The organism is Treponema paraluiscuniculi Cuniculi A (assembly GCF_000217655.1).
GTDB lineage: Bacteria > Spirochaetota > Spirochaetia > Treponematales > Treponemataceae > Treponema > Treponema pallidum.
Genome location: NC_015714.1, coordinates 568358 through 1029730, shown reverse-complemented (window position 1 = coordinate 1029730; position 461373 = coordinate 568358). Strand labels below are relative to the sequence as shown.

The 461373-nt window shown below is 53.0% G+C and carries 396 protein-coding genes, 20 tRNA genes and 4 pseudogenes (2 of these 420 only partly in view); 253 read left to right on the top strand and 167 right to left on the bottom strand.

Going from position 1 to position 461373, the window contains the following annotated elements; genetic code table 11:
- From TPCCA_RS04670 to TPCCA_RS04635, 8 genes are all read left to right on the top strand, one after another.
- Positions 1-549, top strand: the 3' end of a protein-coding gene (locus tag TPCCA_RS04670) for a TraB/GumN family protein (RefSeq protein WP_013945515.1). Its footprint begins 630 nt before the window's first position; only the last 549 of its 1179 coding nucleotides appear in the window; its start codon lies off the left edge, out of view; its stop codon occupies positions 547-549.
- Positions 550-630: 81 nt separating this feature from the next.
- Positions 631-1668 carry a dienelactone hydrolase family protein gene (locus tag TPCCA_RS04665; RefSeq protein WP_013945514.1) on the top strand — a complete coding sequence of 346 codons (1038 nt, stop codon included), beginning with the start codon at positions 631-633 and terminating at the stop codon, positions 1666-1668.
- Positions 1669-1788: 120 nt separating this feature from the next.
- Positions 1789-1944 carry a 50S ribosomal protein L34 gene (gene rpmH, locus TPCCA_RS05425; RefSeq protein WP_010882395.1) on the top strand — a complete coding sequence of 52 codons (156 nt, stop codon included), beginning with the start codon at positions 1789-1791 and terminating at the stop codon, positions 1942-1944.
- Positions 1945-1949: 5 nt separating this feature from the next.
- The gene (gene rnpA / locus TPCCA_RS04655; RefSeq protein WP_013945513.1) at positions 1950-2351 is read left to right on the top strand and encodes a ribonuclease P protein component; all 402 of its coding nucleotides are present in this window, start codon (positions 1950-1952) and stop codon (positions 2349-2351) included.
- A gap of 18 nt (positions 2352-2369) precedes the next feature.
- Positions 2370-2639 carry a membrane protein insertion efficiency factor YidD gene (yidD, locus tag TPCCA_RS04650; protein ID WP_275450013.1) on the top strand — a complete coding sequence of 90 codons (270 nt, stop codon included), beginning with the start codon at positions 2370-2372 and terminating at the stop codon, positions 2637-2639.
- Positions 2639-4507 carry a membrane protein insertase YidC gene (gene yidC, locus TPCCA_RS04645; RefSeq protein ID WP_013945511.1) on the top strand — a complete coding sequence of 623 codons (1869 nt, stop codon included), beginning with the start codon at positions 2639-2641 and terminating at the stop codon, positions 4505-4507. Before yidD ends, yidC begins: the two co-directional genes overlap by 1 nt.
- A gap of 15 nt (positions 4508-4522) precedes the next feature.
- Complete coding sequence (gene jag, locus TPCCA_RS04640) at positions 4523-5218, top strand: RNA-binding cell elongation regulator Jag/EloR (RefSeq protein WP_013945510.1); 696 nt, start codon at positions 4523-4525, stop codon at positions 5216-5218.
- The gene (locus TPCCA_RS04635; RefSeq protein ID WP_013945509.1) at positions 5215-5862 is read left to right on the top strand and encodes a peptidylprolyl isomerase; all 648 of its coding nucleotides are present in this window, start codon (positions 5215-5217) and stop codon (positions 5860-5862) included. The genes jag and TPCCA_RS04635 overlap by 4 nt, the downstream gene beginning before the upstream one ends.
- Before the next feature lie 44 nt (positions 5863-5906).
- Here TPCCA_RS04635 and rsmG read toward each other — a convergent pair whose 3' ends face one another.
- A complete protein-coding gene (gene rsmG / locus TPCCA_RS04630; RefSeq protein WP_013945508.1) occupies positions 5907-6575 on the bottom strand; it encodes a 16S rRNA (guanine(527)-N(7))-methyltransferase RsmG in 669 nt (222 codons plus the stop codon).
- A 151-nt stretch (positions 6576-6726) separates the two neighbouring features.
- Between rsmG and rpe the strand changes: the two genes are divergently transcribed.
- From rpe to TPCCA_RS04585, 9 genes are all read left to right on the top strand, one after another.
- Positions 6727-7383 carry a ribulose-phosphate 3-epimerase gene (rpe, locus tag TPCCA_RS04625; RefSeq protein WP_010882388.1) on the top strand — a complete coding sequence of 219 codons (657 nt, stop codon included), beginning with the start codon at positions 6727-6729 and terminating at the stop codon, positions 7381-7383.
- Between the two features lie 170 nt (positions 7384-7553).
- Positions 7554-8726, top strand: coding sequence for a hypothetical protein (locus tag TPCCA_RS04620; protein ID WP_013945507.1), 1173 nt, complete (start codon positions 7554-7556; stop codon positions 8724-8726).
- A gap of 48 nt (positions 8727-8774) precedes the next feature.
- Complete coding sequence (gene fliS, locus TPCCA_RS04615) at positions 8775-9221, top strand: flagellar export chaperone FliS (protein WP_010882386.1); 447 nt, start codon at positions 8775-8777, stop codon at positions 9219-9221.
- Positions 9222-9226: 5 nt separating this feature from the next.
- A complete protein-coding gene (locus TPCCA_RS04610; protein ID WP_010882385.1) occupies positions 9227-9691 on the top strand; it encodes a hypothetical protein in 465 nt (154 codons plus the stop codon).
- 76 nt (positions 9692-9767) lie between these two features.
- Positions 9768-10286, top strand: a complete 519-nt coding sequence (locus tag TPCCA_RS04605) for a hypothetical protein (RefSeq protein ID WP_010882384.1) — start codon at positions 9768-9770, stop codon at positions 10284-10286.
- Between the two features lie 193 nt (positions 10287-10479).
- Positions 10480-14034, top strand: a complete 3555-nt coding sequence (gene nifJ, locus TPCCA_RS04600) for a pyruvate:ferredoxin (flavodoxin) oxidoreductase (protein WP_013945506.1) — start codon at positions 10480-10482, stop codon at positions 14032-14034.
- Between the two features lie 298 nt (positions 14035-14332).
- Complete coding sequence (locus tag TPCCA_RS04595) at positions 14333-14929, top strand: hypothetical protein (protein ID WP_245522122.1); 597 nt, start codon at positions 14333-14335, stop codon at positions 14927-14929.
- Positions 14926-15561: a metallophosphoesterase family protein gene (locus tag TPCCA_RS04590; RefSeq protein WP_013945504.1), complete on the top strand. Its 636-nt coding sequence runs from the start codon at positions 14926-14928 to the stop codon at positions 15559-15561. Before TPCCA_RS04595 ends, TPCCA_RS04590 begins: the two co-directional genes overlap by 4 nt.
- A gap of 234 nt (positions 15562-15795) precedes the next feature.
- Positions 15796-16806 carry a transporter associated domain-containing protein gene (locus TPCCA_RS04585; protein ID WP_013945502.1) on the top strand — a complete coding sequence of 337 codons (1011 nt, stop codon included), beginning with the start codon at positions 15796-15798 and terminating at the stop codon, positions 16804-16806.
- Positions 16807-16815: 9 nt separating this feature from the next.
- On the opposite strand, the gene TPCCA_RS04580 is transcribed toward TPCCA_RS04585, so the two are convergent.
- Positions 16816-16889, bottom strand: a tRNA-Val gene (locus TPCCA_RS04580).
- Between the two features lie 110 nt (positions 16890-16999).
- Here TPCCA_RS04580 and TPCCA_RS04575 point away from each other — a divergent pair.
- The gene (locus TPCCA_RS04575; protein WP_041610012.1) at positions 17000-17938 is read left to right on the top strand and encodes an alpha/beta hydrolase; all 939 of its coding nucleotides are present in this window, start codon (positions 17000-17002) and stop codon (positions 17936-17938) included.
- Here the strand turns inward: TPCCA_RS04575 and TPCCA_RS04570 are convergent.
- Positions 17931-19154, bottom strand: a complete 1224-nt coding sequence (locus TPCCA_RS04570; protein ID WP_013945500.1) for a dicarboxylate/amino acid:cation symporter — start codon at positions 19152-19154, stop codon at positions 17931-17933. The genes TPCCA_RS04575 and TPCCA_RS04570 overlap by 8 nt on opposite strands.
- Before the next feature lie 135 nt (positions 19155-19289).
- Between TPCCA_RS04570 and TPCCA_RS04565 the strand changes: the two genes are divergently transcribed.
- Positions 19290-20912: a UDP-N-acetylmuramoyl-L-alanyl-D-glutamate--2,6-diaminopimelate ligase gene (locus tag TPCCA_RS04565; RefSeq protein WP_013945499.1), complete on the top strand. Its 1623-nt coding sequence runs from the start codon at positions 19290-19292 to the stop codon at positions 20910-20912.
- Positions 20913-21023: 111 nt separating this feature from the next.
- A complete protein-coding gene (locus TPCCA_RS04560) occupies positions 21024-22454 on the top strand; it encodes an MGH1-like glycoside hydrolase domain-containing protein (protein WP_013945498.1) in 1431 nt (476 codons plus the stop codon).
- 83 nt (positions 22455-22537) lie between these two features.
- Here the strand turns inward: TPCCA_RS04560 and TPCCA_RS04555 are convergent, their stop codons facing one another.
- The 3 genes from TPCCA_RS04555 to TPCCA_RS05680 form a co-directional block, all read right to left on the bottom strand.
- Positions 22538-24244, bottom strand: a complete 1707-nt coding sequence (locus tag TPCCA_RS04555; RefSeq protein ID WP_245522120.1) for a 6-hydroxymethylpterin diphosphokinase MptE-like protein — start codon at positions 24242-24244, stop codon at positions 22538-22540.
- 38 nt (positions 24245-24282) lie between these two features.
- Positions 24283-25053 carry a hypothetical protein gene (locus TPCCA_RS05755; protein ID WP_193386047.1) on the bottom strand — a complete coding sequence of 257 codons (771 nt, stop codon included), beginning with the start codon at positions 25051-25053 and terminating at the stop codon, positions 24283-24285.
- 852 nt (positions 25054-25905) lie between these two features.
- Positions 25906-26496, bottom strand: coding sequence for a hypothetical protein (locus tag TPCCA_RS05680; RefSeq protein WP_245522119.1), 591 nt, complete (start codon positions 26494-26496; stop codon positions 25906-25908).
- Between the two features lie 92 nt (positions 26497-26588).
- Here TPCCA_RS05680 and lepB point away from each other — a divergent pair, with 92 nt between their 5' ends.
- Positions 26589-28127 (top strand): signal peptidase I, encoded by a 1539-nt coding sequence (lepB, locus tag TPCCA_RS04540; RefSeq protein WP_320341457.1) that lies wholly within the window; start codon positions 26589-26591, stop codon positions 28125-28127.
- Positions 28128-28277: 150 nt separating this feature from the next.
- On the opposite strand, the gene TPCCA_RS04535 is transcribed toward lepB, so the two are convergent.
- Positions 28278-28718, bottom strand: coding sequence for a flavodoxin (locus tag TPCCA_RS04535; protein WP_010882368.1), 441 nt, complete (start codon positions 28716-28718; stop codon positions 28278-28280).
- Positions 28719-28910: 192 nt separating this feature from the next.
- Between TPCCA_RS04535 and TPCCA_RS04530 the strand changes: the two genes are divergently transcribed.
- Positions 28911-28983, top strand: a tRNA-Thr gene (locus TPCCA_RS04530).
- 100 nt (positions 28984-29083) lie between these two features.
- Here the strand turns inward: TPCCA_RS04530 and TPCCA_RS04525 are convergent.
- Both TPCCA_RS04525 and TPCCA_RS04520 read right to left on the bottom strand, forming a co-directional pair.
- A complete protein-coding gene (locus tag TPCCA_RS04525; RefSeq protein WP_013945493.1) occupies positions 29084-31423 on the bottom strand; it encodes a helix-hairpin-helix domain-containing protein in 2340 nt (779 codons plus the stop codon).
- Between the two features lie 99 nt (positions 31424-31522).
- A tRNA-Ala gene (locus TPCCA_RS04520) sits at positions 31523-31595 on the bottom strand.
- A 152-nt stretch (positions 31596-31747) separates the two neighbouring features.
- On the opposite strand from TPCCA_RS04520, the gene TPCCA_RS05145 reads away from it, so the two are divergent.
- Positions 31748-33097 (top strand): FlgD immunoglobulin-like domain containing protein, encoded by a 1350-nt coding sequence (locus TPCCA_RS05145; protein ID WP_013945492.1) that lies wholly within the window; start codon positions 31748-31750, stop codon positions 33095-33097.
- Here TPCCA_RS05145 and TPCCA_RS04510 read toward each other — a convergent pair.
- The 3 genes from TPCCA_RS04510 to TPCCA_RS04500 all read right to left on the bottom strand — a co-directional run bounded on the left by TPCCA_RS04510 (position 33041) and on the right by TPCCA_RS04500 (position 38040).
- The gene (locus TPCCA_RS04510) at positions 33041-34093 is read right to left on the bottom strand and encodes a nucleotidyltransferase family protein (RefSeq protein ID WP_013945491.1); all 1053 of its coding nucleotides are present in this window, start codon (positions 34091-34093) and stop codon (positions 33041-33043) included. The two genes, TPCCA_RS05145 and TPCCA_RS04510, sit on opposite strands and share 57 nt — an antisense overlap.
- 72 nt (positions 34094-34165) lie before the next feature.
- Positions 34166-35503 carry a H2O-forming NADH oxidase gene (nox, locus tag TPCCA_RS04505; protein ID WP_013945490.1) on the bottom strand — a complete coding sequence of 446 codons (1338 nt, stop codon included), beginning with the start codon at positions 35501-35503 and terminating at the stop codon, positions 34166-34168.
- 107 nt (positions 35504-35610) lie between these two features.
- Positions 35611-38040, bottom strand: a complete 2430-nt coding sequence (locus TPCCA_RS04500) for a tetratricopeptide repeat protein (protein WP_193386046.1) — start codon at positions 38038-38040, stop codon at positions 35611-35613.
- Positions 38041-38262: 222 nt separating this feature from the next.
- Between TPCCA_RS04500 and trxA the strand changes: the two genes are divergently transcribed.
- On the top strand, positions 38263-38580 hold the full coding sequence (trxA, locus tag TPCCA_RS04495) for a thioredoxin (protein WP_013945488.1): 318 nt from the start codon (positions 38263-38265) through the stop codon (positions 38578-38580).
- A gap of 25 nt (positions 38581-38605) precedes the next feature.
- Here trxA and TPCCA_RS04490 read toward each other — a convergent pair whose 3' ends face one another.
- The 16 genes and pseudogenes from TPCCA_RS04490 to murD form a co-directional block, all read right to left on the bottom strand.
- Positions 38606-39241, bottom strand: coding sequence for a diacylglycerol/polyprenol kinase family protein (locus TPCCA_RS04490; RefSeq protein ID WP_013945487.1), 636 nt, complete (start codon positions 39239-39241; stop codon positions 38606-38608).
- A 151-nt stretch (positions 39242-39392) separates the two neighbouring features.
- The gene (mgtE, locus tag TPCCA_RS04485; RefSeq protein WP_013945485.1) at positions 39393-40742 is read right to left on the bottom strand and encodes a magnesium transporter; all 1350 of its coding nucleotides are present in this window, start codon (positions 40740-40742) and stop codon (positions 39393-39395) included.
- Positions 40743-40910: 168 nt separating this feature from the next.
- The gene (locus TPCCA_RS04480; protein WP_013945484.1) at positions 40911-42245 is read right to left on the bottom strand and encodes a tetratricopeptide repeat protein; all 1335 of its coding nucleotides are present in this window, start codon (positions 42243-42245) and stop codon (positions 40911-40913) included.
- A gap of 73 nt (positions 42246-42318) precedes the next feature.
- Positions 42319-42705 carry a hypothetical protein gene (locus tag TPCCA_RS04475; RefSeq protein ID WP_010882357.1) on the bottom strand — a complete coding sequence of 129 codons (387 nt, stop codon included), beginning with the start codon at positions 42703-42705 and terminating at the stop codon, positions 42319-42321.
- A complete protein-coding gene (locus tag TPCCA_RS04470; RefSeq protein ID WP_013945483.1) occupies positions 42698-42880 on the bottom strand; it encodes a hypothetical protein in 183 nt (60 codons plus the stop codon). The genes TPCCA_RS04475 and TPCCA_RS04470 overlap by 8 nt, the downstream gene beginning before the upstream one ends.
- On the bottom strand, positions 42877-43257 hold the full coding sequence (locus tag TPCCA_RS04465) for a YraN family protein (protein ID WP_013945482.1): 381 nt from the start codon (positions 43255-43257) through the stop codon (positions 42877-42879). Before TPCCA_RS04465 ends, TPCCA_RS04470 begins: the two co-directional genes overlap by 4 nt.
- Entirely contained in the window at positions 43241-44491 is a 1251-nt protein-coding gene (locus TPCCA_RS04460; RefSeq protein ID WP_013945481.1) for an HD-GYP domain-containing protein, read from the bottom strand. Before TPCCA_RS04460 ends, TPCCA_RS04465 begins: the two co-directional genes overlap by 17 nt.
- 84 nt (positions 44492-44575) lie before the next feature.
- On the bottom strand, positions 44576-44827 hold the full coding sequence (locus TPCCA_RS04455; protein ID WP_010882354.1) for a FlhB-like flagellar biosynthesis protein: 252 nt from the start codon (positions 44825-44827) through the stop codon (positions 44576-44578).
- Between the two features lie 21 nt (positions 44828-44848).
- Positions 44849-45769, bottom strand: coding sequence for a hypothetical protein (locus TPCCA_RS04450; RefSeq protein WP_013945480.1), 921 nt, complete (start codon positions 45767-45769; stop codon positions 44849-44851).
- Positions 45766-46137 (bottom strand): 50S ribosomal protein L19, encoded by a 372-nt coding sequence (rplS, locus tag TPCCA_RS04445; protein WP_010882352.1) that lies wholly within the window; start codon positions 46135-46137, stop codon positions 45766-45768. The genes TPCCA_RS04450 and rplS overlap by 4 nt, the downstream gene beginning before the upstream one ends.
- Positions 46109-46861: a tRNA (guanosine(37)-N1)-methyltransferase TrmD gene (gene trmD / locus TPCCA_RS04440; protein WP_013945479.1), complete on the bottom strand. Its 753-nt coding sequence runs from the start codon at positions 46859-46861 to the stop codon at positions 46109-46111. Before trmD ends, rplS begins: the two co-directional genes overlap by 29 nt.
- Positions 46858-47382: a ribosome maturation factor RimM gene (rimM, locus tag TPCCA_RS04435; RefSeq protein ID WP_193386066.1), complete on the bottom strand. Its 525-nt coding sequence runs from the start codon at positions 47380-47382 to the stop codon at positions 46858-46860. The genes trmD and rimM overlap by 4 nt, the downstream gene beginning before the upstream one ends.
- 62 nt (positions 47383-47444) lie before the next feature.
- Positions 47445-47687, bottom strand: coding sequence for a KH domain-containing protein (locus TPCCA_RS04430; protein WP_010882349.1), 243 nt, complete (start codon positions 47685-47687; stop codon positions 47445-47447).
- 146 nt (positions 47688-47833) lie between these two features.
- Positions 47834-48067: pseudogene (gene rpsP / locus TPCCA_RS05750) on the bottom strand (30S ribosomal protein S16); the annotation flags it as partial.
- Entirely contained in the window at positions 48030-48281 is a 252-nt protein-coding gene (locus tag TPCCA_RS05415) for a hypothetical protein (RefSeq protein ID WP_013945476.1), read from the bottom strand. The gene TPCCA_RS05415 and the pseudogene rpsP, both read right to left, overlap by 38 nt.
- Positions 48274-49872, bottom strand: a complete 1599-nt coding sequence (gene murD, locus TPCCA_RS04420; protein WP_013945475.1) for a UDP-N-acetylmuramoyl-L-alanine--D-glutamate ligase — start codon at positions 49870-49872, stop codon at positions 48274-48276. The genes TPCCA_RS05415 and murD overlap by 8 nt, the downstream gene beginning before the upstream one ends.
- 1 nt (position 49873) lies before the next feature.
- On the opposite strand from murD, the gene TPCCA_RS04415 reads away from it, so the two are divergent.
- The 23 genes from TPCCA_RS04415 to TPCCA_RS04305 all read left to right on the top strand — a co-directional run bounded on the left by TPCCA_RS04415 (position 49874) and on the right by TPCCA_RS04305 (position 80070).
- Entirely contained in the window at positions 49874-50755 is an 882-nt protein-coding gene (locus tag TPCCA_RS04415) for an alpha/beta hydrolase (RefSeq protein ID WP_013945474.1), read from the top strand.
- A gap of 40 nt (positions 50756-50795) precedes the next feature.
- Positions 50796-52208: an MATE family efflux transporter gene (locus TPCCA_RS04410; protein ID WP_013945473.1), complete on the top strand. Its 1413-nt coding sequence runs from the start codon at positions 50796-50798 to the stop codon at positions 52206-52208.
- 38 nt (positions 52209-52246) lie between these two features.
- Positions 52247-55207: a PD-(D/E)XK nuclease family protein gene (locus TPCCA_RS04405; protein WP_013945472.1), complete on the top strand. Its 2961-nt coding sequence runs from the start codon at positions 52247-52249 to the stop codon at positions 55205-55207.
- Positions 55204-58956: a UvrD-helicase domain-containing protein gene (locus TPCCA_RS04400; RefSeq protein ID WP_013945471.1), complete on the top strand. Its 3753-nt coding sequence runs from the start codon at positions 55204-55206 to the stop codon at positions 58954-58956. The genes TPCCA_RS04405 and TPCCA_RS04400 overlap by 4 nt, the downstream gene beginning before the upstream one ends.
- Positions 58957-59015: 59 nt before the next feature.
- The gene (msp, locus tag TPCCA_RS04395; RefSeq protein ID WP_167315811.1) at positions 59016-60485 is read left to right on the top strand and encodes a major outer sheath protein Msp; all 1470 of its coding nucleotides are present in this window, start codon (positions 59016-59018) and stop codon (positions 60483-60485) included.
- A gap of 174 nt (positions 60486-60659) precedes the next feature.
- Positions 60660-61187 (top strand): DUF302 domain-containing protein, encoded by a 528-nt coding sequence (locus TPCCA_RS04390; protein ID WP_049774996.1) that lies wholly within the window; start codon positions 60660-60662, stop codon positions 61185-61187.
- Between the two features lie 6 nt (positions 61188-61193).
- Complete coding sequence (locus tag TPCCA_RS04385) at positions 61194-62216, top strand: NYN domain-containing protein (protein ID WP_013945468.1); 1023 nt, start codon at positions 61194-61196, stop codon at positions 62214-62216.
- 173 nt (positions 62217-62389) lie between these two features.
- The gene (gene rimP / locus TPCCA_RS04380) at positions 62390-62860 is read left to right on the top strand and encodes a ribosome maturation factor RimP (RefSeq protein ID WP_013945467.1); all 471 of its coding nucleotides are present in this window, start codon (positions 62390-62392) and stop codon (positions 62858-62860) included.
- Between the two features lie 49 nt (positions 62861-62909).
- Positions 62910-64367, top strand: coding sequence for a transcription termination factor NusA (nusA, locus tag TPCCA_RS04375; RefSeq protein ID WP_013945466.1), 1458 nt, complete (start codon positions 62910-62912; stop codon positions 64365-64367).
- Between the two features lie 175 nt (positions 64368-64542).
- A complete protein-coding gene (gene infB / locus TPCCA_RS04370; protein ID WP_215904590.1) occupies positions 64543-67071 on the top strand; it encodes a translation initiation factor IF-2 in 2529 nt (842 codons plus the stop codon).
- Positions 67068-67448 (top strand): 30S ribosome-binding factor RbfA, encoded by a 381-nt coding sequence (gene rbfA / locus TPCCA_RS04365; RefSeq protein ID WP_010882333.1) that lies wholly within the window; start codon positions 67068-67070, stop codon positions 67446-67448. The genes infB and rbfA overlap by 4 nt, the downstream gene beginning before the upstream one ends.
- Positions 67426-68526: a tRNA pseudouridine(55) synthase TruB gene (gene truB, locus TPCCA_RS04360; protein ID WP_013945464.1), complete on the top strand. Its 1101-nt coding sequence runs from the start codon at positions 67426-67428 to the stop codon at positions 68524-68526. Before rbfA ends, truB begins: the two co-directional genes overlap by 23 nt.
- 3 nt (positions 68527-68529) lie before the next feature.
- On the top strand, positions 68530-69357 hold the full coding sequence (locus TPCCA_RS04355; protein ID WP_013945463.1) for an FAD synthetase family protein: 828 nt from the start codon (positions 68530-68532) through the stop codon (positions 69355-69357).
- Between the two features lie 15 nt (positions 69358-69372).
- Positions 69373-69642: a 30S ribosomal protein S15 gene (rpsO, locus tag TPCCA_RS04350; RefSeq protein ID WP_010882330.1), complete on the top strand. Its 270-nt coding sequence runs from the start codon at positions 69373-69375 to the stop codon at positions 69640-69642.
- 147 nt (positions 69643-69789) lie between these two features.
- Entirely contained in the window at positions 69790-71898 is a 2109-nt protein-coding gene (pnp, locus tag TPCCA_RS04345; RefSeq protein WP_013945462.1) for a polyribonucleotide nucleotidyltransferase, read from the top strand.
- On the top strand, positions 71895-72335 hold the full coding sequence (dut, locus tag TPCCA_RS04340) for a dUTP diphosphatase (protein ID WP_010882328.1): 441 nt from the start codon (positions 71895-71897) through the stop codon (positions 72333-72335). The genes pnp and dut overlap by 4 nt, the downstream gene beginning before the upstream one ends.
- Before the next feature lie 20 nt (positions 72336-72355).
- Positions 72356-73453 (top strand): LptF/LptG family permease, encoded by a 1098-nt coding sequence (locus TPCCA_RS04335; protein WP_041610052.1) that lies wholly within the window; start codon positions 72356-72358, stop codon positions 73451-73453.
- Complete coding sequence (locus TPCCA_RS04330) at positions 73450-74568, top strand: LptF/LptG family permease (RefSeq protein ID WP_013945460.1); 1119 nt, start codon at positions 73450-73452, stop codon at positions 74566-74568. The genes TPCCA_RS04335 and TPCCA_RS04330 overlap by 4 nt, the downstream gene beginning before the upstream one ends.
- 16 nt (positions 74569-74584) lie before the next feature.
- Positions 74585-76036, top strand: coding sequence for a HEAT repeat domain-containing protein (locus TPCCA_RS04325; protein WP_245522114.1), 1452 nt, complete (start codon positions 74585-74587; stop codon positions 76034-76036).
- Positions 76037-76114: 78 nt separating this feature from the next.
- Positions 76115-76921, top strand: a complete 807-nt coding sequence (locus TPCCA_RS04320; protein ID WP_013945458.1) for an ABC transporter ATP-binding protein — start codon at positions 76115-76117, stop codon at positions 76919-76921.
- Positions 76899-77636 (top strand): ABC transporter permease, encoded by a 738-nt coding sequence (locus TPCCA_RS04315; RefSeq protein WP_245522113.1) that lies wholly within the window; start codon positions 76899-76901, stop codon positions 77634-77636. The genes TPCCA_RS04320 and TPCCA_RS04315 overlap by 23 nt, the downstream gene beginning before the upstream one ends.
- Complete coding sequence (locus TPCCA_RS04310) at positions 77633-79114, top strand: GldG family protein (RefSeq protein ID WP_013945456.1); 1482 nt, start codon at positions 77633-77635, stop codon at positions 79112-79114. The genes TPCCA_RS04315 and TPCCA_RS04310 overlap by 4 nt, the downstream gene beginning before the upstream one ends.
- Before the next feature lie 5 nt (positions 79115-79119).
- Positions 79120-80070 (top strand): DUF4340 domain-containing protein, encoded by a 951-nt coding sequence (locus TPCCA_RS04305; protein ID WP_041610051.1) that lies wholly within the window; start codon positions 79120-79122, stop codon positions 80068-80070.
- 12 nt (positions 80071-80082) lie between these two features.
- Here the strand turns inward: TPCCA_RS04305 and TPCCA_RS04300 are convergent, their stop codons facing one another.
- The 9 genes from TPCCA_RS04300 to TPCCA_RS04260 form a co-directional block, all read right to left on the bottom strand.
- Entirely contained in the window at positions 80083-81180 is a 1098-nt protein-coding gene (locus TPCCA_RS04300; RefSeq protein WP_013945454.1) for an HD-GYP domain-containing protein, read from the bottom strand.
- 4 nt (positions 81181-81184) lie between these two features.
- On the bottom strand, positions 81185-81850 hold the full coding sequence (tsaB, locus tag TPCCA_RS04295; RefSeq protein ID WP_013945453.1) for a tRNA (adenosine(37)-N6)-threonylcarbamoyltransferase complex dimerization subunit type 1 TsaB: 666 nt from the start codon (positions 81848-81850) through the stop codon (positions 81185-81187).
- A 46-nt stretch (positions 81851-81896) separates the two neighbouring features.
- Positions 81897-82304, bottom strand: a complete 408-nt coding sequence (gene tsaE, locus TPCCA_RS04290) for a tRNA (adenosine(37)-N6)-threonylcarbamoyltransferase complex ATPase subunit type 1 TsaE (RefSeq protein ID WP_010882318.1) — start codon at positions 82302-82304, stop codon at positions 81897-81899.
- A 39-nt stretch (positions 82305-82343) separates the two neighbouring features.
- Positions 82344-82619, bottom strand: coding sequence for a hypothetical protein (locus TPCCA_RS04285; RefSeq protein WP_010882317.1), 276 nt, complete (start codon positions 82617-82619; stop codon positions 82344-82346).
- Positions 82616-83218: a hypothetical protein gene (locus TPCCA_RS04280; protein ID WP_013945452.1), complete on the bottom strand. Its 603-nt coding sequence runs from the start codon at positions 83216-83218 to the stop codon at positions 82616-82618. Before TPCCA_RS04280 ends, TPCCA_RS04285 begins: the two co-directional genes overlap by 4 nt.
- 11 nt (positions 83219-83229) lie before the next feature.
- Positions 83230-85398, bottom strand: a complete 2169-nt coding sequence (gene fliD, locus TPCCA_RS04275) for a flagellar filament capping protein FliD (protein WP_013945451.1) — start codon at positions 85396-85398, stop codon at positions 83230-83232.
- 297 nt (positions 85399-85695) lie between these two features.
- Positions 85696-86553 carry a flagellin N-terminal helical domain-containing protein gene (locus TPCCA_RS04270; protein WP_013945450.1) on the bottom strand — a complete coding sequence of 286 codons (858 nt, stop codon included), beginning with the start codon at positions 86551-86553 and terminating at the stop codon, positions 85696-85698.
- A gap of 27 nt (positions 86554-86580) precedes the next feature.
- Positions 86581-86817, bottom strand: coding sequence for a hypothetical protein (locus tag TPCCA_RS04265; RefSeq protein WP_010882312.1), 237 nt, complete (start codon positions 86815-86817; stop codon positions 86581-86583).
- 14 nt (positions 86818-86831) lie between these two features.
- Complete coding sequence (locus TPCCA_RS04260; protein WP_010882311.1) at positions 86832-87692, bottom strand: flagellin N-terminal helical domain-containing protein; 861 nt, start codon at positions 87690-87692, stop codon at positions 86832-86834.
- Between the two features lie 319 nt (positions 87693-88011).
- Here TPCCA_RS04260 and TPCCA_RS04250 point away from each other — a divergent pair, with 319 nt between their 5' ends.
- The 3 genes from TPCCA_RS04250 to TPCCA_RS04240 all read left to right on the top strand — a co-directional run bounded on the left by TPCCA_RS04250 (position 88012) and on the right by TPCCA_RS04240 (position 93142).
- Positions 88012-89952 (top strand): YifB family Mg chelatase-like AAA ATPase, encoded by a 1941-nt coding sequence (locus TPCCA_RS04250; protein WP_455432117.1) that lies wholly within the window; start codon positions 88012-88014, stop codon positions 89950-89952.
- Positions 89953-90040: 88 nt separating this feature from the next.
- Complete coding sequence (locus TPCCA_RS04245; protein WP_041610009.1) at positions 90041-91468, top strand: UPF0164 family protein; 1428 nt, start codon at positions 90041-90043, stop codon at positions 91466-91468.
- Positions 91469-91501: 33 nt separating this feature from the next.
- Positions 91502-93142, top strand: a complete 1641-nt coding sequence (locus TPCCA_RS04240) for a peptidoglycan DD-metalloendopeptidase family protein (protein WP_013945446.1) — start codon at positions 91502-91504, stop codon at positions 93140-93142.
- A gap of 58 nt (positions 93143-93200) precedes the next feature.
- Here the strand turns inward: TPCCA_RS04240 and TPCCA_RS04235 are convergent, their stop codons facing one another.
- A complete protein-coding gene (locus TPCCA_RS04235) occupies positions 93201-94484 on the bottom strand; it encodes a cysteine desulfurase family protein (RefSeq protein WP_013945445.1) in 1284 nt (427 codons plus the stop codon).
- Positions 94485-94624: 140 nt separating this feature from the next.
- Between TPCCA_RS04235 and TPCCA_RS04230 the strand changes: the two genes are divergently transcribed.
- Both TPCCA_RS04230 and glmS read left to right on the top strand, forming a co-directional pair.
- Positions 94625-95413, top strand: coding sequence for an FKBP-type peptidyl-prolyl cis-trans isomerase (locus TPCCA_RS04230; protein WP_245522111.1), 789 nt, complete (start codon positions 94625-94627; stop codon positions 95411-95413).
- Positions 95414-95651: 238 nt separating this feature from the next.
- Positions 95652-97559, top strand: coding sequence for a glutamine--fructose-6-phosphate transaminase (isomerizing) (glmS, locus tag TPCCA_RS04225; protein WP_013945443.1), 1908 nt, complete (start codon positions 95652-95654; stop codon positions 97557-97559).
- A gap of 74 nt (positions 97560-97633) precedes the next feature.
- Here glmS and TPCCA_RS05745 read toward each other — a convergent pair.
- The 3 genes and pseudogenes from TPCCA_RS05745 to TPCCA_RS04210 all read right to left on the bottom strand — a co-directional run bounded on the left by TPCCA_RS05745 (position 97634) and on the right by TPCCA_RS04210 (position 101759).
- Positions 97634-99155, bottom strand: a pseudogene (locus TPCCA_RS05745) (UPF0164 family protein).
- Between the two features lie 81 nt (positions 99156-99236).
- Entirely contained in the window at positions 99237-100469 is a 1233-nt protein-coding gene (locus tag TPCCA_RS04215; RefSeq protein ID WP_013945441.1) for a UPF0164 family protein, read from the bottom strand.
- A 99-nt stretch (positions 100470-100568) separates the two neighbouring features.
- Positions 100569-101759, bottom strand: a complete 1191-nt coding sequence (locus TPCCA_RS04210) for a UPF0164 family protein (protein WP_013945439.1) — start codon at positions 101757-101759, stop codon at positions 100569-100571.
- A 155-nt stretch (positions 101760-101914) separates the two neighbouring features.
- Here TPCCA_RS04210 and TPCCA_RS04205 point away from each other — a divergent pair, with 155 nt between their 5' ends.
- From TPCCA_RS04205 to lgt, 4 genes are all read left to right on the top strand, one after another.
- Positions 101915-105298: a hypothetical protein gene (locus tag TPCCA_RS04205; RefSeq protein ID WP_013945438.1), complete on the top strand. Its 3384-nt coding sequence runs from the start codon at positions 101915-101917 to the stop codon at positions 105296-105298.
- Positions 105295-109896: a SpoIIE family protein phosphatase gene (locus TPCCA_RS04200; RefSeq protein WP_013945437.1), complete on the top strand. Its 4602-nt coding sequence runs from the start codon at positions 105295-105297 to the stop codon at positions 109894-109896. Before TPCCA_RS04205 ends, TPCCA_RS04200 begins: the two co-directional genes overlap by 4 nt.
- Positions 109897-109950: 54 nt before the next feature.
- Entirely contained in the window at positions 109951-111087 is a 1137-nt protein-coding gene (locus TPCCA_RS04195) for a nucleotide-binding protein (protein WP_010882297.1), read from the top strand.
- A 150-nt stretch (positions 111088-111237) separates the two neighbouring features.
- The gene (gene lgt, locus TPCCA_RS04190; RefSeq protein WP_013945436.1) at positions 111238-112236 is read left to right on the top strand and encodes a prolipoprotein diacylglyceryl transferase; all 999 of its coding nucleotides are present in this window, start codon (positions 111238-111240) and stop codon (positions 112234-112236) included.
- A gap of 28 nt (positions 112237-112264) precedes the next feature.
- On the opposite strand, the gene TPCCA_RS04185 is transcribed toward lgt, so the two are convergent.
- The gene (locus TPCCA_RS04185) at positions 112265-114439 is read right to left on the bottom strand and encodes a DUF4954 family protein (protein WP_013945435.1); all 2175 of its coding nucleotides are present in this window, start codon (positions 114437-114439) and stop codon (positions 112265-112267) included.
- Positions 114440-114601: 162 nt separating this feature from the next.
- Between TPCCA_RS04185 and infC the strand changes: the two genes are divergently transcribed.
- Genes infC through TPCCA_RS04155 form a run of 6 tightly spaced genes read left to right on the top strand, consistent with a single transcriptional unit; the run spans position 114602 to position 117021 of the window.
- Complete coding sequence (infC, locus tag TPCCA_RS04180; protein ID WP_013945434.1) at positions 114602-115141, top strand: translation initiation factor IF-3; 540 nt, start codon at positions 114602-114604, stop codon at positions 115139-115141.
- A gap of 52 nt (positions 115142-115193) precedes the next feature.
- The gene (gene rpmI, locus TPCCA_RS04175; protein WP_013945433.1) at positions 115194-115394 is read left to right on the top strand and encodes a 50S ribosomal protein L35; all 201 of its coding nucleotides are present in this window, start codon (positions 115194-115196) and stop codon (positions 115392-115394) included.
- Between the two features lie 32 nt (positions 115395-115426).
- Positions 115427-115795, top strand: a complete 369-nt coding sequence (rplT, locus tag TPCCA_RS04170) for a 50S ribosomal protein L20 (protein ID WP_010882292.1) — start codon at positions 115427-115429, stop codon at positions 115793-115795.
- A complete protein-coding gene (zapB, locus tag TPCCA_RS04165; protein WP_013945432.1) occupies positions 115789-116124 on the top strand; it encodes a cell division protein ZapB in 336 nt (111 codons plus the stop codon). The genes rplT and zapB overlap by 7 nt, the downstream gene beginning before the upstream one ends.
- Positions 116124-116450, top strand: coding sequence for a cell division protein ZapA (locus TPCCA_RS04160; RefSeq protein ID WP_013945431.1), 327 nt, complete (start codon positions 116124-116126; stop codon positions 116448-116450). Before zapB ends, TPCCA_RS04160 begins: the two co-directional genes overlap by 1 nt.
- 37 nt (positions 116451-116487) lie before the next feature.
- Complete coding sequence (locus TPCCA_RS04155) at positions 116488-117021, top strand: YaiI/YqxD family protein (protein WP_013945430.1); 534 nt, start codon at positions 116488-116490, stop codon at positions 117019-117021.
- Positions 117022-117074: 53 nt separating this feature from the next.
- Here TPCCA_RS04155 and gap read toward each other — a convergent pair whose 3' ends face one another.
- Positions 117075-118127, bottom strand: a complete 1053-nt coding sequence (gene gap, locus TPCCA_RS04150) for a type I glyceraldehyde-3-phosphate dehydrogenase (RefSeq protein WP_013945429.1) — start codon at positions 118125-118127, stop codon at positions 117075-117077.
- 149 nt (positions 118128-118276) lie between these two features.
- Here gap and TPCCA_RS04145 point away from each other — a divergent pair, with 149 nt between their 5' ends.
- The 3 genes from TPCCA_RS04145 to TPCCA_RS04135 all read left to right on the top strand — a co-directional run bounded on the left by TPCCA_RS04145 (position 118277) and on the right by TPCCA_RS04135 (position 121705).
- Entirely contained in the window at positions 118277-119044 is a 768-nt protein-coding gene (locus tag TPCCA_RS04145; RefSeq protein WP_245522110.1) for a J domain-containing protein, read from the top strand.
- 123 nt (positions 119045-119167) lie between these two features.
- Complete coding sequence (gene map / locus TPCCA_RS04140; protein WP_013945427.1) at positions 119168-119935, top strand: type I methionyl aminopeptidase; 768 nt, start codon at positions 119168-119170, stop codon at positions 119933-119935.
- Positions 119936-120130: 195 nt separating this feature from the next.
- On the top strand, positions 120131-121705 hold the full coding sequence (locus tag TPCCA_RS04135; RefSeq protein WP_013945425.1) for a Do family serine endopeptidase: 1575 nt from the start codon (positions 120131-120133) through the stop codon (positions 121703-121705).
- Positions 121706-121766: 61 nt separating this feature from the next.
- On the opposite strand, the gene TPCCA_RS04130 is transcribed toward TPCCA_RS04135, so the two are convergent.
- Entirely contained in the window at positions 121767-124016 is a 2250-nt protein-coding gene (locus tag TPCCA_RS04130; RefSeq protein ID WP_013945424.1) for an MFS transporter, read from the bottom strand.
- 104 nt (positions 124017-124120) lie between these two features.
- Between TPCCA_RS04130 and TPCCA_RS04125 the strand changes: the two genes are divergently transcribed.
- Together TPCCA_RS04125 and TPCCA_RS04120 are read left to right on the top strand one after the other, a co-directional pair.
- Positions 124121-125128, top strand: a complete 1008-nt coding sequence (locus TPCCA_RS04125; protein WP_013945423.1) for a DUF4097 family beta strand repeat-containing protein — start codon at positions 124121-124123, stop codon at positions 125126-125128.
- A gap of 83 nt (positions 125129-125211) precedes the next feature.
- Entirely contained in the window at positions 125212-126867 is a 1656-nt protein-coding gene (locus TPCCA_RS04120; RefSeq protein WP_013945422.1) for an ABC-F family ATP-binding cassette domain-containing protein, read from the top strand.
- Between the two features lie 48 nt (positions 126868-126915).
- Here the strand turns inward: TPCCA_RS04120 and thrS are convergent, their stop codons facing one another.
- Positions 126916-128664, bottom strand: coding sequence for a threonine--tRNA ligase (gene thrS, locus TPCCA_RS04115; protein ID WP_041610049.1), 1749 nt, complete (start codon positions 128662-128664; stop codon positions 126916-126918).
- Between the two features lie 177 nt (positions 128665-128841).
- Here thrS and TPCCA_RS04110 point away from each other — a divergent pair, with 177 nt between their 5' ends.
- The 3 genes from TPCCA_RS04110 (at position 128842) to tyrS (ending at position 133948) form a co-directional block, all read left to right on the top strand.
- Complete coding sequence (locus TPCCA_RS04110) at positions 128842-129666, top strand: hypothetical protein (protein ID WP_013945419.1); 825 nt, start codon at positions 128842-128844, stop codon at positions 129664-129666.
- A gap of 140 nt (positions 129667-129806) precedes the next feature.
- Positions 129807-132611, top strand: a complete 2805-nt coding sequence (locus TPCCA_RS04105; protein WP_013945418.1) for an ankyrin repeat domain-containing protein — start codon at positions 129807-129809, stop codon at positions 132609-132611.
- Positions 132612-132718: 107 nt separating this feature from the next.
- The gene (gene tyrS / locus TPCCA_RS04100) at positions 132719-133948 is read left to right on the top strand and encodes a tyrosine--tRNA ligase (RefSeq protein WP_041610007.1); all 1230 of its coding nucleotides are present in this window, start codon (positions 132719-132721) and stop codon (positions 133946-133948) included.
- A gap of 56 nt (positions 133949-134004) precedes the next feature.
- Here the strand turns inward: tyrS and TPCCA_RS04095 are convergent, their stop codons facing one another.
- Positions 134005-134721: a hypothetical protein gene (locus TPCCA_RS04095; protein ID WP_013945416.1), complete on the bottom strand. Its 717-nt coding sequence runs from the start codon at positions 134719-134721 to the stop codon at positions 134005-134007.
- Positions 134722-134793: 72 nt separating this feature from the next.
- On the opposite strand from TPCCA_RS04095, the gene TPCCA_RS04090 reads away from it, so the two are divergent.
- Entirely contained in the window at positions 134794-135609 is an 816-nt protein-coding gene (locus TPCCA_RS04090) for a GerMN domain-containing protein (RefSeq protein ID WP_013945415.1), read from the top strand.
- Between the two features lie 22 nt (positions 135610-135631).
- Positions 135632-137401, top strand: a complete 1770-nt coding sequence (gene argS, locus TPCCA_RS04085) for an arginine--tRNA ligase (protein ID WP_013945414.1) — start codon at positions 135632-135634, stop codon at positions 137399-137401.
- Between the two features lie 67 nt (positions 137402-137468).
- On the opposite strand, the gene truA is transcribed toward argS, so the two are convergent.
- From truA to dxs, 7 genes are read right to left on the bottom strand one after another with little or no spacing between them, the layout of a single operon-like run.
- Positions 137469-138254: a tRNA pseudouridine(38-40) synthase TruA gene (truA, locus tag TPCCA_RS04080; protein ID WP_013945413.1), complete on the bottom strand. Its 786-nt coding sequence runs from the start codon at positions 138252-138254 to the stop codon at positions 137469-137471.
- Positions 138251-139135 (bottom strand): DUF2225 domain-containing protein, encoded by an 885-nt coding sequence (locus tag TPCCA_RS04075; protein WP_013945412.1) that lies wholly within the window; start codon positions 139133-139135, stop codon positions 138251-138253. The genes truA and TPCCA_RS04075 overlap by 4 nt, the downstream gene beginning before the upstream one ends.
- On the bottom strand, positions 139132-139509 hold the full coding sequence (locus TPCCA_RS04070; protein ID WP_013945411.1) for a holo-ACP synthase: 378 nt from the start codon (positions 139507-139509) through the stop codon (positions 139132-139134). The genes TPCCA_RS04075 and TPCCA_RS04070 overlap by 4 nt, the downstream gene beginning before the upstream one ends.
- A complete protein-coding gene (locus TPCCA_RS04065) occupies positions 139506-140468 on the bottom strand; it encodes a CdaR family protein (RefSeq protein WP_013945410.1) in 963 nt (320 codons plus the stop codon). The genes TPCCA_RS04070 and TPCCA_RS04065 overlap by 4 nt, the downstream gene beginning before the upstream one ends.
- Positions 140446-141267: a diadenylate cyclase CdaA gene (cdaA, locus tag TPCCA_RS04060; RefSeq protein WP_013945409.1), complete on the bottom strand. Its 822-nt coding sequence runs from the start codon at positions 141265-141267 to the stop codon at positions 140446-140448. The genes TPCCA_RS04065 and cdaA overlap by 23 nt, the downstream gene beginning before the upstream one ends.
- Positions 141254-141439 carry a hypothetical protein gene (locus tag TPCCA_RS05390; RefSeq protein ID WP_193386045.1) on the bottom strand — a complete coding sequence of 62 codons (186 nt, stop codon included), beginning with the start codon at positions 141437-141439 and terminating at the stop codon, positions 141254-141256. Before TPCCA_RS05390 ends, cdaA begins: the two co-directional genes overlap by 14 nt.
- Positions 141436-143328 carry a 1-deoxy-D-xylulose-5-phosphate synthase gene (gene dxs / locus TPCCA_RS04055; RefSeq protein WP_013945407.1) on the bottom strand — a complete coding sequence of 631 codons (1893 nt, stop codon included), beginning with the start codon at positions 143326-143328 and terminating at the stop codon, positions 141436-141438. The genes TPCCA_RS05390 and dxs overlap by 4 nt, the downstream gene beginning before the upstream one ends.
- Before the next feature lie 396 nt (positions 143329-143724).
- Here dxs and TPCCA_RS04050 point away from each other — a divergent pair, with 396 nt between their 5' ends.
- From TPCCA_RS04050 to TPCCA_RS04020, 7 genes are all read left to right on the top strand, one after another.
- Complete coding sequence (locus TPCCA_RS04050) at positions 143725-144111, top strand: superoxide reductase domain-containing protein (protein ID WP_010882267.1); 387 nt, start codon at positions 143725-143727, stop codon at positions 144109-144111.
- 49 nt (positions 144112-144160) lie between these two features.
- Positions 144161-145102, top strand: a complete 942-nt coding sequence (locus TPCCA_RS04045; protein ID WP_245522109.1) for a mechanosensitive ion channel family protein — start codon at positions 144161-144163, stop codon at positions 145100-145102.
- 80 nt (positions 145103-145182) lie between these two features.
- Positions 145183-145989, top strand: coding sequence for a MetQ/NlpA family ABC transporter substrate-binding protein (locus TPCCA_RS04040; RefSeq protein WP_013945405.1), 807 nt, complete (start codon positions 145183-145185; stop codon positions 145987-145989).
- Between the two features lie 95 nt (positions 145990-146084).
- Positions 146085-146855 carry a tetratricopeptide repeat protein gene (locus TPCCA_RS04035; RefSeq protein WP_013945404.1) on the top strand — a complete coding sequence of 257 codons (771 nt, stop codon included), beginning with the start codon at positions 146085-146087 and terminating at the stop codon, positions 146853-146855.
- A gap of 33 nt (positions 146856-146888) precedes the next feature.
- Positions 146889-147815, top strand: coding sequence for a ribonuclease Z (gene rnz, locus TPCCA_RS04030; protein WP_013945403.1), 927 nt, complete (start codon positions 146889-146891; stop codon positions 147813-147815).
- A 173-nt stretch (positions 147816-147988) separates the two neighbouring features.
- Entirely contained in the window at positions 147989-149287 is a 1299-nt protein-coding gene (gene eno / locus TPCCA_RS04025) for a phosphopyruvate hydratase (protein WP_010882261.1), read from the top strand.
- A gap of 137 nt (positions 149288-149424) precedes the next feature.
- Entirely contained in the window at positions 149425-150090 is a 666-nt protein-coding gene (locus tag TPCCA_RS04020) for a hypothetical protein (RefSeq protein WP_010882260.1), read from the top strand.
- A gap of 71 nt (positions 150091-150161) precedes the next feature.
- Here the strand turns inward: TPCCA_RS04020 and TPCCA_RS04015 are convergent, their stop codons facing one another.
- The gene (locus TPCCA_RS04015) at positions 150162-151028 is read right to left on the bottom strand and encodes a GNAT family N-acetyltransferase (RefSeq protein ID WP_245522107.1); all 867 of its coding nucleotides are present in this window, start codon (positions 151026-151028) and stop codon (positions 150162-150164) included.
- Between the two features lie 238 nt (positions 151029-151266).
- Positions 151267-152190: a thioredoxin-disulfide reductase gene (gene trxB / locus TPCCA_RS04010; protein ID WP_013945401.1), complete on the bottom strand. Its 924-nt coding sequence runs from the start codon at positions 152188-152190 to the stop codon at positions 151267-151269.
- A 222-nt stretch (positions 152191-152412) separates the two neighbouring features.
- Here trxB and TPCCA_RS04005 point away from each other — a divergent pair, with 222 nt between their 5' ends.
- On the top strand, positions 152413-153435 hold the full coding sequence (locus TPCCA_RS04005) for a hypothetical protein (protein WP_013945400.1): 1023 nt from the start codon (positions 152413-152415) through the stop codon (positions 153433-153435).
- Between the two features lie 223 nt (positions 153436-153658).
- Here TPCCA_RS04005 and TPCCA_RS03995 read toward each other — a convergent pair whose 3' ends face one another.
- From TPCCA_RS03995 to rpmF, 5 genes are all read right to left on the bottom strand, one after another.
- Positions 153659-155119, bottom strand: a complete 1461-nt coding sequence (locus tag TPCCA_RS03995) for a class I adenylate-forming enzyme family protein (RefSeq protein ID WP_083815510.1) — start codon at positions 155117-155119, stop codon at positions 153659-153661.
- Positions 155120-155304: 185 nt separating this feature from the next.
- Positions 155305-156216, bottom strand: coding sequence for a DNA adenine methylase (locus tag TPCCA_RS03990; protein WP_013945397.1), 912 nt, complete (start codon positions 156214-156216; stop codon positions 155305-155307).
- Positions 156217-156246: 30 nt separating this feature from the next.
- The gene (gene rnc, locus TPCCA_RS03985) at positions 156247-157011 is read right to left on the bottom strand and encodes a ribonuclease III (protein WP_013945396.1); all 765 of its coding nucleotides are present in this window, start codon (positions 157009-157011) and stop codon (positions 156247-156249) included.
- Positions 157008-157244 carry an acyl carrier protein gene (acpP, locus tag TPCCA_RS03980; protein WP_013945395.1) on the bottom strand — a complete coding sequence of 79 codons (237 nt, stop codon included), beginning with the start codon at positions 157242-157244 and terminating at the stop codon, positions 157008-157010. Before acpP ends, rnc begins: the two co-directional genes overlap by 4 nt.
- A gap of 60 nt (positions 157245-157304) precedes the next feature.
- Positions 157305-157493: a 50S ribosomal protein L32 gene (rpmF, locus tag TPCCA_RS03975; RefSeq protein ID WP_010882252.1), complete on the bottom strand. Its 189-nt coding sequence runs from the start codon at positions 157491-157493 to the stop codon at positions 157305-157307.
- 224 nt (positions 157494-157717) lie between these two features.
- On the opposite strand from rpmF, the gene TPCCA_RS03970 reads away from it, so the two are divergent.
- Both TPCCA_RS03970 and TPCCA_RS03965 read left to right on the top strand, forming a co-directional pair.
- Positions 157718-159115, top strand: coding sequence for a peptidoglycan bridge formation glycyltransferase FemA/FemB family protein (locus TPCCA_RS03970; protein ID WP_245522105.1), 1398 nt, complete (start codon positions 157718-157720; stop codon positions 159113-159115).
- Positions 159115-161217 (top strand): ribonuclease catalytic domain-containing protein, encoded by a 2103-nt coding sequence (locus TPCCA_RS03965; RefSeq protein WP_013945393.1) that lies wholly within the window; start codon positions 159115-159117, stop codon positions 161215-161217. The genes TPCCA_RS03970 and TPCCA_RS03965 overlap by 1 nt, the downstream gene beginning before the upstream one ends.
- Positions 161218-161241: 24 nt before the next feature.
- On the opposite strand, the gene TPCCA_RS03960 is transcribed toward TPCCA_RS03965, so the two are convergent.
- The 3 genes from TPCCA_RS03960 to TPCCA_RS05385 all read right to left on the bottom strand — a co-directional run bounded on the left by TPCCA_RS03960 (position 161242) and on the right by TPCCA_RS05385 (position 164034).
- Entirely contained in the window at positions 161242-162405 is a 1164-nt protein-coding gene (locus TPCCA_RS03960) for an ABC transporter ATP-binding protein (RefSeq protein ID WP_013945392.1), read from the bottom strand.
- A 77-nt stretch (positions 162406-162482) separates the two neighbouring features.
- Positions 162483-163691, bottom strand: a complete 1209-nt coding sequence (locus TPCCA_RS03955; protein WP_013945391.1) for a DHH family phosphoesterase — start codon at positions 163689-163691, stop codon at positions 162483-162485.
- Between the two features lie 13 nt (positions 163692-163704).
- Complete coding sequence (locus TPCCA_RS05385) at positions 163705-164034, bottom strand: hypothetical protein (RefSeq protein WP_193386064.1); 330 nt, start codon at positions 164032-164034, stop codon at positions 163705-163707.
- 45 nt (positions 164035-164079) lie between these two features.
- Between TPCCA_RS05385 and clpA the strand changes: the two are divergent.
- Positions 164080-166510 (top strand): annotated as a pseudogene (clpA, locus tag TPCCA_RS03950) (ATP-dependent Clp protease ATP-binding subunit ClpA).
- A 60-nt stretch (positions 166511-166570) separates the two neighbouring features.
- Here clpA and TPCCA_RS03945 read toward each other — a convergent pair.
- Positions 166571-168007, bottom strand: a complete 1437-nt coding sequence (locus tag TPCCA_RS03945; protein WP_245522104.1) for a D-alanyl-D-alanine carboxypeptidase family protein — start codon at positions 168005-168007, stop codon at positions 166571-166573.
- Between the two features lie 363 nt (positions 168008-168370).
- Here TPCCA_RS03945 and metG point away from each other — a divergent pair, with 363 nt between their 5' ends.
- The 4 genes from metG (at position 168371) to metK (ending at position 174190) form a co-directional block, all read left to right on the top strand.
- Positions 168371-170806 (top strand): methionine--tRNA ligase, encoded by a 2436-nt coding sequence (metG, locus tag TPCCA_RS03935; protein ID WP_013945386.1) that lies wholly within the window; start codon positions 168371-168373, stop codon positions 170804-170806.
- 50 nt (positions 170807-170856) lie between these two features.
- Positions 170857-171648 (top strand): pyrroline-5-carboxylate reductase, encoded by a 792-nt coding sequence (gene proC / locus TPCCA_RS03930; RefSeq protein ID WP_013945385.1) that lies wholly within the window; start codon positions 170857-170859, stop codon positions 171646-171648.
- A gap of 60 nt (positions 171649-171708) precedes the next feature.
- The gene (locus TPCCA_RS03925) at positions 171709-172797 is read left to right on the top strand and encodes an FAD:protein FMN transferase (protein WP_013945384.1); all 1089 of its coding nucleotides are present in this window, start codon (positions 171709-171711) and stop codon (positions 172795-172797) included.
- A gap of 202 nt (positions 172798-172999) precedes the next feature.
- A complete protein-coding gene (gene metK / locus TPCCA_RS03920) occupies positions 173000-174190 on the top strand; it encodes a methionine adenosyltransferase (protein ID WP_010882239.1) in 1191 nt (396 codons plus the stop codon).
- A gap of 36 nt (positions 174191-174226) precedes the next feature.
- On the opposite strand, the gene TPCCA_RS03915 is transcribed toward metK, so the two are convergent.
- A complete protein-coding gene (locus TPCCA_RS03915) occupies positions 174227-175846 on the bottom strand; it encodes a hypothetical protein (protein WP_013945383.1) in 1620 nt (539 codons plus the stop codon).
- A gap of 78 nt (positions 175847-175924) precedes the next feature.
- Complete coding sequence (locus tag TPCCA_RS03910) at positions 175925-176785, bottom strand: flagellin N-terminal helical domain-containing protein (protein WP_010882237.1); 861 nt, start codon at positions 176783-176785, stop codon at positions 175925-175927.
- Here TPCCA_RS03910 and TPCCA_RS03905 point away from each other — a divergent pair.
- The 3 genes from TPCCA_RS03905 (at position 176771) to TPCCA_RS03895 (ending at position 180620) form a co-directional block, all read left to right on the top strand.
- Positions 176771-177016, top strand: coding sequence for a hypothetical protein (locus tag TPCCA_RS03905; RefSeq protein ID WP_193386044.1), 246 nt, complete (start codon positions 176771-176773; stop codon positions 177014-177016). The two genes, TPCCA_RS03910 and TPCCA_RS03905, sit on opposite strands and share 15 nt — an antisense overlap.
- Positions 177017-177173: 157 nt before the next feature.
- Positions 177174-179825 (top strand): efflux RND transporter permease subunit, encoded by a 2652-nt coding sequence (locus tag TPCCA_RS03900; RefSeq protein WP_245522103.1) that lies wholly within the window; start codon positions 177174-177176, stop codon positions 179823-179825.
- 18 nt (positions 179826-179843) lie between these two features.
- The gene (locus TPCCA_RS03895) at positions 179844-180620 is read left to right on the top strand and encodes an outer membrane lipoprotein-sorting protein (RefSeq protein WP_013945381.1); all 777 of its coding nucleotides are present in this window, start codon (positions 179844-179846) and stop codon (positions 180618-180620) included.
- A gap of 12 nt (positions 180621-180632) precedes the next feature.
- Here the strand turns inward: TPCCA_RS03895 and TPCCA_RS03890 are convergent, their stop codons facing one another.
- Positions 180633-181412, bottom strand: coding sequence for a hypothetical protein (locus TPCCA_RS03890; protein ID WP_245522102.1), 780 nt, complete (start codon positions 181410-181412; stop codon positions 180633-180635).
- Between the two features lie 288 nt (positions 181413-181700).
- Here TPCCA_RS03890 and TPCCA_RS03885 point away from each other — a divergent pair, with 288 nt between their 5' ends.
- A complete protein-coding gene (locus tag TPCCA_RS03885) occupies positions 181701-182024 on the top strand; it encodes a hypothetical protein (protein ID WP_245522101.1) in 324 nt (107 codons plus the stop codon).
- Between the two features lie 46 nt (positions 182025-182070).
- On the opposite strand, the gene lptB is transcribed toward TPCCA_RS03885, so the two are convergent.
- The 3 genes from lptB to TPCCA_RS03870 form a co-directional block, all read right to left on the bottom strand.
- A complete protein-coding gene (lptB, locus tag TPCCA_RS03880; protein ID WP_013945378.1) occupies positions 182071-182784 on the bottom strand; it encodes an LPS export ABC transporter ATP-binding protein in 714 nt (237 codons plus the stop codon).
- Between the two features lie 129 nt (positions 182785-182913).
- Positions 182914-183405, bottom strand: a complete 492-nt coding sequence (locus tag TPCCA_RS03875) for an LptA/OstA family protein (RefSeq protein ID WP_245522100.1) — start codon at positions 183403-183405, stop codon at positions 182914-182916.
- Between the two features lie 191 nt (positions 183406-183596).
- Positions 183597-184196 carry an LptA/OstA family protein gene (locus TPCCA_RS03870; protein ID WP_010882229.1) on the bottom strand — a complete coding sequence of 200 codons (600 nt, stop codon included), beginning with the start codon at positions 184194-184196 and terminating at the stop codon, positions 183597-183599.
- Between the two features lie 165 nt (positions 184197-184361).
- On the opposite strand from TPCCA_RS03870, the gene TPCCA_RS03865 reads away from it, so the two are divergent.
- From TPCCA_RS03865 to TPCCA_RS03835, 7 genes are all read left to right on the top strand, one after another.
- Complete coding sequence (locus tag TPCCA_RS03865; protein WP_013945376.1) at positions 184362-185495, top strand: WD40 repeat domain-containing protein; 1134 nt, start codon at positions 184362-184364, stop codon at positions 185493-185495.
- Between the two features lie 517 nt (positions 185496-186012).
- Positions 186013-186474 carry a hypothetical protein gene (locus TPCCA_RS05740; protein ID WP_010882226.1) on the top strand — a complete coding sequence of 154 codons (462 nt, stop codon included), beginning with the start codon at positions 186013-186015 and terminating at the stop codon, positions 186472-186474.
- Positions 186475-186510: 36 nt separating this feature from the next.
- A complete protein-coding gene (locus TPCCA_RS03855) occupies positions 186511-188550 on the top strand; it encodes an NAD(+) synthase (RefSeq protein ID WP_013945374.1) in 2040 nt (679 codons plus the stop codon).
- A gap of 46 nt (positions 188551-188596) precedes the next feature.
- Positions 188597-189241 (top strand): DedA family protein, encoded by a 645-nt coding sequence (locus tag TPCCA_RS03850; protein ID WP_013945373.1) that lies wholly within the window; start codon positions 188597-188599, stop codon positions 189239-189241.
- Positions 189241-190149, top strand: a complete 909-nt coding sequence (gene mazG / locus TPCCA_RS03845; RefSeq protein ID WP_013945372.1) for a nucleoside triphosphate pyrophosphohydrolase — start codon at positions 189241-189243, stop codon at positions 190147-190149. The genes TPCCA_RS03850 and mazG overlap by 1 nt, the downstream gene beginning before the upstream one ends.
- Before the next feature lie 68 nt (positions 190150-190217).
- Positions 190218-190442 carry a hypothetical protein gene (locus TPCCA_RS03840; RefSeq protein ID WP_010882222.1) on the top strand — a complete coding sequence of 75 codons (225 nt, stop codon included), beginning with the start codon at positions 190218-190220 and terminating at the stop codon, positions 190440-190442.
- 185 nt (positions 190443-190627) lie between these two features.
- On the top strand, positions 190628-191269 hold the full coding sequence (locus TPCCA_RS03835) for a ComF family protein (RefSeq protein ID WP_245522099.1): 642 nt from the start codon (positions 190628-190630) through the stop codon (positions 191267-191269).
- Positions 191270-191345: 76 nt separating this feature from the next.
- On the opposite strand, the gene nth is transcribed toward TPCCA_RS03835, so the two are convergent.
- The 3 genes from nth to TPCCA_RS03820 form a co-directional block, all read right to left on the bottom strand.
- Positions 191346-191981, bottom strand: coding sequence for an endonuclease III (gene nth, locus TPCCA_RS03830; RefSeq protein WP_013945369.1), 636 nt, complete (start codon positions 191979-191981; stop codon positions 191346-191348).
- 79 nt (positions 191982-192060) lie between these two features.
- Positions 192061-192735, bottom strand: a complete 675-nt coding sequence (locus TPCCA_RS03825) for an MgtC/SapB family protein (RefSeq protein WP_013945368.1) — start codon at positions 192733-192735, stop codon at positions 192061-192063.
- A gap of 32 nt (positions 192736-192767) precedes the next feature.
- Positions 192768-192851 (bottom strand) — tRNA-Leu (locus tag TPCCA_RS03820).
- 143 nt (positions 192852-192994) lie between these two features.
- On the opposite strand from TPCCA_RS03820, the gene TPCCA_RS03815 reads away from it, so the two are divergent.
- Positions 192995-193067: transfer RNA gene (locus TPCCA_RS03815), tRNA-Lys, on the top strand.
- Complete coding sequence (locus TPCCA_RS05380; RefSeq protein ID WP_013945367.1) at positions 193044-194276, top strand: S1C family serine protease; 1233 nt, start codon at positions 193044-193046, stop codon at positions 194274-194276. Before TPCCA_RS03815 ends, TPCCA_RS05380 begins: the two co-directional genes overlap by 24 nt.
- Before the next feature lie 41 nt (positions 194277-194317).
- Here the strand turns inward: TPCCA_RS05380 and TPCCA_RS03805 are convergent, their stop codons facing one another.
- Positions 194318-195142, bottom strand: coding sequence for a hypothetical protein (locus tag TPCCA_RS03805; RefSeq protein ID WP_010882217.1), 825 nt, complete (start codon positions 195140-195142; stop codon positions 194318-194320).
- A gap of 3 nt (positions 195143-195145) precedes the next feature.
- Between TPCCA_RS03805 and TPCCA_RS03800 the strand changes: the two genes are divergently transcribed.
- Positions 195146-196927, top strand: coding sequence for a Na/Pi cotransporter family protein (locus tag TPCCA_RS03800; RefSeq protein ID WP_013945366.1), 1782 nt, complete (start codon positions 195146-195148; stop codon positions 196925-196927).
- 24 nt (positions 196928-196951) lie between these two features.
- Here the strand turns inward: TPCCA_RS03800 and TPCCA_RS03795 are convergent, their stop codons facing one another.
- The 5 genes from TPCCA_RS03795 to TPCCA_RS03775 form a co-directional block, all read right to left on the bottom strand.
- Positions 196952-198766: a DEAD/DEAH box helicase gene (locus tag TPCCA_RS03795; protein WP_245522098.1), complete on the bottom strand. Its 1815-nt coding sequence runs from the start codon at positions 198764-198766 to the stop codon at positions 196952-196954.
- 173 nt (positions 198767-198939) lie between these two features.
- A complete protein-coding gene (locus TPCCA_RS05525) occupies positions 198940-199917 on the bottom strand; it encodes a LysM peptidoglycan-binding domain-containing protein (protein ID WP_013945364.1) in 978 nt (325 codons plus the stop codon).
- Positions 199914-200951, bottom strand: a complete 1038-nt coding sequence (gene tmpA / locus TPCCA_RS03785) for a migration/adhesion factor TmpA (protein WP_010882213.1) — start codon at positions 200949-200951, stop codon at positions 199914-199916. The genes TPCCA_RS05525 and tmpA overlap by 4 nt, the downstream gene beginning before the upstream one ends.
- 138 nt (positions 200952-201089) lie before the next feature.
- A complete protein-coding gene (gene fusA / locus TPCCA_RS03780; protein WP_010882212.1) occupies positions 201090-203177 on the bottom strand; it encodes an elongation factor G in 2088 nt (695 codons plus the stop codon).
- A gap of 204 nt (positions 203178-203381) precedes the next feature.
- Positions 203382-204263 carry a hypothetical protein gene (locus tag TPCCA_RS03775; RefSeq protein WP_013945362.1) on the bottom strand — a complete coding sequence of 294 codons (882 nt, stop codon included), beginning with the start codon at positions 204261-204263 and terminating at the stop codon, positions 203382-203384.
- Between the two features lie 402 nt (positions 204264-204665).
- Here TPCCA_RS03775 and ftsH point away from each other — a divergent pair, with 402 nt between their 5' ends.
- Positions 204666-206495, top strand: a complete 1830-nt coding sequence (gene ftsH / locus TPCCA_RS03770; protein WP_245522218.1) for an ATP-dependent zinc metalloprotease FtsH — start codon at positions 204666-204668, stop codon at positions 206493-206495.
- Here ftsH and TPCCA_RS03765 read toward each other — a convergent pair.
- Complete coding sequence (locus tag TPCCA_RS03765) at positions 206477-207652, bottom strand: HD-GYP domain-containing protein (protein WP_013945360.1); 1176 nt, start codon at positions 207650-207652, stop codon at positions 206477-206479. The genes ftsH and TPCCA_RS03765 overlap by 19 nt on opposite strands.
- Here TPCCA_RS03765 and TPCCA_RS03760 point away from each other — a divergent pair.
- On the top strand, positions 207611-208552 hold the full coding sequence (locus TPCCA_RS03760; protein ID WP_010882208.1) for a hypothetical protein: 942 nt from the start codon (positions 207611-207613) through the stop codon (positions 208550-208552). The two genes, TPCCA_RS03765 and TPCCA_RS03760, sit on opposite strands and share 42 nt — an antisense overlap.
- Before the next feature lie 61 nt (positions 208553-208613).
- Here TPCCA_RS03760 and TPCCA_RS03755 read toward each other — a convergent pair whose 3' ends face one another.
- Genes TPCCA_RS03755 through TPCCA_RS03745 form a run of 3 tightly spaced genes read right to left on the bottom strand, consistent with a single transcriptional unit; the run spans position 208614 to position 212549 of the window.
- Positions 208614-209804 carry a 6-hydroxymethylpterin diphosphokinase MptE-like protein gene (locus tag TPCCA_RS03755; RefSeq protein WP_013945358.1) on the bottom strand — a complete coding sequence of 397 codons (1191 nt, stop codon included), beginning with the start codon at positions 209802-209804 and terminating at the stop codon, positions 208614-208616.
- 20 nt (positions 209805-209824) lie between these two features.
- Entirely contained in the window at positions 209825-210703 is an 879-nt protein-coding gene (locus tag TPCCA_RS03750; protein WP_013945357.1) for a motility associated factor glycosyltransferase family protein, read from the bottom strand.
- A complete protein-coding gene (locus tag TPCCA_RS03745) occupies positions 210684-212549 on the bottom strand; it encodes a penicillin-binding protein (RefSeq protein ID WP_013945356.1) in 1866 nt (621 codons plus the stop codon). Before TPCCA_RS03745 ends, TPCCA_RS03750 begins: the two co-directional genes overlap by 20 nt.
- A 287-nt stretch (positions 212550-212836) precedes the next feature.
- Here TPCCA_RS03745 and rpsU point away from each other — a divergent pair, with 287 nt between their 5' ends.
- The 7 genes from rpsU (at position 212837) to TPCCA_RS03710 (ending at position 218196) form a co-directional block, all read left to right on the top strand.
- Entirely contained in the window at positions 212837-213046 is a 210-nt protein-coding gene (gene rpsU, locus TPCCA_RS03740; RefSeq protein ID WP_010882203.1) for a 30S ribosomal protein S21, read from the top strand.
- A gap of 40 nt (positions 213047-213086) precedes the next feature.
- Positions 213087-213575, top strand: coding sequence for a peptide deformylase (def, locus tag TPCCA_RS03735; RefSeq protein ID WP_010882202.1), 489 nt, complete (start codon positions 213087-213089; stop codon positions 213573-213575).
- A gap of 3 nt (positions 213576-213578) precedes the next feature.
- Positions 213579-214538: a methionyl-tRNA formyltransferase gene (fmt, locus tag TPCCA_RS03730; RefSeq protein ID WP_013945355.1), complete on the top strand. Its 960-nt coding sequence runs from the start codon at positions 213579-213581 to the stop codon at positions 214536-214538.
- A gap of 85 nt (positions 214539-214623) precedes the next feature.
- A complete protein-coding gene (locus tag TPCCA_RS03725) occupies positions 214624-215280 on the top strand; it encodes a PTS sugar transporter subunit IIA (protein WP_013945354.1) in 657 nt (218 codons plus the stop codon).
- A gap of 41 nt (positions 215281-215321) precedes the next feature.
- Entirely contained in the window at positions 215322-216692 is a 1371-nt protein-coding gene (miaB, locus tag TPCCA_RS03720) for a tRNA (N6-isopentenyl adenosine(37)-C2)-methylthiotransferase MiaB (RefSeq protein WP_013945353.1), read from the top strand.
- Entirely contained in the window at positions 216689-216973 is a 285-nt protein-coding gene (locus TPCCA_RS03715; protein WP_013945352.1) for a hypothetical protein, read from the top strand. Before miaB ends, TPCCA_RS03715 begins: the two co-directional genes overlap by 4 nt.
- A 107-nt stretch (positions 216974-217080) precedes the next feature.
- Positions 217081-218196, top strand: coding sequence for an SPOR domain-containing protein (locus TPCCA_RS03710; protein ID WP_245522096.1), 1116 nt, complete (start codon positions 217081-217083; stop codon positions 218194-218196).
- Positions 218197-218333: 137 nt separating this feature from the next.
- Here TPCCA_RS03710 and vwb read toward each other — a convergent pair whose 3' ends face one another.
- Positions 218334-219047, bottom strand: a complete 714-nt coding sequence (gene vwb, locus TPCCA_RS03705; RefSeq protein ID WP_013945350.1) for a vascular adhesin/metalloprotease pallilysin — start codon at positions 219045-219047, stop codon at positions 218334-218336.
- Between the two features lie 36 nt (positions 219048-219083).
- The gene (locus TPCCA_RS03700; RefSeq protein WP_013945349.1) at positions 219084-219755 is read right to left on the bottom strand and encodes a vWA domain-containing protein; all 672 of its coding nucleotides are present in this window, start codon (positions 219753-219755) and stop codon (positions 219084-219086) included.
- Between TPCCA_RS03700 and TPCCA_RS05375 the strand changes: the two genes are divergently transcribed.
- From TPCCA_RS05375 to rsfS, 12 genes are all read left to right on the top strand, one after another.
- On the top strand, positions 219725-219946 hold the full coding sequence (locus tag TPCCA_RS05375) for a hypothetical protein (protein WP_013945348.1): 222 nt from the start codon (positions 219725-219727) through the stop codon (positions 219944-219946). The two genes, TPCCA_RS03700 and TPCCA_RS05375, sit on opposite strands and share 31 nt — an antisense overlap.
- Positions 219924-221960, top strand: a complete 2037-nt coding sequence (gene cfpA, locus TPCCA_RS03695; RefSeq protein WP_012460589.1) for a cytoplasmic filament protein CfpA — start codon at positions 219924-219926, stop codon at positions 221958-221960. Before TPCCA_RS05375 ends, cfpA begins: the two co-directional genes overlap by 23 nt.
- Before the next feature lie 88 nt (positions 221961-222048).
- Positions 222049-223083, top strand: a complete 1035-nt coding sequence (locus TPCCA_RS03690; RefSeq protein WP_013945347.1) for a hypothetical protein — start codon at positions 222049-222051, stop codon at positions 223081-223083.
- Between the two features lie 9 nt (positions 223084-223092).
- Positions 223093-225798: a putative PEP-binding protein gene (locus tag TPCCA_RS03685; protein ID WP_013945346.1), complete on the top strand. Its 2706-nt coding sequence runs from the start codon at positions 223093-223095 to the stop codon at positions 225796-225798.
- Positions 225799-225904: 106 nt separating this feature from the next.
- Positions 225905-226222 carry a 50S ribosomal protein L21 gene (gene rplU / locus TPCCA_RS03680; RefSeq protein ID WP_041610044.1) on the top strand — a complete coding sequence of 106 codons (318 nt, stop codon included), beginning with the start codon at positions 225905-225907 and terminating at the stop codon, positions 226220-226222.
- Between the two features lie 12 nt (positions 226223-226234).
- A complete protein-coding gene (locus TPCCA_RS03675; RefSeq protein ID WP_010882189.1) occupies positions 226235-226561 on the top strand; it encodes a ribosomal-processing cysteine protease Prp in 327 nt (108 codons plus the stop codon).
- Between the two features lie 29 nt (positions 226562-226590).
- A complete protein-coding gene (gene rpmA / locus TPCCA_RS03670; RefSeq protein WP_013945344.1) occupies positions 226591-226854 on the top strand; it encodes a 50S ribosomal protein L27 in 264 nt (87 codons plus the stop codon).
- A gap of 118 nt (positions 226855-226972) precedes the next feature.
- Positions 226973-228103 (top strand): Obg family GTPase CgtA, encoded by a 1131-nt coding sequence (gene cgtA, locus TPCCA_RS03665; RefSeq protein WP_013945343.1) that lies wholly within the window; start codon positions 226973-226975, stop codon positions 228101-228103.
- Positions 228100-228714 (top strand): nicotinate (nicotinamide) nucleotide adenylyltransferase, encoded by a 615-nt coding sequence (gene nadD / locus TPCCA_RS03660; protein ID WP_013945342.1) that lies wholly within the window; start codon positions 228100-228102, stop codon positions 228712-228714. The genes cgtA and nadD overlap by 4 nt, the downstream gene beginning before the upstream one ends.
- Complete coding sequence (gene yqeK / locus TPCCA_RS03655) at positions 228695-229408, top strand: bis(5'-nucleosyl)-tetraphosphatase (symmetrical) YqeK (RefSeq protein ID WP_245522095.1); 714 nt, start codon at positions 228695-228697, stop codon at positions 229406-229408. Before nadD ends, yqeK begins: the two co-directional genes overlap by 20 nt.
- A 73-nt stretch (positions 229409-229481) precedes the next feature.
- Complete coding sequence (locus TPCCA_RS03650) at positions 229482-230678, top strand: LCP family protein (RefSeq protein WP_013945340.1); 1197 nt, start codon at positions 229482-229484, stop codon at positions 230676-230678.
- A complete protein-coding gene (rsfS, locus tag TPCCA_RS03645; RefSeq protein WP_013945339.1) occupies positions 230675-231010 on the top strand; it encodes a ribosome silencing factor in 336 nt (111 codons plus the stop codon). Before TPCCA_RS03650 ends, rsfS begins: the two co-directional genes overlap by 4 nt.
- A gap of 45 nt (positions 231011-231055) precedes the next feature.
- On the opposite strand, the gene TPCCA_RS03640 is transcribed toward rsfS, so the two are convergent.
- Complete coding sequence (locus TPCCA_RS03640; protein ID WP_013945338.1) at positions 231056-232366, bottom strand: ABC transporter substrate-binding protein; 1311 nt, start codon at positions 232364-232366, stop codon at positions 231056-231058.
- A gap of 233 nt (positions 232367-232599) precedes the next feature.
- Here TPCCA_RS03640 and TPCCA_RS03635 point away from each other — a divergent pair, with 233 nt between their 5' ends.
- The 3 genes from TPCCA_RS03635 to deoD all read left to right on the top strand — a co-directional run bounded on the left by TPCCA_RS03635 (position 232600) and on the right by deoD (position 235783).
- The gene (locus TPCCA_RS03635; protein WP_083815508.1) at positions 232600-233442 is read left to right on the top strand and encodes a sulfide/dihydroorotate dehydrogenase-like FAD/NAD-binding protein; all 843 of its coding nucleotides are present in this window, start codon (positions 232600-232602) and stop codon (positions 233440-233442) included.
- A 94-nt stretch (positions 233443-233536) separates the two neighbouring features.
- On the top strand, positions 233537-235000 hold the full coding sequence (gene gltA / locus TPCCA_RS03630) for an NADPH-dependent glutamate synthase (protein ID WP_041610002.1): 1464 nt from the start codon (positions 233537-233539) through the stop codon (positions 234998-235000).
- A gap of 81 nt (positions 235001-235081) precedes the next feature.
- The gene (gene deoD, locus TPCCA_RS03625) at positions 235082-235783 is read left to right on the top strand and encodes a purine-nucleoside phosphorylase (RefSeq protein WP_013945335.1); all 702 of its coding nucleotides are present in this window, start codon (positions 235082-235084) and stop codon (positions 235781-235783) included.
- Between the two features lie 32 nt (positions 235784-235815).
- Here the strand turns inward: deoD and TPCCA_RS03620 are convergent, their stop codons facing one another.
- On the bottom strand, positions 235816-236454 hold the full coding sequence (locus tag TPCCA_RS03620) for a TP0733 family outer membrane beta-barrel protein (protein ID WP_013945334.1): 639 nt from the start codon (positions 236452-236454) through the stop codon (positions 235816-235818).
- Between the two features lie 95 nt (positions 236455-236549).
- Here TPCCA_RS03620 and TPCCA_RS03615 point away from each other — a divergent pair, with 95 nt between their 5' ends.
- Positions 236550-237497 carry a bifunctional 5,10-methylenetetrahydrofolate dehydrogenase/5,10-methenyltetrahydrofolate cyclohydrolase gene (locus TPCCA_RS03615; protein WP_013945333.1) on the top strand — a complete coding sequence of 316 codons (948 nt, stop codon included), beginning with the start codon at positions 236550-236552 and terminating at the stop codon, positions 237495-237497.
- A gap of 1 nt (position 237498) precedes the next feature.
- Here the strand turns inward: TPCCA_RS03615 and TPCCA_RS03610 are convergent, their stop codons facing one another.
- Positions 237499-238119 (bottom strand): NUDIX hydrolase, encoded by a 621-nt coding sequence (locus TPCCA_RS03610; protein ID WP_013945332.1) that lies wholly within the window; start codon positions 238117-238119, stop codon positions 237499-237501.
- A 73-nt stretch (positions 238120-238192) separates the two neighbouring features.
- Positions 238193-238987, bottom strand: a complete 795-nt coding sequence (locus TPCCA_RS03605; protein WP_245522094.1) for a CDP-alcohol phosphatidyltransferase family protein — start codon at positions 238985-238987, stop codon at positions 238193-238195.
- 271 nt (positions 238988-239258) lie between these two features.
- Between TPCCA_RS03605 and TPCCA_RS03600 the strand changes: the two genes are divergently transcribed.
- The 17 genes from TPCCA_RS03600 (at position 239259) to TPCCA_RS03520 (ending at position 255570) form a co-directional block, all read left to right on the top strand.
- Entirely contained in the window at positions 239259-240902 is a 1644-nt protein-coding gene (locus tag TPCCA_RS03600) for a flagellar hook-length control protein FliK (RefSeq protein WP_013945330.1), read from the top strand.
- 77 nt (positions 240903-240979) lie between these two features.
- Positions 240980-241441 (top strand): flagellar hook assembly protein FlgD, encoded by a 462-nt coding sequence (gene flgD, locus TPCCA_RS03595; protein WP_013945329.1) that lies wholly within the window; start codon positions 240980-240982, stop codon positions 241439-241441.
- Between the two features lie 70 nt (positions 241442-241511).
- Positions 241512-242903, top strand: coding sequence for a flagellar hook protein FlgE (gene flgE / locus TPCCA_RS03590; RefSeq protein ID WP_013945328.1), 1392 nt, complete (start codon positions 241512-241514; stop codon positions 242901-242903).
- A gap of 57 nt (positions 242904-242960) precedes the next feature.
- Complete coding sequence (locus tag TPCCA_RS03585) at positions 242961-243158, top strand: flagellar FlbD family protein (protein WP_010882171.1); 198 nt, start codon at positions 242961-242963, stop codon at positions 243156-243158.
- A 15-nt stretch (positions 243159-243173) separates the two neighbouring features.
- The gene (locus tag TPCCA_RS03580) at positions 243174-243953 is read left to right on the top strand and encodes a motility protein A (protein WP_010882170.1); all 780 of its coding nucleotides are present in this window, start codon (positions 243174-243176) and stop codon (positions 243951-243953) included.
- A gap of 5 nt (positions 243954-243958) precedes the next feature.
- Positions 243959-244675: a flagellar motor protein MotB gene (gene motB / locus TPCCA_RS03575; protein ID WP_041610043.1), complete on the top strand. Its 717-nt coding sequence runs from the start codon at positions 243959-243961 to the stop codon at positions 244673-244675.
- Positions 244676-244784: 109 nt separating this feature from the next.
- Positions 244785-245333 carry a flagellar basal body-associated protein FliL gene (gene fliL / locus TPCCA_RS03570; RefSeq protein WP_010882167.1) on the top strand — a complete coding sequence of 183 codons (549 nt, stop codon included), beginning with the start codon at positions 244785-244787 and terminating at the stop codon, positions 245331-245333.
- Positions 245334-245354: 21 nt separating this feature from the next.
- Positions 245355-246389, top strand: a complete 1035-nt coding sequence (gene fliM, locus TPCCA_RS03565) for a flagellar motor switch protein FliM (protein ID WP_013945325.1) — start codon at positions 245355-245357, stop codon at positions 246387-246389.
- Entirely contained in the window at positions 246382-247428 is a 1047-nt protein-coding gene (gene fliN / locus TPCCA_RS03560) for a flagellar motor switch protein FliN (protein WP_013945324.1), read from the top strand. The genes fliM and fliN overlap by 8 nt, the downstream gene beginning before the upstream one ends.
- Positions 247429-247474: 46 nt before the next feature.
- Complete coding sequence (locus TPCCA_RS03555; RefSeq protein ID WP_245522093.1) at positions 247475-248152, top strand: FliO/MopB family protein; 678 nt, start codon at positions 247475-247477, stop codon at positions 248150-248152.
- Entirely contained in the window at positions 248149-248964 is an 816-nt protein-coding gene (gene fliP, locus TPCCA_RS03550; protein WP_013945322.1) for a flagellar type III secretion system pore protein FliP, read from the top strand. The genes TPCCA_RS03555 and fliP overlap by 4 nt, the downstream gene beginning before the upstream one ends.
- A gap of 18 nt (positions 248965-248982) precedes the next feature.
- Positions 248983-249267 (top strand): flagellar biosynthesis protein FliQ, encoded by a 285-nt coding sequence (gene fliQ / locus TPCCA_RS03545; protein ID WP_010882162.1) that lies wholly within the window; start codon positions 248983-248985, stop codon positions 249265-249267.
- A 12-nt stretch (positions 249268-249279) separates the two neighbouring features.
- Positions 249280-250077 carry a flagellar biosynthetic protein FliR gene (gene fliR / locus TPCCA_RS03540; protein ID WP_013945320.1) on the top strand — a complete coding sequence of 266 codons (798 nt, stop codon included), beginning with the start codon at positions 249280-249282 and terminating at the stop codon, positions 250075-250077.
- Entirely contained in the window at positions 250074-251204 is a 1131-nt protein-coding gene (flhB, locus tag TPCCA_RS03535; RefSeq protein ID WP_013945319.1) for a flagellar biosynthesis protein FlhB, read from the top strand. Before fliR ends, flhB begins: the two co-directional genes overlap by 4 nt.
- An 8-nt stretch (positions 251205-251212) precedes the next feature.
- On the top strand, positions 251213-253336 hold the full coding sequence (gene flhA / locus TPCCA_RS03530) for a flagellar biosynthesis protein FlhA (protein ID WP_013945318.1): 2124 nt from the start codon (positions 251213-251215) through the stop codon (positions 253334-253336).
- Positions 253337-253370: 34 nt separating this feature from the next.
- The gene (flhF, locus tag TPCCA_RS03525; RefSeq protein WP_013945317.1) at positions 253371-254684 is read left to right on the top strand and encodes a flagellar biosynthesis GTPase FlhF; all 1314 of its coding nucleotides are present in this window, start codon (positions 253371-253373) and stop codon (positions 254682-254684) included.
- Positions 254656-255570, top strand: a complete 915-nt coding sequence (locus tag TPCCA_RS03520; RefSeq protein ID WP_010882157.1) for a MinD/ParA family protein — start codon at positions 254656-254658, stop codon at positions 255568-255570. The genes flhF and TPCCA_RS03520 overlap by 29 nt, the downstream gene beginning before the upstream one ends.
- Positions 255571-255584: 14 nt before the next feature.
- Here the strand turns inward: TPCCA_RS03520 and TPCCA_RS03515 are convergent, their stop codons facing one another.
- Genes TPCCA_RS03515 through TPCCA_RS03500 form a run of 4 tightly spaced genes read right to left on the bottom strand, consistent with a single transcriptional unit; the run spans position 255585 to position 259535 of the window.
- Positions 255585-256160: a hypothetical protein gene (locus TPCCA_RS03515; protein WP_013945316.1), complete on the bottom strand. Its 576-nt coding sequence runs from the start codon at positions 256158-256160 to the stop codon at positions 255585-255587.
- A 36-nt stretch (positions 256161-256196) separates the two neighbouring features.
- The gene (locus TPCCA_RS03510; RefSeq protein ID WP_013945315.1) at positions 256197-258167 is read right to left on the bottom strand and encodes a FapA family protein; all 1971 of its coding nucleotides are present in this window, start codon (positions 258165-258167) and stop codon (positions 256197-256199) included.
- An 8-nt stretch (positions 258168-258175) separates the two neighbouring features.
- A complete protein-coding gene (gene whiG, locus TPCCA_RS03505; protein WP_013945314.1) occupies positions 258176-258964 on the bottom strand; it encodes an RNA polymerase sigma factor WhiG in 789 nt (262 codons plus the stop codon).
- Positions 258965-259019: 55 nt separating this feature from the next.
- Positions 259020-259535, bottom strand: coding sequence for a hypothetical protein (locus TPCCA_RS03500; protein ID WP_013945313.1), 516 nt, complete (start codon positions 259533-259535; stop codon positions 259020-259022).
- Positions 259536-259600: 65 nt separating this feature from the next.
- Here TPCCA_RS03500 and TPCCA_RS03495 point away from each other — a divergent pair.
- The 5 genes and pseudogenes from TPCCA_RS03495 (at position 259601) to TPCCA_RS03475 (ending at position 267513) form a co-directional block, all read left to right on the top strand.
- A pseudogene (locus tag TPCCA_RS03495) lies at positions 259601-260079 on the top strand (hypothetical protein).
- A 61-nt stretch (positions 260080-260140) separates the two neighbouring features.
- Positions 260141-261067, top strand: coding sequence for a LysM peptidoglycan-binding domain-containing M23 family metallopeptidase (locus TPCCA_RS03490; protein WP_049774995.1), 927 nt, complete (start codon positions 260141-260143; stop codon positions 261065-261067).
- Positions 261068-261363: 296 nt separating this feature from the next.
- Positions 261364-264018: a penicillin-binding protein 1A gene (locus TPCCA_RS03485; protein ID WP_013945310.1), complete on the top strand. Its 2655-nt coding sequence runs from the start codon at positions 261364-261366 to the stop codon at positions 264016-264018.
- A 142-nt stretch (positions 264019-264160) separates the two neighbouring features.
- Complete coding sequence (gene recJ / locus TPCCA_RS03480) at positions 264161-266281, top strand: single-stranded-DNA-specific exonuclease RecJ (protein WP_013945309.1); 2121 nt, start codon at positions 264161-264163, stop codon at positions 266279-266281.
- Entirely contained in the window at positions 266281-267513 is a 1233-nt protein-coding gene (locus TPCCA_RS03475; protein ID WP_013945308.1) for a M23 family metallopeptidase, read from the top strand. Before recJ ends, TPCCA_RS03475 begins: the two co-directional genes overlap by 1 nt.
- A gap of 16 nt (positions 267514-267529) precedes the next feature.
- Here the strand turns inward: TPCCA_RS03475 and TPCCA_RS03470 are convergent.
- A tRNA-Pro gene (locus tag TPCCA_RS03470) sits at positions 267530-267603 on the bottom strand.
- 80 nt (positions 267604-267683) lie between these two features.
- Here TPCCA_RS03470 and TPCCA_RS03465 point away from each other — a divergent pair.
- From TPCCA_RS03465 to TPCCA_RS03445, 5 genes are all read left to right on the top strand, one after another.
- Positions 267684-267887, top strand: a complete 204-nt coding sequence (locus tag TPCCA_RS03465) for a DNA-directed RNA polymerase subunit omega (protein WP_010882146.1) — start codon at positions 267684-267686, stop codon at positions 267885-267887.
- A 137-nt stretch (positions 267888-268024) separates the two neighbouring features.
- On the top strand, positions 268025-268417 hold the full coding sequence (locus tag TPCCA_RS03460; protein ID WP_010882145.1) for a hypothetical protein: 393 nt from the start codon (positions 268025-268027) through the stop codon (positions 268415-268417).
- Between the two features lie 180 nt (positions 268418-268597).
- Positions 268598-269089, top strand: a complete 492-nt coding sequence (locus TPCCA_RS03455) for a DUF2715 domain-containing protein (RefSeq protein ID WP_013945306.1) — start codon at positions 268598-268600, stop codon at positions 269087-269089.
- A gap of 3 nt (positions 269090-269092) precedes the next feature.
- Positions 269093-269728 (top strand): DUF2715 domain-containing protein, encoded by a 636-nt coding sequence (locus TPCCA_RS03450; protein WP_013945305.1) that lies wholly within the window; start codon positions 269093-269095, stop codon positions 269726-269728.
- Between the two features lie 61 nt (positions 269729-269789).
- Complete coding sequence (locus TPCCA_RS03445) at positions 269790-270626, top strand: cysteine hydrolase family protein (RefSeq protein ID WP_013945304.1); 837 nt, start codon at positions 269790-269792, stop codon at positions 270624-270626.
- Here TPCCA_RS03445 and TPCCA_RS03440 read toward each other — a convergent pair.
- Together TPCCA_RS03440 and TPCCA_RS03435 are read right to left on the bottom strand one after the other, a co-directional pair.
- The gene (locus TPCCA_RS03440) at positions 270614-272407 is read right to left on the bottom strand and encodes an ATP-grasp domain-containing protein (protein ID WP_013945303.1); all 1794 of its coding nucleotides are present in this window, start codon (positions 272405-272407) and stop codon (positions 270614-270616) included. The genes TPCCA_RS03445 and TPCCA_RS03440 overlap by 13 nt on opposite strands.
- Before the next feature lie 87 nt (positions 272408-272494).
- On the bottom strand, positions 272495-273172 hold the full coding sequence (locus TPCCA_RS03435) for a 5-formyltetrahydrofolate cyclo-ligase (RefSeq protein ID WP_013945302.1): 678 nt from the start codon (positions 273170-273172) through the stop codon (positions 272495-272497).
- A gap of 159 nt (positions 273173-273331) precedes the next feature.
- Between TPCCA_RS03435 and TPCCA_RS03430 the strand changes: the two genes are divergently transcribed.
- From TPCCA_RS03430 to recG, 8 genes are all read left to right on the top strand, one after another.
- The gene (locus TPCCA_RS03430) at positions 273332-274654 is read left to right on the top strand and encodes a hypothetical protein (protein ID WP_013945301.1); all 1323 of its coding nucleotides are present in this window, start codon (positions 273332-273334) and stop codon (positions 274652-274654) included.
- 118 nt (positions 274655-274772) lie between these two features.
- Positions 274773-274846 (top strand) — tRNA-Ile (locus tag TPCCA_RS03425).
- Positions 274847-274914: 68 nt separating this feature from the next.
- Positions 274915-276138, top strand: coding sequence for a recombinase RecA (gene recA / locus TPCCA_RS03420; protein ID WP_013945300.1), 1224 nt, complete (start codon positions 274915-274917; stop codon positions 276136-276138).
- A gap of 27 nt (positions 276139-276165) precedes the next feature.
- Entirely contained in the window at positions 276166-276924 is a 759-nt protein-coding gene (locus TPCCA_RS03415) for a segregation and condensation protein A (RefSeq protein ID WP_013945299.1), read from the top strand.
- 22 nt (positions 276925-276946) lie between these two features.
- Positions 276947-277498 carry a hypothetical protein gene (locus TPCCA_RS03410; RefSeq protein WP_237249910.1) on the top strand — a complete coding sequence of 184 codons (552 nt, stop codon included), beginning with the start codon at positions 276947-276949 and terminating at the stop codon, positions 277496-277498.
- A gap of 35 nt (positions 277499-277533) precedes the next feature.
- Entirely contained in the window at positions 277534-278916 is a 1383-nt protein-coding gene (gene der, locus TPCCA_RS03405) for a ribosome biogenesis GTPase Der (protein ID WP_013945298.1), read from the top strand.
- Complete coding sequence (locus TPCCA_RS03400) at positions 278917-279930, top strand: S66 family peptidase (protein ID WP_013945297.1); 1014 nt, start codon at positions 278917-278919, stop codon at positions 279928-279930.
- Positions 279931-279985: 55 nt separating this feature from the next.
- A complete protein-coding gene (gene recG, locus TPCCA_RS03395; RefSeq protein ID WP_013945296.1) occupies positions 279986-282046 on the top strand; it encodes an ATP-dependent DNA helicase RecG in 2061 nt (686 codons plus the stop codon).
- Between the two features lie 127 nt (positions 282047-282173).
- Here the strand turns inward: recG and TPCCA_RS03390 are convergent, their stop codons facing one another.
- The 4 genes from TPCCA_RS03390 to TPCCA_RS03375 form a co-directional block, all read right to left on the bottom strand.
- Entirely contained in the window at positions 282174-283769 is a 1596-nt protein-coding gene (locus TPCCA_RS03390; RefSeq protein WP_013945295.1) for a galactose/methyl galactoside ABC transporter permease MglC, read from the bottom strand.
- 14 nt (positions 283770-283783) lie between these two features.
- On the bottom strand, positions 283784-285274 hold the full coding sequence (locus tag TPCCA_RS03385) for a sugar ABC transporter ATP-binding protein (protein WP_013945294.1): 1491 nt from the start codon (positions 285272-285274) through the stop codon (positions 283784-283786).
- A gap of 119 nt (positions 285275-285393) precedes the next feature.
- On the bottom strand, positions 285394-286605 hold the full coding sequence (locus TPCCA_RS03380; RefSeq protein ID WP_013945293.1) for a substrate-binding domain-containing protein: 1212 nt from the start codon (positions 286603-286605) through the stop codon (positions 285394-285396).
- 292 nt (positions 286606-286897) lie between these two features.
- On the bottom strand, positions 286898-287992 hold the full coding sequence (locus TPCCA_RS03375; RefSeq protein WP_010882128.1) for a polyprenyl synthetase family protein: 1095 nt from the start codon (positions 287990-287992) through the stop codon (positions 286898-286900).
- 92 nt (positions 287993-288084) lie between these two features.
- Between TPCCA_RS03375 and TPCCA_RS03370 the strand changes: the two genes are divergently transcribed.
- From TPCCA_RS03370 to tsaD, 3 genes are read left to right on the top strand one after another with little or no spacing between them, the layout of a single operon-like run.
- Positions 288085-288687 carry an SAM-dependent methyltransferase gene (locus TPCCA_RS03370; protein ID WP_010882127.1) on the top strand — a complete coding sequence of 201 codons (603 nt, stop codon included), beginning with the start codon at positions 288085-288087 and terminating at the stop codon, positions 288685-288687.
- 28 nt (positions 288688-288715) lie between these two features.
- On the top strand, positions 288716-289849 hold the full coding sequence (gene alr, locus TPCCA_RS03365) for an alanine racemase (RefSeq protein WP_013945291.1): 1134 nt from the start codon (positions 288716-288718) through the stop codon (positions 289847-289849).
- A 50-nt stretch (positions 289850-289899) separates the two neighbouring features.
- The gene (gene tsaD, locus TPCCA_RS03360; protein WP_013945290.1) at positions 289900-290958 is read left to right on the top strand and encodes a tRNA (adenosine(37)-N6)-threonylcarbamoyltransferase complex transferase subunit TsaD; all 1059 of its coding nucleotides are present in this window, start codon (positions 289900-289902) and stop codon (positions 290956-290958) included.
- 40 nt (positions 290959-290998) lie between these two features.
- Here the strand turns inward: tsaD and TPCCA_RS03355 are convergent, their stop codons facing one another.
- The 3 genes from TPCCA_RS03355 to TPCCA_RS03345 all read right to left on the bottom strand — a co-directional run bounded on the left by TPCCA_RS03355 (position 290999) and on the right by TPCCA_RS03345 (position 292400).
- A complete protein-coding gene (locus TPCCA_RS03355) occupies positions 290999-291316 on the bottom strand; it encodes a hypothetical protein (RefSeq protein WP_010882124.1) in 318 nt (105 codons plus the stop codon).
- Positions 291313-292236 (bottom strand): hypothetical protein, encoded by a 924-nt coding sequence (locus tag TPCCA_RS03350; RefSeq protein ID WP_013945289.1) that lies wholly within the window; start codon positions 292234-292236, stop codon positions 291313-291315. Before TPCCA_RS03350 ends, TPCCA_RS03355 begins: the two co-directional genes overlap by 4 nt.
- Positions 292237-292328: 92 nt before the next feature.
- Positions 292329-292400 (bottom strand) — tRNA-Val (locus TPCCA_RS03345).
- 89 nt (positions 292401-292489) lie between these two features.
- Between TPCCA_RS03345 and TPCCA_RS03340 the strand changes: the two genes are divergently transcribed.
- Both TPCCA_RS03340 and TPCCA_RS03335 read left to right on the top strand, forming a co-directional pair.
- The gene (locus tag TPCCA_RS03340; RefSeq protein WP_013945288.1) at positions 292490-293098 is read left to right on the top strand and encodes a hypothetical protein; all 609 of its coding nucleotides are present in this window, start codon (positions 292490-292492) and stop codon (positions 293096-293098) included.
- Between the two features lie 21 nt (positions 293099-293119).
- Positions 293120-293398: a hypothetical protein gene (locus tag TPCCA_RS03335; RefSeq protein ID WP_010882121.1), complete on the top strand. Its 279-nt coding sequence runs from the start codon at positions 293120-293122 to the stop codon at positions 293396-293398.
- Between the two features lie 11 nt (positions 293399-293409).
- Here TPCCA_RS03335 and TPCCA_RS03330 read toward each other — a convergent pair whose 3' ends face one another.
- Both TPCCA_RS03330 and TPCCA_RS03325 read right to left on the bottom strand, forming a co-directional pair.
- Entirely contained in the window at positions 293410-294408 is a 999-nt protein-coding gene (locus tag TPCCA_RS03330) for a TraB/GumN family protein (RefSeq protein WP_013945287.1), read from the bottom strand.
- 5 nt (positions 294409-294413) lie between these two features.
- Positions 294414-295022, bottom strand: a complete 609-nt coding sequence (locus TPCCA_RS03325) for a Smr/MutS family protein (protein ID WP_041610001.1) — start codon at positions 295020-295022, stop codon at positions 294414-294416.
- Between the two features lie 176 nt (positions 295023-295198).
- Between TPCCA_RS03325 and gltX the strand changes: the two genes are divergently transcribed.
- From gltX to TPCCA_RS05365, 4 genes are all read left to right on the top strand, one after another.
- The gene (gltX, locus tag TPCCA_RS03320; protein WP_013945285.1) at positions 295199-296812 is read left to right on the top strand and encodes a glutamate--tRNA ligase; all 1614 of its coding nucleotides are present in this window, start codon (positions 295199-295201) and stop codon (positions 296810-296812) included.
- Positions 296813-296946: 134 nt separating this feature from the next.
- The gene (locus TPCCA_RS03315) at positions 296947-298335 is read left to right on the top strand and encodes a glycine--tRNA ligase (RefSeq protein WP_041610042.1); all 1389 of its coding nucleotides are present in this window, start codon (positions 296947-296949) and stop codon (positions 298333-298335) included.
- A gap of 63 nt (positions 298336-298398) precedes the next feature.
- Complete coding sequence (locus tag TPCCA_RS03310; protein WP_013945283.1) at positions 298399-299400, top strand: CDP-alcohol phosphatidyltransferase family protein; 1002 nt, start codon at positions 298399-298401, stop codon at positions 299398-299400.
- A gap of 1 nt (position 299401) precedes the next feature.
- A complete protein-coding gene (locus TPCCA_RS05365) occupies positions 299402-300592 on the top strand; it encodes a D-alanine--D-alanine ligase family protein (protein WP_013945282.1) in 1191 nt (396 codons plus the stop codon).
- On the opposite strand, the gene TPCCA_RS03300 is transcribed toward TPCCA_RS05365, so the two are convergent.
- A tRNA-Arg gene (locus tag TPCCA_RS03300) sits at positions 300554-300627 on the bottom strand. The genes TPCCA_RS05365 and TPCCA_RS03300 overlap by 39 nt on opposite strands.
- Before the next feature lie 119 nt (positions 300628-300746).
- On the opposite strand from TPCCA_RS03300, the gene dnaE reads away from it, so the two are divergent.
- Together dnaE and TPCCA_RS03290 are read left to right on the top strand one after the other, a co-directional pair.
- Positions 300747-304259: a DNA polymerase III subunit alpha gene (gene dnaE, locus TPCCA_RS03295; RefSeq protein ID WP_013945281.1), complete on the top strand. Its 3513-nt coding sequence runs from the start codon at positions 300747-300749 to the stop codon at positions 304257-304259.
- A complete protein-coding gene (locus TPCCA_RS03290) occupies positions 304256-304858 on the top strand; it encodes a YggT family protein (RefSeq protein ID WP_012460585.1) in 603 nt (200 codons plus the stop codon). The genes dnaE and TPCCA_RS03290 overlap by 4 nt, the downstream gene beginning before the upstream one ends.
- Before the next feature lie 86 nt (positions 304859-304944).
- On the opposite strand, the gene TPCCA_RS03285 is transcribed toward TPCCA_RS03290, so the two are convergent.
- Positions 304945-305017, bottom strand: a tRNA-Pro gene (locus tag TPCCA_RS03285).
- Between the two features lie 83 nt (positions 305018-305100).
- On the opposite strand from TPCCA_RS03285, the gene TPCCA_RS03280 reads away from it, so the two are divergent.
- The 3 genes from TPCCA_RS03280 to TPCCA_RS03270 are packed head-to-tail and all read left to right on the top strand — an operon-like array spanning position 305101 to position 307845.
- A complete protein-coding gene (locus TPCCA_RS03280) occupies positions 305101-306756 on the top strand; it encodes a nucleoside kinase (RefSeq protein WP_013945280.1) in 1656 nt (551 codons plus the stop codon).
- A gap of 43 nt (positions 306757-306799) precedes the next feature.
- Positions 306800-307093: a hypothetical protein gene (locus TPCCA_RS03275; protein WP_013945279.1), complete on the top strand. Its 294-nt coding sequence runs from the start codon at positions 306800-306802 to the stop codon at positions 307091-307093.
- Positions 307090-307845 carry a DUF8091 domain-containing protein gene (locus TPCCA_RS03270; RefSeq protein WP_013945278.1) on the top strand — a complete coding sequence of 252 codons (756 nt, stop codon included), beginning with the start codon at positions 307090-307092 and terminating at the stop codon, positions 307843-307845. Before TPCCA_RS03275 ends, TPCCA_RS03270 begins: the two co-directional genes overlap by 4 nt.
- Positions 307846-307862: 17 nt before the next feature.
- Here the strand turns inward: TPCCA_RS03270 and TPCCA_RS03265 are convergent, their stop codons facing one another.
- Positions 307863-308588: a flagellar filament outer layer protein FlaA gene (locus TPCCA_RS03265; protein WP_013945277.1), complete on the bottom strand. Its 726-nt coding sequence runs from the start codon at positions 308586-308588 to the stop codon at positions 307863-307865.
- On the bottom strand, positions 308585-309313 hold the full coding sequence (locus TPCCA_RS03260) for a flagellar filament outer layer protein FlaA (RefSeq protein WP_013945276.1): 729 nt from the start codon (positions 309311-309313) through the stop codon (positions 308585-308587). Before TPCCA_RS03260 ends, TPCCA_RS03265 begins: the two co-directional genes overlap by 4 nt.
- A 266-nt stretch (positions 309314-309579) precedes the next feature.
- Between TPCCA_RS03260 and TPCCA_RS03255 the strand changes: the two genes are divergently transcribed.
- The 6 genes from TPCCA_RS03255 to csrA all read left to right on the top strand — a co-directional run bounded on the left by TPCCA_RS03255 (position 309580) and on the right by csrA (position 315166).
- A complete protein-coding gene (locus tag TPCCA_RS03255) occupies positions 309580-310578 on the top strand; it encodes a class II fructose-bisphosphate aldolase (RefSeq protein WP_013945275.1) in 999 nt (332 codons plus the stop codon).
- A 122-nt stretch (positions 310579-310700) separates the two neighbouring features.
- Positions 310701-311213: a hypothetical protein gene (locus TPCCA_RS03250; RefSeq protein ID WP_013945274.1), complete on the top strand. Its 513-nt coding sequence runs from the start codon at positions 310701-310703 to the stop codon at positions 311211-311213.
- A 105-nt stretch (positions 311214-311318) separates the two neighbouring features.
- Positions 311319-313196: a flagellar hook-associated protein FlgK gene (flgK, locus tag TPCCA_RS03245; protein ID WP_013945273.1), complete on the top strand. Its 1878-nt coding sequence runs from the start codon at positions 311319-311321 to the stop codon at positions 313194-313196.
- A 33-nt stretch (positions 313197-313229) separates the two neighbouring features.
- A complete protein-coding gene (locus tag TPCCA_RS03240; protein WP_013945272.1) occupies positions 313230-314480 on the top strand; it encodes a flagellar hook-associated protein 3 in 1251 nt (416 codons plus the stop codon).
- Between the two features lie 18 nt (positions 314481-314498).
- A complete protein-coding gene (locus TPCCA_RS03235) occupies positions 314499-314951 on the top strand; it encodes a flagellar assembly protein FliW (RefSeq protein WP_010882103.1) in 453 nt (150 codons plus the stop codon).
- Positions 314945-315166 (top strand): carbon storage regulator CsrA, encoded by a 222-nt coding sequence (csrA, locus tag TPCCA_RS03230; RefSeq protein ID WP_010882102.1) that lies wholly within the window; start codon positions 314945-314947, stop codon positions 315164-315166. Before TPCCA_RS03235 ends, csrA begins: the two co-directional genes overlap by 7 nt.
- Before the next feature lie 54 nt (positions 315167-315220).
- Here csrA and TPCCA_RS03225 read toward each other — a convergent pair whose 3' ends face one another.
- From TPCCA_RS03225 to TPCCA_RS03210, 4 genes are read right to left on the bottom strand one after another with little or no spacing between them, the layout of a single operon-like run.
- Entirely contained in the window at positions 315221-316267 is a 1047-nt protein-coding gene (locus tag TPCCA_RS03225) for an extracellular solute-binding protein (RefSeq protein WP_013945271.1), read from the bottom strand.
- Positions 316268-316302: 35 nt separating this feature from the next.
- Positions 316303-317121, bottom strand: a complete 819-nt coding sequence (locus TPCCA_RS03220; protein ID WP_013945270.1) for an ABC transporter permease — start codon at positions 317119-317121, stop codon at positions 316303-316305.
- The gene (locus tag TPCCA_RS03215) at positions 317114-318013 is read right to left on the bottom strand and encodes an ABC transporter permease (RefSeq protein ID WP_013945269.1); all 900 of its coding nucleotides are present in this window, start codon (positions 318011-318013) and stop codon (positions 317114-317116) included. Before TPCCA_RS03215 ends, TPCCA_RS03220 begins: the two co-directional genes overlap by 8 nt.
- Positions 318010-319149 carry an ABC transporter ATP-binding protein gene (locus TPCCA_RS03210; protein WP_010882097.1) on the bottom strand — a complete coding sequence of 380 codons (1140 nt, stop codon included), beginning with the start codon at positions 319147-319149 and terminating at the stop codon, positions 318010-318012. The genes TPCCA_RS03215 and TPCCA_RS03210 overlap by 4 nt, the downstream gene beginning before the upstream one ends.
- An 18-nt stretch (positions 319150-319167) precedes the next feature.
- Here TPCCA_RS03210 and TPCCA_RS03205 point away from each other — a divergent pair, with 18 nt between their 5' ends.
- From TPCCA_RS03205 to lysS, 7 genes are all read left to right on the top strand, one after another.
- Positions 319168-321744, top strand: coding sequence for an HD family phosphohydrolase (locus TPCCA_RS03205; RefSeq protein WP_041609998.1), 2577 nt, complete (start codon positions 319168-319170; stop codon positions 321742-321744).
- A 5-nt stretch (positions 321745-321749) separates the two neighbouring features.
- The gene (ybeY, locus tag TPCCA_RS03200) at positions 321750-322232 is read left to right on the top strand and encodes an rRNA maturation RNase YbeY (protein ID WP_010882095.1); all 483 of its coding nucleotides are present in this window, start codon (positions 321750-321752) and stop codon (positions 322230-322232) included.
- Complete coding sequence (locus TPCCA_RS03195) at positions 322220-323017, top strand: hemolysin family protein (RefSeq protein ID WP_010882094.1); 798 nt, start codon at positions 322220-322222, stop codon at positions 323015-323017. The genes ybeY and TPCCA_RS03195 overlap by 13 nt, the downstream gene beginning before the upstream one ends.
- Positions 322962-325010 carry a tetratricopeptide repeat protein gene (locus tag TPCCA_RS03190; protein ID WP_013945266.1) on the top strand — a complete coding sequence of 683 codons (2049 nt, stop codon included), beginning with the start codon at positions 322962-322964 and terminating at the stop codon, positions 325008-325010. The genes TPCCA_RS03195 and TPCCA_RS03190 overlap by 56 nt, the downstream gene beginning before the upstream one ends.
- A 49-nt stretch (positions 325011-325059) precedes the next feature.
- On the top strand, positions 325060-326340 hold the full coding sequence (gene serS / locus TPCCA_RS03185) for a serine--tRNA ligase (protein WP_013945265.1): 1281 nt from the start codon (positions 325060-325062) through the stop codon (positions 326338-326340).
- Positions 326306-327574, top strand: a complete 1269-nt coding sequence (locus tag TPCCA_RS03180) for an LIC_12708 family protein (RefSeq protein WP_245522088.1) — start codon at positions 326306-326308, stop codon at positions 327572-327574. Before serS ends, TPCCA_RS03180 begins: the two co-directional genes overlap by 35 nt.
- A 265-nt stretch (positions 327575-327839) precedes the next feature.
- Positions 327840-329426 carry a lysine--tRNA ligase gene (gene lysS, locus TPCCA_RS03175; RefSeq protein ID WP_013945263.1) on the top strand — a complete coding sequence of 529 codons (1587 nt, stop codon included), beginning with the start codon at positions 327840-327842 and terminating at the stop codon, positions 329424-329426.
- Here lysS and TPCCA_RS03170 read toward each other — a convergent pair.
- A complete protein-coding gene (locus tag TPCCA_RS03170) occupies positions 329423-330070 on the bottom strand; it encodes an exonuclease domain-containing protein (RefSeq protein ID WP_013945262.1) in 648 nt (215 codons plus the stop codon). The genes lysS and TPCCA_RS03170 overlap by 4 nt on opposite strands.
- Positions 330067-331827, bottom strand: coding sequence for a phospho-sugar mutase (locus TPCCA_RS03165; protein ID WP_013945261.1), 1761 nt, complete (start codon positions 331825-331827; stop codon positions 330067-330069). The genes TPCCA_RS03170 and TPCCA_RS03165 overlap by 4 nt, the downstream gene beginning before the upstream one ends.
- Before the next feature lie 140 nt (positions 331828-331967).
- On the opposite strand from TPCCA_RS03165, the gene hisS reads away from it, so the two are divergent.
- Positions 331968-333296 carry a histidine--tRNA ligase gene (hisS, locus tag TPCCA_RS03160; protein WP_013945260.1) on the top strand — a complete coding sequence of 443 codons (1329 nt, stop codon included), beginning with the start codon at positions 331968-331970 and terminating at the stop codon, positions 333294-333296.
- A 17-nt stretch (positions 333297-333313) separates the two neighbouring features.
- Here the strand turns inward: hisS and TPCCA_RS03155 are convergent, their stop codons facing one another.
- The 3 genes from TPCCA_RS03155 to TPCCA_RS03145 form a co-directional block, all read right to left on the bottom strand.
- Entirely contained in the window at positions 333314-335158 is a 1845-nt protein-coding gene (locus TPCCA_RS03155; protein ID WP_013945259.1) for a methyl-accepting chemotaxis protein, read from the bottom strand.
- 23 nt (positions 335159-335181) lie between these two features.
- Positions 335182-337116, bottom strand: a complete 1935-nt coding sequence (locus TPCCA_RS03150; protein ID WP_013945258.1) for a methyl-accepting chemotaxis protein — start codon at positions 337114-337116, stop codon at positions 335182-335184.
- Positions 337117-337189 (bottom strand) — tRNA-Phe (locus TPCCA_RS03145).
- A gap of 136 nt (positions 337190-337325) precedes the next feature.
- Between TPCCA_RS03145 and TPCCA_RS03140 the strand changes: the two genes are divergently transcribed.
- From TPCCA_RS03140 to recO, 5 genes are all read left to right on the top strand, one after another.
- A tRNA-His gene (locus TPCCA_RS03140) sits at positions 337326-337397 on the top strand.
- 14 nt (positions 337398-337411) lie between these two features.
- A tRNA-Arg gene (locus tag TPCCA_RS03135) sits at positions 337412-337485 on the top strand.
- An 80-nt stretch (positions 337486-337565) separates the two neighbouring features.
- Positions 337566-338000 carry a hypothetical protein gene (locus TPCCA_RS03130; protein WP_013945257.1) on the top strand — a complete coding sequence of 145 codons (435 nt, stop codon included), beginning with the start codon at positions 337566-337568 and terminating at the stop codon, positions 337998-338000.
- 223 nt (positions 338001-338223) lie between these two features.
- The gene (gene miaA / locus TPCCA_RS03125) at positions 338224-339174 is read left to right on the top strand and encodes a tRNA (adenosine(37)-N6)-dimethylallyltransferase MiaA (RefSeq protein ID WP_013945256.1); all 951 of its coding nucleotides are present in this window, start codon (positions 338224-338226) and stop codon (positions 339172-339174) included.
- Positions 339175-339211: 37 nt separating this feature from the next.
- Positions 339212-339982, top strand: a complete 771-nt coding sequence (recO, locus tag TPCCA_RS03120) for a DNA repair protein RecO (protein WP_013945255.1) — start codon at positions 339212-339214, stop codon at positions 339980-339982.
- Between the two features lie 34 nt (positions 339983-340016).
- Here the strand turns inward: recO and ligA are convergent, their stop codons facing one another.
- The 12 genes from ligA to TPCCA_RS03060 all read right to left on the bottom strand — a co-directional run bounded on the left by ligA (position 340017) and on the right by TPCCA_RS03060 (position 357840).
- Positions 340017-342488: an NAD-dependent DNA ligase LigA gene (gene ligA / locus TPCCA_RS03115; RefSeq protein ID WP_013945254.1), complete on the bottom strand. Its 2472-nt coding sequence runs from the start codon at positions 342486-342488 to the stop codon at positions 340017-340019.
- A 118-nt stretch (positions 342489-342606) separates the two neighbouring features.
- Positions 342607-343482: a bifunctional methionine sulfoxide reductase B/A protein gene (locus TPCCA_RS03110; protein ID WP_013945253.1), complete on the bottom strand. Its 876-nt coding sequence runs from the start codon at positions 343480-343482 to the stop codon at positions 342607-342609.
- Positions 343483-343622: 140 nt separating this feature from the next.
- The gene (gene trpS, locus TPCCA_RS03105) at positions 343623-344636 is read right to left on the bottom strand and encodes a tryptophan--tRNA ligase (RefSeq protein ID WP_010882078.1); all 1014 of its coding nucleotides are present in this window, start codon (positions 344634-344636) and stop codon (positions 343623-343625) included.
- Between the two features lie 104 nt (positions 344637-344740).
- Positions 344741-345952: a protein-glutamate methylesterase/protein-glutamine glutaminase gene (locus TPCCA_RS03100; RefSeq protein WP_013945252.1), complete on the bottom strand. Its 1212-nt coding sequence runs from the start codon at positions 345950-345952 to the stop codon at positions 344741-344743.
- A 47-nt stretch (positions 345953-345999) separates the two neighbouring features.
- Complete coding sequence (locus tag TPCCA_RS03095; RefSeq protein ID WP_013945251.1) at positions 346000-346911, bottom strand: CheR family methyltransferase; 912 nt, start codon at positions 346909-346911, stop codon at positions 346000-346002.
- Between the two features lie 169 nt (positions 346912-347080).
- The gene (locus TPCCA_RS03090; RefSeq protein ID WP_013945250.1) at positions 347081-347893 is read right to left on the bottom strand and encodes a hypothetical protein; all 813 of its coding nucleotides are present in this window, start codon (positions 347891-347893) and stop codon (positions 347081-347083) included.
- Between the two features lie 183 nt (positions 347894-348076).
- Positions 348077-349558: a nicotinate phosphoribosyltransferase gene (gene pncB / locus TPCCA_RS03085; protein WP_013945249.1), complete on the bottom strand. Its 1482-nt coding sequence runs from the start codon at positions 349556-349558 to the stop codon at positions 348077-348079.
- On the bottom strand, positions 349555-352698 hold the full coding sequence (sbcC, locus tag TPCCA_RS03080) for an exonuclease subunit SbcC (RefSeq protein ID WP_013945248.1): 3144 nt from the start codon (positions 352696-352698) through the stop codon (positions 349555-349557). The genes pncB and sbcC overlap by 4 nt, the downstream gene beginning before the upstream one ends.
- Positions 352695-353870 (bottom strand): exonuclease SbcCD subunit D, encoded by a 1176-nt coding sequence (locus tag TPCCA_RS03075; RefSeq protein ID WP_010882072.1) that lies wholly within the window; start codon positions 353868-353870, stop codon positions 352695-352697. Before TPCCA_RS03075 ends, sbcC begins: the two co-directional genes overlap by 4 nt.
- A complete protein-coding gene (locus TPCCA_RS03070) occupies positions 353867-354619 on the bottom strand; it encodes an outer membrane protein assembly factor BamD (RefSeq protein ID WP_013945247.1) in 753 nt (250 codons plus the stop codon). The genes TPCCA_RS03075 and TPCCA_RS03070 overlap by 4 nt, the downstream gene beginning before the upstream one ends.
- Positions 354619-356046 carry an OmpA family protein gene (locus tag TPCCA_RS03065; protein WP_013945246.1) on the bottom strand — a complete coding sequence of 476 codons (1428 nt, stop codon included), beginning with the start codon at positions 356044-356046 and terminating at the stop codon, positions 354619-354621. Before TPCCA_RS03065 ends, TPCCA_RS03070 begins: the two co-directional genes overlap by 1 nt.
- A 3-nt stretch (positions 356047-356049) precedes the next feature.
- Positions 356050-357840 (bottom strand): transglycosylase SLT domain-containing protein, encoded by a 1791-nt coding sequence (locus TPCCA_RS03060; RefSeq protein ID WP_013945245.1) that lies wholly within the window; start codon positions 357838-357840, stop codon positions 356050-356052.
- Here TPCCA_RS03060 and TPCCA_RS03055 point away from each other — a divergent pair.
- The 5 genes from TPCCA_RS03055 (at position 357806) to TPCCA_RS05350 (ending at position 362785) form a co-directional block, all read left to right on the top strand.
- Entirely contained in the window at positions 357806-359587 is a 1782-nt protein-coding gene (locus tag TPCCA_RS03055) for a tetratricopeptide repeat protein (protein ID WP_013945244.1), read from the top strand. The two genes, TPCCA_RS03060 and TPCCA_RS03055, sit on opposite strands and share 35 nt — an antisense overlap.
- A gap of 65 nt (positions 359588-359652) precedes the next feature.
- Entirely contained in the window at positions 359653-360426 is a 774-nt protein-coding gene (locus TPCCA_RS05775) for a major outer sheath N-terminal domain-containing protein (RefSeq protein WP_013944981.1), read from the top strand.
- The gene (locus TPCCA_RS03050; RefSeq protein ID WP_407058155.1) at positions 360311-361915 is read left to right on the top strand and encodes a major outer sheath C-terminal domain-containing protein; all 1605 of its coding nucleotides are present in this window, start codon (positions 360311-360313) and stop codon (positions 361913-361915) included. Before TPCCA_RS05775 ends, TPCCA_RS03050 begins: the two co-directional genes overlap by 116 nt.
- Positions 361861-362199, top strand: coding sequence for a major outer sheath C-terminal domain-containing protein (locus tag TPCCA_RS05770; protein WP_407058145.1), 339 nt, complete (start codon positions 361861-361863; stop codon positions 362197-362199). The genes TPCCA_RS03050 and TPCCA_RS05770 overlap by 55 nt, the downstream gene beginning before the upstream one ends.
- Positions 362081-362785 carry a DUF2715 domain-containing protein gene (locus TPCCA_RS05350; RefSeq protein ID WP_144011660.1) on the top strand — a complete coding sequence of 235 codons (705 nt, stop codon included), beginning with the start codon at positions 362081-362083 and terminating at the stop codon, positions 362783-362785. The genes TPCCA_RS05770 and TPCCA_RS05350 overlap by 119 nt, the downstream gene beginning before the upstream one ends.
- A gap of 24 nt (positions 362786-362809) precedes the next feature.
- Here the strand turns inward: TPCCA_RS05350 and rpiA are convergent, their stop codons facing one another.
- The 8 genes from rpiA to asnS form a co-directional block, all read right to left on the bottom strand.
- Complete coding sequence (gene rpiA / locus TPCCA_RS03035; RefSeq protein ID WP_041610040.1) at positions 362810-363574, bottom strand: ribose-5-phosphate isomerase RpiA; 765 nt, start codon at positions 363572-363574, stop codon at positions 362810-362812.
- A 20-nt stretch (positions 363575-363594) separates the two neighbouring features.
- Positions 363595-364038: a Fe-S cluster assembly sulfur transfer protein SufU gene (gene sufU, locus TPCCA_RS03030; protein WP_010882061.1), complete on the bottom strand. Its 444-nt coding sequence runs from the start codon at positions 364036-364038 to the stop codon at positions 363595-363597.
- Between the two features lie 50 nt (positions 364039-364088).
- The gene (locus tag TPCCA_RS03025) at positions 364089-365303 is read right to left on the bottom strand and encodes a cysteine desulfurase (protein ID WP_013945242.1); all 1215 of its coding nucleotides are present in this window, start codon (positions 365301-365303) and stop codon (positions 364089-364091) included.
- The gene (gene sufD / locus TPCCA_RS03020; RefSeq protein ID WP_013945241.1) at positions 365300-366448 is read right to left on the bottom strand and encodes a Fe-S cluster assembly protein SufD; all 1149 of its coding nucleotides are present in this window, start codon (positions 366446-366448) and stop codon (positions 365300-365302) included. The genes TPCCA_RS03025 and sufD overlap by 4 nt, the downstream gene beginning before the upstream one ends.
- Positions 366449-366474: 26 nt before the next feature.
- Entirely contained in the window at positions 366475-367914 is a 1440-nt protein-coding gene (sufB, locus tag TPCCA_RS03015; protein ID WP_013945240.1) for a Fe-S cluster assembly protein SufB, read from the bottom strand.
- Positions 367915-367994: 80 nt separating this feature from the next.
- Positions 367995-368774: a Fe-S cluster assembly ATPase SufC gene (gene sufC / locus TPCCA_RS03010; RefSeq protein WP_013945239.1), complete on the bottom strand. Its 780-nt coding sequence runs from the start codon at positions 368772-368774 to the stop codon at positions 367995-367997.
- Positions 368775-368915: 141 nt separating this feature from the next.
- Positions 368916-370997 (bottom strand): major outer sheath N-terminal domain-containing protein, encoded by a 2082-nt coding sequence (locus TPCCA_RS03005; protein WP_013945238.1) that lies wholly within the window; start codon positions 370995-370997, stop codon positions 368916-368918.
- A gap of 9 nt (positions 370998-371006) precedes the next feature.
- Complete coding sequence (gene asnS, locus TPCCA_RS03000; protein WP_010882055.1) at positions 371007-372578, bottom strand: asparagine--tRNA ligase; 1572 nt, start codon at positions 372576-372578, stop codon at positions 371007-371009.
- A 317-nt stretch (positions 372579-372895) separates the two neighbouring features.
- Here asnS and TPCCA_RS02990 point away from each other — a divergent pair, with 317 nt between their 5' ends.
- On the top strand, positions 372896-373786 hold the full coding sequence (locus TPCCA_RS02990; protein ID WP_193386043.1) for a HEAT repeat domain-containing protein: 891 nt from the start codon (positions 372896-372898) through the stop codon (positions 373784-373786).
- 94 nt (positions 373787-373880) lie between these two features.
- Here TPCCA_RS02990 and TPCCA_RS02985 read toward each other — a convergent pair.
- Positions 373881-373954 (bottom strand) — tRNA-Arg (locus TPCCA_RS02985).
- Between the two features lie 196 nt (positions 373955-374150).
- Here TPCCA_RS02985 and rpsB point away from each other — a divergent pair.
- The 12 genes from rpsB (at position 374151) to TPCCA_RS02925 (ending at position 386009) form a co-directional block, all read left to right on the top strand.
- Entirely contained in the window at positions 374151-375026 is an 876-nt protein-coding gene (rpsB, locus tag TPCCA_RS02980; protein ID WP_013945236.1) for a 30S ribosomal protein S2, read from the top strand.
- 90 nt (positions 375027-375116) lie between these two features.
- Positions 375117-375989 carry a translation elongation factor Ts gene (gene tsf, locus TPCCA_RS02975; protein ID WP_013945235.1) on the top strand — a complete coding sequence of 291 codons (873 nt, stop codon included), beginning with the start codon at positions 375117-375119 and terminating at the stop codon, positions 375987-375989.
- Between the two features lie 103 nt (positions 375990-376092).
- A complete protein-coding gene (frr, locus tag TPCCA_RS02970) occupies positions 376093-376644 on the top strand; it encodes a ribosome recycling factor (protein WP_010882050.1) in 552 nt (183 codons plus the stop codon).
- A 5-nt stretch (positions 376645-376649) separates the two neighbouring features.
- A complete protein-coding gene (locus tag TPCCA_RS02965; RefSeq protein ID WP_013945234.1) occupies positions 376650-377336 on the top strand; it encodes a di-trans,poly-cis-decaprenylcistransferase in 687 nt (228 codons plus the stop codon).
- Complete coding sequence (locus TPCCA_RS02960) at positions 377333-378196, top strand: phosphatidate cytidylyltransferase (protein ID WP_010882048.1); 864 nt, start codon at positions 377333-377335, stop codon at positions 378194-378196. The genes TPCCA_RS02965 and TPCCA_RS02960 overlap by 4 nt, the downstream gene beginning before the upstream one ends.
- Entirely contained in the window at positions 378193-379323 is a 1131-nt protein-coding gene (gene dxr, locus TPCCA_RS02955) for a 1-deoxy-D-xylulose-5-phosphate reductoisomerase (protein WP_013945233.1), read from the top strand. Before TPCCA_RS02960 ends, dxr begins: the two co-directional genes overlap by 4 nt.
- Positions 379320-380672, top strand: coding sequence for an RIP metalloprotease RseP (gene rseP / locus TPCCA_RS02950; protein WP_013945232.1), 1353 nt, complete (start codon positions 379320-379322; stop codon positions 380670-380672). Before dxr ends, rseP begins: the two co-directional genes overlap by 4 nt.
- 6 nt (positions 380673-380678) lie before the next feature.
- Entirely contained in the window at positions 380679-381335 is a 657-nt protein-coding gene (locus TPCCA_RS02945; protein WP_193386042.1) for a CpXC domain-containing protein, read from the top strand.
- Positions 381336-381432: 97 nt separating this feature from the next.
- Positions 381433-383436 (top strand): hypothetical protein, encoded by a 2004-nt coding sequence (locus tag TPCCA_RS02940; protein WP_245522084.1) that lies wholly within the window; start codon positions 381433-381435, stop codon positions 383434-383436.
- 107 nt (positions 383437-383543) lie between these two features.
- The gene (gene pcnB, locus TPCCA_RS02935; RefSeq protein ID WP_013945229.1) at positions 383544-384656 is read left to right on the top strand and encodes a polynucleotide adenylyltransferase PcnB; all 1113 of its coding nucleotides are present in this window, start codon (positions 383544-383546) and stop codon (positions 384654-384656) included.
- 23 nt (positions 384657-384679) lie between these two features.
- A complete protein-coding gene (locus tag TPCCA_RS02930; RefSeq protein WP_010882041.1) occupies positions 384680-385315 on the top strand; it encodes an adenylate kinase family protein in 636 nt (211 codons plus the stop codon).
- A 103-nt stretch (positions 385316-385418) separates the two neighbouring features.
- Positions 385419-386009, top strand: coding sequence for a DUF2147 domain-containing protein (locus TPCCA_RS02925; RefSeq protein WP_013945228.1), 591 nt, complete (start codon positions 385419-385421; stop codon positions 386007-386009).
- Between the two features lie 34 nt (positions 386010-386043).
- On the opposite strand, the gene TPCCA_RS02920 is transcribed toward TPCCA_RS02925, so the two are convergent.
- Both TPCCA_RS02920 and TPCCA_RS02915 read right to left on the bottom strand, forming a co-directional pair.
- Entirely contained in the window at positions 386044-388077 is a 2034-nt protein-coding gene (locus tag TPCCA_RS02920; protein ID WP_013945227.1) for a hypothetical protein, read from the bottom strand.
- On the bottom strand, positions 388014-389516 hold the full coding sequence (locus tag TPCCA_RS02915) for a M15 family metallopeptidase (protein ID WP_013945226.1): 1503 nt from the start codon (positions 389514-389516) through the stop codon (positions 388014-388016). Before TPCCA_RS02915 ends, TPCCA_RS02920 begins: the two co-directional genes overlap by 64 nt.
- A gap of 159 nt (positions 389517-389675) precedes the next feature.
- Between TPCCA_RS02915 and TPCCA_RS02910 the strand changes: the two genes are divergently transcribed.
- The 3 genes from TPCCA_RS02910 (at position 389676) to TPCCA_RS02900 (ending at position 390017) form a co-directional block, all read left to right on the top strand.
- A tRNA-Met gene (locus TPCCA_RS02910) sits at positions 389676-389748 on the top strand.
- Positions 389749-389817: 69 nt separating this feature from the next.
- Positions 389818-389891: transfer RNA gene (locus TPCCA_RS02905), tRNA-Asp, on the top strand.
- Between the two features lie 51 nt (positions 389892-389942).
- A tRNA-Pro gene (locus tag TPCCA_RS02900) sits at positions 389943-390017 on the top strand.
- 10 nt (positions 390018-390027) lie between these two features.
- Here the strand turns inward: TPCCA_RS02900 and TPCCA_RS02895 are convergent.
- Positions 390028-390100 (bottom strand) — tRNA-Arg (locus TPCCA_RS02895).
- Between the two features lie 148 nt (positions 390101-390248).
- On the opposite strand from TPCCA_RS02895, the gene hprK reads away from it, so the two are divergent.
- From hprK to holA, 3 genes are all read left to right on the top strand, one after another.
- Positions 390249-391238, top strand: a complete 990-nt coding sequence (hprK, locus tag TPCCA_RS02890) for an HPr(Ser) kinase/phosphatase (RefSeq protein ID WP_013945224.1) — start codon at positions 390249-390251, stop codon at positions 391236-391238.
- A gap of 44 nt (positions 391239-391282) precedes the next feature.
- On the top strand, positions 391283-391549 hold the full coding sequence (locus tag TPCCA_RS02885; protein ID WP_010882035.1) for an HPr family phosphocarrier protein: 267 nt from the start codon (positions 391283-391285) through the stop codon (positions 391547-391549).
- 87 nt (positions 391550-391636) lie between these two features.
- Positions 391637-392659, top strand: a complete 1023-nt coding sequence (gene holA, locus TPCCA_RS02880) for a DNA polymerase III subunit delta (RefSeq protein ID WP_013945223.1) — start codon at positions 391637-391639, stop codon at positions 392657-392659.
- Here the strand turns inward: holA and leuS are convergent.
- The 11 genes from leuS to TPCCA_RS02825 form a co-directional block, all read right to left on the bottom strand.
- Positions 392639-395275 carry a leucine--tRNA ligase gene (gene leuS, locus TPCCA_RS02875; protein ID WP_013945222.1) on the bottom strand — a complete coding sequence of 879 codons (2637 nt, stop codon included), beginning with the start codon at positions 395273-395275 and terminating at the stop codon, positions 392639-392641. The genes holA and leuS overlap by 21 nt on opposite strands.
- 88 nt (positions 395276-395363) lie before the next feature.
- The gene (locus TPCCA_RS02870) at positions 395364-397007 is read right to left on the bottom strand and encodes a peptide ABC transporter substrate-binding protein (protein WP_013945221.1); all 1644 of its coding nucleotides are present in this window, start codon (positions 397005-397007) and stop codon (positions 395364-395366) included.
- Positions 397000-398409 carry a TP0584 family protein gene (locus TPCCA_RS02865; RefSeq protein ID WP_013945220.1) on the bottom strand — a complete coding sequence of 470 codons (1410 nt, stop codon included), beginning with the start codon at positions 398407-398409 and terminating at the stop codon, positions 397000-397002. The genes TPCCA_RS02870 and TPCCA_RS02865 overlap by 8 nt, the downstream gene beginning before the upstream one ends.
- Positions 398410-398504: 95 nt before the next feature.
- Positions 398505-399992 carry an ABC transporter permease gene (locus TPCCA_RS02860; protein WP_013945219.1) on the bottom strand — a complete coding sequence of 496 codons (1488 nt, stop codon included), beginning with the start codon at positions 399990-399992 and terminating at the stop codon, positions 398505-398507.
- The gene (locus TPCCA_RS02855; RefSeq protein WP_013945218.1) at positions 399989-400669 is read right to left on the bottom strand and encodes an ABC transporter ATP-binding protein; all 681 of its coding nucleotides are present in this window, start codon (positions 400667-400669) and stop codon (positions 399989-399991) included. Before TPCCA_RS02855 ends, TPCCA_RS02860 begins: the two co-directional genes overlap by 4 nt.
- Positions 400662-401951: an ABC transporter permease gene (locus tag TPCCA_RS02850; protein ID WP_013945217.1), complete on the bottom strand. Its 1290-nt coding sequence runs from the start codon at positions 401949-401951 to the stop codon at positions 400662-400664. Before TPCCA_RS02850 ends, TPCCA_RS02855 begins: the two co-directional genes overlap by 8 nt.
- Positions 401944-402720 (bottom strand): hypothetical protein, encoded by a 777-nt coding sequence (locus tag TPCCA_RS02845; protein WP_013945216.1) that lies wholly within the window; start codon positions 402718-402720, stop codon positions 401944-401946. Before TPCCA_RS02845 ends, TPCCA_RS02850 begins: the two co-directional genes overlap by 8 nt.
- Complete coding sequence (gene ftsY / locus TPCCA_RS02840; RefSeq protein ID WP_014505541.1) at positions 402717-403598, bottom strand: signal recognition particle-docking protein FtsY; 882 nt, start codon at positions 403596-403598, stop codon at positions 402717-402719. The genes TPCCA_RS02845 and ftsY overlap by 4 nt, the downstream gene beginning before the upstream one ends.
- 12 nt (positions 403599-403610) lie before the next feature.
- The gene (locus tag TPCCA_RS02835; RefSeq protein ID WP_013945215.1) at positions 403611-405431 is read right to left on the bottom strand and encodes a hypothetical protein; all 1821 of its coding nucleotides are present in this window, start codon (positions 405429-405431) and stop codon (positions 403611-403613) included.
- A protein-coding gene (gene prfB / locus TPCCA_RS02830) for a peptide chain release factor 2 (RefSeq protein WP_144011659.1) occupies positions 405323-406445 on the bottom strand; the annotation gives its coding sequence in 2 pieces (ribosomal slippage) (positions 405323-406372 and positions 406374-406445; 1122 coding nt in all). The genes TPCCA_RS02835 and prfB overlap by 109 nt, the downstream gene beginning before the upstream one ends.
- Before the next feature lie 46 nt (positions 406446-406491).
- Positions 406492-408549 carry a phosphoenolpyruvate--protein phosphotransferase gene (locus tag TPCCA_RS02825; RefSeq protein WP_013945213.1) on the bottom strand — a complete coding sequence of 686 codons (2058 nt, stop codon included), beginning with the start codon at positions 408547-408549 and terminating at the stop codon, positions 406492-406494.
- A gap of 111 nt (positions 408550-408660) precedes the next feature.
- On the opposite strand from TPCCA_RS02825, the gene TPCCA_RS02820 reads away from it, so the two are divergent.
- The 9 genes from TPCCA_RS02820 to TPCCA_RS05345 all read left to right on the top strand — a co-directional run bounded on the left by TPCCA_RS02820 (position 408661) and on the right by TPCCA_RS05345 (position 419264).
- The gene (locus TPCCA_RS02820; protein ID WP_013945211.1) at positions 408661-409965 is read left to right on the top strand and encodes a penicillin-binding Tp47 domain A-containing protein; all 1305 of its coding nucleotides are present in this window, start codon (positions 408661-408663) and stop codon (positions 409963-409965) included.
- Positions 409966-410074: 109 nt separating this feature from the next.
- Positions 410075-411157, top strand: a complete 1083-nt coding sequence (locus tag TPCCA_RS02815; RefSeq protein WP_013945210.1) for an FMN-binding protein — start codon at positions 410075-410077, stop codon at positions 411155-411157.
- A gap of 17 nt (positions 411158-411174) precedes the next feature.
- Complete coding sequence (locus TPCCA_RS02810; RefSeq protein WP_013945209.1) at positions 411175-411840, top strand: LemA family protein; 666 nt, start codon at positions 411175-411177, stop codon at positions 411838-411840.
- 86 nt (positions 411841-411926) lie between these two features.
- Entirely contained in the window at positions 411927-412712 is a 786-nt protein-coding gene (locus tag TPCCA_RS02805; RefSeq protein WP_245522081.1) for a TPM domain-containing protein, read from the top strand.
- Positions 412713-412736: 24 nt separating this feature from the next.
- Entirely contained in the window at positions 412737-415061 is a 2325-nt protein-coding gene (locus TPCCA_RS02800; RefSeq protein WP_013945207.1) for an aminopeptidase P family protein, read from the top strand.
- A 121-nt stretch (positions 415062-415182) separates the two neighbouring features.
- Positions 415183-415815: a bifunctional 4-hydroxy-2-oxoglutarate aldolase/2-dehydro-3-deoxy-phosphogluconate aldolase gene (locus TPCCA_RS02795; protein WP_013945206.1), complete on the top strand. Its 633-nt coding sequence runs from the start codon at positions 415183-415185 to the stop codon at positions 415813-415815.
- A 99-nt stretch (positions 415816-415914) separates the two neighbouring features.
- Positions 415915-416514 (top strand): periplasmic-type flagellar collar protein FlbB, encoded by a 600-nt coding sequence (locus TPCCA_RS02790; RefSeq protein ID WP_013945205.1) that lies wholly within the window; start codon positions 415915-415917, stop codon positions 416512-416514.
- Between the two features lie 31 nt (positions 416515-416545).
- Positions 416546-418033: an MBOAT family O-acyltransferase gene (locus TPCCA_RS02785; protein ID WP_013945204.1), complete on the top strand. Its 1488-nt coding sequence runs from the start codon at positions 416546-416548 to the stop codon at positions 418031-418033.
- Between the two features lie 13 nt (positions 418034-418046).
- A complete protein-coding gene (locus TPCCA_RS05345) occupies positions 418047-419264 on the top strand; it encodes a DUF459 domain-containing protein (RefSeq protein WP_013945203.1) in 1218 nt (405 codons plus the stop codon).
- Here TPCCA_RS05345 and TPCCA_RS05490 read toward each other — a convergent pair.
- The 3 genes from TPCCA_RS05490 to TPCCA_RS02760 are packed head-to-tail and all read right to left on the bottom strand — an operon-like array spanning position 419146 to position 422719.
- Positions 419146-421182, bottom strand: a complete 2037-nt coding sequence (locus TPCCA_RS05490; RefSeq protein ID WP_013945202.1) for a hypothetical protein — start codon at positions 421180-421182, stop codon at positions 419146-419148. The two genes, TPCCA_RS05345 and TPCCA_RS05490, sit on opposite strands and share 119 nt — an antisense overlap.
- Positions 421179-421592, bottom strand: coding sequence for a J domain-containing protein (locus TPCCA_RS02765; protein ID WP_013945201.1), 414 nt, complete (start codon positions 421590-421592; stop codon positions 421179-421181). The genes TPCCA_RS05490 and TPCCA_RS02765 overlap by 4 nt, the downstream gene beginning before the upstream one ends.
- Positions 421583-422719, bottom strand: coding sequence for an N-acetylneuraminate synthase family protein (locus TPCCA_RS02760; protein WP_013945200.1), 1137 nt, complete (start codon positions 422717-422719; stop codon positions 421583-421585). Before TPCCA_RS02760 ends, TPCCA_RS02765 begins: the two co-directional genes overlap by 10 nt.
- Positions 422720-422880: 161 nt before the next feature.
- On the opposite strand from TPCCA_RS02760, the gene TPCCA_RS02755 reads away from it, so the two are divergent.
- On the top strand, positions 422881-423741 hold the full coding sequence (locus TPCCA_RS02755; RefSeq protein WP_245522078.1) for a TPM domain-containing protein: 861 nt from the start codon (positions 422881-422883) through the stop codon (positions 423739-423741).
- 110 nt (positions 423742-423851) lie between these two features.
- Complete coding sequence (gene tkt / locus TPCCA_RS02750; RefSeq protein WP_013945198.1) at positions 423852-425837, top strand: transketolase; 1986 nt, start codon at positions 423852-423854, stop codon at positions 425835-425837.
- Between the two features lie 52 nt (positions 425838-425889).
- Here tkt and thiI read toward each other — a convergent pair whose 3' ends face one another.
- From thiI to TPCCA_RS02735, 3 genes are all read right to left on the bottom strand, one after another.
- Positions 425890-427095, bottom strand: a complete 1206-nt coding sequence (gene thiI / locus TPCCA_RS02745; protein WP_013945197.1) for a tRNA uracil 4-sulfurtransferase ThiI — start codon at positions 427093-427095, stop codon at positions 425890-425892.
- 61 nt (positions 427096-427156) lie between these two features.
- Positions 427157-428065 (bottom strand): nickel/cobalt transporter, encoded by a 909-nt coding sequence (locus TPCCA_RS02740; RefSeq protein WP_013945196.1) that lies wholly within the window; start codon positions 428063-428065, stop codon positions 427157-427159.
- A gap of 29 nt (positions 428066-428094) precedes the next feature.
- Entirely contained in the window at positions 428095-428808 is a 714-nt protein-coding gene (locus tag TPCCA_RS02735) for a DUF1007 family protein (protein WP_013945194.1), read from the bottom strand.
- A 104-nt stretch (positions 428809-428912) separates the two neighbouring features.
- Between TPCCA_RS02735 and asnA the strand changes: the two genes are divergently transcribed.
- Entirely contained in the window at positions 428913-429905 is a 993-nt protein-coding gene (asnA, locus tag TPCCA_RS02730) for an aspartate--ammonia ligase (RefSeq protein ID WP_041609995.1), read from the top strand.
- A 222-nt stretch (positions 429906-430127) separates the two neighbouring features.
- Positions 430128-431309 (top strand): dicarboxylate/amino acid:cation symporter, encoded by a 1182-nt coding sequence (locus tag TPCCA_RS02725; RefSeq protein ID WP_013945192.1) that lies wholly within the window; start codon positions 430128-430130, stop codon positions 431307-431309.
- 73 nt (positions 431310-431382) lie between these two features.
- Here the strand turns inward: TPCCA_RS02725 and TPCCA_RS02720 are convergent, their stop codons facing one another.
- Both TPCCA_RS02720 and TPCCA_RS02715 read right to left on the bottom strand, forming a co-directional pair.
- Entirely contained in the window at positions 431383-432051 is a 669-nt protein-coding gene (locus TPCCA_RS02720) for an HAD family hydrolase (protein WP_320341452.1), read from the bottom strand.
- Positions 432052-432085: 34 nt separating this feature from the next.
- On the bottom strand, positions 432086-433297 hold the full coding sequence (locus tag TPCCA_RS02715) for an AI-2E family transporter (protein ID WP_010882000.1): 1212 nt from the start codon (positions 433295-433297) through the stop codon (positions 432086-432088).
- Positions 433298-433393: 96 nt separating this feature from the next.
- Between TPCCA_RS02715 and TPCCA_RS02710 the strand changes: the two genes are divergently transcribed.
- From TPCCA_RS02710 to mnmE, 4 genes are all read left to right on the top strand, one after another.
- Positions 433394-433465: transfer RNA gene (locus TPCCA_RS02710), tRNA-Cys, on the top strand.
- A gap of 75 nt (positions 433466-433540) precedes the next feature.
- Entirely contained in the window at positions 433541-434074 is a 534-nt protein-coding gene (locus tag TPCCA_RS02705) for a hypothetical protein (RefSeq protein WP_010881999.1), read from the top strand.
- Between the two features lie 12 nt (positions 434075-434086).
- Entirely contained in the window at positions 434087-435175 is a 1089-nt protein-coding gene (locus tag TPCCA_RS02700) for a phosphatase PAP2 family protein (RefSeq protein WP_013945190.1), read from the top strand.
- A gap of 3 nt (positions 435176-435178) precedes the next feature.
- Positions 435179-436666 (top strand): tRNA uridine-5-carboxymethylaminomethyl(34) synthesis GTPase MnmE, encoded by a 1488-nt coding sequence (gene mnmE / locus TPCCA_RS02695; RefSeq protein WP_013945189.1) that lies wholly within the window; start codon positions 435179-435181, stop codon positions 436664-436666.
- A gap of 40 nt (positions 436667-436706) precedes the next feature.
- Here the strand turns inward: mnmE and TPCCA_RS02690 are convergent, their stop codons facing one another.
- Positions 436707-439151 carry an ATP-dependent Clp protease ATP-binding subunit gene (locus TPCCA_RS02690; RefSeq protein ID WP_013945188.1) on the bottom strand — a complete coding sequence of 815 codons (2445 nt, stop codon included), beginning with the start codon at positions 439149-439151 and terminating at the stop codon, positions 436707-436709.
- A 149-nt stretch (positions 439152-439300) separates the two neighbouring features.
- On the bottom strand, positions 439301-440590 hold the full coding sequence (locus tag TPCCA_RS02685) for a UPF0164 family protein (RefSeq protein WP_245522076.1): 1290 nt from the start codon (positions 440588-440590) through the stop codon (positions 439301-439303).
- 163 nt (positions 440591-440753) lie between these two features.
- Between TPCCA_RS02685 and ispH the strand changes: the two genes are divergently transcribed.
- From ispH to TPCCA_RS02655, 6 genes are read left to right on the top strand one after another with little or no spacing between them, the layout of a single operon-like run.
- On the top strand, positions 440754-441884 hold the full coding sequence (gene ispH, locus TPCCA_RS02680; protein ID WP_013945185.1) for a 4-hydroxy-3-methylbut-2-enyl diphosphate reductase: 1131 nt from the start codon (positions 440754-440756) through the stop codon (positions 441882-441884).
- Positions 441881-443596, top strand: a complete 1716-nt coding sequence (locus TPCCA_RS02675) for a S1C family serine protease (protein ID WP_013945184.1) — start codon at positions 441881-441883, stop codon at positions 443594-443596. Before ispH ends, TPCCA_RS02675 begins: the two co-directional genes overlap by 4 nt.
- Positions 443597-443610: 14 nt before the next feature.
- On the top strand, positions 443611-444642 hold the full coding sequence (locus tag TPCCA_RS02670) for a galactose ABC transporter substrate-binding protein (protein WP_013945183.1): 1032 nt from the start codon (positions 443611-443613) through the stop codon (positions 444640-444642).
- Positions 444643-444666: 24 nt separating this feature from the next.
- Entirely contained in the window at positions 444667-446541 is a 1875-nt protein-coding gene (locus TPCCA_RS02665; protein WP_013945182.1) for an endonuclease/exonuclease/phosphatase family protein, read from the top strand.
- A gap of 41 nt (positions 446542-446582) precedes the next feature.
- Positions 446583-447266, top strand: coding sequence for a Holliday junction branch migration protein RuvA (ruvA, locus tag TPCCA_RS02660; protein WP_013945181.1), 684 nt, complete (start codon positions 446583-446585; stop codon positions 447264-447266).
- A gap of 58 nt (positions 447267-447324) precedes the next feature.
- Positions 447325-449046 carry a diphosphate--fructose-6-phosphate 1-phosphotransferase gene (locus tag TPCCA_RS02655; protein ID WP_013945180.1) on the top strand — a complete coding sequence of 574 codons (1722 nt, stop codon included), beginning with the start codon at positions 447325-447327 and terminating at the stop codon, positions 449044-449046.
- On the opposite strand, the gene era is transcribed toward TPCCA_RS02655, so the two are convergent.
- The 4 genes from era to TPCCA_RS05325 form a co-directional block, all read right to left on the bottom strand.
- Entirely contained in the window at positions 449043-450002 is a 960-nt protein-coding gene (gene era, locus TPCCA_RS02650) for a GTPase Era (protein WP_010881988.1), read from the bottom strand. The genes TPCCA_RS02655 and era overlap by 4 nt on opposite strands.
- Positions 450003-450131: 129 nt before the next feature.
- Positions 450132-450497, bottom strand: coding sequence for an anti-sigma factor antagonist (locus tag TPCCA_RS02645; protein ID WP_013945178.1), 366 nt, complete (start codon positions 450495-450497; stop codon positions 450132-450134).
- 185 nt (positions 450498-450682) lie between these two features.
- Positions 450683-450755: transfer RNA gene (locus TPCCA_RS02640), tRNA-Asn, on the bottom strand.
- Positions 450756-450776: 21 nt separating this feature from the next.
- Positions 450777-450998, bottom strand: a complete 222-nt coding sequence (locus TPCCA_RS05325) for a hypothetical protein (protein ID WP_193386041.1) — start codon at positions 450996-450998, stop codon at positions 450777-450779.
- Here TPCCA_RS05325 and TPCCA_RS02635 point away from each other — a divergent pair.
- The 12 genes from TPCCA_RS02635 to TPCCA_RS02580 all read left to right on the top strand — a co-directional run.
- Entirely contained in the window at positions 450970-452229 is a 1260-nt protein-coding gene (locus tag TPCCA_RS02635) for a phosphoglycerate kinase (protein WP_013945176.1), read from the top strand. The genes TPCCA_RS05325 and TPCCA_RS02635 overlap by 29 nt on opposite strands.
- A gap of 150 nt (positions 452230-452379) precedes the next feature.
- Entirely contained in the window at positions 452380-453129 is a 750-nt protein-coding gene (gene tpiA / locus TPCCA_RS02630) for a triose-phosphate isomerase (RefSeq protein ID WP_013945175.1), read from the top strand.
- Positions 453130-453277: 148 nt separating this feature from the next.
- Positions 453278-453694 (top strand): preprotein translocase subunit SecG, encoded by a 417-nt coding sequence (gene secG, locus TPCCA_RS02625; protein WP_013945174.1) that lies wholly within the window; start codon positions 453278-453280, stop codon positions 453692-453694.
- Positions 453695-453822: 128 nt separating this feature from the next.
- Complete coding sequence (locus TPCCA_RS02620) at positions 453823-454035, top strand: hypothetical protein (RefSeq protein WP_193386062.1); 213 nt, start codon at positions 453823-453825, stop codon at positions 454033-454035.
- A gap of 3 nt (positions 454036-454038) precedes the next feature.
- The gene (locus TPCCA_RS02615) at positions 454039-455064 is read left to right on the top strand and encodes a V0D/AC39 family V-type ATPase subunit (RefSeq protein ID WP_013945172.1); all 1026 of its coding nucleotides are present in this window, start codon (positions 454039-454041) and stop codon (positions 455062-455064) included.
- Positions 455057-456742, top strand: coding sequence for a V-type ATPase 116kDa subunit family protein (locus TPCCA_RS02610; protein WP_013945171.1), 1686 nt, complete (start codon positions 455057-455059; stop codon positions 456740-456742). Before TPCCA_RS02615 ends, TPCCA_RS02610 begins: the two co-directional genes overlap by 8 nt.
- A 1-nt stretch (position 456743) precedes the next feature.
- Entirely contained in the window at positions 456744-457040 is a 297-nt protein-coding gene (locus tag TPCCA_RS02605) for an ATP synthase subunit C (protein ID WP_013945170.1), read from the top strand.
- Positions 457041-457061: 21 nt separating this feature from the next.
- The gene (locus TPCCA_RS02600; protein ID WP_013945169.1) at positions 457062-457379 is read left to right on the top strand and encodes a V-type ATP synthase subunit F; all 318 of its coding nucleotides are present in this window, start codon (positions 457062-457064) and stop codon (positions 457377-457379) included.
- Positions 457380-457384: 5 nt separating this feature from the next.
- Positions 457385-458011, top strand: a complete 627-nt coding sequence (locus TPCCA_RS02595; RefSeq protein WP_013945168.1) for an ATPase — start codon at positions 457385-457387, stop codon at positions 458009-458011.
- Positions 458008-459825, top strand: a complete 1818-nt coding sequence (locus TPCCA_RS02590; RefSeq protein ID WP_013945167.1) for a V-type ATP synthase subunit A — start codon at positions 458008-458010, stop codon at positions 459823-459825. Before TPCCA_RS02595 ends, TPCCA_RS02590 begins: the two co-directional genes overlap by 4 nt.
- A complete protein-coding gene (locus TPCCA_RS02585) occupies positions 459822-461264 on the top strand; it encodes a V-type ATP synthase subunit B (RefSeq protein WP_010881976.1) in 1443 nt (480 codons plus the stop codon). Before TPCCA_RS02590 ends, TPCCA_RS02585 begins: the two co-directional genes overlap by 4 nt.
- Before the next feature lie 94 nt (positions 461265-461358).
- A protein-coding gene (locus TPCCA_RS02580) for a V-type ATP synthase subunit D (RefSeq protein ID WP_013945166.1) crosses the window boundary here: on the top strand, positions 461359-461373 show its start. 615 nt of this gene lie beyond the right edge of the window; the window shows 15 of its 630 coding nt (coding positions 1-15); it begins with the start codon at positions 461359-461361; the stop codon falls past the right edge of the window.

Below are 461373 nucleotides of genomic sequence, written 5' to 3'. Positions count from 1 at the left end.
GCAGTAGTCAGCGCAGGGAGCGTGGCGGGTGTGCAACGGTGTTTGTATGAGTTTGCGTGCGGAGCACGCACGGCTGAAGTGGCGAATCTAGAAACGGTGGGTAGTTCTCCGCATGCGGGGCAGCTGTTAGGTTGGCTGTTTCCGTTGCTGCTGGTGGGGGTAGTGGTGACATGCTTTTTTGCTGGCGGCGTAGGCGCATCGCGCGATGCACTGATGCAGTGGCTGTGGTGGAGCGGGAGTATGACAGCACTGGGGGCGTTGTGTGCACTCGGACATCCGCTCAGCATAGTGGTGGGTTTTGTGGGGGCGCCAATTGCAGTACTCACGCCGATGATCGGGGTGGGTTTGTTTACGGGTTTTGCGCAGGCATGGGTGTGCCGGCCGCAAGTGGCGGATATGGAGCGCCTGGCAGACGATATTGTTACGTTCCGTGGCTGGTATCGCAATAAGTTTGCGCATGTACTGTTAGTGGTGGTGCTTTCAAGCATAGGGGCAATGATTGGCAGTTTAATTTCAGTGCCGATGCTGCTGATGAATCTGTTTCGCTAAGTGACGGTAAGGACGTGCTGCAGCACGTGTAAAGTGATGGAGCGGTCACGGGCAAACGGAGCGGGCGTGTAAGCGGCGGCGTTGCTATGCTTGTTTCTGTGCGGGTGTGTGATGAAAAAATGGTGTGGGTTGGCATTTAGTATTTTCTTCTCGTTTTTCTTGCGTGCGCAGGATCTTACTTTCCAAGAAGTCTTCGAAGTGGCGGCGTGTAACGATGATGTCTCTCTTCTGAATAAAATGCACAAGCGTACTGTGCGTGATAATCAGTTTGATGAGCAACTCACTGACCGAGTGCATCTGCGTTATCCTGCCTCGGTGTATTATCCAGCGCATCAGGGTACGTATCCGCTTGTCATGCTTTCGCACGGATGGAATAGCACGCAAGATTATCAGCGTGCGTTAGCGCGCTTTCTGGCTGCACAGGGATTTGTCACGGTGGTGTTTACGTCGCGAGCTCAGCGGCGGCCACCCGATTTTTTGAGTACGTTTGATAGTGTCTATGCGCTTATGCAGCGCGTAAATGAGCAGGAGGGCTCTCCTCTGTATCGAAAGGTTGATTTTACGCGTGTAGGGGTGTTGGGACACTCGATGGGTGGTACAGCTGCCCTGCACTATGCAAATCGGTACCCTGAGCGTATTCGAACGGTAGTTGCGTTGCATCCCTTTAACGGGGGCGCTGATATGGTGAACATGGTTGGGGGAAAAAACGAGCAACTGGGAACTGATTTGCGCTCGGTACGTGCTGCGGTGCTGATTCTGACGGGAACAAAGGATATGTTGGCATATCCTGAACGGTCGTATGAGTTCTTTCAGTGTTTACCACAGGATGTGCCTGCGTGCTTTTTGTCGCTAAAAGGTATGGGACATGGGGCGGGGACGGATAAATATTTTGAAGTGTGGGGATTTACGTACAACAAAACGCTGAGTGTGGAATCGTTCGCGTTGTACCGTCGCCTGATATCAGCCTGGTTTCGCCTTTTTTTGCGGGAAGAAGAGGGATATCGCGCCTTATTTAATGAACATGGGAGACCGTTCCGGAATTTAAAGCCTCACTTATCGCAAGAAACGGGGCGCGCACACTCCTATCCCTTTTTCTGTGAGCAAAACATTTCGAATTAAAGGTGCTGACGCGGCTCCTCCCGAGGAGCCGGTTCCCCCTACAAGAAGGGGATCTTGACGCCTCCGGTACCTTTGGTACAGAGTGGACCCTCGTGTTCTTAGCAGGGGGAGGAGAAATCGGTGAAGCGGACCTATCAACCAAGCAGGCGGAAACGCGTGCGGAAATTTGGCTTTCGCGCGCGCATGGCAACGCGTGGTGGGCGCGCGATACTCCGGCGTCGTCGTGCGAAGGGACGACGCAAGCTCACCGTTTCTGACGAGAAAAAACCTTACTAGGCCTTGTGGCTGCCTCACGCGTTTCTTCGCGTTGTTCCACCGTCCGCGTTACGTTTGATGCCTGCGAACGGTTGCGCGGTTCCTGCCGGGTGCGTGCAGTGTTCAAACAGGGACGTAGGTTTTGCTACGGGCGCGCGTGTCTTTTTGTGTTGCCAAACGGGTGTACGTGTAGTCGGTTCCTTGCTACATTTCGGCGCGGCTATGGAAAAGCCGTCGCGCGCAATCGCGCACGACGGCTTTCGAAAGAGGCGTACCGTGCGCTCAAAAGTTCTCTCGTTCCAGGTTTTGATTTGGTCCTCTTGGTTTCCGTTGTGGAAGACAGCCTTGCGGCGTATCAGCGGCTGCTGTGCGTGTTGTGCGATCGCGCGCGTCTGTTCTCTGAATTTACCGCTGAAAGGCAGGAATAGGCCGTGAGTGTGCGTCGTTTGTGTGCATGGGTATTTAGTGGATTGTTGCTCGCGCTGATCCGTTTTTACCAGCGCGCTCTTTCCCCTCACCTTTTGCCTTCGTGCCGTTATTATCCGAGTTGCTCGCAGTATGCCTATGAGAGCGTGCGAGTACATGGATGTGTATGGGGTCTTTTTCTTACTGTAAAGAGAATTGTACGTTGTCATCCTTTTGCTCGAGGTGGTTACGACCCAGTACCAACAAAGGACGTACTCCCATTGCAAACAGACGCGCAGGAGTGTTCGTGATGAAAAAAAATATGTTTATTGCAGTCGTATTGTCGGTGTTAGTGCTTGTGGGAGCTTCGTTCCTTCAGGAACTTTTGTATCCGTCTGCATCCTCCTCGCACTCTGCTGCGAAACACACCCTGTCGGCCGTACCTGAGGAGACGCGCATTCAAAGTGCTCACGGGGGTGCAGCAGATACGCAAGAGACCACGCAGCCTGCTGCGCATCCTTCCGGCCAGGTGCTGGTGTTCCCCGAATCAGAAACTGAAGAGCGTGTAGAGCGCACGTATGTGGTACGCACCCCGCTAGTGCAAGTGACGTTTACCAATCGTGGTGGAGATATTCTTTCGTATCAGTTGCGTGAGCACTATGCGGCGCAACGACGTGAGTACGTAGAAATGGTGGAACAGGCACGTCCAGACCATCGAGCTTTCTCGCTCGCGCTGGGGGACGAGTATGCTCCGAATGTGAATGCACTTTTCCAAGTAAAGCAGGAGATAGACGCGCGTGGCGTGCATTCCATAGGTTTTTACCGCAGTGTTGCCACGCAGCATGCTGACGGTACACGGACTCCTTTCGTGCTGGCGAAGCGATACGTATTCTATCCTGATAATTACATGTTTGAGTTGCACGTTTCCCTGAGTGCAGATGTTCTAGAGGAGCGGGAAGACAGCCAGCAAGGGGCGAAGGTGCGCGCGGTGGCGGAGACGAATGCTGGCCCAGCGACTACTGTTCTTGCGCGGGCGAATGGCTTTGACTTTGGGGCAGCAAGTTATACCCTGCGCACACCGCCTGAGATCGGGCCTGAGCGGAATGCGGCGGACAAGTATGAGTTTCGCACCTTCATGGTAGGTGCTGGTGGCAAGGCGAAAACGTATGCTCTGAAAGGAGATGGACGTGAACAGGTAGATACGCCTGTCTCTTGGGCGAGTGTCTCGGGTAAGTACTTTGCGCTCATCGTTTTGCCCAATGATGCGGACAGTCTGAAAAGACTAGTGCTATCGGCTCCCCAAGCTGAAACAGCTGTGCAGCATCACATCGCGTTTGTGCGCCGCGCTGTTGCGCAGCCTGCGGTTGCAGATGTTTATCGTGTGTACATCGGCCCGTGCGCAGAGCAGTATTTGAGTGCGTACAACGTTTCCTCTCGAAATCCCTATGGGCTTGAGCGCACGTATATCGATGCGGTGGCAGTAAGCGGTGGTATTCTCTATCCGCTTGAGGTGCTCCTTAAGTGGCTCCTGCGTTTGTTTTACACCCTCATTCCTAATTGGGGCGTGGCAATTATTTTGGTGACGATTGCAATAAAGGTGCTCTTTTTCCCGCTGACGAAAAGGAGCTTTATCGCTATGCAAAAGATGCAAGAACTGCAGCCACACATGCAGCGTATTCAAGAGCGGTACAAAGGGAATACGCAGAAGATACATGAGGAAATGGCGAAACTCTACCGGGAAGCGCAGTACAATCCGCTTTCAGGCTGTCTCCCAACGCTTGTACAGATGCCTATTATTTTTGCGATGTATCGGTTATTCAATAACTACTTCGAGTTCCGTGGTGCGATGTTTATCCCGTATTGGATTCCTGATCTTTCGTTGGCAGACAGCGTGTGGACACTGCCGTTCGCATTGCCGGTGACACAGTGGACTCAAATGCGTATGCTGCCAGTTTTGTATGTAGTCTCTCAAATTATGTTTAGTAAGTTGACGCAGGTACCGCACACAGAGCAGCAAAAAACATCCATGACGATTATGACCTATGTGATGCCGTTGTTCTTTTTCTTTTTCTTTTATGATGCGCCCTCGGGTCTTCTAGTGTATTGGACGGCAATGAACGGAGTGACGCTTGTACAGCAGTTGGTGATGAAGCGTACGGCTAACAAGAATAAAACCTGATGCAGGAGTCGGTGTATGGTGTATGAGTTTGAAGGCAAGACAGAACAGGACGCCATTGCGCGTGCCGCTGCAGAGCTGGGATTGGGAGCAGATCAGTTTGATGTGGAGATACTGGAGATACAAAAATCCTCTCTTTTCAAGAAGGGTTTTGCGCGTATTCGTGTGCATGTAGCGGCGGTCACCGCCTCGCCGGGTCATGCGACGCATGCGCAGTACGATCCGGTTTCTGTGTTGAGTGAGCAGCAGTTTGCAGATCTTGGGGCGCAGCTGCGTGCTTTTTTATCTCATGTATTCCACGCAATGGGCTACGCGGTGACAATCGATGCCTTCGTACGGGAGTCAGATCGGGTGGTGGTTAGATTGCACTCAAGCCATTCTGCAATTTTGATTGGAAAGAAGGGGAAGAACCTCGATGCGTTGCAACTATTAGCGAATGTATTTTTTACCAAAATTGGTGCTAAAGGGGTGAAGGTTGTGCTTGACTGTGAGAATTACCGCATCCGACGGGAAGAAATGCTCATCCGCATGGCATATGCTACTGCAGATCAGGTAAGTGCGAGCAAGCGATCGGTGTTGCTGGAGCCAATGAATCCCTATGAGCGGAGGCTTATTCATACAACGCTGCATGGGATCAGTGGGGTAGAAACCAGAAGTGAGGGGGAAGGGCTTTACAAGCAGGTGCGGGTGTGTCACACCGGGGGTGCGATATGAATACGCAGGTGTGGCGCGTCTGTGTGGGGGTGATGTTGTTCTGCTTCGTTGGCAGGATCGGGTGTGCGGAGGAAAAAATGGTACGCGAGGAAGGGTTGGCGGTCGCTGACGGTATGTATGCGGTAATGGAAACAAATCGGGGAACGATTATTCTCTCGCTTTTTTTTGAAAAGGCGCCGCTTACGGTGTGTAATTTTGTGGGGTTAGCAGAGGGAACGTTGGCGGTGTGCAAGGGTCGTCCTTTTTATCAGGGGTTAACGTTTCACCGTGTTATCAAAGATTTTATGATCCAGGGGGGAGACCCGCAGGGAAATGGGACGGGAGGTCCTGGCTATCAATTCCCCGATGAATGTGATCCTGCGTTGCGACACGACGGCCCAGGAGTGTTGTCAATGGCAAATGCAGGACCAGGAACGAACGGTTCGCAGTTTTTTATTACCCACGTGGCTACGCCGTGGTTGGATGGAAAGCATACCGTGTTTGGCAAAGTCGTTGAGGGTATGGAAGTGGTGCACGCAATTATAGCGGGAGATACGATTCGCTCACTCAAAATAGTGCGCCGTGGTGCGGCAGCGAAGCGTTTTGTCTGCGATCAGGCGCAGTTCGACCAGCTACGAAAGCGGGTATCCGCAGCGTCCAAGTAATGGGCACACCGTTTGTATGTTCTCCTCTCTGCTGTACTCCTGTGTCACTGGGGAGGCGCTGCGCAGGGTGTGTGTATGGCAACGAGGTGCCGTGCTTCGTGGAGGAAGGGAACATGGAGGGGGAAGACAGAGCAAGACTGTGGGAGGAAATCACGCGTTTCCTGTTCGATGAGTTTTCTCTTCCCTTTGTACGCGAGTATTACGCCGCCAGGGCGCAGTTTGTTCAGGAGCATATATACCGTTGGGTGGTTGAGGGGACACAGAGCGCGAAAGGTGATTGCGTCATACGTGTAGGGAGTGAGGTCGTGCGCGTCCGCGTGCACGATACGAAGGTGGGGGAGCGCCAGACGCGCGCAGGCATTTTCAAGGAATGCTATGCGTTTCTCACGCCGCTCGATGAGCGTCAGTTCTGTTTCTGGTGCATACAACGCGAGTGCGCAGGCAAGCGGGATCCCTGGCAAGCCCGCGCCAGATCCGATGTCGGCGATAGCGCGCGCGTTGGTGAAATGTGGCCAGGCGCTGAGGCTGTCTAATAGGTGGTGTGTGATAAGTTCCTCTGTGTGTGTTACATGCACCAGGTGTGCGCACGTGTTAAAGAGAATAAGTTCTTCCAAATACTGTTTCAGGAGAGCGCAAAGAGCAGGTGCGGTGCGCGCGTCCGTTAGGTGTGCTACGCCTTCTGCAAGGAGCGCGTGTTGGCTCGGAGTCACCATGACGGGGTCAGCCTACCCGCGGGAAGGATATTTTTCTATCGGTTTGGGCGCAAATACAACAGGATAAGCAGGACACTGTCTTGAATGTTTGGGATTGTTCACGCCAGCATCCATATTTACAGGTGCTCGATTTGTTTGCTAGCATGGACCTATGGAGCGGTCTTTTACATTGGCACCTTCACTATTAAGTGCAGATTTCTCTGCGCTCGATAGGGCGCTGGTGTATTTGGAAGCGCACGGCGCACAGTGGGTGCACCTGGATGTTATGGATGGGCACTTTGTGCCAAACCTGACGTTTGGTGCTCCGGTGCTGCGTTGTTTGCGTAGCAAAACGCACCTGCCGTTTGATGTTCACCTGATGGTCAGTAGGCCTGCCGACCTCATTGAGGATTTTGTGCAGGCGGGCGCGGACTTCTTAACTTTTCACATAGAGGCGGAGGTGCATGCACACCGGCTTATCCATGCCATTCGTGGTCGGGGAGTGAAGGTGGGTATTAGCCTCGTGCCGTCTACTCCTGTTGCTGCGCTCAGTGAAGTGCTGCCCTTCGTGGACCTAGTGCTGGTAATGACGGTTAATCCTGGTTTTAGCGGACAGCAGATGATTGCCCATTGCCTTTCTAAAGTGTCAGCACTTGTGCAGATGCGCACCGAACGGGGGTATTCGTACATGATCTCGGTTGATGGGGGCATCGACTGTCGCACGTTGCCGCAGGCGCTTGACGCTGGTGCGGATGTGATAGTGTCAGGCTCTGCTTTTTTTTCCGGTACCTTGAGGTCTCTTCTCTGCAAGGACAGTTCAGGGGCGTAAGGTGTCCAGGTGTAAGGAGACCCTGTCGCTCGTAGGGTACTAGAGCGCTTGTTTTTCTGCGGGGATACTGCTTCTTGCTATGCATAGGGGTTAGTTTTTGCTGCGTGGTGCTTGCACGCGACAGTGGTTGTTCGTGCAAGTTATGGTAATGTTTGTAAAGCAGAGCACTTATGGCGTTGTCAGTACTGGATCGAGCGAAGAGGAAGTTTGCGCAGGAAAAGTATGGCGAGGTGATCAAACTGCTTGAGCCTTGCGTGTTGGATTATCACGAATCCTTTGTCTTTCATTTATACCTGGGGCTTGCGTGTTTGCATGAGGGAATAGTAACCGGTGCGGTTTCGTATTTGGGTCGCGCGCGGCAGATTAAGATGTCGCATCCGACGCTGTTGTGTGCGGAGGCAGCGCTGGCACTCAAGCGGCGTGATACGAACCGTGCGGTTGAACGTTATATCGCGGTGCTCGATGCGGATCCCAAACATCGGCTTGCTCAGAAGGGTCTGAACGTGCTGAAAGCGCACCATACGCCTGAGTCGCTTGCTGGTTTTATTCAAAGTGGAAAGGTTAAGGCTTTGTATCCACGCCCTGGGGTTGCCGAATATCGGCGCCGATCTGTAGTGTGCGCGGTAGGGGTGGGATGCCTGTGTACCCTGTTAGTCGGCGCGTTGGGTGTAGCAGGATTGCGTGTGTGGCACTCAGGTTTGTGGAGGGGGACTGCGCGGACTTCGCGTGCAGACGTATCGTTTTTAACGCTCACGAAGGAGGAGTACGCACGGCCGCTTGAAGGCAGCGGTTCATACCGGTATACGCTGAGTAAGCAGGATGTTTTGCAGTCGTACGCCAATGCGCAAAAATACTTTCAGACGTTCAAGGACAATGCAGCACAGGTGGAAATAAATAAGCTGCTTGCCTCCAATGCGTCGCATTCGATTAAACGCCGGGCACGTATGCTCATGGACTATTTTGCGCTTCCGACCTTTGATACGTTTCCCGACGAAGATAATTATCCATATGTGCAGGTGCGTGAGCAAAAGGGGCTATACCTGGATTGCTGGGTGGTGTGGCAAGGGATGGCGGCGAACGTCAAACGGACGGAGCGGAGTGTGAGTTTTAATCTGCTTGTTGGGTATGACCGACTGACAAAGCTTGAGGGGATTGTGCCGGTATTTTGTAATTTTGTGGTTTCCGTAGACCCGCAAAAACCAATTCGGGTGCTGGGGAAGGTGCAGATGCGGGGGGATATCCTGTATTTAAAGGCGCGGAGTGTTTTTCAGAGTGTACACTCCCAGTCTGGCACGGTATCAGGGGATAGGCAGGGGGCTGCGGCGGTACTTAAGGCGGGTTAGTGTTGTGGTCGATATTGGCGCTATTGTTTTGCTACGATGGAGGCTGCTATGGCGTATGAGGATCCCGCGCTGAGTGCGTATCGACAGGTGGATGTGAAGACGGCGAGTCAGGGTGAGCTTATTTTGCTGTTGTACGACGAAGGGATTAAGCAGTTGGGGTGTGCGATTGAGCTTATGGACGTGCAAAAGATTCCCGCCTCTGATATTGAGCGGGTGCACCGTCATATTTTGAAAGCGCAAGAGATAATTACGGAGCTTTCCGTGTCGTTGGACATGGAAGCAGGGGAGAAGATAGCGCAGAACTTGCTTTCTATTTACGCGTATTTCAACCAGCAGCTGTTTCACGCGAATATCCAGAAGCGGGCTGATGAATTGGTGACCGTGCGCGATATGATGAGGCAGTTGCGCGAGGCGTGGTTTCAAATTGTCAGGAGTCCTGCATCCTCCGTTACTTCTGCGTCGCCTGCTTCATATAACGTGAACCTTGCGGGGTAGGGTGCATGGACGGTGCGCGGGTATCGGACGAAGAGGTAGCGCGTCGGGTTGCGACTCTCAAGCGCTTGAAGGCACTGCTGCAGGAGCAGCGGGAAAAGTTTGCGCAGTATTTGGTGGTGTTGCAGCAGCAACAGGTAGCCATTGAGGCGCAGGACGCAGAGACGGTGTTGCGTCATGTGGAACTTGAAGAAGCGTTGCTTGGAGATGTTCAGCGTGTGCAAAAGGCGTTGGCTCCGATGGAACAGCTGTGTCTGCAGCAGGCGTCTGGTGTGCAGGAGCTTGCGCAGTTACGGTGTGATCTGTCTCGAGTACAGGAGCAGGTATATGCGCAGAATGAAAAAAACCGAGCCCTCCTCCGTGCGCAGGTCAGCGATTTGCGCCAGCAGCTCGATGAATTTCGTGCGGCGCGTGGGCTGGTGAGCTATGAGGACGGGGAGGACTCAGGGACGGTAATTGATCTGAGTTTATAAACGCTTTTGCCAGACCATCTCAGGGAAGGAGGTGCGGCAAGCTGGATTTTTCCAGTCGGTTGTGTGACAATGCGCTGTGGAACCCGCTGTTATTTTGCGTCCCCTTTTGGAAAAAGGTGAGTTAAAGCAGAGTGTGGAGCGTGCGCAACGCGCGCGGTATGTGCTCTATGAGGTACAGGATCAGGGGTTGAACTTTGTTACTGCTTCTGTCCTTGCAGATGTGTCTGCGGTTGAAAAGATGGGGCTTATCCGGAGAACTGGTAAGCTTTTTTCGGATCAGGAGTACTGTGATCTCTTGAACCAAAAGGTATTCACCGTGCATCCGGACATGCGTGGGTCACTAAAAGAGCAAGGGGTGGCTTTTGCGTCTGTAGAAGCGCGCGCGTATGGTCACTGGTATGGCATTTTTGAGGTGGCATTTCCGTGGTTGCCGCTTTCGGTTTTTGAAGATTTCGTCCTCTATCTGCGGGATACAAAAAGTCTGAGCTTGGATGAACAGACGGCAGCGGCGGTGAAGGAGAGTTTTCTTGCGTGTCGTCGCTATTCAGAGCGAGAACTTGATGTGCTTTTTGAACGTGTGCTGTCTGGGGAGTAAGCGCGTGTTCTTTTTTTCTGAACAGGGAGAAGTGATGCTTGTTTTTTGAAAAAAGCGTGAGTCCCGCGTGCAGCCGATGCACATTCAGGCGGGGTGTGCTACTATAGCCGGGACACGGGGAGATCGAGGCGGATATGGAGCGTGTTTCCCTGCACCCGGTTGCCCTGATACTTTATAGAGAGAGGACGGTCGTATGTCTGAGAAGAACCTCGTCATGATAGATGGTAACACCGCAGTGGGGCACGTTGCTCACGCGCTTAGTGAGGTCATTGCTATCTTCCCTATCACTCCCTCCAGTCCTATGGGAGAAATCGCAGACGAATATTCCGCACGGGGGCGCACAAATATCTGGGGTACCGTTCCCACCGTTGTAGAACTTCAGTCTGAGGCAGGCGCTTCGGGGGCTGTTCATGGCGCACTGACGACGGGGGCGCTCTCTTCTACTTTTACTGCTTCTCAGGGATTGCTGCTTATGATCCCGAATATGTATAAGATCGCAGGGGAGCTTACGAGCGCTGTTTTTCACGTTGCTGCGCGCGCTGTCGCCACAAGTTCTCTTTCTATCTTTGGTGATCATCAAGACGTGATGGCGTGCCGCCAGACAGGTTGGGCGCTCCTTGCTTCCAACAGTGTTCAGGAGGCCATGGACACCGCAGTTATTGCTCATGCTGCGACGCTCGAGGCGCGCGTGCCTTTTGTTCATTTTTTTGACGGTTTTAGGACTTCTCATGAGATTCAGAAAATTGAAGAAGTCTCTTATGACGTCATGCGTGCTATGATCGACGACGAACTTGTCCATGCGCACCGCATGCGTGGACTGACTCCCGAAAAGCCAGTGGTCCGCGGCACAGCACAGAATCCTGATGTGTATTTTCAGGTCCGCGAATCAGTGAATAGGTACTATGCGGTTGCGCCCTCCATTGTCCAAAAAGCTATGGACCGCTACGCGGCGCTTACCGGACGCCAGTACCGTCTTTTCGATTACTACGGTGCACCCGATGCAGAGAAGGTGATTGTCATGATTGGCTCCGGCTCTGAGGCCGTTGAAGAGACAGTTGATGTGCTCAATGCTCAGGGAGGAAAGTGTGGTCTAGTCAAGGTGCGCTTGTATCGCCCGTTCAGCGCAGAGTGTTTTGTCAATGCATTGCCCAAAACGGTGCAGGCGATTGCAGTGCTCGATCGAACGAAAGAGCCAGGTTCTCTGGGCGAACCTCTCTATGAGGATGTGCGCACCGCTATCGGCCAGATGCAGAGCCAGAAGAAGTGTCCGTTTACGCATTACCCTCTCGTGCTCGGTGGTCGCTATGGCCTGGGTTCTAAGGAGTTTACGCCCGCGATGGCCAAAGGAGTGTTTGATAACCTCGGTGGGAAGAAGATCCCGAACTTCTCGGTCGGTATAGAGGATGATGTTACGTTCAGCAGCGTAGACTTTGATCCGAACTTTCAGCTTGATGATCAAGATGTGTGTCAGGCGGTGTTCTATGGTCTGGGCTCGGACGGTACAGTGGGCGCGAATAAAAATTCAATTAAGATTATTGGTGAGGCGACGGATAATAACGCGCAGGCTTACTTTGCCTACGATAGCAAGAAGTCTGGTGGTTTTACTATTTCTCATTTGCGTTTTGGAAAGCAGAAGATCCGTAAGCCCTACCTCATTACGCAGGCGGATTTTGTAGCGTGTCATAAGTTTACGTACCTTGAAACCTTTGACATGCTCAAAACGCTCAAGCGTGGAGGGACCTTTTTGCTGAATGCGCCGTACAGTGAGCATGAGGTGTGGCATCACATACCCATAGAAGTCCAGCGTCAGATCATTGAAAAGGAGGTGAAGTTTTACGTCATCGATGCGATTTCTATCGCTCAGAAGGCGGGAATGGGCACACGTATCAATGTGGTGATGCAAACGGCTTTTTTCAAAATTTTTGGTATCTTGCCGGAAGCTGAGGCGATTGACCTGATTAAGAAATTTATACAGAAGACCTACGGCAAAAAGGGTGGGGAGGTTGTACAGAGGAACATCACCACTATCGATATGGCGCTCGCTGGGGTGGGATTGGTGGAGTATCCGGGAGTTGCCGGTAGTTTGGTGACGCGTCGTCCTGCGATGAGTTCCGATGCTCCGGAGTTTGTGCAAAGCGTGTTAGGTACTATTGCGCTCAATCAGGGGGATAGTCTTGGGGTGAGTGCACTACCAGAGGATGGTACCTATCCTACTGGTACCACGCAGTACGAGAAGCGCTGTATAGCCGAGACTATACCCATTTGGGATCCGTCTGTTTGTATCCAGTGTGGTCAGTGCGCTATGGTGTGTCCTCACGCAGTTATCCGCATGAAAGCGTACGATGGTAAGGAGCTCGAGCATGCGCCTTCTAAGTTTGCTTCCTGTGACTACAAAGGCAAGGAATTTGGGGAGGCGAAGTTTACGATTCAGGTTTCCCCAGAGGACTGCACAGGTTGTGGCCTGTGCGTGCAGCAATGTCCGGCAAAAAATAAGGCTGATCCTACGCGTAAGGCTATCAACATGGAAAGTTTTTCCGAGCACCGTGCGGTGGAGTCTGAGAACTGGGCCTTCTTTGTTAAACTGCCCGATCCTGAGGCGAAGAAGCTCAATTTGAGTCTGCCAAAAGGGGCGTCCATGAAAAGACCTCTTTTTGAGTTCTCTGGTGCCTGTCCAGGCTGCGGGGAGACCCCCTACATCCGCTTGATGACGCAGATTGTTGGGGATCGCGCCATTATCGCGAATGCAACCGGATGTTCTTCGATATATGGGGGAAATTTGCCTACAACCCCCTATACGACGCGTCCTGATGGTCGCGGCCCCGCTTGGTCAAATTCTCTTTTCGAAGACGCAGCAGAGTTTGGCTTCGGAATGCGCGTGACTAGTGACAAACTTGCAGAGTATGCCCGCGAGGTTGGACGCAAGTTGCAGGAAAAAGGGGTGGCGGCTGATCTGTTTGCGAGTATTTTTTCTAACCAGCAGGCGGACGATGTTGCAGTGGAAGAGCAGCGTGCCTACGTTAATCAGCTTAAGAAAGTGCTCAGTGAGAGTACTGAACCCCTTGCAAAGGAAATGCTTTCTCTCGTTGACCACCTTATCAAACGCTCGGTGTGGATTTTCGGGGGAGACGGCTGGGCCTATGATATTGGCTACGGTGGTCTAGATCACGTGTTGGCCTCTGGGCGCAATATTACCGTCCTTGTTATGGATACGGAGGTGTATTCCAACACCGGTGGTCAGATGTCGAAGGCCACACCTATCGGGGCCGTCGCAAAGTTTGCCGCGGCGGGGAAGGAGATCAGTAAAAAGGATATTGGTTTGATGGCCATGAGCTACGGGTATGTGTACGTGGCACGTGTCGCGATGGGAGCGAACATGAGTCAAGTGGTCAAGGCGTTTAGAGAGGCTGAAAGTTATGATGGTCCATCGCTTATTGTCGCCTACAGCCACTGTATTAGCCACGGGATTGATATGTCCAAGGGCATGATTAATCAGAAAGAGGCCGTCGCGTGTGGTTTGTGGCCGTTGTACCGCTACGATCCCCGTCGCATTGCGGAGGGAAAAAATCCATTTCAGCTTGACAGTAAGGAACCTGATTTTAAGCTTGCGGATTTCATGTACAAAGAAGTTCGGTTCAAGACGCTTAAGAATGCAAATCCCGAGCGAGCTGAAATGCTGCTCAAGCGCGCAGAAGAGAAGGCGCGGAGACAGTGGCAAGAGTACAAGTACCTTGCGGACCGTCCGTTCTAGGGACCGGGCGCGCACGGTGTCTTTCGTGGGCGAGGAGAGCGCTCAGCGTCTCCCCGTGTGCTGAATGAAGTTCTGCAGGGGTTGGAGGGGCGCCCGTGCAGGACAGTTTGCGCGTCTCTTGTGCGTGTGTTGGTGTTCTCTCGGGGCGTGTTCGTGCGTTCGGGAGAGTACGGAGAGGTCTGGGGGGGTACCGGTCTCTCCTTCCTCTCAGCAGAAGGTCCTGTTCGTTTTTGGAAAAAAGTACTCAGGTCGCGTTCATCTTGTCGATTGCGTCGAGCGGGTGTGCGAGGCCTGGCGCATGCGCGCGCGAGTGGTGGAGTACGGGGATTTGACGCGCCTCTCGGCCTTGCCGCGCATGAAGGTTGTGCTCGAGGCCGTGCATGAAATGCGGCCTGATGCGGTTGTCAGTTTGGGATTGCCTGTAGGAGGTGGTAAGTACTTGCTCACGGTGAAACGCGAGCGTGCGCAAACGCTTATCGTTTCTCTTTTGCCTGAGGAAGAGGTGCTTCCTATGCAAGCAGGTAGCGATATTCTCGTGGATTTCCAGGTAAAAGAAGATTCTCTAGAAGGAGTGGCGGAGGTTTCAAATACAGAAGCGGAGCTCCAGTCGCTCCTGCGTGCAGCATGTGAAATCGTGCGCAGAAGGGGTGTCGCGCGTCGAGCACATGCAAGTCCTCTGCAGGAGTTCAGAGGGGCATTTGCGAATGTCACTGATACCCTTCGGGAACAGGGTGTTTTTTCCTCCGACTACGCTATGGAATGCTACGTAGACCCGGAGACGGGTGTGCGTGCCTACAATCATGTGTTGCTGTCAAAACGGGTAGAAACGTTCAGATTTGTGCGTTCGTATGGTGGCGGTCCGGGAAGGAGCGTACACGAAAGGGATAGAATGTGAATACGCTTGAGATGACTGCACCGGGAGTGATAGGGGGTCGGGAGTCGATTGCCTCATTGCATATGCTGTCTTGTGCGTGTTTGTTGCTGGTTTCCGATACGCACGGCAGCGCGGAGGCCTTGACCGCGGTGGTAGATCAGTTTGGTTCTTGTGCAGATGCCCTTCTTTTTGCAGGAGACGGGATTGGGGATGTGTTGTATCTCTGCCAAAGGGGACGACGTAATCGTGTGCTGAGGGAGCGTATTCCAGGTGTTATTTTTATGGTTGCAGGAAATTGTGATCGTGCTTCGCACATACCCTTATGTGGACGTATCCAGGTGGCAGATGTTACGCTCTTTCTAGCGCACGGTCACACCCATTCGGTGAATGTGAACGATAGTGTGCTCGTTTCCCAAGCACTGCAGGCGTGTTGTAGTATTGCGGTGCATGGACATACCCACGTGCAAAGGGCGTGTGTAAGTAGCCGCGTGCTTATAATCAATCCGGGTAGTCTCGAGCATGCGCGAGGAAACTCGCACGCAGGATTTGCTCTGTTGCACGTAATGAATAGCGCACACACACGCACGGTGTTCTACCGGACGCGGCGGCAGGGGCATAGATATCTTTTTGAGGAAACGGTGCCACGCGTGTAAACTGTAGGTAGTTCTTGAAAATAACGAAGAGTTGGTTGCATATGTCTCACCCGGCAGTGCGTTGCATGCGAGGTTCACACGGGTATCCAAAACGCGTGGTCGGCTGCTTTGTGCTCGCTGCACTCTCCTTTTGAAAGGCAGCGCGCCTTTTAAAATAGCGTTTGGTGCGAGGTGGAGAAGTGTGAGTCGCAGCCGTATGAAATTTTTATTACAATTGGGTTTGTGGGCTAGCGTATGAAGTGGGATTGGGCAGCGAATATTTTTTCTTTGCTTATGGGGAAAAGCTGGCAGCGGCAACGCGCACGCGCCTCTATGCTGCAGATGTCGTACGCTGATTATGCTGTGTGTTTCGATCAGGGAATTGGAAGCTACATGGTGCACCGTACCGATATTGTATGGGTCGAGGCGCGCGCACTCCCTTCTCATATTTTCTCGATGATCTCGCAGCATGACGATTACAACTATTTTCCTGTGTGTGCTCGTACGATCGACGCAGTCGTGGGCTATTTTTCTGTGCAACGGTATGTGCGCGTATGTCTTGAAATGGAACGGAGCGCGGGAGCCTCTCGTGAGCAGGATGAGCAAGAGTCTGTTGCAAGCGCATTGCATGTTCACATGGAGGGTCGGCGGCACGCTCATGCAAAAGGACAGGGGGTGTGGATCGCAGATCCGGTGGTAGCGCGTATAGTGCAGCAGCCGATTTTTGTACCTGAGGTAATAAGTGTGCGTAAGCTGTTGCATCTTTTTCAACAGATGCAGGCTCAGATGGCGTTTGTAATTGACGAGTACGGAGGGATTGAGGGAATGGTAACGCGTGATGAGTTGATTATGCGTTGCGTTCAGGAGTATGCGCGTGCCGATGGGATCAATAGTGAGGATTGTTTTCAGAACCCTGACGGTAGCTGGATCGTTAGCGGATGGATGAATTTAAACGAAATGTATCGTCTCGGGGTTCTGGCGCGGACGACGCGGCCACACACGGGTGTACACACGATCGCCGGTTATGTGCTGAGCATACGCAATCGAATCCCGCGTGTAAAAGGACAGTTAAATGCAAACGGATGCCGATTTACCATCTTGAAAATGGACGGCAGGCGCATCGATCGGCTCCTGGTTGAGCGGGAGCACCCCGTCCCCTCTAAGAGCGGGGAGGTCTCCTCAAAGGGAGGGGGAAAAGAGACGGGCGACCCGCTATCGTCCCCCCGCTTTGCCAAAAACAGAAAAAATGGGCCAGGTCTGAAATAGAGGAACTCCTGGGCAATACTGGGATCGAACCAGTGACCCCAAGCGTGTCATGCTTGTACTCTAACCAGCTGAGCTAATTGCCCTAACGAAACCGGGGCCGAGCGTAACGGGAATGCGCCGGACGTGTCAAGCGCTCTTATGGGCGTGAAGCAGTTGCCTGACAGAACCAGTTTCTTTGTGTTACGATAAACGCATGGGACCTTCGCGCGCTCACGTGCACCGAATGGCGAAAAAACTGTTTAAGAAGATGCGCTTTACCCCGCGTACATCGGTTTCTGCTTTGCGTGCGGGGTATGATGACTTTTTTTATGTGCCGTATGTGCCCAATGGGGTGGATGTTTCCTGTGAGGTATTGGCTAATATCGAAACAGATGTGTTGAGCCCGCGGTTCCTAATGGTTGGCCATGCAGTGTTGTACGCACATGGTGGATTTTTTATAAGTGGTTCTCCTATGGCTTCTCGTGCGCTCTGTGCGTCTTTAGCGGATGAAGTCGGCGCGAAGTTTTATATTCCTGCATATCAGCTTGCGCCCGAGCATCCTTTTCCTGCTGCACTAGAAAATATGTATGATGCGTATGTAGCACTTATTGATCAGAAGAAATTTCGTCCTGAAGATATTATCTTCAGTGGGGATGGAGCAGGTGCAGGGTTGATGCTTGCACTGACGCACTATTTAAAACAGAAGGGGCTGGTGTGTCCGCGCGCTTTGGCGCTTATTTCTCCTTGGGTTGATTTAACTGAGGATCGGTTTGCAGGGGAGGGAGTTAAGAAGAAAGAACTCCTGTTGACGCGCGATATGTTCCGCTACTGTGCGTTGCAGTACACGTACGCGGATAATTTTCGCAATTCACTGGTTTCCCCCCTTTTTGGGAATTTTGGAGATTTCCCTCCGGTGTTTGTGCAATGTGGGGAGCAAGAGTTGTTCCACACAGACGCATGTGCGCTTGCGCAGATGCTTGAAGGGGCGGGGGTACAAGTGACCCTAGACGTGTGGCCGGGGATGTGGCACCTGTTTCAGTCGATGGAAAGTGTGTCGCCGTGTGCGCACATAGCGGTTGCGCGTATGGGGGCGTGGGCGCATCAAATGCTGGAGTCTCCTGCTATTGCAGTGCAATCACTAGAGCTCAGATAAAGAAACGCACCGCGCGGTGGCGCACAGTTCCAATTCGTTCTGCGCTTATTGCGGTGCAGATGAGGGCGTTTAGGGTATCCAGCGTTGTGGCAATGCTTCCAACAAAAAATGCAGCAGGGCGGATGACAAGGTATCCGCTTCCAAAACCTCGTCCGTACCACGCGCATATTGACGCAAGCGCAATAAGGACCCCTCCTGTGGGAAAGCGTCCTAAGAAAATGGAGAGAAATGATGCAGCAGTTATAATCCACAGCGCATCGAAGAAGCCGATTCCCAGATGGGAATATGACTTTAATATTAGGGCAAAGCTCATCGTGATTGCGCACGCTGACCCGGCCCTGCCAAAGATCGAAAAGATAGAGAGCAGCACCGTTGCAGTTGTGCGTTGCACCCCTATACTTTCCTCTGCGTGATAGAGCAAGACAGGGAGCGTTGCGTGCGCGTTTTGCGAAAAGAACGCCGTGCTCATTGGTGCCAATGCTGCATACAGTACTCGATACGGATTGACTTCAGGGCACATAATTTTAATAAGGGCAGGATAGAGCACGCTGCAGATAAAAATTGCTGTCAGTGTCAGTAGGATTACAAGGTCAGTGAACACCCCAGTAGAAAGGAGTGGTCGAAACCTAAACAGCCAGTGCGCAGAAAGTGCAATAAATCCAATAGACAGCATGTCTACGAAGAAGACCATCACGGTGTGTGCGACGCGCGTTAGTGACTCAAAAAGCGCGAGTACGGGTTTTGCCGCGACACGATCGACTGCGCAGCCGGCGCCGACGAAACTGGCAAATACGCAGAGAGGGAGAAGATAATCACCATTTGTGAATACTTCAAAACTACTTGCAGGGAACAATTGCAAAAAAAAGGTGCGGATTTGAAAACCTGGATTCTGCGGCGTGCCGGTGGCAAAAATGGGAATACGCGCAGGTCGGTACACGAGTACCGAGAATAGTCCTACCAAAGAAAGGCTAAATGCGGTGGCAACACATGCACCTATGCTGATAAGGGTAGTACGCAGGAGTAGGCGTTCTCGACGCATCTCAAAAATACTGACACTGAATCCAAAAAAAATAACTGGATAAAGCATGTAACTCCCAGCGGATACAACCCATTCTGAAATGGTCTGCATGAGCGGCGCGCTGAGCGTTTCTGGGATAGTGTAGGCTACCAGTGCACCAATGCAACTGCCGACAAAAAATTTGAGCCAAATTTTCATGCGGCGGAGTGTAAGTTAATCACTAAAAGGCTGTCAACGAGATGGCCTTTCCCCACCGTTTGCGATCTTCTTTGAAAAAGCATTGACAATAGATTGTTCCCCGAGGGCGTGCAATCAGATACAATCAGACCCGCGATGCTGTACCGTAAACCCATTACTGTCTGTCTTGCCTCCTGTTCTGTGCAAGAAACGCACGGTAGTGCGTGCGACGTTTCTTCCATAGCGTATGATTCACGCGCAGTGCGTGAGGGTTCGGTTTTTTTTGCGTTGCGTGGTACGCATGCGCACGGCGCGCAGTACATCCACGCAGCAATTGATGCCGGCGCCTGCGCAATTGTGCATGATTGTCCATTAGATACGTATGTCGTCGGCGTGTACTATGCTCGTGTACCAGATGCACGGTGTGCGCTTTCTAGTGCTGCTGCAGCTTTCTACGATTTTCCTACGCGTGCTTTGACAGTTATCGGGGTCACTGGCACGGAGGGTAAAAGCAGCACGGTTAGTTTCATTGCGCAGCTTTTGCGTTTATGTGGTAAACGAGTTGGTTTTATCTCTACCGTGGAGTATTCGTTAGGAGATGATATTCTCCCGAACGCGGAGCATCAAACCACACCGGAGTCGCTAACAGTACAGCGGCTCCTCGCTGAGATGCGGGAGCACAGCTGTGAATTTGCAGTAATTGAAGCGTCGTCCCACGGGCTTTCCACACGTACGGCACGTTTGCAGGATGTTGCATTTGATGTGGCAGTATGTATGAACGTACGCCATGAACATTTAGAATTTCATGGTTCGTTTGAACAATATCGCTTTGATAAAGCAAATGTATTTCGTGCGCTAGATGCGCATGATCACATAAAAGACGGACGGCGCGTTCCTTCTTTTGGAGTACTCTGGGCGGAAGACGCATCGGCTGTGTATTTTCGCGAAGCGACGCACAAACCCTGTTTTTTCTTTAAGAGAGGAACCGGCGCTGAGCAAAGGACAGCAGCCTGCCTGGAAAGGATGCCGTGTACCCTGCTATTGGTGCAAACACTTCCTCAGATATCTCAGGCCTTGCGATTAAGGTTTGTGTTGTCAACTGTTCAGGAACCTGCACAACCAGCACAGGACGGAGCACATGATGTATCGGTGCCGCTTGAAGGAGCTTTCAATGCTTGTAATATAGCAGCGTCTTTTCTTGTACTGCATGGATTACTTGGTACGTCGCTTGCGGCTTTTGCACAGCACGTGCAGTACGTCCAGCCAATCCAGGGGAGAATGCAGCGTGTGGATATGGGACAGGATTTTGAGGTACTCATTGACTATGCGCATACACCCTCTTCCTTCGAGGAGATTTTGCCACCGCTTGCAGCGCGTGTGCGCGCGCGTAAGAGGCGCATGTTGGTATTGTTCGGCTCGGCCGGGGAGCGGGACACGCAAAAGCGTGCAATGCAAGGGGCAATTGCCTCTCGTTATGCGCACGTAATTGTGCTCACAGATGAGGATCCGAGAGGAGAGGATCCAATGGGTATTCTGTGCATGATTGCGGCAGGTTGTGAGCACAAGAAATTGGGTAAAACCCTGTTTCTGATTCCGGATCGTGTCGCTGCTCTGCGGCACATATTCTCTCTTGCGCGTGCGCAGGACCTTGTGCTGCTGCTGGGTAAGGGGCATGAGCATTCAATTATTTATGCGCACACCGTGCAACCGTATGATGAAGAACGTACGGCGCGTGAATTATTACGTGCCAGCTTATCCTCTGACACCTTACTATCCTAGTTCGTCTGGATGCCGGTGTGCACATCGCGTAGCTTACAGGGTGGAAAGGTAGATACTCACTTTCCCCTGCATGTGCTACACTCCGTCGCCTGTGATGTGTGAGGAGATGCGGTGAATAAGCGAGACTTTCCCAGGATTCATTTTTATGATCAGGATTTTGTTGACATCTATGATCGCACGTGGGCTTGGATAAAGGAGTATTGGCTGTCTGCTTCGGGGGAGAAAAACACAAGCGAATCGTTTTTTGTGTTTCCAGAAAAAGACGGATTAATTATCAGTCAGCATGAAATCATATTTGCGTCCTTTTTCTTCGTGTATTCGAACCGGAACTATGACATCACGCAGTGTCTTGATTTTTTCTATGCAATGCAGGAGGAGTCCGGCGCTATTCGTTGGAAGTATCATCTTGCAAGCAAAGAGCCAGTTTTGCCTCGCGCCAATCCTGAGGGTATTGGCATGCCTCTTTTTGCCTGGGCAGAGTTTAATCTCTTTCATAAAACTGCAAATAAAAAACGAATTAAAGAGATCATGCCCGTGATGGTGCGCTATATGAAGTGGATTGAAACACAGTTTAGAAGGAGTAACGGACTCTATAGGGTTCCTCTTGCTGCTACGGAGATGGGAAACTCTCCACGTAAAAAAGCTGCCTATCTGGTAGATTTTAACTCTGCCTTGGCCGTGAGCGCTTTTTATCTTTCTGCACTCGGCGATATTATCAACGATAAGGAGCTGAGCTTTCAGTATAAGCGGGTATATTTTACCCTAAAGACACGTATTAATAATTTTATGTGGAACGCGAGTACTGGCTTTTACCACGACCTCGACGCTTCCGGGCAGCAGCTTCCGCATAAGACTATTGCTGGCTTCTGGCCTATGCTTGGGGAGATACCGAATGAAGACAAGGCAGAGCGCTTGGCAGAGCATCTGGTGAATCCTCACACGTTTGGGCTGGACCATCCGATTCCGAGTTTGTCTGCAGATGAAGCAGAGTTTGATGAGCGGGGGATGGGGTACCGCGGGAGCGTATTCCCTCCCTTGAACTTTGTGGTGATTAAGGGGTTGGAGCGATATCAACGCTGGGATCTTGCGCGGGAGTGTTCTATCCGTCATCTCTATTATGTGTTGGATGCTTTGCAATTGAACGATCAAACAAAGCGTGGGGTTCTGTGGGAAGCGTATCTGCCTACGCGTGAAGGTCCTGCACAATGGCCAGGGAAAGAAGGATTTCCGCGCAGGCAATATCTTGCGTACGCTGCGCTTTCTACTATCACGCTTATGATAGAAAACGTTATCGGTCTTTCCATCAGTTTGCCGCGCAAAACAGTGCACTGGATTATCCCTAACCTGGAGGTGATGGGCATTGAGAATTTGAGCTTGAAACGGAATCTCATTACGATTCTCTCTTCAAAAAGTGTGCGGGGGTGGGAAGTCCATATGGAAAGCGAGAAACTTTACTATTTTACCCTCAACATCCTTGGACAGAAAAAGAAGACGCTCCCAATCCCCTCGGGGAAATGCTCAATGCTCGTCGATAAGTTATAGTGCGATAAGAAATGTTTTACGGCGCGTGGGTGCTGCGCGACGTACTGCGTTTTCTCCAGTGGCGGAGAAAGTTCTGCTAGCCCTTAGTCCAGAGAAGATGGGGTGCGGCTGAGGAGCTTAAGAAAGAAATCAAGTTCTGCACGTACACGGCAGAGGAAATTATATTCTAAATATTCTGCGCGCTCTCCATCGGGAAAATGCAAGTAGAGGTAGTCGCTTCTCCGTATGAGCGCGCGGATAACGTCTTGGTTAGAAGGTGTAGCCGTGGTGAGCATGTGCTTGAGTTGGAGCAACGCTGCGCGCTCTGTGGTCAATAGTTCTTTTACGCGTAGACAAAAGTCCTCTGCAGGTTTTTGAGAAAACGCAAAGGATGTCTGTGCGTCTTGTGTGTGCAAAATGGGTACATGCGTCCTATGTCTGCGCGTACAGCAGTGGGTGATGATCTCACACGCCTGTGCGTGCGAGACTGTGTGTGATGTGGTAAGAGCAAGACCTTCTTGGTCTAGATCGTAAAGGTGCGGGTGCTCAGCGCAGAGGGTACGATAAGCGTGTGCATAGTGCACAAGGTTGGGGATACTTTGTACCGCGTATCTTTTCCCCTTAAGGGAGCGTATCCCTTCTGGGAACAGCGCACAGTCCGGATATAGGCTATGGAGGCGCGTTGTGCTGTGATACAGTCTTTGTACTGGAGCACTTCCCCTCGCATGGGTAAATCCCTTGTTCCATGAAAAATTTAAACCGGTGTGAAAAATAGGAACTCCCTTTTTTCTCAATCGGAGTGCAAGTTGCAACGCGGCGAGTCCTACTGATCCACTAGGATGAATGGAAAGCGGCACGACGCCCGCATTCTGCGCACGTTTGATAAATGCGGCATGAGTGTACGGGGTGAAAAAGAAGTGTGTAGGCACGTTCGCTGCACGCACCGCACGGGGAAATGCGCTTAAATCCGCAAAAAGCGCAACGGTGCGCGGGAGTGCACCTATGAATGCTTGTTCAATCCAGAACTGTGATTCTAATAAGACAACTGCATCTGGGACAATGTCAGGTAACAGTGCGTTGCACGCCACATCTACGGCAAGTAAAAAGATGGTGTCCTTCATGCGGGCACAAAAAGAACGGCAGGCATCCAGCGCAGGACCGGCACCTACGATAAGGAGTGGTTTGTCTATACTCTGGGGAACAAGGTGGTGTATGTGCGAGGGATTTTGTAATTGCGTAATATAATTTGAGAATATATTGCGCGCATAATTCCTTCCTGAATGGATGAGTGTAATCTTATTGATCCAAAAGGTGTCGATGAGAGTGCGTATGCTTTGCTCGCTTTCGTCATAAAAATCCCGGTACTGCGCATATGCGCCGGATCCCGCAATTTTCAGTATCTGTTTGAAAGGGAAGCGGGTGAGACGTTCCACGGTATGCAGCACTTGGGTGATGTGTGTGGTGTGTAACACGTACACATTCTGTGCGGTGATAAGCTGGCGCGGAGCGTGCTGCATAAAAAGGTGCATAAGCTGCAGGTCACATTCAAGACAGAGGAGAAATGAGGAAGGAGGCATACGAGTAAGAAGCGCACATAGGCCGTGGCCAAGCACTGGCGCGCAACAAAGTACAAGGGTATGCGGCTTGACCGCTAAGCGCGCCACGGCGCGCTCATGCGCATCCTGTGCGCGATACTTTGAGTAAAGGTAGGTGTTGCGGTAAAGAACGGTGAAGCCGTTTTGTGTCTTGATAAGACGCGGCGGGAGCGAGGGAACGTCGCCACGCACGCCAGCGACGTCAGATGTACCCATAGAAGGGAAACGCACTCACAGCCGCGCCACGCACAGGGCTAGCGCCGAAAGATACTGTCAAATGTATCCTTAAATGAGGGATGAGCCAGGATAGTATCTACGACTGATTCCTGTGCCCATGGCATCTTTGCCGTGTTTAGCAGCGCAAGCGGGTAGCCCGGGTACCAAGTGCGCACATGATGTGCATAGCTGTCTCCGGTAGTAGCGAGCACTGATTCGTCCACTGACTTTTCCTCGTGTAACTGGAGCAGTACTACGGAACTATCAAGAATAAGTGGGTCAGACACCTGCCCGGGGAGAAGGGCGAACGCGGTGGAAAAAAATTTCTCGTCATATGCAATCCGCGCTAACGGGGGGTCGGACTGGCGCGGAAGGGCAGGGAGCACGTCGACATTTCCGAAATTAATGGGAAAGGAACGACTCGTATGCACGTCTAAGTTAAGGCTCTGTGCGGCGGCGGTGAATCCACCCTGTTTCGCCCGGGTAGAAAAGGTATGTGCTTCCTCCTCAAGGAAACGTTCGATGGTGCCCCGCTCCACACGAGCCATGTGTGCGAACACGCGCTCCCGCGTTGCTGCGTCACTAAAGTCCGGAGCGCTAGGTTCAGCGTCGGTGCGCACGACGGCAAAACCGCGCTCTATCTTCACTACGGGACTCAAGGCTCCCACCGCCGTGCGGAGCACCGTGTCCAAGTCCTGCGCGTCGGGAAAGAATTCGTTCACATCACTCCGATAGGAGTGGGTCATTTTTCCGGTAGCATCGGTACCAACTTTGGTGGAGCCAGTAGCGACAGCGTCTTCAAAAGACAATTCCCGTCTCTCTAGAGCGCGTGCCGTGCGGCGCGCGTCCTCTTCCGAGGAGTAGGTGAGCAAGGAAAGGTGATGCAGGGTAAAAAGGTGGGCATGCTCTTTCCCGTACGCGCTGACGCGTTCAGCGGGAAACCGCTCTTCGCCCAAAACGACGTAACGGAAGCTACGTTCCTTCTTCGCCATGTCCTGAACAAAGCGCAGTTCTCGGCTATTGAGCTTAAGGCCCCCGCGTCCTGTCTCTTTTCCAAAGAGGTGGTAAAGGTACTGATCGGAAAGGAGCGAGTCGCGCATCTTTTTGCGCTGAGAAAGCCGGACATGTTCAGGGGTGCCCTGATAGCGCTGCGGCGAGTAAGTACCGTCAGCGTCAGCGTAAAAGGAGAGCACCTCCCGATCTAGCAGCTCCTCGCTGAGGGTAAAGCCGCTTTGCTTTGTTTGCTCGGTTCCCGCAAGCTGGACAACCGCGGCGCGAAAGGCAGCACGTAAGACACGACGATCCATCCCCTCGCGTTCCTGAGCGTCCTTGGGGTACAAGCCATAGCGCTCCGCAGTCTGTGCAAGCGCAGAGTACTGCTGGGAAAAAAGACTATCAGGGGCATTGGTGAGCGCGACCCCTCCCCAGGAACCGAGTCGTACGTGGCCGTGCCCTCCCCCGCTGAGAGCAGGGAGAAACACGAACATGAGCGCCGCCACCGCCAACACCACGCAGCCGCCCGTCGAGGCAAGCGCCCCCCTGCCGAAGTAGAACGATTTCATGGACTGCGCAAGTGTGGCACAGTGGAACTGCCCCTGTCAACACCCGCGCCGCGCAGCGGGTGCTTCGGCTCAGATCCAGTAATCCGTATCACATGAGGATCAAGCAACTGCGTCGGTGTTCTGACGTACCGCGGTGATAAAGCCTGTGCGCCTGCAGAGATCGAAAAGGGATTGGTGAATGTGCACTTCGTGCACTTTTTTGTACCCGTCTCGGTCACGGCAAATGCGAATGATATACCCATCCTCTGTTTGACTTACGATGGAGCAATGTGAAGTCTCTCCCGGATCGCTTTTGATGCTGTACTGCTGCATAAATCCCCCGTCCCGATCTCGGCAGACTGTGGTATTTCGGTAAGAAATTTTATGCTTTTGTGTGTTCGCTTGCACTGCATCCCGGAAAAATAAGAACGCGCTGTCTTGCCTCCCTGATACCGGATATAATGCTTCCCTCGCGTGGCTTGGACGCGTGGAGGAGGATGTAGGGTATGTCAATCGTGCTGCAGGGAGTTGCCGCAGGTTCTGTGCTTTTTTCCCTTCTGTGCCCGGTACAGCAACTGAGCGTTCCTGCGCTGCTTGCTGCTCTTGCAGGAGCGGCATTCTCGTGTGTGCTGTGCGTCGCAACGTATGTGCTAACGGTGCGCCAGCGTGCTGGCGCTTTTGGCGTCGTGCGTAAATGCATTGAATACACACCCTTTGTGCTGATGGCGTGCTTTGTCCTCTCCCGCGCGTATGCGCCTACGGTGGCGATGCCGTGGTTAGATTCCCTTTTGGGGATGAGTTGGATGGTGCTGACTCTGTGTGTCTGTGCGCTGTTGTCTTGCCTGAGGAGGAAGTACGTACATCTCTTTTTCCCCCGTGGGGTTTCGGTGCACACGCCCCCTGCGTCTTCAGACGTGCGGAGTGTGCTGCCGGATATGCCAGTGAGAAGGAGGCGAGGAATCTTTGTCGTACTCGAATGGGTTGACGCGCTCACCCAGGCTGCGTGTTTCATGCTTTTGGTAAATTTGTTTGCGTTCCAGTTGTACGTTATCCCGAGCGAATCGATGGCTCCCAGCTTTATGGTCGGCGATAGACTCCTCGTGTTCAAGACCGCCTCAGGGCCTGTGTTCCCGCTTTCTTCGTTTCGTCTGCCACGCTGGCGTACCTACAAGCGCGGAGACATCGTCGTTTTTTCCAATCCTCATTACCCTGACACTCCGCAGGATAAGCTCCGCGCCTTTTTAGCCCAATTAGTGTACATGCTCACCTTTACGCGCAAGAACATTAATGTGGATCCTGTCACCGGTGCGCCGAAAGCTGATCCTCTCGTCAAACGCATTGTTGCTCTGCCAGGGGAAAAAGTTATGCTCGTTGACGGTGTGCTCTATACGAAGACCAGGCATGATGCGCACTTCAAGCCTGTCGCACAAGACCATACGTACGCCACGTGGGATTTGAATGCGTTGCCTGCACGCGATTTGGCGCGTGTTCAACGGGTCATATTTAACGCTGAGGAGCTCGCCGCCATCCATCTGGTAGAGCGCCTGCGCGCCCAGGTGGACTTTCGCGATTTAGCAGAGAAAACGCGCGCGTTGGTTGCCCAAGCGCACGCGTACGCGGGGGCGGCGTCACGCACCCGACAGGGCATTGGCGTTGCGCAACCGATAACGCACACATCTGACATTCCTGCTTTACCTCTGTTTGAAAAAGAAATGCGCGGGGCGCGGGAGATCACACAGCTCTTCGCCACCGTTGCAGACGTTGCCACGCATATCCGCGACACCTCCCAGGGGTTCGCCCACTTCGCTCACTTTGTGCAAAGCTGGATCCCATTTTGGGGGCAAGGAACGTATAGCTTGGACACGGGACAGGGAGGTCCGTCCCTGCACCGCGCAGGCCTCTCGCTCTACCAGATAAGATTTGCGCAGCTGAACGCGTTGGTGAAGTACACGTTCGCCCAGCTAGTGGTAAAAGGCCTCCAGGTGACAGCACACCGAACGTCGGAGGCTGGGCAGGACGAAACGCTCACTACACTTTTGCAGGACGCGGCCCGGTACATCTTTTTCCTGGGTGCGGCGCGTGGATTCAACATGGACGAATTCCCCGCTGGCGCCGAGCAGTACCTTCCAGAACACAACTACTTCATGATGGGAGACAACCGATTGAACTCTACTGATATGCGCCACGCGTACACCGAACACCTCGAGGCAATCGACGCGCATGACCCGTTCCCTATTTTCTTTAGCTCCAATGTTGCGCCCAAGTACATTCCCGATAGCCACATCCTCGGTGTGGCGTCGTTCCGATTCTGGCCGCCCTCCCGCATAGGCACCCCACAATAGGCTTAGGGGGAGCGGAGAGAAAGCTAAGAAAGGCGGAACCCGCCCAGGCGCGCAGCAGGCAGAAAGCCCGTACCCTCAGACAGGTCCCGTTACACAACAAGCGGGGCAGGGAAGAGCCCTCGCTTACAAGGGCTCAGGAAAGACATCCCCTTATCGTGCGAAGCGCTCGCCGAATGCTTTACAGCTTGCCTGGGCTTCTTCACTGGGATCGTCGTACGCGATCTCCCCCTTCCCCTCGAAGACATCAGCGCCAGCCGCCTTACAACGCTCGACCCAGTTGACCATCCATTCGCCGCCTTCCCCTTCTCCAGCCCACTCATAGGATCCGAAAAGCGCAACTTTTTTCCCCGATAACCTTCCCTCAATAGAGGTAAAGAAGGGTTCAAACTCGCTTGACTCTAGCTCCTCAGAACCAGCTGCAGAGCAGCCAAAGGCGAAGCGGTCATAGGAATCAAAAGTACCAACGTCGAAGTCCATGACGCTAAAAAGGTCAGCTTTTGCACCACCGACATTCAAACCCTCTACGATGCAGCGAGCCATCGTTTCAGTGTGCCCAGTGCCACTCCAAAAAATGACAGCAACTTTTGCCACAAACTCCTCCTCGGGAACGTCACGCAGTGGGTGCACTCGCAAAATAGTGCAGCCACGACACGCGCACCCTGCCCGCGCAAGGGTAGGGGAAAGCTCTGTTGCTGTCAACCGCAGCCACAGCAGGATCCGGTGCCACCCTGGACACCGGTAGACTTGACGGGCCGACATTTTCCGGTACACTGGGGCCTGCGCGCCAACTTAGCTCACCTGGCAGAGCAGCACCCTCGTAACGTGCAGGTACCCGGTTCGAGCCCGGGAGTTGGCTTTCTGTTTGGCGTAGTTCCGCGCTGTGGGCCGGTAGGTGAGTCTTGGGAAGAGGTGGGGGGGGGGGGACGGCGTGCCGTCCTGTTCCTACGCGTTTTTCCTCACTTCGGGTGGGGTGTGTTTTTCTCTTTGAAGAACTGGGCAAACGGCTGATATCGCGCAAAATCCTGTCCCGGCGCGGGGGATGTGCCCCGTGTCTTTGCGCGCTCAGGGGAGGTTTTCCCTTCAGGAGCCCGGGGACGGGGTGCTCTCCGTGAAGGTGTCGCCGTGTGATCCGCAGGTGCACGCTGCTCCTGCCTGAGACTGAGGGAAATACGTCTCCTTGCCTCGTCAAGCCCGATGATGGTGCAGGTGTACACGTCACCTACCTTCACTTTTTTGAGGGGGTTGGAAACAAAGTGGTCGCTCATCTGTGACACGTGCAGAAGCGCCGTTTCCTTTATTCCAATGTCCACAAAGGCCCCAAAGTCCACCACGTTTTTTACCTTTCCCTGTACGGTTGCCCCCACTTTTAAATCTGCAAAGGATATCAGACCTTGGCGCAGCACCGGTTTTGGATAATCCTCGCGCGGGTCACGATTAGGTTTTTGCAGCTCTGTAATGATGTCTTCGACGGTGCGATCACTGACTGCGCATTGCGCCTGCACCTGTGCCTTTTGCGCTGCGCTCACTGTACCGCCTGCGCGCAGCATATCAAAAATTATCTTTCCCGTTGCATAGTTTTCTGGGTGCACCCACGAGTTGTCCAGCGGGTTTGTGCTTTCGGGGATTTTTAAAAATCCTGCACATTGCTCAAAGGTTTTTTGTCCCATACCACTGACTGTTTTTAGTTGTTCGCGGCTAGTGAATATGCCTTGGGTGGCACGATGGTGCACGATCCTTTTTGCCAACGCGCTATTAACGCCAGATACGTGCTTTAAGAGAGATACGCTAGCCGTATTGAGATTAACTCCTACGCTATTGACTACAGCATCTACTACCGCGTGGAGCTCCTCAGATAGCTTTTTTTGATTAACATCGTGCTGATAGAGTCCCACCCCAATGGATTTCGGATCAATTTTTACCAGCTCTGCTAGAGGGTCTTGCAGCCTGCGTCCAATGGAGATTGCACCACGAATGGTCAGATCTAAGTCAGGGAACTCCTCTCGCGCAATATCTCCTGCTGAGTATACGGAAGCTCCGTCTTCCTCTACCACGGTGAATGCAACGGCAGAGTGTGTTTCGCTAATTATGGAGGCGATAAGCTCCTGCACTGCATGGGAGCCGGTGCCGTTCCCAACGGCTACGAGCTGAATGCGGTAGCGATCAAGTGCCTGCGTCAAAGCGGCGCGTGCATGGTCCGTGTTGTGCGGGTATATGACAAAGGAGCCAAGATATTGTCCCGTTTCATCCAGTGCCGCACACTTAGTCCCTGTGCGGATGCCAGGGTCTATGCCAAGCACGCGCGTGCCCTTGACCGGCTGGGTCATGAGCAGATTCGTAAGATTTTCACTAAAAACGTTGATACCGTGTTGCTCTGCCGAAGCGGTAAGATCTGCGCGTATCTCCCGCAGGACGGCAGGACTGAGCAGGCGCACCACGCCATCTGTAATGGCATCGCGATGATACCTGTTGTTGGGGTGCACTGCCTCTTGTACCTGCTCGACAGCGGCGTCTAAATCGACGGTGATTTTTACGTCAAGGATTCCCTCACGCTCCCCCCGATTGATGGCTAACACGCGGTGCGCCTTGATGTCGCGCACTGCCTCTGCGTAATCCCAATACATTTGGTAGACGGACGTGTGCGCAGCGTGCGCGTCTCCGATTCCGGTAACCGTAACGACGCCTGCAGAAAGGTAAAAGGACTTCAGTGCGGCACGATTGGCGTTGCAGTGTGCGGTCTCCTCTGCGAGGATATCGCAGGCGCCTGCGATGGCGTCTTGAGCGCTGGAGACGGCACGATCAGAATCTGCAGCAGGAGCGACGAGCGCTGCGGCAGCGCGCTCGATTTCTGCCTGCGTGGCGCATTGCGTTTCTATCAAACGTGCAAGCGGCTCGAGTCCTTTTTCGATCGCCTGCATGCCGCGTGTCTTTTTCTTTTTTTTGAACGGAGCCCAGAGGTCCTCGAGTGCTGCAAGGGTAGGAGCGCTCCTGAGGTGCTCGTAGAGCGTGGGGGTGAGCATGCCTTCTTTGAAGACGGCGCGTATAATTTCGAGTCTGCGTGTTTCGCGTGCAAGGTGGGTGTGGAAGAGGCGTTCGCAGTCGCGGATGAGCACCTCGTCGAGGCAGTGATGCGCTTCCTTCCGGTAGCGCGCAATGAAAGGAACCGTGCAGCCTTCTTTGAGGAGGGAACGCACGGCAGTAACCTGTGCGGTGCGGATGTGCAGTTCGCGCGCTACGCGTTCTGCGAGCTCGTCCTCTTGCACGCTGAGTGCGTCCACAAAGTCCTGGTCCAAAGTCATGAGGGGGAGTGTAACGCGTTTGGCTCTTTTTAGAGAAGCGCCGGCCTGCAACCGGCTCCGGCGCGGACCTCGGCATGGCACCGGCCAGAGAAGGGCGAGTGGAGAATAGGGGAGTCGAACCCCTGACCTCTTGATTGCGAACCAAACGCTCTACCAGCTGAGCTAATTCCCCAGGATTGCCGGCCCCAGCTATACACCAAATATGCGCGTCCTGCAAGGGTGTTTCCTGCGGGTGTGATGCCCCTCGTGCACCCTGCTCCCTGGCGCACTGCGGCGCGGTGTAGTGCTCTAGGCGCGTCGGGGGGGTGTTGTAGAATGGGCCGCATGAGCTATTCGTGGAAAGTGCGCGCGCTGTGCTGCGCAGGACTGTGTGTAGGTGCGGGGCTTCGTGCCCAGGAGGGAAGCGGAATTCGCGTGCGCGGTATGCCGGAACACGCGCAGGTGACCGTAAACGGATATCCGTGCGCAATACCAGAAGAAATGGTGCTCACCCCTGGTGAGTGTGAGGTAACCGTCTGTGCCTTTGGATATACCAAAAAGACACTCCAGGTAGTGGTTGAGGAAGGCTCGTTCACGGTGGTGGATGGCCGTCTGGATACGGCGCGTTTGGAGCTCACGGATGTGACTGCGCAGAGGGCGCACTTTAATCCGCGGGATCCGGCGGGACTGAACACGGAGTACGTCACGTTCCGGGTGACAAAATCTGCAAAGTGTACGGTAACGGTAAAGAACGCCGAAGGAAAGGTGGTGTGCGAGGAGCCGGTGGAGTCTACCGGCACGTGGGAGCACACGTACCAGTGGAGCGGACGGGACAGAGAAACGCACGAGCCGCTGCCGAACGGACGGTATGAGCTGTACGTGCGCGCAGCCGACGGAAAAGACACGCGTGAGGTGCAGGTTGACACCTACATCGAGTACATCGGGGCCTATCCGTTTGTCACGTCGTACACGGGGGCCGGCTCGGACGGACTGGTGTTTTCTCCGCAGATACTGCCTGCGGGCGTGTTCCTGGTGCAGCTGCACGGCGGGTACTCCACACAGGCGGGAGTAGTGTCAGGCTCGCTGCTGTATAGCCCGGTGGAGTTAGTTGAGCTGGGGCTGAACGTGGGGGGAATATTCGGGAGCAAGCAGAGCGAGGATATTAGCGTTAGCGCAAAGATAGCGCTCGAAGGGAACGTTACGAGCGACCCGGCTATGGGCCAGCTCTATGCCTCAGCGCTGTGTTTGTACCGCATCGTGCACAACAACGATAGCAGCGGCGCAAACAAGTGCTTCATGCGGAAGGGTTTGACGTTTGCGACCACCTGTGCGTACGGCATTAAGGGATTTACCGTTGCGCTCTCCGGAGAGCTGGGTGCCAGTTCAGAGACGGGGATAAAGAAGCCGGGCTTCTCAACCGATGTCGGCCTGTCGCTCAAGTATCAAAACAAAATATGCTCCATTGCCACGTACAGTAAGTGCGGAACCACCGTAGGAAACGGTAGCAGCAGTAGTGGTGGTAACGGAGGTCCAGACAGCGTGACGGGTGTGTCGGTGCACTGCGTGCTGCCTGCAAGTCTTGTCCTTGGTTTAGAGAATAATTACGCGTTCAGTGGCACTAAATGGGAAGGCTGGGAGCTACGCGCTTCCATTGGGTACGTTATCAACACGAAGCTGAGAGTCGGGCGACCATAGCGGGGCAGGGTACCAGCCTGCTGCGATCGCGCGGGCAAGTGCCGCCGTCACGCGTGCGCGGTCCTGCGGGTACGTCATACCAAACCAGCGCGCGCTGCTGGGGTAGCAGCGCACCGTTCCTTTTCCCTGTGCAATGAGGCTGTTTACCGCCGCGGGCAAAAGGTATTCCCGCTCGTGCTGCGGCGCGCGGCGCGCTTCTTGCACGAATGTCTGCCAGCACGCTGCGAGGTGTTCGAACACGCGCGGAGTGAAGCCAAAAAAGTTCATAGACGCTACTTCTTGCCCGGTGAGTGTGCAGGGCGCGCGTGCCGCGTGTGGCGGGCAGTCTTCCGCGCGCTGTGCGGTAATGACCCGTCTGCCGCCGTGCGCGTGCCAGCCGATGTGCGTGTGTTCGTGTATGGCACGCACTAGGCGTCCTGCGGCGGGGACTGCGGGGGTGGGGGGAGAGGCTGCGGCGTCAGCGTCCGCAAAGGTGCAGATACCGCGCGAAACGCCACCGGTTTCGCTGAGCGTGTGCACAAGGGGGTAGCCGACCATGGCGTGGCGTGTCGAGTCCGGCCCCTGCGCGGCAAGGTGCGCGGCAAGCGTTTTGTACGCGTCGCGTCCATAGTAGTCATCAGCGTTGATAACCGCAAACGGTGCAGTCAGCTGTGCACGTGCGCACAGCAACGCGTGCGCCGTCCCCCACGGCGTGCGCCGCGCAGGATGCGGCAGAGCGGCGCCGTGTGCCCCTGCTTCCTGTGCAGAGAGGGACTGAAACACATACTGCGCATCGCAGTGCTGCGCGAGGTGGTCAAATAGGCGCATGCGAAAATCGCGCTCTATATCATGCCGAATAATACACAACACGCGGGAAAACCCGGCGCGCAACGCATCGTACACGGCGTAGTCCACCAGCGTTTCGCCGTGCGGACCGACTGCGGCAATCTGCTTGACACTTCCGTAGCGGCTGCCGAGACCTGCAGCCAGAATAACTAGCGTGAGCGTTTCGCTCATAGAAGTCTTCTGGCAAAACAGAGTACGCCCCCGGCGCCATCCCCGGGAAAGCGTAAGAGACGCACGGTGCGCTTATGAGCGCGCACGCAAGGCCGCCATCGTAACGTAGTTGTACGGCTTGTTAAAATGCGGCAGAAAGAACATGTCCAGCAGTTTTAATTTATCAATGGTCACCCGCTCCTGGATTGCAAGAGAGAACAGGTGAATACCCATCGACATGTCGTGCCGTGACGCCATTTGAGCGCCCACAATCACCCGCGTTTTTTTATCAAACACAATCCGGATTTTCACCGGGTGATTGTCCACTTCCATAAAGGCGGGTAACTGTGAGTCTTCAAAATCCGTTACCTCCACCTCAAGTCCCATGCGCGCGGCGCGCTCCTGCGTCACTCCTGTGGACACCATTTTTAAGTCATATATGTTGATACCGTTGGAGCCCTGCACCCCAATGCCTTCAAGTGGGAATCCTGCAGCGTTGTGCGCCGCAACGATACCGCTGCGCATCGCGTTGGTTGCAAGCGCAATGTAAGAAGTTTGTCCGAGCGAATTGTCAAACACCGTTGCACAATCGCCGATTGCGTACACGTCTTTCACACTTGTTTCTTGTTTTAAATCCACCGCATACGCGCCATTGGCAAAGGTTCGCACCTCGTTCTTTCCCAGTGCAGTGTTGGGGCTAAAGCCAATGCACACCATAACCATGTCTGCGGGGTACTCACCCTTATCTGTCACCACTGCCACTACCTTTCCATTGCTGCCACGGAGTTTTTGCACTTTCTGGCCAAACGCAAGGGTGATGTGATGGCTGCGCAAGTTCTCATCCATGAGTGCACGGAAGGATGCGTCGTAATAATTGGAAAGACTGGAGTCCATTGCATCGATGAGCGTTACCTTTTTTTGGTGGCGCTCAAACGCCTCTGCAAGCTCCACGCCAATGTACCCGGCACCGATAACGGCGATATTCTTAATGGAAGGCTGCTCGAGTTTTTTAATCACCGCTTCAGCATCCTGAAATAGCTTAATGCGCTGAACATTCTCCAAGTCCATGCCGTCGATTTTAGGAATGATAGGCAGAGAACCGGTTGCAATAATAAGCTTGTCGTAGGACTCTGCGATTGCAGAACCGTCTCGTGCAGTCCCGTACACCTTTTTTGAGGCAAAATCGATACGGGTGATATCGCTTTCCATGGAAACGCGTGCACCCTTTTTTTCCAATTGTTCTTTATTTGCGTAGAATAGACCCTCCGATCCACGGATTTGTCCGCCAATCCAAAGAGCCATGCCGCAACCAAGGAAGCTAATATTATTGTTACGGTCAAAGACTACCACTTCATTCGTGGTGGTAAGGTCTGTGAGGCAATTGACACAGGCGGTTCCTGCGTGGTTCGCTCCGATAGTAACGATCTTCACGGCGTCCTCCTTACGTTTGGCATTGTAGTTCAGGGAAAAGATTTTTGTACAGGCGCCTGAAAACAGCCGCGGTTGTTTTGTTCCCAAACGCGATAACTGGGAGAATGTTATTCCTGCGGTGCAGGTGGTTTTTCTTCAAAAATGAGCGCGTGGAGCGCGCGAACCCGGTCTGAGTCTTCTTTTTGCACGAGGATGTTCCACTGCGTTGCCGCTTGTTGTCTATCCTGCATGGTTAGATACAGATGAATCAATTCAATGCGCACCTCAGTACATTGGGGCCACAGGGTGCACGCCTCTTGGAGCGTAAGCTCTGCACGGGGAAAATCACCAAGTTGAGCAGCAACGAGCGCAATCAGCGTATACACATGCGCAGTAGGTTGTATATTTAACGCCTTCACCAGTAAGGCATCCGCTTCATGGAGTAAATGCAGTTTGATGCTGTTTTCTGCTTTGTGCACGAGCATCTGCACGTTCTGCGGCTCCTCCCGGAGCGCTTTGTCGTACCACGGCGCTGCGTGTTCATAACATCCGTCGGCGTAAAAGGCGTTGGCAAGAAGATGAAAAGCCTGACCACGCTGCGCAATCACCGCCGCGTCTGCGCGCTGCGTTTCCACTTCAAACAGGGGAACACAGCACGCTAGCGCACCGCGCTGGCGCTGTAGTTCTATATAATTTTCCAACACTACGAGTTCGTGCGGTAACAGCGCACGCGCGCGTTGTAAAGACTGCGCTGCAGCGTCGAAGTTTTGCTCGCGCAGAGCCTTTTGCGCACACAGGTTATGCAGCCAGCCGTTATCCGGATCGAGTGCCAGGGCGCGCGCAAGAGACTCGTCACAATCTTTTTCGCTTAAAAAAAGAGATTCAGCGTATTTAAAGTGGTAGAGCGCACAGTCCGGCGCAAGTGCACAGGCTCTTTGAAATGCATCACGTGCGCGCTGTTCGCACGCTGCTGCAGCAGGAGCGTCGTGTTCGTGCGTGCCCTGCGCTTCTCTCAAAAGCAGGCCATATAAGTACCAGACGGTAGCATCAGCGCTCCCTGCGCGGCAGAGTGCGTCAAACTGCGTGTGTGCCTGACGGTGCCGTCCTGTTGCATAATACAATTTGCCTGCGATACTGCGAACTTCTGTACGCTCAGGATCAAGACGGCGAAGTGCGAGCACCACGCGTTCTAAATCAGCGTAGGATTCCTGTGCTAAAAAAAGCCGCGCCGCATGTAAATACGCCTGAATTGCTTGCCCCTTTTCCCCCAGTAGGGAAAGCTCCTGCGCCGCATGCAGCGCAAAGAGTCCCTGGTGAGGGTCCAAACGAAATGCACGCTGATACGCAGCAGCAGCGTCCTCGTGTCTATTTTGTGCAAGTGCAAGGTGACCGCATAGATTGGAAAGAAATGCATCGCGCTCGGCTACGAAACGGTGTGTGGCAAGGAGGTGCGCGAGTTTCTCGTATGCGTTTTGTTGGTACAGCGCACCTCCTAAGGCGAGAAGTGCCCGCATACAGTGAGGGTCTTGCACAAGCGCTGCGTTAAACGCTTCTTCTGCCTCATCATAGAGGTGCTGGGCACACGCGATGTCTCCTGCAAGAAGATACTCGCGTAAACCAAAGGTACATTTGGCTTTTAGTTTTTTCATCTCTGCACGAGCGCACGCTGCGCGTCCCATAGCGTACAGGGATTCTGCGAGACGCAGGTGCGCGCTTGCAGGGATACGCGCAGGTTCGTTGGCGCGCAAGCATGCAGTTTCAACCATGAAAGGTTGCGATTCCAGACTGAATGCTGAAAGTTCAAAAGAACGATGCGCATGGACACCCCAGTTCTGGGCAGCAAAACAAACTTTCCCTGCCGCTTGTATCGTGTCATCTTCAATTTGCGCAATCCACTGATCATCTACACAAAGAGTAAAGCTTGTGCCAACTGCAATGAGGCTCAACACGCGCACTTCATCGCTGGCGCCAGTGTCAGTCCATCCGAGCAGGGGGAGGGGGGTGTTGTTGACTACCGCGTCCAGACGCAGCCATCCACCGTCTGAAACAAGAAGCGCGTAAAAGGTGCTCTCATTCAGATAACGAAACAAGAGCCCTGCGGCGCAGGTACCTGCTCGCTCGGGCACCGCCTCGCCCATTGCGCTCGGGTCGACGGCAACTGCCTCCGGAGGACAGGCAGACTGAGAGGTCGAATCAAGAGAAGCAGATACTTCTGGCTGTTCTGAATTAGGCAACGCATGCGCCTCGCCTGGAGGGTGAGTACTCGGGAGAAAGCGGATGCGCGCAGTAAGCACGCAGTCCTTATAACGAAAGACGGGGTTAGCACTCCACGCATAGAGGAACTTACGTCTGAGGTGGAGCGTTAACCCGTGCGCGCCACGTGCGGTCTCATAGCCGTCCCCTATCTCCGCGTGCCAGCGTGCATGTTCCGTAGAAGAAAAGTCAGCGCGCCAAAACTCAGACACAATTTCTTCATAATCTACGGGAGGTGTTACACGCCTTTTCAAGAACTTTGCTTTGAAATATTGAAAATACAGGCGCGCACGTCCCACGCCCAAACTCTACGCTAATTTTCCCCAAAGTAAAAGGGGAAGGGTGAGTCACAAGACAGCACACAAGTGATCACAGGGAGTGCGCGTCTCCGGTTAGGGAGATAAGAAATGTGGTATGCTCCGCCTGTACGTTTGGACTGTGGTGCAGAGGATAGGAAAAGATGCAACTGTACACTCCTGCGCCTATCTGGTACCCTCTGGCAGAGTTTTTACCTAAGGAGCATTTCAATGGCATTATTTGACATAAGTAGCGGGAACTTCCGCAAGACTATCGAGACCAACCCTCTGGTCATTGTGGACTTCTGGGCTCCCTGGTGCGGTTCGTGCAAAATGCTCGGTCCTGTTCTGGAGGAGGTAGAAAGCGAAGTCGGCAGCGGTGTTGTTATTGGAAAACTGAATGTCGATGACGACCAAGATCTCGCCGTTGAGTTCAATGTGGCGAGCATCCCCGCGCTTATTGTTTTTAAAGACGGGAAAGAAGTCGATCGTTCCATAGGCTTCGTTGATAAGTCAAAAATTCTCACGCTCATCCAGAAGAACGCCTAAGGATATTTCTTTCGTACGGAGTGTGCTACCAGCTCATCAGCAAAGCGATGCAGCCGGTGCCTAGGGGAACAGTTATATTGTCGTAGTCTTTGCAGGGGAGCAGTTCGATGAGCGCCGCGCAGGCTCCGAGCCCCCAGCTGCGCACGCCGGAGGCTCCCAGCGCGTGCACACTCAGTGCCGTTGCTATGCAGCACGCGGCACTGCCTACGGGTGTTTTCCCCTGCGCGGAAAAGAGCGTCGTGATCCTTCCCCTTCTGCGTGCGGGGGAATCAGCGGAATTTTTGAAGCGCAAGAAAGTGTATACAGTACCGGCGAGGCTTGCGCATCCGTCTCCGAAAGCGAGGGCGCAAATGGCGGCTGCTGCGATAGGTGGGGGAAAGAGAAGGAGCGCGCTTGAGACGCCGATTGCAAGGGTGAGTGGCCCTCGCACAAGAGAACGTTCGTGTTTGTCCCGATCTCGGGCCGCCGCTCGGGTGAGGAGTGAGACAAGTGGCAATGTTTTTCCGCGCAGTCTCCACCGCTCGGCAACATAATAGCCAACGCCGAGCGTGCCAATGGCGCCGAGCGTAAGGGGTTTGCTCCATGCCGCAAGCACAATGCTCAGTGCCGACGACAGGTGTATGCCCTTTCTGAGGCATTCGCTTGCAAGGCGTGCGTGCATGCTTTCTACGTGAGCGGCGCGGCGAGCACGTGCGGCTGGGTTAGCGCCGGCCTGTACGGCCCCGATCCTGGCTGGATGCTCGCCCCGCCGGCAGGGGCGGCTGTCTGTAAGGTGTTGTTCTGGTCCTCAGCGTCCACCGGCTTCCGTCTTTTCACAGGGGCCAGCGCAGTACTACGCGCGCTACATTGAAAAATACGAAGAGACTAGTAGTATCTACGATTGTGGTGATCAGCGGTCCTGCCATGATGGCGGGGTCTAAGCAGAGCTTTTTAGCAAGAATAGGAAGGAGCCCTCCGGTCAGCTTTGCCGCTACTACGGTAATCATCAGTGTTATTCCCACGCTCCCACATAGGGCAAGCGGCTTGCCATTTATGAAGTACGTTTTCACCAGGCTTGTTGTGCCTAGAATGCCGCCAACTGCCAGCGCAACTCGCAGCTCTTTGTACAGCACCCGGAGCCAATCGTGTAGCTGAATCTCACCCGTTGCAAGGCCTCGGATAATAAGCGTAGAAGACTGACTGCCTGAATTCCCCCCGGTGTCCATGAGCATAGGGATAAACGTGGTAAGCGCGGTGGCAGTCACCAACAAATCCTCGTATCCGGCGATGAGATTTCCCGTGAACGTTTCAGACACCATAAGAAGTAGTAGCCAGCCGATACGGTGTTTCACTAGGGTGAAGACCTCAGTTTCCAGGTATGCTTCATCTGAAGGCTGCATGGCCGCCATGATCTGGAAATCCTCGGTAACTTCCTGCTGCATCACGTCCATGATGTCATCGACGGTGATAATGCCAATGAGTCGTCTTTCAGTATCCACCACAGGGAGTGCAAGGAAGCCATATTTTTTAAACACCGCCGCGACTGCTTCTTGATCATCATGGGTGTGTACAAAGATGCAGTCACGTTCACACAGATTCTCAATCAACAGATCTCCCTGACTAAGCACGAGCTTTTTTAAAGAAATGACACCGTGCAAAAACCGGTTTTGGTCAATGACATAGCACGTATACACGGTTTCTTTTTTTAATCCGGTTTCCCTAATGCAGCAGAGGGCATCGTGCACGGTCATCTGCTTCTCTAAGTCTACATATTCAGTTGTCATGAGGCTTCCTGCAGAATCCTCTGGATATTTTAAAAGTTGATTGATAACTTGACGTTCTGTTTCACCCGTTTGTGCGAGAATGCGTTTCACAGCATTTGCAGGCATTTCTTCTACCAAATCGACTATATCATCCATGGCGAGTTCTGCAAGAATAGGTGCAAGCTCTCTGTCTGTAATAGTGGCGAGAAAAGCAGATTGTTTGCTGCTTGAAAGCTGCGCAAACACATTTGCAGCGAGGTTCTTGGGCAGCATTCTAAATAGCAACAACGCCTGTGCAGGTGATTGCATGTCCAAGACATGCGCGACGTCCACCTCGTTCATCTCATTTAGGTTTGCAATAAGTGGTACGTAACGCTTGTGCTCGAGAAGCGTCTGGATTTTTTCAAAGTTCTCGTTCATAGCAAATTCCCACGCGGGGCTTCCGGAGTATACGTGAGTTCACCTCTGTTCTTCCATAGGTGCACGTCCCGCACGAAAGTGACTGCTCCTGCTCCCAAAGGCCTGGCGCCACCTAGGCAAAACGCACAAAAGCAGAGAGGGAGCGAGAGACGCGTTCGTTCAGGCAGATCAATCGATGGAGTTCAAAATTCGAGTGAGCCTGTTTTTATCGTATAGATCCATAGGTCTGCCCTCTGCAAAACGGCGCGCCTCATCAGTAAAAGCACCGGCGGTCATGCAAATGCCCTTGCCAGCTTTTAGCTCTCTGATACGTCCATGCAGATCGCGCAAAACGAGTTCCCCTACTGACCCCTGAGAGCGAAAAAAACGGAACAATACGAGGTCGGCCCACTTTGGCGTGTCAATTTCAGAAACTATATCCGTGTGAGTATTCAGAACCGATATGTCCAAAACCTTTACCCGCGCGTGCGGAAAGTACTTTGATACCACCTTTCTGCATAATCCAATGAACTCACTCTGAGCCGCTATCATGTACAGGTGTAAGTTTCTATTCTGATTTAATTCCTGATAGTACGTAATGAGCGCCGTGACATCCCGGTACTCAGGGTTAAGCTGGTGAATCTCTCTAAGCATAACCAGGGCTCTTCCCAGGTTCTGGGTTTTTATCAGTGTCTGCGCGAGACGATAACGCAGCTCGTTTGCAACGTCTGAGGGTATATTGTCATGCTTCAACCCAATTTCAAAATCCTCTGCGGCGTCCTCCAGCTGGTTCAGCTTTGTCCTAATGGTCCCTGCATACAACGCAGCCCGCGGCCCAACGAGAGGATCAACCCTCAGATGATTGAAGATTTTCAATGCATGGTCGTGTGCATTCGCCTCATAGAAGCACTCTCCCATTACGAACAATGTTTCTTTGTCTTCAGGTTGGAGGTCCAGCGCCTTCTTCAGATAGGGAAGGGCTTCCTGATACTTTTGCAGTTTTTGAAACGTGTAACCGAGCAGCTGCGCTGCAGGCGCACTATCCGGTTGCGATGTTAGCGCTCTTCTCAAAAGAGGAACGACCTGCTCATACTGCCGGTCGAGGTAATAGACCCTTCCCAGGTTGTAGTTTACTTCAAAATGGTGGGAGTCGATGCCTTGCGCAAGGAGCAGTCCCTTCTTTGCCTCCGCGTACTTTTCTGTTTTTACGCCGCAAATCCCGTACCGGAGTAGGATCTCAAACTGCTCCATCTGTGAGCTCGAGCTGCTGCGCTCCACGAGCGTCGCGTACATCGCGAAGGCTTTTTCCCACTCCTGATCCTGGTAGTGTATGTCCCCCAGTACCGAAAGACCCCGAATGTCATACGGGTCCTGCGCAAGCCGTCTAGATGCTTCCCTCATGAGAGACTCTTTGTCTTTTCTTCTGCTTGAACGCGTCTCCACCTTGCTCGCTACCGTGGCAACAAGCATGATACTCGAGAGCGCAAGCATAACGACAAAGAAGACGATAACGGCAGAACTCACTCGGCGCAGTGTGCTAACAAATCATTCAGCTGTCAATAGACTCTGCAATGTGCCGGTAGGCTGGAAACAGAACTTAAGAAACCTGACTGCATATCTTTGCAACACCTGCGCGCCACTCCAGCAGTGTATTTTTTGTTTCCCACTCGATGAGCCGAACAATACTAAAGCAGGTGGTACTCGCTGGGTTGGGAAAAACAATAACTGCAAATTTCCCTTGGCCAACATACACGACATGTTCGTGCGCAGCCAAACACTCAGACTCCCTTAAAAAACTGAGCACACAGTCAAAATGAACTGGTCGACCGGAATCCTTGTCACCAAGAGCTACGGGAAGATCTTTGATAACCTCTTTGCAACGCGGACACACATACTCGCAAAACTCCAGCTTTGGCGAAAAAACATCACGCCTCGGCGTGCGCTTCCTTTTTCTTCTACGGCCGCTTGACTGAACGTCAGTCACACTCTATTCCTCTCATTGACAATAACCGCTTACTGAGAATGAGCGCGAGCCTTTGAATAGCCCCCTCAATATAGGACTGATCTTGAATCTTCTTTTCCAGTTCGTGAATTGTTTCAGAGCAAAACACCCTGCGGGAACTTCGTCTTCCTCGAGAAGGAAAAACGGAACCTTTCATACCAAATCCTCAAAGGCATGTGGCAAGTGCACGATGTCCACATCCTGCCTTCGAAAAGGATCGGACCGCAGCACGATGACGTCAAAGCGCGCACACATGTGGTTGTATTCTCGAGCGCTGGCAAGAAAATGTTTAGCGGTTTCACAGATCCTTTTCTGCTTGCGCTTTCCAACAATAATTGCTAAGTCGGCGTAACTGGTACACCGTAGCGTCTTCACTTCTACGAATACTATTGTGTCATCCTGCTGCGCAATAATATCAATTTCACCTGTTGCTCTGCGCCAGTTTCGTGCGATGATAATATATCCGCGCGTCGCTAGCCAGCGCGCCGCATACGCCTCTCCAAATGCACCGAGTAACTTATTGTGCTTTGGCATAACTCCACGGACTCACTTCTCCTACAATGTAATTCGTTTTATTGACCGCTAAATCAATGAACTCACCGCTGTCGTCAGGATGGGTTACGTCGTGCTCATCGATAACTATTCTTAAACACGGACGCAACGGCGCCGTCGCCGTAGTCTTTACCACGCGCGCAACTGCTGAGTTATTCAGGAGCACCAACGACCCAATGGGGTAAATACCGACGCTTTGAATCATTGCCTTGATTACGTCTGGATCAAAGCGACGTGCGTTGTCAGCAAGTAAGCTTTTCATTGCTTGATAGCCACTGAACGGTTTGCGATACGACTTTGGCGCAAGCATTGCAGCAAAGGCATCAGTAACCGCAAGAATCCTCGCACCGATGGTAATTTTGTTTCCAGAAAGAGACTGGGGATACCCTTTTCCATTCCAGTGTTCATGGTGCTGGAGTACACTCAGTCCAACCGAGTTCGGGTATTTGAGCGTGTTTACGATGTAGGAATGTGCGTAAATGGTGTGCGCGTCAACTGCCTGCTGTTCTTGAAAATGCAGTCTCCCCGACTTCTTCAAGATGTCGGCAGGAACATGCTGCATACCGATATCGTGCAGGAGTGAGGCAACGACCAAATCAAATATATCTTTTTCAGAAAAACCCAAATGCTGCGCAACGATAATGGAAAAGATAGCCGTATCTACTGCAGATTTTGCGAATCGAAATCCTTCGATTTTGTATGACAGCACTAAACTGACAAACCCGAATGTATTTGCTCGAACTAATTCTGAAAGGCGCTTTGCAAGCATGTCCGCAGGGCGCGCAGGAAGTGTCGTGTGCGCATTCATCTTGGCAAAAAGCATGTTCAATTCCTGAATAAAGCCAACGTATTCTTCATGATAGTGGGGATCGATACACACCTTAGGAAGGAGTTCACAAATATCCTTCAGGATGTCTTGAGTACGAAGTTCTCCGGTGGAAACGATATCATCTTCAGGATCAAGCAGTTCTTCTGCTGCAAGCTCTTCAAATTCTGCTAATTCCTCCACGGTAGAAGAGGGAACTGACTCCCCTTCAGCCAGCACTCTACCTGCGGTCACAACGTAGGGAATATTCCAATCCTGGAGCACCGTCAGCTCTCGGATGCTTACCGGCTCCCCTTCCCTGAGGAGGAGGTTTTCTCCGTCGTCGAAGAACACGGGCTCGGAAAAACACATTCCTTCTTGCAGTTCAGATACATCAATTTTTTGTGACATGAACCTGTACCTCTTTACCCGCCTTATCTTCGGCATCGGTGCGCACGGGTTAATACCACGTCTTATGCACACACAGCGGTAACATTACTGTTGTGTGTACAAAAAGGCAAAGATTGCAGAGACAACCTGATAGGTTTCCGGTGGGATACACGCACCTATCCTGTGCTCAGACAGAACGCGCGCCAGAAGTTCGTCTTGCACCAAGGCGATATCAAACTTTTTTGCAATTTCAACAATTTTTTCTGCAATGGCGCCCGTGCCCGAAGCGACAATAATGGGCGCCTTATCTCCCGTTGCATAGGAGAGCGCAACCGAGCACGCACGCTTTCTTTTCATGGTGGCGGTAGTGTGCGTCTGCTATACAGAAACGTCAATCCCTTTGAAGGGGACCGCATCGTTTGCCGAGTCTGCATGCGCACCATACCGTACGGATAAAAAATCAATGCCGCGTTCGCGAAGGAGGGCACACAGGCGTGCAACTGTTTTTTTCTGCGCTGTGCGCGACAGTTCCCGTGCCGCGTGTCTTTGCACCGTGAGTACGTTATTCTGCACGCAGAAGACCCATTCTCCTGCAGTGTTACACGCACGTACGCGCAGCTGGGTGCATGTTTTTTTGTGGAGGTGTAATAACAGCGAGAGAGTGCCACGCCACACGGTGTGCGCGCCGCGCCGCTCAAAGGGTACAAGAAGCCAGTGGAGTGCTGAGTGATATGTGTGGTTAACGAGCGCAAAGAGATCTCGCTCCGTGTCAGAGTCTGTGTATGCGCCTGATTCCCCAAGAAAGGTGCTCAGCATACGGCGGAGCATCGCTGCATCAACGGGAATGTTTCGGTCTACTAAGATACTCGCAAGGAACGCGGCGTGTGCTCTTTTTTGCTCAGGAAACTTTTTTAGCAAAAGCGCAAAGCGCTCAATGAGCTGCGGCTGCAGCGGCACACACAGGGATGTATGCGCGTGGATAAGCGCTGCAGCTTCAGGAGAGAAAGAAACACCCCAGCGCTGCAAAAAATGCGCCGACATATCCTCAGCAGATGGAGGAGTGCTCGTGCACTGCGGGTGCAGGAGCACCGTACCCGCGCGGATAGACGCGCGCAGAAACAGGACTGCGCCTTTGTGCATAGGCTGCGGTACACGCGCGCGCACCCGTTCACCGTTAATGGCGACAAGCGCACGGCCGGCGTGCGTGCTACTGAGAATGCGGACGCACACGAGCGCCCCTTCAGTAAGGGAAACCGTGCGCGGCACTTCGGTGAGTACTACCCGAACAGCTCCGTTCACGCGCTGGGCGACGGCTTTTTAACGATACGTGCTTTGATACGGGCGGCCTTTCCTATTTTTTCTCGGATGTAATAGAGCTTCGCGCGTCGCACCTTTCCTGCACGTACTACGTCGACCCGCTCGATACGGGGGGAGTGGAGCGGGAATATACGCTCCACTCCAACGCCATAGGAATTTTTGCGCACCGTAAAGGTGCGCCTGACGCCGCTATTTTTAAAACACAGAACGAGCCCTTCGTAAGCTTGGATGCGCTCTGTTTTTCCCTCCACTATTTTGAAATGCACACGTACGGTGTCCCCGACACGGAACGTTTCAGCTGGTTCCTTCCGCTGCTGGTTTTCAATTTGTTGGATGAGGTGGCAACTCATAGTCTAACTCCTTAAGAAGGGACTCAGCCTCTTGAGTCCAGGCTGCAGACGCACGCGCAGCGCTGAGGAGGTCAGGTCTATTCCTTCGTGTTTTTTCGATCTGGCGCGCAAGCCGCCACGTGCGGATATGCGCGTGGTGACCGGAGAGAAGTACAGGGGGAACGTCCCGGTTGTGAAAACAGCGCGGCCTGGTGTACTGCGGGTACTCCACGAGACTGTTTACAAAACTTTCCTCCTCGAGAGATTCATGGCGGATGACACCGCTAACACAGCGGCTCACCGCATCGATGAGCACGAGCGCGGCGATCTCTCCTGAGGAGAGAACGTAGTTCCCGATGCAAACTTCGTCGTCGACATACTCGTCTATGATACGTTGGTCAATTCCCTCGTATCTGCCGCAGATGAGCACGAGGGCACGTTCCTGTGCGAGTGAGCGTGCATAGCCTTGCTCAAAGAGCTTTCCAGAGGGAGTGACGTACACGACGCGCTTTTTGGGAGCGTCTACTGAATCCAGGGCCTTCCCTAACGGTTCTGAGCGCATGAGCATGCCAGGTCCGCCCCCGTAGGGCGGGGCGTCACAGTGTTTGTGTTTGTCGTGCGCAAAGTCACGGATGTTGACAATATTGTAGCGAATGATTCCGTCACTCACGGCGCGCGCCATTATTGAGGTGGAGAAATAAACCTGCGGGATGGCGGGAAAGAGAGTCAGTACGTCAATGTTCATTCGAGAATCCACCGCTGCAACAACTCGATTTTTTTTCGACCAACGTCCACGTCCCCAATGAAGGTCCGGTGAAAAGGCACATAGCAAACGCCACCATGTGTCCTTTGAACCTCTAAAAGGGAGCCACCGCCCCCTTCGACAACGCTCAAGACAACACCCACCGCCGAGCCCTCGAAAACGAGTTCACAACGACACAGATCGGCCAGGTAAAACTCCCCAGCGCTAAGCGGACAAGCCTCGGCACGAGGTACCCGCAGCTCTGCTCCTACAAACGTCCGAGCGCACTCTACCGTATCTACGCGGTGGAGCTTGAGCAGCGCATCCTGCGCACGTAGGAGAACGTGCTCTACCATGTGGACGGCCTCACGCGGGAGAGCACAAGCGAGGGTGCCTGAGGATCTGCTCCGTGGAGGAGCAAGACAAACCTGCTTTAGTGTGGCAAGATGTGCATACTCACCCGAGAAGCTCTTGAGCCTGAGTAAACCCGCAACCCCAAAGGTGCTCACGATGCGTGCAGTCACAATTCTATCCATAACCCACCACACACCGCCTGCAACAAGGCCGCAAGACGGAAAAGGAGCCGCTAGTCGATGATCTCTAAAGCGTAACGCGTCTGAGAAGCGTGCGCAGACGCAGAAAGGAGCGTGCGCAGAGCGCGCGCAATTCTGCCGTGCTTGCCAATGACCTTCCCTACATCTTCAGAGGCAACACGTAACTGAAGGATCTCCAATCCCTCCCCTGGAGACTTGGTGACGGTAACCTCCCCAGGACGATCCACAAGCGCCCGCGCAATATAGGCGATTAGCTCTTCTTCCATCGTGACCATCCCCTTGCCTAGACGCCCTGCCCCCCTGGGGAAGAAGGGATTGGAGCGGCGCAAGAAACGGACTCTACGTGCGCCAGATCGGCAGCCTGCTGTGAAGAAACAACACGGCGCTCATCTGAGGCAACTGCGTTTAGGACAGAACCACGCCTGGACTGCAAGAGCCTGCGGACCGTATCCGAGGGCTGCGCGCCGTGCTCAAGCCAGAAGCGCGCACGGTCAAGGCGGAAAGACACCTCGGTACCCTTTGGGGCTATGGGCTGGTAAACACCCAGTTCTTCGATTGCCCTGCCATCTCTCGGCTCGCGCGCGTCCTGAACTACGATTCGGTAGTACGGACGCTTCTTACTCCCCAATTTCTTCAGTCGGATCCGTAAACTCACTCTGTCTCCTCCGCCTGAGACACACGCAGGCTGCGCTCATCCTTTCTAAAATTATCTGTGCTGTCAAGTGTCTGAGCACGTAACGGGACATGGAGAATAGATTACAGAGGAGCGGCACATGACGCGTCATTTCTGCGCTGTAACGGTTGTATTGGGGAAGAAGGAAAACCTGTAGTGCAGCGGGTGTGCCTTTGTCTTGGGTGTCCTTATTCAAAAATGATACGCACCTGGGATTTAAAGGTAGTACCTCGCTCAAACTCGTGGGCGAAAAGTTCAAAACTCGCTGCCCCAGGAGAGAACACGATCACGCCTGGGCTTTTCTGCCGCGCCCGGAGATCCTGCAGGAGTACCTCAAGGGAAGTAAACGGTCCGTAAAAAGGTACCTGTGCTGCATGAAGAAGTGGTTGCAACCGTGCCGTAGCACTTCCTGCAAGCAAGTACAATGCGTGCGCCTTGGCTGCTGCCTGTGCCAAGGGTTGGTAGTCTGCATTCTTATCAGTGCCGCCAACGATAAGAACCACGCTTTCATCAAAGGCTTCCAGCGCTGCAATTGTTGCCTCAGGTACAGTGGATGCAGAATCGTTATAAAAACGCAGTCCTCCCTTTTCGTAAAAAAACTCTAGTCGGTGTTCGATGCCCGTGTAGGACTCCAGCGCTTGTGCAAGACGCCGGGTGTGTTCTTGGAGGGGACCGTGAGCGGACGGACAAGCGTAGTCTGGGGGGGACGCGTGATTCGCGTACGCAGGGGAATGGGAGTGTGCGCAAAAACACGGGGGGCAGAAGGAAGGAGGAAGAGAATGCCGCTGCGCGAACAGGAGCGCTGCAAGCGCTGCACTCGCCACTTGCGTTTGGAGGACACGGCCCGGTACGTGCAGCTGCGGTGGGATGAGCATGCAGGCGCGGTCACCTTCTGCAAAACGTGCCCAGTAGGTTCCGTCCGTCGCTCTCCATAGAGCTCTCTCCATGAGGCGCGGGGTGCACACGCGGCAAGCGGTTTCAGGCGACTGGGTCGTATACCAAAAGACGCGCACTCCGTTTTTCTGCGCTTCGCAGGCAAAGCGGGGCCCCCACCCGTCATCTGCGCTACACAGCAGTGTATCGTGCGTTCCCTGGTGCGCGTACAGCACCTGTTTGTCTGCCACGTAGCTTTCCATATCCGCATACCAGTTTTGATGGTCAGCCATAATGGGAGTCATGATGGCAATCTCTGGGCGCAGCAGACCGGCGTGGTGTACAGTGTGGTCCTGTGCATCGACTGCGCGTAGGTCTGCAAGCTGCCAGCTCGACAGTTCCAGAACCACTGGTGTTGCAGGCGTTGTGTGACGCACAAATTCCAGCGGGCTGACTGTGCTATTCCCCCCTAGAAAGGCGGGGAAACCCAGCGCATGCAAGCTATAGCACAGGGCGCTGGCAGTGGAGGATTTTCCCTTGCTGCCGCTTACTGCTAGCAGCGGGGCGGGAGAAAGGCGTAGGAAAAGGGAGATATCCGTTTCGATGCGCGCGCCGGCGCGTTGAGCAGCGGAAAGGTAGATGTTGTGTGCACCCTTTACGATGGGATTTTTGATGACAACATGCGCGTTTTCAAAATCTTCCAGCCGGTGTTCACCGAGCGTAAAGCGGATGGACGGGTACGCACGAAGTCTTTTCAGGGAAGGGGTAAGCGCATCAGCATTTCGCAGGTCGGTAACCGTAAGGCGCGCTCCCGCTTCTGCACAAAAGCAGGCTGCCGCGCAGCCCCCGCCGTGCACGCCGAGACCCATGATGGTTACCGTTTTACCCTGAAGAAGTGCGCGCGCCTGCTCCACGATGTGGCCGATTGTAGCCGCGCAACGCGTGACAATACAAGAGACGCGTGCGGTGCTCGCGGCACGGTTTCTCTTTACTTTTTGTTGCTTTTTTACTACCCTCGCGCGCTATCTGCTTATGGCTGAACATACTTCCTGTACGAGCATTCATCCCCTTGTGCGCAGCGCGTTTTACGCCGGGGGTGCGCATGCAGTACTGCTTATTCATGGATACATGGGCACCCCGCGCGAGATGCAGTTTTTAGGTCGTGCGCTCCACCGGGACGGCTTTACGGTCTCTATTCCCCGTTTACCTGGTCACGGTACGAATAGAGAGGATTTTCTTGAGACCGGGTGGAGGGATTGGCTGCGGCGCGTGTGTGATGAGTACCGTGACCTTTCCGCTGCGTACCCTTCGGTATCTGTGGGGGGGCTGTCCATGGGAGGTGTGCTGACTGCACTCGTGGCGGCGCGTTTTTGTCCCCAGAAAGCTTTCTTTTGTGCACCGGGTTTTGCAGTTTCTGATTGGAGGATAAAGCTGTCTCCTCTAGTCAGGTGGTTTGTGCGTGAGTTTGCTGCGGACGCGGATCCCTTCTACCCCGAGCAAGACTTTAATGACGCCACAAAGGATTACCGGAGTGCGCACTACATTGCCCAGGTGGCGCAGTTTTATGCACTGCAAAGACGTGCGATCCGTTCACTGGCGTGCATTCGGAGTACGTTGTTAACGATCCTGTCTCGGCAGGACCCATTGGTGCCGTGTGCAGCGGTGCAAAAATTACTCGATGCGCGTGTGCGCAGCGCACACCAGTACGTAGTGCTCGAGCACAGTGGTCACGTGATCACTGATGACGTGGAGCGGGAGCAGGTTGCCTCTTGTGTCAGTGCTTTTTTACGCACGTAGTGTTACGTGATGTCTACCCAAAAGGGAGTGCGGTGCACGGGTGCTCCACATTTCTAGTTGCTGTAGGGGGAAGAGACTGAGTCGCTGTTTCGGACCGCGTGCGTTTTATGTGCGCGCGCTGTGCATCGCGCTCCCCGTGATGCTGCACTCCTTCATCCAGACGGGTATTTCTTTTTTAGACAACGTTATGGTCTCCCGTTTGGGGGATGTGAAGATGGGTGCAGTGAATGTGGTCAACTCGCTGCTCTTTCTGTATGTCACCGCGTTAATGACCGTGTCGAATGCAGGCAGCGTGTTTATGACGCAGTACTCAGGGGCCCGTCACGTAGTGGGCATGCGGCAAAGCTACCGATTTAAACAGTACGCCATGGGGGCTCTGGCGCTGGGTGCTATGGCCGCTGCGCTGTGCTGTCCTCAGTATCTCCTTTCGTGTTTGTTGGGAAAAAATGCGCAGGCTGCTCAGATTATAGCGGAAGGTGAGCGTTACCTTTCGATAATTGTGTACACTTTTGTGCCGCTGTCATTTTCTTTGGTCCTCACCTCTACATTGCGAGAAACGGGGAAGGTGCTTGTACCGCTTGCAGTGTACGGGTGCAGTGCCGTGTTGAACGCAGTGGGTAATTATATGTTGATTTATGGAAACTGGGGGGCTCCGCGATTAGAAGTGCAAGGTGCAGCATGTGCAACGCTTATAGCGCGGGTGGTAGAAAGTCTTATGCTCCTGGTGTATGTGCGGGTTAAAAAACCGGACTTTTATGTGCGGCTTTTTTGTCGCTGTGCGATACCCCTGTCACTGTGTACGGTGACGCTGAGAAAATCGCTGTGGATTTTCGTAGGAGACATGGCATGGTCGGTGACGGAGATGGCTGTGGCTGCCTTGTATCACAGCCGTGGTGGGGCTGAGGTTGTGGCAGGGATATCGGCGGGGTGGACACTCGCGCAATTATTTTTTCTATCATTCCCTGCAAGTAGCGTGGCAATTACCATTTTGGTCGGGGATGTGTTAGGGAAAAGCGAGCTAAAACAGGCGCAGGATTATGCACGGTGGTTGATGAACGGAGCGTTCTTTTTAGGGTTAGGTTTGGGTGTGATTGTGTGTGTAGCGCGTGCAGGGATTCCGTGGGCTTTTGGAGATTTGTCGCATGCTTCGCAACGTATAGCACAGCAGTTGGTGCTCGTGACGGCGCTGTATATGCCGATTTGGATGTATTTAAATGCGCAGTATGCGGTGGCACGTGCAGGAGGTGAAGTGATGGTCACCGCGTGGACAGAAACATTGGTAGATACCCTGTTGTTTTTGCCGTTGATGTATGTGTTGGCGCGCTTCACTCAGCTTGGTGCGCCGCTTATGTATGGAATAGTAAAGAGTACAAGTGTGGTAAAAATGGTGGTACTTGCACGTCACTTAAAAACACGTCGTTGGGTGCGTAATCTCGTGGCGAATTTATCGTGATACGTGTTACGTCCTTCGGGTAAGGCACGGAGCATGGAGTGACGGAAATCGAAGCATGTATAAAAACTGTCCGCACGCCCTATAGGCGTCTTTTTGTTTTCCCTTCGCGTATCGTTGCCCAGGGGTGGCTGCGGCAAAGTCTTTCTCTGCTTGGTGTGCGTACGGTTCCGGGGCAGTTGTGTCTTTCTTGGGACGAGTTTAAAAAACGATGTTTTCAATGTGCGCCGTGTGCGCACCGTACACCTATTTCCGAACCGCTTCGTCTTTTATTTGCACACTCTGTGGTGCAGCGCAATGCGCGGCAGGCTGCAGAGGGGCGCGCACTTTTTTGCAACCTTATTCCTCCGGCATATGCGCAAGACGGTGCAGTGTTTGTGCAGTGGCTTGCCCGTATACTCCCTCAACTTGGATCGTGGCAACGGCGCGTTGAATCGCACTGCATGCCTCCAAAAGATGCGGTATCGCGTAATACGTTTGATGGCCGCGACGCGCGCGCGTATGCGCAGAGTGCGGAGGCGCAAGATTTACAAACGCTGAAAGCGCACTATGAGCAATTTCTCCGCGCGCATGCACTCTTTGAACCTTCCTGGGATACGCCGCAGTTTTGTGCGCAGGGGAACACGTATGTCATTGTATACCCGCAGCTGATGCAAGACTTTGCAGAGTATGCACCGGTATTGCAAGAAGCGGCGCGCGCCACTGCGGGAGTACTCACCTTTCTTCCGGTTCCTCCCTTTCGGCAGGATACGCCGTTGTGTTGTTTTTCGAATGTACGTGAGGAAATTACTGCCGTTGCGCTCCAGGTAGAGAGGTTGTTGCGCACGGGAACGCCTGTGTCGCAGATAGCAGTTTCGGTGGCAAATTTAGAAGAACTGCAGCCATATGTGGAGCGTGAGTTTCGTCTGCGTGACATTGAGCCTGAGGTGCGGGCAGGTTTTTGTCTTGGTGCTCATCCGGCAGGGAGGATGTTTTCCCAGCTTCGAGAGTTTGTGCGCAGTCATGGCACGCTCAAAAGCGTGCGGGCGCTGCTTTTGAATCCGCATATTCGCTGGGCGGACCCCCAAGGGGCACAGGCTGTGGTGCAGTACGGATTGCAGCAGGCGTGCATTCGTTCATGGAAGCAGAGCGGCACGTATTGCAACGTGTGGCTCCAGGCATTTGCGCTCCACTGTGAGCGCACAGAACAGGAGCGACAGCACCAGCAGCGTGCGCAGCGATTTTTTCTGACGCTGTTACGTTTTGCGCGCGCGTTGGTTGAGGCGCGTAGTTTCGTACGGATGCAAAAGGCCTACGGTGCGTTTCGTGCCGCTTGTTTGCTCCCCGCGTCAGCGCACACGTCTGGTGCAGAAGAGGAGATAGCATCGTCTGCGTTTGCGTCTTGCAGTGCTGGGGAAGACGATGCGGTGATGGCGCGGTGCGTCTGTGTTTTGCAGGAGTTAGCGGCGCTTGAGCGGCGCTTTGCACACGTGGTGCCACCGGATCCATATAGTTTTTTTGTACAGCAATTGGCACAGCAGATGTATGTGCCGGTGCGTGCAGGGGTGGGACTGGCGATTTTTCCCTATCGGGTTGCGGCAGCTGCGCCCTTTTTGCATCACTTTGTGATAAACGTGTCGCACGAAGCGAGTAGCGTGCGGTATCAGCGAGGTACCTTTTTGCGCGCGGATGTGCGTGCGGCATTTGGTTTTGAAGATGAAGACGTAACAGAGGCTTTCTTATCTGCGTACGCGACGGCACAGACGGTGTATTTTTCCTGTTCTGTGCAGGCGTTTTCAGGGGTGCAGCGCCCGAATCGTTTTTTTTCAAATGTGCATCCGCCTGTGTCCCCCACCCTGACGGGGAGGGCAAGTCAAACACCGTCCCCAGCGGACTGTGCATCTGAAACTGGTGACGCGGTGCCTCAGTATCCTGCGGTGCCCTACGAGGAAGACGCGCTGCAGGCAGAGCAGGACCTGTACGCACAGGGCGCACCGGTGCCTTCGTCATTATACAAAACACAACAGGAGCGTTTACGGAAAGCGGCGTCTCTTATCCCTGCAGCGGGGCGTTCGTACATACGTGACTCCTTTGCGCAGGCGCTCCCACCGCTGACTGCAGTACTCCATGCGCGTCATTTTCATCATGCGGCGGTCAAGGTGAGTCAAACCGATCTTAATCTTTTTTTTCGGTGTCCGGCTGCTTGGTTTCTCGAGCGTGTGTTGGACGTGGCGCCGCTTTCTCGAAGGCCGCGTTTAGTGGATCCGCGCGTGTTGGGGGTTTTTAGTCATGTAGTACTCGAGCGGCTGTACAATAGAATTGCGTGCGAGGACGAGTGTTTTTTTTCTGCGCACATGGAACGCTACCGTTTGTGGACGCAAGAAGCGATTGAGCAAGTCTTTTCTGAGCGTGCGGTGCATGCCGGTCCGCTTGTGTGGGCGTTGCGCGCGGCGCTGAGCGCGCGCATCCGGCACATGGTGGAGTTTGTATTGCAGTTTGATGCGCAGCGGCTTGACGGCTGGCGCGTGGTACGTACTGAGAAAGCGTTTGAGTTTACCGATACGCAGTGTTTCTACACGGGGTTGGTGGATCGCATTTCGTGCAGTCCGGACGCGCGGTCGCTTGCAGTGTTAGATTACAAGACCGGGGCGCTCCCTGCGCTTTCTGATTACACAGATTGTGAAAAGAAAGGTCGGTTGTCTGATTTTCAAATACCTATGTATGTGTATCTGTTGGAGCAGGCGGGGTATACCGTGACGCACGCTTTTTTTTTAGACGTGAGAAAGAGAGATTTTAAGGTTATTGTTTCGAACGGGCAGGTGGATGTGGGTGCAAAGCGTGGGGTAGATACCGTACAGTTTCAGGCGGTTATGCAGCGCTTTGAGCAGTCAGTGGCAGTTTTTTCGAAGGCGGTGCGCCAGGAATGCTTTGCCAAAGCGCCGTATGTCACCTGGCTTGAATGTGCCTCGTGTCGTTTTGCGCCGGTGTGTCGTACCTCGTATGTGGTGCGTGGGGCGTCGTGACTGATTTTCTTTTTTCTTTTTTTCAAAGTTTGAATGCAGAGCAGCGGCGTGCAGTTTTTTCTTCGCATAATGCAGTTGTTACCGCAGGTGCAGGTTCGGGTAAGACGAAGGTTATTAGCGCGCGGTATATACACCTGGTTGTGGAGCGGGCAATTCCGGTTGAACGGATTGTGGTGCTCACCTTTACCAGAAAGGCGGCCATGGAAATGGCGCGCAGAATTTATGAGGACCTCCGTCTGTGTGTACGGAGTGCGTCTGCGCAGCCCCAGCCGGAGCACGAAGCGTATCTGCTGCGTGCGCGTGAGGCGCTTGCGCGGTTTGGGGAAGCGCGCATTATGACGTTAGATGCCTTTTCGCACGAAATTGCGCGGGTAGGCGCGCGCTTTTTCGGTATCGCGCCTGATTTTTCTCTCAGTGAGGAAGAGAACCGCGCGCTGGCACACGAGTGTGCAGAAGATTTTTTTCTTGAGCATCGGGAACATCCAGTGGTACTGCATTTTTTGCAGCGGGAACACGCCGAAGACTGCGTGCGAGAACTTTTTTTTATTCCCTTGCAGGATCACGGCATACTTGCACAGCCCTGTGACTTTCGTGCAGGGCTTGCGCATCAAATTGCTACAGCGCGTAGGTTATTAAAAACGGTGCTCTGCGATATACACGCGGCATTGCACGCCATTCGGCACCATATGCAAGAGGCAGATGCGCAGAATGCGCTCATTGCGCGCTGCGTTGCGCTGTTTGCGGCGCAGGATGCCGCCTTTTCCTACACGCCGGCTGCAGAAGCAGATGCGATTGCCGACGCGTTTTTGGCACGTGGGTACGAGGAATATGCAGCTAAACCTGATGAGTTTTCTGTGTCTGACCCTGATGAGGGAGCGCGGCGCGCTGCACACGATTGCCTGCGGTATTGTGCGGCGGTAAAAACGCTTTTTTGTCTGAAGGGTAATTTAGGGGGGCGCGCGGGTGCAGCACAGGCGATAAAAGCACAAGTAAAGCAGCTGCGTCTTCAACTTGTACCGCAAATGGAACGGCTGCACGCGTTTTTTGTGCAGGTACCGTTCCTTGCGGCACTTAGCTCGTTGCTCGAGCGTCTGCAGGCGCGTTTTATCCGGCAAAAACGGGAACGGAATTGTCTCAGTCACGCCGATGTGGCGCATCTTGCGGTGCAGGTGTTACGTCAGTATCCGGAAATACGCGTTTCTTACAAGCGGGGTATCGATGCGTTCATGATTGACGAGTTTCAAGATAACAATGCCCTCCAGAAGGAACTCCTTTTTTTTCTTGCCGAGCACGAAGCGCGCACCGCGCACTTCCTCCCTTCTGCACATGCGTTGTGCGCACACAAGTTGTTTTTTGTGGGAGATGAAAAGCAGTCGATTTATGCGTTCCGGGGTGCGGATGTGCGGGTATTTCGGTCTCTGGCAGGCGTACTCACCCCGCAGGTCAGTGGCACAGCCCAGCAGGAACTTCCAGCACGTACAGGCGGTACGAACAAAAAAGCTGCGGAGCTGCAACCCACACTTCAGACGTTGCGTATCAATTACCGAACAGAAGCGGCGCTCCTTGAGCGCCTCAACATACTGTTTTCACATATTTTGCGTGGACCGTCTGAGTCTGCCGAGAACGGGTACGAGGTTAGGTTTCAGTATATGCAGCCGGCCCGGTGTACTGCCGGTATTGAGCCGCAGTTTCGGGTGATTGGAGTGGATCGTCACCGTTTCTCCAGACCGGAGCACGAAGCGCAGCACTCAGCTGCGCGCCCAACCCCTCAAGCAGGGAGGACAGGCGCGTCTGAGGACTCGGAGGATTCTCTATCGGCGCAGGAGACAGAAGCGTGGGCGCTTGCGCGTGCTATCCGTGCCATGGTGGACGGCGGCACCCTGGTGCGCCACAAGGGGGAGGCGCCGCGCGCGTGCACGTGGGCGGACGTAGTGATTCTGTTGCGTTCTGCAGACAAGCAGGCGCGGTACGAGCGCGCGCTGCGTCTGTGGGGTATTCCGTACACGTCGCTTCAAACGCGGGGTATGTTTTGCGATGCGCCGCTGTCTGATCTCCTTGCCCCGCTGCGTTTAGTGCTCGAGCCTGCCGATCGGTATGTGTACGCGCAAGTGCTCCGCGGTCCGTTTGTACGGGTCGATGACGACACGCTTTCTCTGCTGCTGCTCCCACCCGCACCCCCCGACGCCCCTTTTTCGTATATCCCTGCGGAGTTATCGGCGCCTGCGGCGCGGTGTGTACGTGCGGGCGCGGACTTTTTTGCGCGCGTGCAGGAGCAGGTGCGGCTCCTGGCGACGAATACCGAGTTGCTGACCTATCTGTGGTACACCGAGGCGTATGGAACGCTGCTTGCGCAAGACACCCTGGCGCGTCCGTACCATGTGATATACGACTATGCGTTTGAGCTTGCGCGGCGGGCAGATCGGCAGGGAAAGGGGATAGGAGAATTTTTAGATTTTGTAGATGCGTGTCTGTCTGCCCAGGAGCGGGTAGAGGAGCTGGAGCTGCCTTGCACGGACCGCGCGTACGGCGGGGCAGTGCAGATTATGAGCGTGCACAAAAGTAAGGGGCTTGAGTTTCCAATTGTGTGTGTGCCGGACGCGGGGAGTTCTGGACCGCGCGTGGCCGCGCGCGTAGGCGCGGTACACTCCCCGTACGGATACATTCCCCGATTTTTGCCTCACCCTGATGGGGTGCATCCGATCTTTGTGCAGGAACAGGACACGCGCGCCCGGGCGTACCGCGCGGAGCTGCGACGCGTGCTCTATGTGGCTTTCACGCGGGCTGAGTGCCACGTGATTGTCAGCGGGGTACTGCCTATTTCTGACGGGCATCCTGCTGCTGCCGTTTCTCGGTCGTTGGCGCACGTCTGCTCCCTGCTCCCCTCTGGTGACGGGAGTGAGCCACCTGCCTCCCTCTCTTTCTTTTCAGAGCTGCTCCCTGCGCTTATGCATGCAGCCCCCCTTCCCCCCCATCCTTCCCCCTCTGTGGTGCCCGCACCGGTGTCGTTTGATGAGTGTCTGCCGCTGTCGCGCCCTCAGGCGTATCAGCGCGCCCTCACCGTGTCAGCTCGCCAAAGCGCGCCGCAAGCATCCGCCCCTCGGGATTGGTACGCTGCAGTGCCTGTTCGCGCACCCCATTATTATCCCCGTCTTGTTCAGCCGGTGACGGCACTGGTTGCTACAGACGTGGGGCGTAAGAAAAACTCGGCTTCCGCTTCTCCTTCGCCCTCGACCCCGCAGTCCCCCCGTGGCGTGGAGTTTGGCACGCACGTGCATGAGCTTTTGGCGCAGGTTTTCCAGTCCCCGGCGCCGACCGTTGCACTCCATAGCGTACAACGTGTTGATTCCCCCGCGGCACGCCTTGTGGCCTGCTTTCTTCACTCCCCCTTGGGCTACCGAGCCCTGGCAGCCCCTGCTCACCAGCGTTTTGCGGAGTTTTCCTTTCTCACTCGCACTCCAGATAATACGAAACCCCCACATGGAGCGGAGTACCGAGCCGGTACCATTGATCTCCTCTTCCTTTCCAATGGGGTGTGGCACCTTGTGGACTATAAAACCGATTACGAAGAGCACCCGGCGCGTTATCTCCCCCAGTTGCAGCACTATGTGCGTGCGGTGCAGGATCTCTTCCCGGACCACCCGGTGGCGGCCTTTCTGTATTACCTCCGAACCGGGCATGAGTTTTCTTTGGAAGCGTTAGAATCTCATTTTCTGAAAAAAAAAACGCAGTTCCGGATTCTGAATGATTGACACACCTGACACTGCCTGGTACGAAGTGGAGCAATGTATTTCGGCATTGGGGGAAAGTGGTGTATCAGCGAGTAGGGTACAGGCGGATTCCCCTCATTTTCCTTTTTGTTGTGGTTCTGGTGGTGCCCCCCCAGCTGTGGGCTCAGGTTTCGTTCACCCCGGATATTGAAGGCTATGCGGAGCTGGCCTGGGGCATTGCATCCGAAGATGGTAGCGCCGGAGCCCTCAAGCATGGATTTAAGACTACTACTGATTTTAAGATTGTGTTCCCCATTGTGGCAAAGAAGGATTTCAAGTACCGCGGTGAGGGGAATGTTTATGCGGAAATTAATGTTGAAGCGTTAAAGTTGAGTTTAGAGTCAAATGGTGGTGCAAAGTTTGAAACGAAGGGTTCTGTAAAGACGATAGAGGCAACCCTGCACTGTTATGGGGCCTACCTGACCATTGGGAAAAATCCTGATTTCAAGTCAACGTTTGCTGTTTTGTGGGAGCCGTGGACCGCAAATGGGGATTATAAGTCTAGGGGAGATAAGCCGGTGTATGAGCCGGGGTTTGAGGGAGCCGGGGGAAAGTTAGGGTATAAACAGACTGACATAGGCGGCACGGGGCTCACGTTTGATATTGCGTTTAAGTTTGCGTCTAACACCGACTGGGAGGGCAAAGACAGCAAGGGCGTCGTCCAAGCAGGAGCAAACCACAGCAAGTATGGATTGGGGGGAGACATTTTGTTCGGCTGGGAGCGTACGCGTGAAGATGGCGGGACGGAATACATTAAAGTTGAGCTCACCGGCAATTCCACGCTTTCTGGCGACTATGCCCTACCCCGAGCCCCAGACATCTTATGGGATGTCGGGGCTAAAGTGAGTATGAAGCTTTGGGGTATGTGTGCACTGGTTGCTACAGACGTGGGGCATAAGAGAAACGTCCGAGCCCAAGCCCAAGCCGCAGATGCGTTGTTGACGTTGGGATATCGTTGGTTCTCGGCGGGAGGATATTTCGCATCGAAGGCCAGCAATGTGTTTAAAGATGTCTTTCTCGCTAGAAACATGGACATGCAGACGCACGACTGTGCTACTTATATCAAGCTCGAAACCAAAAGCGGTGACCCCTACACCCACCTGCTCACCGGCCTGAACGCCGGCGTCGAAGCACGCGTGTACATGCCCGTCCATTGGAACGCCTTCACCCAAGCCCAAGCCGCAGCCAACATCAACTTCCCGGTGTATGGGAAAGTCTGGGGTTCGTATTGTCATGACATGGGTGAGTATGGTTGGGTAAAAGTGTATGCAAATTTGTACGGCGGTACGAACAAAAAGGCCACGCCCCCTGCTGCTCCTGCTGTTCCTACGAAGTGGAGCAAGGAATATTGTGGGTATTACGAGTGTGGGGTAGTGGTCAGTCCGTTAGAGAAGGTGGAGGTTCGGCTGAGCTGGGAGCAAGGCAAGCTACAAGAGAACAGCAATGTAGTGATAGAGAAGAACGTGACGGAGCGTTGGCAATTCGTAGGGGCATGTCGCTTGATTTGGTAGAGATGTATTGTTCTTTTCTTTCCGAAGGGGCGAATCTGACCAGGTAGGTCAGATTCGCCCCTTCGGAAGGTATGCAAAAATTCCACGTATCGGGTCATATATGACCCGATACGTGGAATTTTTGCGCCGGCGCATATCTGGCCGGGCATGACACGCAGCGGGGGTAGGCTGGGTATGAAACAATTGAAGTGGTGGGCGGTCGGCCCGGTGCTGGGAATATGCGCGGGAGTGTGGGGAAAGGTTGCTTCCCTGGGAGTGCTCCTTTTAGGAGGGCTTGTTGCCTGCACTTCAAGCGCAGCCGGGTCAACCTCCAACACGCGGCCGGGGGTGCGTATGACGATCACCAGCCGCTACCCCTTCGATCGCACTATGCAGCTTTTGGAGAGCGCTTTGCGCACGCAGGGCTTTAGCGTCTTTGGTATTGTTGACTACCGCGAGGCAGCCCACAAACAGAACTTGGATATACAGCCTGCAAAGCTTATGGTGGTGGGCTTACCTAAAATTGGCACGCCCCTCATGCTCGAGGATCCTTACTTTCTTCTTCGTGTTCCTCTGTACCTTATGGTTACCGATGTGCGCGGGAAGACGCGCGTGTCGTTCCATAATACGCGTGGACTGATGGATAGCTATGTGGAGCTTTCTGATATGGATCAGGCCATCGAGTTAGTAGAGTCCATCGTCAAGAAAACCCTCGCAGAGTAGGACGTTTTGGAAAAGAAATTTGCGTTGCTCATCGATGGAGACAATATCTCCCCTAAATTCCTTGAGGGAATCGTCGGTGAAGTGTCTAAAGAAGGTGATATCCACGTTCGCCGTGTCTACGGTGACTGGACTACCCCTAACATGAATGGGTGGAAGGGGCTGCTCACGAAAATTCCTATCCGACCAGTGCAGCAGTTTCGGTACGGGGATAACGCCACTGATAATACCATTATCATGGAGGCTATAGAGCTCGCGAACAATAATCGGGCTATTAACGCCGTGTGCATCGCTTCTACCGATTCTGATTATTACAGTCTTGCGCTCAAGCTGCGGGAGTACGGTCTGTACGTGCTCGGTATTGGAAAACGAAACGCGCGTGAGATTTGGGTTTCTGCGTGCAACGAATTTAAGTACATCGAAAATATTGAAACTGAGCACTTTGGCCTGAGCGCGGGGTTTGCGTTTCATACTGAGTCGGATGCTGCTGCAGTTCCTGGTGCAGGGGTCGATGCCGTTGAAGAGGATACTGGGGGTTTTGACTTAGGGAAGCTCGTTGCGCACGCTTACAGAAACTCGCGCATGACCGAAGAAGGCTGGGTGAGCCTTTCAAATTTAGGAAAGTCGCTGCGCATCACAAAACCTGAGTTCGACCCTCGTTCTTACAATCATAGTACCCTGCGGGAAATGGTGGAGGCTCTTCCTGAGCTTTTTGAGGTGCAGTCTGACCGACGTATTCCTCCTAATTATTGGGTGCGTGCAGTGCGTGGTGCCCACAAGCGCACGGTGCTCTACGGTGTTATCAAACGTTTTCGTGAGCGTGATCGGTGGGGTGTTATCAGTCATGAAGAGCTTGGTGATTTTCGTTTTGTGTACAGCAATCTCAAGCGTGAGTGTCGTGCTGCTGCCTTGCCTGAAGGTACAACGGTCAGCTTCTCTGTGTTTCGTATGCCCAACGATCAGGGTAAAAGTGATGAAGAGCGTCAGGGGCGCGCTGCCGACGTACTCGTGGTGAAACGGGTGGCCGGCTAGCAGACGGGAGTCTGTAACGTGCACCGGCGTGGTGCGGAGGTGCCGCCCGAGTGCGTTAGCACCCTCACAGTAACCGAGGCCCGCGTAGTGTGTAGCGGGCGTATCCTCATTTTTGTGGGCCCTTGTGTGAGAGTTTTAAACATGCTAGAGTGAGCCCCGCGAGGGGTGCGTGCGTGAACTTCAGTCCTAATACGCTGGGATCCTTTGAAAGCTGCGCTGAGGTTGTGAGGTCGCTCGGGTGTGCCCTTGTCGATCTGCAGTGGAGCGTTTCCGCTGTTTCTCGGCGTGTGCAGAAGGCTCAGGGAAGGGCGCGTGCCGTTATTTACAGCGCAGGGGGAGTGACGCTCGACGTGTGCGCGCGCGTTCATCGAATACTGGTGCCGCGCCTTCAGGCTCTCGGTGGTGTGCGCACTGTTTTTCTTGAAGTCGGCTCCCCCGGGGAGCGGGTTATTCGCAACGCCGCGGAGTTTCCCATCTTTTTAGGGGAGACTGTGAAGGTCTGGTTTTGCACGGGGCAGTTTCAGGTTGGGACTCTTGCGTTTGCGGATGAGACTTGCCTTACCCTGACCGCCGGCGGAGTGCCCGTCACTGTCCCGTATGTTCAGCTAACAAAAGCGCAGTTACATCCTGCAGTCCGCGCTTGAAAGGGCTTTTGGTCTGCACCTTCGCCCAAAATCGCCTAAGGAGCCGCCTATGTTCGGCGTCAGTAACGATGACATTAGAAAGTATGCGCAGGAGAAGGGGCTTGATGAAGACTTTGCCTTTAAAATCGTCGAGCAAACACTGAAGGCCGCTTATAAGACTACATTTAAGACAGATGAAAACGCCGTCGTTACCTTTGGTGAGGAGCGGGTGTGTATCTATGCGCGCAAGCGCGTGGTTGAAGAGGTGTACGACCGCGTCTCGGAAGTGGATTTGTCTACGGCACTTGAGCTTGATCCCACTACTTCTTTAGATAGCGAATTGCTGGTGGAGCTTGAGTCCGAAGATTTTAAGCGTGGATCTGTGCAGGCTGCCGTCCAGCGTATCACTGAGCTGAGCAGAGAGATTCAAAAGGACGCTCTGTATGCTGAGTACAAGAGCAAAGAAGGAGAGATTATCGTTGGCTACTACCAACGCGCGCGAAACGAGCATATCTACGTTGACCTAGGAAAAGTTGAGGGCCTGATGCCAAAGTCGCACCAGCTGCCCCAGGATGATTATCGTCAAAACGACCGCATTAAGTCGCTTGTGCGTGAGGTGCGCAAACATCCAAAGTCGAGCGTTGTCCAGCTCATTCTTTCACGAACTGACTCTGCTTTTGTAAAAGAGCTGCTCGCCGTGGAGGTGCCGGAGATCTACGACGGTATTGTTGAGGTGGCAAAAATAGTGCGGGAGCCAGGGTACCGTACAAAGATCGCCGTCACCAGTAGGCGTGATGATGTGGATCCTGTTGGTGCCTGCGTAGGTCCTCGGGGCATACGCATCCGCATGGTTATTAAAGAATTGAATGACGAGAAGATAGATGTGCTTGAGTATTCTCCGGATCCAGTTATTTTCATCAAAAATGCGCTTTCTCCTGCTGAGGTGCTGAACGTCGTGGTACTTGATGAGGAGAAGCGTTCTGCACTTGCCATTGTTGCTGAAAGCCAGCTGTCTATCGCGATAGGAAAGCAAGGTTTGAACGTGCGTTTAGCGAATCGGCTTGTGGACTGGAATATCGATGTGAAGACAGAGAGTCAGTTTGAAGAGATGGATGTGTACACTGACACGCGTCGTGCGGCAGAAAATCTTTTTGATAACGATTATCAAGAAGAGTCTGAGTTTTCTTCATACGTGGGATTTACGCCGGAGCTCATTAAGATTCTGCAGGACAACGGTATCCAAGACGTACAGACTTTGGTAGATTTGGGCGAGGAAGGCTTGCGTGCGCTTGAGGGCATGGACGAGGCGCACGTACAAGAATTGCTCGCCGCCATTGAGGAGAATTTTGAAGTTGTCGAGGAGGGGGAGGAGGCTTCAGTTACATCTTCTCCCGGGACTGGTGGTGATGAGGATCAGGCGTTGCAGTGTCCTGAGTGTGGGGTGCGCATTACTACTGACATGAGTGAGTGTCCTCACTGTGGTATTGGCCTCAGCTTTGAGTTTGAATACGAAGAGAACGAGGAATAGGAGAGCTATGACCCTACGAGACAATACGCCTAAAGACACTTCCCGTGTTGCTAGTGAGCAGGCTGTGCGTTCACCGGTGACGTCTGGTCAAACTACCTCTCGTACACGGGCGGATGTTGACGTAAAGGAGAAAAGACTCGTAATAAAGAAGACAATCAAAGTGCGCGCAAAGAAAGTGGTTGCCAAAGTTACTGCTGCGCGGCGTGTGTCGTGCGCGGATGAAAATCGCACGCCGGGCGACGCGAGTCAGGCGACTATTTCTGCCGCGCCCGAAGATAAAAAGCAAGGTTTCCTTGACATTCGGGAGGATGGCCTTGCGCGTGGTGTATCTGCCTCGTGTGGCGCTGTGCAGAACGCTGCGTCTGCACAGGTTCCCGGTGCCCGTACTCCGGGGGTTATAGGCGTTCCTGTTGCCAGCAAAACGGTGGAGGAAGCAAGGGGTGGGGGAGCTAAGCGGGTAATCACTAAGCGTGTAGGTGGGGTTTTCGTGCTTGATGACTCTGCGGCACGCCCTAACCGAAAGGCAGGAAACCTTGCATCTGGCGCGCGCCTTTCTCGGTTTAGCCGCAGTGACCGTCAGCGCAGCGATGGGTTTTCTGGTACTCAAGCGCGTGCTAACGCAGGTGGTGTGCGGCGTGGAGAGGGCCGTCCGTTTGCTCGCGATTTCAGTCGTGGGTCCACGGGTGGGTATCGGCCCGCAGTGAGAGGTCCGGCTCGGCCGGCTGGACGTGTTGGTTCGGGTCCAAGAGGGCCGGCGCCCCTGCAAGTAGGTGCTGGTAAGCCTGCCCAGAACAAAAGGTCTTTCCGGGGCAGAAAGCAGCAGACATATCAGTATCAGCATAAGGATCGTCTTGAACTGGAAGAAAAGCTTCTCCAGCAGAAGAAGAAAAATAAGGAAAAGCTTGCGGCGGTCCCGCGCTCTGTTGAGATCATGGAGTCCGTTTCGGTTGCAGATCTCGCAAAGAAGATGAATTTAGAAGCCTCAGAGCTTATCGGTAAGCTTTTTGGCATGGGCATGATGGTTACCATGAATCAGTCTATCGATGCGGACACCGCCACGATTCTTGCTTCTGAGTACGGGTGTGAGGTAAGGATTGTCAGTCTTTACGATGAAACAATTATCGAAAGTGTAGGTGACGAGCATGCGGTGCTCCGCGCACGTCCGCCAGTAGTGACTGTTATGGGACATGTTGATCACGGAAAAACTAAAACGCTCGATGCCATCAGAAGTACGCGCGTTGCTGAGGGGGAGTTTGGCGGTATCACGCAGCATATTGGTGCTTATGCAGTCTCTACTCCGAAAGGCTCAATTACCTTTTTGGATACGCCAGGTCACGAAGCTTTTACCATGATGCGCGCGCGTGGAGCAGAAATTACCGATATTGTGGTGCTCATCGTAGCTGCAGACGATGGGGTAATGCCCCAGACGATCGAAGCGATCAATCACGCAAAGGCTTCGAAGGTTCCCATTATTGTTGCAATCAACAAGATTGACCGTGCGGATGCAAACCCGAATAAGGTCATGACGCGCCTTGCTGAGCTTGGCTTAGCTCCAGAGGAGTGGGGTGGTGATACCATGTACGTGAGTATTTCTGCGCTGCAAGGTATTGGGTTAGATCTGTTGCTAGATGCCATCATGCTGCAGGCGGAGGTGATGGAGCTTCGTGCAAATTACGGGTGTTGTGCAGAAGGGCGCATTATAGAGTCTAGGATTGATCACGGGCGAGGGATTGTCGCGAGCGTTATCGTGCGTCGTGGGGTGCTTCGTGTTGGTGACACGTACGTTGCAGGTGTGTACTCAGGGCGTGTGCGGGCAATTTTTAATGATCAAGGGGAGAAGATTCAGGAGGCGACTCCTAGTATGCCCGTTGAAATTTTAGGGCTTGAGGGAATGCCCAATGCGGGTGATCCTTTTCAGGTTACGGATTCTGAGCGTATTGCACGGCAAATTTCGCTTAAGCGTCAGGAGTTGAGGCGTTACGAAGATGCGCGCAACGTGAAAAGGATGACTCTTGATAAGCTGTACGAGTCCATCGAGAAGGGTTCGGTTTCGGAGTTCAAGGTTATTATTAAGGGGGACGTACAAGGATCGGTTGAAGCGCTCAAGCAATCGCTTGAAAAACTTTCTACCGATGAGGTGCAGTTGCGTGTCATTCATTCGTCGGTTGGTGCGATAAATGATTCTGATGTTATGCTCGCAGCTGCTGATTCAAATGTGACCATTGTTGGTTTTAATGTACGTCCCACTCCCCAGGCTGCGGTTCTTGCGGAAAGGGAAAGAGTGGAAATCAAAAAGTATACTGTCATCTACCAGGCGGTGGAGGAGATGGAGCGAGCTATGGAGGGTATGCTCAAACCATCCCTCAAAGAGGTAGTGCTCGGTTCGGCGGAGGTGCGCAAGGTGTTCAAGATTCCCAAAGTGGGAAGCGTTGCAGGAGTATATGTGCTTGAAGGGGTAATGAAGAGGAACGCCATTGTTCACGTTGTGCGCGATGGGATTGTCCTGCATTCGGGGAAGGTTTCCTCATTGCGGAGAGAAAAGGATGATGTGAAAGAGGTACACAGCGGCTTTGAGTGTGGGGTTGGAGTTGAAAATTATTTTGATTTTCGGGAGCGTGATCGGCTTGAATGCACGGAGATGAAGGAGGTGTCGAGGAAACTGAAGGATGCCGCTCTTTCCGATGCGGCGCGCTTACAGGGATGAAACAGGTAAGTCAGTTAAGGGTGCGCAAATTGGGGGAGCATATCCGCGCAGAAATAGCGCAGCTTATTATGCTCGGCAAAATAAAGGATCCACGTGTTTCTCCCTTTCTCTCTGTGAATTGGGTGGATGTGTCTGGGGGGATGGTCTGTGCGCGGGTATATGTGTCGAGTTTTATGGGTAAGTACAAAACGAAGCAGGGAGTGCAAGGCTTAGAAAGCGCGGCAGGTTTTATTCGCTCTGTCTTGGCTAAGAAACTCCGTCTGCGGCAGTGTCCGCGTCTTAGCTTTGTGTATGACGAGAGTGTGAGGGATGGATTTTCTCTTTCGAGAAAAATAGATCGGTTAGAATCCGGCGGTGTGCAGACTGAGCATGCCTGACGCTATTGTTCCTTTCGCAAAGGTTTCCGGTCTTACGAGTTTTGCGGCACTGGCACAGGTCAGGCGTCTTCTGGGAGTAAAAAAGGTAGGGCATACGGGGACGCTTGATCGCTTTGCTGATGGGTTGCTGTTGCTTTTGGTAGGGGGCTTTACCAAACTCGCGCCGGTGATGACTCGCTTGGAAAAGAGTTACGAGGCTCGCATCCAGTTTGGGGTACAAACAGACACTCTAGATCCGGAGGGGGCTGTCGTGCGGTGCTCCTTGTTCCCAACATTTGCGCGCGTACGTGCGGCGCTGCCTCACTTCACTGGGAGTATTGATCAGGTGCCGCCTGAATATTCGGCGCTAAAATTCGGAGGTGTGCGTGCGTCCGACCGGGTGCGGCGTGGGGAAGCAGTGTGCATGAAGGCTCGGCGTGTGTTCGTCTTTGACTTGCAGGTACTAGGTTGCGAGGCGGATCTGGGTGAATTCCAAAAGACGCAGGCGGGGAGGGGGGCTGCGATTGCTGATCTTGATCTGACGCGCGTGCGTGCTGTAACGCTGTACGTACGTTGTTCGGCAGGCTTCTACGTGCGTGCACTTGCGCGCGACATAGCAGCCGCTTGCGGCTCTTGCGCGTATGTTTCACATTTACGGAGAACACGCATTGGACCCTTTGATCTTGCACAGGCGGCGGGTGTGTCTCGTCTCGGGTCCTGGACATGGGGCAAAGAGCGTGCGTCTTGCGGTGCCGCTTGCTTTGATGTGGGTGCTCCACCGCCTCCGTCCTCAGGCGGCGTGGCAACCGATTCAGTCTCTGTTGGGTGTGAAGACTTGACGGTGCGTGAGATTAAACAGGCAGTGGTTAGCTGTGATGTGGACTTTGCGAATCGTATTGGACTTACGGCGTGTTCAGTGCATGCGCAGTATGCGTCGCGGTTTTTGCATGGGGAAAGAATACGCGCATGTTGGTTCCAGTCGTTTGGTACGCGAAGGTCCGGGGAACGTGCGTTGGTGTTTTCCGAGGGTCGCTGTCTTGGATTAATAAGGAAAGCGGCGAATGGGTTTTCGTATGATACGGTATTTTGTACGGAGTGAGGCGTGCGCATTTTTCGTTGGTCTCAGTTGCAGGAGGGTGCATGTATAGCGTGTGATCGGGGAGCAGCAATATCGGTGGGGGGGTTTGACGGTCCTCACCGGGGACATGCTTTTCTCTTCGATAAGGTGTTTGCCGCTGCGTGCGCTCCTGTGGCCGATCGGGCGCGGTGCACCGGGCTGATCACCTTTACTCATCCTCCCAGGAAGCACAAAACCTCTTCTTACGAGGGGGATCTGTCAACGCTGCGTTTGCGACTCCGTTATTTTCGTGCGCGCGGCTTTGATTTCGTCGTACTCATTGACTTTTCCAAGGATTTTGCTAGAATCCCGGGTGGTGTCTTCTTCAACACCCTGTTGCGTGCAGTGAGGGTGTGCTACCTCGCGGTTGGTGTCGACTTTCGGTGTGGACATGGGCTGGACACCGGGGTCCGTGAGCTGCGTCGGCTTGGTGATGCGCATAGCTTTGTCTGCGACGCGGTGGGTCACTACACTCTCGAGGGAGTTCGGGTGAGTTCGAGCGCAGTACGCCGTGCGGTGCGCTGCGCAGACTTTGAGAGCGCGCGGCGTCTGCTGGGGCGTGCGTTTTCGCTTGACGGGGAGGTAATTCCCTGGCAGCAGAGCGGGGGGTGTGCCCGCACGTTGTGCGCCGAGCGTGGGCGTGTGAGTCAGACGCTTCCACCTGAGGGCGAGTATGCGGTACGCCTTGTACAGGGGAGTGGGGTGGGTCTGCGTGCGCAGCTTAGTGTGGGTTCCTCTCTCGTGCAGCTGAGGCTCGGTACCGAGGCGCTGTCGCGTGGGCGGGAGGCGCTTGACTCTATCGAGTTCGAGTAGGAAAGGAGAAGGAGAATGGCACTGACAAAGGAACGTACTGCTTCGGTAGTGCAGCAGTACGGCTCAGGAGAAAAGGATACAGGATCTTCGAGTGTGCAGATCGCTCTTCTCACTGAGAGGATTAGGCAGTTGACTGACCACTGTAAAGTTCATCCGAAGGATAAAAGTAGCAACCGGGGGTTGCTCGTTCTGGTGGGGCGTCGTCGTCGCCTGTTGAGGTATTCCCGGCGCGTGAGTATGGGGGCGTATCGTTCGCTTGTCAAAAGCCTCGGTTTGAGGAAGTAGGGGCTTTGCATGGGGAAGCTTCGCAGTGCGTGCCGCCGAGGGGTTGTGCATAGGACGGTTGTCCGTTCTGCTTTCTTTGTCTAGCTTCGCAGGTGGCTGTGCCAGGGCTTGGTGCGGCCTGCGATACATTCTGTTCTTAGGAAACGTATGAAACACAGCATAACCGGCACTATTGGGGACCACCCCCTTCTCCTTGAAAGTGGGTATCTGGCGCGGCAAGCGAACGGGTCCGTGTATTTACAGTGTGAAGGTACGGCGATTCTCGCGACCGTATGCTCCTCTGCTCAGCGACAGGAAGGGCTCGACTATGTCCCGCTCACTGTTGACTTCAACGAAAAGTATTATGCGGTGGGAAAGATGCCTGGCGGCTTCATCAAGCGTGAAGGCCGTCCGAAAGACAGAGAGATTCTCATTTCGCGCCTCATTGATCGTCCGATGCGGCCGCTCTTTGAAAAGGAGTTTGGACGTGATATACACGTTGTCCCTACGTGCATATCGTCGGATATGGTCCATCCTCATGACGTCTTGGCTATTGTTGCCAGTTCAGCTGCCGTTACTCTTTCGGATATCCCCTTCCATGGACCGGTTGCTGCAGTCCGCGTTGCATATCTGAACGGTTCCTATGTTATTAATCCTACCTTTTCTCAGATTGATGCCGCCAGTATGGAGGTTGTCGTTGCAGGCACTAGGCAGGGCATTACCATGGTGGAAGGTGGTGCGCGAGAGGTGTCTGAGGACCTCATGCTCGGCGCGCTCGAACAGGCACAAGAGCATATTAAAGCCCTTTGCGATATGCAGGAGCGTCTGCGTGGACTGTGTGGCAAGGAGAAACAGACGGTTATTCCTTCTTCTGCGCAGCTTGTAGGTCGCGATCGTATTTATGAGCTCGCCTATCCGCGTCTTGCGCAGGCTTTGTATGCACAGGGGAAGGGTGAGCGGCGCAGTGCCTGCGACGCGGTGAAGCGTGATGTTGCACAGCAGTATGCTGCTCAGCTTGAGAACGATGTGCAGCGCAGGTTGTTCGACGCGTTGTTCCACGAGATGGAGTATGAGATACTACGGCTGAACATTCTTGACAGGGGTTTGCGCATCGATGGCCGTGCCATTGATGCCATTCGACCCATCGCCTGTGAGGTCGGGGTGTTGCCGCGTCCGCATGGGTCTGCGGTGTTTACCCGGGGGGAGACTCAATCGCTCGCGGTGGTCACGCTCGGTACTATGTCGGACGGGCAAGTGTACGACGACATCGAAGGGGATAGACGGGAGAATTTTATCCTTCACTATAATTTTCCTCCTTTTTCAGTGGGGGAAGTAGGGAGAATGGGGGTTGGTCGGAGGGAGATTGGGCACGGGTGTCTAGCGCATCGTTCCCTCTCGGCAGTCATTCCGGATCCAGAACAGTTTCCTTACACCGTGCGTGTGGTTTCAGAAATTTTGGAGTCGAATGGATCTTCCTCCATGGCGACTGTGTGCTCAGGGACGCTTTCTCTTCTCCATGCAGGGGTCCCAATCAAAAAGCCTGTTGCGGGGATCGCGATGGGGCTCATCACCGATGGCGTGCGATATGCGATTCTTTCGGATATTTTGGGTGAGGAGGACCATCTCGGTGATATGGATTTCAAGGTAGCGGGTACGTGTGACGGCATTACCGGTTTTCAGATGGATGTGAAGGTAGAGGCGGTGTCTGCGTCTCTGATGAAGGAGGCTTTGGAGCAAGCTCGTGTAGGTAGGCTCCATATTCTTTCTGTCATGAATCAGACAATCAGCGCACCGAGCGTGCACATTTCTCGCTATGCGCCGCATATTGAGAGTTTTGAAATAGCGGTTGAAAAAATCGGCGCGCTCATCGGTCCTGGGGGGAAAACCGTTAAGTCGCTTTCTGACCAGTATCGGGTGACTATCAACACTGATAGTGACGGTACCGTAACCGTCTCCGGAAGGGATGCGCAGTCCGTTTTCGACGCAAAGGTCGCCGTGGTGGGCCTTACTGAAGATCCTCGGGTAGGGAGGGTGTATCAGGGTGTAGTGAAACGAATCGTAGAGTTCGGTGCTTTTGTGGAGATCTTTCCAGGGAAGGAAGGACTCTGCCACGTTTCAAAGCTGTCGCGCAGCCGCGTGTCCAAAGTCAGCGATGTGCTGCAAGAGGGTCAGCGGATATGTGTGAAGTTGATTGATATCGACAGGATGGGTCGTTTGAATCTTTCCTATATCGATGCTCTTGAGGGGAAGTCTGGAGGTCTGGACACGACGAAATGATCCGTGTGCGAGCTGTCGTGTATCCGGGAGCTTCTTTTCCCGAGTACCAGACGTTAGGCTCAAGTGGAGCCGATTTGCGGGCCTTTCTTCCCGGAGGACCGCTTGAGGTTCATCCCCTGGGCCGGGTTCTCGTCCCCACGGGTGTTTGTGTGGAGCTTCCTGTGGGGTTGGAGATGCAAATTCGTCCCCGCTCTGGGTTAGCACTCGAATACGGAGTGACGGTTTTAAATTCCCCGGGAACGATAGACGCTGACTACCGGGGGGAAATACGCGTGTTGCTTGTCAACCTTGGGCTGGCTGCTTTCGTAGTCTCCCATGGAGATCGTATCGCGCAGGCGGTGATTTCTTCTGTGCTCCGTGTTGAATATGTGCGCTCCGGTAGTATCTCGCTGACTGAACGGGGAAAAGGAGGGTACGGATCCACAGGGGTTCTGTAGTTACCTAGATGTGGAGAAGAGTGCTTTTTGTGTACGTGTGCGAGGTAGTGTTCAAACACATCCTGGTGGGCGTGCTGTGCTTTTTCTTGGTTTTTTTTGTGAACAACGTACTGCTTTTTGCGCAGACATTACTTACCAAGCACGTGAGCGCTGCGGACGTGGTGCGGCTGTTGCTGTATTCCATTCCCGCTGCGTTGATTTACGTTACTCCTTTTGCCGTGTTGGTCGGTTCCCTCTTGGGGTTGGGGCGGCTGCGTAACAACCTTGAACTGCTTGCGCTGCAAGTGCTGGGCGTTTCGCCGCGGTTTTTGATATTCCCTCTTTTGTCGATTGGTTTGTGCAGTGCGCTTTTTGTATTTGTTTTTAGCGACGTGGTGGTACCTGCAAGCTTTATACGATTAAGGCAGGTGTATTGGCGCGTACTCAGTTCCGTGCCATCCTTGGGATTTGAATCTCACACAACTAGAAAACACAATGGGGTTATACTGTCGGTTGGTGAAGTATTTCACTCCGTTATGTATCAACTTTTAATTGTCGACAAAAGCGATTCCCGTAGTTTGAAGGTTGTGAGTAGTAGAAAGTCCGTACTCGAATCGAGCGCAGATCAAACTGTACCGTTTACGATACGAATGCATGATCCTTGTATGCTCATTGTATATCGCACCCGCCCCCGTATTTGCGATCTCATTTACGGTGGAAGAGCTGAATATCACGTGCATACGCAGCAAACACAACCAGAGTATTTTATGGGATTGGGGCCGGGTGGCTTTTCGACCCGTAGTTTATACCGGGAGATACAGGAAAAAATAAAGGCAAAGGAAAACCCGAGACATATCGCGACGTACCAATTGGAATTCCAAAAAAAATTTTCTCACCCGATAAGCGTAGTGCTTTTTATTTTTTTGTCTTTTGGTTTGAGTACACTTAGCAATATTTCTTCCCAGGGGAAAGGATTTGTAGGAGGGCTTATTGTTGTACTAGGGTATTGGATTATCTCTATCGGAGGACAAGAACTTGCGTTGAGGCTTAGTATTGTTCCTTCCCTTGCACTGTGGATTCCAAACGCCGCATTGTTTTTTACTGCATTGATTTTGTCAATGAGAAAATCTGCAGTATGAAAATACTGCAGGTGTATATGTTGGACATGTTCTTACCAATTTTTTTTCTAGTGCTCGTGTGTGCGAGTATGATTCTCGATGCTATTGATATTCTGGTTAATCTTACGCAGTTTATTTCGAATGGGTATCGTTTTTCTTCTTTGGTGAAGATATGGTATGTATCTATCCCACATTATGTACTGCTGTGCTGTCCTTTGTCTGTGCTTTTTGCTGCAACGTATACTGTGCGAATCTTGTATGTCCAAAATGAATTTCTTGCCATCCATTTCGGTGGGTTATCTTTTTTTAGTATCGTAGGCCCGTGGTTTGGTTTTATGTGTTTCTTAGCAATTGGAATATTTGCATTTGACAATAGTGTGGTAGTTGTTTCTCAGTCAAAAAAGGATGAAATCATTGCACGTACTGTGAGCTATGCTCAGGGGAATAGTGAAAATGACGTTGTTGCTTCTTCTTTTGATGGTAAGATAATCTCCATTGCGGGTGCGTATCACAGAGGACAAAAGGTGCTCGTTGATATGTTAGTTATTATGAAAAATAGTAACGGTACTATTCAGAAGCTTATCGAAGCACACACTGCACATTGGCAGAAAGACAGGTGGGTTCTTATAAAACCGGTTGTATATACTATCACTCATGAAATGAAACTTATGGTTTCTGAATATCTTGATTCTTTCGAGTTGAGAGAACCGCTTGAATTATTTGATCATCAGGATTTTTTAACAAAAGGTATGTCCATCCAGAAAATAAAAGAGACGCTTCATACGTTAAAATATGCGTCAAAGCCTCATAGAGAGTTGTCAATCCGATTCTACAAGAAATTTTATTTTCCTCTTACGATGTGCATTATGCTCTGTTTGTCCTTTTTGACAGGTTCTTTTCTAAAAAAGAGATCGCTCATCATGTACATCTTTTGTAGTGTAGTCCTTGCAAGCGCATACTATGTTGTTGAAATGACGAGTATCGTCTGTGCGAGGGAAGAATATTTTTCTCCATTTTGGGGAGTGTTTTTTCCCGTCTTGACGTTTTTGTTTTTGATCTTTTACGTGTGGTGTGCTGGATTCATGCAGGAAAGACAGTATCGTGCATCTTCGCTCAGACAGTCCGTCTGTCTTTAAAATAGAGAGATATAGAATGGAACGGAGGGGAAATGGGGTGAAAGGGAGCAGTCTTTTCGTGCACTACTGTAGCGTGCATGTAGCAATCCTTTTCTTAGGGAGGGGTGTCCCCATGTTTGCTAAGGAAACGGGAACGCAGCACGTGCAAGAACAGGGGCGTCATATAGATATCACTGATGAGAAAACGGTTCTTCTAAAGAAAAGGATGAATACCATCAAGTATGGATTAGTTTCTGATATTATCTCCTTGATAGAAGAGTTAAAGAAAGAAAATAACGCCTCATTAAACGAAACGTTGTGTATGTTGTGCGGACGCACAAAAAGTTCTGAATTAAAGGCGTTGTTGTTTGATTTTTTCTTGTTTCAGAAAAATGATTGTGCGCAGTCTGTTGCGGTGGATGTATTGCAACAGGTAACGGAACATAATCCGATGGTAGTTAAGTCAGCGATACGATACATCTCAGGTCTTGAGGCGAGAGAGTTGACTCCTTTATTAAGGGAAGTGTTGAGCAGTGAAGTGTCTCAGTATGCTGATGAATGCATTGTCGCACTTGGAAACATGGGGAGTACGGAAGATTCCGAATTTTTAGTGAGGTATTATGAGAATATTCATTTCGATGACGATAAAAAGACGTTGATCAGGAAACAAAACGTTATGGCAGCTCTTGAGCAGTTGCATGCTGAGCATGCTTTTGATTTTTTTAAACTGGTGGTAATGAGCTCGGAGGAAAATAGTGTCGTTCGAGCTTCTGCTGCTGTAGGACTGGCAGGTATTGGACGTTCCGATGCGGTGGAAATATTATCCGTGTTATCTGAGGAGTCAGATCCTATTCTGAGAATAGCCTCGATTAAAGGAGCAGGTTTGCTCGATACAGATGAAGCGCGTAATATTGTCATTGAAGGTTTTAGGGATATACATTACAGAGCAAGACTAGAGGCATTAGCAGTTGCAGAACGGGTGTTGTGTGCGTCGTATTTCCCGTATGTTTTGTACCGGGCACAGTCTGATCCCGTTGATGCGGTGTTACATAAGGCTGTTGATCTTGTTGCTAAATATAATCTTGGGGAAGGAAATGATTGGCTACGTGATGTCCTCCTGGATGAGAAAAAAAGCGACACACTGCGTGCACGTGTTGCTGCAGCAGGGATGCAATATACCATCAGTGCTTTGTATCAGCATATCGAGAAGGTAATGCTTGATGTTGTTCTCAACGATACGAAAAAACAGTTGAGGTACGCCCTGGGGAAAGCATTTGCAAAGACACGTACTGAGTTGGGACAGACAATAGCAGCTGCTTACCTCGCATCAAAGGATGTGTTAACCGTGGGTATTGGACTTGATATGTATCAAACAAATCAGTATTTAGCTCTTTCTGAGCACATAGAAAAAATAGCGGGGGATAATAAGTTTGGAGCTCTACAAGTAAAGGCAAGGCAAATTTTAGCACGTCAAAAAAAAGAATCGTGAGGATGTGTTTTCTATAAAAATCTGTGTATTAACTGCAGTGGTGTGTCTGCTGTCTTGAATTCTTTTTTGACGGTGAATATGGAAGTACTTCGTGTAACCAGTTTAACGAAACATTATGGCTCCAAGCGCCATCCGGTACGTGGGTGTGAAGACGTAACCTTTTGTGTTGAAAGGGGACAGGTGTGTGGGATATTGGGGTTGAACGGTGCAGGGAAAAGCACTGTACTTCGCGTGATTGGTGGGTTGATTCATCCGTCTTCGGGGGAAGTGTATGCGTGTCATTGTTCTTTATCACGCTACCCGGTAGGGTATCGGCGTCATATTGGTGTTCTGCATGAGCAGAATCCGCTATACGCAGATATGACGGTTGAGCAACATATTCTTTTTGTTGCCCGCATATTTCAACTTGCCGATGGGGAGGCGCGCACCGCTGAAATGATAGAATTATTCCAGTTGCAGTCTGTTGCACACAGACGTGTGCGCAATCTTTCTAAAGGATATAAACAGAGGGTTGGGCTTGCGCAGGCATTGGTGCACCGTCCCAAACTCCTTGTCTTAGATGAGCCTCTTTCTGGTTTGGATATTGTATATCTGAAGGAATTCCATAAAGAGATTGTTGCGCAAAACAATAATCTTGCTGTGGTGTTTTCTACGCACGCGGTGCAGGAGATCGAAGCGTTGTGCGACGTGTTTGTCTTATTGCATGCAGGACATGTTCTTTTCTCAGGAAATAGAGCGCAAATAGCAGCGCACATCGTGCGAGAATTTCCTGAGAAAAAGCAAACAGTAGCATTGCACCTTGAAACAGGAACCTTTATCGCTTTTGTATTTGAGCAGTATATGCAATGGCAGAGTGCACAGGATGCTGCGTGCTATGCAGTGTAAACAATTTTTTACTTTGTATAAAAAGGAGCTGCGTTCTCTACTCATTTCACCGGTAACTTACGTGTGTCACGTACTACTGCACCTTGGTCTGACCATACCGTTCATTGGAGTAAATTTTTGGTTAAATGCGGGGATATCTGAGCTTCAAAGTTTTTTTCTTAATGCACCACTTCTTTTCTGCATTATCATACCGCTGCTGACAATGCATGTATGGTCTCATGAGCGAAAGTCAGGAACCGATACACTGCTTTTTTCTTTTCCGATTGCAGAACGAACGATTGTTTTGACAAAGTATCTATCGCTGCTTTCAGTGTACGGTGGGATGATTGTTGTCAGTACTGCTATCCCTCTTTCTATTTTTTCTCTGGGATATTTTGATTATGCACCCTGTGCTCTTGCATACGTGACGCTTGTTCTTTTTGGTGCAGCTCTTCTTTCGCTGTCTTGTGCGGTAGCCAGCTACGTTTCTTACGCTGCAGTGGGTTTTGTTTTGAACTTTACGCTTGCGGTGATGGCATTGCTGGTGCATATTCCCGCACGAGTGTTCATATCACACAGATATATAAGGGCATGTGTTTCGTGGGTTTCTTTCGTATATCATTTTGAATCTGCCGCTCGTGGCATATTCGATTTAAGCGATTTCGCGTTCTATATTTTTGTAGCGATAGCGGGTATCGAGTTGCAGTGTTTGATTGTAAGGGTTCGTTTTAGGTGAGCAGAAAACATCATATACCCTGTACCGTGATGATTCTGAATATAATGATGAGCGTGTTTGTGACGTTCTGTACACCTGTCCGGTGTGATTTAACAGCACAGAGAGCATATTCCCTTTCGGCACACACCATTAAGCTTTTTGAGAGTGTCGAAAGTACTGTGGAAATAACGTGGTTTTATTCCACCGATGTAGATAGGTACATTCCTACCGTCATATATGTGAGAGATTTGCTTAAAGAGTACGCTCATCAGCTGAGTAAGCAGTGTGCAGTAGCGATGAAGGATATTAATCTCCTTTCTCAGTCTTTGAGGAAAGAACTTGGATTTGTTGCTCGGCGCGTTACGTATACGCGTAACACTGCCAGCATAGCGTACGATGCGTATTCTGCAATACTTGTTGAATATCGTGGTATGGCTCGTGCCGTACCCTTTGTGTCTGACACCAAAAGGCTGGAGTATGACATCGCGCGTTTGATCATCCAGATGCAGCAGGAAATGAGTGCAGATATGATGTCCCGTGGGATATATGTTCTTGCTCCACCAGAAAGTTTAAGTACCACATATGCCCATGTATTACCGCGTTTGCAATCTGAAGGATTGCTCCCAGAGATTCTCTCTATTTCTTTGCCTCAGCTAGATACCCGTATTCCACTTTTGATTTTAGGTTCTGGCTACGTGGATGAACACGCCGTAACCTTACTTGATGCTTTTTTGCAGAAGGGAGGAAACGCATTGTGCTTTGTATCAGGAAATAACGTGCAACTCAATGATCAATGGACTGTTGAGGAAAAGCGCCATGATTTTCTTATTAATCTCCTGAGCACGTACGGAATTACTATTAACTCAGATCTCATTCTCGACGAGCAAAGTTTTGCTGTATCGTTACCTTCAGTTTACGAAACTCAATACGATAGAGTGTCTTATCCGTTCTGGCCAGTTGTTACTTTGAAACCGTATACGCACGGAGTACCTGTAATGGTACAAGCGGGAATTCAGTTCCTTCGATTATTTTGGCCCTCGTCAATACGAGTTTCTTTTCCTGCCCGTGTATTTGAGTCTACGAGTAATCATTCTCTGTGTATGACTGCGCCTTTTAATATTGATCCTTCTGTTGATCACCTGAAAGATCTTGCAAAAGGTAAAATGCCCGCGCCCCAGGCATTTGTTGCATTTCGTGATTACCCTGGAAAGCTCATGGTAGTGTCCGATGAGTACATGGTCAGTGCAATTGTGGAACATACGCACAACGGAGAAAATCTTGATTTCATGATAAACTGTATTCAGTGGCTGTGTGGTAACGATGGTTTACTTATGCTGAAAAGCAAGAATCCCGCGTGGCTTCCATTGAAATCTTTCCGTGATGAACAAAAGTTCGCACGCATTGTGCACCGTGCGCGCTATCTGAATATCGTAGCTATCCCTGTGCTTATAGGAATGCTGTTTGTGGTGATGCAGATTCTTTATCGGAGAAAACGGTGAGGGTTATGCGATCTGTGGATTCGCGTAGCAGCGTAACACGGTGGGTATGTTTAACCTCAGTGATTTTGTTTTGCTTTTGTATTGCGGTGATGAGGTATGGGGGAGTAAAAAAGAGGCGTTACTTTTATGGATTTTGTCTCCACCCTAGAGAACGGGCGGATATAACGGAAGTCATTCTCCGTTTTCCAAGGGAGGAACGTAATGCATCTCGTGAACTGCGCTGGGTGAAAAAGGATAGGCAATGGTTTATACAACTGGCGCATGCGATACATCCTGCAAAACAGGAAGTATTAGAACGGTTATTTCAATATCTTTTTACTAAAAGACGTTTTGAATTTATTACAAATAATACTCGTTTTTTCTCAGACTATGCTCTCGGAAAACAACCTGCAGTGCAGATGAAGTTTACAAAAAAAAATGGCGCTGCTATAGGCGACATATACTTTGGTGCGTTGAATGGTACAGGACTTGGGCGTTATATTCGAATTGGAGATAACGCAGCTGTTTTTTTGACAGAGGATGATTTTACCCCTTTTTTCAGAGATGAAAAGCGGTTTTGGTGTGATACGCGGCAGTTCCATGAACTCTTCACACAATCGCAGATACAAATGATGGAAGTTTCAGGGAAATACATCGTGAGGAGTCGGACGTCTGTAGTGTTTAAAGAGGTCGAGCAGTTTTTCGCACGTTTCTCTTATGTTGATGTTGGACCTACACCGACTCAATGGAAAGAATCAATTGTCATTCACCGGGGAGACGGAAAGATTATACGGTTTCGTCTTCAGCCTGCTGCTCACCGGGAGTGGACTCTGTGGGATGCACAGAGCGCGCACGCATACACCCTGAGCGCTTACACCGCACGGTACCTGTTTGCTCTCATTTCCCGCATGCAGACAGAAACTGGTATGAGCTCCTTGCAGCAATTTGACACCGAAGAAAACCTTATCTCTGACTAGGATTGAGGATGCTCAGTCCTGTAGCGTGTCCCATACGTCGTTGAACTTTGTATGTATTTTCTGAAATACACGTGCCAAAATGGGGTCAAAGCTTTTTCCAGACTGTTCTAAAATCATGTGTGTAGTTTGCTCATGAGAAAATCCCTTTTTGTAAGAGCGTTCCATACGCAATGCATCATATACATCGGCGATGCTCGTAATACGTGCAGAAAGCGGTATCATCTCTCCTTCCAATTTGAAGGGGTATCCTGTACCGTCCCAGCGCTCGTGATGACTGAGCGCTATTTCCTTCGCCATAGGGTCAGGGTAAGAAGAAAGAATGAGCGCACCGTTGATAGTATGCTCCTTCATGAGCTCCCACTCTAATTCGTTTAATCCACCACGTTTTTTCAAAACGTAGTCGGGAATACCAATTTTCCCCACGTCGTGCATAGCTGCAAGAAAGGCGATATTCTCTACGAAGTCCGTATCGACTTGGGGGTATAAGTTGATGTCATACAGGTATTCTGCAATGAATCTGCAATAGTGATTAACGCGCTCGCAGTGCAACCCTGTTTCATTGTCTTTAAGCTTTGACGCTTGTAGCAAACTACTCAGCATATTACTGATCTGCTGCGAGTACATATCTGAAATGTCTTCGAAAAGAACGATATATCCAGAAGGTTGGGCGTCGCTGATGGAAAGCGGGATAAAACTTGTGCGCGTGTATAGCGTTCTTTTTGCACGAATTCTATGGGCCATCGTGCCTCTCCAGGTAAATCCTTTAGAGTGAGATCGGACACAAGAGAAAAAGTCTTCAAGTTCCTTACGGCTGAGGATATTCCCAAACACATTAAAGAACGGCTTTCTCTCCAGATGGTAATAACCTCTAAAAAGAGAATTCGCTTCGACGCTGATATATTCAATCAGCAGATTGCTGTCTAAAAAGAGCATGGGCAGTTTTGCACTTCCGATAAGATCAAGTCCTGAGCCGAGAATGGGGTTTTGTTCACGTATAAAATTGTAATCCTCTCTGATTGGATTGGCATTTTCTCGTATAGGTGCATCACCTTCTTCAGATTGAAGTTCTTCGATATCATTAATGTCAGAACAGATATCTGAATTGCCCATAGTATTAGCTTCCTTTTGCGTAAGTTCGTGTTGTGTACTGCGGCGCTCCGCGCTCCCCCGGAGTGGCGGCGCTGTGATTGAGCACTTTTACCAAAGCAAGGAGTGTCTTTGCTCCTTCATGAGCGTCAGTTTCTACGTACATGAAAGGAACCGTGTTGTCCTGGCTTTCCATTACACTTTTAAAAAGTGCTGTTCCCGTGCCGCACACCAGGCATGGAACCCGTGTGTCCACTTTTTTTACAATTTCTTGTGCGTGGTTGTGAGAGTCTTCAAAGAGCGGCTCTCCTGACTTAAAGCAGTTCCAAAAAAAACGACCACGTTTTGCATCTAGTATGGACAACACCCGTCCTGTGAACGCGCGGAACGGATGTGCCGCAAGGCGCAGCGTAGGCACGGCAATAAAACGGGCTCCGACACCCAGCTGTAGGGCTCTTGCAACTGCAAAACCGGTACGCAAGCCGGTAAATGAACCAGGCCCCCGAGGACAGGCAACGATTTGTGTTTCCTGTACAGGAAATCCTGCGCGTTTTACGACAACGTCAAGCGCACGCACGAGCTGTTGCTGTATGCAACAATGCGCACCTTCGATGCTCACAACAGCGGTGCCTTGTGCTCCTTCAGCTGCAACGTTGAGGGCATGCGCAACGGTGTTGATGGCAAGTATATTCATACACCCCGCCCTCTTTGCCTTTTTGCAAGACAGGAAGCACTCTGCGCTACGCTACGGTAATCTCTCGGTTACCATCTGCGAGCACACGCAACGAGATGGTAACAGTGTATTCCGGCAGTTCTGACGCGACCCGTTCTCCCCATTCAATGACACAGACTCCCGTGCCGTATACGCACTCCTGCGCACCGATATCAAAGAAGTCTTCCAGGGAAGCGAGCCGGTACACGTCCATATGATAGAGCGTCAGCCTGCCGTGGTAGACTGCCAGCAGTGTGAAGGTAGGACTCGTAATCTCCTCTTGGATACCGAGTCCCAGAGCGAGTCCCTTTACAAAACAGGTTTTCCCTGCCGCTAACGCCCCCTGCAAGACTACTACGGAACCTTCCTCAAGCAGCCTTCCGACTACCGTGCCCCACCGCGCAGTATCCTGCGCTGAGCGACTGACGCACCTCACCGCGGCGAGTCTACCGTTTTTAAAAAAACTGGACAAGATCTAACGCGGCAACTGATTCTTCTCGATCAACAGTCTCACTACACGCTTGAGTGCTTGTACAAGCGGTAAGAGCGGATAATCAATTGCATCAACTAATTTTACCTGCACGCTCTTTTCCCCAACGGGAGTGGTCTCTACCGAAAACTCAACCCTTCCTGAATGAATTCGACCGAAGAGAGAGTAACATGCGACAGCAGAAAACTCCTCCCGGTAGTAGAGATACGTATCCTTTCGCGTAATGTGGTCGAGATTGCGAATCAGTCCGTCAAACTTCATTGTACACCCATGTCCATATGCAAGATACCGTCACTTAAATCCCGAACAACCGGTGCCAACTCGTACTCCGCAATATCACCGACAGCAACGCTGTCCCCTTCTTCCATTGCTTCTAGTAAGCCCTTAAGCAGGGGAGAAATCTCGCGCTGGTAATCGTGCAGGGCTTTTCCCTTAATTCTCAGGCCATGATCCAAATCAGCGATGTCCGAGAGAGTAAAGCAGTGATAAAGACTTTTCAAGAGAGCAGAAAAGTCACTGACCATAGCGTAGCTCTCTGCAAGATTACCGCTATGCATGTTTACTGCGATTTCTTGTAACGCAGCTGTGCGTGCAAGGAGAGTGGTACTAATCTCACGCAAGAGTGCACGCACGTCTCCCCCTGAAAGAGTGGTAAGATCAAGGGTGACGTCGGTATCCAAGGGTTGGCAAAAAAGTGTATCCAATTCATTAGCAGACAGTTCCCTGCCATTGACCGTCACCGCCGATACCGTTTGTTTTTCTTTTTTACACGCAGCTTCTATCGCGCCTAGAACCTCCCCAATAGTTTTTTCATGTTCAATGACATACTGCAGTGTATGTCCGTTAATCGTAATGTCCATTAAGACTCCCACTAATTCCTGTTGCGAACAGACTGGTTGAAGTTCTGAATTGCGTCAGACTGCTTTTGTAGAGAACGAAGCGCGCCATCCATGGTGTGATACTTGTGTCGCAGCTCCCGTTCCTTCTTTTCCAGTTGCTTGTCGTACGTTTCTACGCGTTTTTCTGTCGATTTAATACGCTCGTCAACGCCGTTTGACCGTATGGCAAAAATACCCGATCGTCCTAAATAAGGGTTGAGCAGTTCTGTTAGGGTGAATGCAACGCCATTGTCCACAAGGAGGTCACCATCTGAATCGTGCCCAAAAAGAGCACGCACCTGATCCTTTTGTGCGTTCAAACTGGAATGTAATTTTTCTTCATCAATTTCAAGATAACCGCGTAGCTGTGCCGTGTTAATGCCAGACGAAGCGTGCGCTTTTGTGGAAATGCCGATGTGTGCAAGTGTCCGCGATGCACCGTCATCGCCGGCGCGGTACGCATTGCTGGTATTGCGTCTCAGTCTGTCTTTCAGCATAAGAAGCGTGGAATCCCCGTGGAGGCTGCCGAGTTGTTCTGTCTCTTTCTTTTTCTCCTCGGGGGTAAGATACGCAAGCTCGTCGATAATGGCTGACTTGTTACTGGTGACAATGTTAATTTCTGCCATGAGTCGATTGTACTTAGCAACGAATTCTATAATAGCGTTCTTCATGGCGTTCACGTCGGGGGTGACAGAGAGCGTTTCGGTTTTTTCTGTACGTTCGTGCAGCGAAAGCGTAACGCCGGGGATAAGGTCGGTGATAGAATTAGTTCCGCGCGTAACGTGCACCCCATCGAAATCAAACGCTGCATCCTGTGCTTGAGAGGCAGGGTTCACGGGGACATAACCACCTGGTGCATCCTCGGCACGCACACGGATAGCGCGCAGTGTCAGTGCGCCTCGCGCCTGCGCGTTATCCAGTATGAGCGCGCGAACATCCCCGTACTCGCGCAAAGGAATGGATACCATCTGCGGTGCGTTCTGTGTAAGCACCAGCGGTGGTAAAGGAAGCGCGTGCCCCTGCAGAGACTCAAGTGCAAGCTTACCCGATCCTGCCAAGGCACCAGTTGAGCGTGTGTCATCCGCGTTGTCTGTGGACGACCCTGAACCTTCGTGGGTGGCCGTGCCCTGCAACTCTCCAGGTGCGCGCGGATTGTCTCCCTTGCCGTCGACAGCTGGGTATTTTTCCAAGCCGTCCGTGGTAGGCAGATCTCCCTGGGAAGCCTCGTTCTTTACTGTGACCCCCTCAAAGAACACTGAACTGGTTTCTTCCTGTACAGGAGCGCCGTTTGCCGGTTCAGTAGGGCGCACAGCAGCCGCTCCGTCCCGATTGTGTGCAGCGGACGCCGTATTTCCGTGGGAAGACGCGGGAGCGCCTCCCTGTGCGGGCGTGTGCGCACGCGACTCTTCGTTTGCAATAGATGCCCCTTCCAGAGACGCGACAAACTCCAGCGTAAGCCCTGCCTGCGCGCGCAGAGGGTGGGGAAAATCCAAACGCGCGTGTTTTCCAGGTCCAACACTGAGTACGTCCTGTGTAAAAACGTCAGAATGTGCTTCCTGCACGACGCGCAGGCGCAGTGCAAGGTCCAGCGCAGCGTCTTCAAAGGAAAGACGATTGCTCTTTCCCGTTAATTCTGAGCGAAACAGGAGCGCACGGCTCGCACCGCTCGTTTTTATCTCTGAGAGGGTGAGTGAGTCTTTGCCCTGCTTGTTGACGGCACGTATAAAATCACGATAGTGCCCGCCTTTCCACGACACGCATATTTTTTTTTCTCCAATACAGAACGTATACGTCCCGCTGGGAACGCGAAAATCCGCAGGGAGGGGGTCTGAGAGAAACGCATCCCCTTGTGCGATGTCTTTGACGCGCAGTGTATGATTCTGCTCGGCAGCGTCTCGAGTAGCATCGACGGTGAACGCACGCTCGTTGCTAGAATGAGCTTCCTTCTCTGCGAAAGGGTTGTTGAAGGAATAGAGTCCTTTGACGGCGTCACGCAAATCGCGCGCATACCGCTCCACGTCCTTGAGCGCGTTGTTCTGAACCTCGTAAACCTTTACCTTTGCCGCAGCGTTGTCCCGAGGAATGCGCTCCTTTTTCATAAGCGACTGGATGAGGTTATCGTACTTACCGGCCCCTACTCCGGGGATGCGGACATCAGACACAATGACTCCTCGAAAGCTGCGGAGAGTGGATCAAGACTCCAGCCGAGTTCCCTTCAAAAAAACTCCACGCGCGGCTTATCGGCTTACAGATACGCAAGCTTAACAAATACAAAGTACATTCCCAGCGTTTACGCCGTAATGGCAACCGCAGGGTGTGATGACAGAAAGATAAAGAGAAAAGAAAAGGTAAAGAGGTATGCGGCTCCTCTTTCCCTCATGGGCGTTCACAAGAGATGACATCCGAAACTCTCTAATGAAGACGCTGAACGTTTAAAAATATACCGTCGCGATATGCGCTTACTGCATCAAGCGGAGCACTGCCTGTGGCTGTGTATTTGCTTGAGCGAGCATTGCCATAGTCGACTGCTCGAGAATCTGGTTCTTCGTGTAATCGACCATCTGCTGCGCAAGGTCCGCGTCCCTGATGCGAGACTCGGCTGCCTGCAGATTTTCCGCCGCGATAGCGATTCCCTGATACGCGGTTTCAAATCGATTCTGGTAGGCACCCAAATCCGCACGTTGCTTGTTAATCTCCTTGAGTGCGTTATCAAGCGTACCGATGACCTTGTTCGCCCCGTCGACGGTCGCAATGCTGATGGAACGACTGCCGTCTGTCCCTTCATCGGAGAAAAAGCCCAGAGCACTTGCCGTCATGGTGTTAATGAATATTTTCTCATTCTGGTCCATGTTCGCACCGACGTGCAGCTGCATGGGCCCAAGGGCAGACTCGCGGGAGAAGCGGCCCGTGAGCAAGTTCATGCCGTTAAACTGGGCCTGGCTTGCGATTCGGTCTACCTCGTCGACAAGCTGTGAAACTTCCACCTGGATCTGCATGCGATCCTCGGCGGAGTAGATGCCGTTTGCCGCCTGGATTGCAAGCTCCCTCAGGCGCTGGACGATTTCAGTTGTCTCCGCCAAGTATCCTTCGGTAGCCTGAATGAAGGATATACCGTTTTGGATATTTTGCCCTGCCTGGTTGAGGCCGCGGATTTGGCTGCGCATTTTTTCTGAGACAGCCAAACCAGAAGCATCATCTCCTGCACGGTTAATGCGGTATCCAGACGAAAGCTTTTCAATGTTCTTAGCAATTGCAAGTCCGTTGATGCCTCCCTGGCGTTGCGCGAACATCGCACTCATGTTGTGATTGATAATCATATGACCCTCCCTGAAGTCCTTCCACCTCTATTCCTTTGATCCATAGGGTGGAAAACCGTATGCACGGACGCAGGCGAGCACGCCGCACCCTGCACGCACCGCGCCACGGAAAACGGTTCTGAAGCTTTTTAGAAAAAGCCTCAGAACCGCCCACACGAAGGCCTGCAAGGGAGAAATCTTTTCAAAGATCATTCTAGAAGGGCACCACAGGGCAGCCCCTGTGGCCCAGTGTACTCCTCTTGCCCTTTTTGGACAAGAGCGCACGCGGCGTAGCCGGCTTACCGGAGAATTGAGAGAATCGACTGCGCGCTGGTGTTCGCCTGCGCAAGCATTGCAGTGCCAGACTGGGTGAGTACCTGATTCTTAGTGTATTCAACCATTTGCTTTGCGATGTTTGCATCCCTGATGCGAGACTCAGCTGCCTGCAGGTTCTCCGCAGCGATGTCAAGACCGACAACTGTGTACTCCATACGGTTCTGGTAGCCTCCGAGATCCGCACGCTGCTTGTTGATTCTCTTCAAAGCAGCATCGATGGTGCCGATGCTCTTGTTGGCCGAGTCTGCAGTCTCAATGGACATGATTGACTCATCCACGCCGTTTCGTACGCCCAGCGCCACCGCAGTCATAGTGCCGATGTACACGCGCATGCGCTGGTCCATGTTAGCGCCGATGTGAAACCACATGGAGCCACCGATGACGTTCTCACCTTCAGTGCGGGAGAAGCGGCCCGTGAGCAAGTTCATGCCGTTGAACTGGGCAGAACTAGCGATGCGGTCTACCTCTGCCACAAGCTGCGAAACTTCCACCTGGATCTGCATGCGGTCTTCAGCAGAGTAGATGCCGTTTGCCGCTTGAATTGCAAGCTCTCGGATACGCTGCATGATGTCGGTGGTTTCTTGCAGATAGGCTTCGGTAACCTGAATGAAGTTCACACCGTTTGAGGCATTGGTGGATGCCTGGTTGAGGCCGCGGATTTGGCTGCGCATTTTTTCTGAGACAGCCAAACCAGAAGCGTCATCCCCTGCGCGGTTGATGCGGTAGCCGGATGAAAGCTTCTCGATGCCCTTTCCAACCTGGACATTGGTGTGCCCGAGTGTGCGTTGCGCGAACATCGCACTCATGTTGTGATTGATAATCATGCATTCCTCCGTGGAATCTCTGACATTCCTGCAAGACGTCCGTGCCCTGCAGGGGCCCGTGCACCGCACGAGAGCAGAAACGGGCCGATCCTATTTTCGGAAAAACGGAAAAGGACTTGAGGTTTTTTTCGCCTTTTTTGTTACGTTCCTTGGTAGGTACGTCCGGGTGTGCGTTGGCTATGCAGGTTGACCGGCTATCGTTATGGGTATGCGGTATGCGGCGGCTACCGTAGGCAGGGTGGCAGGTGTAGCGCCCAGCTCCATGCACAGTACACGCGTGCATCACACTGCGTCCTGCGCATCGCATGGGAGGTAAACGGTGCAGATTATGAGCTTTTCCGCCTTTGGATATGAAGGCGAGGTCATAAAGGTGGAAGTGGATCTTCGGAGGGGACTGCCGGTAGTGGATATTGTGGGACTGCCAGGGTCTGCGGTTAAAGAAGCGAAGGAGCGGATCCGCGCTGCTATCCGCAATGCAGCGCTTCCCTTTCCTCAGGAGCGCATTCTCATCAATCTGAGCCCTGCAGATCTGAAAAAGGAAGGGAGTGCGTTTGACCTGCCCATCGCATTGGCAGTGCTCCGCGCCCAGGTGCACGCGAGCTCTGCAGAGGAAACGCCGGAACTGACAGGTGGTGCGCGCGGATGCGCACGCGAGGTTCGCCGTGTGATGGTACTCGGAGAGCTTGAGCTTTCAGGACGTATCCGGCCAGTGCGTGGCACGCTTGCAGCAGTTTCCGCAGGATTAAGCGCGCACATTTACGATTACATCGTGCCAAAGGAAAATGAGGCAGAAGCGCGTATCACGCCTGGAGTGCGCGTTTTTGCCGTGCAAGAACTTCGTGCAGCTCTTGTTGCCTGCCAGCAGCTGGCTGTAGAACCGCAGGATGCGCCGCATGAGCAGTTCGCTCCTGGGTGGGGTCAGTCAAACTCAGTTCTCTTGTGGGAGGGGAAGCAGGTTTCTGTGGAAGACACCGCGCATCGCGTGCACCTTCCGGCAGATACAGGTGCGTCTATGCACCAGGACGCGGGTATGGACGCAGGGGCAATTATGGCGTTGTTCCCAAAGCGGTGTCCGGGTGCGGTGGGAGAGACAGGCGCGCGCCCTGAGGGGACGGCGCCGGGTGTATCGCCATTTCCATTTTCGGTTGGCAGGTCCACGGGAGACGCATCTGATTCTGCCGGGGGAACAGGGCAGGAACGCCCGGTGCAGCACTGGCCACACGCTGCGTTAGGGCTTACCGGTGGGTTTGAAGACGTGCGGGGACAGAGAAAACTGATCCGGGCACTACAGATTGCAGCTGCTGGAGGACATCATCTTATTGCGTACGGGGCGCCTGGGTGTGGCAAGACGCTTTCGTTGAGTAGGTTTGCGCTTCTTCTGCCAGACTTGGATGCACGTACGGCACTTGAGGTGACAAGAGTACACAGTATTGCAGGCCTCCTCCCAAAGGGTGCTGAGCAGGACCCGCTCATGCGGCGTCCGCCGTGTCGCACGCCGCACTCGAGTGCGAGCGCAGAAGGAATAATTGGGGGTGCAGGCACCTGTCTTCCGGGAGAAATTTCTCTTGCGCATGGGGGAGTGCTCTTCTTAGATGAGGCGACGCAATTTAAGCGTCCGGTATTAGAGACGCTGCGCACACCGCTTGAGACAGGGCAGATAACAGTCAGTCGCGCAGGAAAAAGCAGCACGTATCCTGCACGGTTTCAGTTGCTTTTGGCAGTCAATCCGTGTGCATGTGGGAATTTTGGGGTGCAGCACAAGGTATGCACCTGTGCGCCTCAGGCGGTGGAGCGGTATTGGCGCAAGCTGACTGCGCCTCTTTTAGATCGCGTTGATTTGCGGGTGGAGGTGCTGCCGCCTGCTTCGCATACGCTGCTGTCCGAACCGGCATGCTGTACCGCGCGCTTGCGCAAGACGGTTGCGTGCGCACTTGAAGCGCAGTGGGAACGGCAGGGGAGCTGTCTATGTGCGCCGATTAACGGGCGGTCATCAACGGTGGAAGATTGGATTCGATACCGGAATGCGCGTCTTTCTCCTGAGAATGTGCAGCGTTGGTGTATGTTGACAGATGATGCTGCGCGGGAGTTCCATCGTGCAGTAGGAAAGGAGCAGCTGTCGGGGCGCGGAGGACATGCGGTATTAAAAATAGCGCGTACAATTGCAGATATAGAAGGTGCTGCGCGCTTACAGGTGGCGCACGTGCAAGAGGCCGTAGCCCTTCGTACGTGGAGCGCGCTTTTGCCCCATTCTCTGACGTAATCGGGGCACTGGTAGGGGCGCAGCGTATGGGAAAGGGAAGGGACTTGTGCGCGAGCGTTGCACGGAGCGGATGCGGTGAGGTAGTCTAGTGGTACGGATGAGGCGGAGAAGAGCTCGTTCAAGCGGTGGCGCGTGCGGATGTGCTGCGGTGCGCGGTGCGCGCAGCTTTCTATCAGTTCGGGTTCTGGGGATGCGTATTGGGATATCTGCCTTGTGTCTTGCCCCGCTTTTTGCGCGGACAGCTTCTTTGGGCGCGTGGTCTTCGCAAGGGGGTGAAGTTCGCGCACGAGTGCCGGCGCACCGCAGGGTGCGGCGTGCCGTGTCTGGAAAGTCCGTGCTCCTTTCTTCTGCAACGACGCCGGCTATTGCAATGATAGCACAGACATCCAGGAGTCCGAGGGGAGTGAATCGTCGTGCCTTCTCGCTGAGGACAGGCGGCAGATATGAAATGCTCGGCTTGGCATTTACCGCTTTAGCAGACGATGCAAGTTTTTTTGAGGCGAATGCAGCAGGGAGTGCCGCGTTCCCCTATCTCCTGGTGGGAGGGTTTCACTTTGCCCGGGTTAATCAATTGCACACAGATACGATTGCACTTGTGCACAGCATAGGACGGACCGGCTACGGTTTTTCTGCGAGTGTTCAGTACCCCCACCCGCCAACGGGGGAAAAGACAGTAGGCGGCGTTGCCATTTTCAATGTGGCGCACCGTTTTTTGTCTGCCTATCGTTTTAAAGGCATCAGTGTGGGAACCAACGTGAAAGTTGGCTACCGCGATTCTTCAGCCGGCGGGGGGGGTAAGAAGCACGTGGTGGCGACCGCAGACATCGGTCTGCAGGGGACGTGGTCGGTGGCCAAGAATTTTGGTTCCCATGAGCCGAATCTGTGGGTGGGCGGTACCGTCAAAAACGTTGGACTTTCAGTTGAGGTGGACGCATCCAGCAGCGGTTCTAGCGTGGGTGGCGGCAGGACGGTGCACGCTACAAACTCGAGTTTTATTCTCGCATGTGCGTATCAACCGATACGGTGGTTTCTCTTTGGCACGGGGATTGAGTGGAAGTACAACGTGCAAGAATTTGCAGGCAACAATAGATTCAGATACGGCGTGGCGTTCCTGCTCCTGCCGGTGCAGTACGTTGCATTTGGCTCAAATGTGTTTCTCACCGGGCTCGCCCCAGATATCCGTGCAAGTGCAGGAGTAGAATTCAAAAGTACGTGGGTGCGTGTGGATCTCACATACACCTATGAAAGTTCAGGGAAGAATCAGCATGCCATTTCCTGCGGAATTGCAGGATTTTTTAATCGAGACCGACGCAAGCACTTGGAAAAGGAAGTATACACTTCATACCTGCGGGGGCTGCGTCACTATGATGCGCAGCACTATGAGGAAGCAATTGCCGAATGGCGCCGCACCCTGCAGCGTGCCGGTAGCTTTGAGCCGGCGCGAGAAGGTATCGAGCGTGCAACGAAGCTTTTGCAATTAAACCGGCAGGTTTACGATTTTCATTTTCTTCACTGAACTCTGCTTTATCGGGAAAGACACCCTCGGCGGTTGCGCCCGGCGAGGTGTGTTCTTTATACGGGGCGTGCGCCGTGCGGTTCAAAAACAAGTGGCACGCCGCTAGGGACTCCGCCGCCTGTGGCGCTGCAGGCGAAATGCTCAACGCCTGGAATAAATGTTCCGATACCGCCCGTTATGGACGTGATTACGTACACGGGTGCGGACTTAGTTCCGGATCATGCGCGGGGATGTGAGCCGTTCAGCGCGTGTCCGAGCCCTGCAGAAGTGCGCCGCGCAGTTCTTTCAAGTAGTGCGTTTTCCGATAGTGGGGGTGTGCGCGCTCGTACGCGTAACCGTCTTGTTCCCCGTTTTCCTCTTGAGAAAGAGATAATTTCGTTTCATGAAAGTCCTGATACCCTCGATATTCCTGAGTCAGGCAGCGGAGTCAGTGGGAGACCCGGAGGAGGACGGGGCTTACGCGCGCGCTACGCAAAATGGAGCACACGTGCAGAAGCGCGTTTGATACGCGCGCAGGCGCTCAACGCTTCGGGGTTGCTCAGCAGTATTTCAAACCGTTCTGTTCGGGTGAGCCGCAGGCGGGGTATAGGGGGGATGCGTTTTTTCCGGAGAGAAAAGAGTGCACGCACGCCGCTTGCGCGCACCGCGGTGCCTCGTTTTTCTTTTCCTTCCTTTTCGGTGCCTGTACGTTCTTTGCAGGATGCTTCTTCTGTGCCGTTGTGTGCGTCGTTGGCTTGCGCGCTGCTTTTTGTGCTCATGGTGCTGTGTATCCCGTGGGCGGTGCACGTTACCGGTGGCAGAAGGCTTGCGCTGGTGCGTTTTGAAACAGACAGCACGTTGGCGCATGCGCTGCGTCGTGGGGTTTTTCGTGCAGAGGAGGTAGAAACGCGCGAGGACGGCGCGAACGCTGCCGCGCTCGCAGAGGCGTTGGATACGCAGCTTGCGACGGTGAGCTACCGCACGTACACCGTACGTAAGGGAGATACTATTAGTGCCATTGCGCTGCGCGCAGGACTCAAGCATATGGGGACGCTGCTGTCGGTGAACGGAATTTCAAACGCGCGCAGACTATCGGTAGGGGATCAAATTACTATTCCGTCCATGGATGGACTCATGCACACGGTACAAAAGGGACAGTCGCTTAGTGCAATTGCCAGTCTCTTTCGTTTGCCCCTGAATACGTTGCTGGATGCGAATGATTTGGTCAGTCGTGCATTAACAGTTGGACAGCGTTTGTTTATTCCGGGTGCAAAATTATCTGCTTTTGATTTGAGGAAGGTGTTGGGGGAGTTATTCATGTATCCAATTCGCGGGCGGCGCACCTCTGGGTTTGGGTACCGCTCAGATCCCTTTTCAGGCAAAAGGAGCTTTCACAATGGGATTGACCTAGCCGCACCCTATGGGACGCAGGTGAAAGCAACGCTCGATGGGAAAGTGGCAGAAATTGGATATAGCAGAATTTACGGGAATTACCTGATCATCGTGCACGGCGGTGGATACCAAACCATGTATGGACATTTAAGTTCGGTGATGGTAGGGCGTGGGGCGCGGGTAGTCCAGGGGACGACCATTGGGCGCGTGGGGGCTAGCGGTCGGGCAACTGGTCCACATTTGCATTTTTCAGTATTTAAGAACGGGTCGGTGGTAAATCCGTTAAAAGTTTTGACAAAATAAGGGGTTATGTGCGGCGCTTGAGTGCTTCCTGTGCGTGTACCCTTTCCGTGTGGAGCGGTCATAGTTTTTGCAGCAGGGTATGGAAAAGCGTTAAGACCCGATCGAGATCTTCGGCGGTGGTGTGTGGACCAAAAGAGAAACGCAGCACGCCGCGCGTTGCGCGGGATTCTACCCCGAGTGCACGCAGAAGGCGTGTTGAAACGCCACCTTTCTTTGTCGAGCAGGCAGAACCGGTGGAGATGCACACGCCTGCGTCTGAGAATGCACGTACTAATGCCTCGCCGCTGGCGTCTTGTACCGCACAGCAGACGATGTAGGGAGAGAAGTGCGCTTCGTCTTCTTTGCGCGTTGCAGGGACTAGTTGCACCCGCGGTAAATTGCTGAGTGCACGCACAAAGGCGCACGTACGCGCCCGGACACTGCGTAACCCTGCAGGAGCTGTGGGCTCCGTATGCGGTGTAGGGCCTTCCGGAGTGGTATGTAGAGCACGGAAGAAGGCGCCTTCGCGCACGCAAGCGGCGAGCGCGAGCGCACCTGCAAGGTTCTCAGTTCCCGGGCGGCGCTCTTTTTCCTGTCCGCCTCCCAGGACAAAGGGGGTAAATGAACGGTGTGCGCACAGTAGCCCAATACCCCGTGGTGCGCCTATTTTGTGGCCACTGATTGCTACCGAGTAGGTAAGCGCGCGTTGTGCGGTGGGTGCGGGGTAGCCCGGTGGTGTCTGTGGCGCGTTGTTTTCCTGTGCATGTTCCTCTATGCGCGGAAGGTCCATATACAGATTGAGCGGTATTTTCCCAAAGGCCTGTGCGGCGTCTACGTGGAGCTGGATAGAGCGTCCGCGTGTGCCTGTGTGTGCAAGCACGTGCGCAATAGCAGGGAGCGGCTGGATGGCGCCGGTTTCACTATGCACGGCGCTCACGCACACTAGCGTGGTACGGGGACTGAGCGTTGCACGTACAGCCTCAGGGGTAATGAAACCGCGGGCATTGACGGGGATGTGGCGTACGGATACCTGCAACCGCTCAAGCCGGGGCAAAAGTGCAGTGACCGACGCGTGCTCTAGCATACTGACGCTGATTTCTGCGTGAGGAAGACGAGTAAGGACAGAAAGGAGGGCAAGTTGATTTGCTTCGCTCCCGCCTGAAGTGAATATAAGGCGTTCTGGATTGATGCCTAAGCTCTGGGCACACGTGTGTCGTGCTCGTTCGAGCGCATCGCGCGCATCGTTTCCCAGGCAATGCACAGCAGAAGGGTTGGCAAAGAGAGTACAGGCCTGTTGCGTTTCGCGTAGGATAAGCCGGGTTTCGGGTATAGCAGCTGCAGCCCAATCCAAATAGAGGTTCATGGTGCGTACGATGCCTGAAAAGTGGGTGTGGCTCAAGGAAGGATCGGGGCATTAGCTATCTCCTTGACGTGTGAAGTACGGATGGGGTAGGCTGGTCGCCTCAGGGCGGCGCGGATGGGCGCGCAAAAGGAGCGGTAATTTTGAAAAAAGGAGCTGCAGGGGTGTGTTCTTTCGCGCTTCTGCTCCTTGCGGGTATGAGTGTTTTTTCCTGTCGGAAGGGTGCTGAGGGGGTGTCCTCTGCCGGGGAGGCTGCGGATAAGAAGGCGCTGACTGCTGATCAGCTCGATCCGCGGAAGGTGCAGGAGCAGGAGCGGCAGAAGACGCCGCTTTCAAAGAAGAGTGTGGGGTATGCCTTTGGGGTTCTCATGGGGGTGACGCTGCAGGATTCGAAGTTAGACGTTGACCTGGGTCAGGTGTGGAAGGGTCTAAAGAAGACAGTCAGTGCAGACAAGGATAAGCAGGCACTTGCGGATGCGCAGGACGTGCTACAGCGTGCGTTCGAGGCATATCGGCAAAAAGAGGTAGAGAAGAATTCGCAGGAGGCAAAGGCCTTTCTTGAAGAGAATGCGAAGAAGCCAGGTGTGCAGGTAACTTCCTCTGGGTTGCAGTACGAGGTGGTAAAGGCTGCAGATGGTCCAAAGCCGCAGGGCGGTCAGAGGGTGCGCACTCAGTACAAGGGGACGCTGCTTGATGGAACGGTGTTTGATGCCTCTCGAGATAAGCCTGCGGAGTTTCCGGTGGATGGTATGGTGCCTGGGGTATCTGAGGGCTTAAAGATGATGCCGGTGGGTTCTACCTATCGGTTTTATGTGCCTTCTTCCTTGGGGTATGGGGAGCGTGGTATCGAGGGGGTTATCCCTCCAGGTGCGCTCCTAGTTTTTGAGATAGAGTTACAGGAAATACTCCCAGATTCAGCTTCGAAAAAGTGAGCGGTGTGCAGCAAGGCGACGGATGGGCATGGGATCGCCTGTGACCTGTAGGGGTTACCTTGCTCGTTCGTCGCGTCTCCCCTTGGGGGAGGTGGTGAGTCTCCCTGTTGGTGCGCTAGACCGTAGCCTGCAGGGCAGCTCGTGGCTTGGTTGAGTCAGAATGGTTCCTGCGCGTGCGTGTGTTCTGTGGGTTTGAGTTTAACGTTCTCCCGTGTGCTTTTGCACTGAAAAGGCGTCTATGTGTGGAATCGTTGGGATGGTGGCGGGGCGTGATGTCTCAGGTCTCTTGCTTGAGGGGCTGCGTCGTCTTGAATACCGCGGGTATGATTCTGCAGGGATCGCTGTCGTTGGCTCGGACTGTGCGCTCCGCCTTTTACGCTGTGAGGGTCGTGTTCAGTCGCTCTGCGCGCTATTAGGTCAGAGTCCTCTTTGCGGGACCATGGGCATTGCGCACACCCGGTGGGCAACGCACGGCAAGCCGTGTGCAGCGAATGCGCATCCGCATTGTTCTGAATCCATTGCGATAGTTCACAACGGTATTGTTGAAAACCATCGGTCTTTGCGTGAAATGCTAGTGACCCGTGGCTATTGTTTTCATTCACAAACTGATAGCGAGGTACTCGCGCATCTTTTGCACTGGGAGTTGCGGTACACGGCGCACCTCCTGCCTGCGGTAAAAAAAGTGTTGACGCAGGTTCGGGGTACCTACGGGTTACTTTGCATGGACGCTGCATCTCCTGGGCGGTTGATTGCTGCGCGTTCTGGCAGTCCGTTGGCGGTAGGACTCGGCTGTGGGGAAAATTTTGTTACGTCAGACCCGCTTGCGCTTGCGCATGTTACGCAGCGTTTTTTGTATCTTGAGGAAGGAGACATCGCAGACGTCCATCGAGATAGCGTGTGTGTCCACGACGCGCAGGGAAACGTTGTGGCGCGTCCCGTTGTTACGTATCAGATGCAGCTTTGTACGCAGGATAAGGGTACGCACCGTCACCATATGCATCAAGAAATATGGCAGCAGCCACACGCTATACGGCATACGCTGAATGCCTATATGTCGTTTTCTTCGTCTTCTCGCGCACAGGTGCGGACGTTCGGGGAGGACCGGGTCTTGGACGGTACCTCGTGTAAGACGTTTGAGCGGCTGTTTAGACGGATAACACGGGTGCGCATTATCGCGTGTGGTACCTCGTACCATGCAGGGTTAGTGGCGCGTTACTGGTTTGAGGCATTTGCAGGGGTGGGATGTCAGGTGGAGATTGCCTCAGAGTACCGCTATCGCACGAGCGTCGTGCACGCGCGTGAAATAGTACTGACGATTTCTCAGTCGGGAGAAACGGCTGACACCATTGCCGCACTGCGCCTGGCAAAAACGCAAGGGTATCTCTGTGCGATTGCCATTTGCAACGGGGCACGTTCCACGTTGGTGCGTGAGTCGGACGCAGTGCTGCTCACCCACGCGGGGTCAGAAATAGGGGTTGCTTCAACGAAGTCTTTTACCACCCAGCTGGTGTGCTTGCTCGTGCTCACCCGCATGATTGCGCAGGCAAAAAAGATACTCACGCAGGAGCACGAGGACGCGCTCTCTGCGGCGCTCCAGCGACTGCCTCAGGATGTGGAGCACGTGCTTGAGTGTGAGGCAGACGTTGCGCGGTGCGCGCGGCATTTTGTGCATGCGCAGCATGCGCTCTTTTTGGGGCGTGGGGAATTGTATCCGATTGCGATTGAATCGGCGCTCAAGCTGAAAGAAATTTCGTACATCCATGCCGAAGCGTACGCAGCGGGGGAGCTAAAGCATGGGCCCCTTGCATTGGTGGACGCGCAGATGCCGGTGGTTGCAATTGCGCCGGCGTCACCTGGCGTCCTGTTTGAAAAAATGGCCTCAAACATCGAGGAAGTTCGCGCGCGCGGCGGGATGCTCTACATCTTTACGGACGCGCCGGAGCGTTTTGGCCCGGTATGCACGCCCGAGGCGGACGCGCCGGAAGGGGCGTGCGGTCAGATAGTCACCGTACCTTCGGTATCTCCCCTTACCGCGCCGATTTTTTACGCCGTACCGCTGCAGCTGTTGGCATACCACATTGCCCTGCTCAAGGGGACTGACATTGACCAGCCGCGGAACCTGGCAAAATCGGTGACGGTCGAGTAAGGGGTCCGCCCCCACTTTTTCCGCCGGTGCCGGCAGCGTGGCAGGACGGAGCAGATGATGCCGCGGCGGCGCGGCTAGAAAATGTTAAAATCGTGAACCTTTTGGTTCAGCTGCAGAAGCTTGGTGGCGCGCTCGATGCCTTCCCGCGCAGGCTCAAAACTGACGTCCTGCTGCAGCGTGCGCTTCCACTCGGCGATGGCCTCTGCGTAGCGCTGCGCGTGGTAGTGGCGCAGCCCGCGCAAATAGGAGCGGTACACCTCTTGCCACAGGGGCTGTTCGGGAACCGGTTTGAGAAAACCGGCCACCCCAATTGAAACGTAGTGGGGCCGTGTGGGTTCCGCACTCCAAAGATACGAATACGAGGCGGTGCACCGCACGTGAGAAAACTGCACTTCTGCCCCTGCGCTCGCGCGGACCTGCAGCTTTGGACCCATCCCCTTCATAACCACGCTCGAGCTGAACGCCAATTGCCTGAGCGGAAAAAGCATGAACGCCGCCCCATACCGGAGCGAATTGACGCCTTTGATAGACCCCACATTGTAGAGCCACTCAAGCCCGGCGCCAAAAAGAAAATACCGCACCGGCTGGTACGCAAGCGCAAGGATAATGCTGGAGTCCGTGACGTGGGCAGGTTTCCCGTCGCCATTACTGCTACTGCTTCCACCCCCGCACCCATTGCTCCCTCCACCGCCGCCGCTGCCTCCGGCGCCGTTATTTCCGTGAAGGTTTGTGGCGTTGATTGACGCGCCAATGTTGCGGAATGCCACTCCTGCCCACAGGTTTGGCTCATGCGCACCAAAGTTTTTAGACACCGTCCACGCACCGCGCACCCCTACGTCCGCGGTCAGGACTATGTGGTGGTTCTCCTTCCCATTGGCGTTCATTTCCCGTTTTGCTGCTGCCCCCCCCCGGGGTGTGGCGATACCCCACCTTAAGGTTTGCGCCCACGCTCACGCCCTTAAAGCGATAGGCGGAAGAGAAAGCGTGCGATACGTTAAAAATTCCCACGAAGCCGTTGGTGTCGCTGCACATGTCTGGGTAAAAGGCGCGTGCCGAAACGCCGTAGCCGGTGCGCCCCGCCCGCCCGACAAAGGAAAGTACGTCTATGTGGGAACCGGAAATGCGCATGTTGTGAAAAAAGGCAAGCGTCATGCGCGGTATGGTGGCGCTTCCTGCGGCGTTCGCTTCAAAGAAGCTGGCGTCATCCGCCGTTGCGGTGGCAACAAGGTCCAACGAGTCTTGTCTGCCGCCGGCCTGCAGGGAGAGCGGACGGCAGTCCACGCTCTTTCGTGCCATGGCCTTCGGTTTCTGCGCGGTGACCACGAGCGTTCCCCCGCTCGCGCGGGAGCTGACCACGCCGCCCCGAGAGCGCAGCGTCATAGCCCGGGGCGCCCGCGTGCGCCGAGGCAAGGGGCTGCGCGGGATAACCCCGCGTGCGCTCAAAGGAGCGTCAGCAACGTGCTGTGCCAACACGATACGAGGGGAGAGCAGGAGGGCTCCCAAGCAGAGCCCGCGCGAACCGACGCGTGCAAAACCGAACACCAATCGTCCTCCTACGCGTACTGGCGCAGCCGACACACACGGCCGCCGTACCAAAAAAGCGGCAAAACCCCCTCCACGTCTTGCCGCTCCGCATTCTTCAGCAGGGCACCGGCGGGTGCCCCGGCATGTTATGAATTAATTTCGGCCGAGCAGTATCGCGCCACCCAAGGAAAGGTAGTGCGAAGCTTTCGCGCCGGCGCCACTGCCATTCGTAATGTCGCTGACGTCACAGCGGTATCCCGCGTTCAGCTTAATGCGGGCAATGCGCGCCTCTGCACCCACTCCCATTCGCATGTTGGCCTTGTGGTTGATGCGGAAGCTCGAACTCAAGCTCAGGAAGCTGAAGGGATCAAACATGGCGCCTATGCTGTAAGCCAGGTTCTGGTACAGTGACGCGGCGCCCCTGCCACCAGCCAAGGTCTGCACATTCATGCTGGTGGTGGCACCAAGGCTAAAGAGGAACCAGCTGAAGGGCCGGTATGCAAACCCTGCACGCAGCATGGTGTCTGTTGCGTGCACCGAACCTTTTTCGCCGCAGTCCTGACAGGGGCAGTTACAGCCCTCGCACTTCTTCGTGCAGCACTTCTCTTTGCTGCAACAGCAGTTCTCCTTGCAGCAGGTGCACCCCTTGCAGGTACTCGTGCAGTTCTCTATCTTGTCCGAGACCTTTACGGTCAATCCCAAGTTGGTGGCCGCAAGCCCGATGTACAGGTTGGGCTCCTCAGAGGTAAAGGACTTGGCAACGTTCCCCACCCACTGCAAGCCGATGTCACTGGAGACAGAGGTGTGCTGCAGGCCCTGCGCGTCGCGGAACCCCGCCTTCAGGTTGGCTCCCAGGGAGAGACCCCCGATACGCCGGGCAAAGTTGATGATTCCAATTGCCCCGCGCTGCTTAATGGGCTCGGTAGCAGACGTGCATACGGGCCCCGTGGTGGCAGAGAAGTTAAACCCGGATTCGGGGAAAAACATACGCATCGACGCGCCGTATCCCCAGTTGCCCGACTGGCCAACGTAAGAGAGCGTTTCGGCGTGAAACGAGCCAAAGCCAGTGGTATGGAAGAAAGCCAGCTCCCCGTGCGTCATGTTCGCACTTCCTGCCGGATTTGCCTCAAAGAAACTCGCATCATTTGCCAGCGCGGTAAACGCACCGTCCAAAGACGCATACCGCCCGCCGGTGGGCGCCCACACCGGCCGCTGCCGCAATTTCTGCATCTGCCCTGTCGCCTTGGCTTTTGCAGCGGCGGTCGCAGCCATAGTGGAGCTTCCCAACGCCAGCGCGCACAGGAGCGCTCCGCACCTATGCGTAAATGTATGTCTGATCATGGTGCCCATTGTAATGCACGCGCGCGCAGCTGGCAAGCGGAGCACCGCCGCTCACCCAGAAAACCCCGTCGCACGCGCGGAGAAAAGAAAGGCGGCGCCCCTGGGCAGCCTCCTTTGGCAATCACGCAGCTGGAGCCGCGCGCTTTACTTGCGTCCGAGCAGGATAGAGGCACCGAGCGACATGTTGTGCGGCGTGCCCTGTTGCTCATCGCCTGTGGAGTCGTAGCGGTACGACGCGCTCACCTGGAAGCACGCGACGCGTATTTCGGCGCCCACGCCTGCGCGCACCTTTCCATTTGCGTTCACGGCGACTCCCGAAAGCAAGGTGAGGAAGCGAACCGGGTCTAATATCATCCCAAGCGCATAGGAAGAGCGCTTCCAGAGGTGGCCTACCTGCAGGTTGCTTACGTTTACGCGGGTGGCCACACCCACGCTAAAGAGGAACCAACTGAGCGGTCGGTACGCAAACCCCGCGCGTAGCATGGTGTCTGTCGCGTGCCGTGAGCCCGGCGTTGCTTCGTCCTGGCAGGGACAGTTACAGTCGCAGTCCTTGCAGCACGGCTTCTTGCCGTTGCAGCAGGTTCCAACGCCCGTACCGCAGCTCGTGCATGTCTTGCAGCACTGTTTACCCGTCGCTCTGCACAGGACAAGCGGCGCCCCCGGCAGTTTAACGGTGAACCCCAGGTTAGTAGCGGAAAGACCGACGTACATGTTGGGTTCTGCAGAGCTAAAGAACTTAGCAACGTTCCCCACCCATTGCAGACCCACGTCGGTACTCAGCGACAGGTGCGTTAGGCCCTGCGCCATGCGGAACCCCGCCTTCAGGTTAGCCCCCATGGAAAGTCCCCCAAACCGACGGGAGAAGTTCACAATCCCCAAGCCCCCCAGTTTTTTAATTGGGTCGGAGGCAGGCGTGCACTGTCCGATTACCGTACCGAGGGTACTGAGGCCCATCCCAGCCTCAGGGAGAAACGCCCGTATCGAACTGCCGTATCCCCAGTTACCCCGCTGGCCAACGTAGGAAAGCGTTTCGGCATGCGAATTGTTAAATCCGACGGTGTGGGCAAAGGTCAGCTCACTGTGCGTCATGTTCGCACTCCCTGCCGGGTTCGCCTCAAAGAAGCTGGCGTCGTTCGCCAATGCGGTGAACGAACCGTCCAGAACACTCAGACGCCCTCCGGAAGGGGAGGAAACTGCGCGCCTCTTAAACTCACTCATCTTTGAGCGAGTCCTCGCCGCAGCTTCTGAAGAGGCAATCGCCACGCTGGCTCCCGCGAGCACGAAACCACAAACGAGCGCTGCGCTCTTATAAAAAACAGATTTGTAATGTACCATCCGCCCATGATATGGTATCTGCGGCGTCCGCGCAAGCGCTCCCCCGCAGCCCCCTGATTGAGCGCTCGTCCCCTACAGTCTCACACTTTTTGCCGAGAATATCTTAACCGTGCTCTGTCAGCTCAATACTTCGTCTACAAGGAGACGCGCCTGCCGTGAGAATCCATCAACGCTCTGCTCCGTGCGTGCCTGTGCTTCTTTTTCTCTTCTTGCCGAGTGCGCCGCTTTGTGCGCGGGGTAGCAAGGACTGGACGCCGCCGCAACTGGGCGAGGTGATAGAGAGTACCGAGCAGGACCTTGCAGAGTTTGATGCCGGCCTTTTCCGTGCGGATCGCATCCTGGATCGCCATGACCTCTACCGCAAAACCATGCACCAGCTGTTCTCCACGCTCCTTGAAGAACCTAAAAACCACGCTAAGCACCTGCAGCTCATCGAAACGTTAGAAAAGCTCGCCGGTCCAGAGAGCAAAGAAATACACGAGTTTCTCAATCGACTGCGTAATTCTTCTACGTACGCAGTGTACGCTGCCCGTTTCTTTCACCTCATGGAGCGGGCGCGCATCCTCATGGCTCGCCAGGAATACCTGAAGGCCGCGCTCCTGTACCGAAGCGGCTACGAGCTCTACTACGATGAGTACCTTGCCGACCCGTCAAGTCCGGGAAAAAAGGAGGTGCGTGCTCGCGTCGAGCACGCACATGCGCATGTTTCCCGCGCAAAGCCCCTCCTAGAAGCGGTCGCCGCTGCACGGGCTCAGTATCAGAACACGCAGAAAAGGACGTATGCTGCCAGCGCCCATGAGGCTGCGCGCGCGCGCGACGCGTACTCTGCCGCCCCCGCCGCGCCTGCTGCGCCCGGTGCCCGCGCACCGAGTGCAGCGTATCCTCACTCCTTAACGGTGGAGGCAGAATTAAGGATTTTGCAGGACTTTTCTAAAACCGCTGAGGAAAGCGCCGCGCTCACTTCCCTGGTCCAGGCGCTTGGAGCGCTTTTAAAGTTTTCTCGCGACATAGAGCACACCGGTGTTGTTTTTGAACAGCTGTCCACACGCGCGCAGAAAAATAACGAGACACAAGAGGCCTTCTTGGCCGTTGCACGCAAAATTACGCTCGGGCGCAGTAAACTTGAGTTCGAAGGTATTCTCGGCGCGCTCCAGGCTCCTGCCTTTGACGCTTTTGTAGATCTTTTTGAAGCAGGTCGAGCACATGTAGCGGCGCTCCACGACCAGGCGCGCGCACAGTTTACGTTTGCACATCCTCCGCACTCAGGCAGAAACATTCCCGCACCCACCGACACTGCACTGGCAAGTGCAGGCGCATGGGCAGCAGTCGGTGCAGGACCTGCAGGATCGCTCATTCCTGGCGCTCCTCTCAGTGCGGGAGTCGGCTCTCGCGGCGCGTGGGGAACATTGCCTGCGCCAGTAGAGCCGCTGCTCCGCCAGGCGGATGACGCATTGGGTGCGCTTGCAAGACTGTGGGCAGCGTGCGCCCCGCTCGGTGCCCAGCATGGCAGATTTCCCCGCGATTATGAGACCTTTGGCGCGCAGATTGTAGCGCTCAGTGCGCACGCCGACGCGTTGCGCGCCACAAAACACGCGTACGACTTTTACCATGCACTGCTCGCCTTCCAGCGCGCCCCCACCGTGCCTGTTTCGGCTGCATTGCGGCGTCAGGACCTTTCCCAGAATGAAGCGTTCGCGCGGGATCTGAGCGAACTTGCACACCACCAGGAGTTTTTGCGTCGTGCCCTTGCAGAAACCGAGTCTCTTTCCCCGCCTGCAGATACGGCAAGCACCCCGTCACCGGGGGGTGCAGGGGATACTCCAGTGCCCAGCCAGGCTGATAAGGGAGGGGCAAAACAGAGCGCTGCCCCTGATACTGCGCAAAAGGCAGTAGCCCAAAAAGCGGGTGCGTCGGAGGAGACTGACGCGTCGTCTTCCCCCTCCGAAATGGCGGTGCGTGCGGCGCGTGCACAGCTGCATGCCATCCAAAGTGAGCTGTTGCGCCGCTTCACGGCGCTCAAACGCAACCGCTATACCGCACATATGGCGTTTCATCAGCACTCAGGCGTTTCTGCGCTCGCTGAGTATGCGCAGCAGCTTACCAGTGCCGAGGAAGCATTGCGCTTTGACGCGAAAGACGAGCGCAGGGTACGCGCGTTGAGCTTTGTGTCTGAAACGGGTCCTCAGCAGGTGAGTAAGGATATGGAGGCACTTGATCGGTTGCTTTCTTTTTTTTCTGGCGAAGAAGAGTTCCTGTCTGAGCGTGGCTATGCGTATGGGCTGCAGTCCCTGCGTGATTTGCGCACTCAGTTTGAACAGTTCTCTGCACGCGTGCAGACGCTTTTTTTGGCAGCGGAACAACGGGCTATTCACGAACGACTGGCGCGTCAAGAAGCAGAATACCGTTACCGACAGGCAGTGGAAGGTCTAGGTCAAGATGACTTTGGCGGTGCCCGTAAGAATCTGGTGCTATCTCGAGAAAAGGCCGATTTGGCGCTCTCGTTGCGGTACGACACCGGCTACGCTGCCGAAACTGACACGCGATTGAGCACGCTTGATTCCTCAATTAACAGACGGGAAAATGAACTGGTTGTAAAGGACGTGCGCGCGTATATCGCACAGGCAAAAGATAAATATTACAAGGGAGAGGTGCTCGATGCGGAGCGTTTGCTCATTCGTGCGAAAAATCGCTGGGCGGTTACAAACGTCACCGAGAATGGGGAAATTACAAATTGGCTTTCTGTCATTAGTACGGCGGTTGCGCTCAAAATCGGGCGGGTAATTCCTGACTTTGCACCTCTTTACCCGCAGATGAGTCAGTTGTTACACCATGCAGAGCAGCTGTACTTGCACGCGGCATATTTGAACGCGTCGCAGCGCCAAGAAATGGAGCGGTTACTCGCCACCTCGCGAGAGAATATACACAAAGTACTGCTTGTCTATCCGTTGAACGAGCGCGCAGGGCAGCTGAGTCTGAGAATAGACCAATTGCTCGATCCCCGCTCCTTCCGGCAGCAGTTTGCAAAAAAGCTCGATACCATCAGAGGAACGTACAAAACCGAATCAAAAAAGGCCTACAGTTTGCTCCTAGATTTGTATGCAATCGATGCACGCTTCTCTGGTATCGAAAAACTGAAGCAGGAAGTGGAAATCTACCTGGGGGTTCGATTGCCGCCGCCAAACCCGCAGGCCATTGCACAATCGTCGAATTTTACGCTGGCTGCGCGTCGTATCTTTGAGCGTAGAGACGCGGCGCTCTATCAGGTAGCAATTCAGCAGTTAGACGAGGCGCTTAAGCTGAATCCTGATAACGATGCGGCTGCGCAGCTGAAAGATCGTATCCAGTCGCTCACCGGTGACGGTGCGGTAAACGTACTCAGTAGCGAAGACGAAAAAGAGTATCAGCGCGCCTTGCAGGAACTCCAAAAAGGAAATAAGCTCGTCGCCTCCGCGGTGGTTGAGCAGCTGTTACAGAAAGATCGCAATAAGAAGTCGGCAAAGATTCAGCAGTTAAAAAAGAGGATTGATGCACAATTATGAATGCTCGTCTGTGCTTTTTTTCGCGTCTTATCTTTTGCGTACTTTCTATCTGTGCTTTGCCACTTGTTGCTCAGGAAGATAAGCTCTACTGGGAAGATCCGCGGGCACTCAGCACTGAGCGTGCCGCTTTCGTCAAAGTTGCGTATTCGCACGATGTCGTTGCCGTCGTATGGCAGGAAGTGACGCCAAAAAATGCTACCTCGGGAGAAATACGACTGTCTGCGTCTTTTTACGATGGCAGTACGTGGCATACCGTGCGTACATTTTCTCCACCCCTTTTGTACAACCACCGTTCTCCTTCTCTTGCCTCCGTTGCTGTTAACAGAAAAAATGAGATTTTTGTTGCCGCCGCTTTTGATGCACACACCATCACCGTCTTTAAAACTACGGATTTTGGAAAATCATTTACGCATACTGTATTGCGTTCTCAGGGAAGCGATATTGTCGCCCCCTATGTGAGTGTTGCTTCAGATGACTCGCTGCTGCTGTTTACCTCTCACGGTTCTGAGGATCACTTTTCTATCTTGCTTTGCCGATCCGAAGATGGGGAGCGTTGGACTCCCTTTCAGGAGTTTTTGTCCACCGAATTTAGCCGCAGACTCTTTTTGCCTTCGCATGTTTCAACGCAGGCCCAAGAAATAGTGGTGTTTCAGGCACATCACCAAGAGGGTGAGAGAGCAAGCTATCAGTTGTATTCAACCGTTAGCTTTGACCAGGGCAATACGTGGTCTGCGCCTGTGCCTGTTACACAACCTGATGAGTATCACAATCAGCGGCCCTTTTTGGATCGTCTCTCAGATGATCGTTTTGCAGTTACGTGGGAGCGCTCTGAACGTACGTCGACGCGATACGAGATGTGCTATGCCGAGCTCGATCGCTATGGGAGAAAAATCGGGACTACGCTCCGCCTGGCAGAACCTTCTGACCGTCTTATCACTCCCAACTTTGTGCATATCGACGGTACCACATTCTGTGTGTGGGCAGGAGAGTCAGCCGGGCTCAATACCATTTTTCTCGCGCAGAAAAAGGAAGGCGCGTGGAGTACTACTGCCGTACGTTCTAGTGAGGATGCCTTGCTGTTTCCGCATGCGGTGCGCGTTGACAATCACCTTGAGGTTTTTTGGCAAGAGGGAGAAGGGGCGCGTGCACGTGTGATGCGTTTGCGTCCAGATCAGAGTGTACAGCCACCGACCCTGATTGCAGAAAATTTTTCGCCAAACGCGGTAAGAAAAGGGACGCGCGCGCGGGTACGCATTGTATTTCCTCGGGATTCGTCAGGCATTGCAGGGTATAACTACGCGTGGCAATGCGGCGTGCAGCCTGCTGCTCCTCCTGATTACGTTGCACACTTTCCGGAAAAACCTCAGATAGAACTGGAGGCAACGCAGGATGGCACGTGGTTTTTGGCCGTAACGGTGTGGGACTTCGCCGGCAATAAGTCAGCTCCCGCGTACCTTTCATACACGCGGGATACTACGCCTGCTGCGCGTCCACAATTGCAAACTCCTCTACTGGAGAACACGCATGCGCTGAAGAGCAACACGTTTACACTCAGTTGGAATCAACCCAGTACTGATGCGCAGGGAAACGAGGAGCGCGATCACACCAGCTTCCTTTGGAGCTTACAACAGGTGGCACCGCTTTCAGCACTAACGTCCCTGCGTGTGGATACTGACGTACGAACGTTCGAGGAATTTCAGCAGCGCTGCGTGCGCGCCTTTCCTATACCTGTCGACGTGCACGGCACGCGCAGCAGGCAGTCGTCCGTATCGTTCACTAATAGGGAGAACGGCATCTATCGCTTTAGCGTATATGCCCTTGATCGCTCTGGAAACGTGAGTGAGCCCGCAGTTGTCTTTTTTGCCTTACGGCATTTCGTACCCTACACCGCCATTCGCTATGTGGATGTGAAAAAAGAGCCTGCCGGTTCATTGCAGATGTCGATTGTTGGTAATGGGTTTCGTGCGCAAGGGACAGTCAGTCAGGTATACATCGATCGGGATCGCAAAGCTCCATATGACTTGGTATTGCATGCGCAGGAGTTCGCCGTTGGTTCAGACAACCTTATTTCAGACATACACATCGATAATTTAAAAAAAGGTTCTTACCACGTGGGGGTATGGCACCCTGCTCGTGGAGTGCATTTTGCAGAGTCAAAAGTGACGGTTTCTGAAATGGGAACGGTAAAATTCGGCGCGTACGACTATGAGCATCAGGTGCGGTGGAGTATCCCGCACACTGGTGGATTGAGAGTGAATTTTGTTTCACTGTTCATGCTGATAGCGCTTTTTCTTGCGGGTGTGGTGTTTGCAGCGTCACTTACCAGGATAGGTGATATCGTCGGAGAAGCGTTTGTACTTAAAAAGCAAGTGGAAGCGCTCATGATAGGAGAGCTTATGCCGTCAGAGAAGAGACGAAAGGCTATGGCACTGAAAACACACGGTGCAGGATTGCGGGTGAAGTTCATCCTGTTTGCACTTACGCTGGTTATATCTGTCATTTTTATTGTGTCCGTGCCGCTTGGAGTGCGGTTTTCAAAAACACAAAAACATTTGCTGGCTAAAAATCTTTTTTCTCGGGTTCAAGTGTTGCTTGAAAGTCTTGTGGCGGCAGGAAAGGTATACCTTCCAGCGAAGAATAAGCTTGAGCTTGGCTTTTTGCCCAATCAAACAACGGCATTGCACGAAGCGCGTTACGCGGTTATCACAGGAGAAAGTGAAGAGCCTCACGAAGAAGGTATCGATTTTGTGTGGGCAACGAATTTTAGCGATATTGAAACGGTGCTTAATGAGCCTGAATATCGGCAAGGCAATTCTCGTTTTGTTGACAAAAGGATTGCGCAGATTTTGACAGCAATGGAGGATTTGAACAGACAGGTTAAGAAAGATGCAGAAAAGATAGCAAAGGGTATTGCGGATCTGACGCAGGAGGCAGTTGCGCTTGCGTTGCGCACTGATCAGGGGTCAGTACGTCGCCGAGATGATATTCAGTCCATTACGCGGCAAATGGATCAAAGGCTTTTGGAAATTTTTTCTACATTTTCAAACAACGCGGTGGGCTCTTACCCTGAATATCGAGTTGATAATTTATCAAAGCGTCACAGCTCCTACCTTTTCTATAAGCCCATCCTGTACCGCCAACGCGGACACGCGGATAGTTTTGTGCACGGCGTTGTGTTTGTAGAAGTCTCTACGCAGGAATTGCTCGAGCACATTGAGGGTTTACAGCGCGATCTCATTAAAATGGTATTTTACGTTTCTTTAATCGCACTCGCCTGTGGGGTCTTTGGCGCGTGGATTCTTGCCTCCATTATTATCAAGCCTATACGCAGGCTGGCAAGCCATGTGGCGATGATTCGCGACACGGAAAAAAAGGAAGAACTTGAAGGAAAACTGATTGCCATCAAAGGGCAGGATGAAATCGCCCTCCTCGGAAGAACTATCAACGATATGACAGAAGGGTTGATCAAGGCGGCGCTTGCCTCAAAGGATTTGACGGTTGGAAAGGAAATTCAAAAGATGTTCATCCCGCTTGATACCAACACTGAAGGGAGAAAGCTTACATCTGGGTATACGTGCGATGATCACGTGGAGTTCTTTGGGTATTACGAAGGCGCGCTCGGCGTTTCTGGGGACTACTTTGATTACATTAAGTTAGATGATCAGCATTATGCCATCATAAAATGCGACGTTGCAGGAAAGGGAGTTCCCGCAGCGCTTATCATGGTTGAAGTGGCAACGCTCTTCCAGAACTTCTTTAAAGATTGGAATATTCAAAGTCATGGTATCAACCTAAGCGATATTGTCTCTCGCATTAATGATCTCATTGAGGCGCGCGGGTTTAAAGGAAGATTTGCAGCCTTTACCCTGTGCATCTTTAATACAGTGTCCGGTACGGTGCACTTTTGCAATGCAGGGGATAATATAATTCATATTTACGATGCGCAGCAAAGAAAAATGAAGCGTATTACGCTTGCGCAAACTTCTGCTGCAGGGGTATTCCCAAGTTTTATGATTGATATGAAAGGTGGGTTTGGTGTGGAAACCCTCACCCTGCGTACAGGTGATGTCCTGTTCCTCTATACTGATGGCATAGAAGAGGCGAAGCGTCTTTTTAGAAACAAGCGGTTTGAACTGGTACTGTGCCAGGAACAGGGACTTGCGCATGATGCGCCCCATGAGACGCATACGGTAGGTCAGGACGGAGAGGAGCTGGGAGCTGAGCGTGTCAGCAGCATTATCGAATCAGTCTTTCTGAGGAAAGGTTTTTCCCTACAAAAATGGCATAACCCTGTCGAAGGCGAAAAGTTTGAATTTGATTTCTCCTCTTGTGAAGGAAATCTAGACGAAGCGGTGCTCGCACTTGTGGCGGTAGAGCAGGTGTTCCGTATGTATAAGCACCCTCGGGCAACCAACCTTGATAAAATCAGGGTGGATAAAAAAGTGGATATGTTTTTAGCACGGTATTTTGTTCAGTACCCTGAGTACTGTGCGCGCAAAGAGGTAAACAGCGAGTACGAAGAGTACCTGTATTATACGTTCATTAAAGAAGACGACCAATACGATGATCTCACTATCTTGGGAATAAGAAAGAGATAGTGCCGCTGTTGTGCAGGTTATTGCATGGTGTGTGGGTTGTGACAAGGAGACGCAATGCAGATTATACCCATTGCGAGTGGAAAGGGTGGGGTTGGCAAGAGTTTGCTTGCGGCAAATTTGTCCATAGCGCTCGGTCAAGCGGGGAAGAAGGTAGTAGTAGCGGATTTAGATCTTGGCGCGTCGAATTTGCATCTGGCGCTTGGCCAAAAGGGAAATAAGCACGGAGTGGGAACATTCCTTATGGGTGCCTCTTCTTTTGAAGAGATTATGGTGCCAACTGGATATCCCAACGTATATCTTGTGCCAGGAGATTCTGAGATACCTGGCTTTGCTGCATTGAAGGTTTCTCAGCGGCGGGCTCTAACAGTGGGTTTGTTAAAAACGCATGCTGATTATGTGGTGCTGGATTTGGGGGCAGGCACTCATCTTGGAGTGCTTGAGTTTTTTCTCCTTTCTTCACGAGGGATTATCGTTACTGAGCCTGCAGTTTCTGCGGTTTTGAATGCCTACCTTTTTCTAAAAAATGTGGTGTTCAAAATGTTGTGCGCTGCCTTTAAGAAAGGGACTGGGGGAAGTATTTTTTTAGAGAATCTCAAGTCTGATGCTGCGGCGGTACAGCGCATGTATGTGCCTAAGATTCTTGCTGAGCTTGAGCGTGTGGATCAGCGGGGAGTTGCAGTACTTCTGGATCGGATGCGGTCTTTTAGGCCGAGACTAGTCATGAACATGATTGCAGATCCGAAGGATGTGGATAAGGCGTTAAAGATTCGTCGCTCGTGTGAGCAGTATCTGAATATTACGCTTGAGTACCTTGGGGTCATATACCAGGATACGCAGCAGAATGTCGCGCTCTCCTCTGGTCTTCCCATTGTTGTGTACAAACCGCAGTCACTGATTGCCCAGGCAGTGTACCGGATTGCCGATAAGATTTTGCAGTCAGAGGGTGAGGAGGCGTCTTCCATTGAGGATTATGAAGGGTTGGTGGAACGAAGTTTTGCCTCTGCAGAAGCAGAAGCAGAAGTGGATTTCCAGTTTCGTATGGACTATCTTGAGGATTTGATAAAAAGCAAAACAGTGTGTGTGGGAGATCTTGCTGAGATCATAAAAGCTCAGCAGTATGAAATTGCTACTCTGAGGAAGCAAAATCTGCTCCTCCAAAGGAAAATAAATAAGACATTGCGCAATGCGTGAATTTCATGAGGGTGGGGTATAACCCCTATTTGTGGGGGTGTTTTTGGGAGAATACAGTTTACGCGGAGCGTGGTGAATGGTGACAGGATAAACGGAAAACGGTGGCGGGGTAGTGCGCGGTGCATTTCCTTACGCGGTGGAGGTTGTGTGATGTTGAGTATTGTCTATCCGTCGTGGATTCGTCCGGAAATAATTCCTTCTTTTCCCTATTTTCGCTGGTACGGCTTCATGTATGTGGTTGCATTCAGTATCGCGTACATACTGTTTCGCTACCAGGTGCGGCGCGGTGAGCTTGATAAATGGAGTCGGGTGAGCGAGCCTGTCACGCAGGATGACATTATGAGTTTTTTTACGTGGACGATTCTGGGCATTTTAATAGGGGCGCGTGTTTTTTCCACCATAGTGTATGAGGTCGATTTGCTGTATATGCGCAAGCCATGGCTGATTTTTTGGCCGTTTTCTTTGCAAACGGGTGAGTGGGTTGGATTGCGAGGAATGTCGTACCACGGTGGGTTAATTGGCGCGCTCGTGGGGGGTGGCTTGTGGACTCAGTCGCATGGGAGAAGCTTTCTTGCGTGGGCCGATGTCGCTGCAGCGTCGACTCCACTTGGGTATACTTTTGGAAGAATTGGTAATTTCCTTAATGCTGAATTATATGGGCGTATTACTGATATCCCCATCGGCATGATTTTCCCGAATGTTCCCTTATCTGACATGTTTCCTGCCTCTGAACCTTGGGTGAGGGAGTTTGCACAGAGGGTGGGGATTCACGTGCAAGAAGGTGCACGGCTCGTGAATTTGCCTCGTCACCCTAGCCAAATCTATGAAGCTTTTTTTGAAGGGATTGTGCTGTGGTGTATTTTGTGGTGTGCGCGTCGGGTAAAAACGTATAACGGCTTTTTGGTGTGTTTGTATGTGGTGGGGTACGGAGTGTTTCGTTTTTTTATTGAGTATTTTCGTCAGCCTGATGCGCATTTGGGGTACAGGTTTTCCGCCACGCAATCGTCTCCGATTTACCTTTTCCAGTCATGGAGCGATGTTTCCACCGGGCAGATTCTGTGTGTTCTAATGATTCTCGCAGGTTTGGGTGGGATGTTCGCACTTTCGGCGTATCACAAGCGGGATAGTGTGCGGAGAGCGCGTGTATGAAAATGAAAAGAATGCACCGACTGGTCCATCAGCCGAGATGAGGTGGCGCGATGTACCTTGCGTATAATGCGCAAAGGTGAGCCGATTCTTCTTCCGTCGTCCTAATGAGCTGGTCTTCTTCTGGTGTACCAAGCACCGCATTGCGCTCCAGAGGGTTTCGGTATGTGATTTCTCGAAAGGGGTTCAGATAGTCTTTGCATCTCGTTTTGTGAATTTGTGTTACTCTGTACTTTTCGATGGTAATTGCGTGTTGCACGTAGGTGCAAAGTAGCGGTGCGTCTATCCTTGTTCGTGCAAGAGAACATAACACTGCATAGGCGTGGAGTGCTTTATCCGTTTCGTACGTGGCAGCAAGTGCGTCGTATTCTTTGTGGATGTGGTGCCAACTTTTGAACTTTCCTGTTTCGATGTTTTGTAGAAGTGTCTCAAACTTATCTTCAGGTACGAGTTGTCCTCCCATATTTACCCAGTTGTGTGTGATAGTTTTAGGATCGTGCGAAGTAAAGTGGGAGATGCAGCGTGTTGTTTGCTCAAAGAAAGACAGGAGCGTTTTTGTGCAGTACCATATGAGTATGTCTCGGTATGCTTTGCGGGCTTCTAAGGGTTTTAGCACAAGTGTTGATCGGGTGGAGTGTTCTATGCCGGTGAGCAGTACGGGGATTGTCTGTGCTTTGGTGGGATGTTTGAGGACAATGTCTTCGGCAGTGAGCGCGCTGTTTCCCGCGTTAACCCACGCGCGCTCTATCGCGCTGTCTAGTAAAGCGAGTGCGTTTTCAATTTCTCCTATTGTGTCGGGAGCGAAGACAGAGATTTCTACTGTTTGTGTTTTCGTTTTTCGTTTGTCTCGCGCAGCGAATTTTTTTTCGTTGCGTTCAATCGCATACATGTTGTAGAGCCAGTAGTACGCGGGCATGATTTCTAATCTGTTTTCCCGTTCATTGTTGGTGACAAGACTAAAAGGAAATGGAATATCAAGTTCTGCGGGGTAATTTTTCCCCGTGATTAATACGAAAGAAGCAAAACGACAATTATGTTTGAGGGTACTTGCAAGTCCTGACCAGAACCCTCGTCCCGCAATAATTTCTCCGTCATTTTTGCGTGTATTGTGATTTGACCCAATGGTGGAACCAGCAGCAATATTTGACTGACCGCGTATGAGTGCTGCGATGAGGAAAGAGTTGTTGTGGTGTTGTTCATGGTAGGGAAAGATGAGTGCGTTAAGAACCTCACAACACGAAATCGTGGAGTTATCACCTAAAACTGAGTGAATGAGTCTGGTACCATATTTAAGTGCGCAGTTATTTCCCAGTACAAAGCGCACCGCCTTTACCCCATAGAACACACGGCAACCATATCCGATCACCCCGTTCACTAACTCTACTCCTTCTCCTATTTGCGTAGGTTCCTGGAGAGATGACTGAACAGTAAGGTTTTTTAGTTTGTTTGCTCCTTTTACGTATGATCCAGGACCGAAGCACACATCCTTGATGATACGGCAGCTTTTGATAACGGATTGTGTTTCAATCGTTCCGTAGTATCCGCGGCGAGTGTCGTGTTGTTGTTGAGTCATTGACTCGAAGCGTTGCATGAGCAATGTTCTGTCTCGGTGGCATGCCCACAAAAACGCGTCTGCTGCGATCATCCCTACGAAGGGAAATATTTTCCGTCCGCCTGTTTCGTTGAGAGGATCAATGGTGATGCGGACTGCTTCTTGTTCTCCGTCTTTTATAATTCCTGCGCCGAATTTTGCGTGGTTAGTGGTACACAGCTCATCAATCCTGCTGAGGATGACATGATTTCCAATTATGTAGTGAGAAATATATGCGCAGTGATGGATAGCGCAATTTTCTCCGACGTCGCACGAAATGAGTGTACTGTGGGTAATACCAGTTGGTACGGTAAAGTCGTGATATCGCAGAAGGCGTCGCTCGAGCGACGCGATGCGTACGAGCCCTGCAAATGATGAATTACGTATGAGTGACGCGTCGAACGGATCTGCTACTAAAACGTCGTACCAGGTATCGCAGTGATTGCCCTTTTGTATAAGGGTGTGAATTTCCTCCTTAGACAGTGGTCTCCATGCACGTGGGGGTTCGGCGCTCTGGGAAAAGCGGAGATAGTACTCGTCTTTTCCGCGAGGGATATGGGCTTGTGTGATGAAGTGATATCCAAAAGAGGGTAGGTCTAAAATTTGCACACGCATTCTCCCTTTTGGATGCCCACTATAGGTGGTGAATTTTTACATGTAAATAAGGAATTGGGGTTGTGATGGGGATGGTGATTTCCTGCATGTTTACTTGACATGACATATTAGGAATGGCTAGATTGGGGCCCAGTCTTGTTTTTTAGCGTGCATTAGAAGTGGATGTACTGGGGAGGATCGTTGGCGGATAACAAAAGCTTGCGGATTAATGGAAGTATTCGGGTACGAGAAGTGAGGTTGGTTGACGCTGTAGGGCAGCAGTGTGGGGTGGTGCCCACCCTTGAGGCGCTGAGAATGGCACGGGATATCAATCTTGATTTAGTAGAGGTCGCTCCGCAGGCGAGTCCGCCGGTGTGCAAGATCCTGGACTATGGGAAGTATCGCTTTGAGATGGGCAAAAAGTTGCGTGACTCGAAAAAGCGACAGAGATTGCAGACGCTCAAGGAGGTGCGTATGCAACCGAAGATCAACGACCATGACATGGCGTTTAAGGCCAAGCATATACAGCGGTTTCTCGATGAAGGGGATAAGGTGAAAGTGACTATCCGCTTTCGTGGAAGGGAGCTTGCGCATACCGATCTGGGTTTTAACGTGTTACAGAATGTGCTTGGCCGTCTGGTGTGTGGGTATAGTGTTGAGAAGCAGGCAGCAATGGAAGGTCGGTCTATGTCCATGACGCTCACTCCGAAGTCAAAGAAATGATGGAGTGTCGGGTAACTGCAGTTCGTGTTGTTGGATAAAGGGGAGAAAGTATATGCCTAAGATGAAAACGAAAAGCGCAGCAGCAAAGCGTTTTGGTGTAACCGGGGCTGGTAAGGTAAAGTTCAAAAAGATGAACCTGCGTCACATTTTGACGAAAAAGGCCCCGAAACGCAAAAGGAAATTACGTCATGCGGGTTTTCTGTCAAAAGTTGAGCTTAAAGTGGTGAAGCGGAAGCTGTTGCCTTACGCGTAGGTGGCAAGCGTGAGAGGACGGAGGAGCGTGGTATGTCTCGATCGTTGAGTAGTAACGGCAGAGTGCGCCGGAGAAAGAGGATTTTAAAGTTAGCCAAGGGCTTTCGGGGTAGGTGTGGCACGAATTACAAGGCGGCGAAGGATGCGGTCTCGAAGGCTCTTGCGCATAGCTATGTTGCGCGGAGGGATAGGAAGGGGAGTATGCGCAGGTTGTGGATCAGTCGCATCAATGCATCGGTTCGTACGCAGGGGTTGAGCTATTCTCGCTTTATGAATGGTCTCTTGCAGGCTGGGATTGCGCTTAATCGCAAGGTTCTCTCCAATATGGCAATTGAGGATCCGGGTGCGTTTCAGACGGTGATCGATGCTTCTAAGAAAGCTTTGGGGGGTGGAGCGTGCTAAACCTCGGTCAGGTAAAAGTGCTGGAAGAGAAGGTTGCGAAGGCGGTGCACCTTGTCCAAATGTTGAAGGAAGAAAATGCCGCGTTGCGGGCTGAAATTGATGGACGTGGTAAGCGTATTACGGAGCTGGAGCAGCTGGTGCTTGCCTTTCAGGATGATCAGACGAAGATAGAGGAAGGAATTCTTAAGGCACTGAACCACCTGAGTACATTTGAGGATTCTGCGTATGGAGAGGCGCATACGCAACACGTGGCGAAGGTTCTAGAAAACCAGGAGCATGCGGGGGTGTCTGAAGAACTTACCAGCCGTACCCAGATGGAAATTTTTTAGTGGTCAGTGTAAAGGGGCAGTTGCACATCGATCTGTTGGGAGCGTCTTTTTCCATCCAGGCTGACGAGGACTCCTCGTATCTGCGTGTGTTGTATGAGCATTACAAGATGGTGGTGTTGCAGGTGGAGAAGACGTCAGGGGTCCGCGATCCCTTAAAGGTCGCGGTGATTGCGGGTGTGCTTCTCGCGGATGAACTGCATAAAGAGAAGAGGAGACGTCTTGTACAGTCCGAGGAAGATCTGCTGGAAATAGGGGAGTCTACCGAGCGTATGCTCGAATCCATCAGCAAAGTGGTGGACGAGGGGTTTGTGTGCGGGTGCGATTGAGGGTTGTGTCCTTCTTTGTGTACAGGACGTCCCTGCGGTGACGCTGTGGGTGGACGCGGACTCATGCCCCGCGCGCGTCCGCATACTTGTCGCGAGAGCGGCAGCGCGCCTGGGGTGTGTGGCCCGATTTGTAGCCAACCGTCCTATCCCCCTCGTGCAAAGCCCGCATTGTATCATGGTCGAGACTCAACCTGTTGACCAGGCTGCGGACCGTCACATCATCGCGTATGCGCGAGCGGGTGATTTGGTCGTCACGCGTGATATCGTGCTTGCAAAGGCAATTGTAGACGCGCGCATCTCTGTTATCAACGACCGGGGTGATGTGTATACGGAGGAGAACATACGCGAGCGACTCTCGGTGCGCAACTTCATGTACGACCTGCGAGGGCAGGGACTCGCCCCTGAAACAACGTCACCTTTCGGCAGGAGGGATGCTGCACGCTTCGCAGACTCCCTAGATAGGGAAACCACGAAGCTCCTGCGGCTTGCCAGGCGGCGGGAGGCGAAGACACGGGAGGAGCAGTGCGACTGGCCCTCCGCGCAAGGGAAAAGCCAAACCGGCTGCCGGTGACCGCACGCAAGACACTAAGAGTCCAAGGCCGGGCGGGTGGACTCGAGTTTCTTCTACCGCTTCTGCGAGATGAACTTAAGCAAATCCACCACACGGTTTGAGTAACCCCACTCGTTGTCATACCAGGACACTACCTTGAAGAAGCGCTTCTCGTTCGGGAGATTGTTCTGCAGTGTCGCCCTGCTGTCGTAGATGGAGGAGTACTGGTTGTGGATGACGTCCGCGGATACAATGTCCTCGTCGCAATACTGCAGGACACCCCGCAGATAGGACTCCGACGCCTTCTTGAGCATCGCGTTGAGGTCCGCAACGCTCGTCTCTTTTTCCGTGCGGAAGGTTAGATCCACCACGGAACCGGTTGGTGTCGGGACACGGAAGGCCATCCCCGTCAACTTACCTCTCGTAGACGGCAGCACCTCGCCTACCGCTTTCGCAGCTCCAGTGGTGGAAGGGATAATGTTAACCGCTGCAGCGCGGCCTCCGCGCCAGTCCTTCAAAGAAACCCCATCTACAGTTTTTTGCGTTGCGGTATAGGAGTGGATAGTCGTCATCAGTCCCGTTTCAATACCGACTCCCTCTTTGAGAAAGACGTGCACTACCGGCGCGAGACAGTTGGTAGTGCAGCTCGCGTTGGAGACGACCTTGTGCTCAGCAGGATCGAACTCATGCTCGTTCACCCCCATTACAATAGTCTTCACCGGCTTAGACGCATCCGAGCTCTTAGCCGGAGCACTGATGATGACTCGCTTTGCTCCTGCTTCAAGGTGACCGTATGAAGACTCATTCGCGTAAATGCCGGTGGACTCAATAACCACCTCAATACCAAGATCCTTCCAGGGAAGTTGGGAAGGCTTTAAGCCGCGACCGCAGACACACTTGATCCGATGCCCGCCCACCTCGAGGATATCCTCGGCAGGGGCACTGAGACTAGAACTCATTTTGCCCTGCACGGAGTCATACTTTAGCTGATAGGCAAAGTAGCGCGCATCGGTGGAAAGGTCCACAACCGCCGCCACGTCGAACTCTTTCCCCAACAGCTTCTGCTCCGCCATGGCCTGGAGTACAAGACGCCCGATACGCCCAAAACCATTGATTGCAACTCTCATTTGCCCAACCTCCTCTAAAAAGAGCACACATCCCGCGCAACGCTATCTGAAAAAAGATCGGCACGTCAATCCCTCTTTGCTGTAGGGCTCCCTTGCATTTTTCTATGTGCCCAGATACCATGGCCTCGCCTTGGAAGGTCTGGCCTCTAGTGGAAGATTATTACCGCGTGCTTGGTGTGTCGCACCGTGCCTCGACCCCTGAAATTAAGTGTGCCTTCAGAAAGAAGGCAAAGGCGTTACATCCGGATCTCGTTTCCCATACTGCAGAACTTGAGTGCGAGGCGGTAGCGCGCGAGCGCGCTCTTCGCCGTATACTCACCGCATACGAGGTGCTCTCTGATCCGGGGCGTCGCGCGAAATTTGACCTCCTCTACGCGCGTTTCTGCGCACGTCCTGCTCCAGCGGGCTTTGACTACCGCGTGTACCTGCGTGCGCAGGGTACGCTCTGCGCGATGGTGGAGCTTATCTTGTTCGATCTCTTTCACGGTTTTGAGTGTGACGCTGTCCGCGCGTACTTGTTCCTCAAGTGTCGGCCAGAAGGGTTCAACCTCGCCGCTCACCTTACGCGAGAGGATTTTATGGACTGTGGCTTTGTGCTCGCAGAGGAATTGCATGTACGGGGAGAGTGCTATGAATGCTTTACTTTGCTCCAGGACATCGTTTTTGAAGAATTGCGGTGCGCGTATTTTCGTCATTTTTTTCCTGAAGTACTGAAGCTCACTGAGCATATCGCGCTCGGTACTGCGTCTGTGCGTGGTCGCAACGGTAAATCCTGCGTATACTGCGCGCGCGCGCATGCCTGCTTGCCTGCGCAAGAAATTGTCACCTTCTACGCGTGCTTAGTTGAGTATTACGAACGTACAGGAGACCGCAGGCGTGCGCGTGGCTATGCCCAGAAGATGGATTCTGTCAGGTGAATGTTTCACTGCACCCTAGCGGAGGAGTACCGTGGTCCTGGGGGACCTCCGAAGGGCTGGAGGTCCCCCTGCAGCTAGTGAACGGACAGAGGAGGGACGCTTGAGCAGGAAGGAAAGGACCTCATGATCCGCATTAAAACACCAGAACAAATCGACGGTATCCGTGCCTCTTGCAAGGCATTGGCGCGCCTTTTCGATGTTCTTATTCCGCTTGTCAAACCGGGCGTTCAAACCCAGGAGCTTGATGCGTTTTGCCAACGCTTCATCCGCTCAGTCGGTGGTGTTCCTGCCTGGTTCTCGGAAGGTTTTCCTGCCGCTGCTTGCATTTCAATCAACGAAGAGGTCATCCACGGTTTACCTTCAGCGCGTGTGATTCAGGACGGGGATCTTGTTTCCCTTGATGTTGGTATCAACCTCAATGGATACATTTCTGACGCGTGTCGTACTGTTCCTGTTGGTGGAGTTGCACACGAGCGACTAGAACTTTTGCGTGTAACCACTGAGTGCCTCCGTGCGGGCATTAAAGCGTGCCGTGCCGGAGCGCGCGTGCGCGCTGTTTCTCGCGCTGTATACGCTGTTGCAGCACGGCACCGCTTTGGCGTGGTGTACGAGTATTGCGGACATGGCGTGGGGCTTGCCGTGCATGAGGAGCCGAACATCCCCAATGTGCCTGGCTTGGAAGGGCCTAATCCACGTTTTTTGCCCGGTATGGTAGTCGCGATAGAACCCATGTTGACGCTTGGCACAGACGAGGTGCGCACCAGTGCAGATGGCTGGACGGTGGTAACGGCAGACGGATCGTGTGCCTGCCATGTGGAGCACACTGTGGCAGTTTTTGCAGACCACACGGAGGTTTTAACAGAACTTACGGAAGTAGAGCGTACCGGCTAGTCAGCTATCTTAAGTGTGCGCGGTGTGCTGGTAGTACATGCAGGGAGCAGTTTGTGCACGGTAGGCAGCGTGTAAGTGTACGTGGCGAGCACAGGTAGAAGAGAGGATAAACTCGTAACCATATCGCTGCGTGCTGCTTTTAACCCGGGCTGTGTCGGTAGGGGTTTGGGTACGCGCAGGGACGTGGAGGGACTCATGAACATATTGTTTACCTCGTTTGTGTGTGGGGTACATGCGGTATGCCGCAGTTTTTTTACAGCAGCGGCGTTGCTCGTTTTTATCTGCTGCTCTGGTCATCCAAGTTCTGCGCGTGTGCCCTCTGCAGACACGACGGCTCGGCGCGTTGCCGGAGACAGTGGGAACTCTGGGGGGCGGACATTACTTCCTGTGGGGGTTTCGCGTGAATCGGTGCAGCTGTTAGAACGGCTGCAAAACGCGAACCGTCAGGTAACTGCCGAAGTGCTGCCTTCAGTAGTGACGCTGGATGTGGTGGAGACCAGAAAGGTTCGGGTACGTGATCCGTTTGGCGGTTTTCCGTGGTTTTTCTTTCGTGGTCCTGAAGGTCCGGGTGCGGGGCCTGGCGGTGGTTCTGGAAACAAAGGGGAAGCTGAGGAACGGGAGTACAAAACGGAGGGACTTGGTTCTGGAGTCATTGTAAAGAAGACGGGGAAGACGCATTACGTGCTTACCAACTATCACGTGGCGGGTAAGGCTAATGAGATAGAGATTAAACTGCACGATGGCAGAATCGTAAAAGGTAAACTTGTCGGTGGTGACCAGCGCAAGGACATCGCGCTGGTCTCCTTTGAGGACGCAGACCCAAATATCCGTGTTGCCGTCCTTGGTGACTCGGATGCAGTACGGGTAGGAGACATTGTGTTCGCAGTTGGCTCTCCTCTTGGGTACACTTCCACTGTAACGCAGGGGATTATCAGTGCGCTGGGTCGCTTTGGGGGACCGGGCAACAATATTAATGATTTTATTCAAACAGATGCGGCCATAAACCAGGGCAATTCCGGGGGACCAATGGTCAATATTTATGGCGAAGTGATTGGAATTAACGCGTGGATTGCCTCCTCAAGTGGGGGATCGCAAGGGATTGGTTTTTCAATTCCTATCAATAATGTGAAGTCGGATATCGAATCATTTATCCAGTACGGGCAGGTGAAGTACGGGTGGTTAGGCGTGCAGCTGGTGGCAGCGGATGCGGACACCGTAGCATCGCTTGGTATTGCAAAGGGTACAAAGGGGGTGCTTGCGGCGGAAATTTTCTTAGGTTCTCCTGCGCACAAGGGGGGACTGAAACCGGGCGATTACTGTGTAAAACTGAACGGAAAAGAAGTAAAGGATGTAAATCAGTTTGTGCGGGATGTCGGCGCGCTGCGCATTGGGCAAACAGCAGTATTCGATTTAATTCGCGGTGGTGTGCCGATGACGCTTTCGGTGCGCATTACGGAGCGTGATGAAAAAATAGTAAATGACTACTCAAAGCTTTGGCCTGGGTTCATCCCACTGCCGCTTACGGAGGCCGTGCGTAAGCGTTTGGATTTGAAAGCGTCGGTGCGTGGTGTGCTAGTTAGCAACGCGCAGAGCAAAAGCCCTGCGGCGCTGATGGGATTGAAGTCGGCGGACATAGTAGTGGCGGTCAATGATCAAAAGGTCTCGAGCGTGCGTGAGTTTTACGCGGTGCTTGCACGTCAGACGAGGGAGGTGTGGTTTGACGTGTTGCGCGATGGGCAAACGCTTTCTACCGTGCGATTTCGGTTTTAGGGGGGATAGTCACGGTCGATCACGTCCTGCGGCGTGTTGTGCGCACCGGGCCGTCTGAGCGCTAAGAGCGCATGAGTGCGGGTTTTCTAAACAAGGTGGCCGTCCATGTACCTATCAGAAGGCGGAAAGCCTCTTGCGCGCACAGGGGATTCTCCAACGTGAGACTCAGCAGGAGTGCTGTTTTTGTCCCTAGGTCTTCTCCTGCGCGTGCCAGTACCCACATGACCACGTGGGTGCCCGCGCGTGCGTCGGCCGTAAAGCGTTCCAGTGTTTTCTCAAGTGTTGCGTCAGTGACCCTGCTGATAGCAAAACTTTCTTCTAGTTTTTCTCGTACTAGCGCTTGTACGGTTGCATGACCGGTACGGTAGCGCTCAAATAGAAAGTAGAATTCATTTTGTATTCCCATCAAGACCGATAGAGTCAGTAATGCTTCTGTGTGCGTTTGTGTATTTTTGCACGTTGTGCGCAAAATCTCAAACAGTGGTGGTAGTGCGTGGACTGAATTGAGCATCTCAAGCGCTTGCAGGCCACGCAGCACGACAAAGGGATTTTGCGTGCGCGCCAGCACATGCCCAATAAGGAAATGACTTTCGTCATCGTGTGTGCGTGCTAACGCTACAAGCGCTTCTCCGACGAGCAGGTAATCCTCGCTATGGAGCGCTTCGCGCAGGATTGGAATTGCTTGCTGGACCATATGAATGCCAAGGATGCGTGCCGCCTGTGCGGCAGTAGTGAATGTTCCCTCGCGCAATTCTCGCAGCAAAAGATTACGGTTATGTGTACTCAGCGAGGGAATCGTTTCCAGTGCTTGCAATGCGCTTGCGCGGATACTGAAACGTGGCGATTGCACGTAGGTGCCCAGTTGTTCGGCAGAGATGGGAGAGGCGATGGTACTAAGTTCTTGTACGATATGCTGCTCGGTTTCTAAATTTTCGTTAAAGTCGAGTTTATGTAGGAGGCTGAGAGTACGCAGATCTTTTGGAGAGCAAAGCGTTGCGAGTGTTCGCAATACACGGTATCCACCCAGGTTGCGCAGCTGTGTCTGAAGCGCGATGCCGATTATCATAATCGCGCTGACTCCTGTAAAAAAGATACGATATGCCTGCAAACTGGAGTATCCTGAGAGATGGCAGAAGTCTAATACCACGCCGCCAATCACCGATCCGGCTCCACCAGTGATGCCCAAAATAAGATAGTACAGGACACTTACATCTATTAAAGCATCCTCAGGAACGAGGACAAAGAAATAGGACTGCGCTGCATTATCTTGTCCGGTAAATCCCATGCTGGTAGTTGCACAGAACAGGCATAAGAAAGCAATTGAAAGGAAAGAGGAATGGAGTCCTGGCGTACCAAGCGCAGGGATGAGGGTGAGTACACTTAAAACTGAGGAGATAATGTACATTGGCTTTGCCCCAATGCGATCGATAGCTAAACTCATTATAAAACCGACGATGAGTGCACCGCCGGATGCACATACGGTGAGGATAGTGATAAAGCTATCTGGAGTGTGGTATACGTCCTTTGCGAATACGACAACGAAGGGGCGTACTATACCTATGGCAAAGCTGCTGACAAAAAAAGCGAACGTAAAGGTGCGAAAGTTTTTCTCTTTCAGAGCACGGAGTATCGTGGTGTACCCGGAGCGCGGTGAGGTCCGTGGGGTCTCCGGGGAAGTGTGCTGCACATGTTCGCATGACTCGACGGTAGGTAATGTGAAAAGGAGAAACGAAGCAAAAAAACCTAGTGCGATGCCGAGTGCAGTTGCAAAGTGATAGGTTGTGAGTGAAGCGTTAATGCTCAGTGCCCCGGAGAGTAAAAGCGTGGCAATGAGTATGGCACTGTTGTTCGCAAGCGAGATGCGTACGATGTATGAGCTGCGATGTTTGCCTGGTGCGAGCATGGTGATGATCGGATTGTTCGCGATCATTCCCATACCACGAAAAAAGTTAAACAGTGCGACGGAAAAAATAAGCACATACAGTGCAAGTGCCGTATAGTCTTGTGCGTAAAGGTGAGGGATTGCGAGCATTGGAAGCAAACTAGTATTGCGGGCGATCCAGGTGTACGCAAAGGTTTTAATGACGCCAAAACGTCGGCACACAAGTTTTCCCAAAGGGAGTGCAAAGAAGGAAAAGTGCATGCACGCGCTTAGCAAGCCTACCGTGGTACTGCGGGCACCAAGCAGCAGTGCATAGAGCGTAATGGTATTGCCAGTTACGAGTGCGAACGAAAGGGAGTTAATCACATTATACTGGTCATAGACGCGTCGCGCACGCTTGAGCGTGAAAGATTGATATTCCCCACTCATTGCGCGCGATTGTACTGATGCGGCGTAATCTGGTCCACTAACTGGTGTTCAGTTTAAGGACGGAGGAAAGGCTCTACAGAGGAGAAATAGGTGAGGGGGAGAAAATGGACAAAAAAGCGCGCGCACACACTGTTATCGTTTGTTTGGTTGGTGCGCTCTCTCTAGCGTGTGCGTATCTTTTGGGCGGATCGATGAAGTATCTGCGTGGAGATGTATCGAGGTTTTGGACCAGTAGCCGTATGCAGCGTCACCCCGCGCACAGTTCTCAACCTGTTGTGCGTACCTTTACCGATGCAGATGGATATACCTGCTTAGATCAAGCATATCCCCATACCATTGTTATAGATGCTACTCGCGTACGAGTGAGTGTACAGGTATGTGCGCAGCGGCGCTCTCTTGCATACAAGGTTGTAAAGAACAGCGTGTACGATCCGCTATCGATTCACCTGGATCCTACGATGCTTGTCCTACGGCGTGGAAAGAAAACAGTACGGGAGTCCACGCCTCCAGCGGATTCCCCAGGAGTAATGCAGAGTGTGTTGAACGTACGCGATACGTTGCGCGATTGGTTTTACACATTTTGGAAAAACGTATGGGGGAGCCGATGGGGACATAGCGTGGTACCGATTGAAGCGATCATTTGTGTGCCAGCGCAGCACAACGTGCACAATCTTAAAGTGCGGGTGAAAGACAGCAGTCTTCGGCTTGAAGGTATTGAGGTGCGTTTTGCAGATGTGTATGCGCACTCGAGCGAACTAAAGCTCAATGGAGTACGTACCGATCGGACTCTCCTGCACACAACAGACGGTGATACGCAATGCAGTCGCTGCGTCCTATCTGACGCGCATTTGTACACGGACCGTGGCACACTATCTTTTGATGGTACGTTGCAAGGGAATAGTGAGATAGGTACTCGCACCGGCACAGTTGTTGCGCGTTTTACAGAAAGGCAGTCGTACTATGCACTTTCAGTATTTTCTGGCTACGGTGCGGTGTACATAAATGATCAGCGTGTGAGGAAAACACTGGGGACCTGTCTTTCTACAGGGGGCTCTGCACAGTTGTGTATAAGAAATGAACGAGGTGTACTGCACGTATATTTTTCACAGTGATGCGCTCATAGCATCGCTGTATGTGTGATGCTCTATGGACAGCGGCTTGTCCTGTGCACGGATTTTGCGCTAGCATGCGCCGCATGATAACAGTGACGGATATGAGTGTGCAGTTTTCTGACAAACCTCTTTTTAAAGGTGTTGATTTAAAGTTTGTTGCAGGGAATTGCTATGGAGTCATTGGAGCGAACGGGGCGGGTAAGTCAACTTTTTTAAAAGTCCTTTCCGGTGAACTCGAACATCATCAGGGAAGTATCGCTATCGCATCCGGCGCGCGCGTCGCAGTTCTGCGTCAAGATCATTTTTCCTTCGATCAGCACACGGTGAAAGATACCGTATGCATGGGGCATCCTGCGCTCTATCGAGTGATGAAGGAGCGGGAAGCTCTTTACGCAAAGAGTGATTTTAGTGAAGCAGATGGGTTGAAGGCTTCAGAATTGGAAGGTGAGTTTTCGGATTTGAATGGCTGGGAGGCAGAAAATTGCATTGAACAAATGCTTTCTGGGTTGGGTGTAGATGAGGCACACCATGATCGGATGATGTGCGAATTGGACGAAAGCCAGAAGGTACGTGTACTCCTAGCGCAGGCGTTGTTTGGTAATCCCGATGTGCTTTTGCTCGATGAGCCGACAAACGGTTTGGATTTGTACTCTATTGCGTGGTTGGAAGAATTTCTCATTGAATTCCCCAACACCGTGATTGTAGTCTCGCATGATAGGCATTTTTTAAATAGCGTGTGTACGCATATTTGCGATATCGATTATGGGAAGATTCGTTTGTACTCGGGCAATTACGACTTTTGGTATCAGATGAGTCAGATTATGCAGCGGCAGGTTAAGGATCAGCAGAAGAAGCGTGAAGAAAAGATGAAGGACCTGAGGGAGTTCATTTTGCGCTTCGCTTCTAACGCAGCCAAAAGCCGGCAGGCGACGAGTCGTAAAAAGATATATGACAAATTGGTGCTGGAAGAGATTGAGGTGACTGGTCGAAAGTTTCCCTATGTGCATTTTAAACCACGGCGTGAAATTGGGAATCACGTATTGTCGTGCGATGGACTGCGCTATGCCGCTGAGGACCGAATGCAGGGAGGTTCATGTGAGCTTTTTACAGACATGAGCTTTACAGTTGGGCGCACAGACAAAATCGCTTTCGTCGGTCAAGAACACCGCGCGAAGACCATATTGTTTGATATTCTTGCTGGAGAAAAGCAGGCACATGCCGGCTCTTTCCGTTGGGGACAGACGGTATCTGTTGGGTATATGGGAAAGGATACGGCGCGGTATTTTGATTGTGATCTTTCTATCACGGATTGGTTGCGCCAATTCTCTGATGATCAAGATGAAACCTACGTACGCGGTTTTTTAGGCAGGATGCTTTTTACAGGCGAGGATTCGCTCAAATCTGTGCGTGTACTTTCTGGAGGGGAAAAAGTACGCTGCATGCTTAGTAAATTAATGCTTTCTGGGAGCAATGTTTTGATATTGGACGAGCCGACCAATCATTTGGACCTAGAAGCAATTGCAAGTCTGAATGAGGCGTTGGTGCAGTTTCCCGGCGTGATTTTATTTAATTCGCATGACCATGAGTTTGTCAGCTCTGTTGCAAACCGCATTGTGGAAATTACACCGCGCGGGATTATCGATCGTATGATGGACTTTGATTCTTATGTAAAGAGTGAGGATGTCAACGCCACGCGCGCGCAGCTCTACGGCGGTAGCGTACAGCAGCTACGGATATAGCGTCCCTTCCCCTGAAGGTTTGGGGAAAAGGCACAGGGAACTCATGGGCTAGGCGTGCAGCGCGCGCGTCTCTAGCTTCGCGAGCAAAAAGGTGGAAAAGGCTGAGAGCCCCATTGAGTGCTGGGGCCCTGTGCGCGGACGCACCGCTACCTGCTGCGCGCGCAGCTCCCGCTCGCCAACTATGAGCAGATAGGGCACTTTCTGCGTTTGGGCAGTGCGGATCTTTGCGTTCATGCGCTCTGCGCTCACGTCTGCCTGCACGCGGAGCGAACGGGCGCACAGCTCCCGTGCAACGTGCTGCGCATATTCGAGGAAGGCAGGGGCAACCGGAATCACCACTGCCTGCACCGGTGCAAGCCATGGGGGGAATGCACCCCCGTAGTGTTCAATGAGAATACCGATGAACCGTTCTAGAGACCCAATCACCGTGCGGTGGAGTATCACTGGCATGTGCCGTTGGTTGTCCTCCCCCACATACTCTGCGTTCAAGCGCTCGCACGAGGGCAACTGATAGTCCACCTGAATGGTGCCGCACTGCCACTCGCGTTCGAGTGTGTCTATAAGTGCAAACTCCAACTTTGGCCCATAGAACGCTCCTTCTCCCGGTGCGTGCTCGTACGAAAGACCTGCTGCTTCACATGCTTCTGCCAATGCGCGTTCGGCCCGGTCCCAGGTGGCGTCGTTTCCGATGCGCTGCTCTGGGCGCGTAGAAAATTTGACGCGGATCTGCTCCTGTGCAAAGCCAAAGTCGGCATATACCCGCGCAAGGAGGCGACAGAAACGGGTGACCTCCGATGCGATTTGCGCCTCAGTACAAAAGATATGGGCATCGTCTTGTACAAAGCCACGTACGCGCATAACTCCATGCAGAGAGCCTGACGGTTCATTGCGGGTGCACGAGCCAAACTCCGAAAGACGGAGCGGGAGATCACGGTAACTGCGTGTTTTTTGCTTGAAGATTTCGACATGTCCGGGACAATTCATGGGCTTGAGCGCAAAAGAACGCTTCTCGCCTTCGGTCAGGTACATGTTGGCGCGGTATTTGTCCCAGTGCCCCGAGCGTTCCCAAAGGCTTTGGGGCATGACAAAGGGAGTATGCACCTCTGCGTACCCGTCTTCGTGCATGACGCGGCGCAAGTACTGCTGGATGGCCACGTAGAGGGTCCACCCCTCAGGGTGCCAAAAGACCTGGCCAGGATTTTCTTCGTCCAAGTGAAAGAGACCGAGTGCAGGACCGAGCTTACGGTGATCTCGGCGTTTTGCTTCATCCTGCATGCGAAGGTATGTGTGCAAATCTTCTTCAGATTCCCAGGCAGTGCCGTAGATGCGCGTTAGCTGGGGACCGCGCTCATTACCGCGCCAATAGGCCCCAGCGATGCTCGTGAGTTTAAAGGCGTGCGGATTAATGTCTCGCATAGACTGCACGTGAGGACCCCGGCACAGGTCAGTGAACGCGCCGGAGTGGTAGAGACTGAGCGTGTCATCTGCGCTGATGCGTTCGATGAGCTCTTGCTTGAATGGCTCGTCTTTAAAACGAGCAAGCGCGTCAGGACGCGAAACCACCTCTTTGACAAAGGGACACCCCGCACGCAAGATGGCGCGCATTTTCTCTTCAATGGGGGCTAGGTCTGCATCGCACAGGGGACGGGGAGGTGAGAAGTCATAGTAAAACCCGTAATCGATAGGCGGTCCCACCGCGAGCTTGGTGCCGGGGAAGAGAGCTTGAACGGCCTCTGCCATAACGTGCGCCAGACTGTGACGCAGACGGTCGAGGGTATCTGAGCGTTTTTGCAGCATGGTGATATTCTCTTCTAGACAGAGACCCAATCGTGAGACCTTATGGGTGGTTTGTCAATGGGCACCGTTTTGGAGGAAGCACTGAGCCAGTGCGCCTGCGCCGTCACTGCAGTCTGTAGGAAGGGACGTGGTATGTAGGGTATAGTAGAGGATGCTTTCTGTTTTGGATGCGAGCGCATGACTCGGTCGCAGTGGCATGCGCTCGCCGCTTTTCGCACTGACCTCAAGGCTTTTTGTGTACAGAGTTTGCGCGCGTTTGGGTATCCGTATATGGACCCGCATGCAGCGCAGTCTGCAGTGGCGTGTTGCACGCCGCAGGCTTTTTTGCACCGTGCGCAAGCGGCACTCGTGCATGCACAAGGAATACCCACGTATCCGGTACACACTCCGATTGTGTACCCTCACGCGCTTGAGGAACTGACCCAAAGTGATCCTGTACCGGCCCTTATTTTGGTTTCGGACAATCCAGGGAAAGAGGAGCAGCTGCATACGCAGCAACGGTATCTGGTAGGACAGTCAGGTCGAGTGGCTCAGGGCTTTTTTTCGCGGCATGCACAGTTAGGGGTTGATTTTCGTACAGACGTGATGCTGTTGAACAAAACGCCGCTTCACACGGCAAAAACGGTTCAGCTCCGTGCACTGGTACGCCTCCTTGCGCAAGATCCAGCAGGAACTGCGCGTGCACGGCAGGTGCAGTCATTTTTGCATCGTAGCCAGTGTTGGATGGCGCGGCGTACGTGTCAGCTGCAGCGATCGTTAGGATGTGATCTGTGGATTGTGGGTTACAGCGAATTGAAAAGCGGACATCTGTTTGAACCCTATGCGCGTTTACTACAAACGGTGTGTGACCGCCGTACGCCGCTTTTTGTATTTCAACATTTTTCAATGAATTGTTTTGCGCGTGATTTTGCAAAGGCACGTGCACGGTCACCTCAGCAGCAGGTGCGTGACACATTAAAAGACCTCGGATTACATCACCGTCAGCAGATACTGGGTTTTTAAAAATGGGAACGCGCCTGCGCGGTTGCGTCCTCACGGGAGAGTGGGCGTCTAAAGATTCTGTGCCTTATCGCCGAAACCGGCAGGATACGCTTTTACACACACTGTACAGACGCGGCACCATACTCAGGAGGATCCGCTGCATGCATATACATAATCGTGGCATTGTGTGGTTTGTGGGGAGCACATTTGCGTGTTTCCTCGTCTTGCTTTCCTGCACTACTACGTCTTCTCCCTCTCCTCAGGCTTCGGTCGATCTCTTTGAAATGGTTGCGCGCGGTGATCTAGATACGCTGAAGACCCGTTTTGGTAAAGATTCTGTCAACGTCCGTGATGCAAATGGAGATACACTTTTGCACGTGGGGGTGTTGCGTAACGACGCGCACGTGGTTGACTTCCTCCTCTCTATGGGTGCCGATACTGAGGCCCAGGATGCTTCAGGCAGTACGCCGCTTATGGTGGCGGTCACAGAAAATTGTTTTGAGTCTGTTCGTATGCTGATTGCACGAGACGCGAGCCTCTTTTCGCGGGATGCACAGGGAGACACTCCGCTTACCCGCGCCATCCGTAAGGGAACTGCGCACGAATTGGTAACCAGAAAGACACTTCTACAAAAGGACAAAAGCGGCAAAACACCCTGGCATTGGGCCGTGCGTGCGCTGGACCGCGATCTGATCAAACACCTTGTCACGCTCGGTCCCCCGACCCAGGAACGCGACGCTGACGGACATACGCCGCTTTCTCTTGCCTACAGCAGTTCTTCTGATGCGCGTGCTGCAGAAGTTGCTGCCGACTTGCTCCTTGGTGGGGCAGAGCTTATGCACGGCTCTTTTAGCGAGTTCGAAATAGCAGTGCTCAAGCGTAACTACGACCTGCACTTTACCGATGGCTCTACGCCGCTGCACGTTATGGCAAAGCGTGGCTATACCGGTTTTGTCCAGTTTCTCGTTGATCGGAAGGTCAATCTCAATGCAAAAAACCTATCCAGCGCCACCCCTTTGCACGAAGCAGTGCGTGCAGGGCAGGTGGATGCTGCGGTCTTGCTGCTGCGCAGTGGGGCCGATCCAAACGTGCGTGACGCGTCGGGGAACACCTGTTTACACCTTGTCGCTCCTGCTCCCTTCCGTGTCCGTTTGGTTGGCGCACTGCTTGATGCAGGCGCTTCTGTCGCCATAAAGGATGACTATGGCGAGACTCCTTTGCACGTCGCGGCCCGTTTAGGTATGGACAGGGCGTTTGTAGAGCGTCTAGTAGGCGCAGGCGCAGATATTTCTGAACGGAACAAAAAGGGCGAAACGCCGCTTGTCCTCACGATTGACCGTGATCATCGGGATTTGACTGCGTACTTTGTCAGTCTTGGGGCAGATATCCATGCAGAAGATATGCGCGGAGAAACGCCGCTTACCAAGGCACTTGCGCGCGGTTTGGAGACAGTAAAAATTGTCGTCACCGATAGCAACTTGTATAAACAAGATGTGGTGGGGCGCAGTCCTTTGCACGTTGCAGTATCAAGGCGAGCGCACCTTGACATAGTTAAATTCTTATTTCGCGAACCAAAACAGATGATTGCACGTGACACGATGGGAAACACGCTGCTGCACTATGCAGTTGCAAACGATGACCGTGCTGTCGGTGAGTTTTTGATGAGGGAAGGAGCTGATATCTTCAGTACAAACGTGCATGGCGTGTCACCGCTGAAAACAGCGTTGACAACTAGTGGCGGTCGCGAGGATTGGATTCTGACTGCGGCAAACGTGCACGCTCAGGATGCAGGAGGAAACACGCCGCTGCATCTGGCGTGCGAGTGGAAACTTACGCAGGCGATTAATGGTATTTTGCGCAAGGGGGCAGAGATAGAGGCACGCAATTTGAATCAAGAAACGCCTCTTTTCAGTGCGGTAAAGTCAGATGCAGCGGAGGTTATTTCAATTTTGCTGCATCCTCAGGCAGGTAATCCTGCGCTTGTGGACGCACGGGACGCAGTTGGAAATACGGTGTTGCATGCGTGTGTGCGTTGGTCTGCGCTCCGTTCGGCTGACGTGCTTATCCGCGAAGCGGATGCGCGGCATGTATCTCTTTTAAATGCTCGGAATCTTTCTGGGAAACCCCCGTTGCATCTTGCAGCTCGTGCGGGGAATGTCGACTTTATCCGGTTGCTGTTGAGTCATCGGGTGGCGCTGCACATGGGGGATGAGACGGGTAAGTCTGCGCTCACGGATGCGGTTTTGGCAGATCAGGAAGAGTCGGTGCACATGCTCCTTTCTGCGGGTGCAAATCCTGTGCAGCAGGATATGTATGGACGCACTCCCTTGCACGAGGCGGTACTGTGCAATTCGCAGTCAGTTATTGCGGCGTTGCGCGCTGCAGGAGGCAACCCCTTTGCGCGCGATTCGTACGGGACTACGCCGCTGTCACTTGCCCTGTTGAAGGGAGATACGTTTGTCGGTGCAGTCGTGGGGAAGGATCCGCTCCTGGCAAATTCTGACGGGCAGACGCCACTGCATCTTGCGGTTATGGAAAATGTGCCCGTGCAGACATTTCGGCTTTTACTGGCAAAGGGATATCCAATCGACAAACGGGATCGGATGGGATCTTCGGCATTGGTGCTTGCCATAAAAAAGGATCGCTCGGATCTGTGTCATGAGCTTTTAGCACTCGGTGCGGACCTATTCATTGCAAACAACGTGGGGGAGTCTCCGGCCTTGTTAGTCCTGAGCAAGAACACGTCAATCTTGAAAACGCTGGTGGGTTTTGCGGTAAATAAGACAGATTCAGCTGGAGAAAGTATTCTCCATTACGCAGCAAAGGTTGCAGATGAAAAGACACTGCAAGGTTTGCTGGCGATGAATCGCTTTGGAAAGTTTTTACGAAACGTGGCGGGAGAGACACCCTATGACGTTGCGGTGCGCTGGAGTCGTCCGAAGATTGCAGCGCTTTTAAAGGAATAGTGACACGCGGGGCGACGGTGGGGGTGCATCAGCGCGTTTTGTCTTTTTCTCGGGACTGAACCGCCTGCCCTGGATCGGGGTGTGCGATGCGCGGTATAATCGGCTCCATGAATCCTGCGCTTGCGCGTCTTCAGGCGCGTGGTTTTATTAGACAATGTACTGATCTTTCGGCGCTTTCGGCGCGTATGGATGCAGGCCCACTCACCTTTTATGTCGGTGTAGATCCAACTGGCAGTAGTTTGCACGTTGGGCACATGCTCCCTATGTTTGCGCTAAAGCATCTGTGTGATGCGGGGCACCGCGGTTGCGTGCTCATCGGTGGAGGTACCGCGCGCATTGGGGATCCCTCCGGCAAAACCAGTATGCGCAAGATGCTCGATTATGCAACGCTCGATGCGTACGCGGGAGCGATAGTTGCGCAGCTGGATCATTTTCTTTCCTTCGATCACAGGCATGTATTCTATGTGAATAATCGTGATTGGTTGGCACATTTGAATTACATTGATTTCTTGCGAGAGGTTGGGGCGCATTTTTCTGTAAACAAAATGCTTACCTATGAGGCGTACAAGAAACGCCTGGAGACAGGACTTTCCTTTCTTGAATTTAATTATCAGCTATTGCAGAGCTATGATTTTTTAACGCTCAGTGATCGCTACGCGGTAGAGTTACAAATTGGCGGCGATGATCAATGGGGCAACATTGTTGCTGGGGCGGATTTGGTTCGAAGAGTGCGCGGAAAAACCGTGCATGGGTTGACCTTTCCGCTTATTACCCGGGCGGATGGGCAAAAAATGGGCAAGACCGAGCAAGGTGCGCTCTTCTTAGACCCGGCTTTGGTGTCTCCCTATGACTTTTTCCAATACTGGCGAAATACTCCGGATGAAGATGTGCGGCGTTTCTTGCTCCTGTTTACCTTTTTGTCTGTGCGCGATGTCGAGGCGATATTGACTCAGGGAATTAATTGTGCAAAGGAGCTGTTGGCATACGAGGTAACGCGCCTCATGCACGGAACGGCTGTCGCGCAGGTGGCGTTGCAGGGAGCGCGCGCGGCATTCGGCGAGTGTGGCGATAAGTGTGCATTGCCGACGTTCGAGCTGACACAGTGCACGTTGCAAGTTGGGATCAAAGTGACTGATTTGTTTGTACAGGTTGGATTGTGTACTACGAAGAGTGATGCACGGCGCTTGATTGCACAAGGAGGAGCTTTTGTCGGGCTCCAGCGCGTGGCAGATATCGGTGCGGTAATTGACCAGTCAGCGTTGGATTTGGACGGGACGGTAATAGTTCGCGCGGGGAAAAAACGTGTGGTGCGCATCGTCACTGACGTGCTTGAGTAGTGCGCGGTGTGAATCTGCTATCTGAGGTGATATTGAAAGGGGCAGTCTATCCTGGATTACCCCTTCTGTGTCGTGTCTACTGCTTCCTGTTGTGTAGGTGGCGTTTTGAACATTACGTCTATCGACGAAGCACTCGCGCTGATAACCATGTGGCGTCTTGCCCGTGCAGACTCAGTGTAGTGCGCGCCCCGTTGTTCGGCGCCTTCAATTTTCCACGCACGTTCTCCTGGGCTACAGATAAGACGGTAGTCGGCGCGCGATCCGAGAAGAGTGAAACGAGCGTTCACGTCATTCAAACAGAATGACGCCCGTTTTAGTACCGCCGCTTCAAAGCGGAGTTCGCCGCGCGTGTGTGTCAGCGTGCATGACTTGAGCGTGCTTTCCGTGAGGGCGAGTGTGCCTTCGTTGCACAAAAGCAGTGCCCACACCGCGCGTACGCCGCGCACCGTAGTATGTGCGCCCGTCGCAATGATCTTCACCCATGCGAGCGTTTGTGCACGCGGTATGCCAATGCGTATCACTCGGCGTGTACCCTCCGCGTTTTCTGTGCGTGTACGGACACGAAGCACTCCTTCGTGTTCTGTGAAGAACACGTCTTTTTCAGGCGGGATACTGATACTGATAGCCGTCTTATCCTGGGCAAACAGCACAAGATCTACCCCCTGCACGACAAGATCCAAAGCGTTGGTTTTTGGCTGCAGCAGGCGCGCGTCCTCTGCCTGAATGAACGCATCACGAAAAGAGAAAAGCAGGGTCAGTAACATGAATGCCATGCGTACGACCCAATATCGGCTGCTTTATTTTCTTTTTGCCCATATTTTTTGCGAGGCGGGGATAAGGGACGTGTGTGCAGCATGTCTTGGAAAAGCTTTATAATTCCTGTACGATGGCGCTGTATGGCCGGGAAGGGGAAACACTCATCAGCGGGGTTGCTGTTCTGGCTTGCGTTTTCCTTGTTAATGGCGGTGCTTTTCTTTCTCAATAGAAGAAATATTGACCGTGTGTTTTCGAGCGCTGCAGTGCAAGGGATGTTCGGCAACCAGGATTCCGTGCGCGTTTTTGACTCTGCACGTCGTTCTCAGGCCGGCTCGGCTGTTGAAAGTGATGCTAAGGCCACGCTCCCTACGCAGGACGTGGCACAGCCGGATGCTCCTGTTGCAGGGTCCCCTGCGCTAGCTGACGCTGGTACCGAAGGGAAAGATGTCGGCACGGTTTCTGGGGCGCCCGGTTCTGCGCAACAGTCCCGCGCAATTACGCTGTGCTGGGTGCGCATTGATGCAGATGGAAAGATCACTCGTGAAGAGGTGGCTCGCACGCTTCCTCATTCGACGGTGCCGCTTTCGGATGCGTTGCGCGCTTTGTTCCTTGGTCCGTCTGAGGCAGAAGCGGTGCGCGGACTGCGTACGCTCATCCCTGAAGGTACGCGACTGCGCTCTGCACGTGTGCAAGAAGGGGTGGCGGTGTTGGATCTGAGCGAGGAGTTTCAGTTCAATCAGTATGGCATTGAGGGCTACTTGGCTCAGCTTTCGCAGGTGGTGTTCACGGCAGCTGCGTTTCCTACGGTGCATGCGGTGCAGTTTTTGATTGAAGGACGGCGTACCGAATATCTCGGTTCAGAGGGAGTGTGGATCGGTGCACCGGTTTCTAAGAGTTCGTTCTAATAGCTTGGTATGAGGTGAGGCAGTGCAGGATCTGTGTGAGATGTGGCGGCACGCCGTCGCCCGGGTGCTTTCTCAACTGCAGGGGCCTGCCGTTGAGCCGGTCGAAGGTGCGCAGTTAGTTATGGAAGAGCCGCCGGAGCCGGGTATGGGGGACATAGCTTTTCCTCTATTCCTTTTTGCAAAGCGTGTGCGCAGGAGTCCTGCACAGCTTGCACAGCAGTTGTGCACACTGCTTGAAGAAGACACGTCCATGTGTGCGTATGGCACGCCGCAGGCGCGAGGACCCTATCTTAATGTCTTTTTAAATAAGGAGTGTGTAGCTGCGCATACGCTTGATGCTATCTTTGCGCAGGGGGAGCGCTATGGCCACACGCAGTACTTACAGGGCAAACGTATCATGGTTGAGTTCTCTAGTCCCAATACTAACAAGCCGTTGCATGTAGGTCATCTGCGCAATAACGCGATTGGGGAAAGCCTTTCGCGTATTATTGCGTTCTGTGGTGCGGATGTGTTCAAGGTAAATATCATCAATGATCGCGGAGTACATATCTGTAAATCTATGTGCGCGTATCAAAAATTCGCCCATGGAAAAACACCTGCGCATACCGGCATCAAGTCCGATCGCTTTGTGGGAGATTGGTACGTGCAGTTTAACCGTTACGCACAGCAGTACCCGGAAGAAGCAGAGCACGATGTGCGTGACCTGTTACAGCGCTGGGAAAGTGCAGATCCGCACGTGCGTGCACTGTGGAGAACAATGAACGAATGGGCGTTGCGCGGTATCAAACAAACATATGAGCGAACGGGCATATCTTTTGATAAACTTTATTTTGAAAGCGAAACTTATACCAAGGGACGTAAAGAGGTTAGACGTGGTTTGGCCTGCGGCGTTTTTTATCAGATGGAGGACAACTCTATTTGGGTGGATTTGTCTTCTCTAGGCTTAGACAAAAAGGCGTTGCTTCGCTCTGACGGCACCACTATGTACATTACGCAGGATATTGGCACGGCGATTTTTCGCGCACAGGACTGGCCCTTTGATCAATTGCTGTATGTTGTGGGAAACGAGCAGAACTACCACTTTAAGGTATTGTTCTTTGTGCTTAGGTTGCTCGGTTATCCGTGGGCGCAGCAGCTGCATCACGTCTCTTATGGCATGGTCAACTTGCCCCATGGGCGTATGAAGAGTCGAGAGGGGACGGTAGTAGATGCAGACGATATCTTGGATCGTCTGCACAGTGCGGCAGAAGAGGAAATTGCAAAAAAGGGACGGGAAAATGCACTGAAACACGCACAGTGTATTGCAGAGAATGTTGCCATCGCCGCGCTTCATTATTTTTTATTGCAAGTCAGTCCTCAAAAGGATATGGTGTTTCACCCTGAAGAGTCTTTGTCTTTTAACGGAAACACTGGTCCCTATTTACAGTATATGGGTGCTCGCATCTCTTCTCTTTTAGAGAAGGTTCAGGAAGATGTGGAGCAAAAGGGGCCTCGTGAAGTCCGGTGTGACCCTGCATTGCTCACGCACGAAGCTGAGTGGGAGTTGGTGAAGGCGCTTGCACGTTTCCCTGCGTGTGTCACGCGCGCTGCACAGGGACATGATCCGAGCGTTATTACCGGATACCTCTATACACTCTCAAAAAGCTTCAGTCGCTTCTATCATGATTGTCCCATTCTGTGTGAAGCACGACCGGACTACGCGTGTGCAAGGCTTGAACTTGTGCGTGCGGTGCGCATAGTGCTGAGAACAGCTATGCGTCTGGTGCTGATTCCTTTTCTTGAAGAGATGTAGCGTGCATGCTTAATACGTCTTCCACCTTGCATTGCCTGTGGATGCCAGTTCACGTGCGAGGGTGTTCCTATTCTGCACGGAGTAAGTGTTCGGGGTAACGGATGTTCCATAGGAATAGCCCATGCGGCGGTGCGGTGGGCCCTGCAAGGCGCCTGTCTTTCGCGTGCAAAATGCGGACGAATTCGCGCACGGAGCACCGCTTCTTTTCGCAGTGTAGTAGAGTTCCTGTAAGAGAGCGCACCATTTTCCAGAGAAAGGCATTAGCAGAGATTTCGAAGGTCAGTACGCGATGGTTGAAAGAAAAGTGTGTGTCGTAAAAATAACGCGATTTACTCGCACTTTTATCTCCTGCAGCAGCAAAGCTTGTGCAGTCTAGTTCTCCCTTGAGTGTTGCAGCATATTGATTGAGCAAGTGTATATCGGGCATTCTCGCAATGTGCCAGCAGTAAGGCAGTTCGTGCGCGTATGCGACGGGTGCGCAGTGGAGGTGGTAACGGTACGTGCGCATGACGGCAGAGAAGCGTGCGTGGAGTTGAGAGGAAACTTCGCGTGCGTCTGTAATGCGAATGGAGTGCGGGAGCAGCGAATTAAATGCAGGGATAAAGCGATACGCGAGTATATTTCTCATGGGGGTACAAAAATGTGCTGCCTGTCCTACTGCGTGTACGCCAGAGTCTGTTCTCCCTGAACCGATGACTGCTATCTTTTGGTGGTGAATTTTCTCAGCAACTTTTTCCAACTCACCTTGGACAGAGGGAGCGCGTTCCCGTGAGCCTGAGACCTGTTTTTGCCATCCGCAAAATCGTGTTCCATCGTACGAAATACGCAAGAGAATTTTGCGCACATCATTCATGTAGTTTCACTGTCTTCGTGTAATTCTGCGAGCAGGTTTTCGTACAATTGTCGGGCGAGTTCCAGCAATGGACCTGGCTTCTCTTTTGAAGACTTTCCTAGGCCAAATATCTTTGCAAGTCCTTGTTTGTTCCGCTGCATGCGCTCCCTTCTGACTGCTCCGTCGCGCTTGGTCCCGTATTTATACTCAAGGAGATACGAAAGATAGAGTACCCCGTCGTACCCATAATTTTTATCCGTGTCCGGTCCAAAGGATTTTAATCCTGCGATAATTTCTTCGCCTGTGCTTTCGCACTCAATTGCCTTGCGATAGAAAAAAAGTGCCTTTTGGTATAGAAGATTGCGGATGTAATCGTAATGCTCGTTCGGATCTTTTTTTTCAAGATCAGAAAAAAGCCATGCTGCCCTGAGCGCGCAGATCCCCTGTTTAATGGTAGGAGAATACTTTTTATCAAAAAAGTCATAGCACAGTATTGCCAAGTAGTAAGCCGCCGCCCCAGAGGAGAGTGTGCGCAGTGCACTAAAATCCACCTGAGGAATGAGCCGCTCAACCGATGTGCGGCGCTGTGATGTGGTGGAAGAAAGTTTAGTGACAATCCCACGCTCGATATTTCTAAAGTCTTGCAGAAAGGTTGCATAAAGACAGGTGGGACAAACTACCACGTGGTAAATGGGAGGAAATACCTCTCCATACTTTGCGGACGTCTCGTATGTCCTTCTTAGTTCATCGGTTAAATCACCAGCAATGGTACGACCCCCTCCAGAATGCATTTCTTCTCTTTGGAAGACGGTTGTGCACACCGGACACTCGATGCGCTCTTTTGAATAGAAAGACACAGTGCTTTCTTTTTTGTCTGTTTTCTTTGTAGATGACCGGGTCATAGCGGTTCTCCCTCGATAATCACGATGGCTGAGGCGACTTCTCTCTCATGCGTCAGCGACACCTGTATATGCGTGCCTCCTGTTGCAGCCAACATAGCCTGTGCAGCACCGTAGACTTCTAGTCTCGGCTTACCCCATCCATTTTGACACACCCGAATGTTCTTTAGCTCCATGTTTCTGAGCCCCGTGCCGAGTGCCTTTCCAAATGCTTCCTTTGCGGCAAAGCGCGTGGCAAGAAACTGCGCTCGCATGTGGTTTTTAAAAAAGTCTACAATCTCTTCTTGATGAAAGAAGCGACGGAGCAGGCGCACGTTGTGTGTCCAAGATACGAATCGTTCTATTTCTACTATGTCTATTCCTACGCCAATGATCATTCATGTCCGTCCGCCGGGACTGACTGCGCTTCGCGCACATGAACGTGAACCTCTTTGGGACTGTACTGTACCATACGCACGTGTTCGGGCAGCGAGAGGATAAGGGGAGCGGTCACGCGTCCGGGTTCAGTAATTTCTCTTGCAGAAACGGAGAAGAACTCCTCTGGGTGCATCTCTTCAATTACATGCTTTGGCACCTGCACCTGTGCACGTATGGTGACCGGTTCGATGCTGAACGTAAGGTGAGGGGCACAGTCGGTGAACGAGACGTGTGTTGTCTCAAGCTCTTTGAGCTCAGAAACTTCCCGAACTCTGACAACGAACTGCGTTTTAGTTTTTGGAAAAGAAACGAGCGTACTCGGATTGATAAGTCCAATGACGCCTGAGAAGGACGCGCGTCTATTGGTTATGTCGAGCGTTTCGGTAACTGCTTGTGTGTAGGAAACGAGCAAAGAGGCCGGACCGCGAATTTCCACCATGGAAGGATTTGTGTCGACTTCCCGCAGCTCATAGCCGTACGCAGGGACACCCTCAAGCGATAGGGTTATGGGGATATTTTTGGTGACACTACGCTCCAGCTTGAACGGGATGATGGCAGGATCTGCGACAAGTTCAAGCGCATCTGGTGGTGCAACATGGTCAGCTACAGTCACCCGCACAGGAACTGCATACTCTCCCTCCTCTGTGTAGGAGGACAAATCCACATAGGGGACAATGTCAGATCCGCGCAGTGCGCCGAGTGTATCACGTGAAGCGCGCATCAGCACCGTCACCTTTTGGGGAAAGCGAAGCGCAGGAGTTAGTGCGCCTTCATTTCTCACAACTAACGGAACAGAAATGGCGCGCTGTTCCAGCAGACTGCCGCTGTAAAATTGCACGAGCAAAAATGCAAGCAGTATGCTCGATGCCTTGGCAGCCCAATTGTGCGCAATCCTATCAAGACAACGTGCTGCGACCATGATCCAGTGCCCCTTGAGCGTGTCCAGCCCGAGTGGTAGTTTCGAGTAACTGTTTGAGCTGCGCCAATACGTCCGCGTGCGGAAGATCGTAGTACAGCTTTGAATCGTAGGCAAGGCTGAGCGCGCCCGTTTCTTCTGACACGACCAGGGTAATGGCATCTGTTTTTTCAGCCATACCAAGCGCGGCACGATGACGTGTGCCGAACGTTTTCCTAATATCGTGCTGTTCAGAAAGCGGCAAAAAGGAGCCTGCAGAGACAACGAGCCCATTGCGCACAATGACTGCTCCATCGTGCATGGGGGTATCGTGGCCAAAAATAGTCACAAGCAGGCTGGATGAAAGGCGCGCGTACAGCGCGGTACCCGTTTCACTGACCTCGCGCACAGTATGGTGACGGGCAAATACTACCAACATGCCGCGCTTCCTTTTAGAAAGAACATCTGCGGCAGTTAATACCGCGTCGATGTGCGTATGGTGTGCGCATTCGCGCTGTCGGAGCCAGTTCTTCTCTCCAATTTTCAAAAAAATTTTTCTTAATTCCGGCTGAAACACAATAGTAATGCTGATAGCCACGCCCGGGGCAGTTGCATTGAGAATCCAAAGGAGCGTTTCTAATTTTAATACGAAAACCAAAGCGTAGAGCACGAGAATGGAGAAGGCGCCTTTCACCAACTGGACTGCCTGTGTTTTAACAAGTATCTCGTATGTCTTGTACAGGAGGAAGGAAAGGAGCGCGACATCCAAAAGCGGACGAACGTACGCTGCGTACCACAGGACCATACTTCTAAGAAATAGCACGATGTTCTGACTCCAGGCAGCGTGTGCGCCGATTGAAACGGATGCGGTCCCCCGGCGCCTGGCGTGAGCAGGCGGGGCCTCCCCGTTCCTTCCGCTGTACGGCGGCCATCTGCCGCATGCGCTGCAAGCGCACGCGGATGTAACGAACGGCGTGCAGATGCATACTGTTCACCGAATCTGCCCAACTGAATGGGCTAACAGCCATTCTGCGCGTGCGGCAATATGCGGTGCAGAAAGGCCTGCTGCGGCGAGTACCTGCGCGCGCGAACCATGCGGGTAGAACATGTCCTGAAAAGCAAGCACGTCGCTGCACGGAGCCGGGTGCCTGGTGTTCAAGAGTGCCTGGAGCGCTTCTGCAATTCCTCCGATTTTTACGCCGTCTTCGACAAAAAGAACGGAACGGTAGCGACCTACAAGATCCAAAAAGTAATCTTCGTCTACCGGCTTTACGAAGCGCACGTTGTAGATATCTGCAAATATGCCCTTTCGCGCAAGAGTGTTGGCCGCAGCGGTTACCTCGGGAAAAACGCCCCCTGTGCACACTAACAGTACATTGCACTCATTCTCTCGGGTGATAAGGACGCCGCGTCCGGTATGTACAGGTGTACTGAATCCGTCTTCTTCAGGTGGACATAACGCCTTAGGATAGCGGATAGCTACGGGGGTGTCCTGTGCAAGCGCCCAGCCAAAGAGCAACGAAAGCTCGTGCGCCGACGCAGGGCACAGGATGCTTATGTTCGGAACAGCGCGAAGAATGCTGAGATCAAACAGGCCCTGGTGTGTTTCCCCATCGTGGGGTACGGCACCTGCGCGGTCAAGCGCAAAAATGACCGGCAGATTCTGCACAGCAACATCGTGAATAACCTGATCAACGGCGCGCTGCAAAAACGTACTGTAGACGGCAACGACAGGTTTTACGCCGGTGCATGCAAGCCCTGCGGCGAACGTGACCGCATGTTGCTCAGCAATGCCAACATCGAAGAAGCGTTCAGGGTATATATGGGAAAACAATCCAAGCCCGGTGCCGCCAGTCATAGCAGCGGTGATAGCGACAACACGGTCATCAGTACGCGCTGCATTTAGGAGGGTATGGGAGAAGGCTTCGGTAAAGGTGAGCGCATCCTTTTTTTCTACTATTCCTTCTGCAAGGTTAAACGGTCCTACGCCGTGGAAATCGGTAGGATTCTGCTCCGCAAAGGGGTAGCCTTTTCCCTTTACAGTCTGCACGTGGAGGAGAGTGGGACGGGTGAGTTTTTTAGCGTCGTTGAGTACGCGCTCAAGATCTTCGATATGGTGTCCATTTAAGGGACCGACGTACTCGAATCCAAAGTCTGCGAAAATATTTGACTGGTACAAAAGCGTTCTTGCACTTCGTTTCAGGCGGCTGAGGGCGCGGCAGGCGGGGCGACCGACGAGTGGGACAGTCTGGAGCGCGCGGCGAAGCCGCGTTTTGAGCTTCTGGTATGGACCTTTTACCGTGAGGGTACTCAGGTAGCGGGAAAAGGACCCCGTATTGGGACTAATGGACATTTTGTTGTCGTTGAGGATGACGATGAGATCACTGCAGGAACGGCCCACATTCAGGAGGGCCTCGAAGGCGAGGCCCGCGGTGAGTGCGCCGTCTCCTACGACAGCGACTACCTTACCTGATTTACCCCGGTATCGTAGGGCGCTGAGGATACCACTTGCGGCAGAAAGTGCCGTGGAAGAGTGACCGGTACCAAAAGCGTCGTACGGGCTTTCATCGCGCCGCGGGAACCCCGAAATACCATCCTTCTGGCGGAGGGTATGGAAGCGCCCTGCGCGTCCAGTGAGGAGCTTGTGCGCGTAGCACTGATGACCGACATCCCAAACGACAACGTCGTGGGGACAGGAAAAGACGCGGTGGAGTGCGATGGTGAGCTCGACGACACCGAGGTTACTGGCAAGATGACCACCATTCGCGCTGACAACGCGCAAGATCTCCTGGCGTACCTCCTGCGCGAGCGCGCACACCTGCTCGGGGGAGAGACTCTTAAGATCGTGGGGCCCAGTGAGGGAGCGAAGCAGCGACAAATCCATGACGAAAACGCCTCATGTCGAACAGAAGGCGCACGGGCCGAGACTACCTGTTCTTGTGCCGATTCTTGCGAAGCTTCTTCTTGCGCTTGTGGGTTGCTATCTTTTGCTTTTTTCTTTTCTTTCCGCAGGGCACGTAGAAACTCCTCAGGAATCCAGGCTGGCAGGAGCGTAGCGGAAACTACCCAAATGGTCAAGGTATACTCGTGCGTAGCACAGGCTCGGAAGGAGCGAGTTTACTGAATGCGTACAGGTGGGTGACGCTTTACCTACGGACCTGATTTAGGTAGAATCAGCGCCTCTGCGGGGCTGTGCTCTGGCGCGGGCGGTTTCCGCACGCGGAGGCACGACAGGCGTCCGCACGAGAACAAAATCAGACCAACATAGGAGATGCTCGCCATGGGACGGGAGTTGTCGTTTTTCTTGCAGAAGGAAAGTGCGGGATTTTTTCTCGGTATGGATGCGCCTGCAGGCAGTAGTGTCGCGTGCGGCAGTGAGGTGCTGCGTGCAGTGCCTGTAGGTACAGTGGATGCAGCGAAGGAAAAGCATATCCCCGTGGTAGAAGTGCACGGACACGAGGTAAAGGTGAAGGTGGGGAGTGTGGCTCACCCAATGACGCCGGAGCATTACATTGCGTGGGTGTGCCTCAAGACCCGGAAGGGTATTCAGCTCAAGGAACTTCCGGTAGATGGAGCGCCTGAGGTGACCTTTGCACTGACAGCAGACGATCAGGTGCTCGAAGCCTATGAGTTTTGTAACCTGCACGGGGTGTGGTCAGGTAAGTAGGGGTGTAGTGCTCTCCTGTTTCTAGGAAGGGGAGCAGGAGATTGGGGGCGTGTTTGCGCGCAGTACGCCCTTGCAGGATGCAGGCGTGGTGTCGGGGCGTGCACAAGCGGGGAATATGCGAGAATTGGAGCATTTCGTGCAGTCTCTTGCCACGGCTGCTTGCGCGCTGGGCGCGGGCCTCACGCAGGTTGCGACGTCAGAGCGCGTGTGGTATCTCCTGCGCTTCGTTGCCGTGCTGTGCATCACCTCTGCCTTCTTTCGAATGCTGAAGCGCGGTGTGCGCCGTGTTGTTGCAAGGCGGTTATCCGCGCAGACGCAGCATTTTGTGTTCAAAACACTAAACTATCTCTCGTTCACGGTGATGACGTTTACCGCCTTTCATTGGTTGGGGATCAACGTGAGCGCGCTGCTAGGGGCCGCGGGGATAGCGGGAGTAGCGCTTGGATTTGCGGCGCAAACGTCGGTTTCAAACGTCATATCAGGGCTGTTTGTCATGACCGAACGTGCTTTTCGAATTCAAGACGTGATAGAAATTGACGGTATCGTCGGTGCAGTGCAGTCAATTAATTTGCTTTCGGTGGCGCTCAAAACGCTCGATGGGCAGTATGTGCGCGTGCCCAACGAAACGATCCTCAAAGCGAACCTTGTTAACTATTCGCACTGTCCTCATCGCCGAGTGAAAACGGAAGTTTCCGTGGCGTATGGAAGTGACCTGCGCCGGGTGCAACAGCTCTTGCTAGATGTTGCGACACGTAACCGGTTTGTGCTTTCGGATCCTGCACCGGCGGTTTTGTGGAATGCCTTCGCTGACTCGGGTATTGACGTAACGCTCCTGACCTGGACTCACATTGAGCATTTCAATGATTTGCGCAATGCTATCTTCGTGGATATCGACGAATGCTTCAAACAGGCGGGCATTGAGGTTCCCTTTCCGCATGTGGACGTACGGGTGCAGGGGGCGTGCGATGCGCCACGTGCGGAAACGGTGTGAAATGCAGGGTGAGTCTTGATGTGCGCTTTTTCTTTGGATATTGACAGGATGGATAGAGGGACAGGGGGAGGCCGAATGAGATGAAAGGAAAAACGGTGAGCGCTGCGCTCGTAGGGAAACTCATTGCCCTAAGCGTAGGGGTGGTTGCGTGTACTCAGGTGAAGGATGAAACGGTGGGGGTAGGGGTGCTGTCTGAACCGCACGCGCGCTTACTTGAGATCGCAAAAGAAGAAGTGAAGAAGCAGCACATCGAACTACGTATTGTAGAGTTTACAAACTACGTGGCGCTGAACGAGGCGGTAATGCGGGGGGATATTCTGATGAATTTCTTTCAGCATGTGCCCCATATGCAGCAATTTAACCAGGAGCACAACGGGGACCTGGTAAGTGTTGGAAACGTGCACGTAGAGCCACTGGCGTTATACTCTAGAACGTATCGGCATGTGAGTGATTTCCCCGCCGGCGCGGTCATTGCCATTCCAAATGATTCGTCCAACGAGGCACGTGCACTCAGACTTTTGGAAGCAGCAGGGTTCATTCGGATGCGTGCGGGTTCAGGACTGTTTGCCACGGTAGAGGATGTGCAGCAAAATGTGCGCAATGTGGTACTTCAGGAGGTGGAAAGTGCCCTTCTGCCGCGCGTCTTTGATCAGGTAGATGGTGCGGTGATTAATGGAAATTACGCAGTAATGGCTGGTCTTTCTGCACGGCGTGACGGGCTTGCAGTGGAACCTGATGCCTCAGCCTACGCGAATGTGCTGGTGGTAAAACGAGGAAACGAGGCTGATGCGCGCGTGCAGGCGGTGCTCCGTGCGTTGTGTGGTGGGCGCGTGCGTACGTATCTGAAGGAACGCTACAAGAGCGGGGAGGTGGCGCCTGCCTTGTAGGGTGCGAGTTCTTTCCGTTTAAAACCTACCTAGTCCTGACAGTTCTTCTGCATACTCAAGGATGGGGATGGTGTGGGTGTGTCTTTTGAAAGAAGGTGTCCCGTGTGCGCGTCGCGTTTCATAAAGAGCGTGCGCTCTGTGCGGGAGCCTTCGATGTATCTGAAGGAGGCGCTGTGTTTACACGAACACGGACAGTAGCGGGGGCATTCGTTCTTGTCTGGTTTCTTGCACGTGGCAGTGCGCAGGAGCAACCTCCCGCTGCTGCACAGGCGGGAGCAGCTGAGGTGCGAGAGGCACTCTCTCTTTACCGGAATGGGCGTAGCATGGACACTTCAGGTAGGCGTGAAGATGCACAAAAGATGTATACGCAGGCGGTTGAGCTTTGTCGCAGTGTGCTTGAGCGCGATCCGCGACACACCGACGCGTATGCAGTGTGTACCTGGTCTCTTTTCCGTCTTGGTCGTTATGCAGATACGGTTGCCCTATGCCAGGAGGCGCTGAAAATTTCGGTCGATCACCGCGTGGTGGAAACTCTCGCAGAGGCGCTCTTTTTTGTCGGCGATTACAAGGGTTCCATGCATGCTATGGAGCGCTATATTGACATGGCGCCGCGCGGTGAGCGTATCAGTGTGGCATACTTTTATTTGGGAGAGATCTTTCGCCTCACCAAACGCTTCCGGAAGGCAGACATCGCGTACTCAACAGCGGTGAATTTTGAACCGTCGAATGCGCTGTGGTGGTATCGCCTGGGACTTGCGCGCGAGTACGCAGGAGACAAAGGCTTTGCACTTGATGCATACCGACGTGCGTTGCATTTGCGTCCTGAGTACAAAGAGGCACAAGAATCCATCAGGCGCCTGAGTTAACCTCCAAAAGGTTGACGTCGGAATGGTGTGCATATGAATCTGGAAGCGTTTATTTTAGGGTGTGGCGGCATGGTGCCATTACCCCATCGACATCTGACTTCTGTGTTGTTGCGTCGTGAGGGAGAGTTGTTTCTGTTCGACGCTGGGGAAGGTACCCAAGTGTCGTTGCGGCGTCTGAGCTTACGCTGGAAGAAAATCAGTGCCATTTTCATCAGTCACACCCATGCAGACCACATCACTGGGCTGCCGGGGCTTTTGATGCTCTCTTCTCAAGTTGCTCGCAGCGAACCGCTGTACATCATCGGTCCTCCAAGAACTGCAGAGTATGTGGAAACGAGCCGCAGGATTTTGGACATGTACATTAATTACGAGATTATTGTCAAAGAGGTGATAGAACCACAAGTGGTATACCGTGGTAAGGGTTTTCAGGTGCGCTGTTTTTGTCTGGATCATACCAAGCCGTGTATGGGCTACACGCTAGAAGAGCAGGATCGTCCCGGATCATTTGACCCGCGCGCGGCTCAGGATTTGCACGTTCCCTGTGGGGCGCTGTGGTCTCAGTTACAGTCAGGGGTTGCAGTGCAGTCCGCGCAGGGAGTGACAGTATATCCTGAACAGGTAATGGGACCGGCGCGTCCGGGGCGTAAGGTGAGCTTCGTCACTGATACAAAATATTTGCAGTCCATTGCAGCCGAGGTGCGGAATTCGGATTTCTTTGTGTGTGAGGGAATGTTTGAGAAAGGGATGGAAAAGGATGCAGCAGAGAAAAAGCATATGACGTGCGTGCAGGCAGCCACGATAGCGCGCGATGCGCGTGTGCGACTTATGGCACTCATCCACTATAGCCCTCGATATACCGATCACGAGTTGAAACGTTTATTAAAGGAAGCGCAGCGTGTTTTCCCGCACACTATTCTGTCTCGTGATCAATTGATGGTTCCCATTGCGTATCGAGAATAGATGTAACGCGCCGTTGCAATACTCCGTTGGAATACCGAGGCGGTTGGTACAGTTACTTTCTCTGTAGTGTTCTCAGCGGGAAGGAAGCGCGGCGTGCGGGGGCTATAGAGAGTGGAAAACCTTTACGCATTTTTTTTCGCGTGTTACCATGCGCCCACATCAGGAGGTCTTAAGTGAGTGACATTGCATGCATTGAAGCGCGCGAGATCATCGATTCTCGGGGAAACCCCACTGTCGAAGTGGATGTCTCGCTCAGTGACGGTAGCTTTGGCCGTGCGTGTGTTCCTTCAGGGGCGTCTACCGGAGAGTTCGAGGCGCTTGAAATGCGTGATGGAGACAAGGAGCGCTATAATGGTAAGGGTGTTCTCAAGGCCGTTGGAACTGTCAACACGCTCATTGCTGATACGCTCGAAGGTATGGATGCGCTCAACCAGGGTGAGATAGATCACGCGATGCGGAATCTGGACGGCACTGACAATAAGTCAAAGCTTGGTGCGAATGCTATGCTTGGCGTCTCCATGGCTTGTGCGCGTGCTGCTGCAGACTTTCTGGGTGTTCCTCTCTACCGTTACCTCGGTGGTGTGCACACTTTTCGCATGCCGGTCCCTATGGCCAACATTATCAATGGGGGGAAGCATTCTGATAATAAAATTGACTTTCAAGAGTTTATGGTTATGCCCATCGGCGCTGCGTCCATGCGCGAAGCGGTGCGCATGACCGCAGAGGTGTTCCACGCGTTAAAGGGCCTGCTTGCCGCCGACGGCAAAGCTACGTCAGTTGGTGATGAAGGTGGTTTTGCGCCTGATTTGGATAACGAGCAAGCCCTTGAGTACATTATGAAAGCGATCGCAAAAGCCGGCCTTGCGCCGCGGAAGGATGTGTGTATTGCGCTTGACTGTGCGTCTTCTGAGTTATTCGATGAAGGAGATCGGAGAGGGTACAAGTTTTGGAAGTCGAATCCGGGGAAGCTGTTCACAGCACAGGAAATGATTGATCTGTACAAGAAGTGGATTGCTACGTATCCGATTGTGTCTATTGAGGATCCGCTTGACCAAAACGACTGGGCAGGTTACGTGCAGCTCACGAAAGAGTTGGGAGACAAAGTTCAAATTGTGGGAGATGATTTTTTTGTAACCAACACTGGGCGTCTGGCCCGAGGCATCAAAGAGGGATCGTGCAATTCGATTCTGATAAAACTTAATCAGATTGGCACGGTCACAGAAACTGTCGACGCGGTGCGTATGGCTCAGAACGCAGGCTACGCGGCGGTGATTTCACATCGTTCGGGTGAGACAGAGGATGCGTTTATCGCAGACTTAGCAGTGGCACTTGAGACAGGTCAAATCAAAACCGGCTCGATGAGTCGCAGTGACCGGGTGGCGAAGTATAACCAGTTGATGCGCATTGAGGAAGAGTTGGGTGCACAGGCGCGCTACTACGGGGCAAAGACCTTTGAACGGTTTGGTTGTTAGCTTGTAAGGTGCGAGGAACTCTATAAGAAGTTGGGGTGCGGGGCAGAGAACGCAGGACTCCGTGTCGTTTCTTCTTTACTTCCTGGCGGAATGGTTGCTGGTCTTTCTGCTGTGAGGACGCTTTTATCTTCGCCAGGATGTGTTTTATACTCCCGCGTATGGGCGCGGGAGTTTTCGTCAGCGATAATCGCCTTCAGTTTTCTCGTAGTCTCGCAGAGGTTTTACGTAATCAGGGGTGTCGTGTGTGCTTGAGCGCACACGAGGCAGCTCGTGGGGATGTGCCTGTGCGTGATGGGTTGGTTTATTGGAATCGCGCGTCTCCCTTTTCATTGCGCGGTATTCTGCTTCAGATTGAAAATCTAGGCATTGTGCTTGAGACAGCGGTGTTCGTTTTTGACGCGCAAAGTTATGTAGATCTTTATCCGGGAGATGATTTTTCCAGTATCGATCGGATCTCGGTGGATTTGATCGTGGCAAATATGGCATTGGTGCACATGCTGACTGCGCATTTTGTCAGTCAGGCGCGTGGGAAACTTCTGTTTGTGCACCGGGAGACGAGCGCGCACTGTGCGTCTGCTATGGTATCTGTTGCGTCTGCCGCTTTTGTGCGCATGGCGGAGGAGTGCGTGCTCGGTCTTGCGCGAAAGGATGCACCGCGTATGCAGACATTGTTAATACGGCTTGACGGAGTTGACGACGATTCCTATACGCAGTGGATTGCAACGCAGCTTGCATCTCCGGTTCTGTCACGTGGCCCTGGGCGATGGGTAAGGGCTGGTCAACGTAGCTTTTTTGGAAAATAGAGGTCACGCGGCGTTGTCTTTCCCTTTCGTTGCCGTGTTCTTCTCTTTTAACGTCTTTATTGTTTGCTTCGCTATAGATTAATGACGCGGTATAATCCGTGTAGCGTAAAGCCGATCTTTTCGTATACGCGCCGCGCTGCCATGTTACGTACCTTTACGAAAAGCACCGGTGTTTTTCCTATATCGAGTCGGTTATACGCAAGTGTTGCAACCAATGCAGTGGCAATGCCCCGGTTGCGATATGCAGGCACCGTATATACCCCGCCAATTTGGTGACAATGAAAGCCATGTGCGTTTGTTTGCGCCTTTGCAACGATGTGTCCTCCTATTGAGGCGTGGAATATCACGCGTGTACGGAGATGTGCGTGCAGGGTACGCACGGTCGCCTTATGTTTTGGACTGTTTCCTACGGGCAGCACTTCTTCACGTTTGTAATGCATATGGAGAGGAAATAGCTCTCGCATATCTTTTAGCTGTGCGCGCCGGATATGCAATGGAGCACTGTTTTGCTCACATTCAACACGTGGTGTGTGTAGTGGCAGCACCAGTAGGTAATATCGCTCCTGCTGCGCGTGAGTTGCAATACCTGAAATCGAGCGTGCGATAACGCACGTGTGCATTTCTGTACCTACAATCGAACGCACCTGCGCGGTTACCAGCCGTTTGCAGGCACGGTAGATCGCCGCACTGTTTGTGTTTGGCTCACTGTTGTGCAAAAGCAACCCTGCGCGCGTGAGCAGGAGTACTGCACACGGTTCTGCATCTCGGTACAGTACGCTACCGCCCCGTATAAAGGGAGCGGTACCACGCATGGAAAAAGAACATTTAGCTGCTTTTAGATATTCCGCCAAGCTGACACTGAATGCTTCACGCGACTTAACGAAGGCAAGGGCTTCATCAATGGTATGCGCGTCGAGGTTGCGAACGAGACGAGGCACTATGTCCCCCACGACGGAGGTACAGAGGAGACAGAAAACGTGCATGGCCCGAGAGGCTCCTGGAAGATCGAGTGCACACCTGCGCACGACCCCGCTAGACCCTTTTGCAAAAGACACACCGTCGCAGCCAGCGCGAGCTCCAAAGCTTCCTCAGAAAGAGTTGGGGATGGGGAGAGAGAACAGTACCCTCCCCCCGAAGGATAAAAAACGCACACCCGAAGTGCAAAGACGCGCAGTTCTAGTTTTGGAGTGTGTCGATGTAACTCGCGGCGGCGTGCGCGGCAAGGGCACCATCCGAAGCAGCAGTAATAACCTGCCGGAAAGACTTAGCGCGCACATCCCCCGCAGCGAAAATCCCCTCTACAGAGGTACGCATCTCGTCGTCGGTGACGATATAACCGGTGGAATCCTTTTCTGCGTCGGGCAAAAGACCGGTGATGGGAACCATACCGATGAAGAAGAAAACAGCATCACACGCGAGCTCTCGCGTTTCTCCCGTCTTAACATCCTTAAGCAGAACGGAGGAAACTTTCGTTTCACCACGTACCGCTTCAAGCGTAGTGTTCCATTGAACGGCAATATGTGGATTTTTAAGTGTGCGCTCTGCAATGGCCTTCTGTGCACGCAGAGTGTCCCTGCGGTGAATCATCGTCACCCGATCGGTGAGGCGAGACAGTACTAGCGATTCATCACACGCAGCGTCACCCCCACCAATGACCACCACGTGCTTGTTTCTAAAGAAGGGTCCATCGCAGGTGGCACAATAGGAAACGCCACGGCCTAAAAACTCACTCTCCCCCGGGATGCCCATCTTGCGATGCTCTGCACCGGTGGCAAGAATAACAGACATCGCCGTACATGCTCCCGTACCCGTGGTAATGTGGAAAACGCTATCGCGCTTACCGATAGTGGTAACTTCTTCGTAAGCAATCTGAGCCCCAAAGGCAACTGCCTGCTTTTTCATGTTTTCCGCGTACTCGAAGCCACTGATAGGAGTTGCATAACCCGGATAGTTTTCCAACGAATCAATAAGCAATGCTTGACCACCGTGTGCCTTGCTCTCAATCACAAGGGTCCTGAGATTGGCGCGACATGCGTACTGCGCTGCGGACAGTCCCGCGGCCCCAGCGCCTACGATGATAACGTCGTAATCTGTCTTCATGCCGAGAGTGTATGCACGCGTAACTGATTAGTCAACACTTTTTTAGGTGCCCTATGTATGCCGGTAAAAAATATATGATTGAATTCAGGAGAAGATACGTGTGGAATTGATTATTCCTGCCGTGCGTGCGCCTGTCATTCTCAGCGGTTAGGCCCTTCCTTTCCCTTGGTTTGTAGGGAGGTCATTCTAGTAATTCGTGTCAGAATACATTAGACTCACGCCATGGGCGCGGCTACGACGGGGTTTCCCATAAAGGCTGCAGTCATACACTTCACCGCTCTTAGCAGACATGAACAGTATATCGTCTCGCGCGCGCTGTGTGCTTTGCGCACGCAGCCTCGGCGTGCGCAGGTTGTACGCCGGCGCGTGTCTAATTTAAAACGTCTGGTCCGTGCTATGCGTTCGTACTCAGGTGCAGATGGTGCGGACGTAGAAAGGTTTGGAAAGGGAACGGTGACAGACCTGGCTGATGCAGGAAGGTTCCTTTTTTTACCTGCACGTGTGTCGCTTAGGCGTGGGTACCTGATTGCTAAAATCCAAACCTTTGCGTTTCTTACGCAGGAGGTAACGCGGGTAGCTCTAGCTGAGTACCTGGTGCAGGAGTTGCGCCAGGTGCAGTTTGCACTCGTGTGTATGCTCATGACAGAGGATCTATACCTCTCTCTAATGGAGCAGGAGCACATACCCGCGCGTTTGAAGACTGCTGTTACGCATGCGCTCGTAGCGCTGTGGGAACAGCGTCCGGATGAACGTGCGCGGCGCGCCACGTCGGCACTGCATCAGGTGTGGTGTGCACGGGAGCACTTGGCCCCTAGCTTTGGCTCAATGCTCGGTTCTAGTGAGTTGTTTTTGCTCTCGACAGAGCTAGACGAGATGTGGCGCGACTTTTTAGTGCAGCGCTTGAGCGAAGCAGGAGTTTGTACCGCACTAGAGGAGTTCCTGTTTGGTATTTCACATGAGCAGATCCAAGCCATTCGCTTGCAATTGCGTGCGCAGGGGGTTGCGGCACTGAGCCGTCAGGAAGCATACGCCCTGATCGGGGAAAAGGGCGGGGGAGAAAACACGCGGACGCACGCATACCAGCGTGTAGCTGATCTGTGCTCCTTTTATAGGTCGTTTGTAATACGCAAAAGAGATGCCCAGGCGCGACTACGCCTAAATATGCCTGGACCTGTACGAACCATCGAAGAATACTACGTGGAGTACCTTTTTTTCCGTCAGGGGGAAGCCTGTTTTGTACATTAACGTGCGAGCTGCGCCTTCTACAAAGAGTTTTCCTTTAGGAAAGGTGTGTCGCGTCGAGACAAGCGGTCAGCACCTACTGTTTTTTCATACTCCATCACCCGAAGCGTCCCCACGCGCACCTGCGTGGAAAGCTGGGTGCGCAAAAAGCACACTATCTGAGGGTGCCGTATTCGTTCGGCTCCTTGTTTTACCCATACGGCGCAGTGCGCTTGCCCTTGCGTGTCTACGCGCACGTGTGCGTAGACACGCAAGGATGTTGCATAAGCACACAAACAAGATCCTCTGCGTACACCGCTTCTCCGCGCGCACCGAGTTGCATATGGCACGAGCTGCTGCAGGGGAGGAGATTACCGGTTTCTGCCTTTGTCCAAAGCGTCCCTGTACGGAGCCAGCCGTCGGGAGTAAACGCTGCACGTGTGCGTGCCTCATCGCGCCAATAGCCGGGTGTTACACCCTCTCCCCGTAAGGCAAGTTCCCCGGTGCTGGTGAACGCGTTGTAGTTTAAAAGGCGCGTTTTTAAACCGGGCACCGCACGCGTCTGAGTGCGTGGCGCCGGCATGTCTTTGTCTTTTGTATTTTTCTTTGCGGTCACAAAAATGAGCACGCTCGCATGTAGATACCCGTGAAAGAGCACCGCTTCCAGCGGGATCCGGTGCAAAATCTGCGTGTGTTCACTGCACTCTTCGCTCCAGAGAACCAGGAGGCGCAGCTGTCCTCCAAGTTGGGTATGGAGCTGCCGAGCACAGGGGCGGCGCGAACGCGGCTGCTCGGGAGCCTCCAGAAAAGGTGGGAGACAGAAAAGCAACGTCGGCTTTACGCATTGCAATTGCTGCAGTGGCAACCGCATCTGTGGGAGTGGAGGTGCATACCACACGCAGGCACCCTGTAAAAAAACCGCAAGAAACGCACACACGAACTCGAATAAGTGTGCAAGGGGGAGGAGCGAAAAAACCACATCGTGCGTGCGTACACGCAGTACACGCTGTGCATATCGCGCGGTGCACAGTAAATTCCGTTGGGTAAATGTTACGGCACGGGGAGGAGTGCCAGCGCCTCCGGTGCTGGTGTACACCACGCTGGCAATGGCATCTGGGTCTGATCCAGCATTCCTCCAGTGCGTCGCAGGTACTGGAGTGTTTTGTACACCGTCCGTTGTGCGGACAAGGGAGAAATCTTCCAAAGCGATCAGTGTTCTCTGCGCGGTGTGCGATACGGTAGAAAGGTCCTGCCCGTCTTTTGCGGAGCAAGAAGCAGCGTCCGGATCGGTGAGTGTATCCGCTTGGGCGAGTGTTTCTCTTTCTGCAGCGCCCGCAATGACACAGCAAACGTGAGCATGCTGGAGGCAGCGGCGCAGCTCCTGCGGACTGAGCTCTGGTACGAGAGGGACTGCGCGGGCACCAAGGCTTACTATTGCAAAGTAGCTAACTCCCCACTGTGGACAGTTGGGGCCAAAGAGCGCAACGCAGCTTCCTGCGCGCACACCACAGCGCATCAGCAACTGGCGTGCACGGCGCACACGCTGTGCAAAGAGACGGTAGTTCAAGCAGCACCGCGAATGCGTGTCCGTAGCATGGCCTAGGAAGCAGACTGCATTTTGAGATCCAAAGTGCTGGGCACAGTGTCTGAGTGCCGCTTCAAAGGTAAGATGTGGCACGGTTCCCCTTCGACTGTACATGGCGGGCATAGTATCTGCATTTGTTACGTTTTTCTACCGTTTTATATCTTTTACTACGTCATACGTGCAGTGTGTACGAAGCATTATCGCAGAGCACGCGGGTCCCCACGGATGGTTTTTATGACCGTAAAACTTCTGTAGTGGCATTAAACGCCGCAATACGCGATGCGATACGGCCAGGAGAGTGCAGAAAGCTACGGTGTAGCCGTGTCAGCGCAGGGGTAATTGGTGATAAGCACTTCGCACCTTTTTCCCCTTGCGTGAGCGGATCGTGCGATACACCGAGGGGCGTTGAGTTGTTGCACACGGAATGGACGATACCATGCGCGTACCTCAGGGCAATCGCTGTTTGAGAGCATAAAAAGAACTCCCCGCGCGTCCAGGTGCATGCAAAATGCAGCGAGCGATTCGTGCGCTGTTCTATCAAAACCGGTTTTATCATAGGCACTGAAGGTGCCAAGGTACGGTGGATCGAGATACACAAAATCTCCTCGTGCAGGTTGAATGCAAGAAAAGTGTTGGCAGTTAAGAGTGGTGTTTGCTAGCGCACGCGCGCAGCTGCGTAAATTCTCCTCATCAATGCGTATTGCAAGGTGTCCGACCTGCGCCGCAGGCTGTGTACTGCGAGGGGTAGGCGCGGTGGTATTTAGAAAAGGAGACGCAGGTGCAGCGCGTCCGAGAGGCACATTGAATTGACCTGCTTTATTGACACGGTACAGTCCGTTATAGCAGCTCCGATTCAGGTACAGGAAAAGCGCGGCAACCTCGAGCGGATGCTCGCATACGGCGAATTTACGCCGCGCAAGACGGTAATAGGTAGGGGTGTGGCAGGCGATGTGCTGTCCAACCCGGACGATAAGTTCTTCTACACGGTCACGAACGGCTGCATACGCGCACAGCAGTGGCCAATTTATGTCAGATAGATAGATGTCGTGTAGGCGCACCCGAGTACACGCGCACAGGTGCCAAAAGAGCGCTCCCCCTCCCACGAAAGGCTCAAAGTAGGAGCCGAATGTCTGTGGCATATGCGCAAAAAGGGTTGGGGCGAGGGCGCGCTTTCCTCCTGCCCATTTTACGAAGGGGCGGGCGGTGTCAGAGCGGGACAAGGAGAGTATCCTTACAGGGCAGCATACGCGCTACTCCCGGAGGGTGCCGGATAATTGTTCCCATGCAAGGCGAGCGGCGCACTGTTCTGCGCTTTTTTTGCTGGTGCCATAACCGGGTCCGAAGCGTGCATCGCCAACGGTAACATCCACCCAGAAGCGTACGCTGTGATCAGGTCCGGTGCGCTTGACGACCGTGTACTCCGGCTTACTACGATAGCGCTGATGTGCAAGCACCTGGAGGGTAGATTTGTAGTCATGGTGCAAATTTTTCTCTCGTATGGGGCGGACACGGGGGAGCAGGAGACGGAGAACAAAACGCTCTGCCGCCTTGAACCCTGAATCCAAAAAAAGCGCACCGATGACAGCTTCGGTAGCGTCGGCAAGGATGGCTTTTTTGTGCCGACCTCCTGAAAGCTCTTCCCCTTTTCCTAGCAGAAGGTAGTGGTCTATACGCAGGCTCAAGGCAATGTCCGAGAGGGTGTCAGTAGACACGAGCACCGCCTTAGTCTTTGCTAAATCCCCCTCGTGACTGTCGGGAAGTGCGCGATACAGGCAAGCAGCGGCTACCGCGCCAAGCACGGCATCCCCGAGAAACTCCATGCGCTCATTGTGGCGCACACCGCAATGGCCCTCCTTTGAGGAAAACAAAGACCGGTGAGAAAGTGCCTGGTCGAGTGCGGCAGGATCGCGGAATTTAACACCGAGCGTCTCTTGCAGGCACCGGAGAGACTCCCTACGCTCGGGGGTGAGGGGAGAACGAGAGCGGGAAAAAATATGACCGAGACACAGGCTCATGTCACTTTGGACTTGATGAACTCGTACGCATCTCTGACTGTTTCGAACTCGTTTGCTTTTTCGTCGGGGATAGTAATCCCCATCTCCTCTTCGATCGCATAGACTAACTCGTAGGTATCTAGGCTATCAGCGCCGAGATCTCCTCGGAAGGAGGAATCAAGCGTGATGGACGCCTCCCCCACCTCTAATTTCTCTGCCACTAATGCCCTCATTCTTAAGAACAACTCATCCACGGGGAAGCCTCCTTGTGCGCGAGCAAAAGGCAGCCGCTCAGGTGCACACTCGCACGGGCACTAGCAAAGGTCATCAGGGTTGATCACCTGGCGCCCCCGGTAGAAGCCACACCTACCACACACACGGTGAGACTGCACAAAATTACCACAGTTCCCACACTCAACAAGATGTGGGGCCTCAAGCCGCATATTAACCGCACGCCTTCTACGGGTGCGTGCTTTTGAGGTATTTGCTCGGGGCACTGCCATAGGGTGCGCTCCTTTCTGCGCAAGAATTGTGCGCTTCGGACCGTCGACCGCAACACACAGGCTCGCCATTGTGCATGTTCTTCGGTGAACGGTCAAGGGTGCTCGTGTGTGCTTCTTAGCATTGTGCAATGCCCCCTGCGTGTGGGGGCAAGGGACGGATGTATTGCAAGAGGGAGAGAGCGTATCCTCTGCATACAGAGCGTACCGGGAGCGCACGGCAGGTAATGGAGCTTTTTGGGAGATATCTGGATCCGGTGCACGGGGAGCAGTACAATGGGTGCCCCATGTTCGTAGTTACCGTGCAAAAGTGGACGCAGGAGACGTGGACTGCAGAAACGTTTTTACAAAGTCCTGCGTGGGCGCACTTCAAGCGAGCGTACGGCTGGCAGACGTACGTGTTCAGCGTGCATGTGCGCCCGGATGCAAACACTAGAGGAGAAAAACACTTTCCCCTGCTCATTCTGTGCAAGAATATTAAGCCCTTTGGCGTGTTTGCGTATGCGCCGGGTGCTCCCCCGTATCTTCAGGACGATCAGATTCCGTCACGGCAGATGGCGCGCGCACGCGCCAGTCTGCTACGTGAGTTAACGCGCGCGCTACTTCCCTTTTTCGTGCGTAAGCCGTTCCTCGTGCGGTTTGATCCCCCGTGGGGGTGGGCTGCTGCGGTGTGCTCGCTCCCTTCTCTTGCATCCTCCTCTACGCATTGCGCGGTGGGAACAGAGATTGAGCTCTTTACGCGAGAGCTCCACGCGTGTGGACTACGGCGCGCTGCTTGTAACGTGCAGCCTCAGGATACATTGCTGTTGGATATGCGCCCTTCGCGGGAAGATATTTTTGCTGCTTTCAAACCAAAATGGCGCTACAACGTTCGACGTGCGCAAAAGCACGGTGTGCGTGTGGCGCGTTTTGATACGCTCGCGCAGGAGGGTTCGCCGGGTAGTCTGCGCGCGGCGGTGGATGTGTTTTACGCGCTGTACCAAAAAACTGCGGCGCGTGATCGCATTGCCATCCACACCCGTCAATATTATCGCGATTTTTGCACCGCATTTGCAGCACAGGGGATGCTGGTGCTCTGTCTTGCCTATGCTCCGCGTGCAGCACCGCGGGTGCGTATTGCAGGAAAAGACACACCGAAGAACATAGAGACACCCCATCCCCCGGCATCGGAAGACAGAGAATTAGGGTGCGCTGATGAGCAGGCAATTGCAGCTTTGGTATTGTTGTGTTTTGACACGTGCGCAACTTATGTGTATGGAGCTTCTGACTATTCAGCACGCCATCTTATGGCACCGTATGCGCTGCAATGGTATGCAATTCAAGAAGCGCGTGCGCGCGGCTGTCTTTGGTATGATTTTTACGGTATTCCGCCAACGGACGATGTGCGTCACCCAATGCACGGGTTGTACCGTTTTAAAACAGGTTTTGGCGGATTCGTATTCCATCGTGTAGGAAGCGTAGATATGCCGGTTCGGCAATTGCATGCTGCGGCATATGCATGTGCTGAGCGTGTGCGTATGGGGTGGTTCAAGCGTGTTCGACGGATGGTGTGCGCCTGTCTGCAGTCACTCGGTAGACAGCGTACTCAAAACTATTCAGCGCATACTGCAGGCGCAGGTGCGTGATGGAACTACATGTGGGGAGTCCGGTGCTCTATCGAAAGCGCCCTGCGTGTGTACACGCTATCGAGCGAGGGAAGGATGCGAAGATCACCATTGAAACCGAACACGGGTTAAGACGCGTGCGCGTGAAAGACGTTTTGCTCTTGCACTCGGGCACTGTTTCTTCCCTGGTAGAACTATTGTCTGCGTCTCACATTGCGCGTATAAGCGAGGAATCCGTACAGGACGCGCGCGAGTTTTTCGGTACCGAAGCTCCTTCCTTTTTTGAACTTGCAGAGCTCCTCTGGGGGGCTTCTGCCGCGCAGTCGTGGGCCTATTGGGAGCAAAGTGTGCAAAGTGCGTATTTTGTTTGCAATGAGCCTGCCGCCGCAGTGCGCATCCGCTCTCAGCAAGAGTGCGCATCATGCGCAGTGCAGGAAGAAAAAAAGGAAGCGCGTCAGGCGTTAAAGCAGGCGTTCATCCAGGAACTACGGCGCGTCGCACGGAGTGCACGCAATATGGCACCAACTGCGCAGGAAGGAATGCATCGTGTGCACGTGTCGCAGGTGAACGAGCAGTTTACGCCCTTTCTGCAGGAAATCGAAGCGTTCGCGTTGGGGCACGCGAATCGCTGTAAGATTTTGCAGTGTGCCTTAGGCTGCGAGCACAGGGAGCAAGCGCATGAAATACTCTTGCACTTCGGGTTCTGGCCGGTGTATCGCAATCCGTATCCTGATCGTCTGTGTCTTCTATTTTTAAGTCCTGCTCATGTGTCTGGTTCTGATGGAGAACGTGCGGCGCAGCAAGATGTGCACACACATAGGTGTGTCACTCAAGCACGCACAGATTGTACGCATCTTGCCGCGTATGCCATCGATGGGGAGGGTACGCGCGACCCTGACGATGCGATCAGTTTCGATGGTACGTATTTTTGGATCCATGTAGCGAGCCCTGCAGAGCTCGTTCTTCCTGATTCGCACGCAGATGCATGCGCACGTACACGGGGTGCTTCGCTCTATTTGCCTGAGGGCGCAGTGCGCATGCTCAGCGACGTGGTGGTTGATACGTGTGCGCTTGCGCGCGACGCAGTTTCTCCTGCACTGTCTTTTAAAATTTTACTTGATGAGCACGGTGACATCAGCTGTGTGCACGTGCTCCGGAGCATGGTGCGTGTTACGCGCCTTTCCTATGCGGAGGCGGATTCCCAGCGCGATACCCCCGCGTTGCAGCCTCTTTTTGACTTTGCGCGCAACAACATTGCACGGAGAAAAGGGCGCGGCGCAGTGGACATTTGCTTTCCTGATGTCCACATGAAGGTAGATTTTCCTGTGCAAGAAACAGGGCAAGCGGGAAAGGAAATGAACGCCGGGGACGTGCCCGATACACAGGGAAAGGTGCCGCGTGTTCACATTGAAGCACAGCAGTCGTACGAGTCTATGAGCATGGTGCGTGAATTCATGCTCTTAGCGGGAGAAGCGGCAGCACGGTTTGCCTTTCTACATAACCTTGCCTTTCCTTATGTGAGTCAGGAACGTCCTCAGCTGCCCGTGCAACTACCAGCGGGATTGGCGGGGGAGTACAAAAAGCGGCGCGCGATGAAAGCTCGTCGCGTGAGCACAACCGCCGCGGTGCACGCAGCACTCGGACTGTCCCAGTACAGTCAGGTGACCAGTCCCTTGCGTCGCTATGTGGATTTGCTTGCGCATCAACAATTACTGGCGTGTATTGATCACGCGTATGCAAAAGCTCCTGCTGTAGGAAGTGCACAGACAAACGAGACGCTTGCGCTCAAGCTTGCGCAGGCAGATGAGGCAGCGCGCCAGGCCACACAAGCAGAGCGTGTATCGCGTCGTCACTGGACGCTCGTATACTTTTTGATGCACCCACACACGCGGTACGAAGCGATTGTGTTAGAGCCACTGCAACCGCGTGCACACGTGTGGTTACCTGCTGTTGCTCTTGAGGCGGATGTAGCATTAGGTCGGCAGGCGCAGTTCAACGAACGCGTAATGCTCCGTGTCGTGCGTGTGCGCCTTGCCACGTTAGAAGTACATTTTTCTGTCTGCGAGCACTGTCACCACGGCGTGACGCAGGCTGTAGAAGGTGAGGCGGAGCAGCCCTCATAAGAGGAGCATGTTTTCGGATCTGTGTTATTCCCCTGTGGATATCTCAGGCGGTGCGTGTGCGGTAGCCACCTGGCTGGACTCTCCCTGCAGGGCGTGCCCGGTTTCTGCGTCAAAGTACAGTGCTTTGGACAAATCGAGTGCAAGGGTAAGCAAAGTTCCCTCGTGTACGGTTAGGGTATGGTTGCAGCGGGCAACTATCGGTTGTACACCTGCATCGAGATACACAAACGTTTCTGCCCCTAGAGCTTCAACTGCAAGTACTTTTAGCTGAATGACGTTGGCGCATTCTCGCGCGAGTGTTTCTTCCGTGCGCGGCGTGATAGCTTCCGGTCTGAGGCCAAAGACTACCTGTGTGCCAATATAGTTTTTTAACAAAAAGGACGCGGGGATATCCGGTCGAAGAACAAAAAGACCTGTATCAATTTTTATCCCATGCTCATCTTTAACAATCGTAACAGGGAAACAATTCATAGGAGGAGAACCAATGAATTGTGCAACGAACGTGTTCGCAGGATGCTGGTAGATATGGAGAGGAGAACCAATCTGTTGTACGCACCCGTCTTTCATGATGACAATCTTATCTGCCATTGTCATCGCTTCTATTTGATCATGGGTGACGTAAATCATCGTGGCCTTTAGGCGCTTGTGAAGAAGAGAGATTTCGGATCGCATTTGCACGCGCAACTTTGCATCTAAATTTGACAATGGCTCATCAAAGAGAAAAACCTTAGGATTTCTGACAATGGCACGTCCAACTGCAACGCGTTGTCGCTGTCCCCCCGAAAGTGCTTTGGGTTTTCGGGCAAGCAGTGGTTCGATATCAAGAACACGCGCTGCTTCGTGGACACGGCGGATGATTTCTTGCTGAGGGATTTTACGGATTCTAAGGCCGAACGCCATGTTGTCAAAAACGTTCATGTGTGGGTAGAGCGCGTAGTTTTGAAAGACCATCGCGATATTGCGATCTTTTGGTGTAACGTGATTCATGTGCTCACCGTCAATGTAGAGGTCACCTGAGCAGATATCTTCAAGCCCTGCAATGATACGTAGTGCAGTTGACTTGCCGCATCCAGATGGTCCGATGAACACCACGAACTCTCCACTTTCTACGGTAATAGTTACGTCTTTTACTGCATGGACGCATCCGTGATACGTCTTACAGATATGCTTGAGTTCAACCTTTGCCATAGCGTTTACATTCCTTTTGAAACACGGGTGCGCAACACACTACTTTCCTTACGCAAACGGGAGGTGGTGTTGTCATATTACGCGCTCTGCATGTGGTGCAAGCGGTCGTCTAGATATGCGACAAGCGCTTCGGTAAACAAATCTTGATTTATCAATTCGTGTGCAAAGAAACGGAAGCCGATGGCACCGGCGTGTCCACCGCCGTTTTGAATAGCAAAATGAGATAGTAGTAAACGTAAATCCAACTGTTTCACCCGCGCGGCAGTGCGCACGCGCCACTGCGTGACATAAAATTGCTGTGTTGGATCTGGATACGCGGAGATACCGATACCTGAGATACTCTCTGCAATGTTGCTGGTCGCCATTTTTATCAACGAAACGAAATGTTCTGCATTGCAACACTCGTGCAACGCCTGTGTTTGTGTCTGATTGAGAAGGAGCAGGGAAATACTGCCGCGGTGTTGCACGTTTTTCACCATTGTTTGGTAAACCGCATGTTCTTCAGCGGACAGAGACTCCAGGGTATGGAGGATTTGTTTGGTGGATGCTATGTTCCCGGTAGTCGGTTTTGTTTTTTCCCTGAGCATAGTGTTCAGCCTCTGGGTGAAGTAGGTGTAGAGCGCGCGGTCTTTCCGACTTATCAAATAAGCACCTGTCTTTGCATCCCCTATCATACCGGTGAGTATTGAAAGCACAACATTGCGTGAATACAAATTGCGTATCCCAAGCGCAGTGCGCTGCGCGTGGTTACGCGCGAGTTTGTAACAAAGATAAGCGATGATTTCGCACGTGCTAGAGGCGCGTGCGATAAGGCTGTAGCCTGGATCACCGCAGCAGGCAGCGTTTGCAAAAAGGTGATGGTCAAGTTCAATTTTACGGATAGTCGAATCTGAAAGGAGTAGTCGGCACGACGGAGGCGCGTAGATCATACCGGGATTTGGGGTGTCTAGAATGACCAGGGCATCCGGCATACGGGGGACAGTTTGTGTATCGAGATGGACGGCAATTCCGTTATAGAGACAAATATCAATGAGGAATGAAATCTGCACACGAATGGGACCTTGACAACAAATTTCCACGCGTTTATTGCATTGCGTGAGCAGGAGTGCGAAGGCTACTAACGATGCGATACAGTCTTCATCAGGATGTTCATGTCCGAGCAAAAGAAAGGAGCCGTGTATCGCAATCTCCTGCAGAATATTTCGGACGACGGCATTTTTCGCTGCAATGGAGAGATCTCGTTTTGGCGACAGAGAATAGGTGTAGTCACACGCTAGCGCGCCCATGACGGCGAGTATACTATAGAGTGTCCGCTGGTGTGCGGCAAGTGAGACCGTTCTCCCAATTATTTTCTGGGTAATGTTGCTCCCTTGTTACTCGTGTGAATTTGCAGTACCGTTGGGCCAGAGGCAGCTTGGCGTGCGCAGGAGTGATTGTGTGTGCGCCAGACGTGACGGAGCCGAGGTTGTATTGAGTTTTCCTTTTGCATGATGACGTTTCCCGAGGCTGCATCGTTTTTGCCGTTCGTGCGGCGCGCAAAGACGTGCCTGCGCGTCTTGCGTATATGAACGGACTGCAGCCCTGCCTTGGGCAGGGTGTGTCTTGCGATTGCGTTGGGGCATGCTGCAAGAAGCGTACACAGGGGGGCATCCCCCACGAGGGTATGGAGAGGAAATGAAAATTATCATCAGTGCTTCTGTGCAAATTATTCTTGATCAGGCCTTTGATTTAGCGCGTAAGCGGCATCACGAGTACATCACCGCAGAGCATGTTCTTTTTTCTGCCCTTGCGCATCCTGCTGCGTTGGAAATTATCAATCTCTGTAGCGCGGATATCGCGCTCATCCATAGTAATCTGTCAGAGTTTTTAAAAACACAAGTTCCCGTTGACTTAAGTCATACTCCTTCTCAATCACTGGGTTTTCAGCATCTGCTTAAGCGTGCAGTCTTGTATTGCGAGGCGAATAAAAAAAATGCTCTTGAAGTCGGAGATCTGTTGGTAAGTCTCCTCCAAGCGGAGACAAACTATGCTTCGTACTACATGCGTATGTCGGGTATGAGCACGGCGCGCTTGATTGAAGTGATAGCTCGTGTCAATGGCATCCGGCACGGGGATAAGAATGTGTCGATGGGGTCGAACGCGCAAGAAAGGTATTCAGAGTCAGACGACGTTGGCGAATCTGCAGGGCACAGTCCTCCGCTCGATGGAACAGAGGGGGATGGTAACACAGCGGACGTACATGTGCACTATGAACACTGCGCGCATAAACGCACGGATGCAGATACGCATCGGTATACGGTGCTGGAAAAGTATACGGTGAATCTCACCGAACGTGCTCGTCGGGGAGAGCTTGCTCCGCTCATTGGGCGTACGCAGGAAATTGAGCGGACGATTCAGATTTTGTGCCGGAGACAGAAGAATAATCCGGTACATGTGGGTGAAGCTGGTGTGGGAAAGACGGCAATTACTGAGGGGCTTGCGCAACGTATCGTGCGGTGCGATGTGCCAGAGGCGTTAGAGGGAGTAGAGATTTTTAGCCTTGATATGACAAGCCTGTTAGCAGGTACAAAGTTTCGAGGGGATTTTGAAGAGCGGCTCAAGCGTCTTGCAGAAGAGTTGGAAAAGAAAACACAAGCAATTCTTTTTATTGATGAAATTCATACGGTAGTCGGTACTGGCTCAGGCGGTTCGGGTGGTTTGGATGCGTCTAACTTACTCAAACCGCTGCTTTCTTCAGGAAAGATTCGCTGTATTGGTTCTACCACGTATGAGGAATACACCAAACATTTTCGCAAAGATCAGGCGTTAGCACGGCGTTTTCAAAAAATTGATATTGAAGAGCCTTCTGAGGAGGAAACCCTCCGAATTTTGGAAGGGATTCGTACGCTTTACGAAGACTTTCACGCAGTGCATTACAGTGATGAAGCATTAGCTGCTGCGGTGAGACTTTCGGTGCAATACATCCAAGGAAGACATCTGCCGGATAAGGCGATTGATATTATCGACGAAGCAGGCGCGTGTGCAAAGCTATCCCGGGGAAAGCACGGAACAGAGGGAGTGTGTTCAGTAATTGGGGAGTCGGATATAGACGAAATTGTGGCAAAAATTGCGAAAATCCCTAAGCAGCGGGTATCTGCAAGCGAAATAGAAAAGTTGCGTAACTTTGAGCGCAGTATTTCAGAAAAAATTTTTGGACAAGGCGAGGCAATTGACTTAGTCACTCGTGCGCTGAAGCGCGCGCGGGTGGGATTACGCGTAAAGCATAAACCTATAGCAAACTTGCTTTTTGTGGGGGCTACCGGTGTGGGAAAAACAGAGCTTGCGCGGACGCTTGCCCAGGAACTAGGGATTGTGCTGCATCGTTTTGACATGAGTGAGTATCAGGAAAAGCACACGGTGAGTCGGTTGATCGGCTCACCGCCCGGTTATGTTGGGTTTGAAGAGGGGGGATTGCTCACCGACGCGGTAAGGAAACAACCGCATGCGGTGCTCCTTTTGGACGAAATAGAAAAAGCTCACCCGGATATTTTTAATGTCCTGCTCCAGATTATGGATTACGCAACGCTCACTGACAACCAAGGCAGAAAAGCGGATTTTCGCAATGTTATTTTGATAATGACAAGTAATGCAGGTGCCCGGAACATGGGTGTTTCTCTCATCGGTTTTCACAAGGGGCAGGTGGGTACTGCAGTTATCGACGAAGCAGTAGAACGTATTTTCTCTCCAGAATTTCGGAATCGGCTGGACGCAGTTATTCGTTTTGATGCGTTGTCCTTGGAAACGATGGAACGCATCGCCCGCAAGGAGCTTGCCCTGGTGTGTGAGCAACTGCAGAAAAAACACATTCGTTTTGATATTACCGATGATGCAGTCGCGTTGCTCGCTGAGCGTAGTCACTCAGGGGGAAGTGGTGCGCGTAATGTTGCGCGCTTGGTAGAGCAGGAAGTTGCAAATGTGCTTGCAGATCTTATGCTTTTTTGGAGGAGTCGCTGAGGGGGATGCGTTGCGGTGCACGGTAAAAGATCGGCATGCTCAATGCAATTTTCTCCGCATCGAGTGCGTGCAGTCTTCGTATTCGGGGAGTATCCAAGACGCGCTGGGGTGATGATGCGTGGCACGGTAACGGTGTATCCGTGTGGTAGGCAGTGCACGTGCACTGAGTTATTCAAACGCGTTTCTCTCTTATCTTCCGCCAAAGCTCTGCACTCCATACCGCCACCTCGTCTATGATCCTGCGCGCGTTCCCACCGGCAGTGAGAGTGGTGCCTGAAACGAGCGGAACGCGAGCGAGCACCATTCCATTTGATTCGTCAAGAACATGCGCAAAACCGATAACGTCCGTTTCTTGTAGCGGTGCGCGCAAAAGGGGAGGGAGTGCGAACGTTATGCTGATGCGCGTACCGGGCGTATTCAGAACTGGGCACGATGTACACGAGGGGTGGAGGATTGGTCGCAGTGCCCCAGGGCGCTTGCTGCCCAGGACGGGAATAGCACGGGGAAGCGCATCACTGATAGCCGTGCGTACATCGGTGCACTGGAAATGGGTGAACGCCCAGTATAGAAGGGTAGCGCCGTCACGCGCGCGGATGCGCTTTCCTTCGGGAATGGAATTCCCTGCGCCGCCTAAGATAACTGCAATGATGCGAGTGTCTCCGCGCAGACTGCTGAGCGCGACGTTAAAGCCGGATTCGCGGATATAGCCAGTTTTTAATCCGTCGCAGCCGGGCACTGCTGTGGAAACGTTTCCGCGCGCTGCGGTTGCTGCAAGCAGGGTGTTGGTTGCAGGGAAACGTGTGTGTGGGGGTATTCTCGAAGTAGCGGGAGAGTTACTACGCTGAAAGTAGCTGCGCGCATGAAAGCGTGCAAGGTTTTCAGGCCATCGGCGCACGTATTGGCAACAAAAGAGCACAAAGTCACGCGCAGTAGTTACATTGTGTTCGCTCAGACCGCTTGGTTCCACAAAGCGTGTGCGCGTAAGACCCCATTTCTGTACAAGCGTGTTCATGCGCGTGCAGAACGCCGGTATACTGCCTGCAACTGCATAAGCGAGGGTGTAGGCTGCATCGTTCCCCGAAACGATGTTCATACCTGCGAGTAAGTCGTGTACGCTGATGTACTCACCTGTACGTAAAAATATAAGCGAGCTGCCCGGTGCAAAGGCCTGCGCGCTACCTGCAAGCGGTACGCGTATACGCTGTTGCCAGTGGAGTTCTCCACGCTCGAGTGCTTCCATGACCACTGCACAGGTAACCAGTTTTGCCAAGGACGCCGGGGGGAGGGGTAGGTCTGCGCAGAAGGAGGCAAGGAGTGTGCCGCTTCCTCCTTCGGCGATGGCGTACGCGCGGGCACTGATGGGGGGTGGGGTGGATCCTGCAGATAGATTGGTAGATTGAAGCGTACGGATAGGGTGAGCAGAAAAGGGATTACGGGACGACGGAGAAAAACGCAGTGTTGGGGAAAAAAGAAAGGAAGGGTGGAGTACTCGCTGCGCGTGCCACTGCAGCGCCCCTGCCCCGACTACGCACGCACCTAACGCATACAGCGCGCGCTGCCCACGCCGCCGTACCACGGCGCGCGGGGAGCGCGATGAGTGGTCTTTCAAACGGGCAGCACACGCGTGTACCGGGTGTCCCGGCACACCGTATTAGGGACAGAGCGTACGGCACGGGCCGACCGCACGTGCGTCACCCCTTGAAAAGCACGCCGCGACACGTCCTGCGTACCACAGAAAACACCACACGGGTCATCATACAGCCTCCCGGCAGAGCATGTTGTTTGCATTATTTTAGTATAGCAGAATGCGAAGTGTGCAGCGAAGGATTCATCAATCCTGTTGCACTCTCTTCTTTTTTGTGAGGCATATATCGCACCGGATGCTCCTTGCGTCTGCCTGCCCTTTTGGGCAACACTTGTTGCCAGAAACCTGTCTTCACGAAGTCTTGTTTAAATCAGAGTAGGAAACGCTATGACGCGAAAATTAATCACCGCCGCACTACCTTATGTGAACAACGTTCCACATTTGGGAAATCTTATCCAGGGTCTTTCTGCAGACGTTTTCGCACGTTTCTGTCGGATGCGCGGCTATCACACGTGTTTTGTATGTGGTACCGACGAATACGGCACGGCAAGCGAAACCCGTGCGGCAGAACAAGGTCTCAGTCCTGCACAATTGTGTGCGCACTACCATGCACTGCATCGCGACATCTATCAGTGGTTTGATCTGTCCTTCGATTATTTTGGGCGCACTACAAGCGATGCGCATACTGAGCTTACGCAGGCGTTGTTTCGTCATTTGGATGCGCGGGGTTTTATCAGTGAACATGAAAGTGCGCAGGCGTACTGTCTGCACTGTGCACGGTTTCTTGCTGATCGCTATTTGCGCGGTACCTGTCCCCATTGCCGTAATGCTGAGGCGCGTGCTGACCAGTGCGAGCACTGTGGAGCGCTCCTTGAGCCGGAAACGCTCCTGAATGCGCGCTGTGTGAGCTGTGGCACGGCGCCGGAGTTTCGCCCTACGCGTCATTTGTATTTAAATTTGCCTGCACTGGAAAAAGCCTACCGCTCGTGGTTTTGCACCACGAATCATCTGTGGACTAAAAACGCGGTGCGTATGACTGAAGGTTGGCTACGTACGGGATTGCAGGAGCGTGCGATCACGCGCGATCTGCGCTGGGGGGTGCCAGTTCCCAAAGCAGGATTTGAGCAGAAGGTATTTTATGTGTGGTTCGATGCGCCAGTCGGTTACATTTCCATTACTAAGTGTGGCACAGAGGCAGCTTCCTCGCAAGAAGGGGGGGGGACCGACTATGGCGTGAAAGAAAAATGGCAGTCTTGGTGGCTTGATCAGCAGGATGTGGAGTTGGTCCAGTTTGTGGGGAAGGACAATATTCCCTTTCATACGCTGTTTTTCCCCTGCATGCTCATCGGTTCCGGGCAGCGGTGGACGATGCTTACGCGTCTTTCTGCGACGGAGTATTTGAATTACGAAGGGGGGAAGTTTTCTAAGTCTTTAGGGGTGGGCGTTTTTGGTTCGGATGCAAAAGAATCGGGCATTCCCTCAGATCTGTGGCGTTTTTATCTCCTGTACCATAGACCGGAAAAAAGCGATGCGCACTTTACCTGGCATGAGTTTCAGGAGCGTGTAAACAGTGAGTTGATTGGTAATCTGTGTAATCTGGTCAATCGTACGCTCACCTTTGTGGCGCGTACGTACGGGGGCGTAGTCCCTGCGCAAGATGGAGCGCGCAGCACCCGTGCGCAGGTGATGGAAGAAACGCTTGCGCTCCGCGAAGCGGTGCGGAATACCGCAAAGCGCATGACAGATTTAATGGAGCAGGTACAGTTGCGAGAAGCGTTTAGAGAAGTGTTTGCGCTCTCAGCGCGTGCGAATAAGGCGTTGCAGGATGGTGCACCGTGGAAAACGCGGGCGCAGGACCGTGAACGTGCAGACGCCTTGATGCGTGAGTTATGCTATGTGATTCGGGATGTGCTGATTTTAGCGCATCCTTTTTTGCCGTGGTATACGCAGCAAGCGGCCCGATTTTTGGGTGTTCAGTTGTCTTCCTGTGCACCAGAGGGGGGAGGAGCTGTGTGTGCTGCGAAGAAAGACGCGGATACGGCGCAGCCGGACACAGTGCAACCGACCCTCCGATGGTCAGACGTGGGAGAACGCAAGGGTTTAACGCAGGTGCATCCGCCGGTGATTTTATTCCGTCCGTTGGAGACGGAAACTATCGCTGCGTATCGTGCCCGCTATGCTGGAACAGCCAGGGATGGGGCAGGAGTGAGCGTACCGCGCACTGCACAGATGCCCACGGGAATGAATAAGAAAGAGACAGACGCTCAACAAAAGAGGGAGGAGCGTGAAATGCCCCCTCCCTCAGATACTGCACGGTTATCTGCATTTTTTTCTGAGCGCGTTGTACTGAAAGTAGCACGAGTGTTGCAGGTGGAGCGTCATCCGAATGCGGATATGCTTTTTGTTGAAACATTGGATGATGGCTCTGGCGTTGAGCGCGTTATTGTTTCTGGTCTTGTGCCTTATATGGCTGCAGATGCGTTGCGTGGTGCGCACGTGCTTATTGTGGATAACCTGCAGCCGCGCTCACTGCGTGGGGTACGGTCTTGCGGCATGCTGTTGGCCGCAGAGTATGTAGATGCGCAGGGCACAAAGGCAATTGAATTGGTGCAGGCGCCATGGGCTCTGCCCGGTGAACGCGCAACACTTGCGAGTGCGCCGCCGGTCATTACACCGCACGGGTCTGCCGTTATCGATGCGGACGCTTTTTTTTCTGTGCCTATTCGTGTGGTAAATTATGCAGTAGAAGTTGCAGGTGAGCCGCTCATGGTTGGAGGAAGGCCACTGGTAATGCAGCGAGTGAAAGAGGGAACTGTCGGCTAGGAATATTCACAGAGCATTTGGTTTTCCGTGTCGGATAGGGGGAGCGCAGCATGAACGTGGGATTTTTGGGTTTTGGAGCAATGGGACGGGCGCTGGCAGAAGGGTTGGTGCACGCAGGAGCGCTGCAAGCGGCTGAAGTGTACGCCTGTGCGTTAAATCAGGAAAAGTTGCGTGCGCAGTGTACATCTTTGGGCATAGGTGCCTGCGCGTCAGTTCAGGAACTGGTACAGAAAAGTGAATGGATTTTTCTTGCAGTCAAACCATCTCAAATCAGCACGGTACTGCGCGATCGCCAATCCTTTCAGGGAAAAGTGCTTATTTCCCTTGCGGCGGGTATGTCCTGCGCTGCATACGAGGCATTGTTTGCCGCGGACCCTCATCAGGGTATCCGTCACCTGTCACTTTTGCCGAACTTACCTTGTCAGGCGGCGCGAGGGGTGATCATTGCAGAAGCGCGCCACACCCTGCACCACGATGAGCACGCTGCGCTTTTAGCAGTGCTGCGCACAGTTGCACAGGTAGAGGTGGTGGACACCGCGTACTTTGCGATCGCAGGGGTGATTGCAGGCTGTGCTCCGGCGTTTGCCGCGCAGTTTATAGAAGCGCTCGCTGACGCAGGGGTGCGCTATGGTCTGGCGCGCGATCAAGCGTACCGGCTTGCGGCACACATGCTTGAAGGGACTGCAGCGCTCATACAGCACAGTGGTGTACATCCTGCACAACTTAAAGATCGCGTGTGCTCTCCTGCAGGGAGTACCATTCGCGGGGTGCTTGCGTTAGAGGAGCAGGGATTGCGCCGTGCAGTTATACACGCGGTGCGCGCTGCGCTCAGTTCTTCCTAAGGGGTGGGCAGGGTGCATTGCTTGTTTTTTTTTGACTGCTGACAGTACAGTTGCACCCTTGTGAAAGGTTCGTGCGTATATTGGCGGATCGGGGTTCTCGTTTGTATTCTGTGTGGAGTGGGGAGCTGTGGCGGTCGTGCGCGCGTGCGCGAGTATTCGCGTGCGGAGCTTGTTATCGGTACGCTCTGTCGCGTGCGCGTGTACTCTAAGCGACCTGCTGCTGAAGTGCACGCGGCGCTTGAGGAGGTGTTCACGCTGCTACAACAACAGGAGATGGTGCTGAGTGCTAACCGTGATGACTCTGCGCTTGCTGCCCTAAACGCTCAGGCAGGTTCGGCACCGGCTGTTGTTGACAGGTCGCTGTATGCGTTGCTTGAGCGTGCGCTTTTTTTTGCAGAAAAGAGTGGGGGTGCGTTTAACCCCGCACTAGGTGCGGTAGTCAAGCTTTGGAATATTGGCTTTGACCGTGCTGCTGTCCCTGACCCCGACGCGCTCAAGGAGGCGCTGACACGTTGTGATTTTCGTCAGGTGCACCTGCGCGCTGGGGTATCGGTGGGCGCGCCACACACGGTACAGTTGGCACAAGCGGGCATGCAGTTGGATTTGGGAGCCATTGCTAAAGGATTCCTTGCGGACAAGATTGTACAACTGCTCACTGCGCATGCCTTGGATTCAGCGCTCGTTGATCTGGGAGGAAATATTTTTGCCCTTGGTCTTAAGTATGGAGATGTGCGCTCAGCAGCCGCGCAGCGGTTGGAATGGAACGTGGGTATTCGCGATCCGCACGGCACGGGGCAGAAGCCTGCACTGGTGGTGTCGGTGCGCGATTGCTCGGTGGTGACTTCTGGTGCGTACGAGCGTTTCTTTGAGCGTGATGGGGTACGCTACCATCATATTATCGATCCGGTTACCGGGTTTCCGGCACACACTGATGTGGATTCTGTGTCTATCTTTGCACCCCGTTCCACAGATGCAGATGCGCTTGCTACCGCCTGTTTTGTATTGGGGTATGAGAAAAGCTGTGCGCTCTTGCGTGAATTTCCCGGTGTTGACGCGCTGTTTATTTTTCCTGACAAGCGCGTGCGCGCAAGTGCAGGGATTGTCGATCGCGTGCGTGTGCTCGATGCACGTTTCGTGTTAGAGCGTTAGGACAGCACGTGTGTTGTTCGTGTGTAAAAAAGTGTGGCGGACTGTCCTCATCATGGTGTGTGTGTGCAGGATGCGTGCGCGGGGGTTCGGTCAGATGTCAGGGTGTAGGCAAAGATGAGCGCAGCGCTGACAAGAGGTGTTGAGTGCACCCTTTACTCCTAGGTTCAGTGAGCTGCGTAATTTTGAATCGAGGAGTACAGTGATGGAGACGTTTTTTACCTCAGAGTCTGTGAGTGAGGGTCATCCTGATAAGCTGTGCGACCAGATTTCTGACGCTGTTCTTGATGCCTGTCTTTCGCAAGATCCTCACAGTTGTGTTGCGTGCGAAACTTTTGCCTCCACGTCCCTTATCCTGATTGGAGGTGAAATTAGCACGCGGGCGCATATTAATCTTACCCAAATTGCGCGTGATGTTGCCGCTGACATTGGATATGTAAGCGCTGATGTCGGTCTTGATGCAGCGTCCATGGCTGTTCTTGATATGACTCACCATCAGTCGCCTGATATTGCGCAGGGGGTGCACGGTGCAGGACTGAAGGAGTTTGCAGGATCGCAGGGGGCAGGGGACCAGGGGATTATGTTTGGTTTTGCGTGCCGCGAGACGCCGGAGTTTATGCCCGCCCCCCTCATGTGCGCGCACGCGGTTGTGCGCTATGCTGCCACGCTTCGTCATGAACGCCGTGTGCCGTGGCTGCGTCCTGATGCAAAAAGTCAGGTTACCGTACAATACGAGGGACATCGACCGGTACGTATCAGTGCGGTTGTGTTTTCTCAGCAGCATGACCCGTCACCTTCATACGAAACCATTAGAGAAACGCTCATAGAGGAGATAGTGCGTCCGGCGCTTGCACCTACAGGTCTGTTAGATGAAAACACGCGTTTTTTTATCAATCCAACCGGTCGTTTTGTCATTGGCGGTCCCTTTGGGGACACTGGTTTGACCGGGAGAAAGATCATCGTAGACACGTATGGGGGAATGGGCCGCCATGGGGGAGGCTCCTTTTCAGGTAAGGATGCATCTAAGGTAGATCGTTCTGCAGCGTATATGGCGCGTTATATTGCAAAAAATATTGTGGCAGCCGACCTTGCTGAGCGCTGTGAGGTGCAGCTTGCATACGCAATCGGCGTGCCATATCCGGTTTCGCTGCGGATAGAAACGTTTGGAACGGCGCGCGCATCTGAGTCACACATCACACACGCGGTGAAAGAGATTTTTGATTTAACCCCAGCGGGCATCGTGCGCACGTTGGACCTGTGTGCGCCTCGGTACCGCTCGACTGCAGTATATGGTCACTTTGGGCGCGAACAGTTTCCTTGGGAACGCACAGACTGCGTGTGCGACTTACAGCGTGCGGTGCGCCCGTTCGCGCTCTCCGGCCAGATAAAAGAGTAGCTTCGTTTCTTTTTTGTCTGCGCGGGGCTTGTATCGTTACAGCCCTTCACTTTCTGCCCATGTTACGATGATTGGCTCTAGGGAGTGTATGGAAAACCCAAGGGTATGGACCTGCTGGTATTCATGACTGTTGGGCCACCGTTGGTAGGGGTCATCGTAGTGCGTGTGCAAAAAGTGATAGATGGTGTCTTCTGCATTGTTTTTGCGCGCGCGCAGGCGCAGACCACGGCGTACTGTTGCACGGTTGAGCACCGTACGAATGGCGGTCCGGACCCCTTTGAAGAACAATTCGCGATACACGCCGTAGTCCTTCCCGGTGATTCTTTTAACAATGTGTGCGATGGATTCGACCGTCTCTTCCGGTGGGGAAAATCGCTCTACGGTTGCAGCTCCCTCCTGGTGCACGGGAGAGGAAGTGACGATATCGGAATGTCTCGCCTCCGCGTGTGTTCCTGTACGTGATGCACGGGAACTGCGCGTGCGGACGTTCTTTGTGTTGTGACGGAAAACCCTTTCCATTCCCGCTGTTTCATCTTTCTGTTTTGATTCCCCACTATCTTTTTTACTAATTTTCTCCGAAGGAAGGGTAGGTAACTCTTTCTTACACGCACGAGTCCGTGCACGCGTGCCCGCCGTCTTGCGCGCATGCGGGGTAGAAGATCGTCTGTGAGTCGCAGGCACTTTTTTACCCTTTTGATGATGATGCTCCGCACGTTCTACCAGGCGCGCTTTTAACCAGTGCCAGTTTCGTTGCAAATATAGATCACCACTGATGCTGTAGTAATACCCTGAGGCGACGTGCGCGAGCACCAAGTGCAAAATATCTTCGTCTTTCCATTGGTGACTCCGTCCAGTTTTAATTGAATGAAAGATATTGTAGTGATGTGTTTTATACTTTCTGCTGTACAGCAGCACGGTGTTCTCAAAGGCTCGATCATCGTATCTGTGCCAGTATTTGATTGCATACGCAAGCACCCGATCTTCAATTTTTGTAATAGTTTTCGCGATTTCAATGGTGCGTACCTGTTCTGCGGTGAACACCAGTTGTGAAAAATCTATCGTTGAAGAGGTATCTGTACCGTGAGCCTCTGTGCAAAAGTCGTAGGTTGCGCGCGTGTGTGACTCCTGCCTAAATGTTCGCACAGAAGAAAGCGTGTCGGTAACGTACATGCGAATGATGTCTGCAGCCTTTTCCATCTCTTTCTCTCGGTAGAGCAGCCATTGTGCATAATGCGTGTGCTTTCTGGAGAAATGAACGGACTCAAAGCGGTTGAGAGAAATAGAACGCACAATCTTTTCGCAAACTCGGATCAGCGTGCGCACGTCGGTCAGGTCGAGGGGCGCAACCGCGGCGGCGAAAAAATCAATAATTTTCTTTATTTCTTGGATTTTCTTCTGAGCGAGCTCTGCTAGGGCATCGGCAAGCACTTCCTTGAACCGCACGTCCCTTTTGCGATAATAGGACATGAGGAGTACCCTACGCTCCTTCTGAGGGTATTTCACCAAAAGCGTGCGGTTGTAGATATCCAGTGCCTGTCTTTGATCTCCAAGGGATCTTAGTTCAAAATACCGGTCGATGTCGGCATCTTCGCTAAAACTCAGCTGGGGAAACTCCGCCCTCAGTACTTTTTTATCAAGCTCTGTGAGTGTGCGCACGACATCCCAGGTGCGTAGACAAGCTCTTTAGAAGAAAGGCTGGCGCGCAGCGCCGGCCTTTCGAAGCGGTGAGAAGAACTAACGCAAGAGGCTTAGAACGCTCTGCGTAGCCTGATTCGCCTGTGCAAGCATAGCAGTCCCAGACTGCACCAGAATCTGGTTCTTGGTGTAGTCCACCATCTCTTTTGCCATATCCACGTCGCGGATGCGAGACTCAGCTGCTTGCAAGTTCTCTGCCGCGACATTGATACCGGCAACCGTGTGGTCAAGTCTATTCTGGTAGGCACCGAGATCAGCGCGCTGCTTATTAATTCTCTTTATTGCCTGATCAAGCGTACCGATTGCGCGATTGGCCTTTTCAGGAGAATCGATATTCATGACCGACTCGTCACCTGCATCCCGAATTCCCATGGCAACTGCAGTCATGGTCCCGATATACGCACGCGTGCGCTGGTCCATGTTTGCACCGATGTGGAACCACATGGATGCAGTTACAGTGTTCTCCCCGCCTTGACGCGCGAAGCGACCAGTGAGCATGTTCATGCCATTGAACTGAGCGTGGCTGGCAATGCGATCCACCTCTGCTACCAACTGAGAGACCTCTACCTGGATGTAGAGACGGTCTTCTGCGGAGTAGATACCGTTCGCCGCCTGCACACTCAGTTCGCGAATGCGCTGGATAACGTCGGTGGTCTCCTGTAAAAACGCCTCCGCAACCTGAATGAAGGAGATGCCGTTCTGCGCGTTTGTAGACGCCTGGTTCAAACCACGGATCTGGCTCCGCATCTTTTCAGAAACTGCAAGACCCGAAGCGTCATCCCCTGACCGGTTGATGCGCAGTCCTGAAGACAACTTCTCAATGTTCTTCTGGACGGACAAGTTAGTGTGTCCGAGCGTTCTTTGAGAGAACATAGCGCTCATGTTGTGATTGATGATCATGAAGCATTACTCCTTTTGGTGCTTTCAAGCGGACCAGCCGCCCTGGCATCCCTGCCGTTGCACCCCGTGCTTGGTAAGGGGTATCGGAATACGCCGGGTGCACTTGAGGAAAAAGCGGTGCGTATATCTTGCGTACGTGAGTGCTTGAACGTTGTGCAAATCGGAGGTAGAATCCCCCTCCCGTTGACCTCTGCAGCAGAGTTACCCCGGTTGGGTTCGTGCGTGAGATAGGTTGCCAGTTGCGGCCGGCTGTGTGTGCACTGTGGATTGAGTGGCTCTGTCCTTGTTTGAGCTTGTGCGCGGCGTAGCTGTACTTGGCGTGCACTGCCGTCTTAGCTTTCCACGGAGGGATGTGGGAGAAGATAATTAGGGAATGTGGGGAAGGCGTATGAGGTGTATGAAGATACCCAGGCAACTGACGAGGCGTCGGCTACTTGAGAGGTTTTACGCGCACCCGTGGGTACTTGTTGCGGTGCTTGGCGCGCTGACGCTCTTTTTTGCAGTCCAGCTACGCACGCTACGCTTGGACAATAACAATTTTCGCTTTATCCCCAAGGAAAACTCGGTGCGTATCGCCGATCAGCGCATCGATGGCACATTCGGCTCCCAAGTTCCTGTGCTCATTGGTATTAAGCGTGAGTATACTTCCGTCGTTGATCCTGTCTTTCTTGCGGACGTGCGGTCGCTTATTGAACGCATCAGTGCGGTCCCCTTGGTGAGGGCGGAGAGTACTCTCTCACTCCTGTCTGCCGAATACCTTGGTCTGCGTGCAGGAAATATTATCAGTGAGCGTGTTGTTCCTGATGAGTTCTCCGGAAGTGCAGAAGAGGTACAGGGCGTTTATCGAAAACTTCGAGACTGGGATTTCTATGAACGTAATCTAGTCTCGCGCGATCTGCGCTCTATGCAGATAGTCGTGTTTCTAGACACCTCCAACGAAGAAAGTAGTTCACCTGGAGCGATGGCAGCTTGTCGCGCGATCATACGCATTCTCGGTGCGTGGAAAAGTCGTGACGCTCAGACTTTTGTCACAGGGGCGACCGTTTTTAACGAAATGGGGAATGAGGCGTCGATGCACGATTTAACGCTCCTGGTGCCGCTTGTGGTGCTCATAATAATCGTGGCGTTGTTTGTATCGTTTCGCCGCCTGGCGGGTATCTTCTTGCCCCTTTTGACAGTGGTCATATCTACCGTGTGGGCCTTAGGAGCTATGGCTTTGTGTGCCATACCACTTTCTATCCTTTCTGCCATCTTGCCTGTAATTCTTATTGCCGTCGGGAGCGCATACGGCATTCATATAGTTAGTGCGTATTTTTACGGCGCCTTCTCGCGTATCTGCTCCACCCGGCAGGAGCATCGCGCTCGCATCGTGGAGGCAGTGGATAAAATAATTCAGCCAGTTTTTTTGTCTGCACTTACCACCTTCGTTGGTTTTGTATCTTTTTGTTTCACCTCCGTTGTGCCTATTTTTGAGTTCGGCGTGTTCGCAAGCGTGGGCGTGGCGTCTGCGTTTGCAGTGGCGCTCATGCTTATCCCCTCGCTCCTCATTATCCGTGGACCTGAATCGCGTGTGTGTGCGCATGCTCCCGATGCCGGCCATGAACACATGGATACGGCGATCACCGGTACGCTGATGGTAATCGCCGATCACTATCGGACGGTGTTGTTTGTTGCGTTCCTTGCTGTTGTATTTTCCCTGGTGGGGATGTCACGTTTGGTAATTGACAACGTGCTTGCGGAATACTTTGAGCCGGAGGTAACAGTGGTGCAGTCTGATCGCTTTATGCAGCAGCACTTCGGTGGTTCTCGATCGCTCACCGTATTAGTGAGTACCCCTGCGCGGGATGGCAGTGTAGCACGTCCGGATGTACTGAAGGCTATGGATGATCTGACTGAGTTTTTACAAACGCGGGTGGAGCATGTGGGAAAGGTTATTTCTCTCGTCCCGCTTATCAAGCGCATTAACCAAGTGTACAACGCAGACGCGTCGGCGCGAGGCCTGGAGGCGCAGTCTGCAGATGTGGTGCGCGGTGGTACGGATGACTTTGGTGTTTTTAAAACATTCACGGGCGGACATGAGGAACCTGCGCGGGCGGAGACGTCACGTACTTCCTTGGCGGCGCCGGGGTCATCGTATGATTTTCGTCAAGCAGTCGGTATGCTGGTAAGTGCCGTGCGGGATTCTGATTTTGATCGTTCAGATGTGCAGCAGCTCGTGCAGGCTCTTGAGAAGGCGGTGAACTACGATGGGCGCGCGTATTATGAGATACCGTGTGATCCTAAGAAATATGGGGTGAAAACGAGCGAGGAATTGCAGGAAATTATCAGTGGGTATTTGTTACTGCTTTCAGGAAAAGGGTTGGGTCTGGTGGATCGTGCCGTAGACCCCCGTGCGTTAAAGATGAACATCCAGCTCGGAACTAAGGGTCAGCAAGACTCATACGGTGTCATTGAGGCAGTAAAAAAGTTTATCCGGGAAAATTTTCCTCAAGACGTGCACGCTGAGTTTGGCGGCTCAGTATTGGTTGAGCAATCCTTGAATGATCTGGTGGTACAATCTCAGCTGATTTCACTGGTTTTTTCTTTGTGTGTAGTTTTTATCATCATCGCAGTACATTACCGCTCGCTGTTTGCTGGTATAATCGGTACCCTTCCTTTAGGAGTATCTGTGTTGGTGAACTTTGGGGTTATGGGATTTTTTGGCATTAAGCTGAACATTTGCACCGCGATGGTGGCAGGCTTTTCAAGCGGTATTGGGGTCGACTATACGATACACTATCTGGCGGCGTATGGGCGCGTGTGGAAGGAGTGTGGTGGAAAGGATTTTCTGACACAAACGTTCTATGGTTCAGGGCGGGCAATTCTTTTTAATGTTCTGTCTGTAGGATCGGGATTTGCAGTGCTGATGCTTTCAAAGTTTAATGTTCTTGCTGATTTTGGTTTGCTTATGGTGTTGGCTATGCTTACAAGTTCAGTGGCGAGTCTCACGCTCCTTCCTACCTTACTGAATGTGGTCAAACCAAGGTTCATCACACGATAGAACCAAAGGGAGGTATGCATGAAACGGATAGCATATGTGCCGTTGTGTGCGGTAGTTGGTGGCGTGTGTTCGATGTGGGCACAGAGTGCAACAGATGTGATGGGTAGCTTTAAGAAAACGGCGGAAACAGGCACAATGGGTACGCAAGCCCGCATGGTTGTCCGGAAGGCGGGTAAGACGGTGAATACCTTAGTACTTAAACAGTATACCCGGTATGAAAAGAGTGGAGAGCAAAAGACTCTTATAGAGTTTTTGTCTCCGTTGAGCGTAAAGGGAACACGCTTCTTATCCCTGCAGAAAAAGGACGGGGCGTGGGAGCAGTACCTCTATTTGCCCAAACTCGCACGCGTCAGGAGCATTACAGGAGGGGATGCCCACGCTTCGTTTATGGGGACGGATTTTTCGTATCACGATCTTTCGCTTGTTGGTGGGGTTGCTGATCTTGATGAATGTACGCTCGACGGTACGGAGTCGTACGAGGGAAAGATGTGCGTGCGCATTCAGACACCGTCACACAAGCCCCAGGCGCGGTACGTCAGGGCGTTGCTGTGGATAGAGCAGGAAACAGGTCGTTTTGTGAAGGGGGAATTTTTCGATAAAAAAGACAAGCGCGTGAAGATCATGACGCTTTCTGATTACGAGACTATCCAGGGTGTAGATACACCAAAGACGGTTGTGCTCGAGACGATCGCCCAACGCAGTACCACAACCATTCACCTCATGAAGGTTGAGTATCACATGGACATCCCTGAGAAGGTGTTTACCCCTGAGTATCTAACCCAAACCGATCGGTGAGTGTTGTGGCTTTTAGCGTGTTGTTTCTTCGTGCGGTATGGCTCGGTGGTTGGCGGTCGAGCCCTTCTTGAGCGTCTCGAGCGTCGAGGCGCCATCCTGCCGTATTGCGTTTAGGAAGTCGATGACGCTTGGGTAGCGCTGAAAAAACTCACCCCACTTTGTGAGGCGTTGCATTTCAAAGTTCTCAAGTGCGCTGCGCTTTGCCGCTTGCTGCGCGAGTGCACTGAGGTGTTCGGACCGCTTCGCTTCGAACGCGCGGTAGGCCTGCTCTGCAGTGTGGTACAGGACCATGTCTGGTATGTGTACCTCGGAAAGCACCACCTCTGAAATTGCGCAGTGGGGAATTTCTTTTTCGATTGCGCGTTTCAGTTCTCGTGTGGCAAGCCCGTACTGCGTGTGAACGCGCTCGTAGAGGGCTGGGTCGGCCATGCAGCGCGCGATGAAATCGTGCGACACCTGGGTGAGTGCCGCTTGTGCTGTAGTGTCCACGTATCGCTCGAGCGAGTTTTGGTCAGTGATCCTTTCTCGCTGCACGGTATCCAACAGGAAAGCTTCTTTGAGAGCAACGCGCGCCGAGAGCGCTAAAGTCCAGTCAAAGGGTGCGTGTTGGTCAAGCAGCTGCGCGTACTCCTTCGCCGCGGGCAGGACGTCCTGAACGGTGACGGAGACCGTCTGCTTCTTCAACTCAAAGGCAAAGAGCTCCGCATTGGACGGGAGCAGCGGCTCCCAGCGCCAGAGAAATCGCCCCGGAGCGATGAGCGCGTGGTGGTAACCACCTGAGCGTGATCGCATAACCCCATAACTTCCCGCCGGCAGGGAGAGCTGAAGCCATCCCCTCCACAGAAGGTACGTACTCGCGCCCAGGGCACAGACAAGCGAAAAACAAAACGTCCGCACACGCATGAGTAGGGGAGCCTAGCAGTTTGTGTATCCCAACGCAAGAGTATTTGGGCGCGCAGTATATGGTGGTATCGTGCAGTCCTTTTGCACTGTCCATTGCTGAGACATACCGTGGTAATTGAATGGGCAGCACCCTCTATGGTAGGGTCCGCCCCTGTGGGTCGAGACTCGCCGGCGGGTATGCGCGAGGCCGTTTACTTTCTGCACCGGATGGTGGTGTGTCTGGGCGTGCTGCTGTGTGCAGCGTCGCTGCTTTATGTGTTTGGGAACTTTTCTCACTTTCTTGATAAAAGCCAGTTTATTATTTTACGTTCATGTGTCGGCTGTTCAGTACTGTTAGTGGTTGCCTGTTTGTGTGCGGGCAGTGTTGAGCTCTACTTTTTTTTGACACGTAGTGACGCCCCGTATGGGCGGCTGCTGTGTATCACCGTCGTGGCACTGCTTTTTGGTATGGGTGCACTTGTTTTCAATACGGTAGTGCTCATCGTGGCTAAAGGCACATGAGAGATTTACGAGGCACATCCGCATCTTTTACTTCACACGTTGTAGTTTACAGCTGGAACTGAGAGCCGAGGTACACTTGGCGTACGTGAGAGGATCGTACTACCTCTTGTGGACTGCCCTGGGCGATAATATGGCCGCAGTGTATGATATAGGCTCGGTCAGTGATTTGTAGTGTTTCACGTACGTTGTGGTCCGTGATGAGTATGCCAACGCCTGAGCGCGCAAGACGCACGATAATGCGCTTGATATCCTGCACGGCGCAAGGGTCGATCCCGGAGAAGGGTTCATCAAAAATTAAGAAGCGTGGATTTACCGTTAATGCACGCGCAATTTCCACGCGTTTGCGCTCGCCACCTGAAAGCGTGTCTGCCCTTTGATTTCGCACATGGGTCAGCTGAAATGCTTTGAGCAGCGCTTCGCATCGCTCGGTTTGTTCTGTGTAACTTAGATCGCGGCGCATTTGCATGATTGCGCGCACGTTTGCTTCTACCGTTATTTTTCTAAAAATAGACGGTTCTTGCGGTACGTAGGACACGCCCATGCGCGCGCGCACATGTATGGGTAGCGGCGTTATGTCTGTGCAGTCTAGCAGGACGCGCCCGCTATCTGGACGGCACAGACCCATTACCATACTGAACGATACTGATTTGCCTGCTCCATTGGGACCGAACAGCCCAACTATCTCTGCTTGGTGTACAGAAAAGGAGACGTCATGCACCACGTGCCGTGTTCTAAATGTTTTATTGAGTGCAGCGGCCACGAGGCGCTTTTCTCCCGGTGGAGATTCATTCCAGGAAATATTTTTTTCTTTCTCTGTCTCTGCTTAAAGTATATGTGACATCGTGCTTTGCACGGAGTCTGCGCGCGGCAGACAGGAAGCGTTGAAATGTCACCGGTGTTGTTCCCATTCGTAGGGTTTGAGAATTGAGCCTTGCACTTTTCCGTGTAGCTGAATTTCTCTACGGGCCATATTCAACGTGATACGTTCTGCCTGAAAAAGATTACCGCGGTCGCTAACCCGTGGCGCACCGCTTAATTCAAGGAATATGCTTTTGCGGTAATACATACCGAACATGGCCTGACATTGCAGGTCTTGGTAGGTAAGGGACACGTTCATTTGTAAGAGCAATGTTTCGTTTTTTTCGTGGTAGACTATGCGCTCTGCACGTGCCGTTACGTTTTCTCTTTTGTCAGAAATCTGCGCAGCACCGAGTAGTTCGGTAGTATGCGCATTTCTGCTAAAATGCAGAGATTGTGCAGAGAACGTAAGGTGCTGTGTTTTTTTTTCTCCGCGCACGTTGCCGGTGGCGGTAACAAGATGATAGTCGTCGCCGGAAATTTCAATCTTATCTGCGTGGATTTCTAAATCGGCAAAGTACATGCGCGCGTTTCCGCGGAGTACAGTGCGTGGGGCGTAGGGGTCGGCAGAGCCTTCTAGACTGTCTGCAAAAAAGCGCACCTTACCCCGCGCGTGTGCGTGTTGCCACACGCACAGGGACATGAGAAAAAGTGCAAGGAGTACAGTGCGCAAGAAGGGTACGGGGGAAAAAGCAGGGTATGAGGACGCGCGAGTCATGGACTGAGATTCGGTGCGGCGTACCGTGACGCGCGGGTTTTGGCGAAAGAGTCAAGATCGACGTCTATGTGAACGCCATTTTGAAACACAAAGCGTTTGGTGCGTGCATTGACGCATAAACCAACCCCGGTGACAACAGCCCCTGATGCATCGCTGATGCGAACAGGGGAGAAGTGATCGCTTGTGAACAATGCTCGCGTATTTTCCCACCGAAATGCGCGTCCTTCCAAACGCAGACCCTCATGGGGAAAGAAGCAGTCCACCTTTTTCCCGAGGTAGAAAACAGTACCTTCGCAGTCAGTGAGCAAAACACCTGCATGCCCGCGCACGCTCGCACGTCCATTGCCGTCGTAGCGTGTAAAGTGGATGTCCCGTGCAGTCCAGGTTTGGTCGTGGTGATAGAACTCAAGCGTTTGAGCATGCAGGCGCGTTTCCAATAGGTGAGTGTTGTAGCGATCGAACGTCACTTGGAAAAACGCGATGGTAGGTGTGTTGCGCGTGGCGGAGGGTTGCTGTATCCAGCGTAAGGCACTGCTGTCGGCGCAGCAAACCAGAAGGAGGCAGGAGACAGGAGCAAAGAGGAGTCGAATGCGCACTACCGCTCCTTTACGCTACAACGGGCGTAGCCGGACAGATGCCCGGGCAGAAAAAGAAGGACAGACAACGCGTCCCAAGTAGGAAAGAAGAACGCACCTTAAAAGCAACAACCCCACCCCCACAGCCGCGAAGCACAACAAACCTCGCAAGAAGGGCGAACGAACTTGAAAGAGATCGCGCACCATTGTATGTTCTCCCCTATGAAGATTAAAGAGAAAAAAGGTTATTTCATCTCTTTTTCCGCTCTATTTTTGATTGCCTATATGTTTGTAGCAGCCGTCCCCCTCGGGGCTGACCCTTACTTTTTGCCTATTTGGGCACGTGACCTTGCATCTGAATTGCACGAAGAGCGTCCTGAGCGCGCGGTGCGCGTAAACGCTGACACAGTGCAGACCCTCCAACCTTTCATGGTGGGGGAGTACTTTGGCTATTTTACCGATGAGGGGTCGGTTGTGTTTGCCACGCGGGTTACCCAGCGCCTTTCTGCTTCTACACACGCATGGGCGGTGTATCCTGAGCATGCAGTGCGCACGCCTGTTTTTAACCCTGCTGGGGAACACCTTGCAGAAATTGCTGAGCCAGGCTTTGTGCATATTGAAGCAGATCGCTTTTTTCTCTTTTCCCCAGGGGGAAATGCCGTTTCCTCCTATGACGCGCGCGGTGTACAACGGTGGCGTGTGTTGCACACGGCGCCTATAACCGCGTTTCACTCTTCTGCTGCAGGCGCGGTTATAGGGTTTTCTGATGGGAAGGTGATGGTTGTACGTGCCGACGGCACTGTCAGATGTGCATTCTATCCGGGCGGGAGCACATATGAAATTGTGTTTGGGGTGACTCTCTCTGCAGATGGCACACTTGCTGCGTGCGTGTGTGGTTTGGACAGGCAGCGCGTTATCCTGGTGTCTCTTGCGGATGTGCAGTGCAAGATTGTTCACCATCAATATTTGGAGGGCGCGTTACGTCACCAGCTTTTGATGAATTTTGATACCGAAGGGCGCTATGTGGCATTTGAACATGCACAAGGGGTAGGGGTGATTGATTGCCAAAGGTTAGAGACAAACATTATCCCCCTGGTTGGGGATGTTGTTGGTATGGGCGTGCAGCCTGAGTGCGATGTTGTGACGGTGTTAAGTCAGAAGGAGCAGCGGTGTCGGTTTGCTGTTTTTGAGCGCGCGGTGCATAGGGTGGGGGATGTGCGGTTTGACGCACAGGATGTGTCATTGACTCAGGGTGAAAAAAAATTCTTTCTAAGTATCGATATGCTTCTTGCACGCATTGACATTGCAGGGATCCCGTAAGGGGTAGGGACAGAGGGGGTGTGCCAGCGTGCGTACGATTTTTGTGGGTGTACTGTTGCTCGCGATTGTAGGAGAAGGGCGCTTGTGTGCGTTGGAATGGCCTGTTGATAAACCTAAGTTTTTGTCTCTTTTTGGACAGAGTGTGGGCGCAGGTCTGTTACAGCAGGGATTGATTTTTGATGGAGCAGACTCTGCAGGAGGGCGTGGATACGCGGTACGTACTGCGGGGTACGGACGCTGCGTGATGCGACTTCAAAAACATCGCCGTGCGCGTGTCTTTCCCAGCGCGTTAGGAAATGCGTTGATTTTTGCGCATGAAGACGGGTTGCAGACGGTATATGCAAATTTACGCGAAGCGAAAAACGCGCAGGATTTTGGTTCTACCGCGGAAGCAGAATCCGGGGTAACGGTCGGATACGCAGGATCAAGTGCATGGGCACCTCCAAACAGTTTTGTGTTCCAGGTGATTGATACAAAAAACAAAGTGTATCTCAATCCCTTGCTCCTGCTACCTTCGGTGTCGGACACCATAAAGCCCACCATTCAGGATGTGGTATTGGCGGGAAAGACAGGGGTGTTGGCTCTTTCGGGGACAGCAGCGCCGCGCGATGCCGACGGGTATGTCTATACACGCAAGCGCACCCGTGTGCACAGGCGCGTTACGCAGGGAACCTATCGTCTGTATGCGGCAGTCGCAGATGTGTTAGAGCATGGTACCCAGACGTTCACTCCGTTCCAAGTGCATGTTGTGGTGAACGGATCGGAAGTGAGCGCGGTGTCCTTTGAGTTGATTGTGGCGAAAGATTCGCAGGCGTGTCTGTCAGGGTCGCTTTTAAATGAACGCCTGTTATATGAGATGAAGGGTCGCGTGTTTTTGGGGAGCGTAGTGCTCACGCGTGGTACTGCAGAGCTTGCGATTAGCGCGCGTGATATTTCAGGCAATGAACGAACGGAAGTGTTCTTTTTACAGGTGGAGTAAGGCGTTCGTAGTTTTTTCATTTGTACACCGGGGTGTGTGAGGGGGTGTGGTGTGGATAGGACGGGTGGATACGTGCGGCTTGCGCTTGCAGTCCCTGCGGTGCGTGTTGCGGACTGTGCATACAATACCCAGCGTATGATTCAGACGGTGCGTCGTGCAGCTTCATGCGGTGTGGACATACTATTGTTTCCCCGTCTTTCGCTAACAGGGTGTAGCTGTGCGTCTCTTTTTGCTCAGGATACGCTGCTTTCGGCAGTCTGCACGCACGTATCTGCACTGTGTGCTGGCACTGCTGATTGTCAGCTGTTGGCGCTTGTGAGTGTGCCCTGTTTTTTGCGCACTCAGGTGCGTGTGTGTACTGCGCTTGTCGCACGAGGTCGTGTTCTAGCACTGGTTGTGCAGGATACCCTGGCGGCGTGTGGCGCGCAAAAAATGCAAGTGCCCTGTGAGGTCCTGTACGGTGGTGCACCGGTGCCGGTGTACGATGTGCAGACGTGTTTTGAAAGTGCAGAGGGTCTTTTCTCTTTTTGTGTTGGTGCGATGGATGGATCGGTACCTGCCACGCTGGTGTTGCAAGCCTACGGTACGCCAAGTACGGCGCAGACACCGGATATTTTTGCTGCGCACGCTGCGGCATACAGTGCACAGCACCAATGTGCGTATGCGTACGTAAATGCGGGGTGGGGGGAGTCTAGTGCTGATGCGGTGTATGGCGCGGAAAGTGGTATTTTTGAGTGTGGGCAGTGTGTGGTCCAAGACTCATTGCAGGAGATGCGAGAACGGGGGGAGCGTCCGGCGCACGCGGTGCGTGGACTGCATGTTAGTGCGGACGTAGATGTGTCTTTGGTGCACTTTCGTCGTCGTGCGCGTAGCGGACATACCACTCTGGGTGCATCGGCTCCCTGCGTCACGCTTCCTGCAGGCATATTTGCAGCGTCAAAGGCGCACGCCACGCTGCGGCGTCCTCGCGTACCCTGTCCTTTTTTTCCGCCTGCTTTTCAAAAATCGCAGGATGCGGTGCCCCCGCTCACGGGTGCCGCGTGCCTCGCTGTTTCTGCACCGTCAGACACGCAGGACGGTTTTTTGCAAAGAACGATAGACTTAGCCGCGCAGGGCGTGGCACTCCGTCTTGAACACATGGGATGTAGGCGCCTGGTGGTGGGTGTTTCAGGAGGTGTTGATTCGGCGTGTGCATTGCTAATATGTGCGCGCGCGTTAGATTTTCTCTCGATTGCGCGTACACAACTTTATGCGCTAACGCTTCCTGGCTTTGGTACTACGTCAGGAACGAAAGGTGCGGCGCAGGAGTTTGCGCGTGCGCTCGGTTGCACTGTGCAAGAAATTTCTATTAGCGCGGCAGTGACGCATCATCTCCATGATATTGGGCATACGATGCAGCAGTGTGACGGTACGTATGAGAATGCACAGGCGCGCGAACGGACGCAGATTTTGTTAGATCGTGCTAACCAGCTTGATGCGCTCATGATTGGTACGGGAGATGCGTCAGAAGGTGCGCTTGGTTGGGAAACCTTTGGGGGCGATCACCTTTCGCTGTACGCAGTGAACGCATCTTTGCCCAAAACCGTGGTGCGAGCCTTGATTTCCTATGCTGGGCGTGTACCTGAGCGTTTTGTGTGTGAAACTGATTCTCCCTATGCACCGCGCGGTGCTGCCTTTTCTCGCGTTTGTGCAGCTATAGTTGCACAGCCGGTGAGTCCTGAGCTCATACCTCCTTGTGATGATCGTATTGTGCAGTGTACCGAGGAGATGCTCGGTCCTTATGAATTGCATGATTTTTTTCTGTATCACGTAACGGTGAGCGGTTTTGGTCCTCGAAAACTTTTTCGTGTGGCCGCGCATGCGTTTGGAACTGCGTATTCTTGCGCGCAGCTATGTGCAGCGCTGCGCGTTTTTTTTACCCGCTTGTTTTCACAGCAGTTCAAGCGTTCTTGTGTGCCTGATGGGCCCGGTCTTACGGAAGTGAACCTTTCCCCTCGTGTGGGTTTTTATTTTCCCAGCGACACTTCCGGTGCGCTATGGCGCGCAGAGCTTGAGCAGCTGGCTTGTGGGGAATAGACTGGCACGCAGGATTTTTAACAACTGATATGGAGGTGCGTAGGGCGTGGTGCATACGCTTTTTTCTTGGGTTTCAGCGCATATTCACTCGTTACCTATGGTTGTGTTTGTCAGCCTGCTCTTGGCAGGAGTGCATGTGCCGGTTTCTGAAGATGCGCTGATTGTCATGAGTGCATTAGTATGTCGACAGGATGGAGCATCTGTGCCGAGCTTTCTAGGAGCGTTGTATGCAGGTGCATTAATAAGTGATTATGCGGTGTATTTTTGGGGATACCTGTTGCAACAGGGTGCGTTGCGTGTGGCTGCTCTTGAGCGGACGCTCGCGTCCTGCCGCGCACAAAAGATAGTCACACTTCTTTCGCGTTATGGCCTTTGGGTATATGTGCTTGCGCGTTTTGTCCCATTTGGGGTTCGTAATGTGGTTTCGCTGACGTCGGGGTTTGTGCGTGTGCCGTTTGTGCGTTTTGCGTGCTACGACGCACTCGCAGCGGCCTGTAGTATTTCTGTGCTCTTTTGGATGACCTATTTCCTTGGCTCTGTACAGCGTGTTTCGCTCAAGGTTTTTACGGGGGTGATTTTGCTTTTGTCGGCGCTGGGTATACGGGTGTTGATTGGCCGCCGGCAGAAAACCACAGGGGATGGAGTGAGAATTACACACGATGACGTACAAACTAATGTAGGAGTGAGGTGATGAGCGCGTGTGCGCAGGCTTTTTATCGCTTGTATGAAATAATTGTGCGGTTGCGTGCGCCGGACGGATGTGCGTGGGATTTGGCACAAACGCCGGTAAGTATGTGTTCGTCCTTTTTGGAGGAGACGTATGAAGCGCTTGAGGCTATCCTCGAAGAGGGCGAGGCACAGCATTCGTCGTATGCTCACGTTCAGGAGGAGTTGGGGGACGTGCTGATGAATGTGTGTATGATTGCATACATGTATGAACAGCGAGGGGTGTTCTCGCTTGCAGATGTTGTAACTGCATTAACGGAAAAGTTAATTCGACGTCACCCCCACGTATTTGGGCAAACAGAAGGATTTCCTGGACCGGAAAATCCGAAGCGAGCACAAACAGCACAGGAGGTGTTTGATCAGTGGGAACGGATTAAAACACAGGTGGAGCGTCGCCGTGCAGCTTCTCCGTTAGAGGGCATTCCTCGAACGGTTCCTCCCCTCATGCGCGCGTCCAAAATGCAAAAAAACGCGTCGCGTGCGCGTCTTTTTTGTCCAACACGCACGGAGGTGGTACGAGAATGTGCGCGTACCTTTCGTGCGCTCCGTGCGATGTCAGAGAATTCTGCCGAACAATCCGCCACTCAAGCAGCGCATGTTGCAGTAGGTGCGCTGTTGACTGCAGTGATATCGTTTGCACATCTTATGGGGGTAGATCCGGTGCTCGCCCTTATCCGCGCAAACGCGGACTTCGTGCGCCGCTTTTCGTGTGCCTGTTCTATACCTGCCATTTCTGGAGGTACTTCTATATTTTTGTCTCGCGCGTGCCATAAACCACGTCGCGCACGCACGCGGGCGTCTGCGGTGCGCAAGCGCGCACGGTCACGGCGACTGTTTTTTACTCGACACAAGCTGGGGAATATGCTACAGTAGGACGCGTCCCTGTCTCCGTGTGTAAATTGTTAGCACGGGCAGGGTGTGTGTTGAAGAAGAGGGGGCTTATGAAGACGTTGCAGTGTGATATTTGTCGGAAGGAAGTGGACAATTCGCTGCCCGAGAGGTTGTATTGGACATTCCGGGAGTATGATGTGTGTGAGGACTGTAAGGAGTCTATTGAGGACAAGTTGCGCCCTATCATACGTACTCACCAGCCTTATTCTCAGGGTTGGTACGAGAATCAGTTCATGGGTATGGTGCAGCGCGGGGTGTCTAACCGCCGTCCGTAAGTTTTTGATGTCAGTGTTGAGGGCTCAGTGTGAGGTAGGGACGTAGGGGTGTGATCCTTTTTTCTCGCGCGAGGTTGTGGGCGAGAGATAGTGTCGCTCACGCTTATGTTTCTTTCCTTGGGCCGCGGTGCTGTGTTTTTTGTGCGTCCCGGTGTACTGGGACGGTTCCTCTGTGCTGTTCGTGTGTGCAGGATCGGTTGTACGCGCGCGCACATGACTTTTTGGAACACCCTGAGGATTTCTGTAGTCGCTGTGCCAAGCCGCTTGTTTCAGCGCGAGCGTTGTGCGTCTCTTGCCGTGCGCTTCGAGAATCGGGTGAAACGCCTGCGCTTTGGCGTGTCTTTTCACTTTTGCCGTACCTGGGTGTGGGGCGTCTTCTTATGTCGTTGTGGAAGACACAGCAGGAGCGGAATTTTGATGCTCTTTTTTCCCGCATTGCCGGGCGTTTTTTGCGTACAGCGCGTGAGCGCTCCTTCGTCACTGCAAGTACCGAGTTGGTGCCAGTGCCGCCGCGGCCATGCAAGATGGCTGAGAGAGGATGGGACCAGGTTGAGGACGTGTCGCGTCGACTAGAATTGGCTGGTTTTACCGTTAATCGTGCGTTGGTGCGAGTAGAGGGTCGTTTCGCGCAGAAAACATTGTCGCGCGCTGCGCGTGTTGAGAATCTTGCAGGGAGTATAGAGCTCGGGGCGCACGCTCGTGTGCCGCGTGATGCCTTGATTATCGATGACGTAGTTACCACGTGTGCCACGATGGACGCGTGTGCGCGTGCGCTGCGCTCCTCGGGCAGCGAGCGTGTGCAGGGTTTCTCGTTCTTTTTTGCGTGAGGAGTCAATTAGTTAGCGAACTTCTTTTAGAAATTCCTGAAAATGCCGCAGGACGTACGGCCCAGCAATTTCTCTCTTATATGTTGTTTTTGCAGCATAGGTCTCGTAGGCAGCACTCCGTGCACTGTGGTCTTCGTGCGGTGCAGGTGTAGCGTCCGTGGAGTAAAATCCAGTGATGTGCATGCATGCGAAACTCACGCGGGGTGACCACAAGCAAGTCGCGTTCAACCGCGCGTGGGGTTCTTCCAGAGGAAAGCCCGATGCGTGGCGCTGTCCGCAGGATATGCGTATCAACTGCGATTGTGGGTATGCCAAAACCCATGTTCAGGACTACGTTTGCCGTCTTGTGACCGACCCCGGGTAGACTCTCTAGGGCATGGGCGTCGCACGGTACTTGGGCAGCGAAGCGCTCGATGAGTTCAGCACTGAGTGCAATGATTCGGCGTGCTTTCGTGGGGTATAAATTAATCGTCCGTATGTAGGAGCATAGCCGTTCTTCCCCCAGCGCGAGCATTGCTTGGGGGGTGTCTGCCACATCAAACAGAGCAGCGGTCGCCTTGTTGACGCTTTTGTCTGTTGCCTGCGCAGAAAGCAGTACTGCCACCAGGAGCGTAAAAGTATTGCGCCAGTGAAGTTCTCCTTGTGGTTGCGGGTTTGCTGCGTGCAGCCGCTCAAAAACGGCGTGTACCCCCTTGCTGTCTAATAGACGCATAAGGGTGCCAGTAAAGAGAGGTAGTTTAAAAAGTGCAAGAGGTCATGGGGTGAAAAGGAGGGAAATGAACGCACAGGATTCAGAGAGTTTCCTGAAGTACGAACTGCTGGACGCACTCAAGCATATGCACCTCGTGGTTCAGTTTTCGGATATTAAGCTTTTGCGGTACACTGATAAGCAAGACGAGCTTAGGAAAGCTTGTCTCCGACTTGGAATGTTGAAAATTGGTTGAAATGACGATGATGGAATGCTTGCGAAGAAGTTCCATAACCTCGTTGACTTCAGGTTCATGATGGGAGAACTGTATTTCTAGGCGCTTATTCTGGCGAGTGGGAAATACACACTTTTCAATTTTATCCAAGCCTGCAAGGGTGATCAGTACGAGGAGCACGAGCATCGCCCCTGCGCTGTACAGCCCTGCGCCGATAACGAGACCGATCCCTGCTGTCACCCAAATAGTAGTAGCAGTGGTTAAGCCTTTCACGTTTGCACCCATTTTTAAGATGGCACCGCCGCCGAGAAATCCCATGCCGGAAACCACCTGTGCAGCGATGCGCCCGGGGTCGCCGGTGTGGTCTCCGGTAATCTCACTTACGCAGAGGGACAGGAGCATAACGCCCGTAGCACCGACACAGATGAGTGTGTGAGTGCGCAATCCCGCTGCCTGTAACTTTGAGGAGCGCTCCAGCCCGATAGCAAGTCCTGAGACAAAGCTGAGCAAGAGCCGGACAACAATAACGGAATCTGTAATCATGACTTTTCTCTTAGGGCGTAGCAGGATGCAAGTGCCTCGAGGGAGACTTGAACTCCCACGCCGGTGAAGGCACTAGCACCTGAAGCTAGCGTGTCTGCCAATTCCACCATCGAGGCAAGAAAACCTTTCCATGATGGGAAATATAGTTTTTCTAGTCAAGGGATTAGGGCAGCTTTCAGGGCACGGGATGCAAAGGCGGCGTACTTGACAAAATGCCAATTCCAATACACGCTGCCCGCGGCGCTGCGCGTGGCGCCGTGGGCTATTAGCTCAGCTGGTAGAGCAACGCCCTTTTAAGGCGTGGGTCGATGGTTCGAATCCATCATGGCTCAGAGGTGAGATTGGTGCGCAACAAGGTGCGGATTCTTGCGGCGGTCGCAGCGCTTGCGGCTGCGTGCGCGGTGGGCTTCTTTCTAGGAAGGTGGTTCGACTTCTCTGCTAGGTCCTCGGTGCTCGAAGCAGCTGATTCCCTCTCCGTTTCTTCTTCGGAAGCGACCAGCTTTTCCACGGTTGTTGCAGAGGGGGACCCGTACACCGTCGACGAGCGGCAGAACATCGCCGTTTACCGCAGTGCCAACGAGGCCGTTGTCAACATTACCACTGAGATGGTAGGGGTTAATTGGTTCTTGGAGCCCGTGCCTCTCGAAGGTGGCTCTGGGTCTGGCGCTATCATTGACGCCCGCGGGTACGTGCTCACCAATACGCACGTTATCGAGGGTGCGTCTAAAATTTATCTCTCGCTACACGACGGCAGCCAGTACAAGGCAACTGTCGTGGGTGTAGACAGGGAGAATGATCTTGCGGTGCTTAAGTTTGTCCCTCCCCCTGGAGCACGCTTGACAGTTATCCGCTTCGGTTCTTCGCGCAACTTGGATGTCGGACAAAAGGTGCTTGCCATCGGGAATCCCTTTGGACTAGCGCGTACTCTTACCGTCGGGGTTGTTTCTGCTCTCGCGCGTCCTATTCAAAATAAGAGCAGTATCATCAGAAATATGATTCAGACGGACGCGGCGATCAATCCTGGGAATTCTGGTGGTCCGCTTCTGGATACCCAGGGGCGCATGATAGGCATTAATACCGTTATTTACTCTACATCTGGAAGTTCTTCTGGTGTTGGCTTTGCGGTGCCAGTAGATACCGCAAAGCGCATAGTGTCCGAGCTAATTCGCTACGGCCGTGTGCGTCGCGGCAAAATCGATGCCGAACTCGTGCAAGTCAACGCATCTATTGCTCACTACGCGCAGCTTACAGTAGACAAGGGATTGCTGGTATCACAGGTCAAGCGGGGAAGCCCCGCTGCACAGGCAGGACTGCGCGGTGGTACGACGGCCGTACGCTATGGACTGGGACGGAGAGCAGCGGTTATCTACTTGGGGGGAGACGTCATTACCGCCATCGACAACCAGCCTGTAGCGAATCTGAGCGATTATTACTCGGTGTTGGAGGATAAGAAGCCTGACGATGAAGTTCGCGTTACAGTACTCCGCGGCAGACGGCAGCATGTGGTAGCCGTGCGGCTCACAGAACGCTCAGACGAGTAGCGAGGTCGCGCGCCCCGTGCAGGCTGCCTTTTCTTCACTGGTTACTTCATGATGCTGCGTGGTCCTCTTTCCTCCTTTTTCCCCTTCTTTTCCTTTCCCTTGTAGGCGGCGTTTTTATCTGTCTCTGGTGTCTTCTTTGGATCCTGTTGTGTGTCAAACGTTTCAAACGATTGCGCCATCTCCTCTAGCAGCGCGTCAAGATTTCCCTGATCGAGATACTGCATAACCTGTGAACATTGAGCAGGAGATAGTGCGATGCGCACCGCAGGGCAGTTGTAACCATTTGCACCCGGAATCGTGCGGTTTGCAATGATAAAATAAGGGCGATCATCAGTGATAAACTGATACTCAAAGCGCATAGTGGGGGTGGCATTGTGCGCAGAGCCAAGAATACCCCAGGTCATCAGCGGAGTAGTTGTCCCAAAGTACGCCCGCTCACTACTCTTTTCCCGCGTGAGCGTTTGTGCTTCATATTCGCCTAAGTACTTCTCAATAGCTTCGCGCAGTGCTGTACGGTCCTTACGCTCAAGGTAGAGCGTAATGCCGTCCAGTAGGAATTTGAACTGCATAAGCACAGTGTCGATCGGCGGGTCAAACACAAAGGTAAAGTCGCGTGGAGAAATCGCAGTACGCAAGCGGTCGACCGTGTAGGCATTCAGGACTCCTAATTCCTTAGGAGGGTAGTCGTTCGAAACAGTCATGTTCGTGCTTGAAGCACAGCAAACCAAGACCCCCGTACCCAGCAGTGCACCCAGGGCGCGATACCCTGCGCGACATAACCTGATTCCCCACTTCCGTAAAGGCAGAGTGGAGGGAGAAAGCATACAAAATCCTAGCGTTTCCATGGGACGCAGCGTAGCACACAAGCGATGTCACGGCGAGACTATTTGAGAAAAGAGAGATTGACTAATAAACATACGTCCGTACGGCGCAGTGTCCCGCTTCGGACAATTGATACGTATCCCCTGTTCTTGCTATGGTGGGCGCCGATGCACCTTGTGGCTGTCCTTTTGCAGGGTATCGGAAGCCTTGGCTTCATGCTCTTTGGTATGAAGCTGATGAGTGACGGTATCCAAAAGGGTACTGGAGAAAGCCTCCACAAAATTCTCCAAGTGATGACCAGTAACTGTTTCTTCGCGGTGCTAACCGGCATGGCAGTTACCGCTATTGTGCAGTCGTCAGGGGCTACGACGGTTATGACGATTTCTTTTATTAACGCGGGAGTGCTTTCTTTGACGCAGTCAATCGGCGTAATTCTTGGTGCGAATATCGGTACCACTGTTACTGCTTGGATTGTTGCGCTTGTGGGTTTTCAGTTTAAGCTTGCGTCAATCGCTGTCCCCGCCTTTGGGATTGGCTATTTTCTGACTTTTTTTAAACACTTGCATAAAGAACATTTGGGCGAGAGCATCATGGGCTTTGGTCTTCTCTTTACCGGGCTTGGTTTGCTCTCTTCGCTCATTCCTCCACTTTCTGTAGAAGAGCTTTCCTTCCTTAAAATTGCAGTTGAGGATCGCGCGCTCAGTGTTTTTGTAGGACTCCTATCAGGCTTTATGTTAACGGTCATCTTGCACTCCTCGTCTGCAACCACTGCGATCGTGCTGACTATGGCGTTCGGTGGTGTCATCGGAGTGGAGTTCGCTGCAGCAAGCGTATTAGGAAGTAATGTGGGCTCTACCATTGATGCTGCAATTGCAGCCATTGGGAGTAAATTGAACGCACGGAGAGCTGCCGCAGTCCACGTGCTGTTTAATGTGTTTGGTGCATTGGTTTTTTTGATGTTTTTTCATCCAGTTTTGGCACTCTTGTATGTTTTGACTCCAAAGAATTCGGGTTTTGATAACATCACAGTGCGGCTTGCGCTCTTTCACAGTATGTTTAACATCGTCAACACTATTATTGTGTTTCCCTTCACTAAGCACCTTGCAGCGTTTGTAGAGTGGTTAATTCGTCCTCGGTATGACGACGCTCCAGAAAGGTATCAACTTGTTTTTCAAGAAACTGCGGTAAAAGAGAGCGCTGAGGCACATATTTTTCGTGCGGAAATTGAACTGAAAAAAATGTTTTCAATAGCACAGGGTATGCTTGTTACTATCCGTAAGTCCATTCAGGGAACGTGTGTGCTTTCTACTGATGAGATCGTAACACGCCTGACAAAGGAAGAGGATTATGCAGATCAAATGCAGGAACAGCTTTCGCGCTTTCTGATTAAAACATCGCATCTTTCTTTGAGCGAGAAAGCAAAACATAACGTGCAATTAATGTTTTCCATTGCAGACGATATTGAAAATATTACTGACCATTTGTGTGGTATAGGGTTGTACTTCCATAAGAGCATCAAGGGAAATGTACCGCTCAAGCGTGATGATATCGAGGAGTTAGTCCCGTACGTCGGCATGGTGGATGAGTGCGTTGACTTTGTGTATTCGCACTTGAACCGTCCACTGGAAGATAAGCAGGTGTTGCACGTAAACCAAATGACGCGCTCTATCGAAAGCAAGGGGGCCCATCTAAAAGGACTTGTGCGCAGACGTCTTGAGCAGGGTGCAGATGTAAAGGCGGAGCTCCTATATATGGACATCGTGCGTGGTATAGAAGCCGTCGGTAACTATGCCCTTAGTATCTCGCGCTGGCTTGCACGAATGCTGTAGTGGCGCAGTGAGCCGCTGCATCAATCAAGGCGATGTTCTTGGGGGGGGAAGAGAATTCTCCGGTTTCCCAGAAGCCTTCTTAGAGGAAGAGGTTCTTCTTGAAATCTGCTCCCTTAGGCCTTCTCCGGGAGGGAGGCGCCTTGGATAGGTAGACTTTTCTGCAGGGGTATCGGTATTTCTCAGGCGATTGGCGTGCCCGACGAAGGAAACGCGCGGCAGGTCCTTGCGCTTCTTGGATAAGCGAACTGCTTCCTCCGCTGCGCGTCGGGGTATGCGCGCAAACGCGCAGCGTTCGGTTATGTCAACGCGATCTACAAGATGACCGGGGATTTTTACCAGGGCACAGATGAACTGCACAACACGCTTTCGAGTGGGGTAGCTTTTTTTTCCGTACTCAATGCGCACATATGCCTTTTCCACGTCATGGGGACGTGCGCGGGCCGTCTCTGGCGTAATCGTTTTAATATCCCGGTACTGCCTGGGGTCCAGCGCAGTACCGTAGTGGATTTGCAGGAGCGCGGCGACAAGCGACACGTTCGGTTCCTGAGGAACGTCAGCGGGAGTACCCGGGGCTTCTGCCACGCGAGCTTTAAGGTCTTCTTGGAGCAGCCGCTGCGCAAAACGGGTAAAGGTTCCGTGCACCCCTTCAGAGAGTAATTGGCAAAGATGAGTCTTGAGGGACGAGAAAATACGCCCCTCCTTTTGAGCAAGAATGTGCTCCACCAAAGGTACCGTACTAGCTTTCAATTCGCCATTACAGTGTTTACTCAGATACTCCATCCGTCGTGTCTCGTGTGGGCGTACAAAACTGATAGCGATACCCTGTGATCCTGCGCGTCCAGTTCTGCCGACGCGGTGCGTGTAAGTAGCGCTATCATGAGGAATGGAGTAGTTCACCACGTGCGTAATTCCTTCGATGTCAATGCCGCGAGCGGCAACATCAGTGGCGACGAGAATACGCGCTCGTTTTGTACGAAAGCGCTCGAGAATTTTTTCTCGCTGGCTTTGCGGAATATCTCCGTGAAGTGCAGCAACATGGTAATGGCGTTCGTCTAGAGATTTCGCAACAGTGTCGGCGTCCGCCTTGGTTTGACAGAACACCAGACCGTAAAAGTTGTCGCTCACATCAATAAGGCGCACAAGCGCCTCAATTTTGTCAGCGTCCCTTACAACCCACATAAATTGTTCAATGAGCGGGCGCGCCTCTTCTGGAGTGACTTCTTCAACAACCTCGTAGCTTCCCATGAAGGTAGAGGCAATAGAAAGGATCTGCCTGGGCATAGTGGCAGAAAACATAAGGACGCGTGCGTCTTTATTTGCATGAGAGAAGATAGACTCTATATCCTCAACGAAACCCATGTTTAGCATCTCATCCGCTTCGTCTAATATGAAGTAGCGCAGATAAGACAGCTCGAGAGAACCGCGCTCAATATGATCGATGACGCGCCCGGGCGTTCCTACTATTATCTCTCCACCCTGTTCAAGATTACGCAGCTGCTCCGCGATGGAGACTCCACCGTACACGGTGTGAATCCGGGGTATTTTTTGTATCCTCAGGGAGCTCAGTTCGCTTGCGACCTGCGCAGCGAGCTCCCTTGTAGGAACAAGCACCAAGGCCCCTGGGTGTTCGCACGGGCTTCCCAGTTCTTGGATAAGGGGGAGGCCGAAGGCGGCCGTTTTTCCAGTCCCGGTTCGGGCCTTTGCGATGATATTCGCATCCCCTGCCAACAGTCGGGGAATGGCAGCAGCCTGGATGGGAGTTGGGCACCGAAACCCCTTGAGTCGCACCGCTGCAAGCGATTGTTCATTCAAACCAAGCTCTTCAAAGGACACGCCCATAGGAGGGAAGTGTAGCAAAAAGTGGAACTTTCTTGTAGAGACAAAAACACACAAAGAGCGCTGGACACCGTAGCGTTCCAGCGCTCTGGGAGCTCTTTCTCTATGGGCTCCCAACCACGCCCCTTGCACCCTTGTGGAAAAGGGGAGAAAGCGTATACGCCCTTGCCTATCCGCTACGGCAGAGGACGGTATTTCACGTTGGGCTCATACAGACCCTCGCGCTCCTCTCCCTTGAGACTGGGGATGACCAGGACTGTCTCAGGCTCTACCCAATTGGGGTTTTTGGACTGAGGAATTTTGTCCTTGTTCGCCTCATACAACTTCTTCCAGAGGAAGGGGTCGCCATAAACGGCGGGGTTTTTGGCAATATTCCAGAAACATTCCCGGTCAATGGACCACGTAGTCACCTTGTATTGCGCAGGTAGCACACGACCCTTCTCGAGTTCCTCCGCCTTTCGCGCTGCTTCCTCGGCGGCCCTGCGCGCAGCTTCCTCCTCCGCACGCTTACGTTCTTCCTGCGCTTTCTGGGCTGCAATTCTTTGTTCTTCGAGTTTTCGTGCCTCGGCGGCCTTGCGCGCAGCTTCCTCCTCCGCACGCTTACGTTCTTCCTGCGCTTTCTGGGCTGCAATTCTTTGTTCTTCGAGTTTTCGTGCCTCGGCGGCCTTGCGCGCAGCCTCCTCCTTCGCGGCCTTTGCAAGCAACTGACTTTCAGGCTTTACGTTTTTGAGTGCGTCCAACGCCTTACGCGCCCACGTGAGCGCTACGTCGTACTGCTTGCTGTCAAAAGCGAGCCCTCCGGTCTTGATAGCCTCGCTAGCGAGCAAATACTCGGTCGGATAGGCGCGATCGATGCGCTCATTTTTCGCCCACGCGTGGCGGGTGCGCGCAGCGTTCATAGCGTCCTCGGCAGTGGTGCGCGCCATAGTTTCCTTGATGTAGACCGAGGATTTTTGCGCAAAATCCTCAGCGAGCCGGGCGTACTCTGCAGAGACGTCATACTCTCCCGCATCGTATGTCTTCTCTGCAAGCTCCGAGTACGCACGACTCTTGCGAGAAAATTCATTGTCGTCGTAGGAAGCGGCAGACACAAACAGAGGAACACCCAGCAGTACGTACAACGCGGATACGAGCGAGAAATTACGTGTCTTCATCGAGAGGCTCCTTCTTCGTTCATAGAGGATTTTGGAGAACGTCCTCCGTCTTCAACACCCCGAGACTGCACGCGAGAAGGTGAAGAGGTGTCAGATATGGGGATCGGCGCAGACTCATCTGCCTGCGTTGTGTTAAGCCTGTCGTTTGGAAGCGGCTCTACCTCAATCGGCTCCTTTGAGAAACCCTGAGCGTTTTCAGGAAGTGGGGCACTCTTATCCGCACTCCGCGCAAGGTCAGAGGACGCCTTTTGCTTTGTTTTTGCAGACTGCAGCGCCTTTTCCGCCTCGGTCTTCTTCAGGCGTACAACCTTCCCCAGTTCTGTGTAGATCTCGAGGGCACGGTGGTACCCGCTAAAAGCTTTGGCACGTGCATTTACCTCTTCAGCTTCACGTGCTTCTTGGTATTGGCTGTCAGCTTCTTCCAGCTGTGGACGCAGCTCGACGGCTACCTTAAGACCGCCAACGTCCGTCTTTGCAGCACCCGCACGTGCCTTCATATCGGGTAGTAAGCGGCCGAATCCCTCATGCGCGACTTTCCGATACGACTCGAGCGCTTCGACGGTGGATTGCAGACACTGCGCGCTATCGGTCTCGTATAATTCAAGTGCCTTCTTCCACGATTCTTCCGCAGCGTTCGCGCTGTCCCCGTCGTACTGCGCAAGCTGGTGAGTCTGGATCTTAGATTGTAGGTCAGCAACTTCAACTCGGTTCCTGAGAATCTCGTACTTATCCGCAGCTTCTGAGGCGACACCGGCAGCTTTCTTGAGGTCCCCTTCAATCTTGGCGTCGGTAGACTGGCGCTCAACGTCCTGAATCTGGGAGAAAAGTTCGGGGTGCTGGGTGTCTGCGCCAGACTCTTGCGCGCCGATACGCGCCTCCATAAGCCTACGGTCAGCATGCGCACTCTCGACCAGAAGCGCACGCTGCTCTGCAGCCTTCTTTTCAGCTTCCTCCTTGGCGCCCGAGGCACAGGAGCCGAGCATAGCCGCGCAGGCAAGTGCTACGCCGGAGTACACAAGCGTATGAGCATTCATGATGTTAACCTCCCACGTGATACCTCCTCGGCTCATGTGAGGAGAGTACCGTTCGGCCCGGGAGGGTACACCAGAAAGCCCCCTTATTCAAGACTTCGCCACCGCGTCGAAAAGGACGCGCCGCCTAGCACGTTACGCTTACCTTTGTTCTGCTTTTCGTTTCTCTTGGTACTCCTTTATGAGCGAGTCCGTCACACCTTGCGGTGCCTTGCCGTACTTAGCAAACTCCATAGAATACTCAGCCTTACCTTGTGTGGAAGAACGTAGCACGGTGGAGAACCCGAACATCTCGCTCAGCGGGACCTCCGCGTCCACGCGGGAAAATTGTTCATCGTCCGCTGACGATACCACCACTCCCCGCCGCTGGTTAATTAACCCAAAGACACTGCCTTGGAACTCCTGGGGCCCTTCCACCGACACTCGCATGATTGGCTCTAAGACTACTGGCTTTGCCCCATTGTACGCTTCACGAAAGGCACCAATCGCTGCCGCCTGGAACGCCATGTCTGAGGAGTCAACCGGGTGAGACTGCCCATCGTTAATGGTAACGCGCACCCCCACAATCGGAAAACCAATAAGAGTTCCTTTCTTTACCGCTGTGCGAAAGCCTTTGTCACACGAAGGGATAAACTCATTTGGGATTACTCCTCCCTTGATTTGATCTACAAACTCATAGTCCTGCCCGGCGATGGGCTCTATAAAGCCGGCCACACGCCCGAACTGCCCGGAACCGCCGGTTTGCTTTTTGTGGGTGTAGTTAAAATCCGCGCGCGCACTAATTGCCTCCCGATACGCCACCTGCGGCATGCCCGTCTCCACCTCACACTTATACTCGCGTCGCATGCGCTCAATGTACACATCCAGGTGCAACTCCCCCATCCCCTGGATGATAGTTTGGTTAGACTCAGGATCTACGAAGCTGCGGAAGGTAGGATCTTCCTTGGTGAACCGGTTCAGCGCTTTGGAAACTTGGTCAGCGGACCGCTTGTCCTTAGGAGTGATGGAAAGCGAGATGACCGGCTCTGGAACAAACATCGAAGTCATTGCGTAATTCAGATCTCCACTGCAAAAGGTGTCTCCCGACGCGCAGTCCACGCCGAAAAGCGCCACAATGTCTCCGGGGGTTCCCTCACTGATGTCTTCCATCTGGTTAGAGTTCATCCGTACCAAACGGCCCACCTTGAATTTCTTGCGCGCGCGGACGTTAAAAAGCTCAGCCCCTTTTTTGATAGTCCCCTGATATACACGCACATAGGTGAGTTGGCCGTATTTGCCATCCTCTAGTTTAAACCCGAGCGCAACTACCGGTGCGTCTGCATCGGTGGAGAGGGTAACTGGCTCCTCGGCTCTATCCAGATCGAGCGCGGTATTAGTTACCTCGGTAGGATCTGGCAGATAGTATGTGATAGCGTCCAAAAGTGGCTGAATACCTTTATTTTTGTACGCAGAACCGCAAAAAACCGGGACAAACTTTTCTGCAATGGTGCCCGCACGTACTGCCGCTCGAATCAATTGATCGGTCTCAGTTCCTTCAAGGTAGGCCTCAGCAAGCTCGTCAGAAAACAAAGACGCCGCATCGATGAGTTCATCCCGGTACTTTTTCACATCTGCCTGATACTGTTCGGGAATGGGCGCCTCACGCACGTGCGCGCCACTTTCTCCCTCGAAATAGAGGGCTTTGAGCGAAATTAAATCGATGACACCCTCTAGACGGTCTTCAAGCCCAATGGGTAACTGCATAAGATGCGCGTTAAGGGAGAGCTTTTCGCGCAGCTGAGCGCAGACCTTGAAAGGGTTGGCACCCGTACGATCACACTTATTGATAAATGAGATACGGGGCACGTGATAGCGGCGGAGCTGCCGGTCGACAGTGATGGACTGGGACTGGACGCCTGCAACCGAACAGAGTACGAGGACGGCACCGTCTAAAACGCGCAAGGAGCGCTCCACCTCGATGGTGAAGTCAACGTGCCCGGGAGTGTCAATGACGTTTATAGTGTGTCCCTTCCACTGGACCTGGGTGGAGGCAGACTGGATGGTAATACCGCGCTCCCGCTCAAGCTCCATGTTGTCCATGGTGGCGCCAACACCGTCTTTACCACGCACCTCATGGATGGCGTGAATACGATCACAGTAAAAGAGAATGCGCTCAGAAAGGGTTGTCTTTCCAGAATCTATGTGCGCGCTGATGCCGATATTCCTGAAGGTAGAAATACCTCTACTCATAGCAATTCCTTCTTCCTCGGGGACTGGCGCGCAGCGTAACAAGCCCTCAGGAAAAAGACAAGGCCCCGCTCCGCAGGGGTAGCAGGGCGCAGCCCGCCACCGCGGGGAAGACGGGCGCCCGCCTTCTCTGGCGGGGTCGTGCCGATGCACACGGTGCGCTTCACCCCTCCGGGCTAGAACCGCTAGTTTTGCGTAACCTGCAGCTTACGCGCTTTCCCTCCTGTGAAAGGCAGAAGACTCTGCAAGGGAGTAGGCGCCGCCCTGCTCTCTGAGTGAGGGAACGATGAGGTTGACCGTAAAGTCTGCGTGTGCCGTATGCACAGCAACCTGGTACAGCCCGCGACGGATACGCTCAGTAAATTTTGCAGTGGCAAAATCAATCTCCTTGAGAGAGAAAATGCGTTCGCATGCAATGTTCCCGCCTCCTGCCGCTTCATGAATGATAAGATGACGCTGCCCGCCTACTGCGCGCACGTGCTGCAACTGAAAGGCACAGAGAGCGCAGACCTCCCCCTGTGTTTGGAAGAGCAGTACGTCAGAGGGAAGAGTGCCGTGTCTTTCATGCAACGGAGCAGAACTACGCCGCACCCTGTGCGCTCTCACTGAATAGTCCATCTCTACCATGAGCGCGCGCCACTCAATGAGCAGCGTCAAAAGCGCATGCCGAGAGGTGTAGGAACTCTCCTGCGCGTGTGACCTGGTGTTGTGCGGCACGTCGGGAATAAGACGCGAAGAAGAACAGGAAGTAGGAACGGGCGGGCAATAAGGAGGGAGCGGCGGACGCTCCAACGTCTCAAGTATCTGAGGAGCCTGTTCCCAGGAGATTGTGCGCACATATGCGTGTTTTTCGTCGCGCAGTGCATCAGACGGCATCGATGCGGCAAGGATAAAAAGGGTGTCCCCACGCGTGCGTGCACCAATGACGGTTGCGTGCGCCTCGATGCGCGCCAAGAACGCTCTCAAGGGTGCCAGGTCCTGCGCGTGCCCTGCGCGGTACCGGATAAGGGACAGGTGCTCACGTCGCTGAAGCGCGGCGTATAGAAAGGGGCGATTGTCGCCCGGGTACGGGTGATAGGTAGGTGTCATTAGGTGAAGTTTCGGTGAACGCGCGCATGAGGGTAAGCAATAGCCGCGCGCGTGTATTTTTTTGCAGCACCGTGCATACCGCCCCAGCGGACGTCGCTAAGCTGCGCCGTACGGCTCTCACACAGTCTGTCGACGTTTCACCTTCTTTTCGTGTATCATGGGCCGGCGTGCCCGCGCGCACTGCAAAAGGGAGCCTTAACTGAGATGAATACGCGCTACAAACAGTCAGATGATTCTTCAGATCCATTCGGGTTTTTTAAGTTCTCCCCCCGCCCTCAAAAAGGCCCTTCGTCGTCACGCGAAAGACCTCCGCGCAGAAATTCGCGTAAGGTGCTCTCGCTCGTGCTCCTTGCTCTTTGTGCGCTGCTTGCTCTTGCAAACCACTTTTTGTTTTCCCGTGCTTTGCGCATCATCCCGTTCTCGGAATTTAAAGATCGCATTGCAAGTGGGGAAATCGTAAAGGTTGTTGTCGGTTCCCCTTACTTTGTCGGGTACACTTCCGCGCGCCCTGCGCCTTCTGCGCGGGGTTTCTCGTTGCTCTCTGAGCGGGAGGCTCCTACCTATCATGCCATCGGTGTCCTCTCCGATTCCTTTTTGAGCATGCTCGATGAGCGGCAGGTGGTCTACAGTATTAAGCCGCGCGAGCGCAATTACCTCATAGAGACATTTCAATATCTCTTTCCGCTGCTCATCCTCTTTTTTGTCTGGCGCTTTTTCTTTAAGCGGATGGCCTCAAATGTAAGCGGGCTGGGGAGCAGTATTTTCTCAGCCGGACACGCGCGCTCTGCGGCGGTGGAAGAAGGAAAGGTCACCACACGCTTTGCAGACGTTGCAGGGGTGGATGAGGCAAAAGAAGAGCTGATGGAAGTAGTTGATTTTCTCAAGTTCCCTAAAAAGTATACTGAAATCGGGGGGAAAATTCCCCGCGGGGTGCTGTTGGTCGGTCCCCCAGGGACGGGTAAGACGTTGCTTGCACGCGCAGTGGCAGGTGAGGCGTCAGTGCCCTTTTTTCGCATCAGTGGCTCAGACTTCATCGAAATGTTTGTGGGGATTGGCGCCTCGCGTGTGCGCGATTTATTCAAACAAGCGCGGGAGAAGGCGCCAGGGATTATTTTTATCGATGAGCTTGACGCAATTGGAAAAAGCCGCCTGAACGCTATCCATTCCAACGATGAGCGGGAACAAACGCTTAACCAGCTTCTGGTAGAAATGGATGGGTTTGATAACACCACCGGTCTCATTTTGCTTGCTGCTACCAATCGCCCCGATGTGTTAGATCCTGCGCTCCTACGCCCCGGTCGTTTTGACCGACAGGTTTGCGTAGATCGGCCCGATCTTAAGGGAAGAGAGGCAATTCTGCGTATTCATGCGCAGAACGTGAAGTTAGCGCCAGAAGTGGATTTGAAGGCAGTGGCGCGCATCACCGGTGGGTATTCAGGTGCTGATTTAGCAAACGTGGTGAACGAGGCAGCGTTGCTTGCGGTACGGTCTGGGCGTGCGCAGGTGATTGAAACGGATTTGGACGAAGCGGTCGAAAAGACAATGATAGGATTGCAGAAAAAAAGTCGGGTAATTCGAGAAGAAGAGCGCCGGATTATTGCGTACCACGAGACAGGACATGCCCTTGCAGGTACCTTCACGAAGGGTGCAGACAAGGTGCACAAAATTACAATTATTCCCCGGGGCACCTCTGCGCTTGGATATACTTTTCACATTCCTGAAGACGATCGGCATATTGTTACGGAGCAGCAGTTGTTGGCAGAAGTAGATGTGCTGCTTTCAGGACGCGCAGCGGAATTTGTAGCCTTTGGGGAAGTTTCAACTGGTGCAGGGAACGATATTTCTCGCGCAACAGACATTGTCCGCAAGATGATTACAGATTATGGGATGAGCGCAAAGTTTCAAAACGTTGCACTTACTCGCCGCGGAACTGGGTATCTCGCGGAGCCGCAGTTAGCGCGCGAGTATTCGGAGTGCACACAGCAGTACGTTGATGAGGAAGTGGCGCGCGTTCTAGCTGAGCGCTACCGCGCGGTGGTAGCACTCTTAACGGAGAAAAAAGAGCTCCTTGAGTACATCGCAACGCGCCTTTTGGAGCGAGAAACCATCGAGCGCGACGAGTTTGAGGAAGTTATTCGCTGCGAACACGACCTAGAGGGGCTAAAAAAGCGTCTAAGCCAGCAGCAGGAAGGGGCATCCGCCCCTGCGCAGGGTCAGTCGCCACCTTCCTGAAGGATAAGGCGCTGTTCCTTTACGCTCAGGGCCCGCGTGATAAAAATTTCGTCCGCGCTCGTGCTGTGGATGATGGGCTTGCCGTTGCGGTGAATTTCTCCGTGTACCTGCACGATGGGGAAGCGTGGGTCGTCGGGGTTAACGTCCACCACCTGCGCGATTTTCCCGTTTGATAAGTGCACATGGGTCCCGATAGGATAAAACGACAGGGCAAAGAGAAGCGCGCGCGAAATGACTTCGTCATACTGGGTGTTCGCGTTACGCACAAGGTCGACGATGCCCTCAGCGGCGTTTTTCATTTCCTTGTATGAGCGCGGGGCGGTTGCTGCCTCGTAAGAACAAGCGACTGCGATTATCTTGCCATAGAGGGAAATCTTTTCTCCCACGAGCCTGCGCGGGTAGCCGAGCCCATTTTCGCGCTCGTGATGCTCAAGTGCCCCAACACACACCGGCAGAGGGAGCGAGTGGTCACGCAGGATATGGTAGGAGATAATAGGGTGCGCAAAGATCGCCTTCTGCGTTTTTGGATCTAACTCCCCCTCCGTGGTGTACGCCTTCGGGATAACGCGCGCCATGCCAATTTCGTGAAGCAGACAAGATGTTGCGAGCTCAATGATCTTGAACGGTTGCATTTTTAGCTGTAACCCAATGACAACAGCATACAACGTCGAACGGAGTGCATGTGTCTCAAGCGCGTAGTGCTCCCGGTAGGGAATGGTGGGAAGGACGCGCAGTAGCGTTTGCCGATGCTTTTTTACCAATTCGCAAAGCATCTTCGCACGGTCAATGACCGCACGCGTGTTCAGGCTCTGCTTTGCACGATACTGATCAAAAACGTGCTCAACGAACATTTGAAACTCGTTGTACTGTTTCTCCAGTGCGTGAAAACGGCTTCGTTGTGCACGCAAGGCCTCGGATCCGGGAGCACCCTTCGCGTTTGGATCGCCGGATGCAGGCAGAGGACACTCCAGTGTAGTCTCAGAAGAAAGCAGTTGTCCGCCGGTGTGCACCGTGGTGAAGTCCCACTTCTGCAGTCGACTCTTTAGCGCTTCGTCAAAGAGACCTGCGGGGGTCAGCACTAAAAAAGTGTCATCAAGATACACGTCATCGCTGAAGTGGGTTTCCTCGGATATATCTACAATTGCATACGTATTCACGTTTCGCTCGCCCCCATAGTAGAATGGCGCCCCGCACAGGCGGGGAGGCAGTATAGGAGATTTCCCATGAAGATCAAAGCATTAGTAGTGCTTTTTAACGGTGCACTCCTGCTGCTGTGTATGGGTACCGGATATGTTCTGTTTCTCACTCCTGTCCGGGGTACAGGCTGGCAATCTGTGCGCGCGTATGGGATTTTTTTTCTCATTTTTCTCCTACTCTTTTTGCTGATAAATACACTCTATGTTAAAAACAGGAGACTGCTTCGATACCTGGATGCGGAAGATTGGTCGGCATTGGCAGCTCTTTTGGAGGAGGAAGTGTTCACCCGCAATAGGGTTGCCTTGCGGAGGGTGTCTCTCCTTTCAGAGTCACTGATCCTTTTAAGTGACTTTGAAGCACTTGAGCGACTAGAACATTTTGTGCACGCGCAGCGCCCTCGGTATATCATGAAGTGCGCGCTCACCTTTGCCGTTGGCAAGCTCCTTGCGGGAAAGTACTCGGAGCTGCGTACCTTTATGACGCGCGTTGCCGCCACACAGGCACCCGTCCAGCCGTGGACTCGCTTTTACCTCGCATTCGCGTGTCACCTGTGCGGCGACTTTGAACAGGCACACGCGCATCTTCTCACGTTGGTGCACACCAAGCGTCAGCCGTTGATTCGCGTACTCAGTGCATACCTTCTGTCAGAAGTGCTTCCTGAAAAACTTAGGCGCGCCCCCGCGCACGACGCCCAGCTGATTGCGCGCGGCTGTGCGCATGCAGCACAGGTGAGGGCAGACGTCCATGCACACTACACGCCCCGCCGCTGGGCGGACTACGAGAATCGCAAGAAGCAAAACGTAGACGTCTTGGTGTTTCTAAAACTGATGCAGGACGCACGCGCTTGGCTCTTTCCCTGAAAGGGGGAACGCACGGGCCCTGCCCCTGCGCCCCACACACGTCTTTGAGTGGCCCCGGATGTCAGGCCTCGCGCCACTCCCCCCCCTTCTCGGTATAGGCGGCGCAAAACTTGAGTGTTCGGGTGAGGAGTTCAAAGAGGTGTGCGTGTGCCCGTGCGCGGTAGGTAGGCTCGGTCGGGAGGAGCGTGCACAGCGCTGTGTACAATGCATGTGTTTTGTTTTCATACGTTGTGGGTGTCAGTGGCATCGCGTTGAGGAAGGAACGAGTTCTCTCAAGTGCGTGCTCGAGGTTATGGAGAGAAGCGCACCGCGTATCCGCACGTCTGAGAGCACGCCATAGGTTCCGTGCACCTTCTGCGGATTTCTTTTTCTTCGTGAAATGACCGAGACAGTGCACAGGTGTACTCTTCATCGTGCGCCTCCAGCGCACCGCATCGGTGCAATTGACCTGCACGCTGCTGTTTCTATACCGGGAGTATAGCCTGCGTCGGCGGCTATACATGGTCCGGCAGTGCGGCACAGCTGCAGACCGGTTGAGTAACGTGACAAGCTGGGAAAAGCGCAAGGGCGTGATGCCTGCAACTCTCCTTCCTGCAGGCTCAAGCGCATACGTTTTAATGTGCGTATAACGCGCAAGGTGTGCTTCGAGCCACGCGGCGTACAGTGAAAAACGCGCGTCGGTTAGCACCGTTTGCTCTTTGTTCTCCCCGGTAGGGGAAGCAGGGGAGTTCTTTCCTGGATGGGGGTCAGATGCAGCCGGGACAGGATATAGGGGCAGGGAGTGCAGTGCACAGAAGGAGGTAGTTTCGGCAGGAGCCACTCGACCCGATTGCAGGTGTGCCCGCTCCTCAAACAGCGCTCCGCGAAAGTGCGTGCGCGCTCCAGGAAATGCCAGATCCAACCCTATGTACACTATGGTTGTCGCTCCCAAGTAGCGGGCACATTCCCACGCACTTGTAGCAACCGACCCACCTGAGGCGAGAAGATCAGGCGCGACAAAAGGGAGAGGAAGAGCGTGGGAAGGAGAGCAGGAGGCATCATGGTGCGCAAGGGATGTAGCGAAAGGGCATGCCGAACCTGCAAGGACAATGTACTCCCACGGGAGTCGAAACACTGCAGGGAACACAGAAATGTCAGTGATAAGCAGTGCATGGGGCGCCACCGCACGTGCTACGTGCAAATAGTTCCAGTATTGTGGATCAAACAGAAGCACAACGTCCGGGGTGACGCGCGCGCGTGCACACGCGCGCAACGCGGTATCAACCGCAATAATCAGTGTTTTTTTTTTAGGTACGGAAGGAACGATATACTCGCATCCACCCCAGGGCCACCTGCAATGATGAGTGCAGTACTCCCTGCCGCGCAGTTGCGCAGCGCATTTACGGGCGTGCGCACACACAGCTGTGCGGCATTTTTTATAGTGTTGCGTATCCAAAGCGGACCGAACCGTTGCAGCGTTTGCTTATTCGTTTCTGCCTGTGCAGTTGCGTGCCGGTGCGCCTGGGTAAAATCGTGAAACCACGCGGCGTTTAGCTCCTGGGCTGGTAAGAAATGGAACAGGGGGAGAGACACATCCCCCGTGGCGCGCAGGAACTGCAACACATCCGGTACCGTCTGTGCAGGCAGTATTTTTAGACGTTCGTGTCGGAGGAGGGGAGTGAGAGGTCTACTGGCTAAAAAAAGCAGGAACACGAATATATCTGGCTCGATAAGCACTACCGTGTGCGTAGGGTGCTGCTGCGCGTACAGTTCTGCTACATAGCCAAGACCTAAACCTGCACCTACATAGCCGCCTTTTGCAATCGCGTGCGTAAAAAAATCCTGGCTGATAAGACGTGCAGCCTCTTGCCGCGGCCGATATTTTGAGTGGAGATAGGTGCCCCGTACTGCAAGCGTTGCGTCTCCGTCATGGGCCGCTGCAAGGAGGTAATCAGGAGGGATACGTTGCAGGAGCTGCTCGTTTGGAAGTGTCAGCGCATGTGCAAGATCTGGAAACCGCTGGGCAAAAAGAGCGCTGTTTTGCGCAAAAAACTTCTCAAAGGGATGCTTTCTTCTGTGTTTCAGATCCCCTACGCGTGTGGTACTGCAGCCTTGCGCAACACCGGCCGGGAAACGCGCGGGATCTCGCTTTTTATTTGAGTTTGAGTTCAATGGTCATTCCTTTTGTCAGAGGTGTGCCCGCAGGCGGATGCTGCTCGTACACATAACCTTCTCCTGTAAGGACAAGGTGCACGTCGGTGCGTTTTGCAATATCCAGGAGTAAACGTTTAGGTTGACCGGTGAGGTCTGGCATATGGGTTCCCAACCGTGGAGGTGTCCGTTCTGACGTATGGATGAGACCGCTGTGTTGGATTAACGGGGCATTGGCACGGACCATACCGCGGTAGTCGATAATCTCGTTTGCCGCTTGAGAGATGACAGGCGCTGCAATGAGCTCTCCATAGGCTTGTCCGATAGGACGGATGATGGCAATGTATAAGATAATTTCTGGATCGTGCGCGGGGAAAAGGCCGATGCAACTTGCAAGGTAGTCGGTGTCGCTGTAGCCGCGACCATTTCTGTGCGCCATTTGCGCAGTGCCTGTTTTGACTGCGATCGGCACCCCGTCTACGAGCGCCTTTTTCCCGGTGCCAAGTTCTGCGGCGGTGCGCATGTATCGCAACACCTTTTGCGCATTTACTGCGGAGATAACGCGTGTTTTGGGTTTCTTTTTGTGCCGGTACACCACGGTACCTTCGGCGGTAGTGACCTCATGGAGGAGGGAGAGGCCGAGCGGTACGCCCTCGTTGGCGAGCGCGGTAGCGGCAGCCACAACCTGCAAGGCAGAGACGCCAATTTCCTGGCCGATTGCGATGGTGTGCTTGCTGCGGTGGGACCAGCGTTCTGAGGGAGAGAAGAGACCGACGGTTTCCCCCGGTAACTCAATTTCTGTTTTCGCGCCAAATCCAAAGGCGCGTAATAGCTGCTCAAAGCTGTGGTTGTCGGCACGTTCAGCAATTTGTGCCATGCCGTCATTACACGAAAGCCGGATGATATCTTCAGCGCTGATGGTACCGTGTGGGCGCAGGCAGCGGATGAGATGGCCTTTTTGACCTGGTTTTGAAAAGGGGGAGGTAAAGGAGAAGGAACCGTCGCAGTGGAGCGTGTCGTGGGTGTAAGTTACCCCGAGTTCTAACAGTGCAGCGATGGAAAAAATTTTGAACACAGAGCCAGGCTCATAGATGAAAAGGGCGGGGCGATCGAAGCGTTCGGCAGGGGTACTTTGGGAAAAGTGTGAAAGGTTAGCAGACGGCTTGCTGACGTAGGATAAAATCTGACCTGTCTTAGCCTCCACCGCAAGGAACATGAGTCCTTCTGCCTGGGTACGCCGGAGCGTAGTATCTGCGATTTTTTCCATCATGTACTGGATGGTTCGGTCGATCGAGAGGGTGACAGTATGCCCCTTGCCCGTATACCCGGTGTGGTACGGGGCAGGAGAAAGAACATCCTGCAAGGTGTACTCGATACCGCTCAGTCCCCTTCCGTCATCACCTACGTATCCGATGACCGTGGACGCTAGGCTACTTTCTGGATAGATGCGGTTGCGCACTGCCTCTAGGCGAAATCCTTTCAGGGAGTGCTCCTTAAGAGCGTGAGCGACAAGGTTCTTTTCCGTTTCACTCATTTTTTTCTTGAGGTAAAAGAAGTGAGCGCGCGCGGTGCGGAATTTTTCTTCAATATCTTGTTCTGAAAGGTCAAGAACCTGTGCTAACACGTGGGCTGCAGTGCGTGGGTCTGAGACAAGATTTTTGTTAACACTGAGGTTGTAGACGGTGGTTCCAACGGCAAGAAACCGGCCATTTCGGTCCAAGATCGCGCCGCGTTCAGTGAGTGTGTTCAGTTCCTTTGTCTCGTTGCCACGCATGAGCATGTACCGCGCGCACTGAACGGTGAGCAGCAGAAGCACAGCGGTCAGGGAGGAGATAAAGACCGCAACGCGGCTTCGGGTAATGTTCACGGCAGGTCAGGCCTCCTCCCAGGAGGAGTGGACGCCTGTGCAGGGTAGGCTAGCGTCCCACGGATGCACTCGAAAGGAGGTCGGTGCGGACAATTTTGACTTCTACGCACGGCGCTGCACTGTACCACAGGTAGACGCACGTTAGGAAGGTCAGCGGTTGCATAAGCGAGACACGTAGGGTGTGCGTGCGGGGGAGGCAGGAGTGCTTTCGGAAGAAACGATTGACAGGGGACGTCTTTTGCGCTAGCCTACCCCTGGTAGGCTGTGTTTTTTTCAGGGGAGGGTCGGTGGCTCACATAACGGTGGATGATTCTGAGAATTTAGAGAAGGCAATTAAGCGCTTCAAGCGCCAGGTGGAGAAGGAAGGTATTATTCGCGAGTGGAAGAAAAAAGAATTTTATGAGAAGCCTTCCACGCTTCTGAATCGCAAGAAGAAGGCGTTGCGGCGCAAGCTGATGAAGAAGGGGCGCAAGGTCAGCGACTCAAGGCTGTACTAAGCGGGTATGAGTTTCTCTTGGGTAAGAGCGGGAAGAGGCGGTGGAGCTTAAGTTTTTAGGTGAGCCGTGCCTGACAACGGTTTCCGAGCCGGTTTCGGAGGTGGACGAGCAGCTGCGCGCGTTCATCTCGGGTATGTTTCGTGTGATGCGTGGGGCAGGCGGTGTGGGGCTTGCGGCGCCGCAGGTAGGGCGTACCGTCCGCGTGTTTGTAGTAGATGTTGAGCACCACGTCCGCGCTTTTATCAATCCCCAGATCACTGCCGCGTCTGAAGAGCAATCTTCCTACGAGGAAGGCTGTTTGAGCATTCCTCACATTTATGAAAGGGTGTTGCGTCCGCGTCGGGTGAGTGTGCAGTACCTCGACGAGAATGGTAAACGTTGTGCCGTTGATGCAGATGGTATTCTGGCAAGAGTGATCCAGCACGAGTACGATCATCTTGACGGTATTCTTTTTTTGGATCGCATTGACGAAAAGCGGAGGGATGATGCCCTTCGTCGGTATGCGGCGCTGCGCGGGACGATTCGTTAGCCCATGGTGAGGGTCTTCTTCGCGGGAACTCCAGAGTGTGCCGTGCCTTCTTTGCGCCGGGTGGCGTGCGCTCATCGGGTTGTGGGGGTTTTGACGAATCCTCCTGCTGCTGTCGGACGCTCGGGGAAGCTTGTCCATTCTGCGGTTGCAAGGGAATTTTTTCGCTTAAAAGCGTCTGGGGTTCTTCCTGAGTCTGCGTCTCTTTTCGTTCCGGGGCGTTTGGATCGCGCCTTTTATGACGCGGTGGAGGCTTTGCGTCCGGACGTGCTGGTGTGTTTTGCCTATGGTAGGATTTTTGGCCCTCGGTTCCTTGCGCTTTTCCCGCGCGGTGCTATTAACGTTCATCCTTCGTTGTTGCCGCGTTGGCGAGGGAGTACACCGGTCCCTGCGGCGATTTTAGCGGGGGACTGCGAGACGGGTGTGACGCTCCAGTACATTGGTGAGGAGATGGATGCAGGGGACATTCTTGCGCAGTCCCGTGTTCAGCTCGACGGTACAGAGACTACTGGCGCGCTTCTTTCTCGTTTGTCTTTGGTGGCTGCCGATCTTGTGGATGATGTTTTAGTCGGTGTTGAGCGGCACACGCTCGCCCCTGCAGCACAGGATCACTCGCAGGCAACATTTTGTGGTAAGCTCTGTAGGGAGATGGGATTGGCGGACTGGAGTAATCCTGCAGTTGTGTTGGAGCGCAAGATTCGGGCCTTTACTCCCTGGCCGGGTCTGTTCACCTATAAAGATGGGGAAAGGATAGCGATTTTGCAGGCGAGGTCGTGTGAGTCTTCGTTTGTTCCCCTCGCTCCTGTGGGGACGGTGCTTGCTGCAGATAAAAATGGGGTGTTTGTCCAGACAGGCGATGGAGTTCTGTCTCTTTTACAGTTGCAGCGCTCCGGGAAAAAACCTCTGTTTTGGAGAGATTTCCTCAATGGTTCCCCTCTCTTGCTGACAGGTAGGTTAGGGGTGTGAGTGATACACGCCGGGCGTGAGATTTCTACGCAACGCATGATGCGTACCCCAAGTGTGTCTTGTTACAGAGAAAGGGGAGGTTGGTTTGTCCGAAGAAATTCTCACGATAGAAGAGGTTGCGCGGTACCTGCGAATTTCTGAACGTACCGTGTATGAGTGGGCGCAAAAGGGGAAGATTCCGTCAGGAAAAGTGGGCACCGTGTGGCGGTTTCGCAGGTCAGAAGTTGAGCGATGGGTTGACACTTGTCTTTCCTGTTCTCACAGACAGAGCCATTCGGATGTTTTGCCCATTGAGCGGATCCTGTCCACCGATCGTATCCTGCATCTTGAACAGTCTGAGCGTCGTCCGGCGCTCTATGAGCTTTCTGATTGCTTGAGCACTGCACCTCAGATTAAAAATCGTAGCGAGCTTGCGGCAGAAATAGTGCGGCGCGAGGAGCTCATGTCGACTGCAATTGGGTGTGGTATTGCAGTTCCTCATGTGCGCTTGTCTTCTGTAACTGATTTGGTTATGGCAGTAGGAATTTCAAAAAAAGGTATTGCTGATTTCGGTCCTCTTGACGGACAAGACGTACATCTTGTTTTTATGATTGCCGCTGCTACCAATCAGCACCGGTACTATTTGCAAACGCTTTCTTTTTTTAGTTCAAAATTGAAAAGGCCCGATTTGCGGACGCGCCTCTTGCAGACTAACACCGCGCTAGAAGCGTACACCGTGTTGACAGAGCAGTCTAGTTTGTAAGATTTAGAAGAGAGCAGGATTGTTCAGGCAGAGGGAAAGCATTGACCTATTTTTTTGAAACGTACGGGTGCCAGATGAATGTTGCAGAGTCTGCTTCTGTAGAGCAGCTCCTGTTGGCGCGGGGGTGGACAAAGGCGGTAGACGCGCAGACGTGCGACGTGCTGATTATCAATACGTGTTCTGTGCGAATTACAGCAGAAACGCGGGTCTTTGGGAGACTTGGCTTATTTTCTTCTCTTAAAAAAAAGCGTGCGTTTTTCATTATCCTTATGGGGTGTATGGCACAGCGTTTACACGACAAAATTCAGCAGCAGTTTCCTCGTATTGATTATGTAGTGGGTACGTTTGCGCACGCGCGATTTGAATCCATTTTCCAAGAAATTGAACAGAAGCTTACCCAGAAAGATTACCGCTTTGAGTTTATCTCCGAGCGTTACCGGGAGCATCCTGTCTCTGGGTATCGTTTTTTCGCTTCTTCATATAGCGAAGGTTCGTTCCAAAGTTTTGTTCCCATCATGAATGGCTGCAATAATTTTTGTTCGTTTTGCATTGTGCCATACGTGCGTGGACGGGAGATCTCGCGTGATCTTGACGCTATTTTGCAGGAAGTGGATGTGCTCTCTGAGAAAGGAGTGCGGGAAATTACGTTACTCGGACAAAATGTTAATTCGTATCGGGGAAGAGACCGTGAAGGGAACATAGTTACCTTTCCCCAGCTGTTGCGTCATTTGGTTCGTCGTTGCGAAGTCAAAGATCAGATAAAGTGGATCCGCTTTGTTTCCAGTCACCCTAAAGACCTTTCTGATGATCTGATTGCTACTATTGCTCAGGAATCTCGTCTGTGTCGTCTGGTACATTTGCCGGTGCAGCATGGGGCGAATGGAGTGCTCAAGCGGATGCGACGGAGTTACACGAGAGAGCGGTATCTGTCGCTGGTGGGTAAACTGAAAGCGAGTGTCCCCAATGTGGCGCTGAGCACAGATATTCTTATTGGGTTCCCGGGGGAGACGGAGGAGGATTTTGAGCAAACGCTGGATCTCATGCGGGAGGTGGAGTTTGATTCCGCTTTTATGTATCACTATAACCCGCGCGAGGGAACGCCTGCCTATGACTTTCCCGATCGTATCCCTGATGCAACGCGGATTGCGCGTCTACAACGCGTCATTGCTCTGCAGATGAGTACTACTTTGAAAAAGATGCGCGCACGGGTAGGAAAGACATTGCCAGTGTTGGTAGAGTCGCGCTCGCGAAATAATCCTGAAGAATTGTTTGGACATACAGAGCTTGGGGAAATGACCGTGCTTGAAGGAAAGGTGGATCCTGCGTACATCGGACGCTTTGTGGACGTGCAAGTGAAGGAAGTGCGCGGCAGGACCTTTCGTGCCCATCTGGTGCAGGAGCGTGCAAAATGACATATGGAAAGCTGATTTTTTTTATTATCGTACTTGTGGGTTTCGCGCTCTTCATGTCCTTCAACGTGGAACACCGCTGCGATGTATCGCTTGTCTTTTATACCTTTCAGGCAGTGCCGGTCACTTTGAGCTTGCTTTTTGCCTTTGCGTGCGGTGCGCTTACGGCGTTGCTTTTTCTTATTGATCCGGACGCGAAAACAAGAAAACAGAAACGTGAAGACAGTCCTACCTCTGCTCCTACAGGCGGCGTTTCTTCTCCAGAGCATGTGGACGTTCCCTAGCCAGACTGCAATGACACAAAGTCGCGTCTAAGGCTCGCAGGACGGCGCGCGTGTGCGTGTTTGGGTTCTCTGCTTAATGCGTGCAGTTTTTGTCCGATACACAGCGCATGGTGCTGTCGCGCGCGGTGTGCGCGTCCTTTTTCTTCTTCCACGTAGCAGTTGCCGCGTATACGGCGCGTGTCCAGGAAATGGCGATGCGTGGTTTTGCATTGCGCAATTTTCAGCAGGTGCATGCGTATTTTGAGCAGCATATTCCGTTGCTTTCTTCGTTTACGGAGAAAAAGGAAGCGCTCTCGCTCTTTGCTCAGTATTTGGAATTGCACGATGCTCATGAGCGTGCGGCACATCGTTACCGAGATGCGGCGTTGTATGCGCTGGGTACTGAGCGCGTGCAGTTCTTACTTGAAGCTACGCGTAATGCAATGGCTGCGGATGCGCGCGAGTATGCACGGGAAACGTTGGCAGAAGTCGAGCACATAGGTGTGCAGGTGCTAAACAAGAAACAGCATGCCACGTTCTTGGTTTATCACGTGTGGCTTGCGCTCCATGCGGCGTCTACGGCCGCGCATCTCCATGAGCAGTTAGAAAAATTGGAAGAGTATGGCACGCAGGGTGTGTTCAATGTGTTTGAGACGGTGTTGCTGTTTACTCGTTGGTGGATTACTCAGGATGAGAAGGTGGCACAGCGTCTGACAGAGAGGTATCCGCAAAGCTTTGAAGCACTTTCGGTTATAGGGGCGGTGGAAATAGCGCCGTCGGTTTTTTGGCATTTGATGCCGCGTGCGTACGGAGAAGCAGTTGAATCAATGGGAAAATCTGAGACAGTTGTCTTGCAGGACGCGAAGCTACGTCCTGTACCCGAGGTGGTGGCAGCGCACAGAACCCGTCGCGCGCACGCGGCCACAGACGGCACGGCTGCGCGGTCTGCTATGTCGTCGTCCCGTAATTTGGGCGTGTCGATTCTCGAGGGAGGGGTATCTGTGCCCGATGAGGTGGGCAAGGGAGATGAGAAGCCACGGGGGTACCAGCTCGGGTTTTTTCGAGCAAAGGAAAATGCGCAACGGCTGATGGACGATCTGGAGAGGCGTGGTTTTGGGTTCCAGCTGCATACGGTCCGACGTGCAGACGCGGTGTACTACCAAGTTTTTGTGCCGGAGGATGATTCCGGCTTTGTTAGTCACCGACTAAAAGATGCGGGGTACGAGACGTTTCCCCTATTCTAGGGGGCCGGCACACATCGGTGTTTTAGAATGAGTTCCTGTATAAGGCGGTGCATAAACGCGTAGGGAAGCTGTGGATATGGGGATAGCGTGGGGAAAACCAGGAATAAACCTGTGGAATGCAATTGCTCAGCAACGCATCAGGGCGAAGGAGCACTAGCCGGACCGGCGTGATATCTGGTGTATTGACCGTCCCACATCGACGTGCTGCCAATTTTGAGCCGTGCTACGTCTTCAACCGCCCTTACGTGTATCACCTCGTGGGATTCAAATGTTACCTCAAGGCGGCGGCGGATACTGGAAATTGCGGTGTTGCGCGTGAGAAATGACACCGTCTTGCGGTGTGTGTGCGCGCTATCTACCAGGAAGATTTCTTGGACTGATGCGCGTGAGAATGTGATCTCCGCGTGTTCTCGGTCAAAAAACAGCAGAGGATGGATATCGCCTGAGTTCGGGGAGATTTCAGTTTGTATCCACAGTCCTGCCAAGAGGTGCTGGAGTGCTTCCTGTTCACCATGTGTTGCACGGCTCCAAAGGGCTATGCGCATTGCTGTTTGTACAGGCGGTTGTGTGTGTGTCTGTGCTGCTCCGCCTACAGGGGCCGGCGGGGCGTTTCCATGTGACCGTGGGTCTGTCGTGGTGGACGAGCCGGACGTATTGTCTGCCGTGTCAGACGGGTGTGCGGCGGTGTCCCGCGCGTTGCTGGGAAGTGCAGCAGTGGGTAGAGCGCCGAAGGTATCATGCGGGGGAATTCTGCGTGGAGGAACGTGACCGTGCCGAAAGCAGGAGAAAATATACAGAGCCCACGCAGCGACGAACAACGATCCGGCCACACTCAGTAAAGGTCTATTCACGGGACGCTTCCTTGCACGCAGTACGGAGGCACCAGCCTAGTCAAGCGAAGGGGTATAGCGCGGACTACTCTCTCTTGCAGGAGGAGTAGGGGTCGGGCGTTTCGAGTGCGCAGCTGCGATGCTGCGATACAGCTCCCGTGCCGTGTGGGCAACGCGGTCGTGCACGGCCATATCCAAGGTGATTTCGTACCAGTTGTCGTGTTTTACGCGTCGGGCTCTAACAAGGTAGGGACTTTGAAAGGAACGCTGTTTGCCACGGTACTTTGAGGTGAGCGGTGCGTCGTGCTCAAGGTCAGTAACTAACAAGAGAACCTTGTGTCGGTTGTTGTCTTTTCTTTTTTCCTGTATCTCCCAGACGGTATCCAAAGCGCGTCCGATGTCTGTGTAGCGACCGTTTGGGATAATGGAATCGACAACGGAAATAATTTTATCTCGGTCCTGCTCACTGCGTAAGGTGAGGGTGATAAGTTCCTCAGGCTTTTCGTAAAACTGGTAAACGGTTATCCAGTCGCCTTGGATGATCATGGAGGAGACGAACTCATCGCGCACCCAGCGGTGTAAACTGCTGAACTTTCCTGGTTCTTGCATGGAGCGTGATTTATCTATCATCAGGAAGATGTCGACGGGGACAGTGCGTTCACCTGCATGCAGGCACAGGTGGATGAGCAAGGTGCAGAGTGCAGGACAAAGTGCTTTTTTCAGGTGCATTAGATACTCCCTTTATGCAGGTCATTACGTGGGCACGGTTATACCACAAGAACCAAAAAAGGTATGAAAAAATAAAAAAGAGCTTTACATTTCATGAAACATGTTTACAATCGGCGAAAGGTATTGTAGCAGAGAGAATACTCAAGCCATGCGTAAGGAGAAAAGTAAATGGCAAGTTTAGATCTACCTAAGAGTCCCAATGTGTTTCATCCCGAAAAGCCGAGTGCGGTTGGGTCAAGGAATTCACTGGCGCAGGACTATCGTGACCAGCAGCAGGAGGTGAACCAGTTAATAGAGGAAGAGACAAACAAGATTCTGCACCACCTGAACACTAAACTGCCGAAGGAGGTTCTCGAGCGTCTGGACGTAATGGGTGGGTTGAAGGAAAAGTTGTATAACTACTTCAACCAGAATTACCAGAACATGTTCAACCGGTACATGGTGACTGCGGAAGACGAAATGCTGAAGAAAGTCCGTGGTTTCATCGACCGAGAGGAAATGAAGGTGTTGAACCGTTACACGCCGAAGGAGATTGCCATCCTACTGGATGAGGTTGCGGGAGCGGATAAGTTCAACACCGGAGAGATCGAGAAGTCGATGGTGAATATGTACGGGCACTTGCAGGGTCACATACAGCGGGGTGTGAATGAGCTTGAGACGCACACCAATTCTTTGCTGCGTCAGAAGGTTGATGTGGGTGCTTTTGTCCGCGGAGAGAATGCGTATGCGGTAGTCAAGTGTGCGTTCAAGGACAATCTTGCGCGTCCTAAGACCGTCACTGACGTGAAGTTGTCTATCAATATTCTGGACTCAGAGTTAGTTAGCCCTATCTTCCATTACCAGACGACGGTAGCGTACCTTATTAAGGATCTCATCTCCAATCACTACATAGATGCCATCGACAAAGAAATTGATCGCGTGAAGGACGAGCTTATCGACCAGGGTAAGGAAGAGATGTCTGATAGCAGTATCATCTTCGAAAAGATGAAGATGGTGAGCGATTTCACCGACGATGACTGCGAGAATCCTGACAGCAAGCGCTACGAGCTTATTTCGCGGGAGTTGATGGAAAGAATCAGCAATTTGCGCGCAGAAATTGATCCGGAAACTTTCGACCAATTGAATGTTCGCGAGAATATCAAAAAAATCGTTGACCTTGAGAACATAAGGAATCGTGGCTTTAACACGGCTATCAATTCGATTACATCTATCCTTGATACGTCGAGGATGGGGTACCAGTATATCGAGAACTTCAAGAATGCGCGCGAGCTTATCCTTCGTGAGTATGATGACACAGATATTTCGAATCTTCCTGATGAGCGTTACCAGTTGCGCTTAAAGTACCTCGACAATGCTCAGTTGATTGAGGAGCGTAAGGGGTATGAGGTGATGCTTCGTTCTTTTGAGACGGAGGTGGATCATCTATGGGATGTGCTGCGTACTAAGTACGATAAGTCTAAGGCGTCTAGGTTCATGGCGAAGATTACCGACTTTGATGACCTTGCTAAGGTGTACAAGAAGCATATAAAGAAGCATTACAAGGATAAGACTGGTGAGCCCGTGTACGAGGATATTGCGAAGGTATGGGACGAGATTGCTTTTGTGAAGCCTGCTGAGACCGAGGTGGAGCGGATGAATCGTACGTTTGTGTACGAGAAAGACAAGATGCGAAGGAAGCTTATTCTGATGCGTGGGAAGTTAAAGGGTATGTATGATTACCAGTATCCTATTGAGCGTCGGGTTATGGAGGAGCGTCTCGCGTTCTTGGAATCCGAGTTTAACCGTTTCGATTACTTGGTAAATCCTTTTCACTTGCAGCCGGGCTTACTGCTCGATATCGACATCACGTCTATAAAGCGCAAGAAGGCGACGCTCGACGGTATGGCTAACGTGCTTAATGAGTTCTTGCATGGTATCTCTAAAGGATTTGCGGACGCTGCCTTTGCTTCGTTTAGTCGTCGTCGTTCGACGGTGCGTGCTGATATCGGTCAGAGTTTTGCTAGTGACGGCAGTGCCGACCAGAAGGAGTCCAGCGGTAGGGTGGCTTTTATGGATATGGTAAATGAGACTCCTGCGCTTGAGTCTTCCGTGGCCGCTGAGCAGGTGGATGTGCGCTCGGATGTTGGAATGAAGACGAGAAAGGCTGGCGCGGTGGATGCAGGCAAGGGTCGACGTGGTAGGCGGTCTGCCATTCGCGAACTCTAGCGAGATTGTAGATAGACTTTGTCGTGATCCGAAGCTCCCTGGAACTTTTCTGTTTCGGGGAGCTTTTTAATCATCAAAGGAGTGTTACGTGGTGAGTGCATCTAGTTTTTACGCGCCTGCAGCGGTGAAGAAGAACTTTAATGCTCTAGTGCGTCATGTGAAGGGCGTTTTGAGCGTGTTGGATGAGTGTGATCCGAAGAATAACGTCGCAGACCAGGTCAACCTGCTGCTCTGTGCGAAGGAGATGCAAAGCGAGCAGGTTGCAGCGCTCCTGTCGGTGCTACTCATCGACACGTGGGGGTATCGGCTGTTTTCTTACAATCTAAGGAAGGTTTCCGTCGAGGGTCTCGGGTTTGCTCAGGAAACTGCGCGGTGGAAGGGAGTGGATATTGTACTTGGTTATCATCACCCCGATCTTGGATTTTTGGCAATAAACCCGAAGAATCCTTCGAACGCCTCCCTTGTCGAGGGTTTTCGGAAAAATGAGCTCTTGTTGGTGTACGTGGGAAAGCAGGATAGGGGACCGCTTGATGAACGGATTGCAGACGAAGTCGCCAAGGGTTTGATTGCTCTGATAGAGAATCGTAAGTTCGTGGTTCCCAAAGAAATCCTTTCGGGGGTTTTTGCATTTGTGTCTACGAAAAAGTCTGAGGGTTCTGGCAAGAGGGTTCGATCGGCAAAGAAGTCGGGTGCGGGCGCTGCCAGGGCGTCTGAAGGGGCTACCTGTGATCGGGCTTCGTCTGAGTCTGTGTCTCCTACCGCGCGTCCTCCTGCTCAAGCCTCTGCAGGTCCGATTCGGATGTCTCAGTTAATATCGGTGCCTGTTTCTAACGAGTTGTTTCATAACGGGAATGTGGAAGCGTGGAAGCGTATTATCAGGAGTTACAACGCGCGGTACCCTTCTTCAGAGGTCATTGTGTTCTACGATGGTGAGCGTATTGTGGATATTAACACTCTCTTCAAATGGGGAAAGGTGAAGCACGGGAGTGTGATTCAGTTTGCAGTGTCAGGTGAGGAAATTAAGGATTTGTCCAAGCTCTCTAAGTATTTCAAGGAGGGGGCGAGTTCTCGTTTTGAGGTGTTTTTGCACGGTTCCCCAGACACGGTGTTAAATTTGTTTTAGGAGTGCACAATGAACATTGCCAAATCCATTCATTTTCTGAGCAATAAAGAGGCTCTCGATAAGAGGCTTGACCGAGGGCTTTTGGGGATTCGGGGTCGTCAGGCGGATGAGTTGTCAAGTCTGGGGTTGCCCGTGCTTCCGAGCGTGGTTATTGATGCGACAGTCTCTCGTAGTCTGTATGGGGAGAAGCTTCGGTCCGCGCTAAGTCCGTATTTAAGGAAGTTTACGCTTTTAAACAGAAAAGAGTATGCGGATGCAAAGAATCCTATGCTCCTCAAGGTGGTTTTATCCCCCAATTTGGCCATTTCGAATTATCCGGTATTACATAACTTTGGTTTGACACGGGATACTTTCGCGGGGTTTGCCGAGCGTGTCGGGGAGCATTTTGCAACGCACGAGGTGTTCTTCCTTTTGAAGGGTGTATTTGGGGTATTGCTTGGTATCGCAGAAAGTGAGGAGAACACCAAGGGTGCTTCGGAGTTTGTCGAAACCCTGAAGGAAATAGAGGTTTTTTTGCAGGGAGGAAAATCTTCTCCCTCTGGGCGCGAGGCGATGAATCGGTATCGAGCCTTGCTTCCAGACGGCTTTTTCGATGATGCCTACGTTCAGCTTGAAGAAGCGGTAAGGCTTGTTAGTAAACTGCTGTCGTTTGAGGAGGATGGGGAAGGTGGAGTTGCCATCCTTATTCAGCCTATGGTCTACGGGAATTATGGGGGAGGCAGCTACTCGGGTCGGTTTTTCAGTAGGAATATTATAACTGGAGAGAAGAAACTTCAGGGTCAGTATTTTGAGGACCGGTTCGACGAATGCGATGCCGAAGGCAGTGATGTAAATGCGATAAAGCCGGCTTATCTTAAGCAGTTGCAGGATATTGCGTGGAAACTGGAGGATCACAGCCGAGAGATTCGGGAGGTTCGCTTTACTATCGAGGCGGGCAGTTTATGGCTTATTGAGCAAAAACCTGTCGAAGCGAAGAGCACAATCTCTTTGGTACGGTTGCTGCTCGACCTGTACGAGCGCGAGGTGGTGGATGCTGAATACGTGGTCAAGTCGGTAAGACCGGGTCAGCTGAACGAGATTTTGCACCCGGTCATTGATATGACGAGTGTGACAGGTTTGAAATCCTCGCAGGGGGGGATTATTGGTGCTCCTGGTGCGGCGGTTGGGCGAGTATACTTTACCGCTGATTCCCTCATCGAGGCGTGGCGTGTGGCGAAGATGGGCGGACAAGATACACGGTGTATCTTGTGTATGCCTGCAACGTACGCGGGGGACGTTAAGGCAATTGAGGTGGCAACTGGTGTTCTTTCTAACGAGGGGGGGTACTCCGCCCACGCTTCGGTTGTTGCCCGTCAGTATGGGAAGATCTCTTTGGTCCGTCCAGATATGAAGATTTATTCGGACAAAGCGGTCGTTGACGGTATGACTATCAACGAGGGCGATTTTGTAACGCTTAATGTTCCTTACTACGGGGAATCCACCCTGTATATGGGAGCTGCGCAGCTCGTTGAGCCTGATCCAGAGACGTCTGGCCTAGTGAGCTTCATCGAGCTTGCGAAGGGTTTTGTGCGTTCGTTTCACGTGCGGGCGAACGCGGACAGTCCACACGATGCAGAGCTCGCGCTCGCCTTTGGTGCGCAGGGTATCGGACTGTGTCGTACAGAGCATATGTTCTTCAAAGAAGATCGGATAAATGTGTTCCGCCGTATGATCTTCTCGGAGAATGCTGAGGAGCGGACGGGCAGTCTCAAGCAGTTGCAAAAGATGCAGGGAGAGGATTTCTACGGCATCTTCAAGGTAATGCAGGGACATGAAGTGACTATTCGCCTTCTGGATGCTCCTTTGCACGAGTTTTTGCCGCACGGGGAGAGTGAAGTTAGCAAGTTTTTGGAGTATCCCGAGAAGGTTTGTGGTAAAGGTCTGTCCCGGGAGGAGTTGCAGGAGCGGATCTCCATGCTATCTGAGGTGAATCCCATGCTGGGTCACCGTGGGTGCCGTATTGCGATTTCATACCCGGAAATCTACGCCATGCAGGTGCGCGCCGTGTTCGAGGCAGTGTACCGGTTGCAGAAAGAGAAGATCTCGGTGTACCCAGAGATAATGATCCCCATTGTCATGAATTTCCGTGAGTTAAAGCAGATTGTGTATGGTAAAAAGATTGAGGGGCACGCATACCAGGGTATCGGCTCGATAGAGGAAGAGGTACGTCTTGCGCTCAAGGCAAAGGAGGTTGACTATAAGGTGGGTGCTATGATTGAGCTGCCTGCAGCTGCGTTGAGTGCAGACGAGATTGCGCGCTACGCGCAGTTTTTCTCGTTTGGGACTAATGACTTGACGCAGACAACGCTTGGACTCTCCAGAGACGATTTCAATACGTTTATGCCGGACTACACGATGTATGATTTGGTTGACGGAAACCCCTTTGCGATACTCGATGCGCGCGTGCGCGAGTTAATTGAGGTTGCTATGCAGCGTGGACGGCTGGCACGGCCGGATATTCAGCTAGGTTTGTGTGGGGAGCACGGTTCACGGTCAGAAAATATTCGTTTTTGTATGGAAGTAGGACTAGATTACGTTTCGTGTTCGTCTTACTCGGTGCCTATCGCTTTACTTGCAATTGCACAGGCGGAGATTGAAAACGCAGAAAAGGAAGGCAGGAAGCCTGCATGGCGGGGAAGGTCTTCTGCGAAGTCAGGCGGTGGGCGCGCTAGGTAAGGTGTCGTTCGTGCTTGGTGAGCGTCTCTGTGCGTTCCGCTAACGGTGCGAGGGATGGCTGCGTCTGCGTGGTTAGAGGTGTAGCTGGGTGTTTTTTGGAGGTTTTGTGTACGCGCTGATTGAATACAAGGGCAAGCAGTATAAGGTGGAACGGGGTAGTAGTATCGTTGTAGATAATATCTCCGAAGTTGCGCCGGGCGGGTGCATCGATGTGCGTGAGGTGTTGATGATTGGTGGCGAGGGTTTGACGCGGATTGGTTCTCCTTATCTTGAAGGAGTGGGTGTGCGCGCGGTGGTGGGGGAATGTTTTCGCAGTCGGAAGATTACCGTGTACAAGTATAAGAGCAAGAAGGATTACCACCGAACTATCGGTCATCGGCAGTGGTACACTCGCTTGACCGTTAGTGACATCGTGGGGGTGTAGGCTCTGGTCCGAGTGTTGCTTGAAGTCGGTGACCGAGGGCAGTTTTTATCTGCAGTTGCCTCTGGTCATGCTGCGCGTGGAACACGAGGCGGTGATGTTGTGTGTGCGGCAGTTAGTGTGCTTTTGCGCACTGCGGTGCTTGGGCTTGAGCGTTTGGGTCCTCAGATAGAGGCGGCGGATCGGGGTTTTCTCTCCTTTCGCGTGGGGGGGTGTCCGGATTCCGCGTTGGCTCTCTTGTGTTTCACTGCGGAGTTTCTAGAACGTGGTTTACGTACGTTGATGCAGGAGTATCCCAGTTCGGTGCATCTTTGCGTGCGGAGGGGGGTGGTGTGTGCGTAGCGTCGCGGTTAAGACAAAACGGGGGTAGTATGGCTCGAAAGAGAGGTGGCAGTGGATCTAAGAACGGGCGCGATTCTAATCCGAAGTATTTGGGAGTAAAGTTGTTCGGTGGTCAGCGCGCTCGTGCTGGTTCGATTTTGGTGCGCCAGCGGGGTACCCGAATTCACCCGGGAGGAAATGTGGGAAGGGGGAAGGACGATACGTTGTTTGCTCTTGCTCCTGGGGTTGTGACCTATCTTCAAAGGAAGGGGAGGCGCCTCGTTTCTGTGTGCGTGGAAAACCAGCCTTCTTGAACTTTTATAGAGGGAACCAGGTGCCTCCTGTGCTTTGTGTCTGTGGTGTAAGAAGGGTCAGGGGGTATTTGCGTGTCTGTGGGATCGTAGGGGGCGTGCACAGGTTTTTTGAGAGAACATGGCCGGTTTTGTTGATGAGGTGCTGATTCGTGTTTCCTCTGGTCGGGGTGGAAATGGCTGTGTGGCGTTTCGGCGGGAAAAGTATGTCCCGCGCGGCGGCCCCGCGGGGGGCGATGGAGGGCGCGGCGGGGACGTTGTGTTCCAGGTACGGCGCAACATGCGCACGCTTGTGCACCTGAGGTATGGACGCGTGTTTCGTGCAAAGAATGGGCAGGATGGAGAGGGGACACGCCGCTTTGGTGCAAAGGGGCACGATTGTGTTATACCGCTGCCTCCGGGTTGTCTTTTAAGGGATGCGCAGACTCATGAGGTTTTGCACGATTTTGGTCATGCCCATGAAGGTTGCGTGACGCTCCTTTCGGGTGGAAGGGGTGGTTGGGGGAATTATCATTTCCGTGGCCCAGTGCAGCAGGCTCCGCAACGCGCGCATTCTGGGCAGCCGGGGCAGGAACGTGTGGTGCACGTTGAACTGCGTATTGTGGCAGACGTTGGCTTTGTGGGGCTCCCCAACGCGGGCAAATCTTCTTTGCTGAATTTTTTTACCCACGCGCGGTCGCGCGTTGCCCCTTATCCTTTCACTACCCGGATTCCTTACTTGGGGGTGCTGCGTACGGGGGATGGGCGCGACGTGATCCTGGCAGATGTCCCTGGGATTCTCGAACGCGCCTCGCAGGGTGTCGGCTTGGGGTTGCGCTTTCTCAAGCACTTGACCCGCTGTGCAGGGCTTGCATTTCTCATTGATCTTGCAGATGAGCGTGCGCTGCATACATACGATTTGCTTTGCAAGGAATTGTACGCTTTCTCCCCTGTCTTCGAGACAAAGGCGCGTGTGCTCGTAGGTACCAAGCTTGATTTGCCGAATGCGCGTGAGTGTTTGCAGCAGCTTCGTGCACAGCACCCATCCACTGAGGTTTGTGGAGTCTCGGTGCACAATCGCTGGGGTTTAGATGAATTGCAGGAGGCTTTTGTGCGTCTCTCTGACGCAGGTGCGGGCGCGTCGCGTTCCCCTGTGCAGCGGAACCGAGCTCCCAGTTTTATGTACGCTCAGCTTGAGGATCCGGTGTGTCAGGCGCGTGATGATTTTGGGGCAACGGTGAGCTTGAGCAGAAAACGAAAAGTGCGCGGATGAAGTTAGCCCTGTTTGGCGGTTCGTACGATCCTGTTCATCTGGGCCACTTGCTCTTGGCTGATGCAGTACACCGGCACGCCGGGTATGACCGCGTGCTGTTTGTGCCTACCTTCGTTTCCCCCTTCAAAGAAAAGGAAGGAAGTGCAAGGGCGCACGATCGGGTGCGGATGCTCCATTTAGCAATTGGGACAACGCCGTATTTTTCTGTTGAAGAGTGTGAGATTAGGCGTGGGGGTATTTCGTATACTGCCGAGACGGTGCAGCACGTGTGGGAAAAGTATGGCGCACAGCTTGAGGGCAAGCTCGCGCTGGTATTGGGGGAAGATGCAGCGCGCAGTGTACCGCACTGGCACGCGTTCGATTCGTGGAGTACACACGTTGATTTTGTCGTGGGTGCGCGCCCCGTGACGTCAGGCGATGGGGGGAACGTAGAACGCGCCACACGCACTCTACAATCGTTTCCCTTCCCATGGGTTTCGGCGGAGAATGTGGCGCTTCCTATTTCGTCAACGTACATACGCACCGCAATTCAACGGGGGCGTAGCTGGGGTTATCTTGTCCCTTCCCCAGTTCGTGAGTATATTATCGCGCGTGGACTCTACCGGTCGTGAGCCTCTGCCTTCTTTCTCCGGAGTGGACGATTCTTCCTGTTCTTCTCGTTTTCTTTCTTTCCTTGGACAGGCGCAGATGCCAGCGTTCTCTTTTGTGTCTGCAGATATGACGGCACTGATTGCGCGTGTGGACGCGTACGCGCGCGCAGTGCTTTCGCCACCTAGGTATGAGCATTCGCGTCGTGTAGCGGAGTTTGGGTGCATGCTGGTACGGCGGTATGCGTTGGAAGCGCAGCTTGAGCCGCACGTTTATTGCGCGGGTATTGCGCACGATATGTGCCGGGAGCATTCGGAAGTGTTCTTGTTGCGTGCTGCTGCGCGCGATGGTTTTCCCATTGATGTAACTGAGCGTGGTACGCCGTTGCTCTTGCACGGGCGCGCAGCCGCGTGTGTGTTAGCACAGGAATTTGGCGTGCAGGATGAGGTGTTGTTGTCTGCGGTGCGCTGGCATACCTTTGGGTGTGAAGACTTTGGTGTGTTAGGAAAGATTCTTTTTATATCAGACAAAATTGAGCCAGCTCGTGCTTGGGCGGCGTCCTTGCGCGGTGCAGTGTCAACGTTAACGTTAGATGCGCTTGCTGCAAAAGTAGTGAGTGCGAGTATTGCGTGCGCAGAGCAAAAACGTACCACGCCCCATCCGCGTACGTGTGCGATGTTGCGTGCACTGGGAAAGGATGTAAGTCAACCCGTGTAACGGGTGGCAGTCGGGCAAAAGTAGGGCAGTGTGTGTATCTGCCGCAGTTCGACGAGAGGCCAGGGAGTGTGCAATGAAAGTGTTGGATATGGGAAGACATGGGCTTTTTTTACTCCTCATTTTTTTTATGCTGGTTATCACCGTCTTTGCAGTCTTCTTTGGTATGAAGCGCGGTCCGCTTGAATCCTCACTTTCTAGCGACAATATTCTCAAGGTGCTGTTTGTCATTGAGCACGAGAACGTTCCAATCTCCAGCAATGTTGTTGCGTATTATCCTGCAACGAGGCGCGCGGCAATGTTTGATATTCCCCATAATATGGGACTTATTCTGCAGAGTCTTGGCCGTACGGATGGCATCGGTTCGCTTTACAGCGAGCGTGGTATTGAGGAGTATAAAAGGGAGGTAGAAAAGTTAACGGGAATTAACGTTCCTTTTTCTGTAGTGTGCTCGCTGGATAACTTTTCTAAATTGACAGATTTACTCTCTGGTCTGTCGGTGTTTATCCCTACGCCTATCGACGTGCACACAGAACGTGCAGGGCATGTCCTGTTACCGTCAGGATCAGTGTCTTTGGATGGGGATAAGATGCGTGATTATCTTTTATACGAAGACGAGGATGAGGGAGAAGGGGAGTCAGCATCGAGGAAACAGAAAGCTATTTTAGCTTTGTTGCGTAGTGTTAATGATCACAGTGAGTTTTTTGTTCATTCAACTCGTGCTTTTTCCTTGAACAGGCTAATACGTTCTAACGTTCGGCGTGCTGACTTAAAAAAGCTTATAGGTGAATTATCTAAGTTGGATTCAGAACGCCTAGTGCCGCAGCGTTTTTCAGGGACTAAACGAGTGGTAGACGGCAAGGTACTCCTTTTTCCATCTCGTGATGGACAGCAAATTAAGGAAATCGTGCGCCAGACGCTTGCGGTGCTTGCGTCAGAGAATGGTACGGCCTTTGAGCGTGTGTATGCGTTGGAAATTCTTAACGGGACTGAATCGCACGGTCTTGCGCGCACGACGGCGAATATTTACCAAGGATTTGGTTACGACGTAGTTCGCGTTGATAATGCGTTGGAGCAAAGTGTGCAAAAGACGGTACTCGTCGATCGCATTGGGAATCCTGCAGTGGCTAAAGTGGTGGCGCAGGTGATTCGTTGTCAGAATATTGAGACAACTAGCGCCTCGCTTGATGAGTATGGGGTGGAAACGGGCATCGATTTTACGCTTATCCTGGGGAAGGATTTTAATGGATATCTGGTAAAGGAGGGAACGTGAGTGCTAACGGAGCTGCTTCCGCGGTAGCAGAGGCTCTGTGTGATGCGCGCGCGGAGGATGTATGTGTGTTTGATGTAAGCGCGCGCTGCGGCTGGACGGACTTTGCGGTAGTTGCCACTGTGCCTGGCCTCTTGCACGGCGCTCATCGTCTGGTGTGCGAGCAGGCGGCTCGCTTTGGCCTAAGAGAAGTACATCGAAAAAAACGAGGCCTTTGCGAAGAGCAATGGCGGGTGCTGGACTTTGGGTCTATCCTGGTTCATCTTATGAGCGCGCAGGCGCGCGCCTTTTATGACCTCGACCGGCTGTGGCAAGATTGTCTTGTCGCGCGGTAGGTTAAGCTGCCGGGCTCGTGGCACGTATTGCCCGCGCAGGAGCTCTCATTCTTTTTTTTGTACCGGCTCTCTTCTCCTCCGCACTTCAGTTTGGGCGCGGTGCAGCATGGTGTGCGCAGTTGGTGCCGGGTCGGTTACATACGCGGCGAAATCTGGAAAAACAGAGGCTCTGTGGGGTGTGTTTTGCGCCTGCGCGTACGCGTCGATTGCCTGTATTACTTTTCCTTTCTCTATATGGCTTTTAAACAGGGCACTGAGGCACGCAGGAATAACTGCGCTGGTGGTGTTTCGAAACGCAGGAAGCCCTTTGTGTTCTTCAAAGAAACTGTTTTGGTACGCGGCAGACGCAAGCACAGAGAGTGCACGACATGCGGTTGCCGCACGTGCGCTTTTTTTGTGCACTGCGAGTCCTTGCACTTCCAAACTTCCAGTCAGTACGTCTTGTGCATTTTCGGTTATAGGGAGGACGCACGTGCCCAAGTTGATTCCAGGACGTTCTTTTATGATTGCATCTGCAACCAGGTGACTGCCAAAGTACATAGCGATGCGATCGCGTGTAAAATCATGAATGATTTCGCGCACGCGCGCAGTCCGATGGTGTTTGTTTACGTATCCCCGCTTGAACAGCTCCAGATAGGCTCCGAGTACAGGATAGAGCGCACGCTCGTGCGTCCAATCGATGGAGTCGTCTGTGGCACGTTTGACTAAATCTCGAGCGCCCTGCTCACCGAGTACTTTTGTAATCGCGTCAGCAAGCAACGTATGCGGAAAGCTTTCCGTTGTGTTGAGCGCGAGGGGTACGATAGAAATGCCACTTTTTACAATGAGAGCGCAGCTTTCTAGGAGTTCATTCCAGCTTTTGGGCTCGGATATCCCGTGGCGATCAAAAAGGTCCTTGTTGTAGAAAAGTGCATTGATAGAAACGGCGCAGTTTAAGGGAAGCGCAAATGTCTTGCCGTACGGATCTGTGGGAGGAATCAGTAGGTCCGGTATCCAGGCTTCTTTGCTCAGATCTACAAAGTAAAGGTATGGGTCAAGGGCATGGAGCGAGGGAAGAGACACCTCTACAATATCCGGAGCGGTCCCGTCTGCAAGGCGCGCGTGAAGCACCGTAGGATACTGATCGTCCTGGATGGTTTCGACGGTGACGGCGATTCCTTCTTCCAATTCCAACTTCGTAAACATATTCTGCAGGCCCGAAGAGTAATGCTTCTCTCGTATGAGGACTGAGAGGCGAACCGGTTCTTCTTCCTCTCCCTTCTCTTTGCTGCCATGGCAGAAGACGGGTAACAGCACAAAGAAAGAGAGGAACACACCGCCGATGCGGGCGTAGGTGGCGGATTCGGTGTTACGCATGTAAACCTCCCCGACACGTATGTCTGTTCATCGGACCCTTCTCGGCGCCGATGGCGTTTTGCTTGAATGAGGACTGCACGCAAAATCTGCCAGGAAACAATGATGAGAAAAGCAGCGGTCGGCGCGTTAGCTGCCTTGTGCGACAGAGCTGAAGAAAGGCTTTTCTTTGACAAATCTGCATTCGCTGTACTATCATCCATCCCTCCGAGAGTTTGGTCGAAGGAGGCATGGCTGTGTTCAGCATTCTAGAAAAGAAACAATTTTCTCCGCAGGTGTTTTACCTGAAGGTGCATGCACCTGATATCGCAAAGAATCGTGCTGCAGGACAGTTTGTGCTTGTTCAACTTGATGACGAATACGCTGAGCGCGTACCGCTAACGATTGCGGACGCGCATGCGGATGAAGGATGGATTGCGTTAGTGATCCAGACTGTTGGCGCCACTACTATGAGGCTGTGCGAAAAGGAAGTGGGCGATTCCATCTCTGTAGTTCTCGGTCCGTTGGGGAATCCAACTCTCATTGAAAATGTAGGAACTGTCGCCTGCGTTGCAGGGGGTATTGGGGCAGCTCCGCTGTATCCTATTGCCCAGGCGCATAAAAGGGCTGGAAATCACGTCATTGTAATCCTTGGGGCGCGCAATCGGGATTTAATTATTTTTGAAGAGGAGATGCGCGCGCTTGCAGACGAGCTGGTCATTGTCACAGACGACGGCTCATATGGGCGCAAGGGCTTAGTGACTGAACCCCTGCGTGAGCTGTGCGAGCGCGCGTCCTGTCCACAGGAGGTGGTTGCTATCGGTCCGCCGATTATGATGAAGTTTTGTGCGGAAACGACGCGCCCCTTTGGGATCCGCACGGTGGTATCTTTGAACACCATTATGATTGACGGCACTGGCATGTGCGGTGGCTGTCGGGTGAATGTAGGTTCTGAGATAAAATTTGTTTGCGTGGACGGACCTGAATTTGACGGGCATCAAGTTGATTTTGAGAGCATGATGCGGAGAATGAGGGCATTTCAGGCAAGGGAAGCGCATGATGTCCACTGCTGTAAGATGAAGCACCACGCGGGGAGGTAGGTATGACATCTGTACAAAATGTCGTAAGCGATGCCAAGACGTGTGACGTACCGGTGAGTCAGAACCAGAAGCGCGTACGTATCGGCCGCACGCACTGCTCCAGGAAGAAGCGTGCCAGCGCCTGGCGCAGCTCCAGGGTAAAGAGCTGAAGATGAAGGATCGCACGCAGATCCCTTTGCAGCGTATGCGTATGCTGCCGCCAAAAAAGCGGTCGCTCCTCATGCAGGAGGCGGCGCTGGGTTTTACAGAGCAGCAGGCACTGGTTGAGTCTCAGCGTTGTTTGAATTGTAAAACCAAGCCGTGTGTAAAGGGTTGTCCGGTAGGAGTGCCGATTCCTGAGTTTATTGCGTGTGTCCAAAGGGGAGCCTTTAAGGAAGCGGTTGATATTATTAAGACGACGAGTTTACTCCCTGCAATTTGCGGTCGTGTGTGCCCGCATGAGCGTCAGTGTCAATTGCAGTGTACCGTGGGAAAGATGTTTAAGGATGTGTCCAAGGCGGTGTCGATTGGTGCGCTTGAGCGTTTTGTCGCTGACTGGGAGCGGCAGCATGGTCAAATTACAGTTCCGTACTGTGCGCCGTCTACGCACAAGAAAGTGGCCGTCATCGGGTCAGGACCTGCAGGTCTTGCAGTTGCCTCAGATACGGCGCGTGCAGGCCATTCGGTAACGGTGTTCGAAGCGCTCCACAAACCGGGTGGAGTGGTGACCTATGGTATTCCTGAGTTTCGCCTGCCGGAAGAAGTGGTGGTGACGGAAATTGAAACGCTCAAGAAAATGGGGGTGACGTTCCGGATGAACTTTTTGGTGGGCAGAACAGCAACGCTGGAACAGCTGTTCTCGCAGTACGGTTTTGATGCAGTTTTTATCGGGACCGGTGCGGGATTGCCGCGCTTTATGAATATTGAGGGTGAGGAATTGTGCGGGGTGTTTGCAGCAAACGACTACCTAACGCGTGCGACGCTGATGAAAGCGTACGACACTGCGCATGCGGACACGCCGGTGTATGCGGCAAAGTCAGTGGTGGTAGTCGGTGGAGGGAATGTGGCGGTAGATTCCTCGCGTACGGCGCTCCGTTTAGGGGCTGAGCAGGTGCACTGTCTGTACAGAAAAACGCGTGCGGATATGACCGCCTGTGTGGAGGAAATTGCACAGGCAGAAGATGAGGGGGTGACGTTTCACTTTTTGTGTCAGACCACCCGCATTTTGGGGGATGAAGAGGGGAACGTGCGCGCGGTGGTGTTTCGCGATTGTCAGGAACAGATTGATGCAGGAGAGCGTGTGTTTCTGCCCTGCGGCGATGCTGAGTGTGAGCTTGCTGCAGACGCGGTGATCGTTGCCGTTGGGAATGGTTCAAATCCGCTTATGGCAAAAACAACGCGCAGTCTTGCAGTGAGCGAGCGGGGTACTATCGTGGTGGACGAGGATCAACGGACGAGTATTCCGGGAGTGTGGGCTGGGGGAGACATTGTCTTAGGAGCGGCAACGGTTGTTCGTGCGATGGGGCAGGGGCGGCGTGCAGCGGCGTCTATAAAAGCGTACCTTGCGCAAAAAGCGTAACGGGTGCTGCATGCGCTGAGCGTACACGCGCGAGGTTACCGAAACGTGTGGGTCTAGGCCCCACGAAGGGAGGGAGTGACGATGAGTATTCACCTTGGAGCAAAGGGAGAGGATATTGCGCCGCGCGTGCTGTTGCCCGGTGACCCGCTGCGTGCGCGTTTTGTGGCGGAGCGTTTTTTTCACAATGCGTATTGCTACAATGAGGTGCGTGGCATGCTCGGGTTTACGGGAACCTACAAGGGGGTGCGCGTGTCGGTGCAGGGGACAGGTATGGGGCTGCCGTCGCACTCAATTTACGTAACGGAGCTGTTTCAAGATTATGGGGTGCAAAAGGCAATCCGCGTGGGAACTGCCGGTGGATTGCAGGAGGAAGTGGCGCTCAAATCGGTGGTGTGTGCGCTGGGTGCGGCAACGGATTCTGCAATAAACGCGCGCAGGTTTAGCGGCATGCACTTTGCGCCCACGGCAAGCTGGTCGCTCCTGCGCACGGCAGTGTCGGTTGCTGATGAAATGGGCACGGGGGTGCAGGTGGGAAATGTAATTTCCTCCGACGTCTTTTACGATGAATCAGAAAGCTGGCGCCTGTGGGCCCGGTATGGGGTGTTGGCGGTGGAAATGGAAACGGCGGAGCTGTACACGCTTGCTGCAAAGTTCAGACGCGAGGCGCTGAGCATCCTGACTATCTCTGACCACCTGGTAACCGGCGCGGTAACTAGCGCGCAGGAGAGGGAGCGCTCCTTTACCCAAATGATAGAAATTGCGCTTGAAGCCATTATCCAGTAGGAACGTGCGCGCCATCTGCCCCGGCGGCGGGGCTAAAAGTGGTAGCGCACCCCAAAGTCAATGGTGGCAAGGCCCACGGCTCTGCAGTTCTGGAGGGAGCTTGCAATGTCCCCAAGCTGCGTGTAGGCAACAATGCCGCCGATGGACCAGTCCGGGGTGTACTGGTAGTAGAGCCCCGCGCTGGCTTCCGCAATAAGCCCCGGCGCCTTCTTTTCGAGATAGGACTGAATGTTGAGCCCAACGCCCAGGGAGAGCGGTATGCGCCAGCGCCCCACGGCAAACGTATACGTGGGGTTTACCGTGATGGGAACAGAAAAGTAATAGTTTGACCCGGTCGTGTAGTAACACTCAAAGGAAACTTGCCCGCCGAGGGAAAAGTTTTTGGTAAAAAAATACTCGTACCCAAGGTGAAACCCCCCGCCCCCGAGCAGTTTGCCCCCACCACCTCCTCCTGATCCGCCTCCGTTCCCTGCTATGTACAACTGGTAGCCTGCAACAATGCCAATTTTGAGCAGCTGATCCCCGGGGCGAATGGGCTCGTACGCCACCACCACCTGCGGGGACTGAGAGGGGGGTACCTCTCGCACGCCCTCGGAGCTGTAGGCAGGCAGCAGGGGAGAGAGCGCACACAGCGCACCAACGCACTGCCACGCGCGGAACGTTCTGCTCATACGACGCCGAGCATACGGTGTTTCTTGGGCTTCCGTCTAGTGTCCGTGCGTGTTCGGTCTTTGCACCGTTGCGTGCGCGTGTCTATACTGGGCGCGTGGACGCACGCCTCATCGATGGAAAACAAGCCGCACACGAGTGTACAGCGCGTCTTGCAACGCGTGTGCAGGCGCTGCGTGCGGCGGTAGGCACGGCGCCCTTTCTTGCCGCAGTGCTGGTGGGGGATGACCCGGCTTCTTGTACCTACGTTGCAGCAAAGCAGCGCGCCCTGGCTCGCGCCCACCTGCGGGGGGAAACGCACCGGCTGCCTGCTCATGCCTCTCACGCGCAGGTGTTAGAACTTATTGCTCGTCTCAATGAGGACGCGCGGGTGCACGGCATTTTGATCCAATTGCCGTTACCTGCGCATCTTGACGCAGCGCGGGTGTGCCGCGCAGTGGCGCCAGAAAAAGATGTCGACGGCTTTCATCCGCTTAACTGTGGTGCGCTCTTCCTTGCGCAGCCTGGGTTTGTTCCCTGCACCCCCGCGGGGATTGTGCACTTGCTCCGGCGTGCGCAGGTGCCGCTTGCGGGGGCGCGCGTGGTAATTGTCGGCCGCTCTGCCATTGTTGGCCGTCCGCTTGCGGTGCTCTTTGCCTCTCCCGGCTGTGATGCAACCGTGACGCTCTGTCACAGTCACACGCGCGGTTTGGCGGATATCTGCGTGCAGGCAGATATCCTCGTTGCAGCACTGGGAAAGGCGCGCTTCATTGGCGCGCCGTTTGTGCGCACCGGCGCCGTGGTTATCGATGTGGGTATTCATCACGTGCCAGATGCAACTGCACCGCGCGGGAGAAGACTGTGTGGTGATGTAGATTTTGACGCAGTGGTGCACAAGGTGCAGGCGATCACGCCTGTTCCGGGGGGAGTAGGACCGATGACTATCGCGATGCTGCTGCACAACACGCTCTGCGCTGCAGAGTATGCAGCCGGGATGATACCCCCCTTTAGAGCAGCGCTCTATGCCGACCTAGATGGACGCGCTGCAGGCGACGTACCGTACTGAGTTACAGGGAGGAAAGCGGATGCGCCCGCAAAAAAAGAAAGAGGGCTGCGCCCATGAGAGCGTGGTCAAAGGGTGCGCGGCCCATGCGTTCGTACACGTCGTGCACGGGGAGCACGCACCGCTCTAAAAACTCGTCGGTATCCAACTGCGGTTCATGTACTTCAGGCGTACACTCGGCGCTGAAGATGTACACGCGGTTCTCCAACACGGCAGGATTCGGGTGTATGGTGCCAAGGTGTGCAAGAGAGGAAGCGCGTCTTCCTGTTTCTTCAAACAGCTCCCTGCGCGCTGCGGCCTCAGGGTGCTCCCCTGCGTCGATAACCCCGCCGGGAAATTCAGTACACACCGTCTGTGAACCGCAGCGCCACTGGCGCACCATAACGAAGAAACGTTGTGCGCGTTCCATCACGTGCGGCACGACGATTACCCACTCAGGTGCAGTGAGCGTTACAAAGCGACGTACCGTTTTGCGCGGTGAAACGCTTTCGAGTTCTTGCACGTGAAAAACGCGCAGGCGGCACGCCTCGTGCCGTTTCCGTACCTCCCATGCAAGATGGGCGTCCTGTTTTTCTCTCTCCTTCGCGCGATGCGCAGGCTGGACAGTTTCTCTTCCTTCATCCATGGGCGTGCACCCCTTTTGCCCCGGTTGGTACAGGTTTTGTGTGTTGCAAGGTACGGCGCAAGTATCGTCTCTCCTACGGGGAGCGTCCCGGGCGATGCTGAACGCCAAGATATAGTTTTTCCACTATCCCGGTGAAAATGACGAATCCTGCAAGGATTTCTGCCCCGGTAAAAAAGCGCGCGCCGCTGTTTGATCGCGAAAGGTTCGGAAGCAGGAGACGAGCAAGTTCGAGCGTGTACAGGAGCATAGTCACGGCCACCGTCGCTTTGCCCCTCGCGGTGGAACCGGTCATCGGGTGGCCAAAAAGCGCGTACACACAGGCAATAACCGTTTGTAACGAAAGCCGGGTGATGATAAGCACAAAGAACCACAGGGGCACCACACCGCTTTGGTAGTAAAGCGCTGAGATGAGCCCGATAAGCGCGTAGTCGCTTGCTGCATCGAGCGTTTCTCCCACGCGGGATGTTTCTCGTCTTGCGCGGGCAATTTTGCCATCGATAAAATCGGTGAGGAACAAAACGCTCAGTCCTGCAACGAGGAAGTAAGAAAGCCCCGCCAGTGCGTGGAATTTAAGCAGAAAGCCAACGGTAGGAATAGCACTGGCACGGATAAGCGTGATGTGCGTTGCAGTGTTCAGCGTTTTCAGCGCGGTGCGGTTCTCCTTACAGTCAGAAGATGCGGCGGCACAAATAGGCGCTGTCTGTTCAGGCAGCGGTTTAAACGGCACGGTGGTATCTGCAGGTTCTCTGCTATATGCGACAAGAAAAAAGAAGAGCAGACAGTGCCAGAGTACAATGACCGTTAAAAAGCTGAGCGTGGAGCTGGGGGGCACCTGGGTACGCCCGTGCGCGAGGGACAGCGCCAGCACGAGCGCACTGTGAAAAAGCGTATAGGAGCAGAGAATGCCAGCTGTTTCCTTTTCCATAGACGGAGGGGAAAGGTATCCGAGAATCCATCTTTTGTCAGGGGAAACGGGGAAATACTGAACGGGAAAGAAGCGGTGTGCTGGAGCCTTTGGGAGGGTGCTGAATTTCTCGTGCGCTTTGTATTGAAAAGATGCGTCCGAACCGGACTGGCAGGTCTTTTTTCTAAGACGTGCTGCGCAGTGCGCCGAGAATGGCAGGGAGTGGGGGGAGTGCATGGAACTGAGAGGACTGCTGGCACGGGCCATTGGTATCGGTGTGGCGGAGTCTGCGCCTGCTGCGCAGGAGACTATTTCAGTCGGTACGTCGTGTGCGGCAGCGCCGTGTTCTTTTGCTCAGTCGTTGCATGACCATATGCGTGGCGCTGCGCCAGAGAAAGTCTCCCTTTCCCCTGCGTCGGCTGCAGTGCACGAAAGGGTGCGCGAGGAAGCTGATGAGCAGCAAACCGGTTCGGGTACCCAACAGGACGTTTTCACAGAAGAGTCTCTTTCGGATGTATTTCTCGTGGCGTACGAAACTGGTTTGCGTGCTGCGCAGGAGGCGGCGTCAGGAGTGCGGCCCTTTGATTACGTGCGCGCGGCGCAGGAAGCTTCGGGTGGTGCGTCGTGGCCGTCCGCGCCGGAGTTTCTTGTAGCAGAGCGGCAGGCAACTTCCGTAACGCCGCGGTCTGTTGTGCCAGAGCAGCCCTCATCCGGGGAACGGGGGCGTGCAGCGCGTCCTGCAGGACTGTCTCGCGCGTACGCGCAGCGTGTGCCGGAGACTGCACCGCACGTGCAGGACCTGTGTGGGCAGGAGTCTGGGGAGCATCTGCGAGAAAGCGCTGGTGCGCGGGGGTTGCGCGGAGGGTCTCTTCCTTCTGGCGCTGCCCCTGCCCTGCTGCGTGAGCAGGGGAGCGAAGCCACGTACGCGGCATCGTCGGAGTCTGAAGTCTTTGACGTTATTTTCGATGCAGAGGTGCGGCAGCGGTTGGTGGCGGCTGCTATCCGTGGTGAGCCTGTTTTGCAGTCTGGGGGAGCAGGCAGCTCCTTTGGAGGAAAGGCAGGTGCGTCTCACGCCTCTGCTGCTGCAGGGGTGAGCGCCGGTGCGGCGTTCCAGGGGGCGACTGCGTACGGGCAGGTTCGGCATGGGGATTCTCCTCAGGGGTTGAGATCTTTTTCGGACGCGCGCTTTACTGTGCTGGACGCGCGTAGGCATTCGCGCGGTGCAGGGTCGGGTGTGTCTTCGCACGCGGGCGCCGCACTTCCTGCGGCGCAGGCGCAGCTGTCGGCTGCGGACATGGATGCGGGGGCGGAAGAGCACGGTACGGCGCCGCTGCGTGAGGGGGAGCGTGCAGGCGTGGAGCATGCGTTTGAAGGAGTTGCGCACGCGCGTGAGGAGACAGCGCAGTCGCAGGGGATCCGAGGATTTGCTACCACTCAGGCGGCTCTTTCGGCGCACATTCGTGCGCATAGTGCAGAGCTTGCGCAATCTGGACGGGTTGTGCTGCGAGATCACGGACGCGGATACATCGACATTGCGCTGAAGCCAGAGCACCTTGGTGCGGTGAGCATACGTCTTGCCCTGTCGGAGAATAAGCGGGTGGTGGGTACTATTCACGTTGCTTCTCAGGAGGCGTTTGAAGCTTTTCAGGAAAATCTGGGGGATTTGGCGCGTGCATTCGAGGCAAATGGTTTTGACGCTGCGCAGTTTGATGTGCAGTGGTTTGGCGCTGGTGCGCACGCAGAGGACGGGCATTTGGCATCGCAGACGGCAGCCTACGCTGCTGCACAGCGTCTTGGGGGAGCGGGCGTTGAGCCTGTTCTGCAAGAAGTCCATTGGCATGCGCAGGGAGCTGCGCTCACGATTGACGTATTTGCCTAAATAGGCGCGCCGGTTTTGCCTACCCTGTAGGGGGAGTCAGCGTACACAACCGGTGAAAAAGAGAGGAGGGCCGGGGCATGGTACAGAACACTAATATGCGGTTTGAAATGACCGCCGCTGAGCGTACGCGTTTAGAAATGGATGTGCGCGTTATAAACAAGCAGCTTGAGGCAGGCGCGCGCAGTGCGAAGCGGGAGTTAGGAAAGGACGATTTTTTGCATCTCCTTATTGCGCAGCTTACCCATCAGGATCCTACTGCGCCTATGCAGGACACGCAGTTTATTGCGCAAATGGCGCAATTTTCCTCGCTCGAGCAGATGGCCAACATGAGTGCGCAGGTAGAGAAGCTCGGAACGCTGTTTGGCAATACTGAAGCGCTGCAGGCGGTGGGAAAAATGGTTGAAGTCACTGAGGCGGATAACACTGTTCGTGGGCTTATCAGTGCAGTCACCCGTGCTGACAAGCCCCAGGTGCAGGTGGGGTCGCACTGGTACGAATGGGAGCACGTCAAGGTGATTGCAGATCCGAGTGCGTCGTAGCAGTTGTATGGTTTGTAAGCAGAGAAAGAGAGATTAGGAAAATGAGTCACATGAGGAGGACACAGAGCATATGATGCGGTCACTTTTTTCAGGTGTGTCTGGTATGCAGAATCATCAAACGCGCATGGATGTCATTGGGAACAACGTCGCGAACGTTAACACTACCGGTTTTAAGCGTGGTCGTGTTAATTTTCAAGATCTTATTTCTCAGCAACTGAGTGCGGCTGCGCGTCCGAATGAAGAAGTTGGAGGAGTGAATCCCAAGGAAGTGGGATTGGGCGTGCTGATTGCAAGCATCGATACTGTTCACACGCAAGGTGCACTGCAAACGACGGGTATCAATACGGATGTATCTATTCAGGGGAGTGGTTTTTTTGTGCTGAAAAGTGGGGAAAAGACGTTTTTCACCCGCGCAGGTGCCTTTGGGGTTGATAATGCGGGCACTCTCGTGAACCCTGCGAATGGTATGCGCGTTCAAGGTTGGATGGCGCAGGACGTGGCGGGGGAGCGTTTAATTAATTCCTCTGCACAGACGCAGGATCTCGTTATCCCCATTGGGCAAAAGATAGATGCGCAGAAGACCAGCACTATTCACTATGCCTGTAATTTAGATAAGCGTCTGCCTGAGCTTGCTGCAGATGCGAACGAAGCGGACGTGCGTAAGTCCATGTGGACAACTGACTTTCAAGTGTATGATAGCTTCGGGCAGCAGCATACGTTGCAGATTAACTTTTCGCGTGTGCCGGGGACGAACAATCAGTGGCAGGCCACTGTCGCAGTGGATCCGGGGACAGAGGTAGATACGCAAACGCGTGTAGGGGTGGGGACATCTGACGGCGCGGCAAACACCTTTATTGTAAATTTTGATAATTTTGGACACCTCGCTTCAGTGACCGACACTGCAGGGAACGTGACCGGTCCTACCGGACAGGTGCTCCTTGAAGCGTCGTACGATGTTGTCGGTGCGAATCCGGACGATGCAGGGCAGGTTACGCGCCACGCTTTCACGCTCAACTTGGGTGAAATTGGCACCGCGCGCAATACGATTACGCAGTTTGCTGAACGCAGTACTACCAAAGCCTACCGGCAGGACGGTTACGCAATGGGATATTTGGAAAATTTTAAAATAGATCAAAGCGGTGTCATCACTGGTGTGTATTCAAATGGGGTGAGCCAAGACATTGGCCAGCTTGCACTTGCAGGATTTGCAAATCAAGGTGGTCTTGAGAAGGCAGGAGAGAACACCTACGTACAATCGAACAACTCAGGGATAGCGAACATTAGCACGTCGGGGGTGATGGGGAAAGGAAAGTTGATTGCAGGGACACTTGAGATGAGCAACGTAGATTTAACCGATCAATTTACGGATATGATCATTACCCAAAAAGGGTTTCAGGCGGGCGCAAAGACGATTCAGACATCCGACACCATGTTGGATACGGTGTTGAGTTTGAAGCGCTGATGTGTCGACTGTGTGAAAATGTATCTTAAGCGGCAGGTGGCGTGATGGGGATGAGGGATGATTAAAGTGACGCGACTGAATGGAAATGAAAATTGGGTAAATCCCCACCACATTGAAACGATGCGTTGTACACCTGATGTAACGCTTCAAATGCTGTCGGGTAAGTGCTATGTGGTGAGGGAAAGTGTGCAAGAAGTTATCGATAAAATTGTCTCCTATCGGCGCAGCATCGGCTGCCTCAACGACGAGACCTAAGACACGGGGGAAGCGATGGACATCGCATCGTTTATCGGGCTTTTCGGCGGTTTTGCCATCATTATCTTTGGTGCGGTGCTCGGTGGTTCTGCGCGGGGGCTCTTTCACGTACCGTCATTGTTGATCACCGTGGGGGGCTCGTACTTAACGCTTTTTCTCACCTATCCGCTTTCGTATGCCGTGGGTGTTTTTCGGGTAATTGCGCGCGTTTTTCATGCGGCGGATTTTCACGAACGGGAGATTGTCCAGCGGCTCTACGCGCTTGCTGAGAAAAGTCGGCGCACCGGTTTACTTGCGCTCGAAGAAGAAATTCAGGACTTTGACGATGACTTCGTGCGCACTGGTTTGCGGAACGTGGTAGACGGTGTGGACGGAGATGCGATCAAGGCACTGATGGAGAGCGAGTTGACGCACATGGAAGATCGGCACAATACGTGGATTTCCCTTTTGAACTCCTGGGCTGCGCTCGCGCCCGGATATGGTATGCTGGGCACCGTTATGGGGCTTATCGGTATGCTTGCAACGCTTGAAGACAAGTCCTCGCTGGGATCTAACATGGCAACTGCGCTTATCACTACTTTCTATGGTTCGCTGGTGCAGAATTGGTTCATTACTCCTGTCGCTACTAAGTTGCAGTATCAGCACGATTTGGAGGTAAAGTCCAAGGAAATGGTAATAGAAGGGGTGCTTTCTATCCAGGCAGGGGATCATCCACGTGTTCTTGCGCAGCGATTGCTGACGTACTTGAGTCCAAAGATGCGCAAGGAACTGGAAATGGAACTGATTAAGGATTAATGCTCATGGCAAGGAAGAAGCGTGCTCCGCGCGGGGCGGCACAAGGGTGGCTAACGACATACTCAGATATGGTCACGCTTATGCTCTGTTTTTTTGTCATGCTGTTTAATCCAACTGAAGTTGATATCACGGTGTTGCAGAGTATTGCTGCATCGATTGTAGGTGATCCTACCGGTGGAGGGGTTTCTGCCTCCTCAGGGAGGCTCGCTGACTTGGGAAACACCGTTAACACGCTGCCTTCACTGGAAAAGGGACAGAAGCTGGCGACTGCGCTGAAGAAGGCGGTTTCGCTTTTCGCTCCTGAGATTAAAAGCAATAAGATTGCGGTGACCAGTGATGAGCGCGGCTTAGTTATTTCGCTCACTTCGGATTCGTTTTTTTATCCGGGGTCTTCTGATCTGAATGTGGAGGAATCTCGGGAGGCGTTGCTGCGTGTTGCGCAGTTTTTGTCTGATCACGCGCTCGCCGGTCGACGGTTTCGCATTGAGGGACACACCGACTCAGTTGAGGTGCCCGAAGATGGGAGTACAGACAATTGGGAACTTTCTACCCGTCGGGCAGTGCGCGTGTTGCATTATCTTACTGATTTTGGTGCACAGGAAAATCGCTTTTCCCTTGCAGGGTACGCAGACACACGCGCAAAATTTTCAAACGAAAGCCCTGAAGGGAGGGCGTACAACCGGCGGGTTGATATTGTCATCCTGGACGAGGGTCACTTTTGATGGTACACTTCCGCTTCCCCTTTCCCGGAGGTGAGTTTCTGGTATCTGCACAGCCTGAGTTTGAGCTGGTGGCGCGTCTGCACGCCGCTGTAGTACGTGAGGAGGATGTATGGCAGAAAAGGACTCCATAGGAGATATCGCTGATGATTTTGAGGAACAGCTTGTCGCTCCTGCTGCGGACAGGGTGGGCTTTCTGCCAGGATTGCTCAGATGGGTTGCCATTGCAGTAGGGGCGGTCATCTTCATTGTGACGGTGGTGACAGCCACCGCGCTGGTGCTCGCAAAGCAGGGGAGTAGCCACACGGCGTATCCGGTTTCACAGGAGTTTCGGGAGTCTCGCGAGCTTTTGCAATACTACGAGTCAGTGGGCCTTATCCGTACTAATACTGCAGATGCGCTACCGGGGACGGTTGTAGTGAGCGTTGCGTTGGGGTATCCGCTCAATGATAAAACGGCACAGCAGGAATTGAGCGCGCGTTTGGTGGAGTTAAAGGATTTTTTGCGCTCGTACTTTCAGAGAAAAACACTCTCTGAGTTGCGTCCTGAGCATGAACAAAAGGTGAAGATTGAAATTCGTAATGAGATTAACGACAATGTACTTTCTCGGTCAAAAGTCAAGGACATTCGTTTCACGCAGTTTGACGTACTTAAGCCCTAACGGAAAGATCACGGGGATGCTATGACAGAGGTATTATCGCAGGACGAAATAGATCAGCTGCTAACGGCTATCAGTTCTGGGGATGCAAGTATTGAAGATGCGCGCCCTATCAGCGACACCCGTAAGATTAAGCTCTATGATTTTAAGCGCCCGGATAAGTTTTCAAAGGAGCAGATGCGTACACTGTCGTTGATGCATGAGACTTTTGCGCGGTTGACTACTACCTCGCTGTCGGCGCAGCTGCGCAGTATGGTGCACGTGCACGTTGCGTCAGTAGATCAGCTCACGTACGAGGAGTTTATCCGTTCTATTCCCACGCCTTCCACGCTTGCGGTGATCAATATGGATCCGCTCAAAGGGAACGCAGTGCTTGAGGTGGATCCCTCCATTACTTTTTCTATCATTGACCGCCTCTTTGGAGGAACAGGACAGGCAGCCAAGGTGCAGCGGGATTTGACTGATATTGAAAATTCAGTAATGGAAGGGGTCATCGTCCGTATTCTGGCGAATGTGCGTGAATCCTGGACGCAGGTTATCGATCTGCGTCCGCGCCTGGGTCAAATCGAAACGAACCCGCAATTCGCACAGATCGTTCCTCCCTCAGAGATGGTGGTGTTGGTGACGCTCGAGACAAAGGTGGGTGAGGAAGAGGGGATGATGAACTTTTGCATTCCGTACATCACCATAGAACCTATCATTTCTAAGTTGTCGAGTCAGTTTTGGTTTTCTTCGGTGCGCAGGAGTTCTACCACGCAGTACATGGGGGTTCTGCGCGACAAGCTATCCACGGTGGATATGGATGTGGTGGCAGAAGTTGGGTCGCTCCGCCTTTCAGTGCGCGATGTCCTTGGGCTCCGGGTGGGGGATATCATCCGGTTGCACGACACCCATGTGGGCGATCCTTTTGTGCTCAGTATTGGGAACCGCAAGAAGTTTTTGTGTCAGCCTGGGGTGGTGGGAAAAAAGATTGCCGCGCAGATTTTGGAACGAATAGAAAGTACCTCCCAAGAGGATTTTGAGGAATTATCCGCGGACGAGGAGGAATTGTATGAGTGACGGCTCTATTTCTCAGGCTGAAATCGATGCCCTGCTTTCAGGTGTTGAGATGGGAGCCGGCGACTCCCCCGCTGCGGGCGCGTCTTTCTCCGGTGGGGGGCTCTCCAGCGCACAAAGCGAGTTGTTGCAGTCTTTCTGTCAGGCGAATGTGGGTTCCTTTTGCCCGAGCTTGGAGTCTTTGACCGGTAAGACTGTTTCTATTTCCCCGCCGCGCGTGGAAATTTCCTCTAAGGAAGAGTTTTCCCGCGTCATTCCGGACATGTTAGTGGCAACTGTCATCGATTTTGAAGGAGAGTTTGCAGGGGACCATTTGTTCCTCATGGCTCCTGAGTTTGCGCAGAAACTCGTCAATTTGGTCAGTCATGAGGACAACGATCAAATCGATGATATGGGACTTTCGGTTGTTAGTGAAACGATCACCCAATATGTCAGCGCACAGCTTTCTACGCTTGAGGCGCGGAACGTACAGAATGTAAGTGTGGCTCCTGCAGAGTCGGTGCAGGTGCCTAAGGCGATGGTTCGCTTTCCCCCGCAGCGTCTGTGCGTTTTTACCTATACGGTGGAGCTAGATGGCACTTCGTATACGCTGTGGGAGTCGGTGTCTGAGCAGCTGATGGTTCGAATTATCGAGAGGATGGGGGGGGCAATGCAGCGCCCGCAGGCGCAGGTGGGCAATTCTCAAATGGGGGGCGTGAACATGCAGATGGGGATAGGCGCCGCGAGTCCGAGTGTGCAGTCAGTCCAGTTTCATCCGCTGCAGAATGCAGCAGGTGGCGCAGAACAGGGAAATATCGGGCTTATCATGGACGTGTTCATGGAAGTTACCGTTGAGCTCGGGCGTACACGCATGATGATTAAAGATATCCTGGGTATGGGGGAAGGCCACATTATCGAGTTGGATAAGCTTGCCGGTGAACCTGTTGATATTTTGGTCAATCACAAGTTGATCGCAAAAGGAGAGGTGGTGGTTATTGATGAAAACTTTGGGGTGCGTGTTACGGAAATTCTCTCGCCGGGAGAACGTATTGCGGACGTTTAATTGCTCCCTTCGGATCGTACCGCGGTGCGCGACGCTGTTCCTTTCGGTGCATGTTTTTTTGCATGTGTCCTTTGAGCTCTGGGCACAGCAGCAGGGGGTAGATGTTTCTGCCGTTTCAGAAGCGGTGTCACCGCCTTCTGCACAGAAGGAGCAGCCGGCGCCTGAGTCCGCGCGTGACACGAGGGGGGACGCGTTCCCGCTCACCCCTGCTGAACAGGCGTTCCGTTTCGACGCTGCCCCGGTTGCGCGTGACCCGTCCCCTTCGGTGTTTTCTCTTCTGTTGCGTTTTAGTCTCGTGCTCTGCGTGGTGTGTGCGGCTGTATACGGGTTTCTGCGTCTTATCAGACGCAGTGCGTTTCTTTCTAGCGCGCACGATCCATTTTTGAAGCGGCTTGCCTGTTTGCCCATTGCGCCAGGGCGCGCAGTGTACGTGGTAGGACTTGCAGAGCGCGCCTTTGTATTGGCAGCGTCTGATACGTGCATTTCACTCATTGCAGAGGTCAAGGACAAAGAGCTCATCGATACCATGAACATCGTCGCTGATGAGCAGGGCACTGACGCCCGTGCGGATTTTTCTCAGATGCTCGCGCGCCTCTTGCCCGCGCGCGTTACCGGTAAGGGGAAACCGTTAGTTGAGGCAGATTTTCTTGCAGATACGAGAAAGAAGTTGCGTCGCATCCCTCGTAATGATTCTGAAGAATCTGCTGCACAGGATGCTCTGTGATCCGTGCTCGTGCGTGCGTACGCTGCGCGCTCTTTTTCGTGTTATTGTTTTTCTTCCCGCTTTTTGCACAGGATGCGCGCGGCGGTGTCGAGCGCGGCGTTACTGGTATCAATGCTGAGCGGCCGGCTTCACGCATTCCTTTCATCAATTTTGATATCCGGGAGCCCCAGACCAATCGGGAAGTGGCTTTTTCTGTGCAACTTCTCCTGTTGCTCACGCTCATTTCCCTTGCGCCGAGTATCTTGCTTTTGATGACTGCCTTTCTGCGCTTGTCTATCGTCCTTGATTTTATCAAACGTGCATTGTCGCTGCAGCAAGTGCCGCCCACACAGGTTTTACACGGCATAGCATTGTTTCTCGCCCTATTTATCATGTGGCCGGTCTTTACTGAGATTTATGCCAAATCGTTTAAACCTCTTGCCGATGGCCAGGTAGATATCCAGACTGCATATACGGAGGCAGAAAGACCGCTGCGTGTCTTCATGTATCGTCAGATGGCGCATGACCCGTCTTCTGTGCGTCTTTGTATGTCCATGGCAAAGCTGCCTAAGCCAGATACACTTGCGGACGTGCCCACGTATGTCCTTATCCCTGCTTTTATCCTGCATGAGCTGACCGTAGCCTTTCAGATTGGTATCTTCCTGTACTTACCTTTCATAATTGTTGATATGGTTGTAGCGAGTATTTTGATGTCTATGGGTATGATTATGCTGCCGCCGGTTCAGATTTCATTGCCGTTTAAATTGGTTTTGTTCGTGCTGGTGGACGGTTGGAATCTGCTGATAGATAGGCTTTTTCATTCGTTTTTATAACATACAGGACGGGAGTGTGTGATGACGCAAGGTGCGGTATTAGGCTTGATACGAGAGGGTGTTTTTCAGGTGGTGTTACTTGTCGCGCCTGTTCTGTGCACAGCGCTTGTCGTTGGCTTAATAGTGGCTATCTTTCAGGCAGTGACGTCTATTCAGGAACAAACACTTACCTTTGTTCCTAAGATGTTGACTATATTGGGAATGATTGCCCTCCTCGGTGGGTGGATGCTGACAATGCTGCAGAATTATACCGTAAGGCTGTTTGACATTATCCCTCAGTTAGTGAGGAGTGGACCTGTCTAGTGGATATGTGCGATGGAACGGTCCTTTGATGCACTCTTTTCTCAGGCTTCTCTTTTTTTTCTTGCGGCGGTCCGCGTGTTTGCGCTTATGTTTACGGTACCTCTCTTGTCGGTGCGCTCGGTTTCTCGGGTAGTGAGGGTGGCACTCGCAGGCCTGATTGCATTCCTCGTATTACCGCTTGCGTACCCTGCACCCGTGCAGGTTCGTGAGTTTAGTGCGTACTATGTGCTTTTGTTGCTCGGAGAAGGTTTGCTGGGGATTTTAACAGGTTTTTTTATTAGCGTAATTTTTACGACTTTTAGTGCGGCAGGACAGTTTTTTTCGTATCAGATGGGTTTTGGAACATCTGAGATGTACGATACCTTTGCACAAATAGAAAATCCTTTGATGGGACAGTTTTTGAACTTTGTGGCGATGCTTGTTTTTTTGCAAATAAAAGGATTTCAAATCCTGTTTTTAGGAGGCGTGCTGCGGAGCTTTCAGGCTGTTAATTGCTTTGTTTTTCTGCGGAAACAGGAAGCGCTCCTGCTGTTTTTTACCAAAGCGTTGAGTGCTCTTTTTTTACACGCGATGACTATCGCACTGCCTATCATGGGAGCATTGCTGTTAATCCACGTTTCAATGGGTTTATTAACAAAAGCGGCCCCACAAATGAATCTACTCTCTGAAGGGCTTCCGCTTACAATCGTAGTTACGTTTGTTTTACTGAGCGTAATTCTTCCTTACATGATAAACCTGTTTGTTTCTATACTGTTTGGCGGTTTTGAAATGTTTGAGCAGCTATTGGTAAAGCTTGGAAAAGCCCTATGATAGAACAAGAAGGAACATTTCCGCTTCCTCCTTTTATTATTGATTTGCAGTGGTTTGCCGCTGAGGATGAAGGGAGGTCAGAGGATCCTACCGAAACAAAACTCCGTAAAGCACGAGAAGAAGGACGTGTTCCGAAAAGCCAGGATCTAAATGGAGCGTTTGTGATGCTCTTCACATCAACTTCCTTGTTCTTGCTTGCACCATTTATATTGAGAGAGTGCATCGGTGTACTCAGGTTTTTCTTTACGCGTGCTACTACCGCGTCCATCCAGAATACTGGATGGTTTTTTGTATTTGTGCGGTATTTTATGAAACTTGCACTTCCGATCTCCTTTGTTGCGCTGGTCTCTGGCGTTGCGGCAAACATTGTACAAAACAAGACCGTTTTATTTTCGGTAAAGTCGATTCGACCGCAGTTTAAGAAAATATCTCCAGATGTAATTCGTTTTTTCAAACGCTCATTTTTTTCAACAGAAGGGCTTTTCAATTTACTTAAATCTCTCATAAAGATTACAGCGATATTTTTTGTATCGTATTTTACTATACGTAATGATCTTTTTATGTTTGTTTCTTTATTGGGTGTGAGTCTTACCCAGAGTATTTTCTACATTACATCCCTTGCGGGTAAAGTTCTCCTCGAAGTAAGTTTGCTGTTAGTGGTGTTCGCGCTTCCCGATTATTTCTTCCAAAGAAGGCAATTCATCGATTCGTTAAAAATGTCTCGGCAGGAAGTGAAAGAGGAGTTAAAAGAGCAGGAAGGGGACCCGCTCGTGAGAAGTTATGTTAGAAAGCAGATGCAATCTCTTGTTAGAGAGTCTGCTCGGAATACCACTGACGCTGATGTTGTGATCACTAATCCGACTCATTTTGCAGTTGCGGTGCAATATGAGCCTGCATACATGACTGCGCCGACTGTGGTTGCGAAAGGATCTGATGGGACTGCATACCGAATTAAACGGTTGGCAAAAGAGGCAGGTATCTTGATAGAAGAAAACAAACCGCTTGCACGTGCGTTGTACACGCAGGTTGCTATCGGGAGAGAAGTTCCCTACGAATATTTTAATGCTTTAGTGCTGATTTTTACCAAGCTGGATAAATTTAAAACACATGCACAGCGTAAGAGGTAACCCATACTATGGCGCACGGTAAGAGTGCCTTTTTCACTACTGACGCTTTTGTTGCGATTTCAGTGTTGGTGGTTGTCTTTTCTATTGTTGTTCCTCTGCCCACGCAAATTCTCGATGCGTTGATGGCCTTTAATCTTATCTTTAACCTTTTGATATTACTTATGGTGTTATTTGTTGAAAAACCAACAGATTTTTCTGTATTTCCCTCGCTCTTGTTGACCTCAACCGTTTTTGGACTTGGACTGAACGTGTCTTCCACCCGGTTGATTTTAACGTTAGGAGATCGGTTTAGCGGGTATATGATCCGTGCGTTTAGTTCTTTTGTGGTGGGAGGATCCGGGACGCAAGGTCTAGTAATTGGTTTTACGGTATTCATCATTTTAATTGCAGTGCAAGCTTTTGTTATTACTAAGGGTGCGACGCGTATTGCAGAAGTTGCTGCGCGTTTTACCTTAGACTTCAATGCAACCAAAAGCATGTCCATTGATGCTGAATATAATGCAGGTGTTATCACCGAAGAAGAAGCGCGAGAGCGTAAGAGGCAAATTCAGCGTGAAGCAGATTTTTTTGGAGCAATGGATGGAGCGAGTAAGTTCGTATCGGGCAATGTCAAAATTGGTATTTTTATTACCATTGTAAATGTGATTGCAGGCCTGATAGTGGGTGTCATATTTCGTAGGGAGGGTTTTCAGGCAGCATTGCAGACCTATACAAATTTAACGATAGGAGATGGGTTGCTTGCACAGCTTCCTTCTTTGTTGTTGTCTGTTGCAACAGGTTTTATTGTCACTCGATCAAGCGATCAAGGGTCATTTGGTCAAAACGTACAGGAACAATTTTCAAAAAGTGCACTTGTTTATTTTATTGGCTCAGGTGCATTGATCGTTATGGCGGTGTTGCCGGGTTTTCCCCACAGTATTTTATTTTTTATGGCCGTGTGTTTTGCCTTTGTGGGACTGCAGCTAAGGAAAAGGGAACGGGTACACGTTCAAGAACATGAGATGCAAAAAAGTTCAGATAAAAAGGGTATGCAACAGACTCAAGATAGTACTTCTGAAATGGGTCCTATTGTGCCGCTTGATCCACTTTCGCTAGAACTTGGGTATGGATTAATTCCTCTTGTTGATAAAGAAAAGGGTGCAGAGCTCCTAAGTAGGATTACAGTTATTAGAAAAGATGCCGCGTTGGATCTCGGATTGGTTGCTCCTAAAATTCGAATTATTGACAATATGCGTTTAGATCCGAGCAGTTATTGTTTTAAAATCCAAGGATTAGAAGTTGCGCGGGGAAAGCTGCGCTTGGGATGGTTTCTCGCCATAAAGTCTGGTCAAGTTACAGAGGAGGTTCCAGGGGAGCGAACAATTGATCCTACATTTGGACTCCCTGCTGTGTGGATTTCTGAAGAAAATCGCGATCGTGCTGAGCGTGTCGGTTACACTGTAGTTGCTCCATCTGCAATCATCGCCACGCACCTGACTCAGGTAATCCGTACCAATGCAGCGGATATTTTAGGTCGGCAAAACGTGCAAATGATCATCGATGCACTACGCAAGGAATACCCGGCGGTGGTAGATGATGTAACGCAAAAGTGTCCACTCGGAAAGATCCAAAAGGTGTTACAAGGGTTGTTACGTGAACAAGTGTCTATTAGAAATACAGTTGCGATATTTGAGACACTTGCAGATTTTGCTTCTACGAGCGACACTGTGCCCGTTCCTATTCTTATTGAAAAAGTTCGTCAGCGATTGGGAAGGCAGATTTGTCTGCAATATGCAGATGAACAGAACGTTCTCCATGTTATGAGATTGGACTCCTCGTTGGAAACGTTCCTTTCAGAAAAGATAGCGTTAACCGTGGATTCGTTATCAATATTGACGCTCTCTCTCGATGAACAAAGACAAGTTCTGCAAGCGGTCCGCACCGTTTTTGTTCCCACACGACAGGAGGGGTATATTCCCGTGTTGCTAACGACGGATACGATTCGTAGCGCAATGTGGAGTTTGTTTTTTTCAGATCGTATTGAAATCGCAGTTATGTCCTATAAAGAAGTTTCTACCGATATGCGCATTGAAACAGTGGGAGTAGTAAGGATAGAAGAGAGTGATGTGGATGCTTTTGTGAGAAAGCAGTAGTCTTCGGGCACAAGATGGGTGGAGGGTTTGATAGGTGGAGTTATTAGTAGAAGTTGCCCCAACGAAGGAAAAAGCGATAGAGAAAATTCGGAAAAAGTATGGAGATCGAGTTAATATCCTGCGCACGCAGAGGAATAATAGGAGTTTCTTTTTTGGTCTCATAGAACGAGTCTCGGTAGAGATTTTTTTTTCTGTCAATAGGGGATCGCAATCATCAGTACACGAGATACCCTCAGTGCAATCGCGTACGCGTGTGTCTGCTGCCCGGGTAGAGGATACTGAAGCAGAAAAAATAAAGATACTTGAATCTGCGCAGCGTATTAATGCGAAGATAGCACAGCAGGTAGAGCCCTTAATTTCAGCGGCAAAAGAGAAGAAAACTGAAAAAGTGCCAACTTCCCCTGAAGCGGTGCATACGCTCACTCAAACGCTAGAGGGTATGATCCAGAAGATCACGAATAGTGCGCCGGTGGTGATAACACAGGAGTTGCAGTCGATTCAAAGAATCGAACTTCTTTTAGAGGAAAATGATTTTAGTTTTTCATTTATAAGAAAAAGTATTGCTCGTCTAAAGGACGAACTCAGTTATCATGATTTAGAGTCTTTCGAAAAAGTTGAATCAACAGTCCTGCGATGGATTATAGAATCAGTCCATATTCAGGTTCCCCCTATTTGTACCGGAACAAGAAACATTGTATTAGTAGGACCGACTGGTGTGGGAAAAACCACTACCCTCGCAAAGCTTGCCGCGTTCTATTTTGTTACAGAACCGAAGCGAACTGGTATTCAGCCACGAGTAAAAATCATTACAACGGACAATTTTCGTATTGGTGCAGCGTTTCAAATGGAACGTTATTGCGAGCTTATGGGACTCGATCTGTGTGTAGTGCAAGCACCGGTTGAGTTTTTGACGTACATGACACTGTATCAGCAGGAGACCGATGTGGTCTTTGTGGACACGGAAGGGAGGAGTCCGGTTGATGGACAGAATATAGAGCGGATGGTGGAATACTTTCGTGCGGTAAAAAATTTTGAACTGGAAGTGTACCTTACCATTGACGCTGGATCGAAGGCGAACGACTTGCGCGAGGTGTTTAAGCAATATGCGCTTTTTGAGTATCGTGCGCTGATAGTAACCAAACTTGATGAAACAACAAGTATTGGAAACCTCATTAGTGCGTTGAGTGAGGCAAGGACTCCTATCACCTATATTACGACAGGACAAACGGTTCCAAGCAATTTAGAAAAGGCGTCAGTAAATTTACTACTTTCTAAATTAAAAGGTTTTAAACTTCTTGCTGAGGAGATGGGCAACGACTATGGTGATTACGGTAGCAAAGAGAGATAAGCGCATAGCAGACCAGGCAGAAGAGCTGAGGGATTTGATGCAGGAAAAAAATGCGCGGGAGCGTGTTGAACGTCATCAGCATAGAACGCGTGTTGTCGTGGTAACCAGTGGAAAAGGCGGGGTGGGAAAGACGAATATTGCAACGAATATGGCAATTGCTTACGGGTACATGGGGAAAAAGGTGGTACTCATAGATGCAGATCTTGGACTTGCAAATGTGAACGTGATAATGAACGTTGTTCCCCAGTATAATTTGTACCATGTGATCAAAAAGCAGAAGAAAATGTCTGATATCATCATCGATACTAATTTTGGTATCAAGCTCATCGCTGGTGCATCAGGGTTTTCCAAGATTGCAAATTTAAACGAAGAAGAGCGTGCAGCTTTTATCCAAGAGTTATATTCTTTATCGGAGACAGATATCATTATTATCGATACAAGCGCTGGTGTTTCGAAGAATGTCGTAAGCTTTGTTGCATCTGCCGATGATGTCATTGTTGTGACCACTGCCGAACCTACGGCAATCACCGATGCGTATGGAATGATAAAGATCATTGCAACTGAGGTTGATAATCGGGATATGAACTTGAAGATGATAGTAAATAGAGTGAATTCTGCCGCAGAAGGAAGAAGGATCTCTGAACGCATGATACAAATTGCAGCTCAGTTTTTAAATCTGAAGTTAGATTATCTGGGCTTCATTTATGACGACACCTCGGTAGGTGCGAGCGTTCTCAGACAGGTCCCTTTTTTAATCCACGAGCCTCGGGGGAAGGCCTCCGTGTGCTTGCGCCATATCGTGGCAAAGCTGGAAAAAACAGAGATCGCCGAGACAGGCGGGCTTTCGGGTTTTATTCGCAGGATATTTGGAAGGGAATGGGAATAAGGCTCCCCCTTTCCCTACCGACTAAGATTGATGAGAAGTTGGACCTCCCCCAGTGGCTTGCCGGTCTTTTCCGCAATGAACTCAGGGGCAAGTCCCTTCTCAGATAGGGCGATGATGGCGTCTTTAAGCAAAGGGGACTCAGCTCTCAGCCCGTTGTCCCGAATGATTTTCTCGTTATAAACCTCAATGGTGCCACGCTTGGTAGGGGCGGGTTTCGCTGCACTCGATCCTGCGCGTGAAGGAGCGCTCCGGTGCTCAGGTCGCGCGCAAACCTCCTCCTGAGTTTCCTGTGACCTCGCACCCGATGCCCTGAATAGGGTGCGAGCCGTGTGCTCCTTAAGTATTTCCTCGTTAAGAAGAGTGAGTTTTCTGTCGATCGTGCGGACGACCTGGTTACACTCTCCTATCTTCTTCTCGAGCATTTGCACGGCAATGTCCGCTTCATACCGTATATCTCGAATCATCTTTATCACTTCCTGTTGCATCGTTTTCGCATAGGCGTCAGGAGAAAAACTCGTACGCACCTTCACATAGAAGTACACAAGCAGAGCAACGGCCACGAAAGAGAACGTAATCGACATCACCAGCATAGCGTATTCCTCATTTTCACTGCGTATAAGGAAAACTCAGTACGCATAACCTGAAGGGGCTTTTTTATAATCTTCATCCTGTTCGCCCGTGTATTGGCCATAGCGAATGAGGCCATTGCGTAAATAAAAACTTATGGCCGTGCTGTCCGCGCGCACCTCTTCGCTCACGTCTCGAATGGTGACTTTTACACCAGAATACACCTGCCCTGAGGCAGAGATTTTCCCCTCGATTGGAGAAGCATCCAAGGATGCCTGAATCTCTTCGAGCTCCGCGCGCGACTGCTGCACTAGCTGCTCGAGTGAGATCTTTTCCTCATGCAGACTGGTCTCGAGCGCCTCCTTATCTGGGGGAAGTTCCTTACGCGCTCTCTTTAAATTCTCGAGGGATTGGAGGTTCAAAGACAGATCGGAGAGTTTTCGTTCATGTGCGTGCAACTCTTCCTGCAACATGCTGAGGCGACGTACACGGTGCGGATCAAAGCCGACGCTGATTTGCGTGTCGTTGCCGCCCGATTGGCTGCCTAGGTTGCGCGCGTAGACAGCCTCTGCCGCTGCAACGTTACTTCCGATGATGTCGGCACGCCGCCCACGACAAATGATTTTCCGGTTAGCAATGACGTGCGAGTTCATAATTCCGTCAGAAACAATGACAAGATCTCCTGCTTCAACTGAGGCGCAATTCTGGATGAATTTAGCCCACAGAGATTTGCCTGCACGAATGCATCCTTCCTCCTTTCCCACAATACCTTGTCCGACTAGAATGTCCCCTTCTGCATCAAGCAAGGCCTTTCCCACCGTTCCGCGCACTTCGATGTTGCCTGAGGCCTTAATCTCGTAGTTATCCTCAACGTTTCCGTGTACCAACACGGTACCAAGGAACATAATGTTCCCTGTTTTTACAGAGACGTTTCCTTCTACCACATAGATGGGTTCTACGTTGATGCCCCTTCGGGAAAGCAGGGCTTGTCCGTCAGTTTCTGCAATGACCGTAAGGCCGTCACGCGCAAGCGCTGTGTTTCTTCCCAGAGGAATGGACACATCTTTTCCCGACTGTGCCGGAAGATACGTGCCCGTGACGGTTTTGCCAGGAGTACCCCGCTGTGCAGGCAGCTTCTGCGCAAGCGGCTGTCCTTTGACCACGTTATGAATGAGGTTTAACTCCTTAAAGTTAATCTTCCCCGTCTTGAGCTCTTGCAAGTGCACACGGGTGCGGTCAGTTTCGAAGTGATAAGAAATCCTCGCATTTTCACCGTCCTTCGGAGGGGTGCCCCGTGCAATGAGGTAGGGTTCATGGTAAACCGGACAGTCTTGGAACGAATTGACGCGTTCCATGTCGATGCCGTACACAACCCGATTGGAGCGCAAGAAAGACAAGATGGTGTCCGCGCATATGTCAGCGCCGTTCCGTCCAGGGGGGGTGGCAGTTACAAAGGCCTTCATGTCGTTTTCTCGGATCTCCACAGAAAGCATTGCATCATGTGCAGGGATACGTTCGAATGAAGAAACGTGCACGTAGCTGTTCGTAGCGTTTTTTATCAGCACCTTGAGAGTGTCAGCGGGAGGCAGGGCAAGGCCGCGTGCGCGGAACTTTTCCTGGACGCTGGCGAGTGAAACCTTGCGCCCTTTACCGAGGGGAGCGGTGATTTTTAGAAAAACGCCCTCTTTTTTGCAAAGTACAAAGGCTGCGCCGTCGTGTCCGGTGTTGGGGGAAGAAGATACGTCCCGGTGTGAATCGTGCGGTGCAGACACGTTCCCGGCAGCAAACTCCAGTGAAGAGCTCTCGTAGGCGCGGATTTTCCACTTTTTTTGGCGGAAGGAAAAGAAACTGCCAGCGCCTCTTTCGAGCACCTCGTATTCAACGCGGTATTTCGGTATTCCTAATTGAACAGCAGCAGCTTCAAGTGCCTCATCAAGTGTTTTTGCGCACGCACTGACGCAGACACGCTTAGAATCCTCCTCGTAGCGTTTCTGCATATCGCGGCGAATTTGATCAAAGCGAGTATTCATAGGGAGTATTACCGGATACCCTTTTTGATGTTGGTGAGCTTTGCCTTTAACTTTAAATTCGCGCTGGTGTGGATCTGAGAGATACGCGACTCGGTCACTTTGAGCACCTTGCCAATCTCCTTTAAGGTCATTTCTTCGTAGTAGTATAGTATGAGCACCTGCTGCTCGCGTTGAGAAAGTTCCCTAATTGCCTCTGCGATGATACGCTTGATTTCCTCGCGTTCGACAATGACGTCGGGATTGAGAGAAGCGGGCGCTTCGATGCTGTCTCCCACAGAGACGTGGTCTCGCTCATCTCCACTAAACTTCGAATCGGCAAGGGAAATCACGCTCGTGCCGGACACCTTCAAGAGGAGCTGGTGGTACTCTTCAAGCTCAATATTCAGCGCGCACGCGATCTCGGTATCTGTGGCAGCACGCCCAAGGCGTGCCTCCAGATCTGCAATCGCTTCTTCTATCTGGCGTGTTTGCTGACGTACCGACCGGGGAACCCAGTCGATGGAGCGCAGTTCATCAAAGATAGCACCGCGGATGCGCGTAACCGCGTACGTATTAAATCGAATGTTTTTTTCTGGGTCATATTTATCGATAGCGTCGAAAAGACCAAAGATACCGTAGCTTACGAGGTCATCGAACTCAACGTTCCCCGGTTTCCCAACGGCAATTTTGCTTGCAACGTATTTGACCAGAGGAGCGTACTGCACAACAAAGTACTCGCGTATTTTCGCGCTACGCGTCCTCCGATACTCGAGCCAAAGCTCCTCTTCCGACTGCTGTTCGAAGGCTGTGTTCCCCATTCCCGTGCCCTCTACTGTTATAGCTGATTTCAGAATGAAAATACAAGCCGGCTCGCTAGGTGTCTTGGGAGAGCACGGTTCGGATGGCGCGTGCCATGCGTTTAGTCTCGGGTAGGTCAGTGAGAACGTCACCGACGAGATCAGAGGTCTTGTCCTCGAAGGAAGGAGTAGACGGGGAGAAAGAGTACCCCAGCTCGCCGAGCTCTCCTGTAGGGATGAGCGAGTCAAAGCTGTCATCAGTTTCCTGTACGACATCGCCACCCGGCGACGCAAACGAGGGCTCGACCACGTCATCTAGCGTCAGATCCACATGAGGGATGGGCATCTTCCCATCTTCTTGAACAAGGAGGTCGGGAACCACATATGCAAGAAGGGCCCGCAGCGCGTACGCGGTAACTCCTGCGCCTAAAGCAAGGACAGTCGCACGGGCGACCGACACATACACGCGCGCGTTGCGCGCTACCGCCGCTGTTGCAATGGATAAAAAGAACGCAGCGCCAGCTGCAATCGCAGGTACCTTCAAGAAGGCACCAACTGCAGCACAGGAAAAACGCCGCTCCTGCGCGTCCACGGAGCTAGTCTGCAGCTGGTTTTTTGTTTCGTCAAGGACCTGTTTCCAAGCGTGTAGTGTGAGCTATGCGCGGCACGCCCGCATACCACGCGGTGAGTGGTGTGCCGTGCAACGCTTGCACGTGTACACAGGTGGCAGTACAATTGCCCTCTCTTGGAGGGGGAGTATGGGTCGTTTGAAGCGGTGTGAGGTTCGTCGCCGCCCGTGCGCGCTTTGGGCGATCGTACGCGTCGCGCGCATTGGAGCACTCGCTGCGATGCTTGCTGTACTTTCGTTTGCGCTCGGCTGCGCGCTCGTCTACCCTCTCTGGGCGTTGGCGGTGTATCGTCCGCGTGTTTTCTCGGTGTTGAGCGGTTTGCTCTATGGCGGCAGTGCGGTCCTGTGGGGACTGAGACGCGTGTGCAACGCTCTTTCTTATGCACGGGTGCGACGTGCAGGGCGTAGGGCCGACGCGCAGGAGCCATGCGTTTTAGTGCAAGCAGGGGAAGTCGGTGCTATGGGGCCCTCGTCCTCCGCGGAAGTTCACCCCGCGCAGGAGTGCTAAGCGGCTGCGTGTGATGCGTCTGTGCCCATTTTCTCCGTCCTCTTTTCTCCTGCGCGTGCAGATGGTGCGCGCAGCGGTGTGCTCCTGCCTGTGTGTGTGTGTGGCACATCCTGCGGTGTGCGGTCCCTATCCGTTGATAGGGCAGCTGCAAGGGAAGGATGCGCTCTTCCGTCAGTATAGCGATGACGTGCGCGCTGCGCGCGTGGCATTGGCGCAAGGCAAGCGGGGAAACGATTTACCCTTGCGTTTTTATGCATATCGCGTAAAAAAGGCAGACACCATCATCCGTATCGCCGCGCGCTGCGGTATTCCCTATGACGCGGTGGCTAGTTTGAACCGTATTGAGACGCTGCATACCCCCCTTGAGGGGCGTACGTTGCTTTTGCCAACCGTTCCGGGACTGTACGTTTCTGCGGATCCGCACCTTCCCTTAGAGCGGCTCATTTACGCACTGATAAAAAAGGGTCAAGGGCCGTCTTTTTTTCTTTCCCTTCCGGGGACTGCGCAGACAACGCATACGCGAGAAAAGCGGGAGGTAGTGTGCGCGCCTCAGGCCTTGTTTGACGGAACGGTGCGTGCCTTCTTTCTTAAGCCGTTTTATCGTTTTCCATTGGCGTCTGGAAGACTCACCTCAGGGTTTGGCGCACGCAAAAGCCCGTTCACCGGGCGGCTGAGTTATCATCCAGGTATAGATCTTGCCGCTCCCATGGGCGCGCTGGTGTATGCGTGTGCGAGCGGACAGGTGGCGACGATTGCGTACAATCGTCTGTATGGCAAGTACGTGATTTTGCGGCACACAGACGGAAGGCACAGCTTATACGGACATTTGAGTGCAGTGCGCGTCCGTGTACAGCAAAAACTGAGTGTGGGAGCGGTGATCGGCAATGTGGGATCGACAGGCGCATCGACCGGGCCACACTTGCATTTTGAGGTACGGGAAGCGGGGGTACCCCAAAATCCTGAGCGATTCATGGAAAAGTTCCGCTGATACGTGACGGTCGGGGCGCCGACAGGTGAGGTGTCGACGCGATCCTCCTCTCTGTGGCACTACCGTTGGGCGTGGGGTTCGCACCAGGCTCAAGGTTTTGCAGGTAGAACCGATACTGGGGGTGCCGGCTGCGTGGTTCCCCTCCCACCTATCGCGCGGTCGGTACGTAGTGGGGCCGGTTTGAGAAAGCCGGCCTTTTTGTGTGTCTGCCTGAGTGCATCGTGGGGTGTGCGCCGTTGACGGTCTTCTGCCTCTTGCCTTGAAGTTTTCGCCTTTTTGTGTTCCGCTCTTGGCCCATGCGTCGCGTTTGTTACCTGTATCTGGTGTTGCTGTGCGGTCTGTTGGTGGGGGGAGCTGCGCTCTTTGGGTTCTTGCTTGCCTCCATTGAAAACATTAAGCAGAGCGAGCGGTTCACCCGCTTCAATCCGGCGCTTCCCACCAGAATCCTGGACATTCGGGGTGATTTGATCACTGAGTTTTCCTCAGACGAAAAGCGCGAAATCGTTTCCTTTGCTGACTTGTCTTCACACCTTGTGCACGCTTTACTCACCCGCGAAGACCGCTCCTTCTATACCCACCACGGCTACAGCATCAAGGCTATTTTCCGTGCCCTTGTCGGCACCCTCACCGGTCGCGCCTTAGGGGGTGGGAGTACGCTGACCCAGCAGATAGCAGGTCTTCTCTATTCAGACCGCAGCGACCGCAGTCTCAGGCGTAAAATCAAAGAGTTGTGGTGGGCACTCCATATGGAACGGCGTTATTCCAAGAACGAAATTATGGAGTTGTATTTGAACCGCGTCTACTTCGGTGGCGGCACCTACGGCGTAGGAGCGGCCGCCCGCTTCTACTTTGGCCATTCAGTACGTCAGATGAGCGCAGCAGAGGCGGCACTCTTGGTTATTTTGCTTTCTAACCCGGCACACTACAATCCCTTTGAATATCCTAACCGCGCTCAAGACCGTCAGCGTTACGTACTCCATGAAATGACGCGCCTTGGCTATCTCAGTGAACAAGAACGGGATGAGTCCTACGAGCACTACTGGGCGCATTTCGATTACACTCGCACCACAAGTTCTGCGTTCTATGCCCGTGCGGATAAGGCGCGTTGGTTTTCCGAGTATGTGCGGAGGCAGCTGGACCGCATGATGTACGGCACGATGAATTTGTACCAGGACGGGTATACCGTGCATACCACGTGCGATTTGCGTCATCAGTTGGTTGCAGAGCAGCAAGTTGAGCAAACGCTGGAGCAGGCCAATGCACACGTGCAAAAATCTTCTCTCACACACGTTGCGCGCAGAGAACTGTACAGCAATATCAGCGAGCTATTGGGGTTGGTGTTCAACGTTCCGCAGTTGCACGTCGGTGACCGGCGCATGAAGGCAAAAAGCGGCGCGTATTACCGCAGTACGCTCAGTCCCCTGGTGAATGTTATGGCGCTGATGTTCGGCCTCGACAATCTTAAAACGTTGTCTGACAAAGGCGCCTCTCTGGTGCGCGATGAAATTGCACGTAAGCGGGTGGAAGGTGCGCTCATCGCGCTTGAGAACGATACCGGATACATTACAGCTCTCGTAGGGGGCAGCAGGTTCGGTGCTTCTAACCAAGTGATTCGTGCAACGCAAGGATTGTTGCAGCCAGGCAGTGTATTTAAGCCTCTGGTGTATTCTGCGGCGTTGGATAGCAAAAAGCTCACGATGGCAACGCAGTTGCACGATGCACCGCAGGTGTTCAGCCGCAATGGTGTTTCGTATATTCCCAACAACTATGGGGGAAAATGGCAGGGGGTAGTGCTTGCATGGAAGGCGCTTGCGCAGTCGCTCAATATTCCTGCTATTCGTGTACTGGATATGGTCGGTTTTGACGCGGTAATCCAGCGTGCGGCGACGCTCCTGCATATAACCGATCGGCAGGAGATTGAGCACACCTTCCCACGCGTCTATCCGCTTGCGTTGGGCGTAGTTGCCCTCCGGCCGATTCAGCTTGCGCGTGCATTTGCAGCGTTTGGAAATGGGGGCAAAGCGGTAGAACCGATTGCAGTGCGTTCAGTGGAGGATCGTTTAGGGCGGGTAATTTTGGATCCAGAACGGGAAGTGCGGGCCCGCCTGCGCGCGCAGGGTGCGGCAACGCAACTGATCTCTGCGGAGAACGCGGCGCTCATGACGAATATGCTAGAGAAAACGGTAACGATGGGGACGTTGGCGGTGGCCTCTGAGCGGGCGCGCGCATTTACATATCAAGACCCTGCAACGGGGCGATCGTTTGTTATGCCGGTTGCGGGGAAGACGGGGACTACGCAAAACTGGTCTGATGCGTGGGCGGTTGGATACTCCCCTTATTACACTGCAGTGTTGTGGTTTGGCTTTGACAAAGGAGACCGATCGCTCGGATTGCATAGCACGGGCGCGACGCTCGCAGGTCCTCCGTGGGCTCGTTTTATGCGGGCTATTCATCAGGATAAGCCGCACCGGGCATTTGTTCGTCCTGAAACAGGGTTGGTGTACCAGGCGGTGTGTGCAAAATCAGGATTGCTGCCTACCCCGTACTGTGGGGATGAGCTTGTTTCTCTGTCATTTTTGCCTGGCACGGTGCCTGAGCGCTTTTGTTCGTACCATGAAAGTGGGAAGATGCTTGAGGAACTGGCTAAAGAACGGTTGAAGGAAAGTGGATACAGTACTGGGTTCTGGCCGGCAGTGAGCGAAGAGGGGCTGCATATAGACCCGCGCGTCTTTGAAGATCCGCCACTGGGTTCACTGGGCGTGCAGGGGGAGGTGCTTGTCCCGAGCAATCCTTTTGCGCCGGTGCATCCGCAGGAAGCGCCGCTCTTTGATGCGCCGCATGTGCCTGTGCCGTCTGCACCCGACCTGTCGCGTGACGCTCCAGAGGAGGAGTCAGAAGACGTGCAGGACGATCCTGCTCGTGGTGTGCAGAGTCTGGATACCGGTCCGTAAGAAAGATTGGGCAGTCTCTTTAGAGGAAGATGGCTTCGCCGACGGAAAGCGTCGCGGCACGCGGGGCGCGTGCGTGGTGCGTGTGGCCATTCTGGCAGGTTCTCTTGCGTCGGGTGGTACTCTCTCGGAGGAAGGGCTACGCATGAAACGGTGGCGTGCAAAGGCACTTGACGAAGGGCGTGTCCGCGAGCTTACCGCGCGGTATAGGTGCTCGGCGCTTGAGGCGGCCATCCTTGTGCGTCGCAAGGTAGTGGATGCTGACGCACTCCTTTTTCATTTTGAGCGTGATCTACGCTATCTGCCAGGACCGTTCCGTTTCCATGCGATGAGCGCTGCAGTTGACCGTTTGCGTCTTGCGCATGAGCGGAAAGAAAAGGTGCTCATCTTTGGGGATCGTGATGCAGACGGTATTAGCGCCACCACCCTTCTTTTTGAGGCTCTCTGTGCATTTGGCTTGACGGTGTGCTGGCGCGTGCCGGTTGCCGATGAGCCCTATGGGCTCTCGTGCAATGCAGTAGATGAGCATGCGGCCGCAGGGGGTACTCTCATTGTGACCGTTGACTGCGGTATTTCTAATCGCGCAGAAATTGCGTATGCGCGTCACAGAGGTATTGACGTACTGGTTATTGATCACCATGCGGCCCCTGAGACACTCCCTGATGCAATTATCATTAATGCAAAAGTGCCAGGTGCAGGGTATCCGCACGAGTTTCTCTCAGGCTGTGCAACTGCGTGGAAGGTGGTAACGGCGCTCCGTTTCAGTACCAGCGGCTGGTATCAGCGGCCTGTGGTGCTTCTACACGTTCGTCCGGTGACTGGGGCGTATACGATTGAGGCTGTAAAAATGTGTAATATGGAGGTGGTGGACCGGCTTTCGGAAACGGTGGTCCCACGTATGCTCCTGCCATCTCATACGCGTCTTGGCGCCTTCCTGGAGGGTCAGGAAGTTTTCGTATGGGATGAGCAGGTGGTGCGCACGCAGTTGGCCAAAGTGTTTGGTGGAGAGTTTCCCTGGCGTTTTACCGATGTGCGGCCGCGTATGGCCGCGTTTTTTCCCCAATGTGAACGCGCAAGCCTTTTAAGGATGAAGAACTTTTCTCGCATCGGGCGTGCGCGCTCAAAACCGATGGAGGAAATCGAAAGCTTTATCAATCTTTTTATAACTTTTGTGCAGAAAGATACCCAGCTCTACCGGGGCGCGGCGGATGAATTGCAGCTTGTGGCAATTTCTACGCTTTCTGATCTTATGGTGTTAGCGGGGGAGAACCGTATTATGGTCCGCTACGGTCTGCAGGCGATGAATGAGGCGCCACGTGTGGGTTTGCGTGAGTTGTTTGCGATACAGCGTCTCATGGGGAAGAAGTTAGGAACCGTAGAGGTAGGGTGGAGTATTGTGCCGCTTATCAATGCAACGGGGCGGTTAGGGTGTCCGCACCGTGCAGTGGAACTGTTTTTAATGCGCGAAGCTTCGCAGCGCGCGCTGCAGGCACGAAAAATGGTGCAATTGAACGAACAGCGAAAAAAATTAGGAAGGAGTGCTCGTGCACTTGCTGAGCCTCTTGCGCGTGCAAGTCTTGAGACGTACAGCAACCGCCTGGCAGTAGTTTGTAGCGATAAGATTCATCGGGGCGTTACGGGGATTCTTGCAAACTGTTTGAGCGAGGCGCTGCGCGTGCCTTGTGTGATCATTTGTATAATGGCAGACGGGCACGCGGTAGGATCGTTGCGTTCGGCGCGGGGATATCACCTATTTTCGCTCTTAGATCCCCTTGCGGACTTGTTCTCTGATTATGGGGGGCATGCATTTGCGGCGGGTTTTTCGATTCCCTCTGAGCGAATTCCCCAGCTATTGCACCGTATGGAACTGTATGCGGCAACCATTGAGTTTGCTGATGAAAGCGCGCAAGAGTGTGGAGAATTTGATGCAGAACTGGATGCTACGCAGATGACGCGGGGGCTTTTGACCCTTATCGATCGCTTTGAGCCGTACGGAGAAGGCAATCCCCCGTTGTGCTTTTTGGCGAAGAAATTGAAAATTTTTTCTGCATCGCTTTTTGGGCGTACAGAACGTGTGCACGTAAAATTGACCTTGGATGCACAGGTGCATAAATGGCCCGCAATTTACTGGGGAGCAGGGGAAAAGTTGGCACAGGAGTTTGCAGTGGGGGATGTAGTTGACGCGGTTTTTCAAGTGACGCGTAACACGTTTCAGGGAACGTGCACACCGCAGCTGGTCATTCAAGATTTGTGGAGGAGTGAGTGATGGGTGCAGAGAGAGTAGGACGCGCACCGGGGGTGAACGCTAAAAGGACAGTGCAGACGCAGGGCGTGCAGTCACCGTCGGTGAAAAGAAGTGTTCGTTGGGAGCGTGGTCTGTGCGAAGTACTCTTGTTCTCTGGTGTCTTTGTCAGCGCGGTATCCTTCCTGCTTCATTCGGCTGCGGTGCCGCCGCCGGAGCGTCAGGTGGTTCCTGCACATTTCGAACGTATCGCTATGCAGTTCCCGCGTCAGGTATCCCAAGGTGCGTGTGCGATGGCCACTTTTTCTTTAGTGGCATTGCAAGAAAAGGACAAGGCGCATACCGAGGTACATCTGGTGCTGCGTACCCCTGCGGGTAAAGAAGCAAAGACGGTGCGCGCTTTTGCGCTTCCCCCAAAGGGTATTGCTCAGTTAGGGACGGACGCGGCAACCGCTGGCGTCTCGCGTGCAGGTTCTCAGGATGTGACGCACGTTGCCTTGCTGGGGATATCGATTTTCTGGGAACCGGGGGATTGGATGCTTGAAGCGCAGGTGCGTGTGCCGGGAGGGAAGCCATATGTGCGGCGTGCGCCGCTGCGCATTGAGAAAAAGGAGTTTCCCCGTGAGGAATTACGCTTAGATCGCAAGAATACCGCCATTGCGCAGGACAAGAGTGAGCGCAAAAAGGTGCAGCGTGAGCGCCTGAAGGCGCTCTGGACCGTGACCTCCCCTCAGACTCGGGCCTTTTTAGGGCCGTTTCGACAACCGGTGGAATCTCGACGGTGTACGTCGGTGTTTGGGCAGGCGCGCGTCTTTGTGTACACCGACGGGACGCGCTCTGCGCAGTACCACTGGGGGAAGGACTTTGGAGTTCCGGTGGGAACGGCGGTGTATGCAGCAGGTACAGGGAGGGTGGTACTCGCAGAGCAACGGACAACCACGGGTTGGAGCGTGGTACTGGAGCACGCCCCGGGGCTGTACACAGCGTACTACCATCTGAACGAGCTGCTGGTGAAAAAAGATACGTACGTGTCAACGGGCACGCTCATTGCGCGCAGCGGAACCACCGGGTTCTCCACCGGGCCTCACGTACACTGGGAAGCACGGATAAATAGCACGCCGATAGACCCTGAGTGCCTACTAGCCCCGCCATTCCTTACACACCTGCCTAAGAACGAACTACGGAAGCTACAACCTACAGGCGAGACGCAGCCGGGCACGCCGCTTCCCAAAGACACAAACGGCCCACCGGGGTGAGCTGGCCAGCTGTTCCTCGGGCAACCCGGACTCGAACCGGGGACCCCAAGTCCCCCAGACTTGTACGCTAACCTACTGCGCCATTGCCCGCGGCGCGCATTCTACACAGGGGGGATCGTGTACGTCAAGCGGTGCTTGTTGCGCGGTGCGATATGGTGTTACGATGACCCATGATTTTCCCAATGCAGCAGTTGATTGAGTTTCAGGGCAATATTTATGAGATTACGTGTGCAGCAACGCGTCGAGCTTTTCAACTCGCAGCGGTTTGCGACCCTGTTTTGGATGAACTTGGGGGAAAGGTGGTGTCCGCTGCAGCGCAGCAGGTGTTTTCAGGAACGGTGGACTACCGGATAGAGCCGCAGGAGTTAGGGTAGCGCGGTTTGGACATTAACAGTCCGCTCCTGCGGGGGCAGATTAGGAGTTTGTTTTCTAGAAGTTGTTTTTCAATAAAGGGCCGGTTCTAAGTCACACTCTTCCTTCTGCCGATAGAGGGGGCGGAGGTGGGGATGCTATGGTGATGGCCGCGGCGCCTTTACAGAATTTGTGTTACGACGGACTTTTACAGGTAACCTCAGGGGGCAATATCTCGCTCCCTGTACCCTCGAATCAGGTGATATACGCTCATTTCGAACATGTTGATGCGACTCCTGCGGAGCAAGGGCAGGCAGGGGTGTCGGTGTCTGAGCTGCAGATTTTGGACGCGTTGGTCGAACGGCTAATAGTGCAGCGTCGGGTAGCGGCAGAAGCGGCAGACATGGCGGTGCAGAAGCGGCAGGAGACACTGCTCCGCGCCGCAGAGCTTTTTTCTCAGAAGCAAGTGGACGAGACCAAACGGCGGGGGGAGTCTCTTCCTTACACCTCAGTAGAAGTACAGGGGCCTGAGCTTTTTGACTTGCGCGCGTAGGGCACGTGCAGGCAGAAGTACTTGACTTTTTTGAGGATAGGGGGGAGGCTACACCCCGCCTGGCCGAGGTTCTGAGGCTGGGTATGGACTCTTTTGGAGAGTGGGGGTTGTGTGGGTATGGGAAGATTGCTGGCATGTTCGGCGGTGGTGCTGTGTTTTTCTTAGCTTGGCGCGCTTGAGTTGTTTCTTTCTCCTAAGATTGGGATCACGGGTGTGTATCAGTTTGGGAGTAACGGTAGTTCGGGCGGTACGTCGTCGGGTAAGGGTGTGTCTTTTGATAGACTGATTGGAAGGGTTGACCTGGGGCTAATTTTGGTGAACGGCCTAACGATTTCAGCTTCGGCGGAAAGTTCGTTGACCAATGTCTTTGTGCGTGCACAGGCGTTGATTGGCTATGCGGTGCGCGTGGGAGGGCTGCGGGCTATCGTTTCCAGTGGGGTGAATATCTGCGGTGATTCGTGTGCGACGTCTGAAGGGGAATCGTCTACGTCGTCTGCGTGGTATAGCAAGCTGCTGTACAGTGTACCGTTGAACTTAGAGGTGCAGTACTATCTCACTTCCTTTGCCGGAGTTGCGGTTGCTGCGAGTACGGCCGTTGGTGTTCGTGACCTTGATTTCAAGGAGTTTACCTTGCCGCTCTCGCTCACGATAGGGCCGACGTTCCGAGTGTAGTGTATGGGTGGTTGGTGTGAGGGTGAGGTGGTGTGCCGCTTGCGCCGTTCGGTGGCGGGGGGGGGTGCGCTCTTTTTGGCGGTGTTGTGGGGTTTTTGCACTGACGCGAACGCCGCGCAGGTTTTTGTTTCTCCCCGAGTTGGACAGGTGGGAGTCTTTGTGTGGGGAAAGGGCGCGAACGGTGCGGGCGGAACGAAAGGTACGAATCGCACCGATATACTGGCCTTCACCCCCACGCTGGGGCTTTCGGTGGGAGTTTCTGCGGAGAACGGGTTTACTTTCATCACGCAGCTGGATGCGGGGCTTTCTACGCTCCTGTTCCGCGCGCAGTTCCTATTGGGGTGGGCACTCCGTATGGGAGAGTGGGCGTTCTTTCTGCCTTCTACGGGTGTGGATATCATGTCTACCAAGGACAAAATAGTCGGTGTTCCTGTGAACCTTGACTTTCATTTCTTTTTTACGCGGGTTGTGGGACTGTCTGTCGGTGTGGCAAGCGGTGTGGGTATCCCGATTACTGCGAATCTCGAGCAGTGTAAGAACGGCGCAGGCTCCACTGATTTGAAATGGGAACAGTTTTTGCAAAAGTATTGTTTGGAGTGTCCGCTGACGGTGCAGATGGGGCCTGTGTTCCGGGTCTAGCTTGTGCTGCTGGGGTGGGGTATGCGCGCACGCGCGTGCGCATTCCTGCGCGCGCTTCCCTATGAGCAGAGCCTTTTTTTTGGTTGATTTTCAAAATGATTTTTGCGATCCACGCGGTTCGTTGTTCGTTCCCGGCGCGGATCAGGACTGTGTGCGCGTTGCTGAGTTCTTGCGCGTGCACGCTGCGCATGTGGATGCATTGTACGTAAGTTGCGATCGGCACCCACGGATGCACGTTGCGCACTCCTGTTTTTGGCGCTCCCTGACAGGAGATGCTCTCGGTCCTTTTGATACAGTTTCGTTCGAACGTTTGCGTTCTGGGGCGTGTGTGCCTGTGCGTGTCGGCTATGTACAGACCGTAGCGGGGTACTTGGCATTCCGTGCATATACCGGAAAGGGGCCTCTATACCTTTGGCCCGAGCATTGTGTGCGTGGCAGTTGGGGACAGGGGGTGCACCCGCTTATCGTGGAGGCAGTGCGCTTTTGGCAGCGCGCGCATCGTACAAGACGTCCTCAGTTTTTCTTTAAAGGAGAAAACCCCTGTGTGGAACAATTTAGTGTGCTGTCCTCGGAGTATCCAGCGTCTCAAGGGACTGCGGATTCTCTTTTTGTTAAGCGCTGCCAAATGCTCCGCGCACATGAGCGTATTTTCGTAGCAGGTGAAGCACTCTCGCATTGTGTTGTGTGTACGCTGCAGGATATGCAGCGCGCAGGGGTCCTCTCACGCGTGAGTTTGTTGAAGGACGGTAGTAGCGTGGTGCCTGGTTTTGAGCAAAAAACGGCCGCGTCCGTGCAGACTCTCTGTGCACAGGGACTGACGTGGCTGCGTATGACTGAGGCCGCAGAGCTTTTGCGCACGCGTTTTATTTTTTCTGGCACTGAACATCAGGACAGTTGAGAGGAGTCAAACGCGTATAGCAATCCTTGAATGCCACCGCGAATAAGTGCGCGCCATAACTCTGCGAGGTTTTGGGAACGCGCAAAGCACAGCGCAGGTTCGAGCGCAGGCTCTACCTTAAGTGCAAGGGTACACAGCGCATGGATGCTGCGACCCTGCACGTCTCGTGCGTCAGCGCGCACCAGTGGCTCGGGGATAAGGAAGAGTCCTGTGCGCACGAGCGGTGCACAGGCAACCTCAGAGGTAAAGAAGCGTCCTGAGGCATCGCAGACGATGTCCGGTATACTCTCTTGCCCAAAGGGGTGTGATGCAGACGCTGCGTACTCAGAATCAGCGTCCTGGAGCGCTGGGCTGGCCGCTGATTCTGCGCTGCGTTTTCTTGCTAGAAAGGCGTCTGTTGCAGGGTGTGCAGGAACAAGGCGGAGTACAATGCAGCGACACGCGGTTTCTGCTGCGGCGATAGCCTGTGCACGGGTGGGGGCCTGACTCAGCACGTTGCCGCATTTTTCCACATTATTACGAGGAAAGCGCACCGCGGCTCCTTCCTGCATACGTACGAACACGTTTTTAACGTAGGCAATCTGTTGAGCGTCTGCAAGGCCCCAGATTCGGTGTATTACCCCGGGAATGGAAATCCACGCGCGTTCTGCGCTGGCGTATGGGCTTTTTTCTGGAAGAGGAGACAGAGTGGTGAGCTGTGTGCGCAGCACGGTGAGCGCAGTAGGAGGGGGGGTGACAGACGCGGTGGCAGCCGAAGCAGCAGCTGAAGGACCGTGAAGCGCCACGTGCAATGCAGCGCGTGTGACGTCGAAACCCAGAGCGTACGGCACCGTCCAGCCAGACATGAAGCCCCCTGAAAGGCGTGCGGCAATTTCTCCCAATACTGCTTCGGGTGTGTACGGGGCAGAAGGGTTGGGTGTGGCGGCAGTGGATGGAGTTTTCGTCGGGGAGGGGGTACTCAGGAAGAGATCTCCTTTCACGGCGCCATGGGTGAGCCCGAGTGCCCGCACACCGTTGTGGAAGGTGTCGATGAGCGCTTGTGCGTCTTGTGTACAGAGCGCTGCCGGGAGCGTGTGTCCCATTTCTACGAATGAGGGAGGAAAGCAGATGTGGCGATCGGCAAGTGCGGTGACGTACAACGTCCCGTCGAATATGAGCCCTTCCAGGGAAAACTCTCTTCCGACAATAAATTCCTCGATAATCACCCGGCCGCTGCGAGAGAACTGGCGCGCCACGGCGCAGGCATTTATGAGGGTATCCTTGCATTGCGCGAGCGTGCAGCCGCGGGCTCCCATGTTGTCTGTCGGTTTTACGACGAGAGGAAACGAGAGTCCAGCGCCATGCAGGTGGGAACACAGTCGGGCATGCCCAGACGGTGTGTCCCAGGCGAACGAGTCAGGCTCAAGGAACGTGAAGCGGGGGCAGCGCAGTCGGGCGCGTGTGAAGCAGGCACGCATGCGCGTTTTATCCGTAGCGTTTTTGGTTGCCTCCAATCGGTGGCCGGGGAGTGCACAGGCCTCGGCGACGGCAGCGACGGAAACGGAAAAGTCTGTTGCCGCGGTGAACACGGCATCCAAGCCGCGGCGCGCGCGAATTGCGCGCGCGTGAGCGACGAGCGCGGCGCTATCGGCCAAATCGATTGGGGCAAACTCGTCTGCAAGCGCCGCGCACGGTGCATGCGGATTCCCATCTACCGCGCACACCCACAGCCCAAGCTCCCGTGCTGCGCGAAGTGCAGGGGCTTGCATGGTTCCTGCACCCAGTATGAGAATGGTTTTCACGTGTTTTCATCCTCCTTTCTGGGAAGATAGCACGGCGCTGTCCCCTTGGTGCATGCACGTGTGTGATTAGAATGGAGGAATAAGGCACTATAAAGAGAACGGTGGCGCTGGTGCACGCGCCGTGGCACAGGAAATGAGACGAGTTTCGGTGAGCACCGCGTGTACGGATTGGTCGTGTGCTTCTTGAGGAATGACAGCCATGATTTGGCAATCAAAGCAGAGGCCGAGCGTGTAGTAGCTTCCTGCTGGTATGGTAGCGGCGATCCGGGCGAGGAAGCGATCGTAGTGTCCTCCGCCGCGGCCGAGGCGTGCGCCATTTGTGCTGAATGCCAGTGCGGGAACTACGATCAAAAGCGGTAGGGCAAGTGTTCTTTGTGCAGGAGTATTGGGCGAAGGGTGCGGGGGGTAGAGGCGTGGACTGTGTGCATCGGGTTCTCTAATCCCCCTGGTCCTAGGGCACAAGGTGGTGAAGCAGGAAACAGAGGGGTGGGGAGTGCACGCGTACGTGACTGCGTGAAAGTGCAAGTCGTTTCCCGATACGCGAGGAAGAGCTACGTGCTTTCCTGCGTTTTCTGCAGTGTATGCAAGGGCGTAGGGGTCTATTTCTAGGGGCAGGGGCGCATAGAAGAACACAGTGCGTGCACGCTGGTACGCTGTCTGTGCAGTGAAAAGGGAGTGTGCTGGATAGGCAGGAGCGGTAGGGGAGGCGCGGAAGGCGCGCAGCCGTGCGGAAGCGATGCGACGGGCATTTTGCTTTGCGTTCATGTATGGGTGGTGTCGGCGTCGTCCTGCACGTCCCTAACGAAAAGAAGACGTGATGTGTCTTTGGTGGATATCGTAGGGTGGCTGTAACGAAGGGCCCGTGACGGTACTTTAGCACGCGGCTGTGGTGTGCGCTGCAGAATAAAGAGGTGTAGATTATACATGGACCGTTTTTTTTGTACGGTGTGGGTGTGGAGTGTGCTTTTTGGCGCCTGTACGTCACAGACACGCTCAAGTTTTTCCCTGAATGCGGATGGCCTGAATTCTTCGGGTGTGGCCCATGCTTCTGAGCATGTTTCTCATGCTGTGGCAATGGGGAATGAGGCGGGCGCGGCAGATGCGAGTGTGTCTGAATCCCCGGCGTCTTTTTCTCCTGGGCGGGGGTCTGCGTGGGTGCAGGGTACTGTTGGACATATCCCTGCCGAGCACCACGCGGAATTGCAGGCGTTTTTTGACACAGAAGAGGGTATGCGCATCACGGATGCGCTCTGTACGGGGGACACATACGCTGCTTTTAATGAGCTTGAAGCGTTATATGACCCTTCTTCTGAGACTGACACGGCGCGTAGCCGTGCGCTGCACGCGTATGTCCGTGCGCTACTGCAAGGTATACGCCTTGCTCCGCGCGTTGCACCGCCGACCCATGTAGGGGTCAGTGCCACGTTGCAGTATCGCGACAGCGTGTGGCCACTACAGCGTGGGCGTTTTACGCTATGCTACCAAATTGGTCCTGAACATGGCGATGTGATGCAGGTGACGCTGTGCGCAGATACGCAGGGAGTGCTCTTTTTCCCCTTTCCGTCAGCGGCGCTTTCGCAGGAGGTGACGCTTTCGTTTGACACTGCCGCTTTGGTACATGCTCCTTCCCTTTGTGCACAGGAGTCTGCGTTGCAGGAACGACCCTCATCTCCCGAACCTGTCGTGTCTACCATACCGTCCCCCGAGGGGGAAGAAAACAGCGCAGCGGGGGAGCCTGCGCTTGCTAATTTGGTGTGTCGCGTTGCGGCGCCTTCGTCTGATCCAAAACAGCATTCCGTGCGCAGGCAGGTATCTACAACGATATGTATTCTAGATTATGGGAAGACAGGACGGCCGCTGACGCACGAGAATCTGACGGCCACCCGTTTGCTCGGGGGTCTTTTGAAGCGTCGGTTTGTGAACATCGGGCTTGATAGTTTGTACGGGGTAGGTAAGGTGCCGGACCACGCGGTAATCGCGCGCGCGCGTAAAAAGTTTGGGGGGAATGTCCGTAGGCTTGTGTTTGGCTTGACTCAGGTAAGGCGTCTTGAACGCGACTCTGATGCACGCTGGAGGTGTGTGCTGTTCGCGCAGCTGCATGTGTGGGATTTCCCAAAGGGAGCGTATACGCATCACTTTACTGCACAGTGCACGGAGACCGGGGATACTGAATCTCAAAGTTATGTTCGTGCGCGTACGCGCATGGGCGAGACGGTGCTTTCGGACGTGCTCCAGTGCTTCCTGTAATTGTGTTTATTTCGTAGATCGGGGTATGGGGATAGGATGAGAGGGTGTTCCCCGGGGTTTGTACAGCGTTTTGAAGAATTGACGCGTGTGTTGTTTCGTGCTACAAGTCCCGCCGGAAGGGCCTATAGCTCAGTTGGTTAGAGCAGCGGACTCATAATCCGCGGGTCGCCGGTTCAAGTCCAGCTGGGCCCATACTATTTGTGTGCAGGTGGTAGCGCGTCTCTTGCGCCTTGCGCGGGGTTTTTCATGGGAGGCTTGTGGTGTCAAAAGCCCTTAAAGGGGATGTTCCCGTTAGTTCTTCTTTTGAAGAAAAGATGAAGGCGTTGGAGGCGGCGCGCCTCCAGATCGAAAAGCAGTTTGGCCAAGGTTCCCTCATGAAGTTAGGGAAGGATGACGCAGTCCAAGGTGTTGAAGTTATTCCCACGGGAAATATTTTGCTTGACGAGGCATTAGGTATCGGCGGTTATCCGCGCGGTAGGATTATTGAAATATTTGGTCCTGAGTCGTCTGGCAAAACAACCCTTGCGCTGCACGCGGTTGCAGAAGCGCAAAAGCGTGGAGGTATCGCAGCCTTTATCGATGCTGAGCACGCGCTTGACCCACAGTATGCGAAGGATCTTGGCGTATCCGTCGGTGATCTGTGGATATCGCAGCCAGATACAGGGGAGCAAGCGTTAGAGATTGCCGAAAGTCTTGTGCGTTCAGGTGCGGTGGATATTATCGTGGTGGATTCTGTTGCCGCGCTCACGCCTCAGGCAGAAATACAGGGGGATATGGGGGATGCCCACGTAGGTCTGATCGCGCGTCTTATGAGTCAGGCGTTGCGTAAGCTTACTTCTATCATCAATAAGTCGAAGTGTACGCTCATTTTTATTAATCAGCTCCGCATGAAAATAGGGATTATGTTTGGGAATCCTGAGACTACTACCGGCGGCATTGCACTTAAGTTTTATTCCTCCGTGAGGATAGAGGTTAGGAAGGTGGAAACGCTTTCAAGAGGTGATGAGGAAGCGTGGGGCAATAAGGTAAGGATCCGGATAGTAAAGAATAAGATGGCACCCCCCTTCCGCAAGGTAGAAACGGAGATTCTCTTTGGGAAGGGTTTTTCTGCCTTTTCGTGTTTGCTGGATGCAGCGGTTAAGCAGGAAATTATCGAAAAAAAAGGGGCGTGGTACGCGTACCGAGAAGAAAAGATCGGACAGGGGCGTGACAATGCCGTGGGCTTTCTGCAGCAGAATATGGACATCACCTTGGAGATCGAACGGGCGGTGCGTGCGAAGCTTTTTCCTAAGCAGGCGTTTATATCCAGCTTTCAGGAACAGCGTCCTGCTCTCTCTCTTGAGGCGTCTCCGGCGGAGTCGGACGCAAAAGCGTTGCGGCGTTCTGCAAGCAGGGGTGCGGGCGCGTCGAGTAGTCGGGTGCAGGAGGGATCTGCAGCGAATGACCATTTTCAGGACGAATCGACCACGGCGAAACTCCTTTAGTCAGTGGCCGCCAGCGCGTGGAAATAGATGTGGATGGATGAGTCTCCCGTCCCTGTGCAAGAGTTTAAACTTTCTCAGTTTGAGGGTCCTTTGGACCTCCTGCTGTTTCTCATCAAAAAGAACGAGCTGAGCATTTACGATATCCCTATTTGCGAAATTACTGCTCAGTATCTGCAGTACGTGGATCAAACCGTCTCGCCCGATCTCCGTGGTCTGACGGAGTTTTACGCAATGGCTGCGGTTCTTCTGTACATTAAAAGCTGCATGCTCCTCCCAATGGAACTAGATCTAGATGGTGAGGATATCGAGGATCCTCGGCAGTCGCTGGTGGAGCGCCTTATCGAATATCAAAAATACAAGCAACTTTGCAAGCTGATGGAGCTGTATGAGTGTGAAGACATGTGGTGCGTTGAGCGAAAAAAGACGCAGCATCTGTTTTTGTCTCCAGCAGAAGTGCCTCTCCTACACGGTGACGTTCGTGATTTGCTGATGCTCTTTACTCGGTTAGTGAGAAAGACGCCTCAGTGGATTATGGATTTGTACGAAGAAGTTTCGGTAAATGAGAAGCTGACATTGCTTTCGGAATTGCTTGGGGTTCGGGGGCGGTGTGTATTTACTGAGCTTATTAAGCAGCCGTCTCGTGCAGATGTTGTGTGTGCCTTTGTCGCAATTTTAGAGGCGGCAAAAACGCATCGTGTACATATTTCACAGCCTGAATTTTTTGGCCCGATTACTCTATATGCGCGGGAGATTTCTCCCAAGGTTCAGGACGTATGTCATGCGTAATGTGTTCGTAGGGGCGCTGTGCATGTGCGGCATGTCTTTTGTCTTTTCCGATTCCGTGCGGAGTGCCGCCGCCGCGTATTTCTCGCATTTCTCGTGGGTTATGCCCGAGAGAGTAGTCCAGGAACATATATCGTGGCGTTATAAGGCTCTCAAGCAGGATCATATGGAAGTAGACTGTGATGTCTATGCTTACCGTGGAGGGCGGGTGTTTCCCCGTGTGTCCGGTATGGGGGTTATCGATCATACAAACATCCCACATGCTCTGCGTATTTTTTGTGAAAAGATGACTGATTCTTTTATGAAAAAAAAAATAGATCCACACCTGTGCCAGAGAGAGAGAAAGTTTTTACCCCATTACTTTTCATTTCGAATGGGTAAGCTGCCGCGTATTTGCGCAGTTGTGTTTGCTCAACCGAATGTTATGCAGGGTAACTTTCTTACCGTTCATTTTAAATTAAATGTAGAAAACGAGGATTCTCGTATCATAGAAGTCACGGTGGCGAAAGAGCAGGAGAATTGGAAACTATTCCAATTTTTATTTAAAGAGGATCGCGCGCATCTTGCTGTCTTGTAAGTGATGTCTGAGTCTGTAAAGGAGATGGCCGGAGGATGAAAGGTCAAGATGTCATCCTGTGCGACGGGGGACGTCATTTTTCATATAAGGTACTTCCTCGTGTGGTCATTGTGGGAAGACCGAATGTAGGTAAGTCGACATTATTCAACCGCCTGCTCGGTAGACGGCGCTCTATCACCAGCAATACGTCAGGGGTTACAAGAGATTCGATTGAAGAAACCGTGATTCTACGAGGGTTTCCTCTTAGACTTGTTGACACGAGCGGTTTTACCGTTTTTTCTGAAAAAAAGGCATCGAGACAACATATCGATACTCTCGTGTTAGAACAAACGTATAAATCAATACAGTGTGCGGACAAAATCCTTCTTGTGCTTGATGGAACGTGTGAAAGTGCAGAAGACGAGGAGGTTATCCAGTATCTGAGGCCCTACTGGGGCAAACTCATCGCTGCGGTTAATAAGACGGAGGGAGGAGAGGAGGTGCATTATAATTATGCACGGTACGGTTTTTCTACCCTTATCTGTGTCAGCGCCGAGCACGGTAGGAACATAGACGCGTTGGAAAGGGCGATTATCCAAAATCTGTTTTCTGTCGATGAGCGCCGGGAACTGCCGAAAGATGATGTTGTTCGTCTTGCAATAGTGGGTAAGCCGAACACAGGAAAATCCACTTTGATGAATTATCTCATGCGCCGTACCGTTTCTCTGGTGTGTGATAGAGCAGGTACTACCAGAGACGTGGTAACCGGTCATGTTGAGTTCAAACAGTACAAATTCATTATCGCAGATACGGCGGGTATCAGAAAAAGACAGAAGGTATATGGGAGTATAGAGTACTACTCGGTAATACGAGCAATTAGCATCCTGAATGCCGTTGACATTGTATTGTACATCGTCGATGCCCGAGATGAATTTTCTGAACAAGACAAGAGGATTGTTTCGCAAATCTCAAAGAGAAATTTAGGTGTGATCTTCCTTTTGAACAAGTGGGATTTGTTGGAAGGAAGTACCTCTCTAATAGCTAAGAAAAAGCGTGATGTACGGACTGCTTTTGGGAAAATGAATTTTGTTCCCGTGGTACCTGTATCAGCTAAAACGGGGCACGGTATTTTTGATGCATTACATTGTGTATGTAAGATCTTTGCACAACTAAATACAAAAGTGGAGACTTCCGCTCTCAATACTGCATTGAAAGATTGGGTAACGTCGTATCCTCCTCCAAGAAAGTATGGACACGTTTCGTTAAAGTACCTGGTGCAGGTATCGGTTAGACCTATTGAATTTTTGCTTTTTGCAAATAGGCCAGATCGTATACCGGAAAACTACGTTCGATTTTTACAGAATCGTATTCGTGAAGACCTAGGATTAGACTCTATCCCTGTGAAGCTAACCATACGGAAAAACTGTCGGAAGCAATAGATGCAAGATGAAGGAGTGGATATGAAAAAACTTCTTTTACGTTCTTCTGATGAAGTTCGAGTAATCGCGCCCTCGTGCTCAATGCGTAAGATTGATTCATCGGTAATTGAGCGTGCACAGGAGCGCTTTCGATGTTTGGGTCTCAATGTTGCTTTTGGAGATCACGTGTACGACGAGGATTTTTTAGGTTCTGCATCTGTTGATAAAAGAGTTGCGGATCTCCATGCTGCCTTTGCAGATAAAAAAGTAAAGTTAATTCTCACTGCAATTGGAGGATTTAATTCTAATCAACTATTGCAGCACATAGACTATGCTCTTTTGAAAAAGAATCCTAAGTTGTTGTGTGGTTTTTCTGATGTCACTGCGCTATTAAATGCAATTCATGCGAAGACAGGAATGCCAGTTTTTTATGGTCCACATTTTTCGACATTCGGTATGGAAAAAGGTATTGAGTTTACTATTGAATGCTTTAAGAACACTTTTTTTTATGGTCGGTGCGATATCTTAGCATCCGAAACATGGAGTGATGATATGTGGTTTAAGGATCAGGAACATCGCCAGTTTATTACTAATCCTGGGTATGAAATTATCCATAGAGGAGATATGGTCGGGATGGGGGTCGGAGGAAATATTAGTACATTTAATCTTTTAGCAGGTACGGAATATGAACCGTCTCTGAAAAAGAGTATTTTGTTTATTGAGGATACGTCTCGTATGTCAATTACAGATTTTGATCGCCACTTAGAAGCACTTACACAACGGGATGATTTTTGTACGGTGCGTGGCATTCTCATTGGCAGATTTCAAAAGGATTCAGGTATTGATATGGACATGTTGCGAAAAATCATTTCGAGGAAAAAGGCTCTTGATGCTATTCCTCTATTTGCAAATGTAGATTTCGGGCATACGACCCCCCATTGCATATTACCTATTGGGGGAATGATTCGAGTTAATGTTGATAGAAAATGTATTACTGTTCAGTTGCATTCCTCAGTTGAGCAACTCCTAGAGTAATTTCGGTGAATGATGTTCTTGCGTTACCATTACGTATGCTCGCACACTGCCTGAAATGCTCATTGGAGAAATAAAAGAGCCAGTTTCTGTACTGAAGGGAACAGGGAAAGTTGTTCTTGCGCAGTTGGAAAGGCTAAACATTAGCACTATTGGAGATATCCTTTCGTACTGGCCTCGTTTGTGGGAAGATAGAACGCAAGAACAGATGTTTTCCCAATGGACGCTGGCGCATAGGTTGCAAGTACGAGTTAGTGTCACTGCACATTGCTGGTTTGGATTTGGTAAGAGCAAGACTCTCAAGCTTGTGGTACAGGATGGCCAGGGATGCGTCGCTGAATTGTTATGTTTTCGCCGTAATTTTTTGCATTTTATGTTTCCTGTTGGAAGTGAAGCAGTCGTGTATGGAAGTTTTTATGAAAAGGATGGGTTGCTGGAAAGTAGTTCATTTGATATCGAAAAAATCGATTGTATTGAAAAAAAGATTTTGCCTGTCTATCCCTTAACCAAAGGGTTAAAACAAATGAAATTAAGAAAGCTCATTTGTGCAGCAATGGATCAATGGATTGGCACGGTTGATTCTGAATTGCCCAAACCTATTCTTGAGAAATATCATCTACTCACAAAACGAGACGTATTGCTTAGTATGCATACCCCAAGAACGCTGGATGATGTTGCGAAGGGAAAACATTCTTTGATATTTGAAGAATTTTTTTCTCTTCAAATGGCTATCGGTATGCGCTCTTTACAGAAGCGGGGAAGATTGCCTCTTACACAGGGAGAATCTGATCAGCAGTCGGTTATTCCGCCAGTTGTTTCTAAATTATCTTTGTTACAGAAGAAACTTCACCGGTGTTTGCCATTTGAGTTGACAGTGGATCAGAAAAGAGTAATTACAGAAATTACGCAGGATCTTGAAAGAGAAGAACCGATGGCACGGCTAATTCAGGGAGACGTTGGATCGGGAAAAACGTTAGTGGCGTTTTTTTCTTGTTTAAAAATTATTGAACAAGGTGGACAGGTCGCACTGCTTGCTCCAACTGAATTACTTGCACGCCAGCATGCTGACACTGCAGCTCGATTACTTGCTCCTATTGGGATTCGACTTGCATTCCTGACAGGTAATATGAAAAGTGAAGGAAGGGCGTACTTGCTCGAAGCTCTTGCTGCAGGAGAAATCAATTTAGTTGTAGGAACACATGCGCTGTTTTCAAAGAGCGTAAGATACCATGATCTGAGGTTGGTTATCATTGACGAACAGCATCGTTTTGGAGTGTTACAGCGTTCGGCCTTGATTCAGAAAGGAAGGGAAGGGAACCCTCAGGGAAAGACTCCACACATTATTATGATGAGCGCAACTCCAATTCCACGTACGCTTGCACTTTCTGTATTTGGTGATTTAGATATTTCAATAATTAAATCTATGCCTGGTGGAAGAAAACCGGTGATTACGTATATTGCAAGAAAGACGAAAGCAGAAAAGGTGTATGAGTTTGTGGGAAATGAAATAGAAAAAGGTAGGCAGGCATATTTTATTTATCCACGTATTCATGACATAGGATTAACCGATTTAAAATCGGTGCAATGTATGTATATGTATCTAAAAAATTATTTTGCACGATATGCTGTTGCGATGATTCACTCAAAAATGACTGAGGAAGAGCAGCAGCGTATCATGAAGTATTTCAGCGAAGGTACCGTCCATATCTTGGTTGCTACAAGCGTTGTTGAAGTGGGAGTGGATGTACCAAATGCGAATTGTATCGTTATAGAGCACGCGGAGCGTTTTGGCCTCTCTGCACTACATCAACTGCGTGGTCGGGTTGGTCGGGGTGATGTGCAGTCGTATTGTTTCTTAATGCATGGGGACGAAATGACTGAGTGTGCGAAACGCAGGCTGAAAATTATGGGAAGTACTGCGGATGGATTTGTTATCGCTGAAGAGGATCTGAAGTTACGAGGACCAGGGGATGTGGGAGATACCAAGAACTTTGAACAATCTGGGTACAGTGGATTTCGGGTTGCAGATCCAGTAAGAGATTACCCTATCCTCCAAGTTGCGCGCGAAGCGGCGTTCGAACTACTGAGAAAAGAAAAGGGCTCATCTGAAGCACGGTAGAGCTCGGACAGCGGAGGCCTTCTTGTCAGCCCACACCCTGAGTTAGCCAAAGAGGGAACAATGGCCCAGAAAGGCGCCCGGCTTATTCGTATTGTGAACGTTGACGTCCCACCCAGCGGGGCAAGAACTAGCGGCGTTTCAGATACTTCACACTGTCGAGTGCAACTGCAGCGATGATGATCAAACCCTTGAACACGAACTGAAGATTTGTATCGATGCCTAAAAAAGTCAGACAATAGGTAAGACCGGTGAAAATGATTACGCCTACCACGGCACCTTCGAGTTTTCCGATTCCCCCGTTGAAGGAGATACCCCCTACCACACAGGAGGCAATTGCGTCGAGCTCATAACCCTGACCAGTGCCCGCACTTGCATTTGCCTTGAACGTCTCAAAAAACGCGCCAAAGCCATAAAACACAGCTGCCATTGCAAAAACGCTCATAGTCACCCCGAAAACACTGATGCCGCTAACATTCGCTGCCTCAGCATTCCCTCCAACGGCGTACATATTTTTTCCTAGAATCGTCTTGTTCCAAATGAACCACGCGATGGCCACCGCAATGGTGGCAGGAATTATCAGCTTTGGGAAGGTCACGAGTGTGCCCTGCATGGTGCCTAGAATCCACCGCCCACCGAATAGGTCTTTGATGTATGGGTCAATAGAGCCAACTGGCGTACCACTTGTCCCAAAAAACAAAACCCCGTAGATGATAAGCTGCGTTGCAAGAGTTGAAATGAAAGGGTGTATTTTGAGGCGAGCAGAAAAGAATCCTGCAAATAGGCTGAACGAAACGCAAAGTGCGACAGAAACTGCAAGTGACATGACTACACGGACAGCCATGGGGACAGGGGTAAAATCCCACGGCCCCAGTCCAAAAAATGTAACGATATTCTGTCCCGGATGAAGAATAATACCCGTGACTACAGACCCCATTGCCACCATACGCCCAATGCTGAGGTCAGTTCCTGCCAGCAGGATAATACCTGCTACTCCCACCGCATAGAACATGCGCACTGAAGACTGCTCCAGTATGGTGAGAATGTTGGGAATGGTAAGAAGATTGCCATTACCGGAGAAAGGTGCAACTACGATGCACGCAATAAAGAATACCGCAATAGCAATGTACAAACCATTTGCGAGGAAGAACTGGGTTGCGTCAAAATTGAACGAATATTCCCTAAGAGCACGCACCACGCGCTCGATAAACGTCATTTTCCCGTTCCGCAGCGCAGCGCTCCTTTCGACCAAGGAACGGTAGGCGTGGTGTCGCGCCTCCTTGCATTGCCGGAGCTGAGCCAGACAGTGCTCTCTTTGGTCAGATGAGGCAGAGGTGTGCTGCACCGTCGCAACTTGCTTTAGCAAGAGCCGCTGTTCGCGCATCGCGTCGCGCACAGAGCAGTCAAAGTCTCGAAAGAGCCCCCTTACACGCGCGACAGCCTTCCTAACTAACTGCGTTTCCTCAGTTTTGCACTGTCGTGCAACGGCCTGCGCTTCGGAAATCTTGAGCCTGTGCGCCGCAACCTGCACCCTTTTCTCCGGCATGCCCAAGACCTGATCCTGCCGTATGCGCGCAAGCTCCCCGCGGAGCAAGGCAACCCTATGGGAACCGCGCTCTCGTAACTGCTCGAGCTTTTGGGCATATGCGGTGAGCTGACCGTCCTGATCTAAAATCTCATTGAACGCTTGAGTTGGCACCTCCACACACTGTGTACGATCGCGCATGTATCTGCTCCTCCCTACAGGTATCGCGCAGAAAGTCTGAGCAAGGCTTCCTGATCGGTACTCTTTGTATCCACAATCCCAGCCAATCGATAATTGGACATGACTGCGATCCTGTTGGTGATTCCAAGAATTTCAGGCATTTCACTAGAAACCACAATGATTGTCTTTCCCTCACGCGCCATACGAATGATGAGCTGGTAAATTTCATATTTCGCACCCACGTCGATCCCCCTGGTCGGCTCATCAAGCAAGAGGACGTCGGGATCGCGTTCGAGCCACTTTCCAATAATGACTTTCTGCTGATTACCCCCGCTGAGCGCACTGATAAGCTCGCTCGGAGAAACGCACTTCACGCGCATGGCCTTTATTTCCCGCTCCGCTGCCTCCTGCAGCTTTTTCTTTGAGAGTAGACCATAACGCTTATACGCAGGGAGATTTGCAATCGTGGTGTTATACTCTATGCTCCCCTTTGCGAACATTCCGTTGAGCTTACGTTCCTCGGGCACAAAGGCGAAATTGAGTTTCATTGCGTCCCTGCTGCTCTTCAAGCGAATTTTTTTTCCTGCTAAAGAGATCTCACCGTCTGCGATGGTACGCAGGCCGAAAATTGCTTCAAGCAGTTCACTCCTCCCCGCACCGACCAGCCCGTACAAGCCAAAAATCTCACCCCTTTTCACAGAAAGGGAAATATCCCGCAGCTGCGGAGCATACCTTGTAGAAAGACCCCGTATTTCAAGATAATCGTCACCGACGGTATTGTCAGCGTCGGGAAAGCGCTTGTCCAAAGTGCGCCCGACCATAGCGGTGATGAGGTCGCTCATTTCCGTTTCCCCTATGGATTGTGAGAGCGTGAGGACACCATCCCGCAGCACAATCACCTCGCTGCAGATCTGAAAGATCTCATCCATTTTGTGGGAGATATAGATGAATGCCACTCCTTTTTTACTCAGGTCTCGTATGATGGCAAAAAGCCTGACAATCTCCCTCTCCGTGAGAGAGGAAGTAGGCTCGTCGAGGACTATAATCTTCGCGTTATAGGACATCGCCTTGGCAATCTCTACCATCTGCCGCTGAGAGACAGACATGCTGCGCATGACGGCCCGCGGGTTTACATCCATTTTCAAGGAAGCGAACAGAGTGAGGGAGTCGTCGAACATGCGTTTCTCGTCAACTATCCCGAAACGGGCAGGGTACCTGCCGAGAAACAAATTGTCCATAACAGTGCGATCAAGGCATTGATTGAGCTCCTGATGGACCATGGCGACACCGTTTTCTAGCGCTTCTTTGGGAGACTGAAAGTCCACCGGGCTTCCATCCACGAGAATCTGACCAGTGTCCTTAGCGTACATTCCGAAGAGGCACTTCATAAGCGTGGATTTTCCCGCACCATTTTCTCCCATAAGCCCCACCACGGCACCCTTTCCCATACGGAAGTTCACCCCGTTGAGAACCCTGTTCCTCGCAAAAGACTTAGAAAGATCCCTTATGGTGAGTACATCACACATCGCAACTATCACTCCTCTCGCGCGCGAAAGCGGTGCGAGGTCGGTAGACCCTACCTATTCAACGAACAGGACGTGCACCAGGAACAGCAGCTACCCAACGCACGTCCAAACCCGGCTGCTCAGTATTTGAGCTTGTCTGTATAGTCAGCGCCCGAGTTCGTTTTTACCATGTTTACCGCGAACGCGTCGAACATGTCGAGATTAGTGAACTTATCAAGGCAACTTAGCTCGTTTTGGCCATCGCCCTGCACAACAGTGAGATCGACATTCAGGAGCGGAGCGTAATGCTTCAGTGCGGGAAGATAGGCAGAAGCAAGGAAATCATTGCTCGCGTTGTGGACAGTGAGCAGCACCTTTTTCGTCGGCGCATTTACTTGTCGCACCCCTGCATCCCGTGTTCCCCTGGTGTACTCTTTCCAGTTTGCGCTCGTGACCTCCGAGTTGTCGGCCATAATCGCTTTAACATCTTCCCAGTACTGCACGGGCGCGCTTATCTTGTTGCCATGGGCGTCAGGTCTTGAAATACCGTTGGCGACCACATCTTCCCCGCTGGAGCCATCGAGCAAATTCCTGATAATCTGCAATACTGCAACAGCCTGCGCGTCGACGTTCTGAGAGACAGTCCCCGTGAGCTCACCCTTACCAACTGACTCGACCGCGTCCGCATTTGCGTCGTGTCCGAAAATAGGCAGCCCCCGCGGATAATTGGACGCCTGCAGACAGCCCATCGCCATCCCGTCGTTGTTTGAGATGACCAGGTCTATCTTATCCGCGAACTTTGCCACCCAGCTTCCCATTGACTCGGTTGCAGAATTCGTATTCCAAGTGGAACCGTCAGTTCCCGTCATCGGCTTTCCCTCGAGCTCCACCACCTTGTAGGATTTCCCTCCTACCACTGCCTGGCCTTCTTTCGCCTGTCCCGGATCCGAGGAGCCGGTCCACGTGCCCAACGCGCGGCGAATACCCTCGGTGCGGACTTTCGAATCATTGTGCCCGACGTCACCGATGCAAAGCACATAACCGATGATGCCGTCACCGTTGCGGTCAACCGAGGACTCAGAAGAGGCGAGGAAGTCTAGAATCATCTTTCCCTGTATAGAACCACCAAACTTAGCGTCAGAACCCACGTAATAGGTTTTGTCGTTCCAGTTCATGGCAGCCATGTCAACCTTCCCCGTGAGGGGATCAGAGGGCTGTCGGTTAAAAAACACTAGGGGCTTGTCACGGTTGAGCGTGACATCCGTCTTGGATGAACAGCCTACCACAAGCACCGCAGCGCCCACGAACAAGGCGAGCCGTCTGCTGCACGCCGTGCAAGAATTCTCCTTCATAAGCGCTAAACCTCCTTAGAACGCTCAATGCACGAAATAACGCGCGACAAGTACAGCGCGCTGCACCCACACGCGACCAACCCTCTTTAGCCCGCGCGAAACTTTTGACGCCGTCGCACGAAACAGCGTGCCCCATTGTAACTAATGGCAAGATTTCTGTCAAACTTCTTTGCGCGTGTCGCGTCTTTCTCAAGTCTTCTTCCGGGCGACTTGTCGTGCCGTGCCTCCAGTCCGTTTCTGTCGCACGGGGTCACCTTTTGTGATCACCTTCAGTACATGCGACGCGGTAAAGTTAGTGCGCGTGCAGGTGCGCGCGTACCCCATACTGCACTGCAGTACACCACAGCTGGCATGCGGGATTGCAAGGAAAATGTGCGTGCACCCGTGTGAGTGTGCGCTCTATCATGCGCAGGCCGTACGCGCGCGCGTGAGTAAGTGCCTCTGAAGAATACAGTATCCGTTGTGCCTGTTTGACTGCAGGAGAGTGCAGTCCTTCTGCGCGTGCGGCAGCAAAAAGACGTGCAAATGTAGGTGCGTCTTGAGGATGCGTGTGCACGTGAAGGATAACAGGAAAGCTCTTCTTTCCTTCGACGATGTCATCAGCGTGCGCTTTGCCTGAAACGCCTCCGTCAATGCCTTGTACATCATCGAGAATCTGAAATCCTATCCCAATAGGCATGACTTGCGCTCCAAAGGAGCGCGCCTCACGCGCAGAATAACCTGCACACAAAAACCCCAATTCGCCTGATAGAGCGATGAGTGCGCCAGTTTTCAGTGCAACCATACGCAGATACTGCGCACGCGAGGGAATAAGTTCTGGGCTGCGATGCCATGCAATATCAAGCGCCTGACCCATATGAAGAGCACGCGTTGCACTTATTGTGGCAGAAAAAAGAGCCGCCTTAAGGGCAGGTTCTATGCTGAGCGTGTCAATGAGTGCGTGTGCATGAAAATACAACCAGCTTGCTGCATTAAGAACGCAGTCAGTACCGTAGCGCAGATACGCACATGGCTTACCACGCCGCGTAGACGAATGGTCCTCAATATCGTCGTGCAAAAGGCTGGCTGTGTGAATGAGCTCTACTACCGCGCTCAGTGTGTACCATTCGCGTTCGGAAATTTTCTTCCTCTTGTGTCCTTGGAGTTTCCGATGCGTGCACTGCACACACGCGTGTGCAAGTTCTGCAGAAAGTATCAGTAACAACGGTCTCCAGCGCTTTCCGCCGCAGCTGACACACGCGTTGCACACGGTGCGCAGGACGCGCGTATCTTCGGACGCAAGGACACGGAGCCGCGTTCCCATCCACGAGCGCGTAGGTTGCGCAGGAAGTGCATCGGCGAGTGCTCGTTCAATATTTCTGAGTCGTTGAGCAAGTGCACGTTTCATAGTACCGTTATACGGCGTGTTTGCCTTTTGTGCGAGCACGATGTGTGGGAGCTGTCAGTGTAACACATAGCATGAGGGGCGTGTAGGAAGGTGTGAACGTCTATAAACGTGCTGATTTTTGGGCAAAAAAGGCAGCCGCCGCGGGGTACCGCGCGCGTTCGGTGTATAAATTAGCGGCGCTTGATAAAAAATACTCCCTCCTGTCGCGCGCCTCGCGGGTGCTCGATTTGGGCGCCGCGCCAGGAAGCTGGACCCAGTACGTGCTGGGCACCGCTGCTGCGTGCACCGCCGTGTGTGCGGTGGATGTGCAGCCGATTGCGTCGGACATTCAGGACGCGCGTTTGCAACGAGTGCAGGGGGATTTGTGTGCAGCAGACACACGTGCGCGTGTTGCGTGCAACGCTCCTTTCGATCTTATTCTTTCTGATGCCGCACCTCGTACGACCGGAAACCGCACAGTAGATACGAGCGCTTCTGCGTGTCTTGCAGCAGGGGTGTGTGCGTACGTCAACTTCTTGTCCTCTGATGGAGGATTGGTGTTCAAGGTGTTCCAAGGGTCAGAGCACCTTGCTATCCTCACACACCTGCGTGCGCATTTCGGTGCGGTGTGTAGTTTTAAACCGCCTGCTTCTCGTCCCCGTAGTTGTGAGTTATATGTGGTGGCGCGTTTCTTTCGCGGTACGTGCGGCAAGTAATAGGTAAGAATAGGGAGCGTAGGCGCCAGTGGCATGCAATCAGGCATTGATCCATTTAGCAAACTTGCGTCATAACCTCGGTGAAATTATGAGCCGTACACGCGCGCGTGTGTGTCTACCTGTTAAGGCGGACGCGTATGGACACGGTGCGTGTGACGTCGCACAGGCGGCGCTTTCGTGCGGGGTGCACTCGTTCGCCGTTGCATGTGTGCAAGAAGCGTCGCAACTGCGTGCGGCAGGTGTTCGCGCGCCGATTTTGTGTTTAAGTACTCCAACTGCTGAAGAGATTTCTAGTCTTATTGAGCATCGTGTGCACACCGTGATTTCTGAGCGCGCGCATATTGCCCTTATCGCACGCGCGCTCCGTCAGTCTGCTGATACGGGTGCCACGTGTGGGGTACACGTAAAGATTGATACCGGAATGGGGAGAATCGGCTGTGCGCCGGATGAGGCCTGTGCGCTCGTGCAGATGGTGTGCGCAACACCGGGTCTCCATCTTGAGGGGGTATGTACGCATTTTTCTGTCGCGGATTCTTTGCGTGCTGAGAACCTGCAGTACACTGAGATGCAACGTGCACATTTTATGCATTGCGTACAGTACATACGGAAAAGTGGCATATCGATTCCATTGGTGCATGCGGCAAACTCTGCAGCGCTGTTGTGCCATCCGCGGGCACACTTCGACATGGTGCGTCCGGGATTGTTGGCATACGGCTATGCCCCTGAGTCTGTGCATCCTGCTGTGCGCAGTGTGTTCCTTCCCGTCATGGAGCTTGTTACCCGAGTCCGTGCAATCAAAAAAATACCTGCAGGAGCGTACGTTTCTTACCAGCGCTTGTGGCGTGCGCATACAGAAACACATGTAGGTATTCTGCCTATCGGATATGCAGACGGAGTTATGCGCGCGCTGTCGCCGGGTTTGCAGGTGTGCATTGGGGGGAAGTGGTATCCGGTGGTGGGGGCAATTTGCATGGACCAGTGTGTAGTGGACCTAGGTACCCCGCTGCGTGTGACAGTTGGAGATAGGGTGACACTTTTCGGTCCTCAGGACGCAGGTGGCCCAGGACAGGGGGCAGATGTGCTCGCCTCGCATGCAGGCACCATTCCCTATGAGCTTTTGTGCGCGATTGGTAAGCGTGTCGAACGGGTGTACATCCGGTGAATATGTTTTTGCAACGTTTATAAAAAGAGACAAAGGGAGGAAGGCGCGCAGTGAATGTCCTCGGAATTGAGACCTCTTGTGATGAGACTGCAGTTGCAATTGTAAAAGATGGCACGCACGTGTGCAGCAATGTTGTGGCTACGCAAATTCCTTTTCATGCGCCGTATCGTGGCATTGTCCCAGAACTTGCAAGCCGCAAGCACATTGAGTGGATTTTGCCAACGGTGAAAGAGGCGCTTGCGCGCGCTCAGCTGACGCTTGCTGATATCGATGGCATCGCCGTAACACATGCACCTGGGCTGACCGGATCTCTCCTGGTAGGCCTGACGTTTGCGAAAACACTCGCATGGTCAATGCACCTTCCTTTCATTGCGGTTAATCACCTTCATGCACACTTTTGTGCCGCGCACGTGGAGCACGATCTGGCATATCCCTACGTGGGCTTGCTGGCGTCTGGAGGACATGCGCTCGTATGTGTTGTGCACGATTTTGATCAGGTAGAAACGCTTGGCGCAACGATCGACGACGCTCCTGGGGAAGCCTTTGATAAGGTTGCAGCCTTTTATGGCTTTGGATATCCGGGAGGCAAGGTAATTGAAACGTTAGCAGAACAGGGTGACGCGCGTGCCGCGCGTTTTCCGCTTCCTCATTTTCACGGAAAAGGGCATCGGTATGATGTGTCATATTCAGGATTGAAGACGGCAGTTATTCATCAGCTCGATCACTTTTGGAACAAGGAATACGAGCGCACTGCGCAGAACATTGCTGCGGCGTTTCAAGCGTGTGCAATCAATATCTTGCTCCGTCCGCTTGCGCGCGCATTACAGGATACAGGACTGCCAACGGCAGTAGTGTGCGGAGGTGTTGCAGCAAACAGTTTGCTCAGAAAATCTGTAGCGGACTGGAAGCATGCGCGGTGCGTGTTCCCTTCGCGTGAGTACTGTACAGACAACGCGGTGATGGTTGCTGCGCTCGGGTACCGCTATTTGATCCGTGGTGATAGGAGTTTCTATGGGGTAACAGAGCGTTCGCGCATTGCGCACTTCAGTAAGCGCGGGGGAGATCGTCTCGCTGCACAGAGAAGCGCTGCTTCTCAGCCCCTTTTTTGAGCATGTGCGGCTCAGTCCTTGCTAGGCAGTATCCCGTTACCTAGATGCTGTGCCGTTTGATGGTAAAAATGAGCGACGCGATGAAGCACGCCAATGGCAGCAGTTCCAACGTGAAGCCCACTAGTGACACGCCTGGTACGGGCGTGTACCGCGTGATAGAAAAGCCTGCCGCACGCAGAAACGCAAACAGTTGTGCAAGGTACATACACAGTACGCCCGCGATAAAGCACACCGTCTCCTGGGTACGGGTCTTTGTCCACGCGACAATGGCAAGGAACACAGCAACCGCCGTTACCGCTAGGCGTAACATCAGCAAAATAGTCTGTGCTCGAGAGAGCAGAGAGAGAAATTCATTCATTCGTGGTGTTCCTTTTCCTGTTCTTGAAGAAAAAAAGTGCATAGTTGGGTATAGTGCTCGAGCGTAGGGAGTACTGAGGGTTCAGTGTACAGGGGGGAGAGCAGGATATGCGCGTCAAGCGCACGTGCGAACAATGCCTCATACCGTTCTTCAGAAACAGTGGGGAAAAGATAAGGCCCTTCCGTGCGCCACCATGTACTCATAAGCGTTATAAGCTGTGCGCGGTCGCGATCTTGCCGCGCGCATTTTTGTGCGCGGCGCACGCGGTTCAGACCTCTGCGCCGTTTTGTCGTGTGTGGCAGCGCAGGGACCGCGTCTTCCTGCGTGGTGTGTGAGGAGTCTAACAGAGCGTGAGGCATGGCGCGTGCGGGCTGAGAAAGGGAACCCACGCGCGCTAAGTCCCAAAAGGCACGAGCAATCGCCTGCGCAATCGGAGCAAAGAGCACGTCCCCCGCAGGGGCGCGCGCGGCACAGTGGGCACGGAGCGCAACAAACGGTGCAGGAGAAGGAAACGGCGGCACAACCAAAAAGACATCGGTTTGCGGGACGCACGGTGCGCAGGGGCGCCACACTGGCACCTCGCAGGGTGCGGCGCCGCAAGCAAGGTTGAGAAAACGCGCACACACTTCCTGTGCGCGTTCGGCATGTGCGTAGTAGCGCACCTCGTGCGCAGGAAAACACGTGCGCAGTGCCTGCTGCAGCTGCGCAGAAGCACAGGTGGGCAGGGGACCCCACAGCCCGCGGCTAAGATAACGCTTAAAGTCCAGGCGCGCGCGGCTGGCGTTCCGTCCAAGAATGGAAGCGCCGCCGTCAAGGAATAAATCCGTGATGCGAACCCCACGCTCAGTGTATAGGTAAAAGCCGCGCGCACGCCGCACGCGTCCAAACCTGCGAATAATCTCCGCCTGATAAGCTTCCATGCTGTTCTCTTAGGGGAACACTCCCCCGCTGTGCACCCTGCGCATACCCCGCCCTGCGGGCAACGCCTCGTCAAACCTTTCTATCCCCGAAATGGACGATACCGGACTTGAACCGATGACTTCTACCGTGTGAAGGTAACACTCTACCACTGAGTTAATCGTCCTGCGCGCAGCATAACAGCGAGGGTGTTTTTGTGCAATTGCTTATCTCACTCTGCACTGTTGTCGTAGGACCCTGTAAGAAGCGTGCTCGATGCAGTATAGTGGTCCTATGCAAGAAGAGGTTAGTGAGCGTACCTGTCCGGTGAGTGATCCGTCTTTTTCCTCTGTCGCTGGTGCAGGAAACGGGGTGGTGCAGGCGTACGTCGCGCGGCAGCTTGCGCGCCAGGTGCACGCCTGCGTTGACTGTGGGATGCGTGGGATACGCCGGGCGGTACGCAGGTTTGCCGCTGATGTTATTGCGCGCGAAGCTCCTGAGCTTACTGCCGCCAAACGAGAGGCGCTGTTGGATGCGTGGGTTCCCTCGCCTTCCTCTGAGCACGTCGCTGTGGGTTCTCAGCCTGCGCAAGCGTGTGGTGGCGCGCCCCTTCCTGCAGACGTGCAGTACAGCATGGTACTTCACTTTGTGTGGTACGGTCTTGGTGTGCTTTCTGAACAGGAGAGGGTGCAGCTTGAACAGGCGGTGCCTCATTGGCCCCAGGTGTATTGGAGTTGCTTTTCACCACAGCTTAAGCGTCTGATTAAGGCTTGTTTGACCGGGCTGTTAGATGTGGGAGCGTTCTGTGCTGCAGTGAGAACGCTGCTGGGGATAGCGGGCATGGACACTGCGGCGGACGCGTCGATTCACCCTCACGAAAAGTAGAGGCACGAAGGGGAGGTCGAGATGAGGTGTTCGCACAATTGGGACGACCCACCGCCGCTTTTTGGCGCGGTGTCTTACGGGATGCAGGAAGGGGCCGGGAGGGGTGTGCGGCGAGAGGCTCGCGACACTCCCTGCAGAGGGACTGCAGAGGGACTGGCCACTTCACAGCCTGAAGATGGAGAAACGCGCGCTGCGCTGCAGCGGATTGATCACTTGGACACGCAGCTCCTGCAGCTGGAGCGGGACCTTGCCCATTACCTAGAGATGGCCGAATTGCCTGATCCCTTCTCAGAAAACTAACGCCCCACCTCCTACTGGAGGAGGCGTCTCTTTCTCATGATATCAAAGACGCTCTCTGGACCGCAAAAATGCCCGGCGCTCGCAAACACAAACGTTATGCCGTGCTGTAAACTCAGCCGGTAGAATTCCTCTGCCCACGCAGCGCGCCGCGATGCAGAAATCTCTGCCACGTACCGGCGGTAGAGTCCGCCTGCAGCGTCCTTCGTTACCAGTGCGTCCAGTTCCGTGCTTACCCTTCCCAAAGCGGTTTTGTCGTTCGAGAGGTAACTGCGCACGAGGGCACCGAGCCTGCCCTTAAAGTCCGCGGGGCTTTTCCCGAGAGCGATCAGTGCACGAAGCAGCGTTATCTGCTCCTCACGATTGCCAAAGGAAAGCATGTTCAGGTGTTTTTGGATGCTGTCTAGTCCAAGAATTTTGCGGTTCCCCGCGCGCTGGTACAGGAACGCTTCGATGTTCTTCCCAGAGTCCAGCTTTGTATGCGCGATGAGTGCCTGGTAGAGTGCTACGCGCATGACCCACGGTTCAAATCTTGAAAGCGTGTGCATGTCATCTCCCAGGGTGCTCCGGAGCATTTCTAACTCCTCCCGAGAAAGGGAAGAGAGCGTTGGAGCAGCGTTTTCCTGCTCAAGCATCCCGTGAAGCATATGCCTCTGGAGAACGCTGGCAAAATTTTTAATGTCCTCTGAACCGAGCTCAGCGTAGAGACGACTTGCAGAGTCAAATACATCAAGGATTTTGTCCTGAAAGTGCAGCAGCTTTTCGCTGCCAACCGAAATAGTGCCCAAAATATATACAGACCCTTGAGGACCACGTATTTCCCAGAACATACGTTCCTTGTGGGAGATAAGCGACGGCAAGGCACCGCGAGAAAGGCTCGTGCAGCACGAAAGGAAAGGGAGAATAAGGAGCACACACGAGAACACGATCGCACAGCGTGTGGCACACAGGGAGCAGCGCTTCAAAACGGTCCTCCTGAGCAGTGGAAATACAGGACGCCCGGTGGTATTCATCGGGCCTAATGCAGAGGAACGCTCCTTTTCAGAAGGACCCACGTGGTGCCCTTACCCCCGCGCCGTTCTGCAGGGTGAAAGAGTTCACCCGCGTGAGGATGGGCCTGTACGTAGCGCTTGACCAAGGGAGCAAGGACACTCCCACCCTTGGAATGGTGGCCCTTTCCGTGGACGATTTCAACCTTCTGGAGGAGCCGCTCACGCGCCTGCGCAAAAAACGAATCAAGTGCACTGCGCGCCTCACTGCACGTCATGCCATGGAGGTCTAAACGCGCCTCAGGGACTGCGGTGCGCAGCTTCCTCCTTCCCCGTCGGGAATGGATGGAGAAGGTACGCCTCTGCCGCGCATACTCCGCACAAGCGCCTGCAGCGTCCTTGTCGAAAAGGCCGTAGCGCGCAAGCGCCACTTCCATCAGGGAAACACGCGGCGCAGCGGCAGCCTGCGAGGACGGAAGCGCGCCACGGCGCCGTGCGCGCACAGTCGCACTTCGCACGGCCGCCCTTCGGGCTCCTTCCCACGTACGCAACGTCCGGGCAAACGCGCTCTGCGCCCTCAGAGCCTCCTCAAGAGGCAGAATATCCTTACGTCTTTTCCCCGCCATGAGCGGGCGCATTCTTTCATAAAAAACCTGTCTGTGCAATCAACCGCGTGAAGCGGCATCTTGCGTGGTAGGAAGGGGAAGACAGGGAGGCGGTCACGGTGCATGAGGAGTGTAATTTTCAGGGCCTCACAGGGATGCTTGCGCCCCGGAGGGGGATGTGCGATAATCGGCCCCCGGGAGGGCGAGCGGTGGAGGTGAGAGTTCGGTACGCACCGTCTCCGACGGGGCTCCAGCACATCGGGGGTATTAGAACTGCTCTCTTCAACTTCTTGTTCGCGCGAGCGCATGCAGGCGTATTTGTCCTCCGTGTCGAGGATACTGACCGCAGTCGCTGCACTGCAGCGTTTGAGCAGAACCTTTACGATACGCTCCGGTGGCTTGGGGTCTCCTGGGATGAGGGGGGAGGGTGCCCAGAAACAGCGGTAAAGCAGGGCGCGCGGGGGGATGGCCGCTCTGTTGCTCACGCTGGTGGAGCCTATGGCCCTTACACGCAGTCTGCACGGACAGATCTCTACCGCGCGCAGGTGGCGCGGCTCGTTGAGACAGGGCAGGCGTATTATTGTTTTTGCGATGCGTCGCGGCTCGAGCGCGTTCGTAAGATCCGTACGCTCAACAGGATGCCCCCCGGTTATGACCGGCATTGCCGCGAGCTCCTGCCTGAAGAAGTTCGGGAATGTCTCGCATCCGGGGTTCCACATGTGATCCGCTTTAAGGTCCCCTTGGAAGGGAGTACTCATTTCCGCGATGCGCTGCTCGGTGATATCGAGTGGCAAAATGAGGAGATCAATCCAGACCCGATTTTACTGAAAAGCGACGGGTTCCCCACTTACCATTTGGCTAATGTGGTAGATGACCATGCTATGCGTATTACGCATGTTTTGCGCGCTCAGGAGTGGGTTCCCTCCACCCCGTTACACCTTCTGTTGTACCGTGCTTTTGGCTGGCAGCCCCCGCTCTTCTGTCATCTTCCGATGGTTATGGGGGCAGATGGGCACAAGTTGTCAAAGCGGCATGGAGCTACTAGCTGTGATGAGTTCCGCAACGCGGGGTATTTGCCTGAAGCGTTGCTCAACTATGTTGCAATGCTCGGTTGCTCGTACGGAGAAGGTCAGGATCTGTTCACGCGAGAGCAGCTGTGTGCGCACTTTTCTCTGTCGCGTTTAAATAAGTCACCGGCTGTTTTTGACTATAAAAAGCTTGCGTGGTTTAACGGTCAATATATCCGTGCAAAAAGTGACGAGCAGCTGTGTGCGCTCGTGTGGCCTTTCATTGCAAACGCCGGTGTGTGTGGCCACATTCCGGCAGATGTGGAAGCAGAAGCTGTGCGCACACGACGTTTTGCAGACGAGGCGCCGTGTGCGCCTACAGAAGCGCAGCGTTCCATGCTCATGCGAGTTATCCCGCTGATTAAGGAGCGGTTGCGGTTTCTAACCGATGCGCCGGAGTTGGTGCGTTGTTTTTTTCAAGAACCGTCTCTCCCTGAACAAGGGGTGTTTGTGCCGAAGCGCTTGGATGTTGCGCAGGTGCGCGCGGTACTGGTGCGCGCCAGGGGCCTGGTGCACGAAATAGTGAGTGCCAGTGAACCGGATGTTGAGGTGCTCTTGCGTGCTGAGGCAGAAAAGTTTGGAATAAAACTTGGTGATTTTCTCATGCCCATTCGCGTTGCGCTCACCGGTGCTACCGTGAGTGCCCCTCTGGTAGGAACTATCCGCATCCTGGGGGCGTCACGATCCTGTGCGCGTATTGAACACGTCATTCGTGAACGCTTTTCGGATGACAGTCAAGGAGTGGGAGGAGGCTGATATTCTCAGACAACGCGAGCTATAGGGAAAAGAGGTATGCAGGGGATGTGTTCAAAGGCGGGCGCGATCTCTGTGAGGTCGCCGCGGGTGCTGACAGTATGCTAGACAGGGGGGAAGGTGAGCGGCGCGTCACCATGGAGAAGATTGTCGGTCTCTGCAAACGGCGTGGCTTTGTGTTTCCATCTTCAGAAATTTATGGTGGCCAAGGAGGTGTTTGGGACTACGGCCCTATGGGCATTGCGCTAAAAAACAATATTGCCCATGCCTGGTGGCAAGATATGACACGCCTACATGATCATATCGTCGGGCTGGATGCAGCAATCTTGATGCATCCAGACGTATGGCGGACGTCTGGCCACGTCGATCACTTCAGTGATCCTTTGGTTGATTGCACGGTGTGTAAAAGTCGCTTTCGCGCGGATCAGGTTGCCGTGCCGTCTGCCGGGGGACCCTGTCCTCAGTGTGGTGGGGCCCTCACGGGCGTGCGTAATTTTAACCTCATGTTCAGTACCCACATGGGTCCTACGGATGAGCGTGCCAGTTTGCTCTACCTGCGTCCTGAAACTGCGCAGGGGATTTATGTAAATTATAAAAACGTCCTGCAAACTACACGCCTGAAGGTGCCTTTTGGTATTGCCCAGATCGGTAAGGCGTTTCGCAATGAGATTGTCACAAAAAACTTTATTTTCCGTACGTGTGAATTTGAACAAATGGAAATGCAGTTTTTTGTGCGCCCCGCAGAGGATACTCACTGGTTTGAGTACTGGTGTGCACAGCGCTGGGCTTTTTACCAAAAGTATGGGGTGCGTATGAACCACATGCGTTGGCGCACCCATGCTGCACATGAGTTGGCTCATTATGCACGGGCTGCCTGTGACATTGAGTATGCATTCCCTATGGGCTTTAGGGAATTAGAAGGGGTGCATAACCGTGGTGACTTTGACCTGACGCGCCACGCGCAGCACTCGGGTAAAGACTTGTGCTATGTGGATCCTGATCCAAACCTGGATGCGGCAGCGCGTCGGTATGTGCCTTGTGTCGTTGAAACGTCTGCAGGATTGACGCGCTGCGTACTCATGTTTCTGTGCGATGCATACACAGAAGAATATGTGCAGGCGCCGAATGTCGCGTTTTCGGAAACGACACAGACAGCTGATCAAGAAGGTGCCGCGCGTACGGGCGAGATGCGAATAGTGCTGAGGTTGCACCCTGCGCTTTCTCCCACCACTGTTGCTTTTTTGCCTTTGGTAAAAAAAGACGGATTGGTTGACCTTGCGCGTGCGGTGCGCGACGAGCTGCGTGAGGATTTTGCCTGTGATTTTGATGCAGCTGGCGCGATTGGAAAGCGCTACCGCCGTCAAGACGAGGTGGGTACTCCCTTTTGTGTCACAGTTGATTATCAGTCAAAGGAAGATGATACGGTTACGGTACGTCTGCGCGACAGCATGGCACAGCGCCGGGTCTCTCGTGCCTTTCTTGCAGAGTTTTTGCGCACAGAGATAAAACACTACCGGCGTCCCTAGGTTGTTGTCCGCTCTCTGCGCGCGGGGAAAATGTCACATATTACATCGCGAAGGAGCTCTCGTATGAAAGCGTATTCTTATGCAGTAGAGGATCGCTCGCTTCTCACCCCTTTTCTGTATCGCTTCTGTGTAGATCCGCTGTTACGCGTGGTGCCGTATCGAGTTCCGGCGAATCTCATTACGCTGTGCGCAAACGCCTGTATGCTGCTTGCATTTACCCATGCGTACTGCGGCTCGGTGGGGGGTACCTACACGTATTGGTTTCTAGTTCCTGTGCTGTGTATTGTGTACCTGGTCGGAGATTGTCTTGATGGGCGCCAAGCTCGGAGAACGGGAACTGGCAGCCCCTTGGGAGAATATTTTGACCATTGTTTGGACACCTCTGTTGTAGGACTGCTGGCAGGAATTTTCGTGCTCGCGTTTCGTATACGCGAGCCATTTCTTTTGACGTGTATCTTTTTTGTTCCCGCGTTTGTGCAGATTTCAACCCTGTGGGAAAAGCTGCACCGCGGGGTGATGGTGTTTGCGCGCATTGGGTCAAACGAGATGGTAGTGCTGACCACACTCGGCGCATACGCTGGGTCGTTCGAAACACTGCGTGCGCTGTTCCTCACGCCGTTGTTTTTTTCCTGTACTCCCGCACAGGTATGTGTATCGGTGCTCTCAACGGGAGTGTGTATTTTTTCGTGTGCGGTGTTTTGGCGTATGCGAGTGTTTTCATGCGCACTTTTTTTGCATTTATCCCTTTTCTTCTTTCTCTGTGTATTTTCAAGTACGTATTTCCCCACGCAGATTGGATATATAACGGCACTGTGCACGTTGTATCACATGCGATATGCAGAGCGCCTTCTGCGCGTCATTGTACAGGGGGAGGGAACTGCCCGTGTTGAGGTGTTGGTGCCACTTTTGTGCGGTGTGTTGTTTCTTTTTCCTCAGACAAGCTTTTGGGTGCAGCGGGCGCAGTGTAGTATTTTGGCACTTGAGGTGGGGGTGCACTTTGTACGATTTGTGTATGCTCATCGCTGTTATTGGCATTGGCTGAATCCCCTTCCAACACAGGAGTAGCGTGGTGCATGTGACGCTTTTGTACGGAGGCCGTTCTGCAGAGCACGATGTTTCTGTACGTTCTGCACGTTTTGTGGCGCGCACGTTGTGCTTACAACACACCGTAATGCTCATCGGTATTACCCGTCGTGGCGTGTGGTATGCGCAGCCTGCGTGTGCATTAGAGCAGTTGTGTACCGGAACTGTCGCGCTCAGTATTCAGGAAGATGAAAAGAGGCGCGTGTGTCTTGTCCCGGGAGGTGGTACTGCAGGCGCTTTTGTCATAGCGGGGATGCCGTGTGTCACGGATGTGGTATTCCCCGTATTGCATGGCAGTTATGGGGAAGATGGTACGGTGCAGGGTTTGCTTGAGATGCTGCAGGTGCCGTACGTGGGGTGTGGAGTGTGTGCAAGTGCTCTTGCGATGGATAAGGTAAAGGCAAAGATGCTATGGCAGGCGGCGGGACTTCCCGTTTTACCGTTTGTCTTTTTCCGTAAAGATACATGGCGTATGCACATGCAAGAACTTGTTGCGCAGCTTGAAACACGCCTTGGCTATCCTCTTTTTGTAAAGCCAGCTCAAGCAGGCAGTTCCGTAGGAGCCAGTCCAGTGCAGACGCGTGCACCGCTTATCCCTGCGATTGAAGCGGCTTTTCAGTGGGATGAAGTGGTGTTGGTGGAGCGGTATGTGCGCGCGCGAGAAATTGAATGTGCGCTCAGTGGGAACGGACCCTATACTGTACATGGGGCAGGAGAGGTAATTGCGCAGGGAGCCTTTTATGACTACGAGGAAAAATATGCTGATGCAAGTGTCGCGCGTGTACTCGTTACGGCTCCTCTTGAGACTGCCCAGTACGAACAGATTACCACACTTGCCCTGCGCGCATACGAAGCATTAGGACTCACGGGTCTGGCGCGGGTTGATTTTTTTCTGTTAGAAACGGGAGAAGTATACGCGAACGAAGTAAACACGATGCCGGGTTTTACGTCGATATCACTCTTTCCCCAAATATGTCAGGCTGCAGGTGTTGCGCCGCAGGACTTAATGGCACAGCTCCTTTCTTGCGCACGAGAGCGCTTTGCAGCGCGCGCCGCACTGAGCACCGACTTGCACGCCCACGTGTGCGCGCCCTCGGTGACTGCTGCACATGACCCCGATGCGCAAGAGGACGACTGGGACCAGAGGGACTCGAACCCCCTCCCTACTGCTTAGAAGGCAGTCGCTCTATCCGGGTGAGCTATGATCCCGTGGTACGCTGCGAGCAAAGACCCCCGCAAGGGTGGATAAAAATATATAACGTGTCAACAATCCTAGAATGCTGTGCTGTAGCTCCGACTGCTTATCGGGTGCACCGTTTTTTGTTATAATGGCGCGCATGTCTTTTGTTCATTTGCATGTTCACTCAGATTATTCACTGTTGGATGGAGCTTCTTCATTGCAGCGGCTAGTGCGTACTGCAAAGTCGCTGGGACAAGAAGCGCTTGCGCTTACCGACCATGGGAATATGTTTGGTGCGTTGCATTTTCAAAAAGTTTGTTCTGCTGAGGGTATCAAAGCGATTATCGGATGTGAGCTCTACGTGGCACCCGAAAGTCGCTTTGATCGCAGTGAACATACTATCGGTCGCAGATACTATCACCTCATCGTGCTTGCTAAGAATGAGACGGGATATCGAAATCTAATGGTTCTATCCTCCAAAGCCTATATCGAGGGTATGTACTACAAACCACGTGTGGATGACGAGCTTCTGGCCCAGCATGCAGAAGGGCTCATTTGTCTTTCTTCTTGTCTTGCCGGACAGCTTCCTTATCTGTTATTGCAGGGCAGAAAAAAGGAGGCAGAAGAACACGCGCGCAAATACCGAGCGCTCTTCGGTGTAGATAATTACTTTATTGAGGTGCAAGATCATGGACTTGATGAAGAGAAGAAAGTAGCACCGCTTTTGATTGATCTTGCATGTAGGCTCGGCATTCCGTTGGTGGTTACAAACGACGTGCATTATGCGGAGCAGGAAGACTCTGTTGCACAAGACATTCTGCTGTGCATTGGAACGAAGAAGAATCGCTCCGATCCCAATCGGCTTAAATTTAAAACAGACGAGTTCTATTTAAAGTCTTCTGAAAAAATGGCTCAGCTGTTTCCCCACTATCCTGAAATGGTGCTGAATACGGTGCGCATTGCACAGAGATGTAATGTGCGGATTCCTCAGCCTGGCCCGCTGCTTCCGCTCTACCAGATTCCTCATGAGTTTTCCAGCAAGGAACACTATATTCGCCATCTGGTCCATCGAGGTTTGTATGATCGCTATGCAGTAGTGAGCGAAGAAATTAAGGCGCGTGCTGATTATGAACTAGATGTTATCGTGAGGATGGATTTTGTTGGCTACTTTTTGATCGTGTGGGATTTTATTACGTGGGCAAAGGAGCATGATATTCCTGTTGGTCCGGGGCGGGGGTCTGGAGCAAGTTCTATTGTTGCATATGCGTTAAAAATTACCGACATCGATCCTCTTAGATATAAGTTGCTTTTTGAAAGATTTATGAATCCTGAGCGTATTTCTATGCCCGATTTTGACATCGACTTTTGTTTTGAGCGCAGACAAGAAGTGATTGAGTATGTGCGTGCGCGATATGGAAATGACAATGTTGGGCAAATTATTACGTTCGGAACACTTAAGCCAAAGGCGGCGATTCGTGATGTAGGGCGCGTGTTGGATATTCCGCTTTCGGAAGTTTTGATGATTACAAAACTGATGCCTGATGATCCAAAACTGACTTTTAAAAAAGCGTATGAATCTGAACAATTAGCGCAAATGAAGCAGGAGCCGCGCTATGCTGAATTATTTCAAATAGCAGAAAAGCTTGAAGACACCAATCGAAACACTAGTTTGCATGCAGCAGGTATCGTTATTGGTAAAACGGCGCTCACTGATTATGTACCGCTCTACAAGGATTCTAAGACGGGAAAAATTAGTACCCAGTTTGGTATGGATTTAATTGAAGACTGTGGATTAGTGAAGATGGACTTTCTTGGGCTAAAAACACTTACGCTCATCCAACGGACGCAGAATCTCGTACGACGTAAAGGGGGTAAGTACACAACGTTTTCGATATCGGATATCAGTGATCAGGATCCTACGACTTTTTCTATGTTGGCGGAAGGAAAATCTGCTGCAGTGTTTCAGTTTGAAAGTCGCGGTATGCAAGGCATCCTCAAGCGTGCAAAGCCCAGTAAGATGGAGGATCTAATAGCGTTGAATGCATTGTACCGACCTGGGCCGATGGCATTCATTGATCAATATATTGAATCGAAACGTGATCCTGGGAAAATAAAATACCCTGATCCGTGTTTGGAAGACATCCTTTCAGAAACATATGGGGTAATAGTATACCAAGAGCAGGTTATGCAGGTGGCACAGCGCATTGCAGGTTTCTCGCTGGGAGAAGCAGATATTCTGCGCCGTGCGATGGGAAAGAAAAAGCTTGCAGTGATGCAGGAAAAGAAAAAGGAGTTTGCTGAGCGTGCAGAGAAACAGGGTTTTGATAAAAAGCACGCTGAGAATATTTTTGAAATTCTTATTCCTTTTGCAGGGTATGGGTTTAATAAAAGTCACGCCACTGCGTATTCAGTGGTTGCCTATCAAACTGCATTTCTAAAAGCAAATTTTCCCGCCGAGTTTATGGCTGCGAACCTTTCAAACGAAATTAATTCTGCAGAAAAATTACCACTCTACATGGCTGAAGCAGAAAAGATGGGTCTGTCCATTCAGAAACCGGATGTCAATGCTTCTGAACCTTATTTTAGTGTTTGTGAAGGGTGCATTGTGTATGGGTTGTTGGGTATTAAAGGTTTGGGTGAGCAGGTTGCGTTTGACGTTTTTGATGAGCGTATTCGCAACGGTCCTTACACCTCCTTTGTAGAGGTGCTGGATCGAGTTCCTGCAACCTCGTTAAATAAAAAAAATGCCGAAATAATGATTAAGGCTGGATGTTTTGACCGGTTCGGGGTAACTCGCGCAAGTCTTACGGCGCATCTCGACGATGTAATGAAATATGTTGCGCGAAAAAAGGCGGTTATAAGTTCTAGACAAGCAAGCCTTTTTGACGAAACGGATTTAGGAGAATGTTCTGAATACACCTTTCCGGTTATGGAAGAATGGTCCCAGAGGGAGAGACTCCGTATAGAGAAGGAACTGATGGGGTATTATATTTCTGGTCATCCTCTTGATGAATATCGAAGTGTGATAGGAGAAAAGGCAACATTGGATTTAGGACATATTGAAAATGCTCGTTCTGAAAATAAATACCTGATTGTGGGAGTGCTGAATGCTATTCACCCGTATACAACTAAGTCAGGAAAGAATATGGCTTTTGGCTCTTTTGAGGATCTCCATGGCTCTGTAGACATAGTTGTGTTTCCTGTGCTGTGGGAGGAGCATCGCGCGCAGTTCTTGCCAGAAACTATTATGGGGTTGGTGGGAACTGTAGACTTTTCTAAAGAAACCCCGGCGTTCTTGGTAGATTCTGTCATTGACTTGGAACAATTACGGTTTGCTCAGGTTAAAACTATTCTGGCTGGATCGGAGCATAAGCGTGTATCGTCAGGAGAGAAAACTCCACTGCAGAAACGTGGCGTTTCGCAGGAAGTGCACATCGAGGTGAGTTCTCACGTCCGTGCGCATGCACAGTTTAAATCGTTGTATGAGATTTTGAGTGCACATACAGGAGGCTCGGGTGAAGTGTTTCTTCACATGCATGTGGATGACCGTACGTACGTGGTGTACGTTCCTTCGTGTAAGGTATCTGCCACTGAGGCATTTGCGCAGCAATTAAAAGGTAATGAGAGTTTTGTCCAAATTCTAAAGGAGTGCGTGCAATGAGTTCTGTTCTATCTACACTCTCGGCATTATTGTCAGTGTATGCGCTCCTGTGTACGGCACGCGTATTTCTCTCGTGGGTGCCCCATCTTTCACATTCACCCCTGGGGGAATTCTTATCTGCGATATGTGAGCCGTACCTGTCCTGGTTTAGGAGATTTTCGTTTATGCGTGTTGGTACGGTGGACTTTTCTCCCATGATTGCGATTGGGGTGCTCACCATACTCTCAAACACTGTCGGAACTATTTTCCTTGTCGGTTCGGTTTCTGTGTTAAAGTTACTGCTGCAAATGCTGATGCTGTTGCTGTGGTCGTTGTGCAAGTTTGTGTTGGAGTTTTTATTGATTCTTTTTGCTGTTCGATTTGTTTCCGATCGTATGAATGTAAATGTTCATACGTTGTTTTTTGTAATGATGGATAGGATATTAAATCCGGTACGTGTTGCGTTGACCGCTCCGTTTAAGTTCCTTGATTTGAGTTACCGTGCGTCCTTGCTCTTGTGTGTTCTTGTGATATTGTGCGCGCGGGTTCTTGGAGGTTTTTTTGTGAATGTAGTGGTGCGGTACTTTTTGACTGGAACACTGCACGTGGCGGTGATGTAATCCGTCGCTTTGAGACAAAGGACTGATATCCCTATTCACTGTGGGCAGTGTTATTCGTTGAAGTATGTATTGCCTGAAGAAATTATTCGGGACGGAGGGATTTGAACCCTCGATCTTCCGGTCCCAAACCGGGTGCCCTAGCCCCTAGGCCACGTCCCGCACGCTTGACACTGTGTGTTAAGAATGGATAGACTGTCAACGGTTACCTGCGAAAAAGTCTCGGTTCTTGTGTGGGAGATTGGATGGGCACGTTTGTGGTGTCACTGCCTGGTGGGCGCCGAGAAAAGTTTTCCGAGTGCGTTCCAGCGCGCGTCCTCTTTGAGCGATTTTTTGGCACAGAATTGTCTGTGTATGGTTTGATGTGTAACGGTACACCGGTACTGCCATGCCAGGTGATAGGCGCCGACGCGGTAGTTGAGCCGGTTCGTGAGGATACGGTGTTAGGGGCCGCTCTGTACCGTAGGACTGCGCGTTTGCTGTTTGCCACAGCGTTTCACTCGGTGTATCCGCATGTGCGATTGTTTGCAGGGTATCGAGTGCAGGGGGGATATTGCTACTGTACCGAGGGTGCGCGCGCAGATGACCTGGATGTTTCGTTGGTAGTGCGTAGGATGAAGGCGCTTGTGGCGCAGGATGCGCCCATTCACATGCAGTATATGACGCGTCAGGAAGCCTTGAATCTGTTTACGCAGTGGAATTTTCCATATTCGCATCATTATATTCTGGGTTCGTACCGGACTGTGTTTTTAACGCAGGTACTGGACGGTTTTTCTGCGTTGTTTTTTCAGCCGCTCATGGCTTCTGTAGGGAGGCTCACCGTCTTTGAGGTGCGGATGTGTGCTGAGGGTTGTCTGTTGCGTTTTCCTGAAGGTGGACAACGCCACATCATTTCTCAGCACAACGCGTCGCCACAGTTTGTGGTAATGTATCGGAAGCATCGGCAGCAAGAAGAACAGACAAAAATATGCTCAGTAGGACAGTTGAATGCGTGCATTCAGTCTGGTGATATTGCAACTTGTGTTGACATGGCTGAGGCGGCGCACAATCGGCAGATTGAGTGTTGTGCCACAGAAATTGCACGAAGGGACAGCGTGCGCGTGGTGTCGATAGCAGGACCGTCAGGTTCTGGAAAGACAACGATTGCAAAAAAACTTTCAGTGCAGCTGCAAGTGCTTGGTTACGATCCGCATGTGATTAGTCTTGATGATTACTATGTGGGGATTGAGCGCACGCCGTGTGACGCGGAAGGTAATCCTGATTTTGAGTGCGTCGAGGCCTTAGATCTTCCCCTGATTAATAAGTTGTTTTTGGATTTCTTGCAGGGGAAGAGTGTTGCACTTCCTTCGTATAATTTTAAAACAGGGAAACGAGAGTACCGGGGGCGGGAAGTACAGTTTGGCGAGCGTTCGCTGCTTATTATTGAGGGCATACATGGCTTGAACGATCGGCTCATCTCGTTGATGAACCGGCGAGTTGTATTTCGGTTGTACGTCTCTGTGTTCATGCATTTGTGCTTGGATGAACAGCACAGGGTTTCGGCGTCTGATGGAAGGTTGTTGCGGAGGGTTGTGCGCGACGCGCAGTTTCGCGGTATTTCTGTCGAAGAAACACTTGAAATGTGGCAACGGGTGCGTGCAGGTGAAGAGCGCTATATTTTCCCTTTTCAGCACCGTGCAGACATGATGTTTAACAGCGCATTGGTTTATGAGTTTGCAGTGTTAAAGCGCCGTGCACAGGAAGTTTTAAGCACGGTTTCTTCTGCTTGTACCACGTATAGGGAAGTCCGCAATTTGCGTGCCTTGTTGGAGCAGTTTTGTTCGTTGTCTGATGTGCATGTTCCGGGTCAGTCGATATTAAGAGAATTTATTGGGCAAAGCGATTTTTGCTATTGTCTGTAGCGAGTGCTTTTATAATGCAGGGTATGGCGACACAAAGTGACGCGTGCAGAAGGGAAGTGGTGCTTCGAGTGTTATGACGCTGTATGAATATTATTTGATATTTCCTGATGGAGAATGTCGGGAGATATCAGGACCTCCCTGTGAGAGGAGTCTTCTTGACATGAATGGACATCCGTTGAGAGTTCCCCTGTCTTCGAATAGAGTGATCGCGTACCGCGTCGCGGGAAAGCGCACTGTTGCAGGTGGTCGGGGGGTAGTCGGCATGTGGTACACGCTCGAGCAGCTTGACGCACTCGAGCTGCTCGAGTACGTTTCGGGGCCTCTTGGCCAGCGATGACGATTAACACGTGTCGGGAAACGGGGCTCCATAGAGCGCTGAAGGACTACTTTAGTCCTCGTGGTTCTCGGCAGGAAGTAGAGCTTCGCGGGTCGATCTGCGATGTCGTCCATCCGGACGGGACGATTGTCGAAGTTCAAACGTCGGGGCTAGGACGCCTGGAGGCAAAGCTGAAGAAGCTCCTCCCTTACCACCAGGTGATGGTGGTGTATCCGGTCTCCAGACGTCTGTATATTAGAATGCTGAACGAGGATGGCAGCGAGCGGCATTACCGCAAGAGCCCCAAGGAGGGTTCGTTCTTCCAAATATACCGGGAGATCGGCAGACTGCACGACCTGCTCGACCACGAGCACCTTTCTCTCCATATCGTGTACATACACAGCGAGGTCATCAAGGTCGACGACCGGAAGGGGAGAAGTAGGTACAAGAAGCCGCGCATAGTCGACAGAAAACTCCTCGAAGTGCAGAGCTCAGAAGAATTCCGCAACAAGGGGTCCCTCGCGCAACCTCTCCTGTCAAAGCTACCTGAAATCTTCTGCTGCGATGACCTGGCGCAAACGGGCGCAGGCGTGCACTGCCGCTACGCCCTGCGGTTTCTGAGGAGGAACGGGATGGCCACCCCGCACTCGAAGCGCGGCAGGACAAAACTCTACCGGAAGGAACCGCCGGGGGACAATCGATCACCTCCTCCTTGGCAAGAGCCACATGGGGAAGGCTTAGCAGAAAAGCTAAGCCCGGGCCCGGCCAGGTAAACGCACTCGCTCATCCTTTACCAGGCATCAGACATGTCATCAGGCTCGCGCGATTCCACGTCGTAAAGGTCAGTGACCACCCTCAGGTCATCGAAATACACGTAATAATCGCCATACGCCTCGAGAGGATCGCAGTCTACGCGGAAGCCTACGATATTCAGCCCAGACTGGTTAGGGAAACGGCGGCTCTTCTGTACGATACCCGTCCTCCCATCAACATGCTGAGGGGGGATTGCGACACTCATGAGCTTCCAGCCGGAAAAATCGAGCTGTCCCATGTGCAACTCAAAGCGCTGTCCCCAGAAATCCTCCAGCAAGAGACTGAGCGAGTGCGGGTATCCGCGCCCAGCCACCCACACGCTCACTGTCTTTGCGACACCCTCAACGGGCAACGGCTTAACGGAAGAAACCTCAAAACTGTTGTACCCTCGCCGGTAAAACGAAACCTTCGCGCCAAACACCTTAGAGTCGGGAATCTTCATATCCCCTTCCTCGGGGATAGGGCGCTTTCTGGCAGGTCCACCCTCAAACAGGCGCCCCTTTATAGTCCCTTCGTCAGAAGACATGGAGACAACCCAGGTCCCTTCATTCTCAAACTTATCTACGGACACTTCCTTGAGGCGTTGCGCAGCAGCATACACCCCTATGCGAGATGGATCGGCAACATCCCTGCTCCCAGCCGCCTCCTGCGCATGGGCAGAAAAAACCAACACCCCTACACTCACCACCGCTATCTTCTTCATTTGCCGCTCTCTCCTTCCTCCTTGAATTGAGCATTTCTCAACTCGTGTCCATCGTAAAAGTCGATATGCATGTTAGCAAGCGCCTTGAACTGGTCAAAGAACACGTAGAAATCATCCACCCGCTCTGATGGGCTAGTACGGATCCTGAAACCGACAAAACTCAGGTGTTGCGCGCTCCCCAAATAGCGCGACGTCTGTGGGATGTGTGTGGGAACCGAAACACTAAGGTTCTTCCACCCTTGGAAGTCGAGGTTGCCTATTGGGAGGGTGTGGACTCGTCCCGTGCAGTCCCTAACCAAAGCCTCGAGCGAGTACTGATAACCTGCACCCCACACCCACACGTCGAACCCACTGACCACCCCACGCAGGGGGATCTCGTAATCGCTACCACCCTTAGCCGGAATTAGGTCCAGCCAGTTATTCCCCTGTCGATTGAACTTGCACTCTACTCCGATGAACCGGGCTTCCTTGTCCTTTCCTTGCCACGAGCCCGCCATGCGCACCGCCTGTGGCATGCCCTCGAAATACTTGAGGATAGGGAAGCCCTTTGTGATGAACTTGCTTCCCGCAGCACGCCAGGCGAGACCCTGATCCTCGGAGGCACCGTCAAAGTCATCTATGAAGTATGCCTGGTAATTGACCTTCGACCTTTGCGCCGCAAGGGGGGACACCAAAAACGCGCACGTCAGCGCAAAGCCCGCCACCATAAAACAGCCCTGTTTCATTCGCAAACTCCTCTTCACCACCCCTAACGCCTCGCAGGCGCCAGCTCGCCGTATTCTAGCGCATGGAGAAATAGCTTGTCAAACCTCCCGCGTGGTACCTGTCCAAATCGTCTTGCTGCCGTTCCAACGCCTGCGTGTGGACTCAAGCCTTCGCGCTTCGGTTGACTAGAGCGTCCCGATCGCCCTACCATGCCCCTCTTGCCGAGGGTGGCACGCTTCTCTATTTCGCGACTCTTCTCGAAGCAATCCTAACAAAGGGGGTTCTCATGACTAGTTACAAGGCACTCGGTTTGGTGAATACCAAGGACCTGTTCGCAAAGGCAGTAAAGGGCGGATACGCGATCCCTGCGTATAATTTTAACAACCTGGAACAGCTCCAGGCAATCATACAGGCGTGTGTTGAAACGCGTTCTCCCGTCATTCTGCAGGTTTCTTCCGGTGCGCGCAAGTACGCAAATGCGACGCTCCTGCGCAATATGGCACGCGGCGCAGTTGAGTATGCCCATGAGCTCGGCGTTGATATTCCCATTGTTTTGCATCTGGACCATGGTGACAGCCTAGAGCTGTGCATTGACTGCATAGAGAGTGGCTTTTCGTCTGTGATGATTGACGGTTCGGCGTTGCCGTACGACGAGAATGTAGCGCTAAGCAGGAAGGTGTGCGAGTATGCCCATGCGCGTGCGGACTATGTCACCGTGGAAGGGGAGCTTGGGGTACTCGCTGGTGTGGAAGACGATGTAGTGGCAGAGAAGAGCCACTACACTATGCCTGACGAAGTTGAGGACTTTGTGAAGAAAACGGGGGTGGATTCCCTTGCTATCTCCATCGGAACAAGTCACGGGAGAGCAAAGTTTACGCCAGAGCAGTGTACGCGCAATGCTGATGGAGTGTTGATCCCCCCTCCGCTACGTTTTGACATCCTCGCAGAGATAGAAAAGCGTATTCCTGGCTTTCCCATCGTGCTGCACGGTGCTTCGTCTGTGCCCGTTGAGTACGTACGGGAGGTTGAAAGGTACGGTGGAAATCTGCCGGATTCTGTGGGTATTCCAGAAGGGCAGTTGCGGAAAGCTGCCAAAAGCGCGGTGTGCAAGGTGAACATTGACTCGGACGGTCGCCTCGCTATGACTGCAGCTATACGCAGGGTGCTGACCACCAAGGTAGATGAGTTTGATCCGAGAAAGTATTTGGGTCCTGCGCGCGATGAGCTTAAGAAGTTGTACATGCACAAAAACAAGGAAGTGCTCGGAAGCGCCGGCCGCGCATAGAGCCAGCAGGTGCGAGCCGTCCAGTAGCCTGCGGAGCTGCAGACCACTGGACGGTTTTTTATTTCACTAAAAAGTAAAGCGCTCGGGAAAGGTGCCGAGACTCCTGGCTAGAGGGGTGGGCGATGGACCGAGAGCGGGCTTTGCACCGGGCAGGGCAGGTGGAGGCAATTCTTGTTGCGCAGATTGAGCTTGTTGGCCAGGTGATACAGGTCCAGCGTAGTGTGTACGAGTCGCTGCGCACACGTGCGTGGGAGCATGTAGAATCCTTTGCCAGCCGTGCACAGGCGCTGAGTCGTGAGTTCTTGCATCTCGATAAACGGTGTTTCTTACTCCTCCAAGAGGTTCGGCCGTACGGTGACGCGCCGGTTGACTTTGATTCCTTCTTTGCCTATTTGAGGCGCGCGGATGTCAATGTGCACGATGCGGTCGTCGCTCTCTATAGGACGCTGCGTAGCAAAGTTGCCTCTTCAAAAAATGAGCACGATGCAATCCAACACTATCTGACTCACGCGCGTGGTCTGGCACAGGCGCTTGTCAGCGCCCTTACGTGTGAACAGCAGGGCAGCTCCTATACGAAGGACGGATGTCCAGTCCGTTGTGCGCCTGGAAGTCTTGTCTTTGATCGTGTGCTGTAGGGTGCGGTACCTCGGGGGAGGTGCAGAGCGCGAGTATCCACAGGGCGAGAGGGAGGTTCCTGATGGGGCTGCTGCGCGTACCCTCCATTCTTATAGGGAGAACACATGTCGACATTTGCATCTATAGAACTTGGAAAGCGTGCTCTTTACGCGCATAAGCAATCTGTACAGACTGCAGGACACAACGTGTCGAATTCTTCCACGCCGGGGTATAGCCGCCAGCGAGTAAACCTCGATTCGTTCGAGCCGCTGTACCGTCCTGATCTTTCTCGCGCTCAGCTGCCTGGTCAGATAGGACAGGGGGTCACCATCGGTTCTATCGCGCGTTTGCGTGACCAGCTCCTCGGTAGTCGCATTGTGTCTCAGACAGACGAACAGGGGTATTGGAGCACGCGTGATGCGTATGTGCGTCTTTTAGAGCAGGTGTATAATGAGCCGGAGGATATTGCAGTTCGTACCAGGCTGGACCAGTTTTGGGATGGCTGGCAGGAACTGTCTGTGTATCCTGAAGCCCGTGCAGCGCGTCAGGTTGTGCTCACGCGTGCACAGACGCTAACGGATGCCATTCATCATCAGTATAGAGGTCTTGTCGGTATTCGCGATATGCTCAACGCGGATATTGAGGCAACGGTTGAGCAGGTGAACGATCTCCTTGCCAAAATTGCTCAATTAAATGAACAGATTGTGAAGTCAAAAGCGATGGGTGATAATCCTAATGATCTTTTAGATCGACGTGATACGTTGGTAGAAAGTCTCGCGCACCGCATTGAGGTCAGGGTGGACGTGCGTGATGAGGATGAGTCCTACGTTATTCACAGTGCGGGATTAGAAGTTGTGCAGGGAAAGAGTTATAAGACACTTGGGCTTGTCAGTGGAACAACGCCTGAAGGATATGTGTCCGTGGTGTGGAGGGACTCAGGGGATCGTGCGCACTTTTCTGGGGGTAAGCTTGCAGCGTTGATAGAACTGCGTGACACAGACGTGCGCGATGAGCTGCGCAAGCTCGATACTATGGCTATGAACTTTGTAGATCTGGTAAATGACGTACACCGTAACGCAATGGGGCTGAATGGAAAGACAGGACTCGATTTTTTTAAGGAACAGTACTTTATCAACAATGTTGACGGGAATTTTGATCGGGATGGGGATGGGCAGTACGATTCTTCGTACATATTTCGAATCAGCGGTGCACACGCGCTCGATGCCCGTGAACAGGTGGGGTTGGCGGGGGTGATCACTTTGTCTGCCGCAGACGGTACAGTCGAGGTGCCGTACGCCGCCACCGACATGGTGGCAGATGTGGTGGCGCGTATCAATCAGGCGAATGCGGAAGTGACCGCCTACCTGGATCAGAATCATAAATTGGTATTAAAGGCGACTACCGCGCATAACTCTGATAATCCTGATTTTGTCATTAGACATGTGGAGGATTCTGGGCGTTTCCTTGCAGGTTACGCAGGATTGCTTGCAGCAAGCGGGGCAGAGGGTGCCTTTGATTGGCAGAGAGCGGACGCGATTGCAGCGTTAGATCAGGCAGGAGCGCAACATGCGGTTTCTCCTATCGCTCATCCTGCAGGGTGGATGGAACTTAATCCGGCTGTGCTGTCTGATGTGTATAGTGTGGCTGCAGGGTATCCGAGTGCGGAGGGACTCCCTCATGCGGGGGATAACCGGGCGGCGCTTGCAATCGCATCGTTGAGAAATAGCCCGGTTATGATTGGCAATCGACACACGTTTGACGAGTTTTTTGCAGAAGTGACAACAGCAATCGGTCTTAAGGGAGAACAGGCGGAGCGTTCGATGCAAATGCACGCTGCAATTCTCAAGGAGCTCACAGATATGCGTGATGCGACGTCGGGAGTGAACATTGATGAAGAGTTGGCGGACATTATTAAGTTTCAGCACGGCTATAATGCGTCTGCGCGTTTTATTGCGGCGGTGAATGAAATGCTCGACACCGTCATCAATCGTATGGGTGTTTAATTTTCAGATAGTGCACGGTATGAGGAAGGGAGGATGGGCGTGAAGCGTATCAGCTCACACATGCAGGGCGCAGATAGTGCCTTTTTCTTAAGGGAGCAGGAAAGTAGACTACGGAAGGTAAACAATCAGCTTGCAACGCAGCGTAGGATCCAGCAGCTTCGCGATGATCCGCTCGCTGCAGGTCATTCTGTGAGGTACAAGTCGTCCCTGGCGCGTTTAGATCGCTTTGAGAGAAACACGAAAACTTTACGTGACCAGTATCAAATCGCCGAGGGGTTTATGACTTCTGCGCTGAACGTGGTACAGCGTCTTCGGGAAATGGCTGTCGCAGGAGCGAACGGAACCTATACTCCTGACGATTTAAAAAAAATGGCGAGTGAAGCAGATGAGCTTTTACAGGAGCTGGTGCACAATGCAAATGCAGTGAGCGCAGATGGGGTGCGGGTATTCAGCGGTACCAAAGTTTTCACAGAACCCTTTGAAACGGTCATGGGGAATGTTGAGGGATTAGGGTCTGAAGTGATCACTCAGGTACGCTATCACGGTTCTTTAGATCCTAAGAACGTGGAAATTGACGAGCACAGCTATGTGGGTACCCACCAAGCGGGCAGTCGCGTGTTCTGGGCAGAGCGGCAAATTCTTCTCTCCTCGGTTGACGCGCGCGCCTACGTCCTGCAGCAAGATGCGCGTGTTACGGTCGACGGGGTCAGCATCCCCTTGGTCGCAGGGGATAACGTGTACGCTATTATTTCTAAAATTAATGATTCAGGCGCGGCAGTCCGTGCGTACCTTGACCCGGTTACCAACGGTTTGAATATGGAGACATCTGACGCCAGGCAGTTGTGGTTGCAAGATGAGGACGAGGCAAACGTGTTTGCCTCGTTGGGTTTGATTACCGAAGGGCAGCGTCCGCCGTACAATGTGTCAGCAGGTGCACGGGTTTCAGGCGGGTCCATTTTTGACATGGCCATTGCGGTGCGCAATGCCCTGCTTGCAGGTGATCAAGAGTCGCTCGGGGGTAAGATTTTAGGAAGTGCAGATGGTGCGGTTGACAACCTTTCACTGCGTCTTGCCGAGACAGGAGCGCGGTACGCACGTGCACAGGCAACACTTGCACGTTTTAATAGCCACATTCCGAATGTGGTTGCAGCGGAGTCTCGTGAGTCTGATATTGATTTGACGCAGGCGATTACGGATTTGAAAATGTTTGAGTATACGCACCAAGCAACGCTGAGTACGGTGGGCTCTTTGTATAAGCACACGCTCTTGGATTATTTGCGGTAGGGGAAGGAGCCGCACGCTATGGAGATTCAGACGAAGACGCTCGGTACACAAACGGTTGAGGCACACCAGATTATTACGTTGGAGCGTGGTCTCTATGGTTTTGAGAAATATCATCGCTTTGCGTTATTTGATGCAGTGCAGGTTCCGTTTATTCATATGCAGTCCTTAGACGATCCGGCGTTGTCCTTCATTGCTATTGATCCGTTTTTGTTTCGTCCGGACTACGAATTGGACATTGACGATGTATTGTTGCAGCCGCTCGATATTTCTTCTCCTACCGACGTCTTGGTGTTCGCGTTGGTGACCATTCCTCCCGATGGATCTGCGGTGACTGCAAATTTGCAAGGTCCCTTGATTGTGAACAAAAAAAACCGCAAGGCGATGCAAGTGGCGATGGGTGGCGATCGGTGGAGAACGAAGCACGATATCGTCGCCGAAATGGCAGAAAGAAGGGCGCAGGAACAATGTTGATCCTTTCGCGCAAGACAAATCAGAAAATCTTTATTGGGGACTCGATTGAACTGACTATTATTGAGATTCGCGGCGATCAGGTAAAAGTCGGTGTGGAAGCGCCGCGTTCGGTGAAAATATTCCGACAAGAGGTATACGAAGAGATCCAGAGAGAGAACCGCGCTGCGTCCGACTCCCCCTGGTCTCCTAACTCACTGCCTCAGTTGCCTGTGTAGTTGCAGAGGATACCCATCCCTCGGGGTGGGAGTGTTTTGCGCGGATGACTGAGTTCACCTAAATCGCACCGCGTTCCAGTGCGCATTGTAGTGTTCGATTGCTGCCCCCACATCTGTTTTTAGCGTTCCTCGCTCGAGGTCATGCTCGCTGTAATATGGAGTCTTCTTCTGATATGCTGCCGCTTCCCGGTGGATAGTTGAAGGGAATCCGAAGGTGTCCAAAAACTCCGCGTAGTGTGCAGGCTCTAGGAGGAAGTTGATAAACGCATGGGCAAGGTCGCGATTGCGTGCCCCCTTGGGAATGCAAAAGCTGTCCACGTACACTGGGCTGGCGACATCTTGTGGAATAAAGAAGTCTATATGTTCGTGCATTGCCTCAGGAGTCTCTGCAAAGAAGGCCTCTGCAAAGCCATGAGCTACAACAAAGTCTCCCGATGCAAATGACTTTGCGTATCCGTCCGAATCAAACTTTACCAAGTTTGGTTTCCAGTGGTCGGTGACAAGTATTGCTGCCTGCGCAAGCTCTTGTTCGTTTTTTGTGTTTACGTTGTAGCCAAGTGAAGCAAGTGCAGCACCCATTACTTCGCGCATATCGTCCATCATGCTCATACGATACGCCAGGTCTTTGCGTGAGAAGATAGACCACGTGCGCTCGTATGACGGAACTGCTTTTTTGTTTACCGCAATGCCTGCCGCTCCAAGATAATACGGCACCGAATATTCCATTTTTGGATCGTAGGCTATGCGAGCACGGACACTCTCTTTGATAAACTGTACGTTGGGAATCTTGGATAGGTCAATTTTTTCCAACAGATGCTTGCGTTTCATGATACTGACAAAGTCACCCGAAGGGACCACTAAATCATAACCACTTGCACCAATGCTCAGTTTTGCAAACATATCTTCATTTGAAGCGTAATCATCATAGACTACCTGCACGTTATACTGTTGTTCAAACTTTTTAATGAGGGACGTCGGGGTGTAGTACGTCCAGTTATACAGGTACAGGACATCCTGTCGTGTCTGCAGGCATGATCCCACCCAGAGGGAGAGAAAAAGGAGAGAAAGAACGCGCGAACTGCTCACACAAAAACGTTTCATGCCTTGCTCCTTACGAGATTGTTTGCAGAAAGTAGTTACTTAGAATGGACTATTGTTTTTAAAGAATTGCGCAGGAGATAGGCGACCCCTACAATCCCTGCCATCATGATCAGGGAAAGGGCATTGATGATGGGAGAGACCCCATAGCGGATCATTGAAAACACATACAGGGGGAGTGTGGTGGAGCCCGGCCCTGCAACGAAAAAGGTAATGACAAAATCTTCCAGAGAAAGGGTTACTGAAAGTAAAAAGCCAGACAGTATGCCTGGCATGATGGCAGGGATCACGATTTTTCCTAGCGCTTGCCACTCGTTTGCACCTAAGTCTTGCGCCGCCTCTATGAGAGAGAGGTCAAAGGTGTCGATGCGGGTAAGGATGAGCAGGAGCACGAAGGGCAGACAAAAGGTGATATGAGCGGTGATGATGCTTGCGCGCCCCAGCGGCAGGCGTACTAGGGAGAAAAAAACGAGCATTGCCATACCTGTGATAACCTCAGGGAGCAGCATGGGCAGAAGGCTCATTACCTGCGCATATAGCCGGCCTGAGAAATGATACCAACGAATTGCGATGGCAGCGGCAGTCCCCACAATTGTTGCTACAAGTGCAGAAACAGACGCTATAAGCACGCTATTAAGAAAGGAAGACCACAGTTTTTCTGAATAGAGGAACAGCTCTGTGTACCAGCGCAGCGAGAAACCGGTCCAGATAAGGGATTTATCCTTGTTGAAGGAAAAAAGCGCAATAACTGCAAGCGGCAGAAATAGGAACGAGACAACTGCCGCCAGCAGCACAGTAGAGAAGGAACACCGTAGGGGAGTGCGTGCGCGCGTGTGGATCAGACGGCAATTAGGCATATGAGCGGCGTCCTCCGCAAGGGGGAGGTGTTGTATTGCAGGCACCGCTTTCTGCAAGTATCCAGAGTACTCCTACCCCTCCTGCGAGGGTAACGAGCATCGCGAAGGCCGAAGCGAGTGGCCAATTTCCCACGATACGTACCTGGTCCACAATTGCGTTTCCGATAAGGTAGGAATCCTTTCCTCCCACCAGGAGGGGGACGGTGTAGGAACCGAAGACAGGAATGAAGGTGAAGAACACGGCGGTGGCAATGCCGGTTTTGATGTTGGGAAGCAACACGCGGATAATGGCACCCGTGGGGGTAGAGCCTAGATCGCATGCAGATTCAAGGAGGGAGAAATCGAAGCGATCGATAGCGGCGAAAATAGGAAAGATAGCGTAGGGCAGGAACATATAGGTGAGCACCACAATGACTGCCCCGTTATGGTACAGGAGCGGAAGACTTCGAGTAATAAAACCAAGCGACTTGAGTGCTTCGTTCAAAAACCCTTGGTTCCCCAGGATAGTGATCCAGGCGTTTATCCTGATGAGAGAATTGGTCCAAAAGGGGACGATAATTAGGAACAGGAAGAACGTTTGCCTCCGGCTGCGAGAGAGCGCGTAGCCTGCAGGAAGCGCCAGGAGCACGCACAAACAGGTGACGCCTGTACTGATAAGCAGGGTGCGAGCCAGCAGTGCGCCATAGCCGGAGGTAAGGACTTGCGCATACGCCCGGATGGAAAACTTCCACACAACGCCTCCGTACAGGCCCTTTTGCAAAAAGCTGTACACAGCGACCACCGTAAGGGGGCACAGAAGGAAGACTGTAAGCCACGCAGACAAGGGGAGCGTGCACCAAAAACCTAAACTGCCTACGGTACGGCGTCGCGCCACGCGCAGCCGGCTGCTCACGACTCGATGTCCTCAACCACGTAGCCGTCGTGTGCAGACCAGGACACGTAAACAGTGTCCTTCCACGCAATCTCAGGGCCAGTGTCGAGATACTTCTGGTGTTGCTGAAACACTTGGATAATAGCGCCACTTTCTAACTGGACGAAAAACTTAGATTGGAACCCTGCATATACAGGCTCCTCTACAAAACCGCGAAAAACATTGAGCGGCGCACTGGTGGTACCCGGCTCTTCAAGGGAAATGTGGATCTTCTCTGGGCGAACGGTGAAACACACCCGCCTGCCAGGATCGATAGGGTTATCGGCGGTTACGGTGAGCGTACGGTCAAGTTCCGGAACCTGGAGACTGAGCATAAACTCTTCGTTTTCAATGGCGGTGCAGGAGACGACAGTTGACAGGAAGCTATTAGTTTCCCCAATAAACTTAGCGACAAAGTCAGTCGCAGGTTGCTCATAAATCTCGTAGGGAGTACCGATCTGCAGGATCTTTCCTTTGTTCATGACGGCGATGCGGTCGGAGACGGACAGAGCCTCGCTCTGGTCATGGGTGATAAAAACGAAGGTAATGCCCGTCTGATCGTGGAGTGTATCGAGCTCTATGAGCAAATTGGAGCGAAGTTTTGCATCCAGGGCAGAAAGCGGCTCATCAAGCAGGAGAACCCCTGGCTCGCACACGAGTGCACGGGCAATGGCGACGCGCTGTTGTTGGCCACCTGACAGCTGATGGGGTTTCTTGTGCAGGTGCTCGTCCAGCTGTACCAGGTGAAGGTACTCGTGCACGCGCTCGCGGATGAGGTTCTTTGAGAGGCGTTTGAGCCTGAGGGGGAAGGCGATGTTCTCGTACACGGAAAGATGAGGAAAGAGGGCATACGACTGGAAAACGGTGTTAGACCTCCGCTTATTTGCACCAACACCGAGCACACTCACGTGGTCGAAGGTCAAGTCGCCTGAGTCCGGCTGTTCAAACCCTGCAATGATACGCAAAAGCGTGGTCTTTCCGCAGCCTGAAGGACCGAGGATGGAGAAAAACTCTCCCTGCCGAATATGAACGGTGGCACGGTCAACGGCGAGGCAGTGACCGTATGCTTTTGAGACCTGGTCGATGGTGACGGCGCATCCTTTCACGGTCTGTCGCACTCCTTCTCATTGCGGGGTATGTTCTGTCAAGGCTCGCGGTTGGGTATGTTCTGTCAAGGCTCGCGGTTGGGGTACGTAAGGCGTCCGTGTGTCCTTGCTGGACAGATTACCGCTGGCGTGTTACGCTCGCTGGCGCGAGAAGTGCGCATGAGGAAGAAAGGACCACCCCGTCTTACGCAGTTGTGGCATACGCTGTGTCACGTACTTCGCCGCCGGCGTGCGCGCGCGCTCAATCTGGCGCTCTCCTTCGTTGTCCTCAGCATTGCCACGGCGGTGAGCATCAGCGAACAGCACGACCCTGCAAGACTGAACCTTGCTGACTTTGCAGTAGGGCGTGTAGCTGAGCGGAACGTTGTCTCTCCTGTCTTTCTTTCCCTTACTGATGAGCTGGCTACCCAGCGGCAGTATGCTCGCAGGAAGAAGGAAATTCCTGCTGTTTTTGAGCGTCGGCTCGATCTGGAACAGGCTGAAGTACGCGCATACCAGGCGTTTTGTCATGCGTTGCAGAAAGCGCGCGTTGGTATGGCTCTGGATACCTCGTCGGACGGAGGCGGGGGAGCAGCGGGCTACGAGGAGGAGCGGTCACTCCACGCTGCGCACGATCGGGCGTCTGCACACGTGCACCTGCTGCAGAAGAAATTTGTTCACTTTTCGCGCCAGACGCTGCGATCCTTGCTTCAGCTTGACGATGACACGTTTGAGTCCCTCCTGCGTGTGGGAACTCAAGTGCTCGCGCGTATCTTCGCGCAAGGTGTGGTGCAGCTGTCCGACCATGCGCTTAAGGATTTTAACCCCCACACAATTACTATCAGTGAGGAACGTCCCTTCCACGCCCTGTCGGATATGTCGGCCCCCGTGGCGTCGCAGGCCTCAGCAGGAGATCTCCCTTCTGCGTCTGTACCCCTGTCACCCGATGCGAGTGCGGATGAGGCGGAAAATGCCGCAGGGGATGTCTTTTCGAGGACTCAGGCAATTGAAACCCTCATCAGATCCGATCAACTCGCCGCGCGCGTCCATGCGCTGGCTTCCGATTTCGGTCTTACGTCGCAGGCGGCGCTCCTCTTTTCATCCCTCGGGCCCTTTCTGCGTCCAAATATTGTCTTTGACCCTATTCAAAGTGAACAGCATGTCCGCAACGCATTGGCGCGGTTACGGCCGGTCACCCTCAGTATTCATCCAAACGAAATTATAGTCCGTCGCGGCTTTATTGTATCCGCCACTGACTACGCAAGATTGCAGGCACTTGCACACTCTAAACTGTCTGTCGATCGCTCCCTGCTCGTAAGCAGTCTCCTGTTACTGGCCTTTTTGTATCTGCTTGCCTTCTTTTTGTTCAGTAAACGGATGGCCCATCCTCCTCTTAAACTGCGTGTAGAGTTACTCATTCTCTATACCAGCGTTGCCGGATACCTGTGCACACTTTTTCTTTCAAAGATAGCTGCGCTCCCTGCACCGCTTGATAGCATTCCTTTTCAGCCAACTGCGTTGTGTATCATGCTCGTTACCGCGCTCGTTTCCCATCGTAGTGCCGTCATTAGTTCCTTTCTCATTGCGTTCGCAGTGCTCATCGCTTCGCAGTTCCATACTGAGCCTACGCTTTTTGCGCTCCTCTCTGGGGTGTCGGCGTCTGCTTGTATGCGTGTTATGAGCTCTCGGCTCGACATTGTTAAAAGTTCCTGTGTCCTTGCTGTTGCTCAGCCTTTCCTTGCTGCTACGCTCATGTTTGCGTTTCCGCATGCGTACACTGACGCAATATTCCTCCTTACAGGCGTGGCGATCAGTGGCTTTCTCAACGGCATTTTGGTGTTAGGCCTTCTGCCCATCCTTGAAGCGCTCACCAATGCTCCTACCGTGTTCCGGCTTATGGAGCTTTCGGACCTCAACGTTCCTATCATGAAAAAAATGCTGCTTACAGTTTCAGGTACGTACAATCACACCATGATGGTTGCCACTCTTGCAGAAAATGCATGTCGTAGCATTGGGGCTCATTCACTCCTTGCGCGAGTTGGCGCGTATTATCATGACATTGGAAAAATGGAAAACGGTGAGTACTTTGTAGAAAACCAAACGGGCGATAGCAAACACTTAGATTTAAATCCACGGCTTTCTGCAACGGTAATTCGGAGTCATGTAAAGCTGGGGGTAGAAAAGGCACATCAACTCCGCTTACCTCAGGAGGTTATCGATATAATTGCAGAGCATCACGGTAATAGTCTTATTACATACTTTTACGAGAAGGCGCGGGAACTCGATCCGAATGTTGATCGGGAAGATTTTACCTATCCGGGGATTCCTCCTCGCACAAAGGAGTCTGCGGTGGTGATGCTTGCTGATGTGGTTGAAGCGTCATGTAGGACATTGAATAAACCGACGATCCCCCGCCTAGGGAAATTTATCGATAAGGTTGTGCAACAGAAGATAGAGACACATCAGCTTGACAATTCTGATTTAACGTTTCGGGATGTGCAGGTCGTCAAGGAGTGTTTTGTGAGAATACTGGCAGGATACTACCATTCCCGCATAGAGTATCCTCACCAAAGAAATCCTGATGAGCAGCAGCTCGTGTCCGTAGCCCAAGGATCGTATAAGGAGTAATCTTTATGTCCGAGGTGAATAAAGTTTCTGTTTCCTGCGAAGGCTTTTGTCCGCCTCCTTGGATTGGTCAAGTTGCGCCGTTTGTGTGTGCGGTGCTCGATTCCCAGGCTATTTCCCACTGGGATCTTTCCATTGTCTGCTGCACTGATGCGTTTATTCGCCGGCTAAATTACGATTACCGTGGTATTGATTCTCCCACTGACGTGCTGTCTTTTGAGAACGATGGTGAGTATTGCGATGACGCAGGGACGCGTTTTTTTCTTGCCGGTGATATTATCATCAGTCTTGAAAGTGTGCGTGAAAACAGTGAACGTTTTCACGTCGCCGCGCACGAGGAATTTAAACGGGTGCTCATCCACGGCATTTTGCATCTGAGCGGTATGGATCACCAGGACAATTCTCCCGGTCAAGAGATGTTGCGTTTGCAGGAGCGCATACTGGCGCAGCACTGTCGGGTGCTATCATCGGGTATACCATGGGAGTCATAGACTGGTTGAGGCGCAGGCACGCTGTTACCCATATTTTTCAGCAACCGCTGAATGAAGAAAAGCAGGATATGATCCGCGGTATAGTGGATCTTTCTGACACTTCGGTGCGCGAGGTGATGATACCGCGTATTGACGTGGATTTTCTTGAGCTTTCTATGAGCGGTGAAACACTCGTTGAAAAGGTAACCGAGAGTGGACACTCACGCTTTCCTGTCTACGAACAAACTATTGATAATGTGGTGGGTGTGCTGTACGTCAAGGATTTAATAAAGCTGTTTGGAAGGCCACAGGAGGTGCGGTTAGAAAGACTGCTGCGTAAGCCCTTCTTTGTCCCCGAGTCCAAACGAATTGACAGTCTTCTGCGAGAGTTTAAACGCAGGCACGTGCACATTGCGATCGCGGTGGACGAGTACGGCGGCGTTTCGGGTATTGCGTGCATGGAAGACATTATTGAAGAGATTGTTGGGGATATCCAGGATGAGTTTGACCACGAGCGGGAGGATATCGAACCGCTCGGACAGGGCGTGTGGTTGTGCGATGCGCGTGTGGATTTGGAAGATTTGTCTGAGTGTTTGCATACTGTTTTTCCTTCTCAAGAGTTTGGAACGTTAGGTGGATTTGTATTTAATCTTTTTGGAAAAATTCCCGTAAAGTACGAGAAGGTTTCGTGGGGTGCCTTCGATTTTATTATCCAAGACATGGAAGCACATAAGATAAATACTATAAAGATTGTATCTGTCCTGCGGGGTGATTCCGAGCCTGCATGTGTATCTGAGCGGCCATAGAGGAAAGGGAAAAAGCATGAAAGGCCTGCTGTGCGTGTATTACGGTGCGCTTTGCAGCATAGTGTTTGCTCAGACGGGCGTGCAGCTTTACGAAGCAGGAAGAAAGGCCCATGTGCAGGAGGATTGGTATGCTGCTATCGAATTCTACCAAGAAGCATTAAAAAAAAATGCTTCTTACAACCTTGCATATCGTGGTCTTGCCGAGTGTTTCTACGCACTTGGTGAATATGATCAGGCGTTGCACCATGTGCGCAAAGCGCAAAAACTCATGGCGCAGGATCTTTCCCTTGAAAAGCTGTGCGCGTTCAGTTTAGTTGGTCAAGGTGAGTTGGATCAGGCGCGTAGTCTTTTTGAGGAAATTCTTGCGCGCTATCCGAATGACGTAGATGCTCGCTTTGGTTTGGCAGAGATCGAGGTGTCAAAGGGACGGCTGAGCTCTGCGCGTCTGTTATACCAAGCAGCGTTGGAGCGTCAGGCAGAGAATCGCAAGGCGTTGTTGTCGCTTGCGCTTATCTCGTACGAGGCTGGTCATTATCCGCGTGCGCTCACGTACGTTGAACGTGCGTTGCAGTATCACGGCGATAATGCACAGGTGCATTTTTTTGCCGCGTATCTTGCAACGCTTCGGGCACACTATGAAGATGCAGAGCGTTATTTGGAGCGGGCGCTCCACATTAAGTCGGCTTATCCACGTGCCCGTGCGCTTCTTTCAGCAGTTTTATATGCGCGCGGCGCGTATGAGCGCGCGGTGGCTCAGTGTGATCAACGCATAAGGGCGGATCGAACGCAAGTGGATGCCTGGTATGTAAAGACACTGTCCCTTCTGAAGTTGGGTAAACATACTGAGGCGCTTGCAACTGCAAAAGTTGGGTTGACAGTAGATCCACGTGACGATCTAATGCGCATCTTGCTAGAAGAGATTGCGATTGTTCACCTTGAATACGAAGATGAGTATCGCATGCAACTTGCGCGTTTTCACACGCAAAAGGCAGACGGTTTCGCGCGTCGGAATATGAGTCGGCAGGCTCTGGATGAGTATCGGCGCGCACTAAAGGTGTACCCGTACGACGGTGCTGCTCGTGAAGCTTACGCACGTTTGCTCCTGCGTTTTGGATATCCTGAGCGCTCCCTTGAGCAATTAAAGTTTTTACAGTCTATTGGAAAGAGCAGTGCACGCATCAATGATGCAGTAGAGGCATACGAGAAGACGCATGCACGTTCAATTAAAAATAGGTGGCGTGTTGATGCCTTGTATCTGGATAAGGCGCATCTTTCAATATCTCTTTTTTACCATCCTGATCCTGCGAATGCATTGCATCCTGAGGCTGAGCGTTTCTTTCTGACGCAGGTGCAAGATTCGTTTGCCTATAACCGCAGGTTAAAAGTAACTGGGTACAGCGCGCGTTCTCACTCGTATAGAGAAGCTTTTCGCACGGCGCGTGAGGCTGGTGATGATTATTTTGCTCTCATCACAATGCAGGAGCACGGTCAGGATTTACGCGTGCGTTTGGAATTGTATATTGCATCGACGGGATCTCGGGCACACACCTTTGATGCGTATCGCTCGGGAAATGATCGGTATCAGAGTGTGTTGCGTAGGATCACGCAGATGCTCAACGATCGTTTGCCAATTATGGGTACTGTCGTGCGCCGTCACCAGTCGGAGGCGGTGATTGATCTTGGAACACAAGATGCAGAGTTACAAGGTAAGTCTCTCGAAGTAGTAAAAAGACGCGCAGTTTCAGTGCTGAAAGAAGGTGTTGGGCTTGCATATCGACGTGAGGACGTGTTGGGGCATTTTACCGTGACAAAGGTTTCAGAGGATATGAGTGAAGGCGTGCTCAGGCGCGTAGGATACTACGATCACATCAGCGTGGGAGATGCGGTAATATGTGAACCGCGCCTTCCGGACAGCTCGGCTACCGCGTCTGACACATTCGTACACGATGGGGCGATGGGTATGTTGTTAGCGCTTCTGCGCAGCATTCGATGAGAGTGTCGTTTTTCTTGTACATTCAGAATAAGTAAGGGGAGAAAGGCGCGTGCTTGATTATCGGTTTATTAGAGAGAACGTGGATGCAGTAAAAGAAAATGTGAAGGTCAGGAACGTGCATGCAGATGTGGACGCGATTGTGCACCTATATGATCAGCGCGTAAAGCTTTTAGCAGAGTTGCAAGAATTACAACGTGCGCGTAATGAGAACGCACAGGCGATGAAAAACTCTTTGGATGCGCTTGCGCGTTCGGCGTGTGTTGAAACGGGCAGAGCACTAAAAGATCGCATTGCTCACAGCGGGCGTCTATTGGTACAGATTTCCGATCAGCTTTTGTCTGCAACGCAAGCGTTGCCAAACATGACGCATATGTGCACTCCCCATGGTCGATCAGACAGTGATAATCTCGAAATCAAGCGCTGTGGGGTGCCTCCACGCTTTAGTTTTTCGCCACGTGATCACGTGGAGTTGGCGCGCTTGCTGGATATAGTTGATTTTGAAGCGGGGAAAAAGGTCTCGGGGATAAAGTTTTATTATCTGAAGCGTGAAGGGGTGCTGCTTGAACAGGCGTTGATTATGTTTGGTTTGCAGTTTTTACAAGAGCGCGGTTTTGTGCCATTTCTCACTCCTGACATTGCTCGTGAGGATATGGTGTGTGGTTTGGGTTTTAATCCGCGGGGGAGTGGATCGAATATCTATCGTATTGAGGGAGAACACCGCTGTTTAGTAGCAACTGCAGAAATTACGCTGGGGGCATATCACGCAGGCGAGGTTCTTGAAGAGCGGAGTTTACCGCGTTTATACGCAGGGCTCTCGCATTGTTTTCGTAAAGAGGCTGGTGCTGCAGGCCAGTTTTCTCGCGGTCTTTATCGCGTGCACCAATTTACCAAACTTGAAATGTTTGCGTACTGTACACCGAGTGATTCTGAGTGCCTGCACGAACGCCTGAGGTCGCTTGAGGAAGAGATTTTTACTGCATTGGAAATTCCTTTTCGTGTGGTGGAAGTGTGTGCGGGAGATTTGGGTGCGCCTGCGTATCGCAAGTGGGATTTGGAGGCGTGGATGCCTGGACGCCAGGGTGGTTCGTGGGGAGAGGTGACTTCTGCGTCGAATTGCACAGACTATCAGGCGCGGCGCTTGAATGTCCGCTATAAGGATGCAGAAGGGAAGAAGCATTATGTACACATGTTGAATGGGACGGCGCTTGCAATTTCTCGCGTGTTAATTGCGCTGCTAGAAAATGGGCAGGATGCGGAAGGTCGCGTGCGCATTCCGCAAGCTTTGGTGCCATTTTGTGGTTTTGAGTATCTCTATCCTCGTGTCCTGTAGCGTTGTGACGCGTCACCCGTTGCGGTTGGGATTTTCTACTTTTTTCTTGCTGGGTAGTTTTCTCGTGTTGGTGTCTTCCTGCACACGGTGGATGGGGCGTGAATTGCATGGGCAACGTCTGTTCACCCTAACGTACGGGGATGCTGAAAATCAACTGCATTTCCCCGACGCGGGGTATGCGCAATCGCAGTCTAATATACAGCTGTGTATGAAAGACGGTATTTTCTACGTGGCACATGCTGCAACTGGCAAGGTCATGCGAATGACTTCGTTTGGGGATGTGCTTGCAGTTATTTTTAATCCCGAGAAAAACGCAATGACTCCTCAGTTCTCTGAAGGGTTGCAATCGGCAGCAATTACTACGCGTCGTGCCGTGCCCTATCCGCTGCATGCGCCAACGTTTCTTGCCGTAGATTCGCAGAATACACTGTACGTAGTAGATGCCGTGTTACCAGAACACGTGCAGCATGATCCGGAAGAAAACCTTGCGCTGGTGAATACCATATTGCTGTTCGATGAGGAAGGACGTTTCATGCATGCTATTGGACAGCAGGGGATAGGGGGCACACCCTTTCCTGCTATTGAAGGTGTGTATGTAAATAGTGCAGATGAGCTCGTGGTGGTGTGTAGGAGTGCGGATGCAATGAGAGTGTATTGGTTCAATGCACAACGAGTACCCATACACCAACGTGCGTTGCCGTTTTCTCCGCTTCCGACGTCATTTGCTGCGCAAGAGAAAGAGTATGCATTCGTAGAGCGGGTACTGCCTGATGTGAGTGAACGGAGGCTGATTGCAAAGGTAGATTACTATACCGCAGTGCATGATCCAGCTACGGGAGCAAATAGTAGTGTTCGCTATGCGAAAAGCAGTGTGTATTTTATCTCTCTTGAAACGGGGGTGTACGAGTGGAAAGTAGATCTTCCCGCGCACGAGGTGTCTGGTACAGAAAATCAAGAAGGGGGACCTTATAAAAAAGCTTTTTCATTGCTCGGGGTGAGTGCGCAGCAAGGTATTTTGTGTGTGAGTCCGGACCGCTTCGGATATGCCGCGCTATTGTTAGACTTGCGTTCATTCACGATACGTCAAAGGAGCATACATATGCGCAGTGATACATTGGTGTACAATGTGTTTCATTTTTCTCCCACAGGGATTCTTTCTTCAGTGCTGGCGACGGACACAGAGGCGGTCGTTATGTGGTGGCGGTTCGACCGGATACTGAGCCGCATCAAGTGATACGGCATGAATAGGAATCTGAGAAGGAGATGCACCCTCTAGCAATAGGTTTCATGCTGTGCGCGCGGTATTGACACGCACGCAGTTCTTATTTTCCCTGTATCGCGGGAGTGACCATACGGTCTGCCAGGCAGATGCGAGCACTCACCGTATGGCTGTTGTGTGTATTCGGCACTGCCACCTATGTGGAAGTGTAGGATGTGCGCGTGGGAAGTGCGTACTGGCTTGGCTTTAAAAATATTTTGCGTACCTGTAAGGAAGGATCATGAGTATCTGTGAAAAGTCACTTCATTGGGCTGACAAGGTTGCGCACAAGATTATCAAGGAACGTGCTGACTGTGATCAATACACCTGTGCATCGGGGATTACCCCCTCAGGAACGGTACATATTGGTAATTTCAGAGAGATTATTTCCGTTGACCTTGTAGTGCGGGCCCTGCGTGACCAGGGGAAATCAGTGCGCTTTGTACATTCGTGGGACGATTATGACGTTTTTCGTAGGATTCCCGACAATGTACCTGCTCAAGATGAATTGAAGCAGTATATTCGCATGCCTATCACTTCAGTTCCTGATCCCTTTCAGCAGGAAGATAGCTACGCGCGGCACCATGAGCGGGAAATTGAATCGGCGCTCCCGGAGGTAGGTGTTTATCCTGAATACGTTTATCAGTCAAAGCAATACCAGGCGGGGGTATACGCACAGGAAATAAAGATTGCGCTCGACAATCGGCACCGTATTCAAGCGATTTTAAACGAATATCGAGATGAGCAGCATAAAATCAGTGGAACGTATTGGCCCGTATCGGTGTTTTGTACAGCGTGCCATAAAGACTGCACCACGGTTGATGCGTGGGATAGCCACTGGTGTCTTCAGTATCATTGCGAGTGTGGGCATGGGGAGCAGGTGGATTTACGCCAGACGTCTGCGGTAAAACTTAGCTGGCGCGTTGATTGGGCTATGCGGTGGAGTAAGGAGCATGTGGTATTTGAGCCTGCAGGGAAGGATCATCATTCTCAGGGAGGTTCTTTTGACACTGCGCGTTTAATTTCTGATCACATTTATCACTGGCCTGCGCCTGTTTCTTTTCGTTATGATTTCATTGGATTAAAAGGTTTGCCTGGGAAGATGTCTTCGTCCGCGGGAAAAGTGGTTGGGCTGCGTGATGTGCTTGAAGTATATCAGCCTGAAGTATTGCGATACCTTTTTGTTTCCACGCGTCCAAATACCGAGTTTTCCATTAGTTTTGATCTTGATGTTCTTAAGATATACGAGGATTACGATAAAAGTGAGCGTGTTGCGTGGGGAATACATGCAGCAAAAAGCGAACACGAATTTATGCGGCATAAAAGGATCTACGAATTGTCACAAGTGCGTGGTATGCCGCCGTGCATTTCGTACCAGGTACCGTTCCGGCATGTATGCAATATATTGCAAATTAATTCGGGAGATATTTCTGCAGTGCTCGCGTTTTTCTCTGATATACACAAAGATCAGATAGAGCGCTTTGTGCGCCGTTGCCAATGTGCGTGGAACTGGATCCGGGACGCTGGTGCACCCGATGACTTTAAATTTACCCTGAAAGAAGATGGTGTGCGCGTGCCGCTCTCTGCAGAGATAACCGAAGCACTGAGACTCATTCGTGATACGCTTGTGCCACGCACTGACGTACTCAGCGAAAAGGAACTTTCTGCTGAGTTGTATGCGGTTGCCAGACAGATACCTGTTGGCTCGAAGGAACTGTTCACTGCACTATACCAGGTACTGATCGGAAAGAATCAGGGGCCACGGCTTGCGGGTTTCATGAAAGTCATCGGTACACAGCGTTTGCACCGCATGCTTAGCGTATACTAAAACAGCTCCTGGGAACAGTCAGTGCTCGATGCCTGTATCTCCTGTATTAATTTTTTTATGGTGGGGCTTTGTGCATGATTTACACAGTGTCCGTTTTGTTTGGCGTGGTGTGCAATCATAGTTGTAAAAAGCTCCATGCATACTCGAGCGTCGTCCTCTGCTCTGTGTGCTGCGTGTACCGTAAGTCCAAACTGAAGTGCAAGATTCTGCAGACGGTACTGATGGCGTCCTAACCCGGGGAACACCGCTTGGGCCATCGCGTACGTATCAACTACTTTGTGAGACAGGGGTTGCTTTTTGCACAGGCTGAGTTCTGCATTGAGAAACTCGACATCGAAGTTTGCGTTATGTGCGACGAGTACTGTCCCTTTGATGAATCGAGAGAAGTCTAAAACTATCTCACAAAAGCGCGGCTTATTGACGAGCATATCGTCGGTAATATGGTTGATTTTGCTCACGTCAGGGGGTATAGCGCGATCAGGAAAGATGAGCGTGCTAAAGCGCGCAATAATACCCTTTTGATCAAACTTTACTGCACCAATTTCTATAATGCGATCTTCTTCTGCTTTTAAACCAGTTGTTTCGGTGTCGAAGGCGGTGAATGCAACGTGTTCATGCACCGCAAAAACCCAATCATATATCATTGCAGATATGTACCCATCTCTTGTTCAACTGCGGTGATAAACATGTTGCCCGCCTGTTCTGCTTCTTCTATCGAGGTACTGACGGTCAGAGGGTGGATGATATAACACTTTATTTTTTGTTCTGTTCCACTCGGTCGTATACTTACAATACTGCCATCCTGTACAAAATACTGCAGCACGTTACTCTGAGGAAAAGAAAGGGCAGATGTCTGCGCAGGATTTTCTGGACTAAACTCAACACCAAGATATATATCCCTCACCTTCATTACCCGCTTGCGCGCAATTTGGGTTAGCGGCTGTCTCCTGAGCGTATTCATTATTGCATTCATGGTGCTTATACCCGCGACGCCCGCATAGGTTTTGTTCAGCGTCTTTTCACAAAACAGGCCATGCGTCCTGAATAACTGGTGAAGGCGATCGATCAGGCTCATTCCGCGCAACTTCCAGTACACACCCATCTCTGCACAGAGCGCTGCGGCGTTGATACCGTCTTTGTCTCTCACCTGAATACCAAAATTGTGTCCGTAACTTTCTTCAAATCCATATACGTAGGAGTACGCTCCTGACTGTGAAATCTTTTCTGCAGTACCACATATCCATTTGAATCCAGTAAGGCACTCTACACACGTTGCGCCATATGTGCGTGCTATACGGTCGCTAAGTGGGGACGTAACAACGGAGCGTACAATTGCAGGACGCGCGGGCATATTGTTTTGTTCCTGCAGGGTTAGCAGAATGTAGTCAGTGAAGAGCGCTCCCATTTGATTGCCCGTGAGCAACTGCAACACACCGCGAGTGTTTCTTACCGCACATGCAAAGCGGTCTGCGTCAGGATCAGTCGCCATAAGAACCTCAGCATGTACGCGATCAGCATATGCACACGCATGCACCAACGCGGCCGGATCTTCTGGATTAGGAGACGACACCGTAGGGAAGTTCCCATCTGGCAACCGTTGCTCAGGCACGGTCATAATGGAGAACCCCATATCCCCCAGTATGCGCTCGACGTGGAGTGCACCTGTTCCGTGTAATGGGGTGTATGCAATACGCATTGACTGGACGGTCTCTTTCGTAAGACCGGGGCGAAAAAGCTTTTCTTTTATAGAGGTGCAGTACGGTTCATCAATTTCTGCATCAATGATCGTGGGTGCACTGCGTTTGACAGGTACCTTTTCCTCAAGGTTCACGACACTCGTGATAGCGTTCATTTCTTCGGTGATATTTTTTTCGTGAGGATGCGCTATCTGTGCCCCGTCGTTCCAGTACACTTTGTATCCGTTATACTGCGGTGGGTTGTGCGATGCGGTGACTACGATGCCCACGTCACAGGTAAGATACTGTACTGCGTAGGAAAGTTCTGGAGTCGGGCGTGGATCCGAAAAGAGGTAGACGGTAATGTCATGTGCAAGAAACACGTGCGCAGCAGTGTGTGCAAACAGACGAGAATGTACACGCGAGTCGTAGGCTATAACGGCACGGAGCGCGCCGCGCGCTGCCTTTTCAGGAAAAGTTTTTAGTAAATAGAGCGCAATCGCGTGCGTGATCTTTTTGATCATGAAGGGGTTCATTCTGTTTGTTCCTCCGCCGACAACACCCCGCAGCCCGGCGGTGCCAAACGAAAGAGTTTGCAAAAAGCGCTCTTCGAGCTCTGCTATATTATTCTGTGCAACAAGATCCCGTACCTGCTGTGCAAAGAAAGGATCTGTTTCTTCTTCAAGATAAAGACGAGCACGTTCGAACAATTGACTGGAGTGCATGAGCGCTTCCTCACCTTTAAAAGTACTGGACTATTTACGACTCTACGGGATAGAGGGGCATTGTAATGGGAAGGTGCTGCTCTGTGCAATGCTCACAAAAAGTGCATGTCTTGAAAAAGTGTACCAGAGCCACTACACTGGTGCGCGTGGGTTCTGCTGTTTCTCCGAAAGTTTTAAAAGGCTTTCGCGATCTTTTACCGGATGAAGAGATTGAGCGTGCATTGCTCGTAGAAAAACTGACGGTGGCTTTAAGACAAATGGGTTTTGTACCTATCGATACCCCCGCGTTGGAGTACACCGAGGTTTTGCTGCGCAAAAGTGAAGGTGACACAGAGAAGCAAATGTTTCGCTTTGTTGATAAGGGTGGAAGAGATGTGGCCCTCCGTTTTGATCTTACGGTGCCGCTTGCGCGGTTCGTTGCAACGCACTATGCGCGTTTGTATTTTCCTTTTAAGCGCTATCATTTTGCAAAAGTGTGGAGGGGCGAGAAGCCTCAGATGGGTCGTTATAGAGAATTCACGCAGTGTGATTTTGATATCGTCGGTTCGGATTCGGTGTGTGCTGACTTTGAAATTCTAAAGTCGATACGGCACATGTTGTATATGGCTGGTGCAGAACACATACGTATTCACGTTGCGCATCGTGGCCTGTTTGATCGTTTTTTGCGTGCTCTTTCTTTGTCTGACCAGGCTGAGCATATCCTGCGGATAATTGACAAACGTGCAAAGATGGCGCCGCATGTGTTGACAGCTCAACTTGAGTCGCTTTGCGATCCAGTTCGTGTGCAAAAGATTATGACGTATGTAAGTGCGGGGGAGGTGGACGGTGTTGCGCCGTCGTTTGAACATACATTGTCTGCCATTGAGACATTGACAGGGGGTGTCTCGGAAGAGAGCACACGGCTTAGAAAAATATATGAGCTACTCTGTGCAGTGAACATTCAGTCCTCTTATGTGTTCGATCCATCTATCACGCGTGGTTTTGATTACTACACCGGTATGGTGTGTGAAACGTTTTTAACACAGTTGCCTCATATCGGTTCGGTGTGCTCAGGTGGGCGCTATGACCATCTGACGGCTTTGTACATGAAGGATGCAGTAAGTGGGGTGGGTGCATCCATTGGGTTGGATCGCTTGTATGCAGCGTTTCAGCAGTTGGGAATGTCCCGAGAGCACGTTTGTTTTGTGCAGGCGCTTATCTTCTGTCAGGATAGTGCGCTCATGGATGTGTACCAAAAGCTGTGTTCATACTTTGCAGTGCAGGTGGCGACGGAAGTCTTCCCTGATCCGCGGAAATTGAGCCAACAGTACGCCTTTGCAGAGAAGAAGGGGATTAGGTGGGGGATCTTTGTTGAACAGCGCAACGCTGTGGTGAAGGACTGCCTGCTCGTACTGCGCGACCTTTCTACGCGAAAGGACACACGCCTACCTGCGCATGAAGTGCGCAGACGCATGGCAGCTGAAGGGTAACAGGCGCCCCCGCGACTCTAGAATCGCATGTTGCTCAATTCAGTGACTAGGTCCGTTATGGAATCCTTGTTCTTCTGTCCGATTTCAGTGATTGAGGAAGCATACTTTTTAACCTGTTCTGAGTTTTTGTGCATGGACGACACGCTGCTGTCGATTTCAGACGTGATGCGCGAAAGGGCTAACATCGCCTCCTCTACGTGCTTGCTGTTGTCCAAGATGGCGCCCGAATTTTCCTGCAACGTGCGCGTGATCTCGGTGATGTGCTGTATAGCATGCAACACGTGCACACTGTCTTTCGTCTGTTCTACCATCAACTGGCTGATTACTTCTTCTTGGGCCTTTATGTCTGTGGTGATAGAGAAAATCAGCGCAAACTGAGCCTGAACTGCAAGCGCGCTCTCAGAAACCTTTTCAATTTCCGTTTTTACGTCCCGCAGCACTGCGGAGATATGCTTTCCCTGTTTCGAAGCGTCCTCTGCGAGCCTACGTATCTCACTCGCCACTACTTCAAAACCCTGACCTGACTCTTTACAGTACGTTGCTTCGATTGAAGCGTTCATTGCAAGCAGGTTAGTTTGACGTGCGATGTGCTGAATTACCGCACCGGCTTCAGCCAACGCTTCTGAAGCGTGAAGCACTTCTCTTCCCACATCTGCAGACTGAATAGTTGCGTCCTGCGCTAATTTTGCCTCAAGCAGCAGGGTTTCAATGACATTGCTATTGTCCGAAAGTACCTGAGTAACTGACTCGATGTTTCTCACCATCTGCTCTACGGAGGAAGCGGCATCTGTTACCGTATCTACCTGCTCGCCTATGTGGCCGTTAAACTGATCGATGTTTCCGACAATGTGCTGCACGTGCTTTTGTGTTTCAAAAATGGTACGGGATTGGTGTTTAATTTTGTCTTCTGCCTTATGTGCTTGGGAAATGATCTCGTCGATAGCGGCGCAGGAAGTGCGCGCATTTCTGACAAAACTATTCGCGATTTCCCGAGCGCGTGCCATCTTTCCACGGGATGCAATGAGAAAGAAACGCGTGCTCTTGTGCATCTTGTTCAAACTTTGGGTGAGGAACCCAAACTCATTTCTACGCACAACGCGCATACTCGCTGCGGACGCATTTCCGCTCAACCTGTTTTGGATAAAGGTGAGGATGCCTTGGTTTACTAAATCGAGGTGTCGGCCAATCCTGATCATGACGATTATGCTGAGTACGCAGATTAAAGACGCGCACGGGAGGTTATGGGTTATAACCACGTGTGCGAGCTCCTGCTCACCGTGCAGAGGGAGTAGGAGCGATGAAAAGCCCACGCAGAACATACTGAACAAACCTGAAACGAGCACGACAGATATTTCTCTTGAGAAGGAGTAGTACCCGAGGCGTGTCTCGCGCAGGGGGATAAAGTGGGCCCACTCTTGCAGTGTGTAAAAGAAAGGATGGTGAAAGAAGGGAATGAGGCAGAGCGCTGCGCCCACGCTGCTAAGGTAGTAGGACAGCAAGAGCACATGGCTTGAGGAAAAACCGACTTCTAGGGCAGCACACACCGGATACACTACCGCAGCTACTGCAGGAGGCAGGGGAGAAATCCACGTGTACCGCAGAAACGCAGCCTCTGCAGCTGCGCTATCGTTTTGATGTTTCTTAACGGACATGAGGAGAACGTAGTAGAGCGTCAGCGAAGCACCCAGCATGAGCGCCAGCGCACAGAAGAAGGAGACGCTGGTGAGCAGAGCGGAGAGCATACTCCCGTCTATGACGCCTGCGATATAGGCCACAAGAGAAGTCGCCGGCACCCACGCAACGCTCATCACAACGGCGCGCCGCAGCACGGCGAAGTCGGAGACCGCATGTTCAGTGTTCATAGGTTACTCCATGGAAAGGTGGACTACAGGCGCAGCTGGGTGAGCTGGTTCGTAAGCATGTCCATTGCATTCTTATTCTCTGAAACGATAATCTTGACGGAGGTGACCGCATCCGAGATACGAGACGTGCTGGCGGCCATGTCGTGCATAGCCACGGTGATACCGCCTGTGTTGTGTGCAAGTTCGTTCATATCCTTGAGGACCAGCTCTCCATCCTTGAGCATGAGCGAGATACCGCCGCGGATACGTCTGCGGTTGCGTGTAATAGCCTCCATGGACCGCCTGATGTATTCACCCCCTGAAGACTGCTCCTCCATGGCATGCATGACGGCAGATTCCCGCTGTTTAACTTCTTCTGCAAGGACAAAGAGATTGGAAAACTGCTTGCTCAGGCTCTCCGCCTGCTGCGCGATATGTTCTATCTTTTCAGTGAGTTGTACGAGGACTGAAGAAATGACCTTTCCCTGCTCGTTTGATTCCTCTGCTAATTTCCTAATTTCGTCGGCGACAACTGCAAACCCGCGTCCGTCCTGACCCGCGTGAGCAGCCTCTATCGCGGCATTCATAGCAAGCAACGTAGTCTGACTTGCGATCTTCCGTATTACCAAGCTGGCCTGTAAGAGTGCCTTGGAAGACTTGGAAATATTCTGGGTAAGCTCCAGCGAGCGGTTGGTGAGGTTCCCTGCGCGGTTTGTCTCCTCTCGCAACCGTCCGACACGCGCGTCGTTGCTTTCGATAATCTTTTCGATAGAATAGATTTTCTCTACCATTTGCTCGACAAGGGTGATGGACCGGGTGACAGTTTCCGACTCTGCCTCGACGCTTGCACTCAGACGCCCGACTCCCTCAACCATAGTCCCCACTATTTCTTTGGAGGAGCTGATGGTGGCAGTCTGCGCCGTCACATTTTCGTTGACGTGATCAATCTCCTCGTTGGTGGTGCGAGCTGCCTCCTCGAGGTGAGCGATATCCGTCTCTGCAGTGTGTGCAATCGCGCTTGAACTCTGTGTCAGCTGCAAGAAGCGGGAGAAAAACGCGCGATCTTTGTCGCGCAGGGAGCTCAGTGACCTCGCCAAAAGACCGATCGAGGTGCGGGTTTCTCTAGGTACGTCCGCACAGGTGTAGTCGCCAGTTCCGATGCACTCGACGAGCACGCGCAAACGGGTGATTTCTCGCGAAGTAAGGTACGCGCACAGGAGAAACTCCATGTAGCTTACGGCGCTGGCACAGAGTCCAAACGTACCTGCCATGGTGAGCAGTTCTGCCGGAGTAATGTTCTGGCTATCTGTGCGTACAAGGAGTGGTGCAGAGACGAGGAGTAACGTGGCAACGAACAGCGCAATCGCTATGGTAAGAAGCATGCGGGTGCAGTTTGCGCGCACAGAACTTTCGCGCAAAGGCAGGAAGGCAGCCCACCGCTCAAGCGGACGCGTAAGGAGGAAATGCAGCGCAGGAGCAAACAGCAGACAGCCACCGGCAGAAAGCATGACGTACCCTGCCATCTGTGGACCTGTCTCAAACGGGGAACGCGCGAGGATAGAGACGAATGGGACGAAGCAGCTGAGGAGAACCGACGCATGAAGCGCCGTCCTCCCATAGCTGTTGACGCGCTTGCTAAAGCGCGCCTCGTCTTCTTCACGAATAAAAGCGGCGCATAGCGCGCGATAATGGAGAAGCGGAAAGAGGCACAAGAGGTACAGCACGCTGGCGGGAGAAAGGAGGAGTTTAGCGAGCTGGCCATCGCCGAAGAAACCCGCCGCAGAAGCGGAGAGAAACAAGAGTGGCACCCAGCAACAGGAGAGCACGAGCTCGCGTAGCAACACACTGATCGGAGGAGTACTATAAGTACCGGCGTACATGGTTGCCCCCTCAGGCATAAGTTCACACGAACGCGCACGGTAGCATCGGAGAGAGGGTCTGTCAAGCGCGCACAGGCCCTCGCCCGAGGGCGGCAGCATTGCCGTCGGACAGAATCGAACTGTCGACACAAGGATTTTCAGTCCTTTGCTCTACCGACTGAGCTACAACGGCGCACACCGCGCGCAGCCTGTCATACAGAAAAAAAAAGGTCAAGTTCCTCACGATGCTCGAGGAAAAGCAGCACAGGAGAAGGAGAATGCAGGTCTTGACAGGTGCGCATACTTTGCACTAGGCTCCCGCCGGAGCGGTGGGTGTAGTTCAGTGGCAGAGCGCCAGATTGTGGATCTGGTTGTCGTGGGTTCGAATCCCATCACTCACCCTGTGCGTGCGCAGGCGCTCGTAGCTCAGGTGGATAGAGCAACAGACTTCGAATCTGTAGGTCGCACGTTCAAGTCGTGTCGGGCGCACTTGTGGTGTCGCTTTCCTCGTATGAATGGTTCTGTTCTCGTCTTGCCTTTAACGCGCTGAGGACGTGGGGGTGCTTTGAGTGGGTACGTTGAGGCGTTTTCCTGCGTCTGTTCTCCAGATAGCGCTCGCGCTCTTCTTGCTTGCAAGTGGTGCACGAGGTCTCGTGCATGTTGATGCGGGTGTGTTCAACGCAGCGGTGTATTTCCTCGGCGGGTTGTTTCGCGGTCATGTGGCAATCGGTGTGTTAACGCTCGCCGTGTCGCTGTGTTGTCTGACGGCGGGTTTCTTTTTGCTCGTCGATTTTCTGCGCCCAGAACTTTCCTGCGTTTCTGCGGTTTTGGCGCTGTTCATTGTGCTGTGGGCTCTGAATATGGTTCTGGTGGATGTGGTGGGTGCGTTCGGCCGCGGCAAGGTATTGCAGAATGTGTCCTCGGCGTTTGAGCATTTGCATCATACTGCTGTCGATCTCCTTGTGCTTGGAGCGCTCATCTTTGTGAGGCAGCACACGCGTTAGGCGTTTGCACAGCCGAGGATGACACACGCCGCGTCTTTTTGCTTCTTCTTGTGTGCTCTTTAAGAAGGGGTCAGGCGGTGTCTCGTGCCCCGCGTGTGTTTTTTAAGCAAGAAAAAGGAGTGGGGTGAATGGCTGTGGCGGGTTCCTTTGAGCGGAGTAGATTGCCGTTACGAGCACCATGAACGCGCCGTCAGAGTGGCGAAGACAAGACTGCCCGGTCCCAATGCGGTTGGAAACGCAGGCACTTGTACCGTACCCTGTTCGCTTTGACCGCAGCCACCATGATGCGCTGGTGGTCCTGGGCGCTACCGCAACAGGTAAGACAGCGTTAGCAGTTGCGCTTGCCCAAAAATATCAGGGGGAAATTATTTCCGCCGATTCGCGGCAGGTGTACCGTGGTCTGGATGTGGGAACGGGAAAGGACTTAGCTCTGTACGGGTCGGTCCCCTATCACCTGATAGACGTGTGTGATCCGTATGAGGAATACAATGTTTTCCGTTTCCAACAGGCAGTATATGACATAGTGCCGAGTATACTTCGGGCGCACAAGGTGCCAATTATTGTCGGTGGTACGGGTTTGTATCTTGATGCAGTGCTGCGTCAGTACGCGTTGGTACCTGTTGAAAGAAATCAGGCGCTGCGCGCATCGCTCCGCGGAGCTTCTCTGTCGCATATGCGCGCGGTGTACTTTTCGTTAAAAGACTCCCATGCTGTTCACAACAAGACAGATTTAGAAGATCCTGCGCGTTTGATGCGCGCTATTGAGATTGCTGTATTCCATGCAACGCACCCTGAGCTGCTCCAGCAGGCACGGGAAACGCGCCCGATGATGCGCGCGAAAGTGTATGGCATACAGTATCCACGCTCTATGTTGCGTGCTCGGATTCGAGCACGCCTCGAGCAGAGAATACGTGGGGGATTGATAGAGGAAGTGGCAGCGCTCCACAAAGGCGGGGTTTCCTGGCAGCGTCTGGAATACTTTGGGTTGGAATATCGCTTCACTGCGCAGTATCTACAAGGGATCATTGCTACCCGTGATGAATATGTCGACCTACTTTTTAGAGCTATTGGCAGATTTGCAAAACGCCAGGAGACGTGGTTCCGACGTATGCAAAGACTCGGGGTAAAAATTCACTGGCTCGTGCATACGGAAAACGGTTTTGTTCTCCGGTGAAAAAACGATGATCGCTCATCGCACCGCTCCATAGGGTATGTGTGTGGCGAGTCGCTCGTGGTACGCACAGGCGTTAGTTCTTTCTCTTTCAGCATTTGGAGAAGGGCACAAAAGCGTAACGCTTTTTGTTCGCCTGCAGGATGAAGCGTTTATTTTACGTGCCGCGCTTTTTGGAGGTGCCCAAAGCAAACTGCGTGGATTGGTTATTCCCTATACGACAGGTCGGGTGTGGGTATATTCGAATCCGCGTACGCGTATGCACAAAATTGTTGACTTCTCAGTTACACACTCTCGTGTGGCCCTCCGTGACAGTATCGTAAGAGTGTGGTGCGCTGCGATTTGCGTAGACATTATAGAGGCGAGCAAAGGGACCATCAGCTGGACGCTGGTGACTGCATTTTTGGATGGAATCAGTCTCTCTTCGGACGGGGCATGTAAACACGCGCTTTTGCGCTTTTTGTGGCGAGTGCTTATAGGAGAAGGCGTTGCACCAAATATCACATCGTGTAGCCGGTGTGCTACGCAGTACGCCGTGTCCATAAGCGGTGTGTCGCGCGTGGCGTATCTTACGCAGGGTGAGTCTTTTGTGTGTGCTGCGTGTGCTGCTCCTGCAGAGCACCGGTTTGAGCTAAACGCGGAGGCGTGGCACTTTCTCAACACGGTCAGAGAATGCACTCCAAAGCACGCGCGCACGTTGGTGTTGTCCGAAGAGAGCTACTGTGAACTTAAGCGGCTGCTATTTTGCCTGATCACGAAAATGAGCGGTAAGAAGTTAAAAACACTCGAACATGCGCACGCAGTGCTATGAGACTGTCCGAAACATACCGCAGGGTGCAGTCCAGTTAGGTCCCCGGGGTGCACAGCGCGAGAAAGACGTGCTCACTGATAATACGCACGCCACACCGAACAGCGTTCCGGCATTTGCGTGACTGTCCGTGTGGATCGTTTGACACCAGATACGTCAGCTGTGTACTGACAGCCGTTTTCACTGTTCCGCCTAGGCGTTGTACGAGCGCGATTGCCTGGGCGCGTGTCATACCGTCGAGATCGCCAGAGAAGCAGAAGCTCATGCCGTGCAATGGCGCGTGCACGTGTGCATCCGTATGCAAAGGCGATTGGGCAGTGGCAATAAGCTTGTGGAGCGTCTCTTCCGAAATAATTTGGATTCCCAACGCGCATGCGGTGCGATAACGTGTCGACTGACTGTAAAACACCAGATAGTCAAGCTGGGCTGTTACGGACGATGCGACATCCCCTCCTAACGCGCGCACTTTTTCTTGAGCATGTTTGTGATTCATACTGCGCGACGCACCTGAGAAATAAAAACTCTTTCCTTGCAAGGGGTGTACGGTTTCCCCCGTATGGGTACAGGATGCGGAAGCTTGATCTAGAAGCCTGCAAAACTCGTCTTCCGAAATAATTTCTAGCGCTACCCCCTGTTCTTTTTTTAGTTTTTGCGCGGTGCGATAGGGCTGTGATAGGCTTTCGAATATTAGGTACGAAAGGTCTCGAGTAACTGACGTTCTCACAACGCCTCCGAGCGCGCGTATACGGTGTATAGTCGCGCGATCTCCATTTCTGAGGGAGCCTGAGAAGCAAAAGCTTTTTCCCCGGAGTGGCGACTCTGCCTGCTGCTTGGCAAGAATGCGCACGAAGCCCCTATCAAGCAGTTCACACATATCATCCTTAACCCGTGCAATACCGGTTACCACGCTTTTTGCAAGTTCTGTTCCAAACTGATAGATGGACTCGAGTGTCTCCGTTGTTGCGTGGAGCACTTTTTCAAGTGTGTCAAAACCGGCAGAGATAAGTTTTTCTCCCATGGTTTCTCCGATCCCCTCGATGCCAAACCCGGCAATAAACGTTTGCAACGCTATTTCTTTTTTGTGGTGTATAGCTTCGAGTATTTTTTTTGCAGTTGCATTGCCGACGTGCTCAATCTCAATGAGATCCTCGCAGGTGAGCGTGTAGAGGTCCGGGATGCGGCGTACCTTTTTTTCTTCAAAAAGACGCTGAATGAGTTCGGTCCCCACATGCTTGATCTCCAAACACTCAATCCACCGTGTAATGCGGTGATGCGAGAGCAGGGGGCAGTTTACATTAGGACAAAAAAGCCTGCTCCCACTGTTTTCCAGCACTGTGTTGCAACTGGTACACTGTGTCGGTATGTGGATTTCCTGCGCATGTGCTGGGGTTGAAACGAGTGCTTCAATTTTTGGGATAATCTCCCCCCGTTTGGAAATTAAAACGTGGCTGCCAATTTTGAGACACAGCTTTGTGAGCATATTCGGGTTACATAAATTTGCGCGTTTGACCGTAGTTCCTGCAAGGCGCACTGGATCGGTAATACCAATGGGCGTGTACGTCACTCCTGATGTTTGCCATTGAACGTCACGCAAGGTGGTTATCGCCTCCTGTGTACTGAACTTAAAGGCTATCTGCTTTTTAGGTCTGGGAAGTTGTGCGTCCTGGAAGTCAAGATCGGTACTCTTTACTACCAGGCCATCGATGCTGTAAGGCAACAGCTCGCGCGTGCGCATAATCTCAGATCGGAGTGCAACAACTTCCTGTGCGTTAGCGCAGCGATGCGAATGTACCGTCACGAAGCCTTGGCGCGCGAGCCAGGCAAGCTTTTCTGTTTCATCAGCAAAGGGGAGGGAGCCGGTGAACGGTTTACCGGGGGTGCCGGGTACTGCGTCGTAACAAACAATATGGAGGTGTGTGCGGCCGCGGCCGTCCTTTCGCTTTAGGATGCCGTTTACGGTGTTGCGGCAATTTGCGTGAGTAGGATAGTGGGAACGATGTATATCCTTGTGCATAATGACTTCGCCACGAACACCCCCCGTGAAGGGGAGATTGCCGCAAGGTCCCCACTCTGCAGTGAGGGTCGGCACAAAGCCACGCATGCCGCGTACGTTAGCAGTAACGTCGTCTCCGACAATGCCGTTACCGCGGGTGAGCGCACAGCAAAAATGACCGCGCTCGTATTGCAACTCTAAGCTAACGCCATCGAGTTTGTGTTGGACGAGAAATGCCTGCAATGCATTTTTTTTTGCCCATGCGCTGAAGGACTCCTCGTCTGCAGCTTTGTGTTGACTACCCATAGGAACAATGTGGCGCTTTTTCACTGCGTCACGTTGACTGTCAGAACCGATTGCTTTAAGCAGCGGATTTCCAGGATCAAGCCTTGCAAGTTCTTCCCAAAGCGCGTCAAAGGCGTCATCTGAAATATCAGGCTCCGCGTTGTAGTAGCGGTCTTGATGGTGAAGAATGAGCTTTTCAAGTTCTTGAACACGTCTCTGCGCAGTACTCATAGCACAAGGCCGCAATGTGTAGCGCCCGGGGCGCACCTCCCACGCGTGCAACGTTCCTTCGTCTTGTCGGAAGATGCCAAAACGGCGGCGCAGTCCCCTGGGGGCGTGAGTGCAGCGGTCACTCTAATGGCTCTGACGCCAGGTGGAGCGACACGTGGCAGTAACCACCAGGATTCTTGGTCAAATAGTCTTGGTGATATTCTTCTGCAGGGTAGAAGTCACGCGCCTCTTCCAAAGTGGTAACCAAAGGACGGGTGAACTTTCCCGCGCCTGCATAGCGACCCATGAGCGTCTCCGCTTGCTGCCTCTGCGTACCACTGAGGTAGAAAATTGCAGAACGGTATTGCGTGCCAACGTCTCCTCCCTGTTTGTTAAGACTAGTTGGGTCATGCATGCGGAAAAAGTGCTTGAGCAGATCCTCATAGGAAATAACCTGGGGATCAAAGAGGATCTCTACCGCTTCTGCGTGTCCGGTAGTACCGGTGCAGACGTTTCGATAGGTAGGACTTTTGGTGGTACCGCCCGTGTACCCGACTCGAACGCGCAACACTCCCTTGACGCGCCGAAAGTAGGCTTCCGTACCCCAGAAGCAGCCTGCGGCGAAAAGAGCAGTCCCCTCTTCCCGAGCAACAAAGCGCAACGCTGCAGAATTGATGCAGTAACGGAGCCCCCCGCGTTCGGGCGGACCGTCTTTGAATACGTGCCCGAGATGAGAATTAGCGTTCCGACTCCGCACCTCAGTACGGAGCATGTTGTGCGTTCGATCCTCCTTTTCAACCACCGCGCGCGCGTCTGCAGGTGCAGAAAAGCTAGGCCAGCCACAGCCTGAGTTGAATTTATCTTCGGAGAGGAAGAGGAGTTCTCCTGAAACAACATCAAGATAGAAACCGGGTTGGTAAGAGTTCCAGAACTCATTCTTAAAGGGAGCCTCAGTGGCAGACTGCTGGGTAACACGGTACTGAATATCACTCAGGTGCTGAAGGTTTGCAAGCATGGGGCCATTCTAGGCGATGAGAGCCAGACCTGCAAGGGCACCTCCTCGGCGGCAGGACTCGGCGCACTGGTAAGAGAGAAACCGGCGGAAGCGTGATTGCGTTGCAGGCAGCCGTGTTGATGCGCGGCTACAAGCGTTCCCTACGGCAGATGAACGAGAGGACGTGCAGAAAGACCCATCGCCTCTTTTACTCTCTGCATGGTTTTGCGTGCTTCAGCACGCATGCGCGCGCAGCCTTCCTCTAATACGCGTGCAAGGTACGCAGGCTGCTGTTCTAACTGTGCACGGCGTGCGCGGATGGGTTCTAAAAACGTATTCAAGGCGCGCGCAAGAGCGTCTTTCACTTCTGTGTCTCCCACGCGCCCAGCGCGATACCGCTCTTTAAAATGTGCAACCTCGTCCGTGTTTGGGTTGAACGCATCGTGGTACGCAAACACCGGATTCCCTTCCACGCGTCCTGGTATATCTGCCCGGGTGCGCGCAGGATCTGTGTACATCGCACGGACCTTGCGCCGCACCGTCTCTTCATCGTCCGAGAGAAAAATCGCGTTCCCCAAACTTTTAGACATTTTCGCTTGTCCGTCAGTTCCCACGAGAGTGGCGCAGTCACTGAGGAGTGCACGCGGCAATGGAAAGACCTCCCCATAGAGGCGATTGAAACGCTTTGCAACTTCGCGCGTCAGTTCTACGTGACTTTCATTATCTTTACCTACCGGCACAAGATGCGCCCGCGCCAGCAGAATGTCCGCCGCTTGAAGTACGGGATATCCCAAAAGACCAAAGGGAAGTTCAGAAAGGTTTGCCGCTTGAGCCATCTCCTTTAAGGAAGGGATGCGCTGCAAACGCGGCACCGTTACCAGATTCGCAAAAATGAACGCCAGCTCTGTAACTTCTGGCACCGCCGATTGCAGATAAATGACCGCACGCTGCGCGTCGATGCCACAAGCTAGGTAGTCCAGCACGAGCTCACGAACGAGAGCAGGCAGCTCGGCAAGCTGTGCACGCCCATGGCGTGTAGTGAGCGTGTGCAGATCCGCGATGATGAAGAAACACTCGTGCTCAGACTGTATGCGCAGACGCGTCCCGAGCGAGCCTGCATAGTGACCGAGGTGGAGACGCCCCGTGGGCCGGTCTCCGGTAAGGACGCGCAGCATGGGGAGACTGTAAATCAAGGTCCGTCCAGTATTCAAGAGTGCAGGCGCAGGAACACGTGCGCCGACCGCACAGCCCTCCTCTATATCACGGGTGCGTGTCCGTCTCAGGAAGAGGCAAACACCTTGCCGTAGCGATTTATTGTCGCTGCCATATCATCAAGACTCACCTGTTCGCCAACTGCTCCAAGTTCGCAGGCTACACGCGGCATTCCATATACAATGCACGAATCTGCGTCCTGCGCAATTGTACGCGAGCCTTCTGTGTATAAACGCGCAAGCTGCGCGGCACCGTCCCTTCCCATTCCTGTCATTAAAATTCCCAATGCGCGGTTTTCAAAATGGCGAGCTACTGACTCAAATAACACATCAACGCTGGGTCGGTGACCGTTTTCCGGTTCATCCGAGTTGATGTGCGCAACAGTTGCCAGGGAGCGCCGCTCTACCGTCAGATGGTGATCCCCGGGGGCAATCAAAACACGCCCACGCCGCACCAAGTCTCCTTCTTGCGCTTCTTTTACTTCCAGCGCACATACCTGGTTAAGACTGTACGCAAATTCACGCGTGAAACCTGCAGGCATGTGCTGCACTACTACCACCGGCTGCGGCAAATCTGCATCGAGCTGTGCAAAGATATGACGCAGCGCGCTAGGTCCTCCCGTTGATACACCGATTGCAATGATCTGCAGTGCCCCACTTTCACGCAGTGGCACGATGCGCGTTTGGCGCGCTCCCTCTGTGGGGGTGATTGTGTAGGATGCACGGTCACGCGCGGGTGCACGTGCACATACAGACGGCAGAGAGGCTCGCTCTTGGGTATCTAAACAATTCAAGTCCTCCTCGCCGGCAGGTCTCTCAACAGGTGTGTCCATGGCAAGACAGCGGCGCGTGCGACGCAGCAACTTGTAGCGTCTCCCATACGCGGTAACGTAATCGACAATCTTGCGCGAAACCGTGCGCAAATGCGCAGACTCAGATCCAAAAGGCTTGGTGACAAAGTCACTTGCCCCCAGCTCCAAACATTGCATCGTGACTCGTGCACCTTCTTTTGCAATGCTAGAGAGAATGATTACTGGAATATCAATGCGTAGACGTTTCCGCTGTTCAAGAAACTGAAGCCCGTTCATGTGCGGCATTTCCAGGTCGAGCAAGATGACATCTGGCTGTACACGCTCTAGCATGTCAAGCGCAAAGCGCCCATTCATGGCCTTGCCCGCTATGCTAAGACCCGGCGCTCCTTCAATGACTTTTCCAATAACCTTTCTCATGAGCGCAGAATCGTCCACGATTAAAACAGCAATATCATTAGTATTTTTCATACGGTAGTCTGTGGCTCCCCTGCCTGTATACGCTCTGGTGTGCAGCCTTACCGCGTGTGGCATTCATGCGCTGACCCTTCATCGTTTTTCTGGTACAGGCAGCCCCACGGGGTTTTTAGAAAGGAAAACTTTGTATTCATCCCAAAGAGAGACTCAGAGTGCCCAATGAAAAGAAAAGAGTGGGCAGACATCGCATCCCAAAATCGCTCAATAACCGCCTTTTGGGCCGTTTCATCAAAATAAATAAGTACGTTTCTGCAGAACAGCACGTCGATGTTTCGATGCATGGAACGGTGTTTTAAGTTATGATAATCGAAGCGAACCATTTTCCTAATATCGGCGTTAATTTGATATCCTTCCTGTGTTTCGCGAAAATATGCACGGAGGTATTCGTCCGGTACTCCAGAGACGCGTGCGCGCGGGTAGTAGCCCTGGCGTGCAACGAGAAGCGATTTGAGTGAGAGATCCGACGCGATCACCTGGCATGAGAACGCAGCAGGCGCATACCGTTTCAGCAGCATTGCAATAGTGTACGGCTCTTCCCCGGTGGAGCACCCTGCGCTCCAAACGGTTATGGAATGCTCACCTACGCTGCGCTTGGCTTTTACCAATTCTGGAATGACATAGTGCGAGAAGGAGTCAAAATGGGCTTTGTTACGGAAAAAACGCGTTAGATTTGTGGTCACCGAATCGAGAAGTGCAGAAAGCTCTGCGCTACTTGCAAGGACCTGCTGGTAGTATGCGCACGCAGAAGGGAGGGCAAGTTCGCGCAGGCGCGATCTAATTCTACTTTCCAGTACCGAGCGATTAAGTGCAGAAAAGGTGATGCCGCTGTGCTCGTAAATAAGAGTTTTAAACGCGGCAAATTCCGCATCGCTGAGTGTGCTCATCGGTCTTACCCCCTTGCCGAGTGTCAGGTAGCTGCGTGTTATATCGCTTTTTTCGGTCGCAGCCGTCATCCTGCACACGGGGTAATTGCTACCGGGTGTACAACGACAGTGAGAACCGGCACTGTGTCTTACGGAAGCGTGCCTGGCACCTCGCGCGCCGACACGGTCTGCTCCCTTGAAGGTGCACGCGCCGCACGGTGTGTCAGGAGCGTGACGCTTGCAGAGATCATGCGCCGTCTCACATGGCACGGTACGGTGAGTGACCCGGGCCTGTCTGTGAGGCTACCTGCTCCCAATCACCTTGCTGAGGCTCATACACCAAAAAATCTTGTGGCCGCTGTGCGTGCTGTTCGAGCGCCCAGGGATAGAGCACTACCTTTCCTTCAGAATCGACAAACCCAATGGGGTCAAACTGGTAAAACTTCGCCTTAGGATAACGAGCGCGCACATGGCTGTGCATTTCAAGGGGAATCCATGCGCGCGGGATGCGCGTCCCCCACACCATTTCCACCTGGGAGGGAAGCGCATACGCCCATATGAGGCGGGTGCTCACGTCCAGTGCAAACAAGCACAGCGAAACGGAGGTAATCGGCGTTCGCCCTTCGAGACGGTAAAAGTGAAAGCGCTTCAACAGTGGTTCGTAGTAGCGCTCATGAGCGTGAGCATCGAGCGGATGGACAGCACGGTGCACCACGTATCGTGCGTGCTCAATAGTATTGAGTTGTCCCCAAAAAACAGTTTCATGCTCGTTCCCGAAAACAAAAACATCCGGTTGGACGCGCGACAGGGCGCGCGTGACGCGGCGTGGGGCACCCGGTGTGCTTTTGTTTTTTGCAGGGGGCCGGGAGGACGCAGACGGAGCCTCGCTCCACACTCCTTCTTCAAACCAGTACGACGGCACGTTACGCGCACTGATAGACATTCTTAGCACGCGCGCTGCAAAATCAGTTCCCTCAAGAAGAAAGTGTGCGGGAGCCTCTTGCAGCGTCTGCGCACACACCGACGTGCCCACCACGCACCAAAGCCCGCGCAAAAAACCGGCCATTGTCATGCCTAGATCTACCGCTCCTCGTTCTGACCTCCTGCGTGTACAAGACCACAAACGAGGAGCGCCGCTGCCACCCTAGAAGGGAGCGGGTACTTCTGTCAAGCCATTGCTCTTTTTTTCTTACTCTCCTTTGCGCGCCTGCACCGTGCTGCTGTGGAGCGCGCAAAATAACCAGCATCTGTTGACTTAGCGGCGGAGTGCTGTGATGAGCGTGTTCTTTAACTGCGCAAGTCGCTCCGTGAGCGAAACCTTATAAACGTGTGGATTTAACAGTCGCACATAGCTTTTATCCAATCGTTGCAGTTGTGCGCGCATCCGTGCATGGATTTCTTGTACTGATTCGCCGGCACGTAACCGATTGCCCGCCTGCATGACCGTGCGCAAAAGCGGTTCCACCTGGTGCGCTGCGAACGTGAATGATTGAAGATTATAAAAAGGATGTATGTATCTCTGTGCCACCTGCGGCTCTATCACCTCATCTGCAAGTCCTATAACATCTGCCTTGTATTGCCCCGCTGCATCATACAGACGCCATACCTGCTTTATTCCAGGTGTGGTAGTCTTTGCCGGGTTATCCGAGACTTTCATGACTGGCAGCCAGTGTGCATCGTCCCAGTGGGGGAGGCGTTGGGATGCTGCATGCCTGTGTTGAGTGTGCGCCGGCTGTGTCGTAGCGCGTGCACTCATCTTGTACACTCCGGTAAAGGCAGAGTCTGCTCCTCCGGTTACCAGGTGTGTGCCTACACCCCAAGCATCGATAGGAGCACCGCTTAAAACTAAAGATTCGATGATCGTCTCATCCAGCTCATTTGAAACTGCAATGCGTGCTTCGGGCAATCCCGCTGCGTCTAGTGCTGCACGCACCTGCACGCTAAGATACTGCATGTCTCCTGAGTCCAGGCGTACCCCAAAAGATTTTCCTGCCGCCTTCAAACGTGTGCCTATTGCAATTGCATTCTGTATCCCTGATTCCAGGGTATGGTACGTATCGATGAGGAATACGGACGCGCTTCCATAGAGTGCAGCATAGCGTTCGAAGGCCTCTTCTTCACTGTCAAAAGACATCACCCACGCGTGCGCCATAGTTCCCATTGGCCGAATACCGTAGAGCTTTGCAGCAAGCGTATTGCTTGTCCCTGTTGCGCCACCTATTGCAGCAGCGCGTGTGGCGCTCAACGCGCCGTCATAGCCCTGTGCTCTTCTGAGGCCAAACTCCATAAGAACACCTTCACCTGACGCGCGCCACATCCGTGCAGTCTTTGTTGCGATGAGGCTTTGGAAATTAATGGTGTTGAGTATCAATCCTTCAAGCAGAAGTGCTTCAACCAAGCGCGCGTGCACGCGGATGATCGGTTCGTGAGGAAATATTACTGAACCTTCTTCTAGCGCGTGTATATCTCCTGAAAAGCGGAAGGAAGCAAGGTAAGACAAAAAGTCATCATGAAATAAGTGCAAGGTGCGCAAATAATCGATATCTTCTCCACTGAAGCGGAACTGCTCTATTGCCGTCAGGAGCGGATCGAGTCCTGCAAAAATGGAGTACCCTCCCGCGAAGGGGTGTTTACGAAAGAATACTTCAAACACCGCACACTCGTGCGGCTTGTGAAAAAAGTATCCCTGCGCCATAGTCAATTCGTAAAAATCAAGAAAGAGCGCGCTCGTTTTCATTCTGCATCCCCCTGCATTACGTGTGATCCTGCGTTTGTTTTTTTTATCAGAATTTTGTGAGGGATGCGCGTGCGCAATTCATGAACATGAGAAATGATGCCTATCATGCGACTTCCCTCTCTGATTTCATCTAAGATGCCAATTGCCTTATCTAAACTTGCCTCATCCAAACTTCCAAATCCTTCATCTATGAACAGCGAGTCAAGCACAATACCTCCCGATCGGGTTTGGATAGAATCTGCAAGACCAAGTGCAAGACTGATAGAGGCCATAAAGGTTTCGCCTCCTGAAAGTGTTGCCGAAGGGCGCACGCTCCCGGTGTACGCATCTGCAACGATCAGCGCAAGTCCTTGATATCCTCGCGCATTGACGTGCGAGTCAGCTACCCTCAGATGGTAACGTCCTTCACTCATTTTTTGCAAACGTATGTTTGCGTAGGCAGTAATTTCGTGCAGAAAAGAAATGAGTGCCCATGCGTCAAATTGTATTTTTTTTTGGTTTATCCCATTCAGTTCATCTGAAAGAGTTATAAGTTTTGCGCTTTCTTGCGTCTTTTGTGCAAGCTGTTTTGAACACTCTTCGTATTTAAGATACTGATGTGTGAGTGTGTGTAGCGTGGCAGACAGTATTTCAATACGAGAGAGAAAGTTTTCCTCATCTTTTACCAACGTATGACATTGCGCATTCAGTTCATCAAGATCGGATGGAATTTCTGTTCCTATTTCTGCCTCGAGTGTTTTCAGTAGATGGGTGTCAGCCGCACGCAATTCATTGAAAAATTGAATTTCTGCTGCAGCATGAGAAAGTTCAGCATCAGTCATAAGAGCGGCGGTTACTTCTTCGTTGTTATTGAAATGCGCTTCTGTTCGTGCGCAACACACGGTACGTGCAAGGTGCATGTATTCTTTTTGAACATGGTTCAGTGCATCTTCTCGCGCTGCAATGTCGGCGCCAAGCGCACTAGAAGCGTTTTCTATCTCATTGAACTCTCGGTCGTATTCTTCAATATGGGTGTGCAATTCTCGCATAAGGGTTTGACAGTGTGCGAGCATCTCTTTCCAATAGGCGACACTCTCCTTCTCATGCTGCATCTTTTGCGGAGCAAGTAGGTTCGATGCAAGCAATTCCTTGGGTAAACGTATGGACAGTGCGTGAATGCGTACGCGCTGCTGTGTAAGCGTTTCTTGCAATGCGTGGAGTGCTGTTTCTTTTTTTGCGAGCTCTTGTGAGCATTGCTGCAGGTGTGCGCGTACATCCTGTAAATCCTGCTCAGGCTGTTTTTTTCTCAGTAAAGCGTGTTGCGCGCATGCGAGCATATCTTTTGCACGAGATAATTTTTCCGTGAGATCCAAAACACGTACGGTAATTTTTTGCACGTTTGGAATATCGCAGGATGATCGCGTATCACACGATGTAAGAATGGAAAATGAATGCTGTATTTCCTGCATTTGTGCACTGTAGGATGCACGTCGCTCACGCTCAGAGGTGAGGATGTGGTACACATCTTTCTCGCTGGTTTCCAGCTGCGCGTATGTTTGTTCTATGCGTTGCATGCGCCGGGTTAACGGTTCAAGATTATCTATGTCTCGACGTGCGGGATTCGGATGAATGCAAGAGCCGCAGACAGGACACGGTTCTTGATGCTCTAAGAGACGCGCGAGTACTACCGCGTGTGTCCGGGTTTCTTGGAGATGAATTTGTTCTTTTGTCTGAAGGAGCTGCTCACGTGCCCGTGTGCTATACGCGCTTTTTTGTGCGTGTATTTTCTCAAGTTTTTCACACTGTGCAGTGCATGTTGCGTGAGCCGCACAGAGCTCGGCATATCGCTGAGACAATTCTTGTGTCTTCTTTGCATGCGCGAGTTGAATTTGTAAATCATTAAAGGCAGATGTACGAGTATCGATAGTACCCGCTTCTCTTTGCAGTATATCCAGTTCTTTACACAACGATTGTTCTTGCTGGGTAAGTGTTGTTTTTTGTTGTGCAAGCGTGTGGATATGCTGCGTGAGTGTGTGCGCCTGACAAAATATGTCGCGTATCGACGTGGCAACGTCATGCGCGTCTTCAATGTGAATGCACGCACTATGAAGTGTTTGTAGTAGACGGCGTTGTTCTTCAATGGATGACTGCTGCGCGACATGCGCAGCTCGTTTCATGAGCAATTGTTCGCGTGAACGCATCTTTTCCTGTATTTCTGCATGAATGCGCTGTGCATCTTGTTCGCACTGGGTGACGTGTTTTATGTGCGCAGCAAGTGGTGCCGCTTTTCGCGCGCGATCAATACGCTTTTGAGTTTCCGCGTGGACTGGTTCTTGCGCGCGGTATGTTTCTATACGCGCACGCAGCTCTTTACAAAGTTGTTGTTTTTTTAGCTGTGCTTCGAGCGCTTCACGTTTTTGTGTATAGTACGCATGGGAGATGCGGGTTTGCTGCAGTGCGTCACGTGCGTGCTGTAACTCAGCTTCTAGCGTTTGTTTCCTTTCGTGGTATGTGTCGGGCATGCACTCCGCACATAGAGTTTCAAGTTGCGAACGCAGCGTTTCAAGCACTGCTTTGGCATGGAGCGATTTTTTTTTTGCTCGCTCCATAAGAGCAGTATATTGATCAACAGGAAATAGATTCATCAGCGTTTCTTTTTTTTCTTTTGAATTTGCTTTTAAAAATTGCGCACATTCTCCCTGTGGGAGCATAACCACGCGCTCAAATTCTTTGCTATTGAGTTTGAGAAGATCGTGAATAACACATTCAGTTTCACTTTTATGCGCACAAGCAATACGCTCCCATCCATGACCTTTTTTTTGCTCAAGATACAGCTGCTCGGGTTGCTCTGTTTTTCTGTGGGAAAGTGTGCAAGTCAGCGTCCGGTGTACCCGGTAGATTTTAGTGCCGAGTGAAAATTCCAGCGTAGCAAATGCAGCTTCTGATGGTGCGGCGTAATGACTGCGCAGACTGCGGATAACTTCTGCACGGGTTCCAAGGGGTTTCCCATACAGGGCATAGGCGATCGCATCGAATAGAGTGGTTTTTCCTGAACCTGTTTTCCCACACACTAGAAAAATAGGACCGAGCGCGGTGAAGTCAACTGTATGGGTGCCAACGAAAGGACCGATGTTGTGGAGCGTAAGACGCATCGGCTTCACGATGAGAATTCCTGTTGCATTTCGTCAAAAAGTTCCTGAAAGAGAGCGCCCTTTTCTCTGTCATCAGGAGTGGGGCTTACTTCGTGCATAAATACATCAAAGTGTGTGCGCAATGAGTGGTGTGTGCAGGGCGCTATCCCCTCGTTAGAGGAGTAGGGGGGGGGTATATCAAAGGCGAACGCATTTTCCTGCTTGATACTGAGCAATCCTGGATAGCGCGGCTTCAAAAGGCCAATAGGATTGTGCACGAGCGCCGGGTCGGTCAGGGTGATTTCTAAAAAATCACGTTGATAAAGGAGATAGCGATCACCGGTATATAATGCGTGGAATGAGTCGCGTATGGTGCGAAGAGGGATAAGTGGCTCAAGTGGAAGGGGAGTCACATGGATGGGGAATCCCTTTGTGTTGCAGTGAATCTCTACAGAAAGCGCAACCTTTTGGGTATTTGCTTCGTCAAACGAATAGGGCAAAGGAGATCCGGAATAGTACATGCGTTCGGTGATTTTTTGACATTTGTGTAAATGACCAAGTGCAACATAGGTGAAAAAGTCAAACCAGTGTGGGTCAGCGTAAACGGCATTGCCAACAAACGGGCGTTCACTTTCGCAGCTAATACCTTTTTGGGTAAATAGGTGTGCGACAAGGATAGAAGGGGTGTCCAACGATACTGCACGCTGCAAGCGACGCGAGGCTTCTTGAAGGAGTTCGGATTGGGTGTGAATGAGACAAGTGGTGTTTTCCTCATCAAGATAGGAGAAGGCACCTGCGTGGAGAAAGGGAAGTAAAAATAACTGCACCGTTTCCCCCTCGTGACAGAGGAGATGGGGGCGGGTGCTCTCTTCAGGATCCTGCGCAATGAACACTCCCTGCTGCTTAAGTAGCTCCTGGGCAAAGGAGAGACGTTGCGCAGAATCATGGTTGCCGGGGATGAGATATATCGGGAGCCGTGGCATGGACCGTTTGATATTTTGCAAAAAAGAACTAAAAAGACTGACACTCTCTGCAGAGGGTACACAGCGGTCATAGATGTCGCCTGCGATGATGAGCGCGGCGTAGTTGTCCTGCGCAAGGAGGGTGCACAGATCGCCGAGCATTTTTTTCTGTGACGCAAAAAGCGATACTTCATGGAGTGTTTTGCCTAGATGTAGGTCCGCTGTGTGCAGGATCTTCATGGGGTGGGTGCTTCTCCAGACGCTTTGGTTTTAGGCGCGTTTGCTTTGCGCGTGGTGTGTTCTTCTTGGTCTGTCTTCTTTTTTGCGGTATCGCGCGCGTCCTGTTCGGGAGTTTCTTCTTGATGGAGAGCCTCAAGCATTTTTTGTGTGCGTTCTTGTAAGAGTTTTTGCCGTAGTTCCTGGCGTTGCTTGAGCTCTTCTTGGTAGTTCTTTTGATATTCTGTTGCTTTTGTATTCGCTGTCTCAAGATTCAAGTGCGGCTTTACCCGCGACAGATCAATGAGTGTGAGCTTGTAGTAGGCAGGAGGCAGGCGTGCGCTGCCTGCAGCCTCATATTTTTTGAGTATATACATGAGCCTATTGTAGGCATCTTGCCAGGATTTCTGTTTAACAAGGATGTGCGCAAGTTCAAACTCTGCACTAATGACCGCTGACTCATTGTTCGGGAAACGATCGAGAACCGTTTGGTAGTAAAAACGCGCCCACGTTATATTACCTGCGTCGTAGGATTCCTGTGCACGCAGCATGAGGTCAGCGGGGGTGAATTTTTCAGGTACATCTTCTTCCCGTGGTGTGCTTGCACAGGCGTACAGGAAAAACACGCCTAACAGTGCATACGCGCGTGGCTTTATCATAGTGCTCCTTCCTTTTAACTGCGCCTGACTGCAGAAAGCCATCGGTACGTCATCGCAGGTTCTCTTTACTTGGGAGAAATAGCCGGCACGGAGAATGCTCCGTGGTACGTGCACTAATCGCGCAAGATGGTGATCTCCACTCGACGATTTTTGGCTTTGTTCGCGTGCGTATCGCTTGGCGCGATAGGCTTTGTCGCACCGTGTCCTGCCGTAGTAATCCGCGTCATCTCAATGCCACGTCTGGACAGTTCCTGCGCCATGCGCTGCGCACGTGCTACAGAAAGCGCCGCTTCCTCCTGAGGGCGGTGTAAATCTGCGGTGTGGCCTTCAATTAAAAACCTTGTGTACGGCCCCATCTTTTTCAGTGCGGTTGCTATCACGTCTACCCGATCTTTTTCTGAGGCGAGAATCTCTGGGGAGTTTGCCACAAAACGCACGTCGTACACGGTGATCTTGAGGGTATTGATGCCAGAACGAACACCGACACCGGGGGACCGCTCGTCGGTTAGGAAGCGTTTTACGTCGTGGTATGCAAAGTAAAAGTGCTCGTCTACAAGCGGATACGGCACGTGCACACGCAGCGCTGCTTCGTCGCACAGGATAATCACGTTGCCTTCTGCAAGCAAACGCAAGTTCTCAGGGCGCGCCAAGATCTGGGCTGCATCCTTTGATGCAATGATAGGATCCGTGCGCTGCTGGCCAAACACTCCGCGCGCAATGATTTTTAAGGGCATGGTACCTATCCTGTCTCGGTACGTTTTCTCGTCCCAAACCGAGCCGTACCGCACCACACCCCATGCCTTGGCACGGTCAGGGTGAACCATATTCTTTTCGTAGATTAAATCCATGTCCGTGCTCCAAATCTTGGGGAACAAACATGCGCTCAGCGGCTCTGACACGTATTCGCCGTGCACAGGAAGAGAACCGCGCGCATCTATGAGGATACCGGTGTAAGGGCGGCTCACGGCAGACGTGGGGGGGATAGCAGGCACATACGCAGTTTCGTGCGTGACAAAAAGGCGCGCCAACGCTGTAAGCGGCGTCTGGTGCGATAGCTGTAGACTACGCACTGAAGGAGAAAGGGTAGTCACGGCGTGGTGCCCCGCGTCAACCAATGCGGTGATATCTGCCAGCCGAATTTTTTCATGTGCAAGGCAGTCCCCTACGCGGTTTTGCGAATCGACGAGTACCGACAGATATACATCTTTCAGTTGTGCAGGCGCTTTATAACGCAAGAACTGAGAAGCTGCTGTCCGATCAGCAGGCAGGCGCATACGTGCACGTGCAAGATCTAGCGTAAGCTGTGCGTTAATGGTACCGTTTTTCCAATCCTGCACCGCATCAGTGTGTACGGCATCCTGGGTCTGCGCACCAGACGGCGCGTGAGAAAACAGAACGAAAAGGAAGAGAATGGAACGCCTTGCACTGCTGCGCACCACATGGGGCGCACTTGCGCGCGTCCACACCAGGAGGAGAGCGCCGAACGGAAAACGGCACTGATTTGAAAAAGAGGCAGCACGCGTCAGGCAGGACACTCCCATACCCTACCGTCTCGGCGTTTTGAGAATCATTCCCAAGGAGAGCGTGGCGTCTACTGCTAGATTGTTTTCCTCTGCCAGGTTTTCTACTGAAACGCCGTAGCGCTTTGCTAAGGACCAGAGGGTATCCCCCTGCTGCACTACATGCTTGCCGACAAAGGGTGCTGCAGGGGTTGCCCGCGCCACTGTGCTTTCCGGCGGTGGTGGCACGCTCGGGGATGCCGGCGCGTCTGCTCCCGCGCGCGTGTCCGCGCCCCCGGGCGTCGGCGGCATCATTGAGGGCGAGGGAAGTGCGGACACTTCCGGCACTGCATGCTCTTTCTGATCCATTGCTCCAGGTGCACGCGTGCCTGTTCCCCGCAGGGGCGCGCGCCGGGTCTGCCCAGTCCGGATGGTGGGAATGATGAGCTTTTGTCCAATCTTCAGGTGAGTGGCGCTGTGTGCGCGGTTATGGGCTTTTAGCGTATCGACGCCCAACCCATAGCGGCGGGCGAGTGCGTAAAGCGTGTCTCCTGAACGGATGGTGTGCAGGGTGTGATGGACGAGCACGGCGCCTGGGCGGTTGAGTACTGCCTGGACCGCCTGCGCATGTGTGCTTGGCACCCGGAGGGTGTACGCTGCATTCGGGGGAGTAATTGAATAGCGGAGTGCAGGGTTGAGCGTGTGCAACAATTGCGCATCCATCCCTGCTGCCTGTGCCAAGAGGTTTAAGTCTACCGCGCGCGAAACGGTAACCGTGGTGGTCTCCCCGGGGGTGTGTGCCGCTCCCCAGGCGATGCCGTGCTCGTGGCTCCGGCTGAGTACTTCTGCAACCGCAAGGAACTTTGGGACATAGCGGACCGTCTCGTCGCGCAGAAAGCCGCGCTCACTCAGATGCCAAAAATCGGCGGTTCCTGCCTGGGCAATGGCTCGCTTGATCGCGCCAAGACCGCAGTTGTACGCAGCGAGGGCCAAGGGCCAGTCACGCAGCTGCGTGTAATTCCACTGCAGTTTTTTGACTGCGGCGACGGAGGCCTTCCAGGGGTCACGCCGTTCGTCTACCCAGTCACTCACGCGCATGGCAGAGCCTGCGATGCTATTGCGCATGAACTGCCAAATGCCGACTGCGCCGGATTTGGAGACAGCCCGTTCGAGAAAGCCCGATTCGACAACGGGGAGAAAGAGCAGCTCGGCAGGAAGGTGAGCGTCGCGCAGCAGTTTTTCGATAAAGGGGCGGTAGGGCGCGCTCCGCTGCATAACGACAGAGAGGTATTCCCGGTAACGCGCGCTCTGGTACTGTTCTTTGAAGGACTGCATCGGCGGGTACAGGGGGTGCACGAGCGGACCGAGCACGAGCGCGCGCTGAATGAGGGTGTCAGGTACCGACTGAGCGCGCAACGCGTGGTGCGTTGCGTACGCTCCCCAAAGCGGAGGGCAGGCTGCCGCACCACAGAGAAACAGAAGGAAGGACAACCGGCGCGCCCGCGCACAGGGACCAGCAGGGAAACAACGAAGGAGAAACAGGAAGAGTGAACACGCACGGGCGGTAATGATTTCTCGCAAAAAAACCGTTAACCTCCTGTACGCCTTCTTCACCCTCGGTGGCGGCCAGCCTAGCATGTCTTGCGTGGGGAGCACAAGGGATGCGCCGTGCGTGTTGAACACCGCGTAAAGGGAAAAGAAGCGGCGGTGCGCCGGGTGTGCGTACGTTGTCGGTACGGTCACAACAGGCGTTTTGTGTAAATGGCACGACTGCCATGCAGGGAGGTAAAAACGGGTTTCTATGGGGGCGCTTACTAAAAGCATTGACCGCGCCATCGGGGTGAGTGTCGGTTTTGTGCTGATACCCGTTTTTCTCTGTTGTCGCAGTTCTTCGAAGGTGGTGCCGACACGCGCAGGTACCGATCCGGTTTCTTCCGCATCCCAGGCGCCGGAGGTGGCGGCGCATCCTGTGCGTGGCACTGCGCTTGACGTACCGGACCGGCGCGCAATTCGCACAAAGCTGATGGATCCAAAGATACTCTTCTTGATTGAAACTGCTTCTCCTGCCTCATTGCGCGAGGCAGCTGCGTGCATACAGCGCGATCCGGCCGGATTGACACCGCACAATCGGCTGTACCTCCGCGTGTGTGCTGCACTTATGCAACTTGTATATCCGCAGGAAGCTGTTTCTTGGCATGTGCCGCTGTACAACACCGCATATCCGTACCTGACTGCGCTCAATGACGTGGAAAAAGGTACGTATCCGCTCATTCCTGGCGAACCGGATTTTTTTTCGGATATCATTCCCCCGCTGACCCTGTTGAAAAAACGCCTTCCTGATGAGGTACGCGCAGATTGCCGAGAACGCCTGACGCGCGCACGCACGCAGGCGCCGCACTCTCTCCTTCCGTTCCTGCTCTTTGGGTATTTGCACGAGCAGCACGGAGAGCTCTCTGAAGCGGAGTCAGCGTACCGCAGCGCATGGGAAAAAGACGCATCCTGCTATCCTGCAGGCATCTGCTATGCGCGCATGCTGGTACAGCGCGGTGAGACTGCCCTGGCACTGCCCATTGCGCGCCTATTGCTTCACCGTTTCCCGAAAGACCGAGCGGTGCAGCTTTTGCAGGCGCAAATTCACAGCGCGCGTCAAGAATGGAGCGCCGCGCAACCGTACGTTGCAGCGCTGTTGCGTCAACAGCCTGAGGACAATGCGGCGCTTTTACTACACATTCGTATCTTGGTGGCTCAGCGGGAGTATCAGAAGGCTCACGCGTCCCTTGACTCTTTTGCAGAGCGTGACAGTTCGGATAAAACGTACTTGCTCTTGCGTGCGCAGGTGGCAAAGGAATGGAGGAAAAATGACGCGTCTGCGCACGACTTTTTGCAGCAGGCATATCGCTTGTATCCGCGTGATGTGCAGGTGCTCCTTGCGTGTGCGCAGCACTGCTTTGAGACCGGTCACTCGCTTGCACAAAAAAACATGCGAAGCTTTATCGCGCTGGTGCTCCGCGCCGATGCGCATAACGCTCAAGCGCTCCGTTTATTGACGCAGTATGAACTGGCGCAGGGTAACTGGGAACAGGCAGTGTCGCGCGCGGAGCGTTTGAATACCGCATATCCGAGTGAGGCTCATCAAGAATTACTCATTCGCGCGTACAGTGGTTCAGGTCGTGCGCAGGAGGCGATTTCTCTTGCGCGGCGTTTGTATCATTCGGCACAGCCTCCGTCTGAGACGGTCATCGTCCTGTACTTAGATACGTTGTATGAGGCGCGTCATTACCGGGAGATCCGTGCGGTGATTGCAGCTCGGAGTGCGTCCGCGCGTGGTACGCTGCGGTCGATATTTTCGTACTATGAAGCGTTGTTGTCAGTGCACGAGGAGGAGCGATTAAGTTTATTGCGTGCAAGTTTGCTTTCAGATCCGCGCAATGGACGCACTCTTTTTGCGTTATATGAATGGTACCGAAAGAAAAAGGATTTCCGCAAAGCGCAGTACTATTTGCATCAGGTGATTGCACTGGATCCGAACAATGCGCAGCACCGCGCGCTGTCTAAGCAGCTGGATACCCTGATTGGGCAGTAGTGTTAGGAAAGAAGGGTGAGGGGGCTACTAGACAGGGCCGGGGGGGGTGAGGTAGCATGGGGTGCATGCGGTGGGGGAGTGTGCTGTGTGTGGTGGTGGGGGTAGGAGCGAGCGGGGGAGTGCTTGGACAGGAGTTTTCCCCGAAGCTAACTGGCTCTGCCACACTTGAGTGGGGCATCAGCTATGGCAAGGGGGTAGGCAGTCACGACCAGGCCCCTGGTGCAGTTATGGGCACCGGTCCCTACAATCTGAAGCATGGGTTTCGTACTACCAACACGGTGGGAGTATCCTTTCCCCTGGTTATGCGCACCACCCACACGCGCCGTGGGCAGCACCCGGCACTGTATGCGGAGCTGAAGGTAGCGGACCTGCAGGCGGACCTGAGTCAGGGGAAGGCAGGTTTTGACTTTAAGCGCAAGGGGAAGGTGGAGGCGACGCTGCACTGTTATGGGGCCTACCTGACGATTGGGAAGAACCCCACGTTTCTGACGAACTTTGCCCGGCTGTGGAAGCCGTGGGTGACAGCGCAGTACCAGGAGGATGAGGTACAGTATGCGCCGGGGTTTGGGGGTTTAGGCGGCAAGGTTGGGTATCGAGCACAGGACATTGGGGGCAGTGGGGTCAGCCTTGATGTGGGGTTTCTCTCCTTTGCCTCTAACGGTGCCTGGGATAGTACTGACACCACGCACAGCAAGTATGGCTTTGGGGGCAGACTTGAAGCTAATGTATGCGCGTGCAGGACACCCTCTGTGCACGGTAGAGCTTGCCAGCAATGTTACGCTGGAAGACGGATACCTCATCGGTGCGCAGAAGGACGCAAACAATCAGAACAAGGATAAACTGCTGTGGAATGTAGGAGGCCGACTCACCCTCGAACCAGGCGCCGGCTTCCGCTTCTCCTTCGCCCTCGACGCCGGTAACCAACACCAGAGTGCACAAGACTTTCAAAATCGCACACAGAGGGCGCAGAATGAACTCACCGCCCTCTCAAATAACCTCTTCCAGGGAGAAAGTCAAAAACAGGAAGCCTGGCTGGACGAATACGCAAAGAAGGTGCTTGATGCCGTAACGGCAGCCACCGAAACCGCCATTCAGTCGAGGGGAAACGCGTACATAACGGCAGTGTCAAACGTAAAAGTCACCCCTCCGGTAGCTGCCACGCTTTTGACGAACCTGAAGGTGTTCATTACCGACCCTCCTACACCGTCACCGCTTCCCGCGCTTCCTGCATTTTCCCTGATGGGGCAGGTTTTGCTGCAGTATGGCGTAGAGCAGGTGGTGAAGGGGTTTGAGCAGGTACAGACGCAAATCGTCGCTGAAATTAATCAGAAAGTGCAAATAGCCGTGGGTCGGAGTAGAACTGCAGCGCAGACATTCTCAAATGGCCTCGCCCAAACGGTAGCACGCATAGCAGACAAGTTGCTTATGCCTCACATAGGAAATCTACGCAGCCTTTTCAATGATCCAAATCAACAGGCAACGTTGCGGCAAGATCTTACGGATCTTATTCCAAAGCTTACGGCTGAGGCTACAAAGTTTTTCACCGAAGGGCAGACGTTTGTAACCGAAGAAGTGAAGAAGAAGACGGATGCGTTGGACGCGGGGAAGCAGATACGTCAGGCTATACAGAACCTGCGTGCGTCTGCATGGCGTGCCTTTCTAATGGGAGTCAGTGCCGTGTGTCTGTATCTTGACACCTACAATGTCGCCTTCGATGCACTGCTTACAGCGCAGTGGAAGTGGCTGTCTTCTGGCATATACTTTGCCACAGCACCGGCAAACGTTTTTGGCACCAGGGTGTTAGACAACACCATTGCAAGCTGTGGCGACTTTGCCGGATTCCTTAAACTCGAAACTAAAAGCGGTGACCCCTACACCCACCTGCTCACCGGCCTGGACGCCGGCGTTGAAACACGCGTGTACATCCCCCTCACCCATGACCTGTACAAAAATAATAACGGGAACCCTCTCCCTTCCGGCGGCTCCTCAGGGCACATTAGCCTGCCGATAGTGAGCAGGGCGTGGTGTAGCTATCGCATCCCGGTGCAGGATTACGGCTGGGTGAAGCCAAGCGTTACGGTCCACGCCTCTACCAACCGTGCACACCTGAATACCCCTGCTGCAGGCGGAGCAGTAGGAGCTACCTATCTAACTAAGGAGTACTGTGCACAGCTGCGTGCTGGTATTTCAGCCAGTCTCATAGAGAAGACGGTGTTCTCCCTTGATTGGGAACAGGGTATGCTCTCTGATGTCCCGTACCTGCTGGTATCCGAGTGCCTCACCCAGGGAATCGGCCGCATCGTGTGCGGCGTCACCCTCTCCTGGTAGCCACTACTCATGCGCACTACGTTGATTTTGCGGGATTGCTCAAGCTCGAAACCAAAAGCGGTGACCCCTGTGCCCATCTCTTTGAAGGTCTGGTGAGGGGTTGTCGTGTGGGCCAGAGAACGGGTACGGTGGGGCACAAGTTTACAGGTGAGGGATTGCAGGGGTATGGGCAGGAGAAGTGTGTGGGGCGTATTGATGTTCGGGTGCATGCTGCCGGGTATGGCGGCGCGTATTACCGTGTCTCCCAAGCTGGGGGCGTATGGGGATGCGCGCGGCGGTCCTGACCTGTGGGGTTTGTGTATTGAGGCGCCAAGCTGGTATCTCTCAGATACGGGGAAAGAATATTTGCCTCCGCGCTATGCGCCGGAGACGCCATTGGTGGGGCTGGACGTAGCGTTCCGTGCAGAGAATGGCTTTCTGCTCCAGGTGACGGTGGATGCAGCACTTACGCGTTTAATGTTCCGCGGTCAGTGTTTGGCCGGTTATTCATTCAGGCCGGGGGGGGGTAGTACGTATCTATCGGCAGCAGCGGGCTTTGAGTGCACTGCGCTCATCTACGACAGCTACCTCACCATCCAGGTCCTCAATGGGGGTTCGGTGTGTTCGTTCGAACATAAAGGGTGGTATGTTCCGAAGACAGTACTGGGCTTGCTGACGCATCAGAAGGATGAGGGCGCCATATGCGAGAAATCGAGTCTCGAGGGAATTTGTCAGAACTATGCGGTGCCGGTGCAGCTGGGGGTGCAGCATTACTTTGGCGCGCACTGGGGGATAGACGCGACGGCTACCGTTTCGTTCGGTGTTGATACCAAGCTGGCTAAGTTTCGCATCCCGTACACGTTGCGGATTGGCCCGGTCTTCCGCACCTAGGGGTGCGCGCTCAGCGTGCCCCGTTTAGAAAGAGGCCGAGCGCTCCTCTACCGAACCGTCTGCGTGCGCAACAAAGACGCGTACGGTTCGCTCGGTGAACAAGCCGTTTTCAATGACCCCTGGCAGTGCATTGAGCGCGCGTTCCATGTCTTGCGGGGTGCGCGTCGGGAGCGATTGCCACCGCGCGTCTAAAATAAAATTTCCGTGGTCAGTCACCACCGGTCCTTTTTTTCTCACCGCTTCGCGTATGTGCACGGACAACCCCCAATCCTGAAGCGTGCGCATCACGCTCATGCGGGCCTCAGGCACCACTTCGATAGGGAGCGCTGCGCGCGTGCCTAAGGTTTCTACCACCTTTGTTTCGTCTACGATGATAACAAAGTGCGCGCTGTTGTATGCAGCGATCTTTTCTTGCAAAAGCGCAGCTCCACCGCCTTTGATGACAAAATTTTGGGTGTCAATTTCGTCCGCGCCGTCGATAGTCACATCCAGTTTGCCCCCAACCCGTTTTGAACTGAGAGAAAAAAGGGGGATGTTGTACCGCTCACATATGAGCGCTGTTTGAAAACTAGTGGGCACTGCCGCTATGTCAGAGAGAGTGCCGCGTGCAAGGTGATCTGCGATGCGTTTTACCGCAGGCATTGCCGTAGAGCCTGTCCCAAGGCCAATACTCATGTGCGCGTGCAGCACCCCCTCTTGAACGAGGGTGTCCACGCTGCGCTGGGCAACCAGCAATTTCTGCGCGGTAACGTCTAATGGGGTGTTCGTCGTCGTGTTCCTCTCGTGTATAGCTTTTTCCACAAGTGCACTCACGCGTCTGTGTCCTTTTTGTGGTGCAAAAGAATATCTGCATTGTGCCAGCTGAGGGTTGCGCACTTAATGCGCGCAGGCATGGATGCAAAACAGGCGAGGATGCACGCGTCCTGTAGGTGTGCCCGTTCCTGGTCTGTGAGGCACTGCTGTGCCATCATGTGAAAGAACAGCGCAACCGTTTTTTGCGCCTGCGCCACTGACGCACCCTTGATCAGTTCGATGAGTATATTTGTAGAAGCGGTGGACACCGCACAACCGGTACCTAAAAAGGCTACATCAGCGATGCGATCACCTTCTCTCTTTATCAAGAGCGTGAGGTCATCGCCACAACTGGGATTATGACCCCGCTCGATGCCTACCGGCCCTTCTAACACCCTGCGGTGTTCCTGCTTGCGTGCGTACTCGAGCAGCACCTGTCGGTATATCGCTTCTGCGTTCATAGGGAGATCTCCTTAGAGAAAGGCAGCGAATGCCAGGAAGGCGCACTGGCCTAGCTGCATTGAAAAATCCTGCCCACGGCGTGCAACGCACGCGTCAGCGCCTCTACATCCTCCATGGTATTGTATATGCAGAAACTTGCACGGCAACAGGACTGAATGCTCAAGTGCGTCATGAAAGGCTTACTACAGTGATCGCCGCTGCGAACCATCACGCCTTCTTCGCCCAAGATATGCGCAGTATCGTGCGAGTGCACGTTCTTCACGTTGAATGCAATGATGCCTAGGCGCTCACGTGCGCGCGCATGGTACGTTTCAAGGAAGGGAAGCTCCTCCAGCCGCGCAAGGAGTGCAGCATCCAGCGCATGTACGGACGCGCGGACTGCGCTGCTCTCTAGGGACTCGCAATACTCAATCGCTGCACACAGTGACACGACAGCTGCAGTATCCGCGCTACCTCCCTCGTACTTATGCGGCGCACCCTTAAAGACACTTTCCTGTTCAGTGACAAAATCCACCATGCCTCCCCCATACAAAAAAGGAGGCATGGATTCCAGGAGCGTGTGCGGTGCGCACAATACGCCGACGCCAAAAAGAGAGAACATCTTATGGCCGGAGAAAACAAAGAAGTCGCAGCCTAAATCTGCAACATTTGGCACGCCGTGCACCATAGCCTGTGCTCCGTCAATGACCACCACTGCACCGACTTGGTGTGCAAGTGCGGTCAATTCCTGTGCAGGATTTACCGCGCCGGTGGCATTGACAACGGCAGAGAAGGACACAACCTTAGTGCACGCTCGTATCTTTTTCTGCGCTTCTTGTATATCCAAATTTCCTTCGGCGTCTGGATACAGCCACTGTATCGTTGCACCTGTGCAGCGGCACACGTGCTGCCACGGTACGATATTTGCATGATGATTGGAGATAGCAAGAACGATCTCGTCTCCTGCGCGCAGGCGTGGCAGCGCGTAACAGTGAGCGATGATGTTGAGCGATTCGGTGCAACTCTTTGTAAAAACGATATCGTGCGTTGGCGCTGCGTTGATAAACTGCGCTGTTTTCTTCCGGGTGTTTTCTATAAGGAGCGCTGATTCAACTGCAAGTTCATGGGAGCCTCTGCCTGCGTTCCCATTCAGATGGGTGTGGTAGTGCATAACGCGCTCTAGCACCGGCGCAGGGCGTTGGGTTGTGGCCGCGCTGTCTAGGTAGTGGACGCGGGGACTGCGTAACAGCAGGGGAAAGTCTGCTTTATAATCGGGGCCGCTCATGCCTTGCGCTTCCTATGTGCGCGATCGAGGCTCTCGTCAAAATTACGTATGAGTGTCTCGCGGATGTGAGTGTCATCGATGAGGGCGAATACGGGTTTAAACGCAGCTTCTATGATGAGGCGCTTGGCACCGTACTCATCAGGACCGCGCGACATAAGGTAGTAGAGCACATCGCTGCCGATAGTTTCAAAACTGGCTGCGTGTTCCCCGACAACGTCGTCTTCGTCACAAAAGATAGTGGGGATGCTAACCCCTACGGCAGTTCTGTCAAGCAAAATGGTACGGTCTGAGAACCGTGCTACAGAATGGCTACACCCGCGGTGCAAAAAAATATTTCCACGGAACGTTTTGCGTGCACCGTCTTTTACCACGCCACAGGCGCAGATGTGCGCGTGTGAATTTTTTCCTTCCACGATGAGGTTATGTTCAAGATCCATACGCCGCGTTTTATCAATGAAATACAGTGGGTGAATTTCCACACGTGCCCACTCGTCCCGAAGGAAGGCGGAGTTGGAAACACCTGAGATCTGTGCACCTATTTGTACGTCGTAGCAGCGCACCTGCGCGCTTTCCTGTGCGTGTAGGTGTACCGTTTCAAAGTTCACAGCCGTAGGGTGCGTGTTCTGTACTTTGATTAACTCTACCGATGCGCCACGCCCCACCTGCACGCTTACCAAACCATTCCTGAACGGAGCACGCTCAAGCGCTTGCGGACCGACGAGTGCGGGAGCATCCTGTGGGGCATACCCCTGCGCGTCCACACAGACGAGGACTTTTACGCGCGCCCCTTCCTGTATATCAAGAAAGGTCTGATCGTATAGCACGCGGTTATGCGTGTCCATGGTAAAACGGATGAGTACATGCACCGTCTCAGATGTGCGCGGCACACTCAGATACACCCCTGCATTTCGTTTTTCCTTTACTTCTTGTACATACGCTTCCCCCAGACCGCAGTGGCGCTGACGATCGCGTGTGCGAAAGTCAAACGCGCGCGCCGCCCTTTCTGGCTCGGTGCAAAGAAAATGCTCTATGGATGATGAGCGCACGAGCGCTGAGCTAGAAGTAACCTGTGTTCTGGAAAAAGGCTGAGAAGCAACGTCCTGCGCGTGATACCCGAGCCGTTTAAAAAATTCCCTTTTTTTCATACTGCTGTGCGCCCTCAGGAAGGGAGTTAGCCGATCGCTCCCTCAAGTTCAATGGAAATAAGGTTATTCAGTTCAACGGCGTACTCAAGAGGCAATTCCTTTGAGACGGGTTCTACGAACCCTCTGACGATAAGAGAGATGGCAGTCTGCTCATCAAGCCCGCGCTGCATGAGATAAAAAACGACGCGGTCACTGATTCTGCCGATTTTTGCCTCATGTCCGATATCAACGTTATCCGTACGTACATCAATGATGGGGATGGTATCCGTGTGCGACTGGTTATCGAGCATGAGGGACTCGCACTCAGCGACCGCTTTTGCCCCGTCAGCCTTTGGACCGATGGAAAGCAACCCGCGGTAGTTTGCCGTTCCGCCATTTTTTGATATGGATCGAGCATGTACCTCCGATACCGTGTTCCTGCCCAGGTGCACTGTTTTTGTTCCAGTATCGAGGTACTGTCCTGCAGAAGCAAAAGTGATGCCGGTGAACTCGCTGCGCGAGCGATCTCCTCTGAGGATACTCATCGGATATAACATCGTGACGCGGGAACCAAAGGAGCCTGAGATCCACTCGATGACGCCGTCTTCGTCCACAATGGCGCGCTTGGTATTGAGGTTGTACAGGTTTCGTGACCAGTTTTCTATGGTGGAATAGCGTAGGCGCGCGTTCTTTTTTACGTACAGCTCTACGGCGCCTGCGTGCAACGCATTTTTGTAGTACTTCGGCGCGCTACACCCTTCGATGAAGTGGAGGGATGCGCCTTCATCCACAATGATGAGCGTGTGCTCAAATTGCCCGGATTGATTTGCATTCAAGCGGAAGTAGGACTGCAGGGGTAAGTCCACCTGCAGTCCTTTGGGCACATACACGAACGACCCGCCTGACCACACCGCTCCGTGCAGTGCAGCAAACTTGTGCTCGTTCGGTTTAATCAGATGCATAAAGTGCGCGCGGACAATGTCTTCGTGCTTGTGCACGGCAGACTCCATGTCGAGGTACACCACTCCCTGTTGTTCTAAGTCTGCCCGGAGGTTGTGGTACACCACCTCTGAGTCGTACTGCGCTCCTACTCCTGCAAGGGATCTTCGCTCCGCCTCAGGAATACCGAGGCGATCAAAAGTCTTCTTTATCTCCTCTGGGACGTCATCCCAACTTTCTGCGATTGGCTTAAAATCGGAGACAATGTAGTGGACAATCTCTTGGATATCAAGGTCAGAGATATCCGCGCCCCACTCTGGCATGGGTCGTTTCATAAAATAGCGCAAGGATCTGAGACGCAAGTCGAGCATCCACTGTGGCTCCCGCTTGCGACGCGAAATTTTCTCTACAACCTGAGCGTTCAAACCCTTACCGGTTGAGTAGGTGTAGGTAACGGCGTCTTTTACATCGTAAATACCTCGCTTGATGTCCGATACGTACGTTCGCCTGCGTGGCTGTAAAAGCTGTCTCTGTTGCTGTGTATTCATACGCGCTTCCTCTAAGCGGTGGATATGCGGTCTGCTGGCGTGGGGGCAGCGCGCCTCCACAAAAGGATAACTTACTTTTCCTATTCCGGAGAAACGGGCGTGCCTCCTTGTTCGCCTGCACGGGGCGTGGCAAAGTCAGCGTAACCGTGTTCAACCACGTAGTGCACCAAACTCACGTCACCGGTCTTCACGATGGTACCGTCGACGAGGATGTGCACCACATCAGGCTTAATGTACTCGAGAACTTCTCGGTGATGGGTGATGATCAGGAATCCCATATCAGGCGTACGGATATCGTCAATGCCCTCGAAGACAATGCGCGTAGCGTCAACATCAAGTCCTGAATCCGTCTCGTCAAGTATGGCCAGTTTGGGCTCAAGAACAGCGAGCTGAAGTATTTCGTTCTTTTTTTTCTCTCCCCCAGAGAATCCTACATTCAGGCCGCGTGAGGCGTACGCCTCACTGATGCGCAAGCGAGCAAGCTTCGCACGCAACTGCGTGTGAAAGTCGAGCACGGAAACTTTAGTACCAAGAACCGCCTCTTTTGCCGCGCGGAGAAACTCCTCGACCGAAAGACCGGGGACTTCCTCAGGAGTTTGGAACGAGAGAAAGATACCCCGCCGAGCGCGCTCGTACACAGGCATGTCGTTGATACACTGCCCTTGAAAATAAATTTCCCCACGTTCGATAGTGCAGTGGGGATTTCCCACGATGGTGCCTGCAAGAGTGGACTTGCCTGCACCGTTCGGTCCCATGACGGCGTGCACCTCGCCGGTATTCAGGGTTAGGTTGAGACTTTTGAGGATGGGCCTATCCGCAATGGACATACACAGGTCGCGGATATCGAGGAGTGTGGGCATGAGCGGCTCCTGCAAGGAGTAAACTGAGCAGGAGTATACGTACATTCGAATGTATGTTGCAAGGGAAAGAGACCACGCATCCTGCACAGGAAACACATACAGGTTTAATACCGTGCGCAGTGTATGTCCTACCTTGGCGTTCTACCAGTTAATAGTCATTCCGCACACGAAGGTGCCAAAGTACCTACGGGAAGTAACGGTTTCCGTAATAACCATGTAGGGCGTTGGTTCCAACTGTCCCTGCTCCCACTGTGCGTGAAGCGTCACTTTTTCAATGGGAGAGAGCGTCAGGCCCACCTGGTACTGCACGCAACGCTCACGAACTAGATTTTCTGTCTTAAGATTATAGTTGAAGCGATTCGTGGTGCCGTATACGGCAAGCGAAGGTTTAAGCCATGCAGTTTCGCCAAGCGGAATAAGGTAGCGCGCCCACACCTTCCCCATAACGGGCAAGTTGATATGGGTGTCAGGGAGTTTCCACACACCCATTGGAGAGACGTAGTATCCTTTTCCATTGTCTATGTACAGGCCGTGGGTAAGCGGAATATAGCACCGCACGTCCATCCCTGCTTCCAGTCCGTCTATAAGGTGTGTATACGCGTCTCCTGCTTTGGTTTCTACCCGCAGAAAGCCGCCGCCGTCCGTGTGTGTGCTCCCATACGTAGGAAAGACCATGGCCCCAAACACGCTTGCAGGAGCAGTGGCCACGTACACGCCGCAGGCAAACCAGCGCCATTGCAGAGTCAGGAGTGCATCGAGCGCGTAGGTGTCCAGCGCTTGTTGCCAGAGCACTGTCAACAGCGCTGCAAGCAAGGGGTTTGAACTAACTGTCGGGTTCGTCTGTTCTGCTTGTACGATTTTGGTTGCAATATCCCGCACAGAGGATCCGTTAGCGGACATTCCGTTCTTGACACTATCGAGCTTCTGCGCGTACTCAGGCAGCTGCAACACGCGCTGTGCAATGGCATACGCCACCGGCCCTCCGGGGGTGACCTTGGTTTTTTCCATATCGATAAGGATCAGGGCAAGATAGTCGAGCGTTTTCCGACCTGCATAATGGTTACCCATGTCCAGAGCCAACACCACCTTGAAGTCCGAAAGAGGAGTGAGCGTTATGCGCGCGCCTGCATTCCACAGGACGTCATTCTGCCTATAGTGCCTTTTCTGTTTATGGCTGACCCTTTTATAGCCTTTTCCCAGTGTCGCGCTGGCTGCCACTTCTGCCCGTACTAACTCGCGTTTCCACGGCGCATGGCTGAGCGTCGCGTCTGCCCCGAAACCATACTTGCTATGCAGAGCCTCTTCCGCCGCACCTCCAGGGGGAGCAGGAGCAGGGGCAGGCGCGTCCCAGGAACCATTTGAGGCAAAGGAAAGAAAGCAAATATCCAAGCTCACTCCACTTGAGCCTACGTTCTGTGCACGGTAGCCGAGCCTGCCGCCGATGCCATCGAACCCTGGCGCAAACCGCACCTCCTCTTCCTTGTAGAGGTCTGCAAGAAGAGGTTTCCACAGTTGGGCAAAATTGGCGCGAAAGAGGGGAGCGGTGCCGATCGTCATATACGCACCAAAGCAGTGTAGCGTCGCTTCAATAGCGGTTTCTTCTGTGACTAGGGTAAAAGGCTCACCAGGCTTTTTGGTCTGAAAATTCACCTCCAAATCCTTGATAGAAATTTCAGTCCACAAGCCACCGTCAGATAATGTACCTGCGCGCCTTATGCGGTCACTTTTTAAAAACAACGGAACAGTTACACACAAGTGTGTGGTACTGCGGAACCCGTGCGTTATCTGACGAATGCGCGCTTTTTCCTTCTCACTCTCTTCTACTTCCTGTCCCTGCGCTCCATTTCCCTGTATCTGTACGTTCACCACATCGCTGTCGTCGCCATCTCCATTCTCGCGGGGCGGCACGGGAGGCGGCGGACCTACTGCGGGGTCGTAGGGGAGCGTGATACCCCACTGCAACCGGGCAAAGCCTGAAATCCGCGGCGTACTTGCTAAGGTGTGCAGTCTGGTTTCTGCACACAGCCCTGCTGCGGACGACATAAAGAGGAGCGCCCACGTGCCAACTGACCTGACACGCCTCCCTGCTGAGTGTCCAGGGGGATCATGGCAGGAGGAGCGCACAGCCGCCGACGGAGACAGCAGCGTGCGTCGCCGCCGGATTTTGCTTTGAGAGTACAACACCCTGCAGGCATAAAGACAGGGACAGCGTACTCCTTTCATGGCTCCATCCTAAAAGTCCGCAGTGCGCGGCGTACGAGGAAACGGAATAACATCCCGAATATTCCCAAGCCCGGTGACGTACTGCAGCAAGCGCTCGAAGCCGAGTCCAAAACCTGCATGGGGCGCGGTACCAAAGCGACGGAGATCGGTGTACCAGCGATAGTCGTGAGGGTCAAAACCGCTGGCACGGATGCGAGCACAGAGTACTTCAAACTGTTCCTCGCGCTCCGAGCCTCCCATAATCTCCCCTAATCCCGGAACTAGCAGGTCCATGGAACGCACCGTTGTGCCGTCGGCATTGAGCTTCATGTAGAAGGCCTTGATTTCCTTTGGGTAGTCATAGACAATCACCGGGCCGTGGAACACCTCTTCTGTTAAAAAACACTCGTGCTCGCTTTGTAAATCGCATCCCCAGCGTACGGGGAACTCAAAGGAGCGCCCACTGTTCTCCAGTAGTTTAATTGCCTCTGTGTATGTCAGGCGCGTGGCAGGCGCGCGGGCGACGTCTTCGAGCATGCGCGTCAGCTGCCCTGGCGTCCGCACTGGCGGTGTGCGCGCTGTGCTGCGCGCGGCAAGGGGTGTGTCGCCCCGCGCGCTTCGCGCATGCTGCGCTGCGCGCTCGTCAAGGAAGGCTATATCCTGCGCGCAGTCCTTGAGTGCTGCGCGTAGCAGGTACGCCAAAAACTCCTCTGCCACGTCCATGCAGTCAGTGATGCGTGCAAAGGCGATTTCCGGCTCCACCATCCAGAACTCAGAAAGATGGCGGCTAGTATTTGAGTTCTCTGCGCGAAAAGTAGGGCCGAAGGTGTAGATGCGCGTGAGGGCAAGCGCATATGCTTCCCCCTGCAGTTGGCCCGAAACGGTTAGGCGCGCTGCCTTACCAAAAAAGTCGTCCGCGTACGTGAGTGCGTAGGGGTTGCCTGCCGCGCCCGCTGCGTGTGCTTCGCGCGCAATACGCACGGGATCAAAAGTAGTGACGCGAAAGAGCTCGCCTGCACCCTCGCAGTCCGAAGCGGTAATGATCGGTGTGTGCACGTACTGAAAGTGTCGCTCGGAGAAAAAGCGGTGGACAGCGCCTGCAAGTGCACTGCGCACCCGTGCACACGCGGCAAAGGTACTAGTGCGCGCGCGCAGATGGGCGTGCGCACGCAAAAACTCAAAACTATGCGATTTCTTCTGCAAAGGATAGGTTTCAGCAGGCGCCTCGCCAAGAACAGTCAGGTTGCAAGCGCGCAACTCAAGCGCTTGCCCGGCGCCTGGGGAGGGGACGAGTGCACCCTCGGCGCGAATGCAGGCGCCGGTAGTAACGCGTTTGAGCGTTTGAGCGAGCGTTTCCCCCTGGAGGACAGCGTCGCGGACATTAGGGATTTGCTCAGCTTGCGCCCCAGAGGAAAGGGAGGCGGAACACTCGGGCAGGGGAACGGTAACCTGAAGGGTATCAGGGCAAGAACCGTCGCTCAGACTGATAAAGACAGCGCGTTTTGTCTCCCGTTTGGAGCGCACCCAACCGTGAACGCATTCGTGCTGGCCTGAGGGGGGATGAGTCAGAATCTCCTTGAGCAAAGGGTGCATAGCACGCATGCTAACGCTTTTACCCTCTTTATGGAAGGGCGTGGACCGGCAAGCAGCTGTGACGCCACGGCGCACGCCCTGCGCGGCATCTGCATGGAACGCCGCGCAGGACTGGGGAGAGCGAACCGTGCGAAAAAGCGTCGTTTCATTTCCAGGGAACTTACTCTCTAGATGAGGAGCGGCCGAGGCGCGGTCTTCTGTGACCGGGACCACGCCGTACGACATAGAAAACCAGATGCAAGTAGAGTATCAGAAACACTCCCGCAGAAAGGACGCGCGGGTGAACGATTACCGCGCCTATAAGACTCCACAGGTGCACCCTTTCCATGGCGGATCCCTCGGCATGTGTGTTTCGTTCCTTAAGGATACCTGGGCACAAACCCTTGACGTGGTGCGCAAAATGCTCGACCATGTGCCCGCGCGTGCCGTGCGGCAGTGTCTCGGTCCCGTGTGCATTTTGTACCATAAGTTTCAGGAGGAAATGTCCTATGCAGCAGCGCTTCTTCTTACTCGGTGTCTGCGCTTTTGCTTTTGGCGTCCCGGTTTTTCCCCAGCAGGGCACGGATCCAAGTGTGGGTGCTCAGGCCGGTGCGGGCGACGGAGGCATGATGACCGTCGAGCAAGCCTATCTGAACTCTGCAGAGGGTGTGGTGATCAAAGAGATGGTTGAGAGCAGGGGGCATGATTCAAAGGTGCTCGCGCTCCAGTATATCCAGGAGGCACTTGAAGGCGGACGTGGTTCTGACGACCTCCAGGAGGCGCTGAGTCGGTTGGCCACTGCTGGATTGTTCCGCGTGATCCGTGAGCAAGGGCGAGTGATTAATGATTTCCCCGACATCCGCCTGCGTGCTTGCGAGCTACTCGCCCGGTTGCCTTCGGCTCGTACCAAGGACGCTCTCATCCAAGTCATGTGTGCTGACCGTGAGCCTTCGGTGGTGAGGGCGGCGGTTAAGTCGTTAGGAGAGGTGGGTATCAACGAGCAGGACGAGACAACCGCCACTATTGGCTGGATTAGTCGGAAGTTTTCCGCTATTAACCCGACAGGTTCTCTCGCGCTTGAGATTTTGAACACGTACGAGCGCCTTGCTCCCACGGTGCGCGATAGGCGCGCCGTGGTGGAGTCTATCATGGATATCGCTGCCGACGGGCGCTACGCAGCTGCAGTGCGCGCTCGCGCGCTCGAAGTGGTGAAGGGAGTCGTTTCTGGCGGCAAGTGACCTGCTGAAGGGGAGCGGGCGGACGGCCCCTGAGTTGCCAGCTTGACTGGAAGGAGCGTAGGGCGCGGGGCGCCCGTTTACATGGGTAAGAGGATGGAAGATGCGGGATTTGAACCCACCGCCTTTGGCTCCGGAGGCCAACGCTCTATCCGAATGAGCTAATCTTCCCTGCCCTGTAACCTGCTGCGGGCCTGGGAAGGTCCACAGAAGAGGCGGGCAACCGTATTCCATACGTCTGATTTTAGTCAAGGTGACCGTGTGTGAGGGGACGCGTTTTTCTGTCCTCTCGAGAATATCCCCGCGCGTGTGCGTGTGGTGAAAGAGAGAAGGATGAGAGCCTCGGCGCTCTCTGTGGAGGAATGGTATGGCAGTGGTGACTATCAAAAATCTGCTTGAATCTGGGGTTCATTTTGGCCATCAGGTCAGGCGGTGGGATCCGCGGATGAAAAAGTATATTTTCGCGGAGCGTAACGGTATTCACATCATTGATCTGCAAAAGACGATTACGGCCATCCGCGAGGCGTACGACATGGTGCGCAGGACTGTTTCCTCAGGCAAGTCCGTTTTGTTTGTGGGCACAAAGAAGCAGTCGCAGCAAACCATTGCCAAGGAAGCGCAGCGCTGTGGGATGTTTTATGTGACTAACCGTTGGCTCGGTGGCATGCTCACCAACTTTTCCACCATAAGGAAGAGTCTTTCGCGTCTCAAGAAGATAGAACGCATGGAGATAGACGGTGCGTTCGAGCATCTCTCTAAGAAGGAGGTGGCGTCTTTACGCAAGGAGCACGCGAAGCTAGAAAAGAATTTGGGCGGCATAAAGGAAATGAAGGAGCTGCCGGGTGTAGTGTTTATCATTGATACGCGTAAGGAGACTATCGCTATCCGTGAGGCGAGGCGAGTTGGTATCCCGATTGTTGCGGTGGTGGACACCAACTGTAATCCTGAAGGTATCGATTACCCAATCCCCGGGAATGACGATGCGATCCGTGCCATTTCCCTTTTTACTCAACTCATTGCCAATGCGGTTATGGAAGCGGGTAACGAGCATGGTTTGAAAATCATTGAGAACTTGCAGGATGAGGAGAGTGGCGATGAGCTTGATGAGTCCGTTTCTTTGCACGAAGAAGGGCGCGAAATTACTGACTATGAAAATTATACTCCTCCTGAGGAGCGTGAATATTCTGTGAACGATGAAGGCGATGTGTTTGATGAGGATGAGTCGCTCTACGAGGGGCGTTAGGTGTGCCCTCCGCGGTCTCTTTTGGGATGTGTGTCTGGGTAGGCATGTTTGCATCGAAGTCTGATCGGAAAATGCTGTCAGGAGGGGTACATGGAGATTGCTGCTCGCGACGTTAAGTCTTTGCGTGATAAAACCGGGGCCGGGATGATGGAGTGTAAGCGTGCGCTCCAAGAGTGTGCAGGGGATGCTCTGTGTGCAGAAAAGCATCTTAAGGAGAGGGGGCTTGCTGCCATCGAAAACAGGCGTGGGCGTGCCACTGCTGAGGGAGTCATCGTTATTAAAGCACGGCATGCAGAGGGCGCGGCCTGTGGGGCGAGCGCTGTAGCAATGGTTGAGCTTGTTTGCGAAACAGATTTTGTGGCAAAGAACGCAGAGTTCATCGCCCTTTCTGAGCGTATAGCTCAGGCGGTGCTCGAGCACGCGTACACTGAGGTAAACCAGGTGCTGCGCGATATGGTGGTGGACCTCGCAACGCGCGTACGGGAAAATATGAGCTTGACGCGCCTTGCGCTCTTACGTGCCGGCAGTGCCGGTGCAGGTCAGTACCTTTCTCACTACGTGCACCCTGATAAAAAAACAGGGGTAGTGCTCTCCTTTTCCTCCGATGCGCCAGATGTGTTCCTGCGATCCGATGTGCAGGCCTTCGCGTATGACTGCTGTTTGCACGCGGCGGCATATACCCCTCGCTACGTGTGCGCAGAGGACGTGCCTGCTGAGTATGTGCGGGAGCAGCGTGAGGTGTTCCAAGCGCATGTTGCGTCTCTCCAGAAGCCTGCGCATGTCAAGGAAAGTATCGTGCAGGGTAAACTAGAGAAGCATTTGGCTGAGATCTGTTTTCTGAAACAGCCCTTTGTTAAGGACGACAAGCTTTCTGTTGAAAAAAAGATGGCAGAAGTGGGTGCCTGCGCAGGGGGTGCGCTTCGGCTTGCTCAGGCACTGATATACCAGCTAGGGGTACAGTGAGTGGGGAGCACGGATAGATCCTGCCATTCTGCAGAATGGGGAATAAGCGGGCGTGAGGGAGCTCGTGCTTCTCTCTTGCCGCACTGTGTTGTGAGGGGAAAAGATGGGTATCGCTGAGTGCTATGAGCAGAAGATGAAGAAGTCCCTCTCAGCGCTGCAGGAGGGTTTTAACACGCTGCGTACTGAACGTGCGACTGCACATTTGCTTGATCAGATTACTGTCGACTACTATCAGCAACCAACCGCGCTTAGTCAGGTGGCTACCGTTTCGGTACCCGAGGCGCGTTTGATCATTATCCAGCCTTGGGATAAAACGCTCCTTGCGGATATCGAGCGTGCAATTTTGAAGTCAAAATTGTCGCTCAATCCCTCCAACGACGGCAAGGTTATTCGTCTAGTGATTCCTCCACTTACCCAGGAGCGAAGGAAGGAGCTTGTCAGGCAGGCGCGCGCGTTAGCCGAGCAGGCGCGCGTTGCTATTCGCAATATTCGCCGTGAGGGAATCGAGGAAGCAAAGCGCGGGCATAAGGAGGGACTGCTAAGCGAGGATGCACTGAAAGCAGCAGAAGAGGCCTTCCAAAAAGCGACTGACGCTTCTGTCGCAGACGTTGCACGGTACTTGGCCGAGAAGGAAAAGGATATCCTGGAAGGTTGAGTGCCGTGCAGCACGTGGCCATCATCATGGATGGAAACGGGAGATGGGCAGAAAAGAGAGGGTTGCGGCGCAGTGCAGGGCACCGGCGGGGGCTGCAGACAGCGCGAGAGATTGTCGCGGCGCTGTGCGCGATTCAGGTGCCTTTTGTTACTCTGTATGTGTTTTCTACTGAAAATTGGAAGCGCTCTGCGCATGAAGTGCATTTCTTGATGAATTTAATCAGGTGGTATTTGAAAAAGGAGATGTCGTTCTATGTGGAGCATACCATTCGCGTAGTGCACCTGGGTTGTGCGCAGACACTTCCGCCTGATGTGCGCAGCCAGATAGAGTATGTTGTGGAGCGCACTCGGTCTCATCGGGGAACTACTGTTGCGCTCGCTATAAATTATGGGGGAAAAGATGAAATTTTACGTGCGGTAAAAAAGGTTTTGTGCAGCACTTCGTGCCCGGATGGTGAGCTTCTCACCGAAGAAGCTTTCGGCGCGTGCCTTGATGCGCCGCAGTTGCCGAGTGTCGACTTTCTCATCAGAACAGGGGGTCAGCAACGCATGAGTAATTTTTTGCTTTGGCAAAGCGCGTACGCGGAGTTCTATTTTACCGATATCCTGTGGCCTGACTTTCGGGTAGAAGACATGCTGCGCGCCCTGGATGAGTATCGCCTGCGCACGCGTACCTTTGGGGGTTTGGAATGAGCGCGGAAATAAAGAGGCTGTTAATCTTTTTTTTCGGCGTTCCAACTATTCTTATGTTGGTATATGCGGCACCGCATGCACACTTCCTAGCGTTCCATTTGGTTATCTTCGGATCAGTTATGGGTGCGGTATGGGAAATGCATGCGATGGTGTCGCGCAGGATGTGCACGTACCCACTGGTTTTGTTGATCCCTTTCAGTCTTGTGCTTCCGCTTTTAGGATATGCAGCGCTGTGGCAGCCTGCACGGGGCGCTGAATCTGTCCTTTTTATTGGAGCACTGGGCACGCTGCTCATGAGTGTTTTTTTCACCGAATTGGTGTATTCGTTTTCTGCTTCTTTTGAAAACGCCCTTGAGCGTATGGCCTCGGCACTGTTGCTTGTTTTGTATCCAGGTATCTTTAGCCTTTTTTTTTCGCTCATTACGCGGTGGCGTCATGCAGAGATCGCATTGGTAATTTTTTTTCTCATGGTTTTTACGTGCGACTCTTGTGCATGGTTCTGTGGGACGCTCTGGGGAGTTAACAACAGAGGGATAATTCCTGCAAGTCCTAAAAAGAGTATTGCAGGTTTTATTGGAGGTTTTGCCGGTTCGGTAGGTGCAGGGTGTTTTGGCTCACTTGTATTTGGTTCGCGTGTGACGCTCTCTTTGGGGATGCTCATGGGTGTTGGAGCCTTGGTAGGACTGACTGCCATTGTAGGCGATCTAGTCGAGTCGGTGATGAAACGTTCGGCTCAGGTAAAGGATTCAGGATTTTTTACCCCCGGGCGGGGCGGAATTATGGATAACCTGGATTCGCTTGCGCCGTCACTGGGGACTTTTTACATTGCATGTGAGTGTTTTGGGATCGCTGCAGTATGAGTGTGCGACGTGTGGTAGTGCTGGGCATTACTGGTTCTATTGGAGCTGCAGCACTCAAACTTCTGCGTCGGTTTCCCGATCGGTTCTTGCTGGTGGGCGCTTCAGGTCACCGGCAGACCGAGTACGCGCGGGCGTTGGCGCGCGAGTTCTCTTTATCAGATATCACTATGACTGGCTCATGTTCTGAGCAAGAAGGTCGCGCACGCATAAAGCGTCTGCTTTCTTCCTGTGAAGCAGAGGTGGTGGTAAACGGTATTGCCGGCGCTGCTGGTCTTTTTGCCTCTCTTGAGGTGCTCAAGACGCGTTGTACGCTCGCGTTAGCAAATAAAGAAAGTGTGGTACTTGCAGCTTCTCTTTTGCATGCTGCGGCACGCGAAAGTGGGGCAACAATCGTTCCTGTAGATTCAGAGCATGCTGCTATTTTTCAACTTATTGCAGCGCACGGCGCGCATGCGGTGGCGCAGGTAGTGCTCACTGCGTCAGGTGGTCCATTTAGAACCTTTTCAAAGGAGTGCTTAGCGCATGTCACGGTGGAAGATGCGCTTCAACATCCGACGTGGCGTATGGGGAAGAAGATTTCTGTTGATTCTGCAACACTTGCAAATAAGGCACTGGAAGTTATAGAGGCAGTGCAGTTTTTTCGTATACCGGTGGATCGGGTCACGGTGGTGGTGCACCCTCAGAGCATAGTGCATGCGCTGGTGCAATGTCATTCGGGAGAAACGTATGCGCAGCTTTCTGTCCCTGATATGGCGTCGCCGTTGCTGTATGCGTTGCTGTACCCTGACGCGCCTCCTGCGTATCAAACTCCGCTTGATTTTACATCGGGACTGTCTTTGCATTTTGAACCTCCGAGGGTAGATGACTTTCCGCTGTTGCGTATGGGTTTTGATGTTGCACGGGCGCAGCGTGCGTATCCTATTGCCTTTAATGCAGCAAATGAGGAGGCGGTGCGTGCGTTCTTGCAAAGAAACATTGGGTTTTTAGATATCGCACACGTGACTGCACAGGCGTTGCAAGAAGATTGGCGCGCAATTCCCCAAACGTTTGAAGAAGTTATGGCGTGCGATACGCGTGCGCGGATGTGTGCGCGGACGTGCATTGCACAGAGGTGGAGAGAGAGGTGATTAAGATAATTATTGGCGTTGTGGTGCTTGGTATTGTGGTGTTGTTTCATGAACTGGGGCATTTTGTCGCCGCGCTTTGGTGTCGAGTGGAGGTGCTCAGTTTTTCTGTCGGTATGGGGCCGGTCCTGTTTCGAAAGAAATTTGGAAAAACGGAATATCGCCTTTCGATGCTTCCTCTTGGGGGATATTGCGGTATGAAGGGAGAGCAAGCGTTTCAAACGGCGCTTGATCAAAAACTTTCCCATATTCCCGTTGAGCCCGGTTCACTGTATGCAGTAGGACCGCTCAAACGCATGGGTATTGCCTTTGCAGGACCGCTGGCGAATGTGCTTATGGCGGTAATGGTATTGGCATTGGTTAGTGCGCTTGGCTCGCGTGTGCACACATTTGGAAACCGTATTTCACCGGTGTATGTATACGATAGTTCTGATAACTCGCCTGCACGCCGCGTGGGACTTCAGGACGGGGATACAATCCTGCGCATTGGTGATCAGCCGATACGCTATTTCAGTGATATTCAAAAAATTGTGTCACAGCATGCGCAGCATGCATTGCCATTTGTGATCGAACGGAGGGGGCAGCTTATGCACGTGACCATTACGCCTGATAGAGATGCGCATACTGGTATGGGGAGGATTGGTATTTACCATTACGTACCGCTAGTTGTTGCGGCGGTTGATGCACACGGTGCTGCATCGCAGGCAGGTCTTGAACCTGAAGATAAAATTCTTGCAGTAGCAGGACGCCGTGTGCAACACGCAGTACAGCTCCTTGCGCTGCTCAAGGAATTTCGAAAAAAGTCAGTCGTATTGACTGTGCTGCGTTCAGGGAAGAGGCGATATCATACCATTGCGTTAGTGCGCACAGAAAACGGGGCAATAGATGTTGGTATCGAATGGAAAGCTCACACCGTGGTTATACCGGGAACTTCTTTTTTTGCAAGTGTCCGTGCGGGTATTGCAGAAACGTTGCGTATGTGTGTATTGACGGTGAAGGGTATTGGTATGCTCTTTCGGGGCCTGCAATTTCAGCAGGCTATCTCAGGCCCATTAAGGATTACGCATGTGATAGGAGATGTGGCCCAGCATGGTTTTCAGGAGAGTTTTTTAACGGGACTGTCACAATTATGCGAGTTTGTGGCACTCGTGTGCGTCTCTCTCTTTATTATGAATCTACTCCCCATTCCGATCCTGGACGGCGGTTTGATTTTATTCGCATGTGTTGAATTGTTTATGCAAAGAAGCATACACCCGCGTGTGTTGTACTATCTGCAGTTTGTAGGTTTTGCGTTTGTTGCATTGATATTTTTATGTGCGTTTTGGAACGACGTGAATTTTTTGTTTCACTAGGAGTGAGTGATGCAGTTACGGTGTGCGTGTGAGCGGGTGTTCGATATTGAACATGAGACGGTAATTTCGCTTGATGAGCACCCGGAGTTTGTTGCGCGTATACAGCAAGGGGATTTTTTAAGTTACCAGTGTCCGGCATGTGGTGCGCGTATTCGTGCCGAAATAAAAACAGAATTTGTGTGGCATGCAAAGAATGTGCATTTGCTTTTGGTTCCTGAGCGAGAGCGTTTGCGGTGTTTGGCTTTTTGTGCCGGTATGCATATGAGCGACGGAGATAGTGCTGACTTTTGTGAACCCTTTGTCTTACGGGAGCACCAGACACCCGTGATTGGCTACGCAGAACTTGCTGATCGTGTTGCAATACTAGCATGGGATTTGAACCCTGAAATTGTTGAAGCAGTAAAGTTTTTTGTGTTGGAAGGGGCACCGCATCTAGGAGACAAGAGAGTTTCGTGTTTTTTTGAACGTTGTGTCGGGGACACCGGATCGCGCGTGATGGAGTTGCACGTGTACGGTATCAGAGAACAACAAACGGCAATTATGCCAGTTCCCATGAATGTGTATGAACGCGTTGAGCGAGAGCGAGGTAAACGAGCGGAGTTGTTTGAGGCGCTGTACGTTGGGGCGTATCTTTCATACAAGAATGTTTTTACTGACGCGTAGCGCCCGCACAGCGAGCAGCATCTGGTGTGCGTGGTGTATAGGGTGTTGTACGCTTGGGCTTTTTGCAGACAGTGTAGAGAAGCGCGCAGCGAAGGATGTGTTTACTGAACCGGCGCGCTTTTATCCCTCACAAAAATCAACGCTTGAATCTGCTCGGTCTGATACATCTAAATCTGAGAATGTATCTTCTTCCGTTCCTTCCCACAGTCAGCAGGAGTTGGCGCCAGACCCTGCCACGTCTGCGCGTAACTCTGTGTTGCCCCCTGCTCCTCCTGAAAGGAGAGAGAAGCAGGGGGCTGCGGTGCATGGGGCGGAAGTGACGCGGGCGGGAGCTGTCAGCCCGCGTTTTGTAGGGGGACTGACAAAAATACTGGCCGCCTCTGACCATACATTCTTCGCTGCAGGAAATGATGGGTTTCTCACCCAGTACACGTATCCGGATTATAAACCGGATACGTGGCAGATCACCCCTGTTTCTATCAAACACTGTGCAGTGCATCCGGACCGCGCGCGTATTGCCGTATATGAAACAGATGGACGCAATTACCACCGAGTCAGTGTGTGGAATTGGCGCACGAAAGAAATACTTTTTGCAAAGCGTTTTACCGCATCGGTTGTGTCACTCTCGTGGATTGTGCAGGGAAGTTTTTTGAGTGTGGGAACAGCATCGCGCGAAGGTGTGACGGTGTTAGATGGGAGTGGAAATACAGTTTCTCTATTTTCGGAAGAGCCTGGGGTGGTGTTGTTGACTGCGAGTGGACCGCGCCTTGTGCTCAGTTATGCAGAATCCGGACGCCTCACGTACGTAGATTACAGCAAAAAGACAACCGTCAAACGTCTTCTTACCGAAAAGAATCTCCTGTCTCCCATGTTAATACATAACGGTGCACATCTTGTTGGTTATAGAGACCAACGTGTGTATGTCATCCAGTCTTCAAGTGGCGCGGTGCTCACCGAGTACCCTGCACGGAGTGCATGTTTTGCGCATACATTCAGCGATAGTCTTCCTGTGTGGATAGAGCCTGCTGAGTTGAAGTATCACTGGCGTATACGGAAAGCTGCGCAGCGTTCTGCTGATTTTATGCTTCCTGACAATGCTCGCATAACAAGTGCGTGCTCGGTTCGCACGCGGGTCATCGTAGGAACCGATCGCGGGATCCTCTATGAATTGCAGCAGGGAGATGACAGGCGCGTAACTATCCGCGCACTCAATGGCGAGCGTCAGATATACGCAAGCGATGTACATGGTGCAGATGAGGGCGCGTATTTTTTAGCAGACGGATCCCTATATCACAGCATGGCGTCCGGGGGACCGTATCGTGTTTTGGTGCGCGGAGTAAAAGGAACTCGGTTTCTGCCTTATCGTGATGGTTTTATTGTGTGGTCTGCAGGGAAAGAAACAGAGTTTCTTCATTATGCGCAAAAGACGAGTCAACACAGGATGATATATCGCGCGCGTTCCACGGTAAGCGGCGTGTCGGTGTATGGGCATATGTTGGTGATTACTGAACCTTTCTCTGGAGTATCGGTGGTGGATATTGAGCGGGGGATACGAGTTTTTTTTCACAAAGCGATTGGTATGCAGGATTCGCTATTGATTACTGATGACGTAATTGTAGCCACTCAAAGCGGTTTGCAGCCACTTGTCCTGCTGCATATGCGTACGGGGGAGACATATACGCATGCGGTAGGAGGCGATTTTGCCTTTGGTGTCCGCGCGCATGATACACAGCATGTATATTTTTTTTCATTGGATACGAATGCAGGCACGACTGATTTGATCCATCTTCGTCTGCAACTGCAGCAACCCACAGAAAGTGTTGTGCGACGCATCCTCTCTTATAAGGATGAGGATATAGATGCGCATATGGTGATGCGGCGTTCACTGTTGGTAACTAATTTAGGAAAAGGGGCGCTTGTCGGACATCGCGTGCAACAGGCGCAGGTGTATCGTATGTCCCGTGCGTATGCGTTACCAAAAGTTGCTGCAATCACGTCGAACGGAGTTGTCAGCGTGAATTACGATGGTTCAGTTTCGTGGTATGAAGGCGACGGTGCGACATTGAAAGCAACCGAATTTATCCGGACCGAAGATTTTTGAACGGGTACACAAGGTGCGGTGTATTTTGTAATTCGGCACGGTGGTATGAATGCTTCCTAGTTGGTCTTGACAGGGAGCTCCTTCTCGGGGGAGGATGGGCGGGGTAGATGTTGGTTCGCTACAGTTACGATGCAAAGGGAAGGCGGTTGGGGCGTGCGCTGGTGTACACTGAGTCGGAGCACGGTATACCTCGGCAGAGCGTTGACGCTGGGGCGATAAGGGTTGTAGAAGCGCTGGTGGGTGCGGGGTATGAAACCTATATCGTCGGTGGGGCGGTAAGGGACCTGGTTGCGGGAAGGACACCAAAAGATTTTGACATTGTTACAGGCGCAGTTCCCTCTAGGATTCGTAGGTTGTTCAGGAACTCGCGCATTATCGGCAGGCGCTTCCGCATTGTTCATGTGTCGTGTGGCTCGCAGCTGTACGAGATTTCCACCTTTCGCTCTCGTGTGGGGGAAGGTTCGGTGTGTGTTCCTGGCACGTTGGAGGAAGATGCATGGCGGAGGGACTTTAGTGTCAATGCCTTGTACTATGATCCTCTGAGAAATGTGGTGATCGATTGTGTCGGTGGAATGGTTGATCTGAAGAGGCGTCGCGTGCGGCCGCTCATACCTCTGCGGTCCATCTTTGTAGAGGACCCAGTGCGCATGCTCCGGGCATTGAAGTGCTCGGTGATGTGCGAGTCTTCCATCCCTTTTTCTGTCCGCCGCAGTATTCGCCGCAGTGTTTCCCTTCTTGGGGGGTGCTCTCCCTCCCGGTTGACCGACGAATTTGTAAAAATCCTCTTTTCCGGTCGGAGCGCCGCGCTTGTGCGCGCCTTATGTGGGTACCAGCTCCTTCTGTACTTGCAGCCGTCTGTGCACTACTTTATGCGGGGTGTGCCGTGCTTTGAGAGCGCTTTTTTTGCAAGCTTGACGGTGCTAGATCAGGCTTTTGTGTCTGGGAGGGTGAAGCGTGTGGGGCAAGCGCTTACGTACGTGCTGCGCGATTTTGTCGGCCTGGTGTTTGGTCATGCAGACGCATCTGATGAGGTGTACATAAGGGTGTATCGAGCATGTCGCAGTTTTGTGTTGCCAATGAATCCTCCCCGTGTAGAATTGGAGTATGCGGTGCGCTCTTGTTTGGGCGGTCGGGGTTTCGCGGCGCGCGCGGCGTGTACGCCTTCGGGTCGGTTGTGTGCGCGAGAGAACGGGGTGAGGTGTGTTTTTTCTTCCCCGTAGGAAGATAAGGTGGAGTTTGTTTCATGAGGTTTGTTTTTCTTGGTCCTCCTGGTGCCGGTAAGGGTACGCTTGCAGGTGAAATTTCTGGGCGTTGTGGCGTTGTGCACATCTCCACAGGGGGTATTCTTCGGGCAGCAATTCAGAAACAGACGGCATTAGGTAAAAAAGTTCAAAAAGTAGTTGAAGTGGGCGGCTTGGTAGATGACCAGACCGTTACGGAGCTGGTGCGGGAGCGTGTCAGTCACGAAGATGTGGTTAGCGGTTTTATTCTAGATGGGTTTCCTCGCACTGTCACGCAGGCTAGGTGCTTAGAGGACATTGTGCCGATAGACTACGCGGTGAGTATTGTAGTACCGGACGATGTCCTTGTTGCGCGTCTTACTGGCCGCAGGGTGTGTTCGGCCTGTGGGAGCAGTTATCATGTGCTCTTTGCGCAGCCTAAGAGAGAGGGTGTGTGCGATCGGTGTAGAGGAGTACTGGTCGTGCGGGAGGATGACAAGATGTCGGCAATTCTTCAGAGGCTTACCGCCTATCGAGCGCAGGCGGAGCCCATTGTCCACTTTTACAGTGAGCGGGGGAAATTAGTTTCTCTTAATGGCGCTCCGCCGATATCGGATGTAGTGTTGGAGTTTCAAGAGCGTTTTGCACAATCACGGTGAGCTCGATGTATGTGGGGGGGGGTGCGTCGTATGGTACCTGCTTTTTTGCAGGTCGTATTTCCCCTTGTTGGTTGTGCACATCATATTTTGTGGGGGCAGGGCTATGAGAAAGGTTATCATAGTATATGGTGTCGTACTGTGTCTGTGTGTGCCGTGTTTCACAGCAAGCTCGGACAAGGCGGCGCAGGTGCCGTCTGTGCAGAAGGAAATGGCCGATCCGGTGGAAGGTATCTGGAAGAGCGTTGATGACAATACAGGGAAACCCACTGGTGTGTGGCGGTTGTGTGTTCAGGATGGTAAGCTCTTTGGCAAGATGCTCGTGTGCATGGGGAGGGCTCCGAATGCGGCGGTGGTTTCGTGTACAAGAACGTATCCTGATTTCCCCAAGAAGGGAAACGTCGCCAATATGCCCTTGGTTGGTACGCCCTTCATCTATAACCTCGAGCGTACTTCTCCAGGCTCCTGGGGTGGTGGGTACGTAATAGATCCTGCAAGCGGTAAGTACTATTACTGCAAAATTAATTTCATCCCTGCGGACGGGAAGAGCTACAAGGTTGATACGCTGCAGATGCGCGGAGAAATCAGCTGGGGGATTGGCAGAAGCCAGTACTGGCTCAGGTCTTCCCAGACGGAAGTCGATGAGCTCATAAAAACCAACGTGGTGGCGCACACGTTCGTGCCTGCTTCTGAGTAAGAGGACCGACTCCACCGGCAGAGAGACATGTTCTTCAGTACAGTACGGAATCCACCAGGGCCTTGAAATCGCGGTTGAGGTGGTTTCCTTCCTCCTTACTCACCCGAATGGTGAAAAGACCGTCCTCGGTGCTGACGATGCTTTCCACAGGGCTGAGAGAGGGGCCGTCTTCTCCCGTGACTACTTCTAGGCAGTCGTGGACAGCGTGGCTCTCATAAAAACAGCAGGGACGATAGTCGAAGACGCCTTCGATATATTCGAGGACTGCTGAGTCCCGCACGACGTCGCCGGGCTCTGCGTTGCGGCCCAGGAGTTCTGTAAGTGTCGCCGGCACGTACTCGCTGTGCGTTGAAAGCTGGGGTGTTTTTGAGAGGAGCGCGTCTCCCGCAGCCGCGTACTCGCGTGCGCTTTCTTCAGCAGTCCCCTCGATACTCTCGACTTCCTCCAAGGGGTCCAGGTCCTCTTCCGGACTGGAATCGGAAGGCAAAGAGACTGCCTCGTCAGGGAGTTCCTCCAGCGCCTCGTCGAGCTCTTCATCGGCTGTGTCCGCACGCATCGCCACAGGTAGCACGGCCTCCCCACTTGCAAGGTTCTGCGCGAGCACTTCCCTGACAAGCTGTTCGATTTGCGCGCGGTTCATAGCACGCGCACCACCGTAACCATGCTCCAAGGTGGAGAATACGTCATCCCAACCCTTACTGAGGAGCGCATCGAGCTCGCGTCCCCGCCTTATACGGAGACGCCTGGGAAGAGACTTCTTCATTTCTGCATCTGTTTCCCGCCTGCGGTGTTCAAGTCGGGTTCGCACCTCCTCCCACTCGAGTGATTCCTTCTGTTCGAGACAACTGTGTAGGAGCTGCGCGTGGAAGTGTATCAGCCTGTCTCTCAGTTTTGTGAGGGGGTCCTGGCGAAGGCTGAGCAACTGGAATACGAGCAAAAAAGTAGTCACAACAGCAACCATAGCGACAAGGCCCTTCGTCAGAGGGGTAAAGCCAAACAGCAAGACGGGCACTGCCTGTGCAATGACAAAGGCGCCTGATGCATTACTGAGCAGTGCCCAGTCTTCGTGCTGCTCACTCCTGACTGTCTGTACCCTGAACTGCTTGCGCTTCCACTCTGCAAGCACAGAGGGTTTGAGGGAACGTACCCCCTCATGGGGGATACCAATAACGATGCCACCGAAGGTGTAGTCATCAGCGGAAAGCGGAACAATGCTGTCTGTGATCTTCAGTTTGTTTTCCGCAATAAGGTGGGTGCCCAAGGCACGCAAGGACAAGTAGAAAAGAATGCGTCCACGATATTCCCCGTAGTTCCCCAGGGAGGGGAAAGAGTACAGCAGCGCATCATGGTACTCGTCGATAATAACCTTCGGTTCAGGGGAATGCTCCCCTAGAAACTGAAGAGGGACGTCGTGCTCCTCAGCGTTGTACTTTCTGTAGGTTACAGAACCACTGTCAGCAAGGAGAACGTCGGACTCAAAGGTGGAAAAATGGATATTTGGTTTCTGCGCCTCAACAATACGCACCCCTTTGAGACCAGCGACAGAAGACAAGAGCGCACTGGCCTCCCGGGCACGTTGTGTAATGTCTTCAGCCTTTTGCGCAGGATCGAAACTACTTCTGACTGCATCAAGCGCACAGAACTGAGAAAACAGGGGCCGATATCGACTGTGCCAAGCCTCACTTGCCTTACTGACCTCACGCAAGTTGGTAGAGAGCGCACTGAGAACAGTCGGTTGGTAAAAGTGTCTTTCAAACTCGGCAAAAGAAGCGCGTGGTACGCAGAAAAACACCCCCACCATAAGGACGAGCGTCGCGAATAGACTGAGAATAACCTTAACGCCTGTGTTCACCGGTCGCGCCTCGCGTATACGTGGGGTAAGAACATGCAGCCCTGCGCCCCTTCTCGGCAAAAGAAGCGCATTCCTTGAGCACATGGTGCCATGACTTTTCATAAGTGTACCCTGTGGTGTGTGAGTAGGGGAAGAGAGGGGGAAGAAGCTCCCTATGGCAACAGGATGTGCGTACGTGCAAGATCCACGCATGAAGAAAGTGCGTGCGTCATGCATTGTTCCTTAGACGAGGGTGTGCACACGGAGCGTCGTGCCGCTTCTTGCCGTACGGCAAGAAGCGCAATCCACAGCGCATAGCTTCGTTCTTTACTTTGCCAAGACAGGGCGTGTGGATACTGCAGTGCGATTGCCTGAGCATGACGGCATGATACCGTGTACACATCTGCGCTTCTGCGAGACGCGCGTGTCTGAGCATGCTTTTTTGAAAGCAAACGAGAATTGTTCCGTATTTTCGCATTTGTGTAATTTTTCTTCAGTTGTGCGGTCATGCGTAATAGGGCTGTATCTATGCTGTTGTGAATGCTTTCAGGAGGTGCATACACGTGCAGCCGACGCATAGGAGAAAACCGCGCTACCAGCGTGCGTGCACGAACGAGTTCTTTAACACTTGCGTGCGTTGCACGAACGCAGGATTCTGCATAGGTAATGTGCTCCTTCTCATCTGTGCCGAATACTTCTTTGGGAGAAAAGTATTGCGCAGGAAAATCATCTGCATGCACCACTATATTTTGTTCTTGAAAGTCATAGCGGTTCCCCTCGGAAAGGATTTTACGTACAGCGAGTAATTCCGGCCGGTATTCGAAGTGCATAGTGTCCCACAGCATCCAGTGTCCGCCCCAGATAAACCCTTCGCTTTCGAAAAGACTGATGATTTCTGCAGGTGGAGCCCAGCGCTTTTTTATGGGGATGTGCATCCAATCTTCGTTATGCGCAGCTTCCCAATTCCAGTACATGGTGTGGCGTTGCCAATTCTTGGGCATAAGATCCAACGCGATCCCCCAGCTGTGGTTACTCTTTTGTCTAGAATCAGAAATCTCACGCCAGTTAAAGCCGTCGACGCGTAAAAGATCCTCGATAAACTTTTGTACGTGAGCATGCGTCTTCGCGGCAGTGAGGATTTTTTCCTGTACTGCGTTTAAGCGTGTGATGAGTGCTTTGTGTACGTATACGGGCTTTCCTAAGAACATATAGCCGCGCGCGAGACGAGCGTTGATTTCCGAACGTGTGGCAGGACCGTAGAGCCACGTGAAAAAAGCGTCGTGATAGGGTTTTGTAGCGCTGCGTTTAATTGCAAGCGTCTTAGGCCTAAGCGCGTGTATTTCTTCTGGAAAAAGGTGCGCGGGGTCTAGGACTTCTCGCGCGTAGACATAATCGATGATGGGGCGCCAGTCGTGGGCTTGATCACGGTGTTCTCGAGGTAAAAGACGACCCTCTGCCCAGTAGAGGGTGCGCCCATCTGAACGGATAAGCCAGTCCTGTTCCCGCGGGTCATAGGCAATGACCGCGTTGAGATGAGGATATGCATCCTGGATGGCGCGCAGAGCAAGGGGCGCGTTGTTAAGATCGTAGAACGTGCGGTCACGGTTTCCGAAGTGCGCAGCGCAGGGGAGCGTACGCAGAAGAAGCGCGAGTGCCACTGTGCGACGAAAGACCACGCCCGGTGTCTCGGCGCATTATACGCGCGGCTAAAGAAATCATAGGCAGCAATTTTATTGTTTCTTGCGTCAAGCACGGGGAGGCAGGGGGAAGGCAGGACTTGTCAGAGTGTAAAAAAAAGGGATAGGATGGCGGCGGTGTGCGGTCGGGGGTTTTTTGGCGGCATAGCTCAGTTGGTAGAGCACGCGGCTCATATCCGCGCTGTCATAGGTTCAATCCCTATTGCCGCTATTTCCTTGGGTAATCTATCATCGCCGCTTGATAACTTTGTGCGGGTGATGTAGGATGCGCGCAAGTTCTGGGGGCGTAGCGAAGTTGGTTATCGCGCCAGCCTGTCACGCCGGAGATCGCGGGTTCGAGCCCCGTCGCTCCCGTCTGCGCACTGTGCGGTGCGCGTCCCTTTCTGTGTGGTTTCTTTGCGTGCACGGGTGGTAGCGCAGTGGTAGCGCGCTCGGTTCGGGACTGAGAGGTCGGGGGTTCAAATCCCCCTCGCCCGACCATCGCCGTTCCTGATCCATGGACGACTTGAACGTCCGACCTGCCGCTTAGGAGGCGGCCGCTCTCTCCGCTGAGCTAATGGATCGTGTGCCCCACACCCGGGCGCCGTCAGCAGACACCAGTTGTATGTAAAAGTCAAGAGTTCCTGTACGGACTTGTGGCTCTCTTGAAGTGAGGCTCTCACTGCGGTGGGCTCGTTTACGGGTCCTGGCTTTTGTGTTACAGTAGCGGCCGTGGGTGCTCCTCTTTTTACCGTTCTCGATGTGCTCAAGCTCGATCTGAAAGAGCGCGATTCGCTTGATCTGCGTTGTATCGCAGGTCACCATGGACTGGCAAATCCCATCACTATCTCGGATCTGAACCGACCAGGTCTTGTCCTGTCAGGCTTTTTTGACTTGTTCGCCTACCGGCGGATCCAGCTTTTTGGCCGCGGAGAACATGCGTATCTGCTCGCCCTTTTAGAGCAGGGACGATACGGTGCTATCGAAAAGATGTTCACCTTTGACTTGCCTTGTTGTATCTTTTCCCATGGAATTACCCCGCCGGAGAAGTTTTTGCATCTTGCTGAGCCTTCTTCTTGCCCTATCTTGGTCACTCGTCTTACGTCGAGCGAGCTTTCTTTACGTCTCATGCGTGTTCTCTCCAATATCTTCGCACCGACGATAGCGCTTCATGGAGTATTGGTGGAGGTGTATGGCGTTGGGATTCTTATTTCAGGAGATTCAGGAGTAGGAAAAAGTGAGACTGCTCTGGAGTTAATTGAGCGCGGTCATCGACTTGTTGCAGATGACTTAGTAGAAATTTCTTGCGTCAATGGAAATAGCCTCATTGGGCGGGGGGTGCACAAAAGTATCGGTCACCATATGGAAATTCGCGGTTTAGGAATCATCAATATTACACAGCTGTACGGGGTCGGTTCTATCAGGGAGCGGAAAGAAATACAAATGGTGGTTCAACTTGAAGAGTGGAATTCTTCAAAGGCCTATGATCGTCTCGGTACGCAGGAGCTGAACACTACTATTTTGGACGTCAGTGTTCCCCTTATAGAAATACCGGTAAGGCCCGGAAGGAACATCCCCATCATCCTGGAGACAGCTGCTATGAACGAGCGTTTAAAGCGTATGGGCTATTTTTCTGCAAAGGAATTCAATCAGAGCGTACTCAAATTGATGGAGCAGAATGCAGCACATGCACCGTATTATCGGCCAGATGATACGTACTAGGGGGCTAAAAAACGTGCGGTGTATGGCGGTGGAAGGAAAGCATAATGGTCGTAAAAACGGTGCGCGTGCTTAATCGTGCGGGCGTACATGCGCGTCCTGCGGCGCTTATTGTGCAAGCGGCAAGTCGCTTTGATTCGAAGATAATGCTTGTGCGGGATACGATCAGAGTGAATGCAAAGTCTATTATGGGTGTTATGGCTATGGCTGCAGGGTGTGGAAGTGAGCTCGAGTTGGTTGTAGAAGGTCCAGACGAAGTTGCTGCATTGTCCGCCATTGAGCGGCTATTTCAGAATAAATTCGAGGAAGAGTAAATGCGCTCTTACGTGTTAGAACGCCTGTGTTTGTGCTCTTTGCGTGATAGGGGTGCTGTACACTGAGATAGGGAAGGGGCAGAAGGGATGTCCGTCTGGCTTTTTACCGGACCTGAAATAGGGGAACGAGATAGTGCAGTTCAGGAGGTGTGCGCGCGTGCACAAGCGCAAGGGACGGTGGACGTACATCGGCTCTATGCACACGAAACGCCTGTGGCGGATCTTGTAGATCTCCTGAGAACTCGTGCGCTGTTTGCAGATGCAGTCTGCGTGGTACTGTACAACGCAGAGGTTATTAAGAAGTGTGACGAAGTGCACGTGCTTACAGAATGGATAAAGCATGGCGGCTCGCGCGCTGACGTGTTTTTGGTACTGATTTCCGATAGTGTCAGTATACATAAGCGTATAGAACAGAATATTTCTCCCGCGCATAAGCGTGTTTTTTGGGAGTTGTTTGAAAATAAAAAACACGCGTGGGTGCAGCGATTTTTTTTTCAGCATGAAATGCGCATTGAACAGGAGGCTATCCAGTCTCTTCTTGAGTTGGTGGAGAACAACACTCGTGCGCTCAAAACTGTTTGTACGCAGATTTCTCTTTTTTTTGAAAAAGGACGCCGCATCACTGCGCACGACATTAGTTCGTTGCTGGTGCACACAAAAGAAGAGACATCGTTTACCTTATTCGATGCGCTGTCCAAACGAGATCTTGAGCATTCACTTATGATTCTCAACACGCTGCTTTGTTCGAAAGACGTTGCCCCTGTACAAATCCTTGCAGGACTCGCTTACGCGTTCCGTCGCCTTGCGCATTGGCACCATATACCGGAGGACAAAACGCACCCTGCAACGCTAAAGCGCTATGGGTTCACTTCTCGGCGTATGATTGCGCAATACCAGCGCGCTGCGTCTCTTTGGACCCTGAGCGATACGCATGCTATTTTGGATAGATTGTTCCAGACAGACGCAATGATCCGCTCAGGTGGGACGCCTCTCCAAGGGCCGCTGATGCAGCTGTGCCTTTACGCGATTGTAGTGCACGCGGGTAGGGCACCACACAGGTACTGCACAACGCTGCAGGAGCAGTGCGGACTACAGAACGAAATTTACTAATTTATTGGGAACTATCACTACGCGCTTTGGCTGCTGCGTACCAAGAAACTTACGCGCACCGGCGGTTTCCCGCGCCTTTTGCTCGAGTTCTTCATTTGGAGCGTTCGGCGCTACGGAGAAGGTGTCGCGCACTTTACCGTTCACCTGCACCACTACGGAGCACACATGCGGCGCCACACGCGCAGGGTCCACCTGTGGCCAAGGCTCATATGCGATAGTGTGCGTGTGCCCACACATTTCCCAGAGTTCTTCTGCCAAATGTGGTGCATAGGGAGAGAGGATTTTTACAAACATCTCCCACATTTTAGAGGGAAGAGGCATCCTCCGCGCCACCCGCGTAGCCTCATTTACAAATATCATCATCTGACTGATTGCCGTGTTAAAACTAAGCGCCGACGTATCGTCGGTCACTTTTTGAATAGTCCGGTGTAACAGCGTTTCGAGGGCGTACATGCTGCAAGACTTTTTCTGTGCGTGCAGGTCACCTGGCGGCTCTGTACGAGAGTCTTGTGGAATACCGTTTGCGGCCGCCACGCGCCCCGCAAGTACCCAAATTTTTTCTAAAAACCGAAAAACCCCCACTAACCCCTGCGTATTCCACGGTTTGGAAGCCTCAAGAGGTCCCATGAACATCTCGTATACCCGGCACGCGTCAGCACCGTACGCTGCAATCATGTCATCAGGATTGACGACATTCTTTAACGCTTTTGACATTTTTGCCACAACGCACTCGAGTTTTTCCCCCGTACGAGCATGCACGTAGGTACCTTGAGCATTAGTGTGCACCTCGTCGTGAGGTACAAGCGCGCCATTTTTCCTGCGATATGCATACGACGTAATCATGCCTTGGTTCACCAACCGCGCAAAGGGCTCTTTCGTGCTTACAAGACCTAAGTCGTACAATACCTTGTGCCAAAAGCGTGCATACAGTAAATGCAGTACGGCGTGCTCTGCACCACCTACATATAACGCCACTGGCGCCCAGTAACGCTCCTTCTCGGGTGCACAAAAGGCAGTCTTATTGCGGGGGTCCATATAACGGAGGTAATACCAGCAGGATCCTGCCCACTGGGGCATTGTGTTTGTTTCTCGCACTGCGTCAGATGCACACTGCGGACAGGGAACGCGCAGCCACATGCGCGCTCGTGCAAGGGGGCCCTGCCCATCTTCCGTGGGAGTGAAATCGGCGGTTTCGGGTAACAAAAGCGGCAGCGCACTCTCAGGGAGAGGTACAACACCGCAGGAAGGACAGTGCACAAGAGGGATGGGTTCTCCCCAATAGCGCTGACGGCTGAACACCCAGTCGCGTAGGCGATAGGTGACGCGCCGTGCACCTGCGCCACGCATTTCAAGATGGGCAACAATACGTTCTCGCGCGTCGGCACTAGCAAGACCATTGAAAGCTCCAGAGTTGACGACAAAACCCTCGTCTGAGACGCATCTTTGGAGTACCGCGCCTTGAGGGGAGTTGCTATTAGGAACTGTTGCAGTGTAGTCTGCAGACACCACGGTTAACTTGGGTAAGCCAAACCGAGTGGCAAAATCCCAGTCGCGCTGATCATGTGCAGGAACTGCCATCACTGCCCCCGTGCCGTAGGAAACGAGCACATAATCACCTACCCACACCGGTATGCGCATATCATTGATTGGATTGCGCACGTACGCGCCGGTGAAAACACCGGTCTTTTCCTTCGCTAAATCAGTGCGTTCGAGATCGTTCTTTTTTGCTGCACGTTGCACGTACGCCTGTACCGCTGCGCGTTGTGCGTGTGTAGTGAGCGCCGTTACCGCTTCATGCTCGGGAGCAAGTACCAGGTACGTTACTCCAAAAAGCGTGTCCGCACGCGTGGTGTACACGCGAATTGTCTGTGGTAGCTTATCGTGCACTGAACACGCAGGCGCATCTACGGGAAAGTCAATTTCCGCGCCGCAGCTTTTTCCAATCCAATTACGCTGCATTTGTTTAACTGACTCAGGCCAGTCAAGTTCATCTAAATCTGAAAGGAGACGCTCGGCATACGCTGTAATACGCACCATCCACTGGCGGACACCACGCCGCGTCACCTCAGCACCACAGCGCTCGCAGCACGCGTCTCTTACTTCTTCGTTTGCAAGGCCTGTTTTGCAGCTGGGACACCAATTGATGGGCGCGGTTGCTTCATAGGCTAATCCTTTTTCATAAAGTTTGAGGAACAGCCACTGAGTCCAGCGATAGTATTCTGGATCTGCGGTAGATATTTCACGTTCCCAATCGTAGGAAAAACCAAACGACTGGATCTGTCTGCGAAAGGTGTCGCAGTTGGCGGAGGTGGAGACGCGCGGATGAGTACCAGTTTTGAGTGCAAAGTTTTCTGCCGGAAGTCCGAAGGCATCAAAACCCATAGGGTGGAGCACGTTGTAACCACCCATGCGCAAGTAGCGGCAGTAAATATCAGTTGCAGTGTAGCCTTCTGGATGTCCGACGTGAAGTCCCTGCGCTGAAGGATAGGGAAACATGTCCAACACGTATGCACGCCGCTCAGGAGGGAAGCGCTCATCCTCGGACACACAAAAGACGCGCTTGTCGCGCCAATAGGCCTGCCATTTTTTCTCTAGAGCGCGAAACGGATACCCCATAATCCCCTCTGTGTATGTGGAGGGCATTGTACACGCCGGTACATCTACGTTGCAAGGTACACCCGGGTGTGCACGGGTTGCAGCCCCTCTATGAGTCTAGGTTGACCTTTGTTTCTTCTTGTAACGAGATAAACTTAAATGGATGCACATCGAGCACATTTGTATACCAGCCGCGCACCGTGTGCCGCTGTACCGCGTGCAGTGCATGCAAACGCGAAAGCGGAAGCACAACTGACTCCTGTAAGAGGATACGTTCTGCCTGCGCAAGAAGTTCCCAACGACGAAGCACGTGCGGTTCTGCTCCCGCGCGTGTCAGCAGTGCCTCAAATTCCTCATGGGTCCATCCGGTTGAGTGTGTCTTTGATCCCTTTCTAAACAGCTCCAGAAACGCCATCGGATCCGCAAAGTCCGCAACCCAAGACACGATTCTCACGTGGTATTTTTCATCCTGCACATATTCCCGGTACGTTTCAGGCGGCACTGCCCAGATTTCCACTGCAAGTGCGAGGGCTGTCCAGGCCTTCTGAAGTTCAAGTGCGAGTGCCCGGCACGCCTCGGTGTCGGAAACGAGAATTTTAAGAGGAGTACGGGCTGTCTCCCCACCTATCTTCGCTTCTGCTAAAAGCGCGCGTGCGCGCGCAGGATTGAATTCATGTACTACAGGCGGTACCGGGTAGCCGGTAAACGGAGTTACGAGCGTTCGTGCGGGAAATAAATAGCGCGCGGTAAGCTCCTCCACCGGAGTAGCTAAAAGCAGTGCCTTGCGCAGCGTGGCGTTGCACGTCGGCTCATGTGCCGTTTTAAAACACAGATACTCTGTTGCCAGAAGCGGTACGATCTGAAGTGTAGCTGCATCCTGCAAAGAACTGTGCTCCAGCGCTCCACTAATCCAATGGATGCTCCCATCGTTAAACCCCGCATCGCGCGCTGCAGGGTCTTGTGCAATGAGCGCCACGATGGCGTGGAGGGCAAGCGCGCCCCTGTCCCAGTAGCGGGTGTTAACACGCAACACCACGCGATCTGCTTGCATTTGTTGTAATTCAAAAGGACCGCTTGCGATAGGATGGAACGGCTTGTGTGCTGAGGCGCTTGCCGTACGCGCGTGCAGCGTGCCGACGCTTGCCAGTTGGGTGGGGTGGACTGCGGCAAATGCGTGGTGACAGAGCATCTGAATGAAGTGTCCTGCTGGGTACGCGAGCTTGACCACGAGTGTCTTTTTGTCTGACCCCTCTACGAGAATCCCAACCGTGTGAGAGTCAGCCGTAGTGCCGCTGCGGTACGCACGTGCCCCCTCAACTGCATCCAAAAAAGACGCATACGGCACATTCCATTCAGGATTTAACAAATTGAGCCAGGATTGCTGGAACGTCTCTGCAGTGATAGGGTCGCCGTTTTGAAAAAAAATCTGATCTCGTAAATAGAACGTCCACGTCAACCCATCGGTGCTTACCGACCAGTGTTGTGCGAGCGCCGGGATTGGGTGGAGATCGTACGGATCATAGGTGACAAGTCCCTCATATAGGGCTGTGAGCAGCTGTGCTTCGTCCACGCGCGATGCCACGTGCGGGTGTAGCACAGGCCTATACGGAGAAAAGGACACCACAAACTCTTTTTTTTCAGATCGAGGGAGCGGCGCGTGAGTCTTTTTTTTTTCGGAAGGAAAGAGAGGTAGGAGAAGAAGGGTACCTACTACCGTGAGAATGCCGCGGCGCGAGAGCCGCATTCTACGCACGGGCTACCCCTAAACGCTTCATATGTTTTTGCTCCTCTAGTTGCGAGGCATATTCTGCGCGGCACTTGTTTGCCTTGGTTACAGAAGTGGTGATAGTTGTAACTTCAATCTTGACCCCTTTAATTTTCGCGCGCACATCAGACCTCACTGTCTTGTAGTACTCATCAAGACCTGCAAGCTGTTTAACCAGCGTATGCGCCTCTGCTACGTGTTTAAAAAGGAGCTCGAAGAGCTGCTCGTCCTTGAGCGCCATTAACTTTTCATGAATCAGAGTGTCTGGAGACACAAAACCCCGATACAGTTTGACACACCGGGCCAGCTCTTTTTGAAAGAGCTCAACGTTCACGCATTCCTTTTTCTGTATCTGTGTTGCCGGGTCGACGACGACAATTTCAACGTCCTTTGAACGCGTCTGAATGTTGAAAGCTTTGAGAAAGGCTAACACTACCTTTGAAAAGAAGGTCGCCTCAGACTGAGTCACGAGCTCCTCATTGAAGCGAATCTTTTCCAGAGCAGTATGAAAGTGGCTAGAAGTAGCTCCAAGCGATCTGAAACCAGAAAGTAGTACGGCGTGTGGATTGCGCATAGCACCGCGGCATCTTTTGGGTGCAGAAGATTCTTCAAACTCGCGGAGGATTGCAGCCCGCAGCTTTTCTGCGTTGGCAGAGAAGTCTTCTCTCAAAACCACGGTTGCCAACTCGCTGTAGAACGGATGGCCTTTTGCATTTTCTGAAAAGTTCTTTTTCATCGCGTCAAGCGCAACCTCTGGGTTGTTGACGTCCACTGTTGTCTCGTCCAAGCCATCCAGAGCATGCTGGCGAATAAGCAATTTGTAGCGCTCGCGATGAAACACCGAAAGGGACTTAAGTGCTGTGCTGATTACCTCATGGGCTTTTACTAGGTACTGCAACGAATCCCTCACCAGTCCTATCGAAATAGGATCAGCAGCGCCATAGAAAGATTGCACTATGTCAAATAGCCCACGTGTGTTCGCGTCTTTGGTGGTAGCAGTAAAATCTTTCCACATGAACGTACCGTTGAGCGCAACGAGCCTTGCAATACGTTTCGGGATTAGAAACTCCGAATCGAACCGGTAGTAGTTGTCCAAAAAACCGAGCATAGCCTGATAGTGCGAAAGGCGAGAACCAATGACCATCGGCTTCTCATTTTCCCCGTAGGGGGAAGTTTCTGGCAACTCAATCTCAGTCATCTTGTTGTCGTACTTGTACGCGTCATCGTGCAAGAAACCTTTTTGCAGCAAATTACTGCGAATTGCCTTTACCGCTGTGACCTGGACACGGTACTGCTCCAGCGCCTTTGGTAGGATGTCCCGATCGAGCTGCACCTTGCGCCGCGTAAGTGCTTCGGCAAGCCGATCCATATAGTTCTTGCGTTCTTCCATAGCCCCTACCGCACCGGCCGAGTGCTCTTCTAAAAGATGGTACCTATCCGTCTGGGAGCCGGATGTAAGAAATCAAAAAAACTGGGGGCATCCTATCACACCTTGCGCATGAGGTCAAGGGGACGCACGCGGCCCGCACGGAGCGCAGGAATGATGCATACCGCCAACGATAGGCACAGCGTGCCTCCTGCAACGCCACAGAGCGCGTGCACCGACAACACGATGGGAATGCGTTCCAGGTAGTGAGCAGGATCTAACAGATGAATGGGTGTCACCGGCACGTGCGCACTCGTGCGCAAAAAGAGTTGCCCTATAGCGTGTATCGCTGTGCGCCAGCTATTTAGCATCTGTTCTGCGAAAAGAAACATTTCGTTTACGTGAATCGCGCACCACATACCAAGCGGCAAACCAATAAGCAAACCGTACAACGCCGTGAGCAACCCTGCACTCAAAAAGATCAAAGCAATAACATGGGGAGGAGCGCCCATCGCTTTTAACATCGCAATTTCTTTACGCCGTTCTGTCATTAGCACCACCAGTACCGAAGAGATGTGCACTGACGCTACTAGCACTATCAAATACATAATGAATAACAATAACTTTCGTGATGTTCGGAAAGAATGAAATTGCGATCGATTCATGTCTTGCCACGTGTACGCACTAAAATGGCTCGGTAATTGTTCGTGTACTTGCTCAATAAAACGAGTCATCGCCTTAGCATCAAACGCGTCGGCAGTTTTTACTACAAAAGAAAGTAGCGCAGATGCGGGGGAGAGAATTTTCATTCCCAGCGTGAGGGGGATAAATACCCACAACGCATCAAGCTCCTGATATCCGCAAGAAACAATACCTCCTACCACCGCGCGCACCATTTTGGGGACCGCACGACCTGTCCCTCCTTGCACGAGGGTGAGTATCTGGCACGTGTCCCCACAGCGCACCCCAATGCGCTCAGCGATGCGTTTTCCCAATATTAACGTGTGTACTCCCTTCGGCCTATCTACCAGTTCAAGTGAACCTTCGACGGTTAAAAATGGACGAAGTCCACGCTCACTAGAAAAAAAATCAGGGGGAACTGCGCGGATATTCCCCCCTGCACGCCCTGTCTTTCCGATTACAATACCATCTCCCTGAAGATGCATCCATCGTGAGTGACAGTATGGGCCAAAGTCCTGCGCCATAAATGCATTAAATATGCGCTGCGCGTCTTCATATCGTTGCGTTGCCGTTTCATTGGGAGCAAGCGGCAGTATATCGATAAACTGGAGGTGACCCGATCCGAGTTCAATCATCCGTGTGGTGATCCCTTCAATCATTCCGTCAGACACCACAAGGACAACAATGAGTGGGATGATGCTAATCCCGATGCCGAGCGCTGCACAGAAAAAACTTCTGCGCAAAAAGGAACGTCGTTTTCCTGCTATCGGAGTACCTGATAGAAAAGGTACTGGCGTAGGCAGTACGTGGTGCGCATCACCGTGTAGAGATGGGGTGTGCCCATATCCTGCGCACACTCCTGCGCAACGTAATGCACACATGAAAATAACTCGAATCAGATTCACCGCGGCGCACCTTTGTTTCATATGCGTATCAAACTTCCCTGCTGTAGCTGGTAACGGTAGTCGGTCATCGATGCAATACGTGGGTCGTGCGTTACAATGAGTAACGTCTTTTGATATTCCTCTGTCAGAGAGAACAGCAGATCCTGCACTATCAAAGCGTTCTTGGGATCCAAATTGCCGGTCGGTTCGTCCGCAAGAATTAGGGTGGGATCATTGATCAGTGCACGCGCAACTGCTGTCCGCTGTCTTTCTCCTCCTGACATTTGTGCAGGAAAATGATGGGCGCGCTGCACTACGCGTACTTTTTCTAGCAATTCGTATGCGCGTGCACGCACCTCACGGTAACTTTTTCCTGCGATAAGTCCAGGCAACATGACATTTTCAAGCGCAGTAAAATCCCTCAGTAGATGATGAAATTGAAAAACTAATCCCAAAAACTGTCTGCGGTATTCTGTCAGTGCGTGCTCATGCAAAGTGAGTACGTCGCATGAAAGCACTCTGACGATCCCCGAATCAGCGTGTTCCATTCCTCCAATAATATTCAGTAAGGTACTTTTACCGCAGCCGGATTCTCCGGTGATTGCAACCTTCACTGCACGCGACACGCTAAATGATACGTCAGACAAAATCTGTATACGTTCTGTTGCGCAGCAGAAGCTTTTACTTACTTGTTCGACAGAAAGAATTGGGTCATTCATCGCGTAGCACCTCAGCCGGCTTGAGCAGGAGTATTTTACGCGTGGCAAGGTACGTTGCAACAGACGCAGAACCTGTGCCAAACAGAAATACAAACAGTACCTCCTGAAAGAAAATCTGCACGGGAATACGCTCCACGTTGTAAAAATATTGCGTACCAAACACACTGAAAGAAGGGGTTTTCGTTCCCGAGAAGAGGGAGAGCAGGAAAAACGCAGAATTTACAGCAGTCTCAATGCACGCAATTATTTCGTTAACGTGGATAGTAATGAGCAATCCCAGGAGTACCCCCAAGAGAGAGCCCAAAAAGCCAATCATAATGCCATTGCCGATGAACAGAATCTGCACGTGACTGACAGGGGCGCCAAGTGAAACGAGCATAGCAATTTCTTCCTTTCGGGTGCGAATAGAGCGGCGCATGCTGTGATAAATGTTTACGGTTACCACCATAAAAATCAAAATGACAAGGAGCATCATGACATTCTTCTCTATGCGGAGCGCACTAAAAAAAGCACGGTTGTACTCCCGCCAGGATTCTGCCTTGAGATCAGGAATGTGTTGTGCAAGAAAGAAAAGGTAGCGATCGTCTCGCTCATGGTTATTTAGTTTGACTGCCGCGGTAATATCAGGCGTCGTACCAAACAAAGTGGTGCCCATGTCCAGAGGAATGTACGCAAACGTGGAATCTACTTCGTAGTATCCCGATTTGAAAATGCCCGTTACCGTAAGTTTATTCCAGCCTGGCATTATCTTTTGTGTATCACTTCCTGACAGGGCAAGCGTGTCAACCTGATCTCCGGTACGTACCGAAAGGTGGCGCGCCAGTTCATATCCGAGCACAATGGAGTGCTTTTCACTCAAATTAAAACTTCCGGATGTTATCGGGAGTGCACGCGCCAGCAACCTATCCCGATGGAAGATATCTGCAGGAACTGCACGCACAAGCGCACCGTGTTGCCGATAATAGTTGCCTTGCAGTAAGGCATGCGCTTCTATAAATGGATAAAAGGATTGATAGCCGCCTAACGTCTCTGCACGTTTTACTGCGTCAACACTGCCATATACACGAACGTGTGCAGAACTCACCTGTAAAATGGTGCCAATAAAACCCTGCTGGAAGCCGTTCATAACCGAAAGGATGACAATTAAAGTAAGTGCCCCAAAGGCAATGCCTAATATAAAAAAAAGACTGGTAATCGCGTTCGCACTCCGCGCGCGCACTGAATTTAATCTGCGCACCATAAAACACATCCACCGCAGCGTTTGCACGCGGGTGTTATTCATCGTGTACTTCCTTTGCAGAGTAAATTTCCTTCCCACGCTCAAATACCTGCACGTCCTGCGCACCTTCCTTTTGGTGAATTATTGCCTGTAATACGCCGTTGCGATAACGTTTTTCTAACACGTCTGCCTTTCCACGATATTCATACGTAATGCGTTCATTCCCTCGAGCAGTTGTTTCTTCCTTTTCACATATACGCGCGTGCGCGTCATACTGATAGGTGCGTGCGTATACCAGCACCCCGCGCGTGTGCATTTCGTACGCGACGATCTTTCCGGAAAAATTATAGCGCGCGCGGATACGTGTGTGTGGTGTGGTAATTATTTTTTCACAGGGAAACAGCCGGTCCCCGACATAGTGCCAGTGAACGGTATGCAGTAGCTGTGCCCCTTCGTACAGAACCGCAGAGGATGGACGCTGACGCGAGTCAAACGTTTCGTGATACCAGCGATTGGCGGACGCGTGGGCACGTCCTGCCTCTTCCATGTGTACAAAATCGGTGTGTGATGAGGAATCTGCACCGCCTGTGCTGACGTGCGCTCTTTCGAACGCGTGTTCCAGTTCCTTCTCAAACGGATCTGCTTCATTGGGCGCTTCCTCAGGGGTGGTCACTGCGTAGCTGGAGGAATCAAGTGGAGTGTCTGTTTTTTGCGCCTGTGTCTGTTCTGCAAAGGTCCACGCGGTAGGAACAGCACTGTGCGCGCACACGGCCGCACACAGGCGCATTGCAATCCCGCTGCTGTACATCCAGCCATGCCGGGGCCGAATCATCGTTCTCCGTGTAGGAACGAGGAAACAAACTCGCGCGCGTTCGCTTCAACCAAGTCTGTATAGCGCTCCCCCCACCCTAAAAAGGCTAATGGAATACCTAACTCTTGCATGATGGAAAAAACTGCTCCCCCTCGTGCGCGTGTGTCACATTTTGCAAGGAGCAGTGCATCCACGCCAATAGCTTCGTGAAACGTTTGCGCTTGGCGAAATGCATTTTGACCGGTGGTGGCATCTAATACCAATATCTTGCGGTATGCATCTGCGCTCACCTTTGTCTGCGCAATACGGTCGATCTTTTGCAGCTCCGCTATGAGGTGCGTCTTATTGTGCAGTCGCCCTGCGGTGTCAACGAGTAAAAGACCGCGCTTTTGCGCGCGCAAGGCTTCTCCTGCGTCAAATACCACTGCAGCAGGATCTTTTCCCCCCGGGTGCGCAATGACGCGCACGCCTAGCTGTGCACCGTGGTGTGCGAGTTGTTCTGCCGCTGCTGCGCGGAACGTATCTGCGGCGGCAAACAGTATCGGATGCACCTTCTGGGTCTGATAGTACGCCGCAAGCTTTGCAGCAGAAGTGGTCTTCCCGCTCCCGTTAACCCCAAGCAGGAGATACAGTGAGCACTGGTTCGGATTTGGTGCAAGATGGGTAACGCGTACGCACGATTCCATAATTTCCGCAAAGAGCGTGCGCAGTGCGTCTTCCGTATGTACAGAACGTGTGCGCGCGGCGTTTCGAAGCTGTGTGCAAAAGCTCTCTGCCGTCGAAAGACTCAGGTCGCCTTCGATGAGCAGCTCTTCAAGCGCGCTAAAAAACGTTTCGTCCAGAGGCGCCTGTCCACCGAGCAGGCGTCGTATTTTCTGTGCTAGGTTTCCTAAACCCACCTTCACGCTCCTTTAGGAATCTTCTTCCTGATCTTCTTCTGCCTCGTCGCGGTGCGTTAATGTTTGTATGTCTTTGTCCGCGCGGGGACGTACTGCCTGTGGCGCGTTGTGCATCACCGCGTTCAAATAGCGCGCAGCGTGCACGATGAAATTAATGCTCAGAATAACCGCCACTCCTACTGCTACCCCCGTGCCGATGAGCAGGTGCTGTCCTTTACGTTCTAATGCGTTCTTGGTGCCACTTGTATCTAGTACTGCGAGTTCTAGCGCCCGATGCGTGTCTGCAAGCGTGGAGCCAAGGATGAGCGCGATGGGAACGGCAACGCAGAGGGCTCCAAAAGACCAGTATGCTACGTCCCTTTTGTACGCAAGATCCTGTGTTGCGTTTGGGTTAGGCGCAGGCAACACGAGCGTGCTCGGCTGAGAGTCAGGAAATGTGCCGCGTTCAATGAAGGCAAACGAACGCGCGCCTGCCGGTCCGACGGTGAAAATTTCGCGCAAGTCAGTAACCACGGTGCTGAAGGGAGTGACTCCCACTGAGCGTGCGCCAGAAAAGATAGGTGCTGCGCTGTTGTCAGTAAGCTGCACGCGCACACGATGTTGTGGACGGGCAACTAAACGCACCCGTAGTGAAAAGGCAGGTCGGTTTTCAATGTATATTTCCTTTGTGGCAGAAAAGTATCCTGCAGCAGACACGTCCACCACGTAGCGGCCCGGGTATGAGATAAGAGGTTTGGAAAGGTCTTCTACCGGCACGCCCTGAAACGAAAGACGTGCATGCGGAGGATGTACGTCAAACACAATGCGCACCGGTTGTGCGTTTTCAATGGCACTGCGCAATTGTGCAGACAGCGTGTGCATAAGACGCGGCAGTTCTCGGTAGGGACCTGCGAGCGTGAATTCCCGCGTGGGTTCTGCTTCTAGCCCTGTAGAAAGATAGAGAGATATGCGCACGTAACCGGCGACGTCTACGAGTTTTCCCGTAACCAGTGCAGAAAGTTTTTTTTGCCGTAAATGGGTGGCAAGGTGAAAGCGCTCAGGCAGTGCATGCGGTTCGTTTTGCGCACCTAAGACGAGCACCTCTGCCTGGAGCCAGGGACGGAAAAACCGCGCGCGTGCGGTGCGCACTTCCACACGGGCACGCTCGATTTCTTGTTCCTTCTCTTTGATTTGCTTTTCAAATGCTGCCGTACGCAGACGGCGCGCGTGATCGCTGACAGGGTGCAAGGAAACAAAATCACGCGCGCGCTGTAAATGTGCACGTTCTTTGAGCCGGGCGTGGTAGGCTTCTTCGTGGGGCAAGGCGGCGCGCTCGCGCTGTTCAGCTTCAGAAAGAAAATGACGGAGGGGTAATTTTTTTAGTTCAATAAAGAGTAGCTCCCGCGCCGGGCGCACGTAGCGCTGAAAAATCTTTGGAATACCGTGAAAGGTAAAGTCTGCAACGGCAAGGCGCCACTTTTCCTTGGGGATTACGTGATCGGGGCGCGGGCGGGGACGGGCGGGGGCAGGAGGCGTAGACAGCAGCTGCGCAGCAGTCGTACGGGCGGTTGCGAAAAGAGGGTGTGTCGGCGCTGCAGGTGATGCTAGAAAGGAAGAGGCAGGAGGGTGACGCTGACGCGCGGACAGGAAAGAGTCAAAGGACGGCGCCGGTGCCGTTGCACTAAACGCGACCGCGATTTGGGGAAAGAAAAGCAGTGCTGCAAATGATTGCGCGTAACTCTCGTTCACTGTGGTTCTACACACTGGGTACTGGCACACAGAAACTCCAAGTAGGAACGGATGAACGGTTCTAACGCTCCGTCCATGACTGCGTGAATATTCCCCGTTTCGCACTTGCTGCGGTGATCTTTAACCATGGTGTAGGGATGAAAGACGTACGAGCGAATCTGATTTCCCCACGAAATATCCTTCTTTTCAGAAGCAAACCGTTGATGTTCCTGCTGTTTTTTTTGCCGTTCATAAGCGTACAGGCGGGCGCGTAACAAGCTCAGCGCCGTTGTACGGTTGCTGATTTGGCTGCGCTCGTTCTGGCAGGTGACTACTATCCCTGTAGGCAGATGCGTGATGCGCACGGCAGAGTCCGTTTTATTGACATGTTGACCGCCTGCTCCCCCTGAGCGGTAGGTATCTACCCGCATGTCTTCGCTCCGTATGTGCACCTCAACGTGATCGTCTAATACGGGGAAGACGTAGGTGGAGGTAAAAGAGGTATGTCTGCGCGCGGCAGAGTCAAACGGACTGATGCGCACGAGCCGGTGTACCCCCGTTTCTCCCTTGAGAAAACCAAAGGCGTGTGACCCGCAAATCTTTAACGTCACCGATTTTACTCCCCCTTCTGACTCAAGTAAGTCAACTATGTGTACGCAAAAGCTGCGCCGCTCTGCCCAGCGCGTGTACATGCGCATGAGCATCTGTGCCCAGTCGCAGGCCTCCACTCCTCCTGCGCCGGAGTGGATGGTAACAAACGCGTCGAGGCGGTCTACCTCTTCGTGCAGGAGACGGGTAAGCGATGCCTCTTCGAAACGAGCAGAAATGTCTGAAAAAAGGGAGGAAAGTTCTGGCTCCAGCGATGCGTCTTGCGCCTCGCGGGCAAGCTCGTACAACGCGCGCAGATCTGCGCTCTCACGGCGCAGCGCACGCCACGGCTCAAGCGTTGCGCGTAGCGTTTTCAGTTCCGCTAACAGCGCTTCGGCACGCGCGCGTTCGCTCCAAAAGTCAGGCGCTGCTGCAGCAGCCTCAAGCGTTGCTATGCGCGCCTCGTATGCGGCAACGTCAAAGACTCCCCCATACTTCCTGCACGCGCGCCTCGAGGGCGGTGATTTGTGGACCAAATTCTTCGATTTCCATTGCCTTTTCCTTTCTGTGTGTGGAGAAAACGCCTGATACCCCTCCGCTATGGGGATCGAGGGGGTGAGGGTTCTTCCTCGTCTTTCTCAAGCGTAATACCTGCGGTGCGCAGATGTTCTTCGATGAGTGTGCGGACTGACTGCGCGTCTGAAAGCTGCACGGCTGCACGTGCACAGTGCTCTGCATCAGAGACTGAAATGCGTGATAAGAACGTGTGCAGCGTCTCGATGCGTGAAGAAGGCACACTCAGCGCTCGCAGGCCGAGCCCTGCCAGAAGAAAGAGCGCAGTTTCATCTTCAGCCATGGCGCCGCACATGACCACGCGTCCGATTCCCTGTTCTCCAAAAGAAATACCGGCACGTTGCCGCAGATGTCTGTGCGCATGTATTACGTGCTGGATAAGACGGAGGAGCGCCGGGTGGAAGTAATCGGCATAGCTGCTGACCTGTTCGTTTTCTCGATCGGCGGCGAACACGTACTGGGTTAAGTCGTTCGTCCCTATGGAAAAAAAATCCACGTGGGGAGCGAAGTCTGCTGCCATCAGTGCCGAAGCGGGCGTTTCGATCATAATGCCGAGTGCTACCCGATCGGGTGTACTCACGTGCGCGCGGGCACACTCGTCGGCTACCTCAGAGATGAGGTCGGAGACGGCGTGAATTTCTTCCACCCGTGAAACCATGGGGATGAGAATGCGCAGCGTCCCTTCTGCACATGTTGCGCACGCTCCGGCGCGGAGCATTGCACGAAGCTGCACTTTCAGGAGCTCAGGATGTGCGAGGCAGTAGCGGATGCCTCGTAACCCTAAAAGAGGATTGCGCTCCGAAGCGGTGTGTGCACACGGTTCAGCAGCGTCCGAGAGTGCGCACATTCGCGCAGGGTCTGGCACCAGTTTGTCTGCACCAAGGTCAAACGTTCGAAGCACGACGGGGAGTCCTCTCATTGCCTGCAGCGCGCGCGTGTAGGCAGAGCACTGCGTCTCTTCATCTGGGAAGCGGTCGGATCCGAATAGCAAGAACTCCGAACGGAACAGTCCGATGCCTGCTGCTCCGAGCGCAGCAGCTGCACACGCTTCCTGGGGCATAACGATATTTGCCCCGACTTCAAAACGGATACCGTCACTTGAGTAAGTGCGCAGCGGTGCGTTTAGCACACAGGCGGCCGGGGGACTCTGTTCAGCTGTACTGGTGTGTTTGACGGTGAGGAAAGGGTGAGGCATGCGCGTGCGCAGCGCGCGCACGTCGGGATTTACGGTGAGGGTTCCTAGAGCGTCAGTTTTTCCTCCACTGCTTTCAGCATCGAGGAGCGCGCGCAGCGCCTCATCGGTGGCACGAGCAGTTTGCCGCACACGGAGCACGTACTGTGCAACGTCTTTACATCCCTGTGCACTGACGAGCAGGGGAAGACCCCACGCGCGCGCCATGATGGCGACATGGCTTGTTACGCTGCCACCTTCGGTTACCAAACCAGCGATGTCTGCTTCGTGCAGGCGCAGTGCGTGCGCAGGTTGTACGTGAGCGGCAACCACGATGGATCCTGGGGGAACGGCGCTAAAGTCAGGCTCCCAGGGGGAGTGTGGGGTGCTGTTTCCAACCCCTTGTGTTGGCAAAGAGCTTCCTGCGGTGGGCGTGGTGTCATGCGCAAGTGCGTCGAAGACACCGCTAAACGCGTCTCGGATATCGGCTGCCCGGGCACGCAGGTACTCGTCTGAGGTAGCAGAGAGGGCATCTGTCACGTGGGTAATTGCCTTGCGCAAAGCAGTTTCTGCATCGCAGGAACAAGAGCGCAGCGTTTCTTCTACGGTAGCTATGAAGGCCGCGTCGGCCAGCATTTCTGCTTGACCACTGAGCACGGCATACTCGGGTGCAGGCTCGTCTCCGGATGCTTTTGCGCGCACTGAATCGAGCAGGTTCTGCAGCGAGGCGCGCGCATACGAAAGTGCGTTGCGCAAGCGGGCAATTTCCTGCGATGGGGGGCGCAGGTGGGATCCGCCGGGGCGGGAGTGGGTAGGTAGCAGGGTATCGAAGCAAAAGACTGGACCGATGGCGCATCCTGCTGAGGCAATAATGCCGGTGATAGGGGGAATGGTGCGCATGGATCTGAGCATAGCGGATCCTCCCAAAAAGAGGAAGGACGCGCCTGTGTGTGCTCTGCATAAGACGTTGACAATCCCTGTGGGGCGTGCCTATACTCAGGCCCTCTATACGGAGGTGTAATCGTGAAAGTGAAATACGCACTACTTTCTGCCGGAGCGCTGCAGTTGTTGGTTGCAGGCTGTGGCTCGTCTCATCATGAGACGCACTATGGCTATGCGACGCTAAGCTATGCGGACTACTGGGCCGGGGAGTTGGGGCAGAGTAGGGACGTGCTTTTGGCGGGTAATGCCGAGGCGGACCGCGCGGGGGATCTCGACGCAGGCATGTTCGACGCAGTTTCTCGCGCAACCCACGGACATGGCGCGTTCCGTCAGCAATTTCAGTACGCGGTTGAGGTATTGGGCGAAAAGGTTCTCTCGAAGCAGGAGACCGAAGACAGCAGGGGAAGAAAGAAGTGGGAGTACGAGACTGACCCAAGCGTTACTAAGATAGTGCGTGCCTCTGCGTCATTTCAGGATTTGGGAGAGGACGGGGAGATTAAGTTTGAAGCAGTCGAGGGTGCAGTAGCGTTGGCGGATCGCGCGAGTTCCTTCATGGTTGACAGCGAGGAATACAAGATTACGAACGTAAAGGTTCACGGTATGAAGTTTGTTCCGGTTGCGGTTCCTCATGAATTAAAAGGGATTGCAAAGGAGAAGTTTCACTTCGTGGAGGACTCCCGCGTTACGGAGAATACCAACGGCCTTAAGACAATGCTCACTGAGGATAGTTTTTCTGCACGTAAGGTAAGCAGCATGGAGAGCCCGCACGACCTTGTGGTAGACACGGTGGGTACCGGTTACCACAGCCGTTTTGGTTCGGACGCAGAGGCTTTTGTGATGCTGAAAAGGGCTGATGGCTCTGAGCTGTCGCACCGTGAGTTCATCGACTATGTGATGAACTTCAACACGGTCCGCTACGACTACTACGGTGATGACGCGAGCTACACCAATCTGATGGCGAGTTATGGCACCAAGCACTCTGCTGACTCCTGGTGGGAGACAGGAAGAGTGCCCCGCATTGCGTGTGGTATTAACTATGGGTTCGATCGGTTTAAAGGTTCAGGGCCGGGATACTACAGGCTGACCTTGGTTGCGAACGGGTATGGGGACGTAGTTGCTGATGTGCGCTTCCTTCCCAAGTACGAGGGGAACATCGATATTGGGTTGAAGGGGAAGGTGCTGACCATAGGGGGCGCGGACGCGGAGACTCTGATGGATGCTGCAGTTGACGTGTTTGCCGATGGACAGCCTAAGCTTGTCAGCGATCAAGCGGTGAGCTTGGGGCAGAATGTCCTCTCTGCGGATTTCACTCCCGGCACTGAGTACACGGTTGAGGTTAGGTTCAAGGAATTCGGTTCTGTGCGTGCGAAGGTAGTGGCCCAGTAGAAGAGGGGTGTCCTATCCCGTGTGTCTTAAGCGTGTTTGGCTTTTGAAGCGTGAACACGCTTTGTTTCTGTTCCGTCTGTAAATATCTTGTAAGCTACGAGGGGCGAGAATGTCTGCATTGTTTTCCTTGGTTGCGGTGTACGCGCTTGTGTGCGCGCTGCACAAACAGATTAAAAAGTACACGTCTGTCTGCTACCTCGGCAGTGCGTGTGTCAGTGCTGCGGTTGTCTGTGTCGTGTGGAGCGGCGCAACCGAGGGGAATTTTGGCGTGCGTGTGCTTCTGCATCCGCTGACGAGTGCGAGTTTTTCCACCGCGATCTTTACATTTGTGATGTGCGCGAGTGTGCTGAAGAACGGTTTGCTCAAGCAGCGTGTCATGGGGTTGCGTGCGGAACTGTCCATCACCGCGGCGATTCTCACTCTCGGGCATAACATCGCGCATGGAAGGGACTACCTGGTGCGTCTGTGCGGGAGTCCTGGGGATTTGTCTACAGGGTTTCTTGTCGCGGGTGCTGTCAGCATGGTCCTCGTTCTTTTGATGAGTATTTTGGCGGTAACGTCTTTCAAGGTAGTGCGCAGGCGCATGGGCGCAAAGACATGGAAGCGTGTGCAACGCCTTGCATATCTCTTTTACGGGCTTACGTATGTGCACCTTTCCTTTATCCTCCTACCGACCGCTTTGAGGGGGTATATCCCGAGTGTCATCTCCTACGTGTTGTATACCGTCATTTTTGCCACGTACGCATTGCTGCGTGTCCGCAAGGCGTTGGGAAAGCGGAAGGGTGCTTGCGCGTTGTGCTCCGCGGCGGTTGCTGTGTCTTTCGTTGCGTTCGTCTTGGGCGCGTCTCACATGGTCAGGCACACGAGGCGTGCGCACACGGAGAGGACTACGCGTGCAAAGGCACGGAAGTGTTCTCCTGCAGAGATGAAGGACGGCGTCTATGAGGCTAGCGCGCAGGGTCACAACGGGAAGCTAAGTTTGAGGGTGACAATCTCGCAGGGTAGGATTGAAGCTGTCACCGTCGTGGGGCACAGCGACGATGATCCTTATGCCTCCTGGGCGGTAGAGGGTGTCTCGGCGGCAATTGTAGGGGCTCAGTCTACCGATGTCGATGTGGTGAGTGAGGCAACTTCCACTAGCGAGGCGATAATTCGGGCCGTGGAGAAAATTCTCCAGCAACCGCAACCGTAGATCTAAGAAGAGCGGCGGTGGGATGTGCTTGTTTGTCGTCGTTTTGCTGGGCACGTGCGGGGGTCGGTGTGTCTGTGAGTAAAGGTTTAAGGGGTACGCTCATTGGTGTGGGCGTCTCATTGGCTTTCCTGTTGGTGGTATATCGCCTCTTCGCGGGGAGCTATAACCGTATGATCTCGCTTGATGAGGCTGTCAAAAGTGCCTGGAGTCAGGTAGAGGCGGTCCTGCAGAGGCGTTTAGATCTGATCCCCAACTTGGTCTCGACGGTCAAGGGTTATGCAGAACATGAGTCGGATACGCTGAAGCGTGTTGCGGAAGCGCGTTCGCGTGCCGGTGGCGTTATGCAGGTGGGTGAAAGCGCACTCTCTGATCCGGAAAAGTTTGCTCGGTTTCAGCGTGTCCAAGCGGAAATAGGCGGTGCACTCGGGCGTTTGTTGCTTGTCAGCGAGCAGTATCCTGCCTTGCGCGCAAACGAGAGTTTTCTTGCGTTGCAAAGTCAGCTTGAGGGAACTGAAAATCGTATCTCTGTGGAGCGGACGCGCTACAATCGCGCCGTCCAGGAATACAACGCCTATATCCGTTCTTTTCCACGCAGTGTGGTGGCGCGTTGGGGTAGTTTCAGCTCCCGCCCGTACTTTACGGCACATGAGGGGGCTGTTGCTGCGCCTCGCGTTCGGTTTTGAGTGTGTGCGTTGCCGCGCCAAGAGCGGTGTGGTTTTCTTTGCGTAGGGTCGGTGATTTTCTCTCATGGCTCGTGGGGAGTAAGGGGGTGCGTGGGTCTTTTTGTGCCGATCCTGTCCCTCGTGTGGATGGCGCGCACGGTGGCGATGACCCGAGGCGGGAGGAGGACGCGTCAGGCGCTTTTCATATTCCCCGTTTTGCTGCTCGGTTAGGACTGGACTCTGCAGGACTGCTGCGTATCCAGCGTACGGTGGCTCGTGTCGAGGGACACACTGACGGAGAGGTGGCGCTCGCTCTTATCAAGGAAAGTGATTCGTACTCGGTCTATGAGCTGTTTTTCGCACTCGTACTTGCTGGCGCCTGTTTTTGCGTTCAGCTGAGCATGGTGTCGGTGCTTGAACAAGCGTTTGCGCGTTTCTTTTGGGCGCCGCCATCGTGGTATATGCCGGCGTTTATGGTAGCGTCGAGTGTGGCAGCGTGTGTGCTTTTTTTCTTTATCGCAAACATTCCGTGGGTGGATCGCGCGCTGGTACCGGGACCTCTCAAGCAGCAAAAGAGCTATGCGCGCGCGGTGCGCCACTTTGTGGAAAGTGGTGTGTGCAATACGCGCAATCGCACGGGGATTCTCATCTTTATTTCTGTGTTGGAGCGGCGTGTGCTGGTGCTCGCAGACGTGGGGGTGAGCGCGTACGTGCCTGCCCGTGAATGGACTGAACTGTGTCAAATAATTACTGCGGGGTTGCGCTCGCGTCGTGCAGCGGACGCCTTATGTGAGGCACTTACCCGTGTGGAACAGGTGCTCGCTACGCGGATGCCACCTCAGAAAAAAAGTTCCAACGAGTTACCGGATGGGTTAGTGATTTTGAGTCACTAGAATTGAATCGGTGTTCTGCGTAGTGTGATTCCACTAGGTGAGCGGCACGGGCATTCTGCTGTGGCCGTGTGTTCGCGGGGTGTTTCTGTGTTCAGAGGAGAGAAGGCGGTGGATGGGGTGAGGGGGCGCCTGAGTGCCCTGCGTTCGCTGATGCGTGCGCAAGGGGTAGATATTTGTTATATCTCCGGTGAGAACGCGCATGGGCAGATAGATGGTGCGCGTGAATATTTTTCTGGATTTACAGGCTCTGCAGGAATAGTGGTGGTGACCGCACAACGTGCGTTTTTGTGGACAGATGGGCGGTATTTTATCCAGGCTGAGCGTGAGCTGTCGGCATGTGAAGTGTGCCTTTTTCGTACAGGGCAGGCGGGCGTACCTCGGGTAACTGAGTTTTTGCGTACAGAACTCCGTGCTTTTTCATCTGGGCCTGGGCATGGAGGGGGAACGCTCGCAGTGGATGGCCGTACGATTTCTGCGGCTGTATGGGAGCAGTTTCAGCAGGAGCTTGTGGGTGTGTCGCTTCGCCTAGACTTTGATGGGGCGCTCCTGCTACCGCAGGAGCGTCGCGTTTCCGTAGTTCCTTCCCCTGCGTTTTTGTTGGATGAGCGCTACACGGGGCTGAGTGCGGCGCAAAAGCTCACCCAACTGCGCGCGGCGCTCAGTGCACGCAGCTGTGATGCAACGGTGTTGTCCACATTGGATGATGTGTGCTGGCTCACCAATGTGCGCGCATACGATGTGCCGTGTACACCGCTGTTGGTGGCATACATGGTCGTCACGCACACCCGTGCCTTTCTTTATGTGGATATGCGCAAAATTTCTTCTGCATTGCGTCAGGCTTTGTATGCGCAGGGCATTGAGTGTATGCCGTACGATACTTTTTTTGATCAGGTGTGTGCGCGCTGTGCGGATCAGGAACCGACGGTACATGCTGTGGGGAAAGGAAGAGCAGGAGTGCAGGAAGTGGCAGGCAGAACGCCAGTGGTGTTGTTGGACTTTGAGCGTTCGTGTGCTGCACTGGTGGATCTCTTTCGTGCATCGCCGCAGGTGTGTAGACCGCAGGTGGAACGATCCGCTCCTTCCGGTTCGTTATCGTCTGTGCTAGGCACAAAAGAGGATGGTACTGAGACCAGCAGAGGTGGGAAAAGTGCGTGTGCGTTGCAGTCTGCACGCGACGCTCTGGCAGCAGGGAAAGAAAAGGAGAACAAAGAGGAGCAGGGACAGACCATGTGCTTCTCCGTTTGTCGTGGACTTTTGCCAACTGTAGCGCTCAAAGCATTAAAGAACGACACCGAGCGAGCCAATGTGCACCAGGCAATGATACAGGATGGGATTGCGCTGGTAAAAACGCTGCAGTGGGTGTACCAGCAGCTTGACGTGGGTGCAGACATTGATGAATGCGCTGTAGCGGAGTTTGTACGTGCTGCCCGGGCGATGTCTCCGTCTTTCATCGAAGAAAGCTTTCACACCATTGCAGGATACGGGGCGAACGCAGCAATGGTGCATTACCGCCCCGTGCGTTTTTCAGCTTTACACCCTGCTGCGGGTCAAACGGCAGCACTGCTTCGCGCGCATGGTTTTTTATTATTGGATTCTGGCGCGCATTATCGTGAGGGTACCACCGACGTGACGCGCACGCTGGCTCTCGGTCCTTTGACAGATGCGCAGCGTGTAGACTACACGCTGGTATTGCAGGCGCACAGTGCGCTTGCGCGTGCGCGCTTTCTTGCAGGGACCAGTGGGGCGGTGCTCGACGGAATTGCCCGGGCTCCGCTGTGGGCACAGGGACGAGACTACCCACATGGGACGGGGCATGGGGTGGGTTTTTGTCTTTCAGTGCATGAGGGTCCCTATAGTATTTCTCCGAGTGCTCCCGGGAGAGGAGGAACTGCACGAGGCATTGGGGCAGAGCACACGGGAGATCCCCCCTTTTTTTCTGAGGAGGCGGCGTGGCAGCTGCGCCCGGGTATGCTCCTTTCCAATGAGCCTGGGGTGTATGTGGCTGGCTCTCATGGCGTGCGCATAGAAAATCTTATGTGGGTGGTACAGGCGCATGAGTCTGACGCGCAGTGTGTGTGGAAGGAAGGAGGGGAGGGAAAGGAAGAGAACGCGGCGGCGCGTGAGTGTACGGGTGCAGATAGGATGCAACCGTCACGATGCCGAAGTTTCTATGGATTTCAAACTGCAACGCTGTGTCCAATTGACACGCGGCCGCTCGTGCGAAAACGATTGCACGCTGAAGATATTGCGTGGCTGAATGCCTATCACCTACGGGTGTATGTAACGCTCGCGCCGTTTTTAGATGCGCGTACGCGCGCCTTTTTGCGCACGTGCTGTCGTGCGCTATAGCGTTTTCCTGTTGATTGGTGTTATACGCAGATCTTGATTTTTGATCATAAAGGACATTAGCTTAGGCGGGTGCACTGCATGTGGTGTCTGAAAAGATGTCCACGGGCAAGAGGAGGGAATTGTGATTACGATTTTCGAAGCGCTTGAGCGTGTGCGCGTCATTCCGGTGGTGACGCTTGAGCGCGTGGAAGACGCAGTGCCGCTTGCACGCGCCTTGATAACAGGTGGTATCAGGTGTATGGAGGTAACATTTCGAACGTTGGTTGCTGCGGAGGCGATTGCGGCAATCCGTCAGGAGTGTGCTGATGTGTTACTTGGTGCAGGAACCGTACTGACGGTAGAGCAGGCGCAGCAGGCGCAGGCAGCAGGTGCGCAGTTTATGGTCAGTCCTGGTTTTAATCCGCGGGTTGTTGCCCACTGTCTGGGGCATGGCGTTCCGATCATACCGGGGATAGCATCTGCAACAGAAATTGAGCGTGCGCTTGAGTTTGGTATTTCGGTAGTAAAGTTTTTCCCCGCTGAGCTTTTGGGAGGTACGGCAATGATGAGTGCGCTCGCACGTCCCTACACGGCGGTGCGTTTTGTGCCTACGGGGGGAATTCATCTTAATAATCTTGCTGAGTATGTGGCGCATCCTCGGGTGCTCGCCTGTGGGGGCAGTTGGATGGTACCGGCGCAGTCAATGGCGGCAGGAGATTTCTCGCAGGTTACTGCACTTTCTCAGCAGACGTTACAGATTGTCGGGGTAATGTAGGGGGTGGTGGCTCAAACGTTGTCTTTCTCAGAGAGGGCACGTATACTGCCGGCGGCACTCAGGTGCGGGAGGTAACTGGTGCGCAGAAACTCGAGGACGATGGCAAAGATAGTGGCGCTGCTTGCGCTTATTCTTTTGCTCATATTGGCAGGTTTTATTTGGTTTGATTATTTAGGAGTCCTCGATGCAAAGCGGGCGATTTCTCCGTTGTACCGTCTTTTTGGACGTTCGGTGCCGGAGGGAGTTGTGTCGACTGCTGATCCGGATTTGGATGCGGATCGTTATGCCAAGCGTCTTGAGGCGCTCGGGGAGCGTGCAGAGGAATTAGATAAAAAGGACGCTGAGCTACAGGAAAAGGAAAAGGATCACGAAAGGGTTTCTCAGGAGTTGGATGAGCGTCTGCGCGCGCTTGAGGATAAGGAGAAATCCTACAACTTGCTTGTTGCGGAGACAAACGAGCGTCGCGGGAATGTGCGTAAGATTGCAGAATACGTCAGTGGTATGCCTCCGGAGAGTGCGGTAAAGATTCTGCTGAAAACTGATGATCAAGATGTGATTGAAGTGTTTCGTATGGTGGATGCGGCCGCTCGGCAAAGGGGTGTTAACTCTCTTGTGCCGTATTGGCTTTCTCTTATGCCTCCTGACAGGGCAGCTGAGATTCAGCGGAAGATGGCAAATAAACCTGCTGACTTTCCCTAGGCGGTTCATACCAACTTGATAAAGTGCTCTTATGTTTTTTTCTCTCCTTTCGCCGGCTGCTTTTCTGTTTGTTTTTTTTGTCCTGTATTGGTACGTTTTCCGCACCGCGACGCAGCGGGTCGTTGTGCTGCTTGTAGCAAACTTTCTTGCTATTGCAGCTTTTGATATTCGCTTCTGCATTTCGTATCTCGTTTTAAGTGCGTTAGCCTACAGCTGTGGGTTGCTCATACTCATGCAGAAAAGTTTCTTATGGAGAAAAGTCCTGCTCATTGCGGGTACCTTGTTGCAGATACTTTTCTTTTGTCTTTTTAAACATTTCTCTGATATGCTCTCGCTCGTGCGTGCATTTGCTCCTGCATATTTTGCGCAGCACACATGGCACCAACATGTAAAAGACTGGAATATATGGCACCCAGTGGGTATTTCGTACTGTACATTCAAATGTATGAGCTATGTGTTTGACGTATATCTGTGCAAGATACGCAGAAGAGAGCCGTTTGCGCGTGTGCTTTTGTATGTGTCTTTTTTTCCTCAAATGATTTCAGGACCTATTGCAAACGCATCGCATTTTTTTACACGTCTGCTGCACAATTTGCGCGCTGGTGAAAGCCCCTTAGATCGTCCTATCCACTTTGATCGTGCGGTGGTATTACTGTACACGGGGTTGGTCAAAAAAGTTATTTTTGCAGATTTTCTTTCTATACTTGTGACTGATAAAATTTTTACGCTTCCTTCCGCATACAGTAGCACCGAGTTGCTCTTTGGCCTCATCAGTTACAGTGCGGTTTTATACTGCGATTTTTCTGGGTACAGTGACCTGGCAATTGCAGTTGGGTTGCTTTTTGGGTTTGAAACACCGGCGAACTTCAAACGCCCTTACATATCTCAGTCAGTTACTGAATTTTGGAGACGCTGGCATATTTCCTTTTCTCAATGGTTGAAAGAGTATTTGTATTTCTCACTTGGGGGTTCACGTTTTGGGATCAAAAGAACGGTGTGTGCACTTTTTTTTACCATGCTGATCGCAGGTCTCTGGCATGGCGTACGCTTGACGTTTCTGTTGTGGGGCATGGCGCAGGGTGTGGCTTTAGTAATTGAGCGGGTGTATAGGGAAAAAAGACGGGTAAACGGTGCGAATGCCTTTGGATCAAATAGTGTGATGGGAAGATGGAAAGCGCGTGCTATGCGGTGTATACGCGTCAGTGCATTGTTTCTTTTTGTCAGTGTTGGATGGCTTATTTTTCGCGCACCGTCTTTTGCAGAAGTGTGGCGGTACGTTACCTTGCTGTTCCGAGGAAGTTGGCATGGGCCATTCCAAGTTATCACGCCATTTACCGCGTTGCTCACGCTGTGTGCACTGTGTGTACAACTCCCTTCAGATCGTACGCGTGCGCGCGCGTTTGCTTGCTACTGCGCAGTGCCCTTACCCGTAAAGGCTTTGTGTGCGGCGTTCTTTTTCTTTGTACTGTCGGTTATGACTCCATCAGGTATTGCGCCCTTTATTTATTATAGTTTTTAGCGAAGGGGCTATGATGACAACAGTGCGTGTTATATTGCAAAGGTGTGCACGGGGAATATGTAGTAATAAGGGTCGGTACAGTGCGAATCAGGTACTGCTTTTTTGCATACTTACGCTGAGCCTGTGGACGCCATTTCTCGGTCCGGCGTTGCGCTATCCTGCCGTGTACATACGGCACAAGAGCGTGAAAAACATCTACCTTGCATTCGTAGATCCGCTCATGCATACTGCAGAACAGTGGGGAATAGATACGGTATTTCCTCTTTTGCGCGAGAGTTTTTTGCATGCGACAGGTTTGATACAGCATCCGGAGTGGGAAGATACGTTTTATCACTGCGAGCAACGCTCTTATGAGCCAGCTGCTGCCCTGGCGGAGTCTGTGCCTTCTCCTGTCTTACAGGAGGCCGTGGCCGTTTCCCCTCCGGGGGTGGCGGTTAACGATTCTGTTGCGGAAAGAAAAACAACTGCTCCCGCACGTGTCTTTTCGCGTACAGCGCTTCGTATTTTGATGTGTGGAGATTCCCAAATGCGTTACCTTACCGGCGGTGCGTTGCAGGTGCTAGGGACGTCTTCGCACGTGCAGATTCAAGAAGTGACGGTTAGTTCTTCTGGTTTTGTGCGGACCGATTATTACCACTGGCCACGAAAATTTCTCGCGCTCCTGGATACGCACACCCAACAAGAACCATATGCAGCGGTAATTATGGCATTTGGTATGAATGACTATCAAAATTTTTATGATGCGGATGGCTCTTTGTGTGTGACGAAAACTGCACGCTGGGAACGCGCGTATGAGCAAAAAATGCGCGCCTGTTTGAATATTATTCTGCACACAGTACCGAAGGTGTATCTGTTGGGTATGCCAGAGACACGTAACAAACAGTTGAATGAGAAGCTTGTGTACATCGAGCACGTACAAAAGAAAGTAGTGGCGCAATACGATCCGCAGCGGGTGCGCTATTACTCCCTCAAACCAATTGTACCCGGTGTACACGGAACATATGCAAGCGAGATAAGGGACACGCACGGCCGTTGGGTACACGTGATGCACAAAGACGGCATCCACTACACCATAGAAGGTGGTGCGTACGTTATGAAAACTCTCTTACCCCTTATTCTTGCAGATTTGGAACGGTCTCGTCACGGATACATGCGTTCTTCTCTGGGGCCGCATGAACTCCCTGCGACGAAGGGGATGGAAAAAGCACGTCACGCGTCAACTCGAACATAGGGATAAACCGCACCGTTGTATCCTGCATGACAGGGGGTGCGTCCTGCAGGGGGTTATCGTACGTCCACACCGTTGCCTGCACTTGCATAGCGCTATTTTGGTCACCTGAGAATGTTACCGTAAAGGGGAGTGGTGGGCGCGCCTGCGATATGAACCGTACCACAGATCCCTGCTCCAAACGCGTAAAAGGCCTATCTGCTTCGTACGCAGCAGTTCCGTGTGGAGAGGTGATGCGCAGTTCGATTGCCTGCGCGCGCAACTGAGAGCGCACCTCCAGGACGTTGATGCGTCCGCCAAAGTAACTGCGAGAGTCCATGGAGATCTGGAGGTGATCCTGTGCCTTTTGTATTTCCGCTGTGGACAGCCGCGCGTATGTGCGTGCACGTATACGCCGAGGAATGGGCAGTGGAGAGTGAAGCGAAAGGGTGAGCCCCCTCTCACTAATGCGATAGCATGCGGTAATTTCCTGTGGGATACGCGTGCTTGATAGCGAAACGCTCCAGAGCACACCGTTGATAACGAGCACAGTCAGTAATGCACCAGAAAGCAGAAGGTTTCTCCTACGTATGAAAGGGATGCGAGGGTGGGATTTTTCCCGTTCAAAAAAGAGAGTGAGCATAAAAAGCATAAACGGAACACAACCGAGTGCAAAAAATACGTTGCTTTGGTGGAAGGATAACGGCGCGGTAACCGCACTGTTCTTTAAGTATGCGTAAAGGAAGGGAGCGAAGAGAAGAAACATCATTGCAAGCATTAGCCGTCGTGTAGTCTTTCTCTGTGCGCTAAAGAAGACAAGCGAGAGCGCATACTCTAGAGCGAAGACTGCTGAGAGTGAAAAATCGATAACAGAAAAAAGGACCGCGTACAACAGACAGAGTGTGCTTGCAAGATATCCTCCGATAAATCCGTTGTGCAACATGGAATCTCTGATTGTCTTGCTGTTTGCCATGCACACGCACGAGAGTGCAATTGCGATGCTGTGCTTTACTATGAGTGCAAGAAGCGGTAATGCACCTGTTGATGTGTGCGTGCCAAAGCGGATAAGAAAAAAAAGAGCGGTAAGTTGTGTTGCAACGAACACGCTACACACGCTCAGTACCCCTAAGATAGCAGGGAGCCACCACATGGCTAAAATAGTGTTCCAGTAATGCCTTTTGCGCGAGTCAGAAAGAAAACTAAAAATAGCCAAAGAGAGCAAAAGAGTGATGACAGCGCCTAAGATAAGAATCACGAAAAATTGCTCTCGAATGAGGTAGAGCGTGCCGCCGTACGAAACACTCACGTAATGCGTGTCCCATTCTTCTGAGTACACCTGGGTAAGGAGTGCCGGGAGCGTGTGCAGTGCACCTGGAGGGTACGACGAATTTTCCATCCTTACTGCAGGAATATGCTCCTTGATGTAGAGTGCATGGCGTGGGTCCTCGTGCAACCATCCAAGCCGGTGCAATATGGTATCAAAGTCCCAATAACGGATGGGGACGTGGTGTGATGTTAGGTGTTGGTATACTGCTTGAAGAAGCCAGGGTGGGCACACTGTACGGTGTGCCCCCGTGTGCAAGCGCGGTGGCCCTGTAGTTTCGTCGAGTATCAGGACTATTGGCGCCTTATAGGAGGAGATGAGCGAGATGAGTTTTTTAGTTCCTGTAAGCCGATCGACGGGCACAAAATCAGGAACGGGAGGATGGTCGTGTGCAGTTATTGCCACGAGTACCGACACGTCTGGGGTCTGGTGCTCAAAGTCCTGCACCAGCAAGCGGAGCTGCTGTACCGCACGCGTCTCGCGTTCTTGCGCTTCACGCGATGCAGTGAAGACGACGAGCACATCCGTTCTTGGTCCAAAGAAGTGAAGCTCGTTTTCCTGCGCGTGTACAAAAATACCACAGAGCACGAAAAGCAGCGCGCGGCACACCCGAGTCATGACTTGTCATCGGCAGGGAGTGCGCCGGTTTCGAACCATGTCTCTATGCGCTTGTAGGAGCTATTAATCCTGCGCACTATATCGGCTGCCTGTTCGGACGTGTGCGTACACGTGAAGACGTCAGGATGGTATTTTTTCAGCAGTCGTTTCCACGACTGCTTGCAGTAGGAGAGGGGGAGCCCTGCAGGTACTGAGAGGACTGCAAAATCCTCAACGAGTTCAGGAGGAACAGGGACGCGCACTGGTCCTGGGGGAGGGTTCTTTTTTGGCGGCGGTCGGCGCTCCATGCGTCCTGCACAGGTGCGGTACTTGCCGCCGCGGTTGTCCCATTGATCGAAGGGGTCTTCGTCGGAGTTGAGCCGGTCGCGTAGGATAGCACCGATTCGCTCGTAAAAGCTGGTCATAGACACGTTCCTTTTTGAATAATGTCGCCGAAGCGTGCGCCTTCTCCTGCGTGTACGGAGCGTTGGAGTACTGCCCCCACAAACAGGTCGGCGTGTTCAGGAGCTTCCCCGGCAGAAAGATTTGCCTCGCTGCGCACTATTACCAGGTTCTCTTTTTGGAGCACAGTCCCACAGGGGTATGCGTGGAGATAGTGAAGAGAGCGGTTAGATTTCTGGTAGTGAGCGCGTTCTGAGGGAGCAAGCACCTTCTCTCCTGAACCGATGACGGCGCGAACAACGTGCGGGGCATACCCACGCTCGTGTAGAAAGGAGATAATCTGTGAGGGAGAACGGCGAGCGCATGCGTTGAGCGCCGCTGTCATGGTGCGAAAATCGGCAGGATCTAATGCAATGGAGTCATCGAGTCCTGCATCTGTTCGCGAAAGGCAAATGTGTTTTTCGACGATGCAGGCGCCGTGTGCACGGGCAAGGAGCGGGACAAGGAGCGGGTCTACGCTGTGGTCGCTGACGCCGACGTTGATATTGAAGATGGTAGCAAGCGCAGGCAGCAGCGCAAGGTTGTACTCTGTCTCTGGAGCAGGGTATGCGGTGATGCAGTGCAGTAAGGCGTGGGAGCTGCCCTGCTTGGTATACTGGCGGCATTGGGCAAGGGCCCCTTCGATTTCCTTCAGGAGGCAGACCCCACTTGAAAGTATAAGTGGAAGTTCTGCAGCAGCGAGTGTGGAGATAAGGGCGGGGTAGTTGAGCTCTGGGGAAGCTACCTTGAGGAAGTCTGGTTTCAAGGCGAGCGCCTCTGTTGCAGAGCGCGGGCCAAAGGGGCTGATGCCGACTAGCATACCCCTGCTTCGTGCGTGGTTAAAGCACTGCGCATAAAAGGAAAGTGGAACTTCTAGCTCCTCAAAGCGCTGGTAGAGGGAAACTGCTCCGCTGGGAAGACGGACAGCCCCCGTCAGCGGGTGCAGTATTTCGCGCGCGTAGATGAGCTGGAATTTGACCGCAGCTGCTGCTGCGTCTGCAGCTGCGTCTATGAGTGCCCGCGCGCGGTCAAACGAGCCCGCGTGTGCGGAGCCGATTTCAGCGATGGTGAGTATATCCGCGTCTGGGCGAAAACAACGTCCCCCGCACGTGAACATGGGGCATTGTACGCCAAACGCGTGATTGGTGTATAGCTTTCCTGATCGGTAGGCAATTCTTGCCGTGGTTTGTATGGGTAAGAGGCAGGTGCTAAGATAGTGTGCGCTTGTCAGACATCTATTTTTGCAGTACCGTCGTGTCGGCCCTGCGGGTGCCGAGGATGAACGGCATGTTGCGCACGAGCGTGTTGGTATGTATTGGGTGTCTCTCTGCTGCAATCCCTGCGCGCTTAGGTGCCCGTGCGGTGCCGCCTCTCTCTAGTGCGGTGGTAGATGAGGCGGCGCTCCTTTCTGTGCAGGAGGCGCGTGGTATTCGCGCCCTTCTAGAGGGGCTTGCGCGCCCTTCTGGAGATGGCTCTTCCAGATCGCATCCTTCTCCTGCGCCTGAAGCTCATGCGCGTACGCTCCATGACGGTACGCCGTTGCAGATAGCGGTTTTGATTGTTGATTCGCTCCAGGGGGATAGTCTTGAGGATTTTTCATTGCGTGTGGCTCAGGAGTGGGGTATCGGTGGTCGTGCGCAGGATACAGGAATTGTGTTAGTGATTGCGCGCGCGGAGCGTAAAGCACGCATCGAAGTAGGATACGGTCTTGAAGACCGCGTCACCGACGTGCATGCACATCAGCTTATCCGTGGGACGCTCGCGCCGTGTTTTCAAGCTGGCGCCTATGCACAGGGTGTGTACGAAACGGTGTTGCGTTTGGCTACCCTGGTGCGGGGTCAACACGAGGTACAGCAGTTCATGCAGCCGCGCTCTGTGCAACCTGCGGTACCGCGCCGGGGTCCAGTGAGAAATAGTGCCGGGAGCGTGTTTTTCTTCCTGCTGCTTTTTTACTGTCTGGGGGGCCGGCTTTTGCCAGGGGGAGTGTTGTGGCCATTGCTGTTCTTCGGCACTCGGCGGCGTTATGACCCGTTCGGGTCAGGGTTTAGCGGCGCATTCGGGGAGTGGGCAGGGGATGGAGGAGGGTTTTCTGGCGGTGGTGGTCGCTTCGGTGGAGGCGGGGCCTCTGGTTCTTGGTAGCTGCTCCTAGCACAGCACGGTTTCTTTTTCTGTACGGACAGTCTCTCTTGGAAAAGGTGTGTCTATAGTGTGCTCGGCGACGCACGGGAAAAGCATAAGGAGTGAGAACAATGACTGAAGAAGCTATGCGCGCGATGGCACTTTCCATCCGCAGTTTGACGATAGACGCCATCGAACGGGCGAATTCTGGTCACCCTGGTTTGCCGCTGGGCGCAGCAGAGCTTGCTGCCTGTTTATATGGGACGATCTTAAAGCATAATCCGGCGAATCCTAGCTGGTTTAATCGGGATCGTTTCGTCCTGTCTGCAGGACACGGGTCTATGCTCTTGTATGCTGCGCTCCACCTTTCTGGGTACGACGTTTCGCTTGAGGATATTAAGAACTTTAGGCAGGTAGGCTCCCGGTGTCCTGGCCATCCTGAATACGGTTGTACCCCCGGTGTGGAAGCAACAACCGGTCCATTGGGTCAGGGTATCTCTATGGCGGTGGGTTTTGCGCTTGCAGAGGCAATGCTTGCGGCACGTTTTAATACTGATGAGCATGCCGTTGTAGATCACCACACCTATGCGCTTGTGGGGGAAGGCTGCCTTATGGAGGGCGTTGCCTCAGAGGCTTCTAGCTTTGCCGGCACTATGCGTCTGGGCAAGCTCATCGTTTTTTATGATGAGAACCACATCAGCATAGACGGATCTACCGATCTGACCTTTAGCGAGGATGTGGCTAAGCGCTACGAAGCGTATGGCTGGCAGGTGCTGCGCGGTTCTATGTATTCGTATACGGATATTATGGATCTCACTGCGTGTGCAAAGCGTGACGATCGGCCTTCTCTCATTATCCTGCGTTCGATTATTGGAAAGGGTGCGCCTACCGTTGAAGGGAGCGCGCGTGCCCACGGCGCCCCGCTTGGGGAAGCGGGGATGAGAGAGGCAAAAAAGGCATTGGGACTTGATCCTGCGTGCTCTTTTTTTGTAGCGCCTGAGCTTACCGCTGTTCTCCAGAAACGAAAGTGTGAATGTGCGCATGTCGAGGACTCGTGGAATGAGCTCTTTGAAGCATGGAGCACGCAGTATCCTGAAAAACGTGCTGACTGGGACGCTGCTTTTGTTCCCGGAGGGGTAAGTACTTCGCAGCTAGCTCGTGTTGTCTGTCCCCATTTTGAGAAGGGTTCGTCACTTGCTACTCGGACCGCTTCTGGAAAGGTGCTCGACGCGCTCTGCTCTGTGCTACCGAATCTGGTAGGTGGCTCTGCAGATTTACGCGGGCCGAATGCGGTAGCGGTCTCTTCGTTAAAACCATTTTCTGCAGAGCATCGTGCAGGCGGCTACTGTTATTTTGGTGTGCGCGAGTTTGCCATGGCAGCCATTGTGAACGGAATGCAGTTGCACGGCGGTTTGCGTGCGTTTGGCGCTACGTTTATGGTTTTTTCAGACTACTTTCGCCCTGCGCTCCGTCTTGCGGCGCTCATGCGCATCCCTTCTGTTTTCGTTTTAACACATGACTCTATTTTTGTAGGAGAAGATGGGCCGACGCACCAACCGGTGGAGACGCTCGCTGCGCTGCGTGCGATTCCCAACGTGCTTGTTCTGCGCCCTGCTGACGCAGAAGAAACGTTTGAAGCTTGGAAAATAGCGTTGCTGCACCGCAGTGGTCCTGTGTGTATCGTGTTGAGTCGGCAGAACGTGCCGGTTTTTGAGAAAAGTGACAGTTCGTGGCGCTCTACGGTGGAGGAGTCGGGGGCCTATGTAGTGCGCGAAGGGGGTGCTACGCCTGAGCTGACTGTCTTGGCAAGTGGCTCTGAGGTGGATTTGGCGTTGCGTGCCGCGCAGCTGAGTAAAAGACGTGTGCGTGTGGTGTCTGTACTGTGCAAGGAGCGTTTTGAGGCAGCAGGGGACGAGGTGCAGCGGCGCATACAGGGAGGAGCACGCGTTGTAGTGGCTGAGGCAGGGGTGCATCAAGGCTGGGGAGCGTGGGCAAAGCGGGAAAAATGCCTTGTGCTCGACCGTTTCGGAGAGTCAGGCCCTGGTACGCAGGTGGCACAGGCGCTGGAATTTACCGCCGAAGCGCTGGTGGAAATAATCCTTGATTGGTTAGCATAAACGCGTCAGTAAAGAAGGGGCGGACGGTGCTGCCGCGTAAGATAAGCGGTACTCATTCGCCTGACTCCTGTACCCCATAGTTTCCGTATATGCGCGTGCGTTTGCGCGTCCGGAACGCGTCTTCTAACAGTGGACCGAGCATCAGAGATTGGTATTGTTTTTGCATTTCTTCTACCTCTGGGCGAAGCACTGGGTGTTTTGGTGCGAAGAGTGTGCAGCAGTCCTCGTACGGACGGATAGAAATGGCGTACGTACCGATTTCTGTGGCGGTGCGGACAATATCTTCTTTATCTGCACCGATGAGCGGGCGGAATATCGGCAGATGCGTGCACGCGCTGGTCACCGTTAGGTTCTCAAGCGTCTGACTTGCTACCTGTGCAAGGCTTTCTCCAGTGATAAGGCAACGTGCGCGCTGTTCCCGCGCTACGCGCTCTGCAATGCGCATCATGCACATACGAAGTAACAGTGTGAGGGAAGGGGCAGGGGCGTGTGTTTGGAGCTGTTTTTGAATGTCTGTCAACGATATGACTGTCAGCGTGGTACTAAGTCCATAGCGCGCCAATACCTTCGCCAGGTCTTCAACCTTTTTCTGTGCTTCAGGAGGGGTGTAGGGATAAGAGTGGAAATACAGACAGTCAATGTGCATGCCGCGAGAAAGCATTCGGTACCCGGCTACCGGGGAGTCAATGCCGCCGGATAATAGGAGTAGCCCGCGTCCTGAGACGCCACAGGGTAAACCACGCAGGCCGCGACGTCGGGCACCATACAGAAAGGCTTCGCGCTCGCGTACTTCTATGAAAATGACCACGTCAGGATGATGGAGATCCACGGACAAAGCGCCTGATTGGTGGATAACCGCGCCGACTTCCCGTGCAATCTCACTCGAGGTACGGCAGAAGCGTTTGTCCGCGCGCCGCGCCTCTATTCTGAATGTTCGCTTTCCTTCGCGCGCAGCGAACGTCGCCTCAGCATGTGCACACCGTGTGATCGCTTCCATAGTTTTGGGGCACGCCGTGGCAGCAGCCCAACCGGTAATTCCCAGCAGGCACGAGAGGGCTTGCTCAGCGGTGGTCTGTGCTTCAAAGGAGGCCGGGACTGACAGATACAGCCTGCCTGCGCGGACAGTAACGTGAGGGTTTATGCTTCGTAGCATGAGCGTGAGGTTGCGCTCAAGCTGCACTTCAAACTGTCTACGGTTCCCCTTCTTTAAGCTGAGCTCACCGACGTGTGCAAGATACTGCGTACTTCCGTTCACCACGTGTTAGGTATATGGTTTTATCCAGGCAGTGTCATCTAGATAGCGGAGGTATATTCTCCTTTCAACCGAGTGAAGCTACGAGCGCTGAAGTACAGACGATGAGCATAATTCCGTATGAGGTAATGCTCACGACAGAAAGCACCGCTTGTGCATGACGAGTGTTCTTCTGCATGCGATAAAAAATACCTGCCCGGCTCGCCCAGGCCAAATAACCGACAGCCATCAGGGGGAGTGCTAACCCCGCTGAAATACTGAGCACCGCTGCGACGCCAAGTCCAACTGCATCTAAGCTGAGCACCAGAATCATCACAAACAACGCAGCAGGGCAAATAAATAAACCGCTCAAGAGCATAGTACCCCACTGCATGTGGGCGACTGTTCCTGTCCGCATACACACGGCAGTGTGCGCGCTGCAACCGCAGGAGAAATAGCGCCCGCCCGAAGGGAAAAGGTGCATCAGCTCATGCACGAGAGAGAAAAGCGCTAAGAAGGTGAGCAGTCCGTAGGAACCCACCTCCATGTGCCACATTGTGCGTGCACTGTGTGCACCGATTGCACCGGAAACACCTCTAAATGCAGAAAGCAAGAGCAGGGAAGCTGCGCCATGCAACGCCGCAAGTAACGCTGCAGTGAGCGCAGGTTCCCACACAGGTGCGTTCCTCCCCAGGTAGAAAGAAAAAAGCGCTGCCTTTCTGTGTCCTGGTCCTAAGGCGTGCAGAACGCCATACGCAAAGGAGAGCATTACAGTAATCCACCACGCGCGTGTTGAATGGGTTTTGCTCCACTGTACTATGGCGGCACCGAGGCGTTGATGGACGAGCGCGTATCTGCGCAGCAAAAGCTCCGGGGTGCGCTGCCTCCGCGGGCGCGCGGGAGCGCCGCCAAAAAAAGGATTAGCAAGGACGCCCGTGGCGCACGCGGCAAGCGCGCACAGGATACACGCGCGAACGCGCACCCCTACTTTCTTCATACGCTCTCAACTCCCCTTGGAAAAGGACCTTAGGGGGCAGTGTAGCGCAGGAGAATCTCTTTTGGGTAGTAGGTATGCAGACCGGGACGCCAGTGTTCGTATTGGGGAGTGCTTTCTATGCTATCGAAGGGGTCGTAGTACACAGGAGCGGTTCGGTTTTCAACAATTTCATAGGAAGGCTGCACGCGCGCCTTATCGCACACAAAGCGTACGGTGTCGTGTTCTGCATAACGAAAGTCGCAGAAAAATGAGTGGTCATAGAGTGCAAGATACAGTGTTCGCCGGGTTCCTGGGGGTGCGGACTTAGCATGCTGGTAGCTAGAAAGGTCAATGGAGAAGTGATAAGACAGCGTACCGTCTTTCTGACTGACCGAGAAATGCTGCACTGACTGGGGACTTGTACGTGCTGCTTGAGAGCGAGTATGTCGCGCGTGCGGCTCCCCGGAACGGATGAAGGTAAAAAAAGAGTAGTGTTTGGTATGGATGAAGGCATTTTCAAACACCTGCTGTGTTTCTTTTTTGTCAAACAGCCCGTCTTTATTGGTGTCGTATCCGCTAATGATATCGGCGCTGAAAAACGGATCAAACTCCCAGGTAATATGCGCGCGTTGAAGCACCCCCTTCTGCCACTGAAAGGTTACTTTCGTGCGGATAAAAACGTGCGGATGCGCCCACAGCGCTCCGGTTCCCCCCGCACAGATGATAAGCAGGGTCCGCACCGCGCGCCACATTCGTTTTTTCACACCACCTCCCTGCTGTCAGATTACTTGAGTATTGCACCACACCGCCACCCTATTAAATAATGCGTGCACAGTTTACTCAATAAGGTAAAAGGTTGGCGTTAACTATGGAAAAATCATTTATTTTGCAACAGCAGGGGATCAGCTTTGCCAAGCACACATTTACCCAAAAGCTGATGGAGCACCTGGGACTCATAGAAGTTCAGGGACCTCTTCTGAGCCAGGTGGGTGACGGGATCCAAGATGGTCTTTCAGGTCGGGAGAAGGCGGTTTCCGTCTCCGTGAAGCAGATCCCGGGTACTGCCTTTGAGGTTGTGCACTCGTTAGCAAAGTGGAAGCGCCACACGCTTGCCCGCTACGGCTTTCAGGATAATGAGGGCTTGTTTGTACACATGATCGCGCTCCGTCCGGATGAAGACTCCTTGGATCAGGTGCGCTCTGTGTGTGTGGATCAGTGGGATTGGGAGAAGGTAGTACCGGTAGGGTCGAGAAATCTTGCGTATCTGAAGGACACGGTGCGTAAGGTCTACGGTGCTCTTCGGGAGTCGGAGGTGTTGGTAAGTGAGAAGTTCGGCCTACGGGCGTTTTTGCCTGCGGATATTGTATTTGTACAGAGCGAGGAGCTGGTGCGGCGTTATCCGCATTTAGACAGCAAGGGGCGTGAGGATGCTATTTGCAAAGAGCATGGTGCGGTGTTCCTGATTGGGATCGGTGGTGTGCTTTCTGACGGCAAGCCGCACGATGTGCGCGCTCCAGATTACGATGACTGGACGACGCCTTCCGAAGGGGAATACAAGGGTCTGAACGGCGATATTTTGGTGTGGAATCCAGTGTTGGGGCGTGCGTTTGAAGTGTCTTCGATGGGGATACGGGTAGATGAGAGTGCGCTTCGCACGCAGCTGGCTCTTACTGGCGATGAGGATAGTCTGGCGTGCAGCTGGCACCAGGATCTGATCAATGGTCGTCTTCCTCAATCCATCGGAGGTGGCATCGGTCAATCCCGTTTGGCGATGCTGCTCCTACAAAGGAAGCATATTGGTGAAGTTCAGGCCAGTGTATGGCCGCAGTCGGTGAGGGAGGAGTTCGAGAACATTCTTTGAGTGAACCGTAGTGGGAGTAAGCTGGGTTGTTGCATAGGGGTGCGCTCCGCCCCGGCATGCAACCCGTCGGTGCGTCTTTCCTGCATAGTTCTTGGGAGGTGCGGGTTCGATCTGTTTTGCCTCGCCTTCGAGGTTGGTTCTATGACATAAAAAGACCGCTGACCTGTTATCAGAGGATAGTCTTTTTGGTATACTTCCGGCGCGTGTGCGGAGGAGGGCGCTATGGCCGGGAGTGCGGGGTTTTGGCTGCTTGCAAAGCTCAGTGGGGGGATGGTCTGTGGCGTTGCGCTCGGGCTGTGCGTTAATGAGTCGGTCATGGCCATTGTCCACACGGGGAAAACGCTTATCGGCGGGGTTGTTTTTTTTGTTATTCCCCTAGTTATTTTCGGTTTTATTGCCCCTACTGTCCTGAGTCTGAAAGCGAGTGCCGGTAGGATGCTAGGCTCGTTTCTGGTACTTTCCTATCTCTCTTCGGTGGGTGCTTCCCTTTTTGCCACCGCGATGGGGCGTGTTGTTATCCCGTATCTTCGGATCCCGCGCACGGTAGAGGGTTTGCGTACAATCCCTAAGGTTATCTTTACCCTTGAGATTCCGTCTCTTATGCCCGTGGTCACTGCACTTGCTTTTGCTCTCTTGGTGGGGCTGTCTGCCCTCTGGGTAAAAGCACGTGCGGTGGAGCAGGTGCTGTATGAATTTCGTCGCATGATGGGTGAAGCTATTAGCCGAGTGTTGGTGCCGCTGCTTCCCTTTTTTGTGGCGGCTACCTTCGCAGAACTTGCGTACAGCGGGAGTTTAACTCGTCAGCTGCCGCTTTTTGCCAAAGTGGTAGCGGTCGTCATTGTGGGTCATCTCCTGTGGCTGTGCGTGTTGTACCTGGTGGGGTGGATACTGTCACGCAAAAATCCGTTCGAGGTACTTCGTCATTATGGAGCGGCGTATGCAACTGCGCTGGGCACGATGTCGAGTGCAGCAACACTGCCGGTTTCGTTACAATGTGCGCACAAGTCACGGGCACTGCCTGCGGAAATTGTGGATTTTGCGATCCCGCTGGGTGCAACCACACATCTGTGCGGGTCTGTTCTGACGGAGACCTTTTTTTGTCTAACGATAGCGCAGATGTTGTACGGGTCCATGCCCTCTCTTGCAGATATGGTGCTGTTCTCCTGTTTGTTCGGCATTTTTGCCGTAGGTGCGCCGGGGGTTCCAGGGGGTACGGTGCTTGCGTCGCTCGGGCTGGTGCTTGATGTGTTGCACTTTGATACCACAGGAACCGGTTTGCTCATTGCGATATTTGCTTTGCAAGACAGTTTTGGGACTGCGTGTAACATCACTGGGGATGGCGCCCTGGCACTGATGCTGCGTGGACTTCGCTATACCCCTGCGGGCGAACTGCGTTGGGCGTGAAGAGAAGTAGCGGCTCGTGCCCTGCAGGGATCCGGAAGCGTCGTGCGCTCCGTCTGAGTTTGTACCCGCGAGTCTAGAAAGAAAGGTGCTGGAGTAACTCGGCGGGCGTCCTGATAAGCACGTGGGCTTGCGCCTGGGATAGCTCTGTCGCGTCTCGAAAGCCCCAGAGCACTCCCACGCTGCGCACTTGCGCTGCGGACGCGGTGCGTATATCCACGGCGGTGTCTCCGACGAAAAGCGCCTCCGCCGTCTCCACGTTTAGGGTACGCAGGATCTCAAAAAGCCCAGCAGGATCTGGTTTTACGGGTACGCCTTCGCGTTGGCCAAGCACCACTGAGAAAACATTGTCCCCAAAAAAAGCAGACGCTACCTTCTGCGCGATAGAATGTGGCTTGTTGGAGAGAATGGCGAGTTCTATGCGGCGTCGCTTCAACTCCACAAGCATCTCAGGAACCCCCGGATATACAGTACAGCGTTGGAGAAAGTCTGCCTCATACGCGAGGCAGTAGCGCTGTAAAAATTCATCCTCAGAAATAGTCTGAGCTGCAGCGCCGTAATGAGCAAGCACGCGCTGAATCAGTGCGCGCGAACCATCTCCTAAAAACAGCGCAAACTTTTCAGAGGGAATTGGGGGTAAATGGTAATGGGCAGCCTGCATATTGACGAAGTAGGCAATGGTCTCCAGCGTATTCGTTAGCGTTCCATCAAGATCGAATATACACGCGCGCGTCATGGGCCGCATGGTAATAAAAAGGGCGCCGAGCAGCAAGATATCCCTATTTTTTTCCTTGTCTGTGTATCGACTGCGCGTGCACACCTGCAGCAGGGGGGTCGTGGAAAATAGACGTGTAGTGAGACTCCCCGTCGTGCGTCAAGTCGATAACCGTGAACAGCAGGATAACCAAAATAGGACCGAGCACCATACCGTTAAAGCCGAACGTCTGCACCCCACCGAGCATAGAGAAAAAAATAAGCAATGGATGGATGCGCATTTTATTTTGCAGCAACAACGGGCGCAAGAAACTGTCGATGATAGTGATTGAACTTCCAGCGACAAACAAGAAAAGGGTGCCGCGCATCCACCCGCTCGTAAATCCAATGCTAATTCCCACTGGGAGCCACACGCAGGCGCAGCCGACCAGTGGTAAGAATGAGGCGAAGAAGGTGAGCATTGCTAAAGCCATCGGTCCTTCCACGCGGAAGATTCCGTAGAACACAAATGCAACGCAGGTCTGATAAAAAGCAATGGAGAATAGACCTTTGAATAAATGACGCGTTGCCTCTTTGCATTTTTCTAACAACTGTGCGCTTGCGCGCTTCCTCAAGGGTAGTGCAGCAATGAGCAGACAGGACAAATGTTCCCCATCGAGAAAGAAAAAGTATAGGGTAAAACTAAAGAACAACGTGGAAAGGGCTGCGCGAGCGATGTTTTTGACAAAAATTTGTGTATACACAAACACCGATTCTACATGCTTGCCGAAGAACCGTAGCAGATGCTCCTCCACATTGAGGGTAGAGATATCAACCGTTCCTCGGGAAAGTTTAAAAATAAGCGCGGTAAAGCTCCGTTGCTTTGCACCTTCAAATAGATCGTATTCCCTGAAGAAGAGCGAAAGTTTGTCAAACAAGAGCTTTCCCTGTCCAAACAAACTAATTGCAATGAAAAAAAATACAGTGGTCACCAGAAGGGTAATCACAAGTGAAAATACCGCTGCGAGCATCTTTTTTTGAAAGCGCGTCGCTCGGGTAATCGCCGCGGTACATCCATCCTCTCCATTCATGTGAGAAACGAGATGTCGAGTACGCGTAAAAGCGTGCATATCTATTCTTGCACACAGTGCGCGATAACACGGTGAAAGCAGGATAGCAAGGATGCTCGACCAGAGAAGCACCGTTAGGTAGGGTACGAACAGCATGCACACGAGTACAAACATGAGCGCGAGGAGCACGAAGAGCGAGATAGTTTGTGCGGGTGACTGTTTTTCCATGGTAATCCCCTTTGCGCAAGGTCACAGCGTGCCTGGAGTATCGGTTGGTTTACCCTTGAACGATTGCGTCTTTTTTTGTTAGCCTGAGGGGTCCTCGGCGCCGTGCCCAAGTGGTAAGGGAGAGGTCTGCAAAACCTTTATGCATCAGTTCGATTCTGATCGGCGCCTTCGTTCGGCCTGCGCGTGTCTTGGCGGGTGCTTCTCTCTTTTCCCAGTTTTGTATTGTCACGGAGTTTGCGTTACATGCAGTCCTTGGAGCCGTTGATCACTAAGCAACTGAGACCTGCGCCCGTTGGGGTTCCTGAGGGAACCCCGCAGCAGGTTCTGTACGTGCTAACGTGGTCGGCACTCACCCAGGTGGACAAGTATCGCATTTCTACTGCGGTACCTGCAGTGTCAGGTGTGTACGAGTTGTACTACATGGATGAAGCGCGCGCGCTTAATCTCCTGACTGCGGCGCACGCGTGGTATGGGGGATTGCGGGGAAATGTACGCGCAGCAGTTGACCCGCATGAGACAGCAGATCCAGCGCGCAGAGCGCTGCTTACCGATGCAACGCTCTACTACCGTTACTCGGTTTCGCATTCGCGCGACGATATGTGCGATCTTGTGTGGTTTTTGCACACGCAGTATTTTCCTGGCAGCGTACGTGTGCAGCATTCAGGGCGCTACAGCGCCATTTTTGTGCAGGAGCGCGCTCCGGATAGAGTTTATTGGCTTGAGGATCTGCCGCACAGGACGGAGCGCGGATCGATGCAGACGCGCGTGTCAAAGTGAGGATAGGACACTATGGAAGAATTTATATTCTGGAACTTGTCCGTCATACACGCGGTGCAGCAGGCTGCGCACCCTGTGATAACACACGCAGTTGTTCTTTTTACCTTCTTTGGAGGGAAGGGTATCGCCCTGTGTTCGCTCTGGGTGCTGTGGTGCGTAGAGTACCGAAAGGGTTTAGCCATTGCCTACGCATTGGCATGTAGCGAGGGGCTCAATTACGCCCTGAAGGGGCTGTTGCGTGTTCCGCGGCCCTTTGTGCGTGACCCATCGGTGAAACTTGTGTTCCACGATGGTTTTTCTACGCCCTCCGGGCATGCACAGGCGAGTGCTTTGTTTGTGTTGCTCGCGCGTAGCTATCCGTCTGCGAAGACTCCTGTTCCCTGCTTTTGTGCGCCAGGTTGTGGAACCGATAGGCAGGTAGGGGATCGGGAGAACCCGTCGTCTTATGGACAGGAGCGTACCCCGCTGGCGCACACCGCGTGGACGAGCGTGGCGGGCGTGCTATTTGTAGGAGTCATTGGGATTTCTCGTGTGTATTTGGGCGTGCACTATCCTATTGATGTGCTTCTTGGTTGGTTAAACGCAGTACTTTTTGGCGCGCTGGTTCTCGGTATGCGGCGCGCGCTCAGGCGTGGGGTTGTGTTCTTTACGCGCGTACAGGAGGTCTCAGGACGCAGTCTGGCGGGGTTGCGCTTTTCTGCCGTGGTGTGCATAGCACTCTTGCTAGCTGTCGGTGGGGCGGATGTGTCGATGTGTGGTGCATTCTGCGGGTTAGGAGCAGGGCACCTCTTTATCTTTGATCGTTGGGTTACGCGCAGGACGCCTGCAGGCGGCGTGGGGTTTCATGCTGCTGGGGGGTCTTTCACCCAGAAGGTGGTGCGCTTTTGCGTAGGGTGTGTGTTCTGTAGTGTGGTGTCTTCTGCGCTTCATGCACTGTTCTCGGGTGCGCCCGCTGAGTATGCACGCCTGTTGCGTTTTGTGCGTTATGGTATAGGAGCTTCCCTGAGTACGGGAGTGGTGCCGCTGCTTTTTCTCCGTGTGGGACTTGCAGGCGGCTTGTCTTTTCACGCACCTGCGCCCACGGCCGTAAGGGAACGGTAGCTGATGCGCGCACATGAGTATGCGCTCGACGATGACATCGTCGCCATTGCCACGGCGCTCAGTCCTGCCGCGTTAGGTATTGTCCGCACGAGTGGGAGCAGCTCCATTGAGCGTGTTGCGTCCTTTTTTTCTCGTGCGCAGGCTCTGATGCGCGCACGTGCGCATACGTTTCTCCACGGATGGATTTTGGACGGAAAGACACGGGTGGATGAGGTAGTACTGCTGGTGTACCGCGCACCGCACAGTTTTACGGGAGAACATGCGGTAGAAATTATTTGTCATGGGGGCGTGCGTACCGTACAGGCTGTGTATCGGCTCTGTCTTGCGCAGGGGTTTCGTGCCGCCCAGCGAGGTGAATTTAGTTTTCGTTCATTCTTTCATGGTAAAAGGGATTTGACGCGTATTGAGGCGATTCAGTCACTGGTTGATGCACGCACGTGTGCGGCGCAGCAGCAAGCGGTGTTGCACCTTTCAGGTGCGCTTCAGAAGGAGATAGCAGCGCTTACCCGTGCGTTGCTTGCGTTTTCAGCTACGCTTCAGGGGGAAATTGAGTATCCGGAAGATGAAGAAACGCGTGTGCACGATGTTGATATGCGTGAACTTGAACCGTTGGTAGAACGTCTGCGCAGGCTCCGTGCCTGCTGGCAGGAGCGTGCGCTGCAGCGAACGGGAGTGCGCATCGTGCTCGGCGGTTGTCCAAATGCGGGTAAATCATCTCTTTTCAACGCTCTTTTAGGACAGGATCGTGCCATCGTTTCGTCCGTTCCGGGTACAACGCGCGATTGGCTCGAAGCAGACCTTGATCTATCGGGCATTCCAGTGCGTCTGTGTGATACGGCAGGCTTACGAGTAACTGACAATCCTATTGAGGCACAGGGAGTGGTACGCAGCGAGCAACTCTTGCAGGGAGCAGATTGCGTTTTTTACATTATTAATGGACGTGCAGGTGTGCAGGCTGCAGATTGCGCTTTTCTTTCGGACTGTGCAGTACCCTTGGTAGTGGTAGTTACCCATCACGATTTGATGTCTATGTCTGAGCGCACACAGGTGTGTCAGGCAGTGCAGTCGTTTGTATCGGCACCGGTATTGTCGTGTGCACGCAGTCAGGACGAGCGCGGGGCGGGGGAGCAGTGTTTAGCAGGCGGAAAGAACGAGGAGGTGAGGGATCGTGCGCCGCGCGCATTCGTGTGTGTAAGCGCAAAGACTCACGCGGGGTTGGACGCGCTCCGTGCACAGACACTCCACCTGCTGCACGGCGGTCAGGTGCCGTACGAGGAGCTTTCTCTTGGCTCAGAACGCCAGTACGTGTTGGTAGACGCTGCAGTGCAGGCGTTGGAGCATGCACAGGAGGCGTATGCACGTGGGTTCGGGTTGGATGCAGTGGTGCATGATCTGGAAGAGGCGCTCTATCATTGTGGGGCGCTTACTGGGGAAGTGCACAGCGAAGATATCCTAGATGCGCTGTTTGAGAAGCTCTGTGTGGGAAAGTGACCTGCAGGTACGGGAGATGCGGGCGCGTGTGACTGATTAGTTATATTTCTTGGGGATGCAGCGTCAGGTAACTTTTTTCGGTAGAAAGGTGGAGGCGCACGCCGTCTGAGTCTATGTGCACGCACGATCCTGCGCGCAACGTTCCGTGAATCATGCGCAGCGCAAGCTCATTTTCAATTTCTTGCTGCAATACGCGGCGCAGGGGGCGTGCGCCCAAGAATGGGTCAAAGCCGTGTTCAAGACAGTAGGCCTTTGCAGCCGCGCTGTAGCGCAGCACAATATCTTTACCGCGTAGGCGTTCTGCGAGCTTTTTCAGTTCGCATTCTAAAATTTCCTGCAGGGTCTCTCGCTCAAGCGGAGCAAACACTACGCACTCGTCAACGCGATTGAGAAACTCCGGAGAGAAGATGCGTTTTATTTCCCGGAGGGCCTGTACGCGCAGCTGACGGTACTCGATGTTTCGCGCGCGTGCGGTTTGAAAGCCAGGAACGTTTTCCCCCAGGCCGCGTGTGCCTGCATTGCTGGTCATGATGATGATAGTGTTGCGGAAGTTCACCGTGTGCCCCAGGTTGTCTTGCAGCTCTCCTTCTTCTAACACCTGGAGGAGAACATTGAAGACATCTGGATGCGCCTTTTCAATTTCATCCAGAAGGATGACAGAAAAAGGGCGGTGCCGTACGCGCTCGGTAAGTAGACCGCCATTTTCAAATCCCACGTATCCAGGCGGTGCTCCCATGAGGCGTGAGGTGTTGTAGCGTTCCATGTAGTCGCTCATGTCAATGCGGATGAGCGCGTCTGCTGAACCGAAAAGAAATTCCGCGAGTGTCTTTGCCAAAAGCGTTTTGCCTACACCGGTCGGTCCAAGAAACAGGAAGGAGCCAATTGGGCGCGTGTCTGAAGAGATGCCGACACGCGCGCGTACGATGGCGCGCGCGAGCGTTGCAATGGCCTCGCGCTGCCCACGCACGGTGGCACAAAGATCCCGTTCGATATTGGTAAAGCGGCACAGCTCGTCCCCTTCGAGCGAATGTACCGGGATATCGGTCATGAGAGAGACAGCCTGTGCAACATCTTCTGCAAAGATAGACAGCGCTTCGCGCGCGCTCCACTCTACCTTCAGCGCGTGGAGCCGTCTGCGCAGCTGCACTACATCGGTGTGTAAAGAACGCGCGCGCGCCCAATCTTCAAGCGCAATGGCGCGCTCAGTATCTGTGGTAAGATTAGCAACTCTTATGGAAAAGGAACGCAATACCTGCGTATCTGCGCGCTGTTGTACCCGTTTCATGGCTCCTACTTCATCCATAAGATCAATTGCCTTATCTGGAAAGAACCGCTCAGGGATGTAGCGCCGTGAAAGCTCAACAATTTTTTCAAGCGCATCGCTTTGGTATATCACCTGGTGATGTCGTTCGTAGTGTGATTTTATTTTGCGTAAAATAGTGCAGGTTTCTTCAAAGCTCGGTTCACGCACGAGCACCGATCGGAATCGGCGGGTGAGAGCTGCGTCTTTTTCAAAGTAACGGCGATACTCTGCCAGGGTTGTTGCCCCAATGCACTGGATTTGTCCGCGTGCAAGGGCCGGCTTGAGCATGTTGGCGGCGTCCAAAGACCCCTGCGTGCCTCCTGCTCCGATGAGTGTGTGCAGCTCATCGATGAAAAGGATGACTTTTTCAGCTTCTTCCACCTCCTTAATAATGCGTTTGAGCCGCTCCTCAAACTGGCCGCGGTACTTTGTTCCTGCTATGACGGCGGCAAGGTCTAGGGAAACGACGCGGGTGTGCAGCAGGATGTGCGGGACCTCCTCCCGAACGATGGCGTACGCGAGCCCCTCAACGATGGAAGTTTTCCCGACACCTGGTTCTCCGATGAGCACCGGGTTATTTTTTCCTCTCCGGCACAGGATTTGAATGACGCGGGTAATTTCTTTGTTTCGTCCGATGACCGGATTGAGGGCGCCGGCGCGCGCGCGTTCGGTAAGGTCGGTGCCGTATTCGTCAAGGACGCTTGCAACTTTCCGCTCGAGCCGGGTGCGGGTGGTATCAGAATGAGGTGAGGATATAATGCTCGCGTTTCGCAGGTCATCGAGCGAGAGTCCTTCTCGGATGAGGCTTTGGAAGAGAGGATTTTGCTCCTCTCGGGCAAAGGCGATAACGAGGTGTTCGGTACCGATGTAAGCGCACCGCAGGGAGCGCGCTTCCATTGCTGCGATGTCGAGCAAGTGTTTGACGCGTCCTGAGACGGGCAGGTCCTGGGGACTGGCGACGTCTCCCTCATTGGTAAGGACGTGTTGCTCGAGGATGAGGCGGACGGTAGCGACATCTTCGATGAGTTTTTCGATGAGCTTGTAGCCGCGGCCTACTTTGTGCTGAATGAGGGCGAGCAGAATGTGCTCTGGCTGAAGGAGCGAGGCGCGAGCTTCACGCGCAACGGTCTGACCGAGCTCGAGCAGTACCTTACGGGCATTTGCGGATAGGTCCTGTAACACGGGGCCCTCCCTGCGACGGTGGCGGGGAGTGTAGCGCATGTGTGCGGGGAACGTAAAGAGCGCGCGTGTTCCCGGAGCCACAGGGTGAGAAACGCTCCTGCGCGCGCTGGAGCGCGGCGTGGAGCAAAGCAGGGGTGCGCCACGGCAGGCTAGTTGAGAATATCAAAGAGAGAAAGCTTTTCGTGTAGTTTTAAAAAGCGTCGTGCGTGCTCGATGCCTTCAGCAGCCGGTTCAAAGCCCGGATCCTGGCGCAGCGTCAGCTGCCACGCAGTAATTGCTTCTTGGTAGCGCCGCTGGTCATAAAAGCGCAGCCCCACTAGATAGGACTCTTTGACCAAGAGGGCCTGATCCGCCTGGGTTCCGCCGTTGGGTATGAGCCACTTCAGCCCTACTGACACGTGGTGTGGGAGGGTGACTTGGAAAATCCGGTCGTACCGGTAGCCCATGTCGAGGTGGAAGGAGCCAATGCGGATTTCTGCGCCGCCTGAGAGGGCGTAGCCCGTTCCTTTACACGCAGCAGAGGCGAGGAGGGTAACGCGATGGGTACAAAAAAGCATGAACCCAACACTGCACACCGGCGGCTCCATTTTGTTGAGGGTTTGCTGCAGCCCGAGACTTAACAAAAACGCATACACCGGCCGGTAGGCAAAGCCGACGGAAACGGCCGGATCGAGTGATTCGACTTTGTTATCTTCTATCTTTACCGAGATCCCAGCATTTTTGAGCACCAACCCCACGTGCATGTTCGGCTCATTTGAGCCAAAGTTCTTTGCCACAGAAAAGGCAGCGCGCAGGCCCAAGTCACCCGCGACGGTCACATGTTTGTTGGTATTGCCCTTGCGGAATCCCATCTTGAAATTGCAGCCAAAGCTTACGCCCTTAAAGCGATACTGGCCACAGAAGGTGTGAGACGCATTGGCTATTGCTACGAAGCCTGCTCCCTGTTTGCCTCCACCTTTGCCTCCACCTTTGCCTCCACCTTTGCCTCCACCTTTGCCTCCACCTTTGCCTCCACAGAAGGACTTGAGATCTGACTCAGAAGAGAAGGCGCGCACGGAGGCGCCGTAGCCGGTGTTCTGCGTACGTCGCGCAAACGAAACCGTCTCGGTGTGTGAGTCCTGGATCTGCGAGTGGTGGAACAGAGCAACTTCCCCGCGGCTGAGCCCGGCGCTGCCGGCAGGGTTGGCTTCAAAGAAGCTGGCGTCATCTGCCAGCGCTGTAAAGCTCACCCCGAGGTATTCGTAGCGACCGCCAGATGGAATGAGGAACTGGAGAAAGCTTTCCCTGCCGGGGTGGCTTCCACCACCGCGTGCGGCCACTGCCACCTGCACACCAAGGCCGCTCGACAGGACCGGTAAGAGCGCAAAGGCAAGAAACGCGGCGCAGCGCCGACCTGAGGCTCCCAGAGCCGGGCTCTTGCGCACCGAACACGATATCATAGGGACCACGCCATTCTGACGCATTCGCGCAGGAAAAGCAACGTGTCTTTTTCAAAATAAAAGAAGAAGAACTCACCACCACGCCGCGCCCTTGCATGACCTGGGTGCCTTTGGTACACTCGGCGCGCCAATTTTCGTCCGGTTTAGTGCCCCAGTGAGTGATATGAGAAAGGTCAATTGCATTAAGGTTATCACGCGCGCCCACACCCTCGGCTACTGCGGCGGGGTGCGTATGGCGGTGCGCATGGCAGAGCACGCCCGCGCCCACCACCGCGGGAGCGTCTACACGCTCGGTCCACTCGTCCACAATCCCGTGACGCTCGCCCGTTTGCGCGCGCATGGCATTGAGTGTCTGGATCCTGCTCATCTATCTTTTGCGCTGCACGCTCCTGCGGCACCGGGCGCAGCGCCGCATGCAGCGGAAGAAAAGACGGAGCGTACCGTGGTGATTAGAGCGCATGGCGTGGCACCTGAGGTGTATGAGGCCCTCGAGCGTTCCGGAGCGCAGGTGGTGGACGCCACCTGCCCGCGAGTTAAGGAAAGTCAGCGGCGTGCTCAGGGTTTTGCCGCGCAGGGACTGCACGTTATTCTCGCCGGGGACCGCAATCATGGGGAAATCGTTGGCATCGAGGGGTATGTGCGCGCGGGAGCTGCGCAGGCGTGCAGCCACTTGCCGGGCGGCGCACCAGACGGCATGCTGCCACAGGTGCAGTGCTTTGTGGTGCAAAACGCGCGTGAGGCTGCCGCGTTGCCGTGTTTAGCGCGTGCAGCGCTCCTTGCCCAAACTACCATTACACAGGGTGAATACGACGCGATCGCCGCTGCGGCGCGTACCCGTGTGCGGGAATTGACGGTAGCGCGTACTATCTGCGCGGCAACTGCGCGCAGACAGGCGGCGCTGCGTGCTCTTGCGCCCACGGTGGAAGCGCTCCTGGTGATCGGCGGCGCACACTCGGCAAATACTCAGCGTCTACTCCACACCGCGCGCGAAACGTCGCTGCCTACGTGGCTGGTGGAGCGTGTAGAAGATATTCCCCCCGATATCTATGCCTTCAGTGCGGTGGGCATCAGTGCAGGGGCTTCCACCCCAGACTGTGTTATCGCTGCTGTGGAGCAGGCGCTGCGCACGGGCGGCGCGCCTGTCGCTTCTCGGGTGTCTTCCTCTGCTCTGCCCAAGGTGAGTACCTGCAGGGCTGTTTGTGCGGCGGCTACTTCTTCCGTTGGTTCAGCGGGTGCATCCGGCGCGGTGTCGCCCGGTGCTGTCCGACCTTTTGCTGCAGGCTCCGTGCGGTGAAAACCGCTTCCCTTTGTCTGCGAAGTGCATGGCTGAACGTTGCGCTCGGCGGGGTGCTGGGTGTCCTTTCCGGTTGTCGTGTCTTCGACGAAAGGGCGGATGTGCGCGTCGACCGTACGGGAAAAGAATACCTCGATGCACAGGTTGCGTGTGCAAAAGAGGAACTGCGCGCGCGTCCTCTGCGGGCGCTTATGTGTGCAATTGCGCTCAAAAGAAATGCCCCAGCACATCAGAAGGTGGATCAGCTGTATGCCCAGGCGCTTGCGCGCGTCAAAGAGGCGTTTCACCATTCGGTGGAGAAACAGAAGTGGTCGGAGGCACTTGTGTTTTTTCGTTCCCTCTCGGCACTTCGCATTCCGCTGAAGGACTGGACGGAGCGATCGCTGCATCGTGCGCAAATTGAACAGTGGAAAAAGGAGGGTGCGCACGTATTGGTTGCGGCGCAAGAAAAGCGCGCCGGAACTTCTGCTGCGCGGAGTCCGGCAGCCATGATAAAGGGGACGGTCACCATTTTGGTAGATCGAGGAATCCGCGTAGAGCACGGACGCGGGTTTGCAGATCGAGTTATTGGGTCAGGTTTTTTCATCGACAAGAGGGGCTATATCGTCACTAACTACCACGTTATCAGAAGCGAGGTAGATCCTGCGTACGAAGGGTATTCGCGTGCGTACATCAAGCTCCCCTCAGACAACACCGTGAAAGTTCCGGTGCGCGTTGTCGGGTGGGATGCGCTTGCAGATCTTGCATTGCTAAAAACAGAAATTACTCCTGAGGTGGTGTTTGGCTTAGGTTCCTCAAAGAATTTGGACGTGGGGAGTAAAATCTACGCGATAGGATCGCCTGCTGGGCTTGAACGAACGCTTACTTCTGGCATCGTGTCTGCGAAAAAGCGCAAACTGCTTTCAGTCGGTGGGGGAGTGCTGCAGATAGACGCATCCATTAATCGAGGGAATTCAGGCGGTCCAGTTATCGACGAGGAAGGGTGCGTTCAGGCAGTAGCGTTTGCAGGTGTGGAGCAGCATGCAGGGCTTAATTTTGCCATTCCTGTAGAATTGCTCAAGCAGGTGCTGCCAAGCTTGTACCGCGGGGGATTGGTGACGCATCCGTGGCTTGGTGCGTTTGGTGAAACACACCGTGTGTGGAAAAATGCTGGCGTCGGCGGTGTGCTTTCTTCGTACGTTATTCCTGGCAGTCCTCTCTCGTACGCAGGAATACCAGAAGGGGCAATTATTACCACGGTCAATGATGCATCCGTTTCTTGTGTAGCTGACTTACAGGCAGAGTTGGAAAAATACGTGCCCGAAACTATCGTCCGTCTTGCAGGGTACCGATTGCGGGACAAGAGCAAACTGCATGATCTGGCCGCCTATGAGCAGGATGAATGGTACTGCCAGTTAGGAGTACGGCCGGAACATCCTGCCCGGATCCTGTATAAGTACGACTTATCGTACCGAGCCTTCTTGCCCCTTTTTGGGATGCACTTGGCGCGCACCGGCACGCGCAACACCTACCGTGTGGAGTCACTGGTTCCTGGTAATTTTGCAGATGAGCATGGCTTTAGCACGTACGACGTAATAGAAATCCAAAACATATACATGATTGAGGCAAGTGAGGCGATTGTCGCAGACGTGTACGCTAAACGGCGCAAGGCCGGGTACATAGACACGTTCATGCGATTGGTGGCAGCACTGGATAATCCATCCTTTTTCTAATTTCTATATTCCTCTTGTGTGCACTTGGTGCGGGCGCGTGCAAGCGCAGCGAAAGGCCGACTATCGGAGTAGTCGTATATCAGTATGACAACACGCTCGTGGCGCGCCTGCGTCACATAATCTCTACGGTTGGCAAAAAACATGCTCGAATCCTCATCGTGGATAGTCAGGCATCGCAGAGTATTCAGAACAAGCACATCGATCAATTTATTGCGCGCGGCGTGCACGGTCTTGCGGTAAATCTTGTAGACCATCGTGCTGCGCGCACGGTTATCGAAAAGGCACAGCAGGCGCGCATTCCGCTAGTATTCTTCAATCGTATGCCTGACCTTTCTGATTTGAACCGGTATGCACGCGCCTATTACGTAGGCGTCAAGGACGACGAGCTTGGTTTGCCGCAAAGCAGACTGGTTGCGCAATATCTGGAACGTACACCAAGTGCAGATAAGAACGCCGACGGTATTATCCAATGCGTAGTGCTCAAAGGGGATCCTGATCATAAAAGCGGTGCTCGCTGTGCGCGGTATGTGTGTCAGGCGCTGAGAGAAATCGGATTAAAGGGTGAGATAATCGGGGAGGCTTTTGCGCTTGACAGTCGGGTGAAAGGACAGGCTGCGATGCACACGCTTATTCACACACACGGAGATCGCATTGAGGCAGTATTTGCGAATGACGATGACGCAGCGCTCGGCGCCATTGAAGCGTTGCAGAGTGCAGGTTTTTTTAAAGAAAATAAGCGTGTGCCGGTTGTGGGTATCGATGCTACTGCGTCTGCTTTGAAAGCTATTGAAGAGGATCTGATGCTCGGCACCGTCCTTAACGATGTCTCCAGTCAGGGGAAGGCTATTTTAAATCTTTTGTTTGCACTTATGGGTGATTCTGTCCCATCGATCCCCGCTGAAGACAGCACTGCGTTTACGCACGCAGGAAACGGATTGGCAGGACGCGCGGCAGTATTCGGTACGGCAGAAAAGCAGTGTGTGTGGATCCCCTACAAAGTTGTCACCAAAGAAAACTACCGTACTGTGCAAAATTACCTGCGCTGATACACTGCGCGTGAGGAGTGTCCTATGAGCGGTAAAGTAGCGGGAGCGTGTGTGGGGGTCATCTTTTGGATAGTGGGGACAGGATCATGGTGCAGTGCGGCGTCTGTTCCCCACTCAATCGGTGCGATCCAAGGGGAAGGACACCGTTCTGCCTATGAGGGTAAACACGTGCGTGATGTGCGTGGCGTGGTAACTGCTATTGCACGTTCGGGTAAACGCCCTATTGGTTTTTATTTTCAAGATCCGCATGGGGATGGCAATCCTAAAACGTCTGACGGCATTTTTGTGTATTGTGGTAAGGCTTTCCCTGATAGTTTGCGCGTGGGTGACTACGTGGCGGTGCTCGGTACTGTCAGCGAGTATATCTCAAAAGGCAATGCTCGGGATCTGAGCGTCACCCAGCTTGTTATCAAGCGCGCGCAGGATGTGCGAGTGCTAGCACATGGCAGGGAATTGCCTGAACCGGTGTTGATTTCGTATGCGCGGGTGTCTCAGCCGGTGTTTGTCAGCAACCTTGCAGACCTCGCACCGGATGCAGAGACTATTGATTTTTATGAAAGTGTGGAAGGGATGCGGGTTCAGATGGTGAATCCCACCGTTCCTGCTGTTGCGTATCGCTCTACGTATTACCTCCTACCGGGGGATACCCCTTCTACACGTTTGAATATGCACGGAGGATACGTGTATGAGCAAACCCATATACATCCTGTCCTTGCCTTTTGTCCCCGACGTATGTTTGACAGCCTTCCTGAAGTATTCAAAAGCGCCCCTCCTCTGCCTGGTGATTCCTTTGAAGGGACGGTGGTGGGGATCATGGGGTATTCGTCTTCTAGTTACCAATTAGAACTTGCTGAGCCGCTTCCCCCTTTGAGACGCTCAGGTTTTAGTCCTGAAGTTTCGACCATACAGTTCAACGCACGATTTTTGAATATAGCGAGTTATAATGTGGAGAATTTTTCTGCAGGGAATAAAGCAGACTCAGCGCGTGCGCGCGTCTTTGCGAAGCACTTTGTGAATGATCTTAAGGCGCCGGACGTTATTTGTCTTGTTGAGATACAGGATGACGATGGCGCAAAAAAACATCATCACTGTACGAGCGCACAGCACACGTTGGATTTACTGGTACGTGCAATGGCAGAGTTCAGCGCCGTTCGGTATAAAGCGGTGAATATCGATCCGCAGGATAATGCTCCTGCGGGCGTGCAATCGTTGGATGCCGATGGCGGACAACCGGGAGGAAATATTCGCTGTTGTTATTTGTACCGTACCGATCGTGTGCAGCTGGTGCAGGACCAGACAGGAAGCGCAGGAACAGGAACATTTCATTCGGTTGCCCAAATGGTGCGCGGGGGAAGACAGATGGTAAAAAATCCTGCGCGCATCGGAGTAGGGCAAGAAAGTTTTCAAAACACACGTAAATCTTTGGTGGCACATTTTCAGTTTGTATCAGGGGTGAATAAGGGGAAAGATTTTGTTGTGGTAACGAATCACTTTTCTTCAAAGCGAGGGGCTGACCCCGTTTGGGGTAGCACGCAACCTGCACAGGAACACTCCAAACGCAAGCGTATACAGCAGGCGGCGCAGGTTGCCGCTTTTGTTGCTGCGCTACGTCGCGAGCGTGCAGATCTTCCGGTGGTGGTGGCGGGAGATTTCAATGATTTTTGGTTTTCTGATGTTATTCAAAAATTCACCGCAGTGGGGATGCGCAGTGCGTTGGATCTCTTGCCGGAGACGGAGCGATATACCTATGTGCACCGCGGTTACTCGCAAACACTGGATAATATCCTGTCTGTAGGAGCGCGCACGGAGACTGCTGATATACTGCATATTAACGCAGAGCAGCCTGCTCGGGAACGCGTTTCTGATCACGATCCGGTCTTTGTGCAATTGTCATGGTAGCGTAGTGTTCGCTTCAGTGCGCCACACATAAAGAGGAGATAATGTTCGAAAGCATCAGCGGTATCTTGACGCTCCATGAGCGCGAGCGCCTCTGTGTTGAGGTGCATGGTATTGAATGGGAAATTGCAGTGTCCGCATACAGTAGTGCTGCGTTCGGTGAGGTTGGATCACACGTTAAAGTCTTTACCTGGTTGTATCACCGTGAAGATGCGCTTCGCCTCTTTGGTTTTTCGAATGTACAAGAGCGCACGCTCTTTCTCAGTCTTACAAAGGTAGAAGGTATTGGTCCAAAGCAGGCGCTCAAAGTTCTTTCGAGTATTAGCAGTCAGGCTTTGTGTGCAGCGCTTGATACAGAAGATTTATGTGCACTCCAGCGCATACCAGGCATTGGAAAAAAGACTGCACAGCGCATGCTCTTAGCGCTGAAAGGTACGCTCGCGCTAACCGACGCGGCTTCTTGTGCCCAGAGTCAGACAGATGATCGTGCTGCACATTCGAGCAATCTTGGGTGTGCTCCCCATGCGAGGGAAATTGAGGATCTAGTAACTGCTCTTGTACAGATGGGATACGACAGGAAAATGGCGGCGGAGGTGATCGCACAGGAGAGCGCTGCGTTGTGCAGTGTGGGGCGTTCACTGTATGAAGAAGAAGCGACGGTTCTTAAACGTGCTATTCTTGCGTTGAGTATTGCGCATCCACACGCGGTCGCGCCTGCTGCAGAGTGAGTTATGGGGGTGCGGCGGTGCGGTGTGCTATTTTTCGTATATGAAGGAGTAATCATCGATGAGTATTTCTCTCTTGCAACAGGAACGGCATCGCTACCTGCCAAAGGTCCCCGATCTTCTTCGGGGGGACTTTCGGCGCGTTTGTGCGCGTCGCGGCCTATCCACCACTGCGGTGGCAGACCATGACGCGTTGCGCTCTCTTTTTGCGCGGACCTACGGTCAGCCGCTGGTGAACTTCGTTAATGCTAGTGAGAAAAACGAAGATTCCCCCATGGAGACTGCACCTGAGCCGCGAGGATTACGTGTTGCCATAGTACTCTCAGGGGGTCAGGCACCAGGTGGTCATAACGTTATAGCAGGGCTTTTCGACGGATTAAAACGATGGCACGCTGACTCTGTCCTTATCGGTTTTCTAGGCGGTCCTGCGGGCGTGCTTTCTGGCGATCATATCGAGATATGCGCAGACCGTGTAGATGCGTACCGCAACACAGGTGGCTTTGACCTCATTGGTTCAGGACGCACCAAAATTGAAAGTGAGTCCCAGTTTACCGCCGCGGCGCAGACAGTCACGCGTATGGCGCTTGATGCACTCGTAGTTGTAGGAGGTGATGACTCCAACACGAACGCTGCCCTTTTGGCAGAACACTTCGTAAACAGTGGTATTTCTACCAAGGTTATCGGTGTTCCCAAAACCATTGACGGAGACTTGAAAAATGAGGCGATAGAAACCTCGTTTGGTTTTGACACTGCCACAAAAACATACAGTGAACTCATCGGGAACATTGCGCGCGATGCGTGCAGTGCCCGCAAGTACTGGCATTTTATTAAGCTCATGGGGCGTTCGGCCAGTCATATTGCGCTTGAGTGCGCGCTGAAAACACAGCCAAATGTCTGTCTCATTTCGGAAGAAGTAGCGGCGCAATCGTTAACGCTCGCACAGATCGTGCAGTCGTTGTGTGACACCATCGCCACGCGCGCACAACACGGTGAGAACTTTGGTATAGTGTTAGTTCCAGAAGGACTTATCGAATTTATACCTGAAATGAAGGCTCTAATTACGGAGCTCAACGAGGTGATGGCACGCCGCGCGCAGGAATTTGAGGCGCTGGACACTCCTGACGCGCAGCGCGTTTGGATAGAGCAGGCGTTGTCTGCTTCTGCTCGTGCGGTGTTTAACGCATTACCTGCTGAAATTTCCACACAGCTTTTGGCAGATCGGGATCCACATGGGAATGTGCAGGTGTCGCGCATTGACACAGAGCGTTTGCTCATTCTCCAGGTAACGGAGAGCTTAGCGCAGATGAAGCAGGAAGGTACGTACACCGGTGTTTTTTCCAGCATTGCTCATTTTTTTGGTTACGAAGGGCGATGCGCTTTTCCGTCCAACTTTGATGCAGATTATTGCTATACGCTCGGTTTGACCGCGTGTCTTCTGGCCGTGCACAGGTTTACAGGGTACGTAGCGTCGGTGCGTAACTTGACGTCTTCTGTAGCTGAGTGGGCAGTAGGTGGCGTGCCGCTTACTATGCTCATGAACATGGAGCGCCGACATGGAAGTCAAAAGCCGGTGATAAAAAAGGCGCTGGTTGACCTGGAGGGCATGCCGTTTCGGGTGTTCTCTCGTCGGCGTGCGAGTTGGGCCTTAAAAACAAGCTACGTGTATCCGGGGGCGATACAGTATTATGGACCTCCGGCTGTGTGTGACGAACCTTCAGTAACTATACGCCTTGAGCGGCCCGCCCCTGCGGCGAATTCCTCATTTGGGCACCGGTCATCCTAGTACAGAAGGGAGCTGAGTGTGTGGTCGCGTTGTCTCCAGCTGCGGTCTACCTTCACTCGTATATCAAGGGAAATATGGTAGGGGAGGAGTGTGCGTAGCGCGCGGATGGCATCTAGCCGTATGGCGCGAATAACCGCACCTTTCTTCCCCACGAGCACTGCCTTTTGACTTTCCCGTTCTACTGCAAGAAACGCGCGGCACCACAGTTCCCGCTTGCCGCGGCGCAGCTCCATGTCTTCCACTCCGGCGTATAGTGCGTGCGGCAGTTCGTCCCGGCAGCGTGCGATTGCCTGTTCTCGGATGAGCTCAGTGACGCGAAAGGCGATGGTCTGATCCGTGTAGCAATCCTGAGGGTACAGAGGCGCCGCTTCTGGCAAGAGATCTCTCAGCGTGCGCATGAGGGCATCGAGCCCAACCTGGTGCAGGGCAGATATTGTAAATACCCGATCAGCAGGGAGGTGGGGGAGTGCGGCGTGTAGCGCTCGTCCCAGGCTGCCGGCCCGCAGCACGCTGCCTTGCCTGTGTAAAAAGGCATGCTCGTCGCACGAGGTCGAATTGTGAAGGACATCCACTTTATTGAAGGCAAGCAATACGCGCGTTTTTTGATACGGGGCAAGCAATGCACAGATGGCTGCTTCTTCTTCTCCAAATTGACGGGTAGCGTCTACTAGGTACAACAGCACATCAGCATCCTTTACGTTACTGTGCACAAGGGACTGCAGGCGCAGATTAAATTTTCTGTCAGACCGGTGATACCCCGGGGTGTCCATAAAGACAATTTGGTCGGATTCTATATTTACGATGCCGCGCACCGTGTTACGGGTTGTCTGAGGTATAGGGGAAACTATGGACACCTTGTACCCGCACACGGCATTGAGAAAGGTTGACTTACCTGAGGAAGGTCTGCCGATGATGAGCGACACCCCACTTCTTGGGGAAGCGCCGTCCGTTACCATATGCACAGTGCTGAGTATAAAAGAAAGACGCTACCACTGCAGTCCGTGCAGCGGCACGCGGCAGCAAAAAGCTGTGGGATATCTAACCCTCCCGCGCGTGGGAGGGTTCAACCCATGACGAGGAAAAACCTACAGGGAGCCGGTCTGCGGCGGCGCAGAGGATCGGGCCCTTGCAAGAGCCTCGTCTACGCTTTCAGCGATGGGAAAATAATTCAGCAGCCGGGTGAGCTCAATCACTTTCTTTACAGAGCCGTGCACACCTGAGATAAAGAAGTGGATTTTTAACTTTTTCACTGTCGAACACAGATAGATGAGAACGCCAATCCCTGAGGAATCGATATACTCTACCGCCTCAAGGTCAATGACGATACAGCGCGGGCCCCTATCGAACAACTTCAGCACAAGGTCTTTAAGCTTGTAGGAATGATACAGATCCATGTCCCCACTGATGTCTACGACACATATTCCGCCACTCTGACGGACCTTCAACTCCATAGGCACCTACTCTCATGGGCACCAAGCCCCGCATTTTTCCGATAGAAACCAGGCGCACACAGACCCACGGGACGCTGCACGGCCCATTCTAAAAAAGCTGGAAGTACTGCCCCCAAGGGGCCACAACCCGTGAAAGACACACCACCTTCCATGAGAATTCTTAACTGAAAGAACCAAAAACATCACTCCCCCGCGCGGGCTCGAACCACGGACCCAATGGTTAACAGCCATTTGCTCTACCAACTGAGCTACAGGGGAATCAGTACCCGCCGGGGTATATCATTCCGCATAGAAAATGTCAACAATGACGAAGGATCTGTGCCCCATCCCGTACGCGTGCAGGGCGCACAGGCAGGGGAGCAGTGATGTGAGGCGTCCGACCGATGCGGATATTGAATCTTTTTTTGAAATATAGTGAGAATCAGCCGCAACGTGTGGCGGATGGGGTAACCCCTGCGTCAAAAAGGAGGAGATGATGCTGAGGACTTGTAAAGATGTCACAATGCGAGGTGAGCGTGTTGTCGTGCGTGTTGATTTTAACGTACCGATGCGTGATGGTATGGTGCAAGACGACACGCGCGTCACTGCAGCAGTTCCTACTCTGCGGTACATCATCGAGCAGGGGCCGCGACACGTAGTGCTCATTAGCCATCTTGGAGACCCTACCCGTGATGCGGATAAGGCAGAGGGGAAAGCTAAGAAAGATGGTTGTCCCTTTGACCGCCACGCATTCATTAACGGCAAACACCGGCTTAAGCCGGTTGCGGACTGCCTTGCAAAGAAGTTGGGGGTGCCGGTGCATTTTGCGCCTTCCTGCGTCGGGCAGCGTGAATTTATTGAAGGGCTGTCTGACGGTTCGGTAGTGCTTTTGGAGAATGTGCGCTTTCACCCCGAGGAAACATCTGGTGATGCGAAGGTGCAGGAGCAATTTGCGCGGGAGCTTGCCCAGTATGGGGACATTTTTGTTAATGATGCGTTCGGCACCGCGCACCGTGAACATGCATCTACGGTGGTACTCCCGAGACTTATGCGTCGCAGAGTGGCCGGTCTTTTGATAGAGCGGGAAGTGAGGTACCTGGAACCTATGGTATGCAACCCGAAGGTGCCAATGGTGGCGGTTGTCGGTGGTGCCAAGGTATCTTCTAAGATAGCAGTCTTGGAGAGTCTGCTTCGAACATCGACGGCGCTTATCATCGGGGGAGGGATGGCATACACCTTTTTGAAAGCGCAAGGTGTGGGTGTAGGTACCTCCCTAGTGGAGGATGACTTTATCGACACTGCACGTATGCTGTTGCAAAAGGCTCAAAGTGGTGGTGTGTCGGTGGTATTGCCGGTCGATCACGTATGTGCGTCCACGTTCTGTGCGGATGCGCAGCCAGTTGCGGTGGACGATGTGCATATTCCTATGCACTTGATGGGTATGGATGTTGGTCCGCGTACGCTTGAGCAGTATCGTGCGCATTTAAAGGGAGTGAGCTCCGTGTTGTGGAATGGTCCGGTAGGGGTTTTTGAGTTCGATGCCTTTGCACACGGTACACGGGTGCTTGCGCAGTTGATAGCAGAGGCGACGGATGCGGGTGCTACGTCGGTAGTTGGCGGAGGAGACTCTATTGCAGCAGTCAGTAAGTTTGGGCTTGCAAGTCGCATGAGCCATGTATCTACGGGGGGTGGCGCATCGCTGAAGCTCTTTGAGGGTAAAGTTTTACCGGGCATTTCGTGTCTTGAAACATAGGATATAGTGGTGCCGTGAGATTTTCCCTTGGGTTGGGGTGAGATCTCCTGGCGAGGGTATGTCTCTGCGGTGGCTCTATAGAACAGTTTCTCGTGGAGCTATCGGCGGGGTGTTTGTGGTGTGAACGAAAGGATGTGCTAAGGAGGGGGTATGCGCGGCTATTTTATCGCGGGGAATTGGAAGATGCATAAAACGTGTGCGGAAGCGGTGGCGCTTGCGCAGGAACTCGTGCGGGAATTACGGGGTGGTCCGCACACATACATGATTGCGCCGAGTTTTACCGCTTTAGACGCGGTGGGGAAGGTGCTACGGGGAAGTAACGTACTTCTTGGCGCGCAGGACGTGAGTAGTGAAGAGTGGGGGGCGCATACTGGAGAGGTATCCGTCCTTCAACTCGAAGACCTGGGGGTACAGGTAGTCATCGTGGGGCATTCCGAACGGCGTCATGGGCGTGGGGAGAATGATAAGCTTATCAATCAAAAGGTCAGACGCGTGTTAGAAAGCGGTTTGCGCGTCATCTTATGCGTCGGCGAGCGACTCCAAGAGTATGAAGCGGGGTGTACCTGCGAGGTAGTGGGAACTCAAGTGCGCGCAGGGATGGCAGACGTGTGTGAGTCACTCATGCATAATGTAACTGTTGCGTATGAGCCTGTGTGGGCAATTGGTACAGGTAAGACTGCCACTCCAGCACAGGCGAATGCGGTTCATGCCCATATTCGGTCAGTAGTCTGCGAGATGTATGGCGCGGCTATCGCAGAGGCACTGTGTATTCAGTACGGCGGATCCATGAAAGCGGAGAACGCGCGGGCACTGTTGGCTGAAGAGCACATTGACGGGGGACTCATTGGCGGTGCTTCGCTGGAGGCTGCGTCTTTTGTTCCTATCGCGCGCAGCGTGTAGAGAGTAGTAAAGGATTCTGGGTGGTGTGCGGTATTGCGTAAGCAGGTTTCTTTTTTGTGCCGTTCACATGGTCGTTTTTCTGTTCTCGGGGCAGGGGGTGAAAGGTTGAAGTCCTTGTTTTTGCGCACGCTTTGGTGTAGCATGAGGCATGGCTGTGCTGAGCGTTATGATACTCTCACTCCTGGTGGTGGTCTGCCTTCTGGTGGTCGCGCTAGTGCTCTTGCAGACTGAAGAGGGAGATGGGCTTGGTGGCGTATTTTCGGGCGGTTCGCGTTCTGCCTTTGGTTCGCGCTCCGCTTCGGTCCTCACGAAGACTTCCTACGTTATGGTAGGGCTCTTTTTTGGTTTGACTTTCTTTCTCGCGTTGTTGAACCGGGCTCCGGACGACACGGGCTTGCAGAAAGCGGCGCAGCAGAAGCAAGCCGAGACGGCTGTGGAGTGGTGGAAGCACCCTCCGAAGGAAGGTGCTGGTGCTCCAACGTCTCCTGAGTCTACTGGTCCTGCCGCAGGGAATTCCTCGGGCTCTGGGATAGCGGTTCCTCCGTCCCCTGAGGTACGGGAGTAGGTCGATGTGCTCGCTGAGTGTCGGCCGCGTGGGTTGGTAATATGGATAAAGGGGTGATGGTCCGCCTAGCGGAGGTGGAGGATGCGGCCGCTGTCCTCGTGGAGAAGGCGCAGGAGCAGGCGCAGCGGATGTGCGAATCTGCAGAGGCGGCAGGGGAGACCTTGGTGAAGGAAGCGGAGGGGAGCGTGGTTGAGGCGCAGGAGCAGGCGTGGCATGAGGCCTGTGCGCGGATAGACGCTCAGAGAAGGGAGGCGTGTGGACAGTTGGAACGCGAGCTTTCTGTGCTGGAGGAGGACGTGGAGCGCTTCGAAGCCTTCCTTGATGGTTTCTTTTTTGGGTAGTGTGTGGCTGTGGAGCGAGATGTCGCGGATGTGTTCGTCTATGCGAAACTATCCGGTTTGTGTGCTCGGCTTTGGGTTGGTGAGCGCCTGGGTACCCTGCAGGGTGTGGGGACGCTGTGTGATCTCTGGGTGCGCCTTTTTTCTGAGCCTGCCCCTAGGTCTGCTGGTGCACATCTGGTAGGTCTGATCCAGCGGCGGGTGGAGGCGTGTCTGCTGCGCGATTGTGTGCGTGCGGCATCGTGCTATCAGGAACCCCCTTCGCTTTTTTCCGCGCTGCTTGCTCGTTACGACTATCTCTACCTGAAGACGCTCTCTTCTTCTGAGAGTCAGGCGGAGTTTCGCGTCTGCCAACCGCCAGATTTGGGTCGTTTTTCCCTTTTTCGTTGGGAAAAGTGGCCGTGTATCGAGGCTGTCACTCGGGGGAGCCCAGTTTCCTGGTACAACCGCGTGCCTCGGGGTGATGAGCGTGTCTTGTGGGATTTGCGCTTAGATCAGAGTTACTACCATGCGTTGTGGCAGACATTGTGTTCTATTCCCGAAGATGATCGCGCTGCATGTTCCCGGTTAGTGCGTGAAGAAGTGGCGTTGTACGCTGTTGGGTGGGTACTTCGTCTGCGCATGTTCTATGGTGTGCAGAAGAAAGACGCTCCTTCTGAGCTTTCTTCTAACGGTGCGATACGCAGGTGTCTGGGGACGTGGTGGAAATGCGTCCTGTTTGCGTGGGATTGTTCTCTTACTGAGCGCGGGGCGTGGGGTGGATGGCGCTATGAGCGCTTCTTAAATAATCCTGTGGATGGGGTACAGTGGGAGCCGGATCTAGACGCGTTTGAACGTGCGGGCTCCCGTTTTCTGTATTGTCTTGCGCGCACGGTTTTTCATGCGCAGCTCTTTACTCCTGCGACGATCGTCGCATTTTTTATGATGAAGCGCTTTGAAGCGCGTGGCATCTGTGCGCTTGCAGAATGTATACATGCAGGGAGTGCGCGTACGCTGCCACGTGAGTTCTTGGGGGAAGCAGCTTATGTTTAGATCGCAGAGGATGAAGTTCCTCGAACTTGTAGTGCTTGAACGGGATGTGGACCGAGTACTGGAGTACCTGGGAAAGACGGCGCTTGTCCATTTGCGTCTTTCCGCCGCGGCGTGTGGCAGTTCTTCCCACTGTGCGCAGAGCAAAGAGTATGTCGGCCGTCTTGAAGAAGCGTGTAAGTACCTGGGTGTCTCTGGCGAGTGCGCGTTTTCTCCAGGGGATTCTTTGCCTACCGAAGAAGACTACACGTCGGCACAGGAGATACTTGCAGAAGTTGACGCTTTGCACGCACGCGAACGAGAGGGTGATGCTCCCTCAGTTCCCCGTGGGAAGAGTTCTGTAGCCCATGATTCTGCCAACGAAGAGCAGTTTCAGGGTGAGAAATGTGCGCTCAGCTCGATGCGAGGCCCGGCACTGTGTGCGCTGCTTAGGCGTTTTGCGCTGCAGGAACGTGTGCACCGCACGCGTGATGCGCTTGAGTCTACCCGGCATACCTATCGTATAGCTGGCTGGTTGCCAGCACATGAGGCGAAGGACCTCGTTGCAGGATTGGACAACGTGACCACAGGGAGGATGGCAGTCCGCCTGTTTGAACCACAGGAGCTGTCTTTTATCAGGGATGGCAGCGAGCATGTGCCGGTGTGTTACCAGCATGGCCGTTTTGTGCGTAGTTACGAGCGTATGGTGTCTAGTTATGGTTGTCCCCCCTACGGGCTCGTCGATCCGACTCCTTTCGTTGCTTTCTCCTATGCGTTGCTTTTTGGGATTATGTTTGGAGACCTCGGGCAGGGTCTCCTCTTTTTCGTACTTGGTTTGCTACTGCGGACGCGGCGTGTACGTGCGCTAAATAGATGGGCACACCTTGACTACGTGTTCTTGTCCGTAGGTTTCTCTAGCATGGTGATGGGTTTTCTGACAGGGGAGTTTTTCGCTCATGGTACGCTCCTCGCTCCGTTGATTCGCAGCGTTACTGCGCTATGTGGTGGAGTGCCACGCGATCACATCTTGCACCTAATGCCTTCTCATGGCTCTCTGCACACGCTCATGGCCTTTTTCGGCTTTACGCTTTTTTTAGGATTTGTTATTAATTCGCTGGGCCTTATCATCAACATTGTCAATCAGGTGAGACTGCGCCATGCGCTTGCAGCAGTGTGTTCAAAAACGGGAGTGTGCGGACTCCTCTTTTTTTGGTACATGGTTGCCCTTGCAGTGCGCATACCACTTTTTGGAATTCCATTCGGGGTCTTTGACGCGGTTGCAATGGGCGTGCCTCTCGTGGGTATTTTTTGTCAAGAGTTTTTGGAGCGTATGTGCAAGCGTGTACGTCCGTGGTTTCCTGAAGGTGTTGGCATGTATCTAATGCGCGGTGTTATCGAAATGGTCGATGTGGTGTCGGGATTTTTCTCCAACTCCATGAGTTTTTTGCGCGTGGGAGCCTTTGCCTTGTCCCATGCGGTACTAAGTTTTGTAGTGTTTACTATGACGCAATTCGTTGGTGGCTACGCTTCACTATGGGGCATACTCGTGTACGTGTTTGGGAATGGAGTCATTATCTTTCTAGAAGGGTTGATCGTTGCCATTCAAGCGGTTCGGCTGCAACACTGCGAGTTTTTTTCAAAGTTTTTTACCAAAAGTGGGAGCGTCTTCGCACCGTTTAGGTTTGAATATCAGGAGGATTAGTATGGGTTGGAAAAGAGCATGGTTTACGGGTGTGTTTGCTGGCTTGTGCGTGCTCCTTAACGCGGAGAGTCAGCCGCCATCTCATGTAGATGGCGGCTTAAAATACATTGCCGCAGGACTCGCGGTGGGGCTCGCTTGCGTTGGGGGAGGCCTTGCAGTAGGTAAAATCGGGGCTGCAGCGATGGGGGCAATGAGTGAGGATCCTGAAATTTCAGGAAAGGCACTTCCCTTTATCGGTCTTGCAGAAGGCATTTGTCTGTGGGGTTTTTTGGTCGCATTGCTTATCATCTTGCTTTGACGTGCGTCTGGGGTGTCATCAGTGACGTATTGCATAATTGGAGAGCAAGAACTGGTGTTGGGTTTTTCCTTAGTAGGGGTGCACGGTTTTGTGGTGCATTCTCCAGAGGAGGCAGCGCACGCATTCTCCCAGGTCACGCGTCCCCCCTCTGGAGACCGTCCCGCGCAGGTCCTCATACTTACCCAGCGCGCTATGTCTTACCTGAGAGAGGAGGTGCGTGCGTGGCAGATGCAGGGGGAGTTACCCTTTGTCGTAGAAGTTCCCGCTTTGCACGAACAGGGGAACGTACGCACGTCCCTGCGTGAATCAATTCGACAGGTTATCGGGGCAAAGGTATAGACTACATGGAAGAGCTGCGTTCAACAGAGGTGTTAGAAAGAGATATATATGCGGAGGCAAGGAAACGTGCCGATCATATACTTTCCTGTGCGCGGGCTGACTGTGCGCAGTTGGAAGCGCACGCTTCTGCACGCGTCCAGGACATCACGCGCGCCGTTGAGCAACTCTTTGCCCAGCGTATCGCCGCGTATGAACGCAATGCCCAGGCGGTTATTCCGTTGGAGCGTATCAGGCAGACAATCCGTGCCGTTGACACGCGCGTGCAGCGTGCACTGGCTAGTTATTTTGAAAAGATAGGGGAAGAGAAGCGGCTACGGGTCCTTGCTCGTCTACTCGAACGCTATGCACCGCTTATCGGCGAGCAAAAAATAACGGTACGTTTCTTCGGTTATTGCGAGTCGCGGGTGCGTGATCTTCTCAATCAGGCGCTTCCACGTGCTGTCCTGCGTTCTCTCACCCCCTTTGATAAGGCTGAGGCCTGGCGCGCACAGTGCAGTGATGGGTTGACTATTGAGACGGAGGACGGGACGCTCCAGTGTCGGGGTACAATCGAGGAGATCTGCGCGCAACTTTTGTCTGAAAAGAGACAGGAGTTGGCGTGTGCCCTGTGCGGTAATGGAGTGGTAGCGTGATCAAAGACGATGTGGTTATAGGCCGTGTAGTGAGGGTGTCTGGTCCCATTGTGTATGCCGAGGGCCTCTCTGCGTGCAGCGTATACGATGTTGTCGACGTAGGGGAAGCATCGCTCATTGGAGAGATTATCCGGTTGGATGAGAGTAAGGCGGTCGTGCAAGTATACGAGGATGACACAGGTATGCGAGTCGGGGAGAAGGTGACAAGCTTGCGTCGACCACTCTCAGTCCGCTTAGGGCCTGGATTAATCGGCACCATTTATGACGGTATTCAGCGCCCACTTGAGCGCCTCTTCCAAGAAGACGGCGCCTTCTTGCGTCCTGGTGCGCGTTCACAACCGCTTGATGGCTCTGTACGCTGGGATTTTCGTCCTCATTGTAACGAGCGCGGTGAGGCCCTGTGCGCGGGGATTCCGATTGCACCTGGGTCAGTGTTAGGGACCGTGCAGGAGACTCCTTCTGTTGTGCACACTATCACGGTTCCTCCTGACATCCGGGGGAGCGCGCTATCTTCGTTCAAGGGCGCAGGTGCTTACACAATAGATGAAGAAATTGGACGCACTGATCTTGGTGAGCCGCTTTTTCTATCCCAGTACTGGCCAGTGCGTCGTGCGCGTCCTTTCAGCAAAAAACTTGCAGTGTGTGAGCCACTAGTTACTGGACAGCGGGCGATTGATGTTTTCTTCCCCCTATCAAAAGGAGGAACGGCGGCTATTCCAGGGGGATTTGGAACTGGGAAGACAATGACGCAGCATGCCGTTGCCAAGTGGTGTGATGCAGATATTATCGTGTACATCGGCTGCGGAGAGCGGGGCAACGAGATGACAGACGTGCTCTCTGAATTTCCCAAACTCATCGATCCGCGCACAGGACGCTCTCTTATGGAGCGGACGATTTTGATCGCAAATACGTCCAATATGCCTGTGTCCGCACGCGAGGTGTCGCTGTATTCAGGGATTACCCTTGCGGAATACTACCGTGATATGGGTATGCATGTGGCCATCATGGCTGATTCTACCAGCCGCTGGGCGGAGGCGCTGCGTGAATTGTCTGGGCGCATGGAAGAAATGCCTGCGGAGGAGGGATTCCCTGCGTACCTTCCGACGCGTCTTGCAGAATTTTATGAGCGCGCAGGACGCGTGGAAACCTGTGTGGCGCGCGAGGGCTCTGTGAGCATCATTGGTGCTGTTTCTCCCCCGGGTGGAGACTTCTCTGAGCCGGTGACGCAGCACACAAAGCGCTTCATCCGTTGCTTTTGGGCCTTGGATCGTGAACTTGCACACGCGCGTCATTACCCTGCCATTGGGTGGATAGATTCATACTCTGAATATGCGCAGGAAGTAAGTGCATGGTGGAGTAAGTATGAACCGCGCGCAGGCGCGTTGCGCGCCGCAGCCTTGGATTTGCTGAGAAAGGAACAGCGGTTACAGCAAATTGTCAGGCTTGTCGGTCCTGATGCGCTGCCTGGAGAAGATCGTCTGGTGCTAATGGTGTGTGAAATGATCAAAGGTGGCTTTCTGCAGCAGAACGCTTTTGATCCGACGGATGTGTTCTCCTGTCCCGAAAAGCAGGTGCAGATCTTGCGTACCATAGTGGATTTTCACGAACGTGCCGTGGTGCTGCTGCGTGCAGGTATTTCGCTTTCTGCGCTGTCCCAGCTTTCGTGCCGGGAGCTCATCGTACGTATGAAAACTACGTACGGGAATGAGGATGTACACAAGATGCAGAAAGTGTACGACACGATGTGCACTGAGTTTGACCAACTGAGTGTGTGTGCTGCCGCGCGCACACAAGGGGGGGAGAAAGTCGAATGAAGGGAGTGTGGTATCGGGGTCTGTCCTCCATCGACGGTCCGATCGTGGTGGCAAAGCGCCGGGAAGGTGCATTCTATGGGGAGATTACGGCCATCCGTGATCGCTTCGGTGCTCTGCGTACCGGCAGGATAATTGATCTTTCTCAAGAGTGTTGTCTGATTCAGGTGTTTGGCTCCACGCTTGGGCTCAGCCTCGACGGTGCCTGCCTTGAGTTTTTGGACGTGCCGATGCAGCTGCGTGTCTGTGAGGGTTTGATGGGGCGGGTATTCGATGGATTAGGGAGACCAATCGATGGTTTCCCAGAGGTGCTCTCTTCTCAATTGCGTAATGTGAACGGCTATCCTATCAATCCGTACGCGCGCGTATATCCGCGTGACTTCATTCAAACCGGTATTTCTGCTATCGATGGTATGAATACGCTCATTCGTGGGCAGAAACTGCCGATCTTCTCTGGGAACGGCCTTGCGCACAACCGTTTAGCAGCGCAGATTATCAGACAGGCAAAAATTCTTGGCACGGATGAGGCCTTTGTGATGGTATTCGCGGGTATGGGTATTAAGCACGATGTGGCCCGCTTTTTTGTTTCTTCTTTTGAAGAAACAGGGGTACTGTCAAAGGTGGTGATGTTCCTGTCGCTTGCAGATGCGCCATCTATCGAGCGTATTATCACACCACGCTGTGCATTAACCGCAGCTGAGTATCTCGCCTTTGAAAAGAACAAGCATGTATTAGTCATTTTTACAGACATGACAAACTACTGTGAGGCGCTGCGGGAAGTTTCCACCACACGAGGGGAGGTACCCGGGCGTAAGGGTTATCCGGGTTACCTGTATTCTGATTTGGCAGAACTGTACGAGCGCGCAGGCAGAGTGAAAGGATCCTCCGGTTCGGTGACGCAGATTCCGATCTTAACTATGCCGAATGACGATATTAGCCATCCGATCCCTGACCTGACCGGGTACATCACCGAAGGACAGATTGTGTTGCAACGCGATCTATCTCAGCGGGGCTTGTATCCGCCCATTGGGTGTCTGCCCAGCCTATCTCGCTTAATGAAAGATGGTATCGGGGAGGGTATGACACGCGCAGATCACCATGCGGTTTCAAGTCAGCTATTTGCTTCATACGCAAGAGTACAAAGCGTACGGAGCCTTGCCTCGATTGTCGGAGAAGAGGAATTACCTGCACTCGATAAGTGTTATCTGCGCTTTGGTGACTTGTTTGAGCAGTACTTTCTCACGCAGGATGAGCATGAAGATCGGAGTATCAGTCAGACGCTCGATATCGGGTGGAGTTTGCTCTCACTTTTGCCGCGCACCGAGCTATATCGTATCGACCCAAAGCTTATCGATCAGTACCTGACTGCTTCGTGCAGCGCGGTGAGTGATCAGTTGCGAAAGGCGATAGAGGAGGCCCGCACCCCGGTTGCGGACGCGTAAAGACCATGTGTCCTATAAGGCTCTTGGAGAAGGGTGATTTCTTTGCGGCGCTCCCTTGCTGTGTGTCTTGGCCACGCAGGGAGAGGATACAGAGGTGAAAACACCTTTA

Bases quoted from the DNA above. Each gene is read 5' to 3' on its own strand.
- yidC (WP_013945511.1), top strand. From the start codon at position 2,639: ATGAAAAAAAATATGTTTATTGCAGTCGTATTGTCGGTGTTAGTGCTT.
- jag (WP_013945510.1), top strand. From the start codon at position 4,523: ATGGTGTATGAGTTTGAAGGCAAGACAGAACAGGACGCCATTGCGCGT.
- TPCCA_RS04635 (WP_013945509.1), top strand. From the start codon at position 5,215: ATGAATACGCAGGTGTGGCGCGTCTGTGTGGGGGTGATGTTGTTCTGC.
- rsmG (WP_013945508.1), bottom strand. From the start codon at position 6,575: ATGGTGACTCCGAGCCAACACGCGCTCCTTGCAGAAGGCGTAGCACAC.
- rpe (WP_010882388.1), top strand. From the start codon at position 6,727: ATGGAGCGGTCTTTTACATTGGCACCTTCACTATTAAGTGCAGATTTC.
- TPCCA_RS04620 (WP_013945507.1), top strand. From the start codon at position 7,554: ATGGCGTTGTCAGTACTGGATCGAGCGAAGAGGAAGTTTGCGCAGGAA.
- fliS (WP_010882386.1), top strand. From the start codon at position 8,775: ATGGCGTATGAGGATCCCGCGCTGAGTGCGTATCGACAGGTGGATGTG.
- TPCCA_RS04610 (WP_010882385.1), top strand. From the start codon at position 9,227: ATGGACGGTGCGCGGGTATCGGACGAAGAGGTAGCGCGTCGGGTTGCG.
- nifJ (WP_013945506.1), top strand. From the start codon at position 10,480: ATGTCTGAGAAGAACCTCGTCATGATAGATGGTAACACCGCAGTGGGG.
- TPCCA_RS04595 (WP_245522122.1), top strand. From the start codon at position 14,333: ATGCGCGCGCGAGTGGTGGAGTACGGGGATTTGACGCGCCTCTCGGCC.
- TPCCA_RS04585 (WP_013945502.1), top strand. From the start codon at position 15,796: ATGAAGTGGGATTGGGCAGCGAATATTTTTTCTTTGCTTATGGGGAAA.
- TPCCA_RS04575 (WP_041610012.1), top strand. From the start codon at position 17,000: ATGGGACCTTCGCGCGCTCACGTGCACCGAATGGCGAAAAAACTGTTT.
- TPCCA_RS04570 (WP_013945500.1), bottom strand. From the start codon at position 19,154: ATGAAAATTTGGCTCAAATTTTTTGTCGGCAGTTGCATTGGTGCACTG.
- TPCCA_RS04565 (WP_013945499.1), top strand. From the start codon at position 19,290: ATGCTGTACCGTAAACCCATTACTGTCTGTCTTGCCTCCTGTTCTGTG.
- TPCCA_RS04555 (WP_245522120.1), bottom strand. From the start codon at position 24,244: ATGGGTACATCTGACGTCGCTGGCGTGCGTGGCGACGTTCCCTCGCTC.
- lepB (WP_320341457.1), top strand. From the start codon at position 26,589: ATGGTGCTGACTCTGTGTGTCTGTGCGCTGTTGTCTTGCCTGAGGAGG.
- TPCCA_RS04525 (WP_013945493.1), bottom strand. From the start codon at position 31,423: ATGACTTTGGACCAGGACTTTGTGGACGCACTCAGCGTGCAAGAGGAC.
- TPCCA_RS05145 (WP_013945492.1), top strand. From the start codon at position 31,748: ATGAGCTATTCGTGGAAAGTGCGCGCGCTGTGCTGCGCAGGACTGTGT.
- TPCCA_RS04510 (WP_013945491.1), bottom strand. From the start codon at position 34,093: ATGAGCGAAACGCTCACGCTAGTTATTCTGGCTGCAGGTCTCGGCAGC.
- trxA (WP_013945488.1), top strand. From the start codon at position 38,263: ATGGCATTATTTGACATAAGTAGCGGGAACTTCCGCAAGACTATCGAG.
- TPCCA_RS04490 (WP_013945487.1), bottom strand. From the start codon at position 39,241: ATGCACGCACGCCTTGCAAGCGAATGCCTCAGAAAGGGCATACACCTG.
- mgtE (WP_013945485.1), bottom strand. From the start codon at position 40,742: ATGAACGAGAACTTTGAAAAAATCCAGACGCTTCTCGAGCACAAGCGT.
- TPCCA_RS04470 (WP_013945483.1), bottom strand. From the start codon at position 42,880: ATGAAAGGTTCCGTTTTTCCTTCTCGAGGAAGACGAAGTTCCCGCAGG.
- TPCCA_RS04465 (WP_013945482.1), bottom strand. From the start codon at position 43,257: ATGCCAAAGCACAATAAGTTACTCGGTGCATTTGGAGAGGCGTATGCG.
- TPCCA_RS04460 (WP_013945481.1), bottom strand. From the start codon at position 44,491: ATGTCACAAAAAATTGATGTATCTGAACTGCAAGAAGGAATGTGTTTT.
- TPCCA_RS04455 (WP_010882354.1), bottom strand. From the start codon at position 44,827: ATGAAAAGAAAGCGTGCGTGCTCGGTTGCGCTCTCCTATGCAACGGGA.
- rplS (WP_010882352.1), bottom strand. From the start codon at position 46,137: ATGAGTTGCCACCTCATCCAACAAATTGAAAACCAGCAGCGGAAGGAA.
- trmD (WP_013945479.1), bottom strand. From the start codon at position 46,861: ATGAACATTGACGTACTGACTCTCTTTCCCGCCATCCCGCAGGTTTAT.
- TPCCA_RS04430 (WP_010882349.1), bottom strand. From the start codon at position 47,687: ATGGTCACGATGGAAGAAGAGCTAATCGCCTATATTGCGCGGGCGCTT.
- TPCCA_RS04415 (WP_013945474.1), top strand. From the start codon at position 49,874: ATGTGGCCGATTGTAGCCGCGCAACGCGTGACAATACAAGAGACGCGT.
- TPCCA_RS04390 (WP_049774996.1), top strand. From the start codon at position 60,660: ATGAAACAATTGAAGTGGTGGGCGGTCGGCCCGGTGCTGGGAATATGC.
- nusA (WP_013945466.1), top strand. From the start codon at position 62,910: ATGTTCGGCGTCAGTAACGATGACATTAGAAAGTATGCGCAGGAGAAG.
- rbfA (WP_010882333.1), top strand. From the start codon at position 67,068: ATGAAACAGGTAAGTCAGTTAAGGGTGCGCAAATTGGGGGAGCATATC.
- rpsO (WP_010882330.1), top strand. From the start codon at position 69,373: ATGGCACTGACAAAGGAACGTACTGCTTCGGTAGTGCAGCAGTACGGC.
- pnp (WP_013945462.1), top strand. From the start codon at position 69,790: ATGAAACACAGCATAACCGGCACTATTGGGGACCACCCCCTTCTCCTT.
- dut (WP_010882328.1), top strand. From the start codon at position 71,895: ATGATCCGTGTGCGAGCTGTCGTGTATCCGGGAGCTTCTTTTCCCGAG.
- TPCCA_RS04330 (WP_013945460.1), top strand. From the start codon at position 73,450: ATGAAAATACTGCAGGTGTATATGTTGGACATGTTCTTACCAATTTTT.
- TPCCA_RS04325 (WP_245522114.1), top strand. From the start codon at position 74,585: ATGGAACGGAGGGGAAATGGGGTGAAAGGGAGCAGTCTTTTCGTGCAC.
- TPCCA_RS04320 (WP_013945458.1), top strand. From the start codon at position 76,115: ATGGAAGTACTTCGTGTAACCAGTTTAACGAAACATTATGGCTCCAAG.
- TPCCA_RS04315 (WP_245522113.1), top strand. From the start codon at position 76,899: ATGCTGCGTGCTATGCAGTGTAAACAATTTTTTACTTTGTATAAAAAG.
- TPCCA_RS04305 (WP_041610051.1), top strand. From the start codon at position 79,120: ATGCGATCTGTGGATTCGCGTAGCAGCGTAACACGGTGGGTATGTTTA.
- TPCCA_RS04300 (WP_013945454.1), bottom strand. From the start codon at position 81,180: ATGGGCAATTCAGATATCTGTTCTGACATTAATGATATCGAAGAACTT.
- tsaB (WP_013945453.1), bottom strand. From the start codon at position 81,850: ATGAATATACTTGCCATCAACACCGTTGCGCATGCCCTCAACGTTGCA.
- TPCCA_RS04285 (WP_010882317.1), bottom strand. From the start codon at position 82,619: ATGAAGTTTGACGGACTGATTCGCAATCTCGACCACATTACGCGAAAG.
- TPCCA_RS04280 (WP_013945452.1), bottom strand. From the start codon at position 83,218: ATGGACATTACGATTAACGGACATACACTGCAGTATGTCATTGAACAT.
- TPCCA_RS04270 (WP_013945450.1), bottom strand. From the start codon at position 86,553: ATGATTATCAATCACAACATGAGTGCGATGTTCGCGCAACGCCAGGGA.
- TPCCA_RS04260 (WP_010882311.1), bottom strand. From the start codon at position 87,692: ATGATTATCAATCACAACATGAGTGCGATGTTCGCGCAACGCACACTC.
- TPCCA_RS04235 (WP_013945445.1), bottom strand. From the start codon at position 94,484: ATGAACCTCTATTTGGATTGGGCTGCAGCTGCTATACCCGAAACCCGG.
- glmS (WP_013945443.1), top strand. From the start codon at position 95,652: ATGTGTGGAATCGTTGGGATGGTGGCGGGGCGTGATGTCTCAGGTCTC.
- TPCCA_RS04210 (WP_013945439.1), bottom strand. From the start codon at position 101,759: ATGGTACATTACAAATCTGTTTTTTATAAGAGCGCAGCGCTCGTTTGT.
- TPCCA_RS04200 (WP_013945437.1), top strand. From the start codon at position 105,295: ATGAATGCTCGTCTGTGCTTTTTTTCGCGTCTTATCTTTTGCGTACTT.
- TPCCA_RS04195 (WP_010882297.1), top strand. From the start codon at position 109,951: ATGCAGATTATACCCATTGCGAGTGGAAAGGGTGGGGTTGGCAAGAGT.
- lgt (WP_013945436.1), top strand. From the start codon at position 111,238: ATGTTGAGTATTGTCTATCCGTCGTGGATTCGTCCGGAAATAATTCCT.
- TPCCA_RS04185 (WP_013945435.1), bottom strand. From the start codon at position 114,439: ATGCGTGTGCAAATTTTAGACCTACCCTCTTTTGGATATCACTTCATC.
- infC (WP_013945434.1), top strand. From the start codon at position 114,602: ATGTACTGGGGAGGATCGTTGGCGGATAACAAAAGCTTGCGGATTAAT.
- rpmI (WP_013945433.1), top strand. From the start codon at position 115,194: ATGCCTAAGATGAAAACGAAAAGCGCAGCAGCAAAGCGTTTTGGTGTA.
- rplT (WP_010882292.1), top strand. From the start codon at position 115,427: ATGTCTCGATCGTTGAGTAGTAACGGCAGAGTGCGCCGGAGAAAGAGG.
- gap (WP_013945429.1), bottom strand. From the start codon at position 118,127: ATGAGAGTTGCAATCAATGGTTTTGGGCGTATCGGGCGTCTTGTACTC.
- map (WP_013945427.1), top strand. From the start codon at position 119,168: ATGATCCGCATTAAAACACCAGAACAAATCGACGGTATCCGTGCCTCT.
- TPCCA_RS04135 (WP_013945425.1), top strand. From the start codon at position 120,131: ATGAACATATTGTTTACCTCGTTTGTGTGTGGGGTACATGCGGTATGC.
- TPCCA_RS04130 (WP_013945424.1), bottom strand. From the start codon at position 124,016: ATGAGTGGGGAATATCAATCTTTCACGCTCAAGCGTGCGCGACGCGTC.
- TPCCA_RS04125 (WP_013945423.1), top strand. From the start codon at position 124,121: ATGGACAAAAAAGCGCGCGCACACACTGTTATCGTTTGTTTGGTTGGT.
- TPCCA_RS04120 (WP_013945422.1), top strand. From the start codon at position 125,212: ATGATAACAGTGACGGATATGAGTGTGCAGTTTTCTGACAAACCTCTT.
- thrS (WP_041610049.1), bottom strand. From the start codon at position 128,664: ATGCTGCAAAAACGCTCAGATACCCTCGACCGTCTGCGTCACAGTCTG.
- TPCCA_RS04110 (WP_013945419.1), top strand. From the start codon at position 128,842: ATGACTCGGTCGCAGTGGCATGCGCTCGCCGCTTTTCGCACTGACCTC.
- TPCCA_RS04105 (WP_013945418.1), top strand. From the start codon at position 129,807: ATGCATATACATAATCGTGGCATTGTGTGGTTTGTGGGGAGCACATTT.
- tyrS (WP_041610007.1), top strand. From the start codon at position 132,719: ATGAATCCTGCGCTTGCGCGTCTTCAGGCGCGTGGTTTTATTAGACAA.
- TPCCA_RS04095 (WP_013945416.1), bottom strand. From the start codon at position 134,721: ATGGCATTCATGTTACTGACCCTGCTTTTCTCTTTTCGTGATGCGTTC.
- truA (WP_013945413.1), bottom strand. From the start codon at position 138,254: ATGAATGATGTGCGCAAAATTCTCTTGCGTATTTCGTACGATGGAACA.
- TPCCA_RS04075 (WP_013945412.1), bottom strand. From the start codon at position 139,135: ATGACCCGGTCATCTACAAAGAAAACAGACAAAAAAGAAAGCACTGTG.
- TPCCA_RS04070 (WP_013945411.1), bottom strand. From the start codon at position 139,509: ATGATCATTGGCGTAGGAATAGACATAGTAGAAATAGAACGATTCGTA.
- TPCCA_RS04065 (WP_013945410.1), bottom strand. From the start codon at position 140,468: ATGGTCGCAGCACGTTGTCTTGATAGGATTGCGCACAATTGGGCTGCC.
- dxs (WP_013945407.1), bottom strand. From the start codon at position 143,328: ATGGATTTGTCGCTGCTTCGCTCCCTCACTGGGCCCCACGATCTTAAG.
- TPCCA_RS04050 (WP_010882267.1), top strand. From the start codon at position 143,725: ATGGGACGGGAGTTGTCGTTTTTCTTGCAGAAGGAAAGTGCGGGATTT.
- TPCCA_RS04040 (WP_013945405.1), top strand. From the start codon at position 145,183: ATGAAAGGAAAAACGGTGAGCGCTGCGCTCGTAGGGAAACTCATTGCC.
- rnz (WP_013945403.1), top strand. From the start codon at position 146,889: ATGAATCTGGAAGCGTTTATTTTAGGGTGTGGCGGCATGGTGCCATTA.
- TPCCA_RS04020 (WP_010882260.1), top strand. From the start codon at position 149,425: ATGTGTTTTATACTCCCGCGTATGGGCGCGGGAGTTTTCGTCAGCGAT.
- trxB (WP_013945401.1), bottom strand. From the start codon at position 152,190: ATGAAGACAGATTACGACGTTATCATCGTAGGCGCTGGGGCCGCGGGA.
- TPCCA_RS04005 (WP_013945400.1), top strand. From the start codon at position 152,413: ATGGGCGCGGCTACGACGGGGTTTCCCATAAAGGCTGCAGTCATACAC.
- TPCCA_RS03995 (WP_083815510.1), bottom strand. From the start codon at position 155,119: ATGCCCGCCATGTACAGTCGAAGGGGAACCGTGCCACATCTTACCTTT.
- rnc (WP_013945396.1), bottom strand. From the start codon at position 157,011: ATGAGCCTGTGTCTCGGTCATATTTTTTCCCGCTCTCGTTCTCCCCTC.
- rpmF (WP_010882252.1), bottom strand. From the start codon at position 157,493: ATGGCAGTGCCCCGAGCAAATACCTCAAAAGCACGCACCCGTAGAAGG.
- TPCCA_RS03970 (WP_245522105.1), top strand. From the start codon at position 157,718: ATGGAGCTTTTTGGGAGATATCTGGATCCGGTGCACGGGGAGCAGTAC.
- TPCCA_RS03965 (WP_013945393.1), top strand. From the start codon at position 159,115: ATGGAACTACATGTGGGGAGTCCGGTGCTCTATCGAAAGCGCCCTGCG.
- TPCCA_RS03960 (WP_013945392.1), bottom strand. From the start codon at position 162,405: ATGGCAAAGGTTGAACTCAAGCATATCTGTAAGACGTATCACGGATGC.
- TPCCA_RS03955 (WP_013945391.1), bottom strand. From the start codon at position 163,691: ATGGGCGCGCTAGCGTGTGACTACACCTATTCTCTGTCGCCAAAACGA.
- metG (WP_013945386.1), top strand. From the start codon at position 168,371: ATGACGCGAAAATTAATCACCGCCGCACTACCTTATGTGAACAACGTT.
- proC (WP_013945385.1), top strand. From the start codon at position 170,857: ATGAACGTGGGATTTTTGGGTTTTGGAGCAATGGGACGGGCGCTGGCA.
- metK (WP_010882239.1), top strand. From the start codon at position 173,000: ATGGAGACGTTTTTTACCTCAGAGTCTGTGAGTGAGGGTCATCCTGAT.
- TPCCA_RS03910 (WP_010882237.1), bottom strand. From the start codon at position 176,785: ATGATCATCAATCACAACATGAGCGCTATGTTCTCTCAAAGAACGCTC.
- TPCCA_RS03900 (WP_245522103.1), top strand. From the start codon at position 177,174: ATGAGGTGTATGAAGATACCCAGGCAACTGACGAGGCGTCGGCTACTT.
- TPCCA_RS03895 (WP_013945381.1), top strand. From the start codon at position 179,844: ATGAAACGGATAGCATATGTGCCGTTGTGTGCGGTAGTTGGTGGCGTG.
- TPCCA_RS03890 (WP_245522102.1), bottom strand. From the start codon at position 181,412: ATGCGATCACGCTCAGGTGGTTACCACCACGCGCTCATCGCTCCGGGG.
- TPCCA_RS03885 (WP_245522101.1), top strand. From the start codon at position 181,701: ATGCGCGAGGCCGTTTACTTTCTGCACCGGATGGTGGTGTGTCTGGGC.
- TPCCA_RS03875 (WP_245522100.1), bottom strand. From the start codon at position 183,405: ATGTACTTTGCCGATTTAGAAATCCACGCAGATAAGATTGAAATTTCC.
- mazG (WP_013945372.1), top strand. From the start codon at position 189,241: ATGAGCGCGTGTGCGCAGGCTTTTTATCGCTTGTATGAAATAATTGTG.
- TPCCA_RS03840 (WP_010882222.1), top strand. From the start codon at position 190,218: ATGAAGACGTTGCAGTGTGATATTTGTCGGAAGGAAGTGGACAATTCG.
- nth (WP_013945369.1), bottom strand. From the start codon at position 191,981: ATGCGTCTATTAGACAGCAAGGGGGTACACGCCGTTTTTGAGCGGCTG.
- TPCCA_RS03825 (WP_013945368.1), bottom strand. From the start codon at position 192,735: ATGATTACAGATTCCGTTATTGTTGTCCGGCTCTTGCTCAGCTTTGTC.
- TPCCA_RS05380 (WP_013945367.1), top strand. From the start codon at position 193,044: ATGGTTCGAATCCATCATGGCTCAGAGGTGAGATTGGTGCGCAACAAG.
- TPCCA_RS03800 (WP_013945366.1), top strand. From the start codon at position 195,146: ATGTCACGGCGAGACTATTTGAGAAAAGAGAGATTGACTAATAAACAT.
- TPCCA_RS03795 (WP_245522098.1), bottom strand. From the start codon at position 198,766: ATGGGCGTGTCCTTTGAAGAGCTTGGTTTGAATGAACAATCGCTTGCA.
- TPCCA_RS05525 (WP_013945364.1), bottom strand. From the start codon at position 199,917: ATGAAGACACGTAATTTCTCGCTCGTATCCGCGTTGTACGTACTGCTG.
- tmpA (WP_010882213.1), bottom strand. From the start codon at position 200,951: ATGAATGCTCATACGCTTGTGTACTCCGGCGTAGCACTTGCCTGCGCG.
- fusA (WP_010882212.1), bottom strand. From the start codon at position 203,177: ATGAGTAGAGGTATTTCTACCTTCAGGAATATCGGCATCAGCGCGCAC.
- TPCCA_RS03775 (WP_013945362.1), bottom strand. From the start codon at position 204,263: ATGACACCTACCTATCACCCGTACCCGGGCGACAATCGCCCCTTTCTA.
- fmt (WP_013945355.1), top strand. From the start codon at position 213,579: ATGGTGAGGGTCTTCTTCGCGGGAACTCCAGAGTGTGCCGTGCCTTCT.
- TPCCA_RS03715 (WP_013945352.1), top strand. From the start codon at position 216,689: ATGACATATGGAAAGCTGATTTTTTTTATTATCGTACTTGTGGGTTTC.
- TPCCA_RS03710 (WP_245522096.1), top strand. From the start codon at position 217,081: ATGGTGCTGTCGCGCGCGGTGTGCGCGTCCTTTTTCTTCTTCCACGTA.
- TPCCA_RS03700 (WP_013945349.1), bottom strand. From the start codon at position 219,755: ATGCACCTGAAAAAAGCACTTTGTCCTGCACTCTGCACCTTGCTCATC.
- cfpA (WP_012460589.1), top strand. From the start codon at position 219,924: ATGGCAAGTTTAGATCTACCTAAGAGTCCCAATGTGTTTCATCCCGAA.
- TPCCA_RS03685 (WP_013945346.1), top strand. From the start codon at position 223,093: ATGAACATTGCCAAATCCATTCATTTTCTGAGCAATAAAGAGGCTCTC.
- rpmA (WP_013945344.1), top strand. From the start codon at position 226,591: ATGGCTCGAAAGAGAGGTGGCAGTGGATCTAAGAACGGGCGCGATTCT.
- cgtA (WP_013945343.1), top strand. From the start codon at position 226,973: ATGGCCGGTTTTGTTGATGAGGTGCTGATTCGTGTTTCCTCTGGTCGG.
- nadD (WP_013945342.1), top strand. From the start codon at position 228,100: ATGAAGTTAGCCCTGTTTGGCGGTTCGTACGATCCTGTTCATCTGGGC.
- TPCCA_RS03650 (WP_013945340.1), top strand. From the start codon at position 229,482: ATGAAAGTGTTGGATATGGGAAGACATGGGCTTTTTTTACTCCTCATT.
- TPCCA_RS03640 (WP_013945338.1), bottom strand. From the start codon at position 232,366: ATGCGTAACACCGAATCCGCCACCTACGCCCGCATCGGCGGTGTGTTC.
- deoD (WP_013945335.1), top strand. From the start codon at position 235,082: ATGAGTATTCACCTTGGAGCAAAGGGAGAGGATATTGCGCCGCGCGTG.
- TPCCA_RS03620 (WP_013945334.1), bottom strand. From the start codon at position 236,454: ATGAGCAGAACGTTCCGCGCGTGGCAGTGCGTTGGTGCGCTGTGTGCG.
- TPCCA_RS03610 (WP_013945332.1), bottom strand. From the start codon at position 238,119: ATGGATGAAGGAAGAGAAACTGTCCAGCCTGCGCATCGCGCGAAGGAG.
- TPCCA_RS03600 (WP_013945330.1), top strand. From the start codon at position 239,259: ATGGAACTGAGAGGACTGCTGGCACGGGCCATTGGTATCGGTGTGGCG.
- flgD (WP_013945329.1), top strand. From the start codon at position 240,980: ATGGTACAGAACACTAATATGCGGTTTGAAATGACCGCCGCTGAGCGT.
- flgE (WP_013945328.1), top strand. From the start codon at position 241,512: ATGATGCGGTCACTTTTTTCAGGTGTGTCTGGTATGCAGAATCATCAA.
- TPCCA_RS03585 (WP_010882171.1), top strand. From the start codon at position 242,961: ATGATTAAAGTGACGCGACTGAATGGAAATGAAAATTGGGTAAATCCC.
- TPCCA_RS03580 (WP_010882170.1), top strand. From the start codon at position 243,174: ATGGACATCGCATCGTTTATCGGGCTTTTCGGCGGTTTTGCCATCATT.
- motB (WP_041610043.1), top strand. From the start codon at position 243,959: ATGGCAAGGAAGAAGCGTGCTCCGCGCGGGGCGGCACAAGGGTGGCTA.
- fliL (WP_010882167.1), top strand. From the start codon at position 244,785: ATGGCAGAAAAGGACTCCATAGGAGATATCGCTGATGATTTTGAGGAA.
- fliM (WP_013945325.1), top strand. From the start codon at position 245,355: ATGACAGAGGTATTATCGCAGGACGAAATAGATCAGCTGCTAACGGCT.
- fliN (WP_013945324.1), top strand. From the start codon at position 246,382: ATGAGTGACGGCTCTATTTCTCAGGCTGAAATCGATGCCCTGCTTTCA.
- fliR (WP_013945320.1), top strand. From the start codon at position 249,280: ATGGAACGGTCCTTTGATGCACTCTTTTCTCAGGCTTCTCTTTTTTTT.
- flhB (WP_013945319.1), top strand. From the start codon at position 250,074: ATGATAGAACAAGAAGGAACATTTCCGCTTCCTCCTTTTATTATTGAT.
- flhA (WP_013945318.1), top strand. From the start codon at position 251,213: ATGGCGCACGGTAAGAGTGCCTTTTTCACTACTGACGCTTTTGTTGCG.
- TPCCA_RS03520 (WP_010882157.1), top strand. From the start codon at position 254,656: ATGGTGATTACGGTAGCAAAGAGAGATAAGCGCATAGCAGACCAGGCA.
- TPCCA_RS03515 (WP_013945316.1), bottom strand. From the start codon at position 256,160: ATGCTGGTGATGTCGATTACGTTCTCTTTCGTGGCCGTTGCTCTGCTT.
- TPCCA_RS03510 (WP_013945315.1), bottom strand. From the start codon at position 258,167: ATGAATACTCGCTTTGATCAAATTCGCCGCGATATGCAGAAACGCTAC.
- whiG (WP_013945314.1), bottom strand. From the start codon at position 258,964: ATGGGGAACACAGCCTTCGAACAGCAGTCGGAAGAGGAGCTTTGGCTC.
- TPCCA_RS03490 (WP_049774995.1), top strand. From the start codon at position 260,141: ATGGTGCGCGCAGCGGTGTGCTCCTGCCTGTGTGTGTGTGTGGCACAT.
- TPCCA_RS03485 (WP_013945310.1), top strand. From the start codon at position 261,364: ATGCGTCGCGTTTGTTACCTGTATCTGGTGTTGCTGTGCGGTCTGTTG.
- recJ (WP_013945309.1), top strand. From the start codon at position 264,161: ATGAAACGGTGGCGTGCAAAGGCACTTGACGAAGGGCGTGTCCGCGAG.
- TPCCA_RS03475 (WP_013945308.1), top strand. From the start codon at position 266,281: ATGGGTGCAGAGAGAGTAGGACGCGCACCGGGGGTGAACGCTAAAAGG.
- TPCCA_RS03465 (WP_010882146.1), top strand. From the start codon at position 267,684: ATGATTTTCCCAATGCAGCAGTTGATTGAGTTTCAGGGCAATATTTAT.
- TPCCA_RS03460 (WP_010882145.1), top strand. From the start codon at position 268,025: ATGGTGATGGCCGCGGCGCCTTTACAGAATTTGTGTTACGACGGACTT.
- TPCCA_RS03450 (WP_013945305.1), top strand. From the start codon at position 269,093: ATGGGTGGTTGGTGTGAGGGTGAGGTGGTGTGCCGCTTGCGCCGTTCG.
- TPCCA_RS03445 (WP_013945304.1), top strand. From the start codon at position 269,790: ATGAGCAGAGCCTTTTTTTTGGTTGATTTTCAAAATGATTTTTGCGAT.
- TPCCA_RS03435 (WP_013945302.1), bottom strand. From the start codon at position 273,172: ATGAACGCAAAGCAAAATGCCCGTCGCATCGCTTCCGCACGGCTGCGC.
- TPCCA_RS03430 (WP_013945301.1), top strand. From the start codon at position 273,332: ATGGACCGTTTTTTTTGTACGGTGTGGGTGTGGAGTGTGCTTTTTGGC.
- TPCCA_RS03415 (WP_013945299.1), top strand. From the start codon at position 276,166: ATGTGGATGGATGAGTCTCCCGTCCCTGTGCAAGAGTTTAAACTTTCT.
- TPCCA_RS03410 (WP_237249910.1), top strand. From the start codon at position 276,947: ATGTGCGGCATGTCTTTTGTCTTTTCCGATTCCGTGCGGAGTGCCGCC.
- der (WP_013945298.1), top strand. From the start codon at position 277,534: ATGAAAGGTCAAGATGTCATCCTGTGCGACGGGGGACGTCATTTTTCA.
- TPCCA_RS03400 (WP_013945297.1), top strand. From the start codon at position 278,917: ATGCAAGATGAAGGAGTGGATATGAAAAAACTTCTTTTACGTTCTTCT.
- recG (WP_013945296.1), top strand. From the start codon at position 279,986: ATGCTCATTGGAGAAATAAAAGAGCCAGTTTCTGTACTGAAGGGAACA.
- TPCCA_RS03390 (WP_013945295.1), bottom strand. From the start codon at position 283,769: ATGCGCGATCGTACACAGTGTGTGGAGGTGCCAACTCAAGCGTTCAAT.
- TPCCA_RS03385 (WP_013945294.1), bottom strand. From the start codon at position 285,274: ATGTGTGATGTACTCACCATAAGGGATCTTTCTAAGTCTTTTGCGAGG.
- TPCCA_RS03380 (WP_013945293.1), bottom strand. From the start codon at position 286,605: ATGAAGGAGAATTCTTGCACGGCGTGCAGCAGACGGCTCGCCTTGTTC.
- TPCCA_RS03375 (WP_010882128.1), bottom strand. From the start codon at position 287,992: ATGAAACGTGCACTTGCTCAACGACTCAGAAATATTGAACGAGCACTC.
- TPCCA_RS03355 (WP_010882124.1), bottom strand. From the start codon at position 291,316: ATGAATGAATTTCTCTCTCTGCTCTCTCGAGCACAGACTATTTTGCTG.
- TPCCA_RS03350 (WP_013945289.1), bottom strand. From the start codon at position 292,236: ATGGAAGCTTATCAGGCGGAGATTATTCGCAGGTTTGGACGCGTGCGG.
- TPCCA_RS03340 (WP_013945288.1), top strand. From the start codon at position 292,490: ATGCAGTATAGTGGTCCTATGCAAGAAGAGGTTAGTGAGCGTACCTGT.
- TPCCA_RS03335 (WP_010882121.1), top strand. From the start codon at position 293,120: ATGAGGTGTTCGCACAATTGGGACGACCCACCGCCGCTTTTTGGCGCG.
- TPCCA_RS03330 (WP_013945287.1), bottom strand. From the start codon at position 294,408: ATGAATACCACCGGGCGTCCTGTATTTCCACTGCTCAGGAGGACCGTT.
- TPCCA_RS03325 (WP_041610001.1), bottom strand. From the start codon at position 295,022: ATGCGCCCGCTCATGGCGGGGAAAAGACGTAAGGATATTCTGCCTCTT.
- TPCCA_RS03315 (WP_041610042.1), top strand. From the start codon at position 296,947: ATGGAGAAGATTGTCGGTCTCTGCAAACGGCGTGGCTTTGTGTTTCCA.
- TPCCA_RS03310 (WP_013945283.1), top strand. From the start codon at position 298,399: ATGAAAGCGTATTCTTATGCAGTAGAGGATCGCTCGCTTCTCACCCCT.
- dnaE (WP_013945281.1), top strand. From the start codon at position 300,747: ATGGCGCGCATGTCTTTTGTTCATTTGCATGTTCACTCAGATTATTCA.
- TPCCA_RS03290 (WP_012460585.1), top strand. From the start codon at position 304,256: ATGAGTTCTGTTCTATCTACACTCTCGGCATTATTGTCAGTGTATGCG.
- TPCCA_RS03280 (WP_013945280.1), top strand. From the start codon at position 305,101: ATGGGCACGTTTGTGGTGTCACTGCCTGGTGGGCGCCGAGAAAAGTTT.
- TPCCA_RS03270 (WP_013945278.1), top strand. From the start codon at position 307,090: ATGACGATTAACACGTGTCGGGAAACGGGGCTCCATAGAGCGCTGAAG.
- TPCCA_RS03265 (WP_013945277.1), bottom strand. From the start codon at position 308,588: ATGAAGAAGATAGCGGTGGTGAGTGTAGGGGTGTTGGTTTTTTCTGCC.
- TPCCA_RS03260 (WP_013945276.1), bottom strand. From the start codon at position 309,313: ATGAAACAGGGCTGTTTTATGGTGGCGGGCTTTGCGCTGACGTGCGCG.
- TPCCA_RS03255 (WP_013945275.1), top strand. From the start codon at position 309,580: ATGACTAGTTACAAGGCACTCGGTTTGGTGAATACCAAGGACCTGTTC.
- TPCCA_RS03250 (WP_013945274.1), top strand. From the start codon at position 310,701: ATGGACCGAGAGCGGGCTTTGCACCGGGCAGGGCAGGTGGAGGCAATT.
- flgK (WP_013945273.1), top strand. From the start codon at position 311,319: ATGTCGACATTTGCATCTATAGAACTTGGAAAGCGTGCTCTTTACGCG.
- TPCCA_RS03240 (WP_013945272.1), top strand. From the start codon at position 313,230: ATGGGCGTGAAGCGTATCAGCTCACACATGCAGGGCGCAGATAGTGCC.
- TPCCA_RS03235 (WP_010882103.1), top strand. From the start codon at position 314,499: ATGGAGATTCAGACGAAGACGCTCGGTACACAAACGGTTGAGGCACAC.
- csrA (WP_010882102.1), top strand. From the start codon at position 314,945: ATGTTGATCCTTTCGCGCAAGACAAATCAGAAAATCTTTATTGGGGAC.
- TPCCA_RS03225 (WP_013945271.1), bottom strand. From the start codon at position 316,267: ATGAAACGTTTTTGTGTGAGCAGTTCGCGCGTTCTTTCTCTCCTTTTT.
- TPCCA_RS03220 (WP_013945270.1), bottom strand. From the start codon at position 317,121: ATGCCTAATTGCCGTCTGATCCACACGCGCGCACGCACTCCCCTACGG.
- TPCCA_RS03205 (WP_041609998.1), top strand. From the start codon at position 319,168: ATGTTCTGTCAAGGCTCGCGGTTGGGTATGTTCTGTCAAGGCTCGCGG.
- ybeY (WP_010882095.1), top strand. From the start codon at position 321,750: ATGTCCGAGGTGAATAAAGTTTCTGTTTCCTGCGAAGGCTTTTGTCCG.
- TPCCA_RS03195 (WP_010882094.1), top strand. From the start codon at position 322,220: ATGGGAGTCATAGACTGGTTGAGGCGCAGGCACGCTGTTACCCATATT.
- lysS (WP_013945263.1), top strand. From the start codon at position 327,840: ATGAGTATCTGTGAAAAGTCACTTCATTGGGCTGACAAGGTTGCGCAC.
- TPCCA_RS03170 (WP_013945262.1), bottom strand. From the start codon at position 330,070: ATGATATATGATTGGGTTTTTGCGGTGCATGAACACGTTGCATTCACC.
- TPCCA_RS03165 (WP_013945261.1), bottom strand. From the start codon at position 331,827: ATGCACTCCAGTCAATTGTTCGAACGTGCTCGTCTTTATCTTGAAGAA.
- TPCCA_RS03155 (WP_013945259.1), bottom strand. From the start codon at position 335,158: ATGAACACTGAACATGCGGTCTCCGACTTCGCCGTGCTGCGGCGCGCC.
- TPCCA_RS03150 (WP_013945258.1), bottom strand. From the start codon at position 337,116: ATGCTGCCGCCCTCGGGCGAGGGCCTGTGCGCGCTTGACAGACCCTCT.
- miaA (WP_013945256.1), top strand. From the start codon at position 338,224: ATGCGGTTGGAAACGCAGGCACTTGTACCGTACCCTGTTCGCTTTGAC.
- recO (WP_013945255.1), top strand. From the start codon at position 339,212: ATGTGTGTGGCGAGTCGCTCGTGGTACGCACAGGCGTTAGTTCTTTCT.
- ligA (WP_013945254.1), bottom strand. From the start codon at position 342,488: ATGAGTACTGCGCAGAGACGTGTTCAAGAACTTGAAAAGCTCATTCTT.
- TPCCA_RS03110 (WP_013945253.1), bottom strand. From the start codon at position 343,482: ATGCTTGCAAACCTTCAGCACCTGAGTGATATTCAGTACCGTGTTACC.
- trpS (WP_010882078.1), bottom strand. From the start codon at position 344,636: ATGCTGCGCGTCCTTACCGGAGACCGGCCCACGGGGCGTCTCCACCTC.
- TPCCA_RS03100 (WP_013945252.1), bottom strand. From the start codon at position 345,952: ATGAAAAATACTAATGATATTGCTGTTTTAATCGTGGACGATTCTGCG.
- TPCCA_RS03095 (WP_013945251.1), bottom strand. From the start codon at position 346,911: ATGACGGCTGCGACCGAAAAAAGCGATATAACACGCAGCTACCTGACA.
- TPCCA_RS03090 (WP_013945250.1), bottom strand. From the start codon at position 347,893: ATGACAATGGCCGGTTTTTTGCGCGGGCTTTGGTGCGTGGTGGGCACG.
- pncB (WP_013945249.1), bottom strand. From the start codon at position 349,558: ATGAAAACGAGCGCGCTCTTTCTTGATTTTTACGAATTGACTATGGCG.
- TPCCA_RS03075 (WP_010882072.1), bottom strand. From the start codon at position 353,870: ATGAAGATCCTGCACACAGCGGACCTACATCTAGGCAAAACACTCCAT.
- TPCCA_RS03065 (WP_013945246.1), bottom strand. From the start codon at position 356,046: ATGGGAGTGTCCTGCCTGACGCGTGCTGCCTCTTTTTCAAATCAGTGC.
- TPCCA_RS03055 (WP_013945244.1), top strand. From the start codon at position 357,806: ATGGGGGCGCTTACTAAAAGCATTGACCGCGCCATCGGGGTGAGTGTC.
- TPCCA_RS03060 (WP_013945245.1), bottom strand. From the start codon at position 357,840: ATGGCGCGGTCAATGCTTTTAGTAAGCGCCCCCATAGAAACCCGTTTT.
- TPCCA_RS05775 (WP_013944981.1), top strand. From the start codon at position 359,653: ATGCGGTGGGGGAGTGTGCTGTGTGTGGTGGTGGGGGTAGGAGCGAGC.
- TPCCA_RS03050 (WP_407058155.1), top strand. From the start codon at position 360,311: ATGTATGCGCGTGCAGGACACCCTCTGTGCACGGTAGAGCTTGCCAGC.
- TPCCA_RS05350 (WP_144011660.1), top strand. From the start codon at position 362,081: ATGGGCAGGAGAAGTGTGTGGGGCGTATTGATGTTCGGGTGCATGCTG.
- sufU (WP_010882061.1), bottom strand. From the start codon at position 364,038: ATGAACGCAGAAGCGATATACCGACAGGTGCTGCTCGAGTACGCACGC.
- TPCCA_RS03025 (WP_013945242.1), bottom strand. From the start codon at position 365,303: ATGAGCGGCCCCGATTATAAAGCAGACTTTCCCCTGCTGTTACGCAGT.
- sufD (WP_013945241.1), bottom strand. From the start codon at position 366,448: ATGAAAAAAAGGGAATTTTTTAAACGGCTCGGGTATCACGCGCAGGAC.
- sufB (WP_013945240.1), bottom strand. From the start codon at position 367,914: ATGAATACACAGCAACAGAGACAGCTTTTACAGCCACGCAGGCGAACG.
- sufC (WP_013945239.1), bottom strand. From the start codon at position 368,774: ATGCCCACACTCCTCGATATCCGCGACCTGTGTATGTCCATTGCGGAT.
- TPCCA_RS03005 (WP_013945238.1), bottom strand. From the start codon at position 370,997: ATGAAAGGAGTACGCTGTCCCTGTCTTTATGCCTGCAGGGTGTTGTAC.
- asnS (WP_010882055.1), bottom strand. From the start codon at position 372,578: ATGCGTGCTATGCACCCTTTGCTCAAGGAGATTCTGACTCATCCCCCC.
- TPCCA_RS02990 (WP_193386043.1), top strand. From the start codon at position 372,896: ATGGCGGATCCCTCGGCATGTGTGTTTCGTTCCTTAAGGATACCTGGG.
- rpsB (WP_013945236.1), top strand. From the start codon at position 374,151: ATGGCAGTGGTGACTATCAAAAATCTGCTTGAATCTGGGGTTCATTTT.
- tsf (WP_013945235.1), top strand. From the start codon at position 375,117: ATGGAGATTGCTGCTCGCGACGTTAAGTCTTTGCGTGATAAAACCGGG.
- frr (WP_010882050.1), top strand. From the start codon at position 376,093: ATGGGTATCGCTGAGTGCTATGAGCAGAAGATGAAGAAGTCCCTCTCA.
- TPCCA_RS02960 (WP_010882048.1), top strand. From the start codon at position 377,333: ATGAGCGCGGAAATAAAGAGGCTGTTAATCTTTTTTTTCGGCGTTCCA.
- dxr (WP_013945233.1), top strand. From the start codon at position 378,193: ATGAGTGTGCGACGTGTGGTAGTGCTGGGCATTACTGGTTCTATTGGA.
- pcnB (WP_013945229.1), top strand. From the start codon at position 383,544: ATGTTGGTTCGCTACAGTTACGATGCAAAGGGAAGGCGGTTGGGGCGT.
- TPCCA_RS02930 (WP_010882041.1), top strand. From the start codon at position 384,680: ATGAGGTTTGTTTTTCTTGGTCCTCCTGGTGCCGGTAAGGGTACGCTT.
- TPCCA_RS02925 (WP_013945228.1), top strand. From the start codon at position 385,419: ATGAGAAAGGTTATCATAGTATATGGTGTCGTACTGTGTCTGTGTGTG.
- TPCCA_RS02920 (WP_013945227.1), bottom strand. From the start codon at position 388,077: ATGCATGACGCACGCACTTTCTTCATGCGTGGATCTTGCACGTACGCA.
- TPCCA_RS02885 (WP_010882035.1), top strand. From the start codon at position 391,283: ATGGTCGTAAAAACGGTGCGCGTGCTTAATCGTGCGGGCGTACATGCG.
- holA (WP_013945223.1), top strand. From the start codon at position 391,637: ATGTCCGTCTGGCTTTTTACCGGACCTGAAATAGGGGAACGAGATAGT.
- leuS (WP_013945222.1), bottom strand. From the start codon at position 395,275: ATGGGGTATCCGTTTCGCGCTCTAGAGAAAAAATGGCAGGCCTATTGG.
- TPCCA_RS02865 (WP_013945220.1), bottom strand. From the start codon at position 398,409: ATGGAAGAACGCAAGAACTATATGGATCGGCTTGCCGAAGCACTTACG.
- TPCCA_RS02860 (WP_013945219.1), bottom strand. From the start codon at position 399,992: ATGAAACAAAGGTGCGCCGCGGTGAATCTGATTCGAGTTATTTTCATG.
- TPCCA_RS02855 (WP_013945218.1), bottom strand. From the start codon at position 400,669: ATGAATGACCCAATTCTTTCTGTCGAACAAGTAAGTAAAAGCTTCTGC.
- TPCCA_RS02850 (WP_013945217.1), bottom strand. From the start codon at position 401,951: ATGAATAACACCCGCGTGCAAACGCTGCGGTGGATGTGTTTTATGGTG.
- TPCCA_RS02845 (WP_013945216.1), bottom strand. From the start codon at position 402,720: ATGATTCGGCCCCGGCATGGCTGGATGTACAGCAGCGGGATTGCAATG.
- TPCCA_RS02825 (WP_013945213.1), bottom strand. From the start codon at position 408,549: ATGCTCAGATCCATGCGCACCATTCCCCCTATCACCGGCATTATTGCC.
- TPCCA_RS02815 (WP_013945210.1), top strand. From the start codon at position 410,075: ATGTCTGCATTGTTTTCCTTGGTTGCGGTGTACGCGCTTGTGTGCGCG.
- TPCCA_RS02790 (WP_013945205.1), top strand. From the start codon at position 415,915: ATGGCAAAGATAGTGGCGCTGCTTGCGCTTATTCTTTTGCTCATATTG.
- TPCCA_RS02785 (WP_013945204.1), top strand. From the start codon at position 416,546: ATGTTTTTTTCTCTCCTTTCGCCGGCTGCTTTTCTGTTTGTTTTTTTT.
- TPCCA_RS05345 (WP_013945203.1), top strand. From the start codon at position 418,047: ATGACAACAGTGCGTGTTATATTGCAAAGGTGTGCACGGGGAATATGT.
- TPCCA_RS05490 (WP_013945202.1), bottom strand. From the start codon at position 421,182: ATGACTCGGGTGTGCCGCGCGCTGCTTTTCGTGCTCTGTGGTATTTTT.
- TPCCA_RS02760 (WP_013945200.1), bottom strand. From the start codon at position 422,719: ATGTTCACGTGCGGGGGACGTTGTTTTCGCCCAGACGCGGATATACTC.
- TPCCA_RS02755 (WP_245522078.1), top strand. From the start codon at position 422,881: ATGAACGGCATGTTGCGCACGAGCGTGTTGGTATGTATTGGGTGTCTC.
- tkt (WP_013945198.1), top strand. From the start codon at position 423,852: ATGACTGAAGAAGCTATGCGCGCGATGGCACTTTCCATCCGCAGTTTG.
- TPCCA_RS02740 (WP_013945196.1), bottom strand. From the start codon at position 428,065: ATGAAGAAAGTAGGGGTGCGCGTTCGCGCGTGTATCCTGTGCGCGCTT.
- asnA (WP_041609995.1), top strand. From the start codon at position 428,913: ATGGAAAAATCATTTATTTTGCAACAGCAGGGGATCAGCTTTGCCAAG.
- TPCCA_RS02725 (WP_013945192.1), top strand. From the start codon at position 430,128: ATGGCCGGGAGTGCGGGGTTTTGGCTGCTTGCAAAGCTCAGTGGGGGG.
- TPCCA_RS02720 (WP_320341452.1), bottom strand. From the start codon at position 432,051: ATGCGGCCCATGACGCGCGCGTGTATATTCGATCTTGATGGAACGCTA.
- TPCCA_RS02715 (WP_010882000.1), bottom strand. From the start codon at position 433,297: ATGGAAAAACAGTCACCCGCACAAACTATCTCGCTCTTCGTGCTCCTC.
- TPCCA_RS02705 (WP_010881999.1), top strand. From the start codon at position 433,541: ATGCAGTCCTTGGAGCCGTTGATCACTAAGCAACTGAGACCTGCGCCC.
- TPCCA_RS02700 (WP_013945190.1), top strand. From the start codon at position 434,087: ATGGAAGAATTTATATTCTGGAACTTGTCCGTCATACACGCGGTGCAG.
- mnmE (WP_013945189.1), top strand. From the start codon at position 435,179: ATGCGCGCACATGAGTATGCGCTCGACGATGACATCGTCGCCATTGCC.
- TPCCA_RS02685 (WP_245522076.1), bottom strand. From the start codon at position 440,590: ATGATATCGTGTTCGGTGCGCAAGAGCCCGGCTCTGGGAGCCTCAGGT.
- ispH (WP_013945185.1), top strand. From the start codon at position 440,754: ATGAGAAAGGTCAATTGCATTAAGGTTATCACGCGCGCCCACACCCTC.
- TPCCA_RS02665 (WP_013945182.1), top strand. From the start codon at position 444,667: ATGAGCGGTAAAGTAGCGGGAGCGTGTGTGGGGGTCATCTTTTGGATA.
- ruvA (WP_013945181.1), top strand. From the start codon at position 446,583: ATGTTCGAAAGCATCAGCGGTATCTTGACGCTCCATGAGCGCGAGCGC.
- TPCCA_RS02655 (WP_013945180.1), top strand. From the start codon at position 447,325: ATGAGTATTTCTCTCTTGCAACAGGAACGGCATCGCTACCTGCCAAAG.
- era (WP_010881988.1), bottom strand. From the start codon at position 450,002: ATGGTAACGGACGGCGCTTCCCCAAGAAGTGGGGTGTCGCTCATCATC.
- TPCCA_RS02645 (WP_013945178.1), bottom strand. From the start codon at position 450,497: ATGGAGTTGAAGGTCCGTCAGAGTGGCGGAATATGTGTCGTAGACATC.
- TPCCA_RS02635 (WP_013945176.1), top strand. From the start codon at position 450,970: ATGATGCTGAGGACTTGTAAAGATGTCACAATGCGAGGTGAGCGTGTT.
- tpiA (WP_013945175.1), top strand. From the start codon at position 452,380: ATGCGCGGCTATTTTATCGCGGGGAATTGGAAGATGCATAAAACGTGT.
- secG (WP_013945174.1), top strand. From the start codon at position 453,278: ATGGCTGTGCTGAGCGTTATGATACTCTCACTCCTGGTGGTGGTCTGC.
- TPCCA_RS02620 (WP_193386062.1), top strand. From the start codon at position 453,823: ATGTGCGAATCTGCAGAGGCGGCAGGGGAGACCTTGGTGAAGGAAGCG.
- TPCCA_RS02610 (WP_013945171.1), top strand. From the start codon at position 455,057: ATGTTTAGATCGCAGAGGATGAAGTTCCTCGAACTTGTAGTGCTTGAA.
- TPCCA_RS02605 (WP_013945170.1), top strand. From the start codon at position 456,744: ATGGGTTGGAAAAGAGCATGGTTTACGGGTGTGTTTGCTGGCTTGTGC.
- TPCCA_RS02595 (WP_013945168.1), top strand. From the start codon at position 457,385: ATGGAAGAGCTGCGTTCAACAGAGGTGTTAGAAAGAGATATATATGCG.
- TPCCA_RS02585 (WP_010881976.1), top strand. From the start codon at position 459,822: ATGAAGGGAGTGTGGTATCGGGGTCTGTCCTCCATCGACGGTCCGATC.